The sequence below is a fragment of the Roseibium polysiphoniae genome (assembly GCF_014842925.1).
Lineage (GTDB): Bacteria > Pseudomonadota > Alphaproteobacteria > Rhizobiales > Stappiaceae > Roseibium > Roseibium polysiphoniae.
This window is the reverse complement of the sequence record NZ_JACYXJ010000002.1, coordinates 1-454,821: the sequence shown is the minus strand read 5'-3', so window position 1 is coordinate 454,821 and position 454,821 is coordinate 1. Positions and strand designations below refer to the sequence as shown.

General features: G+C 58.3%; 453 protein-coding genes, 11 tRNA genes, 5 pseudogenes and 2 riboswitches (1 of these 471 only partly in view). Of the genes and pseudogenes, 176 read left to right on the top strand and 293 right to left on the bottom strand.

What is annotated here, in order from left to right; genetic code table 11:
* Positions 1-933 (bottom strand): annotated as a pseudogene (locus IG617_RS05830) (efflux RND transporter permease subunit) (it extends 2,174 nt beyond the left edge of the window).
* Between the two features lie 3 nt (positions 934-936).
* The gene (locus tag IG617_RS05825; protein ID WP_192108184.1) at positions 937-2,121 is read right to left on the bottom strand and encodes an efflux RND transporter periplasmic adaptor subunit; all 1,185 of its coding nucleotides are present in this window, start codon (positions 2,119-2,121) and stop codon (positions 937-939) included.
* Positions 2,122-2,261: 140 nt separating this feature from the next.
* Here IG617_RS05825 and IG617_RS05820 point away from each other — a divergent pair, with 140 nt between their 5' ends.
* On the top strand, positions 2,262-2,786 hold the full coding sequence (locus tag IG617_RS05820) for a TetR/AcrR family transcriptional regulator (protein ID WP_192108182.1): 525 nt from the start codon (positions 2,262-2,264) through the stop codon (positions 2,784-2,786).
* A 309-nt stretch (positions 2,787-3,095) separates the two neighbouring features.
* Positions 3,096-3,311 (top strand): annotated as a pseudogene (locus IG617_RS05815) (transposase); the annotation flags it as partial.
* Between the two features lie 5 nt (positions 3,312-3,316).
* On the opposite strand, the pseudogene IG617_RS05810 reads toward IG617_RS05815, so the two are convergent.
* Both IG617_RS05810 and budA read right to left on the bottom strand, forming a co-directional pair.
* A pseudogene (locus tag IG617_RS05810) lies at positions 3,317-4,450 on the bottom strand (IS256 family transposase).
* A 263-nt stretch (positions 4,451-4,713) separates the two neighbouring features.
* Positions 4,714-6,585 (bottom strand): acetolactate decarboxylase, encoded by a 1,872-nt coding sequence (gene budA / locus IG617_RS05805; RefSeq protein ID WP_192108180.1) that lies wholly within the window; start codon positions 6,583-6,585, stop codon positions 4,714-4,716.
* A gap of 398 nt (positions 6,586-6,983) precedes the next feature.
* Here budA and IG617_RS05800 point away from each other — a divergent pair.
* Positions 6,984-7,869: pseudogene (locus IG617_RS05800) on the top strand (IS3 family transposase); the annotation flags it as partial.
* Between the two features lie 143 nt (positions 7,870-8,012).
* Here IG617_RS05800 and IG617_RS05795 read toward each other — a convergent pair.
* The 3 genes from IG617_RS05795 to IG617_RS05785 form a co-directional block, all read right to left on the bottom strand.
* Complete coding sequence (locus tag IG617_RS05795) at positions 8,013-8,774, bottom strand: AAA family ATPase (RefSeq protein WP_153768945.1); 762 nt, start codon at positions 8,772-8,774, stop codon at positions 8,013-8,015.
* Positions 8,771-10,117, bottom strand: a complete 1,347-nt coding sequence (locus tag IG617_RS05790; protein WP_192108178.1) for an integrase catalytic domain-containing protein — start codon at positions 10,115-10,117, stop codon at positions 8,771-8,773. The genes IG617_RS05795 and IG617_RS05790 overlap by 4 nt, the downstream gene beginning before the upstream one ends.
* A 655-nt stretch (positions 10,118-10,772) precedes the next feature.
* A complete protein-coding gene (locus IG617_RS05785) occupies positions 10,773-11,003 on the bottom strand; it encodes a helix-turn-helix domain-containing protein (protein ID WP_192108176.1) in 231 nt (76 codons plus the stop codon).
* A gap of 92 nt (positions 11,004-11,095) precedes the next feature.
* Here IG617_RS05785 and IG617_RS05780 point away from each other — a divergent pair, with 92 nt between their 5' ends.
* A complete protein-coding gene (locus tag IG617_RS05780) occupies positions 11,096-11,653 on the top strand; it encodes a helix-turn-helix domain-containing protein (RefSeq protein ID WP_192108174.1) in 558 nt (185 codons plus the stop codon).
* A 327-nt stretch (positions 11,654-11,980) separates the two neighbouring features.
* A complete protein-coding gene (gene lexA, locus IG617_RS05775) occupies positions 11,981-12,691 on the top strand; it encodes a transcriptional repressor LexA (protein ID WP_192108172.1) in 711 nt (236 codons plus the stop codon).
* 37 nt (positions 12,692-12,728) lie between these two features.
* On the opposite strand, the gene IG617_RS05770 is transcribed toward lexA, so the two are convergent.
* Positions 12,729-15,254 (bottom strand): ComEC/Rec2 family competence protein, encoded by a 2,526-nt coding sequence (locus IG617_RS05770; RefSeq protein WP_192108170.1) that lies wholly within the window; start codon positions 15,252-15,254, stop codon positions 12,729-12,731.
* A 111-nt stretch (positions 15,255-15,365) separates the two neighbouring features.
* On the opposite strand from IG617_RS05770, the gene gltX reads away from it, so the two are divergent.
* Positions 15,366-16,790: a glutamate--tRNA ligase gene (gltX, locus tag IG617_RS05765; protein ID WP_192108168.1), complete on the top strand. Its 1,425-nt coding sequence runs from the start codon at positions 15,366-15,368 to the stop codon at positions 16,788-16,790.
* A 230-nt stretch (positions 16,791-17,020) separates the two neighbouring features.
* The gene (gene gltA, locus IG617_RS05760; protein WP_153768939.1) at positions 17,021-18,310 is read left to right on the top strand and encodes a citrate synthase; all 1,290 of its coding nucleotides are present in this window, start codon (positions 17,021-17,023) and stop codon (positions 18,308-18,310) included.
* 62 nt (positions 18,311-18,372) lie between these two features.
* Here gltA and IG617_RS05755 read toward each other — a convergent pair whose 3' ends face one another.
* The 15 genes from IG617_RS05755 to rpsB all read right to left on the bottom strand — a co-directional run bounded on the left by IG617_RS05755 (position 18,373) and on the right by rpsB (position 33,607).
* The gene (locus IG617_RS05755) at positions 18,373-18,867 is read right to left on the bottom strand and encodes a GNAT family N-acetyltransferase (protein WP_192108166.1); all 495 of its coding nucleotides are present in this window, start codon (positions 18,865-18,867) and stop codon (positions 18,373-18,375) included.
* Positions 18,868-18,936: 69 nt separating this feature from the next.
* Complete coding sequence (lpxB, locus tag IG617_RS05750; protein WP_192108164.1) at positions 18,937-20,130, bottom strand: lipid-A-disaccharide synthase; 1,194 nt, start codon at positions 20,128-20,130, stop codon at positions 18,937-18,939.
* Between the two features lie 6 nt (positions 20,131-20,136).
* Complete coding sequence (locus IG617_RS05745; protein ID WP_192108162.1) at positions 20,137-21,015, bottom strand: LpxI family protein; 879 nt, start codon at positions 21,013-21,015, stop codon at positions 20,137-20,139.
* Positions 21,016-21,049: 34 nt separating this feature from the next.
* Complete coding sequence (lpxA, locus tag IG617_RS05740) at positions 21,050-21,847, bottom strand: acyl-ACP--UDP-N-acetylglucosamine O-acyltransferase (protein WP_192108160.1); 798 nt, start codon at positions 21,845-21,847, stop codon at positions 21,050-21,052.
* Between the two features lie 7 nt (positions 21,848-21,854).
* Positions 21,855-22,319: a 3-hydroxyacyl-ACP dehydratase FabZ gene (gene fabZ, locus IG617_RS05735; RefSeq protein ID WP_153768934.1), complete on the bottom strand. Its 465-nt coding sequence runs from the start codon at positions 22,317-22,319 to the stop codon at positions 21,855-21,857.
* Between the two features lie 58 nt (positions 22,320-22,377).
* Positions 22,378-23,415, bottom strand: a complete 1,038-nt coding sequence (gene lpxD, locus IG617_RS05730; RefSeq protein WP_192108158.1) for a UDP-3-O-(3-hydroxymyristoyl)glucosamine N-acyltransferase — start codon at positions 23,413-23,415, stop codon at positions 22,378-22,380.
* A gap of 68 nt (positions 23,416-23,483) precedes the next feature.
* Positions 23,484-25,859, bottom strand: coding sequence for an outer membrane protein assembly factor BamA (gene bamA, locus IG617_RS05725; RefSeq protein WP_192108156.1), 2,376 nt, complete (start codon positions 25,857-25,859; stop codon positions 23,484-23,486).
* Between the two features lie 188 nt (positions 25,860-26,047).
* The gene (gene rseP, locus IG617_RS05720; RefSeq protein WP_192108154.1) at positions 26,048-27,184 is read right to left on the bottom strand and encodes an RIP metalloprotease RseP; all 1,137 of its coding nucleotides are present in this window, start codon (positions 27,182-27,184) and stop codon (positions 26,048-26,050) included.
* 121 nt (positions 27,185-27,305) lie between these two features.
* The gene (locus tag IG617_RS05715; RefSeq protein ID WP_192108152.1) at positions 27,306-28,466 is read right to left on the bottom strand and encodes a 1-deoxy-D-xylulose-5-phosphate reductoisomerase; all 1,161 of its coding nucleotides are present in this window, start codon (positions 28,464-28,466) and stop codon (positions 27,306-27,308) included.
* A gap of 94 nt (positions 28,467-28,560) precedes the next feature.
* Positions 28,561-29,412, bottom strand: coding sequence for a phosphatidate cytidylyltransferase (locus IG617_RS05710; RefSeq protein WP_254170444.1), 852 nt, complete (start codon positions 29,410-29,412; stop codon positions 28,561-28,563).
* A complete protein-coding gene (locus tag IG617_RS05705) occupies positions 29,413-30,180 on the bottom strand; it encodes an isoprenyl transferase (RefSeq protein WP_192108150.1) in 768 nt (255 codons plus the stop codon).
* A gap of 64 nt (positions 30,181-30,244) precedes the next feature.
* Complete coding sequence (frr, locus tag IG617_RS05700) at positions 30,245-30,808, bottom strand: ribosome recycling factor (RefSeq protein ID WP_153768927.1); 564 nt, start codon at positions 30,806-30,808, stop codon at positions 30,245-30,247.
* 111 nt (positions 30,809-30,919) lie between these two features.
* Complete coding sequence (pyrH, locus tag IG617_RS05695; protein WP_153768926.1) at positions 30,920-31,639, bottom strand: UMP kinase; 720 nt, start codon at positions 31,637-31,639, stop codon at positions 30,920-30,922.
* A gap of 69 nt (positions 31,640-31,708) precedes the next feature.
* Positions 31,709-32,632 carry a translation elongation factor Ts gene (gene tsf, locus IG617_RS05690; RefSeq protein WP_192108148.1) on the bottom strand — a complete coding sequence of 308 codons (924 nt, stop codon included), beginning with the start codon at positions 32,630-32,632 and terminating at the stop codon, positions 31,709-31,711.
* A gap of 141 nt (positions 32,633-32,773) precedes the next feature.
* Entirely contained in the window at positions 32,774-33,607 is an 834-nt protein-coding gene (rpsB, locus tag IG617_RS05685; protein WP_192108146.1) for a 30S ribosomal protein S2, read from the bottom strand.
* A 332-nt stretch (positions 33,608-33,939) separates the two neighbouring features.
* Here rpsB and IG617_RS05680 point away from each other — a divergent pair, with 332 nt between their 5' ends.
* Positions 33,940-34,344: a VOC family protein gene (locus tag IG617_RS05680; protein ID WP_192108144.1), complete on the top strand. Its 405-nt coding sequence runs from the start codon at positions 33,940-33,942 to the stop codon at positions 34,342-34,344.
* A gap of 24 nt (positions 34,345-34,368) precedes the next feature.
* Here IG617_RS05680 and dnaE read toward each other — a convergent pair whose 3' ends face one another.
* The 25 genes from dnaE to IG617_RS05555 form a co-directional block, all read right to left on the bottom strand.
* Positions 34,369-37,884, bottom strand: a complete 3,516-nt coding sequence (gene dnaE, locus IG617_RS05675; protein ID WP_192108142.1) for a DNA polymerase III subunit alpha — start codon at positions 37,882-37,884, stop codon at positions 34,369-34,371.
* A 509-nt stretch (positions 37,885-38,393) separates the two neighbouring features.
* The gene (locus tag IG617_RS05670) at positions 38,394-39,131 is read right to left on the bottom strand and encodes an ABC transporter ATP-binding protein (protein WP_420826140.1); all 738 of its coding nucleotides are present in this window, start codon (positions 39,129-39,131) and stop codon (positions 38,394-38,396) included.
* A complete protein-coding gene (locus IG617_RS05665; protein ID WP_192108140.1) occupies positions 39,128-40,435 on the bottom strand; it encodes a lipoprotein-releasing ABC transporter permease subunit in 1,308 nt (435 codons plus the stop codon). Before IG617_RS05665 ends, IG617_RS05670 begins: the two co-directional genes overlap by 4 nt.
* A gap of 59 nt (positions 40,436-40,494) precedes the next feature.
* The gene (gene proS / locus IG617_RS05660; RefSeq protein WP_192108138.1) at positions 40,495-41,826 is read right to left on the bottom strand and encodes a proline--tRNA ligase; all 1,332 of its coding nucleotides are present in this window, start codon (positions 41,824-41,826) and stop codon (positions 40,495-40,497) included.
* A gap of 500 nt (positions 41,827-42,326) precedes the next feature.
* Entirely contained in the window at positions 42,327-42,599 is a 273-nt protein-coding gene (locus IG617_RS05655) for a DUF1467 family protein (RefSeq protein ID WP_192108134.1), read from the bottom strand.
* A gap of 5 nt (positions 42,600-42,604) precedes the next feature.
* Positions 42,605-43,009 carry a methylmalonyl-CoA epimerase gene (gene mce / locus IG617_RS05650; RefSeq protein ID WP_192108132.1) on the bottom strand — a complete coding sequence of 135 codons (405 nt, stop codon included), beginning with the start codon at positions 43,007-43,009 and terminating at the stop codon, positions 42,605-42,607.
* Between the two features lie 57 nt (positions 43,010-43,066).
* Positions 43,067-44,734: a ribonuclease J gene (locus tag IG617_RS05645; protein WP_192108130.1), complete on the bottom strand. Its 1,668-nt coding sequence runs from the start codon at positions 44,732-44,734 to the stop codon at positions 43,067-43,069.
* A 14-nt stretch (positions 44,735-44,748) separates the two neighbouring features.
* A complete protein-coding gene (locus tag IG617_RS05640; RefSeq protein WP_338109939.1) occupies positions 44,749-45,519 on the bottom strand; it encodes a biotin--[acetyl-CoA-carboxylase] ligase in 771 nt (256 codons plus the stop codon).
* A gap of 44 nt (positions 45,520-45,563) precedes the next feature.
* Entirely contained in the window at positions 45,564-47,006 is a 1,443-nt protein-coding gene (gene nuoN, locus IG617_RS05635; protein ID WP_192108128.1) for an NADH-quinone oxidoreductase subunit NuoN, read from the bottom strand.
* Positions 47,007-47,031: 25 nt separating this feature from the next.
* Complete coding sequence (locus tag IG617_RS05630; RefSeq protein WP_192108126.1) at positions 47,032-48,552, bottom strand: NADH-quinone oxidoreductase subunit M; 1,521 nt, start codon at positions 48,550-48,552, stop codon at positions 47,032-47,034.
* Positions 48,552-50,546 carry an NADH-quinone oxidoreductase subunit L gene (gene nuoL / locus IG617_RS05625; protein ID WP_192108124.1) on the bottom strand — a complete coding sequence of 665 codons (1,995 nt, stop codon included), beginning with the start codon at positions 50,544-50,546 and terminating at the stop codon, positions 48,552-48,554. The genes IG617_RS05630 and nuoL overlap by 1 nt, the downstream gene beginning before the upstream one ends.
* A 6-nt stretch (positions 50,547-50,552) precedes the next feature.
* Positions 50,553-50,861: an NADH-quinone oxidoreductase subunit NuoK gene (gene nuoK, locus IG617_RS05620; RefSeq protein ID WP_153768914.1), complete on the bottom strand. Its 309-nt coding sequence runs from the start codon at positions 50,859-50,861 to the stop codon at positions 50,553-50,555.
* Positions 50,862-50,953: 92 nt separating this feature from the next.
* A complete protein-coding gene (locus IG617_RS05615) occupies positions 50,954-51,568 on the bottom strand; it encodes an NADH-quinone oxidoreductase subunit J (protein WP_192108122.1) in 615 nt (204 codons plus the stop codon).
* A 90-nt stretch (positions 51,569-51,658) separates the two neighbouring features.
* The gene (gene nuoI, locus IG617_RS05610) at positions 51,659-52,147 is read right to left on the bottom strand and encodes an NADH-quinone oxidoreductase subunit NuoI (RefSeq protein ID WP_153768912.1); all 489 of its coding nucleotides are present in this window, start codon (positions 52,145-52,147) and stop codon (positions 51,659-51,661) included.
* Between the two features lie 23 nt (positions 52,148-52,170).
* Positions 52,171-52,407 carry a hypothetical protein gene (locus IG617_RS05605; RefSeq protein WP_192108120.1) on the bottom strand — a complete coding sequence of 79 codons (237 nt, stop codon included), beginning with the start codon at positions 52,405-52,407 and terminating at the stop codon, positions 52,171-52,173.
* Position 52,408: 1 nt separating this feature from the next.
* A complete protein-coding gene (nuoH, locus tag IG617_RS05600; RefSeq protein ID WP_192108117.1) occupies positions 52,409-53,458 on the bottom strand; it encodes an NADH-quinone oxidoreductase subunit NuoH in 1,050 nt (349 codons plus the stop codon).
* A 15-nt stretch (positions 53,459-53,473) separates the two neighbouring features.
* The gene (gene nuoG, locus IG617_RS05595; protein WP_192108115.1) at positions 53,474-55,570 is read right to left on the bottom strand and encodes an NADH-quinone oxidoreductase subunit NuoG; all 2,097 of its coding nucleotides are present in this window, start codon (positions 55,568-55,570) and stop codon (positions 53,474-53,476) included.
* A 28-nt stretch (positions 55,571-55,598) separates the two neighbouring features.
* The gene (nuoF, locus tag IG617_RS05590; RefSeq protein WP_192108113.1) at positions 55,599-56,897 is read right to left on the bottom strand and encodes an NADH-quinone oxidoreductase subunit NuoF; all 1,299 of its coding nucleotides are present in this window, start codon (positions 56,895-56,897) and stop codon (positions 55,599-55,601) included.
* 9 nt (positions 56,898-56,906) lie between these two features.
* Positions 56,907-58,151, bottom strand: coding sequence for an NADH-quinone oxidoreductase subunit E (locus IG617_RS05585; protein WP_192108111.1), 1,245 nt, complete (start codon positions 58,149-58,151; stop codon positions 56,907-56,909).
* A gap of 81 nt (positions 58,152-58,232) precedes the next feature.
* Positions 58,233-59,417 (bottom strand): NADH-quinone oxidoreductase subunit D, encoded by a 1,185-nt coding sequence (locus tag IG617_RS05580; protein ID WP_192108109.1) that lies wholly within the window; start codon positions 59,415-59,417, stop codon positions 58,233-58,235.
* An 11-nt stretch (positions 59,418-59,428) separates the two neighbouring features.
* On the bottom strand, positions 59,429-60,034 hold the full coding sequence (locus tag IG617_RS05575; RefSeq protein ID WP_192108106.1) for an NADH-quinone oxidoreductase subunit C: 606 nt from the start codon (positions 60,032-60,034) through the stop codon (positions 59,429-59,431).
* A gap of 67 nt (positions 60,035-60,101) precedes the next feature.
* The gene (locus IG617_RS05570) at positions 60,102-60,683 is read right to left on the bottom strand and encodes a NuoB/complex I 20 kDa subunit family protein (RefSeq protein WP_192108104.1); all 582 of its coding nucleotides are present in this window, start codon (positions 60,681-60,683) and stop codon (positions 60,102-60,104) included.
* Complete coding sequence (locus IG617_RS05565; RefSeq protein ID WP_192108102.1) at positions 60,674-61,039, bottom strand: NADH-quinone oxidoreductase subunit A; 366 nt, start codon at positions 61,037-61,039, stop codon at positions 60,674-60,676. The genes IG617_RS05570 and IG617_RS05565 overlap by 10 nt, the downstream gene beginning before the upstream one ends.
* A 591-nt stretch (positions 61,040-61,630) precedes the next feature.
* Positions 61,631-61,707, bottom strand: a tRNA-Asp gene (locus IG617_RS05560).
* Positions 61,708-61,757: 50 nt separating this feature from the next.
* Positions 61,758-61,834 (bottom strand) — tRNA-Asp (locus tag IG617_RS05555).
* 360 nt (positions 61,835-62,194) lie between these two features.
* On the opposite strand from IG617_RS05555, the gene IG617_RS05550 reads away from it, so the two are divergent.
* Complete coding sequence (locus IG617_RS05550; RefSeq protein ID WP_192108099.1) at positions 62,195-62,860, top strand: helix-turn-helix domain-containing protein; 666 nt, start codon at positions 62,195-62,197, stop codon at positions 62,858-62,860.
* 82 nt (positions 62,861-62,942) lie between these two features.
* Positions 62,943-63,260 carry a hypothetical protein gene (locus IG617_RS05545; protein WP_192108098.1) on the top strand — a complete coding sequence of 106 codons (318 nt, stop codon included), beginning with the start codon at positions 62,943-62,945 and terminating at the stop codon, positions 63,258-63,260.
* Positions 63,261-63,327: 67 nt separating this feature from the next.
* Here the strand turns inward: IG617_RS05545 and IG617_RS05540 are convergent.
* Positions 63,328-63,403, bottom strand: a tRNA-Val gene (locus IG617_RS05540).
* A 289-nt stretch (positions 63,404-63,692) separates the two neighbouring features.
* Between IG617_RS05540 and IG617_RS05535 the strand changes: the two genes are divergently transcribed.
* On the top strand, positions 63,693-63,890 hold the full coding sequence (locus IG617_RS05535) for a hypothetical protein (protein WP_192108096.1): 198 nt from the start codon (positions 63,693-63,695) through the stop codon (positions 63,888-63,890).
* Positions 63,891-63,972: 82 nt separating this feature from the next.
* Here the strand turns inward: IG617_RS05535 and IG617_RS05530 are convergent, their stop codons facing one another.
* The 5 genes from IG617_RS05530 to tig all read right to left on the bottom strand — a co-directional run bounded on the left by IG617_RS05530 (position 63,973) and on the right by tig (position 70,898).
* Positions 63,973-64,248, bottom strand: coding sequence for an HU family DNA-binding protein (locus IG617_RS05530; RefSeq protein ID WP_152501572.1), 276 nt, complete (start codon positions 64,246-64,248; stop codon positions 63,973-63,975).
* Positions 64,249-64,436: 188 nt separating this feature from the next.
* Positions 64,437-66,866 (bottom strand): endopeptidase La, encoded by a 2,430-nt coding sequence (gene lon, locus IG617_RS05525; RefSeq protein ID WP_192108094.1) that lies wholly within the window; start codon positions 66,864-66,866, stop codon positions 64,437-64,439.
* 328 nt (positions 66,867-67,194) lie between these two features.
* Positions 67,195-68,460 (bottom strand): ATP-dependent Clp protease ATP-binding subunit ClpX, encoded by a 1,266-nt coding sequence (gene clpX, locus IG617_RS05520; protein ID WP_192108092.1) that lies wholly within the window; start codon positions 68,458-68,460, stop codon positions 67,195-67,197.
* A gap of 241 nt (positions 68,461-68,701) precedes the next feature.
* Positions 68,702-69,337: an ATP-dependent Clp protease proteolytic subunit gene (locus tag IG617_RS05515; RefSeq protein ID WP_192108090.1), complete on the bottom strand. Its 636-nt coding sequence runs from the start codon at positions 69,335-69,337 to the stop codon at positions 68,702-68,704.
* A 211-nt stretch (positions 69,338-69,548) separates the two neighbouring features.
* The gene (tig, locus tag IG617_RS05510; RefSeq protein ID WP_192108506.1) at positions 69,549-70,898 is read right to left on the bottom strand and encodes a trigger factor; all 1,350 of its coding nucleotides are present in this window, start codon (positions 70,896-70,898) and stop codon (positions 69,549-69,551) included.
* Positions 70,899-71,224: 326 nt separating this feature from the next.
* Between tig and IG617_RS05505 the strand changes: the two genes are divergently transcribed.
* Positions 71,225-71,737: a hypothetical protein gene (locus IG617_RS05505; RefSeq protein ID WP_192108088.1), complete on the top strand. Its 513-nt coding sequence runs from the start codon at positions 71,225-71,227 to the stop codon at positions 71,735-71,737.
* Positions 71,738-71,751: 14 nt separating this feature from the next.
* Here the strand turns inward: IG617_RS05505 and IG617_RS05500 are convergent.
* Both IG617_RS05500 and IG617_RS05495 read right to left on the bottom strand, forming a co-directional pair.
* Positions 71,752-71,836: transfer RNA gene (locus IG617_RS05500), tRNA-Leu, on the bottom strand.
* A 93-nt stretch (positions 71,837-71,929) separates the two neighbouring features.
* Positions 71,930-73,444 (bottom strand): NAD(P)H-hydrate dehydratase, encoded by a 1,515-nt coding sequence (locus IG617_RS05495; RefSeq protein ID WP_254170443.1) that lies wholly within the window; start codon positions 73,442-73,444, stop codon positions 71,930-71,932.
* Positions 73,445-73,825: 381 nt separating this feature from the next.
* Here IG617_RS05495 and IG617_RS05490 point away from each other — a divergent pair, with 381 nt between their 5' ends.
* A complete protein-coding gene (locus IG617_RS05490) occupies positions 73,826-74,164 on the top strand; it encodes a P-II family nitrogen regulator (protein ID WP_153768889.1) in 339 nt (112 codons plus the stop codon).
* Between the two features lie 126 nt (positions 74,165-74,290).
* Complete coding sequence (gene glnA, locus IG617_RS05485) at positions 74,291-75,700, top strand: type I glutamate--ammonia ligase (protein ID WP_192108086.1); 1,410 nt, start codon at positions 74,291-74,293, stop codon at positions 75,698-75,700.
* A gap of 114 nt (positions 75,701-75,814) precedes the next feature.
* Here glnA and IG617_RS05480 read toward each other — a convergent pair whose 3' ends face one another.
* From IG617_RS05480 to phnC, 4 genes are all read right to left on the bottom strand, one after another.
* A complete protein-coding gene (locus tag IG617_RS05480; RefSeq protein WP_192108084.1) occupies positions 75,815-76,303 on the bottom strand; it encodes a P-loop nucleotide/nucleoside kinase family protein in 489 nt (162 codons plus the stop codon).
* A 73-nt stretch (positions 76,304-76,376) separates the two neighbouring features.
* Positions 76,377-77,300 (bottom strand): phosphonate ABC transporter, permease protein PhnE, encoded by a 924-nt coding sequence (phnE, locus tag IG617_RS05475; RefSeq protein WP_192108082.1) that lies wholly within the window; start codon positions 77,298-77,300, stop codon positions 76,377-76,379.
* A gap of 76 nt (positions 77,301-77,376) precedes the next feature.
* Positions 77,377-78,384: a phosphonate ABC transporter substrate-binding protein gene (phnD, locus tag IG617_RS05470; RefSeq protein WP_192108080.1), complete on the bottom strand. Its 1,008-nt coding sequence runs from the start codon at positions 78,382-78,384 to the stop codon at positions 77,377-77,379.
* A 25-nt stretch (positions 78,385-78,409) separates the two neighbouring features.
* Positions 78,410-79,234 (bottom strand): phosphonate ABC transporter ATP-binding protein, encoded by an 825-nt coding sequence (phnC, locus tag IG617_RS05465; protein WP_192108078.1) that lies wholly within the window; start codon positions 79,232-79,234, stop codon positions 78,410-78,412.
* A 250-nt stretch (positions 79,235-79,484) separates the two neighbouring features.
* Here phnC and tyrS point away from each other — a divergent pair, with 250 nt between their 5' ends.
* Positions 79,485-80,738: a tyrosine--tRNA ligase gene (tyrS, locus tag IG617_RS05460; RefSeq protein WP_192108076.1), complete on the top strand. Its 1,254-nt coding sequence runs from the start codon at positions 79,485-79,487 to the stop codon at positions 80,736-80,738.
* A 53-nt stretch (positions 80,739-80,791) separates the two neighbouring features.
* Here the strand turns inward: tyrS and IG617_RS05455 are convergent, their stop codons facing one another.
* On the bottom strand, positions 80,792-84,085 hold the full coding sequence (locus IG617_RS05455; protein ID WP_192108074.1) for an AsmA-like C-terminal domain-containing protein: 3,294 nt from the start codon (positions 84,083-84,085) through the stop codon (positions 80,792-80,794).
* Positions 84,086-84,301: 216 nt separating this feature from the next.
* Between IG617_RS05455 and IG617_RS05450 the strand changes: the two genes are divergently transcribed.
* Together IG617_RS05450 and IG617_RS05445 are read left to right on the top strand one after the other, a co-directional pair.
* Positions 84,302-84,769, top strand: coding sequence for a peroxiredoxin (locus tag IG617_RS05450; RefSeq protein ID WP_192108072.1), 468 nt, complete (start codon positions 84,302-84,304; stop codon positions 84,767-84,769).
* 440 nt (positions 84,770-85,209) lie between these two features.
* Complete coding sequence (locus tag IG617_RS05445) at positions 85,210-86,391, top strand: peptidoglycan DD-metalloendopeptidase family protein (RefSeq protein ID WP_192108070.1); 1,182 nt, start codon at positions 85,210-85,212, stop codon at positions 86,389-86,391.
* 72 nt (positions 86,392-86,463) lie between these two features.
* Here IG617_RS05445 and prfB read toward each other — a convergent pair.
* The 3 genes from prfB to IG617_RS05430 form a co-directional block, all read right to left on the bottom strand.
* Positions 86,464-87,595, bottom strand: a protein-coding gene (prfB, locus tag IG617_RS05440; protein WP_192108068.1) for a peptide chain release factor 2 whose coding sequence is annotated in 2 segments (ribosomal slippage) — positions 86,464-87,525 and positions 87,527-87,595 — 1,131 coding nt in all. Because the reading frame shifts where the segments join, the coding sequence is not laid out codon by codon here.
* 142 nt (positions 87,596-87,737) lie between these two features.
* The gene (locus IG617_RS05435) at positions 87,738-90,191 is read right to left on the bottom strand and encodes a penicillin-binding protein 1A (protein ID WP_192108066.1); all 2,454 of its coding nucleotides are present in this window, start codon (positions 90,189-90,191) and stop codon (positions 87,738-87,740) included.
* 164 nt (positions 90,192-90,355) lie between these two features.
* Positions 90,356-91,648 carry an N-acetylmuramoyl-L-alanine amidase gene (locus IG617_RS05430; protein WP_192108064.1) on the bottom strand — a complete coding sequence of 431 codons (1,293 nt, stop codon included), beginning with the start codon at positions 91,646-91,648 and terminating at the stop codon, positions 90,356-90,358.
* Positions 91,649-92,321: 673 nt separating this feature from the next.
* Between IG617_RS05430 and IG617_RS05425 the strand changes: the two genes are divergently transcribed.
* On the top strand, positions 92,322-95,012 hold the full coding sequence (locus IG617_RS05425) for an Rne/Rng family ribonuclease (RefSeq protein WP_192108062.1): 2,691 nt from the start codon (positions 92,322-92,324) through the stop codon (positions 95,010-95,012).
* A gap of 73 nt (positions 95,013-95,085) precedes the next feature.
* Here the strand turns inward: IG617_RS05425 and IG617_RS05420 are convergent, their stop codons facing one another.
* Positions 95,086-96,255, bottom strand: a complete 1,170-nt coding sequence (locus tag IG617_RS05420; protein WP_192108060.1) for a pyridoxal phosphate-dependent aminotransferase — start codon at positions 96,253-96,255, stop codon at positions 95,086-95,088.
* Between the two features lie 239 nt (positions 96,256-96,494).
* On the opposite strand from IG617_RS05420, the gene IG617_RS05415 reads away from it, so the two are divergent.
* The 5 genes from IG617_RS05415 (at position 96,495) to aat (ending at position 101,544) form a co-directional block, all read left to right on the top strand.
* Positions 96,495-97,820 (top strand): M48 family metalloprotease, encoded by a 1,326-nt coding sequence (locus IG617_RS05415; protein WP_192108058.1) that lies wholly within the window; start codon positions 96,495-96,497, stop codon positions 97,818-97,820.
* A gap of 65 nt (positions 97,821-97,885) precedes the next feature.
* On the top strand, positions 97,886-98,686 hold the full coding sequence (locus IG617_RS05410) for a DsbA family protein (RefSeq protein WP_192108056.1): 801 nt from the start codon (positions 97,886-97,888) through the stop codon (positions 98,684-98,686).
* 295 nt (positions 98,687-98,981) lie between these two features.
* Entirely contained in the window at positions 98,982-99,449 is a 468-nt protein-coding gene (gene accB / locus IG617_RS05405) for an acetyl-CoA carboxylase biotin carboxyl carrier protein (RefSeq protein WP_192108054.1), read from the top strand.
* 13 nt (positions 99,450-99,462) lie between these two features.
* On the top strand, positions 99,463-100,809 hold the full coding sequence (gene accC / locus IG617_RS05400) for an acetyl-CoA carboxylase biotin carboxylase subunit (protein WP_192108052.1): 1,347 nt from the start codon (positions 99,463-99,465) through the stop codon (positions 100,807-100,809).
* 18 nt (positions 100,810-100,827) lie between these two features.
* Positions 100,828-101,544, top strand: coding sequence for a leucyl/phenylalanyl-tRNA--protein transferase (aat, locus tag IG617_RS05395; protein WP_192108050.1), 717 nt, complete (start codon positions 100,828-100,830; stop codon positions 101,542-101,544).
* Here the strand turns inward: aat and IG617_RS05390 are convergent.
* From IG617_RS05390 to IG617_RS05380, 3 genes are all read right to left on the bottom strand, one after another.
* Entirely contained in the window at positions 101,541-102,785 is a 1,245-nt protein-coding gene (locus tag IG617_RS05390; protein ID WP_192108048.1) for a hypothetical protein, read from the bottom strand. The genes aat and IG617_RS05390 overlap by 4 nt on opposite strands.
* Before the next feature lie 128 nt (positions 102,786-102,913).
* Complete coding sequence (locus IG617_RS05385) at positions 102,914-103,441, bottom strand: DUF2155 domain-containing protein (RefSeq protein WP_420826139.1); 528 nt, start codon at positions 103,439-103,441, stop codon at positions 102,914-102,916.
* Between the two features lie 157 nt (positions 103,442-103,598).
* Positions 103,599-106,529: a valine--tRNA ligase gene (locus tag IG617_RS05380; RefSeq protein ID WP_192108044.1), complete on the bottom strand. Its 2,931-nt coding sequence runs from the start codon at positions 106,527-106,529 to the stop codon at positions 103,599-103,601.
* 169 nt (positions 106,530-106,698) lie between these two features.
* Here IG617_RS05380 and IG617_RS05375 point away from each other — a divergent pair, with 169 nt between their 5' ends.
* Positions 106,699-107,139 (top strand): DUF1284 domain-containing protein, encoded by a 441-nt coding sequence (locus IG617_RS05375; protein ID WP_192108042.1) that lies wholly within the window; start codon positions 106,699-106,701, stop codon positions 107,137-107,139.
* On the opposite strand, the gene IG617_RS05370 is transcribed toward IG617_RS05375, so the two are convergent.
* The 3 genes from IG617_RS05370 to IG617_RS05360 form a co-directional block, all read right to left on the bottom strand.
* On the bottom strand, positions 107,123-107,911 hold the full coding sequence (locus tag IG617_RS05370) for a PopZ family protein (RefSeq protein ID WP_192108040.1): 789 nt from the start codon (positions 107,909-107,911) through the stop codon (positions 107,123-107,125). The two genes, IG617_RS05375 and IG617_RS05370, sit on opposite strands and share 17 nt — an antisense overlap.
* Before the next feature lie 254 nt (positions 107,912-108,165).
* A complete protein-coding gene (locus IG617_RS05365; protein WP_192108038.1) occupies positions 108,166-109,521 on the bottom strand; it encodes a TolC family outer membrane protein in 1,356 nt (451 codons plus the stop codon).
* A 288-nt stretch (positions 109,522-109,809) separates the two neighbouring features.
* Positions 109,810-110,469 carry a protein-L-isoaspartate O-methyltransferase family protein gene (locus tag IG617_RS05360; protein WP_192108036.1) on the bottom strand — a complete coding sequence of 220 codons (660 nt, stop codon included), beginning with the start codon at positions 110,467-110,469 and terminating at the stop codon, positions 109,810-109,812.
* A 254-nt stretch (positions 110,470-110,723) separates the two neighbouring features.
* Here IG617_RS05360 and IG617_RS05355 point away from each other — a divergent pair.
* The 4 genes from IG617_RS05355 (at position 110,724) to IG617_RS05340 (ending at position 113,615) form a co-directional block, all read left to right on the top strand.
* Positions 110,724-110,797, top strand: a tRNA-Cys gene (locus tag IG617_RS05355).
* A gap of 177 nt (positions 110,798-110,974) precedes the next feature.
* The gene (gene cobD, locus IG617_RS05350) at positions 110,975-111,976 is read left to right on the top strand and encodes a threonine-phosphate decarboxylase CobD (protein WP_192108034.1); all 1,002 of its coding nucleotides are present in this window, start codon (positions 110,975-110,977) and stop codon (positions 111,974-111,976) included.
* Positions 111,977-111,985: 9 nt separating this feature from the next.
* Positions 111,986-112,957, top strand: coding sequence for an adenosylcobinamide-phosphate synthase CbiB (gene cbiB, locus IG617_RS05345; protein ID WP_192108032.1), 972 nt, complete (start codon positions 111,986-111,988; stop codon positions 112,955-112,957).
* A 40-nt stretch (positions 112,958-112,997) separates the two neighbouring features.
* The gene (locus IG617_RS05340; RefSeq protein ID WP_192108030.1) at positions 112,998-113,615 is read left to right on the top strand and encodes a DUF938 domain-containing protein; all 618 of its coding nucleotides are present in this window, start codon (positions 112,998-113,000) and stop codon (positions 113,613-113,615) included.
* Between the two features lie 3 nt (positions 113,616-113,618).
* Here the strand turns inward: IG617_RS05340 and IG617_RS05335 are convergent, their stop codons facing one another.
* The 6 genes from IG617_RS05335 to cobU form a co-directional block, all read right to left on the bottom strand.
* Positions 113,619-115,070 (bottom strand): cobyric acid synthase, encoded by a 1,452-nt coding sequence (locus IG617_RS05335; protein ID WP_192108504.1) that lies wholly within the window; start codon positions 115,068-115,070, stop codon positions 113,619-113,621.
* A gap of 35 nt (positions 115,071-115,105) precedes the next feature.
* Entirely contained in the window at positions 115,106-115,411 is a 306-nt protein-coding gene (locus IG617_RS05330) for a YrhK family protein (RefSeq protein WP_254170442.1), read from the bottom strand.
* Positions 115,412-115,454: 43 nt separating this feature from the next.
* Complete coding sequence (gene cobO, locus IG617_RS05325; RefSeq protein WP_192108028.1) at positions 115,455-116,087, bottom strand: cob(I)yrinic acid a,c-diamide adenosyltransferase; 633 nt, start codon at positions 116,085-116,087, stop codon at positions 115,455-115,457.
* Positions 116,084-119,887: a cobaltochelatase subunit CobN gene (gene cobN / locus IG617_RS05320; RefSeq protein WP_192108026.1), complete on the bottom strand. Its 3,804-nt coding sequence runs from the start codon at positions 119,885-119,887 to the stop codon at positions 116,084-116,086. The genes cobO and cobN overlap by 4 nt, the downstream gene beginning before the upstream one ends.
* A 118-nt stretch (positions 119,888-120,005) precedes the next feature.
* Complete coding sequence (gene cobW, locus IG617_RS05315; protein ID WP_192108024.1) at positions 120,006-121,067, bottom strand: cobalamin biosynthesis protein CobW; 1,062 nt, start codon at positions 121,065-121,067, stop codon at positions 120,006-120,008.
* On the bottom strand, positions 121,064-121,642 hold the full coding sequence (cobU, locus tag IG617_RS05310; RefSeq protein ID WP_192108022.1) for a bifunctional adenosylcobinamide kinase/adenosylcobinamide-phosphate guanylyltransferase: 579 nt from the start codon (positions 121,640-121,642) through the stop codon (positions 121,064-121,066). The genes cobW and cobU overlap by 4 nt, the downstream gene beginning before the upstream one ends.
* Before the next feature lie 108 nt (positions 121,643-121,750).
* Positions 121,751-121,981, bottom strand: a riboswitch (cobalamin riboswitch).
* Between the two features lie 363 nt (positions 121,982-122,344).
* Here cobU and IG617_RS05305 point away from each other — a divergent pair.
* The 6 genes from IG617_RS05305 to IG617_RS05280 all read left to right on the top strand — a co-directional run bounded on the left by IG617_RS05305 (position 122,345) and on the right by IG617_RS05280 (position 126,060).
* A tRNA-Asn gene (locus IG617_RS05305) sits at positions 122,345-122,420 on the top strand.
* 370 nt (positions 122,421-122,790) lie between these two features.
* Positions 122,791-123,270 carry a hypothetical protein gene (locus tag IG617_RS05300; protein WP_192108020.1) on the top strand — a complete coding sequence of 160 codons (480 nt, stop codon included), beginning with the start codon at positions 122,791-122,793 and terminating at the stop codon, positions 123,268-123,270.
* Between the two features lie 12 nt (positions 123,271-123,282).
* A complete protein-coding gene (locus tag IG617_RS05295) occupies positions 123,283-124,002 on the top strand; it encodes a MotA/TolQ/ExbB proton channel family protein (protein WP_192108018.1) in 720 nt (239 codons plus the stop codon).
* Positions 123,992-124,375, top strand: coding sequence for an ExbD/TolR family protein (locus IG617_RS05290; RefSeq protein ID WP_192108016.1), 384 nt, complete (start codon positions 123,992-123,994; stop codon positions 124,373-124,375). The genes IG617_RS05295 and IG617_RS05290 overlap by 11 nt, the downstream gene beginning before the upstream one ends.
* 42 nt (positions 124,376-124,417) lie before the next feature.
* A complete protein-coding gene (locus tag IG617_RS05285) occupies positions 124,418-124,840 on the top strand; it encodes an ExbD/TolR family protein (protein ID WP_192108013.1) in 423 nt (140 codons plus the stop codon).
* Entirely contained in the window at positions 124,837-126,060 is a 1,224-nt protein-coding gene (locus IG617_RS05280) for an energy transducer TonB (RefSeq protein WP_254170441.1), read from the top strand. The genes IG617_RS05285 and IG617_RS05280 overlap by 4 nt, the downstream gene beginning before the upstream one ends.
* Positions 126,061-126,090: 30 nt before the next feature.
* Here the strand turns inward: IG617_RS05280 and IG617_RS05275 are convergent, their stop codons facing one another.
* Positions 126,091-129,006, bottom strand: coding sequence for a PAS-domain containing protein (locus IG617_RS05275; protein ID WP_192108011.1), 2,916 nt, complete (start codon positions 129,004-129,006; stop codon positions 126,091-126,093).
* Between the two features lie 431 nt (positions 129,007-129,437).
* On the opposite strand from IG617_RS05275, the gene IG617_RS05270 reads away from it, so the two are divergent.
* From IG617_RS05270 to IG617_RS05255, 4 genes are all read left to right on the top strand, one after another.
* Positions 129,438-130,064, top strand: coding sequence for a hypothetical protein (locus IG617_RS05270; protein ID WP_209008281.1), 627 nt, complete (start codon positions 129,438-129,440; stop codon positions 130,062-130,064).
* Positions 130,065-130,240: 176 nt separating this feature from the next.
* The gene (locus tag IG617_RS05265) at positions 130,241-131,539 is read left to right on the top strand and encodes an NAD(P)/FAD-dependent oxidoreductase (RefSeq protein WP_192108009.1); all 1,299 of its coding nucleotides are present in this window, start codon (positions 130,241-130,243) and stop codon (positions 131,537-131,539) included.
* On the top strand, positions 131,536-132,381 hold the full coding sequence (locus IG617_RS05260; RefSeq protein ID WP_209008280.1) for a DUF1365 domain-containing protein: 846 nt from the start codon (positions 131,536-131,538) through the stop codon (positions 132,379-132,381). Before IG617_RS05265 ends, IG617_RS05260 begins: the two co-directional genes overlap by 4 nt.
* A 41-nt stretch (positions 132,382-132,422) precedes the next feature.
* Positions 132,423-133,652: an SAM-dependent methyltransferase gene (locus tag IG617_RS05255; protein ID WP_192108008.1), complete on the top strand. Its 1,230-nt coding sequence runs from the start codon at positions 132,423-132,425 to the stop codon at positions 133,650-133,652.
* 47 nt (positions 133,653-133,699) lie between these two features.
* On the opposite strand, the gene IG617_RS05250 is transcribed toward IG617_RS05255, so the two are convergent.
* Both IG617_RS05250 and IG617_RS05245 read right to left on the bottom strand, forming a co-directional pair.
* Positions 133,700-134,494: an SDR family NAD(P)-dependent oxidoreductase gene (locus IG617_RS05250; RefSeq protein WP_192108005.1), complete on the bottom strand. Its 795-nt coding sequence runs from the start codon at positions 134,492-134,494 to the stop codon at positions 133,700-133,702.
* 74 nt (positions 134,495-134,568) lie between these two features.
* On the bottom strand, positions 134,569-135,228 hold the full coding sequence (locus IG617_RS05245; protein ID WP_192108003.1) for a ChrR family anti-sigma-E factor: 660 nt from the start codon (positions 135,226-135,228) through the stop codon (positions 134,569-134,571).
* Between the two features lie 287 nt (positions 135,229-135,515).
* Here IG617_RS05245 and IG617_RS05240 point away from each other — a divergent pair, with 287 nt between their 5' ends.
* The 5 genes from IG617_RS05240 (at position 135,516) to sseA (ending at position 140,522) form a co-directional block, all read left to right on the top strand.
* Positions 135,516-136,550 (top strand): cysteine synthase A, encoded by a 1,035-nt coding sequence (locus tag IG617_RS05240; RefSeq protein ID WP_192108001.1) that lies wholly within the window; start codon positions 135,516-135,518, stop codon positions 136,548-136,550.
* Positions 136,551-136,575: 25 nt separating this feature from the next.
* Positions 136,576-138,075, top strand: coding sequence for a cardiolipin synthase (gene cls / locus IG617_RS05235; RefSeq protein WP_192107999.1), 1,500 nt, complete (start codon positions 136,576-136,578; stop codon positions 138,073-138,075).
* 88 nt (positions 138,076-138,163) lie between these two features.
* Positions 138,164-138,811 (top strand): LysE family translocator, encoded by a 648-nt coding sequence (locus IG617_RS05230; RefSeq protein WP_192107997.1) that lies wholly within the window; start codon positions 138,164-138,166, stop codon positions 138,809-138,811.
* A 112-nt stretch (positions 138,812-138,923) separates the two neighbouring features.
* Positions 138,924-139,640 carry an alanyl-tRNA editing protein gene (locus tag IG617_RS05225; RefSeq protein ID WP_192107995.1) on the top strand — a complete coding sequence of 239 codons (717 nt, stop codon included), beginning with the start codon at positions 138,924-138,926 and terminating at the stop codon, positions 139,638-139,640.
* 36 nt (positions 139,641-139,676) lie between these two features.
* On the top strand, positions 139,677-140,522 hold the full coding sequence (sseA, locus tag IG617_RS05220; protein WP_192107993.1) for a 3-mercaptopyruvate sulfurtransferase: 846 nt from the start codon (positions 139,677-139,679) through the stop codon (positions 140,520-140,522).
* Positions 140,523-140,525: 3 nt separating this feature from the next.
* On the opposite strand, the gene IG617_RS05215 is transcribed toward sseA, so the two are convergent.
* The 5 genes from IG617_RS05215 to IG617_RS05195 all read right to left on the bottom strand — a co-directional run bounded on the left by IG617_RS05215 (position 140,526) and on the right by IG617_RS05195 (position 145,570).
* Entirely contained in the window at positions 140,526-140,969 is a 444-nt protein-coding gene (locus IG617_RS05215; protein ID WP_192107991.1) for an META domain-containing protein, read from the bottom strand.
* Positions 140,970-141,087: 118 nt separating this feature from the next.
* Positions 141,088-141,891, bottom strand: a complete 804-nt coding sequence (locus tag IG617_RS05210; protein ID WP_153768840.1) for an amino acid ABC transporter ATP-binding protein — start codon at positions 141,889-141,891, stop codon at positions 141,088-141,090.
* 66 nt (positions 141,892-141,957) lie between these two features.
* Positions 141,958-143,112 carry an amino acid ABC transporter permease gene (locus tag IG617_RS05205; RefSeq protein WP_192107988.1) on the bottom strand — a complete coding sequence of 385 codons (1,155 nt, stop codon included), beginning with the start codon at positions 143,110-143,112 and terminating at the stop codon, positions 141,958-141,960.
* Between the two features lie 9 nt (positions 143,113-143,121).
* Complete coding sequence (locus tag IG617_RS05200; RefSeq protein WP_192107986.1) at positions 143,122-144,339, bottom strand: amino acid ABC transporter permease; 1,218 nt, start codon at positions 144,337-144,339, stop codon at positions 143,122-143,124.
* Positions 144,340-144,553: 214 nt separating this feature from the next.
* On the bottom strand, positions 144,554-145,570 hold the full coding sequence (locus IG617_RS05195; protein ID WP_209008279.1) for an amino acid ABC transporter substrate-binding protein: 1,017 nt from the start codon (positions 145,568-145,570) through the stop codon (positions 144,554-144,556).
* 258 nt (positions 145,571-145,828) lie between these two features.
* Between IG617_RS05195 and metC the strand changes: the two genes are divergently transcribed.
* The gene (metC, locus tag IG617_RS05190; RefSeq protein ID WP_192107985.1) at positions 145,829-147,010 is read left to right on the top strand and encodes a cystathionine beta-lyase; all 1,182 of its coding nucleotides are present in this window, start codon (positions 145,829-145,831) and stop codon (positions 147,008-147,010) included.
* Between the two features lie 66 nt (positions 147,011-147,076).
* Here metC and IG617_RS05185 read toward each other — a convergent pair whose 3' ends face one another.
* Genes IG617_RS05185 through IG617_RS05170 form a run of 4 tightly spaced genes read right to left on the bottom strand, consistent with a single transcriptional unit; the run spans position 147,077 to position 150,935 of the window.
* A complete protein-coding gene (locus tag IG617_RS05185) occupies positions 147,077-147,391 on the bottom strand; it encodes a lipid-A-disaccharide synthase N-terminal domain-containing protein (RefSeq protein ID WP_192107983.1) in 315 nt (104 codons plus the stop codon).
* A 34-nt stretch (positions 147,392-147,425) separates the two neighbouring features.
* Positions 147,426-148,190, bottom strand: a complete 765-nt coding sequence (locus tag IG617_RS05180) for a glycosyltransferase family 2 protein (RefSeq protein ID WP_192107981.1) — start codon at positions 148,188-148,190, stop codon at positions 147,426-147,428.
* The gene (locus tag IG617_RS05175) at positions 148,183-149,133 is read right to left on the bottom strand and encodes a phosphatase PAP2 family protein (RefSeq protein WP_209008278.1); all 951 of its coding nucleotides are present in this window, start codon (positions 149,131-149,133) and stop codon (positions 148,183-148,185) included. The genes IG617_RS05180 and IG617_RS05175 overlap by 8 nt, the downstream gene beginning before the upstream one ends.
* Positions 149,130-150,935, bottom strand: a complete 1,806-nt coding sequence (locus IG617_RS05170) for an ArnT family glycosyltransferase (RefSeq protein ID WP_192107979.1) — start codon at positions 150,933-150,935, stop codon at positions 149,130-149,132. Before IG617_RS05170 ends, IG617_RS05175 begins: the two co-directional genes overlap by 4 nt.
* 177 nt (positions 150,936-151,112) lie before the next feature.
* On the opposite strand from IG617_RS05170, the gene IG617_RS05165 reads away from it, so the two are divergent.
* Both IG617_RS05165 and IG617_RS05160 read left to right on the top strand, forming a co-directional pair.
* Positions 151,113-151,952, top strand: a complete 840-nt coding sequence (locus tag IG617_RS05165; RefSeq protein ID WP_192107977.1) for a phosphodiesterase — start codon at positions 151,113-151,115, stop codon at positions 151,950-151,952.
* A complete protein-coding gene (locus IG617_RS05160; protein WP_209008277.1) occupies positions 151,949-152,512 on the top strand; it encodes a CAP domain-containing protein in 564 nt (187 codons plus the stop codon). The genes IG617_RS05165 and IG617_RS05160 overlap by 4 nt, the downstream gene beginning before the upstream one ends.
* Positions 152,513-152,711: 199 nt before the next feature.
* Here IG617_RS05160 and IG617_RS05155 read toward each other — a convergent pair whose 3' ends face one another.
* Positions 152,712-154,178 (bottom strand): YcaO-like family protein, encoded by a 1,467-nt coding sequence (locus IG617_RS05155; RefSeq protein WP_192107975.1) that lies wholly within the window; start codon positions 154,176-154,178, stop codon positions 152,712-152,714.
* A gap of 227 nt (positions 154,179-154,405) precedes the next feature.
* Here IG617_RS05155 and IG617_RS05150 point away from each other — a divergent pair, with 227 nt between their 5' ends.
* Entirely contained in the window at positions 154,406-154,669 is a 264-nt protein-coding gene (locus IG617_RS05150; protein WP_192107973.1) for a hypothetical protein, read from the top strand.
* A 98-nt stretch (positions 154,670-154,767) separates the two neighbouring features.
* Positions 154,768-155,067: a hypothetical protein gene (locus IG617_RS05145; RefSeq protein WP_192107971.1), complete on the top strand. Its 300-nt coding sequence runs from the start codon at positions 154,768-154,770 to the stop codon at positions 155,065-155,067.
* 22 nt (positions 155,068-155,089) lie between these two features.
* On the opposite strand, the gene IG617_RS05140 is transcribed toward IG617_RS05145, so the two are convergent.
* Positions 155,090-157,099 (bottom strand): BTAD domain-containing putative transcriptional regulator, encoded by a 2,010-nt coding sequence (locus tag IG617_RS05140; protein WP_192107969.1) that lies wholly within the window; start codon positions 157,097-157,099, stop codon positions 155,090-155,092.
* A gap of 264 nt (positions 157,100-157,363) precedes the next feature.
* Here IG617_RS05140 and IG617_RS05135 point away from each other — a divergent pair, with 264 nt between their 5' ends.
* Positions 157,364-157,627 carry a hypothetical protein gene (locus IG617_RS05135; protein ID WP_192107967.1) on the top strand — a complete coding sequence of 88 codons (264 nt, stop codon included), beginning with the start codon at positions 157,364-157,366 and terminating at the stop codon, positions 157,625-157,627.
* 244 nt (positions 157,628-157,871) lie between these two features.
* Here the strand turns inward: IG617_RS05135 and IG617_RS05130 are convergent.
* Positions 157,872-157,948 (bottom strand) — tRNA-Arg (locus tag IG617_RS05130).
* Between the two features lie 102 nt (positions 157,949-158,050).
* Entirely contained in the window at positions 158,051-158,356 is a 306-nt protein-coding gene (locus tag IG617_RS05125) for an ETC complex I subunit (protein ID WP_153768826.1), read from the bottom strand.
* Between the two features lie 323 nt (positions 158,357-158,679).
* Between IG617_RS05125 and IG617_RS05120 the strand changes: the two genes are divergently transcribed.
* Entirely contained in the window at positions 158,680-158,913 is a 234-nt protein-coding gene (locus tag IG617_RS05120) for a hypothetical protein (protein WP_192107965.1), read from the top strand.
* 132 nt (positions 158,914-159,045) lie between these two features.
* Positions 159,046-159,441 (top strand): hypothetical protein, encoded by a 396-nt coding sequence (locus IG617_RS05115; RefSeq protein ID WP_209008276.1) that lies wholly within the window; start codon positions 159,046-159,048, stop codon positions 159,439-159,441.
* Here the strand turns inward: IG617_RS05115 and IG617_RS05110 are convergent.
* From IG617_RS05110 to IG617_RS05090, 5 genes are all read right to left on the bottom strand, one after another.
* The gene (locus IG617_RS05110; protein ID WP_192107963.1) at positions 159,416-160,117 is read right to left on the bottom strand and encodes a hypothetical protein; all 702 of its coding nucleotides are present in this window, start codon (positions 160,115-160,117) and stop codon (positions 159,416-159,418) included. The two genes, IG617_RS05115 and IG617_RS05110, sit on opposite strands and share 26 nt — an antisense overlap.
* A gap of 379 nt (positions 160,118-160,496) precedes the next feature.
* A tRNA-Pro gene (locus IG617_RS05105) sits at positions 160,497-160,573 on the bottom strand.
* Between the two features lie 129 nt (positions 160,574-160,702).
* Complete coding sequence (locus IG617_RS05100) at positions 160,703-161,206, bottom strand: DUF192 domain-containing protein (RefSeq protein ID WP_192107961.1); 504 nt, start codon at positions 161,204-161,206, stop codon at positions 160,703-160,705.
* A 129-nt stretch (positions 161,207-161,335) separates the two neighbouring features.
* On the bottom strand, positions 161,336-161,917 hold the full coding sequence (locus IG617_RS05095) for a cold-shock protein (protein WP_192107959.1): 582 nt from the start codon (positions 161,915-161,917) through the stop codon (positions 161,336-161,338).
* A 163-nt stretch (positions 161,918-162,080) separates the two neighbouring features.
* Positions 162,081-162,839: an SIR2 family NAD-dependent protein deacylase gene (locus IG617_RS05090; RefSeq protein WP_192107957.1), complete on the bottom strand. Its 759-nt coding sequence runs from the start codon at positions 162,837-162,839 to the stop codon at positions 162,081-162,083.
* 55 nt (positions 162,840-162,894) lie between these two features.
* On the opposite strand from IG617_RS05090, the gene IG617_RS05085 reads away from it, so the two are divergent.
* The 3 genes from IG617_RS05085 (at position 162,895) to IG617_RS05075 (ending at position 164,549) form a co-directional block, all read left to right on the top strand.
* Positions 162,895-163,335, top strand: coding sequence for a VOC family protein (locus tag IG617_RS05085; protein ID WP_192107955.1), 441 nt, complete (start codon positions 162,895-162,897; stop codon positions 163,333-163,335).
* Positions 163,336-163,471: 136 nt separating this feature from the next.
* A tRNA-Glu gene (locus tag IG617_RS05080) sits at positions 163,472-163,546 on the top strand.
* Positions 163,547-163,694: 148 nt separating this feature from the next.
* The gene (locus tag IG617_RS05075; RefSeq protein ID WP_209008275.1) at positions 163,695-164,549 is read left to right on the top strand and encodes a GNAT family N-acetyltransferase; all 855 of its coding nucleotides are present in this window, start codon (positions 163,695-163,697) and stop codon (positions 164,547-164,549) included.
* A 44-nt stretch (positions 164,550-164,593) separates the two neighbouring features.
* Here IG617_RS05075 and IG617_RS05070 read toward each other — a convergent pair whose 3' ends face one another.
* The 7 genes from IG617_RS05070 to IG617_RS05040 all read right to left on the bottom strand — a co-directional run bounded on the left by IG617_RS05070 (position 164,594) and on the right by IG617_RS05040 (position 172,042).
* Positions 164,594-165,697, bottom strand: coding sequence for a calcium:cation antiporter (locus tag IG617_RS05070; RefSeq protein ID WP_192107953.1), 1,104 nt, complete (start codon positions 165,695-165,697; stop codon positions 164,594-164,596).
* 34 nt (positions 165,698-165,731) lie between these two features.
* Positions 165,732-166,688 (bottom strand): bifunctional Delta(1)-pyrroline-2-carboxylate/Delta(1)-piperideine-2-carboxylate reductase, encoded by a 957-nt coding sequence (gene lhpI / locus IG617_RS05065; protein WP_192107951.1) that lies wholly within the window; start codon positions 166,686-166,688, stop codon positions 165,732-165,734.
* Positions 166,689-166,794: 106 nt separating this feature from the next.
* Positions 166,795-167,574 (bottom strand): ABC transporter ATP-binding protein, encoded by a 780-nt coding sequence (locus IG617_RS05060; protein WP_192107949.1) that lies wholly within the window; start codon positions 167,572-167,574, stop codon positions 166,795-166,797.
* A complete protein-coding gene (locus tag IG617_RS05055; protein ID WP_192107947.1) occupies positions 167,571-168,326 on the bottom strand; it encodes an ABC transporter ATP-binding protein in 756 nt (251 codons plus the stop codon). Before IG617_RS05055 ends, IG617_RS05060 begins: the two co-directional genes overlap by 4 nt.
* A gap of 11 nt (positions 168,327-168,337) precedes the next feature.
* Entirely contained in the window at positions 168,338-169,543 is a 1,206-nt protein-coding gene (locus IG617_RS05050) for a branched-chain amino acid ABC transporter permease (RefSeq protein ID WP_192107945.1), read from the bottom strand.
* Between the two features lie 3 nt (positions 169,544-169,546).
* Positions 169,547-170,578 (bottom strand): branched-chain amino acid ABC transporter permease, encoded by a 1,032-nt coding sequence (locus tag IG617_RS05045; RefSeq protein ID WP_192107943.1) that lies wholly within the window; start codon positions 170,576-170,578, stop codon positions 169,547-169,549.
* Between the two features lie 108 nt (positions 170,579-170,686).
* Entirely contained in the window at positions 170,687-172,042 is a 1,356-nt protein-coding gene (locus tag IG617_RS05040; protein ID WP_192107941.1) for a substrate-binding protein, read from the bottom strand.
* Positions 172,043-172,589: 547 nt separating this feature from the next.
* On the opposite strand from IG617_RS05040, the gene IG617_RS05035 reads away from it, so the two are divergent.
* From IG617_RS05035 to IG617_RS05005, 7 genes are all read left to right on the top strand, one after another.
* Positions 172,590-173,204, top strand: coding sequence for a pyridoxamine 5'-phosphate oxidase family protein (locus tag IG617_RS05035; RefSeq protein WP_192107939.1), 615 nt, complete (start codon positions 172,590-172,592; stop codon positions 173,202-173,204).
* 8 nt (positions 173,205-173,212) lie between these two features.
* Positions 173,213-173,611 carry a DUF2306 domain-containing protein gene (locus IG617_RS05030; RefSeq protein ID WP_192107937.1) on the top strand — a complete coding sequence of 133 codons (399 nt, stop codon included), beginning with the start codon at positions 173,213-173,215 and terminating at the stop codon, positions 173,609-173,611.
* A 3-nt stretch (positions 173,612-173,614) separates the two neighbouring features.
* Complete coding sequence (locus tag IG617_RS05025) at positions 173,615-174,160, top strand: AAA family ATPase (RefSeq protein ID WP_192107935.1); 546 nt, start codon at positions 173,615-173,617, stop codon at positions 174,158-174,160.
* A gap of 72 nt (positions 174,161-174,232) precedes the next feature.
* Positions 174,233-176,275 (top strand): M3 family metallopeptidase, encoded by a 2,043-nt coding sequence (locus IG617_RS05020; protein ID WP_192107933.1) that lies wholly within the window; start codon positions 174,233-174,235, stop codon positions 176,273-176,275.
* Positions 176,276-176,365: 90 nt separating this feature from the next.
* The gene (locus tag IG617_RS05015; protein ID WP_192107931.1) at positions 176,366-176,767 is read left to right on the top strand and encodes a DUF423 domain-containing protein; all 402 of its coding nucleotides are present in this window, start codon (positions 176,366-176,368) and stop codon (positions 176,765-176,767) included.
* Positions 176,768-176,869: 102 nt separating this feature from the next.
* Entirely contained in the window at positions 176,870-178,273 is a 1,404-nt protein-coding gene (locus tag IG617_RS05010) for a cytochrome P450 (RefSeq protein ID WP_209008274.1), read from the top strand.
* On the top strand, positions 178,270-179,364 hold the full coding sequence (locus tag IG617_RS05005) for a lysophospholipid acyltransferase family protein (protein WP_192107927.1): 1,095 nt from the start codon (positions 178,270-178,272) through the stop codon (positions 179,362-179,364). Before IG617_RS05010 ends, IG617_RS05005 begins: the two co-directional genes overlap by 4 nt.
* Before the next feature lie 53 nt (positions 179,365-179,417).
* Here IG617_RS05005 and fghA read toward each other — a convergent pair whose 3' ends face one another.
* The 3 genes from fghA to IG617_RS04990 are packed head-to-tail and all read right to left on the bottom strand — an operon-like array spanning position 179,418 to position 181,908.
* Positions 179,418-180,245, bottom strand: coding sequence for an S-formylglutathione hydrolase (gene fghA / locus IG617_RS05000; RefSeq protein ID WP_192107925.1), 828 nt, complete (start codon positions 180,243-180,245; stop codon positions 179,418-179,420).
* A gap of 35 nt (positions 180,246-180,280) precedes the next feature.
* Positions 180,281-180,793 (bottom strand): GNAT family N-acetyltransferase, encoded by a 513-nt coding sequence (locus IG617_RS04995; protein ID WP_192107923.1) that lies wholly within the window; start codon positions 180,791-180,793, stop codon positions 180,281-180,283.
* Between the two features lie 2 nt (positions 180,794-180,795).
* A complete protein-coding gene (locus IG617_RS04990) occupies positions 180,796-181,908 on the bottom strand; it encodes an S-(hydroxymethyl)glutathione dehydrogenase/class III alcohol dehydrogenase (RefSeq protein WP_192107921.1) in 1,113 nt (370 codons plus the stop codon).
* 336 nt (positions 181,909-182,244) lie between these two features.
* Here IG617_RS04990 and IG617_RS04985 point away from each other — a divergent pair, with 336 nt between their 5' ends.
* The 8 genes from IG617_RS04985 to IG617_RS04950 all read left to right on the top strand — a co-directional run bounded on the left by IG617_RS04985 (position 182,245) and on the right by IG617_RS04950 (position 190,799).
* Complete coding sequence (locus IG617_RS04985) at positions 182,245-183,498, top strand: sarcosine oxidase subunit beta family protein (protein ID WP_192107919.1); 1,254 nt, start codon at positions 182,245-182,247, stop codon at positions 183,496-183,498.
* An 11-nt stretch (positions 183,499-183,509) separates the two neighbouring features.
* Positions 183,510-183,815, top strand: coding sequence for a sarcosine oxidase subunit delta (locus IG617_RS04980; RefSeq protein WP_153768802.1), 306 nt, complete (start codon positions 183,510-183,512; stop codon positions 183,813-183,815).
* Positions 183,812-186,814 (top strand): sarcosine oxidase subunit alpha family protein, encoded by a 3,003-nt coding sequence (locus IG617_RS04975; protein ID WP_192107917.1) that lies wholly within the window; start codon positions 183,812-183,814, stop codon positions 186,812-186,814. Before IG617_RS04980 ends, IG617_RS04975 begins: the two co-directional genes overlap by 4 nt.
* The gene (locus IG617_RS04970; protein ID WP_192107915.1) at positions 186,807-187,382 is read left to right on the top strand and encodes a sarcosine oxidase subunit gamma; all 576 of its coding nucleotides are present in this window, start codon (positions 186,807-186,809) and stop codon (positions 187,380-187,382) included. Before IG617_RS04975 ends, IG617_RS04970 begins: the two co-directional genes overlap by 8 nt.
* A 118-nt stretch (positions 187,383-187,500) precedes the next feature.
* Positions 187,501-188,199, top strand: a complete 699-nt coding sequence (locus tag IG617_RS04965) for an endonuclease/exonuclease/phosphatase family protein (protein ID WP_192107913.1) — start codon at positions 187,501-187,503, stop codon at positions 188,197-188,199.
* A gap of 251 nt (positions 188,200-188,450) precedes the next feature.
* Positions 188,451-189,158, top strand: a complete 708-nt coding sequence (locus IG617_RS04960; protein WP_192107911.1) for an ABC transporter permease — start codon at positions 188,451-188,453, stop codon at positions 189,156-189,158.
* Positions 189,151-189,915 (top strand): ATP-binding cassette domain-containing protein, encoded by a 765-nt coding sequence (locus tag IG617_RS04955; RefSeq protein ID WP_192107909.1) that lies wholly within the window; start codon positions 189,151-189,153, stop codon positions 189,913-189,915. Before IG617_RS04960 ends, IG617_RS04955 begins: the two co-directional genes overlap by 8 nt.
* 41 nt (positions 189,916-189,956) lie before the next feature.
* Positions 189,957-190,799, top strand: coding sequence for an ABC transporter substrate-binding protein (locus IG617_RS04950; protein ID WP_192107907.1), 843 nt, complete (start codon positions 189,957-189,959; stop codon positions 190,797-190,799).
* A gap of 99 nt (positions 190,800-190,898) precedes the next feature.
* Here the strand turns inward: IG617_RS04950 and IG617_RS04945 are convergent, their stop codons facing one another.
* From IG617_RS04945 to IG617_RS04905, 9 genes are all read right to left on the bottom strand, one after another.
* Entirely contained in the window at positions 190,899-192,389 is a 1,491-nt protein-coding gene (locus IG617_RS04945) for an inorganic phosphate transporter (RefSeq protein WP_192107905.1), read from the bottom strand.
* A gap of 103 nt (positions 192,390-192,492) precedes the next feature.
* Positions 192,493-193,002 (bottom strand): NUDIX hydrolase, encoded by a 510-nt coding sequence (locus tag IG617_RS04940; protein WP_192107903.1) that lies wholly within the window; start codon positions 193,000-193,002, stop codon positions 192,493-192,495.
* A 113-nt stretch (positions 193,003-193,115) separates the two neighbouring features.
* A complete protein-coding gene (locus IG617_RS04935) occupies positions 193,116-194,009 on the bottom strand; it encodes a nitrilase-related carbon-nitrogen hydrolase (protein WP_192107901.1) in 894 nt (297 codons plus the stop codon).
* A 112-nt stretch (positions 194,010-194,121) separates the two neighbouring features.
* Entirely contained in the window at positions 194,122-194,328 is a 207-nt protein-coding gene (locus IG617_RS04930; RefSeq protein WP_192107899.1) for a hypothetical protein, read from the bottom strand.
* 88 nt (positions 194,329-194,416) lie between these two features.
* Positions 194,417-196,237 carry a single-stranded-DNA-specific exonuclease RecJ gene (gene recJ / locus IG617_RS04925; RefSeq protein WP_192107897.1) on the bottom strand — a complete coding sequence of 607 codons (1,821 nt, stop codon included), beginning with the start codon at positions 196,235-196,237 and terminating at the stop codon, positions 194,417-194,419.
* A gap of 52 nt (positions 196,238-196,289) precedes the next feature.
* Positions 196,290-197,285, bottom strand: coding sequence for a class II fructose-bisphosphatase (gene glpX / locus IG617_RS04920; RefSeq protein ID WP_153768792.1), 996 nt, complete (start codon positions 197,283-197,285; stop codon positions 196,290-196,292).
* 63 nt (positions 197,286-197,348) lie between these two features.
* Complete coding sequence (locus IG617_RS04915) at positions 197,349-198,674, bottom strand: homoserine dehydrogenase (protein WP_192107895.1); 1,326 nt, start codon at positions 198,672-198,674, stop codon at positions 197,349-197,351.
* Between the two features lie 26 nt (positions 198,675-198,700).
* Positions 198,701-199,918, bottom strand: coding sequence for an LL-diaminopimelate aminotransferase (locus IG617_RS04910; RefSeq protein ID WP_192107893.1), 1,218 nt, complete (start codon positions 199,916-199,918; stop codon positions 198,701-198,703).
* A gap of 127 nt (positions 199,919-200,045) precedes the next feature.
* The gene (locus tag IG617_RS04905) at positions 200,046-200,387 is read right to left on the bottom strand and encodes a hypothetical protein (RefSeq protein WP_192107891.1); all 342 of its coding nucleotides are present in this window, start codon (positions 200,385-200,387) and stop codon (positions 200,046-200,048) included.
* 426 nt (positions 200,388-200,813) lie between these two features.
* On the opposite strand from IG617_RS04905, the gene IG617_RS04900 reads away from it, so the two are divergent.
* Both IG617_RS04900 and IG617_RS04895 read left to right on the top strand, forming a co-directional pair.
* Entirely contained in the window at positions 200,814-202,619 is a 1,806-nt protein-coding gene (locus tag IG617_RS04900; RefSeq protein WP_192107889.1) for a PHA/PHB synthase family protein, read from the top strand.
* Between the two features lie 211 nt (positions 202,620-202,830).
* On the top strand, positions 202,831-203,421 hold the full coding sequence (locus IG617_RS04895; protein WP_192107887.1) for a DUF6653 family protein: 591 nt from the start codon (positions 202,831-202,833) through the stop codon (positions 203,419-203,421).
* 22 nt (positions 203,422-203,443) lie between these two features.
* On the opposite strand, the gene speB is transcribed toward IG617_RS04895, so the two are convergent.
* The 3 genes from speB to IG617_RS04880 form a co-directional block, all read right to left on the bottom strand.
* Positions 203,444-204,424, bottom strand: a complete 981-nt coding sequence (gene speB / locus IG617_RS04890; RefSeq protein ID WP_192107885.1) for an agmatinase — start codon at positions 204,422-204,424, stop codon at positions 203,444-203,446.
* Between the two features lie 2 nt (positions 204,425-204,426).
* On the bottom strand, positions 204,427-206,481 hold the full coding sequence (locus IG617_RS04885; protein ID WP_192107883.1) for an acyltransferase family protein: 2,055 nt from the start codon (positions 206,479-206,481) through the stop codon (positions 204,427-204,429).
* Positions 206,482-206,610: 129 nt separating this feature from the next.
* On the bottom strand, positions 206,611-207,840 hold the full coding sequence (locus tag IG617_RS04880) for an MFS transporter (RefSeq protein WP_209008273.1): 1,230 nt from the start codon (positions 207,838-207,840) through the stop codon (positions 206,611-206,613).
* Between the two features lie 68 nt (positions 207,841-207,908).
* Between IG617_RS04880 and IG617_RS04875 the strand changes: the two genes are divergently transcribed.
* Together IG617_RS04875 and guaD are read left to right on the top strand one after the other, a co-directional pair.
* Positions 207,909-208,355, top strand: a complete 447-nt coding sequence (locus tag IG617_RS04875; RefSeq protein ID WP_192107880.1) for a helix-turn-helix domain-containing protein — start codon at positions 207,909-207,911, stop codon at positions 208,353-208,355.
* An 87-nt stretch (positions 208,356-208,442) separates the two neighbouring features.
* Positions 208,443-209,750 carry a guanine deaminase gene (guaD, locus tag IG617_RS04870; protein ID WP_192107878.1) on the top strand — a complete coding sequence of 436 codons (1,308 nt, stop codon included), beginning with the start codon at positions 208,443-208,445 and terminating at the stop codon, positions 209,748-209,750.
* A gap of 127 nt (positions 209,751-209,877) precedes the next feature.
* Here guaD and rpsI read toward each other — a convergent pair whose 3' ends face one another.
* Both rpsI and rplM read right to left on the bottom strand, forming a co-directional pair.
* On the bottom strand, positions 209,878-210,354 hold the full coding sequence (rpsI, locus tag IG617_RS04865; RefSeq protein ID WP_192107876.1) for a 30S ribosomal protein S9: 477 nt from the start codon (positions 210,352-210,354) through the stop codon (positions 209,878-209,880).
* A 2-nt stretch (positions 210,355-210,356) separates the two neighbouring features.
* Positions 210,357-210,824 carry a 50S ribosomal protein L13 gene (gene rplM / locus IG617_RS04860; RefSeq protein WP_153768780.1) on the bottom strand — a complete coding sequence of 156 codons (468 nt, stop codon included), beginning with the start codon at positions 210,822-210,824 and terminating at the stop codon, positions 210,357-210,359.
* A gap of 293 nt (positions 210,825-211,117) precedes the next feature.
* On the opposite strand from rplM, the gene IG617_RS04855 reads away from it, so the two are divergent.
* On the top strand, positions 211,118-211,681 hold the full coding sequence (locus IG617_RS04855) for a hypothetical protein (protein ID WP_192107874.1): 564 nt from the start codon (positions 211,118-211,120) through the stop codon (positions 211,679-211,681).
* Here IG617_RS04855 and IG617_RS21930 read toward each other — a convergent pair.
* Positions 211,680-211,772: pseudogene (locus IG617_RS21930) on the bottom strand (IS1595 family transposase); the annotation flags it as partial. The gene IG617_RS04855 and the pseudogene IG617_RS21930 sit on opposite strands and share 2 nt — an antisense overlap.
* Before the next feature lie 275 nt (positions 211,773-212,047).
* On the opposite strand from IG617_RS21930, the gene IG617_RS04850 reads away from it, so the two are divergent.
* Entirely contained in the window at positions 212,048-213,394 is a 1,347-nt protein-coding gene (locus IG617_RS04850; RefSeq protein ID WP_338109945.1) for a GGDEF domain-containing protein, read from the top strand.
* Between the two features lie 20 nt (positions 213,395-213,414).
* Here IG617_RS04850 and IG617_RS04845 read toward each other — a convergent pair whose 3' ends face one another.
* Complete coding sequence (locus tag IG617_RS04845; protein WP_192107870.1) at positions 213,415-213,840, bottom strand: PaaI family thioesterase; 426 nt, start codon at positions 213,838-213,840, stop codon at positions 213,415-213,417.
* Positions 213,841-213,974: 134 nt separating this feature from the next.
* Positions 213,975-214,448, bottom strand: a complete 474-nt coding sequence (locus IG617_RS04840) for an Lrp/AsnC family transcriptional regulator (protein WP_192107868.1) — start codon at positions 214,446-214,448, stop codon at positions 213,975-213,977.
* 124 nt (positions 214,449-214,572) lie between these two features.
* Between IG617_RS04840 and phhA the strand changes: the two genes are divergently transcribed.
* From phhA to IG617_RS04815, 5 genes are all read left to right on the top strand, one after another.
* Positions 214,573-215,367 (top strand): phenylalanine 4-monooxygenase, encoded by a 795-nt coding sequence (gene phhA, locus IG617_RS04835; RefSeq protein WP_192107866.1) that lies wholly within the window; start codon positions 214,573-214,575, stop codon positions 215,365-215,367.
* A 3-nt stretch (positions 215,368-215,370) separates the two neighbouring features.
* Positions 215,371-215,727, top strand: a complete 357-nt coding sequence (locus IG617_RS04830) for a 4a-hydroxytetrahydrobiopterin dehydratase (RefSeq protein WP_192107865.1) — start codon at positions 215,371-215,373, stop codon at positions 215,725-215,727.
* 114 nt (positions 215,728-215,841) lie between these two features.
* A complete protein-coding gene (locus tag IG617_RS04825; RefSeq protein ID WP_192107862.1) occupies positions 215,842-216,678 on the top strand; it encodes an enoyl-CoA hydratase in 837 nt (278 codons plus the stop codon).
* Between the two features lie 3 nt (positions 216,679-216,681).
* The gene (locus IG617_RS04820; protein WP_192107861.1) at positions 216,682-217,200 is read left to right on the top strand and encodes a CoA-binding protein; all 519 of its coding nucleotides are present in this window, start codon (positions 216,682-216,684) and stop codon (positions 217,198-217,200) included.
* 1,492 nt (positions 217,201-218,692) lie between these two features.
* The gene (locus IG617_RS04815; protein WP_192107858.1) at positions 218,693-219,976 is read left to right on the top strand and encodes an O-acetylhomoserine aminocarboxypropyltransferase; all 1,284 of its coding nucleotides are present in this window, start codon (positions 218,693-218,695) and stop codon (positions 219,974-219,976) included.
* 82 nt (positions 219,977-220,058) lie between these two features.
* Here IG617_RS04815 and IG617_RS04810 read toward each other — a convergent pair whose 3' ends face one another.
* The 4 genes from IG617_RS04810 to IG617_RS04795 form a co-directional block, all read right to left on the bottom strand.
* A complete protein-coding gene (locus IG617_RS04810; RefSeq protein ID WP_192107856.1) occupies positions 220,059-222,593 on the bottom strand; it encodes an HWE histidine kinase domain-containing protein in 2,535 nt (844 codons plus the stop codon).
* A gap of 288 nt (positions 222,594-222,881) precedes the next feature.
* On the bottom strand, positions 222,882-223,427 hold the full coding sequence (locus tag IG617_RS04805) for a biliverdin-producing heme oxygenase (RefSeq protein WP_192107854.1): 546 nt from the start codon (positions 223,425-223,427) through the stop codon (positions 222,882-222,884).
* A 330-nt stretch (positions 223,428-223,757) separates the two neighbouring features.
* Positions 223,758-224,543 (bottom strand): class II glutamine amidotransferase, encoded by a 786-nt coding sequence (locus tag IG617_RS04800; protein WP_192107852.1) that lies wholly within the window; start codon positions 224,541-224,543, stop codon positions 223,758-223,760.
* Positions 224,543-226,009 carry an aminotransferase class V-fold PLP-dependent enzyme gene (locus tag IG617_RS04795; RefSeq protein WP_192107850.1) on the bottom strand — a complete coding sequence of 489 codons (1,467 nt, stop codon included), beginning with the start codon at positions 226,007-226,009 and terminating at the stop codon, positions 224,543-224,545. The genes IG617_RS04800 and IG617_RS04795 overlap by 1 nt, the downstream gene beginning before the upstream one ends.
* Positions 226,010-226,129: 120 nt before the next feature.
* Here IG617_RS04795 and IG617_RS04790 point away from each other — a divergent pair, with 120 nt between their 5' ends.
* Entirely contained in the window at positions 226,130-226,591 is a 462-nt protein-coding gene (locus tag IG617_RS04790) for an Lrp/AsnC family transcriptional regulator (RefSeq protein ID WP_192107848.1), read from the top strand.
* 124 nt (positions 226,592-226,715) lie between these two features.
* Complete coding sequence (locus IG617_RS04785) at positions 226,716-227,885, top strand: cyclic nucleotide-binding domain-containing protein (protein ID WP_192107846.1); 1,170 nt, start codon at positions 226,716-226,718, stop codon at positions 227,883-227,885.
* 6 nt (positions 227,886-227,891) lie between these two features.
* On the opposite strand, the gene IG617_RS04780 is transcribed toward IG617_RS04785, so the two are convergent.
* A complete protein-coding gene (locus IG617_RS04780; protein WP_192107844.1) occupies positions 227,892-228,986 on the bottom strand; it encodes a YeeE/YedE family protein in 1,095 nt (364 codons plus the stop codon).
* Between the two features lie 152 nt (positions 228,987-229,138).
* On the opposite strand from IG617_RS04780, the gene IG617_RS04775 reads away from it, so the two are divergent.
* Positions 229,139-230,086, top strand: coding sequence for an MBL fold metallo-hydrolase (locus tag IG617_RS04775; protein WP_192107842.1), 948 nt, complete (start codon positions 229,139-229,141; stop codon positions 230,084-230,086).
* Here IG617_RS04775 and IG617_RS04770 read toward each other — a convergent pair.
* The 3 genes from IG617_RS04770 to IG617_RS04760 all read right to left on the bottom strand — a co-directional run bounded on the left by IG617_RS04770 (position 230,083) and on the right by IG617_RS04760 (position 232,185).
* Positions 230,083-231,189, bottom strand: a complete 1,107-nt coding sequence (locus tag IG617_RS04770) for a YeeE/YedE family protein (protein WP_192107840.1) — start codon at positions 231,187-231,189, stop codon at positions 230,083-230,085. The genes IG617_RS04775 and IG617_RS04770 overlap by 4 nt on opposite strands.
* A 149-nt stretch (positions 231,190-231,338) precedes the next feature.
* On the bottom strand, positions 231,339-231,689 hold the full coding sequence (locus tag IG617_RS04765) for an ArsR/SmtB family transcription factor (protein WP_192107838.1): 351 nt from the start codon (positions 231,687-231,689) through the stop codon (positions 231,339-231,341).
* A gap of 91 nt (positions 231,690-231,780) precedes the next feature.
* The gene (locus tag IG617_RS04760) at positions 231,781-232,185 is read right to left on the bottom strand and encodes a transcriptional regulator (RefSeq protein WP_338109938.1); all 405 of its coding nucleotides are present in this window, start codon (positions 232,183-232,185) and stop codon (positions 231,781-231,783) included.
* 123 nt (positions 232,186-232,308) lie between these two features.
* Here IG617_RS04760 and IG617_RS04755 point away from each other — a divergent pair, with 123 nt between their 5' ends.
* The 13 genes from IG617_RS04755 to IG617_RS04695 all read left to right on the top strand — a co-directional run bounded on the left by IG617_RS04755 (position 232,309) and on the right by IG617_RS04695 (position 243,539).
* Positions 232,309-233,043: a cytochrome c biogenesis CcdA family protein gene (locus tag IG617_RS04755; protein WP_192107836.1), complete on the top strand. Its 735-nt coding sequence runs from the start codon at positions 232,309-232,311 to the stop codon at positions 233,041-233,043.
* A gap of 26 nt (positions 233,044-233,069) precedes the next feature.
* Positions 233,070-233,666 carry a thioredoxin family protein gene (locus IG617_RS04750; protein WP_192107835.1) on the top strand — a complete coding sequence of 199 codons (597 nt, stop codon included), beginning with the start codon at positions 233,070-233,072 and terminating at the stop codon, positions 233,664-233,666.
* Between the two features lie 161 nt (positions 233,667-233,827).
* Positions 233,828-234,289, top strand: coding sequence for a sulfur oxidation c-type cytochrome SoxX (gene soxX / locus IG617_RS04745; RefSeq protein ID WP_192107834.1), 462 nt, complete (start codon positions 233,828-233,830; stop codon positions 234,287-234,289).
* Between the two features lie 24 nt (positions 234,290-234,313).
* Positions 234,314-234,763, top strand: coding sequence for a thiosulfate oxidation carrier protein SoxY (soxY, locus tag IG617_RS04740; RefSeq protein ID WP_192107833.1), 450 nt, complete (start codon positions 234,314-234,316; stop codon positions 234,761-234,763).
* A gap of 21 nt (positions 234,764-234,784) precedes the next feature.
* Complete coding sequence (gene soxZ, locus IG617_RS04735) at positions 234,785-235,111, top strand: thiosulfate oxidation carrier complex protein SoxZ (protein WP_192107831.1); 327 nt, start codon at positions 234,785-234,787, stop codon at positions 235,109-235,111.
* A gap of 101 nt (positions 235,112-235,212) precedes the next feature.
* Positions 235,213-236,022, top strand: coding sequence for a sulfur oxidation c-type cytochrome SoxA (gene soxA, locus IG617_RS04730; RefSeq protein ID WP_192108491.1), 810 nt, complete (start codon positions 235,213-235,215; stop codon positions 236,020-236,022).
* 187 nt (positions 236,023-236,209) lie between these two features.
* Complete coding sequence (soxB, locus tag IG617_RS04725) at positions 236,210-237,904, top strand: thiosulfohydrolase SoxB (RefSeq protein WP_192107829.1); 1,695 nt, start codon at positions 236,210-236,212, stop codon at positions 237,902-237,904.
* Between the two features lie 65 nt (positions 237,905-237,969).
* Positions 237,970-239,274 (top strand): sulfite dehydrogenase, encoded by a 1,305-nt coding sequence (gene soxC, locus IG617_RS04720; protein WP_192107827.1) that lies wholly within the window; start codon positions 237,970-237,972, stop codon positions 239,272-239,274.
* Positions 239,258-240,376 carry a c-type cytochrome gene (locus IG617_RS04715; protein ID WP_192107825.1) on the top strand — a complete coding sequence of 373 codons (1,119 nt, stop codon included), beginning with the start codon at positions 239,258-239,260 and terminating at the stop codon, positions 240,374-240,376. The genes soxC and IG617_RS04715 overlap by 17 nt, the downstream gene beginning before the upstream one ends.
* A 44-nt stretch (positions 240,377-240,420) precedes the next feature.
* Positions 240,421-241,209: a c-type cytochrome gene (locus IG617_RS04710; protein WP_192107823.1), complete on the top strand. Its 789-nt coding sequence runs from the start codon at positions 240,421-240,423 to the stop codon at positions 241,207-241,209.
* A gap of 22 nt (positions 241,210-241,231) precedes the next feature.
* Positions 241,232-242,509: an NAD(P)/FAD-dependent oxidoreductase gene (locus IG617_RS04705; RefSeq protein ID WP_192107821.1), complete on the top strand. Its 1,278-nt coding sequence runs from the start codon at positions 241,232-241,234 to the stop codon at positions 242,507-242,509.
* Between the two features lie 160 nt (positions 242,510-242,669).
* Positions 242,670-243,038, top strand: a complete 369-nt coding sequence (locus IG617_RS04700) for a hypothetical protein (protein WP_192107819.1) — start codon at positions 242,670-242,672, stop codon at positions 243,036-243,038.
* A 9-nt stretch (positions 243,039-243,047) separates the two neighbouring features.
* Positions 243,048-243,539, top strand: a complete 492-nt coding sequence (locus IG617_RS04695) for a phage holin family protein (RefSeq protein ID WP_192107817.1) — start codon at positions 243,048-243,050, stop codon at positions 243,537-243,539.
* A 118-nt stretch (positions 243,540-243,657) separates the two neighbouring features.
* Here IG617_RS04695 and IG617_RS04690 read toward each other — a convergent pair whose 3' ends face one another.
* From IG617_RS04690 to IG617_RS04680, 3 genes are all read right to left on the bottom strand, one after another.
* Positions 243,658-244,416, bottom strand: coding sequence for an ATP-binding cassette domain-containing protein (locus IG617_RS04690; RefSeq protein WP_216859556.1), 759 nt, complete (start codon positions 244,414-244,416; stop codon positions 243,658-243,660).
* Between the two features lie 31 nt (positions 244,417-244,447).
* On the bottom strand, positions 244,448-245,572 hold the full coding sequence (locus tag IG617_RS04685) for an ABC transporter permease (protein ID WP_192107815.1): 1,125 nt from the start codon (positions 245,570-245,572) through the stop codon (positions 244,448-244,450).
* A gap of 78 nt (positions 245,573-245,650) precedes the next feature.
* A complete protein-coding gene (locus IG617_RS04680; protein ID WP_192107813.1) occupies positions 245,651-246,601 on the bottom strand; it encodes a sugar ABC transporter substrate-binding protein in 951 nt (316 codons plus the stop codon).
* A 181-nt stretch (positions 246,602-246,782) separates the two neighbouring features.
* On the opposite strand from IG617_RS04680, the gene IG617_RS04675 reads away from it, so the two are divergent.
* A complete protein-coding gene (locus IG617_RS04675) occupies positions 246,783-247,793 on the top strand; it encodes a LacI family DNA-binding transcriptional regulator (protein WP_254170440.1) in 1,011 nt (336 codons plus the stop codon).
* Positions 247,794-247,856: 63 nt separating this feature from the next.
* Here IG617_RS04675 and IG617_RS04670 read toward each other — a convergent pair whose 3' ends face one another.
* From IG617_RS04670 to IG617_RS04660, 3 genes are read right to left on the bottom strand one after another with little or no spacing between them, the layout of a single operon-like run.
* On the bottom strand, positions 247,857-248,993 hold the full coding sequence (locus IG617_RS04670) for a Gfo/Idh/MocA family protein (RefSeq protein ID WP_192107811.1): 1,137 nt from the start codon (positions 248,991-248,993) through the stop codon (positions 247,857-247,859).
* 11 nt (positions 248,994-249,004) lie between these two features.
* Positions 249,005-249,898, bottom strand: coding sequence for a sugar phosphate isomerase/epimerase family protein (locus IG617_RS04665; protein WP_192107809.1), 894 nt, complete (start codon positions 249,896-249,898; stop codon positions 249,005-249,007).
* 18 nt (positions 249,899-249,916) lie between these two features.
* The gene (locus IG617_RS04660) at positions 249,917-251,020 is read right to left on the bottom strand and encodes a Gfo/Idh/MocA family protein (protein WP_192107807.1); all 1,104 of its coding nucleotides are present in this window, start codon (positions 251,018-251,020) and stop codon (positions 249,917-249,919) included.
* Between the two features lie 125 nt (positions 251,021-251,145).
* Between IG617_RS04660 and iolD the strand changes: the two genes are divergently transcribed.
* Genes iolD through iolG form a run of 5 tightly spaced genes read left to right on the top strand, consistent with a single transcriptional unit; the run spans position 251,146 to position 256,664 of the window.
* Entirely contained in the window at positions 251,146-253,014 is a 1,869-nt protein-coding gene (gene iolD, locus IG617_RS04655; protein WP_192107805.1) for a 3D-(3,5/4)-trihydroxycyclohexane-1,2-dione acylhydrolase (decyclizing), read from the top strand.
* Positions 253,014-253,991, top strand: coding sequence for a 5-dehydro-2-deoxygluconokinase (gene iolC / locus IG617_RS04650; RefSeq protein WP_192107803.1), 978 nt, complete (start codon positions 253,014-253,016; stop codon positions 253,989-253,991). The genes iolD and iolC overlap by 1 nt, the downstream gene beginning before the upstream one ends.
* Before the next feature lie 12 nt (positions 253,992-254,003).
* Positions 254,004-254,846, top strand: coding sequence for a 5-deoxy-glucuronate isomerase (locus tag IG617_RS04645; RefSeq protein WP_192107801.1), 843 nt, complete (start codon positions 254,004-254,006; stop codon positions 254,844-254,846).
* Positions 254,843-255,676 (top strand): class II fructose-bisphosphate aldolase, encoded by an 834-nt coding sequence (locus IG617_RS04640; RefSeq protein ID WP_192107799.1) that lies wholly within the window; start codon positions 254,843-254,845, stop codon positions 255,674-255,676. The genes IG617_RS04645 and IG617_RS04640 overlap by 4 nt, the downstream gene beginning before the upstream one ends.
* Before the next feature lies 1 nt (position 255,677).
* Positions 255,678-256,664 (top strand): inositol 2-dehydrogenase, encoded by a 987-nt coding sequence (gene iolG, locus IG617_RS04635; RefSeq protein WP_192107797.1) that lies wholly within the window; start codon positions 255,678-255,680, stop codon positions 256,662-256,664.
* Positions 256,665-256,751: 87 nt separating this feature from the next.
* Here the strand turns inward: iolG and IG617_RS04630 are convergent, their stop codons facing one another.
* Together IG617_RS04630 and IG617_RS04625 are read right to left on the bottom strand one after the other, a co-directional pair.
* The gene (locus IG617_RS04630; protein ID WP_209008271.1) at positions 256,752-257,498 is read right to left on the bottom strand and encodes a class II aldolase/adducin family protein; all 747 of its coding nucleotides are present in this window, start codon (positions 257,496-257,498) and stop codon (positions 256,752-256,754) included.
* Positions 257,495-258,625 carry a TauD/TfdA family dioxygenase gene (locus IG617_RS04625; RefSeq protein ID WP_192107795.1) on the bottom strand — a complete coding sequence of 377 codons (1,131 nt, stop codon included), beginning with the start codon at positions 258,623-258,625 and terminating at the stop codon, positions 257,495-257,497. Before IG617_RS04625 ends, IG617_RS04630 begins: the two co-directional genes overlap by 4 nt.
* Before the next feature lie 106 nt (positions 258,626-258,731).
* Between IG617_RS04625 and IG617_RS04620 the strand changes: the two genes are divergently transcribed.
* Positions 258,732-259,649 (top strand): LysR family transcriptional regulator, encoded by a 918-nt coding sequence (locus IG617_RS04620; RefSeq protein ID WP_192107793.1) that lies wholly within the window; start codon positions 258,732-258,734, stop codon positions 259,647-259,649.
* 33 nt (positions 259,650-259,682) lie between these two features.
* Here IG617_RS04620 and IG617_RS04615 read toward each other — a convergent pair whose 3' ends face one another.
* From IG617_RS04615 to IG617_RS04565, 11 genes are all read right to left on the bottom strand, one after another.
* On the bottom strand, positions 259,683-261,176 hold the full coding sequence (locus IG617_RS04615; RefSeq protein ID WP_192107791.1) for an aldehyde dehydrogenase: 1,494 nt from the start codon (positions 261,174-261,176) through the stop codon (positions 259,683-259,685).
* A gap of 20 nt (positions 261,177-261,196) precedes the next feature.
* Positions 261,197-261,871: a DUF1028 domain-containing protein gene (locus IG617_RS04610; protein WP_192107789.1), complete on the bottom strand. Its 675-nt coding sequence runs from the start codon at positions 261,869-261,871 to the stop codon at positions 261,197-261,199.
* 27 nt (positions 261,872-261,898) lie between these two features.
* Complete coding sequence (locus IG617_RS04605; protein WP_192107787.1) at positions 261,899-262,318, bottom strand: RidA family protein; 420 nt, start codon at positions 262,316-262,318, stop codon at positions 261,899-261,901.
* A 32-nt stretch (positions 262,319-262,350) separates the two neighbouring features.
* A complete protein-coding gene (locus tag IG617_RS04600) occupies positions 262,351-263,598 on the bottom strand; it encodes a flavin-containing monooxygenase (RefSeq protein ID WP_192107785.1) in 1,248 nt (415 codons plus the stop codon).
* A gap of 64 nt (positions 263,599-263,662) precedes the next feature.
* Positions 263,663-264,805 carry an acetylornithine deacetylase gene (argE, locus tag IG617_RS04595; RefSeq protein WP_192107783.1) on the bottom strand — a complete coding sequence of 381 codons (1,143 nt, stop codon included), beginning with the start codon at positions 264,803-264,805 and terminating at the stop codon, positions 263,663-263,665.
* 65 nt (positions 264,806-264,870) lie between these two features.
* Positions 264,871-266,235: an aminotransferase class III-fold pyridoxal phosphate-dependent enzyme gene (locus IG617_RS04590; protein WP_192107781.1), complete on the bottom strand. Its 1,365-nt coding sequence runs from the start codon at positions 266,233-266,235 to the stop codon at positions 264,871-264,873.
* A complete protein-coding gene (locus IG617_RS04585) occupies positions 266,235-267,008 on the bottom strand; it encodes a carbon-nitrogen hydrolase family protein (protein WP_192107779.1) in 774 nt (257 codons plus the stop codon). The genes IG617_RS04590 and IG617_RS04585 overlap by 1 nt, the downstream gene beginning before the upstream one ends.
* 20 nt (positions 267,009-267,028) lie before the next feature.
* Positions 267,029-268,057: an extracellular solute-binding protein gene (locus IG617_RS04580; RefSeq protein ID WP_192107777.1), complete on the bottom strand. Its 1,029-nt coding sequence runs from the start codon at positions 268,055-268,057 to the stop codon at positions 267,029-267,031.
* A gap of 30 nt (positions 268,058-268,087) precedes the next feature.
* Complete coding sequence (locus tag IG617_RS04575) at positions 268,088-268,897, bottom strand: ABC transporter permease (protein WP_192107775.1); 810 nt, start codon at positions 268,895-268,897, stop codon at positions 268,088-268,090.
* Positions 268,897-269,802 carry an ABC transporter permease gene (locus IG617_RS04570; protein WP_209008270.1) on the bottom strand — a complete coding sequence of 302 codons (906 nt, stop codon included), beginning with the start codon at positions 269,800-269,802 and terminating at the stop codon, positions 268,897-268,899. The genes IG617_RS04575 and IG617_RS04570 overlap by 1 nt, the downstream gene beginning before the upstream one ends.
* Before the next feature lie 17 nt (positions 269,803-269,819).
* Positions 269,820-270,893, bottom strand: coding sequence for an ABC transporter ATP-binding protein (locus tag IG617_RS04565; RefSeq protein ID WP_192107771.1), 1,074 nt, complete (start codon positions 270,891-270,893; stop codon positions 269,820-269,822).
* A gap of 87 nt (positions 270,894-270,980) precedes the next feature.
* Between IG617_RS04565 and IG617_RS04560 the strand changes: the two genes are divergently transcribed.
* The 12 genes from IG617_RS04560 (at position 270,981) to IG617_RS04505 (ending at position 281,446) form a co-directional block, all read left to right on the top strand.
* Positions 270,981-271,778 (top strand): helix-turn-helix transcriptional regulator, encoded by a 798-nt coding sequence (locus IG617_RS04560; RefSeq protein WP_192107769.1) that lies wholly within the window; start codon positions 270,981-270,983, stop codon positions 271,776-271,778.
* A 223-nt stretch (positions 271,779-272,001) separates the two neighbouring features.
* A complete protein-coding gene (locus IG617_RS04555) occupies positions 272,002-272,841 on the top strand; it encodes a transporter substrate-binding domain-containing protein (protein ID WP_192107767.1) in 840 nt (279 codons plus the stop codon).
* Between the two features lie 90 nt (positions 272,842-272,931).
* On the top strand, positions 272,932-273,672 hold the full coding sequence (locus IG617_RS04550) for an amino acid ABC transporter ATP-binding protein (protein WP_289034095.1): 741 nt from the start codon (positions 272,932-272,934) through the stop codon (positions 273,670-273,672).
* Positions 273,673-273,684: 12 nt separating this feature from the next.
* The gene (locus IG617_RS04545; RefSeq protein WP_192107765.1) at positions 273,685-274,368 is read left to right on the top strand and encodes an amino acid ABC transporter permease; all 684 of its coding nucleotides are present in this window, start codon (positions 273,685-273,687) and stop codon (positions 274,366-274,368) included.
* A complete protein-coding gene (locus tag IG617_RS04540; protein ID WP_192107763.1) occupies positions 274,368-275,033 on the top strand; it encodes an amino acid ABC transporter permease in 666 nt (221 codons plus the stop codon). Before IG617_RS04545 ends, IG617_RS04540 begins: the two co-directional genes overlap by 1 nt.
* Positions 275,034-275,048: 15 nt before the next feature.
* Positions 275,049-275,978 (top strand): N-carbamoyl-D-amino-acid hydrolase, encoded by a 930-nt coding sequence (locus IG617_RS04535; RefSeq protein WP_192107761.1) that lies wholly within the window; start codon positions 275,049-275,051, stop codon positions 275,976-275,978.
* 5 nt (positions 275,979-275,983) lie between these two features.
* Positions 275,984-276,643 carry a flavin reductase family protein gene (locus IG617_RS04530; RefSeq protein ID WP_192107759.1) on the top strand — a complete coding sequence of 220 codons (660 nt, stop codon included), beginning with the start codon at positions 275,984-275,986 and terminating at the stop codon, positions 276,641-276,643.
* Entirely contained in the window at positions 276,640-277,578 is a 939-nt protein-coding gene (locus IG617_RS04525; protein WP_192107757.1) for a dihydrodipicolinate synthase family protein, read from the top strand. Before IG617_RS04530 ends, IG617_RS04525 begins: the two co-directional genes overlap by 4 nt.
* Positions 277,568-278,356 (top strand): SDR family oxidoreductase, encoded by a 789-nt coding sequence (locus IG617_RS04520; protein ID WP_192107755.1) that lies wholly within the window; start codon positions 277,568-277,570, stop codon positions 278,354-278,356. Before IG617_RS04525 ends, IG617_RS04520 begins: the two co-directional genes overlap by 11 nt.
* A gap of 23 nt (positions 278,357-278,379) precedes the next feature.
* Positions 278,380-279,843 carry a dihydropyrimidinase gene (hydA, locus tag IG617_RS04515; RefSeq protein ID WP_192107753.1) on the top strand — a complete coding sequence of 488 codons (1,464 nt, stop codon included), beginning with the start codon at positions 278,380-278,382 and terminating at the stop codon, positions 279,841-279,843.
* A 23-nt stretch (positions 279,844-279,866) separates the two neighbouring features.
* A complete protein-coding gene (locus IG617_RS04510) occupies positions 279,867-280,517 on the top strand; it encodes an aspartate/glutamate racemase family protein (RefSeq protein WP_192107751.1) in 651 nt (216 codons plus the stop codon).
* A 29-nt stretch (positions 280,518-280,546) separates the two neighbouring features.
* Positions 280,547-281,446, top strand: a complete 900-nt coding sequence (locus tag IG617_RS04505) for a LysR family transcriptional regulator (protein ID WP_192107749.1) — start codon at positions 280,547-280,549, stop codon at positions 281,444-281,446.
* A gap of 164 nt (positions 281,447-281,610) precedes the next feature.
* Here IG617_RS04505 and IG617_RS04500 read toward each other — a convergent pair.
* Positions 281,611-281,700: transfer RNA gene (locus IG617_RS04500), tRNA-Ser, on the bottom strand.
* A gap of 143 nt (positions 281,701-281,843) precedes the next feature.
* Here IG617_RS04500 and IG617_RS04495 point away from each other — a divergent pair.
* On the top strand, positions 281,844-282,062 hold the full coding sequence (locus IG617_RS04495) for a hypothetical protein (protein ID WP_192107747.1): 219 nt from the start codon (positions 281,844-281,846) through the stop codon (positions 282,060-282,062).
* A 43-nt stretch (positions 282,063-282,105) separates the two neighbouring features.
* Here IG617_RS04495 and IG617_RS04490 read toward each other — a convergent pair whose 3' ends face one another.
* A complete protein-coding gene (locus IG617_RS04490) occupies positions 282,106-282,375 on the bottom strand; it encodes a hypothetical protein (protein WP_192107745.1) in 270 nt (89 codons plus the stop codon).
* A gap of 445 nt (positions 282,376-282,820) precedes the next feature.
* Here IG617_RS04490 and IG617_RS04485 point away from each other — a divergent pair, with 445 nt between their 5' ends.
* Positions 282,821-283,243, top strand: a complete 423-nt coding sequence (locus tag IG617_RS04485; protein ID WP_192107744.1) for a DUF2147 domain-containing protein — start codon at positions 282,821-282,823, stop codon at positions 283,241-283,243.
* A gap of 78 nt (positions 283,244-283,321) precedes the next feature.
* Positions 283,322-283,804, top strand: a complete 483-nt coding sequence (locus IG617_RS04480; protein ID WP_209008269.1) for a DUF2147 domain-containing protein — start codon at positions 283,322-283,324, stop codon at positions 283,802-283,804.
* Positions 283,805-283,857: 53 nt separating this feature from the next.
* On the opposite strand, the gene IG617_RS04475 is transcribed toward IG617_RS04480, so the two are convergent.
* From IG617_RS04475 to fliK, 9 genes are all read right to left on the bottom strand, one after another.
* Positions 283,858-284,571: a glutathione S-transferase N-terminal domain-containing protein gene (locus tag IG617_RS04475; protein WP_192107742.1), complete on the bottom strand. Its 714-nt coding sequence runs from the start codon at positions 284,569-284,571 to the stop codon at positions 283,858-283,860.
* A 120-nt stretch (positions 284,572-284,691) separates the two neighbouring features.
* The gene (locus IG617_RS04470) at positions 284,692-285,153 is read right to left on the bottom strand and encodes a GNAT family N-acetyltransferase (protein ID WP_209008268.1); all 462 of its coding nucleotides are present in this window, start codon (positions 285,151-285,153) and stop codon (positions 284,692-284,694) included.
* A gap of 23 nt (positions 285,154-285,176) precedes the next feature.
* The gene (locus IG617_RS04465) at positions 285,177-286,718 is read right to left on the bottom strand and encodes an ArnT family glycosyltransferase (protein WP_192107740.1); all 1,542 of its coding nucleotides are present in this window, start codon (positions 286,716-286,718) and stop codon (positions 285,177-285,179) included.
* Between the two features lie 121 nt (positions 286,719-286,839).
* Positions 286,840-287,628, bottom strand: coding sequence for a transporter substrate-binding domain-containing protein (locus IG617_RS04460; RefSeq protein ID WP_192107738.1), 789 nt, complete (start codon positions 287,626-287,628; stop codon positions 286,840-286,842).
* A gap of 39 nt (positions 287,629-287,667) precedes the next feature.
* A complete protein-coding gene (locus IG617_RS04455) occupies positions 287,668-288,375 on the bottom strand; it encodes an amino acid ABC transporter permease (protein WP_209008267.1) in 708 nt (235 codons plus the stop codon).
* Positions 288,372-289,052 carry an amino acid ABC transporter permease gene (locus IG617_RS04450; RefSeq protein ID WP_192107735.1) on the bottom strand — a complete coding sequence of 227 codons (681 nt, stop codon included), beginning with the start codon at positions 289,050-289,052 and terminating at the stop codon, positions 288,372-288,374. The genes IG617_RS04455 and IG617_RS04450 overlap by 4 nt, the downstream gene beginning before the upstream one ends.
* Before the next feature lie 292 nt (positions 289,053-289,344).
* Positions 289,345-290,826: an Asp-tRNA(Asn)/Glu-tRNA(Gln) amidotransferase subunit GatB gene (gene gatB / locus IG617_RS04445; protein WP_192107734.1), complete on the bottom strand. Its 1,482-nt coding sequence runs from the start codon at positions 290,824-290,826 to the stop codon at positions 289,345-289,347.
* A 168-nt stretch (positions 290,827-290,994) separates the two neighbouring features.
* The gene (locus IG617_RS04440; protein ID WP_192107733.1) at positions 290,995-291,276 is read right to left on the bottom strand and encodes an EscU/YscU/HrcU family type III secretion system export apparatus switch protein; all 282 of its coding nucleotides are present in this window, start codon (positions 291,274-291,276) and stop codon (positions 290,995-290,997) included.
* On the bottom strand, positions 291,273-293,726 hold the full coding sequence (gene fliK / locus IG617_RS04435) for a flagellar hook-length control protein FliK (protein WP_192107732.1): 2,454 nt from the start codon (positions 293,724-293,726) through the stop codon (positions 291,273-291,275). The genes IG617_RS04440 and fliK overlap by 4 nt, the downstream gene beginning before the upstream one ends.
* Before the next feature lie 209 nt (positions 293,727-293,935).
* Between fliK and IG617_RS04430 the strand changes: the two genes are divergently transcribed.
* The gene (locus IG617_RS04430; RefSeq protein ID WP_192107731.1) at positions 293,936-294,187 is read left to right on the top strand and encodes a DUF6455 family protein; all 252 of its coding nucleotides are present in this window, start codon (positions 293,936-293,938) and stop codon (positions 294,185-294,187) included.
* Between the two features lie 10 nt (positions 294,188-294,197).
* On the opposite strand, the gene IG617_RS04425 is transcribed toward IG617_RS04430, so the two are convergent.
* Positions 294,198-294,497 (bottom strand): phosphatidylglycerophosphatase, encoded by a 300-nt coding sequence (locus IG617_RS04425; RefSeq protein ID WP_192107729.1) that lies wholly within the window; start codon positions 294,495-294,497, stop codon positions 294,198-294,200.
* Positions 294,498-295,263: 766 nt separating this feature from the next.
* Between IG617_RS04425 and IG617_RS04420 the strand changes: the two genes are divergently transcribed.
* On the top strand, positions 295,264-295,521 hold the full coding sequence (locus IG617_RS04420; protein ID WP_192107727.1) for a YjhX family toxin: 258 nt from the start codon (positions 295,264-295,266) through the stop codon (positions 295,519-295,521).
* A gap of 30 nt (positions 295,522-295,551) precedes the next feature.
* Here the strand turns inward: IG617_RS04420 and IG617_RS04415 are convergent, their stop codons facing one another.
* From IG617_RS04415 to gatC, 4 genes are all read right to left on the bottom strand, one after another.
* Entirely contained in the window at positions 295,552-296,652 is a 1,101-nt protein-coding gene (locus IG617_RS04415) for an NAD(P)/FAD-dependent oxidoreductase (protein WP_192107725.1), read from the bottom strand.
* Positions 296,653-296,771: 119 nt separating this feature from the next.
* The gene (gene gatA / locus IG617_RS04410) at positions 296,772-298,256 is read right to left on the bottom strand and encodes an Asp-tRNA(Asn)/Glu-tRNA(Gln) amidotransferase subunit GatA (protein WP_192107724.1); all 1,485 of its coding nucleotides are present in this window, start codon (positions 298,254-298,256) and stop codon (positions 296,772-296,774) included.
* 3 nt (positions 298,257-298,259) lie between these two features.
* Complete coding sequence (locus tag IG617_RS04405) at positions 298,260-298,733, bottom strand: GNAT family N-acetyltransferase (RefSeq protein ID WP_192107722.1); 474 nt, start codon at positions 298,731-298,733, stop codon at positions 298,260-298,262.
* A gap of 13 nt (positions 298,734-298,746) precedes the next feature.
* On the bottom strand, positions 298,747-299,034 hold the full coding sequence (gene gatC, locus IG617_RS04400) for an Asp-tRNA(Asn)/Glu-tRNA(Gln) amidotransferase subunit GatC (protein WP_153768698.1): 288 nt from the start codon (positions 299,032-299,034) through the stop codon (positions 298,747-298,749).
* A 159-nt stretch (positions 299,035-299,193) separates the two neighbouring features.
* Between gatC and IG617_RS04395 the strand changes: the two genes are divergently transcribed.
* Entirely contained in the window at positions 299,194-299,844 is a 651-nt protein-coding gene (locus IG617_RS04395) for a TetR/AcrR family transcriptional regulator (protein ID WP_192107720.1), read from the top strand.
* A 101-nt stretch (positions 299,845-299,945) separates the two neighbouring features.
* Positions 299,946-300,431, top strand: coding sequence for a YHS domain-containing (seleno)protein (locus tag IG617_RS04390; RefSeq protein WP_153768696.1), 486 nt, complete (start codon positions 299,946-299,948; stop codon positions 300,429-300,431).
* A 97-nt stretch (positions 300,432-300,528) separates the two neighbouring features.
* On the opposite strand, the gene IG617_RS04385 is transcribed toward IG617_RS04390, so the two are convergent.
* Positions 300,529-302,421 carry a PhoX family protein gene (locus IG617_RS04385; RefSeq protein WP_192107718.1) on the bottom strand — a complete coding sequence of 631 codons (1,893 nt, stop codon included), beginning with the start codon at positions 302,419-302,421 and terminating at the stop codon, positions 300,529-300,531.
* Positions 302,422-302,975: 554 nt separating this feature from the next.
* On the opposite strand from IG617_RS04385, the gene IG617_RS04380 reads away from it, so the two are divergent.
* Complete coding sequence (locus IG617_RS04380; protein ID WP_192107716.1) at positions 302,976-305,390, top strand: bifunctional diguanylate cyclase/phosphodiesterase; 2,415 nt, start codon at positions 302,976-302,978, stop codon at positions 305,388-305,390.
* 137 nt (positions 305,391-305,527) lie between these two features.
* Positions 305,528-306,238, top strand: coding sequence for a GntR family transcriptional regulator (locus IG617_RS04375; protein WP_254170439.1), 711 nt, complete (start codon positions 305,528-305,530; stop codon positions 306,236-306,238).
* 68 nt (positions 306,239-306,306) lie between these two features.
* Here the strand turns inward: IG617_RS04375 and IG617_RS04370 are convergent, their stop codons facing one another.
* From IG617_RS04370 to IG617_RS04360, 3 genes are read right to left on the bottom strand one after another with little or no spacing between them, the layout of a single operon-like run.
* Complete coding sequence (locus IG617_RS04370; RefSeq protein ID WP_192107712.1) at positions 306,307-307,632, bottom strand: TRAP transporter large permease; 1,326 nt, start codon at positions 307,630-307,632, stop codon at positions 306,307-306,309.
* Between the two features lie 31 nt (positions 307,633-307,663).
* On the bottom strand, positions 307,664-308,194 hold the full coding sequence (locus IG617_RS04365; RefSeq protein ID WP_192107710.1) for a TRAP transporter small permease subunit: 531 nt from the start codon (positions 308,192-308,194) through the stop codon (positions 307,664-307,666).
* A gap of 7 nt (positions 308,195-308,201) precedes the next feature.
* The gene (locus IG617_RS04360; protein WP_192107708.1) at positions 308,202-309,284 is read right to left on the bottom strand and encodes a TRAP transporter substrate-binding protein; all 1,083 of its coding nucleotides are present in this window, start codon (positions 309,282-309,284) and stop codon (positions 308,202-308,204) included.
* A 311-nt stretch (positions 309,285-309,595) separates the two neighbouring features.
* On the opposite strand from IG617_RS04360, the gene ruvX reads away from it, so the two are divergent.
* The 12 genes from ruvX to rpmG all read left to right on the top strand — a co-directional run bounded on the left by ruvX (position 309,596) and on the right by rpmG (position 323,024).
* Positions 309,596-310,120 (top strand): Holliday junction resolvase RuvX, encoded by a 525-nt coding sequence (gene ruvX, locus IG617_RS04355; protein WP_192107706.1) that lies wholly within the window; start codon positions 309,596-309,598, stop codon positions 310,118-310,120.
* A 91-nt stretch (positions 310,121-310,211) separates the two neighbouring features.
* A complete protein-coding gene (locus tag IG617_RS04350; RefSeq protein WP_192107704.1) occupies positions 310,212-311,141 on the top strand; it encodes an AEC family transporter in 930 nt (309 codons plus the stop codon).
* 74 nt (positions 311,142-311,215) lie between these two features.
* Positions 311,216-312,181, top strand: coding sequence for an aspartate carbamoyltransferase catalytic subunit (locus IG617_RS04345; protein WP_192107702.1), 966 nt, complete (start codon positions 311,216-311,218; stop codon positions 312,179-312,181).
* An 11-nt stretch (positions 312,182-312,192) separates the two neighbouring features.
* Positions 312,193-313,494: a dihydroorotase gene (locus tag IG617_RS04340; protein ID WP_192107700.1), complete on the top strand. Its 1,302-nt coding sequence runs from the start codon at positions 312,193-312,195 to the stop codon at positions 313,492-313,494.
* 30 nt (positions 313,495-313,524) lie between these two features.
* On the top strand, positions 313,525-314,181 hold the full coding sequence (locus IG617_RS04335) for a glycerol-3-phosphate acyltransferase (RefSeq protein WP_192107698.1): 657 nt from the start codon (positions 313,525-313,527) through the stop codon (positions 314,179-314,181).
* Positions 314,182-314,400: 219 nt separating this feature from the next.
* Positions 314,401-315,051 carry a glycerol-3-phosphate 1-O-acyltransferase PlsY gene (gene plsY / locus IG617_RS04330; RefSeq protein WP_192107696.1) on the top strand — a complete coding sequence of 217 codons (651 nt, stop codon included), beginning with the start codon at positions 314,401-314,403 and terminating at the stop codon, positions 315,049-315,051.
* A gap of 5 nt (positions 315,052-315,056) precedes the next feature.
* Positions 315,057-316,190, top strand: coding sequence for a DNA-processing protein DprA (gene dprA, locus IG617_RS04325; protein ID WP_192108485.1), 1,134 nt, complete (start codon positions 315,057-315,059; stop codon positions 316,188-316,190).
* 215 nt (positions 316,191-316,405) lie between these two features.
* Positions 316,406-319,090 (top strand): type I DNA topoisomerase, encoded by a 2,685-nt coding sequence (gene topA, locus IG617_RS04320; RefSeq protein WP_192107694.1) that lies wholly within the window; start codon positions 316,406-316,408, stop codon positions 319,088-319,090.
* Positions 319,091-319,182: 92 nt separating this feature from the next.
* On the top strand, positions 319,183-321,420 hold the full coding sequence (rnr, locus tag IG617_RS04315; protein WP_192107692.1) for a ribonuclease R: 2,238 nt from the start codon (positions 319,183-319,185) through the stop codon (positions 321,418-321,420).
* Positions 321,417-321,887: a DUF983 domain-containing protein gene (locus IG617_RS04310; RefSeq protein ID WP_192107691.1), complete on the top strand. Its 471-nt coding sequence runs from the start codon at positions 321,417-321,419 to the stop codon at positions 321,885-321,887. The genes rnr and IG617_RS04310 overlap by 4 nt, the downstream gene beginning before the upstream one ends.
* A gap of 7 nt (positions 321,888-321,894) precedes the next feature.
* On the top strand, positions 321,895-322,659 hold the full coding sequence (locus IG617_RS04305) for an NUDIX hydrolase (protein WP_254170438.1): 765 nt from the start codon (positions 321,895-321,897) through the stop codon (positions 322,657-322,659).
* Positions 322,660-322,856: 197 nt separating this feature from the next.
* A complete protein-coding gene (gene rpmG / locus IG617_RS04300; protein ID WP_153768683.1) occupies positions 322,857-323,024 on the top strand; it encodes a 50S ribosomal protein L33 in 168 nt (55 codons plus the stop codon).
* A gap of 76 nt (positions 323,025-323,100) precedes the next feature.
* Here the strand turns inward: rpmG and IG617_RS04295 are convergent, their stop codons facing one another.
* Entirely contained in the window at positions 323,101-324,816 is a 1,716-nt protein-coding gene (locus IG617_RS04295) for a methyl-accepting chemotaxis protein (RefSeq protein ID WP_192107689.1), read from the bottom strand.
* A gap of 652 nt (positions 324,817-325,468) precedes the next feature.
* Positions 325,469-325,840, bottom strand: a complete 372-nt coding sequence (locus tag IG617_RS04290) for a response regulator (RefSeq protein WP_192107687.1) — start codon at positions 325,838-325,840, stop codon at positions 325,469-325,471.
* Between the two features lie 142 nt (positions 325,841-325,982).
* Here IG617_RS04290 and IG617_RS04285 point away from each other — a divergent pair, with 142 nt between their 5' ends.
* Genes IG617_RS04285 through IG617_RS04275 form a run of 3 tightly spaced genes read left to right on the top strand, consistent with a single transcriptional unit; the run spans position 325,983 to position 328,324 of the window.
* Positions 325,983-326,282: a DUF3572 domain-containing protein gene (locus IG617_RS04285; protein ID WP_246541520.1), complete on the top strand. Its 300-nt coding sequence runs from the start codon at positions 325,983-325,985 to the stop codon at positions 326,280-326,282.
* Entirely contained in the window at positions 326,275-326,946 is a 672-nt protein-coding gene (locus IG617_RS04280; RefSeq protein WP_192107684.1) for a hypothetical protein, read from the top strand. Before IG617_RS04285 ends, IG617_RS04280 begins: the two co-directional genes overlap by 8 nt.
* 49 nt (positions 326,947-326,995) lie before the next feature.
* Positions 326,996-328,324, top strand: a complete 1,329-nt coding sequence (locus tag IG617_RS04275; RefSeq protein ID WP_192107682.1) for a DNA polymerase IV — start codon at positions 326,996-326,998, stop codon at positions 328,322-328,324.
* A gap of 36 nt (positions 328,325-328,360) precedes the next feature.
* Here IG617_RS04275 and IG617_RS04270 read toward each other — a convergent pair whose 3' ends face one another.
* Entirely contained in the window at positions 328,361-329,215 is an 855-nt protein-coding gene (locus IG617_RS04270; RefSeq protein ID WP_209008265.1) for a cell envelope integrity EipB family protein, read from the bottom strand.
* 238 nt (positions 329,216-329,453) lie between these two features.
* Between IG617_RS04270 and IG617_RS04265 the strand changes: the two genes are divergently transcribed.
* From IG617_RS04265 to IG617_RS04250, 4 genes are all read left to right on the top strand, one after another.
* Entirely contained in the window at positions 329,454-329,918 is a 465-nt protein-coding gene (locus IG617_RS04265; RefSeq protein ID WP_153768679.1) for a RidA family protein, read from the top strand.
* 83 nt (positions 329,919-330,001) lie between these two features.
* A complete protein-coding gene (locus tag IG617_RS04260; protein ID WP_192107679.1) occupies positions 330,002-330,760 on the top strand; it encodes a glycerophosphodiester phosphodiesterase family protein in 759 nt (252 codons plus the stop codon).
* A 100-nt stretch (positions 330,761-330,860) separates the two neighbouring features.
* Positions 330,861-332,150 carry a GNAT family N-acetyltransferase gene (locus tag IG617_RS04255; protein WP_192107677.1) on the top strand — a complete coding sequence of 430 codons (1,290 nt, stop codon included), beginning with the start codon at positions 330,861-330,863 and terminating at the stop codon, positions 332,148-332,150.
* A gap of 247 nt (positions 332,151-332,397) precedes the next feature.
* Positions 332,398-332,826 carry an HIT family protein gene (locus IG617_RS04250; RefSeq protein WP_192107676.1) on the top strand — a complete coding sequence of 143 codons (429 nt, stop codon included), beginning with the start codon at positions 332,398-332,400 and terminating at the stop codon, positions 332,824-332,826.
* A gap of 24 nt (positions 332,827-332,850) precedes the next feature.
* Here the strand turns inward: IG617_RS04250 and IG617_RS04245 are convergent, their stop codons facing one another.
* The 4 genes from IG617_RS04245 to IG617_RS04230 form a co-directional block, all read right to left on the bottom strand.
* Positions 332,851-333,495 (bottom strand): glutathione S-transferase family protein, encoded by a 645-nt coding sequence (locus IG617_RS04245; protein WP_192107674.1) that lies wholly within the window; start codon positions 333,493-333,495, stop codon positions 332,851-332,853.
* 33 nt (positions 333,496-333,528) lie between these two features.
* Complete coding sequence (locus IG617_RS04240) at positions 333,529-333,873, bottom strand: AzlD domain-containing protein (RefSeq protein ID WP_420826138.1); 345 nt, start codon at positions 333,871-333,873, stop codon at positions 333,529-333,531.
* The gene (locus tag IG617_RS04235) at positions 333,870-334,628 is read right to left on the bottom strand and encodes an AzlC family ABC transporter permease (RefSeq protein ID WP_192107672.1); all 759 of its coding nucleotides are present in this window, start codon (positions 334,626-334,628) and stop codon (positions 333,870-333,872) included. The genes IG617_RS04240 and IG617_RS04235 overlap by 4 nt, the downstream gene beginning before the upstream one ends.
* A gap of 126 nt (positions 334,629-334,754) precedes the next feature.
* Positions 334,755-335,459 (bottom strand): SDR family oxidoreductase, encoded by a 705-nt coding sequence (locus IG617_RS04230; RefSeq protein WP_192107670.1) that lies wholly within the window; start codon positions 335,457-335,459, stop codon positions 334,755-334,757.
* A gap of 127 nt (positions 335,460-335,586) precedes the next feature.
* Between IG617_RS04230 and IG617_RS04225 the strand changes: the two genes are divergently transcribed.
* Positions 335,587-336,477: a LysR substrate-binding domain-containing protein gene (locus IG617_RS04225; RefSeq protein ID WP_192107668.1), complete on the top strand. Its 891-nt coding sequence runs from the start codon at positions 335,587-335,589 to the stop codon at positions 336,475-336,477.
* 65 nt (positions 336,478-336,542) lie between these two features.
* On the opposite strand, the gene clpA is transcribed toward IG617_RS04225, so the two are convergent.
* From clpA to IG617_RS04210, 3 genes are all read right to left on the bottom strand, one after another.
* Entirely contained in the window at positions 336,543-338,999 is a 2,457-nt protein-coding gene (gene clpA / locus IG617_RS04220; protein ID WP_192107667.1) for an ATP-dependent Clp protease ATP-binding subunit ClpA, read from the bottom strand.
* Between the two features lie 12 nt (positions 339,000-339,011).
* Positions 339,012-339,344, bottom strand: a complete 333-nt coding sequence (gene clpS / locus IG617_RS04215; RefSeq protein ID WP_192107666.1) for an ATP-dependent Clp protease adapter ClpS — start codon at positions 339,342-339,344, stop codon at positions 339,012-339,014.
* Between the two features lie 383 nt (positions 339,345-339,727).
* Complete coding sequence (locus IG617_RS04210; protein ID WP_192107665.1) at positions 339,728-340,060, bottom strand: phasin family protein; 333 nt, start codon at positions 340,058-340,060, stop codon at positions 339,728-339,730.
* A gap of 627 nt (positions 340,061-340,687) precedes the next feature.
* Between IG617_RS04210 and IG617_RS04205 the strand changes: the two genes are divergently transcribed.
* A complete protein-coding gene (locus IG617_RS04205) occupies positions 340,688-342,115 on the top strand; it encodes a serine hydrolase (RefSeq protein WP_254170459.1) in 1,428 nt (475 codons plus the stop codon).
* Positions 342,116-342,132: 17 nt separating this feature from the next.
* On the opposite strand, the gene IG617_RS04200 is transcribed toward IG617_RS04205, so the two are convergent.
* The 3 genes from IG617_RS04200 to IG617_RS04190 all read right to left on the bottom strand — a co-directional run bounded on the left by IG617_RS04200 (position 342,133) and on the right by IG617_RS04190 (position 344,323).
* On the bottom strand, positions 342,133-342,834 hold the full coding sequence (locus IG617_RS04200; protein ID WP_192107664.1) for a DnaJ domain-containing protein: 702 nt from the start codon (positions 342,832-342,834) through the stop codon (positions 342,133-342,135).
* Positions 342,835-342,838: 4 nt separating this feature from the next.
* A complete protein-coding gene (locus IG617_RS04195) occupies positions 342,839-343,603 on the bottom strand; it encodes a vWA domain-containing protein (protein WP_192107662.1) in 765 nt (254 codons plus the stop codon).
* Positions 343,604-343,687: 84 nt separating this feature from the next.
* On the bottom strand, positions 343,688-344,323 hold the full coding sequence (locus IG617_RS04190; RefSeq protein ID WP_209008263.1) for a DUF2306 domain-containing protein: 636 nt from the start codon (positions 344,321-344,323) through the stop codon (positions 343,688-343,690).
* 79 nt (positions 344,324-344,402) lie between these two features.
* On the opposite strand from IG617_RS04190, the gene IG617_RS04185 reads away from it, so the two are divergent.
* Complete coding sequence (locus tag IG617_RS04185; RefSeq protein WP_192107660.1) at positions 344,403-345,017, top strand: TetR/AcrR family transcriptional regulator; 615 nt, start codon at positions 344,403-344,405, stop codon at positions 345,015-345,017.
* Between the two features lie 15 nt (positions 345,018-345,032).
* Here the strand turns inward: IG617_RS04185 and IG617_RS04180 are convergent, their stop codons facing one another.
* Positions 345,033-345,467, bottom strand: coding sequence for a DUF1489 family protein (locus IG617_RS04180; protein WP_192107658.1), 435 nt, complete (start codon positions 345,465-345,467; stop codon positions 345,033-345,035).
* Positions 345,468-345,589: 122 nt separating this feature from the next.
* Here IG617_RS04180 and IG617_RS04175 point away from each other — a divergent pair, with 122 nt between their 5' ends.
* Both IG617_RS04175 and IG617_RS04170 read left to right on the top strand, forming a co-directional pair.
* Positions 345,590-346,477 (top strand): NAD-dependent epimerase/dehydratase family protein, encoded by an 888-nt coding sequence (locus IG617_RS04175; RefSeq protein ID WP_192107656.1) that lies wholly within the window; start codon positions 345,590-345,592, stop codon positions 346,475-346,477.
* Between the two features lie 78 nt (positions 346,478-346,555).
* Positions 346,556-347,134 (top strand): hypothetical protein, encoded by a 579-nt coding sequence (locus tag IG617_RS04170; RefSeq protein WP_192107654.1) that lies wholly within the window; start codon positions 346,556-346,558, stop codon positions 347,132-347,134.
* Between the two features lie 74 nt (positions 347,135-347,208).
* Here IG617_RS04170 and IG617_RS21780 read toward each other — a convergent pair whose 3' ends face one another.
* Positions 347,209-347,343, bottom strand: coding sequence for a hypothetical protein (locus IG617_RS21780; protein ID WP_274611761.1), 135 nt, complete (start codon positions 347,341-347,343; stop codon positions 347,209-347,211).
* 244 nt (positions 347,344-347,587) lie between these two features.
* Between IG617_RS21780 and IG617_RS04165 the strand changes: the two genes are divergently transcribed.
* The gene (locus IG617_RS04165) at positions 347,588-348,358 is read left to right on the top strand and encodes a DUF599 domain-containing protein (protein WP_254170437.1); all 771 of its coding nucleotides are present in this window, start codon (positions 347,588-347,590) and stop codon (positions 348,356-348,358) included.
* On the opposite strand, the gene IG617_RS04160 is transcribed toward IG617_RS04165, so the two are convergent.
* Positions 348,244-349,488 (bottom strand): adenylate/guanylate cyclase domain-containing protein, encoded by a 1,245-nt coding sequence (locus IG617_RS04160; protein WP_192107652.1) that lies wholly within the window; start codon positions 349,486-349,488, stop codon positions 348,244-348,246. The genes IG617_RS04165 and IG617_RS04160 overlap by 115 nt on opposite strands.
* Positions 349,489-349,593: 105 nt before the next feature.
* Complete coding sequence (locus IG617_RS04155) at positions 349,594-350,397, bottom strand: YdcF family protein (protein WP_192107649.1); 804 nt, start codon at positions 350,395-350,397, stop codon at positions 349,594-349,596.
* Positions 350,398-350,455: 58 nt separating this feature from the next.
* Between IG617_RS04155 and IG617_RS04150 the strand changes: the two genes are divergently transcribed.
* Together IG617_RS04150 and IG617_RS04145 are read left to right on the top strand one after the other, a co-directional pair.
* Positions 350,456-351,058, top strand: a complete 603-nt coding sequence (locus tag IG617_RS04150) for a thiamine phosphate synthase (RefSeq protein WP_192107647.1) — start codon at positions 350,456-350,458, stop codon at positions 351,056-351,058.
* Positions 351,059-351,190: 132 nt separating this feature from the next.
* Positions 351,191-351,598, top strand: coding sequence for a globin family protein (locus IG617_RS04145; RefSeq protein WP_192107645.1), 408 nt, complete (start codon positions 351,191-351,193; stop codon positions 351,596-351,598).
* A 92-nt stretch (positions 351,599-351,690) separates the two neighbouring features.
* Here the strand turns inward: IG617_RS04145 and IG617_RS04140 are convergent, their stop codons facing one another.
* The 6 genes from IG617_RS04140 to IG617_RS04115 all read right to left on the bottom strand — a co-directional run bounded on the left by IG617_RS04140 (position 351,691) and on the right by IG617_RS04115 (position 355,924).
* Positions 351,691-352,305 carry an ATP-dependent Clp protease proteolytic subunit gene (locus IG617_RS04140; protein WP_192107643.1) on the bottom strand — a complete coding sequence of 205 codons (615 nt, stop codon included), beginning with the start codon at positions 352,303-352,305 and terminating at the stop codon, positions 351,691-351,693.
* A gap of 154 nt (positions 352,306-352,459) precedes the next feature.
* Positions 352,460-353,308 carry an adenylate/guanylate cyclase domain-containing protein gene (locus IG617_RS04135; protein WP_192107640.1) on the bottom strand — a complete coding sequence of 283 codons (849 nt, stop codon included), beginning with the start codon at positions 353,306-353,308 and terminating at the stop codon, positions 352,460-352,462.
* A 98-nt stretch (positions 353,309-353,406) separates the two neighbouring features.
* Positions 353,407-353,814, bottom strand: a complete 408-nt coding sequence (locus IG617_RS04130) for an ACT domain-containing protein (protein ID WP_192107638.1) — start codon at positions 353,812-353,814, stop codon at positions 353,407-353,409.
* 58 nt (positions 353,815-353,872) lie between these two features.
* A complete protein-coding gene (locus IG617_RS04125; protein WP_192107636.1) occupies positions 353,873-355,105 on the bottom strand; it encodes an RNA polymerase sigma factor in 1,233 nt (410 codons plus the stop codon).
* A 31-nt stretch (positions 355,106-355,136) separates the two neighbouring features.
* Entirely contained in the window at positions 355,137-355,496 is a 360-nt protein-coding gene (locus IG617_RS04120) for a YciI family protein (RefSeq protein WP_192107634.1), read from the bottom strand.
* A gap of 35 nt (positions 355,497-355,531) precedes the next feature.
* Positions 355,532-355,924, bottom strand: a complete 393-nt coding sequence (locus IG617_RS04115; RefSeq protein ID WP_192107632.1) for an MAPEG family protein — start codon at positions 355,922-355,924, stop codon at positions 355,532-355,534.
* A gap of 216 nt (positions 355,925-356,140) precedes the next feature.
* On the opposite strand from IG617_RS04115, the gene IG617_RS04110 reads away from it, so the two are divergent.
* Both IG617_RS04110 and IG617_RS04105 read left to right on the top strand, forming a co-directional pair.
* Positions 356,141-356,905, top strand: a complete 765-nt coding sequence (locus tag IG617_RS04110) for an SDR family NAD(P)-dependent oxidoreductase (protein WP_192107630.1) — start codon at positions 356,141-356,143, stop codon at positions 356,903-356,905.
* 85 nt (positions 356,906-356,990) lie between these two features.
* Positions 356,991-357,353, top strand: a complete 363-nt coding sequence (locus tag IG617_RS04105; RefSeq protein ID WP_192107628.1) for a MerR family transcriptional regulator — start codon at positions 356,991-356,993, stop codon at positions 357,351-357,353.
* 1,128 nt (positions 357,354-358,481) lie between these two features.
* On the opposite strand, the gene IG617_RS04100 is transcribed toward IG617_RS04105, so the two are convergent.
* The 10 genes from IG617_RS04100 to IG617_RS04055 form a co-directional block, all read right to left on the bottom strand.
* On the bottom strand, positions 358,482-359,108 hold the full coding sequence (locus tag IG617_RS04100; RefSeq protein WP_192107626.1) for a LysE family translocator: 627 nt from the start codon (positions 359,106-359,108) through the stop codon (positions 358,482-358,484).
* 141 nt (positions 359,109-359,249) lie between these two features.
* Entirely contained in the window at positions 359,250-360,422 is a 1,173-nt protein-coding gene (locus IG617_RS04095; protein WP_192107624.1) for an isovaleryl-CoA dehydrogenase, read from the bottom strand.
* Between the two features lie 43 nt (positions 360,423-360,465).
* Complete coding sequence (locus tag IG617_RS04090; protein ID WP_192107622.1) at positions 360,466-360,906, bottom strand: GNAT family N-acetyltransferase; 441 nt, start codon at positions 360,904-360,906, stop codon at positions 360,466-360,468.
* 4 nt (positions 360,907-360,910) lie between these two features.
* Complete coding sequence (locus IG617_RS04085) at positions 360,911-361,354, bottom strand: PaaI family thioesterase (protein ID WP_192107620.1); 444 nt, start codon at positions 361,352-361,354, stop codon at positions 360,911-360,913.
* A complete protein-coding gene (locus IG617_RS04080) occupies positions 361,354-361,782 on the bottom strand; it encodes a MerR family transcriptional regulator (protein ID WP_153768642.1) in 429 nt (142 codons plus the stop codon). The genes IG617_RS04085 and IG617_RS04080 overlap by 1 nt, the downstream gene beginning before the upstream one ends.
* A 90-nt stretch (positions 361,783-361,872) precedes the next feature.
* Positions 361,873-362,583: a glycoside hydrolase family 25 protein gene (locus IG617_RS04075; RefSeq protein ID WP_192107618.1), complete on the bottom strand. Its 711-nt coding sequence runs from the start codon at positions 362,581-362,583 to the stop codon at positions 361,873-361,875.
* Positions 362,584-362,693: 110 nt separating this feature from the next.
* Positions 362,694-364,322, bottom strand: coding sequence for a serine hydrolase (locus tag IG617_RS04070; RefSeq protein ID WP_192107617.1), 1,629 nt, complete (start codon positions 364,320-364,322; stop codon positions 362,694-362,696).
* A 55-nt stretch (positions 364,323-364,377) separates the two neighbouring features.
* Positions 364,378-364,800, bottom strand: a complete 423-nt coding sequence (locus IG617_RS04065) for a VOC family protein (protein ID WP_192107615.1) — start codon at positions 364,798-364,800, stop codon at positions 364,378-364,380.
* 88 nt (positions 364,801-364,888) lie between these two features.
* The gene (locus IG617_RS04060; RefSeq protein ID WP_192107613.1) at positions 364,889-365,179 is read right to left on the bottom strand and encodes a YciI family protein; all 291 of its coding nucleotides are present in this window, start codon (positions 365,177-365,179) and stop codon (positions 364,889-364,891) included.
* 75 nt (positions 365,180-365,254) lie between these two features.
* A complete protein-coding gene (locus IG617_RS04055; RefSeq protein WP_192107611.1) occupies positions 365,255-365,680 on the bottom strand; it encodes an organic hydroperoxide resistance protein in 426 nt (141 codons plus the stop codon).
* Positions 365,681-365,879: 199 nt separating this feature from the next.
* On the opposite strand from IG617_RS04055, the gene IG617_RS21595 reads away from it, so the two are divergent.
* Positions 365,880-366,542 (top strand): MarR family winged helix-turn-helix transcriptional regulator, encoded by a 663-nt coding sequence (locus IG617_RS21595; protein WP_254170436.1) that lies wholly within the window; start codon positions 365,880-365,882, stop codon positions 366,540-366,542.
* Positions 366,543-366,575: 33 nt separating this feature from the next.
* Here the strand turns inward: IG617_RS21595 and mgtE (IG617_RS04045) are convergent, their stop codons facing one another.
* The 3 genes from mgtE (IG617_RS04045) to IG617_RS04035 form a co-directional block, all read right to left on the bottom strand.
* Complete coding sequence (gene mgtE / locus IG617_RS04045; protein WP_192107609.1) at positions 366,576-367,991, bottom strand: magnesium transporter; 1,416 nt, start codon at positions 367,989-367,991, stop codon at positions 366,576-366,578.
* A 176-nt stretch (positions 367,992-368,167) separates the two neighbouring features.
* A complete protein-coding gene (locus IG617_RS04040) occupies positions 368,168-368,524 on the bottom strand; it encodes a hypothetical protein (RefSeq protein ID WP_192107607.1) in 357 nt (118 codons plus the stop codon).
* A 1,324-nt stretch (positions 368,525-369,848) separates the two neighbouring features.
* On the bottom strand, positions 369,849-370,004 hold the full coding sequence (locus IG617_RS04035) for a DUF6538 domain-containing protein (RefSeq protein WP_192107605.1): 156 nt from the start codon (positions 370,002-370,004) through the stop codon (positions 369,849-369,851).
* A gap of 323 nt (positions 370,005-370,327) precedes the next feature.
* Between IG617_RS04035 and IG617_RS04030 the strand changes: the two genes are divergently transcribed.
* Complete coding sequence (locus IG617_RS04030; RefSeq protein WP_192107603.1) at positions 370,328-370,618, top strand: hypothetical protein; 291 nt, start codon at positions 370,328-370,330, stop codon at positions 370,616-370,618.
* Between the two features lie 103 nt (positions 370,619-370,721).
* On the opposite strand, the gene IG617_RS21775 is transcribed toward IG617_RS04030, so the two are convergent.
* The 6 genes from IG617_RS21775 to IG617_RS04005 all read right to left on the bottom strand — a co-directional run bounded on the left by IG617_RS21775 (position 370,722) and on the right by IG617_RS04005 (position 374,157).
* Positions 370,722-370,856, bottom strand: coding sequence for a hypothetical protein (locus IG617_RS21775; RefSeq protein WP_276529808.1), 135 nt, complete (start codon positions 370,854-370,856; stop codon positions 370,722-370,724).
* Between the two features lie 345 nt (positions 370,857-371,201).
* Positions 371,202-371,738, bottom strand: a complete 537-nt coding sequence (locus IG617_RS04025; protein WP_192107601.1) for a hypothetical protein — start codon at positions 371,736-371,738, stop codon at positions 371,202-371,204.
* Positions 371,739-371,891: 153 nt separating this feature from the next.
* Positions 371,892-372,614, bottom strand: a complete 723-nt coding sequence (locus IG617_RS04020; protein WP_192107599.1) for a hypothetical protein — start codon at positions 372,612-372,614, stop codon at positions 371,892-371,894.
* A 113-nt stretch (positions 372,615-372,727) separates the two neighbouring features.
* Positions 372,728-372,997 carry a hypothetical protein gene (locus tag IG617_RS04015; RefSeq protein WP_192107597.1) on the bottom strand — a complete coding sequence of 90 codons (270 nt, stop codon included), beginning with the start codon at positions 372,995-372,997 and terminating at the stop codon, positions 372,728-372,730.
* Positions 372,998-373,099: 102 nt separating this feature from the next.
* Positions 373,100-373,396 (bottom strand): hypothetical protein, encoded by a 297-nt coding sequence (locus IG617_RS04010; protein WP_192107595.1) that lies wholly within the window; start codon positions 373,394-373,396, stop codon positions 373,100-373,102.
* Positions 373,393-374,157 carry an N-acetylmuramoyl-L-alanine amidase gene (locus tag IG617_RS04005; protein ID WP_192107593.1) on the bottom strand — a complete coding sequence of 255 codons (765 nt, stop codon included), beginning with the start codon at positions 374,155-374,157 and terminating at the stop codon, positions 373,393-373,395. The genes IG617_RS04010 and IG617_RS04005 overlap by 4 nt, the downstream gene beginning before the upstream one ends.
* Before the next feature lie 144 nt (positions 374,158-374,301).
* Here IG617_RS04005 and IG617_RS21430 point away from each other — a divergent pair, with 144 nt between their 5' ends.
* Complete coding sequence (locus IG617_RS21430; protein ID WP_209008262.1) at positions 374,302-374,637, top strand: hypothetical protein; 336 nt, start codon at positions 374,302-374,304, stop codon at positions 374,635-374,637.
* Positions 374,638-374,654: 17 nt separating this feature from the next.
* Here the strand turns inward: IG617_RS21430 and IG617_RS04000 are convergent, their stop codons facing one another.
* The 6 genes from IG617_RS04000 to IG617_RS03975 all read right to left on the bottom strand — a co-directional run bounded on the left by IG617_RS04000 (position 374,655) and on the right by IG617_RS03975 (position 382,567).
* The gene (locus IG617_RS04000) at positions 374,655-375,368 is read right to left on the bottom strand and encodes a DUF2793 domain-containing protein (protein WP_192107590.1); all 714 of its coding nucleotides are present in this window, start codon (positions 375,366-375,368) and stop codon (positions 374,655-374,657) included.
* Between the two features lie 3 nt (positions 375,369-375,371).
* Positions 375,372-379,307, bottom strand: a complete 3,936-nt coding sequence (locus tag IG617_RS03995) for a baseplate multidomain protein megatron (RefSeq protein WP_192107589.1) — start codon at positions 379,305-379,307, stop codon at positions 375,372-375,374.
* A 39-nt stretch (positions 379,308-379,346) separates the two neighbouring features.
* Positions 379,347-380,201 carry a hypothetical protein gene (locus IG617_RS03990; protein WP_192107587.1) on the bottom strand — a complete coding sequence of 285 codons (855 nt, stop codon included), beginning with the start codon at positions 380,199-380,201 and terminating at the stop codon, positions 379,347-379,349.
* Positions 380,202-380,391: 190 nt separating this feature from the next.
* Positions 380,392-380,781: a hypothetical protein gene (locus IG617_RS03985; RefSeq protein WP_192107585.1), complete on the bottom strand. Its 390-nt coding sequence runs from the start codon at positions 380,779-380,781 to the stop codon at positions 380,392-380,394.
* A gap of 100 nt (positions 380,782-380,881) precedes the next feature.
* Complete coding sequence (locus tag IG617_RS03980; RefSeq protein ID WP_192107584.1) at positions 380,882-382,012, bottom strand: pentapeptide repeat-containing protein; 1,131 nt, start codon at positions 382,010-382,012, stop codon at positions 380,882-380,884.
* A 108-nt stretch (positions 382,013-382,120) separates the two neighbouring features.
* The gene (locus tag IG617_RS03975) at positions 382,121-382,567 is read right to left on the bottom strand and encodes an NlpC/P60 family protein (protein ID WP_338109937.1); all 447 of its coding nucleotides are present in this window, start codon (positions 382,565-382,567) and stop codon (positions 382,121-382,123) included.
* A gap of 61 nt (positions 382,568-382,628) precedes the next feature.
* Between IG617_RS03975 and IG617_RS03970 the strand changes: the two genes are divergently transcribed.
* Positions 382,629-383,096, top strand: coding sequence for a thermonuclease family protein (locus IG617_RS03970; RefSeq protein WP_192107580.1), 468 nt, complete (start codon positions 382,629-382,631; stop codon positions 383,094-383,096).
* A 6-nt stretch (positions 383,097-383,102) separates the two neighbouring features.
* On the opposite strand, the gene IG617_RS03965 is transcribed toward IG617_RS03970, so the two are convergent.
* The 21 genes from IG617_RS03965 to IG617_RS03865 all read right to left on the bottom strand — a co-directional run bounded on the left by IG617_RS03965 (position 383,103) and on the right by IG617_RS03865 (position 400,972).
* Positions 383,103-383,993: a DUF2163 domain-containing protein gene (locus IG617_RS03965; RefSeq protein WP_192107578.1), complete on the bottom strand. Its 891-nt coding sequence runs from the start codon at positions 383,991-383,993 to the stop codon at positions 383,103-383,105.
* Positions 383,990-384,622: a DUF2460 domain-containing protein gene (locus IG617_RS03960; RefSeq protein WP_192107576.1), complete on the bottom strand. Its 633-nt coding sequence runs from the start codon at positions 384,620-384,622 to the stop codon at positions 383,990-383,992. Before IG617_RS03960 ends, IG617_RS03965 begins: the two co-directional genes overlap by 4 nt.
* Positions 384,612-384,881, bottom strand: a complete 270-nt coding sequence (locus tag IG617_RS03955) for a hypothetical protein (RefSeq protein WP_209008261.1) — start codon at positions 384,879-384,881, stop codon at positions 384,612-384,614. The genes IG617_RS03960 and IG617_RS03955 overlap by 11 nt, the downstream gene beginning before the upstream one ends.
* The gene (locus IG617_RS03950; protein WP_192107572.1) at positions 384,881-386,674 is read right to left on the bottom strand and encodes a hypothetical protein; all 1,794 of its coding nucleotides are present in this window, start codon (positions 386,672-386,674) and stop codon (positions 384,881-384,883) included. The genes IG617_RS03955 and IG617_RS03950 overlap by 1 nt, the downstream gene beginning before the upstream one ends.
* A 136-nt stretch (positions 386,675-386,810) precedes the next feature.
* Complete coding sequence (locus IG617_RS03945; protein ID WP_192107570.1) at positions 386,811-387,149, bottom strand: hypothetical protein; 339 nt, start codon at positions 387,147-387,149, stop codon at positions 386,811-386,813.
* Positions 387,150-387,233: 84 nt separating this feature from the next.
* Positions 387,234-387,626 carry a hypothetical protein gene (locus IG617_RS03940; RefSeq protein ID WP_192107568.1) on the bottom strand — a complete coding sequence of 131 codons (393 nt, stop codon included), beginning with the start codon at positions 387,624-387,626 and terminating at the stop codon, positions 387,234-387,236.
* 14 nt (positions 387,627-387,640) lie between these two features.
* Positions 387,641-388,087 (bottom strand): hypothetical protein, encoded by a 447-nt coding sequence (locus IG617_RS03935; RefSeq protein ID WP_192107566.1) that lies wholly within the window; start codon positions 388,085-388,087, stop codon positions 387,641-387,643.
* Entirely contained in the window at positions 388,084-388,404 is a 321-nt protein-coding gene (locus tag IG617_RS03930; protein WP_192107564.1) for a head-tail joining protein, read from the bottom strand. The genes IG617_RS03935 and IG617_RS03930 overlap by 4 nt, the downstream gene beginning before the upstream one ends.
* Positions 388,405-388,584: 180 nt before the next feature.
* Positions 388,585-388,815: a hypothetical protein gene (locus IG617_RS03925; RefSeq protein ID WP_192107562.1), complete on the bottom strand. Its 231-nt coding sequence runs from the start codon at positions 388,813-388,815 to the stop codon at positions 388,585-388,587.
* 100 nt (positions 388,816-388,915) lie between these two features.
* The gene (locus IG617_RS03920; protein ID WP_192107560.1) at positions 388,916-390,775 is read right to left on the bottom strand and encodes a phage major capsid protein; all 1,860 of its coding nucleotides are present in this window, start codon (positions 390,773-390,775) and stop codon (positions 388,916-388,918) included.
* Positions 390,776-390,780: 5 nt separating this feature from the next.
* Positions 390,781-392,319, bottom strand: a complete 1,539-nt coding sequence (locus tag IG617_RS03915) for a phage portal protein (protein ID WP_192107558.1) — start codon at positions 392,317-392,319, stop codon at positions 390,781-390,783.
* A complete protein-coding gene (locus tag IG617_RS03910; RefSeq protein WP_192107556.1) occupies positions 392,319-392,891 on the bottom strand; it encodes a ribonuclease H2 subunit B in 573 nt (190 codons plus the stop codon). Before IG617_RS03910 ends, IG617_RS03915 begins: the two co-directional genes overlap by 1 nt.
* Position 392,892: 1 nt before the next feature.
* Complete coding sequence (locus IG617_RS03905; protein WP_192107554.1) at positions 392,893-395,070, bottom strand: phage terminase large subunit family protein; 2,178 nt, start codon at positions 395,068-395,070, stop codon at positions 392,893-392,895.
* Positions 395,071-395,073: 3 nt separating this feature from the next.
* A complete protein-coding gene (locus IG617_RS03900; RefSeq protein ID WP_192107552.1) occupies positions 395,074-395,697 on the bottom strand; it encodes a DUF1441 family protein in 624 nt (207 codons plus the stop codon).
* Positions 395,698-395,812: 115 nt separating this feature from the next.
* Entirely contained in the window at positions 395,813-396,409 is a 597-nt protein-coding gene (locus IG617_RS03895; RefSeq protein WP_192107549.1) for a hypothetical protein, read from the bottom strand.
* A gap of 247 nt (positions 396,410-396,656) precedes the next feature.
* Positions 396,657-397,820: a hypothetical protein gene (locus IG617_RS03890; protein WP_192107547.1), complete on the bottom strand. Its 1,164-nt coding sequence runs from the start codon at positions 397,818-397,820 to the stop codon at positions 396,657-396,659.
* A 110-nt stretch (positions 397,821-397,930) separates the two neighbouring features.
* Positions 397,931-398,281, bottom strand: a complete 351-nt coding sequence (locus IG617_RS03885; RefSeq protein ID WP_192107545.1) for a hypothetical protein — start codon at positions 398,279-398,281, stop codon at positions 397,931-397,933.
* A 221-nt stretch (positions 398,282-398,502) separates the two neighbouring features.
* Positions 398,503-399,108, bottom strand: coding sequence for a hypothetical protein (locus tag IG617_RS03880; RefSeq protein WP_192107543.1), 606 nt, complete (start codon positions 399,106-399,108; stop codon positions 398,503-398,505).
* Positions 399,095-399,730, bottom strand: a complete 636-nt coding sequence (locus tag IG617_RS03875) for a hypothetical protein (RefSeq protein WP_192107541.1) — start codon at positions 399,728-399,730, stop codon at positions 399,095-399,097. Before IG617_RS03875 ends, IG617_RS03880 begins: the two co-directional genes overlap by 14 nt.
* On the bottom strand, positions 399,727-400,701 hold the full coding sequence (locus IG617_RS03870; RefSeq protein ID WP_192107539.1) for a helix-turn-helix domain-containing protein: 975 nt from the start codon (positions 400,699-400,701) through the stop codon (positions 399,727-399,729). Before IG617_RS03870 ends, IG617_RS03875 begins: the two co-directional genes overlap by 4 nt.
* Positions 400,694-400,972 (bottom strand): hypothetical protein, encoded by a 279-nt coding sequence (locus tag IG617_RS03865; RefSeq protein ID WP_192107537.1) that lies wholly within the window; start codon positions 400,970-400,972, stop codon positions 400,694-400,696. Before IG617_RS03865 ends, IG617_RS03870 begins: the two co-directional genes overlap by 8 nt.
* Positions 400,973-401,108: 136 nt before the next feature.
* Between IG617_RS03865 and IG617_RS03860 the strand changes: the two genes are divergently transcribed.
* The gene (locus tag IG617_RS03860) at positions 401,109-401,450 is read left to right on the top strand and encodes a helix-turn-helix domain-containing protein (protein ID WP_192107535.1); all 342 of its coding nucleotides are present in this window, start codon (positions 401,109-401,111) and stop codon (positions 401,448-401,450) included.
* Positions 401,451-401,734: 284 nt separating this feature from the next.
* On the opposite strand, the gene IG617_RS21590 is transcribed toward IG617_RS03860, so the two are convergent.
* On the bottom strand, positions 401,735-402,082 hold the full coding sequence (locus IG617_RS21590) for a hypothetical protein (RefSeq protein WP_254170481.1): 348 nt from the start codon (positions 402,080-402,082) through the stop codon (positions 401,735-401,737).
* On the opposite strand from IG617_RS21590, the gene IG617_RS03855 reads away from it, so the two are divergent.
* The 6 genes from IG617_RS03855 to IG617_RS03830 all read left to right on the top strand — a co-directional run bounded on the left by IG617_RS03855 (position 402,003) and on the right by IG617_RS03830 (position 404,850).
* Entirely contained in the window at positions 402,003-402,455 is a 453-nt protein-coding gene (locus IG617_RS03855; RefSeq protein ID WP_254170456.1) for a DUF2312 domain-containing protein, read from the top strand. The genes IG617_RS21590 and IG617_RS03855 overlap by 80 nt on opposite strands.
* Positions 402,456-402,519: 64 nt before the next feature.
* Positions 402,520-402,957: a hypothetical protein gene (locus tag IG617_RS03850; RefSeq protein WP_192107531.1), complete on the top strand. Its 438-nt coding sequence runs from the start codon at positions 402,520-402,522 to the stop codon at positions 402,955-402,957.
* Positions 402,958-402,974: 17 nt separating this feature from the next.
* Positions 402,975-403,172, top strand: a complete 198-nt coding sequence (locus IG617_RS03845; protein ID WP_192107530.1) for a hypothetical protein — start codon at positions 402,975-402,977, stop codon at positions 403,170-403,172.
* 299 nt (positions 403,173-403,471) lie between these two features.
* Complete coding sequence (locus tag IG617_RS03840; protein ID WP_192107528.1) at positions 403,472-403,891, top strand: TIR domain-containing protein; 420 nt, start codon at positions 403,472-403,474, stop codon at positions 403,889-403,891.
* A gap of 2 nt (positions 403,892-403,893) precedes the next feature.
* Positions 403,894-404,367, top strand: coding sequence for a RipA family octameric membrane protein (locus IG617_RS03835; RefSeq protein WP_192107526.1), 474 nt, complete (start codon positions 403,894-403,896; stop codon positions 404,365-404,367).
* A gap of 342 nt (positions 404,368-404,709) precedes the next feature.
* Positions 404,710-404,850, top strand: coding sequence for a hypothetical protein (locus IG617_RS03830; RefSeq protein WP_192107524.1), 141 nt, complete (start codon positions 404,710-404,712; stop codon positions 404,848-404,850).
* 23 nt (positions 404,851-404,873) lie between these two features.
* On the opposite strand, the gene IG617_RS03825 is transcribed toward IG617_RS03830, so the two are convergent.
* The 6 genes from IG617_RS03825 to IG617_RS03800 all read right to left on the bottom strand — a co-directional run bounded on the left by IG617_RS03825 (position 404,874) and on the right by IG617_RS03800 (position 409,232).
* Positions 404,874-406,142, bottom strand: coding sequence for a hypothetical protein (locus IG617_RS03825; protein ID WP_192107522.1), 1,269 nt, complete (start codon positions 406,140-406,142; stop codon positions 404,874-404,876).
* Positions 406,135-406,539 carry a hypothetical protein gene (locus IG617_RS03820; protein ID WP_192107520.1) on the bottom strand — a complete coding sequence of 135 codons (405 nt, stop codon included), beginning with the start codon at positions 406,537-406,539 and terminating at the stop codon, positions 406,135-406,137. Before IG617_RS03820 ends, IG617_RS03825 begins: the two co-directional genes overlap by 8 nt.
* A 390-nt stretch (positions 406,540-406,929) precedes the next feature.
* Positions 406,930-407,199 carry a hypothetical protein gene (locus tag IG617_RS03815; protein ID WP_192107517.1) on the bottom strand — a complete coding sequence of 90 codons (270 nt, stop codon included), beginning with the start codon at positions 407,197-407,199 and terminating at the stop codon, positions 406,930-406,932.
* A gap of 13 nt (positions 407,200-407,212) precedes the next feature.
* A complete protein-coding gene (locus tag IG617_RS03810; RefSeq protein WP_192107515.1) occupies positions 407,213-408,598 on the bottom strand; it encodes a DUF6538 domain-containing protein in 1,386 nt (461 codons plus the stop codon).
* A gap of 133 nt (positions 408,599-408,731) precedes the next feature.
* Positions 408,732-408,818 (bottom strand) — tRNA-Leu (locus IG617_RS03805).
* Positions 408,819-408,965: 147 nt separating this feature from the next.
* A complete protein-coding gene (locus IG617_RS03800) occupies positions 408,966-409,232 on the bottom strand; it encodes a FliM/FliN family flagellar motor switch protein (protein ID WP_192107513.1) in 267 nt (88 codons plus the stop codon).
* A 100-nt stretch (positions 409,233-409,332) separates the two neighbouring features.
* Between IG617_RS03800 and lipB the strand changes: the two genes are divergently transcribed.
* Positions 409,333-410,034: a lipoyl(octanoyl) transferase LipB gene (gene lipB / locus IG617_RS03795; RefSeq protein WP_192107512.1), complete on the top strand. Its 702-nt coding sequence runs from the start codon at positions 409,333-409,335 to the stop codon at positions 410,032-410,034.
* A gap of 32 nt (positions 410,035-410,066) precedes the next feature.
* Here the strand turns inward: lipB and IG617_RS03790 are convergent, their stop codons facing one another.
* From IG617_RS03790 to IG617_RS03770, 5 genes are all read right to left on the bottom strand, one after another.
* Positions 410,067-410,357 (bottom strand): acylphosphatase, encoded by a 291-nt coding sequence (locus IG617_RS03790; protein WP_192107510.1) that lies wholly within the window; start codon positions 410,355-410,357, stop codon positions 410,067-410,069.
* The gene (locus tag IG617_RS03785) at positions 410,354-411,268 is read right to left on the bottom strand and encodes a DMT family transporter (protein WP_192107508.1); all 915 of its coding nucleotides are present in this window, start codon (positions 411,266-411,268) and stop codon (positions 410,354-410,356) included. Before IG617_RS03785 ends, IG617_RS03790 begins: the two co-directional genes overlap by 4 nt.
* Before the next feature lie 75 nt (positions 411,269-411,343).
* Positions 411,344-411,490, bottom strand: a riboswitch (FMN riboswitch).
* Between the two features lie 169 nt (positions 411,491-411,659).
* On the bottom strand, positions 411,660-412,610 hold the full coding sequence (gene pyrF / locus IG617_RS03780) for an orotidine-5'-phosphate decarboxylase (protein WP_209008260.1): 951 nt from the start codon (positions 412,608-412,610) through the stop codon (positions 411,660-411,662).
* A gap of 129 nt (positions 412,611-412,739) precedes the next feature.
* Complete coding sequence (locus IG617_RS03775; RefSeq protein WP_192107506.1) at positions 412,740-413,399, bottom strand: HAD family hydrolase; 660 nt, start codon at positions 413,397-413,399, stop codon at positions 412,740-412,742.
* Between the two features lie 15 nt (positions 413,400-413,414).
* Entirely contained in the window at positions 413,415-415,427 is a 2,013-nt protein-coding gene (locus IG617_RS03770; protein WP_192107504.1) for an acetyl-CoA carboxylase biotin carboxylase subunit, read from the bottom strand.
* Between the two features lie 244 nt (positions 415,428-415,671).
* Here IG617_RS03770 and IG617_RS03765 point away from each other — a divergent pair, with 244 nt between their 5' ends.
* From IG617_RS03765 to IG617_RS03755, 3 genes are all read left to right on the top strand, one after another.
* On the top strand, positions 415,672-416,133 hold the full coding sequence (locus IG617_RS03765) for a hypothetical protein (RefSeq protein WP_192107502.1): 462 nt from the start codon (positions 415,672-415,674) through the stop codon (positions 416,131-416,133).
* 123 nt (positions 416,134-416,256) lie between these two features.
* Positions 416,257-416,628 carry a dihydroneopterin aldolase gene (gene folB / locus IG617_RS03760; RefSeq protein ID WP_192107500.1) on the top strand — a complete coding sequence of 124 codons (372 nt, stop codon included), beginning with the start codon at positions 416,257-416,259 and terminating at the stop codon, positions 416,626-416,628.
* 113 nt (positions 416,629-416,741) lie between these two features.
* Positions 416,742-417,071 carry a hypothetical protein gene (locus IG617_RS03755; protein WP_192107498.1) on the top strand — a complete coding sequence of 110 codons (330 nt, stop codon included), beginning with the start codon at positions 416,742-416,744 and terminating at the stop codon, positions 417,069-417,071.
* A gap of 70 nt (positions 417,072-417,141) precedes the next feature.
* On the opposite strand, the gene IG617_RS03750 is transcribed toward IG617_RS03755, so the two are convergent.
* Positions 417,142-418,674 carry an acyl-CoA carboxylase subunit beta gene (locus IG617_RS03750; protein WP_192107497.1) on the bottom strand — a complete coding sequence of 511 codons (1,533 nt, stop codon included), beginning with the start codon at positions 418,672-418,674 and terminating at the stop codon, positions 417,142-417,144.
* A gap of 232 nt (positions 418,675-418,906) precedes the next feature.
* Here IG617_RS03750 and IG617_RS03745 point away from each other — a divergent pair, with 232 nt between their 5' ends.
* The 5 genes from IG617_RS03745 (at position 418,907) to mgtE (IG617_RS03725) (ending at position 424,500) form a co-directional block, all read left to right on the top strand.
* Positions 418,907-420,331 carry a circularly permuted type 2 ATP-grasp protein gene (locus IG617_RS03745; protein ID WP_192107495.1) on the top strand — a complete coding sequence of 475 codons (1,425 nt, stop codon included), beginning with the start codon at positions 418,907-418,909 and terminating at the stop codon, positions 420,329-420,331.
* Between the two features lie 3 nt (positions 420,332-420,334).
* The gene (locus IG617_RS03740) at positions 420,335-421,285 is read left to right on the top strand and encodes an alpha-E domain-containing protein (protein WP_192107493.1); all 951 of its coding nucleotides are present in this window, start codon (positions 420,335-420,337) and stop codon (positions 421,283-421,285) included.
* A 24-nt stretch (positions 421,286-421,309) separates the two neighbouring features.
* Positions 421,310-422,125 (top strand): transglutaminase family protein, encoded by an 816-nt coding sequence (locus IG617_RS03735; protein ID WP_192107491.1) that lies wholly within the window; start codon positions 421,310-421,312, stop codon positions 422,123-422,125.
* Positions 422,126-422,245: 120 nt separating this feature from the next.
* Positions 422,246-422,977, top strand: a complete 732-nt coding sequence (locus IG617_RS03730; RefSeq protein ID WP_192107489.1) for a proteasome-type protease — start codon at positions 422,246-422,248, stop codon at positions 422,975-422,977.
* Positions 422,978-423,078: 101 nt separating this feature from the next.
* Complete coding sequence (gene mgtE / locus IG617_RS03725) at positions 423,079-424,500, top strand: magnesium transporter (protein WP_192107487.1); 1,422 nt, start codon at positions 423,079-423,081, stop codon at positions 424,498-424,500.
* Positions 424,501-424,524: 24 nt separating this feature from the next.
* On the opposite strand, the gene IG617_RS03720 is transcribed toward mgtE (IG617_RS03725), so the two are convergent.
* A complete protein-coding gene (locus IG617_RS03720; protein ID WP_192107485.1) occupies positions 424,525-425,295 on the bottom strand; it encodes an ATP12 family chaperone protein in 771 nt (256 codons plus the stop codon).
* A complete protein-coding gene (locus IG617_RS03715) occupies positions 425,295-425,975 on the bottom strand; it encodes an HAD-IA family hydrolase (protein ID WP_192107484.1) in 681 nt (226 codons plus the stop codon). The genes IG617_RS03720 and IG617_RS03715 overlap by 1 nt, the downstream gene beginning before the upstream one ends.
* A 169-nt stretch (positions 425,976-426,144) precedes the next feature.
* Between IG617_RS03715 and IG617_RS03710 the strand changes: the two genes are divergently transcribed.
* Both IG617_RS03710 and pncA read left to right on the top strand, forming a co-directional pair.
* Entirely contained in the window at positions 426,145-426,309 is a 165-nt protein-coding gene (locus tag IG617_RS03710; protein ID WP_162543457.1) for a hypothetical protein, read from the top strand.
* Between the two features lie 138 nt (positions 426,310-426,447).
* Entirely contained in the window at positions 426,448-427,170 is a 723-nt protein-coding gene (pncA, locus tag IG617_RS03705; protein WP_192107482.1) for a bifunctional nicotinamidase/pyrazinamidase, read from the top strand.
* Between the two features lie 129 nt (positions 427,171-427,299).
* On the opposite strand, the gene IG617_RS03700 is transcribed toward pncA, so the two are convergent.
* The 5 genes from IG617_RS03700 to IG617_RS03680 all read right to left on the bottom strand — a co-directional run bounded on the left by IG617_RS03700 (position 427,300) and on the right by IG617_RS03680 (position 431,367).
* Positions 427,300-428,325 (bottom strand): RluA family pseudouridine synthase, encoded by a 1,026-nt coding sequence (locus tag IG617_RS03700; RefSeq protein ID WP_192107479.1) that lies wholly within the window; start codon positions 428,323-428,325, stop codon positions 427,300-427,302.
* A 135-nt stretch (positions 428,326-428,460) separates the two neighbouring features.
* Complete coding sequence (crcB, locus tag IG617_RS03695; RefSeq protein ID WP_192107477.1) at positions 428,461-428,844, bottom strand: fluoride efflux transporter CrcB; 384 nt, start codon at positions 428,842-428,844, stop codon at positions 428,461-428,463.
* Positions 428,845-428,901: 57 nt separating this feature from the next.
* Positions 428,902-429,684, bottom strand: coding sequence for a sterol desaturase family protein (locus tag IG617_RS03690; protein ID WP_192107475.1), 783 nt, complete (start codon positions 429,682-429,684; stop codon positions 428,902-428,904).
* Positions 429,685-429,769: 85 nt separating this feature from the next.
* Positions 429,770-430,552: a sterol desaturase family protein gene (locus tag IG617_RS03685; protein WP_192107473.1), complete on the bottom strand. Its 783-nt coding sequence runs from the start codon at positions 430,550-430,552 to the stop codon at positions 429,770-429,772.
* 5 nt (positions 430,553-430,557) lie between these two features.
* Positions 430,558-431,367 (bottom strand): sterol desaturase family protein, encoded by an 810-nt coding sequence (locus tag IG617_RS03680; RefSeq protein WP_192107471.1) that lies wholly within the window; start codon positions 431,365-431,367, stop codon positions 430,558-430,560.
* 286 nt (positions 431,368-431,653) lie between these two features.
* Here IG617_RS03680 and IG617_RS03675 point away from each other — a divergent pair, with 286 nt between their 5' ends.
* Complete coding sequence (locus IG617_RS03675) at positions 431,654-432,691, top strand: adenylate/guanylate cyclase domain-containing protein (protein WP_192107469.1); 1,038 nt, start codon at positions 431,654-431,656, stop codon at positions 432,689-432,691.
* Positions 432,692-432,762: 71 nt separating this feature from the next.
* On the opposite strand, the gene IG617_RS03670 is transcribed toward IG617_RS03675, so the two are convergent.
* The 32 genes from IG617_RS03670 to IG617_RS03515 form a co-directional block, all read right to left on the bottom strand.
* Positions 432,763-435,138 carry a patatin-like protein gene (locus IG617_RS03670; RefSeq protein WP_192107468.1) on the bottom strand — a complete coding sequence of 792 codons (2,376 nt, stop codon included), beginning with the start codon at positions 435,136-435,138 and terminating at the stop codon, positions 432,763-432,765.
* A gap of 95 nt (positions 435,139-435,233) precedes the next feature.
* Positions 435,234-436,544, bottom strand: coding sequence for a replication-associated recombination protein A (locus IG617_RS03665; protein ID WP_192107466.1), 1,311 nt, complete (start codon positions 436,542-436,544; stop codon positions 435,234-435,236).
* A 17-nt stretch (positions 436,545-436,561) separates the two neighbouring features.
* On the bottom strand, positions 436,562-438,040 hold the full coding sequence (locus tag IG617_RS03660) for a DegQ family serine endoprotease (RefSeq protein ID WP_254170435.1): 1,479 nt from the start codon (positions 438,038-438,040) through the stop codon (positions 436,562-436,564).
* A gap of 161 nt (positions 438,041-438,201) precedes the next feature.
* A complete protein-coding gene (locus tag IG617_RS03655) occupies positions 438,202-440,385 on the bottom strand; it encodes a methyl-accepting chemotaxis protein (protein ID WP_209008259.1) in 2,184 nt (727 codons plus the stop codon).
* Positions 440,386-440,577: 192 nt separating this feature from the next.
* Entirely contained in the window at positions 440,578-441,003 is a 426-nt protein-coding gene (gene rplQ / locus IG617_RS03650) for a 50S ribosomal protein L17 (protein ID WP_192107463.1), read from the bottom strand.
* A gap of 77 nt (positions 441,004-441,080) precedes the next feature.
* A complete protein-coding gene (locus tag IG617_RS03645; protein WP_192108474.1) occupies positions 441,081-442,142 on the bottom strand; it encodes a DNA-directed RNA polymerase subunit alpha in 1,062 nt (353 codons plus the stop codon).
* 53 nt (positions 442,143-442,195) lie between these two features.
* Positions 442,196-442,585 carry a 30S ribosomal protein S11 gene (gene rpsK / locus IG617_RS03640; RefSeq protein WP_153768601.1) on the bottom strand — a complete coding sequence of 130 codons (390 nt, stop codon included), beginning with the start codon at positions 442,583-442,585 and terminating at the stop codon, positions 442,196-442,198.
* 65 nt (positions 442,586-442,650) lie between these two features.
* On the bottom strand, positions 442,651-443,019 hold the full coding sequence (gene rpsM, locus IG617_RS03635; protein WP_153768600.1) for a 30S ribosomal protein S13: 369 nt from the start codon (positions 443,017-443,019) through the stop codon (positions 442,651-442,653).
* A 179-nt stretch (positions 443,020-443,198) separates the two neighbouring features.
* On the bottom strand, positions 443,199-443,795 hold the full coding sequence (locus IG617_RS03630) for an adenylate kinase (RefSeq protein WP_192107461.1): 597 nt from the start codon (positions 443,793-443,795) through the stop codon (positions 443,199-443,201).
* Positions 443,792-445,123, bottom strand: a complete 1,332-nt coding sequence (gene secY, locus IG617_RS03625) for a preprotein translocase subunit SecY (RefSeq protein ID WP_192107459.1) — start codon at positions 445,121-445,123, stop codon at positions 443,792-443,794. Before secY ends, IG617_RS03630 begins: the two co-directional genes overlap by 4 nt.
* A gap of 48 nt (positions 445,124-445,171) precedes the next feature.
* Positions 445,172-445,639 (bottom strand): 50S ribosomal protein L15, encoded by a 468-nt coding sequence (gene rplO / locus IG617_RS03620; RefSeq protein ID WP_192107457.1) that lies wholly within the window; start codon positions 445,637-445,639, stop codon positions 445,172-445,174.
* A gap of 21 nt (positions 445,640-445,660) precedes the next feature.
* Positions 445,661-445,855 carry a 50S ribosomal protein L30 gene (rpmD, locus tag IG617_RS03615; protein WP_153768596.1) on the bottom strand — a complete coding sequence of 65 codons (195 nt, stop codon included), beginning with the start codon at positions 445,853-445,855 and terminating at the stop codon, positions 445,661-445,663.
* A 41-nt stretch (positions 445,856-445,896) separates the two neighbouring features.
* Positions 445,897-446,460 (bottom strand): 30S ribosomal protein S5, encoded by a 564-nt coding sequence (gene rpsE, locus IG617_RS03610; RefSeq protein ID WP_153768595.1) that lies wholly within the window; start codon positions 446,458-446,460, stop codon positions 445,897-445,899.
* 41 nt (positions 446,461-446,501) lie between these two features.
* Positions 446,502-446,864: a 50S ribosomal protein L18 gene (gene rplR / locus IG617_RS03605; RefSeq protein WP_153768594.1), complete on the bottom strand. Its 363-nt coding sequence runs from the start codon at positions 446,862-446,864 to the stop codon at positions 446,502-446,504.
* A 12-nt stretch (positions 446,865-446,876) separates the two neighbouring features.
* Positions 446,877-447,410: a 50S ribosomal protein L6 gene (gene rplF, locus IG617_RS03600; protein WP_192107455.1), complete on the bottom strand. Its 534-nt coding sequence runs from the start codon at positions 447,408-447,410 to the stop codon at positions 446,877-446,879.
* 44 nt (positions 447,411-447,454) lie between these two features.
* Entirely contained in the window at positions 447,455-447,853 is a 399-nt protein-coding gene (gene rpsH / locus IG617_RS03595; protein WP_153768592.1) for a 30S ribosomal protein S8, read from the bottom strand.
* Between the two features lie 12 nt (positions 447,854-447,865).
* Positions 447,866-448,171, bottom strand: a complete 306-nt coding sequence (rpsN, locus tag IG617_RS03590) for a 30S ribosomal protein S14 (protein ID WP_153768591.1) — start codon at positions 448,169-448,171, stop codon at positions 447,866-447,868.
* Positions 448,172-448,203: 32 nt separating this feature from the next.
* Positions 448,204-448,761 carry a 50S ribosomal protein L5 gene (gene rplE / locus IG617_RS03585; RefSeq protein ID WP_192107453.1) on the bottom strand — a complete coding sequence of 186 codons (558 nt, stop codon included), beginning with the start codon at positions 448,759-448,761 and terminating at the stop codon, positions 448,204-448,206.
* Positions 448,754-449,071, bottom strand: coding sequence for a 50S ribosomal protein L24 (rplX, locus tag IG617_RS03580; RefSeq protein ID WP_192107451.1), 318 nt, complete (start codon positions 449,069-449,071; stop codon positions 448,754-448,756). The genes rplE and rplX overlap by 8 nt, the downstream gene beginning before the upstream one ends.
* Positions 449,071-449,439 carry a 50S ribosomal protein L14 gene (gene rplN / locus IG617_RS03575; RefSeq protein WP_153768588.1) on the bottom strand — a complete coding sequence of 123 codons (369 nt, stop codon included), beginning with the start codon at positions 449,437-449,439 and terminating at the stop codon, positions 449,071-449,073. Before rplN ends, rplX begins: the two co-directional genes overlap by 1 nt.
* Positions 449,440-449,506: 67 nt before the next feature.
* Positions 449,507-449,734 (bottom strand): 30S ribosomal protein S17, encoded by a 228-nt coding sequence (gene rpsQ, locus IG617_RS03570; RefSeq protein ID WP_153768587.1) that lies wholly within the window; start codon positions 449,732-449,734, stop codon positions 449,507-449,509.
* A gap of 10 nt (positions 449,735-449,744) precedes the next feature.
* Positions 449,745-449,945, bottom strand: coding sequence for a 50S ribosomal protein L29 (gene rpmC / locus IG617_RS03565; protein WP_153768586.1), 201 nt, complete (start codon positions 449,943-449,945; stop codon positions 449,745-449,747).
* Between the two features lie 21 nt (positions 449,946-449,966).
* Positions 449,967-450,380 (bottom strand): 50S ribosomal protein L16, encoded by a 414-nt coding sequence (gene rplP, locus IG617_RS03560; RefSeq protein WP_153768585.1) that lies wholly within the window; start codon positions 450,378-450,380, stop codon positions 449,967-449,969.
* Positions 450,381-450,424: 44 nt separating this feature from the next.
* Positions 450,425-451,153 (bottom strand): 30S ribosomal protein S3, encoded by a 729-nt coding sequence (rpsC, locus tag IG617_RS03555; RefSeq protein ID WP_153768584.1) that lies wholly within the window; start codon positions 451,151-451,153, stop codon positions 450,425-450,427.
* Positions 451,153-451,533, bottom strand: a complete 381-nt coding sequence (gene rplV / locus IG617_RS03550) for a 50S ribosomal protein L22 (RefSeq protein ID WP_153768583.1) — start codon at positions 451,531-451,533, stop codon at positions 451,153-451,155. The genes rpsC and rplV overlap by 1 nt, the downstream gene beginning before the upstream one ends.
* 2 nt (positions 451,534-451,535) lie before the next feature.
* Positions 451,536-451,814 carry a 30S ribosomal protein S19 gene (rpsS, locus tag IG617_RS03545; RefSeq protein WP_153768582.1) on the bottom strand — a complete coding sequence of 93 codons (279 nt, stop codon included), beginning with the start codon at positions 451,812-451,814 and terminating at the stop codon, positions 451,536-451,538.
* 12 nt (positions 451,815-451,826) lie between these two features.
* Complete coding sequence (rplB, locus tag IG617_RS03540) at positions 451,827-452,660, bottom strand: 50S ribosomal protein L2 (protein ID WP_192107449.1); 834 nt, start codon at positions 452,658-452,660, stop codon at positions 451,827-451,829.
* Positions 452,661-452,677: 17 nt separating this feature from the next.
* On the bottom strand, positions 452,678-452,971 hold the full coding sequence (locus IG617_RS03535; RefSeq protein ID WP_153768580.1) for a 50S ribosomal protein L23: 294 nt from the start codon (positions 452,969-452,971) through the stop codon (positions 452,678-452,680).
* Entirely contained in the window at positions 452,968-453,588 is a 621-nt protein-coding gene (rplD, locus tag IG617_RS03530; RefSeq protein WP_192107446.1) for a 50S ribosomal protein L4, read from the bottom strand. The genes IG617_RS03535 and rplD overlap by 4 nt, the downstream gene beginning before the upstream one ends.
* Positions 453,588-454,298 (bottom strand): 50S ribosomal protein L3, encoded by a 711-nt coding sequence (rplC, locus tag IG617_RS03525; RefSeq protein WP_153768578.1) that lies wholly within the window; start codon positions 454,296-454,298, stop codon positions 453,588-453,590. The genes rplD and rplC overlap by 1 nt, the downstream gene beginning before the upstream one ends.
* A gap of 23 nt (positions 454,299-454,321) precedes the next feature.
* A complete protein-coding gene (gene rpsJ, locus IG617_RS03520) occupies positions 454,322-454,630 on the bottom strand; it encodes a 30S ribosomal protein S10 (RefSeq protein WP_006936455.1) in 309 nt (102 codons plus the stop codon).
* A gap of 65 nt (positions 454,631-454,695) precedes the next feature.
* On the bottom strand, positions 454,696-454,821 hold a 126-nt coding region (locus IG617_RS03515; RefSeq protein WP_476705545.1), incomplete at its 5' end, for an EF-Tu C-terminal domain-related protein.

Here is a 454,821-nt window from a genome sequence, read left to right as displayed (position 1 = left end):
GCCGTCGACCACGGCGCGGACCGCTTCGGCAGTATCCACCGCATTGGCACCGCTGGAAAGGTTTACGGAAAAACCCGCAGCGGGATGGCCGTTGAAGCGGCTGACGCTGCTGTAGTCTTCCTCGGCCAGCTCGACCGCAGCGACATCGGCAAGATAGATCGCCGATCCGTCTGGCTTGGTTTTCAAAAGGATGTTCTCAAAGTCCTCGACCGATTCAAGCTGGGATTGGGCGGACAGCGACACTGTGTACTGCTGGCCTTTGGTGACAGGTTGATCACCCAGACTGCCAACGGTGACGTTGGTGTTCTGCTCGGATACGGCCGAGGTCACATCGTTTGGGGTCAATTGGTATTGATACAAGCGCTCAGGGTCCAACCAGATTCGCATCGCGTATTCCGTACCGAATATGTTGACCGAGCCCACGCCATCCGTGCGCTGCACCGCATCTTGGATCGTGCTGCTCAGAATGTCGCCCAGTTCCAGCGAGGAATAGCTGTCATCCTCGCTAACGAGCGCACCGACGAGGAGGATCGACGTGGTCGAGCGGGTGACGGAGATGCCCAGGTTCGTCACCACATCCGGCAGTTGAGACTCCACCAATTGCAGTTTGTTTTGCACCTGCACCTGCGCCATATCTGGATCAATGCTGTCGTCAAAGGTCAGGGATATACTGGCGGTTCCTTCGCTCGAGGAGGAGGTCATGTAGGTCAGGCCATCCAACCCAGTCATGCCGTCCTCGATGACCGTCGTGACCGAATTCTCGACCGTCGCGGCAGAAGCCCCGGTGTAGGACGCCGTGATACGCACCGTCGTAGGCGCGATGTCGGGATACTGGGAAATCGGCAGGCTGGAGAGGCTGTAGGCGCCCAAAAGCATGGTCGCGATGGCAAGCACCCAGGCAAAGACGGGGCGGTGAATGAAGAATGAGGCCATGGATCAATCCTCCGCGGCAGTGGTGTCGGCATCGTGCACAATGCCGTCTTCATCTATGATCGCGGGAACCGGTGTCACCGCCTGTCCGGCCCGGATGGAGGACAGTCCATCCACGATCAGCCGGTCTCCCTCTTTCAAGCCTTCGCGGACGATCCATGCGTTCTGATAGCTTCCTTGGTCTTCCAACGTAATCTGTCGTGCCGTCCCGTCGTCGCCCACGACGTAGACGGCAAGCCTGCCCGATTTTCCGCGCGTGGCGGCACGCTGCGGCACGAGATAGGCCTGCATCGTGCCGAGGACGATCTCGCCGCGGACGAACATGCCAGGAATGATCAGGTGTTGGGGGTTGTCAAACTTGAACCGGATGGTCACGGTTCCGGTCGTTGTGGATACGGTGTTTCCGGGGGTAACCAGTTCTCCGGTACCGCGATAAACGTCGCCATTTTCCAGCAAGAGGGTCGCCTGAAGGACGTCGTTCTGCTTCAGGCTGCCTTCGATGATGCTCTTGCGGACAGATAGGATACGTGCGCTCGCTTCCGTCATGTCCACATAGATCGGGTCGGAGCGCACGATCGTCGTCAGCTCATCCGACTGGCCGACGGTCACAAGATCGCCGACAGAAACCGTCGCCACATCGGCACGCCCTTCAATCGGACTCGTCAGTGTCGTCCATGATAATTCGGCTCTTGCATATTCCAGCGTGGCTTTGGCAGCATCTAATGTTGCTTTGGCTTCCGCAAGAGCCGCGCGTGCGGCTTCGACCTCGGCCTCGGTATAGCCTCGGCCAGTTAATTGTTCCGCGCGATCATATGCGGCTTGTGCCACAGGCAAATTGGCTTCCGCTGTTGCTAAGCTTGCACGGGCAGAGGCCACGGTTGAGAGATATGAAGTATCATCGATCCGGAACAACGGGTCACCGACCGAAAGATCCTGACCTGGTGTGTAGAGTATTTCTTCGACAGCACCGCCTACGCGTGGTCGCACCTCTACGTCCTGAAATGCAACAGCACGCCCTGGCTGGGTCACGACGCGCGGCACCTCTTGCAATGTCAACTCGATGATGCCGACTTCGATCGGCGCTGATGGCGCCCCTTGTGACCCCGGTGGTCCACCTTGGGCAATCGCCATCGTGACAGACCCCGTCAGGGCGAGTGTCGCACAAATCGCTTTCCAAACGCCGACCTTCATCTGCTTCTCGATCCTTGACTAATTTGCGATTTTGTTGCCTTCTACGCACAATTTGCACACTATGCAAGGATTGGGAGATGACACTTTCGTTACGACAGAGACGGCGGCTGGAAACGGCGCGCGAGATCCAGAAAGCCACGTTGAAATTGGTGGTTCAGCGCGGCATTGAAAACGTGACCACGGAAGAAATCGCAGCTTCCGCAGGGATCAGCACGCGGACCTTTTTCAACTATTACTTAAACAAGGAAGCTGCTGCGATTGGGGAGCCGCCGGGCTACCGGGAGGAAGACATGGAAGCGCTGCAGACGGGAACGGCGTCGCTGGCGGCAGATCTCAAAACATTCTTAGACAAACACATGGAGACGCTGGCTGAAGATGAAGCTGTGCTCAGGATGGTGGGAAGCGTCCTGCGTTCGAATGAAAAGGCACGTGGCATCCTCGATGGCTTTCTCGCTTCCGAACGCGACCAGCTCACCGAATGTCTATTTGCTCGTGTGAAAGACCGTCAAATTGCGGCCGCGCTCGCAAGCAACGCCACAGATGTAACAGAGCGAGCGATAAGGCTTTGGGAGCAATCAGAAAGTCTGTCTCTTATTGCGGCCCTCGATATTATCTGGGAGGGGCTTTTGTCTGCCGCACAGCTTTTGGCGGCTTCATCCGAATAGGTTCCGCTGTCAAGGACCTGCCAAATGTGGTCTGCGGTTGCACCGCAGCTACCGGATCGTCTGAACTGTTTCTCACTTGCAACTAAAATTCCTTTGCCTTCAATCCCAGTCACGATCATGAAGCCTTAACAGCCAGTCTCATCATTGGCAGAAGCCTAATCTCGAATTATCGCTTGGAAGAAGACTACGACAGCAATGGACTTGCCCGGAGAAAGTGGAGGGACTTTCCGTTAGCGCTGGAGGCGACAGGAAGATCCGATGGTCAAACGCGAGAAACGGAAATTCACGTAAGAATTCGAGCAGTAAGAAGTGCGGCTTACAGAAACCGGCGGTCGCACGATCGCCCAGGCCAAAGACGATCTGGGTATCGGACTTTCGACGTTGACGCGTTGGAAGAGACGATACCGGGAAACCGATCTTCTGGCCGGCCCTAACGAGGATACGGCCAAGGAACTGGCACGTCTTTGCAAAGAGAATGAATTTCTTCGCCAGGAGCGTGGTAGTGTCAAAGTTCTTTCGCACTTTTGTTTTCAGGCGACGGCTCCGTGAGTTTTGTGTTGCTCCTGGTAGAGCGGTGCCATGTTCATGTATTTGCGTGCAGACCATTTTCCGGCCGCGATATGCCTGAGCCTGGCCGCGGCCAGGTTCAGGCATGATTGTCCGTCCGGGAACGCCCCGACGACCCGAGTTCGTCGCCGGATCTCCTTCATGATCCGCTCCAGCGGATTGTTGGTTCGGATCTTGCGCCAATGGCTGTCCGGAAAGCCGTAATAGGTCAGCGTCTCGCCGATGCTCTCTTCAATGAGATCGGCAGCTCGTGTCAGGCGTTGCCCTCGCAGATCCGCAATCACGGCATCGGCCTTTTCCTGTGCCGCCTTGCGCTTCTCCTGGGCATGGATGGCCTTCAACATGTGCGTGACCTCCCGCACCTTGGTGGACGGCACATGGCTGAACACATTGCGGTAGAAGTGCACCATGCAGCGCTGCCATTGCGCATAGGGCAGATAATCGGCAATGCTCTCAACAAGGCCCCGGCAGGCGTCGGAGATGATCAGCTTCACGCCGCTCAATCCCCGGTCCACCAGATGACGCAGGAAAGTTTGACCAGCCGGACCCGTCTTCCTTGGCGCCTTCACAAATGCCGAGGATCTCCCGGTAACCGTCCGAATTCACCGCACTGGCCACCAGCGGAGACACGTTCCGAACCTCTCCGGCCCAGGTTCGCTTCATCACGATCCCGTCCAGGTAGAGATAGGGATGCTCGCCTTCTATTCGACGGTTCCGCCACTCCACGATCTTGGCATAGATCTTCTTGTTCAGATTAGACACCGTACCCGGACTGACCCGCGCACCCCACAGGGCCTCGGTAATGTCCTCCACGCGACGAACCGAAACGCCGGCCAGATACATCTCTATCAGGGCTTCCTCGACACTGCTTTCCCGGCGCTGGTAACGCTCGATGATCGCCGTCTCGAACGTCTGGCGCCGAAGCTTCGGCATCTTCAGCTTCACGTCGCCCGCCTTGGTGTATAGCGAACGCTCATAGCTGCCCGCCCGTGTGTCCTGCGGCCTTCACTGCGCTCATAGCGACCGGCTCCGCAAAGCCGATCCGCCTCCGCGTCCAGCATCGCATTCAAAGCCTCTTCGACGGTGCCGCGCACCATCTCTCCCAGATGGTCCTTGATCCATGCCTCATCGATCCGGATCACGTTGCCGGTTTCTTTGCTGTCAGTATCGTCAGTTATGCCTTGCTCCCTTCCATCACAATAAAGGGAACCGTCTCAACCTGAAAATGTGCGAAAGATTTTATACGTTATCCTCGGTATCGGTCATCTGAGCTCTACTTCTTGATGAGCGCGAGGCAGCAGCATCAGGTCATGATTGGCGGAGCGTTCAAGTCGCGCGACTTGAACGCTCCTTGGGCTGTCTACTTCCTTGAGGCCCCTTCGACCGCCTCAGTCTTGGATTTTAAGTCTTCTTTAAGGTTCCATTGACTGAAGTCTGGGTCCTCTGGCATCAAGAGTTTCCAAGCTTGAAGCTTGTTGATCTTGATTTTAGCATTACCAGACACCTCTAAAATGTGGCCGCCTTTTTTGAGATCTTTTGACAGAAAGTGAACATGCCATCCAGGAAGGTTCATGCCTTCCACGTAGTTGGGTGAGAAAATACCAACGATGAAACCTTCGATATTTTCATAGTCAAATTCGCGCTGATCACTCGCAACTTTATACAAAGGTTCATAGGGTTCTTTTTGTTTGAAGTTGCTTCTGACCTTCACATCAAACACGCCATTCATCTTGATCATGAAGAAGTAGTTGTGTGAATCTAGGTAGTTATCCAATTTCGCCTTTAGGTCTTCGATTGAAGAAAACGCGATTTCGTCTTCGCTCACACTGTCGTCAAAACGTGTTGTTGCCGAGAACGCGAATGTTTCATCGGGGCCCATTTCACTGACTTCGCCATCGGCGCGGCCAACATAGGCATGGCCATTGTAGATGATGGCCTCACCATCGAGCCCGTTGTAGGTCCCAACGCCTGTGTCCGTGTCTCTCAGGATTTCTTTGACGGTTTTGCTGCCGCGATAGTCGCCTTCCATCAACGCATTCAATGTTGAAACCTGAACGAGCGCACCATCTTCGGAATGTGATCTTTTGCGGAAAATTGTGCTAAAGATCTTGTGGTTGTGGTGGTGGTTTCTGTAGTTCCCGTTTTCATCATAAACGGCCGCGAGCAATTCGGGATGTGTTTCGGAGAAAACCCGGTTTGCGTCGGCTTTGTGGTGTTGGAAATAGGCGTTCATCATCCATTTGGTAAAGAACGGCGCCAAGACGTTTGTGATCAACAAGACAAATGCCAAAATGGAAACCGCGTTTGATGTAAAGGTCGAACCGAGTTGGCCATCAAACGAGAAGTCAGACACCATCGACGGCAAGACAAGTGACACGCCCGCAATGGCGGTTGATCCCATTGCCGCATAGCCCGGACGTTTGAGAACGAAGCGATCAACGATGAACGGGATGATGATTGTCACCGCCCAATAGATGAGTGTGAGCAGGATCGCGACAAGGATGATTTCCCCTTTGAAGGCGTTGACCAAGTCGATGGACGAGCCAAACTGAAACCCCAAAAACGGCAGAAGAATTGTGTTCCCGCCTTTGAAAACCTCTTTGATTTTCGGATCAAGATTACCAAGCAGGACACCCAAGAAGAAGGGGATCAAAAGTGACAAAACCTGCATAACCTCACTGGAGAACCCTTGGTTGCCACTTCCGAAATACGACAAGAAAATAAACGGCAGAAGCGGCATAGAAAAGATCAACATGATGGGAAACGCGCCGCGATCCGGCTCATCGGCGTAGGGTTTGATGATCCCCATGTAGAGGGCCGCGTTCGCCGATGTTAAACAGCAGATCAATGTGATGGCATCAATTCCGGCAAACCCATCCGGGCCAAAATAGACATACACAAACGCACTGATTGCATACGCCGGCACAAGCCGTGCAAGGATGACCCAAATGCCTCTTTCCGCGACGTCCACGAAATCATGGGTTGTGATCATGGTCCCCGTGCAAAAAAGCATAAGCCCGATGACAAGCATTTGCCCTGACGGACCAAACAAGCTCTTCATCGGCTCGCCCAAATAATCCCACAATGACATTTCAAGACCACTGTGCACAGTGAGCGTTACAAGAATGGAACTGATCACAAGCGGCACAAACATTGTGCCGGCGGGGATCTCGTTTAGAAAACTCCATATCCTTATTTCGGAATGGCCTTTCGTTTCATCCGTTTTGACCATGACGTACTCCAATCCTGAAACGAGCCCGCGAAACGGGCGTATTTGTTGATGTGGATGCCCGCGTAGGATCGCGTTGATCGAGTTGGGCATAAGAAGGTGCAGCCACTTGTGCCGCGAGAACCGCTTTGGTGTAGTGTGCGAAATCGCTCCCAAGGGGATTGGGCGATCTATCAGGTTGGTCTAAACGGTTCCGTATCCAACCGGCGTCTCACTAATGCAGCGCCCTTTTGGGCTGTGACCTACAGCCGCCTTGACTACATTGATCCATATCAAGCACCTTCTAAATTAATGGGAACGCACGTTTTTGTGTTCGTGCCCAGCCACGTTTTGAGGTGTGATAGACCTGTACGCGCTATGCTGGACTTGATGGAGACTGACTTGCACATTTAAGCGTTACTCAGAAGCGTGAGACCCTGAAGCGTGCCGTAACTTTTTCCCCAATGAGGGAAGTCGATGAGGCGAAGAAGGAATTCCCCGCGCATCGCCTGTGCATCGTTCTTGGCGTCAGCGAGAGCGGATATTTTGCCTGGAGAAGCCGCCCTGCCAGTCGCCGGCGAAAAGAGGATCTGATCCTGCTGGCGCATATCCGGGTGCAATTCGCCACTTCCAATGGTCCTATGGCGCACCGCGCCTGCGTGCAGACCTAACCGAATAGGGGCTTGCTGTCGGGCGGCATCCGTGTCGACCAGCTGATGCGCGACAATGGCCTGAAGGCCTTGCCGAAGCGGCGTTACACGAAGACGACGGACAGTTGTCATGGCGGCCCGGCCGCCGCCAATCTCCTTGATCAGGGTTTTGGTTGTGATGGCCCCGATCAGAAGTGGTGCGCCGACATCAGCTATATCTGGACGACCGAGGGCTGGCTTTGCCTCGCCATCGTGCTTGATCTCTACTCACGACGTATCGTCGGCCGGGCAACAAGCAACCGGTTGAAGAAGGACCTGGCCGTCAATGCGCTGCGGCGCGCAATCGCCCTGCGACAACCGCTACCCGGTCTGATCCAACACACCGACCGTTGCAACCAATATTACTCGCAGGATTATTAGCGACTTTTGAAAACAGACCGCATCATCCCGTTTATGAGCGGCAAGGGTAATTGCTTCGATAACGCGATGGTTTAAGCAGTCTTCAAGACGATCAAGAACGAGCTTCCAGACCCGCGCCGCCACCAAATCGGCCCTAGGCCGATACATCGACGGCTTCTACAATCCACGTCGGCGCCATTCCGCATTGAGATACAAATCGCCGATATCATTCGAGGCCGAAACGGACATAACTGAGTAAAAGCCTCGCCATTAAATCCGGACAAGTCAAGTTCCGACTTGTCAAAAAAGTTGAACCGTCTGATTACCAACGACAGGTTATTTGACGTGAGTGATACGCTATCCGAGAGAACCGAGCCATCTAAGGCAGAAAACAAGTCAACTTTACCCCGCCAGCAACTTCAAATCCTTCTTGCTGCCGTAGATCGTGAGGAAAGCGGTTTTGAGGTGATGCAATTGGATGCTACCATGACCGCCTGTCATCTTCCCGGAAAAGTTAAGCAGCCGAACGAGATCGCGCACGGATGTCTGCCGACCGTAGCGCCTCAGGGCCTCATATGCTTCCCTGCCCTCTACATTAAAGTCAATGCCGATGCTGCAGCAGTCTTCTTCCGTTGGCGGACCAAGATCGACGCGCATTCCAAGACGGCTGACAATCTGCTGCAGGGCTGAATCATGGCTTTGCGTGCGGGCAAGCCGCTTGTCATTGCCGCTGAGCACAAGCGAACAACCACTCAGCTCCTGAAGGCGCAGCAGTTCCCGGAGCGGCGCCAACTCCAGCATCTGGACTTCGTCCATGATCAGTATGGGACGCTGAGACCATGACCAGCACCCTTTGAGCCGTTCCTCCGCTGTATCTGCCAGATCGGCACTGTACTGATTGTACGCCGAGCCGCCGGTTGCCTCGACGATCATCTTCAGCATGCCCTTCATTCCCTTGCTCGGTTGTCCCACCTCGCAATAAAAAGCTTCCATCGTCTTGGCGTAATGCCGAAGCGCCGTCGATTTTCCCATGCCAGGCTTGGAATTGATCAATACCGGATAAGCCGGAATATCGCGGGCAATCTCCATTGCCTTCAGGATCTCGCGACTTGCAGCAATATCGACAAAACCCGTCCCGGACCGCCGCACGATCTGTTCATTCATGAGCCATGTCCTCTTAACGCGCTGAAGGCAGCCTCCCGAATTGCCGCGATTTCACGCCGCTCGCGTTCATCTTCGGTCAGCGAAGGCAGTATCTCAGAAGCCGGAAGGATCGCCTGAGCATAAACCTCCTCTCCTGTGACCCGAACCGTTGCACGAGGGCTGTCTGGTAAAATTGGCGACGCAGTCCGACCCAGCTCGACCAGAGCCGCACCAACATCAACATTGGGTACAGACTTATCGAGAGTTCTCAGAGCCCTATTGCGGCGCTTGACTCGGTCCGCCGAGCGTTTGGCGCCACGCGGATCATTGAATGCAAACTCTTCCTGAGGCGTAGCGATGCCGAGGAGTTCACCGTCCGGCCCAGTCAGCCTCAGCGCGTTGTAGCCATGGAACTGCGGGATATGCACCGTCACAGTGTCATGGAAACAGGTATCGAGCTCATCGCATGTCCAGGTCCTTCCACCGACCGAAATCCCGTGCTGGCGAACTTTCCGGGTCTCCGGCCTGGTGAAGACTGTATGCAGTCGGGACGGATCCATCACTGTTGCCGACCAGCCTTGCTGGACATGGGTATCGAATGTCTGCCTTGGAGATTGGCCCTTCAACGCGCCGGATTGCGGCAACACCTCATAGGCATTGAGCAGCTGTTTAAACAGGCTTTGAAAGCCCCTGAAATCGCCTTCGAAGGGCTTGGGAGGTTTGCCGAGCGTCGACCGTTTCGGGTTCATCCGGTCATCGCCGATATAACCGGGGCACGTCCTCAGGAACTGTTGCTCGAAATGACCGAACCAGGCCTCGATCGGCTTGGCAGATGCATTATAGGGCAAGGCCCGGATAACGCGGGACTTGCCCGGCTCCCCAACGACTGGAATGTGCAGCTGCATGGCATCATCCAGAAAGTCAGCGAAGAGATATTCTTTGGCGTTGTCGCAATACAGCGACTTCGGCAGACCAAAAGCTGAATGCTGCGCCATGGCAGCAAAGGCCTCGATCACATCAACATTGCGAACCCCGCCCTTGGTCTCGATGAAGACCAATTCGCACCAGACGCGTCTTGTGGCCATGTCCATGAAGGCCAGCAGCTTTGGCGTGCCTGTCGTGCCGTTCTCGCGTGTCAGGAGAACATTGATGTGATGCACATCCATCACCACACAGTCCATTGGCAACATGCCGTCGGTCGTGCGCTTGACGCGGGGCCGGTCGTCCTCACTGGCCTTACGGTCATACTTGTGTCGGTAGACTTTGCTCAGATGTTGCTCAGACCGGATCAGGGATCTCGGCACCCGGCAGACACGCTCAAGCTCCGCCTGATCATTCAAGGCAAAACCTTTGGCAAGACTCATCTTCTTCAGATAATCGGATGCCAAAACAAGAACCACTTTGCCAACAGCCCACCCTTGACCAGCCCTCTCACCTGCTGGCGTAAAGCGTCGGAGATCTCGGCCCTGGTCTTGTCATCGAAATGACCTGACACCGCCCGGTCCCAATCTCTCGAGATAAAACAACGGGACTTGCCACGGTCAGAGCGCCCTGCACGTTTTAACCCGACTGGTCCCTCGGCTTCATACTGCTTGATCCAGGAATTAAGTGTCCGCCGTTTCAGAACGATAGGCCTACCGGCCCAGTCGATAACCGTAGTCTCCTGAAGTTGTGCAATTACCTTTCCGCGTTCAGCCGACCCTGGTTCGGTTTCAAGCAGATTTGCAAATGTCTGCAGGAACCATGCGACCTTGCGGCTGAACTCAGAAGGAACTGAACGTCTCGTGGGATTTGCAAATTTGCGCTCTGGACTGGTCGGCTCATTGCAAAAGTCTTGAAGATCACGCGGCAAGCTGCACGCTCTGACCTCATAAGACAGGCCAGACCGTCCTCCGGTCCCATCAACCAATCTCACTTCAAGTATCTGCTTCCGCCAGGGTTTTCCGGTATGAGCACGCTGGAGCGCCTGCCTCGCCTTGCGTGGTGATATTCCAGCGCGTTCCGCGAGCTCCAGAACGCTTAGCCACATCGCGAGCAATCCGACGCCTTCAGACCAGCGGCAAGCCTAATCCGCGCTGCAAGGGCAATCGCATTGTTGCTTATATTCTCGCCATTCAGCGACTGTTCAGCTGTTCGCCTTACAATTCCGTGCGCCTTGCACCACGCGTTCAGCGATGTGCCCTGTAAAACAAACCCCGCACGCACGGCACGCAATAACTGATCATCGTCTTTAATTGAAAGGTAATCCATAATATGCATCCTAACTGTCTGCATTTTGCAGCATATTAATCGTCATTTTGCAGATGTCAATCATAAGTCAGCATTATGCGGATAAGGAAACAATGGCAAAAGGAATCAAAGTAAACGCCAGCGAGGTAATTGAACGCTTAAAGGCATCAACCAGTACGACTACCGATATCGACCTGGCTAACTACTTTGAGGTCTCCAACAAAGCAATTTCATCCTGGAGAACGAGAAACTCGATCCCCCTGGAATTTTTGCTACAGGCCTGTGCCGGAACCGGAGAAAAGATAGACTACTTTCTCTTTGGCGAAGCATTCCCGCGACAGCAGACCGAATCGCTTGAGACCCGGATCGATGATTTCTGGATTACGACCATGAAGCTGACCGGCGAGCGGATCCTTATCGAGATCCTGGAAAAGCACGCACCTGAAGAACTTGCCTTCATGGATGCGGAGGAAACACTGGCCAAAGGTGAATCCATCGGCATGGCGATGTTGATATTTGCCGATTTTATCGAACGAAAGAAAAAGGAGCTTGTCGACAGCGGCCGCATGACCAACGACGAATTCAAAGAATACATTCGAAACGTCGACCGCTACGACCTCCCCTACTTTGCACGGGCAATCAAACACAGAAACAAAAATGGTCCGCAATAGGTCCGCAGTCGGCCGTTCCACATAGGCAAAAATTTAATCCGCAGTATATTTCTTCTTTTGTTTTCAATATGTTCCAAAATTAATCTGCACTGGTTGATATTGCGGACCCTACGGTCCGCAATCGAAAACCAATCAACTTTATGAAAATAAGCCACATTTGGCAGTCTGGTGCCGATTAATTCCGGCCAAAAGCCCCACTTCCGCAGCAGACTAATTCCGACAACCTCAAAAGGAGCAACAAAACCTTAAGCCTTGTAGAACACAGTGAGAACAGGTATGGTACGTTCATGATTTGTACCCAACCGGGTCACGCTGGAGAATCTAGGGATGTTGACGCGCAAGCAATATGAACTGCTCATGTTCATTCATGAAAGGTTGAAGGAAGCCGGGGTTCCGCCCTCTTTCGACGAAATGAAGGACGCGCTTGACTTGAGGTCGAAGTCCGGGATTCACCGCCTGATCACGGCGCTCGAAGAACGGGGCTTCATTCGCCGCCTTCCGAATCGGGCAAGGGCGATGGAAGTCATCCGCCTGCCCGACTCGATTGCGCCCGGGCTCAGTTCGCCTCCGCCGCGGGGCAGCTTCTCCCCCGAAGTCATCGAAGGCTCCCTCGGCAAGGAAGCGCCAAAGGTGTCCGCGCCGGAACCGGAAGTTGCCGGCACCGAGATCCCGGTCATGGGCCGGATCGCCGCAGGTGTGCCCATCGAGGCAATCCAGACCCACAGCCATTCCATCACGGTGCCGCCTGAGCTCATCGGCAAGGGCGAGCATTATGCTCTTGAAGTTCGCGGCGATTCCATGATCGAAGCCGGCATTCTCGATGGCGATACGGTTTTGATCCGAAGGACCGACACCGCCGACAGCGGCGACATCGTCGTGGCACTGGTCGACGACGAAGAAGCCACATTGAAGCGCTTGCGCAAAAAGGGCCCTTCGATTGCTCTGGAAGCTGCCAACCCGGCCTATGAAACCCGCATCTTCGGCCCTGGTCGCGTGCAGGTGCAAGGCCGTCTGGTCGCCCTGTTCAGACAATATTGAGAGCGCGGGCAAGACTAAGACACATGTACCGAAAGGCTTATGGCGTCCCCTGATGCCAGGGCCGGGCCGGTCGGGATTTCGCTGCGATCCAGCGGGTGACAACTGTCTGAGCAGGGCTGCTACTCCGCTCTTTTGATGATCTATTGTCATTGACCGTTTCTAGCCAGAGCGACAATGCCCCCGCCTCACGCCGTTCGGCACCGGCAATGACGAGCTCTGCAGCACAGTCTTCCGGGACATCCAGATCCGTGACGACAAGGTCGGCCAAGTCACAATCAATAGCAAACGCCTGCGGGGTCTTTGGCATGGCGATGCGCAGGGGCTGACCGGTCAGTGTGACAAGGCCTTGCTGCGCAGAATTTGGCCTTGTGTTTGGCCCCTCAACCGTCCGAGGCGCGCTCTCCGGCCCAGGTGGATAGGCCCGGTAGACACATCCCGAATCGTCGCAGCGGTATTGATCCGATGTCATTTTCTGTTTGTGGAAAACAGATTGGGCCTGACCTTCTGCCTGCAGCCAGATGTCCGTCTCAAACCCCGCCTGTCTCGACGCGACATATAAAAGTCCATCCGCCCCCCGAGCAGCGATACGGTCTCCCGAAGCTGAAATCTGAACATCTGGCGGCCGTTCGCCCCAGATCAGCCCGGTTGCCAGCAAAAGCGCCGGAACACCGGCAAGACGAAACCAACGCCGTGCCAGAACAACCAGAAAAAGCCCCATGATCAGGAGCACAGTCGGCAAGTCTCCCGGCGGCACCAGATGCCCGTCGCCAACGCCGAGCCCATCCGTGCCGAAGTCAATGACCCAGCCGGCAATCGCAAGCAAAAGCTCAAGGCCTGCCTCCATGACCTTGAGAGGGAGCGCCGCCAGACCAAATGGCATGAGCACAAGCGCAAGGACACCCATCGGCATGATCACGAGTGTGAACACCGGCATGCCAAGCAAGTTTCCGAGGAGCCCCATGGGTGCGATACGGCCAAAGTGATGCGCACCGATGATCCCGGTCGCGACCCCGGCCACAAGCGCCGTGACCAGAAGGCCTGCGAGCGAGCCCCCGGCGAATGACAGCAGGCGCCGCACGATCCCGCCATCTGCACGCAGTTGGAAAGCTCCGCGCTCGAGGCGGTGCGTCCGCCAGGTCCCATAGACTGCGACAAGACAGATCACAGCGGCAAAGGACATTTGAAACCCGGGGTGAAGGAGCCGCTCGGGAGCCAGCACGAGCAGGACAAGCCCAGCCAATGCAACGCTGTGCAGCGTCAAACCCTTTCGCGACATAATCAATCCGAGGAACACCAGACTGATCATCATGTAGGACCGTTGTGTAGCAACGGACGCGCCGGAAAGCGCCAGATAAAGCGTTGCGGCCAGGAGCGCCACAACGGCTGCGACCTTGTGAGACGGCAGCTTGAGTGCAGCGGTTTCGGAAGCAGCCAGCAAGAGCAAAGCGACGCCGAATGCGCCGCCAGCAAAAAGCGCCATGTGAAGCCCCGAAATTGCAAGAACATGAGCCAACCCGGAGGCCCTCAAGGCGTCCTCCGCCTGCTCCGAAAGCCCGCTCCGGTCACCAACCAGGAGTGCGACCGCGAGTTCGGCTCCGTCACCAACAGGAAGAACAGCCCGGATGCGATCTCCGATACTTGATCGGACAGTCTCAAGGCCGCGCTTGAGACGAAGCCAACCCGGCGGCGGTCCGAGATCCACTGGGTCAGGCGCGCCATAGGAAAATCCGGTTGCGCCAAGGCCATCGAAATAAGCCCAAAACGAGAAGTCATAGCCCCCTGGCCGTGCCGGACCTGATGGCGGGAACAGGCGGGCAGTCAGTTTCACCCCGTCACCGGTGCGCACCATCGCCGCCTTGGGTATGGAAATGCGAATGGTCTCTGGTAAACGCCCGCCGCCGAAGGGGTCCCCCGGCGACCGCAGTTTGCCATAGTCCTCATAGCTGTGAACCTCCAAGATGAGACGTGGACCGCGCGCACTTTCCTGTCTTTCAAGGACGCGCCCCTCAAGCGACAAGTTGCGAGGCTGGTAAAGCCGGGGTGCTTCGCAAAGCGTCACGCGAAGGCTTGCCACCAGAACACCGCTCAGCGCTGACAAGAGAAGGATCGCCGCCACCCCGGCTTGGCCGGTCACCGCCTTGCGTCCGATCCAGACCAGCGCCGCCAAAAAGACCGCGCCCAGGGCCAAGAGATTCGGTTCCTCGGGAAGGACCATGTAGGTCAGGATGCCAAGAGCGAAGGCGAAGCCAATCCAAAGCAGCCACTGTTCTTCCTGCAAGGGATTGCGGCGGAGCTTCGACCGTGGCGGCTGAGACAGCGCGCCGGTCACCTCCCGATCATGAAAGCTGCGATCAAATGCGGCAGAGCCCCGCGACATGACTTGAAAGGCTTTGAGTATTTGACGAAAGCGACGGTTTCTCCGTCCGGCCGATCGGCCCGCATCATCTTTCGCGCCCGTTTTCCTGTCCGCCCGGCGGCCCTTGATGGGCTGCGCAACTGGAGCAGCGTCAGCCCCAGGATCGACACTGCCATCTGAGCCGGGCGGTGGATCCGCACCAGCCACGGTCAAATCCTTCGCGCCCCTTTGGACTTTCACAAGCCTATGCTAAGACGCCGCCAACACGGCGGCCGTCCGCCTGCTTCAACATTCTGGCAGAGACCCATAAAAATCACCATGGCCAATCAGATCGTCACGCGTTTCGCTCCCTCCCCGACCGGTTTCCTTCATATCGGCGGTGCCCGTACAGCCCTTTTCAACTGGCTGTTTGCCAAGCACCACGGCGGCAAGATGCTTCTGCGCATCGAGGACACTGACCGCGCGCGCTCAACCCAGGACGCCGTTGATGCCATCCTCGACGGGCTGACATGGTTGGGTCTCGACTGGGAAGGCGATCCGATCTCCCAGGTCGGCCGCGTCGACAGACACCGGGAAGTGGTCGATGCGTTGGTTGCAGCCGGCAAGGCCTATCCCTGCTACGCCACGCCCGAAGAACTGACCGAGATGCGTGAAAAGGCGCGCGCAGAAGGCCGTCCGCCCCGCTATGACGGCCGCTGGCGTGAACGGGATGCCTCAGAGGCGCCTGAAGGCGTTGCACCGGCCATCAGGCTGAAAGCGCCCCAGGAAGGCGAGACCGTGGTGGACGATCTGGTCCAGGGCCGTGTCACCTTCCCCAACAAGGATCTGGACGATCTGGTCCTGATGCGCTCCGACGGCACGCCGACCTATATGCTTGCTGTCGTCGTGGATGACCACGACATGGGCATCACCCACATCATCCGCGGCGATGACCATCTGACCAACGCCGCCCGCCAGAGCCTGATTTTCCAGGCCATGGGCTGGACCGTGCCTGCCATGTCGCACATCCCGCTGATTCATGGCCCCGATGGCGCGAAACTGTCCAAGCGCCACGGAGCGACCGGTGCGGAAGCCTATCGCGCCTTAGGCTACCTTCCACAGGCCATGCGCAACTACCTTGCGCGCCTTGGATGGAGCCACGGCGATGAGGAAATCATGTCGACCGAAGACATGATCAAATGGTTCGGCATGGATGCCATCGGCAAATCGCCATCGCGTTTCGACTTCAAGAAGCTCGAAAACCTCAATGGCCATTATATGCGCAGCACGGACGATGCCGAGCTGCTCGCCCATTGGAAGACCTGCCTTGCCCACACGGACGGCGGCGATGCGGTTCTGGCCTGGATGGCAGATGGCGAGAACGAGGCGACAGCACTTGCAGCCCTGCCCGGCCTCAAGGAGCGCGCCAAGACCCTCGTGGAGCTGACCGAAAGCGCCAGCTACCTTTGGCGCCAGCGGCCGCTCGATTGCGACGAGAAAGCCAACAAGATTCTCGATGAAGGCGCGCGCGCGATTCTGGCTGACTTGAGCAATGTACTCTCCGGCGTTTCCGAGTGGGCTGCTGAACCTCTTGAGGTCGCCGTCAAGGCTTACGCTGAAGAAAAAGAACTCAAGCTGGGCAAGGTCGCACAGCCGCTGCGCGCCGCGCTTACGGGCCGGGGGACGTCTCCCGGAATTTATGACGTTCTCGTTGCACTTGGTAGGGAAGAATCCATCGCTCGCGTTAGCGATCAGGCAAGCTAATTGCCGTAATTTGTCGCAGGGCAGCATTTGGCTGCCCTAGCGATTTCTGCCGAAACGAAGGCATGTGACCAAAGCGTTAGGACCGTTGCCTTGCGGCCCTGCACCAAATGGGATACGCAGAACGCGACCATTTCTCCGGCTGCATCTGGCAGGCCTGTTTTCCCGCTTGTGGAACGCAGCAACCCGCCGCTCGGGTGCCGCAAAGAGTACTTGAAAAGGGGGTTACCTGAATGGCCGAAAACAAAGCCAAAGTGAACGTCGGTGGCGCAGACCACGAATTTAACGTTCTGGAGGGATCCGTTGGCCCGTCTGTAGTGAACATCTCCTCACTCTACAAAGACACCGGCATGTTCACATACGATCCGGGCTTCACGTCCACGGCGTCATGTGAATCCAAAATCACCTACATCGATGGCGACGAAGGCACGCTGCTTTATCGCGGCTATCCGATCGACCAGCTCGCCGATCACGGTGACTTCCTCGAATCTTGCTATCTTCTGCTGTACGGTGAACTCCCCACCAAGTCGCAGAAAGAAGATTTCGTTCAGCGTGTGACTTACCACACGATGATTCACGAGCAGATGTCTCGCTTCTTCTCCGGCTACCGTCGTGATGCTCACCCGATGGCCGTCATGTGTGGCACCGTTGGCGCCCTTGCCGCTTTCTACCATGACAGCACGGATATCTCCGACCCGCATCAACGCATGGTCGCAAGCCTGCGCATGATCGCAAAGATGCCGACCATCGCTGCCATGGCCTACAAGTACCATGTCGGGCAGCCGTTCGTTTACCCGCGCAACGACCTGGATTACTCGGCCAACTTCCTGCACATGTGCTTTGCAGTTCCTTGTGAAGAGTACAAGGTGAACCCGATTCTGGCCCGTGCCATGGACCGGATTTTCATCCTGCACGCAGATCATGAGCAGAACGCATCGACGTCGACCGTTCGTCTAGCCGGTTCCTCGGGCGCAAACCCGTTTGCCTGTATCGCAGCCGGCATTGCCTGCCTTTGGGGTCCGGCACACGGCGGCGCCAACGAAGCAGCGCTCAACATGCTGTCCGAGATCGGCTCTGTTGACCGCATTCCGGAATATGTCGCCCGCGCCAAGGACAAGAACGATCCGTTCCGTCTCATGGGCTTCGGTCACCGGGTCTACAAGAACTACGATCCGCGCGCGAAGATCATGCAGAAGACCTGTCACGAGGTCCTCGGCGAGCTCGGCATCAAGGACGATCCGCTGCTCGATATCGCGATGGAACTGGAAAAGATTGCGCTCAACGATCCGTATTTCGTTGAGAAGAAGCTTTACCCGAACATCGACTTCTACTCCGGCATCACCCTGCGTGCGCTCGGCTTCCCGACCACCATGTTCACCGTGCTCTTCGCTCTTGCGCGCACAGTGGGCTGGATCGCTCAGTGGAAGGAAATGGTGGAAGATCCGTCCCAGCGTATCGGCCGTCCGCGTCAGCTCTACACGGGCTCGCCAAAGCGCGACTACACGCCGATCGAACAGCGCTAAGGCGCTCTGCCATCAATACGAATTCAAAGGGCGCCGATTGGGCGCCCTTTCTGCTTGTCACATCATTTGTGCCGATAGACCAGGTCGATGGGGTCGGGAGCCTTCGGACGATCATCGAGCCGCGCGCCCAGGCGCTCCGCCAAAGCCCGCGATCGCAGATTGTCATCATCGATATAGCTGACCAGTGACGGCAGACTCAGCTCACCCAGCGCCCATTCCCGAAAGGCGGTTGCGCCTTCAAAGGCATAGCCCTTGCCCTCAGCATCCTCATAGACAAACCAGCCGAACTCAGGCTCGGGAAACGACGGTCCGCCATTGATACCGACCTGGCCCACACAGCGCCCGCTCTGCTTGTCGTCCATCATCAAGGCGCCGTGCCCGAAGAGTTGCCATTGGACGAGGTCATGACAGAACATGCCCCAGGCAAAGGGGTCTTCGTGCGGTCCGCCCATGCCTGAAGATCGCCCCGACCGCATCATGTCCCGGTAGGCTGGCCAGTCATCATAAGACTGGGCACGCAGGATCAGACGATCAGTTTCAAGTCTTGGAATATTCATGAGACCTCGGAAAAAGCCAAGCGTCACCTTGAACGACGCTCCTTCTTGTCCCGCAGCCAACCGGCTCAATCAAGCCTGACGTTTCAAAACCTCGAGCACGATCGACGCCGCCGCATCGCTTTGCTTTCCGCCGTCTGGCAGCTGCATCCTCGCATCCAGATCCTTCAGCGCATCAACCTGGTGGCGGCGTTCGCTGCTATCGACCAGAAGGTCTCCGATCACATCCGACAGCTTGCCAGGATTGGCCTCGTCATCCAGGAATTCAGGAACAACATTCCGGCCAAGTATGATGTTTGGCAGAACCATGGACCCGACGCTGGCGATCGGAATGATTTTATGAATTTGCCTCAGGCGACGATAGAACCAGTCAAGCTTGTAGCAGATGGCCATGGGAACGCCCGAGATGGCAAGTTCCAGGGATACGGTTCCCGACGCTGCCAGAGCCGCATGGGCCCTGCGGAAAGCCATATATTTGTCGGCTTCGCCGTCAACGATGGTCGGCTTGCATTTCCACTGAGCCACACCCTCGACAATACGATCACGCAGGTGCGGAACCGCAGGAAGCAGGACTTCGAGATTCGGAAAACGCTCCTTCAGCTTTTCGACCGTTCCGCCAAAGTCGGCCAAAAGACGACCCACCTCGCCGCCACGGCTGCCCGGGAGGACAAGTAAGACCTTGTCGGGTCCCTCGACCGGCGTCCGTTCCCCCTCAGATGGCCGAAGCTCGCTGAGCCGTTCAATCAACGGGTGGCCGACATAGTGTGTTGGCGGGCCACCAAGCTTCCTGTGGATCTCTGGTTCGAATGGCAAAATCGCCAGAAGCTCGTCCACATAGGCTTTCATCTTGCGCGCCCGACCCGGCCGCCAGGCCCAAACTGATGGCGAGACATAGCCCACGATCGGAATATGCGGCGCGCGTTTTCGCACACGCTTTGCGACGTTGTGAGTGAAGTCCGGACTGTCGATGATCACGAGCACATCGGGATCGCTCTCAACAATCGCATCGACGGTTTGATAGACGCGTTTGACAATCAGGGGCAGCCGCGCCAGAACGGCGGAAATCCCCATGACCGAAATATCCGAGATATCGAAAAGGCTCTCCATACCAAGAGCCTGCATGCGACCACCGCCCAACCCGGTAAAAGTCACCCCGTCTGGACCGAGGCGCTCCTGTAACGCGTCCATGAGCCGGCTGCCAAGAAGGTCTCCAGATTCCTCACCAACACAAATCGCGACCCTGACCGGGTTGCCAGACAGTGACATGTCACCTCAACTCCCGTCGTCAGGTGGGTCGGCCTGAAAACCAAACAGAAAGAGACCGGCGGCATCAGCTTCGGAAATCGTCTCTACCCGGTCGGAAACAAGGGCGCCGCCAGCCTCGACAGCAATCCCTGCCAGCCCGGCTTTGGACGCCAGCTCAACTGTCTTCGGACCGATGGTCGGCAGGTCGACCCGAAGATCTTGTCCAGGCTTGACCGCCTTGACCAGCACGCCGGCCTTCCCCTTGGCCCGCACTCGGCCGTTCTCCCGCAAGGTCACACAGCGCTCCAGCATGGCATCCGTGCCTTCTGCGCCTTCTACCGCGATCACGCGCCCGCCGAGCGCAACTGCAGCCTGGCCAATGTCGAGATCACCCAGACGCGTTGTCGCCAATCGCGCGAGCTCCAGGTCACGAAGGTCCTCTGCACGAGGCTTATGCACGCCCATCGCGTCGCCGGCTGCCAAAAGTTCCGGTGTGATGTCCTTGATGCCCACCACCTGATAGCCTTCCACTTCGAAGAGACTGATGACCTTCGTCAAAAGACTATCGTCTCCGCCCACAAGCGCCTTGATGATTTTCGGCAAGCGTTTCAACGTGCCGAGATCGCCGACAATGGAGGTGAAGTCGGGACGCTTTGTGACGCCCCCTATCAGTAGGACCTGCTTACAGCCGGCTTTGGCCATAGACTTGTAAAGCCGCCCGATTTCCCCCCAACCAAGTTCGATATCCGCCCTTGCCTGCAGATCGGCTTCAGCCTCTCCCTTGATTGCGACCACATAGGCAGCGCGCTCCTGAGTCTCAAGGCCGTCCAGAACTTGAAGCGGGATACGACCGTTGCCACAGATCACCGCGACAGGAGCAGTCTTATGCTGCTCCTGCAAGCTCATGGATGCGGACACCGGCGCTGGCATGACCCGCCGATCAATCGCCGCCGCGCGGCGTACAGAACCGGCGGTTTTCCTTCTCAAGGATGAAGTCGGTCACCGTCTTGACCAGCGGCTGATCAGCATTTTCGGTGGCCACCACGTCCGCGCGTTCACGCAAGGTGCCCTCATCGCTCTCAAACAGCTTCTTATAGGCGTTTCGCAGTGCATGTATCTGCTCACGAGGCAAATCCTTGCGCTTCAAGCCGATCAGATTGAGACCAGCAAGGCGCGCCCTGTCGCCGATAACCGAACCGAAGGGAATCACGTCAAACTCGACGCCAGTCATGCCGCCAACGATCGCACCCGTGCCAATTCGGCTCCACTGGCGCACCGCGCTCAAGCCACCCATGATGACGTAGTCTTCCAGCTCGACGTGACCCGCCAGGGTCGCATTGTTAGCCAGAATAACATGATCGCCCACGATACAATCGTGCCCGATGTGCGAGCCCATCATGAACAGGCTGTTGTTCCCGACCTTGGTCAGGTCACCACCACCTACCGTGCCCGGGCTCATGGTGACATGCTCGCGGATCTGATTGTTCTGACCGATTTCAAGCCGTGTCGGCTCTCCGGCGTATTTTAGATCCTGCGGCTTGTGACCGATGCTCGCAAAGGGAAAGATATGCGTGCCGCTGCCGATCGTAGTGTGACCGGCCACCGCTACATGCGCTTCGAGAATGACACCTGGCTCCAGGCGCACATTTGGGCCAACCACACAGTAGGGCCCGACCCGGCAGCCATCTCCGACAAAAGCGCCATCTTCAACAATCGCGGTGGAATGAATATCTGTCATCAAGTCCTCACGCATCCACCAGCATCGCGCTGATTTCCGCTTCTGCAACTTTCGCACCGTCGACCATCGCCACTGCGTCGAACTTCCAGATCGTGGCGCGTTGCCGGATCTTCTTGACGTGGAAATGAACCTGATCGCCAGGCACCACCGGCTTGCGGAACTTGGCCTTGTCGATGGTCATGAAATAGACGAGCTGCGGCGGGCTGTCCTTGCCCTTGGCATGGACGCACAAGGCACCGGCGGTCTGCGCCATCGCCTCGATCAGGAGCACGCCTGGCATGACAGGGCGTGTCGGAAAGTGCCCCTGGAAATGCGGCTCATTGATCGTGACGTTCTTGATGCCGATACAGCTGTCATCGCCGTCCATCTCCACGATTTTGTCGATGAGAAGGAACGGATAGCGGTGCGGAAGAACTTCCATGATCCGCATGATGTCTGCGCTGTCGAGCGTCTTTTTGTCTGTCTCTTCCATTAAAAGCCCCTTGGCGCCGGATGCGCCGTCACATAGGTGGATCCAAGTGCGGATCCGTTTATTTCTCGCTGCCGCGCTCTGCAAGTTTGCGGATCGCCGCCAGTTCCCGGAACCACTGTTTTACGGGCTTTGCCGGTGTCCCGCCATACCGGCCACCAGCCGGCACATCGTCATTGACGATGCTCACGCCGGCGATCTGGGCGCCCATGCCAATCGTGACATGACCGCGAACGCCGGTCTGGCCGCCGATGGCAACATAATCTTCAAGCGTACAGCTGCCTGAAAGCCCAACCTGGGACACGATCACGCAATGACGCCCGACAACGACGTTGTGTCCAATCTGGACCTGATTGTCGATCTTCGTCCCTTCGCCGATGACCGTATCCCGGTTAGCGCCCCGGTCAACTGTGGTGTTGGCACCGATCTCCACATTGTCCTGAATGACCACTCGTCCGATCTGCGGAACCTTCAGATGACCGCCAGGTCCCATGGCATAGCCAAAACCGTCCTGACCGATACAAACACCCGGGTGAAGATACACCTGGTTTCCAAGAAGCGCGTGCTGGACAGACGCATTCGCGCCAACAACGCAGTCACGTCCAATGCGAACGTGCTCACCAATCACGGAATTGGCCCTGACTGCTGTCCCTGCACCGATTTCGGCACCGGCACCAATCACAGCTCCGGCTTCCACGACAACACCCTCCTCGAGTACCGCAGTGGGATCGACCACAGCACGCTCAGAGACACCAATCGCGTTCTCTGCGCGCGGCACCATTGCAGTTGGAAACAGTTGTGCCAGGACCAGGGCCCAGGATCTGTAGGGCTCACGGCATAAAAGCACCGCCACGCCGTCTGGAACCTTGTCTTTATGCTTGCGGCCGACAAGACAGGCCGCAGCACGCGTCTCCGCCAGCTTGTCGAGGTAGAGCGTATTGTCAAAAAAGACCAGAGATCCCGGAACAGCGTCTTCAACCGGCGCAACGCCGGAAATCTTCAGATCCGGGTCACCCGAGAGTATCTCCGCCTCCGCCCAATCAGCGATGGCCTGGAGGCTCATGGTCTCCGGAGCGGCAAAGAAAACGGGATCAGACATGCTCTTCTTCCAATAGCAAACGGCCGCCGATGTATCGGCGGCCGTCTTATCTCACAAATTCTTGCGAATTAGAAACGGGTGCCGCCGCTCAACCGGAAGACCTGCGTCTTGTCGGCATCGTCCTTGACGATAGGCCAGGCGAAATCTGCCCGCAGAGGACCGAAAGGCGAGTTCCAACGAATACCGGCACCAATCGAGGCACGTAGTTCGAAGTCATTCGAAACAACGCCGTTTGACCCGACCGCATTGATAAGGTCGCTATCTGCGTCCCAAACCGAACCTGCGTCCGCAAAGACAGCGCCACTCAGGCCAAACTCATCAGGGATCAGAGGAACCGGAAAAGTCGATTCGACAGTCGCAGCGACATACATGGTGCCACCAATGGCATCCTCTGTGGTCGCATCGCGCGGGCCAATCCCCTGGTTTTCAAAACCGCGGATGATGTTGCCGCCCACCATGAACTGTTCGGAAACACGCAGGCGCTCATCGCCAATCGCAGTAATGTGACCACCCTTGATGCTCGCTTTACCCACCACGCCGTAGTCTGCAAGGATTTCCTTGTAGGCGCGCGCTTCGGCGGTGGTCTTGATGTAGTAGGAGTCGCCACCAACACCAGCGAACTCCTGACCGAAGGAGGCGTAAACGCCATCGGTTGGGTTCAGGTTGTTGTTCAGCGTGCTGTGAACAAGGGTGTAACCAACCAATGAGGTCAGATACGTGCCGAGAGAGTCACAGATCGCAGGAGACAGGTCAGAGTTGTTGGAACAATCAGAAAGTCCTGTCGCAAGGTTGTCCGGGTCCGAGATTTCAGACTGGAAGATCTTGTAATAGAGGCGGAGCGTCAGTTCTTCTTCGCGAAGCGGAAGCGAGAACCCGAACCCGCCACCGATCTTGTCTTCATCGTAAGACCGGTAGTCATTCGCATCAGTGACCTTTTTGTAAACATCAAGGTCAAGCGCGATGCGGCGTCCCATGAAGAAAGGTTCGACGAAGGCAAATTCGTAGGTCTGTGTGTCAGTACCGCCGCCAACAGCGACCTTTACGAACTGACCCCGCCCGAGGAAGTTTTTCTCGGTGACCGAGACATCGCCGATGACCCCATCTGTTGTCGAATAACCAACACCGAAGGAGACTTCGCCAGTCGCTTGCTCTTCTACGCGAACATTGATCACCACACGGTCAGGAGCAGACCCTTGTGCGGTCGTAACGCTCACCCGATCAAAGAAACCGAGGTTATTGAGACGACGCTCAGCTTTGTCGACAAGCGCACGATTGAACGCGTCACCTTCAGCAAGGTCGAACTCGCGACGAATGACGTATTCACGCGTGCGGTCATTGCCAATGATGTTGATACGCTCGACGTAGGCCCGCGGACCTTCTTCAATGTAGTAGGTCAGAGAGATCGTCTTGTTTTCGTAATCACGCGAACCGCGAGGACGAACCTGAGCAAAGGCGTAGCCGTTTTCAGCCACCTTGATCGTGATGTCTTCCACGCTCTGCTCGACGCGAAGCGAGTTGAAGGTCTGACCCGCACGGGTTCGGACTTGCGACCGCAGCGCCTCAGGATCGACCTCAGCAAGCGACGAAACCACCTCAACATCGCTGATGGTGTATTCTTCGCCCTCATCGACCGTAAAGGTCACGTGAAAGACGTTCTGCTCGCGGTCAAGATCAGCCGAAGCCGAGACGATGCGGAAGTCGGCATAGCCCTTCTTGAAATAATACTGACGCAGCAATTCCTGGTCAGCAGACAGACGATCAGGGTCATAGGTATCGGTGCTACGCAGCCAGCTCAGAAGACCGCTCTCACGGGTTCTGATCACATCTCGCAGGCGTCCATCACTGAATGCGGAATTCCCGATAAAGGTGATCCGCTCGACCCCAGTCTTGTCGCCCTCATTGATTTCAAAGACCAGATCGACACGATTGTTGCTGCGATCAATGATCTTGGGATCAACGGAGGCGCCATAACGGCCGGAACGACGATAAGCCTCGAGGATATTTTGAACGTCCGTCTGAACCTTGGCCCGCGTCAGCATCGACCGTTCAGTCGAGCGCACAGCGGTCTTGAGAGCGTCATCCTTGAGCTTCTTGTTCCCCTCAAAGGAAACGCGATTGATGATCGGGTTCTCGGTAATTGTCACGACGACAGTTCCGCCTTGCGGCGAAATTTTCACGTCGGCGAAAAGGCCAGTGGCGAAAAGCGCTTTCAGCGATTCATCAACGTCCGCGGCGCTGTAGGAGCGGCCAGGCTGGATCGTCATGTAGCTGAGAACGGTTTCCTCTTCGATGCGCGTATTTCCGCGAACCACAACGCTCCGGGCGACAGCGGCTTCTGCCGTCGCAGAGGAGAACGGACCAAAGGTCTCGGGAAGAATCGCGCCCGTAGAAAATACGGCGGCCGCGAGAACAACGGCGCGAGTGAGTTTCTGCAATCGCTGCATTAGTGCGCTATGCCTTTATGTTTTTAAATCCAATGCGCTAAGGCGCAGAGGTAACCCCAGATTCTCAGCAACTGAAATCGTTTTACAGCCTTTTACCGAATGTGCAACCGGGCTCATGGCCGAAAATCGATTTCAATTGAAGGCGTTGCGAGGATGCCACGCCCCAATTTCCTACGGCAATTCAGCGGCTAGAGCTTCGTCAGATGCATGACATCGTTCCAAGTCGCAAACACCATCAACAGGAGAACAATACCGATACCGATGCGAAAGCCTATATCCTGCACACCTTCACTCAAAGGCTTCCCTCGAACCGCCTCAGCGAAATAGTAGACCAGATGCCCACCGTCGAGCATGGGAATTGGCATCAGGTTCAAAAGTCCGATGGAGATCGACAGAACTGCAGCAAGGCTCAACAAGGGAATTATGCCCTGTGTGGCGACCTGCCCGGACACCTGCGCGACGCGAATCGGCCCACCAAGCTGATCGGCAGCCTCCCGGCCGGAAAGAACGCCCCACAGATAATCGAGTGTCCGCCCGGCGATATAGATCGTTTCATGCGTTCCCTCAGCGACGGCCTCGACGGGGCCGTAAGTTTGCTGAATGAGATCCTCGGGCTTGGGACTACGCGAAACGCCTAAAAGACCAAGACGCTGAACATTGCCGAAACGGTCCGTCAATTCCCGGTATTGCGGCGTCACAGTCAGTGTGACGACGCTCGTGCCGCGCTCGACCTCAAGCAAAAGCGGCACATCGGCGCTCACTGAAACAATCCGCTGCAGATCGGAGAACGTTGCAATCTCACGGCCATCAACAGACAGGATCAGGTCTTCGGGCAGCAGCCCGCCAGCCTCTGCCGCACTGCCGGGCTGAACCGTTTCAACAACGGGCGAGGTAACGATCTTTCCAAAGGCCATGAAGATTGCAGCAAAAATGACAATCGCCAGGATGAAATTTGCAATCGGACCCGCGGCAACAACAGCGGCGCGCTGCCAGACCGGCTTGGCGACGAACGCCCCTGCCCGTTCGGCATCGCTCATCGCTGCGACCCGCTCGCGATCCGGCGCACTCGCCGCATTTTCGTCGCCGGCGAATTTTACATAGCCGCCGAGCGGGATCATCGAGAGCTTCCAGCGGGTTCCCTTGCTGTCGTTCCAGCCAAAGATCTCACGCCCGAAACCGACCGAAAATGCATCGACATTGACGCCACACCAGCGTGCAACGAGGAAGTGCCCGAGCTCATGGAAGAAAACCACAATGGTCAAAACGAAGAGGAACGGCACGATATAGCCGATCAGGAGGTCGTAAGCCGACGAAATCAATTCCATTATGAGGTCCCGTTTCAGGCTCGTTTGATCCTGTATCTTTACAGGATATACGCTGGGCAATTAAGGCAGGTTAAAGGACAACACCGATTTTTGAACCGCTATCCGATTTTGATCCGGTTGGCTAGCGAGATGCAACCCATTCGCGGCAGGCATCCCGCGCTTCTTTGTCGACAGCCAGAACATCTTCAACCCCTTCGAGGGTCCTTCCCCCGTGAGAAGCATCCAGTCTTTGAAGCGACGCTTCGACTGCTGATGGAATATCCAAGAAGCTGATCCGCTGGTCCAAAAAGGCGGCAACGGCCACCTCATCCGCAGCATTCAGGATCGTCGTCGCGCCACCACCTCGCCTCATTGCCTGGAGTGCAAGCGCGAGTGACGGGAAGCGGTCGAGGTCCGGTGCCTCGAAAGACAGCTCGCCAATCCGCGCGAGATCGAGCCTCTCAACGGGAACATCCATGCGGTGTGGCCAGGCCAGGCAGTGTGCGATTGGCGTGCGCATATCTGGCGACCCCAGCTGCGCAAGCAATGAACCATCGCGGTATTGCACCAGGCCATGGACGACGGATTGCGGATGCACGAGGACTTCCAGCTGATCCTGTTCCAAGGGGAAGAGGTGAAACGCCTCGATCACCTCAAATCCCTTGTTCATCATCGTGGCACTGTCGATCGTGATACGGCTTCCCATGTCCCAATTCGGATGCTTGAGCGCCTGAGCCGGCGTGACACCTGCCATCGCAGCCTTCGACACTGTCCGAAATGGCCCGCCCGACGCGGTCAGTATCACCTTCTCGACCTGATCCGCATTCTCCTGCTCGAAAACCTGGAAAATAGCGCTGTGTTCGCTGTCGACGGGAAGAACAGTCGTTTCGCTACGCCGCGCTTCCGCCACGAAGAGGTCACCAGCTGAGACGAGGCACTCTTTGTTGGCCAGAGCAACGGCTCGGCTGGACTTCATTGCCCGCAAGGTCGGCCGAAGCCCCGCCGCACCGACGATGGCAGCTACGACCATATCCGCCGGACGGTCCACGGCCTCAAGAACGGCCTCGTCCCCTGCAGCGACCTCAATACCGGTTCCCGCCAATGCCTCCGCGAGCTCCGCCCCCTTGTCGGACCTTGCGAGAACAGCACAATCCGCTCCCACCTTGCGGGCAAGCTCCGCAAGGCCCGCAACATCAGAATTGGCCACAAGGGAAACAACATCAAAGCGATCCGGATTGCGCGCCACGATATCAAGCGTGCTGCGTCCGACGGACCCGGTCGCCCCAAGGACACTCAGCCGCATTCGTCTGCCCGAAGCCGCACCCGGCCATCTCTCAGAGTTTGCAGACATATCCACCTTGTTTGCTTTCTGGTTTAGCGACGAGATCGGAGTGGCCTTAGGTCAGAGACAGACCCGCAATCGGGTTGGCCAGGTCACCGCCGAAGGAAAGCCCAAGGGCTGCGGCCATGATCGCGGCCGCAACAAGACCATCGACGCGGTCCATGATCCCGCCATGTCCAGGGATCAGACCGCTGGAGTCTTTAACGTCAAAGCGCCTCTTGATTGCCGATTCCATGAGATCCCCTGCCTGGGAGACAATGGAAAGAACAACTGCCAGACCGCCCCACCGCAGCAGATCGGTCTGTCCAAAGACCGCAGCGAACCCGACGCCGAACAAAACGGCGAAAAACAATCCCCCAAGCGCTCCCGACCAGGTCTTGTTCGGTGAAACCCGTTTCCAAAGCTTTGGGCCACCCAGGAAACGGCCGACGAAGTAGGCGCAGATGTCCGTGGCCCACACTACGATCAGAAGGAAGAAGACGAACACCAGGCCGATATCGCCAAGACGAGAGGCCATCAGAGACAACAACGCGAGCCCGGAATAGATAATACCTTCGGCGCCCCAGCGCGCCGGCTGGCTCATTCCGCCAACCAAATAGACAGCGAGCGCTCCGCCTCCGACCAAGGCAATCGCCAGGAACGGATAGCTCCAGGCGTAGAGCACACACGCTGCCACCAGTGCGGCATACCCGAGAATCGCCGGAGCGCTTTTGTCGGACGTTCCTGTGATCGAAAACCACTCATGCTGGAACAGGACCGCGGCCACTAGCACGAGCGCGAAAAACCAAAGACCGCCAACATAGGCAATGGCCAGCACGGCCGGCCCGAGTATCGCAGCGGAGATAACCCTCAACTTCAGGTCAGACATCCGGGAACCGCCGCCAGGCTTTTGAAGGGGGTCACGCATTCAGAGCGCTTTGGCGCTGAGCCCGCCAAAACGGCGCTCACGGCTGCTGTAATCGGCGAGCGCCTTGTCAAAGGCCGCCTCATCGAACTCCGGCCAGTGACACTCACAGAAATAGAATTCCGAATAGGCTGCCTGCCACATGAGGAAGTTGGAAAGCCGCATTTCGCCGCTTGTCCGAATGATTAGGTCAGGATCTGGTATCCCGGAGGTATCAAGGCGGTCGCCAATCATCTCCTGCGTCACCGCGTCAGGCTCGATGGCACCAGTTGCCACGTCCTGCGCGATGGACCGGACGGCTCGCGTGATTTCATCGCGCGCGCCATAATTGAAGGCAACCACCAGGGTCATTCCGGAGTTTGCCCGCGTCAGCTGTTCAGCTTCCACAAGCAGTTGACGAATGCCGGGCTCCAGCCCTTCACGGTCACCAATCACCCGAATCCGGACATTGGCTTGGTGAATCTCCGAAAGGTCCCTTTGAACAAACCGGCGCAGAAGAGACATGAGAAAACTTACTTCCGTCTCGGGCCTATTCCAATTTTCCGAGGAGAAGCTGTAGATCGTCACGTATTCAAGGCCGATCCGCACCGCGTGACGGATCATGCGGCGCAAGGAATCAAGGCCATGACGGTGGCCATCTGAACGGGAGAGACCGCGAGCCTGGGCCCATCGGCCATTGCCATCCATGATCAGGCCAACGTGACGCACCGGTGCGGCCTTGCCATCTGGCAAGGGAAGCACGCTGTCGGCTGGATCCGGATTTGCAGTCATAAAGTCCCCCCGAGAGGCTTAGCCGAGAACACCTCTCCCGACCAAGCCAGATTGATTGTTCAGCTTAGACCTGGGAGATTTCCTGCTCTTTCTTTTCAAGCATAGCATCCGCTTCCGCGATCATGCTGTCGGTCAGCTTCTGAATCTCGTCGGATGCAACACGGCCATCATCCTGACTGATGTCACCATCCTTCTCGAGTTTTTTCGCCGTGTCCATTCCGTCGCGGCGGACGTGGCGGATGGAGACCTTGGCCTGCTCGGCATACTTGTGAGCAATCTTGATCAGGTCCTGGCGGCGCTCCTGGTTCAGTTCCGGGATCGGCAAGCGCAGAAGCTGGCCATCTACAACAGGATTGAGACCAAGGTTGGATTCGCGGATCGCTTTCTCAACAGCAGCAACCATGCCCTTGTCCCAGACCTGAACGGCAAGCATGCGCGGCTCTGGAACGCTGACAGTCGCAACCTGGCTGATCGGCATCGCCTGGCCATAGGCGCTCACCATGATCGGATCCATCATGCTGGATGAGGCCCGGCCGGTCCGCAGGCCGGCAAACTCTGTCTTGAGCACCGACAACGCGCCCTGCATCCGGCGCTTGAGATCGTCCTGGTCTATACCTTCTACCGGCATAACTTCCTCACTTAATTCTTGCTTTGATGGCTTACAGTGTCTCGGCCGCGGCAAAGATCGCACACTTGCATCGAAACACAAGGCCCTGTGCCGCGGATATTGGCAAAAGAATCAATCGCCAACAACAGTATACCGGCCGCTCTCCTGAAGAACGTTCACAAGCGAACCGGGACTGTGAATGGAAAAGACAATGACGGGAATTGAATTGTCACGCGCGAGCGCAATCGCAGTGGTGTCCATGACCTTCAGATTGCGCTTGATCACCTCTTCGTAACCGAGCGTCTCATAACGCTCTGCATCCGGATTGGTTTTGGGATCATCTGAATAGACACCATCCACCTGAGTGCCCTTCAAAAAGGCATCACAGCGCATCTCGGCAGCCCGGAGAGCGGCGCCAGAATCGGTGGTGAAGAAGGGATTGCCCGTTCCGCCTGCAAAAACGATGACGTCGCCGTCTTCCATGTAGCGTTCAGCCACACGCTGGCTGAATGTCTCGCAGATAGAGGGAACAGCGACTGCGGAAAGAACGCGGGCCTGGACCTTGAGCCGGCGAAGGGCATCAGCGATCGTCAGGGAGTTCATGATGGTCGCAAGCATACCCATGTGGTCGCCAGTGACCCGATTGCCGCCCTTGGCGGCCACGGCAACGCCGCGGAAGATATTCCCGCCGCCGACCACGATGCCCACCTGCGCACCAAGCGCTACCGCGTCTGCGATCTCCTTCGCAATTCTCTCGACAATCGCCGGATCGATCCCGAATGGCTGGGATCCCATCAGCGCCTCACCGGAGAGTTTCAGGAGCACTCGCTTCCAACGCAGGGGCTTGTTCATATCGTGGCCTTCTCTTTGTGGGTCCTTCTAAAAAAAAGGCGCCGGTCGTAACCGGCGCCCTTGGGAAGCTTACTGCCCGGTGGCCGCGGCCACCTCTGCAGCAAAGTCTTGCTCTTCTTTCTCGATCCCCTCGCCAAGGGCGAAGCGGACAAAGCCGGTGAGCTTGACGTCTGTGCCAAGTTCCTTGCCGAGAGCCTCGACAGCCTGTTCAACCGTCTTGTCCGGGTCGATGACGAAGGACTGTTTGACCAGGGTCACTTCTTCATAGAACTTGCGGATACGGCCTTCGACCATCTTTTCAATGATGTTGTCGGGCTTGCCGGATTCGCGAGCCTGCTCAACGAATACCGAGCGCTCACGATCAACAACAGCCGGGTCGAGATCATCGGTGCTGAGAGCGAGCGGGCTCGTCGCAGCAATATGCATCGCGATCTGACGGCCAAGACCGTTCAGCTTGTCCTTGTCTCCGGAAGATTCCAGAGCGACCAGAACGCCGATCTTTCCGAGACCCTCAGTGACTGCGCCGTGAACATAAGTCGCGACAACACCTTCAGACACGGACAGAACTGCCGTGCGGCGAAGGGTCATGTTCTCGCCGATCGTCGCGATTGCATCGGTGATGCTGTCTTTGACGTTCTTTTCAGAACCCGGGTAGCCAGCATCAGAAACGGCGTCGAGATCGCCATCGGTGCCAACGGCAACCTGTGCGACATTCTTCACCAGCTCCTGGAAGCCTTCGTTACGTGCAACAAAGTCGGTCTCTGAGTTCAGCTCGATAACTGCAGCCTTGCTGCCTTCAGCAGCAACACCGACAAGACCTTCGGCAGCAACGCGGCCGGCCTTCTTGGCGGCCTTTGCAAGGCCCTTGGTGCGCAGCCAGTCAACAGCTGCTTCCATGTCGCCGCCTGATTCTGTCAGGGCGGTCTTGCAGTCCATCATGCCAGCGCCGGATTTTTCGCGGAGCTCTTTGACCATCGCAGCGGTAATGCTCATCGATTGCCTCGTGGATGGGGGGTTGTTGATAGATACGGTTTAGCCGACTGGCACCGTACCTTTATGACGAAAGCGCAACAAAAGGCGCCAACATCTGCGAATTTAACAGGAACCTGCCGCGTTGCCGCGGCAGGTAAAAAATCAAGCTTCTGCAGCAGCTTCCGTCGCCGGAGCAGCTTCAGCTACGACTTCTTCAGCAACAACTTCTTCAGCTGCGGCTTCGGCGAGCGCTTCTTCGACCGGAGCCTCTTCACCAGCGCCAACATCCATGCCCGATGCACCCTGTGCGCGGGAGATACCGTCGATCGCGGAACGGGCAATCAGGTCGCAGTAAAGCGCAATTGCACGGCCAGCATCGTCGTTGCCCGGCACCGGATAGGTGATGCCTTCAGGGTTGGAGTTGCTGTCAAGGATAGCAGCGACCGGGATACCCAGACGGCGTGCTTCCTGAATGGCGATGGATTCACGGTTGGTATCGATCACGAAGATCAGGTCCGGGATGCCGCCCATGTCCTTGATACCGCCAAGGTTCCGCTCGAGCTTTTCGCGTTCGCGGTCCATGAACAGACGCTCTTTCTTGGTCAGAGCGTTTGCAGCATCAGAATTGAGGGTTTCTTCGAGCTTGCGAAGACGCTGGATCGACTGGGAGATGGTCTTCCAGTTGGTCAGCATGCCGCCGAGCCAGCGAGCGTTGACGAAGTACTGCGCAGAGTTGCGCGCGCTTGAAGCAACAGCTTCCTGCGCCTGACGCTTGGTGCCAACGAGCAGAACGCGGCCACCGCCTGCGACGGTGTCGCTGACAGCTTTCAGAGCCTGGTGCATAAGCGGAACGGTCTGAGCCAGATCGATGATGTGCACATCGTTGCGTACACCAAAGATGTACTGACCCATACGCGGGTTCCAACGGTGCTTCTGGTGACCAAAGTGAACGCCAGCTTCGAGCAGCTGACGCATGTTGATATCGGGCAAAGCCATGGCCCTGAACTCCTGAGTTTTCCGGTTTGACCTCCGCAAGAGGATTTGGACGGTGGACAAGTCCAGACCGTCACCGGATGGAAGGCCGATAAGCTCGGTTTCCGCCCCTTGCGTGTGGAATGCGCGCCTTATAAGCGGCAGTTTCAACAAATTCAAGACCTTTTGCCTAGAAAACATGCGTGTTTTCAAAGCGTCCCAAGATCTTCGAAAGACCACCTTCAACAAGAAGGCAACGCACGCCAGTTCGGCTTGGTCTGTTATGCCGATTGCCAGGCACCGGTTTCAATTGCATCTTTCGCTCAATGACAGCGAGCGGCAGAACAGGAACATGCATGCCCGAAACAATCGGAATCAACCACTTGGGGCTAACTGTCCTCGATCTGGACCAGACCACGACGTTCTTTACCGACTGCCTGGGCTGGACCCTGCTAAACCGCGATGAGACCTACCCGCGCACGACCGTAACTGACGGCGCCTGCCGTTTCACGCTCTGGCAAGCAGACCGGAATTCCTCGATAACGCCATTCGACCGCAAGTCCATTATCGGCTTGCATCATGTCGCCCTCGAAGTGGAGAGCCAAGCGGCTCTTATGGCCATGGCCGAAAAAGTCTCAAGCTGGCCGGGCGTCGTCATCGAGTTTCAGCCCGAACCACTGTCGGGCGGGCCACGCATGCACATGATGTTCGCCGAGCCCGGCGGCATCCGCCTCGAAATCATCTGGCCTGCGGCGTCTTAAGCGCCCGAAGCCAGACGATCTGCGTCAGGCCATCTGAACATCCGTCACACCCGGCACGGCCTTGAGCGCTCCGGCAATTTCCGGTGAAAGACGGAACCGGCCTGGCAGCTTCACCTCCACCTCGCGCGCGCCGTTTTCCAACAGAACGACCACCGTCACATCCCCCTCGCCGCGCACATTGAGATGGCGCACGAGGCTTTGGATCGGACGGTCGTCTCGCAAAAACACGCGCATGCTCTTTTGGACGCGCGCCGCCACCTTCTCGATCGGGTCGACTTGTTCGATCCGGATGGAAGGCTCGTCATCGCGCATGTCGGCGCCAACCAGAATCACCATGGAGCGTCCCGGTTCCAAGGCATCACGGAACTGCTCAAGCTTTTCCTTGAAGAGAAGCCCCTCGAATTGCCCCGTGCCATCGGAAAAGCGAACGATACCCATCTTGTTGCCGGTTTTGGTCTTGCGCTCCTGCTTGGAAATGACCGTGCCGGCGAGACGCCCTGCCGAAGCGCCCTTCTTCACCGCTTCGGCAAATTTCGCCCAAGGCTGCACCCGCATTTTCTCGAGCAGCTCGTCATATTCATCGAGCGGGTGCGCCGAGAGATAGAAGCCGATGGCCGCATGCTCACGCTGCAGACGTACATCCGGCGTCCAGCCCGCAACATCAGGAAGCTGCAAAGGCTCTTCGCTGTCGCTGCCGCCAAACAGCTCATCCTGCCCGAGAGTCTTGTTCTCTTCTGTCCGCTGAGCAAGGCCCATGATCCGGTCGAGGCCCTCCAGAACGCGCGCCCTGTTGGGCTCAAGCTCGTCAAACGCGCCAGCCGCCAAAAGATTCTCTAGCGTGCGCTTGTTCAGCTGCTTTGGCGAAATCCTGCGGGCGAAATCGCCCAGGCTCTTGAATGGCCCCTGGCTGCGCACCTCGACGATATGTTCGACAGCCTGTTCGCCGACGCCCTTGATCGCGCCCATGGCGTAGACGACCTTTCCGTCCTGCACATCGAACTCGACCATCGACCGGTTGATCGAGGGCGGAACGATCTCAATGCCCATGCGCCGGGCTTCCTGCCGGAAATCGCCCAGCTTTTCGGTGTTGCCCATGTCGAGCGTCATCGATGCGGCCATGAATTCCACCGGGTGGTTCGCCTTCAACCAGGCCGTATGATAGGAGACCAGCGCATAGGCTGCCGCATGGGACTTGTTGAAGCCGTAGTTCGCGAATTTCGCCACGAGGTCGAAGATCGATCCGGCCTGCGACTTGTTCACACCGCGCTCGACGGCACCGTCGACAAAGCGCGCGCGCTGGACTTCCATCTCCGCGGCAATTTTCTTGCCCATGGCCCGGCGCAGAAGATCCGCCTCGCCGAGGGAATAGCCCGACAGGACCTGCGCGATCTGCATCACCTGTTCCTGGTAGACGATGATGCCATTGGTCTCCATCAGGATGGGCTCGAGCAAGGGATGGAGGCAGTCCGGCTCCTGCTCGCCGTGCTTCACCGCGTTGTAGACGGGAATGTTCTCCATGGGACCGGGGCGATAGAGCGCCACCAGCGCAATGATGTCCTCGAAACGGTCCGGCTTCATGCCCGAAACCGCGCGCCGCATGCCCTGGCTTTCCAGCTGGAAGACACCGAATGTCTCGCCCCGGGTCAACATTTCATAGGTCGGCGCGTCATCGATCGGCAGCGCGGCCACATCGACCTTCACACCACGCCGCTCGATCAGCTTCACCGCCGTATCGATCACTGTCAGTGTCTTCAGACCGAGAAAGTCGAATTTCACCAGCCCGGCGTCTTCGACCATCTTCATGTTGAACTGCGCAACCGGCATGTCCGAACGCGGATCGCGGTAAAGCGGCACAAGCTTTTCAAGCGGCCGATCACCGATGACAACACCGGCAGCATGGGTCGAGGCATGGCGATAGAGCCCCTCGAGCTTCTGCGCCATGGTCAACAGTTTGTCGACGATCTCTTCTTCGCGGGCCGCCTCACGCAGTCTCGGCTCGTCTTCGATCGCCTGGGCCAAAGTCACCGGATTGGCCGGGTTGGCCGGCACAAGCTTGCAGAGCCTGTCCACCTGGCCATAGGGCATCTGCAACACGCGTCCCACGTCGCGCAGCACCGCACGCGCCTGCAGGGACCCGAATGTGATGATCTGGGCCACCTGCTGACGGCCATATTTTTCCTGAACGTAGCGGATCACCTCTTCCCGTCGGCTCTGACAGAAGTCGATGTCAAAGTCGGGCATCGAGACACGTTCCGGGTTGAGGAACCGTTCGAACAGCAGGGAGAACCGCATAGGGTCGAGATCGGTAATGGTCAATGACCAGGCGACCAGCGACCCCGCACCAGAGCCACGGCCGGGACCAACCGGAATATCCTGGGCCTTGCCCCATTTGATGAAGTCGGCAACGATCAAAAAGTAGCCGGGAAACTTCATCCCCTCGATGATGCCCAGCTCATAGTCGAGCCGCTCCCAATAGTCTTTTTCCTCCAGCCCGGGCGCAAGGCCATGGGCGTCGAGACGGGCCTGCAGGCCCTCACGCGCCTGCCGCTTGAGCTCCTCCGCTTCGACACGCACCGCTTCTTCCGGGTCAGCATCCGCACCGGCAAATCTTGGCAAAATGGGATCGCGGCGCAAGGGACGATAGTGACAGCGTTGCGCAATCTCGACCGTGGACGCCAAAGCTTCCGGCAGATCCGAGAACAGCGCCTGCATTTCCGCACGGGACTTGAAATAGTGCTCCGGTGTCAGCCGGCGGCGGTCATCCTCGATGATGACCCGCCCCTCGGAAATGCAGATCAGGGCGTCATGGGCCTCATAGTCCTCCCTTGCGGGAAAAAATGCCTCATTGGTCGCAACCAGCGGCAGACCAAGAGAATAGGCGAGCTCCAGAAAATCACTTTCAGTGCGCCGCTCCGGCTCCATGCCATGGCGCTGGATCTCCACGTAGCACCTGCCGGGAAATTGATCGGACAGCCACGTCAGCCGTGCCCGCGCATCATCTTTCCGCCCTGAAAGCAGAGCCTGTCCGACCGGGCCGTGAATGCCGCCTGTCAGCAGAATGAGCCCCCCTGACTTCTCGGCCAGGTAGTTCGCGGTCACATGGGGTTTCAACCCCGTGTCCGTATCGAGAAACGCCCGGGAGCTGAGTTCCATCAGGTTCTCATAGCCCTCTTCCGAGCAGGCCAGCACGACGATGTCGGACAGGTTGAGATCGCCTTGCCGGTCCCCGCTTCCAGATGCGGTGCCAAAAGCAACCGACAGCTGACAGCCGATGATGGGCTGGATGCCCGCCCCCCAGGCCTTGGCGGAAAATTCCTGGGCGCCGAAAAGATTGCCCGTGTCGGTGATGGCGAGCGCCGGCTGATCGTCCGACTTTGCCAGATCGAGCAGCTTCTTGATCGGCAGCGCACCCTCAAGCAGGGAAAGCGCGGAATGCACCCTGAGGTGGACGTAGCCAACGCGCTCGGCAGTGGCCTTAGCCGAGCCACCCGGTGCAGTCAGATCGCTACCTTGATCGGAAGAAGGGAATTCGCTGGACATGGCGCACCAAACACGGCGGGAAGCGCATCGCCTCCCTTATCTGCAAGAATCACCGTCAAGTGAACCGTGTTGTGCCGTCCCTGTCGACCCGCCACAGGCATCTGCAGCCAAGTCTTCACCGTTGTTCACTGCAGGCCACTTGCCATCGCAGCCGGGCCACAACGTCTAGCCCGCTGAACATCAAGTCCGGTGTCAGTTGATCGCCATGAGTACGTCACCCCAGACGACCAGCGTCGCACAGAAGGCAACCATAGAACCGAATGCAGCAAAATCGCGAGCCATGTGGAACATCTTGTCTCTCCAACACGAAGTAAGGTTTCACTCTAAAAGTGATTATGTTCACTTCATGTTCTCATTGCAAGCACTTTTTGTTCTCATCCCGCCAAACTCAGAAAAGCCACTGAAATCTCACTTGTTTTTGCTTTGTTCTACCACCGAGACACAGTCCTCAAGTCGCGTGGGCGCCCTGCTCCCATCAAGGTGCAGACATTGAACGTCCGCGCAACTACCTAAAGAGCAAGGGGGATGATATGCCCGTCCTTGAGAGTCACGCAGCGATCCATGCGCCCGGCGATCTCCATGTTGTGGGTGGCAAAGAGCGTTGCAACACCCGAAGCCCGAACCAGGGCCTGGAGAGCTTCAAAGACGTAATGTGCCGTCTCCGGATCGAGATTGCCGGTCGGCTCGTCCAGAAGCAGAACGCGCGGTGCATTGGCCACGGCTCGAGCAACCGCCACGCGCTGCTGTTCACCACCCGACAGTTCCGACGGCCTGTGGCTGCTGCGTTCACCCATGCGCATGTAGTCGAGCAGCTCCTGCGCCCGGGCCGCCGCTTCGCTCTTCGCCAGCCCGGCAATCATCTGCGGCATCATGATGTTCTCAAGAGCCGTGAATTCGGGCAGCAGATGGTGAAACTGGTAGACGAAGCCAACGTCATTGCGGCGGATCGCAGTGCGTGATTCGTCATCGAGCTCAGCGCAATTGATCCCGCCGACATAAACGTCGCCACTGTCTGGATGTTCAAGAAGCCCGGCGATATGAAGCAGCGTCGACTTGCCCGTCCCGGATGGCGCAACGAGGGCAACCATCTCACCAGGCTGGATCGCAAAATCGACACCGCGCAGGATATGCAGCTCCCGCTCGCCCTCGGAGAAACTCCGCGTGACGTCCACCAGCGCAAGCGCTGTGCTTGCGAGAGCCGTCTCGACCGCGGCCTGATCCATCGTCGCCCCCGGCTCGGTCATCATTCGTACCTCAGGGCTTCAACGGGATCGAGCCGCGCCGCCCGCCAGGCAGGATAGAGCGTTGCCAGCAGCGAGAGCACCAGCGCCATCACCAGCACCGTAATGGTTTCTCCGCTGTCGATTTCGGCCGGAAGCCGCGACAGGAAATAGAGCGTCGGATCAAACAGCTCCGTCGACGTGAGCCAGGACACACCCTGTCGTATGCTCTCGATGTTGAGACAGACGACCAGACCGAGCGCAAATCCGGCAAGTGTCCCGACAATGCCGATGCTTGCGCCGGTGATCAGGAACACGCGCATGATCGCGCCGCGCGTCGCGCCCATTGTCCGCAGGATCGCAATGTCGCGTCCCTTGTCCTTCACCAGCATGATCAGGCCCGAAATGATGTTGAGTGCCGCGACCAGGACAATCAGCGTGAGGATGATGAACATCACGTTCCGCTCGACCTCGAGCGCGGAGAAGAAGGTTACGTTCCTCTGGCGCCAATCTGTCACAAAGGTTGGGCGTTCGGCGCCCTCCTCCACCAGCGACCGCATACCGCCGACGAGGTCCGGATCGGTGACATAGACTTCGACGCCGGTTGCCTTTCCGTCCATCCGGAAGAACCCTTGCGCTTCGACAATGGGCATGAAGACAAAGGTGCCGTCGTATTCACTCATGCCGATTTCAAAGATGGCTGCGACTGGATATCCCTTCACCCGAGGTGTCACGCCCATCGGCGTGACATTGCCGCGCGGTGAGATGATCGTGACATTGTCACCAAGGCTGACCCCAAGCTCCTGCGCCATGCGCGTGCCAAGAGCGATTCCCTTGCCAGCGTCAAAGTCATCGAGGGAGCCTGCACGAATGTTTTCGGCAACAAGGGGAATTCGGCGAACGTCCGCTTCCCAAAGCCCGCGCACCAGGCCACCCAGATTGCCGGCCGGGCCCGAGATAAGCGCCTGCCCCTCAACGAAGGGGATTGCACTGACAACACCGGGGATCGTCTCCAGGCGCCCCGCAACGGCGTCGTAGTCGGTCAGGGGCATGTCGATCGGCTGGACAAGCATATGACCGTTGATGCCAAGGATCTTGCTTAGCAGCTCGGACCGAAAGCCATTCATCACCGCCATAACGATGATCAAGGTGGCCACGCCGAGCATGATGCCCGCGAAAGAAAACCCGGCAATCACCGAAATGAATGTCTCGCGCCGCCGCGACCGCAGGTAGCGCCCCGCGATCATCCACTCGAACGGCGCAAAGGGACGTGTCCCGCCTGCGCCGCTGCTGGCTTCCGTTTCAGACTCTGTGCTCGTGTGCGCCGTCATGGGCCATCCACCTGCTGTCCGCCCCCGCGAATCCTAACGGGGAGGATCGGCGAGCTGCCTCAAACCGTCAATGCCGCTTTCAGCTTGTTGAACGCGGCTTCTGGGGACAGCATCTCTTTTTCGCCGCTGCGGCGGTCTTTGACCTCAAAGAGACCGTCTTTCAGCCCACGTGGGCCGCCGACGACCTGGAACGGCAGTCCGATCAGGTCCATGCTCGCGAACTTGGCCCCCGCACGCTGGTCCGTGTCGTCATAAAGGACCTCGATGCCTGCTGCTTCCAGCTTTGCGTAGAGATCTTCGCACGCGCCATCGGTCAGATCGTCGCCTGGCTTCAGGTTGACGACGCCCACATGGAACGGGGCCACGGATGCCGGCCAGATGATGCCGTCGTCATCGTGGCTTGCCTCGATGATCGCGCCAAGAAGACGCGACACGCCGACGCCATAGGAGCCCATGTGGACCGGCACATCCTTGCCGTCCGGCCCGGTAACCTTCGCGCCCATTGGCTCGGAGTATTTCGTGCCGAAATAGAAAGTCTGGCCAACCTCGATGCCGCGGGCGGAAATCCGCTTTTCTTCAGGAACGGCGGCCTCAAACTCAGCCATGTCGACGACATCTTCGGTCGCCGCATAGTTCGAGGTCCAATCCGCAACAATCGGGCTCAGATCGCTGTCGAAATCGACGTCCTCGCCCGGAATCTCCTTGGCAAGGAAATCGGAATGGCAGAAAACCGCGCTCTCGCCCGTGTCGGCGAGAACGATGAACTCGTGGCTGAGATCTCCGCCGATGGGCCCGGTCTCGGCGCGCATTGGAATGGCTGTCAGGCCCATGCGCCGATAGGTCCGCAAATAGGCGACAAACATACGGTTGTAGGACTCGACGGCCTTTTCCTGATCCAGATCGAAGGAATAGGCATCCTTCATCAGGAACTCACGGCCGCGCATTACGCCAAACCGCGGGCGCACCTCATCGCGGAATTTCCACTGGATATGATAGAGGTTCAGCGGCAGGTCCTTGTAGGAACGAACGGACGATCGGAAGATGTCTGTGATCATCTCCTCATTTGTCGGACCGTAGAGCATGTCGCGGTCGTGCCGGTCGGTGATGCGCAGCATTTCCTTGCCATAAGCGTCATACCGCCCACTTTCGCGCCACAACTCCGCAGATTGGATCGTCGGCATCAGCAGCTGCACCGCCCCTGCCCGTGCCTGCTCTTCTTCCACGATTCGTTCGATCTTGCGCAGCACCCGAAGGCCAAGCGGCAGCCAGGAGTAGATCCCCGCAGATTGCTGGCGGATCATGCCGGCGCGCAGCATCAGCCGGTGCGATACGATTTCCGCCTCCTTGGGGGTTTCCTTCAAAATGGGCAGGAAAAAGCGGGATAGGCGCATGGATTCTCTCTTGATATGGGCGAAGGCCGTTGTGAAGCGCAGTGAAACCGCAAGGCAGCTTGAAAGACAAGTCCTGACTTTCGCAATGGCCAAGAATTATGCATTCCAACAATTTGCGAGCTGATGCCATCAGCGATTTCACTCGAAAGGTAAATGAAACCAAAGCGAAGATGATACTTTCTTACGCAAGCAAAAAATGTATGCGTATGCGCACAAATAGGTGACAACTAAATTTCTATCGTCTATTGTCTTGAAACATAAGAAAAAGGGTCGTTGTAAAAATAACTTACGACCCAACAGGCATCGCGGTCTGAGTCTTGGGAGGAAGATCCCCTCCGGCGCATCTTTATGGTTCGCAGCCGACCCGTCGACATCGTAAGATTAGACGAGGGATGAGGGGTATTAGACGCGGAACTCACAGCAAAGCAGGGCGAAAGCCCTGCTTTTTTTTCGTTCTGAGCTTCAGCTGGCCCCGCGATACAACCGGAACAGGTGGCTTCTCAACGCATGGAGGGTGGCGTCAAAAACGGAATATCCGCCAGCGTGACACCTGAGTTCCGGAGCCAGAAATAGCCGGCAAAGATGGATGTCGCGACCAGCGTCGTCAGAAGAATCACCCGCAAAAAGCGGGGCCGCTCGGGCGCACTTGGCTCAGATCCGGGCAGAACCTCTCCAGCCTCTTCCTGGCTACGGTGGATCCCGAAAGGCAGAATGGCGAAAAGAACGATCCACCAGATCATGAAATAGACGGCAACGGCGAACACAACGCTCATGAGGTCTAGGCCTCCTCCAGCTCGGTCAAGGTCCCCAGAAAGTCTTTGGGATGAAGGAACAAGACAGGTTTTCCATGCGCGCCGATTTTCGGTTCGCCATCTCCAAGCACACGGGCCCCATCGGCGACCAGCTTGTCGCGCGCTGCCAGGATGTCATCGACCTCGTAGCAGACATGATGAATGCCGCCAGACGGATTCTTTTCCAAGAACTTGTTGATCGGAGAGTTCTCTCCAAGCGGTTCCAGCAGCTCGATCTTGGTGTTCGGGAGATTGATGAAGACGGTGCTGACGCCATGGTCCGGCTGCGCAACCTTTTCAGACACACTCGCGCCGAGGGTATCGCGGTAAACCGCCGTCGCTGCCTCGATGTCCGAGACAGCGATCGCCACATGGTTCAAACGTCCAATCATCTCAACCTCCCATTGGGCTGCGCCCGAACCAGATGTCGGCCGCGCCCATTGTTGTCCTCATAGCCGGGTGACGAGCACCTGACAAAGCGTCTTTTTGCCCCAGACCTCGAGCACCGCAGCGCGCGCGGCACGTCGCGCCGCCTCGCCGATCAGGTCCTTGTCCTTGCGGCGGGCCTTGGGAATGCTGGTGACGGCCCCAACGATCGCCTTTGTGACGATGTCTTCCATCGGCTCGCCGTCGTCGTCCGTATCCGGCAATCCCATCAGCGACATTTGCGGGTCATCCAGCAGATCTCCCTGCCGGTTGACCACCAGGGAAATCACAAGGGCGCCCGCGTAGGACAGCTTGCGTCTCTCCTTGACGCCGGTCACCTCCGGATCGTCCAGAATGGACCCGTCCTTGACCATGATGCCGAAAGGCGCCTCATCAATGATGGCCGCCCTGCCCGCATTCAGCCGTATGACGTCGCCGTTCTTGCCACGAATGACCTCTGGCACCTTCATGGACCGGGCAAACTCAGCATGGGCGGCAAGATGCAACGGTTCGCCATGGACGGGAACCACGACTTTGGGCTTGAGCAATTTGTAGAGTTCTTCAAGCTCACCGCGGCGCGGATGGCCGGAAACATGCACCATGGCGTCCTTGTCGGTGATGATCTGAACATCAAGATCCGCCAGATGGTTCTGAACTTCGCCAACAGCCTTTTCATTGCCCGGGATCGTCCGTGACGAGAAGATCACGGTGTCGCCCTTGGACAGGGCAATGTTGCGATGATCGCCACTTGCGATGCGTGCCAGCGCCGCCCTCGCCTCGCCCTGGGACCCCGTGCAGAGAAGAACCGTCTTCTCGCGCGGCAGGTAGCCATAGGCATCTTCGTCATGAAAGGCCGGCAAGCCGTCCAGATAGCCCAGTTCGCCCGCAACAGCGATCACCCGGTGCATGGACCGTCCAACCACCACAACATCGCGCTCACAGGAAGCTGCAGCTTCGGCAATCGCGCGGATACGGGCCACATTGGATGCAAAGGTGGTGATCGCGATCCGGTGTTTCGCGGTCTTCATCACCTTCTTCAGCTCTTTGGCAACATCGCCCTCGCTTGGGCTTACACCATCGCGGATGGCATTGGTGCTGTCACAGACAAGCGCTGTGACACCCTCTTCACCCAGCTCACGCAGCCGCTTCATGTCGATCGGCAAGCCCACACCTGGCGTGTGGTCGATCTTCCAGTCGCCCGTATGAACGAAGAGACCCGCGTCTGTGCGGATCGCAAGCGCGCAGGGCTCGGGGATCGAATGGGTCATGGTAACGAATTCAACGTTGAAGGGTCCAATGTCGATCCGGTCCCCCTGATTGACCACCGTGACCGGAACCTTCTCGGCGCCAGGTTCGCTCTCGGTCTTGGCCTCAAGCAACGCTGCCGTGAAGGGTGTCAGATAGACCGGCACCTTGAGAAAAGGCCACAGGTGCACGATGGCGCCATAGTGATCTTCATGCGCATGGGTGATGACCATGCCGACGATGTTGTCGGCTTCTTCCTCGAGGAATTTGATATCCGGGAAGACAAGATCGATCCCGGGCAACTCCGGGCCGGCAAAGGAAACTCCGCAATCGACCATCAGCCAGGAGCGATTGTCCTCAGGGCCGATGCCGTAGAGCGCCAGGTTCATTCCAATTTCACCAACCCCGCCAAGTGGCAGAAAGACCATGTCGTTGGCAGATGCCATTTAGTTCTCCAAACTTAAAACTTCGGGATGTCGGGCGAGCCCTCAGGCTGCAAGCCCTCCAGAAAGACGTCACCTGCGAAAATGGTCTCCCGTTGACCATTCTCAAGGCCAAGAACAAGATGGCCCCGGTTGTCGAGATCAAGAAAAGTGCCGGCCATCTCGCGATCGCCGTTGCGCACCCTAATCGTTTTTCCAAGGTGAACAGCGCGGGCCAACCAGGCCTTCCGGACGTCCTTGAAGCCGTCCGCGCGCCGCCAGACTGAAAGCCAGTGATCCAGGCTCAGAGCCAGCGCATTGAACAATTGATCTGCAGAGATCCTGTGTCCGAGGGCAGCAAGATCGACTGTCGGATAAAGCCCATGTTCAGGGTGAGCTACACAGTTCACACCAAACCCGAGCACCAACGCCGTTCTGCCGCTGGCAACCGATTCTGCTTCAAGCAGAATACCCGAAAGCTTTGCACCATCGACAAGTAGATCGTTCGGCCACTTCAACCCCACCATCTGGTGCGTTCCGGCGCATTTGTCAATTGCATCAGCCAAAGCAACCGCTGCCACGAGCGGCACCTCGCCAAGCCGTTCCCTCGGTCCGGGGTCGAGCAGCAGATGACTGGTGAAGAGATTGCCGCGCGGCGAGACCCAGTCGCGCCCCCGCCGTCCACGGCCATCGGACTGTTCCTCAGCCACGATCCACAAACCGCCCGGATCGCCGGAACGCGCTCTTTCGAACGCAAGATTGTTGGTGGAGCCGACAGTGCCGTGCCGTTCAACGCGCAAACCCGGCACCTTCGGCGCCGGGTTTGAGAATTCGGTGTTTCGGTCCGATGCGGTCAGAAGAGCGCCCCTGCAGCAGAACTCGCCGCCTGAACAATCGGACCAGGCATGAGCGCAAAGAAAATCACGAACAACCCGGAAAGACCCAACACGAAACGGAGTTCCATCGGCATCGCCTCAAAAGCCTCCGCCGGCTCGTCGAAGAACATCACCTTGATGATGCGCAGGTAGTAGTAGGCACCGACAACCGACATCACGACACCGATGACTGCGAGCGGATAAAGACCTGCCTCGACAGCTGCCGAGAAGACGAACCACTTGGCAAAGAAACCAACAAAAGGCGGAATTCCTGCCAGCGACCACATCAGAACAGCCAGAAGAATGGCCATTGGCAGATTGGTCCGCGACAGCCCGGACAGCTCGCTGATCTCCTCAACCATGCCATCCTTGCGGCGCATGGAGAGAATGCAGGCGAACACGCCAAGCGTCATGGCAAGATAGGCCGCCATGTAGATGATCACACCCTCGACCCCGATCTGGGTGCCAGCGGCAAGGCCGACCAGTGCGTAGCCCATGTGGCCGATCGACGAATAGGCCATCAGGCGCTTGATATTGGTCTGCCCGATCGCGGCGAAGGCGCCAAGTGCCATGGACGCAATCGCGACAAAGACAATCACCTGCTGCCAGTCCGTGGTGACAGGCTGGAACCCGTCGATCACGATCCGGATCAGCATGCCCATGGCAGCCACCTTGGGGGCTGCCGCCAGGAAGGCCGTCACGGGCGTCGGCGCGCCTTCATAAACGTCCGGTGTCCACATGTGGAACGGCACTGCCGAAATCTTGAAGGCAATACCTGCTAGAACAAATGTCAGACCGATCACGAGACCGATGGATGCGCCCTCGTGGGCGAGAACTTCCGCGATTTCCGGAAAGCCGATCTGGCCGGAAAAGCCATAGACCAGCGACATGCCGTAGAGCAGCATGCCCGAAGAGAGCGAGCCAAGGACAAAGTACTTCAGACCGGCCTCGGTTGAGCGAACGGATTCCCGGTTGATCGCAGCGACGACATAAAGCGCAAGGCTCTGAAGTTCCAGGCCGAGATACAGGGCAATCATGTCGTTGGCCGACAGCATCAACAGCATGCCGAGCGTCGCCAGAACGATCAGCACCGGATACTCGAACTTGTCGAAAGCCTGGCTCTTGGCAAAGGCCCAGGACATGGCGATCGCAAAGAAAGACCCGATCAGGACCAGGATCTTCATGAAGTAGGCGAAGTCATCAAGAACGAAGGCCCCGCCAAAAGTCTCGCCGAAATGTGCTCCGAAAGGCAATACAAAGAGCGCCGTCGCCGCAATCAGGCCCATGGACATGCCATTGACCAGGAAGCTGATCCGCTGGCCGCCGAACACTCCGATCATCAGGAGCACCATGGCTCCGATGGCCAGGAAAATCTCCGGCAGCACCGGCATGAGATCAGGCAATTGTGTCATGTCAGACATTGGCTTTCATCTCGCCTTCGGAACGTTAGTGCGCGGCCGCTGTGGCATGCTGGATCTGTCCAGCTGCCTCGAGGGCTGCTTGATATTGCGTAATCAGGTTGTCGACGGCACCCTGTGTGACATCCAGGATCGCCATCGGGTAGAACCCGAAGAAGATCGTCAGGACAATCATCGGAACCAGGATCACCTTCTCCCTGAGATTCAGGTCGAGCATCGACTTGAGGCTTTCCTTCTCAAGCGCGCCGAACACCACCCGGCGGTAGAGATACAGCGCATATGCGGCCGATAGGATCACACCCGTGGTCGCGAACATCGCAACCCATGTGTTCACCTGATAGGCCCCCATGAGCGTCAGGATTTCACCGACAAAGCCTGAGGTACCCGGCAGCCCGACATTCGCCATCGTGAAGATCAGGAAGGCGACCGCATATTTCGGCATTCGGCTGACCAAGCCGCCGTAGGCAGCAATCTCTCGCGTATGCATCCGGTCATAGATCACGCCGACACAAAGGAACAGCGCGCCGGAAACAATACCGTGGGAGAGCATCTGGAAGATGCCACCCTGAACGCCTTGCGGCGTCATGGTGAAGATACCCATGGTCACATAGCCCATGTGGGCGACGGACGAATAGGCAATCAGCTTCTTGATGTCTTCCTGGGCGAGCGCCACGAGCGAGGTGTAAATGATAGCCACAACCGACAGGGTGAACACCATGGGGGCGAACATGTCCGAGGCAATCGGGAACATCGGCAAAGAGAAGCGCAGGAAGCCATAGCCACCGAGCTTCAGCAGGATACCGGCAAGGATCACGGAGCCGGCCGTCGGGGCCTCAACGTGGGCATCCGGCAACCAGGTGTGAACCGGCCACATCGGCATCTTCACGGCAAAACTTGCAAAGAACGCGATCCAGAGCCAGGTCTGCATCTCGGCCGGGAACGGGTGCTGCAGCAGCACCGTGATGTCCGTGGTGCCAGCCTCCCAGTACATCGCCATGATCGCGATCAGCATCAGAACCGATCCGAGCAGCGTGTAGAGGAAGAACTTGTAGGACGCATAGACGCGGCGCGCACCGCCCCAGACACCGATGATCAGGAACATCGGGATCAGGCCAGCTTCAAAGAAGACGTAGAAGACCACCAGATCGAGCGAGCAGAACACGCCGATCATCAGGGTTTCCAGAATGAGGAACGCAATCATGTATTCCTTCACCCGCTTCTGCACGCTCTCCCAGGACGCGAGGATGCAGAAAGGCATGAGGAAGGTCGACAGGATCACGAAGAGCAGCGAGATGCCGTCCACACCCATCTTGTAGTTGATTGCACCGCCGAGCCACTCGGTGGTCTCGACCATCTGGAAGCCGGGATTGCTGTAGTCGAAGAAACCCCAGACAAACAGTGACAGGCCAAAGGTGAAGATGGTCGAGAACAGCGCAACCATGCGGATGTTCCGCTTGCCGTCCTCGTCGTCACCCGGCACCAACAGGATCGCCAGCACCCCTGCCAACGGCAGGAACGTTGTCGTGGTGAGAATGGGCCAGTCGATCATCAGTGAGCTCCTCCGACGGTGCCAGCACCGGTAAACATCGACCAGGTGATGAGGGCAGCCACGCCGATCAGCATCGCAAAGGCATAGTGGTAAAGGTATCCGGTCTGCAGTTTCACGACCCAGGTCGTGACGTTCTGAACCCGGGCGGCAACGCCATTGGGCCCGTAACCGTCAATCACCTTGCCGTCTCCCTGCTTCCAAAGAACGCGGCCGATCCACATTGCGGAACGCACGAAGAGGAAGTTGTAGAGCTCATCGAAGTACCACTTGTTGAGCAGGAACTGGTAGAGCCCCGAGTGTTCCTCCGCCAGCTTCTTTGGCGTTTCCGGCGAGCGGATGTAGAACTGATAGGCCACCAGGAAGCCCAGGACCATCATCACGAAGGGTGAAACCTTCACCCAGGCAGGAACCTCGTGCATGTCATGCAGCACATGGTTCTCGGAGCCGGTGAACAGAGCACCCTTCCAGAAGGCATCGTAACCATCGCCATAGAAAGAGCCGTAGAAGACCATCCCGGCCAGAACCGCACCGATTGACAGAAGGAACAGCGGCACCGTCATCACCAGTGGCGATTCATGAATGTGCTTCATGACATCGACGGACGCCCGCGGCTTGCCATGGAAGGTCATGAAGGTCAGGCGCCAAGAGTAGAAGGACGTCAGACCGGCAGCAATGACGGTCAGCCAGAAGCCGTACTGCGCCATTGCGTTGTGACCGGCATAGGCTGCCTCAATCACCGCATCCTTGGAGATGAAGCCGGCGAAACCGATGTGCGTGAACGGGATACCGACACCGGTCAGGGCGACGGTCCCAATGAACATGGTCCAATAGGTGATCGGAATGTGCTTCCGCAGGCCACCCATCTTTCGCATGTCCTGTTCATCGGACACGGCGTGAATGACCGAACCGGCGCAAAGGAACAGAAGGGCCTTGAAGAAGGCGTGCGTGAAGAGGTGGAACACGGCGATCGAATAGGCGCCAACACCCAGAGCCACGAACATGTAGCCAAGCTGCGAACAGGTCGAATAGGCGATCACGCGCTTGATGTCGTTTTGCACCAGACCAACCGTCGCGGCGAAAAACGCCGTTGTCGCACCGAAGAAGGTAACGACCGTCAGAGCCGTATGCGAGAGCTCAAACAGAGGCGACAGGCGCGCCACCATGAAGACACCCGCGGTGACCATGGTCGCTGCGTGGATCAGAGCGGAAACAGGCGTCGGGCCTTCCATCGCGTCCGGCAGCCAGGTGTGCAGCAGGAACTGGGCCGACTTGCCCATCGCTCCCATGAACAGCAGCAGACAGATCACGGTCATCGCGCCACGGGCATCCAGATGATAGCCGAGGAAGCTCATGACTTGGCCATGACCCTCGCCTTCCATCAGCGCCGGGGCATTTGCAAACACCGTGGACAGATCGATGCTGTTGAAAACATAGAAGACGCCGAAAATGCCGAGCGCAAAGCCGAAGTCACCCACGCGGTTGACCACAAAGGCTTTCATCGCCGCTGCATTGGCCGATGGCTTGTTGTACCAGAAGCCGATCAGAAGATAGGACGCAAGACCAACGCCTTCCCAGCCGAAGAACATCTGCAACAGGTTGTCGGATGTGACCAGCGAGAGCATCGCGAAGGTGAAGAGCGACAGATAGGCGAAGAACCGTGGCCGGTGCGGATCATGGTGCATGTAGCCAATCGAATAGACATGAACCAGCGCAGAAACAGAGTTCACAACGACCAGCATGACAACGGTCAGCGTGTCGATACGCAGGGACCAGGAGACATCAAGCGCCCCGGCTGTGATCCAGCGCATGATCTCGACCTGATAAAGCGCCGTTTCGCCATAGCCGACCGTAAAGAACGCGACCCAGGACAAAAGCGCAGCGACGATCACCAACCCTGTGGTGATATATTCGCTGGCCTTGTCCCCCAGAGCCTTACCGAACAACCCGACAATCAGGAAGCCGATCAGAGGCAGGAATACGATTGCGGAGTACATTCGCCCCTAGCCTTTCATCATGTTGATGTCTTCCACGGCGATGGAGCCGCGGTTTCGGTGGAACACCACCAGAATAGCGAGGCCGATGGAAGCTTCAGCAGCAGCCACTGTCAGCACCAGCAAGGTGAAGATCTGCCCCATCAGATCGCCGAGATGCGACGAGAAGGCGACAAAGTTGAGGTTCACCGAAAGCAGAATGAGCTCGATGGACATCAGGATGACGATCACGTTCTTCCGGTTCAAAAAGATCCCGAAGATGCCAATCGTGAACAGGATGGCTGCAACCGCCAAATAATGCGACAGACCGATTTCCATGGGCGCCTCGCCGTGCTCCCCTCGTTTAAGCCCACCGGACCTGGCGCGGAGTGGTTCGCCTTGGTCCGGTCTAGATGAAGTGCGCCTCGGCGCTAGATACCCTTGCCCGTCTCGACCTTCTTGATCTCGACGGCCGTTGCCGGCGTCCGGGCAACCTGTTCGGCAATGTTCTGCCGCTTGACGTATTCCTTGTGGCGCAAGGTCAGGACAATGGCGCCGATCATGGCAACCAGAAGTACGAGCCCCGCAACCTGGAAGTAGAAGATGTATTTTGTGTAGAGCACCGCGCCGATGGCTTCGATGTTGGACATCTCGCTCAAGGCCGGCGTCGGCTCGGAAACATGCGTCAGAAGCTCCGGTGCGATCACCCATGCGCCAACGCCCATCAGGATCTCGACAAGCAGCACAAGTCCGACCAGTGCTCCGACCGGCAGATACTGCAGGAAGCCCTGTCGCAACTCGACGAAATCAACATCCAGCATCATGACGACAAAGAGGAACAGAACCGCCACCGCGCCGACATAGACGACGATAAGCAGCATCGCCAGATACTCGGCACCAAGCATGACGAACAGCCCGGCAGAGTTACAGAACGCGAGGATCAGAAACAGCACCGAGTGCACCGGATTGCGGGAGGCAATGACCATAAAGGCCGATGCCACGGTCACCCCGGCAAACAGATAGAAGAAAAGCGCGTTCAGGATCATGGATAGACCTGCCTGTCGTCTGGCCGGAACCGGCCGGGAGGAGACATTCGGCCGGATTGCCGAAACGCCTCGATGAGTTGCGTCATGCCCCTAGCGGTAAGGAGCGTCCATTTCAATGTTGCGAGCGATTTCGCGCTCCCAGCGGTCACCATTCGCGAGCAGCTTGTCCTTGGAGTAGTAGAGCTCTTCGCGGGTTTCGGTGGCGAATTCGAAGTTGGGTCCTTCGACAATCGCATCCACCGGACAGGCTTCCTGACAGAAGCCGCAGTAGATGCACTTCACCATGTCGATATCATAACGGGTCGTCCGGCGGGTTCCGTCATTGCGGCGCGGCCCCGCCTCGATGGTAATCGCCTGCGCCGGGCAGATTGCTTCACACAGTTTGCAGGCGATGCAGCGCTCTTCCCCATTGGGATAGCGGCGCAGGGCATGCTCCCCGCGAAAACGCGGGCTCTGTGGACCCTTTTCAAAGGGATAGTTGACTGTCGGCTTCGGCTTGAAGAAGTAGCGCATGGCCAAAAAGAACGCCGAAACGAACTCCTTCAAGAACAGCGATTTGGCGGCCTGATCAAGTCCCATCGCCCTGTTGCCTTCCCTCGTGCTTACCCGACAAGTTGACTGCCGGCCAGATACCCGATGATCGGAAAACCGAAGATCGGAACTGCAAAAATCAATCCTCGCAAGAGCGCGCCGTATTTTGCGACAAAGCCGCCGTCGCCACCCTCACGTCTGTTTTTTTCCTCGGCCGCCTGAAGGACCCCTTTCAGGATCTTCCAATCGAGCCAGCCGAGGTATCCCCCAAGCACTGCCCCGATCAGCCCGGCGAACGAAATACTCACCTTATGGCGCCCAGCCCATGATCATCAGCACAGCGGCCACGATCACGACCATAGCCAGCGACAGCGGCAGGAACACTTTCCAGCCCAGGCGCATCAGCTGATCATAGCGGTACCGCGGCACCATGGCCTTGACCATCGCGAACATGAAGAAGCCGAGCAGACACTTCAGGAGGAACCAGACGACGCCCGGAACCCATGTGAAGGGAACAAAGTCGAACGGCGGCAGCCACCCACCCATGAAGAAGATGGTCATCAGCGCGCACATGAGGCAGATGGCGACATATTCGCCAAGCATGAACATCATGTACGGCGTGGAGCCGTATTCCACCATGAAGCCCGCAACCAGCTCCGATTCAGCTTCTGCCAGATCGAAAGGCGGCCGGTTCGTCTCGGCCAGCGCAGAGATGAAGAAGATCACGAACATCGGGAACAGTGGCAGCCAATACCAGTTCAGGAAGGCCAGCCACGGCACGCCCAGCATGTCCGCAAGACCCGTCTGCTGCGACAATACGATTTCGGTCAGGTTCAGAGACCCTGCGCACAGCAGGACCGTCACGATGACGAAACCGATCGAAACTTCGTAGGAAACCATCTGCGCCGCGGAGCGGAGCGCTGACAGGAAGGGATACTTCGAGTTCGAAGCCCACCCGCCCATGATGATGCCGTAGATCTCGAGCGAGGAAATCGCAAAGACGTAGAGAACACCAACGTTGATGTTGGCAATCACCCAACCCTCGGAGACGGGAATAACCGCCCAGGTCGCCAGTGCCAGCATCACGGACACAAGCGGCGCAAGCAGGAAAAGCACCTTGTTGGAGCCAGACGGAATAACCGGCTCTTTCAAGACGAATTTCAAGAGATCGGCAAAGCTCTGAAACAGCCCCCAGGGGCCGACGACGTTCGGGCCGCGGCGAATCTGGACGGCTGCCCAGATCTTGCGGTCCGCGTAAAGCACATAGGCGACGATCACCAGAAGAACGACGAGCAGCAATACGCTCTGGAACACCATCCAGAGGAACGGAAAGCCGTAGGCCGTCATAAAGTCCGACATGTCTGTCCCTGCCCCTTATTCCGCTGCTTCGGCCGCGCGCGCCTTGGCCAGGGCGGAACATTCCGCCATCACGGCCGATGCACGTGCAATCGGGTTCGTCAGATAAAACTCGGTGATGGCGTTGGCAAAGCCTGCCGCTTCCATCTTGCCTGCACCCTTCGCCAGCTCCGCAACATCGGCTGATGAGCCGACCTCGATCGCATCGATGGAAAGGAAATGAGGATGGGCTTCGCACAGAAGCGCCCGCAATGCGCCCAGAGAGTCGAACGGCAAGGTCTTGCCGAGCACCGCAGACAGCGCACGCAGGATCGCCCAGTCTTCGCGCGCGTCCCCTGGAGGGAAGCCAGCGCGGTCGGCCATCTGAACACGGCCTTCCGTGTTCACATAGGTTCCAGACTTCTCTGTATAGGCTGCACCGGGCAGGATCACATCGGCGCCATGAGCGCCGCGATCGCCGTGCGTTCCGATGTAGACGACAAAGGCATTGCCAAAGGCCGACATATCCATCTCGTCAGCGCCGAGCAGGAACAGGGCTTCAAGGTCTCCCTTGGAGGCTGCATCCTGCATGGCAGCAATCGACTTGCCACCCTCAGCTGGAACGAAACCGATATCCAGTCCGCCAACGCGCGACGCCGCCGTGTGGAGCACCGAGAAACCGTTCCAGTCCTCGCTGATGGCGCCAACAGCTTTTGCAAGCTTCGCAGCATTCGCCAGTACGGAAACGCCGTCCACGCGGGCAAGTGCTCCTTGACCAACGATGATCAGTGGCTTCTTGGCGCCTTTCAGGACATCGACGAAGCTGTTCTTGCCGGCGACAAGATCTGAAAGCGTGTCAGTACCAGCCCCGAGATAGGTTGTTTCATAGGTCAGATCCGCGGCTTCGCCGATCACGCCGACCTTCAGGTCGCCATGACGCCAGCGCTTGCGGATACGTGCGTTGAGCACCGGAGCCTCAATGCGCGGGTTGGAGCCGATAATCAGCACAGCGTCTGCGTCTTCAATGCCCTCGATGGTGGCGTTGAAGAGGTAGCTGGCGCGGCCCTTGGCCGGATCCAGCGCGGCACCATCCTGGCGACAGTCGATGTTGGCAGAGCCAAGCGACGTCATCAGGCTCTTGAGCGCGAACATTTCCTCGACGCTTGCAAGATCTCCCGCGACAGCACCAATCTTGGAGCCGTCGAGCGTGCCGACCTTGTCTGCAATGATCTGGAACGCCTCACTCCAGGACACTGGCTGAAGACGGCCGTCTTTCTTGGCATAAGGCCGGTCAAGCCGCTGCGTCTTCAGACCATCCCAGATGTAACGGGTCTTATCGGAAATCCATTCCTCATTCACCGCCTCATTGAGACGCGGCATGATGCGCATGACTTCCTTGCCACGCGTATCGACCCGGATCGCAGAACCAACAGCATCCATCACATCGATGCTCTCGGTTTTGACCAGTTCCCAGGGACGTGCGTGGAAAGCATAAGGCTTGGATGTCAGCGCACCGACCGGACACAGGTCAACGACGTTGCCCTGAAGTTCGGAGGACAGCGCGGCTTCCAGATAGGTGGTGATTTCGGCGTCTTCACCGCGGCCGATCAGGCCCATGTCAGACACACCGGCGACTTCTGTGGTGAAGCGAACACAGCGCGTGCAGTGAATGCAGCGGGTCATGATCGTCTTGACCAACGGACCCAGGTGCTTGTTCTCAACCGCGCGCTTGTTCTCGCCGAAACGCGAGTTGTCGACGCCATAGGCCATGGCCTGGTCCTGGAGGTCGCACTCGCCGCCCTGGTCACAGATCGGGCAATCCAGCGGATGGTTGATCAGGAGAAACTCCATCACACCTTCGCGGGCCTTCTTGACCATCGGGCTCTTGGTTTCAACAACGGGCGGTTCGCCATTCGGGCCGGGGCGCAGATCCTTGACCGACATCGCACAGGATGCGGTTGGTTTGGGCGGTCCGCCCTTGACCTCGACAAGGCACATGCGGCAGTTGCCGGCGATCGACAGCCTGTCGTGGTAGCAAAACCGAGGAACCTCGGCGCCGGCCTCTTCACAGGCCTGAAGCAGCGTGTAGTCCGCTGGGACTTCTACTTCCTTGCCGTCGATGATCAGCTTTGTCATCGCCTGCTCTCCAAATCCCGTTTCCGCATCACTCGGCCGCAACCAATGGTGCAGGTTTAGCCTTGGCGACATAGTCGTCAATGCGCTGCTCAACCACAGGCCTGAAGTTCTTGATCAGCCCCTGGATCGGCCATGCAGCCGCGTCTCCGAGTGCACAAATTGTGTGGCCTTCGACCTGCTTCGTCACATTGAACAGCATGTCGATTTCCTCATAGGACGACTGGCCCTTGACCATCCGTTCCATGACCCGCCACATCCAGCCGGTTCCCTCACGGCAGGGTGTACACTGTCCGCAGCTTTCATGCTTGTAGAAATAGCTGAGGCGGGCGATTGCCTTGATGATGTCTGTGGACTTGTCCATGACGATCACCGCGGCAGTTCCAAGACCGGAGCCAAGGCCACGCAGCGTGTCGAAGTCCATCGGCGTGTCCTTGATCTGCTCTGCCGTCAGGCAAGGAACAGAGGAGCCACCGGGAATCACCGCAAGAAGGTTGTCCCACCCACCACGAATGCCACCGCAGTGTCTTTCGATCATCTCGGCGAAGGGCACGCCCAGTTCTTCCTCGAAGGTCGCCGGCTGATTGACGTGGCCGGAGACGCAGAAAAGCTTGGTGCCTGTGTTGTTTGGCTTGCCCAGACCGGCAAACCAGGAACCGCCACGGCGCAGGATCGTCGGTGCAACCGCAATCGATTCGACGTTGTTCACTGTCGTCGGGCAACCATAAAGACCAACATTCGCCGGGAACGGCGGCTTCAGCCGCGGCTGGCCCTTCTTGCCCTCAAGGCTTTCCAGAAGCGCAGTTTCCTCGCCGCAGATATAAGCTCCGGCGCCATGGTGGACATAAATGTCGAAATCGTAGCCGTTCTTGTTGTTCTTGCCGATCAGGCCAGCGTCATAGGCCTGGTCGATCGCCGCCTGCAGACGCTCACGTTCACGAATGAATTCACCGCGCACGTAGATATAGGCCGCAATCGCGCCCATGGCGTAGCCCGCAACAAGACAGCCTTCTACCAGCGTATGCGGGTCATGACGAAGAATCTCGCGGTCCTTACAGGTGCCCGGCTCTGACTCATCGGCGTTGACCACAAGATAGGCGGGACGTCCATCGGAGGCCTTCGGCATGAAGGACCACTTCAAGCCGGTCGGGAAACCCGCACCACCACGGCCACGAAGGCCTGAGGCCTTCATCTCGTCGATGATCCAGTCGCGGCCCTTGTCGAGCAACCCCTTGGTGTTGTCCCACTGGCCACGCTTCTTGGCGCCCTCAAGACCCCAATCATTGAGCCCGTAGATATTGGTGAAGATCCGATCCTGATCTTTCAGCATCTCTTCCCCCTACCCTTCGTTCTTGCTGGAGGGCACGGTGCCCTTGGCAACACGCTTGGAAAATTCCGTTTCCCCGCCTTCGGCAAGGATCTTGGCCTGAGCAACCCAGCCATCCCGTTCGATGCGGCCCTTGAACTTCAAGCGGCTGTCGACCCAGGCGATCTCAGCCGGTCCCCAGTTGGCGACCTGATCGAAATGGAAGAAGCCGAGCTCATGCAAGGTTGTTTCAAGCTTCGGCCCGACGCCCTTGAGCTGCTTCAGGTCGTCCGGCTTGCCGCCGCGCGCTTCCTTGAGAATCTCGGGCTCTTTCTCAGCAACATCAGTTACCGCCGCAGCTGCAGCAGGTGCCTTCTTCGCCGCAGCCGGTTCTGCCGGGGCTTCAGCGCTCTTGGGCTTGGCCTTTGAGACGGGTTTCGGCTCGGATGGCTTTTCGGCAGCCTTCTCGACCTTCTTTTCCGTCTCTGCAACGCTCTCGCCCGCCTGCTTGGCGGCAAAGGCGGCTTTCACCTTCGCGACAGCATCTTCGGCCGGCGTCGGCACGCCATCATAATCGTTGCCATCAGCATTGATCGGGCCGCCGGCGAAAGCGTGAGACGCTTTCTCGTTGCCGTCGACCAGATGTGGCACAGGCAGCACGCCCTTGGTGTCGTCGTCAATTTCGGTCAGGCTGGTTTGACCGCCTTCAGCCATTGCAAAACGGCGACCGTTCTGCGGGCCGGGTGTCACTTCCTTGCCTGCGGAAATGTCGTCAAGCAGGGCGTTGAAGCTGTCCGGTGTCAGATCTTCGTACGTGTCCTTGAAGATCTGCACCATCGGTGCATTCACGCAGGCACCCAGGCACTCCACCTCTTCCCAGGAGAACATGCCGTCCTCGGAAATCTCGTGCATGTGCTTGGCAATGCGGCTCTTGCAGATGTTGATCAGCTCTTCAGACCCACGCAGCTGACACGGTGTTGTTCCGCACACCTGAATGTGAGCCTTCTTGCCCACAGGCTGCAGCTGAAACATCGTGTAGAACGTCGCGACTTCCAGAACGCGAATGTGCGGCATGTCGAGAAGGTCCGCGATGTAGCGGATCGCAGGCTCACACACCCAGCCGTCATGCTGTTCCTGGGCACGCCACAACAGCGGAATCACGGCAGACGCCTGCCGTCCCGCTGGGTACCGGTCGATCAGCTTCTTCGCCCACGCGAGGTTCTTCTCGGTGAAGGCAAAACTGTCAGGTTGTTCCGCGGCAAGTCTGCGAACCGCCATGGTGCTATCCCCGTCCTGTTTCGATGACCGGAGCCGAAAGGGCGGCTGCCAGGGTCGAATGAGATGTGCGCGGCCCAATCATCAACGATCGACCTCGCCGAATACGATATCCATGGAGCCCAGGACGGCCGAGACATCGGCGAGCTGGTGCCCACGGCACAGAAAGTCCATCGCCTGAAGATGCGCATATCCAGGCGCCTTGATCTTGCAGCGATACGGCTTGTTCGTGCCGTCAGCGACAAGATAGACACCGAATTCGCCCTTCGGCGCCTCTACGGCGGCATAAACCTCGCCGGCAGGCACGTGGTAGCCTTCTGTGTAGAGCTTGAAGTGATGGATCAGAGCTTCCATGGAACGCTTCATTTCGCCGCGTTTGGGCGGAACGATCTTGCCGTCAGCAGACGATACCGGTCCGGTTTCCACGGTCAGCTTTTCCAGGCACTGCTTCATGATCCGCACGGACTGGCGCATCTCTTCCATGCGGATGAGATAGCGGTCGTAGCAATCGCCGTTCTTGCCGATCGGAATGTCGAAATCCAGATCCGCATAGCACTCATAAGGCTGCGACTTGCGAAGATCCCAGGCCGCACCCGATCCACGTACCATGACACCGGAAAAGCCCCAGGCCCACGCATCGTCCAGATCGACCACGCCGATGTCGACGTTGCGCTGCTTGAAGATGCGGTTGTCGGTCAGAAGGCCTTCGATGTCGTCCAGCGTCTGCAGGAACGGATCACAGAAATCCCAGATGTCATCCAGAAGTGCGCGCGGCAAATCCTGATGAACACCGCCTGGACGGACGTAGGCGGCATGCAGGCGTGCGCCGCAAGCCCGCTCATAAAAGACCATCAGCTCTTCGCGTGGCTCGAAGCCCCAGACCGGCGGCGTCAGTGCACCGACGTCCAGCGCCTGCGTGGTCACATTCAAGAGATGCGACAGCAGTCGGCCGATTTCGCAGAAGAGCACGCGAATCAACTGCCCACGCATGGGCACATTGATGTCGAGCATACGCTCGACAGCCAGGGCAAAGGCATGCTCCTGGTTCATGGGAGCCACATAGTCGAGACGGTCGAAATATGGCACCGCCTGCAAATAGGTCTTCTGCTCGATCAGCTTTTCCGTGCCGCGATGCAGAAGGCCGATATGCGGATCAACCCGGGTCACGACCTCGCCATCCAGCTCGAGCACAAGACGCAATACGCCGTGAGCCGCCGGGTGCTGCGGACCAAAGTTGATGTTGAAGTTTCGAACCTGAGCTTCAGCCATCCGGGAGAGCCTTAATTCGTGGTTGCTTTCTCATCGCCCGGCAGCACGTAGTCAGTGCCTTCCCATGGCGAGAGAAAATCGAAATTGCGGAATTCCTGGTTCAGGCGAACCGGCTCATAGACGACGCGCTTCTTCTCATCGTCATAGCGAACTTCAACAAAGCCGGTGACCGGGAAGTCCTTGCGCAGCGGATACCCGTCGAAGCCGTAATCCGTGAGGATGCGGCGCAGGTCCGGATGGCCGGAGAAGAGGATGCCGTACATGTCGTAGGCTTCACGCTCGAACCATTCTGCGCCTGGAAACAGAGGCGTCAGGGAGGCAACCGGCGTTTCTTCGTCCGTCGCGATCTTCACACGGATGCGCTGGTTCTGAACCGGAGACAGGAAGTGATAGACCAGATCAAACCGCTTCTCACGCGCCGGCCAGTCGACCCCGCAAATGTCGGTCAGATTGACGAATTTGCAGGAGCTGTTGTCGCGCAGGTACCGCACGACATCGAGAATGTCGGTCGCGGAGGCGACAAGCGTCAGCTCGCCATATTCGACGGTCCAGGACAAAAGGGAACTTCCCAGAGCAAGCTCGATATGCTCGGCCAGTTCCTTCAGTGTCTCGTCCATGATCTTAAGACCTCACTCCGTTGGAGCCCTCTGTCGGGGCAGGAACCCGCCCCTACTCAAATTTCTGTTAGCGCTCGATCGTGCCCGTGCGCCGGATTTTCTTCTGCAGCATCAAGACGCCGTAGAGCAATGCTTCTGCCGTGGGAGGACAACCAGGGACGTAGATGTCCACCGGAACAATCCGATCACAGCCGCGCACCACCGAATAGGAATAATGGTAATAGCCACCGCCGTTCGCACAAGAGCCCATCGAAATCACATAGCGCGGCTCAGGCATCTGGTCGTAGACCTTGCGAAGCGCCGGCGCCATCTTGTTGGTCAAGGTTCCCGCGACGATCATGACGTCAGACTGACGCGGAGAAGCACGAGGCGCAAAGCCGAAGCGCTCTGCATCGTAGCGCGGCATCGCCATCTGCATCATTTCAACGGCGCAGCACGCAAGACCGAAGGTCATCCACATCAAGGAGCCTGTGCGCGCCCACTGGATCAGATTGTCCGTGGAGGTGACAAGGAACCCCTTGTCCGCCAACTCATCGTTGACTTCCATGAAGAAGGGGTCGTTTGCGCCCACCGGCTTGCCGGTGTTGGGATCAATGATGCCCTTGGGGCTTTCCGCAACGAGCGGACCGGGTGTCGTGGTCAATCCCATTCCAGCGCTCCCTTCTTCCATTCATAGATGAAACCGATGGTCAGAACACCGAGGAAGACCATCATGGACCAGAAGCCGTACCAACCCAGGTCACCGAACTTGACGGCCCAGGGAAACAGGAAGGCGACTTCCAGATCGAAGATAATGAAAAGGATCGAAACCAGATAGAAGCGAACGTCGAATTTCATGCGCGCATCGTCGAAGGCGTTGAAACCGCACTCATAGGCCGACAGCTTTTCCGGATCCGGATTTTGGTAGGCAATGAGGAACGGTGAGACGAGCAGCGCGAGGCCGATCACCAGCGCTATGCCGATGAACACGACGATCGGGACATATTCCCGCAAGAGTTCTTCCATGTCTTTCGCGTCCTTGCATATGGAGGGCGGGTCGGGAGGAGACCCAGCCTTCAAGGCCTTGTTCTAGAGCAGCATGAACCACTCAGAAAGAGCAAGGCCTGTCAGCGCTTGATTGGCCAACATGCGAAGGCACGCTTATCCCACCGCTTGAATCAACGCAAGTCCCTAGCCGGTCATGAGAAAGTCACGGTTCCGCCCGATTTGACCCAAGCCCGGATAATTCGGCCTTTTCCGCCGATTGCATTGCGGTTGAAAACTCAAAAAAGATTATCCGCACCGGCCAGCCTTCGATTGTTCCATGCAACGAAAAGAATCGAAGTCAGGACACCTGCAAGCTTCAATTCGCCGCAGAAACCTGAGAGATCTGACAGTGGCAAAAGACAGGCACATTCACTGTGTCAGACAGTCTATCAGCGGCACAAATGCAAAGCATGCGCGCGCAGAACTCCGGGCTCAGCCTACTGGCGGGGCGAAAGCCTCATGCATCAGAATGAGAAAGTACGATCCACAAGGTGGGCTAACGCGAGACGGTACAAACCGAAGTCGCGGCACATTTGGAGTATTCAAGGGGGGAGAAAAAGAAACCGTAAGTGGCGCGAGTGACGGGACTCGAACCCGCGACCTCCGGCGTGACAGGCCGGCACTCTAACCAACTGAGCTACACCCGCACACTTAACGGTATTTTCTTTGCGCCGCTTCCCTCAACTTAAGAAGAAAGTGGCGCGAGTGACGGGACTCGAACCCGCGACCTCCGGCGTGACAGGCCGGCACTCTAACCAACTGAGCTACACCCGCTTCGCAGCAGCGACGTGATGTCGTTGCGAAGTGGCGCTGATGTACGGCGGCTGAAGATGGAAGTCAAGCGCCGCCACGAGCGTAATATGTCGATTTTACGAAAGGTCGCAAAACCCGGCGTAACCAGTGCAAACCGGCGCCCCTTCGCTTGTGGATAAAAAACCACACCACGCCCGATACGGCAAGGAACATAGCCTGCACCGATCGGCGCGGCAATGCGACTTAGACCAGCAGAATTCGGCCCACACCTTCCCTTACGTCACGGATTGACGCCGTTTTTGTTGAAGATAAATATGATCTCTCGCATCAAGTGGTCATACCCCTGACCGCACTCTCCAGAATTGCAGAAATGACGCGACCATGAAGTCAAAATTCGACCAGGTCGTGCGTGCGGCATTGGATGTATGGTCTTCCGGCGCACCAGACCAGAAAGTGTCTGCGACGGCAGACGTCCTGCGCTACGTCAAACTTGCAGATCTTCCGGGCCTCAATTTGCATGTCCTGGACATGCAGGAGGAATCTCCCGACCGTTTCCGGATCGAAAACCTGATCGAGCGAACAGATCAGCTGCGTGAGGGGTGCCGTTTTCTCGGCGACTATCCAGACCCAATTTTCATTCGCGACAACGTCGCCCCCGTCTATGCCACCGCGCGCGACAGTCGACATCCCATCGTAGATACTGTCGAGGCAAAGGCAAACTCACGCTATTTCATTTATGACCGTCTGATCCTGCCGGAAAAAAAGACATCCGGAAGGTCCTCCTGGGCAATAGGTTTCACCCTGCCCCGGCTGGTGTTGCCGCTCCCGGTCGAGACGCCCAAGTTGACCGCGCGTGAAACCGAGGTGCTGGACATGATCCTTCTTGGGCGCACCGCCAGGGAAATCGCCGAACGACTTGAGCTGTCTCAACGCACAGTCGAACACCGCATTCTAGATCTGAGGACCAAATACGGCGCCAAAAACGTCACACACCTCACGGCTCTGGCAGTCAGCACACGTTTACGCGGCAAAACAGAGGGCCAATAGGTAATTTTACCCCGGCAGCAACAAGGCCGGATTAATCAATTTCCAGGCAGTGTTTGTCTGAAATCCGACGGAGACAGGGTGAATGGATCTCAGGGCGATCGCGCAACTCGCAGAAGAGCATTATGACCGCTTTCTCGGCGAGAACCAGCACGTCGGCCCGGACGATCCAGATCTTCTGGCGCGCATCATGCCTCACCTCGAGAAGGAGGTCAGCGCCCGCTCCGCCGAGGCCGAGAGCCGTTCCAGCTATCGCTCCCAGCCGGCATCTCAGACCAGCAACACCGCAAATGAGCACGCCCCCTCACCCGCCCTGAAAGAAGACGACGTTCTCGCCATTCGCCTCGAAACAGCACGCCGTCTCCTGGACAATGTCATCCAGTCCCGGCGCAATTTTCGCTAGTCGCTGAACCAAATATCGGCATCAGCCGCGAGCGGCCAAAGTAACAATTTTCAATTTGGGGAGGTAATGGTGGGCGATGAGAGACTCGAACTCCCGACATCCTCGGTGTAAACGAGGCGCTCTACCAACTGAGCTAATCGCCCTCAACGCGGTGCTTGTCCGCGTTCGGTGAGAGGCTTTTATGCAGTTTCCGCTCACATTGCAAGAACAACTATTTCGGTTATCAACAAGTCGGGACAACAGCATGTGAATGCGCGCTCCGCAGATGCCATGGGCGCGCCAACACCCCACGGGTCCATCTATCGGTCAGACAGCGCTCAAAAGCCATAGGAGGCTTTTGCAGCCGTGAATTGATGTAGATCGCATCGTGCCAGCCGAAACCCGCTATGGTGGCTCAGGGACCGCACAACGCCGCCTGCTGGAGCTTTCAAGATGAAGAGACGCGACAAGATCATCACCGCAATCCTGCTGATCGCCCTAGTCAGCATCGCCATTCTCATCTTCAGCATTCCAGTTGACATGTCGACCAAGACCTATGCCAGCATTGCTTTCGGCGCGATCCTTGCCTTCGGCATTCTGGAGCTGATCCTGTCCCTGATCTCGACCTTAAAGAATCGGGACAAGCGATAAGCCGTCTCCCTCATTTGGCACAAAAAACCCCACGCACCGTCAGGCGCGCGGGGTTGATAGCGAAGTCGCCAGGAAAACCCGATTAGGAGTTTACGGCATCCTTCAGGCCTTTACCGGCCTTGAACTTAGGCGTCTTGGACGCCGGGATCTGGATCGTTTCACCGGTGCGCGGGTTGCGGCCTTCGGTAGCAGCACGTGCGGAAACGGTGAAGTTGCCAAAACCGATGATGCGAACTTCGTCACCGCTCTTCAGAGTTTCGGTGACAGCATCAAAAGTTGCGTCAACAGCTTCGCCTGCCTGCGCCTTCGTGAGGCCGGTCTTTTCTGCGACGGCTGCGATCAGATCGTTCTTGTTCATAGCAGATACCTTTCTAAGAAACGGCGGTTGGCCGACGATTCTCGTCAGCGCCGTTGCGCGAAAATCGGGCGAAAACGTTCCAAACGCAAGCCATTAATTCGCAGAAAACCGCCATTTTCAGGGCTTATTCATAAGAAAAGCCCCGGCAGAGCCGGGGCTTTTCGATTTATGCGATGCACAATGCGTTATCAGTGCGCAACAACACCGGCCGAATCACCGTCCTTGCGGGCAGCTTTCGCAGCCTCTTCGGCGCTCGCCTCGTCCCATTCGATGGGCTCCGGCACGCGCTCAAGTGCGGTCTTGAGCACCTCATCCATGCTCGTCACGGGAATGATCTCAAGCGAGTTCTTCACCGAATCGGGGATGTCGGCCAGATCCTTGGCGTTGTCCTCGGGGATCATCACTGTCTTGATCCCGCCGCGCAGAGCAGCCAGCAGCTTCTCCTTCAAGCCGCCGATCGGCAGAATGCGGCCGCGCAACGTGATCTCACCTGTCATGGCAACATCGCGGCGCACCGGAATGCCCGTCAACGTCGAGATCACGGCAGTCGCCATGCCGATACCCGCAGAAGGACCATCCTTCGGTGTTGCGCCTTCCGGCACATGCACGTGGATGTCACGCTTGTCGAACAGCGGCGGCTCGATGCCGAAATCGACAGCCCGCGAGCGAACGTAGGACGCCGCAGCGGAAATCGATTCCTTCATCACGTCGCGCAGGTTGCCCGTCACGGTCATCTTGCCTTTACCCGGCATCATGACACCTTCGATGGTCAGCAGTTCACCGCCAACCTCGGTCCAGGCAAGACCTGTGACAACACCGACCTGATCCTCGCTCTCCATCTCGCCATAGCGATAGCGCGGAACACCGAGATATTCCTCGACAACCTCCGGCGTCACCGTGATGGTTTTCTTGTCGCTCATCAGGATGTCCTTGACCGCCTTACGCGCCAGCGTCGCCATTTCACGCTCAAGGTTACGCACACCGGCTTCGCGGGTGTAGCGACGGATCACGAAGCGCAGCGCTTCATCTTCGATCGAGAACTCACCCTCGCGCAGACCGTGGTCCTTTTCCGCCTTAAAGATCAGATGGCGGCGGCAGATCTCTACCTTCTCGTCTTCCGTGTAGCCAGCAATGCGGATCACTTCCATACGGTCCATCAAGGGCGCAGGAATGTTCAGCGTATTGGCCGTCGTCACGAACATCACATCCGAAAGATCGTATTCGATCTCAAGGTAGTGATCCATGAAGGAGCTGTTCTGCTCCGGATCGAGCACTTCGAGAAGGGCCGAAGACGGATCGCCGCGGAAGTCCATGCCCATCTTGTCGATCTCGTCGAGCAAGAACAGCGGATTGGACTTCTTGGCCTTTTTCATCGACTGGATAACCTTGCCCGGCATGGAGCCGATATAGGTTCTCCGGTGACCACGGATTTCAGCCTCATCACGGACACCGCCCAGTGACATGCGGATGAACTCACGACCGGTCGCCTTGGCAATCGATTTGCCAAGCGAGGTCTTGCCGACGCCGGGAGGACCGACGAGACACAGGATCGGGCCCTTGAGCTTGTTGGCGCGCTTTTGCACCGCAAGATACTCGATGATCCGTTCCTTGACCTTCTCAAGCCCGTAGTGATCCGTGTCGAGCACCTCTTCAGCCAGAGTCAGGTCGTGCTTGACCTTACTCTTCTTGCCCCACGGAATGCCGACCAACCAATCGAGGTAGTTGCGAACAACAGTCGCCTCGGCAGACATCGGGCTCATCTGCTTGAGTTTCTTGACCTCGGCAGCCGCACGCTCGCGGCCTTCCTTGGACAGCTTGGTCTTCTTGATCTTTTCCTCAAGTTCCGCGATCTCGTCGCGGCCGTCTTCGCTGTCGCCAAGCTCCTTCTGAATGGCCTTCATCTGCTCATTCAGATAATATTCGCGCTGGGTCTTTTCCATCTGGCGCTTGACCCGCGAACGGATGCGCTTTTCGACCTGCAGGACGGAAATCTCGCTTTCCATCATGCCAAGAACGCGCTCGAGGCGTTCGGCAACGGAAACAATCGCCAGGATTTCCTGCTTTTCCGGGATCTTGATTGCAAGGTGCGACGCGATCGTATCGGCAAGCTTGGAATAGTCCTCGATCTGATTGACCGCGCCCAGAACTTCCGGTGAAACCTTCTTGTTCAGCTTCACATAGTTCTCGAACTCGGCAATCACGGACCGGGCAAGGGCCTCGACCTCGATGTTCTCGCCATCGCGCTCAGGCAGCACTTCCGCGCTGGCCTCGTAGTAGTCGCTGCGGTCTGTATAGCCGTCGATACGCGCACGCGCACCGCCCTCGACCAGGACCTTGACCGTATTGTCAGGCAGCTTGAGCAATTGAAGAACGGTCGCCAGGGTACCGACTTCATAAATCTGATCCGGATCAGGATCGTCGTCGGCAGCATTGACCTGGGTCGCAAGCAAGATGTGCTTGTCGGTGCTCATTACCTCTTCGAGGGCGCGAATGGATTTTTCGCGGCCGACGAAGAGCGGCACGATCATGTGTGGGAACACGACAATGTCGCGCAAGGGCAGCACAGGATAGACGGCTTTTCCGTCTTCTTCAAAAGAGCGGACTTCAGTATCGCTCATTTCCATTCCTTTCTCTGCGCACTCCGTCCCCCGGTTCTTGATCGGCGGTACGAAGTACTGAAAAACGGCAACAGACGGGAGGTGCCTGCCAGAGCCAGACCGACGCACCCCTGATGGGCATGCAACCGGGCTGCTTCGCCGTAGTGTTGTCCTATTAGGTGGACACCTGCCCCCTCAGTGTCAAGGCAGTGGGGGAACTTGACCACCAAAGCTTCCATGAGGCTTGCTAGACGGTGGAAAACTGCTGTTTTCCAGCACATATTCACAAAAAATGCCGCCCGGAAAGGCGGCATTTTCCAATCAGAACGACTGACTTGGACCGTCAGCGTCAGGCGCTGGTCGCCGAAGATTCTTCGCGGTCTTCGTAGATGTAAAGCGGGCGTGCCTCGCCTTTCACCACTTCCGCCGAAATCACGACTTCCTTCACGCCCTTCAGGCCAGGCAGCTCGTACATGGTGTCGAGCAAGATGACCTCAAGGATAGACCGAAGACCACGTGCGCCGGTCTTGCGCTCAATCGCCTTGCAGGCAATCGCCATCAACGCATCGTCGTGGAACGTCAGCTCGACCGTCTCCATCTCGAACAGACGCTGGTACTGTTTGACCAGCGCATTCTTCGGTTCGGTCAGGATCGTGATCAGAGCATCTTCGTCCAGATCTTCCAGAGTTGCGATGACCGGCAAACGGCCAACGAATTCCGGGATCAGACCGAACTTCAGCAGATCTTCAGGCTCAAGCACCGAGAACAGCTCGCCGATCTTGCGATCTTCTGGCGCGTGAACCTGGGCCTTGAAGCCGATTGACGACTGGGTGCCACGATCTGAGATGATCTTGTCGAGGCCGGCAAAGGCGCCACCGCAAATGAACAGGATGTTGGTCGTGTCCACCTGCAGGAACTCCTGCTGCGGATGCTTGCGGCCACCCTGGGGCGGAACCGAAGCCACAGTGCCTTCCATGATCTTCAGAAGAGCCTGCTGAACCCCCTCGCCCGACACATCGCGTGTGATCGACGGATTGTCCGACTTGCGGCTGATCTTGTCCACTTCATCGATGTAGACAATGCCGCGCTGAGCGCGCTCGACGTTATAGTCGGCGGACTGAAGCAGCTTCAAGATGATGTTTTCGACGTCTTCACCCACATAACCGGCTTCGGTCAGCGTGGTGGCATCGGCCATCGTAAACGGCACGTCGAGAATCCGCGCGAGCGTTTGTGCCAGCAATGTCTTACCGCAACCGGTCGGACCGACCAGCAGGATATTGGACTTTGCCAGTTCCACGTCATTGCTCTTGGAAGCGTGATTCAGGCGTTTGTAGTGATTGTGGACCGCAACCGACAGAACCTTCTTCGCACTTCCCTGACCAATGACATAGTCATCCAGCACGTTGCGAATTTCCTGAGGTGTTGGGATTCCATCTTGGGACTTCACCAGCGAGGACTTGTTTTCCTCACGTATGATGTCCATGCACAGCTCGACACATTCATCGCAAATGAAAACAGTCGGGCCGGCGATCAGCTTGCGCACTTCATGCTGGCTCTTACCGCAGAAGGAGCAGTAGAGCGTGTTCTTGGAGTCGCTGCCGCTGGCCTTGGTCATTTATTCAACCCCGCGTTCTCTGGGAGGAAGTCCCCCCTTATCTGTCAAGATCGAGCCAAATTAAGGCAAGTGGCTCGATTGTGCCGCCTAGGACCGACTTTACTCTCTAAAGCCTCTGATGTGACCATGCTTCACCCTTAAAAATCAACATAGGTTTAAGGCGAAGCCGGAAAACGACCATATCTAGGGGCATTAAATGCCGGTCCACCGGTCAATTCGCGACCGGTGGACGATTGTTTTGTCAGCTTGTGGTCTCACCCGACAGGCTCGCACGATCGGAAATCACATTGTCAATGATCCCGAATTCCTGAGCTCTTTCGGCGGTCATGAAGTTGTCGCGCTCGAGCGCTTCTTCGACCGCATCCAAACTCTGACCGGTGTGCTTGACGTAGATCTCGTTGAGACGACGCTTCATCTTCAGGATTTCCTGGGCATGCAGCATGATATCAGCTGCCTGTCCGCGGAAACCGCCTGACGGCTGGTGAACCATCACACGGGCGTTTGGCAGAGAAAAACGCATGTCTTTCTCGCCAGCGGCCAGAAGAAGCGAGCCCATCGACGCGGCCTGACCGATACACAGGGTCGAGACGGCCGGACGGATGAACTGCATCGTGTCATAGATCGCAAGGCCTGAGGTCACGAGACCACCAGGCGAATTGATGTAGATCGCAATTTCCTTGGACGGATTTTCCGCTTCCAGGAACAGCAACTGAGCGCTGATCAGGGTCGCCATGTGATCTTCCACCGGTCCGGTCAGGAAGATAATCCGCTCCTTGAGGAGACGCGAGAAGATATCGAAGGCCCGCTCGCCGCGGTTCGTCTGCTCGACGACCATCGGAACGAGTGTGTTCATGTAGATATCGACAGGATCCTTCATACCTCATCCATATGCTTTGAGACGGCCGTGCGCCGGAGCAACACGGTCAGACACAGGCCACGTTAACGTCGGAACGAATATGGGGCCTGACTCGAAAAAAGCGACACCCCATACATAGGGGATGTCGCCCTGTTCGCAAAGTCATCGCAGATGCGGCGTGAAGGCAAGGTTAAAGCCGGACCGCATCCGCTGATTTTCAGCGGGAAAACGCTTAGGCGTCTTCCTCATCCTCTGCCACAAGCGTCTCCAGCTCTTCCTTGGTGACGGTCTTGTCCGTCACGTTGGCGAGCTCGAGCATGTAGTCGACGACTTTTTCTTCGTAGATCGGCGCACGCAGCGAAGCGAGGGCCTGCTGGTTGTTCTTGTAGAACTCGAACACCTGCTGTTCCTGACCCGGGAACTGGCGAACGCGGTCATAAAGCGCACGCTGCATTTCCTCGTCGGAAACCTGGATCTCGTTCTTTTCGCCGATTTCCGACAGAACGAGGCCGAGGCGCACACGGCGTTCAGCGATCTTGCGATAGTCCGCCTTCGCTTCTTCTTCCGTCGTGTCTTCGTCTTCGAAAGTCTTTTCGTTGCGCTTCATGTCCTCTTCGACCTGATTCCAGACCGCATCGAACTCGGAGTTCAACAGACCTTCAGGCAGGTCAAAGGAATAGTGCTCGTCCAGAGCGTCGAGAAGCTGACGCTTCACACGCTGGCGGGTCATCTGGCCAAACTGGCCTTCGATCTGGCCGCGAACGATTTCCTTGAGCTTATCGAGAGATTCGAGGCCAAGGTTCTTGGCGAACTCATCATCGATCGTGGCTTCACCGGGAGCTGCAACTTCCTTGACGACAACGTCGAAGGTCGCCGCTTTGCCGGCCAGGTGCGCTGCCTGGTACTCTTCCGGGAAGCTTACTTCGACAACTTTCTCGTCACCAGCCTTCAGGCCGATCAGCTGATCTTCGAAGCCCGGGATAAACTGGCCCGAACCGAGTACAAGCTGACCGTTCTCGTCCGCACCGCCCTCAAAAGGCTCACCGTCGATCTTGCCGAGGTAAGACATCGTGACACGATCACCGCTTTCCGCTGCACCTTCCTTGGTGTCGAACGGCGCGTTGTTCTTGGCGATCTCGGCGATCTGCTCGTCAACTTCGCTCTCGGCGATGTCGACAACAGGGCGCTCGATTTCGATGCCCTTGAAATCAACGATCTCGAATTCAGGCAGAACGTCGTATTTCATGGCGAAAGACAGATCGGCCGTACCGGCCAGGATCGCTTCGGCTTCTTCATCAGGAAGATCGATCGCTGGTGTCAGCGCCGGGCGCTCCGAGCGTTCCTCAAGCACCGACTGGCTGCTTTCCTGGATCGTGTTGGAGAGGATTTCTGCCATGGCCTGGCGGCCGTACATCTTTTTCAGATGCGCAACCGGCACTTTGCCCGGACGAAAGCCCTTGATCTGCGCCTTGCCCTTCATGTCTTCCATATAAGCATCGAGCTTGGAAGCCAGATCACCGGCCGGAATTTCGATTTTCAGCTCTCGCTTGAGGCCCTCGGAGAGGGTTTCGGTAACCTGCATGGGTTTGTTTCGTCCTCGGTCTGGAACGATCCGTTCCGGATACTTGTTGTAAATGACGATCTGGCGATGCCCGGCGCCACCCTGAGGCGGCGACCAAACAGGCATTGCCGCACCTTCAAGACACTCGAAGGCGCACGATGGGAGCGCGATAAAGGCTCCCCTTGGAAGTGTCAAGAGGAGAGCCAGATTGTAGGCTAAATCAAACTTGCTCGCACGTGTCATTGGAAACGACACAATCAGCCCAAACGAGGTAAGGAACGACGCCAACGAGGCAAGAGATTCGACCCTATTGAAACGATAGAAAAGACAGATTTAAAGGTAGAAAAATGATTAGATCTAAAGACCGAGTATTCTTCGATAAATCAAAATCTTACATAAGGGACTACACAGCCCCAGCACTTACAGCAAACGGGGCGGCACTTTCTATCGCCATAGCCACTACAGTCGATTTATTCAGCAATACAGAGGCAGTGATACCAATTGAACCAGTAATCGCATTCACCCTCGGTTTAGCGTCTGCATTTTGCGCCCATATTATTATCTGGGCATTGAATGATAATATTCGAAATTCAGAACAACGGGATGCAATGGCTAAGTTTTACATCTCCGTGCATGACATTTCTCATACTCAAGAAAGCGAGGGCGGCCTGACATATGATGAACGTAAAATGATGGAAGGCCTACCTAACCAAATCTCAACTCTGCAAAAGCGGTCTCTTACACCTGACACTGTAAGCAGGGCGAGCAAGTCAGCCCAGATTCTCTATCTATCAGCACTTTTTCTCTTCGCGATTGGCCTAATTTGGTCAATTCGCGCAGTTTATAATTTACCAAATTGAATTGTTTTGATTATTGGTGCGGATGGAGGGACTTGAACCCCCACGCCTTGCGGCACCAGAACCTAAATCTGGCGTGTCTACCAATTTCACCACATCCGCGGGGCGCCATATGCCTGGCGCCAGAGCGGGGCCTCTATAGCACCGTGTTTCAAAACACCACAAGGAAAAATGATGCGTTGGTCGCTCCTCGCATCAGGGCTTTTCCACAAGTCTAGCGATCACCGGACGCATAGCCGGCGCAAGGTCTTCCGCAATCAGGCCGGCACCAGCCTCAACCCCTGCAGCCCCATGAAGCCAGGCCGCCATGGCCGCCGCTTCAAAGGCCGGCATCTTTTGTGCAAGCAGCCCGCAGATGATACCGGCAAGCACATCGCCGGACCCCGCCGTCGCCAACCAGGGCGGCGCATTGGAATTGATGGCCGCCCTGCCATCCGGGCTCGCAATCACCGTGTCCGCGCCTTTCAAAAGGACAATCGCCCCTGAGCGTGCCGCAGCGCCGCGGGCGCGTGCCAGTTTGTCTAGCGCAACAAGATCGGGAAACAGTCGGACAAATTCGCCATCGTGAGGCGTCAAAACGACAGGTGCTTTACGCCCCTTGATCTGCGTGAAAAGCGCCTCAGGCGCATTTTGGTGACTCGTCAGCGCATCGGCATCCAGGACAATCGCGCACTCGGAATTCAGAAGGACAGAAACAGCTTCCGATGTGTCATCGCTGACGCCATAGCCAGGACCAATCAGCAGGGAATTCAGGCGCTTGTCGGCCAGCAAATCGGAGATCCCCTCAAGCCCCTCGACCGATCTCAACATGACCGCCGTCAGATGGCTGGCGTTGACCATCATGGCCGAGGGTGGCGAGGCAAGTGTAACAAGCCCGGCTCCCGCCCTGAGACAAGCGCCCGCAGCAAGACGCGCGGCACCGGTGGAGGACATGGGCCCACTGAAGACCACGGCGTGGCCGCGATCGTATTTATGCCCCGCCCTGCCTGGAACCGTCCAGGCGTCCCGCCACAGAGTTGGTTCATTGACAAAAGTCTGCGGTCCGATTTCGTGCAGGACACTTTCCGGGATGCCGATATCGACACAGGAGACATCGCCACACAGATCCCGGCCGGGCAGCAGGTAGTGACCCGGCTTGCATCGAAAGAAAGTGACGCTTCGCACAGCTTGAACGGCAGCACCCTCCGCCTCACCTGTCGACCCGTTCACGCCGGACGCAAGATCGACTGCCAGAACCGGAACACCGCTTTTGTTGATGGTATCAGCGAATGCTGCGGCGTTGCCCTCCAAGGGTCGGTCCAGCCCTGCCCCGAAAAGCGCATCGATGATCAGATCGCAGCCTGACAGATTCTCTTTAAGTTCAGCGGGCTCAACGATCTGGCTTGGCAGACCCATCTGGCCAAAAGCGATCGCCGCGTCGCCCTTCAAGCCCGCTGGGTCCTTCAGAAGCAGGACATCAACCGCATGTCCGGCCTGATGCAGATGGCGCGCAGCAACAAATCCATCGCCGCCGTTGCTGCCCGGACCACAGACAATTGCGATACGTCCCTGAGATGAGCACATCTCTGAGGCCACCCGCGCGACATGGTCGCCGGCTCTCTCCATGAGAGTGATCCCCCGCGTGCCCGAAGCGATGGTCATGTTGTCGGCCTGCCCCATCTGCGCCGACGTCAAAAGCACGCTTGCATGCGCCATTGCGATCTCACCCATCTGTTTCATCCGCTTGCAACCTGTCTGCCACCGGAAGATAGTTCTGTCATGCAATAAAAACGGGCTTAAAGCGCGCAGGAGGAACGCAGAACCCGATCGTCAGCTTCAGGTTGAAGATCTACGGCCAAGCTGCGCAAATGCAAAAATTTGCCTATTTAGTGCACAATCTGCTTATTTTTTGATCGCAATTTGCGATCCAGTTTTGCGCTCAGCGAAATGCCAGCATTGCATATGCCCCTTTTTTCGGCGATTTTTACACCACAGTTCACTTGGCACAGCTTGTGCTAATTCGGATCCAGCAGTGTGCATTCGCAACCGGAGACCGCCCAGCGGTTTCAAGCCAGACAATTCGGCCAATAAATTCGGAGAGAGACGAAGGTGATGAAGAAGATCGAGGCGATCATTAAGCCCTTCAAGTTGGATGAAGTGAAGGAAGCTCTCCAGGAGGTTGGCCTCCAGGGCATCACTGTGACCGAAGCCAAGGGCTTTGGGCGCCAGAAAGGCCACACCGAACTCTACCGCGGCGCCGAATATGTCGTCGATTTTCTCCCGAAGGTGAAAGTCGAGATTGTGCTGACAGGCGATATGGTGGAAAAGGCTGTTGAGGCCATTCGCTCGGCCGCCCAGACCGGTCGCATCGGCGACGGCAAGATTTTTGTTTCCAACATCGAGGAAGCAGTGCGTATCCGGACCGGTGAGTCCGGCGAAGACGCGATCTGATCCTCGTTTTCCAACCGGCCGACGGCCAAGAATTTCGATCCGTGTGTGCTTCTGACAGCATAAGACTGTGGGCACTTGGGTCGGGACGAACCCCAACTGATGATAGATAATTAAGGGATGGACAGTATGACCACCGCCTCTGAGGTCCTCAAGGAAATCAAGGAAAAGGACGTAAAATTCGTCGACCTGCGCTTCACCGACCCGCGCGGCAAGATGCAGCACGTCACCTTCGACGTAGCTCTCATCGATGAAGACATGTTCGCTGAAGGCACCGCATTCGACGGCTCTTCCATCGCTGGCTGGAAGGCCATCAACGAGTCCGACATGATGATGGTTCTGGATCCGGAAACCGCTCATATCGATCCCTTCTTCGCCCAGACCACCATGGCGATCTTCTGCGACATCGTAGACCCGATCACCGGCGAAGCCTACAACCGCGATCCGCGCATGACGGCGAAAAAGGCTGAAGCCTACGTCAAGTCCGGCGGTTTCGGCGACACCGTCTACTTCGGCCCGGAAGCCGAGTTCTTCATGTTCGACGATGTCCGCTTCGCAGCTGACCCGTACAACACCGGCTTCAAGCTCGACAGCACCGAACTGCCGACCAACATGGATGCCGAATACGAAACCGGCAACCTCGGCCACCGCGTTCGCACCAAGGGAGGCTACTTCCCGGTCCCGCCGATCGACAGCGCTCAGGACATCCGCTCCGAAATGCTGTCCGTCATGGCTGAAATGGGCGTACCGACTGAAAAGCACCACCACGAAGTGGCGTCTGCACAGCACGAGCTGGGCATGAAGTTCGACACGCTGACCAAGTGTGCCGACAGCATGCAGGTCTACAAGTATGTCGTTCATCAGGTCGCACATGCCTACGGCAAGTCCGCAACCTTCATGCCGAAGCCGGTCTTCGGCGACAACGGCACCGGCATGCACTGCCACCAGTCGATCTGGAAGGACGGCGAGCCGACCTTCGCAGGCAACCAGTATGCAGACCTTTCCGAGAGCTGCCTCTACTACATCGGCGGCATTCTGAAGCACGCCAAGGCGCTGAACGCCTTCACCAACCCGTCGACCAACTCCTACAAGCGTCTGGTCCCAGGTTACGAAGCACCGGTTCTGCTGGCTTACTCCTCGCGTAACCGTTCGGCTTCCTGCCGTATCCCGTTCACGTCTTCCCCGAAGGCGAAGCGCATCGAGGTCCGTTTCCCGGATCCGACGGCGAACCCGTACCTCTGCTTCTCCGCGCTTCTGATGGCTGGCCTTGACGGTATCAAGAACAAGATCCATCCGGGCGAAGCCATGGACAAGAACCTCTACGATCTGCCGGCTGAAGAACTGGCCGAGATCCCGACGGTTTGTGGCAACCTGCGTGAAGCTCTGGAAAGCCTCGACGCTGACCGTGAGTTCCTCAAGGCCGGCGGCGTGTTCGATGACGACCAGATCGATGCCTACATCGAACTGAAGATGGAAGAAGTCGAGCGTTACGAAATGACGCCGCATCCGGTCGAATTCGACATGTACTACTCCGTCTAATCCTTCTCGGATTTCAGGCAGCGGAAAGGCCGGGCAATCGCCCGGCCTTTTTGTTTGCTTCTTCGCCGCTTCTAACCACTAACGCGCGCGCCAATGGCAGCCCTAAAGGCTTGGTCAGTCCACGGAATACGCTCGCACCTTAAATCCCTCGCCCGCGCTCGGCGGCACGAAATGGCGAGAGATCGCCTCAAACTGCTCGTCGCTGACGGTGAAGTGGTGTCCCCCAGCGGCATTGCGCTCATGCAAGCGTGCCCGGCAAACCTCATCGGGCACATCGAGATAGTGAAGCGTGTGATTGCAGCCGCTCTCGTCAATTACTCGCTTCATCCAGCGACGCGTTTCTGGCGTGTTCGCCGGAAAATCGAGCACAACGGACATTCCGGCACCAAGCAGGCCTACAAGATGCGGTTCCATGACGGTGCGAAGGCGCGCTGAGCAGCGAACATAGTCCTTGATGCTCGCCATTTCCGGACCGTAGAGGGCCGCGAGCCACTCATCCTCGCTGATCAGCACTGTCGCTTTGTCAGCTGCCAGGCGATGGGCCAGCGTTGATTTTCCTGACGCAATCTTGCCCGCCAGAATATGCAAATGCCCGCCTGTCATCTCTGCTCCCGAAAACGAATCCAGAGGCAGCATCCAACGCTGAGGTCATCTTTGCAATTCCCGCCGGCAGCGATCAGCCGCCGGCCAATACGATCTCTATGGCAATCACGAGCACGGTCAAGAGCAGGAAGAAGGCCGCGAACTGGTACTGCTTCTCGCCGTCAATCACCACCTTGCGCAAAAGCGATCCAAAGATGTCCAGAAGCGATACGGTCAACAGGATGATCAGCAGGATCGCCGCACCGGCAGAATAATCAAAGCCGCGCAATGCCTCTGACAAGGACATGCCGATACCCCCTGCCCCGACGATGCCGAGCACCGTGGCTGAGCGGACATTGGCCTCGAACCGGTAGAGCGAATAGGAGATCCAGAGCGGCAGCACCTGCGGCACCACGCCGTAGACGACTTCCTGGATCTGCGGAGCTCCGGTCGCCTTGATGCCTTCTACCGGTCGCGGGTCGATTGCCTCAACCGCTTCAGAAAAGAGTTTTGCGAGCGTGCCCGTGGTGTGAATGACCAGCGCCAGCACACCTGCCAAAGGACCAAGCCCCACCGCAGCCACGAAAATCAGGGCGAAAACCAGTTCGTTGATGGCACGAAAGGAGTCCATCAAGCGCCGGACCGGAAACACGATCCAGGACGGCGCAATGTTGTTGGACGCCAGCAGACCGAAGGGCACAGCCAGCAGCACCGAGAGCATGGAGCCCCAAACCGCCATCTGCACGGTTTCGAGCATGAGCGCAAGGTAGGTGCGCCAGTAGCGGAAGTCAGGAACCAGGAAGTCCTCCAGCAGCATGGCCATATTGCCGCCGCCCGTGAGAACATCGCCGAGCCGATCCATTTCCGCCGGCCTGAAGCTCCAGATCAACATGATGATCAGGCCGCCCCAGATGAGCAAATCGAAAAATTGCTCCTGCCGGCCACGGCCCGGAATGGGAATGTCAGACTGGGCAAGGCGCGACGCATCGGCTGCGCTGGTCATGGGGGCGCTGGTCATGGAAAATCCTGTAGGTCAGCCAGAAGGAGCATGAGGGCCCGCAGGCCCTCATGCGTTTCAACTCGATGTAGCGTGCTTACTTGCGCGGACGTGCAGCAGCGGCAGCGCGGATTTCCTCGATGCGAGTGTTGATCTCGAGGATTTTCGCAGTGCGCTCGTCATCGGAGTAGGTTGTGTCGGCTTCGATGGACATGCGCTGACGGATCTGATCCATTTCGTAGAAAGGCCAGAGCTGTGCGTTGGAAGAAGGAACGAACGGACCCATGTCGATCAGGGCAAGGGTTTCGCGGGCTTCAGCAACTTCCTCGTCTGTACCCAGACGGCCGTAGCTCATGAAGAAGGACAGGATGTCGGCCTTGAGCTTCTTATCCAGTTCCGGGCGCCAGGCCATCGGGTCGGAGGCGATCAAAGGCGAGCGCCAGATTTCTTTCAGCTCGGCGAAGAGTTCCGGCTTGGCATTCTTCAGGCGGGAATACATGCCCGTGGACGAAGCAACAGCCGCATCGACCTGCTTTGTGGCAGCCGAGATGAGGTTTGTTTCGTGGTTGGCGTTGCGAACCGTCTTGAAGCAATCCTTCGGGTTGACGCCTTCCTTGGCGAAAACGAAGGTCGACGGAACCAGGAAGCCCGATGTGGAGTTTGGATCGCCGATGCCGAAGTTGAGGGTCTTGTCGCACTTCATGACGTCTTCGTAGGTAAGACCGGAATCCTTGTGCGTGATCATCACAGACCAGTAGCCCTGGTCGCCTGTGGACTCGGTGGTCTGGGCGAAGACCTCAGCACCGGCCCGATCTACGGCAACCATGGCGGACTTGTTGCCGTACCAAACGACGTCAACCTTGTCGAAACGCATGGCTTCGATGACACCAGCATAGTCAGACGCAAAGAAAGGCTTCACCGGACGGCCAATGGACGCTTGCATGGCGGCCAGCAGAGGGCCCCATTTTTCGCGCTGTGCGGAGCTAGATTCCGTCGACAGAATGCCGAAGAACAGCTCATCTGGGTTTTCGCGTTCAGCAAGTGCCGGCGTGGCAAGGCCGATCATGACAGCTGCAGATGCAGCAAGACGTGCAAAGAGTTTCATGGAAGGCATCTCCTGTGGGGATGTATCAGGCCGTTGCCGTCATTGGCTCGGTCCCGAAGTCGTCGGCATCAGGCAAGACGAGTTCCTCGCTTGCCTCTCCGTAAATGTCTCGAAGGAACTGTGTGGTCAGCTCACGGCTTGGACCGTCAAAGACGACCTGACCGTCGCGCATGGCAATCGTGCGCTTGCAGTAGCGCCGCGCGTATTCAACCTGGTGCAGGGACACCAGAACCGTGATGCCGTCTTCCTTGTTGATTTGCGAAAGAATGCCCATCACGCGCTTTGCCGATGCCGGGTCGAGTGACGCAATCGGTTCGTCAGCCAGAATGACCCTTGCGCCCTGTACCAGCGTTCTGGCGATGGCAGCCCGTTGCTGCTGTCCGCCCGAGAGGGTTGAGGCGCGCTGCCGCGCCGTATGAGCAATTCCGACCCGGTCCAGCGCCTGCATCGCGAGCTGGCTCTCCTCCTTGCGGAAAAGACCCAGCACACCGCGCAGAACGGGCATTCTGCCCAGTAGGCCGGCGAGTACGTTGTTCAGAACACTAAGCCGCGGCACCAGGTTGAACTGCTGGAAAATCACACCGATATCGGTACGGGCAGTCGCAATATTGCGGGAAATCCGGCCGCCTTCCTGGACAATGGCGCCATCAACGACAATCTTGCAGCTGCCGGAATTCTTGTCGGCCGGCACAAGACCTGAAATATGGCGAATAAGAGTGGACTTGCCGGAGCCGGAAGCGCCGATAAGAGCCACCATCTCTCCCGCTTCAACAGTAAGGCTGACCCGATCAAGCGCACGCGTGCCGCCGCGATACGTCTTCGATAGTCCTGAAATGCCGATCGCGCTCATGTCCACCCCTTCGAAATCCGGGCGGGGACTTAGCAATTTCCGCTGACAGCTGAGTGAAGGATATATGTCCAAACGGCGAAACGGCGCCCAAAGGCAGGAAAGCTGGCCGATCTTGCGTAATTAGGGCACGAAAAGGGCATTCCGTCTTTTTTTGCCCGCCTACGTGAAATCCGGAGCAACATCCGATATAGCGGGGCCAATGTATTCAAGGCCGCAGTCGTCGGCCCGCCGTTACGGGAAAAGTTGCAAAATGAGCGAGTTCAAGTCGGAGTTCCTGAAGGTCCTTTCAGAACGCGGGTTCATTCACCAGATTTCTGACCCAACCGGGCTGGACGAGCTCTGCGCAAAAGAAACCGTCACCGCCTATATTGGCTTCGACTGCACGGCGCCCAGCCTCCATGCCGGCTCACTCGTCACCATCATGATGCTTTACTGGTTCCAGCAGAGCGGTCACCGGCCGATCGCCCTGATGGGCAGTGGCACAACACGCGTTGGCGATCCGACCGGCAAGGACGAAAGCCGCAAGGTTTTGACCGATGAAACGATCGAGGAAAACAAGGCTGGCATCCGCAAGGTTTTCGAAAAACTGCTGACCTTTGGCGACGGTCCGACCGACGCCTTGATGCTCGACAACGCGGATTGGCTGCTCAAGCTCAACTACATGGACTTCCTGCGCGACATCGGCCGCCACTTCTCCGTCAACCAGATGATCCAGCGCGATTCCGTAAAGCTGCGCCTGGAACGTGAACAGCACCTGTCCTTCCTGGAATTCAACTACATGCTGCTCCAGGGCTATGATTTTCTTGAGATCTATCAGCGAACAGGTTGCCGCCTGCAGATGGGCGGTTCTGACCAGTGGTCAAACATCCTGTCCGGTGTCGATCTCATCCGCCGGAAGGAATCGGCGGAAGCCTTCGCGCTCACTGCACCGCTTCTCACGACCTCATCAGGTGCAAAGATGGGCAAGACGGCCGCTGGCGCCGTTTGGCTCAATGAAGAACAACTATCTGCCTATGACTACTGGCAGTATTGGCGCAACACCGAAGATGCAGATGTTGAAAAGTTCCTGAAGCTCTTCACCATTCTCCCGCTGGATGAGATCGCCCGCCTGGCGAGCCTTGAAGGTGTCGAGATCAATGAGGCAAAGAAGGTTCTGGCGACCGAAGCAACGGCGATGATCCATGGTCGCGAAGCCGCAGAAGCCGCCGCAGAAACCGCCCGCAAGGCCTTTGAAGAAGGCGCCATGGCGCAGGGACTTCCGAGCATCGAGGTTCCCCAGGCAGAGCTGGAGGCGGGCATCGGTGTTCTGAGTGCCTTCGTGACTGCAGGCCTGTGTGCGTCCAACGGCGATGTCCGGCGCAACATCAAGGGCGGAGCCGTGAAGATCAATGACAAGGGCGAACAGAATGACAAGCGTCAGCTGTCCTTGGCCGACGTGACCGAAGATGGCGTGATCAAGCTGTCCCTGGGCAAGAAAAAGCACGTTCTTCTTCGTCCGGTCTAAGCCGGAAAACTACCTGAGAAGACAACAAAGGCCGGTCTGCGAACCGGCCTTTTTTATTGAAACTCGAACATCTTGCGGAAAATGCCGGGCGCGATTGCCGAGATCGGATTGACCGAAAGAACCGGATCCGAAAGCGCACCCGACAGGCGGTAGGTGACACCAATCAGCCCCTCCCCGGACGAGCCTCCAAGCGCGAACCCGAGCAGCGGAATATTGGCGAAGATGTTGTTCAGCGCATAGATCGGAACAAAGGTGCCGTTCAGGTCCATGGTCTGTGACGCAAGATCCACGGTTCCCGAAACCGTGCCACCAATCACGGCACCCTTCAGCCCGCCTTTGGAGATTGTAAGTGTCTGACCGGACCGCGTGAAGGCAATGTCAAGCGTATCGAAGGAAGCCTCACCGACACCGCCGCCGCCAGTCGCGACCACCACCGATCCCTGTTGCTTTCGCTGAAGCAGATTTCTCTGCTCCGTCAGCTTGCGAATAGCCGGGTCCTCAGTGATCGAAAGGCCGGTCGCGCTGAAAGTGCCATCCCAGGTGGTGTGATCAGCCATGGCCACATTCAAACTCCCCCGACCGCCTCGCATGCGCTGATAGACGTCGAGAAATCTCAAAAGCGCGCCCGAATCCTCGAACAGACCTTGGGCAACGCGCCCTGAACCACCGGTGGCATCGTCAATTTCAAAACTGAAGGGCGCCCGCCCATTCAGAAGCCCCGTGACATCTGCCGACGTCAGCCCCTCTGCATCGGTCTCGATCACACCGGAGAACTTCTCGATGCCAACGCCGTTGAAGCCTGTCACCCGCGCAAGATTGGCCGTAACAGCCAAACCCTTTGAAAAGTCGGAGGTTCCAGCACCGGACTTGGGTTTTCCGACCTCCCGGATCAGGCCACGCGCGTCAAACTCTTCACCGGCCATCGCGATCTTGAACCGGCCATTGCCACCACGTGTGATCGTCAGAGACGCATCATCACCGCTGCGGAGCTGGAACTTCGAGAAGGATGCACTCTGTAGATCACCATCCAACGAAAGCGCCATCGCGCCTGCGACATCCACACCGTCGGAAACCAGTTCAAAGTCCTGAACTCTGCGCTCCGTGTCTGTTTCGAGAAGCCGGAAGGTCGCCGTCGCAGGGACACCCGGCGCTTTTTCCCAACCAAGCGCGTCCAGCCGAAGGCTGGTCTTGGTAAGATCCACGTCAAAGGCCTTGACCCCGTCCACGTCCTCAACAGTCATCAACATGGAACCCTTGAGAAAGGCAGTCAGATCAATGCCGCGCTCCTTCAGCTGATCTGCCGTGACATCCAGAACGACACCCTGGCGCGCCTGGACCCCTGATCCGCCGAGCGGCAGGAGCAAGTTGATATCCGCAGGCAGTCCATCAAGGACCCCTCTCCCTACGATGGCGATCTGCGTCTGATCGGCGTCGACCTCGACATCCGCACGCTCGATCTTGTGACCCTTGATCGGCTTGCTCGAGGAGAAATTCTTCGAGGTTGCCTGGGCCCGCCAGATGATGTCCGCAACATCAATCTTTTTGCGCAAACCGAATTCCGCCTCGATCCGCATGGCGCCATCACCGGAAATACCGTCCGTTTCGACCTCGGCGCGCTGCATCACGCGAAAAGGATCACTGTCGATGATCTCTGCGATATCCTTAGCCTCACCGTCCAGTTTGATATCCAGAACACCAAGCTTGTTGTCTCTTTCGCGCAAGCGCAGGATCTTGAAGGTCCCTTCGGGCATGAGGACAGTACCGCCGCCCTCAACGTTGGACACACCGTCCTGACCATCTACCGTCAGAACCTCGTTCTCAATCGAGACCGTTCCTGAAATTCCCGATACATTCGGCACATCGCCCACAGGCTGAATCTCGGCGTCTGAAAACGACAGTTCCAGCCCCATATCATCACCGGACCAGCCTGGGTCAGGATTGGCCGGATTAAAAGCCGGCGGGCGCACCGCGCCCTGAAAGCTCACATGATCCACCTGCCCATCCAGAACACGATCAATGATCCAGCGCCGGGCCGGCGGAACCAGCGTGATCGGCCAAACCTGCTTGGTAAGCCCTATCGGCAGGTCCTGCCCTTCAAGCGCAAGCGCCAGATAGGGGCCATCCGAACGAATCTCGACAGAGCCTGAAGCAAAGAGCTGGGCCGGGCCAGCGATCATGCCGGCCTCGTCGAAAAAGAAAGTTCGGTCGTCTGGAACATAGCGCCCAGCCAGTTGGAATGTATCAATTGCAATCGGCGCAAGGGGAATATCCGACGACCCGAACTGGGCCCTTTCGGTCGCAAGCTTAAGGTCCCAATCATCGCCTGGCTTCAGCGGTGGCTGGATGTGACCATCATAGTAGATCTGCGTATTGCCATAGATGATGTGCGACGTCCCGATCCGGATGCCGGGAACCTCCGGCAGCCATTCCAGCGACAGGGCAACGTCATCAAACCGGACAGACGTGCGTCCCATCTGGAACCATCCGTCGTTGATGCGCCCAACGAGATTCGCAGACAGGAATTCACCGTTCTCATCAAACCGGCTGTCGAACCTGGCGCTCAGCGGCAGTCCCATGCCCTTGCCACTCTTCAACTCGCTTTCCGGGCTGAGGAGATCACCGAGTGTGACATCCTTGAACAGGACCGCCAGACGCTTTTGTTCCGTGTCGCGGTCGGCAGGTCGTCTCGTCAACTGAATTTCCCAAGGACCAACTCGGCCAGCCACGCGAGCTGTCGCGTCAATCCTGTGGTCATCGCGCCGGGTGATCTCTGCATCAATGCCGTTGAACGAGCGCGCGAGCGCCCCTGTGATTTCAAGGTCCCCGTTGGCGACATGGACACGCGCAAGATCGCGGCGCGCAAACTCGCTGTCGACAACATCGGCCACCCGATCAATCGCCTCCATGAGGTGCGCCATCTCCGGCAGTTCCCGCTCGCTCTCGGGCACCCCCAGAATGATCTTCGGTCGATCAAGCTGCAGTGAGACGAAATTGATCTCTCCGGTCAGAAGGGACGTGCCGTTAATGGGCGCCTCGACGCGTGGCAGGATAATCTCTACCGGCACATCGCCTTCAAGCTGTAAATGGGCATCACGCACGACCACACGAATGCCATCGTCATGTGTGAAATCGAGAGAAGCATCGACAATGGAAAGTTTTGCGGGTCCCTGGCTTGCCTGTTCCGCCATGAAGCGCGCCAGCATGGGAACGTGGACCGGGCCACTGAGAACGGCAAATGCGATCGCACCGAGGCCAAGAACGAGCAGCAAAAGAGAGGCGACAAGAATCCTGCGAGGCCAACTGCTACGGCGCCCCTGTGCCTTGTCTGCCTGGATTTGCCTGCCCATGAACGTCTTGAATACCTGTAGCCTGTCGGCCCCGCACAATATGGCCTGCCCTTTAGCCTGCAGGCTCTTTATTACTCCGGAATCGTCCACCGGGAATTGAATGAGTCGATCCGCGACCTATGATACCTCCAAGAGGCACAAAAGTAATAAGGTACTTGGAGGTCTCGCACATTCCGCCAAGGCTTTAAACCGTTGAGTGTGACAGAAGGAAGGCACATGAGCGAATTGGACACAAGAACTGCGGCACCCGACTTTGAATTGGAGGCGGATGGCGGCGAACGCATCAAACTGTCGGCGCTCTCAGGCAAACCGGTTGTCGTCTACTTCTACCCCAAGGACGACACGCCGGGCTGCACGAAAGAAGCCATCGCCTTCACCGGCCTCATGCCTGACTTCAGCGCAATTGGCGTCACGATCATCGGCATTTCGCCGGACACTGCCGCAAAGCACGACAAGTTCAAGGCCAAGCACGATCTTGAAGTCCGGCTCGCTGCAGACCCCGAGCAGAGCGCTTGCAATGCATATGGCGTGTGGGTCGAAAAATCGATGTATGGCAAGAAATACATGGGCGTCGAACGCTCAACATTCCTGATCGGCGCAGACGGAAAGATTGCGAAGATCTGGCGCAAGGTAAAGGTACCCGGGCATGCAGAAGCGGTCCTGGAAGCCGCAAAAGACCTCTGACAAGGACCTCGCGGCAGGTGACTCGAACACTGGCCTGCCGCCCCTGCCTCAAGCGCCACACCCTAGGCGCCGAGACGCTGCGAATCTCCTTTACTTCGAAAATTTCACCCCGGGACCGGCCTTTTGCCGAAAAACGCCACGCTGAGCAAAAACTGCGGTGCGCCTATATCTCTGAAAACACAAGGTAGTTCGGCAAAAACTGTTTCGGCCAGCCTTCAAAAAACAGGCTTTGTTAACCTTACCAATATCTAATCATCCTCGATTTAGACGATTGCAGTAATCGAGTGATGCCTTTGACCCCGTTCAGTCAAGATAAGCCTTATCGGCACCGTTTCGCACTACCAGGTGCAGAGCATCAGCCGCCCGCGCGTTCACCCGAGCGCCGGTGGCCGCTGGCACTCAGCCCCAGGACTGCGATCGTCCTTGCTTCAGTGATATCGGTGCTGACCATCGGCGCAGTCGGAACTGCAGGTTACTGGGTTCTGCGCGGAGACATGCTCGAGACCGCACAATCCCGACAGGCGGCCATTGAGACCGCTTACCAGGACCGGATCGAAAGGCTTCGAGCGGAAATCGACCGCCTGAACAGCCGCCAGGCGATTGATCGTGAAAGCGTCGAGCTTCAGGTCTCCGATCTTATCCGTCGTCAGCAGACGCTCAACCAGCGCCACGCAGTCGTGACATCCTTGATGAAACGCGCAGAGCGCAATGGTATCCAGCTCGCGTCGTCCAAAATTCTGCCAACGAAGAAGCCGGAGACGGAGCCTGATCCTCTTGCGATCGTGGCGGAAGACGCTGAATTGGCGATCGGTGGTGAACCGGAGCTTCTCGAAAACCCATTGAAAGCGCTCGGCCTGCGCGGGACGTCCAGCGCCATGCCGAATGAGCCAGCGAAACCGCTTGCCCCCACGCCCGGCGAGCAAGCGGCTCTGGATCAGGTGGAACAGGACATCCTGGCAATGAATCAGGAAAGCGTATCTGCTCTGGATGCGCTCGCGGTTGCGACTGAAACACAAATCGACACGATCCTGGCGGCGACGCGACCGCTCGGCGTCAACCTGACGCCAACTGGAACGGCTTCGGGTCGAAGCGGTATCGGCGGACCTTATATTCCCTACACCGGCGGCGGCTTTACCGGCCGCGTCAAACGCGCCGAGCGCGCCTTGGTGGCTCTCGACAGTTTGAAGACGGCGGCCAAACGCCTGCCGATCAGCCGTCCGATGCAGAACGTCAAGATTTCAAGCCATTTCGGCCCGCGCATAGACCCATTTCTGGGCAAGTTCGCCATGCATACGGGAATGGATTTCAAGGCATCCTACGGCGCACGCGTCTATTCGTCGGCCCCGGGAACGGTCGTTCATGCCGATCGCAAGGGCGGCTACGGCAAACTCGTGGAAATCCGCCATGCCAACGGCTTTGTCAGCCGTTATGCCCACCTGAGCCGCATGCATGTGTCCAAAGGCGACCATGTGACGACCGGCGACGTGATCGGCAATGTCGGGTCAACCGGACGCTCTACCGGTCCGCATCTGCATTATGAAATCCGCATGGGAAAAGAACCTCTCGACCCAGCCGCTTTCGTGACAGCCGGTGATCGGCTCTCGAAGCTGATCGACAGCTGATCCAAATAATCTGAAACGAAAAAAGCGCCGCTGGATAGCGGCGCTTTTTGTTTGTCGGCGTCTTTCACGAAATCAGTCGATATCTTCAACTTCAGCGGCTTCCCCACCGAAGACACGCTGGGCCAGTGAGGCCTCCATGAACTTGTCCAGATCGCCGTCAAGCACGTCCTGGGGTGAGGTGCTCTCGACACCTGTTCGAAGGTCCTTGACCAGCTGATAGGGCTGCAGGACGTAAGAACGGATCTGATGCCCCCATCCAATGTCAGTCTTCGACGCCTGCTCCTGGTTGGCCGCTTCCTCACGCTTCTTGAGTTCAGCCTCATAAAGGCGCGCCTTCAGCATCGACCAGGCCGTTGCCCTGTTCTTGTGCTGCGAACGCTCGGACTGGCACTGCACAACAATCCCGGTGGGCTGGTGGGTGATACGAACGGCGGAATCAGTCGTGTTGACGTGCTGTCCGCCGGCACCCGAGGCACGGTAGGTGTCGATCCGGCAATCGCTCTCATTGATGTCGATGTCGATCGAATCATCGATGACCGGATAGACCCAGGCGCTTGAAAAGCTCGTGTGCCGCCGTGCCTGGCTGTCGTAGGGAGAAATCCGGACGAGCCGGTGCACACCGGATTCGGTCTTCAGCCAGCCATAGGCATTCTCACCCTTGATCAGCAAGGTCGCGGACTTGATGCCGGCTTCTTCACCGTCATGGTACTCGAGCACCTCGACCTTGAAGCCGCGCTTTTCGGCCCAGCGACGATACATGCGCAAAAGCATGGAAGCCCAGTCCTGGCTCTCCGTGCCCCCTGCCCCGGAGTTGATCTCCAGATAGGTATCATTGGCATCGGCCTCACCAGACAGGAGCGAGTTCAGCTGCAGCTCGTTGACCTTATCCTTCAGGCCGCGAAGCGCCTCTTCCGCATCATCAATGACTGATTGATCATCTTCCATCTCGCCGAGTTCGATCAATTCGATATTGTCGGCAAGGTCCTGCTCGAGACCGCGGACACCATTGATGCCGTCGTCAAGCTGCTGACGCTCGCGCATCATTTTTTGCGCCTTCGTCGGATCATTCCAGAGTTCGGGATCCTCCGAGGCAGCATTGAGTTCATCTAGACGGACAAGGGCTTGATCCCAGTCAAAGATGCCTCCTCAGCAGGCTTATGGCCTGCTTGATTTCATCGACGATGGCTTCCATTTCGGCGCGCATCGGATACCTCGCTTGATTAAGTGAAAGAAGCCCGGCTCCATGCCGATCAGATCGGACGACAGAACCGGGCAACAATGTGGTGCCGGACATTAGCGATCACGGCTTCGGCTGTAAACAGCTCAGAATGCGACCATCTTGAAGGCTAGTAGAGACCGCCCGTGCCGCTCAGAACAGCCTGTCCGGCTTCCGGAGATACCGTCCGCGGAACACCCATGTCGTCTTGAAATCCGATGACCGAGTAGCTGTCGGGCGGCGCCATACCGGGCTTGAACGCCTCCAGGATTGTTCCTGGAGTGCCTGCAGCGGCACGAAGCCCGGTACGGCGGTTGATCGGAATGAGCTGCAGCCCCTTGGGAACCCGGAATTCGACGGGCGGCTTCGCATCGAGAGCCGCCTTGACGAACTCCGTGAAGATCGGAGCGGCAACCTGACCACCGGTCGCGCCACGGCCCATGGGCTTGGGCGTGTCATAGCCAACGAACACGCCAACGGCCAGATCGGGCGTGTAGCCCATGAACCATGCGTCTTTTTCATCGTTGGTCGTACCGGTCTTGCCGGCGACCGGGCGGCCGACAGCGCGGACGCTGGTTGCCGTTCCGCGCTGGACGACGCCTTCCATCATCGATGTGATCTGATAGGCAGTCATCGGATCAAGAATCTGCTCGCGATCATCGATCAGCGTCGGCTCTTCCTGGCCGGCCCAGTCATCTTGCGTACAGCCGTCACAAATCCGGCTGTCATGCTTGAAGATCGTGCGTCCATAGCGGTCCTGGATCCTGTCGATCAAGGTCGGGCGGATTTTCCGGCCACCATTGGCGATCGTGGCATAGGCGGCAGTCATGCGCATAACCGTGGTTTCCCCCGCCCCGAGAGACATCGAGAGAACCGGCAGCATATTGTCGTAGATACCGAAGCGTTTGGAATATTCGGCAACGAGCGGCATCCCCATGTCCTGGGCCAGGCGCACGGTCATGACGTTCCGCGAGAGTTCGATCCCCGTGCGCAGGGTCGACGGGCCGTAGAACTTGCCGCCGTAATTCTGCGGCCTCCACGTCCCAAGTCCCGGCCCCTGGCTGATTTCCAGCGGCGCATCCATGACCACGGACGACGGCGTATAGCCATTGTCGAGGGCTGCTGCGTAGAGGAACGGCTTGAATGACGACCCGGGTTGCCGATAGGCCTGCGTGGCGCGGTTGAACTCGCTCTGCGCAAAGCTGAAGCCACCGACCATGGCCAGCACGCGACCGGTATAGGGATCCATGGCAACCAGCGCGCCGGACACCTTGGGCACCTGCCGCAGCTCATAGCTGCCCGGCGCGACCGGGCTTTCCTGAACATAGACCACATCCCCGGGAGCCAGAACGTCTTCAACGGCGCGCGGTTCCCGGCCGGAAACACGGGCCCACTTCATGGTCTCGAGGAACAGCTTGCCGGTGACGCGCTCGTCGGACAGCTTGCCATTGACCAGCTTTGAAGGCTGCAGGCCGACATTCGCCGCCGCCCCCGCTCCGCCAAGGACAACTGCCAGACGCCATTCGGGAATATCTGCGAGCGCCTCGATCTGACCGAGTTCAACGCCCCAGTCGCCGTTGATCGCAATCTTGTCTACCGGTCCGCCCCAGCTGCCCCGTTTGCGGTCAAAGCTCATCAAGCCATCTTGAAGGGCCTTGCGGGCCAAAACCTGGAGTTTGGGATCGAGGGTCGAGCGAACGGAAAGTCCACCTTCGTAGAGCCGGTTCTCGCCGTAGATCGAAGCAACCTCCCGGCGGACTTCCTCAGTGAAATACTCGGCCGCAAAAAGCTGTGACCCGGTTTCGCGCGGCGTAACGGTCAGGGGTTTGGCCTTGGCCTCTTCGCCAACTTCAAACTCGACATAGCCATTCTCAACCATCCGGTCGATAACCCAGTTGCGGCGCGCGATCGCGCGCTCACGCTGGCGGAAAGGGTGATAGTTGTTGGGCGCTTTGGGAAGAGCTGCGAGATAAGCCATCTCCTCGAGGCTCAGCTCGTGGACGGACTTGTCAAAATACAGCAGCGAGGCAGCGGCCACACCATAAGAGCCGATCCCGAGGTAAATCTCGTTGAGATAGAGTTCGAGGATCTCGTCCTTGGTGTAGGCCTGCTCGATCCGCAGCGCGAGAATCGCTTCCTTGATCTTGCGCTCGAAAGACACTTCATTTGTCAGAAGGAAGTTCTTCGCGACCTGCTGGGTGATGGTCGACGCCCCTTCCGGACGCCGGCCAGTGCCAATGTTCTGCGCATAGCGAACCACGGCACGTGCGATACCCTCGGGGTCAACACCGATGTGTTTGTAGAAATTCTTGTCTTCCGCGGACAGATACGCCTGCTTCAACATATCCGGCATGGCCTGGATTGGCAGGAACATGCGCCTTTGGCGCGCGTACTCGGCCATAAGGCTACCGTCAGCGGCATGCACGCGGGTCATCACCGGCGGCTCGTAGTTCTTGAGCGCGGTGTAATCCGGCAGGCCCTCATTCAGCCGTTCCAGATAGATCCACACGCCAGCAGCGATCACCAGCCCGACGGCGGCTCCAATGCCGAACAGATAGCCAAAAAACTTCACAAGGAATTTCATACTGCGGGCTCGTCTTTCACCGGCCATTGTGGTTGCGCGCGTTCTATCACAACACCTTTCACGAAGGCACCGGCACAACAACGGTTTTCTTTAATATACATGCGCCTTACCTCCTGTACCAATATGGCGATGCTGAGGCAGGTTCGATCACAGGCTCACGGCAGCTATTGGCTGGCGCTGCTTTTGTCTTGAGCGAGCCTCGGCCTGAAGAAGCCATCAATGGATTCGACCATTGCAGTGGCCATGCGCTCGCGCCACTCGTCGGACACCAGCAACTTCTCGTCATGCTCGTTGGAAAGATATCCGAGCTCCACCAGTACTGAGGGCACATCATGCGCCTTCAAAACGCGAAAGCCTGCAGAACGATGCGGGTTGTTGATCAGTCTGACCGCGCTTTTCAGCTCGGACACGAGGGTCCTGGCAAAAAAAACCGAGAAATTGCGGGTTTCGCGCCTCGCCAGATCAATCAGGATGTCGGTGACTTCCGCCGGCTCATCGTGCAGCTCCACACCGGCAATGATGTCGGAGTTGTTCGCGGTCTCCGCGAGCTCTCCGGCGAGATCATCCGACGCCTTCTCCGAGAGGGTATAGACAGTTGCCCCGCGCACGACCTTACGGCCTCGGGTAACCGAATCGGCATGAATGGACAAAAACAGGTCCGCCTCAAGATCGTGTCCAAACTGAACCCTGTCCGCCAGCGGCACAAATGTGTCGCTCTCCCGCGTCAGATGCACCGAATAGCGCCCGGTCTGCTCGAGCTTGCGCTTCAAGATGCTCGAAAAGTCCATCACCACGGCTTTTTCAAGCGTTCCGCCGATGCCCTTGGCTCCGGTGTCGATGCCACCATGTCCAGGGTCCAGCACGATGACCGGCCGGTCACGTGGCGCCCCTGCCCCCGTCAAACGGTCGCCCTTGGGCGCCACCTTGCCCTTTCGCAATTTTTCCCGCGAAACCTTTGCGAACTCGAGGAAATCGTCCCGTGTCGTCTTCACCAAATCGATGACCATGCGGGCGGGCTGATCATCGACTGCAGGCAGCACAAAGGTCTTGTCGATGGTCACAGGTTCATTGACGTCCATGACAATTCGGGATTTGCCCGCAGCAAAGAGGCCGTATCGCCATGCATCAACCAGGCCCCGTGCCTCACGGCCGGCCTCGTCAGGCAACGCAAAATGAACTTCCGGCAAATCGAGAATCAATCTGTAGGGATCCGCAAGGCCGGAGATTGCAACGTCGAACTGCCGATCGAGATCAAGAACGAATCGGGTGCGAACACTGTCGCCGGCAACCCTGGCGCCAGTGATTGAAGGCAAATCATCTTTGTTTTCAGCGGCATTGCTTTGGGCATTGGCAGCGCCGATTCCGCCCGCGAAGAGGGAAATCGACACGAAAAGGGCAGCCAGCCCCAACCGGGACAGCTTCGCCAGGAAATTGAATTTCCGCCACCATGCACCCATTTTAAGCCCGTAATCCGCCATTTAACCTTGCGATGCCAGCCTTTGCATATCTTGCCCGTTCATGCCCCTACGCAACCAATATGAACCCAAAACCACTTCGAAGAATTCACATTGCTTGCAAAAGGACATCATGGATCGTAAAAGTACCTTACGGATTTCGGTCTGAAACCGATACCATCCCCGATGCTGGAAAGCTTGGTCTTTCCACATGTGATCGTATTCGAAGGCATCGACAGGGGCCAAAATGAGGCCATTCCCCTGCGACAATTGCCCGGATACAGCGGCGGATCGGCTATAGGTCAGGCCCGGCAACGTCCTGCCAACGCACTCGTCATGACATTCAGTTCGGGTGATCGTGGGGCACGGATCAACGCCAGTCCGAAACACATGGATGCGGATCAGCACGGGCTATTACCGTGATTCGCTCCCCATGCAACGTAACAACGACTCAACACACGGGCCGGCGTGCCCCCGAAGGATCGCGCGATGCAATTGGCAAACAACATACAAGCAGGCCCCGCCTTGGCGGCCGCTGGTATGCTTTGCGATACCGCGCCAAACGCCGTTTCCCGCTTCATTCACTTTGACACCCATAATACGGCAACCGTGATCGCTTCGGGCGATCCGCGCGATATAAGCGCCTTAAGAACGCGTGCCGTGGAGATACTCATCAATGGCAAACAAGATGCTGATCGATGCGGCCCACCCGGAAGAAACCCGGGTCGTCGTCGTACGCGGCAATCGAGTTGAAGAATTCGACTTCGAAGCAGCTAACAGAAAGCAATTACGCGGTAATATTTATCTCGCGAAAGTGACAAGAGTAGAACCTTCGCTGCAGGCGGCCTTCGTGGAATACGGCGGCAACCGGCACGGGTTCCTTGCGTTCAGTGAAATTCACCCGGACTATTATCAGATCCCCGTTGCCGACCGTCAGGCCCTGCTGGATGCGGAAGCGTCCGAGGCCGGGAATGGCGACGACGATACGGAAGAAAAGCCCAAGCGCCGGCCGCGCCGCCGTTCCAAGGCCGCGGCAAACGCATCCGACGAGACTGTTTCCGCACCGGTTGAAGACGGTGACGGCGATACCCAACCGTCTGCAGATGCGGCATCCGAAACGCCCGAGGACAGCAAGTCCGAGGACGGTCAGGACGCCAATCAGGGCGACGAGGCCGCCGCAGCTCAGGGCGAAGCGGATGCTTCAGAGTCCGATGGCGACGCGGATCACGATGTCAACAGCGACAATGACGCCAGCGACGACGAGAGCGACGAAGACCAGGTAGAATCCGTCGGCGCGGAAGACGCTATGGAGGAAGTCCCGGTTCGCCGCCAGTCGCGCCGTCAGTACAAGATCCAGGAAGTCATCAAGCGCCGCCAGGTGATCCTCGTCCAGGTGGTCAAGGAAGAACGCGGCAACAAGGGCGCTGCCCTGACGACCTACCTGTCGCTTGCCGGCCGCTACTCGGTTCTCATGCCGAACACGGCTCGTGGTGGCGGTATCAGCCGCAAGATCACGCAGCCGACTGACCGCAAGCGCCTCAAGAAGATCGCCTCCGAACTGGAAGTGCCTGAAGGCATGGGCGTGATCCTGCGCACCGCAGGGGCCAGCCGCACCAAGGCCGAAATCAAGCGCGATTTCGAATACCTGATGCGCCTTTGGGAAAACGTCCGCGACTTGACCTTGAGGTCGACGGCGCCAAGCCTCGTCTACGAGGAAGGCAGCTTGATCAAGCGCTCGATACGCGATCTCTACAACAAGGACATTGACGAGGTCCTTGTTGCAGGCGAAGACAGCTACCGCGAGGCGAAGGACTTCATGCGCATGCTCATGCCGAGCCATGCCAAGAATGTTCAGCCCTATCGCGACCCCTCGCCCGTGTTCATCCGCTACGGTGTCGAGCCGCAGCTGGATGCGATGTTCTCACCGCAGGTGACGTTGAAATCCGGCGGCTACATTGTCATCAACCAGACGGAAGCCCTGGTCTCGATCGACGTGAACTCGGGCAAGTCCACGCGCGAACACAACATCGAGGACACCGCGCTTCAGACCAACCTTGAGGCCGCCGAGGAAGTCACCCGGCAGCTGCGGCTGCGCGACCTTGCCGGTCTTGTTGTTATCGACTTCATCGACATGGAGGAGAACAAGAACAACCGGGCTGTCGAACGGAAACTGAAGGATTGCCTGAAGAACGACCGCGCCCGCATTCAGGTCGGACGGATTTCGCACTTCGGGCTTCTCGAAATGTCGCGGCAGCGCATTCGCACAGGCGTCTTGGAAAGCTCCACGACGCCCTGCCCGCATTGCCACGGCACGGGCATGATCCGGTCGGTGGAATCGGTTGCCCTGCATGTCCTTCGTTCGCTCGAAGACAATCTGCTCAAGGGCGCGACGCACAATCTGATCATCCGCACGACGGCGGAAGTCGCCCTTTACATCCTCAACCAAAAGCGCCGGAACCTCTCCGACCTTGAGGCACGCTTTGCCGTTGATGTAGAGGTTCAGGCGGATTCTATGGTCAATGGGCAGCTCTACGTGCTTGAGCGGGCAGATCCGGTTGACCGCGACCGCATTCCACAACCGGTCATTCCGACCGTTCAGCCCGACACCATCGACCTCGAAGACGACATCGTTGAACCGGAAGTCGAAGAAGAGGAAGAGGTCGAAGCGCGCGAACAGTCCGAGGACGGAGACCGCGATCGCAAGCGCCGCCGCCGCCGCAAACGCCGCCGGGGTGGAGCCGAAAACGGCTCGAATGACGCCTCAGAGGCGCGCGCCAATTCTGGTGATGAGACTGCATCTGAGGGTGATGCAGAAGCTGGTGATGAGGGTGATGACGCTCAACGCGCCGAAGGCAGCGATGAGCCACGCCGCAAACGTCGTCGGGGACGCCGTGGTGGACGCCGCGGACGGCGCAATGGCGACGAGAATGGCCAGCTTGACGAAAACGGCGAGCCGATCCCGACTGCAGAAGGCGAGCAGACTGAGTCGACTGGCGCAGACGCAGTCGAGGGTGAAGCCCCTGCAGCTCCGGTAGATTCGGCAGAAAGCTCGTCCGAGGATGTGGTTGCTGTCGCCAAGGAAGCTGAACCGGCCGTCGAAGCTCAGGAAGCACCTTCCGAAGAGCAAGCTGCAAGCCAGGACAAAGCCGTAGCCGAGCCTGTTGAAGCGTCTACCGCTGTGACAGAGGAAGCTGAACCAGCCGAACAGGAACCGGAAGAGACAGCTGTCGAAAAGATCGAGATCTCGACACCGACACCGTCAAACGAACCTGTCGCGCCTGTGGTGACGAGCGAACGTGCATCCGAAAGCGAAGCCGAGACCAAGCCGAAACGCGGCGGATGGTGGCAACGCCGGTCCTTCTTCTAAGAGAAGAAACCTGAACGGAAAAAGGCGGCCCGCAAGGCCGCCTTTTTTGTGTCTGTCTCACCACTTTCGGGCTTTAGCGATTTCCCAGCCAGTCGGAGAGGTTCACCAGCGCCTGTTTCATGTCGTCATGCGCACCGGCGAACGAGAGCCGCATGAAATTGCCGCCGTGCACAAGGTCAAAGTCGGCACCGGGTGTGGCTGCGACACCTGCCCCGTGGAGCATTTCACGGGTGAACTGGAGCGAGTCGGAGGAAAAATCCCGGGTATCGGCGTAGATGTAGAATGCACCGTCGACGGGCAGCAACCGGTCAAAGCCAAGCTTTGGCAGCCCCTCCAACAACAAAGCCCTGTTCCGGGCGTAACCTGCCTTCACCTCTTCAAGCTCGTCACCGCAGTCGAGAACCGCGGTCGCGGCGATCTGGGACAATTCCGGCGGTGAAATATAAAGGCTCTGGGCAATGCGGTGGATCGGCTTGAGCAGGCATTCTGGCAGGATCATCCAACCAATCCGCCAGCCCGTCATACAGAAGTATTTCGAAAAGCTGTTGATCACGATGACCTTGTCCGACGTGGCCAGGGCGGTTTCCTGACGCCCTTCGTAGATCAGGCCATGATAAATCTCGTCCGAGATGAACCAGATGTCTTCGTCGTCGCAATAGGAAACCAGCTCGGCCAGCGCTTGCGGCGTCATCATGGTTCCCGTCGGATTGGCAGGACTGGCCACCAAGACACCCTTTACCGGCCCTTCCCTTTGCGCTTCGGCAATCAGGTCCGGGGTGAGGCTCCAGCGGGTTTCGGGCCCCACCTCGATCTCGACGGGAACAAGTCCGAGCGCTTTGATGATCCCCCGATAGGCCGGATACCCCGGCGATGTCAGGACGATCCGGTCGCCCGGGTCAAACGCTGCGAGAAAGGCGAGATTGAAGGCGGCCGACGAACCAGTGGTGACGACAAACCGATCCTTGTCCACTTCCAAGCCATAGGTATCGAGGTAATAGCGCGACAGGCGTTCGCGCAGCGGAATGACGCCGGCCGTCTCGGTGTAGCCGATAAGCTTCGTATCCAGAGCATGTTTTGCAGCGTTGCGGGCGGCCTCGGGCGCTTGAACCCCTGGCTGCCCCACCTCCATGTGAATGATCTGTCTGCCTTGATCCTCCAGCCTGGCGGCCTCGATCAAAACCTCCATCGCCAGAAACGGGGCCACATCGCTGCGGCGGGAAATAGATCGTCCGTTCTCTGACATTCACATAAACTCCAAGTGGTTTCCGTGCGGCTTGCTTCTAACACCTTGGTGACCGATTTGTAACGATAGCCATGCTTGACCATGACCACCTGCCTCAAATACGGTCAGGCAACGCTTGAAGGGGTGCATTTGTGACGGAATTGAGGGATTTGCCGGCGCGAAAACAGAAGCTTGGCCAAGAAACCGGTCGACATTTGTGGCGTCGTGTCGTCGCCGGAGCCTGTGCGCTGGCTTTTGCGATGCCGGTTGTTTCCACGCCTGCGACTGCTCAACGCGGGAAGCTGTCTCTCGTTCGCGACGCCGAAACCGAAGACCTTCTCAAGAGTTATGCCGCGCCCATTTTCAAGGTCGCCGGGATCGGCAACTCGCCCGTGGAAATCATCCTCGTCAACGACAAGAGCTTCAACGCCTTCGTTCCAGACAGTCGCCGCATGTTCATCAATGTCGGCGTCGTCATGGAGGCGGAAACCCCTGGCGAGGTGACCGGTGTCATTGCCCATGAGACAGGGCATATTGCCGGCCGGCATCTGGTGCGCTTGCGCTCGGCTGCGGCCAACGCTCAAATCATGTCGGTCATCGGCATGATCTTGGGTGCTGGCGCCATGGCAGCGGGAACGGCCGCAGGATCTGCCGGCGCAGCCTCGGGCGGCGCGGCGGCGATTCTGGGGGCTGGATCCGTCGGCCAACGGTCATTTCTATCCTACCAGCGCGGCGAAGAGGCAGCTGCCGACCGGGCCGCCCTGAAGTATCTGAACGCAACAGGCCAAAGCGCCAAGGGCATGTTGAAGACATTCGAGCGCTTTGCGGAGCAGCAGATGTTCTCCGCCCGCTTCGCAGACCCCTATGCCATGAGCCATCCGATGGCGCGCGACAGATACCGCCAGCTGGCCAGTTCCGCGCAAAAGAGCAAGTATTTCAACACGCCCGCACCGCGCGCGCTTCAGCAACGCCATGACATGGTGCGCGCCAAGCTGCTGGCCTACACATCGCACCCGAATGCTGTCGCAAGGGCCTACCCCCGGTCTGACCGGAGCATGCCGGCGCGTTATGCACGCGCAATTGCCGCCACCAAGAGCCGGCGCCGCGATGCCATCAAGCAGATCGATGCCCTGATCCGGGAGCAGCCAAACAACCCGTACTTTTATGAAGTCAAAGGTCAGGCGCTGCTGGAAAGCGGAAATCCGAAAGCCGCCATCGCACCCTTCCGAAAGGCTGTTTCCCTGCGACCGAATGAAGGGCAATTTCTGATCTGGCTGGGCTACGCCTTGGTCGGTTCGAACAACCCGGCCGTCCTGCCCGAGGCCGAAAGCGTTCTGAAAAAAGGCCTGCAGCGTGACGCCAACTCAAGCGTCGGCTACAGCCAGCTTGCAATTGCCCATGCCCGCCAGGGCGAGCGTCCGGAGGCCGATCTGGCGACCGCGAAGGGTCTCATGGTCGCTGGCGATTTCGGTGCGGCAAAGCGCTACGCTGCCCGTGCTCAAAAGAATTTGAAGCGCGGGACACCCGCATGGCTTCAAGCAGATGATATTGTCTCCTACAAACCGCCTCAACTGAAACGGCGATAGGCGCTCTTTCGCCCACGCCGCGCCCGATAAACACGCCGCAACACGAAGCGGCTCAGGAGTTTTTCATGTTCGCTCTTTCTGCAGCATTGCAGCGCGCCTCCCGCGCCAGCCGACGCCTTGTTCTCGCAACGGCCGTCAGTGCCTGTGCGCTCGCAACCGTCCTTGCCCCTTCTCCGACAGTTGCCCAGGATCTTGACCGCTCAGGCGTCGAGACCATCGTGCGCGAGTATCTGATCGAGAACCCGGAAGTTATCCGGGAAGCACTTGAGGAACTCGACCGCCGTGAAAAGGCCGCAGCCGAGCAGGCCAGGCTGCAGGCTGTTTCTGATAGCGCTGACGTTCTGTTCAACTCCGCACGGCAAGTTGTTCTCGGCAATCCGGACGGTGACGTCACTCTTGTGGAGTTTTTTGACTACAATTGTGGCTACTGCAAGCGCGCCTATGGCGACATGGTCCGTTTGATGGAAGAAGACGACAACTTGAAGATCGTCCTGAAGGAGTTTCCGGTCCTTGGTCAGGGATCTGTCGAAGCGGCCCAGGTCGCCGTGGCCGTGAACAGTGTTGCTCCGGCAAAATACGCTGACTTCCATGAGGCTCTTCTGCTTCAGCGCGGCCAGGCGAATCGCGCCAGCGCACTCAAGGCAGCAACCGACATCGGTCTTTCCGAAGAAGAGCTCGGAGCTGTTCTGGTTACCGATGAAGCCGGGCAGACCATCGAGGAAGTCTATTCGCTGGCGAACCGCCTCGGCCTGACGGGCACCCCTTCCTATGTTATTGGCGAGGAAGTCGTAATGGGCGCTGTCGGCTATGATCAACTCAAGAGCAAGATCTCTTCCATGCGCAATTGTGGTGAAACCACCTGTTGATCTGTCGATTTCGATTAACGGCATGAGCAATCGGGGCTTTTCCTCGCCATAATCAATGCCTATAAGGTCTTCAAGACCGCGTTCTTGAACGTGGACAAAAGATCTTGCTGTTTGATCGCTTGTGGCCGCATGGTCCCCGGGGGTTTGGGCAGCGTCACAAAAGAAAGCTGACCGGGGATGGACAAAAGCCTGCGTGCTTGGTCCGTCCCCTCGCCTTTTCCTCGCCATGAGCGCTACCTCCCGGCACGCCTCATGCAGCTTGGTTTTGAAAGCTCGAATACGAAAGTCCTGACACATGTCGAAAGATAACAAGAAGTTTGACACGGACCTGATCCGCGACCTCGCCGTCCTTCTGGACGAGACGAACCTGAGCGAGATCGAGCTGGAACAGTCGGACTTCCGCATTCGCGTTGCTCGCCAGCTCCATTTCGACGCTCCGGTGACCGTCGCAGCTCCCGCTGCTGCACCTGCGCCAGCTCCAGCAGCACCTGCTGCTCCCGTGGCACCTGTTGCTGCCAGTGGTCCGCATCCTGGCACACTGGCCTCGCCAATGGTCGGCACCGCCTATCTCTCGCCTGAGCCGGGCGCACGTGCATATGTTCAAGTCGGCGACAAGGTTGCCGAGGGTCAGACGGTTCTGATCATCGAAGCGATGAAGACCATGAACCACATTCCGGCCACCAAGGCCGGCACGGTCAAGGAAATCCTCGTATCCGACGCCCAGCCCGTCGAGTTCGGCGAACCGCTCATCATCGTCGAATAAGGACCGCCTCGGCATGTTCTCAAAGATCCTCATTGCCAACCGCGGTGAAATCGCCTTGCGCATCCTGCGTGCCTGCAAGGAACTCGGAATCTCCACGGTTGCAGTTCATTCGACGGCTGACGCGGATGCAATGCATGTGCGCCTTGCCGACGAAAGCGTCTGCATCGGCCCTCCTGCGGCCCGCGACAGTTACCTGAATATCCCTCAGCTTCTGGCGGCCTGCGAAATCACAGGCGCAGACGCGGTCCATCCGGGCTACGGCTTCCTGTCGGAAAACGCACGCTTTGCGGAGATCCTCGAAGCGCACAACATTGTCTTCATCGGCCCGACCTCTGATCACATCAAGATCATGGGCGACAAGATCCAGGCCAAGCAGACGGCCAAGGAACTCGGCATTCCCGTGGTTCCCGGCTCAGATGGCGCGGTCACACCGCAGGACGATGCACACGCCATTGCACGCGAGATTGGCTTTCCCGTTCTGGTCAAGGCAGCATCCGGCGGCGGCGGCCGCGGGATGAAGGTTGCCAAGACGGCAGCAGATCTCGACGACGCCTTGTCCAACGCCCGCGCCGAAGCCAAGGCTGCGTTTGGCGATGATGCCCTCTACATGGAGAAGTATCTCGGCAAGCCGCGTCATATCGAGATCCAGGTTCTCGGCGATGGCAAGGGCAATGCGATCCATCTGGGCGAACGCGACTGCTCGCTTCAGCGCCGTCACCAGAAGGTGCTTGAGGAAGCCCCTTCTCCCTCTCTCAACGAGGAACAGCGTTCCGAAATCGGTGAGATTGTCGCTGCGGCCATGCGCAAGCTGAAGTACCGCGGCGTCGGCACGGTCGAGTTCCTCTATGAAAACGGCAAATTCTATTTCATCGAGATGAATACGCGCCTTCAGGTCGAGCATCCGGTCACCGAAATGATCACCGGCATCGATCTGGTCAATGAGCAGATCCGGATCGCAGCTGGCGGTTCTCTCGACATGACCCAGGACGACATCCGTTTCGAGGGTCATGCCATCGAGTGCCGCATCAACGCGGAAGACCCGCGGACCTTCATGCCGTCACCCGGCACGATCACCTATTACCACACGCCCGGCGGTCTCGGCGTGCGCGTGGATAGTGGTGTGTATCAGGGCTACAAGATCCCGCCGTACTACGACAGCCTGATCGGCAAGCTCATCGTTCATGGCCGCAACCGCGTCGAATGCATGATGCGTCTGCGCCGCTGCCTGGACGAATTTGTCGTCGACGAGATCAAGTCAACCATACCGCTGTTCCGCGATCTCGTGGACAATCAGGATATTGCTAACGGTCAGTATGATATTCATTGGCTGGAACAATACCTGGAGCAGAAGACGAGCTAACCCTCGGCAAGTGCCGCCATGGCAGAGCACAGCGACGACATCATTATGGAAATAACGCCGCAGGTTTTGCTGAAAGCCTATGCCTGTGGCCTTTTTCCGATGGCGGAATCCGCAGAAGACGCTGGCCTGTTCTGGCTCGAGCCAGAGCGCCGGGGCATGCTGCCGCTCGACAGTTTTCACATCCCCAAGCGGCTGAAGCGCACCGTGCGCTCCGATATCTTCGAGATCCGGATCAGCACGGACTTCGAAGCCGTGATCGACTGTTGTGCCGCGTCCGTTCCAGATCGCCCAAAGACCTGGATCAACAAGGAGATTCGCCGTCTCTATGGCGAACTCTTTGACATGGGCCATTGCCAGACCGTAGAGGCCTGGCAGGGCAACCGGCTTGTCGGCGGGCTATATGGCGTCAATCTGAACGGCGCTTTCTTCGGCGAGAGCATGTTCACCCGTGAGACCGATGCTTCCAAAGTGTGTCTCACGCATCTGGTTGCCCGTATGATCGCCGGCGGTTTCCATCTTCTGGACACCCAGTTCGTCACTGATCACCTGTCACGCTTCGGAACCATCGAAGTTTCACGCGACATCTACAACGTGGAACTGGCCAAGGCCCTCCAGCTGGACGGCGATTTCTTCGCCCTTGCCTCAGATGCCCGCGGAGAAGAAGTCATGGCCATTCTCCAGGCGGCATCCTCGGCACCCGACGACACGGCCAGCCAGGCCGTTGGCAAGGACTAGATTGAGTCCACAATCGCTTCGGCCAACGCATCATCATTGGCCACACTGAAGCAAGGTACGTTGGTTGGAACCGACACTTCCATCACTTCCTTGGACGCCGCGTTGAACATCTGGATTTTCGCGCTCGCCTCGAAGTCCTTTGAATGCTGGAAGTCCTCGAGGACATAGGCATCTGCCGGGATCGTCTGCGACACCTTGGAGGTTGAAGCGCTGCCGGTGTTTTCCTCGACAGTCTCCCCGTGTGATGAGCCATAGGTATACCCCGCGATCTTGCCGATCGCGACACTCGGCCCGCCTGGAACCTTTACGCTTATGTTGGGAATACCGATCGAAAAATTGTGGGTCTTCTGCGTCGCGACCACGCTTCGATAGCTTGATGAGGCACTGCTTTCCGACTCCAGCTTGATCTCATTGCCCGTGGTGTTTTTGCGGAACGGAATCTGGAACGTGACTGTCTCCACCGCCGGCGGCACCAGTTCGGCTGGATCTATCGACACGGTTGAGATCAGCGCCAGGTTGGCGATGTAATCCTTGCTGGCCCCATTGACCGCATCATAGGCAACATTGGTGATCTGGATGGGCTTGGTCGGCGCAGCCGGATCCGGATAGAAATTCAGACCGTCGGCATTTTCTTCATAGGCAATATAGTAGGCCGGATTGTTCTTGGCATACGTGTTAAGATAATCGAGGCAATTTGCTCGAATTGCATCCGGGTACTTCTGGCCAATTGAGTAAAATTCGCTGCTGGGCGAGCAGATGAGCTGCTCATGGCTGTCATTATCGACCCCAGTATAGGTGATGACAAAGGCAATGATGCGCCTCTTGTAGCGATCCTGCTTCGCCCCCTGCGCCTCCTTCGGCGAGGCGAAGAAGGTCGTGATCTTTTCAATTTTCTTGATCTCGCCGAGGTTGAGTTCTTGCTGAGAGCCCGTGTCCGCGTTCTTGGAATCCGACCCGACGTAGAACTGCTGCATCTTGGCCGTCACGCCACGAATGTAACGCAGCGGATAGAGGTTCGCCGGATCCTTGTTCTTCTTGAAGCCAAAGCTCAAAAATTTGAAATCGACCGGGTTTTCCGTGCGGCACAAAAACTCGCTGAAGTCAGCCTGCTTCAGGAGCGGGGTTTGCGTGGGACTGCACAGGTCGAGACAGCCAGCCAACCGTGCCTTCAGGCGGACTTGAATCAGGGCCATCACGGTGTCGAAGTGAGGATTCGTCTTTGCGTAGGTGACGATTTTCATGACCGGTCCTTATCTGTCGGCAAGTGGGTCTACTTGCCAGACGCGAAAGGACCGGACCTGTGATCTTTCACCTCAAGAATACCGCAGAACAGCCCGTCAAAAAGAACGGACAGTGGTATCAAGTCGGATCAGAAGGGTTTGGGCCGTGGTGGCACTGGACCGCTGTTGACGCCATCGTCAGGACCAGCGAGTGGATCATCACCGTCAGCAACACCTTGCTGGACCGGAGGGCCTGAATACCCTTCAGGTGGCGGAACATTGGAGCTGAGCTTGCAATCGGTCAGCCACACATCATAAACCGCATGTTCCACGGCATGAAGTCCCGGGCTCGCGGCATACATCCAGCCCGAAAAGATCCGTCGAACCTCATTGTTGAGCGTGATCTCGTCAACCTGAACAAAGGATGTCGTCAGCGGAGTTTCCGTCGCGGGCCTAGTATGGCAGACCCTCGGCGTCACCTGCAACGCGCCGAATTGCACCGTCTCTCCGATGTAGACATCGAAGGAGATGATCCGGCCGGTGATCTTGTCGAGACCTGAAAAGACGGCGACAGGATTTTCGATCTTTTCGCTCGTCTCGTTCTGGGCCAAAGCCGGAACGCTCATGAGCGGAAGAAGAACGGCACCTGCGGCAAGCTTCCAAAAAGACACGCCCATTTTCCCGCGTTTTCCAATCCGTATGCTCATCGGCAATTTGCCCATTTCATCCCGTCCAGCTGTCCGAACCCGTTTGAGGATCGCTGCTAGCATCGGAATAAGGCCCGGAAAAGACAAGAGCTTATCCAGGCCTTCCCCAATGAGACTTTCTATGGCTTCAGCCGATTTCCGCCAGGCGTCCGAGTGCCACCTGGATTTTTTCCAGCTTGGCCTTGGCTTCGGTCACTTTTTCCTTTTCGCCATCGACCACGTCTTGCGGCGCCTTCTCGACGAATTTCGGATTGCCGAGCTTCTTCTCGATTTTCGAGATCTCGCCTTCCAGCTTGCCAGCATCCTTGGTCAGACGGGCTTTCTCGGCACCAAGATCAATCACCCCGGCCAGCGGAATGCAGACCGTGGCTTCGCCAACAATGATCTGGGCAGAGCCTGCAGGTGCAGCATCCGCCATCTCGATGGTTTCCGCACGCGCAAGCCGCTGAACGGCAGAGGCGTGTGTGTTGATGCGGGCCGTTGTTTGGTCATTCGCACCGACGACAACAAGCTGAACCTTGGCACCGGCCGGAATGTTCATTTCCGCGCGAACCGATCTGATCTCCGAAATCAAGCCAACCAACCAGTTGATCTCGTCGGCAGCAGCCTCGTCTTCGACGTGAGGCGCAGGCCACGCTGAAAGCATCAACATGCCGTCTGCCTTGACGCCCTCGTCGCCCAAACGCTCCCAGAGCTCTTCTGTCAGGAACGGCATGAACGGATGTAACACCTTCAGGATCTCGTCGATGGCCCAGGCAGCGGTTGCCCGCGTTTCCGCCTTCGCCGCCTCATCGTCGCCGTTGAAGACCGGTTTCGCCAGTTCCAGGAACCAGTCGCAGAAGGAATTCCAGACGAAGCGATAAACAGCGCTGGAAGCGTCGTTGAAGCGGTAGTCTTCAAGCGCCTTGGTCACTTCGGTGATGCAGCGTCCGGTTTCCGTCGCAATCCAGCGGTTCAGCGTCAGCTTTGTGGTCGCCGGGTCGAAACTCTCCACGCGGGCACAGCCGTTCATCTCGGCAAAGCGTGCGGCGTTCCACAGCTTGGTTGCAAAGCGCTGACCGCCTTCAGCTGCTTGATCGGACATGCGCAGCGTGCGCCGTCCCTGCACTTCCTGGCTGGCCAAAGCGAAACGGGTCGCATCGGCGCCAAATTGCGCAATGAGGTCAAGCGGATCGAGAACGTTGCCGAGCGACTTCGACATCTTCTTCCCGTTCTTATCGACCACGATCGAGTTGATGTAGACGGTGTGGAACGGCACTTCGTCCATGAAGTGAATACCCTGCATCATCATACGGGCGACCCAGAAGAAGATGATGTCGAAACCGGTGATCAGAACGTCGGTCTTGTAGTAGCGCTCAAGCTCCGGCGTCTTGTTCGGCCAGCCAAGGGTCGAGAACGGCCAAAGCGCTGACGAGAACCACGTGTCGAGGACATCCTCATCGCGCGTCAGCGCCTTGCCACCGGCCATCTCCACGGCCTCGGCTTCGCTCTGCGCGCAATACTCATTGCCGTCTTCGTCATACCAGACCGGGATCTGGTGACCCCACCAGAGCTGGCGGGAGATACACCAAGGCTGAATGTCATTCAGCCAGTTGTAATAGGTCTTGTCCCAGTTGCCTGGAACGAACTTGGTGTCGCCGTCCTGAACCGCCTTGAGAGCAGGTGCCGCCAGGGTCTTGGCGTCGACAAACCACTGGTCCGTCAGCATCGGCTCGATGACGACCTTGGAGCGGTCACCGAAAGGCTGCATGATCTTCTTGGATTCGACCATCGGCAGGGTCTCAGGACCCTCCTCGTCTTCACCGAGCTTTTGAATGACCGCCTTGCCGTCGAGCCTCCACTCTGGAGCCTTGCCCTTCATCCAGGCGACTTCCGGATGGTCACTTGCGACCATGACCGCAAGGCCCTCTGCCGTGATCTGATCGATGACCTTCTTGCGTGCCTCGAAGCGATCAAGCCCGCGCAGATCATCAGGAACAATGTTGATCAGATCGATCTCGTTGATCGACATCTCGGCGCCATCGATGATCGCCTGGGCCTTCTTGGCCTCTTCATCATAAGGCGCACCGTCAGAACGCAGAGCACCCTTGGTGTCCATCAGACGGTACATGGGGATCTTGCCGCGAAGCGCGACCTGATAATCGTTAAAGTCATGCGCGCCGGTGATCTTCACCGCGCCGGAGCCGAAATCCGGGTCCGGATATTCGTCGGTGATGATCGGAATCAGACGGCGATGCTCTTTCGGGCCGACCGGGATTTCGCAGAGCTTGCCGACAATCGGCTTGTAGCGCTCATCATCTGGATGAACGGCAACCGCGCCATCGCCCAGCATGGTTTCCGGACGGGTCGTCGCGATGGAGATATAGTCGCGCGTCTCACGAAGGGTGACGTTACCGTCCTCATCCTTCTCGACATATTCGTAGGTTTCGCCGCCGGCCAGCGGGTATTTGAAGTGCCACATGTGGCCATCGGATTCGATGTTCTCGACTTCCAGATCGGAGATCGCCGTCTCGAACTTCGGATCCCAGTTGACCAGACGCTTGGACTTGTAGATCAGGCCCTCATTGTAGAGGTCGACAAAGACCTTCAGAACGGCGGCCGACAGGTTCTCCGACATGGTGAACTCGGTGCGGCTCCAGTCGCAAGACGCGCCAAGGCGCTTCAGCTGACCGAGGATCGTACCTTCCGACTTGCGCTTTTGTTCCCAGACCCGTTCGACAAAGGCTTCGCGGCCCATTTCGCGGCGTCCCGGCTGCTGATGTTCGGCCAGCTCGCGCTCGACAACCATCTGGGTCGCAATGCCCGCGTGGTCGGTGCCCGGCTGCCAGAGAACGTCAAAGCCCTGCATGCGCTTCCAGCGGACGAGAATGTCCTGAAGCGTGTTGTTGAGCGCGTGGCCCATATGCAGGGAGCCAGTCACATTCGGCGGCGGAATTACGATCGTGAAAGCATCCGCACCTTCCTTGGCACCGGCGCCGGCCTTGAAGGCTCCAGCATTTTCCCAGGTTTCATAAATCCGCGGTTCGACGCTTGCCGCTTCGTAATTCTTGTCAAGCATAAGGAGATCTCGGGAGTCTTTCGTGATATCCGCCGTGTAAATCGGATGCGGCAGGTCAAGTCAACTGCTTAGACCACGATTAGGTGCCGCGCCATAGCCAAGAGCGTCACCGGCCAAAGGCGGACAGGAAAGACTTGGGCAAACAGCCGATCCCTGCCATAAGACCGGAATGCCGGTTTCCTTGCGCGCCCACCATCTTCTTTGCATGCTGACTTACTTGGGCAAGGGCTACACGCCTGCCTTCGTCAGCAACTATTCAAAGATGATCCGCCGCCTGAACAACGGCGAACCGATCCTGCTGATTGAAGGCCCGGACGACATTTGCCGGCCAATGCTGGATGAAAAGACCTGTCATTGCCACAACGACAGTGTGCGGTCACGAGACCTTCTGGCACGCCGCGAGATTGGCCGTGTCCTTGGACACGACATCTTGGCTGGAGAGGAAATCCGGTGGGATAGCAGGGAACTGATGCTGTTGCGCCGCGCGTTTGCAAACGGCGCCATTCGCGGCGGATGTGAGGGATGTGAATGGCATCACCTCTGCAGTCAGATCGCTCAAGACGGCTTTAGGGATTGCCGTCTCCAGCTGCCGCCTAGCGCCGGCGGGTGACCCGCTCGATTTCCTTCTTGATCATCTGTTCGACCATGCCGGGAAGGTTCTGATCAAGCCACGCCTTCAACATCGGCCGCAACATCTCGCGGATGAGTTCTTCCACGGTCTGTGCTTGACCACCCACGAAGAGGTTCGAGAGGTTGTCGAAGGCAGCGTTGACTGCTTCACCGGTCATGTCTGACGTCAGCGGCGCATCGTCTGCCACGTCTGGAAGATCTTCATCGGGAACGGGTGCTGTCTCGATCGTCGACTTGGGCGCAGGCTTCGGCGCGGCCGCCGCCATCAACGCACTCATGCTGACGGCCGGCTCTTCGCTCTCTTCGACGAAGGCAACGTCACTGCCGTCCGCATCCAGATCTTCCGGCATCCCGCCGACAAGCTCCATCGGCTCCTCGGCAACCGACATGTCTTCTTCGGAAAGTTCCAGTTCCTCGGTCAGCTCGAGGATATCGTCTTCTTCTTCGACCTCTTCCTCGGCAGCGACCTCGGCCATGGCTGCGGCCATGTCATCATCCGCCGCCGCCTCGGATTCGGGCTCTGCAACGTCGTCGTCATCATCCATGTCAAAGAGCTTGTCCAGGTCATCCTGGTTCATCTCTGCAGAGTCACCCATATCGTCAGCCGCCTCGATTTCAACTGGGTTATCTTCAGGCGCGTCCGCGCCTGCATCGCCATCTTTGGCCTGGGTATCTTCGTCGGATATGATCCGGCGGATCGACGCGAGGATCTCCTCCATCGACGGCTCTTCAGCCTGGCTCGCCTGCGCCATATAAACCCCCAGTACTGATCGGCTACGCTATCGAATCGATCGCCGCAAAACTGAACGATTCGTTAACCGAAATTATAGTGGGGCCAAAGGGCAAGCGAAAAGCGAAGCGGCCAACTGTCTTCGCCTTATCCCCTGTAAGCTGGTTCTAGCGGAGAAGTCTAAACAAAAGCCGCCGCCGCCAGATTTACCTAGCGGCAGCGTGAATGTTTCCCTAAAGGATTGGATACATTGAAAGAAAAGATCAGATTCGAGCTTTAGCGGCCATCCGGCGTGCGCAATCCGAACCACTTGTCGCGAACAGCCGTGTAATGCTCTTTCGGCTTGTAACGGGCAATGGACAGGTTCAGCGTGTCAGCGTCCAGACGTCCGATCGATGAAACGAGCTGATATCCGCCAACGATTCGGTTGCGCTGAGCGGTCACGAGATTCACGCGCTGGTTGACCAATTCACGTTGTGCATCAAGCACATCGAGCGTCGTGCGCTGCCCGACGCGCTGCTCTTCGATAACACCTTCAAGTGCAAGCTGCTGCGCTTCGACCGCCGAACGGGCCGCGCTGATCGAAGCTTCCGCCGCCTGATAGACACCCCAGGCAGAAATCACATTGGCCCGGACCTGGTCGCGGGTCACATCGAGCTGCAAACGGGTCTGGCTGAGTTCTTCCTTGGACTGGCGAACCCGCGAGCTGACCGAACCGGCCTGATAGATCGGAATGCTGACCCGGCCATAAACCGACGCAGCATTCTGGGTCGCGACAGAGTCCGAAGGATTCCAGCTCCTGCTGACACTTCCGTCAACAGACACTGTCGGCAGCAATTCACCTTCGATCGCCTTGGTCGCGAAAATCGCGGCATCAACCAGATGCTGGGCCTGCTGGATCAACGGTTGATCGTCTTCGCTGATCCGAAGCGCTTCGTCGATGGACTTGGGAACCAGCACACTGATCCGGGTATCGGCAGAAAGGTTCTTCGCCTCCAAACCGACAATCTGACGATAGATCGCCCGGCTTGTGTTCAAGTTGGCCAGCGCGGTGTTGAGGTTCGCCTGGGCTTCAGCGCGGCGGGCATCCGCCTGCGAGACATCCGTACGGGTTCCCTCACCCACTTCGAAACGGTCGTTGGCAGCACGAACCTGCTCGCTCAAGAACTGCAAGTCGCTGCGCTGAAGGGAGACGAGCGCCGTATCCCGGATCACGTCAACATAGGCCTGCGCGGCCGCCAGAAGCACGTCTTGCTCGGTCGAACTCAGGCTCTCGCGCTGTGCCCGAACGATTGCTTCGGCCTGACGTGTCGAGTTCACGGTTCGGAAGCCGCGAAAGACCGTCTGGCTGACAGCCAGCGAGATGGAAGCGTTGTTGCGGTAATACTGTGACCCGCCATAGCTGCTGCGGATCGAACCGACGTCAGCCTCTGCCGAGACCGTGGGACGCCAACCTGCAAGTGCCTGCGGAACATTCTCATCGACACCGCGCAATTCGGCGCGCGCCGCATTCAGTGTCGGATTGTTGGCATAAGCAAGAGCCAGGGCTTCCTTGATGGTTTCAGCTTCCGAGGAAGTCACCACGCCCACTGCGAAGAGAGTGACAAGCGCAGTTTTCATCGTTTTACGCATAACCAACCGATGCTCCTTTAGGCCAAGGCCGTACTATCGTTCAGCTTGAGTAAACTGACCAGTATTTTCACGCAAGCGCGAGATCGCTGATTCATTAAAAAATAAGGACTGCTGCAGGAGAGCAACAATCAGCCAGCGAAGTGCCGAGGTGCGGTCAGTGGCTGAAACGGAAGGACGTTTTCACGAAATTGGACAAAGGCGGTCATGAAAGACCGCCTTCAGTAGGGATAAAGCCGCGGAGCTCTGTCACTCCGGAGGCTTTGACAGAACCGGCATTGCCGCGAATGATCAGAAGACGAATTCGCGCGCCTTTTCGAAGCCGGGCAAGAGTGCCGTGGAAGCGTTGAAACCGAAGCGCGATGCCGCAACGCCATCAGAATTCTGATAGATACGCGCGGCGGCTGCCCCGCCCTGTCCCTCAATCACCACGAGGCGGCCATCGCTCTTGAGTTGTTTGAGAAGGCCGGCAGGCAGTTCTTCGACCGCACCATCGACGACAATCGCATCGTATGGCCCTTCCGAAGCACAGCCTTCAACCAGTTTGCCCTCGACAACAGCTGCATTCTCAATGCCGAGATCCACCAGCATCTCTGACGCACTCGCAGACAGATCCGCATCTTCTTCCACCGCGACGACGGAAGCTGCCAGACGGGAGAGCACCGCAGCGCTGTATCCGGAGCCGGTGCCGATCACGAGAACCACGTCGTTCTCTCTGATTTCCGCAAGCTGAATCAATTTGCCGAAGATATGCGGCTTCATCAGGAAGCGGGTTCCGGCGGCGTTGACGGGAAGCTCTTCATCAATGTAGGCCACCGGCTGCTTGGAGACGGGCACGAACTTCTCGCGTGGTACCCATTCCATGGCGTCCAGGATCCGATGATCCGTCACATCATTGGTACGCAGCTGGTTGTCCACCATCTTGCGGCGGGACTGTGCAAAGTCAGTCATCTCGACCCTCTTCCTCGGTAGCGGCCTCTCATCCCTTGGTTCATTAGCGAGTGAGGCCCTCACTGACAAGCGCTTGATTGCGCCCTTCCCCGGTCATCGGCCTGTCCAGGCCCATGAGATCATCCACACCCCTGTCATTTTACTGCAAAAGAACCGTTGAGGTTTCCCAAAGCCTCTGCTAATCACCACGGCCATCGGTCGGCGCTTCACCACGCGTCGATTTTCAAAGACTTCGCCCCGCGAAGCAACAGGATGGCCTCTTGGCGGAGTGGTGACGCAGCGGATTGCAAATCCGTGTACGCCGGTTCGATTCCGGCAGAGGCCTCCATCTTCTCCAAAATCCACAAACGACAATTTGACGCCTTATGGTCCTTTCGGCGCGCGATTTGCGACGCGTTCGTGTAGCAATGCCGCTTCCTCTTGATGTCGCGCCGGAAGATGGCTGTACGCACACGTTCCAAATCGCCTAAGAGTCTTGGAAGAAACAAGAAGGAGGGCAGGAAACATGTTGCATGGCGGGGATCTCAGCTGGGCGATCGAGCGGTTCGGCGGCGCCGAGAGTGACTGGCTCGACCTGTCGACTGGCATCAATCCCCACGCTTACCCTCTCGAAACCGGCGTTTCAGGGCCCGCGTGGCGGAACCTGCCGGGTCAAGCCGGCCTCGACCATCTGATTGGCGCTGCCCGCAAAGCCTATGACTGCCCTGAAAGCCTTGCGCTTGTCGCCGGTCCAGGCACACAGATCCTGATTTCTCAGATCCCCTACCTTTTGCCAGAGGGGCCGGTCGCGCTATGTGGCCCGACCTACACAAGCCATGCATCGGCTTTCACCCGTGCAGGCAGAACGCCTGAAGAAGTCAGCACGCCCCACGCCCTGCCCGACCGTGCCAAGATCGCGGTCATCGTCAACCCGAACAATCCCGATGGACGCCTGACGGATCCGCAAAGCCTTCTTGCCATTGCACGCGAGCTGACGGAAAGAGGCGGCGCACTGGTGCTTGACGAGGCCTTTGCAGATGTGATGCCAGGCGCAAGCCTTCTTCCGCACATCACGGATGAAAATGTCGTCGTCCTGCGTTCGTTCGGAAAGTTCTTCGGCCTTGCCGGCCTGCGCCTCGGCTTTATGGCAGCACGCCCTTCCCTTGCACGTCAGATGAGTGAGCGCCTCGACAGCTGGGCGGTGAGCGGACCGGCGCAGGAGATCGGACGCGCGGCCCTGAACGACAAGGACTGGCAACAGGTCATGGTCCGTCAGCTTGCCGATGAAATGGCGGATCTGACCATTTGCCTTGGCGAAAACGGTCTCGGCGTTTTTGGCGGCACCCCACTTTACGCCCTGGCTGGCCATCGCGACGCACATAAATTGCATGACGCGCTGGCCCGTCAGCATATCTGGACGAGGGTCTTCGACTATGCGCCAACCTGGATCCGTTTCGGCCTTCCCGGTTCAGCCGAAGGTTTGAGGCGTCTGGCTCAAGCCCTTGCCGAGGCACAAAAGGCGCTCTAAAGCCTTTGGATGCTGTTTTACCCGGACGCCCTGTTCCTGTTGTTCGTTGCCATTCTGCTGGACGCTGTCTTTGGCGATCCTGACATACTCTGGCGGCGCGTGTCCCATCCGGTGGCTTACATCGGCCGTGGCATTACCGCGCTGGAAGGCCGGTTCAACAATCCCGACTTTTCCGACCGCCAAAGAAAGGTCGGGGGCATTCTGACCCTCCTCCTTCTTGTTCTGGCTAGTGTCGCGATAGGCATTGCCATCCACTGGATTGCGAGCCTTGTCCCTTTTGGCGAAATCGTGGTGATCCTCGTCGCTGCCATCCTGATCGCGCAAAAGAGCCTCTACCAGCATGTTGCCGCTGTCCGGGACGGGCTTCAGTCCGACGGCCTTGAAGGCGGGCGCCGCGCCGTGGCCATGATTGTCGGACGCGACCCACAACAGTTGGATGAAGCGGGCGTCTCACGAGCCGCAATCGAATCTTGCGCCGAGAACTTCTCTGACGGTGTGGTCGCACCGGTTTTCTGGTTCGCCTTGCTCGGATTGCCGGGGCTCATCGCCTACAAGGCCGTCAACACGGCAGACAGCATGATTGGCCACAAGACCGACACCTACTGCGACTTTGGCTGGGCCTCCGCGCGTTTCGATGACCTGATCAATCTGCCAGCCTCCCGGCTCGCCGGTCTGCTTTTCACCTTAAGCGCGCCATACGTTGGAGGGTCTCCGCGGGCCGCGTTCAAGGCAGTGCGAAGGGACGCAGGCAAACATCGCTCCCCCAACGCGGGTTGGCCGGAAGCAGCCATGGCTGGTGCTCTTGGCCTCGCGCTCGCCGGCCCCAGAGCCTATCCGGACTACACGGTCAATGACCCCTATATGAACCGCTCGGGCCGAAAGAATGCGACGGCAGACGACATCACGTCCGCTTTGAAGATCCTTGTAACCGCATGTGCGCTCCAGGCTTTAATCGTTCTGCTACTGGCGTTCTGGCGCTAAATCGTCAAGACTGCAGCCAGTTCCAGAACAGAGACGAGATATGCTTCCCTTCTCAGCGGCTGCCGAAAACAACAAACGCCCCCTCCTCGAAAAACTCAAAGACGCTTTTTCTGAATCCACCCGTGTCCTGGAGATTGCCAGCGGCACCGGCCAACATGCGGTCTTCTTTGCAGAGAACCTGCCGCATCTGGATTGGCGACCGAGCGACCTCGACGAAAATCTCCCCGCGATCGACCAAAGGATTGTGCAGGCGGACGCCGACCTTGCAAATCTGCTGGCGCCGATTGAACTCGACATGTCGGACTTGCCTTGGCCAGTGTCTGCCAGCGACTATGAAGACGCCTATGACGGCATCTACACCGCCAATTCCCTTCATATCGTTTCATGGGAGCTTGTAGAGGCCTTCTTCGAAGGTGTGGGCGAGACCCTCGCACCGGGCGGTGTGCTTTGTATCTACGGCCCCTTCAAATACGAAGGCACTTTCACAACCGCAAGCAACGAGACCTTCGACAAGAGCCTGAGGGACCGCAACCCGGAAAGCGGCATTCGCGATTTCGAGGCGGTGAATGAGTTGGCGGAAAAAATCGGCCTTAAGCTGATCGCCGATCACCCCATGCCCGCCAACAATCAGCTGTTGGTCTGGAAACGGGCTTCGTAAACGTCAGCGGGCCCGGGCGATCTCCAGCATCCTGGCGATATCCATCGACGTCTCGAGGTGAGAGGCCAGATCATCCAGAACGGCATCTATGCTCACATCATAGGCGAGATCGGACGTCGCACCGAAACCTTGCAAATACGCCTGGCGGAAGGAATCGGCCGTAAAAAGCCCGTGCAAATAGGTTCCGCAGACGCGACCATCGCCGGAAACAGCGCCATCGAGCTTTGGCGCCCCGGATGCCTCGCGAATATGCAGCATGGGGCGTCCGCAGTCCGGGCCTGACGTCCGTCCGATATGGATTTCATACCCTGAGACCTCTGCGCCTGTCAGCAGGTGCTTGCCTGCGGCTTCCACGAGGGATTTTTCCGGCGTCAGGATCGTCTCAACGTCGAGGTAGCCAAGCCCTTCAACAGTGCCTGGCGCGCCCTCAATGCCTTCCGGATCAGCGATCGTCCGGCCGAGCATCTGATAGCCACCGCAGATCCCAAGAATATGCCCGCCGCGCCTATGATGAGCTTTCAGATCAACATCCCAGCCCTGGGATCGGAAAAACGCGAGGTCGCCAACGGTCGATTTTGAGCCCGGCAGGAGAACCAGCGTCGCATCGCCAGGAAGCGGCGTTCCGGGCTGAATCAACTCCAGTGTCACGCCTTCTTCCATGCGAAGGGGATCAAGATCATCGAAATTGGCGATCCGGGAAATAACCGGCACAACGATTTTGACCGGCCCTCTGCCTGCGCCATTTTCCAGCCCGAGCGCATCTTCAGCGGGAAGTTTGCTGGCGTCAGAAAACCATGGAACGACACCAAGACTGCTCCAGCCCGTCCGCGCTTCAATTTGGCGCATGCCCTCGGTGAAGAGACCGGTATCACCCCGGAACCGATTGACGAAGAATGCCCTGATGCGCTCCCGTTCATCATTTTCCAGCACCGAATGCGTCCCGACCAGCGAGGCGATCACCCCGCCACGGTCGATATCGCCACACAGCACCACCGGAAGGTCCGCAGCCTCGGCAAAGCCCATATTGGCGATATCGCCGGCCCGCAGGTTGATTTCAGCCGGACTGCCGGCTCCCTCCACAAGCACAAGATTCGCACCTGATTCGATTTCTGAAAAACTCTCCAGAACCTTTGGAAGCAACGTCGCTTTCTGGGTTCCGTACTCCCGCGCCCTCATCGTGCCGAAACGTTTTCCCTGCACGATCACCTGAGCGCCGGTATCCGTTTCCGGTTTCAGCAGAACCGGATTCATGTGGACGCTCAAGCGCTCCCGGCAGCCCATCGCCTGCAAGGCCTGCGCCCGTCCGATCTCACCGCCATCAGCCGTGACGGCCGCGTTGTTGGACATGTTTTGCGGCTTGAAGGGACGCACTTTCAGTCCGCGATTGGCGAACAATCGGCACAGACCGGCAACGATCAGGCTCTTGCCGACATTTGAGCCGGTCCCCTGGACCATCAACGCCGGTGTTCTCTGCCGGTTTCCGCCAGGGATCACGTATCGGCCCCGTCGGACGCCCTTGTTCCATAGGGCCTGAATTCCTCTGGCACCGGCAGGCGCGCCAGGTGCAGTTCCAGCAGGAGACGAATTGTGGGCCGGACGGCAAACAGGATCGAGCCAATCAGGAACAGCCAAGTGCCAGCAAACAACAGACTGTCGTAAAAGAAGAAAATACTGCCGATGACGAAGGTGACAGCAGCCAGGAACTCCACAAGCGTGCGCGCCAGCTCATAGCGGCGCACGATCTCTGCATGGGAGCTGGAGGCAGACCTCAGGCCCTGATTGAAAGGCTTCATCATTGCTGATCCTTCATGTTGGCGCCGTGCGCAACCTCGTAAACGCCTAGAATTCAATACCTTCCTGTGGCTTTACACCGGACCGGAAGGGATGCTTGATCTGGGTCATTTCTGTCACCAGGTCGGCAATGTCGATCAGCTCGTCCTTCGCGTTGCGGCCAGTAATGACGACGTGAACGTCTTCCGGCTTTTCATCGCGCAGGAAGGCAACCACTTCATCGATCGGCAGATAGTCATATCGAAGCACGATGTTGAGCTCGTCGCAAAGGATCAAGCGATAGTCTCCGCTTGTGATCATCTCCTTGGCCGCATCCCAGGCCTGGCGCGCCGCATCGATGTCGCGCTGGCGATCCTGTGTTTCCCAGGTAAAGCCTTCCCCCATGCGCTTGATCGTGACCAGGTCTGAGAACCGCTCAAGCGCCATGCGTTCGCCCGTTTCGATCCGTCCCTTGACGAATTGGACGACACCAACCTTGTGGCCATGACCCAGGGACCGGAAAACCATCCCGAACCCGGCGGTCGACTTGCCTTTGCCCTTGCCGGTATGGACGATCAACAGCCCCTTCTCGATGGTCTTGGTCGCCATGATCTTGTCGCGGGCGGCCTTTTTCTTGCGCATCTTGTCCGCGTGCCGCGCGTTGAGTTCCTCTTCACTCAGATCTGCTATCTTGTCGCTCACGGCGCTCTCCCATCGGTATCATCTTGAAGTTTCGCCTGTAATTCGTTCAAGCGAGCATGCGTGCTGTTCTTGCGCGGCGTCCAGAGACCACGGTGCAATGCCTCTGCGAAGCGGGCAAGTATCTCACGGTAGGCTGCAGGGTTTGCGTCTTCCAGAAAATCGCGCACCTCCTCAACGTCTATATAGGCTTCGAAAAGCTGATCGAAATGATGGTCCCCGACGGCCCGTGTCGTTGCAGAAAACGCAAACAGGTAATCGAGTGTTGCGGCGATCTCGAACGCGCCCTTGTAGCCATGGCGCATGACACCGGCGATCCACTTCGGGTTCGCTGCCCGGCCCCGCACCACCCGGCCGATTTCCTCCGCGAGAGACCGCACCACCGGCCGCTCAGGCCGCGAGTGATCATTGTGATAGACCCTGGGCGCTTCGCCCTTCAAGGTTTCGATGGTGGCAGCGAGCCCTCCTTCGAACTGATAATAGTCATCGCTGTCGAGAAGATCGTGCTCGCGGTTGTCCTGATTGTGCAGGACTGCGTCGACACCGGACAGGCGCGTTTCCAACTCGCCGCGCGCGGAGGTGCCGTCTGCTCCACCACCATAGGCGTATCCGCCCCACGTCAGGAAGCTCTCGGCAAAATCGCCTCTCTCGTCCCAGATCCCTTCATCGATCAGCGCCTGCAAACCGGCTCCATAGGCGCCCGGTTTCGAACCAAAGACGCGGAAGGCGGCGCGCCGTTCCGCCTCCACTTCATCCAGTCCTTCGGCTTCGTATCTGGCCCGGTCTTCGCTGACCCTTGCAGCAATCGGATTTGATCCCTTTGGTTCCTCCAACGCCGCAACGGCTCGCACTGCGCTGTCGAAAAGGTCGATCTGGTGGGGAAAGGCATCGCGAAAGAAGCCGGACACGCGAAGCGTCACATCGATGCGCGGACGCTGCAACTCGGCCAGAGACAGGACTTCGAAGCCCGTGACACGACCCGACGCCGCTTCCCAGACTGGCCGCGCGCCAATCAGCGCCAATGCCTGGGCGATGTCATCACCACCCGTCCGCATGTTCGCCGTACCCCAGCAGGTGAGAACGAGAGAGCTTGGCCACTCGCCCTCCTCCTGAAAGTATCGCTCGGCGACGAGGGATGCTGACGTTTGCCCCAGGCGCCAGGCCGTCTCGGTTGGCACGGCCCGGACATCGACGGAATAGAAATTGCGGCCGGTTGGAAGCACATCGGGCCGCCCGCGGCTGGGCGCACCGGAGGGACCCGGGGCAACAAAACCGCCGCCCAGCGCTGTCAGGACCGCTTGCGTTTCAGCAGGGCCTGACCCTGACACCGCCGGACGAAGCTCGGTCTCGATGCTGTCCAGAACGGCGTTGGTCGCGACCCAGTCGTCAGGAGCCGTCACGGTCCCGGCGACAAGCCTTTGCGCCAGAAGCTCGATCCGCTCGACCGTATCGCCATTGGAGCGCCAGGGATCTTCCGACAACCCGGTCAGGATCTCAGGCGTCTCACCTGCCCAGCGCGCAGAGAAATCACAATCAAGTGGATCAAAGAGACATAGCCCCGAGAGGGAGTCAGCACCTGCCTCACCACTCAACCCAAGATCCCGTGCAATTGCGCGCTGAAGGCTTTCCTGCCCTGCATCCGCACCCCGCGGGACACGGGCAAGCGCGACGAGAAGGTCTGTCAGCAGTTCGTCCTCGGGACTTTGCCCGAGAACATGCAGACCATCGCGGATCTGCAACTCCTTCAGATCGCACAGATGCGCATCCAGTCGCGCCAGGCGCGTGGCTTCGTCCATTCCCTCGTCAAGACCGATATCGGCGTCCAGGCCATGCCGGGTCGCCAGATCGAGGATATCGCGCGTCAGGGCCTTCAGCCGGCGCGGATCAACACCGCTGGCAAGATAATATTCGTCCAGAAGCGTCTCGAGTTCACCGGAGGCGCCGTGGCTCTCGGCCCGGGTCAGCGGCGGTGTCAGATGATCAACGATGACCGCGGATGTCCGCCGCTTGGCCTGGGCCCCTTCTCCCGGATCATTGACGATGAAGGGATAGATATTCGGCACCGGTCCCAGAACAGCCTCGGGCATGCAGGCTTCAGAAAGTGCCAGAGCCTTGCCCGGCAGCCATTCAAGGTTTCCGTGCTTGCCCATATGCACAACCGCATGGGCCCCGAAGTGCCGTCTCAGCCAGATGTAGAAGGCAAAATAGTGGTGCGGTGGGACCAGATCAGGATCGTGGTAGGTTTCCTTGGGATCAATATTGTAGCCACGTGCCGGCTGGATCCCGACCACCTGATTGCCGAACCTGTGCAGCGCAAGCCGGAATGCTCCGTCAACCACATGAGGGTCATCGTCCGGATGTCCCCACCGCTCGCCGACCGCCTTACGCACGGCTTGAGGCAATCGCGCAAACGCGTTCTCGTAGTCTTCCAGGGACAGAGACTGAAACCCACGGCGAGCCTGTCGCCCATCGAGGGCGTTTGTGACGCCAGAGCTCAGAAGGTGCATCAGGTCCTTAGACGTCGCAGGGGCCTCTCCCACATCATAGCCTGCTGCGCCCAGCGCCTTCAGAAGCTCGACACAAGACGCGGGAGTATCAAGCCCCACCCCATTGGCAATCCGCCCGTCCTTGTTCGGATAGTTAGCCAGGATGAGCGCGGTGCATTTGTCAGCGGGCGGCACGTGGGAAAGATGCGCCCAATTCGCCGCGAGCTTCGCAACAAAGGCTATTCGGTCGGCAACAGGAACAAAGCGCACCGGCGTCGATTGCGTCGCCTCATCGAAGGTCCCCTCCTCCTTGAAGGACACCGCACGCGTCAAAAGCCGTCCATCAACTTCGGGAAGAACCACATGCATGGCAAGATCGCGGATGGCAAGGCCCTGGTCGCTTTCTTCCCAGCCCTCGAAGGATGACGACGAGAAAACGACCTGAAGAACCGGCTTGCCCGGTGCATCGAGCGGTGTTGTCTGATGAACAGTTCCCGCCTTGGAAACGGCAAAGGCGGTCGCGTTCAGGACAACATCCGGCGGCGCGGCCTCAAAAAGGCTTGCAAGAACACCAGCAGATTCAGCCTCCTTCAGCGAGGAAACAAATATCGGAAGTGCATTCACCCCTGCCTTTTCGAGAGCTTCGACAAGCGCATCGACCGGCGCGGTCTGTGCGCCCTGGACCAGCGCCCGGTAAAAGGTAATCGCAGCAACAGGCCTTGCAGGATCCCGCCAGGTGGCTTTCAGCACCTCAATATCCGGCGCGGTCTCTCCTCGAAGATAGATACCCGCCCGCGGCAGAGGCACCGGATGTGCAGGCTCCTCATCCCGGCCTGTGAGATGGGAGAGGAACAGAAGTGCGTTGGAATAGTTGCCGCTACCGCCTTCGACGCAATAGCGCCAGAACCGGCGCACGTCCTCAAGAGGAACGGTCGACCGGCTCGCCAGAGCGCCATCCCACTTGTCATCGCCCGGAACCAGGATCAGTTTCGCCCCGGAGGCACGGGCTTCCTCTTCAAGCCGCTCGACGCCGTAGCGCCAGTACTCGACACCGCCGAGCAGGCGCACCGCAACGATCTTCGATCCTCGCACGGTCTGCTCGGCATAAAGGTCCACCGAATAGGGGTGCGAGAGAGCCATGACGTTGGCAAGGCGCAGACCTGCGGCGTTCTTCCCCAAGGCGTCTTGCGCACTGGCAAAGGATCCAAGCTCCGTGTCTGCCGCAGACAGGAACAGAATATCGGCGGGAGACTGACCGAGGTCGACCGCGTCCCCGCCGTCATCTATCCGCCGCGCCTGGCTTGCAAGAATGTGCATCAGGAACAGTCTCTCCCCGAACGGGTGGTTCCTGTGACCAAACCCGCCCTAGCCTCTTCGAAAAGACCGAGCATCTGCATCGGCACGAACCTACACCCGGACCCAAACGTTACGCCTGTCATGCCGCCTCAACAGCCGGGCTGAGAAGGTGTCCGACCGCTTCAAGATCAAGGCCCTTTAGACCGATCACCACAAGCCGGCCCGCGCCTTCTGCACCTGCTGCAAACCATGTCTCAACGCGAGGCCCGACGGCCTGAACCATGGCCGGAGCCGCCTTGCCCGTGATCTCGACCGCGCCCTTGATCCGAAGCACCCCCTTCAGCGCCATGGCCTCCAGCACCTTCGCCTCTGCGTCCTTCAGACTGGCAAAGGCCGCGACAGGCACGACGTGGCTCTCGAAATCATCATGATGGTGATGGTCATGATGATGATCGTGGTGGTGGTCGTCGTGATGGTGATGCTCATGTCGGCTGGCCATATCGTCTTCGGCAGCCGACTCGCGGCCAAGCAGGACCTCGATGGGCAGCGTTCCTTTCTCGGAGGAGACGATGTGAACACTCGGGCGCACTTCGGTCTTGATCTTCGTCTGCACCCTGGAGAGCGCCTCTTCAGACACGAGATCCGCCTTGTTCAGAACCACGAGGTCTGCGCAGGCAAGCTGATCATGAAAGAGTTCCTCAACCGGGCTCTCATGATCCAGTGCCTCATCGGCCGCGCGCTGGGCTTCCAACGCAGCTTCATCAAGTGCAATCCGTCCTTCGGCAAGAGCCGCAGCGTCCAGTACCGTCACAACGCCGTCAACGGTCACCTTGGTCTTTACGCTTGGCCAGGAAAAAGCCCGGACGAGCGGCTGAGGCAGGGCAAGGCCTGATGTCTCGATGACGATATGCTCAGGCGGATTGTCCCTCGCCAGCAACATTTCCATGGTCGGCAGGAAGTCATCTGCCACCGTACAGCAGATACAACCGTTGGTCAGCTCGACGACTTCCTCAGCTGCGCAATCAGGATCGGCACAGCCATTCATCAGCGAGCCGTCAAACCCCATATCGCCGAATTCATTGACAATCAGCGCGATCCGGCGGCCATCCGCGTTCTGCAGGAGATTGCGAATGAGCGTCGTCTTGCCCGCGCCAAGAAAGCCGGTGACGATGGTCGCGGGAATCTTTTGTCCGGTGGTCATATCTTTATATCCGCGTGAGAAGAGGGTTTCAAAATGAGCGGCAGGCCAGCTGCGACGAAGATCACCTGTCGCACGACCGCTGCAATGTCCTGGTTGAGACGGCCCTGAAGGTCGCGAAACGACCGGGCCAACGGGTTGTCCGGCACGATGCCCATGCCAACCTCGTTGGACACCAGCACGCAAGGCCCCTTGAGGTGGCGCAGTGCTTCTGCCAGGCGGGCGGTTTCAGTGGCAACATCGCGCTCACGATAAATCAGATTGTTTAGCCAGAGCGTCAGACAGTCAATCAGGATGACCGTTTCGGGCCCCGCCTCACAGTCGAGCACGCCGGCGAGGTCGAGTTCCTCTTCCAGCGTGCGCCAATGCTCGCCGCGCTGGGCGCGATGCTGGGCGACCCGCTCATGCATTTCAGCGTCTATGATCGGGCTGGTTGCCACGTAAAGGCGGTTGAGACCACTCTTCACGGCCAGGTCCTCGGCGAACCGGCTCTTGCCCGATCGCGCGCCCCCGAACACCAGCGTTGCGGTCGCAGCACCGCCGGGGACAGCATTCTTCGAGCTGCTGGACGCGCTCATCGGCACCTCGCAGCGATGTATAAGGGAATTCGGCTTGGAAGGAACCTGTCACGTCGACAGGCATCAATCAGTGTCATCACGGGCTCCCTGCCGTCCACCCGACGGCGCTTGAACGTTTGGTGTCAGGCCGGTCTCCTGGCTTACGGCTCGATCAGACTTCTGCACCTTCCCGGTCCAGCCTCTCGGCTTGTCCAGTGGCACGTCGCAAAAGCCCTTGCCGTACACAGTTGCGGGGGCAGCCGCGGCTTTGGCGCTTCGCTGGTGAAGGCCGTACCGCATTCCCGTTTCATTTCCGGAAGGTTAGAGGCCTGCCGGAAAACCATGACCCAATCTGTCTACCCTCTCGCCTCCCCATAGACAAGCATCGCGCGGCCCTTTCAGGAATTGCGCCCCGCGAATGCTGATTGTTCCCCGGCAATTCTGTCGATGAGCGTGGATCCGCGCTCCTCCACTCTGCAGCACTGCGGACGTGTCCCCGAATATATAGCGGCGCTTTGAACCGGGGCTGACGGATACGCGCCTCGAAACGGCGCCCTCAAAACGGAATTAAGACAATGAAATAATTAGGTTTATCCGCGTTACCCACACTCAAAGTCGGGTGCAGATGAAAATAAGTTGGCAAGGGGCTTGGCAAACCGGCAAAGCGTTTGTTATACGCATCTCCATCGACGGAGCGGGCACGACCCGCTGCAACGTTGGTGATCCCCGATAGCTCAGTTGGTAGAGCATTCGACTGTTAATCGAATTGTCGCAGGTTCGAGCCCTGCTCGGGGAGCCACTCTTGCTCCTTTCCCAATATCTTAAATACCATAGCTGACAGACGCCGGATGCGCGTCCGATCGCTTGCTCGCGACCGCTAGAGCATTGTCTTCAATTGCTGCGGCACGACATTTTCGCCCGCGCAAGCGCGCAGCGGGCACGGCTTTTACTCGCCGGAGCGAATTTCAGACCGACCAGTTTCAGCTCCTCCAAAGCTATGCAGACCCTTGAGCGCAAGGCGCAGGATTTACTTGACTGCGTTGGTCATATTTTATAGCCATAAATATATGAACTTAAACATCATGTTTATGATGAGGACGCCGTGTTCCGGCCGAGCGCTTTGAGCGACGAACCGGCTACACCAAGGTCACAATGAGGTTTCTATCTGCATGCGTATCTTCCTGCAAAAGACGCTGGGCTGGGGTCGACAACTTGGGCAGCGCACCAATCTGGGTCTGGCCGCCGGTCTGCTCTATGCACTTGCAACACCGCATATGGTCAAGGCTGCAGAAAACACTCTGGAGCTGGAGCTCAACCGGGCAGCGCAGACCGATAGCGGCTGCATGCTGACCTTCGTCGCCGCCAACAAGACAGGCCAGGCCCTCAACGGCGTCGCCTATGAGTTCGTTCTTTTTGACGCTGACGGACTCGTAGACCTCATGACAGCATTCGACTTCGGCGCCATGCCCGAGCAAAAGACAGTTGTCCGGCAGTTCGAACTTGCCGGAGCGCAATGTCCGGCGATCAGCCAGATCCTGGTCAACGGCGCAGCTCGCTGTGATCTCGCGAACCCTGCAGAGGCCGCGGACGACACATGCGTCAGCAGCCTCGCCACGAAGAGCCGCACCGACATCGCCTTCATCAAGTAAGAGAAAAATCTCATGGACCAGACCAGTCTTCTCCAGCCCGTGATGAACCTTCTTGAGACCGGCGGGCCGGTCGTCGCCCTGATCGCGATGCTCTCGGTTGTCTCCCTCGCTCTCGTCCTGATGAAAATCGGGCAATTCTGGCGCGAAGGCGTAGGTCAGAACCGGCGCGCCCGCAATTGTGTGACCCTGTGGCGCAGCGGCCGAAAACAGGAAGCCGTGCGTTTGCTCTCATCGCCAAGGACTGCGACCGAAGAAGTGCTTGCAACCGCAATGCGCCTATCTTTGACGACCAAACTCGACAAGGCCGCCATCGAAGAAGAGGTCTCGCGCCGCGCCATTGCACGCCTGCACAATCAGCAATGGGGCTTGAAGGCCCTGGACGCGATCGGACAGGTTGCGCCGCTGCTTGGTCTCTTCGGAACGGTTCTCGGCATGATTGAGGCTTTTCAGCAGCTCCAGTCGGCCGGCAACTCGGTTGATCCTTCGATGCTTGCCGGCGGCATCTGGGTGGCGCTTCTGACCACCGCGGCAGGCCTTGCCGTCGCCATGCCGGTTTCGCTCATTCTGACCTTTTTCGAAAGCCGTATCGACAACGAACGGGTCTCAATCGAAACCTTGAGTGCCGGCATCCTGCTGTCGCACGTGCCAGATGCCGAGAACATCAAGGTCGAGGCCGCGTTCCAGTCAGCTGATCCGGTCTCCATGGCTCCACAGGCCGTACATGCGCATTGACCTTCCCGAAGCGCGATCGCGAAAGCTGTCCCTGACATCGTTGATCGATGTGATCTTTCTGCTGCTGCTCTTCTTCATGCTTACCTCAACCTTCACCAAGTTCGGCGAAGTTGAAATTTCACCGCCTGGCAGCGCTGGCAAGTCATCTGGCAAGGGCCCTGACATCGTCTTTTCGCTCACCGGGGAGGATCTGCGCATCAACGGACGCAACGCCTCCTGGGAGACAGCGCAGCAGACGCTTGAAGAGCTGACCACCAAAGGCGCGAAAGCCGTGCTGCTATTGCCCAAGGGCGACGCCAGCGCTCAGGACCTCGTCAACGCGATGGAGCTCGTCCGCCGGGTCGACGGCCTCAGCCTGACCGTCGCAAAATAAACAGACCTCCACGTGATGCCCTTCAAGGGCGGAGCCGACCTCATGAAGAAGCTTTCGATTGCGCCGATAAAGCGCAAAAGCGAAAACACGATCTCCCTGATCAACATCGTCTTCCTGATGCTGATCTTCTTTCTCATTGCGGGCCAGCTTGCGCCGCCTTTGGACAAGACCGTCGACCTGATCGACAGCAAGGATGCAGACCCGCTGCCGCCGCCCAACGCATTGGTCGCACGTGAGGATGGCTCGCTGCATTTCCGCGGCTCACCCACCACAATTGAAGCGTTTCTGCAGGAGGCGGCAAGTCTGGAGGCAGTCGAGGAAGATGTGCAATCCGAGCAAGCCGGATTTCCGGTGAGGCTGATTGCCGACCGTGATCTTGCAGCAACCGCCTTGATCGGATTGGTCGGCGAGCTCCAGGCCGCCGGCGCAGGAAAGGTGACCGTCGTCACCATGAGGACGCAATGAGCGAGGCCCATCACCCGCCCCACCGCTGGCGCTGGCTGGCGCTATTGCTCGTGGTGTCCCTTGGTCTTCATCTTGCCTTCGCCGCATGGGCGATGCTGGAGGATGATGAAATCCTCATGGCGGGAGGCGCTGAAGCCCCCGCGGCGACCGTCGGTCAAGCTTTCGCCGACATGATCGTGGCGGGCTCAGAGGTGACCGAAACCCCGCCTGAGGAAATCGACACCGAGGAGCTGCTCGAGCCAGAACAGCCCGAAGAGGTTCAGGCCGTCAAGCCACGGGAAGTCGAAACGGCGCGTGCAGAACCGGTCGAAACACTGGCGAATCCGGTCAGCGCAGCGCCTGTTGCGCCGGCTCTGACCTCGACCATTGTCAACGCGCGCTCAGAAGGCGCTTTCGTCCAGTCAGAGCAGACCCTGGACGCCCCGATCGAGGCCCAAGCCGTTAAAGAGGCTCCGCTCAAGCCGTCCGAGACACAGCCGCAAGAAGCATCGCCGCTGAAACCTCAGGAACCGCTTCGCACGGTCCAGCCAGTTGTTGCGAGCGCAGTCCCGCAGGCACAGGAAAGTTCTGAGCCAGTCGAGACAAAACCGGTCGCCGCCAAGACAGCCCAGACGCCGGTTGTTCGCCCTCAGCCGCCAGAAGCAATCCTGAAGCCGGAGGTATCCGAGGTCGAGCCGGAAAAGGTTGAGCCGCTGGAAACGGCCGAGCTGTCGGAGAACCCACCAAGCGACGCTATTCCCGTTCCTCAGCTGCGTCCAAAACCGCTGGTTCAGGACTTACCGAAGCCCACCAAGACCGCCCAAAAAACGCCAAAAAAGGCAAAGAAAGCGCCGAAGAAACAGACTTCTCAGGCAGGCTCCGGTGGCAACAGCAATCAAACGGCGCAAAAGGGCGGAGCCCAAAACCGCGGCAAGGGCTCCGCCGCCGGGAATGCCAAGGTTTCCAACTACCCTGGCAAGGTCGCCCGCAAGCTGCGTCGCTCCCTGCGCTACCCTTCCGCTGCAAAACGCAAACGGCTGAGCGGCAATGTGCATGTCAGCTTCTCGGTGGACAGTTCCGGCAGGGCAAGCGGCATCCGCGTCTCAAGAAGCTCGGGCTCGCCTATCCTGGACAAGGCCGCAATCGAGACCGTTCGCCGGGCAAGTCCTTTTCCGAAAATTCCACCAGAAGCTCAACGGAAACGCTGGGCCTTTACGGTCCCGCTCGCGTTTCGCCGCTAGGCATCTCCGCGGGACTTCGGGCGATCGGGATCAGATCAGATCGACTGCCAGGGAGACCGGGCCCTTCACGGATGCAAAGTCCACGGTCGTTTGCGCCTTTTGCAGTGCCTGCTCGGACGTCTCGACCCGATCCGTCAAACCGACAAGGCCCAGATGGACGGTCAAAAGCGTCTTTTGACCCGATACGACCACAGGTTCGCGGAGCAGGCTCATGATCCGTTCCGCCATTTTCCGGACGGCGCCGTCGTCATTGCGCAAGGTTGGAAAAAGCACAGCAAAACGACCATCATCCAGTCGAGCAACAAGGTCCATCGGCCGAACCGCTTCTCGAAGGCGCCGCGCGATGATCTGGTTGGTCTGGTCACAAGGTGCCATGTGCTCACCGAGCGCGTAATAGTGTGCAAAGCCAACCGATATGACCATCACCCCGCAAGAGCCACCATTTAGCCGCACGCTGTCGAGGGCGAGCTCCATGTCTTCAAGCAGGTAAGCTTGATTTGCGACCTTGGTCAGAGGGTCCGTCTGACGCGATCGCCGGAACGCCTTGTAGTCCTTGTCGTCTTCCGCGATTTCATCGTGGGTTCCGATCCAGCCTCCGCCGGGCATCGGCGCATGGATCGTGCCGATGAGCGTTCCCGTCTTGAGCTTGAAATAGCTGCGGACCGTTTCGCCCGCTTGCAAGCGCTGACGCAGCTGCGCGATATGTGCCTCGACATCGCCTTCAAAGTCACCGCGCAGCTTTTCCGCATCCAGCAACGTCTGGATCGCCACCCCATGGCGGACCTCGCCATCCGGCTTGCTGAAGATGTCGATATAGCGCTGATTCCAGATTTGCAGGCAGCCTTCCGCGTCGAAAACGCTGACACCCTGCTTCATGTTCGCAAAGGTAGCCTCCAGTTCCGCGCTCTTCTTTTTCGCGCGCCGCGCGTTGTCACGCAGTTGCTGCTCCAGCTGCTTGCGCAGACTGATATCGTCAAGGGTGGTCAGCAAACCGCCATCCGGCAGGGATATCGCCTTGATTTCGTGAACCGTTCCGTCCGAAAGCACGCGTTCGTAGGTGACGACCTCACTCTGCGCAAAACGATCGATCGTCTTTGCAACCGCGGCGTCAAGGGAATCGCCGGTCAGCCCCTCCCGGCTCACGTTGCGGGCAACCATCGAACGCAATGTCGGACCTGAACGCATGAAGTTGTCGTCAATGCCCAAAAGCTCTTTCATGCCGGTGTTGATCAGCGTCAGGTTTCGGCGGGCATCAAAGAGAGCTACACCGCCCGGGAAGTTCTCGAACACCGCCTCGAGCACCGCGCCCTGGGTTTTCAACTCCGTGACATCCGCAAAGAAGTCTGCGCGATACGATGACGGCGTGATCATGGAACTCGTCTGAAGCCAACGGCTGTCGTCGAGCCGGTCTATATGGCTCACCGAACCGCCAAAGAAATCGGAAGCACGGTCCTCGACCCAGGCTTCACGCACTTCCGCGTCATCTTCGACATCGGCAATACGGCCTGAAGCCAGGTTGCGCGACAGCACATCCCGGTAAGTTTCCGCTTCACCGCTGGGCAATTTGCCGTCCATGAACGCAACACGATAGGCGCCATTGGCCATCACCATGCGGTCGTCCTGATCAAACACAGCAATGCCATTTGGAATGGCTTCAAAAGCCTCATTCAAAATGTCTTCGCTGCGCTTTTTCGCGGTGATGTCCTCAACGGAGATCACCAGACCTACGAACTTCTTGTCTTCGCGGCTGATCAAAGGCTCTGAACGGCATCGCAGCCACTTGCGCGTCTGGTCCTCGCCAACCTTCGCCTGCAGCGTCAGGCTCTTGGACTGCTTGAGAATGAGAAGTCCCGACAGGAGATTGTAGTCGTCGTAGGCTCTTTCCTGATCGAAAAGCGCGTGCATGTCTGCCGGCTCGACAAGACAGGGGACGTCTTCAAGATGGGTCATTTCCGCGTAAATGGTCGGACACTCGAAAATTGTCTCGGCTGCTGCATTGTGCCAACGGACAATGCCCTCGCCGTCCACCACCAGGATCCCCTCAGACAAGGCATTCAGCGTCGATCGATAGAGCCTTTGGGATCGGTCGATTTCCGTCTCAGCGGCGCGGCGCGCGCTGACATCCATGATGGATCCCACAAGCAGCAGCTCGCCGTCATCACCAAAGACCGGCTGACAGATGGATGCGACCCAGATTCGACGGCCTGTCGCCGTCTGAATGGGAAGATCAATCTTCCATCCGGTTCCCGAGGCCACCGCTTCGCGAAATGCGGTCTGCAGGCTTTTGCGATAGGCCGGATCGCACATGTCGAACCATTCCTGCAGGCTCGGCGAATAGTCAGGAGGTCGATCATGAATACGGCAAGTTTGCTCGGTCCAGAAGATCTTCTGCGTGGCTGGCTCGATCTCCCAACCGCCAACACCGGCCAATTCTGTTACATAATCAAAGTGTTCGGTCTGCTTCTCGCTGCGCTCCAGAGTTTCGAGCGCCTTTGACGTCTTGCGTCGCGTCTGAACCAGAGATCCGGCGATAGCTCCAAAATCCAATAAAAATGATAAATCAATATTATCTGATGTTTTCTTAGTCTTAGATATAAGGACAATAACGCCCTCATTCTTGTCCTGGCCTAGATCGCTGGCCGCTGCGTTGAAGCCGGTCAGAAAAACAGTTTGCGCTTTAGCGCTCTGCATCTCATCAGGGTCGGGGAAAAACGTCGCGATTTCGGCGCTTTCGTTTACGAGGCGTGTTTCTCCAGCTTCGATGGAAATCGCAGAGAGATCGAAATCAGAAAAAAGCTGGGCTGCATTCCCCGATTGCGCAAGCTTTGCCGAGAAATATTCGCCTTCCCGCAGAAAAACAGCCCCGGCTTCGCAACCCGCCAGTCTCATGGCTGCCTTGAGGGTCCGCTCAAGCCCGATCGCGCATGGATCCGCATCAGGGCTCACGGCGACTTCCCCCGCCTGAGCGCTTGCACTGCCGTCTGAATAGGCCAGCACCACGTATCGAAACCTCGCCTCTGCACAACTACAGATAGATACTATGCAGAACTCAGCTAACGCATAGTAACCAAAACAAGGTCTATGTTGATTTTTCCAAAGGCCGACCGGGATAAATATTATCCGCAATAATTACAATGAATACATACGCAAGTACTTGAAAACACGATCAAACACGCCATCAACTCGCCACAGACGTTAAGCAAATCATAACAATAACACGCAGATTTGCGATTTAAATCACACATCAAGTACCAATTGTGGTGCAATAATGGCTTAAGCGTGACAGAAACCGAGCGGGTTGGACAAGAAAACAAGCGATCTTGAAACCTTAATCGGCTGCGCGCGTTGAAAGGATGTATCTGCCCCAGGAGGCACACATGCACCGTATTATGGAAATCACGCCCCCAAGTGCGCTCGCCACCGCCCTTTGCACGGCGCTGCTGATTCTTGGGCTGGCCGCACAGAGCCAAAAGGCATCTGCGTCGCCGCTGCCGCAGGAAACCGTGACGCTGGAAGAAGATCAGCTGGCGGTCACCGTCGCATCGGCCAGCAAGGAGCAAACCGACCCGCTCAACAGCGATCTGACCATATGGGTCGGCGAGATCGAGTTGTTCGGACGCGACACCATATGGGTCGAGCTCATCGACAGTTATGGTGAGGTCATCTACGATTCCGAAGTTCGCCCAAACGAAACCCATCTGTTGCCTGATGGCCGCGCGGTCGTGGTGCGTTCGGTCGACCCGGCAACGCGTATCGTCAAATCCGACGAGAGCCGGCTTGAAATCGAAGGGCAGATGATGGTGACGCGCCGGATCGTTGAAGATGGTCAAGAGAGCACGTCAGTGGAATTTGTCGAAGCCGCGCCCAAGAAGAAAAGCTCTCCGTTGCTCGAAATGGCTGCGGTCGGACAGACAATCTGGACGACAGTCCTGACCTTTTTCGACACGGCCGTTACGCAGGTTGAAGTTGCGTGGTCTTGGCTGGTGGACACCATCCGCGTTTGACACATGTCCCTTTACGGATCTTCGCAAATCGGCTCGACGCCGCGTCGGGTCGATTTTTTTATTGTTTTCAATAGCTAGTTCTCTTGAAAGGTGATCCGTTTAAAACCGAACCCCGTAAATCCAGCACAAGACAGATCAGGCTCCCTACCCGGGCGGTCGAAAGAAAAGGATTTGCCATGCGGATCGCCGTCATCGGCTCCGGCATTGCCGGAAACAGTGCCGCTTGGGCACTCAGCAACGACCACCACGTTGTCCTCTACGAAAAGCGAATTCGCCCTGGCGGGCATAGCGCAACGGTCGATGTGGATTATGACGGCACGAAAATCGCGGTCGACACCGGTTTCATCGTCTACAACGAACTCAATTACCCCAATTTCACCGCCTTGCTCGATCATCTTCAGGTCAAGACCGAGGCGAGCGATATGAGCTTTGCCCTCTCCTCTCGTAGCGGCCGCCAGGAATGGTCCGGCCAGACGCTGAACACGGTTTTTGCCAAGCGCAGCAACTTGCTGTCGCCTCGCTTCCTGTGGATGCTGCGCGACATCTTTCGCTTCAACAAGGCCTGCGCCGCCGACAACGCCGCTGGACGGCTCGATGGCCTGTCCCTCGGCCAATACCTAGAGCTTGGTGGCTACTCGAAAGCCTTCATAAACGACTACCTTCTGCCCATGGGCGCCGCCATCTGGTCGACCCCTCTTGAGGATGTGCAGGACTATCCGGCAGAGAGCTTCGTCAGCTTTTTCGAGAACCACCGGCTGATCAACTTTGACAGACCGACCTGGCGCACGATTTCAGGCGGAAGCCGAAACTATGTCTCAAAGCTTCTCGCCCCGCTGGCCGGTCAGATCCGCTACGGCGCCATGGTGACGGAGATACGCCGCCAGAACGGCAAGGTGCATGTCCAGGACAGCACCGGTCAGAGCGAGGTCTTCGACCAGGTCATCCTCGCCAGCCACACGGATCAGTCACTGTCCATGCTCTCGGACGCGTCAAACCGGGAGCGCGAACTGTTGAGCGCCATCCGCTACCGTCCGAACAACGTCTATCTGCACCGCGACGAAAGCCTGATGCCCGCGAGAAAGTCCGTATGGTCGTCATGGAACTATATGGCGGATGACAACCCGGACTCTTGCCGCGAGGTGACGGTCAGCTATTGGATGAACAAGCTTCAGAACATCGACCGTAGCAAGCCGCTTTTCGTAACCCTGAACCCTCCAAAACCGCCGAAAGATGATCTGACTTTCGCCCATTTTGTCTATGATCATCCGCAGTTTGATGCCGCCGCCATAAACGCCCAGAAAAATCTGGATGACATCCAGGGCGTCAACAACACCTGGTTCTGCGGTGCATGGGCCGGGCACGGGTTTCATGAGGACGGCCTTTCGGCAGGGCTGTCCGTTGCACGGCGCCTTGGCGCGACCTTGCCCTGGGAAACCGGCGCAGACCCAATGCCGGTTATGGAAGCAGCCGAATGACGCGGCAAACAGCGACAAGCATGGACGCAAACGGCGCACCGCCGGATGCAGCGGCCTGCCTTTACAGCGGCTCCGTGATGCACGCGCGCATGAAGCCCGTTGCGCACCGGTTCGACTATGACGTCTTTTCACTGCTCATCGATCTGGACAGGCTGGAGGACGCCGCACGTCTCTCGCGATTTTTTTCCATTCGCCGCTTCAATCTGGTCTCTTTCGATCCGAAAGATCACGGGCCACGAGACGGCTCGGATCTAAGACAGCATGTGGATGGGCTTCTTGAAGCCCAGGGGCTCGAGCGACCGAGCAAAGTGCTGCTGCTGGCCTATCCGCGCATCTTGGGGACGGTCTTCAATCCGCTCGCTGTCTACTATGCCTATGACGCATCTGATGCCCTTGTTGCCGTAGTTTACGAAGTGCGCAACACATTCGGCGATCTGCACCAGTATGTGGCACCCGTCCGCGAAGGTCAGTTGAGCGCCGCCGGCCTCAGGCAGGATCAGGAAAAGCTGTTCTACGTCTCGCCCTTCATCGACATGGACCAGCACTATCATTTTCGCCTGATGCCTCCGGGCAAATCGGTGAGGATCCGGATCCTGGAAACCGATGACGAAGGTCCTCTTCTGTCGGCCACTTTCAGTGGCAATCACAAGCCCCTCACCTCCTCTGTCCTCCTGAAACTCTGCATCAGGATTCCGCTTCTGACCGCCAAGGTCGTTGGCGGGATCCACTGGCAGGCCTTTAAAATTTGGCGCAAGCGTGTACGATTTTATCCAAGGCCTGCGCCGGGAGCTTCAAGGCAATCTTCTTCCGATCACCCGAGCGGCCCGCTGGCGGCTGGATAAGTTTGCGTGTTTTCAACAAGGTAGAGCCCGAGGGTTTCACCATGACTCAACTCGTTATTGTTAGCCGCGACAACGCAAAACAAGCAATGTCCGGCATTCCCCGCATGGCCCGAATGGGCTTCAAAATTCTAATGAAGCTCCAGATCGGTTCCCTTATGGTCACCGTCCCTGATGGGCGGCAGTATCTCTTCAAAGGCACGGAACCTGGACCGGCCGCCGAAGTCGTGATCCACGACTGGACATTCGTGAACATGGTGCTTCAGGGCGGTGATGTCGGTGTCGGCGAGGCCTTCATGGCCGACTATTGGTCATCGCCAGACACCACCACCTTTCTGGAGCTCTTCTGCATAAACCGTGATGCAACGCTCGAAGCGCTGAAGGGAAAGCCGTTCGCCCGGTTTATGCTGGGTGTCAGACACTGGCTCAACGCCAACACCCGAAAAGGGTCCCAGCGCAATATCTCGGCGCATTATGATCTGGGAAATGCCTTCTACAAGGAATGGCTCGATCCTTCGATGACCTATTCCTCGGCCATCTTCGATGAGCGGACCAATGACCTGGAGGCCGCTCAGCAGCTGAAATATGCCTCCCTGGTGCGCGAGACCGACATCCGACCGGGTCATGACGTGCTCGAAATCGGCTGTGGCTGGGGCGGTTTTGCCGAGTTCGTCGGCAAGGAAGTGGGTGCCAACGTCAAGGCTCTGACCATTTCGCGCGAGCAATATGACTATGCCCGCGAGCGCATCTTCAAGGCTGGCCTCAACGAAAAGGTCAACGTCGTCTTTCAGGACTATCGCGACGAGCGCAGCACCTTTGACCGCATCGCCTCCATCGAGATGTTCGAAGCCGTCGGCGAGCGCTATTGGCCGACGTATTTTCAGCAGCTGTCGGCCTGCCTGAAGCCGGGTGGCCGCGCTGGGCTTCAGATCATCACAATCCAGGACCGGATGTTCGAGGACTACCGAAGTAGCCCCGACTTCATTCAGCGCCACATTTTTCCCGGCGGCATGCTGCCGCCCCCTGGAAAACTCGCCGAGATCGGCAAGCATCTCGGGCTGAACCTCGAAGAGCAGAAGATATTTGGTCAGGACTACGCAAGGACACTCGCGGAATGGCGCATGCGGTTCCGGGAAGCCTGGCCACGGATCAGTCCTCTTGGCTTTGACGAGCGGTTCAAGCGGCTATGGGAATTCTACCTTCACTACTGCGAAGCCGGTTTCCGGTCCGGGAATATTGACGTACGCCAGATGGTCTACGTTAAGAACAGCTAAGGGCGTGCCGGCGAGAAACTCCGCCGGCCGCAGACCATAAGAGCTGTCTACGTCTTGTCCCAGCCAGTCGAGCGGGCGACCAGCTTGAAGTAGAACGAATAAGGCAGCATGCGCAGCAGCTTGAGCTGCCTGACAAAGGCTCTTGGAAAAGCAATTTCGAACCGGCTCGGATGGACAAGACCCTTTCGGATCTCACCAACGGCCTCATCGACGGTCACCAGATGCGGCATCGGAAACGGATTGTCAGCCGTCGCCGGCGTGTCGACGAAGCCGGGATTGATCACCTGCATCCGGATACCCGCCTTGTCCAGGTCGAACTTCAAGGCTTCTGCCATGTTGATCAATGCGGCTTTCGTCGCCCCATAGGCGGCAGAAGTCGGAAGACCTCGATACCCGGCAACTGAAGAGACGATCGCAATCTGGCCCTGACCAGCCGCTTTCATTTTTGCGATGACGGGCAAAACCACATTGACCGTCCCACTCAGGTTGACATCGATGGTGGTCTGCCACTCTTGCCGATCGCCGTCGAGCCCGTCCTGCGGCAGGTAAACACCCGCATTGGCCACCAGAAGCGCCAAAGGCCCGAGTGTCGCCGTAATCGCATCACAGAGCGCTGCCATATCGTCCGCTTGCGAGACATCGCCGGGAAACGCCATGATATGACCAGCAAGCCCCTTCGCAGCTTCTGCGAGATCAGCAAGCTTGTCCTCAGAGCGCGCAGTGACCGCAACTTTCCAGCCGTCGGCGGCAAGAGACAATGCAAGCGCACGACCAATCCCCGAACTTGCCCCGGTGATCCAGGCACACCCGTCTTCGGACCGCGCCACATATTCTGTCGTCATGAAAAACTCCTCAGGGTTCGCATGATCTACGCAGCGAACCCAGGGAGCGGATCGATTTTAGACCGATAAAGCTGTCAGCGCATGAACGGCGCGAAAAACCGGCCGACAGGACCCGTGAGGCGCAGACTTCCCTCGGTCACAGCAAAACAGATGCAATCCTCGCCCTCATCGGCGATAGGCTTGTGATCTACTTCCTGGTCGGCAAAGGCTATATCGCCCCGTTCGAAATGACCATCGGAATCCTTGAAGCCACCTTGAAGAACCAGCGTCAGCTCTGTGCCCTCATGGGTGTGAGAGGGCATTGCACGCCCCGCCCGCACCCAAAGCAGAGAAGCCACACAGCCGTCTATTTCGCCGAACTTGCATTCCTTCACACCCGGAAGCAGCGTTTTCCAGGCAACGCCATCCAGGGAGCTGCCGACGATACGTCTCAGGCTTTCCGGCAAACGCGGATCACGGCTTTCGTTGACATTGCCGGTTGCCGCAGAAGCCGTATCGACCGAAATTGGCTCGGAGGCAAAAATTGCGGCCAACGCATCATCCCGGTCGGACAGCGCAACTGGTTGCGCTTCCTCGATACCAAGACCTGCCAGCGCTTCGAGCGATGCAACATAGTCTCGGTTGTCGTCGGATAGCTCAAGATGCGCCCCGACAAGGGCCTGGGCCGGCTCAGCCAAGGTGCCTGCGGCGAAGCCCGCCAGCAGCTCATCCAGACCGGTGACATTTTTTTCCATGCAGTCGCTCATAGGGCTCCCGTAGGCAGGAAATAGAAATACTTTTCCCGCTTACGAAGCATCAAAAGGATCGGATCACTGGGCTCAGCACTATTTTCGATGAACAGGCAGAGCTTTACCCGCGCACATTAGAACGAAGCTTCGCCGTTTTTCAACCAATTCAAGGCTGTGCAAGGCGCTGACGCTTGATCGGCAGAGAAAGGAACACTAGCTTCGCATCAACACGAGGCCCGCGCCCTTCAGGGACGGGACACTCTATCAAAAGATTCAATTGGGACCGCCCAGAAATGACCGTGTGCAAATCCGTCGTCGACGCCATCGGCAATACGCCCCTGATCCGCCTCAACGCCCTGTCCGAAGAGACTGGTTGCGAGATTTTCGGCAAGGCTGAATTCATGAACCCGGGCCAGTCGGTCAAGGACCGCCCCGCTCGGCAAATGATTCTGGAAGCCGAAGCCCGAGGCGAGTTGAAGCCAGGCGGGCTGATCGTTGAAGGCACCGCGGGCAACACGGGCATCGGCCTGGCACTTGTCGCCAGCGCAAGAGGCTATCGCACCGTGATCGTGATCCCCGAGACGCAGACCCAGGAAAAGAAGGACATGCTGCGCATGTGCGGCGCGGAGCTGATTGAAGTGCCCGCCAAGCCCTTCAAGGATCCGAACAACTATCAGCATGTGGCGCGCCGGCTTGCCGAAGAACTTGCTGCCAGCGAGCCCAACGGCGTCCTTTTCGCCGACCAGTGGAACAACCTGGACAACCGCAAGGCGCATTACCTGACCACCGGTCCGGAAATTCTCAAACAGACCGATGGCAAGATCGACGGCTTCATTTGCGCCGTGGGATCCGGCGGAACGCTCGCCGGTGTCTCCACATATCTGCGCGAACAAAAGCCCGGTATTACCATCGGCTGCGCCGATCCGCTCGGGGCCGGCATGTATCACCTCTTCAAGGACGGCGAGGCAAAGGCCACCGATGGTGGCTCCATCGCCGAAGGCATTGGCCTTGGCCGCTCGACACCGATCATCGGCGACATCAAGGTTGAGCATCCCTATGCGATCCCCGATGAAGAAGCCCTGCCCCTGGTTTTCGATCTGGCCGAACATGAAGGCCTGTTGCTTGGTGGCTCTTCCGCGATAAATCTGGCCGGCGCGCGCCGTCTGGCCAAGGACATGGGGCCCGGCCATACCATCGTGACGATCCTGTGTGACCACGGCACCAGAAGCCAGTCCAAGCTCTACAATCCGACCTTCCTCAAGTCCAAGAACCTTCCGATTCCCGGTTGGCTGGAACGCGAAGGCAAGCTGAAAGCGCCTCTCGTCTGACGCGAGCAGGTGGCAAGGAGAGAGAATGAACCCGACGGGGGACGGGAACACCGTTGAAGCGGTTGCCGAAGATCTGGCAACCGACGCTCTGGTTCTGGACACATTGGCCAACAACCTCGGCATCGTCGCATTCATTGCGGTTTGCTTCTACATCGCGGCGGCCATCTGCGCCGTGCGGGAAATCATGAACAGCCGGACCGCCCAGGGATCGATTGCCTGGCTTCTGTCCATATTCTTTCTGCCCTTTGTCACCGTCCCGCTTTATCTGGTCTTCGGCTGGCGCTCTTTCGCCGACTACGCCAAGGTGCAAGAGCTGCTCGGGCGAACCGCGCGCAGTCAAACCGCCGAAACGCTCAAGCTGAGTGATCAGGAAGGGACGCGGCACTGGCCGGTCCTGTCCAAGGTCGCTGGCGTTCCCTTCCTTGCCGGCAACGCGGTCGACCTCCTGATCGATGGTGATGCAACCTTTTCCTCGATCCTGGAAGGCATCCGGAACGCAAAACACACAATCCTGGTCCAGTTCTTCATTATCAAGGACGACAGGATAGGCCGCGACTTCGCTGATGCGCTGATCGAGCGGGCGCTGGCGGGCGTGACGATCTTCGTTCTCTATGACGAGATTGGCAGCAACGCCCTGCCGAGAAGCTATCTCAACCGGCTGCGCAAGGCGGGGATCAAGGTCAGTGGTTTCAACGAGAGCCACAAGTACCTGCGCTTCCTGGGCCCGATGCGGCTCAACTACCGCAACCACCGCAAGGTCGTCGTCACCGACTTCGAACATGCCTGGGTTGGCGGACTGAACGTCGGCGATGAGTATCTCGGCAGGTCAAAAACGTTCGGCCACTGGCGCGATACCCATGTGAAGGTATCCGGCCCTGCAGCCGTTGCCTGCGCCCTGTCCGTGACCGAGGACTGGCAGTGGGCCAACAACACTAAGATTTCTCTCGACCGCATCACGGGCTTCGAAAAGCCCGGAGACGAATCCGTTCTCGTCATGCCCACCGGCCCAGCCGATGATCTGGAAGAATGCGCCATCGCCTTTGCCGAAGCGGCGGCCCGCGCCCGAAAGCGCCTCTGGATAACCTCTCCCTACTTCGTGCCGTCGATTGACGTGGTCACCTCACTCTATGCAGCTTCCATGCGCGGCGTTGATGTGCGGATCCTCCTGCCGGAAAAGGCTGATCACACCACGGTCTGGCTGGCCAGCCACGCCCACGCGGACGAGATGGTGGCGAGAGGCGTGAAGATCTATCGATACACCGAAGGCTTCCTGCACCAGAAGGTGAGCCTCGTCGATGATGACCTAGCCTCTGTCGGAACAGTCAATTTCGACAACCGATCCTTCCGCATCAATTTCGAAATCACGCTCTGGTTCACCCATCAAAGAATGATCGACAAGATCGCGGCGATGCTCGAGAAGGACTTCGCTGGCGCGCGCCAGACCGGTCCCGACGACCTGGACAACAGGAGCTATGCCTTTAGGGTGCTGGCACAGGGCGCAAGATTGCTCTCGCCGATCCTCTAGTGGATTTTGGGAGGCGCTTTCTGCTTGGCATAGCCTCTTGGCAGGCGTTACAAGCAAAGGTCTTTCAAGCTTTCGAATGGGCCCGACAATGTCATTCATTCCCGACCTGACTGTCCTCATCGCCTTCACTGCGGCGGCCTGTGTGCTGATCATCACGCCGGGACCGGACATGACCCTGTTCATGGGCAAGACGCTGGCACAAGGGCGAAAGGCCGGCGTTGCTGCTGTCCTGGGCGCGACAACGGGCATCATCATTCACTCCGTTCTGGCAGCTCTGGGCGTCTCCGCCCTGCTTGCCGCGTCAGAAACGGCGTTTTCCATACTCAAGGTCGTCGGTGCGGCCTACCTGATCTGGCTCGCCTATCAGGCCATCCGAAACGGATCCTCCCTGACCATCGATCAAACGGCGGTGAAGGCGCAGTCACTGGCGCGCGTCTGGCTGCAGGGGCTGGGGATCAACCTGCTGAACCCCAAGATCGCCCTCTTCTTCATTACGTTCCTGCCCCAGTTTGTCAGTCCGACGGACCCCGGCGCCACCGGCAAGCTTTTGTTTCTCGGTTTTTATTTCGTCGCCCTGGGCTTTCCAGCCTGTCTTGCGATGGTCTTTGGCGCCAGTGCCTTTTCCAGCTTCCTGAAAGCGTCTCCCAAAGCCATGCGTGCCTTCGACTGGGCCTTCGCCGGGATCATGGGCACATTTGCGCTGAAGCTTCTGGCCGCCAAGGCAGCCTCCAACTGAGGCACCAAGCAAGTTGCTTCAAATGGTCTGGAACAGGGCGATACAGCCTTGCAACGGACCGCGATCATTGGTCAACTCCCGACATCCATTCATATCGATTTGGGAGACACCAATGACCACCGCCCTGTTTCGCGACGATGCCTATCTGAAGACCTGCGAAGCAAGCGTTGTTGAGGTCAATGAACGGGGCGGCATCGTTCTGGACCAGACGGTTTTCTATGCCACCGGCGGCGGTCAGCCCGGCGACACGGGAACGCTGCGCCTTGCAGATGGAAGCGAGATCCAGATTGCGACCACGGTCTATGGCGATGACAAGACAACAATTGTCCACGTCCCCGCCGACGGTCAAAACCTTCCCGAGGCCGGGGCACTCGTCACTGTGGAACTTGATTGGGCGCGCCGCTACCGCCTGATGCGGATGCACACGGCCCTGCATCTGCTGTCGGTCGCCCTTCCCTACCCTGTGACCGGTGGTCAGATCGGCGATGGCGACGGACGGCTGGACTTCGACATGGGCGATGCGGTTCTCGACAAGGATGCGGTCGCCACCGCCATCAATGAGCTGGCATCGGGCAACCACGCCATCACATCTGAATGGATCACCGATGAGGAACTTGACGCCAACCCTGGCCTGGTCAAGACCATGAGCGTGAAGCCGCCACGTGGATCCGGGAAGGTTCGGCTCGTCCGCATTGGCGGTGATGTTGATCTCCAGCCGTGCGGCGGCACACATGTGGCCAATACATCCGAAATCGGACAGCTCGAACTCGGGAAGTCGGAAAAGAAGGGCAAGCAGAATCGCAGGGTTCGCATTCGCCTCGCAGACTGATCCCCTGTTCAACGCAAGCTTTTGAGGAAACCATAGATGTCCAGCACACCCCTCGTTTCGACCGACTGGCTCGCCGACCATCTGACGTCCCCCGACCTCGTTGTGGTTGACGGTTCCTGGTACCTGCCGCAGATGGGGCGTGATGCAGAGGAGGAGTATCAGCAGGGACACATTCCCGGCGCTGTTCGCTTCGACATCGACGCCATCAGCGATCCAACCTCCGGCCTGCCCCATACCCTGCCCCAGCCGCACGTGTTCGCCTCCAAGGTCCGCAAACTCGGCATCGGCGATGGACAGACCATCGTGGTTTATGACGGCATCGGTTTCTTTTCGGCGCCACGTGTTTGGTGGATGTTCAAAATCATGGGCGTCAAGGAGGTTTATGTTCTCGACGGCGGCATGAAGAAATGGCGTGCGGAAGACAGAGCGCTTGAAGAAGGCGACGTGCTGCGCCCCGAACGGCATTTCACCGCGCGCATGGACAACGGGCTTTTGGCCGACATCGACGACATACGCCGCTTCTCCAAGGATGGCTCCTCACAGATACTCGATGCACGCCCCGCTGAGAGATTTACTGGAGAAGCCGCCGAACCGCGCGCGGGCATGCGTTCGGGCCATATGCCAGGCGCTTACAATCGTCCCTTCATGACCCTCATGAATGAGGACGGCACCCTGAAGTCGGAAGGCGAACTGAAAGAGCTTTTCAAAGCGTCAGGCCTCGACCTGTCACGGCCTGTGACAACCACCTGCGGCTCAGGTGTCACCGCTGCGGTGCTCACGCTCGGACTGGAAATCGCCGGCGCGAGGGATCTGAAGCTCTATGACGGATCGTGGAGCGAATGGGGCGGCCGGGACGACACGACGGTCGTCACCGGCAGCTAGATCTCAGTCGGCATAAACGAAGCGCCCGACTTCCGTGCCTTGCCCATCAAGCAGGAGCAGCGCGCCTTCTGCGGGCAACTTCTTGAAGTCACGGGTTGCATTGAGCGCCTTCAGGAAGGCCTTTTCCTGGTTCAGAACGTCTGGCGGGCAAGCCTTCCGCGTGACGGAAAGCGGTCCGATCCGGATGCTCCGCCCTTCGGTGCGCAAAGGCCCGAAAATCTGATTGCAGCCGCCGTTGCCGTCAACTGTGCCCGCTTCCTCGAACTCGAGCAGGGTCACAACATCTGCAGCGACCGGAGTACCGTCAATGGTCTCTGCTTTCCAGTTGCCGAGAAGATCCAGCGGAACTTCCGCATCCTGTGCATGGGCGGAAGCGCTGGAAAAAGCACCAAGTGCAGAAACGAGACAGGCGGACATCAACCACCGCAAGCGAACATATTTCATCATGAACGGACCCTCTTTGACCGTTGCCGTTGCGGCGACAGTGCATCAAGGCAAATAACGTTAGGTAAACAAAAGGGCCGGCGTTTCCGCCGGCCCTTAAATCTTGCGAATGGATCTGCGATCAGTGATGCAGGATCTGGCTCAGGAACAGCTTCGTCCGCTCGTGCTGCGGGTTGGTGAAGAAGGCTTCCGGCTCATTCTGCTCAACGATCTGACCGGCATCCATGAAGATGACCCGGTTGGCGACCTTGCGGGCAAAGCCCATCTCGTGGGTGACGCAGACCATGGTCATGCCTTCTTCAGCAAGACCGACCATAACGTCAAGCACTTCCTTGATCATTTCAGGATCGAGCGCCGAGGTCGGCTCATCGAACAGCATAATCTTCGGGCTCATGCAGAGCGAGCGCGCGATGGCCACACGCTGTTGCTGACCACCGGAAAGCTGGCCGGGGTACTTGCCTGCCTGCTCGGGGATTTTCACCCGCTCGAGGTAGTGCATCGCAATTTCTTCGGCTTCCTTCTTCGGCATCTTGCGAACCCAGATCGGTGCAAGTGTGCAGTTTTCCAGGATCGTCAGATGCGGGAAAAGGTTGAAGTGCTGGAAGCACATTCCAACTTCACGACGGATCTCATCAATCTTTTTCAGATCGTTGGTCAGTTCGTTGCCGTCGACAATGATCTGTCCGTCCTGGTGTTCCTCGAGACGGTTGATGCAGCGGATCATCGTGGACTTGCCGGAACCGGAAGGTCCACAAACGACGATACGCTCGCCTTTCATGACCTTGAGGTTGATGTCGCGAAGAACATGGAAGTCACCATACCACTTGTTCATGCTCTTGATCTCCACGGCCACTTCCGTGTCCGAGATCTGCATGCGCGACCGGTCTGCTGCGAGTTCTTCAGCGTTTACAGCGTTTTCTGACATTTGTTGTCTCCAAATATGACGTCTGCCGGGGCGGCTGTGCGCCCGCCCCGGGGTGCCGAAGAACGGCTAGCGTTTATGACCGGTGTGCAGTTTGTTCTCCATGAAGATGGAGTACCGCGACATGCCGAAGCAGAAGATGAAGAACACGATGGCGGCAAAGAGATAGCCTGTGTGTCCTTGTGTGGGTGTCGACCAGTTCGGATCGGAGAAGGACGACTGGATCTGGCCAAGAAGGTCGAACATGCCGACGATCAGCACCAGGGTCGTGTCCTTGAACAGACCGATGAAGGTGTTGACGATGCCCGGGATCACCAGCTTGAGCGCCTGCGGCAGAATGATGAGACCCATCATCTGCCAGAAACGCAGGCCAAGAGCCATGGCGCCTTCGTATTGCCCCTTCGGAATGGCCTGAAGGCCGCCACGCACAACTTCCGCCATATAGGCAGCGGAAAACAGCGTCACGCCGATCAGAACTCGAAGCAGCTTGTCGAAGGTCACGCCCTCCGGCAGGAACAGCGGCAACATGACCGACGACATGAACAACACGGTGATCAAGGGCACGCCGCGCCAGAACTCGATGAAAATCACCGATACCATCTTGATGATGGGCATGTTTGAACGACGGCCCAAAGCCAGCGCAATGCCGAGCGGAAGCGACGCGACGATGCCGGTGACCGCAATCACAAGCGTGACCAACAGACCGCCCCAACGTGCAGTCTCCACGATCGGCAACACAACCGTGTCGCCAAACTCGAGCCCGGTGAGCAGGAAGTAGGAGATGATCGGGAAGACGACCAGGAACAACAGCGCGTTGATCCCCTTGTAAGGTGCACTCGGCATCAGCAAAGGCACGAGCAAGAGCACGAACAATGCATAGACGATGTTGACCCGGTAGATCTCCTCGGTCGGATACCGGCCGTAGATAAACTGCGGCAGGTAGTCGATCACATAGGCCCAACAGGCACCTGCATGTCCGGCCCCTTCGACGGCAAGACATGCTGTCCGGTCGTCACCGGTCCAGACCGCATCGATGATCGCGAACTGAATGAACGGCATGATCAACGAATAGGCGATCAGGATACCGATGACTGTCAAGACGGTGTTGCCGATGGAGGAGAACAGGTTCTGTCTCATCCAGCCGATAACGCCCGAGGTGGAAATTGGCGCCGCAAGCTTGGGCGCTTCTTCCGTTCTGATCTGGAAAATATCTGCGTTTGCCATGGTGCTGCCCTACCGTTCCACGAGCGCCATGCGCTGGTTGTACCAATTCATGAAGGCGGAGGTCAGCAGGCTGAGTGTCAGATAGACAAACATCCAGATGCCGATGATCTCGATCGCCTGACCGGTCTGGTTGAGCACCGTTCCGCCAACGGACACGAGATCCGGGAAGGCGATGGCAACCGCAAGAGACGAGTTTTTGGTCAGGTTGAGATACTGACTTGTCAGCGGCGGAATGATCACGCGCATCGCCTGTGGGATAATCACAAGACGAAGTGTCGGACCATTACGAAGTCCCAACGCGTGTGCCGCCTCGCTCTGACCATGACTGACGGCCTGGATGCCCGCACGCACGATCTCGGCAATGAAGGCCGCCGTGTAGATCGAGAGCGCGAGCGTCAGCGCCAGGAACTCAGGGATCAGGTTGAAGCCCGAGCCGAGCGTGAAGCCGCGGCGAAGCATTGGTCCCGTTTCGACGAACTCCGGATAGTTGAAGTGCATCGGCATGCCAGCGATGAGATAGGCGATCAACGGCAGACCGATGATCAGGCCGAGGCCGGTCAGGAAGACCGGGAACTGCTGACCCGTCGCCTCCTGGCGCTTGCGCGACCAGCGGGCCACGGCAAAGGCAAGGACGATCGCCAAAACAAGGGCCCAGCCGATAATACCAGAACCTTCTTCAAAGATCGGTTGCGGGCCACGGAGGCCGGCGATGTTCAGATGAAATGTATCGAACAGGAACGACCATTTGTCCCGTTTGCCCGGAACCGCGCGCAGAACTGCGAAATACCAGAAGAAGATCTGGAGCAGCAGCGGTACGTTGCGGATAAGCTCCACGTAGCAATATGCCAGACGTGAGATCACCCAGTTGTTCGAAAGTCGCGCGATACCGACCACAAAGCCGATGATTGTCGCGAGAAAAATACCGATGACGGCGACAAGAAGCGTGTTGAAAAAGCCGACGAGGATCGCCTGACCGTAGCTCGACGTCTCCGTGTAATCGACCAGCGCCTGAATGATCCCGAAGCCAGCCGTATTTTGGAGAAATCCAAAACCGGAAGCAATGTTCTGGCGCTCCAGGTTTTCCACCGTGTTGCTTACGATGAACCAACCGAACGCCACCAGCGCAATGATGAGGGTAGCTTGATAAAAAAGCCCCCGCGCTTTTGGATCATTCAACAGCGAAGCACGCGCCGGCGCCCCCGCCGAGTCCTGCTCCTGAATTGACATATAACCTCGCCCGAGTTTGTGCCGCAGCATCATGGAAGCTTGTTGAAGAGCACAATAGCTGCGGACAGAAGGCCACTCTCCTCTCAATTCCCCTGTCGACAGGAGCGGCCAAATCTCTGAAAGACCTTGCAGCTTTTTCGCTGCTTCTCAGTCATTTTTGGATCTGGTTCCCGGCAGCAGGCTGCCGGGAACCGAAACACTAGCTCAGGAGGTCTTAGCGGACCGGCGGAGCGTAGAGGAAGCCACCGTTGGACCACAGGGCGTTAACGCCACGTGCGATGCCGAGCGGGGTGTCTGGACCAACGTTTGCATCGAAGGATTCGCCGTAGTTACCGACGCCCTTGATCACGTTGTAAGCCCAGTCGTTGCCGAGGCCGATAGCTTCGCCGAACGCACCTTCAACGCCGAGAAGACGCTTGATAGACGGGTTGTCGGAACCCTTCATGTCGTCAACGTTTGCAGAGGTCACGCCCATTTCTTCGGCGTTGATCATTGCATTGAGGGTCCACTTAGCAATGTTGAACCACTCATCGTCGCCCTGACGGACAACCGGGCCGAGAGGCTCTTTGGAAATGATTTCCGGAAGAACCATGTGGTCGGCTGGGTTGGTCAGCTTCAAGCGCTGTGCGTACAGACCGGAAGCGTCCGTGGTGTAAACGTCGCAGCGGCCGGCGTCGTATGCAGCAACAACTTCGTCAGCCTTTTCGAAGGCGACGATTTCGTACGGCATGTTGTTCGCACGGAAGTAGTCGGCAACGTTCAGCTCGGTCGTTGTACCGGTGTTCGTGCAGACAGATGCGCCGGACATTTCCAGAGCGGACGTGACACCTAGGTCCTTGCGAACCATGAAGCCCTGACCGTCGTAGTAGTTCACGCCGGCGAAGTTCAGGCCGAGCTGTGTGTCACGGGACATGGTCCAGGTGGTGTTACGGGACAGGATGTCGATTTCACCGGACTGCAGAGCGGTAAAACGCTCTTTAGCGGACAGCGGGGTGAACTTGACAGCAGACGCATCACCGAAAACGGCAGCAGCAACGCCGCGGCAGAGGTCAACGTCGAGACCAGTCCAGTTGCCCTGGGCATCTGGGTTGGAGAAACCAGGAAGACCCTGGCTCACGCCACACTGAACGAAGCCCTTGGCTTTTACGTCTTCAAGTGTGGTTGCATTCGCAGCTGACGCAGCAACGCCCATGGCAGTGCCGAGTACAAGCGGAAGGATTTTATTAGACATGGATATGCAGCCTTTTGTTACCCATACTTTTTATACTTTCATTGGAAAAGCGCGATGCTGCCCTGAACTCGCCACTGAACCGATTGAATGTTGCAACCGTTCAAGCAACTCATCTCCTCCGGGCAAGCGCCCACCTTCCCAATACCAGTATACGATGGCATTTGACGCAGCGGGTCAAGGGGTTGCAGATAACGTTCTAAGAGATTTCGGGAGCCGATTCATGAAATTGGTTACCAGCAAAATGCACAGAAGGTGAACATGACCAAAAATTCGACGCCTGCTGCCTTTAAAGCAGACACAGTCCTGACACACACCGGCCGCAAGCCGAGAGAGTTCCACGGTTTCGTGAACCCGCCGGTGGTTCACGCGTCGACGGTCTTGTTCCCAAACACGGCGACCATGGAAACAGGCGGGCAACCCTACGTCTATGGCCGGCGAGGCACACCAACGACCGAGGCACTCGAGACTGCCCTCACCGAAATTGAGGGGGCTGCGGGCACCAAGCTTGCAACCTCGGGCCTCAACGCAATCGCCCTGGCGTGCCTGTCCTGCCTGAAGTCAGGTGATCACGTATTAATCGCCGACACCTCCTATGGCCCCACCCGGCATTTTGCCGACACCGTGCTGCCGAAATACAATATTGCCGTGGAATATTACGACCCCGCGCTGGCTGGAGACGTCAAAACGCTCTTCAAGGCCAACACGGCGGCCGTCTTTACAGAGGCACCGGGCTCCCTCACCTTCGAGATGCAGGACATACCGGCGATCGCTCAGGCAGCCAGATCGATCGGAGCGACCGTTCTGATGGACAACACCTGGGCCAGCCCGCTCTACTGCAAACCATTGGACCTCGGGGTTGACCTGTCGATCCAGGCCGGCACCAAATACATCGTCGGCCATTCCGATGTGATGCTGGGCACGATCAGTGCGAGCGAGAAGGCATGGCCGGCACTGGACGCGCTTCACGGGGCCATGGGCATCCATATCGCCCCCGACGACGTCTATCTCGCCCTGCGCGGCCTCAGGACCCTGTCCGTGCGGCTCGAGCGGCATATGAAGAACACACTGGAAGTAATCGACTGGCTGAAAACACGGGAAGAGGTCGCCGCAATCCACTACCCGGCCCTAGAGACCGATCCTGGCCACGAACTCTGGAAACGGGATTTTTCCGGCGCAAGCGGTCTTTTCGCCTTCGATTTCAAGGCTGGAACGAGCACCACCCAGTCCAACGCCTTTTTCGACAGTCTGACGCTCTTTGGCCTTGGCTATTCCTGGGGCGGTTTTGAGAGCCTTGCAATCCCGGTCAAGCTGAAAGGCAATCGGAGCGCAACGACCTATGACGTCGATCTCAAGTCCGCACGGCTCCATATCGGCCTGGAAGACCCTCAGGACCTCATCAAGGATCTTGCTCAAGCCCTCGACGCAGCGTTCTCGAGCTGACTCAAGCCTCGAAAGCCAGATTGCGATGCGAGCGATGATTTGAGGCTGGTCTCCTCGAGACTGCCCTCAGATCGTCGGATCGCGGCGCTTTTCCTTGAAGATCAGCCAGAGATTGCGGAAATAGATCACCAGACCAAGACCCTGCCCGAGGATGATAATCGGCTCTTTCTTGATGACACCATAGACAAACAGCATCACGCCGCCGGCGATCGAAAAGAACCAGAAGGCAATGGGCACGATTGAGCGCCCGACCCGCTCGGACGCCATCCACTGCACGACAAAGCGCATCATGAACATCGCCTGTGCGGCGAGGCCGAAGAGCATCCAGAAGTCAAAATTCTCGATGAAGACCGTATAGAACCAATTAAGCAGCTGATCCATCAGGTGTCAGTCCGTCTGTTACGATGTGTCGGATTTACTCGGTCAATGCGCTGACGGTCGGGATTTTCTTGCGGCGCCGGCGAAGCCACCAGACACCCACGAGATCGAGAATACCGATCAGCGCGCGGTCGAAGATCCCGTATTTCGAGGTCCCATGACGGCGCTGGCGATCGAGAACATCCACGTGCACCACACCGAAACCTTCCCGGATCACAAGCGCGGGAAGAAAACGATGCCAGCTATCGAAGTAAGGCAACTGCAGAAATACCTCACGGCGCAGGGCCTTCAATCCGCAGCCGCTGTCGCGGGTGTTGTCTTTCAAGATCGCGCCGCGCACCTTGTTGGCGAACTTCGAGGCATAGCGCTTGGCGAGACTCGCCTTGCGGCCAAGACGCTGTCCGGCTGCAAGAGCGACAGATGGCCCGCCAGCGGAAAGCGCATCCAGAAGCTGCGGAATATAGGCCGGGTTGTTTTCCCCATCACCATCAATCGTCGCCACCACGTCGCCGCGGGCGTTTTGAACACCGGTCCGCACGGCACAGCTCTGGCCGCACGCCGTCCGATGACGGAAGGGACGCAACCAGGCATTTTCGGCGGCATAAGCCTTCAGCACTTCATCTGTGCCATCTGAAGATCCGTCATCAATGACCAGAACCTCGAAGGTCCGGCCTTCCAGCGCATCGCGAATTTCGTCCAGCAGGATCGGCAGGTTTTCTGCCTCGTCCTTTGCCGGCACGACCACGCTGACCGCAAGGTGGCCGGAAGACGCGGCAAGCGCCTCGCTGTAGCTGCTACTCATCAGTGTCTCGTTTCATGTCAGATGCGGCCACGCCGTCGAATTCCGTCTCATCGCGATAGGCACGGCGGCGTCCTGTCACGGCGTACCAGACGGCACGGGCGCAAATTCGGGCAGAGTGCCGGCTGATGATCGGCTCGATCCGGCCAGTCTCGCTCAAGCAGAACCCGATTCTGCGCCGGGCCAGAGCCCGCGCTGTGAAAAAGGTGAAGGTCATGCCAAGCAACGTGCCGGCGATAACATCGGAAGGGTAATGCGCGCCGACCATGATCCGGCTGAATGCCACCCAGAAGGCGCTGACGATGATCAGCCAGCGCCACGTCGGGAAAATCAGAGCCAGAGCGGTCGCGATGGCTCCCACCGTCGTCGAATGGCCGGACGGAAAACTTGTGTAGGACCCTTGAAGGGCAAGAAAATCAAACTCAACCGGCCCGACCTGCTCATAAAGCTTGGGACGCGCGCGCCCCAGCGTCCACTTGAAGATGATGGCGAGGATGCCGGTCACCGCAACCGTGTAGAAGACAAAGCCCGCATAGGTGAAGGCAGCACCGACGGTCATGCGCAGACGGAACGTCAGTTTCGACGCATCCAACGCCAGAAGATAAAGGCAAAGAAGACCGCAAGACCACAAGATCCAGTGCGCCTTGCCCACATCGGTGAAGGCATTGAAGGTCGACCAGTATTCGCCTGGCAGGGAGCGCAGCCACGGATAGGTCGGAATATCGAGCGCGACGACCGCGACACCGACGGTCAGCAAAAGGATCGCAAGAATGTCCTGGGGTCTTTGACCAGGCCGCAACGGATCTTGAAAGCGCTGAGCCCGATCCCGGCGATCTGCGATAATGGAGCGAACAGCGCGGAAATTCCGCAGCATGCGCGATCCGGTTATCTTAAGCCTCTCGGCAAAGTTCTCTGTCGTCATCCGGCCCGTCGCCTGGCTGGTCATTCAGCCTTTTCAGCCGGCGCACCGGCTCTGTAGAGACCGATGTCCAACTGTTTGCCACCATTGATATTCAAGCCCTCTAGCCTGCTTACCAACTTTGGCACAAGTCCAATCGCCTTGGCAGCCCCAAGAAACGCGTCCTCCTGACGGCTTTCTATGACCGCAATACGGCAACCGGCGTAATTGGCGCTGCTTTCGTTCAAAAACTCTGCGGCCTGTTCAGCCGGCACGATCTTCGTGTCCGTGCCCTGCAGGAAGATGAAGCTTGGCTCGTGAAAACCGGTCGTCACGACCATCGGATCATTGCATGCCGGCACTGCATCAATCGCTTCGACCAGTCGCGGGCTCACCCAGATGGTTGTAAGCGCCGGACCGACGAAGCCCCAAAAGCCAACGGCAATGGCAAGGCTTGCCGCAACAGCGGTCGGCACGCCGTGGAGCGCAGCTCCCGCAAGAACACGTGAGGCCGAGAACAGGACAAGCACCGCACCGATTGCGCACAAGACAACGCCGGGCGGCGACGGCCAATCGCCAAGATACAGTGGTCCAGCAAATGAGGCGACCGCCAGACCAAGCGGCGGTAGGGCCACCAGGATCGCGGCAAGCCAGCGCACCGATTTCCGCGCGTTTTCTCCTGCTCCATCGACAAGTGCGGCGGCCACCGGCAAGGCCAGTGCCGGCAACAGTGGCATTGTATAATGGGGAAGCTTGGTCGCAACCAGCTCGAACACGACCCAGGACGGAAGGAACCAGGCAGCCGAAAAGACCACCAACCGGCTTGCGCGCTCGCGCCAAATGGTCGAGATCGACAGGATCACAAAGGCTGGAAGTGGCCAGAAGACGCCGAACATCGCGCCGAGGTGTGTCAGTGGCGGTGCGCCATGTCCCTCTTGCCCCTGCCCGACCTTGCCAAGCAGATCCTTACCAATTGCTTCTTGAAAGAATGTACCGTCCGTCGCGATCCAGATTGCTACAAACCACGGCACGACCAACAGCACAAACCAGAGCGCGCCAAGGAGCGGAACGGCGCCCTTGAACCAGCGAAATTTTCTGGTCAGCGCAAAAAGGGCGATGACCGTCAGCCCAACAACCATTGGAGCGACGGGCCCCTTGATCAGAACGCCTGCAGCCAGTGCCGTCCAGAAGACAAAGGCGAGACCCCACTGACGATGTTCCGTGTTTCTCATCCAGAGCCGGGCCAGCGCACCCTGAGCCAGCAAAATCGCCGCAAAAAGAACCGCGTCGGTCTTCGCGAGCCGTGCCTCAACCCCCACAATTATGGCAGCAGCCATGAAGAGTCCGACAAGAAGCGAGGCCGGTGGTCCGGTGAAGGCCCGGGCCATCCAGTAGGCCAGGAGAACGGCCAGCACGCTTCCGATGAGAGAGGGCAGTCGATAGGCCCAAAGCGGCGCGCTTGCGTCGTGGCCGGTCAACTTGACGGCAGCAGCCTGAAGCCAATAGATGCCGACCGGCTTCTTGTGCCGTGCCTCGTCCTGAAAACGAATGTCGACATAGTCGCTAGTTTCCAGCATCTGCTTCGTGGCTTGCGTGAACCGCGGTTCGTCGCGATCAAGCGGCGGAACTGTCCATTGACCCGGCGCAAACAATGCAATCGACAGAACCAGCAAAAGGAGCGGTGCGGACAGATCATGTCCGAAAAGGCGCATCCAAAAGGGCCGCGGCCGCTCTTGGGGTTCGCCGGTGGCGCCGCCAGCGCGATGATCGACGGAGCCTGTGCTCTCGCCGGAGTTCGAAGCTGGCGCTGCTTCAGGGCTGCTTTGATCGCCCTGCGTTGTTTCGGTCATTTCGCTCGACCCGTCCACTCATACATCTGGTGACAAAACTGTCATACGGGATGCGTAAAGCTCCACGCTGCTTCCTCCTACATGAGCCAGAGGAAAAGGGAAACAGGCGCTTGCCACCGCCATCGGCATCGTTATCGTCATTCCCGCCCCAAGGCTCGTCATCCACCAGGACCCGACATGACACTCATTGCCCAGATCACAGATCTCCACCTTCGCCCCAGCGGCCTGACCTGCTACCGCGTCAGCGACACAAACATGCTCGCGGAGCGCGCCATCCGGGCAATCCTGGGGCTCGAGCAGCGTCCCGACGCCGTCGTGATCACCGGCGACCTGACAGATCGCGACGATCCACGCGAATACGCCCTTGCCCGGCATATTCTCGCAAGATTGCCCATGCCGATCTACATGATCCCCGGGAATCACGACACCTCCGAGGGCATGCGCTCAGCCTTTTCCGACTATCCCGGCATTTCAGAGGCTTCGGGCGAAAAGCTTTATTACACGGCTGATATTGGCTCGCTGCGCCTGATCGCGCTCGATTCCAATGTACCTGGAAAACCTCATGGCCTTTTGGGCAAGGCGCAGCTCGACTGGCTCGCCGAAACGTTGGCAGCCAATGATCGGCCAACGATGCTGGCGATCCACCATCCGCCTGCGAGCACCGGCATCCCGCATATGGACAACATCGGTCTGATGGACTCAGAAGCACTTGCCGAAGTGATCGCGCCTCATACTCATGTCGAACGCATCATCTGCGGCCATGTGCACCGGCCGATCGTTGCCGCATTCGCCGGTAAGATCATGACCCTGGCGCCAAGCGTTGCTCACCAGCTGATGCTCGACTTCAAGGAGGATTCGCCGTCCATGTTCTCGTTCGAGCCTGCAGCCTATTTCCTGCACCAACACACGCCCAGGTCCGGAACAGTGACACACACGGCCTATGTCGAAAACTATCCCGGCCCCTTTCCATTCTGGTCCGACGAGGGCGTGACGTGGCCTGGAGACAAGCCTGAATGATGGCATTGCACAACCTCTTGGGGGCTCGTCTGCGAGCCCTCATTCTGATCCCCCTGCTCTTGCTCGCCGGATTCCAACTGTCCGGCTGCGGCGGATTGCAAAGCGGCAAGGAGCTTGAAGACGCACCGGTGATCAGCAATGTGCCGGTCGATGGCAGCGACATGCTGGCGAAGCTGAACAGTTACCGCGCGGCAAACGGGCTTTATCCGCTGACCCTCGACGAAACACTGAATGAAGTCTCCATTGCGATGGCGCGCCATATCGCCGAACGCGACAGCATGGACACCTGGGCCCACAGCGATTTTGGTCTCTCGCAGCGGCTGGAGAAAGCCGGCTATCGCAACTATGCCGGCGCGGAAAACCTTGGAGCAGGCTATGCGTCCCTGGATGCGGCGATGGATGGCTGGAAGGGCTCTGCCGGTCACAACAAGAACCTGCTCAATCCCTATGTCACCCGCATCGGGATAGGCCGCATGGTCAGATCCAATGGCAAGTGGCGAAACTTCTGGGCGATGACCCTCTCCCGTCCGGTGGCAGACGGTCGCCCGTCTCTGCGCTAAAACGGCTCCAAACGAAAAAAGGCGAGTCCGAAGACCCGCCTGAAGTCGGTTTCCAGAGACCGGCCGAAGGTCACGAAGGAGCCTCGGCGACAGCCATTGACAGCACAACTAAAAACATGAGTTTTACTATCATGTTTTTAGTTGTCGCAGCACCACCGACCTGTCAACCAGCACGATCCGCGCTCAAAAAGCTATCGGACTAAAAAGGAAACGGCCTGTTTTCAAAGACTTGCTCATCCTCGCGGGAGGTAGCCCATCCTCGGTCGACAACCCCATCGAACAGTCGCGGCTTTCCGAACCTTGGCTGCCATGAGCAAAGATCCGGAGACATGATCTTGATGCAGGGAATGGCAAGATCAGAACGCGTTGCGTCGAAGGCATAAAGCTTCAGGGACTTCTCGAGGCAGCTTTCAAACAAATCGTCAGGTCCATAGACGACGCCCAGTGATCCGACATCTGCCGGTTTCGCTGCGGCAAACCTCAGATCCTCTGCGATCCGCGTGCTGCTGGAATATCGAAGGGCAGCCGGCAGCTGAGCGCTTGGCGGGGCGTCCTTGTGCGCGCGCGCCATCAGACCAAGCGAAAGCTCGGCCTGGAGCATTTCCCCAAGAGCGGACATTGCAGCACTTTCCGACGTTGGAGCGGCAGATGCTCCCACACAGGCCCCAAGACCATCGCGTTCAAACGAAACAGCAACGATTACGTGAGCACTCAAATCAGTGTCGACACGTATAAAAGTGGTCACCCTTTCCCGCTCATCCAGATAGGTCTCGCAATTTCGGTGGATAAACTCTCGCCACATGCCCCTCTCCAGAAGGGTTATCCCCAGGCGGTTGTACCAGAATTGACCGACGGCATCTCTCTCGACCAGCTCGTGCAACGCCCTTCGGTGAGCCTCCTCTGGTTCGGACCAGACCGCTGCGCCGACCGTTGAGGTCAGGCTCAATCCGGAGAGACCAAGCCCACGCCCCTCGCCCATGAGAACGCCAAAAGCGGGAACCTGAACCTCTCGCCCCGTCGCGAGATCCCGCATACAAACGCGGCGGCCGTCAAGGGTGTTCCAGTCGATCTGATTTCCTGAAAAATAGGCGGCAGCTCCCACAAGAGAGCGTGCCAGATCCCTCTCCTGCCGCTGGCTGAAACCAAGCAGCGAGCCAAGAGCGAGTTCGTCGCCACCATCGCCGCGATCGAAAACCCGGTCATCATCCGTGCCGAGGGTGAAAAGACTGAGGCGTTCCGCCATCTCGCCGAGGCAGGAAACGAGCGCCTGTGCCCCGACATCCCCTTGGCCACCGGCCACCAATTTCAGGATTTCAGGCTCGCAATCTCCCCAGGACGGACCCATGACATCGGCAAGACCTGCCTTGAGCTGAAGCGGACAAGCAGGCAGCGGCGTATCGAAAATCCCAGGTCGGCAAAGGTCAAGCAGCGGCGCAAAGAGTGTCAACAGGTCGGGCGTGATCGGGGCCTCAAGCTGCAGGCGCGTCCCGACCACGGTCGCCGCCCCCCAGTCACACAGCAATCGCGCAGCGTCACCGGCGGGCTTTTCAAGTCCCTCGAGCGGCAGTGCGCTGCCCAGCTCCGACAACTTGTTTGCAAGATGTCTGAAGCCTTCCTTCGGACCATTGGCGCTAGGTCCCACACTGCCGAGGTCAGATGTCCACACCCTACAACCACCCTGAATTGCAAGACCAAGCGATACGGCCTGTGATTATTGCCATTGCCCGTGTCTTGCCGAAGCATCGGAGTGCGCTTTCGACTGAGCGAGCGGTGTGACCGGACATGGGCCGGTCTTCACACGCAACCAGCGTCGAGAAGAGCTTCCGACGCTCCGCCATCACGCGGTGATTTCGGGATGGAGATCCACAACCTGTATTCTTTGAAAGGCTTGTCATGACCCAGCTTAACACCCGCGAAGACATTCTGACACTCGGCGCCAAGGTCGGCGCAATGATCCAGGACGGCGAAAAGCGCAACGAACTCGCAGAAACCATTGCCGCCAAGGGCGATGTCAAAGTCTATGCCGATACGGCTGACACGGTGCACCTGGTCGTGCCTTCAAGCGTTGACGCTGCCAAGATTGGCGACGAAGCCTATCTGGAAGAGCTCGGACGCCGCGCCCTCGGTTCCTGCGTCTACCACATTCAGCCTGACTGATTTTAGTGCTCCCGCCGCCATGGTCCTTGGTGGCGGGAACATTCACAAAGTTTCCGTTCAATGGATTCGCCGCCGAGCGGCGTCAAAAGGATAAAGACATGCCCCGTTTTCCTGCCTATGAAAAAAACATCGTGGCGCTTGGAAAGCTGCTGGCAGAGGCATCCGTAAATCCGGAACTGAAGCAAAGGCTAATTGACGATCCTGCTGCAGAACTGCGTCGCATCGGTCTTCCGGAAAAGACGGCTGCATTGTTCAATTTCAAGGTCATTCAGGAAAACGATCACGAAAAACCTCCTGTGGTTCTTCCCTACCGGTTGAATGAAGAACGCCTAGCATCCGGCGAAGAGCAGTATCTGTCCCAACTGGCAGACCTGATTCCGCCCAACACCCTGAACTGAATCCTGAAGCTCTGCGTTTCGCTCAGCTCGCCAGAAGGTAGCTCCGCACCATGTCCGCTCCGCGCTTGTAATGCATGCGGGTCTGCGGGTCCTGGTAAAGGTTGATCCGGTTGAGCCAGCCGAGAACCTCCTCTGGCCGATCTCGCGTGACATCTGCGAAACGACCTGCATGGCGCCGCGACAGCAGATCCAGAGTGTCTCGCGCCTCACCATCCCGGCCCGAACACAAGAAGGCCGCGATCCGGGTTGTGATCGACAAGATGCCATCGGTCGGCGCCCGGTCGAGCAGCTCGAGCGCGGACGTATAATCGCCAGCAGAAAATTTGATGTTGGCCAGATACTCGTAGAAGAAACGCGGGATCACCGGGAACAGCGAAAATGCCCGTTCCGCATTCCGCCGCGCCTCATCCACGTCGCCAATATAGGCCATCCCCTCCGCGATCGACATGAGATTGGTCGGATCAAACGGGTTCAGACGGGCAGCCTCGGTGAATGCCCGGCGCGCTTCGTCATAATAGCCTGACTGCAGCAGCGACCAGCCGTGCATGCGCCGGTTGAACACATGCCAGGGATCAAGCAGGACGCCCTGCTCCGCCAGATCGAGCACATCCTTGGAGCCTGTCTGCGTTGCCCGAAAGTCCGGATAATGCAGCAATTGCTTCAGGCCAACCGAAGCCTTGCCGGAATAGGCGACCGAGTAGGTTGGATTGGCAGCTTGAAGTTCATCAAGGATCGCCACCGCCTTTCGATCGGCAGACGGACTGAATTCACACAGCAACGCTTCGGCCTGACACCATCTGGAAAACGGCTGTTTCCCGACCCTCGCGCGAAGCCTGCCGATCACATGGGACTGAATGCGATTGACCGTCTGCGACGTCGCCTCCCGCAGCCGATTGAAATCGGCCACCTGCTCGGTCTCGATCACCTCGTTGAAAAGCACCTGGCCCGACACACGATTCTCGAGCTGAAGGTAGATCAGCCCCATGTGTGCATCATGGCGGAAGCGCAGGAGGTAGCTGCCCAGTTCTCCCGCATCGACATAGGTGACCTTTTGCGGGACTCCCTGGGTCTCGTTGTCGTTTTCATAGATCTCAACGTTGCGATAGGCGCCGAGACAACTGCGAATGTCATCGAGGATCGTGTGAGCACGCGAATCGAGCCGGTCAGCGTCGACAAACGACGCAATCGTCAGCTGCGGCAGCTGAATGAGATCCGGCCGGTCCGAATGACAAAGGTTTGCTGTTGCCATCGCCGAAACCGGCTCCACGGCAAAGCGGGTCTTTGCGGAGGATCTTTCGACATAGGCATCGGCATGCGTGTTGAAAAGCCTCAGCGTTTCTTCATCAGGGTCCGCGTCAAGATGCGCCTTGAGTTCCGCCTCACACCGCTTCAGCTGCTCGTGCGCCTCGGCCTTTCGGCCGGACACCAGGTACAATTTGATCAAAAGCTGATGTGCATGCTCCAGCGCACTGTCGAGACCCAGCAGAAAACGGCAGCCTGCTTCGACCCGGTCGGGCTCCTCAAGAAGCGACAGCGTATCGACCACCTTGAGCGCAGACGACGTATAGTCAGACATCAGGCGCTGCCGCTCGATGGTCAACCAGTCCTGAAAAACAGGATCCAGCGTCTCGTAGCCGTTCAACAACGGGCCACGAATGCGCGCAAGGGCGGCTTCGAAGTCTGCCGCACCGCCGCTTTCCAGCAATTCCGAAACCACGCCGAAATCTGAAACCAGCACGCCGCCGGCCAGACCCACATGCCCCTTGTCCGCCTCGAGAAATCGGGTCCCGCTCGCCTCTTCGATTCGCCTCACCTGCCTCAAGGCCTGGCGCAAGGACTGAATCGCCTTGTCCCGCGGCGCCTTGCTCCAGAGAATGTCTGCCACCTGTTCACGGGGAACGAGACGGCCCGGTGTCCGGAGCAGGTAAACCAGGATCGCAAGCGCCTTGCGGGTCGGCACAGCGACCGCGGCCCCTGCGTCGTCCAGCACTTCGGGCGTCCCCAAACAATTGATGTACAATCTAACGGGCATGCCTTAATCCAGACAGCTTGAGCGTGTAGGTAACCATAAAACAGGTTCTCGTGAATCTAGACTAATCGCTGAATTCCAATTCCTGTATAGTTTTATCACGGTAATTTCACGCCTCAACCAGATCCTTGGTGACAAAGAAACAGGTTGAAGTCAGGTTGCATTGCCTGATCAAGGCCGATCGACATCGCGGGGCACGACCTTCCTGTGGCAGGCAGGGAGATACGGCTTCAGGTTCAAAGAAGTTGAATAACGATGGGTATCACTATGTCCAAAGCGCATGACGCCGTTGAGTCTCAAACTCAGGATGATCTCGATCAGGATGAATCCCTGAAGCGCATGATTTTCTTCACCAAGCGCGAAGCGGAGAAAGACGGCCGGACATTCTGCGCCTATCTGCTTGATCTGGCCCTGAATGCACTGAACGAAGACAACGCCGAAATGAACATGGCGCTCAAGGCGAAGATCACGCCCCTGACCATGGAACTCAATGCCGGCAAGTCCAAGGATCAGCCGACCGTCGGCTCCTGATCGGATCGATCAACCTATCCCACACGATAAACGCTGAAGGTCAGAGCGGCACGGCCGCATGACCAAATGTCCCGGGACGGCGTGCAGCCCTTGGCGGCAGCCAACTTGCGCGAAGCGCGCTCAGCCAGGGAGCTGGGCGCAAAAAACGTTCCGTCGCTTCAGATAATTGTTTCGGAAACCCGGTAAGGCCGATCGCTCCGCGGCAAGCGGACATCCAACAATACCAATCAGAAAAACAGAAAAGTGGTGACCCCGGCAGGATTCGAACCTGCGACCATTCGCTTAGAAGGCGAGTGCTCTATCCAGCTGAGCTACGGGGCCGTATGGCATTGTCTTTCAAGGGTTTGTTAGACCTGAGAAGAGCGAGTTTGTCCTGGTCTGACCATCCTGAGATGGGCAGATGATGGATTGAATGCAGGTCCCTCAATGGGTCCAGGGCGCAGACCGGTCGAACTTGAAATTGTCAGAGTAGGACGCGCCGCGCACGACACGCTCACGCGGTTCCTCGACCCGATGCGCAATCCCGTTGCGCCGGGCGTAGGCGACCGCATCATCCTTGCTGTCGAAATACAGCTTGATCTGCTGCTTCATGTCCGACGACGATGTGTAGCCCATCAGCGGCTCGACGGAGCGTGCAACCTCCGGCTCATAATCCAGAACCCAGCGCTGGGTCTTTGCTTTACCGGACTGCATGGCCGTTTTGGCCGGTCTGTAGATACGCGCAACCATGCTGCTCGTTCCTCGCGTCTAAAAGGCAAAGGCACCGACGCATCGGCACTGCCAAAGTCTATCACAGCTTTTTCCCGGCTTTTGAGGCGAAGTCAACAGCCGATCGCAATCAACCAGTCAAAGCCAACAACCGAAATCGTCCGTTAACCAGCCCAGCAGGTTTTCTCAAGTCGATCTATACAACCCTGAATAGTCCGTGCGATTTGTAGCTCTCGAGGCTTTCGAACGCTAGGCTGATTCATCGGACGCTCCTGAGCTTCTGCTCACCGGACGCAAAACTCGGAACGCCCAGGTACGGGCAAGACGAAGAAGACAAGAAAAACATGCAGACGCCGCCCTTCATTATCAGCGAGATCCATGTTCCGAACCAGCTGAAGCCCCGCGCCGACAACGTCGTAAAACTGAAGGCCGAGGTCGATAAACACAATCTTACCGATATGTGGGATATGATCCTCATGTTGGATTATCAGGTTGCTAACGTTCATGAGTTAAGTTCAGAGACGCGGGAAGAGTTCTGCTGTATCATTGCTCTCCTGTTGAAGGCGTTTACAAAGTGAACGGCGACCTAACGAACAGAGGTGTTTCTCGCGTTGCTGACCAAGAACAGGACAGTATTCACAGAGTTGGGCACAGAAGCGATTGAAAAAGGTCTCGCTGACCCGCAACTCTCCGCTTTCTATGAAAGTATGATGTCTTCTTCCGGGCTCGTTTCGGAGAAGCTGCGCGAACACATGCCTTATCTGAGCCTTTGCTCCGACAAGCTCGAAGGCATCGGTCCGCCGCCAATCTTCTATGTCGGACGACGTTCGAGCCAGCGCCACCTCTTCGGAGAAGACTGGGCCATGCAACAGGGCCAGGAGCTCCGGACACCGGATCCCGATCTCGAGGAAGCCTCGGCCGCCGCCTATCGCGCAGCCCTGGAAGAGCGCCCCTATTACGGCTACGCCCGTACTGCGATCCATATGGAAGACAAGGTCGTCGATATCGCCTTTGAGCGGCTGATCATTGCGCTGCGCCCCTCACCGAAGTCTGACCGACGGTTCTGCGCCTACTTCGGCGTTATCCAGGACCTTCAGCAGCTATAGTACGCGCCAGCGTGATCAGGTCATTGCGGTTGGAATAGACCAGCCAGTCATCGGCCCGGATATGCTCCGGCGGCGTGATCCAATGGGTTCCACGCGGCGCAAACCGGCGATAGCCGACCCTGAGGCCAAATCCCTTCATCGCATTGCGCGAAGCCATCAGGCCGTAGAGATAGTCCGGCGACCATTTCAACAGAGAGATCAAAAAGCCGAGCTGGGTGAGCGCTTCTGCAAGCCCCTGCCCCCTGGCGTCCTTTCGGAGCCACAGGTTGCCGTGATAGACGATCCGCCCGCGCATGAAAAACGCGTCATGGGCGTGATCTTCGCCCAGTTCCGCTTCGGGGGTCGGATCGACGAACATCCTGCGCTGCTGCTGCTGCCAGTGCTGCCCCAGGCTCCGGTCGCGCAGGTCTTCAATCTTGGCCGCCTGAACGGAAACCGGCTCACCTTGTTTGTCCCAGGCCCCGATCCAGAACGCGCTGGCACCATGCAGGTCAAAAAACTTGCTGGAAAAATCTTCCATCAGATAGCGATCATCGGTCGCCCGGATGGTGTCTTCGAACAGGGAAAAATCCGTGCTTTCCTTCAGGCGCAGCCCGGCAGACCTGATCTTGTCCTGAAGCAGCCCCACGGCCTGAGTGACTTCCAGCGTCTCATCGCCCATCTGATCAACGTACATCTGCCCCAGACTACCCCACGCAACTCATACTGCAATACAGACGGCCATGTTGCTCAACTTCGCGCCACTAGAAAAGCTGTAATTGCTAAAATGCGATATGCTTCAACGAAATAGATGAATGACGCAGGGTATTTCGCGCTTTTAAAATGAGCACAAAGCAATTTCGCATACATTGCCATATTTATTCGGGAAAAAATTCGCGCAAAACTTGTATGCAAGGGTGTGCTTCGATGGCTTTTCTTCACCGGCAGAATGGATACAGGAAACCGAGGCTCGCCACGCTGCCAAGCACAACGACAAGCAGAAACAATATGAAACATCCCGCGACGGCCCAGACAGGTGCCGCTCGTTGCGAATCTCAAAATTTTAAGGAGAGAAGTGGTCGGGGCAGCAAGATTCGAACTTGCGACCCTCTGGTCCCAAACCAGATGCGCTACCAGGCTGCGCTATGCCCCGACGGATCGATGAAACATCTGAGGCCCGGTATACTGAATTTGGTGGCGAGTTCAAGACGCCATTTCAAAGAAGCGCAACATGATCCCCCGATCCGTATCCATCCGGAAGCTTCATTTGCTCAAAAAGCGCCTATTCCTCAGGAAAAATCGCTGGCGAGATCAAACGATCACCTGTTGATATCTTTAGCTTTTCGCTCGTACCGCCGACAAGCTCGAGCACAAAACGGGCGTCACCCCGCGAGGGAATGATTTTTTCGGAAAAAGGCGTCGTCCGTTCGGCGATCCGAACAATCTTGCCGTCAGCAGCAGCAAAAATGATGTCGAGCGACAGCGGCGTGTCTTTCATCCAGAAATAGCGCTCCCCCTCGGCGTCGAAGACAAACAACATGCCATGGTCGGCATCCATTTGCTCCCTGTGCATCAGTCCTTGCGCTCTTTGGGCATCGGTGCTGGCAACCTCGACGCGGAAGGCATGGCTCTCCTCGCCGCTCATCACCATCAGGTCCTCGACCGGCAACTCGCCTGCGCTCTGCGCGTTCGATCCCGCGATCGAAAAAAATGACAAGAGCCAAACAAGAAGCCCTACACCTACCGCGCTCAGGACAAGGCCAGGGGACTTTCGAACGTTCGCCATGTGTTTTCTCCACGCATAGAGGCCCTGATGAAGCTTGGAAACCGAGTGATCAAAGAAAAAGGCCGGACCAAGCCGACCTTAAAATCTGGACGCCCGTTCGGTCCAATAACGCTTGCGTTGGAACGCGCCCTAGTGAGACGAGGGAATATGAACACCGCTCGTGCCGGACGGCCTGATCTCCGCCGCCATGCGTCCCTTGGGGCCCATGCCGAAGCGAACCAAGACTTCCTGACCCGGCCGGAGTTCCGTGATGCCAAAGCGGCGCAAGGTCTCCATGTGAATGAAGATGTCTTCGCTTTCCTCGCCCTGGGTGAGAAAGCCGAAGCCCTTGACGCGGTTGAACCACTTCACTGTTGCAGCCTCAAACCCGCCCTCAGGCACCACCTGAACATGCGTTCTGGAAGGAGGCAGCTGAGAGGGATGAAGCGCCGTTGATTCATCCATCGAGAGAATTCTGAATGCCTGCAAGCCACGCGGCCTGTCGAGAACTTCACAAACGACCCGAGCACCTTCATAGGCAGTCTGATAGCCGTCTCTTCTCAGGCAAGTGACGTGAAGGAGGATGTCTCCCTCACCGCTGTCCGGGACAATGAAGCCATATCCTTTGGCAACATCGAACCACTTTATAGAGCCCGCAACCTCGATAACGTCAACGGCAACATCCTCTGCCGTATCGATCGCGCGGGGATCCGTAAAGGTTTTGCCCCCCATAGCCTATTGCCCCGTGTCTGGTCCGCATCTTTCAACCCGCCAGCGCTCCAAAAGCGACTCAGCGAGCGGTTGATTCCTAACGAAAGGATAACACCCTGCCCCAAAGCGAGAAGAGAAATTGTCCAACTAACCACAGCCGATTTCCACAGGCTGCAGCAAAATGTCAGATAAGACCCTCGAAAGTCTGGGCAATTGGCGTTCGGATCACAACGTCGGCAAGCGCATCGAGCGGCGTTTCCTCCCTGTTCAAAATACAAAGCCTCGCACCTGCATGAGCTGCAAGGACCGGAAGCTTTGCCGCCGGGTGAACCAGAAGGGAGGAACCGACAACCAGAAAAAGGTCTGATCTGCGGGCCGCGTGAGCTGCCTCTTCCATGGCCTCTGCCGGCATTGCCTGCCCAAAACTGACCACAGCTGCCTTCAGGAGCCCGCCGCATTCCAGACAAAGAGGCGTTTCTTCGGCCGCAACAATCTTCTTTTGCGGTTCGAGGTCTGCCCGCGCTCCGCACTCAAGACAGCTTGCATATGTGCTGTTGCCATGGAGCTCGACGAGAAGCTCTTCGGGAACACCACTGCGCTGATGCAGCCCATCCACATTTTGCGTGATCAACAAGGACAGGCGGCCGGACTGCGCCAGGCTCGCCAGAGCCTTGTGAGCCGCATTGGGCGACGCCTCATCAAAGATCCGCTTCATTTCAAAACGTCGCCGCCAGTCTTCGGCGCGCTGATCGGGGTCGGAGACAAAGTCCCCGTATTGAATCGGTTCCATTCGGGACCATATGCCGCCGGGCGAGCGAAAATCGGGTATCCCGGATTCGGTCGAGATGCCGGCGCCCGTCAACACCACCAGACGACCGGTCTCTTCGCTCAGGAGATCGGCCAACGTGGACCGGGCGGTGGCAAGTTCTGTTATTTCTGTCATAGTGGCGATCCTATCCTTCAGGTTCCAACCACGCCAAATCAACTGGGAACAGTCCATGCGCTATTTGCACACCATGGTCCGCGTCACCGACGTCGACGCTTCGCTCGATTTCTACTGCAACAAGATGGGCATGATTGAAACCCGCCGCATCGAAAACGAGGGCGGCCGGTTCACTCTGATCTTCCTGGCCGGGTCCGAAGACGTCGAAAGCGGAAAGTCTGTCAGCGCACCGCTCCTGGAACTCACCTACAACTGGGATCCGGAAGAATACAGCGGTGGTCGCAACTTCGGTCACCTGGCCTATGAAGTCGACAACATCTACGAATTCTGCGCCCATCTTCAGAACAATGGCGTCACCATCAACCGCCCGCCGCGCGATGGACGGATGGCATTTGTGCGGTCACCGGACGGCATCTCCTTTGAGCTGCTGCAGAAGGGTGAATCGCTTGAAAAGGCCGAACCTTGGGCCTCCATGCCCAACACCGGCGAGTGGTAAGACGGCATAGCTCCAAGCTGTCGTGAAACCGGCACAGGCCCGGAACTCCGGGCCTGTGCATTTTGTATCAAATGCCACTTGCAGCGGCCGAAAAATCTGCCTATAAGCCTTCCCACGGCGCAACTGCGTCGACTGTGCGCCCATCGTCTAGCGGTTAGGACGTCGCCCTTTCACGGCGAAAACAGGGGTTCGATTCCCCTTGGGCGTACCACTTCCCCTCCCCTTTATAATATTCAGTGTTGCCCTCGGCCGGCTCGACGCGATCTAACGCGTTTCCTCAATTGACCTGATCGTTGCAGCGCGCCTATCAATGGACAGGCGTGGTTCACACGCGCAATTCATTTCCAGGAGCCATTTTGATGATCGATACCGCGCTCGATATCCGTGTCATGAGCGAAGCCGATCTGAAGCGCGCCCTGTCTTGGGCCGCGGAAGAAGGCTGGAATCCCGGTCTGGATGATCTCGAGCCTTTTCGAACGGCCGATCCCAGCGGGCTTTTCATGGCCTGGAACGAGGGCGAGCCGGTGGCCTGCATCTCCGGCATTCGCTACGGCGACGATTACGGCTTCATCGGCTTTTACATCTGCCGACCGGAACACCGCGGCAAGGGCTATGGCATCGCCATCTGGAAACACGCAATTGCCTATCTCGGCGCACGGACAATCGGCCTCGATGGCGTGGTCGATCAGCAGGATAACTACCGCACATCCGGCTTTGATCTGGCCCATCGCAACATCCGCCAAAGCGGCATCGCCATGACGGACACACCGATGGACCCGCGGCTCTCTCCGCTTGGCCAGGGCATCTTTCCCTCGATCCGCGACTATGACCAAGACTTTTCAGGTGGCGACCGAGCCGGTTTTCTAAAGCTCTGGTGCGCGCCCATGGTGTCGAGCCGGCGCGGCTTCGCCTTCGTCGACGACGGCGTAGTCAAGGGCTATGGTGTCATCCGCCAATGCGATGATGGCTTCAAGGTCGGCCCTCTGTTTGCCGACACTCCTGAAATCGCCGACACGCTGTTCCGGGCGCTTGCTGGACAGGCCAAGGGACAGACGGTCTATCTGGACACGCCCGAGCCCAACCAGGCAGCCCTCGAGCTGGCAGAGCGTCATGAGTTGTCCCCCGTGTTCGAAACCGCCAGAATGTACAAGGGCCAAGCACCTGACCTGCCGCTGGAGCGCACCTTCGGCATCACCACGTTCGAACTGGGCTGATATTCGGCGCGCGAAAGCAGTTTCGGATAAAGTTCAAAAAGCCTTTAGCTGGACAAGTCGAAAATCATCATGACGTAAGCTGCAAAGAGCGTCAGGTGAACTGCACCCTGCAGATAATTCGTTGAACGACTAGCGAAAGTGACAATGCTGACAACCAGGGTCAGAACCAGCAATACGATGTCGGCGATCTCCAGGCCCAGCTCAATCGGCTCATTAGTGATATAGCCGATTACCAGAACTGCAGGCACCGTCAGGCCGATCGTAGCAACCGCAGAGCCGAGACAAATATTGACCGCCCGCTGCAGCTTGTTTTCCCTGGCAGATTGAAGCGCACTCAAGCCCTCGGGCATCAGAATCAGAGCGGCGACCAAGAACCCTCCGAGAGCCAAGGGCGCCCCAATTCCCTCAATTCCGAAATCGGCGTAAAGCGCCAGTTTCTTTGACAGCAGAATAATCGGCAAAAGCGCTGCAAACAGCCCCACCACGTGAAAGGGAATGCTGCGTAGGAGCAGGTCGCCGTGTGCGTGGTCATCGTCTCTGGCGTTTGGCTGGCGAAAGATGTCGCTATGTGTCTTGGTCTGTATAGCCAGAAAAACACCATAGAGAACCAGGGACATAATGATTTCAAACCCGGCCTGCAGGTTTGACAGTTGTCCGCCTGGCGCGGAATGGGTCACTCTCGGCAACACCAGCGCAAAGATAGCCAAAGGGATCAGGACCGACAGAAATGCATTTGCACCCTGCAGATTGTAGGTCTGGTTCCGATGGCGCAGCCCTCCCACCAGAAGGCAAAGGCCGACCAGGCCGTTCAGGACGATCATCACCACCGAGAACATGGTTTCGCGCGCGAGGGTGGGCTTGGCATCTCCGGACAGCATAACTGCTGAAATCAGGGCAACCTCTATGCCTATGACAGCGAGGGTCAGGATCAAGGTGCCATAGGGTTCTCCCAACAGCGTCGCCAGACATTCCGCATGGCGCACGACCGAAAATGCACACCACATCATCCCGGCAAAGAGAACCGCGAGAACGCCAAGCGAACCGCCTAGACCGATCTGGGCCGGATCAATCGCGTCGCCAACATACAGAAATGCACCAAACAGCAAAAAGCCGGCGATCGAGGCACTTTCCATCTTGATACTGTTCATTGCATCCCATCTCAGCTTTGCAGAACGGAGATCCTCATGACGCGGCAGCCGATGCCACAGTCCTATAGGCAAGAATTGCACCGGCGAGATCTTCAAGCGCCGCCCCAACTGATTTGAAAAGGGTTATCTCTTCATCATCCACGCGGCCCTTGTGCAGCCCTTGCGCAAGGTCATGGAGGTCGGCCTTGATGTCCGACGGTCTCAGGACGCCGGATGCCAGGGGCTGGGAGATATCGCCCCCCTCCTTGGTGCAGCCCTCGCGCGTATCAACAAAGACACTGGCCCGGCGCACCGCCTCGTCGTCACTCTCCCGCATGGAAGGCTTGAAGGCGCCAACAAGGTCGACGTGTGTTCCTGGCTGCAGCCACTCCCCCAGGATCAAGGGATCTTTCGACAGGGTCGCGGCACTGACGATGTCCGCTGCGCGCACGGCTTGTTCGAGATCTGACGTGCCCTCAACCGTGATCCCGTAAAGCGCTGACGCCTCAGCAGCAAGTGCCTGCGCCTTGTCCAGACTGCGCCCCCAGAACGTCACACGCGTGATCGGCCGCACCGCCAAATGCGCACCAACCAGATTCAGGGCCACCCTTCCCGTTCCCGCCACGACAAGATGGCTCGCGTCTTTGCGGGCAAGATAGCGCGCCGCCAATGCCGATGCCGCAGCCGTGCGGCGGGCGGTCAACTCACCGCCGTTGATCATCGCCAGCATTTCACCTGTCCGCGCATCTGACAGAAGATATTCCGCAGAGATCGCCGGCAGGCCCCTGCCGGAGTTTCCAGGCATCACATTGACGATCTTCACACCAGCAAACGCCCCGGGCACCCAGGCTGGCATCAGCAGCATCGTCGCATCGGGTTCCCCCGGAACCGCCATGTCATGGTGGTGGCGGACGGGCATTTCACAGCCGCTCTTGAACATGGCATCAAGCGCATCAACCAGCGCGAGGAATGGCAGGGCCTTAAGGGTTTCTTCCTGCGAAAGCAGCAGCATGGAGCGTCCTCAAGCGGATGATCTGACGGGCGTGAAGACCGACACGAAAAAAGCCGGCGTCTGATCGACGCCGGCTCATGATTGGGAACAACAGAGTCGCAGGCGATCAGATCGCCAGATACTCGTGCCTCAGCTCCGCATTGTCGAGCACCTCCTGAGCGGCGCCGTCAAAAACCACCTCGCCCATGTCGAGAATCACGGCACGGTCCGCAAGGTGAAGCGCAGCGATGGCGTTCTGCTCGACGATAATGGTGGTGATGCCAAGCTCCTTGACCCCCTCCAGAATGCGCTCGATTTCCTGAACGATCACCGGCGCCAGCCCTTCGTAGGGCTCATCCAGCAACAACAGCTTGATATCGCGGGCAAGAACACGCGCCAGGGCGAGCATCTGCTGCTCACCGCCGGACATGGTCGTGCCTTCCTGATTGCGGCGCTCCGCAAGACGCGGGAAATGGTCATAGATCCGCTCGATGGACCAGCCCTTGGGCTCCGCAATCTGGGAGAGCTCCAGATTTTCCTGCACCGTCAGGCCGGAAATGATCCGCCGGTCTTCCGGGACGAGGCCGACACCGACCTGGGCCGCTTCAAAGCTCTTCATTTCATGAAGCGGCTTATGATCAAGCCAGATCTCGCCATGGGTCAGCTGCGGATCATCCATGCGCGCAATCGTCCGCAAGGTCGAGGTCTTGCCCGCACCGTTCCGGCCGAGAAGGGCAAGGATTTCGCCTTCACGCACATCAAAGTTGACGCCCTGAACGATGTAGCTCTCGCCATAGTAGGCGTGCATATCCCAAGCGGAAAAGAACGCAGGTGCGCCGCCCTGCGGCTTGACCGGCTTGATGCCCGGCGCAGTCTTGCCGGCAAGTTGATCGTCGATAACGCTCATAGATGCGCTCCTCCGAGATAGGCTTCCTGAACGCGCGGATCGCCCTTGATGTCTTCCGGCTTACCTTCTGCAATGATCGCGCCCTGGGCGAGCACAGTCACCTTCTGGGCAAGCGAAAACACAACGTGCATATCGTGTTCAATGACCACCTTGGTGATCCCGCGATCGCCGATCCGCTTCAGGAGATCGATTGTGTTGTTGGTGTCAGCTCGGGACATGCCCGCGGTAGGCTCATCCAGAAGAAGAAGCTTGGGGTCCTGTGACAAGCACATCGCCAGCTCGAGACGCCGCTTGTCGCCGCGCGAAAGGCTGTTGGCGACCATCTCCCGCTTTTCAACCAGGCCGACGTCCTCCAACATGTGCAGGGCCTTGTCGCGCACTTCCGTATCTTGATCAACGCGAACGAAGGCATGAAGAGCGAACTCTCCGTCGCGCTTAGCTAGCGTCGGGATCATGACGTTTTCCAGCAAGGTCAGATCGCCGAAGATTTCCGGCGTCTGAAACACGCGCGACACACCCACCTGGTTGATCTGGTGCGGCTTCATGCCGGTCAGGGAAACGTCCCCGAACATCACGGTTCCTGTATCAGGCACCAGACGGCCGATCATGCAGTTGAGAAAGGTCGACTTGCCGGCACCGTTCGGTCCAATGATCGCGTGAACCGTGCCTTCTTCCACCTTGAAGTTGACATTGTTGAGAGCACGCAGTCCGCCGAACGACTTGTTCACACCCTCGACTTTGAGGATTTCCATATCAGTTCACCTTATTCAGCTGGCGTGGTCGACGTTTTGGCACTGACGCTCTCGCCGGACGACGGCTTGCGCTTGAACAGCCGGCCAATCCTCTCGAAGCCTTCCATGATGCCGCCCGGCAGGAAGATGACGATCAGCATGAACATGATGCCAAGGGTCAAATGCCAGCCCTTGCCGATGAAGGGATGAATGACGAACACCAGGAAGTCGGCAAGGCCTTCGGGAAGGCCCGCGAACCAATCATAGAGAATGTTGTCATTGATCTTGGAGAAGATGTTCTCGCAGTACTTGATGAAGCCTGCCCCGAGCACCGGCCCGATCAAGGTCCCCGCACCGCCGAGGATCGTCATCAGAACGACCTCACCGGATGCTGTCCACTGCATGCGCTCCGCACCTGCAAGCGGGTCCATCGCCACCATGAGCCCCCCGGCCAACCCGGCATACATTCCGGATATGACAAAGGCTGCCAGCGTGTAGGGCTTGGAGTTCAATCCGGTGAAATTCATCCGCTGCTGGTTGGACTTCACGGCCCGCAGCATCATGCCAAAGGGCGAGCGGAAGATCCGGATTGCCACATAGAATGCGACCATCATCACAACCGCACACAGATAGTAGCCAGCATTGAACGTGAAGAGCCAGCCGCCCATGCTCAGTTCGAAACTGTCACGCATTGCAATGCCGAAGAAGTTTGCCGCAGGGATCGAACCGTCCACCTGGCTGACTCCAAGGACACGCGGGTCATTCAGGGCCAGTTGCAGCCCGGTTTCCCCGTTGGTGATCGGCGTCAGGACTGAATAGGCCAGCGAAAACGACATCTGCGCAAAGGCAAGGGTCAGGATCGAGAAGTAGATGCCTGAACGCCGCAGGGAAATGTACCCGACCAGCAGGGAGAACAGACCCGCAAAGACCACCGACATGAAGATCGCCGGAATGACATTCATGGTCAGCAGCTTCATCATCCAGACACCGGCGTAGGAACCCACACCCAGGAAAGCCGCATGGCCAAAGCTGAGGTAGCCGGTGAGGCCGAAGAGGATGTTGAAGCCGACAGCGAAGATCCCGAAGATCAGGAAACGCTGCATCAGATCCGGATAGCCTGCATTGAATTGCGCCAGCTCCGAGCCTTCCGGGAACGGATTCAACAGGAGCGGAGCAAACACCACGAGCGCAAGCACGAGTAAGAAGAGCGAAGTGTCTTTTTTGTTAAGTCCAAGCATGATTTAGCTTTCCATAACACCTTTGCGGCCCATCAGACCTCGCGGACGGGTCAGGAGGATCACGATCGCAACGAGATAGATGATGATCTGGTTGATGCCTGGGAACAGCGCAACGACCTGTGCCATAGAGGCGAAACTCTCCAGGATGCCCAGCAGGAACCCTGCAGCGACAGCGCCCGGCAAGGAGCCCATGCCGCCGACAACCACCACAACGAAGCTCAGAACAAGGAAGTCCATGCCCATGTGGTAGTTGGGTGAATTGATCGGGGCGTACATTACCCCTGCCAGCCCGGCCACAACGGCCGCCAAGGCGAACATGAAGGTGAACCGCCGGTCGATATCGATCCCCAAAAGGCCGACTGTCTCCCTGTCTGCCATGCCCGCACGCACGACCATGCCGAAGGTCGTGAACCGGAGGAAGGCAAACACCGCGCCGACAATGAGCGCCGCAAACATGAAGTAGACGATACGCCAGTACGGATAGATGATCACATTCGGATCCATGCCCACCAGGGCACCGAAATCAAAGCTGCCTGCAAAGGCCGCCGGCGCAGGCGTCGGGATCGGGTTCGCGCCATAGAAATACTTGATGATTTCCTGCAAGACGATGGCAAGGCCAAAGGTCACAAGGATCTGGTCGGCATGCGGACGCTTGTAGAAATGCTTGATCAGGCCGCGCTCCATGACAAGGCCAACCAGGGCCATGATCGGAATGGAGAACAGGATCGCAAGGGGAACCGACCAGTCGATAATGGCTGCGCCCACCTCGGGACCGAACCAGGATTCCACATAGGGTGTTTCGACTTTGAGCGGATTGCCGAGGAAATCCTTGCGGGTTTCGTCGATTGTCACGAAGGACACGGACAAAAGCCGGCTCAGGGTCACGGCACAGAAGGCCCCGATCATGAACAAGGCCCCATGGGCGAAGTTCACAACGCCCAAAGTACCGAATATGAGGGTCAAACCCAAGGCAATCAGCGCATAGGCTGAGCCTTTGTCCAGACCATTCAAGATTTGAAGAAGTATCGCGTCCATCGCTCTCAGCTCGGATCATCAGCGCGCGTCGCGGCAACACCCAACCGCGCGAATTACAAGGAATAAGGACAGGGCAGAAGAACCGCCCTGTCCCTCAGTTTTTGAAGATTATGCGCCCGGGTTACAGGTGCCGAGAGCACCGCCAGCGAACTGGGGGTGATCCGGTGCGTAAGTGACCTGCTCGGCAGGTGTGACCTCAACGATTTCAAGAAGATCGAACTCGGAAGTCGGGTTTTCCTTACCCTTCACAACGAGCACGTCCTTGAAGCACTGGTGGTCTTCTGCACGGTACAGCGTCTTGCCGTTGCCCAAGCCGTCGAACTCGAAGCCTTCCAGGGCTTCCACGACACCACATGGGTTGAACGTGCCTGCACGCTCACAGGCATCAGCATAAAGCAGCGCCTGAACATAGGTCGTGTGAGCCGCCTGGCTCGGCGGGAAGCCGTACTTCTGACCGAAGGAACGGACGAACGCCTGGGAGCCTTCGTCGGTCAGCGACCAGTGCCAGTTGGTGGAACCGAAGATGCCCTTAACGTTGGCGCCTGCACCCTTCGCCATCAGGCGGGAGTAAAGCGGAACGATGATCTCGAAGTTCTTGCCGTTGACGACCTTATCGCGAAGACCGAACTGAACGGCGTTGGTGAGCGAGTTCACCATGTTGCCGCCGTAGTGGTTCAGCACCAGCACGTCTGCATCGGACTGCAAGACCGGCGTGATGTAGGCGGAGAAGTCAGTCGCAGCCAGCGGGGTTTTGACTGTCTCGACAGTCTCCCAGCCCATTGCTTCTGTGGATTCCTTGACCGCCTGTTCTGTGGTGTAACCCCAGTTGTAGTCGGCTGTCAGGTGGTAAGCCTTACGGTCACTGCCGTAGGCATTCTTCAACACCGGAGCAAGTGCTGCACCGGACATGTAGGAGTTGAAGAAGTGACGGAAGCCGTTGGCCTTCCGGTCCTTACCGGTGGTGTCGTTGGAGTGGGTCAGACCGGCCATGAAGATGACGCCGGCTTCCTGGCAGAGAGCCTGCACAGCCACAGCCACACCAGAGGACGAACCGCCGGTGATCATGATGGCGCCGTCTTTTTCGATCATGGATTTGGCAGAAGCACGCGCAGCATCAGACTTGGTCTGCGTGTCACCGGTCACAAACTCGACCTTCTTGCCGAGGATACCGTTGCCTTTGAGCGCCTTCGACGAGAAGGTGGTCAGCATTCCGCCGTCGCCGCCGCCGTTGAGGTGCTCGACAGCAAGCTGATAGGCGCGCAGTTCGTCCGCACCCTCGTCCGCATAAGGACCGGTCTGAGGTACGTTGAAGCCGAGCGTCACGGTGGAACCGGTTGGTTCGTTCAGATAACCGGCCGACCATGCGTTGCTGGTGAAGATCGTCGGAGCAGCCAGACCGATGCCACCTGCGGCACCAGCACGCAAAATGGAACGACGGCTGAATGGTTTACGTATAAGGGTCATACTTTCCTCCCAGAAAGGCCCAAAAGCCTACACGAATGTCTGCAAACACTTGCAGGATGTGCCAGCGGCCCCGAGCAACACTTTCCGGTCAAAACAACGACCACTTTGCCGCAGGGACTACGAGCTGCTGCGACTGTAGAAAAGCGTAAGCCAAACAAGCAATACGACTATCGGCGTGGTCTTGTTGACCGAGCTTGGACAAAAAACTTGAAGCCCTAGAAAGAAAATACAAATTTGGAAGAAATGATGCAGCGCATCAATTCGGTATCCAGCTATTTTTATTTGATAAATGACAATCAACGCCGCAACGCAGCATGGTCAACTCGACCGCACCGGCTAATTAATCTCAAAATCGTCTTATCCGAAAGTCAAAGACGCATCTTTCCGCTGGGCCCTTCAAAATTGCATCAGTGAGCCCAGCGCACCCCCGTATTCGCCTAAACTGCCTCGTCGAATCGACTATTCGCAAGAATGACAAGTGCTTCTGAAAGACTCTGTCTGCTCCGAAGCGGGCCTGACGACAAAACGTGAAAACCAGGGATCGACCATGAACCATCTGATCACCTCCGCCGATGAACTCCACGAGCTCTACGGAACACCAGCGCTGGCCTCCACCGCAAAGGTCGGCGATCGGGTGACGCCGCAATATCGGCTCCTGATCGAAGCCTCCCCCTTCTGTGCGCTGGCGACCGCAGGTCCGGAGGGTCTCGACTGTTCGCCGCGCGGTGACGCCGGCCAATGTCTCGTCATTCAGGATGAAAAAACGCTCCTGATGCCCGATCGGCGCGGCAACAACCGGATCGATTCCCTGCACAACATTGTGCGCGACCCTCGTATCGCCCTGATGATGCTGATCCCCGGATCCGGCAATACGCTACGCATCAACGGCACGGCCGAGCTGTCCACAGATCCGGAGCTTTTGAAGAACCTTGCGATGAAGGGCAAGGAGCCACGTTGCGTGATCCGTATAACGATCTCGGAGATCTATTTCCAATGCGCCCGTGCTGTCATTCGCGCAGGTCTTTGGGACAGTGCCAATCATGTCGACACGGCAGCTCTCCCCACCCCCGGACAAATCCTGGAGCACATGTCGAGTGGCGAGGTCGGCGGCAAGGCCTATGACGATGAATGGCCGGATCGCGCCGCCAAATCAATGTGGTAAGCTGCGCTATGACAATTGCCCCACTTCTGGACGCTGGCTGGCTGGTTGCAAGTCACGCGCTCGCTGCCCTCACAGCTTTCGTGCTTGGCGCTGTTCAATTGGCAGCGCCCAAGGGCACGCTGCCTCACCGGACGCTCGGCTACGTCTGGGTCATATTGATGCTCTGGATCGCTGGATCGAGCTTTTTCATCTATGAAATTCGCCTCTGGGGGCCGTTCAGCCCGATCCATATTCTCTCTCTGCTGGCCCTCTTTGGTCTGATCAGCGGCGTCCTCGAGGCGCGCCGGAAAGACATCCGGGAACACCGCAAGACCATGATTCTGCTCTACACAGGTGCCTTGCTGATCGCCGGTTTTTTCGCACTGATGCCAGGCCGAACCATGCGTACGGTTCTGTTTGGATCCTAGCAGATGCCGAGCCCCTTCATTCTCTCCGGCTGCTCAGGCGGCGGGAAGTCTTCCGTTCTGGATGAATTGAAAGACCGTGGCTTCACGGTGGTGCCGGAAGCTGGACGGCGGGTGGTCGCAGACGCACTCCAAACCAACTCAAACGCCCTGCCCTGGATCGATCCACTGGCCTTTTGCCGTGCCTGCTGCGATCTTCACATGCAGGATCTGGCGAAGCTTCCAAATCAGGAGCGCCGCGTCTTTCTGGACCGCTCCCTGATCGATCTTTTTGCCTATCTGGAAATGAAGCGGATCTCTGTTCCGGCCGATCTCGGCGCAGCCTTGCGCGCTGTTTCCTATGCCAAAACCGTCTTCCTGACGCCTCCTTGGCAGCAGATTTTCGTCAATGACCAGGAGCGAAAAGCTTCATTTAAGGAAGCGGCCCTTGAATATGAGCACCTGCTGTCCTCCTATCGGTCTCTTGGCTATCAAGTCACACTCCTGCCCAAGACCTCGGTCGCTGACCGCACTGATATGCTCCTAAATGAACTTGATCAGATGGACGCTTGAGCTTTCCCCTTGGAACACACCCCGATCCACGCCATATCTCTCTGAAATTCAAATAAAGCCGTTGAGGACGTCATGACCGCAAATCCGCTTCTGACCGAATGGAACACCCCATTCGAGCTGCCGCCTTTCTCGGACATCGAGCCGGCCCATTTCACCGAAGCGTTCGAAAAGGCCATGGTGCAAGCACGCGCTGAAATCAACGCGATCGCCGACAACGCGGAAGCACCGACCTTTGACAACACCATTCGTGCGTTGGAAGCGTCCGGCGAATTGCTGACACGCGCCGCGCGCACCTTCTACAATCTCAGCGGCGCTCATACCAATCCGGACCTTCAGGCTATCGAACGCGAAATGGCGCCCAAGTTCGCAAAACACGGGTCGGAAACCTTTCAAAATGAAGCGCTCTTTCAGCGGATCGCATCCCTGTGGAGCCAGCGCGGCGAGCTTGGCCTTGACGAGGAACAGGCCCGTGTCCTGGAGCGGTACCACACCATGTTCCAGCGTGCGGGTGCAGGGCTTGGTGCAGCCGGCAAATCCCGCATGGCAGAGATCTCGCAAAACCTCGCCAGTATCGGCACTCAGTTTGCACAGAACGTCCTGAAAGACGAAGCCGACTACAAGCTCGTCCTCGAAAGCGAGGAAGACCTGGCAGGACTGCCCGACTTCCTCATCGCGGCCGCGGCGGAAGCTGCCGCAGAACGCGGGCTTGAAGGCAAATACGTCATCACCCTGTCGCGCTCATCCATCGAGCCCTTCCTGCAGTTCTCGACCAACCGGCCCTTGCGCGAAACCGCGTTCAAGGCCTGGTCTGGCCGTGGAGAAGGCGGTGGTGAAACTGACAACCGCGAGATTGTCTCCAAGACCGTCGCTCTGCGCGCAGAAAAAGCAAAATTGCTGGGCTTTGACAGCTTTGCCCATTTCAAGCTCGACGACACCATGGCGAAGACGCCTGACGCTGTCCGCGAGCTCCTGACCAAGGTCTGGACGCCTGCCCTCAAGCGGGCCCGCGAAGAGGAAGAAAAACTCGCAGAGATGGCACGGTCGGAAGGTGGCAACTTCAAGATCGCCCCCTGGGACTGGCGTCACTACGCCGAGAAGGTGCGCAAGGACGAATTCGATCTCGATGAAACCGAGTTGAAACCCTACCTCCAACTCGACAAGATCATCGAGGCGGCTTTCGACACGGCGACCCGCCTCTTCGGCCTGAGCTTTGAGGAAAAGCATGGCCTGCCAACCTATCATCCAGATGTGCGCGTCTTCGAGGTCAAGGATCGGGACGGCAAGCATGTCGGATTGTTCCTAGGCGATTATTTCGCGCGCGCCTCAAAACGCTCCGGAGCCTGGATGAGTGCTTTCCGCTCCCAGCATAGGCTGGATGGCGAGATCTCGCCGATCATCGTCAATGTCATGAACTTCTCCAAGGGCACGCCCGGTGAAGCAACGCTTCTGACCTTCGACGACGCCCGGACCCTGTTCCACGAGTTCGGCCATGGCCTCCACGGGCTCTTGTCGAATGTCACCTACCCGATCATTTCAGGCACAGGTGTGGCGCGCGACTTCGTGGAACTGCCCTCGCAGCTCTACGAACACTGGTTGTCTGAGCCAGAAGTCCTGTCGCGCTTCGCTGTCCACTACAAGACGGGCGAAGCCATGCCAAACGCCCTGCTGGACAAGCTGCTGGCGGCGGAGAATTTCAACCAGGGTTTCGCGACGGTCGAATACACCGCCTGCGCCCTTGTGGATCTCGAAATTCACCTCCTGACCGAGGCAAGCGATCTCGACGTGACCGACTTCGAGAAGAAGACCCTTCAGGCAATCGACATGCCGGATGCCATCACCATGCGCCACAGGGTGCCTCACTTTGCCCATGCCTTTGCAGGTGATAGCTACTCTGCCGGCTATTACAGCTACATGTGGTCGGAGGTGATGGATGCCGACGCCTTTGGCGCCTTCGAGGAAAAGGGGGACATCTTTGACCCGGAGACGGCAGAAAAACTCTACACACATATCTATTCTGCAGGAGGACGTCCCGACCCTGCGCAAACCTACAAGGCCTTCCGCGGCCGTGCCCCGGAAATCAACGCGCTTTTGACCAAGCGCGGTTTGGCCGCATAGGCTTCATGCAAGACTGATAGCAAGATCGGACGGAGAGCGGGCAATGCCTTGCTCCTCGCCCGGGACAAGACAAGCTGCAAGGACTTGATGATGAGCCACCGAACCATCAGCGCACCAGATGAGCCGACTTCGCCGATCATGCGCATCTCCCTTGTTCTTGGAGGTCTGTTCGGCGCAGCCGGTGTCATGCTGATGGCGGCCTCTGCCCATATCGACACCACGGGCCTTGTGGGCACGGCTGCCGAGATGCTGCTGTTCCATGCCCCCGCGTTCCTGGCGATCTCGGCGCTGGCTCAGGTTCGGCGCATTCCGTTTCTTGCCGTCGGCCTTGCTCTTCTGACAATCGGTCTGGCGCTCTTTTGCGGCGATCTTCTGTTTCGCGCCTTTCTCGATCAGCGCCTGTTCCCCATGTCCGCCCCAACGGGCGGAATGATGTTGATCCTGGGCTGGGTTGCTCTGGCGCTTTCTGCCCTGCGTATCCGGGCACGCTAGACAGCCACAAAGCCCCCCTGCCAACAAACAGGGGTGCCATCGGTGAAGTTTGACGATATGACTCTGCCAATTGCCGACGAAGGACTTTCAAAAGGAACTCAGTTGACTGTTTCCGTTTCGCCAAAAAGCGCAGAGAAAACAGAGGCATTTGTGCCTCCCTACCCGTTCCGCTACGAGCAGATGCCACCGATCTGGACCCTGATCGGAATGGCAAAAAAGAACTTCCTGTCGATCTGGGGCATGGATGATTTTCAAAGCCGTTTGAGAAGCACACGGGTTTTTACGCGCGAGTTGGTGATCTGCAATCGCCCCGATGTCGTGCGTGAGGCCTTCCAGTCCAACCACCGCGCCCTGCAGCGCAAAAGCCCCCAAATGCGCCACGCGCTGGAACCTCTTCTCGGCGACGGGCTTTTCGTCAGCGACACAGACACTTGGGCCAAGCGGCGCAAGGTCGTGGCACCGATCATCCACGGCTCCCGCGTTCCAGGTTTCGCGCCGATCATGGTCGATACGATCATTGAAAAGCGCGAGGAGTGGGCCGCGCGTCCCGATGGCGCGGAGATCGACGCCCTTGAGGAAATGGCTCACCTCACCGCAGAGATCATCTCCCGCACCATTTTCGGCAGAAATCTGGGCGCCAACTACGCCAGCGAGGTGGTCGAAGGATTCTCGGACTATCAGCGCCACATCGATCAGATTGATCTGATTTCCATGTTCGGCTTGCCGGAATGGTTGCCGCGGTTCCGGGGGCGCGCCATCCGGAAATCGAAAGACCGGATCCTGAAGGTTCTCGACGAGATCATCGACAGCTACAGCGCCCAAAAGGACGCCGGCGAAGCCTCGGTCATCGGCGGGCTTTTGGAAGCGCGCGATGAAAACGGCGAACCACTGAGCCGCGATGCCATCCGCAATGAAGCTGCCGTCATCTTCATGGCGGGACATGAAACCACCGCCAACACACTCGCCTGGACGTGGTATCTCCTGTCCCAGTCTCCGGAGACAGCAGCTAAACTCCATCTTGAGATCGACACCGTCCTTGGCGACAGAACGCCAACCTTCAAGGATGTGGCCGACTTGCCCTACACCAAGGCGGTGATCGAGGAAACGCTGCGGCTCTATCCGCCTGTGCCGATCCTGGCACGCGAAGCGATGGAAGACACCGAGATCGGCGGCAAGGCGATCCCCAAGGGCTCCCTGGTCATGGTGGTGCCGTGGCTCATGCATCGCAATCCGGTTCTGTGGAGCAAGCCTGACGCCTTCTGGCCAGAGCGCTTCCTGCAGAAATCCAAACGCCCGAACAAATACGGCTATGTGCCCTTCTCGATTGGTCCGCGGATCTGCGCCGGTCTGCAATTCGGCATGACCGAGGCCATACTGAGCCTGGCGATCCTCGCGCGAAAATTTGAGCCCAAGCTCAAGCCGGGAACGGACGTACAGCCAGTTGCCCGCCTGACACTTCGCCCCGGAGCGGATCTGCCCATGCTGCTGCAAAACCGGGCCGCATGACGCTTCAAAAACAGAAGAACGCTGACCAGAGCAGCGGACTGCGGCTTGAAGACATTCCCTTCCGCGAGACTAGGCCGGAAGAGCCGCCTACCCCTTCGGCGCGGGCTATCTTCGGGCCGGCGGGAGATAAGCGAACTGCAGCGCGGCGATACTGGATCACCCATCCGGTCGATGGTCTTCTCAACACCGCATTTCACGAGCTGCTTGCGCGACTTCCAGCCCGCTTCGTCTCTGCCTTCGGCCATGCGACCGCTGACCTGGCACGCCTGAGATACAAGAACCGTATTTTCGCCCAGCGGATCGAGCGGAATTTCCACGCGCTGACGTCTAGTATCGGTCGCACCGATCAGGAAAAGCAGGATGGATTGAAGCGCTGGTGGCGCAACATCGGCCGCACCATGGCCGAGTTTTCCAAGGCCAACCACCTTTGGCGCGAAGGCCACTTGAAGGTCCAGGGGCTGGAAAATCTCGAGCGGGCGCAGGAACTCGGCAAGCCGCTGATCTTCGTGTCCATGCATCTGGGAACCTGGGAAGCAGCTTTTACAGCCATTCATGAAGGGCTGGCCGCCCCGAGCATCGGGCCATTTCAGCCGGAGCCGAACCGGTTCACCAACCGCATCGTCTACAGGCTGAGAAAACGGCGAAACCAGTATCTGTTTCCACCCGGTCAGCGCAGCGCCATTCGCCTGCACAAGCTCCTGCGCAGCGGCGCAGCGTCACTGACGATCTTTATAGACGAGGTGCGCGACAACCAGGTTCATCTGCCGGCATTCGGCCGTCCCTTGCCGGACAAAGGCAACGCGGTGGTCGCGATCAAGCTGGCGAATGCGGCCGGCGGCACAATTGTGCCGTTCTACCTGAGCCGCCAAAACGGTCCGGATTTCGACCTCAACATCCTGCCGCCGCTGGAACCAAACGCCGCCGACTATACAAAACGTTACGACCTGCAGCCAACACTGCAGGCCTTCAACGATATCTTCGAGCCAATCGTTCTCGACAACATCGAGCACTGGTACATGCTGGGCGAATTGCGTTTGCCGCCAAATTTCGAAAGAAACCTTGGCAAAAACTGCTCAAAGCGCCTGTCCTGACAGGAGGAGATGGAATCAATCCAGCGCTCGCCACCTGCCGGGAACCGTCCTGATCAGGATTTCAGACGTTCTGCGTGCCAGGCAACGTGATCGCGGCCAAAGGTCGACACGGTGAAGTAGGAATGATCATAGCCTTCCCGCATCCGGAACACGGACGGCGTCCTGGTCTCGGCCAGTGCTGAGGCAAGTGATTCCGGCTTCAGCAGATCCAGAAACTGGTCACTTGCACCCTGATCAACAAGAATATCGCCCTTCCAGCCCTTGTCGCGCAGAAGAAGCGTGGCGTCATGCCCTGACCAAAGGCTCTCGTCGTCGCCAAGATAGGCACCAAGTTGCTTGCGCCCCCAGTCCGACTGGGTCGGATTGGCGATCGGGGCAAAGGCTGACAAGGAAACGAAATGATCCGGGTGGCGCATTGCCAGCGTCAAGGCACCATGTCCACCCATGGAATGGCCCGTCACGCCGTGGCTTTCGGTGACCGCAAAGTTCTCCTGCACCAGATCTCGAAGCTCTTGAACAATATAGTCTTCCATCTGGAAGTGTGGCTTCCAGGGATCCTGCGTTGCATTGACGTAAAAGCCGGCCCCCTGCCCCAGGTCATAGGCATCGTCGTTGGCAACGCCTTCTCCGCGCGGGCTTGTGTCGGGAAACACCAAGGCAACGCCGAACTCAGCCGCATGAGCCTGAAGGCCGGCCTTTGTCATGGCGTTCTCATGGGTGCAGGTCAGGCCGGAGAGATACCACAGCACCGGCACCGGTCCCTGGCTGGCTTGCGGCGGCAAATAGACCGCGAAGGTCATCTCCACGCCGCAAACCTTCGATGCGTGGCTATAGACACCCTGAACACCGCCAAAGCTGCGGTTTTCCGAAACAGTTTTCATGGGTCAGCTCTTTCTATGAGGCAAACGGAAATGGGTCACGCCTGGGTCAGATCCTTGTACATCACCAGAGCATCGACATAGCCATGTGACGGGTGGTTGAAGGCCCCCGGCAGCCGACCCGCGATGTCAAAGCCATAACTTTGCCAGATCGCGATTGCGCGCGTGTTGGTCGAGACAACGAAGTTGAACTGCATGGCCCTGAAGCCGCGCTCCGGCGCCGTTTTCAACGCATGTTCCAGCATGGTTCGGGCAACGCCCTTGCCTCTGGCTGCCGCCGCCGTGACAAAACCGCAGTTGCAGACGTGGGCGCCGCCGCCCTTATGATTCTGGCACAGGTAGTAAGTACCCAAAAGCTGCGTCCGTCCATCTTCGCTCGCCTCGACGACGAACGCCTCGTGCCCGCCGCCGGTCCAATAGGCCAGCGTTTCCGCACGAGACATGTCCGTGTCGATGGCATAGGTGTCTCCAGCCGCGAAAACCGGCTGGAGCATGTCCAGGACCTCTTCGTTGTCCGCCGAACGCATCGGACGGACCACAAGCTCCGTCATGACTAGTACAGCACCACCGAGCGAATGGATTCGCCGGCGTGCATCAGGTCAAAGCCCTTGTTGATGTCCTCAAGTGGCATCGTGTGGGTGATCATCGGATCGATTTCGATCTTGCCGTCCATGTACCAGTCAACGATCTTCGGGACATCCGTCCGGCCACGCGCGCCGCCGAAGGCCGTGCCGCGCCAGTTGCGGCCCGTCACCAGCTGGAATGGGCGGGTCGAGATCTCGGCTCCTGCGGGTGCCACGCCGATGATGATGCTCTCGCCCCATCCCTTGTGCGAGGCTTCAAGCGCTGTGCGCATGACATTGACGTTGCCAGTCGCATCGAAGGTGTAATCCGCGCCGCCCTTGGTCAGATCGACCAGATAGGCCACGAGATCGCCTTCCACTTCCGACGGGTTGACGAAATGGGTCATGCCGAAGCGTTCCGCCATTTCCTTCTTGGAATTGTTCAGATCGACACCGACGATCATGTCGGCACCTGCAAGGCGCAAACCCTGCAGCACATTGAGGCCAATACCGCCAAGACCGAAGACGATGGCCTTGGAGCCAATTTCAACCTTGGCCGTGTTGATCACCGCACCGATGCCGGTGGTCACGCCGCAGCCGATGTAGCAGACCTTGTCGAACGGCGCGTCCTCGCGGATCTTTGCCAGCGCGATTTCAGGAACCACCGTGTAGTTCGAGAAGGTCGACGTGCCCATATAGTGCAGGATCGGATCACCATCCAGCGTCGTGAAGCGCGAGGATCCGTCCGGCATCACGCCCGCGCCCTGGGTGGAGCGGATGGCCTGACACAGGTTGGTCTTCGGGTTGAGGCAGTACTCGCACTGGCGGCATTCCGGCGTGTAGAGCGGAATCACATGATCGCCCGGCTTCAACGACGTGACGCCAGGCCCCACCTCGACAACAACACCCGCACCTTCATGGCCTAGGATCGCCGGGAAAAGACCTTCCGGATCGGCACCAGACAGGGTGAACTCATCCGTATGGCAAATTCCTGTCGCCTTGATTTCCACCAGAACCTCGAACGCCTTCGGCCCTTCAAGGTTGACCTCCATGACCTCGAGTGGCTTGCCGGCACCAAGTGCCACTGCTGCGCGCGTCTTCATCATCAAACTCCTCAGGACTCAAATCGGGGCGTTTCCAGAAACTCTTTCCCCGGTGATAGCGAACATGAATCGATGTGGAAACCCATCAGTGTTTCCGTTCCGACATTTGGCGCGATTTGATCCATGGAATTGTGGCCTGTGCAAGCCACTGGTGGGACAGAATGACACTGTGTCGGATTTGAACAAGTCAGCGACTGAAACCGATGAGGAGCCGCGGCTGCATTGGCGATTATGGCGAAGTAGCCGTCCGGTCCCTTGTGCAGACGACCGGGCGGCGTTACGCCTTTGAAGGACAAAGACCGAAATCAAGGTCTGCCCCATTGCCCGGAGCCGCAAGTGAAGCGATTTTCCTTTCTGGAACTGGCGAAAAACGCCTTTAACGCGCATCAGAACTGGGGCCGCCAGTGGCGCGCGCCGGAGCCCAAGGCCGAATATGACATCGTCATCGTAGGTGCCGGTGGCCATGGTCTGGCGACCGCCTACTACCTGGCCAAAGAACACGGCATGAAGAACATCGCCGTGATCGAGAAGGGCTGGCTTGGTGGCGGCAACACGGGCCGCAACACGACCATCGTGCGCTCCAACTACCTCTGGGAAGAAAGTGCAGCGCTTTACAATCATGCGGTCAACCTGTGGCAAGGCCTGTCGACAGACCTGAACTACAACGTCATGTACTCCGCCCGCGGCGTCATGATGCTGGCCCATACGGTGCACGACATCCAGGTCTTCAAGCGGCACATTCATGCCAACCGGCTCGCCGGCGTCCAAAATGAATGGCTGTCTCCTGAAGCCGCAAAAGACTACTGCCCGCCGCTGAACATCGAAAAGAACATCCGCTATCCGGTCATGGGTGCGGCGCTACAGCGCGTCGGCGGCACGGCCCGTCATGATGCGGTTGCCTGGGGCTATGCCCGTGCGGCTGACGACATGGGCGTGGATATCATTCAGAACTGCGCTGTCACAGGTATTCGGCGCGGCATCGACGGTGCCGTCGAAGGCGTCGAGACCGCCAAGGGCTTCATCAAGGCAAAGAAGGTCGGCGTCGTCGCGGCCGGTCACACCTCTGTCCTCATGGACATGGTCGGTGTGCGCATGCCGCTGGAATCCAATCCCTTGCAGGCCCTGGTGTCCGAGCCTGTTAAGCCGGCATTTCCGTGTGTGGTCATGTCCAACACGATCCACGCTTATATCTCACAGTCAGACAAGGGTGAGCTTGTCATCGGCGCGGGAACGGACCAGTTCGTTTCCTACAGCCAGACCGGCGGAATCCACATCACCACCCACACGATTGACGCGATCTGCGAGCTCTTTCCCATGTTCCGGCGCATGCGCATGCTCAGGAACTGGGGCGGCATCGTCGACAACACGCCCGACCGCTCGCCGATCATCGGCAAGACGCCGGTTCCCGGCCTGTTCGTCAACTGCGGCTGGGGCACTGGCGGCTTCAAGGCGACACCTGGCTCCGGCCATGTTTTCGCCCATACGATCGCCAAGGACGAACCTCACCCGATCAACGCTCCGTTCACGCTTGACCGCTTCCGCACCGGTCGCCTGATCGACGAAGCTGCCGCCGCCGCCGTGGCGCACTAGAGGGTTTTGCAATGCTTTTGATCCACTGTCCCTATTGCGGCGTCGAGCGGCCCGAAACGGAATTTGCCTGCCGCGGCGAAGCCCACATCATTCGCCCTGCCGATCCGTCCACACAGACCGACGAACAATGGGCTGAATTTCTGTATCTTCGTGAGAACCCGAAGGGCCTTTATGCCGAACGCTGGCGCCACATTCACGGCTGCGGCCGGTTCTTCAATGCGGTGCGCGAGACCGTGAGCGACAAGTTCGTCAAGGTCTACAAGGCTGGTGAACCCAAGCCCGATCTCGAGGCTCTGGCCAAGGAGATGTCCGCATGAGCCAGTCCTTCAGAACCGAGGCCGGCGGCCGGATCGATCGCGACCGAAAGGTGACCTTCAGCTTCGATGGCGACCAGCTCGAGGGCTATGAGGGCGACACGCTCGCCTCCGCCCTGCTTGCCAACGGCATCCACATGGTCGGCCGTTCGTTCAAATACCACCGTCCGCGCGGCATCCTGACCTCAGGATCGGAAGAGCCCAATGCGCTCGTCGGCGTCTATCGCCAGGGTGACCAGACCCCGAACCTGCGTGCAACCCAGGTCGAGCTCTATGAGGGGCTGAAGGCGATCAGCCAAAACAGGTTCCCCTCCCTTGGTTTCGATGTCGGAGCAGTCAACGATTTCCTATCGCCTCTGTTCCCAGCCGGCTTCTACTACAAGACCTTCATGTGGCCTCGCTCCTTCTGGGACCGGGTCTACGAACCGATCATTCGCGCAGCAGCCGGTCTCGGCAAACCGCCGAAGAATGCTGACCATGACCGCTATGCCAACCTCTACGCCCATTGCGACGTGCTGGTGGTCGGCTCCGGCCCGGCCGGTCTGGCGGCCGCACTGGCAGCTGCTGAAACCGGTGCAAGGGTCATTCTGTGTGATGAGCAGGCCGAATTGGGCGGCTCGCTCCTGAGCGAAACCGCCGCGACCATCGATGGCAAGACGCCTGTGGACTGGGTCGAGGATGCGATCCGCACCCTGCAAGCCATGGACAACGTCACGCTGCTGCCGCGCACGACTGCTTTTGGCTATTTCGCGCAGAATTTCGTCGCTCTTGCGGAACGCATCACCGATCACGTCAGCGAACCGGACCCCAATCTGCCGCGCGAGCGCCTTTGGCAGCTTCGCGCCAAGGAAGTGGTCATCGCCGCCGGCAGCATCGAACGACCGATGGTGTTCCCGGAAAACGATCGGCCCGGCATCATGAACGCCGAGGCTGGCCGCACCTATCTCAACCGCTATGGCGTCAAGGTCGGTCACAAGGCGCTTGTCGCCACGGCCTGTGACACCGCCTGGCAGGCCGCCTTTGATCTGGCCGACGCCGGCGTCGAAATTGCCGCTATCGCCGACCTACGGGAGAACCCGCCGGAGGCCTTGCAATCGATCGCACAGGCCCGCGGCATCCGTGTTGAAACCGCCTGCGTCGTCACCGGAACGACCGGCCGCAAGCGCATCGACAAGGCCCTCCTCGGCCGGGTGTCTGCATCAGGTTCGGTGGCATCTGCTGGTGATCTTGCCTGTGACAGCCTGCTCATGTCTGGCGGCTGGACACCGACTGTCAGCCTTTATTCCCAGTCCCGCGGCAAAGTTATGTGGGACGAGGCAGCCGGAGCTTTTCTGCCGGGACAGCACGTTCAGAACGAGCGTTCCGCCGGTTCTTCACGCGGTCTCTATGGACTGAACGACGTCCTGGCGGATGGCTATGCCGCTGGTGAAGAGGCTGCAAAGGCCGCCACGGGCAAGAGCGCCAAGGTCACCTATGCGGTTGCCAGCGGCGCGGAGGCTGGATCGGGCGGCACGCTTGGTGCCCTGCCCGACGACCGCGATGCGTCCCGAGTCAAGGCCTTTGTCGACTATCAGAACGACGTCACCGCCAAGGACGTGAAACTTGCCGTGCGCGAAGGCATGCACTCCATCGAGCACATCAAGCGCTACACGACCACCGGCATGGCCACCGATCAGGGCCGGCTGTCGAACATGAACGCCCTGGCAATTGCGTCCAAAGCCCTCGACAAGCCGCTCACCGATGTCGGCCTGACCACGTTCCGTCAGCCCTTCACCCCGACCACCTTCGGCACATTCGCCACCTCGTCGCGCGGCGACTTCTTCGATCCGGTCCGCAAGACACCGTCCCATCAGTGGGCGACGGACAGTGATGCGGCCTTTGAAGACGTCGGTCAGTGGAAACGGGCTTGGTATTTCCCCAAGGCCGGGGAAGACATTCATGCCGCTGTCGCACGCGAGTGCGAGGTTGTTCGCAACAAACTCGGCCTCTTCGACGCCTCTACGCTCGGCAAGATCGAGGTCGTCGGACCGGATGCGGCCGAGTTCCTCGAGCGCATGTACACCAACCCCTGGAAAAAGCTCGGCGTCGGCCGTTGCCGCTATGGGCTGATGCTCAATGAGGCCGGCTTCATCATCGATGATGGCGTCGTCGGGCGCATCGCAGAGGACCGTTTCCATGTGACAACGACGACCGGCGGCGCGCCGAGTGTCTTTGCAACCATGGAAGACTATCTCCAGACCGAATGGCCGGACCTTGATGTCTGGATCACCTCGACCACAGAACAATATGCCGTTGCCGCGGTTCAGGGACCACTGGCCCGCGAAGCCATTGCCCCATTTGTTCAGGGCATTGACCTGTCACCGGACGCATTCCCGCATATGAGCGTTGCGACCGGAACCTTCTGCGGCGTTCCCTGCCGCCTGTTCCGCATCTCCTTCACCGGTGAGGTCGGCTTCGAGATCAATGTCCCGCGGCGCCATGGCGAGATGGTCTGGAAGACCCTCGAGCATGAAGTGGCGAAGCTCGGCGGCTGCACCTATGGCACCGAGACCATGCACGTGCTGCGCGCCGAAAAGGGCTACATCATCGTCGGCCAGGAGACCGACGGTACGGTAACGCCTGATGACGCCGGCATGACCTGGGCCATCGGCAAGAAGAAACACGACTTCGTCGGCAAGCGTGGCCTGCAGCGCCCCGACCTTGTCGCCGACAACCGCAAGCAGCTGGTCGGACTGTTGACCACAGACCCGAAGGTGGTTCTCGAGGAAGGCGCCCAGATCACGGAGAGCGCCAACCCGGCAGTGGGCACACCGGCCGATGGCCATGTGACGTCATCCTATCATTCCCCCGCCATGGGCCGTTCGATTGCTCTGGCTTTGGTCAAAAACGGCCGCGCACTCGAAGGCAAGACGTTGCATGTTCCCATGCCGGACGGCTCAATTCCGGTGACCGTCACCGGCCCGGTGTTTTTCGATCCGAAAGGAGACCGGCTCAATGGCTGATGATCTTGTATCGACGCTCTATGCTCCCGACGCTGGACAGGAACCGCTTCTGGCCCTGCCTGATGTCTCTATTCTCAAGACCGCGCCACTTGCGCGCCTGTCCTTCCGAGGCCGAAACGGCGTCCTTGCCGCCGCCAGCAAGGGGTTTGGCCTCGACCTGCCGGTCAAGCCTCTGAGCGCAGAGACCGGCCCGGACCGCGCGGCCTTTTGGCTTGGCCCGGATGAATGGCTGCTCCTGGCGCAGGAGGACATGCTGAGCGAAACCATGGAAGGTCTAGCGACCGCTCTCGGCGACACGCCTCATGCGTTGGTCGACGTTTCCCATCGCCAGGACGCCATGCTGGTGACCGGCGATCAGGCGGCCTGGTTGCTCAACAGCGGCATTCCGATCGATCTGCACCTTGAAGCCTTCCCGGTCGGCATGGTGACCCGCACCCTGTTCCACAAGGCACCGGTCATGCTGTGGCGGATCGGGCCGGATGCCTTCGTTGTCGAAGCCTGGGGCTCCTTCATCGACTACGTCGCAGGCCTGCTCATTGAGGCCGCGCAAGAGCTGAAGGCCGCCTGACTCCGGGGCCCTTGAGCATCAAACGCGGCGGAGCCAATCTGCCCGCCGCGTTGACAAAGGCGAAACCGCTTTCGCCTACGGTCTTGAACAAGTGACCTTGAGGCTACAAGTTCGACCCATGCTAAAAATCGGCTCCTACAATATTCAAAAGGCTATTGGCGTGGACGCGCGCCGGCGTCCCGAGCGCACGCTCAAGGTGATCCAGGAAATGGACTGCGACGTCATTGCCCTTCAGGAAGCCGACAAGCGCTTCGGCCCGCGCGAGACCACCCTCGCCCGCGACTGGATCGCCGAACACACCGACTACAAGGTCGTGCCCTTTGCCATCAGGGATGCCAGCATCGGCTGGCACGGCAACGCCATCTTGGTGCGCAACACGGTCGAAATCCTCGACCACACGCGTCTGGAGCTGCCGACCCTTGAGCCGCGTGGCGCGGTCATGGCCGACATCAGGCTGAATGGCCAGACATTTCGGGTTGCCGCCATGCACCTGAGCGTTCTGGCCACCTACCGCAAACGCCAGATTGCCTCGCTGATGTCACAGCTTCACGCCCATGCCTTTGATCTGCCGACCGTTCTCGTGGGCGACTTGAATGAATGGTGGGACACGGCACAGAGCCTGAAGCTGTTCGACCCGCATTTCGAGGTGACGACCCCGGGCCGGAGTTTCCCCTCGCCCATGCCGCTCGCGAGCCTTGACCGCATCATCACCAGCCGCGAATTCACGGTTGAGCAAGCCGGCGTGCATCAGTCGCAAACGGCGCGCATTGCATCGGACCACCTGCCGGTCTGGGCCGAACTGACCCTCTCGCACTGACACTCTTTTCCTTTGCGCACGCCGCCGCTGATTCGACGGCTATTGGCCCTGTTGCTGGCTGAGAGGCCCATCGGGAGCGGCTGCTCGCGCCCAGTTCCTCCCGGTGGTGCCCGCCCTTCCGCCAGAGAACCGCTGGCTTTTCTTCGCAGGCAAAGCTGTTTGCTGCGAAGGGAGCGTAGACGGCCTTTCGCAGCGCTCATTTATGCGATATATTTTCTATCGAGAGATTATTTGGGAGATTTTAACAATCTATGCAGGATTTTGCGCAAAGCTTCTATCTTGCAGGACAGCTTCTGATCAGCGGTGATCCGGAGTTGGGGGAAGTCGTGGCCCTGTCGCTGCGCGTGACCGCATCGGCGCTTGCCATCTCCGCGCTCATCGGTCTGCCCCTCGGAGCTCTTCTTGCCGTCGCCCGTTTCCAGGGCCGGACCGCGCTGACAGTCCTTGCCAATGCGCTGATGGGACTGCCGCCTGTGGTCGTCGGCCTGACGGTCTACATGCTGCTGTCCAACGCCGGTCCGCTCGGTGTCCTGCAGCTGCTCTATACCCCAACAGCGATGATCATCGCCCAGAGCATCCTGATCACGCCGATCATCATCGCCCTGACGCGGCAGGTGATCGCCGATCTCAACGCGGAATACTCAGAGACCTTTCGCTCCCTCGTCGTCCCGGGCCACACCGCGATCATCGCTCTTCTCTGGGATGCCCGCTTCTCCATTCTGACGGTGTTGCTGGCTGGCTTCGGCCGGGCAATCGCCGAGGTCGGCGCCGTCATGATCGTTGGTGGCAACATCAATCATGTCACCCGGGTCATGACGACAGCGATTGCGCTTGAAACCTCCCGTGGCGAGCTTGCTCTGGCCCTTGCGCTCGGCATGGTGCTCCTTCTGATCGCGCTCAGCGTCAATGGTGCGGTCTCCCTGCTAAAGGGCGTCGACCGGAGCACGGCCCATGCCTGAGATCCTCAGCTTCCCGACGCGCACAGAGCACACGCCGAGCAAGGTGCCTTCCCCCATGCCGCTTTCCGTTCGCCACCTGGCGTTCCAGGCTGGGCACACATCGATCCTCAAGGGTGTTGACCTCGATTTGGAGACGGACGCCCTCACCGTCCTGATGGGCCCCAACGGTGCCGGCAAAAGCGTGCTGCTGCGGCTCTTGCATGGGCTCCTCGCGCCTTCCTTCGGCGAAGTGCGCTGGAACGGACTTCCGCTGGACAAGTCCCTGCGCCGCCAGCAGGCGCTGGTGTTTCAAAAGCCGGTGCTCTTGCGGCGGTCCGTCAGAGCGAACCTGAGTTTCGCGCTCGGCCTGCGTCCTGTGCCCAATCGCGCTGAAAAGCTGGCGCACGCTCTTGCCACCGCCGGCCTTGAGCATCTTTCCAAGCGTCAGGCCCGTGTCCTGTCAGGCGGCGAGCAACAGCGTCTCGCCCTTGCCCGGGCCCTGATTCTGGATCCCAAGGTGCTGATGCTGGACGAGCCCACCGCCAACCTCGACCCCGCCTCAACGCTCTTCATCGAACAGGCCATCGCCAGCGCACGCCGGCGCGGTGTCAAGGTGATCCTCGTCACCCACGATCAGCACCAGGCCCGCCGCCTTGGCGAGGAAGTCGTGTTTCTTCACGACGGCAAGATCACCGAACACAGCGATGCAGAGAGCTTCTTCGACAGTCCCAAATCCGCGGCCGCCAGAGCCTATCTCTCCGGCGACATTCTCGTTTGATCACTGATTTCAAAAAAACACCTTGAAGGGAGACCCCAAGAATGACGTTCCTCAAGTCCATGATTGCAGGTGCACTGGCGTTCGGCCTGGCCGCTGGAGCCAACGTGATGGGCGCGGCGGCAGACGAGTTCATCGTGGTGCAGTCGACAACCTCGACGCAGAATTCCGGCCTTCTCGACGAGATCCTGCCGAAGTTCCAGGACAAGACCGGCATTGAAGTGCGCGTTGTCGCCGTCGGAACCGGACAGGCCCTGAAAAACGCGGCTAATGGTGACGGCGACGTGCTTCTGGTTCACGCCAAGCCGTCCGAGGAAAAATTCATCGCGGACGGCAACGGCGTCGAGCGCTTCGACGTCATGTACAATGACTTCGTGATTGTCGGCCCCAAGAACGACCCGGCCGGCATCAAGGGCATGACGGACGCGCCGGCGGCCATGGCCAAGATCGCCAGCAGCGGCGCGCTCTTTGCCTCGCGCGGCGACGACAGCGGCACCCACAAGAAGGAAAAGGCGCTCTGGAAGATGGCAAGCGTCAATCCGGACGAGGCCTCCGGCACCTGGTACCGGGAAACCGGCTCGGGCATGGGCGCAACCCTCAACGCCGCTGCCGGCATGGGCGCCTACACCATGTCGGACCGCGCCACCTGGCTGGCGTTCCAGAACAAGGCCGACCTCGCCGTCCTGACGCAGGGCGACGACCGTCTGTTCAACCAATATGGCGTTATCCTGGTGAACCCGGAGAAACATCCTTCGGTCAAGGCAGAGGCCGGGCAGACCTTCATCGATTGGCTCACCGGCCCTGAAGGTCAGAAGGGAATCGCATCCTTCCAGGTCAATGGCGAACAGTTGTTCTTCCCTAACGCAACCTCGAGCGTCTCCAATTGATCTGATCACAAATCAGTCGACCCAAAAAAGAAACGGCGCCCTCAGCAGGCGCCGTTTTTCATTTGGGAAGCCTGTTTTCCAGCCCCGAGCAGGCCCTCATCAGAGGATCGCGGCCATGAGGAAAAACAAGATGCCGGACAGCATGGCTGAAGCTGGAACCGTGACCATCCAGGCGGCGAGCGTTGTCATGAAATGGGCCCGGCGCAGGAGCTTTCTTCGCGCCTGTTCCTCCCGGTTTCGCACGGGCCGCACTCTCTTGGCCTTGCCGCCCTCTCCCTCGTTCAAAAAGTCCAGCCGGCGCTCAGACCGCTCCGTGTACCATTCGCGGAAAAAGCCGACACCGAAGACTGCGCCGACGGTGATATGCGTCGAGCTGACCGGCAGGCCGAGTCCAGAGGCAATGATCACGGTGGTCGCCGCCGACAGCGCAACACAATAGGCGCGCATCGGGTTCAACTTGGTGATCTGCCGTCCGACCATGTTGATGAGCCTCGGGCCGAACAGCAGAAGGCCGAAGGAAATCCCCAGCGCGCCGACAGCCATCACCCAAAGGGGAATGGCGACGCTCTCGGCCACATCGCCGAACTCGGCGGTATGAACGATGGCCGCCAGAGGACCGACGGCATTGGCCACGTCATTGGCGCCATGCGCGAAGGACAGCAGCGCGGCCGAACACACCAGCGGGATAGCAAAGAGCTTGCGCAGAGACTGGTTCCGGTTTTCCAGGCCCTGGGACTGACGCGCGATCAGCGGCCGGGTGACCATCCATGCAAGCACGGCAACCACACCACCTGCCACCAAGGCGGTAGAAAGCTCGATCGTGACGACATGGCTGACGCCCTTTACCGCCAGATAGGCGGCAAACGTTCCGGCCATGACGGCAATCAGGACCGGCACCCAGCGGCGGGCTGCCGCGATCTTGTCGTCCTGATAGACGATGAAAGCCTTGATGAACCAAAGGAAAAACGCTGCAACCAAGCCGCCAACGAGCGGTGAAAAGACCCAGCTCATCGCAATACCGCTCAACATGAGCCAGTTGACCGACGAGAACCCCGAAGCGGCAATGCCGGCGCCCATGACCCCGCCAACGATTGCATGGGTCGTTGATACGGGCGCACCGAACCATGTTGCCATATTGATCCAGAGCGCAGCAGACACGAGCGCTGCCATCATCGCTGCCGTGAAGATGCGTGTGTCGGCCACAGCTGCCGGATCAATGATGCCCATGGAAATGGTGTCCACGACATCTCCGCCGGCCAGAAGCGCTCCAGCGCTCTCGAAGATCGCTGCAATCACCAGGGCCGTGGTCAGGGACATCGCCTTGGCGCCAACCGCAGGCCCCACGTTGTTGGCCACATCGTTGGCACCGATGTTGAGCGCCATATAGGCACCGATCGCAGACGCGGCAACGATGACACCGCCGCTCGGCGCTCCAAGCACATAGGCACCCGCCACAATACCGCACAGGACAATGAACAGCAGGCCAGCTCCTGGCGCCATCAGGCCACGGCCGAGGCTGGTCGTAGCCTCTTCCATGTAGCTGATTTTATCCAGATCCTTGTCCAGTGTCGGCTTTTTGTACCTGCTCATGTTTGGTTTTCGTTCCAGTATATCCAGCTGGACGACGTCTCACCCGCCGAGCAGCATAAAAGCGCGCTCATGGCGATAAACGATCTTTGCAAAAGGTCAAATACTAAGCCGGCGTAAGCTTGTCTAATTCCGCAAGTTCGCTCTTGAATTGACCCAGAAGCTGGCTCAATCCCGGCTCGTCCGCCGCCTCGATGGCATCGTCGATGGAAAGCCAGCTCAATTCCCGTTGACCAAGCTCCGGAAAGCTGTCGAGTTGCCGCTCCACCCTGATGGGATAGACCGCCACATCGGTCCGGATCTTGAGGCCGCCATTGTGCCCCTTGTAGGACGGAAAGCTGCCGAAGGCCGTCTTTGCGACCTTGCCGATAATCCCAGCCTCTTCATAGGCTTCGATCTCCGCCGTCTTGTGCGCCCGGCGTTTCATGATCGGCCAGCCCTTGGGAAGGATCCATCTGCGCGACGAACGCGAGGTAACCAGAAGAACCTCGATCTTTCCCTTGCGCACGCGATAGCATAGCGCGGCGATCTGCAAGCGTGCAGGTCGCCGAAACAGGCTTTTCAGATCGCGAAGGATTGGCCTTGCAGCCACAGAGGAAAAATCGATTGAGGACATGTGTTTCGTAGTTGGAATCAGGATTGAGCGGACTTTTAGCTGATATAGGGTCACCAAGTCCAGAACAAAGCGCACAAAGTGCACTTATTTGAAAATCAGCATGAATCTCGCAACTAGGAAGTGCGTGTTACAACAATGTGATCGGCCGACCAGCCGCCAGGCCAGACCTCGCCGCCGCCTGCGCGCAAGGCCCGCACGGTGCCAACCGGCACTTTGGCGATGAGGAAGGGCTCTTCTGCCGCCATGCCATCGGTCGCAGAAATCGCACCGGCCACACCCGTGAAGCCAAGCTCTTCCTCGCAGGGAACAAAGAGCGAGGCCCCTGACACATTGGTTTCCATCTGGGTGGTGCCAGGCGTTCGGCCAACGGTGCCGCAGACGGCAACGCTCGTCATCAGCTCGACCGCCCGCGCCTTGGCGCAGTCGAACACCCGGTGATAGCCGGAAAGCATTTCGGTCATGGACGGCACCAGCAAAAGATCCAGATTCTCCTTCGCCAGGAGACAGGAGAGCGCCGGCATTTCGACATCGAGACAGATCAGGATCGCCATCTTCAGACCGTCGAGCTCGAACGTCAGTAGCTCGCGTCCGCCCTGCAGTTGCCAGGTCTCCGGATCCATTTCGCCCGGCGTAAGCGACAGCTTGTCCTGCCGGATCTCCCGGCCATCCGGGGTCAGCAGGATTGCAGTGTTGGTCAACCCTCCCTCAGCTGGAACAGGCATGGAGCCGGCCAGCAACGAGATCCCATGCGCCTGCGGCAAGGGGCGCAGCAGCTCAACCACCTGCGCGCCGACCTCGGCGAGAAACGCCATCTCCTCAGTTGGTTTCAGCCTGGCGGGCTTGAACGCAAGGCACGCCTCGATCGCATATTCCGGCAGAACCAGAAGCTTTGCACCGGCGGCCTTCGCCTCCAGGAGCCGTGCCTCGACATGATCGGCAAATGCTTGCGGATGTGCGGGCGAAAACCCGAGATTCGTCGCCCAAAGGGCAAGGCAATAGTCAGTCATTGAGGCATCAGACCCGAAAACGTGAAAAAGCAGGCTCGAATGGCCTGCTCGAAATCATGACGATTTTAACGTGAGTGGTAAAGGCAGGTAACTGCCTCAATTCAGAGCGCTTTCAGCTCAAGCCGCTGCGGATTATCCAGAACCCGACAAGCGAAATCAGTGATACCAGAAAGCCGAATTGCACGATCGACAGGATGCCGGTTGACGGCAGGCTTTCCACCTTTGCGCTGTCGCGCACCTCATAGAGGCTATCAAGCGCCCGATCGGTTGATTGGTCGATCTCGCGAAACAGTTCTTTCAGCTCATCCTGAGCAAACATGGCCAGCCCCCGGCGATTCCTTCACCTGCAGGACACTAGGGCTGTGACACTTTCCAATTGGTTAAGATCGATTAATCATAAAATCGGCTCAAACGCGGACCTTTTGCGGATCCGCGACGTCAATTATCCGAAGCTGCACCTTCGGCGAGCCTTGCCATGTGTCGATGGAAAGCGTTCCCACCACATGCAGGTTCCGACCCCGGCTGTTCAGGAGCATCTGGCCATGCGGCTTGTCTTCCGCCTTGAAGCTGATTGCCTTCAATGCAGTGCCATCCGGTGATGAGATGCTGGCCCGTACATGTCCCTTGCCGACGACGTCGGCGAAGGACACCCGGTGCGCGGGAAAGGCAAACACAGGCTCCGAATGCCCGGCGCCGTAAGGACCTGCTTTTTCAAGAAGTTCCATGAGTTCAAGCGTCGCTCCCCCGGCCGTCAGGGCCGCATCGACCTTAAGGTCACGCAGGGACGCTGCGACCTCGACATCGGCGCTCAAACGCTCCTTGAAGAAGGCATTCAGATCATCGGTCTTGTCACGCAGAACGGTAAGCCCGGCCGCCATGGCATGACCACCGCCCTTTTCCAGAAGCCCGAGGTCAACCGCCTCGCGAACGGCCTTGCCCAGATCGACACCCTGGATCGAACGTCCCGAGCCAGTGCCCTTTCCGTCCTTGTCATAGGCAATGGCAAAGGCCGGGCGCCGATGGGCATCCTTCAGGCGTGAGGCGATCAGGCCGACGATGCCGGGATGCCAGTCGTCGGATCCGGTCAAGAGCACCGCCGGGTCATGCTGTCCCATGGCGATAACAGCCTGGGCTCCGGCCTGCTCCAGCATGACCGCTTCCATGGCCTGCCGGTCAGCGTTCAGCTGATCCAGCTTTTCCGCGATGGCGCGCGCCTCGGACGGATCATCACAGGTCAGGAGCCTCGCGCCGAGCGCCGCGTCGCCGATACGTCCTCCGGCATTGATCCGCGGCCCAAGCAGAAACCCCAGATGATAGGAGGCAGGTTTGCCGGCCACGCGGGCAACATCTGCAAGAGAGGCAATCCCGGGATTGAGACGCTTGTGCATGACGCCAAGGCCACGGGTTACATAGGCCCGGTTCAGCCCCTGGAGCGGCACCACATCGCAGACCGTGCCAAGCGCCACCAGGTCCAGCAGGGCCATGAGGTCTGGCGCCTGGCCACTGTTGAAGGCACCACGGCTGCGCAATTCCCGGTTCAGACCGACGAGAAACAGAAAGGTCACGCCCACAGCCGCCAGATGCCCCTGGCCCGATAAGTCATCCTGCCGGTTCGGATTGACCAGCGCCTCGACAGCCGGCAGTGTTTCACCGACCTGGTGATGATCGATCACCACGACGTCAAGCCCGACCTTGCGGGCAACTTCAAACGCCTCGAACGACGTGCTGCCGCAATCAACGGTGATCAGAAGCTCGGCACCGCCCTGTCGAAGGGCCTCGATAGCAGGTCCATTTGGCCCGTAGCCTTCGATGATCCGATCCGGAATGTGAATGACCGGGTCAAGGCCCACCCAGCGCAGGTATTTCGCCAGAACCGCCGACGAGGTTGCGCCGTCCACGTCGTAATCGCCAAAGATCGCGATCCGGGTGCCCTTCTCGACCGCATCCGCCACGCGGATGACGGCCTCATCCATCGCCACCAGGCGCGAAGGATCGGGCATGAGCGTCTTGAGCGACGGGCTGAGAAAGTCCTCGGCCTGCTCTGGCGCAACGCCGCGGGCCGCCATGACCCGCGCCAAGACGTCGGGCAACCCGTTTCGCTGGGAAATGGTCATGGCATTGAGCGCCTCGGACGCGCTCAGCCGGTCGCGCCACGCGTTGTCATTGGCCGACCGTGCGACGCCCAGAACAAGGCGGCCCGCACCGCTGTCTTCGGTCGGGCCGCTCATTGCGTCATCCTGCCTGCCGGGTCGAGATGCCCCAACATGATCATGTCATTCCTCAGTCGAGGTGGAACTTTTCCAACTGGTGGTGCTGCGCCTTGATGTAGCGAACCGTGCCGGTGGACGAGCGCATCACAACCGTGTGCGTGCTGATGTGGTTGCGGCCGAAGCGAACACCCTGCAGCATGTTGCCATCGGTTACGCCCGTTGCGGCGAACAGAACATCCGGACCGGCCATTTCCTCAAGCGTGTACTTTTTCTTGATGTCTTCGATGCCCATGCGATGGGCACGTTCGACCTGCTCGTCGCGGGTGATCACGAGGCGGGACTGCATCTGTCCGCCGATGCAGCGCAGAGCCGCAGCTGCCAGAACACCTTCCGGCGCGCCGCCGATACCGACGTAGAGGTCGATGCCGGTTTCTTCCGTATCAGTCGTGTGAATGACCCCGGCAACGTCACCGTCGCCGATCAGGCGGATGGCTGCACCAGTTGCACGAATGTCTTCGATCAGACGGGCATGGCGCGGGCGATCGAGCACACAGGCTGTCACCTCGTTGATGCTGACGCCCTTTTCCTTGGCGACGGCGGCCAGGTTTTCAGCGATCGGCGCATCCAGATCGATCAGACCAGCCGGATAGCCCGGGCCGATGGCGATCTTGTCCATGTAGCTGTCCGGCGCGTTCAGAAGATCACCTTCCGGCGCCATGGCGATAACGGCCAGCGAGTTCGGCAGATTTTTGGCGCAGATCGTGGTGCCTTCAAGCGGGTCGAGAGCGATGTCCACTTTCGGGCCGCTCTTGGTTCCGACATTCTCGCCGATATAAAGCATCGGAGCTTCGTCGCGTTCCCCCTCGCCGATCACCACTGTGCCGTCGATCGGCAGGCGGTTGAGTTCGCGGCGCATGGCATCAACCGCCGCCTGGTCGGCGGCCATTTCGTCGCCGTGCCCGCGCAGGCGTGCAGCCGATACGGCAGCGCGCTCGGCGACGCGCGCCAGCTCCAGGGTCAGGATGCGGTCCAGACCACTTTTGGCGGAAACGTCAGACTTCGACATAAAGCTCTCCAATCTCTCCCAGCCCGTCGCCCGCGCCCCTAGCGCAAGCGGCCAGCCAATATGTCAGGATAATTTCTCGATACGGATCATTTGCGGCGCTCCGGAAACAACACCCTTGGACGCAATCGCGTCAAGGGCCTGCCGAACCGCAACTTCCGTGGTTTCATAAGTGATCAGTATGACAGGTTGAGGTTCAGCCTGCGCGCCCGTCTCCGGAACGCCGGTGCCCACTGCCTTGCGGCGCTGAACGATCGACTCCAGCGAAATGCCGCCGTCCGCCATGCATTTGGCGATCTCGGCGAAGGCGCCAGGGCGGTCGACGACGGAAAAACGAATATAATAGCCACCCTCATGCAGGCGCATGCGGGCCCGGGTGTAATCATCAAGATCCGCTGCCGGCATGCCCAGAACCGGTGTCTGGTCGCCGCGCGCGACATCGGCGATATCGGCCACGACGGAAGACGCCGTGGCATTGCCGCCTGCGCCAGGCCCGACCAGAACAACCTCACCAACAAAATCGCCATCAACCGCAACGGCATTCAAGACACCATCAATCCGCGCAATCGCCGAGGATTTCGGCACCATTGTCGGGTGGACGCGCTGCTCGATACCGGTATCCGTGCGCTGTGCAACGCCCAGAAGCTTGATCCGGTAACCGAGTTCATCGGCAGCCTGAATGTCGGCGGTCGTGATGGAGGTAATACCCTCCATATAGATATCATCGGCGGAGATCTTCGTGCCGAAGGCAAGGCTCGTCAGGATCGCAAGTTTGTGGGCGGTATCATTGCCTTCGATGTCGAAGGTCGGATCCGCTTCTGCATAACCAAGGCGCTGCGCATCAGCCAGGCAGTCCTCGAAGGAAATGCCCTCTGCTTCCATACGGGTCAGGATGTAATTGCAGGTGCCGTTCAAGATGCCATAGACCCGCGACACATCGTTTCCGGACATGCTTTCGCGCAAGGTCTTGACGATCGGGATCCCGCCCGCAACGGCCGCTTCGTAGTTTAGAGAGACCTTGCTGGCTTCGGCGATCTGGGCAAGTTCAACGCCATGTTTGGCCAAAAGCGCCTTGTTGGCAGTGACCACATGCTTGCCAGCGGCAAGCGCCGCGCGCACGCTGTTTTCGGCGGGACCGTTGTCGCCGCCGATCAACTCAACGAAGACATCGATTTCGTCGCTCTTGGCCATTTCGACGGGATCGGTAAACCAGCTGAGACCCGTCAGATCGATACCGCGATCGCGGTTCGGGTCGCGGGCGCAAACAGCGCTGATCGTGACGGCGCGACCAGCTTTGCGGGCCATCGCGTCTCCATGCTTGGCGAGGAGATTGACAACAGAAGCCCCGACGGTTCCAAGGCCGGCAATCCCAAGTCTCAAGGCATTAGCCATATGAAGTGAATTCCAGTTGTTCGTGATCAGCGAGAAGCCCCGAGCGGGACCACGTTGTGCAGTGTTTCGTCTGCGGTTTCAAGGAACCGGCGGATATTCCGGCCGGCCTGGCGCAGACGCTGTTCGTTTTCAACAAGACCAATGCGAACATAGTCGTCGCCGTATTCGCCAAAGCCCAGCCCAGGTGCAACGGCCACCTCAGCTTTCTCAAGCAACAGCTTGGAAAATTCAAGACTGCCGAGCGGCCTGAATTTCTCCGGGATCGGCGCCCAAGCGAACATGCTCGCTTCCGGCGCAGGGATCTCCCACCCTGCGCGGCCGAAGGCATCGACCACCACGTCGCGCCGCTTCTTGTAGATTTCGCGGGTCTCGACGATGCAGTCTTCAGCGCCGTTGAGCGCGGCGGTCGCTGCCACCTGGATCGGCGTGAATGCGCCGTAATCCAGATAGGACTTCACCCGCGCCAGCGCCGCAATCAGCCGTTCATTGCCAACCGCAAACCCCATACGCCAGCCGGGCATGGAGAAGGTCTTCGACAGCGATGTGAATTCAGCCGTCACCTCCATCGCGCCATTGACCTGAAGCACGGACGGCGGCGGCGTGTCGCCGAAGTAGATTTCCGAATAGGCCAGGTCCGACAGGATGAAGATGTCGTGCTTGCGCGCGAAGGCCACCACATCCTTGTAGAACTCGATATCAGCGCAATAGGCCGTCGGATTGGCCGGGTAGCAAAGGATCACGGCGAGCGGCTTGGGCACCGAATGAATGACCGCACGCTCAAGCGCATGAAAGAACTGAGGTCCAGGCTCTGCAGGGATCGAGCGGATTGCAGCACCCGCCATGAGGAACCCGAAGGTGTGGATCGGATAGGAAGGGTTCGGCGACAGCACCACATCGCCCGGCGCGGTGATCGCCTGTGCCATATTGGCAAAGCCCTCCTTCGACCCAAGCGTTGCAACAACCTGAGTGTCCGGGTTCAGCTTCACGCCAAAGCGTCGGCCGTAGTAGGCCGCCTGAGCCTTTCGCAGTCCCTGAATGCCCTTGGAGGCCGAATAGCGATGGCTGCGCGGGTCCTGCACGACCTCGGTCAGCTTGTCGACGATATGCTTCGGAGTAGGCAAATCCGGATTGCCCATACCCAGATCGATGATGTCGGCTCCCGCCGCTCGCGCCTTTGCCTTGAGACGGTTCACCTCTTCGAACACATATGGCGGAAGCCGTCGTGTCTTGTGAAATTCCTCCATGGCGCGGGTCCTTGCGATCATCCTCAGGTCAAAGCTTTTCGAGGCCGGGGCGTCAGCCCTGCCGGCCAGCAGCGACCTTTTAACAGTACCGTTTCATTTCCGCACCCGTCTTTGGGCCTATAGACAGCTAATTTTCAAGATCGCTCTCGGTCTCGATCTCCAGAAGCGCGCTTTGCCCATGGGTCTCATGCAGCTTCTGGAGCTCGGCTGCCGACATCTGGGTGGTGCTCTTTCCCGTCTGCCGGGCCGCGATCAGCGCGGACAGGTAAGCCCGCGTTTTCTCGCGCTCTGTCTCGTCAAGAAGCCCTACACCACCCGCTGCCGGCTGTTCTTCTGCCTGCGAGGCGGCCGGATCCACGGCAGCTGCATCATAGGTGGATGTCATCTGCGCGGCTGTCGCAAGATCCGCCGAACTGGCAGCGGCCACAGCGGGATCCTGAGCTGTTTCGAGAGCCTCGAAGAGGGACATATCCGGCCCCATTGCGCATCCGGCCAATGCTGGGAAGAGACAAAATGCCAGAAACAAGTGGCCAACATGAAAGCGCAAACAATTCAATCCTTTGGGAAGGAAAACTCGACGCATGGTTTCTAGCAAGACAGGACGCCAGCTGCAAAGCCTCCTTTTTGCGCAATTGCACAAAGAAGAGAAAAATCGGCCTGTTGAGCCGTTTAACAGAGGACCATTGCGAATTCCCGTTCGACGCCGCTGCGGAAGATATGTCATAAATTACTGATATTGCCGGGATACGCCGCGCAACGAGACAAAAGCGAAGATTGATCAATCGCAATGACGAAAAGCCGGAAAACCGGCCATTGCGTTTGCTGGGGGAGATCGCACGACAAATCCGGACCAGATCCGAACGTGCGATGATGAAAGCCGGAGGAAACTGTCCAAATGTCCGACGACCGCCAGCATCCCATGCTGCAGTATATCATCAACAATCCGGAAGCTTTCGCCAACAACCTCGCCAAGACACTTGAGAACGCCGGAAAGGCGCTCGCGGCCTATCTCGAACCAAGGGAAAAGGGCGAAGTAAAACAGGACGGCGCCGACGAACTGACCAATGTCATCAAGACCCTGGCGCAGGTCGGGGAATATTGGGCGTCGGACCCTCAGCGCGCGGTGGAAGCACAGTCCCGATTGATGACCGGATATATCGACCTCTGGAATTCGTCCCTGAAGCGCATGATGGGCGAAAGCTCCCTGCCCGCAGCTCAGGCAGAGCCCCGCGACAAGCGCTTCGCCGATCCGGACTGGAACGACAACCAGTTCTTCGACTTTATCAAGCAGCTTTATCTGATCACCAGCAAATGGGCAGAAGACCTGGTGCTCGATGCAAGCGGGCTCGATGAGCACACACGGCACAAGGCGGAGTTCTACGTCACCCAGATCTCCAACGCCCTGTCGCCCTCGAACTTTCTTATGACCAATCCCGAACTGCTGCGCCTGACCCTGGAAAGCAACGGCGAGAACCTGGTCAAGGGCATGCAGCATCTGGTCGAGGACATCAAGGAAGGGCACGGCGCGGTCAAGATCCGCATGACGGACACGTCCAAATTCGCCCTTGGCAAGAACCTTGGCCTGACGCCGGGCAAGGTCGTGGCGGAGAATGACGTCTGTCAGGTGCTTCAATATGAGCCGACCACGACGGAGGTGCTGAAGCGCCCGCTGCTGATCGTCCCGCCCTGGATCAACAAGTTCTACATCCTTGATCTGACGCCTGAAAAATCCTTCATCAAGTGGGCCGTCGACCAGGGCCATACTGTCTTCGTCATTTCCTGGGTCAACCCCGACGAGCGGCAGGCTCAAAAGAGCTTTGAGCACTATATGAAGGAAGGCATCCTGAATTCGCTCGATGTCATCAAGCGCGCGACCCGTCAGCAGGAGGTCAATGCGATCGGCTATTGCGTCGGCGGCACACTCCTGTCGGTGACGCTGGCCTATATGGCGGCCCGGGGCGACGAGCGGATCAAGACCGCGACCTTTTTCACCACCCAGGTGGATTTCACCTATGCAGGCGATCTCAAGGTCTTCGTTGATGAAGAACAGATCGCCATGCTGGAAAAGAAGATGGCCGAGCACGGCTATCTGGACGGGTCGAAAATGGCCTCCGCCTTCAACATGCTGCGGTCGAACGATCTCATCTGGTCCTACGTCGTCAACAATTACCTGAAGGGCAAGGATCCCTTCCCCTTCGACCTGCTGTACTGGAACTCCGATTCCACCCGCATGCCGGCGGCAAACCACTCCTTCTACCTGCGCAATTGCTACCTGGAAAACAACCTCGCAAAGGGGCGGATGGAAATGGACGGTGAGCGTCTGGATCTGTCGAAGGTCAAGGTCCCGATCTACAATCTGGCCACCCGCGAGGATCATATTGCGCCGCCCCGCTCCGTCTTTCTGGGGTCGGGCTGTTTCGGCGGCCCGGTCGACTATGTTCTCTCCGGCTCGGGACACATTGCAGGTGTGGTCAATCCGCCGAGCCGCAACAAGTACCAGTTCTGGACCGGTGGAAAACCGGAAGGCCAGCTTGAAGACTGGCTCAAAAAGGCAGAAGAACACCCCGGCTCCTGGTGGCCCCACTGGGATGCCTGGATCCGCTCACAGGATGCGACCCTTGCCAAGGCGCGCAAGCCAGGTGCCTATCGCATGAAGATCCTTGGCGATGCTCCGGGGTCCTATGTGACAATGAAAGCGTGATGGGGAAAGCGTGATGGGGAAAGCCTGTTTGCGAAGGCGTTCTCATGAGTGCCAAACCAGCAAATTCTAATTGGCACGCACCAGCTGCCGCAGGGTTTTTAAGGCATCTCCGGCTTTGCGCTTTGTTTGCAGGCAGATTTTGAGATAGCATCTCGGGATGATGATAAAGGTAGTGTTGCGTGCAGTTGCGTAGCGTCAAAGACGGGAAACCATGAGCCAAGCGCAGAAAATCCAGCGTCCGCGCCCTATGCCTTCGCCCATGCCGGCAGGTCAGCTCAAGGCCTTGGGAATGGACCCGAAGGTGTGGCAGCGCCATGCCTCGCCGTGGAGTGTCTACACCCGCATGGCGACCTTGCCGCTTCTGGTTCTCGCGATCTGGAGCCACGCCTGGTATGGCGCGAGCTTTGCGGTGACCGCGACCTTTGCCGTGATGGTCTGGCTCTGGCTCAACCCGCGGATCTTTCCCGCTCCGAAATCGACCGAGAGCTGGGCGTCGAAAGCAACTTTTGGTGAACGCATCTGGCTCAACCGGATGTCGGTGCCGATCCCAGAGAGCGAAGCGAAAACGGCCCTTGTTCTTTCTTTGGTCGCCGGCATTGGCTTCATGGCCGCGATCTATGGCGCCTATGCCAACGACCTCCTGATCGCCGTCCCCGGCGTGATTGTCACCTACGCCGGCAAACTGACCTTCCTGAACCGGATGGTTCTGCTCTATGAGCGCATGCGCAACGCCCACCCGCTCTACAGGTTCTGGTCAGTCATTCCAGAAAATGACAACACCAAACAGGCCAAATCCGCCTGAGGTTTAGCCCCCTCACGGACCATCAGTCGTTCGCGGCTTCTTCCCGCGCTTCAATCCGGCTTTCCGCGAGCAGACCGAAGTAGTGCTGCGCGACAGTCGCGCCGGCGATAGAAGTCACGTCGGCATGGTCATAGGCCGGAGCCACTTCCACCACATCGCCGCCGACAAAATCCAGATCGCCGAGACGGCGCAGGATCATGAGCGCTTCCCGGCTCGAGAGGCCGCCTGCCACAGGCGTTCCAGTTCCCGGCGCGAAAGCCGGATCCAGGCAGTCGATGTCGAAGGTCATATAGGCCTTTGCATCCCCCACCCGGTCGGTAATCAACTCGACGACTCCATTGACGCCGAGCAGCTCAACCTCCTCGCCGGAGAGAATTTCGAGCCCGCAGGTTTCCGGCGCATGGGTCCGGATGCCGATCTGGATCGACTTTTGCGGATCAATCAGGCCATCACGTACAGCCCGGCCAACAAAGGTGCCGTGGTCGATCCGGTCGCCCTGATCGTCCCATGTGTCCTGATGCGCATCGAACTGGACCAGCGCCAGGGGACCGTGTTTGGCCACATGAGCTTTCAGCAGAGGATAGGTGACGAAATGATCGCCGCCGATGGAGAAGAGATGCACATCCTGATCGAGGATCTCGCGAGCCTGCGCCTCGATACAGCCTGGAATATCCGCGTTCTTTCCGTAGTCAAAAGAACAGTCGCCATAATCGACCACCGCCAGTTCCTCGAAAGGGTCGGCGTTGAAGGGGTATTGCGGATCGCCATCAAAGATAGCCGACGCACGCCGGACCCCTTGTGGACCGAAGCGCGCGCCGGGACGGTTTGAGACCGACGCATCAAAGGGAATGCCCCAGACCGCCGCGTCCACTCCAGTCAGATCCCGCGTGTAGCGCCGCCGCATGAAGCTGAGGACCCCGCCATAGGTCGGCTCATGCGAGCCACCCTTGAGGGAAGCACCGAAAACGGCATTGTCGGTCGGGCGGGGAAGCTCTTTGGTCAATTTTAATTGCCTCTTAGCGCCGTTTCCACCGGCGTGATTCTAGATTCGAGAATATTACCCAATTTAGGCCGAAGCACATCGGAAATCGCACTGGCAACCAGCTTCGCCCCGTCTCTGGAAAGATGATCATCATCGTAGTAAAAAACTTTGCCACCTATGGCATTCAGACAACGGCCAGGGACCTCACGACAAAAGACATCACGAAGATTAACACGCAACAAGTTGGGATGATCCAAAGCATCCAACATGGCAATTGCTTCTTGATTACGCTCTAAATAGACCTCTTCGGAGACTGAGAGCATCTGCGGTCCGGAACGATAAATTCGTTGTTTCAGATATCTGTCCGGGACCGTCCAACCAGCCTCAGGTATCGGATAAACAACCGCGACAGTCTTGCCCATCGCGAGGAATTTCTCGATCCCCTTGCGGATGGTACCAAGTACTCTGCCAGACTTTGTCGCAAAAGCATCAGCCGCAACAGCTTGTTCCGTAAACAAGATCGGGTCGACATCGAAACGTTCCTGGCCACCCTCGCCGTTATTGAAAGGCTGATCATCGGCGTAGAGTCCATACCTCAGAGAAAAGACAATCACCGAGGCCCCGCTCTTTTCGACATATTCATGAATGTGTTCACTTGCCGTTTCACAATCAGCTCTTTGCCGCCGGATACCCAAGACTGATGGACAGGCTGTCGTGGTCACCTCGAATGTGTTGAGCCCAAACTCTCCCAACTGTTCCATGACGTCATACGCAATTGCATCCGCATGACTATCCCCTAAAACCAACACGTCGACCGGTTTATCAGCTTGATGGATGCATTCTCTGTTTGGCAGCTCTGGGATCCTCATGGCGCCAGCCGCATTCACAAAATACCGGCAATCACGACTTATCGGATTCCGATCTTCACGCGCCAGATCGATCTGCTCAATGTCCGGATCAAATCTGCCCGGCAACCCCTTCAAGCTGACGATCGTGCCTCCTACCAGCAGAAGCACCACCAGTGAACTCGCCGAGATGACCAGAAACCGGCCCCGCGTTTCATCGTCAAACTCCTGCCGAACTCGGAAGGGTCTTTCAACAAACCGCCAACTCAGCCACCCCATCGGAAATGCAAGAAACGCCAGGGCCAGCATCAGCCACTGTGCTGGTTCATCAATCGACCGCAAACGGGCGAAGGCCAATAAGGGTTGATGCCATAGATAGAGGCTGTAGCTGATCAGGCCGATACCAACCAAAGGCCCAGATGCGAGAAGTCGACCGGCCAGAGATCTTGATCTTGCAAACAGAACGACAAGAACTGCACCTCCAACTGGCAGGAGCGCATAGAGCGAAGGAAACGGTGTCCCAGAATCAAAAAGTATGAATGAGACAAAGATCGCACTGAGACCCAGTCCTGCAAGAAGTCCATTCTCTTTGACGCGCCCATAGGCAAGCCAGAAGCTACACAAAGATCCGGCCAAGAGTTCCCATGCGCGCGTTGGCAGCAGATAGAAATTCGCCCAAGTCCGATAGCGCCAACCATATTCTGTCAAAAGCAAACTCACGACAGCGCCGACAGCAATTATCCAGAAAACACGGCTTGCTCCCATTCTCCAGGCAAAAGCCAGCAACACCGGGAACAGGATGTAATACTGCTCCTCAACCGCAAGGCTCCAAGTATGCAGTAGCGGGTTTTGTTCCGAACTAACATCGAAGTAACCGCTTTCCCTCCAAAATAAGATATTGGAAGCAAACAGCGCAACGGACGCCGCAGCTTTCCCAAAAGACAGCAATTGCAGAGGGGACATCCAGGCCAAAGCAAAGGGAATGCAGGCACAGATCATCACGATTAGCGCAGGTAAGATCCTCCGCGCACGCCGCTCGTAGAAGCGGAGTAACGAGAACCTGCCCTGCTGCAGATCGGAAATCAGAATGGAGGTGATCAGGTATCCGGAGATGACAAAAAACACGTCAACGCCAATAAAACCACCACTAAACAGCTCAACGCCCGCATGAAAAAATACAACAGGCACCACGGCAAAAGCCCGCAGCCCATCGATTTCTGCCCGATATTTCATTTTTTAGAAATGCCCCCGAAAATATACAACCTAAACGATAGATCAACTCAGCCGGGCCATATAGCTAATCTCAAATTTACTATTAATTTTAAGGAGTTCGATCGCCGACGATCTGCCACCCACAAGCCTCTAAGTGCTCCCTTTGACAGCGAAGGCCACCCTCCCCACCAAGAGCGCCCCAAGGCCCAGGATCAGGAGAATTCCGCCGCTGGTCAGGAAAACCGTGCCATAGCCGAAGGCGGCAATCAGCGGCGTGGCGACCAGCGGTGAGACAAATTGGCCGATAAACCCGCCCGTCGTCAGCATCCCGGAGGCAGCGCCGCGGCGATCTGCCGGGACGAGCTGAAGCAAGAGCCCCGTAAAGGCCGGCGTCAAAATCGCGTATCCGACGCCGATCAGAACGGCTCCCAAAAGCAGAAACGGCAATCCGGCGTCTACGGACAGAGTGCCAAAACCGGCGCCCATCGCCAGGTATCCGAGTGCAAAAAGGCCGGCCACGCCAAGCGACCTCTTCAGGCTGGCAGTCGCCAGTGCCGCCAAAGCGCCGGCGAGCGTCAATGCGGCCATCGCGCCCCCAGTAACCGACGCACTGTCGTAGCCACGTGAGACCACGAAAAACGGCAGCTGCGTCGGCATCTGAAAAAAGACACCGACGGTCAGCATCATGAACCCGGACAAGGCCAGCGCAGGCAAAAACCAGCCCTCATTGAGAGAAGCCATCATGCCCGCCTGTGGCATCGCCGCTTCGCCTTGTTCGTCCGCCATGCGGAAGGCGATCCAAATGACCGGAGCGTATAAGAGCGCAATTGTAAAAATGGCGAAGGGAAGCTGAGGATCAAATCCGGCAAACACCCCGCCAAGGCTCACAAATATCATGCCACCAAAATTGCGCGCGGAGATCTGCCAGCCCATCATCTTCGCGCGGGCCTCGCCTTCAAAACAGTCCCCGATCAGGGCAATCTGGGATGTCATGATCATCGCCACGCCAATCCCCAGGACAAAGCGGCTCGCAAGGATGAGCGACAAACTGGGCAGATAGAGGCCTGCGGTCCCTGCGATTGCGATGAGAAGCGTACCGAGCAGAAGCATACGGGACTTGCCGGTCCGGTCGGCGAGATACCCGATCACCGGCGCCGACAGCACCACAACGAGCGACGGTGCGGGGACAAGGAGCCGTGTCATCAACGCGGCATGAGGTTCGTGGCCAAAACGCGCCTCGAGACCGGCCAGGGCCGGGCTGATTGTCGGAACGGCCATGATCACCAGCGTGCCTGCCAGAAGCAAACTGATGGTGCGCAGGTCCCTCAAAAGCGTGGCGGAAGAAGTATCCGACGGATGGGCGGATGGGGAAAACGACACAGCTCTACCTCTTGCGTTTTGAAAAGTTGAGCGTAGGGTACAAGTTCAAGTCAACTTGAGGTCAAGTGATGAAATTGCTCGATATTGCAGAAGTCTCCAGACAGACCGGCGTGGCAGCGTCGACGCTGCGCTACTACGAGGAACAGGGCCTGATTGAATCCATGGGCCGGCGCGGTCTGAAGCGCCTGTTCGAGCCGAACATCGCGCTGAAGCTGTCCTTCATTTCGCTCGGCAAGGCCGCTGGTTTCTCACTGGAAGACATCAAGGGCATGATCGGGGCGAACGGCCAACCGAAGATCTCGCGCGACAAGCTGTTCGAACGGGTGGCGGAACTTGACGATCAGATCAAGCGCCTGCAAAAGCTGCGCGAAGCCGTCAAGCACGTGGCCGAATGCCCGCACCCCTCCCACATGGACTGCGGCAAGTTTCAAAAGTTGCTCCAAATCGGTGCCCGGCGTCGCCCCGCAAGGGCCGGAAAACCGAGCGCACCCGGCCGCTCAAGTGATAAACCGTAGGACCTTGCCCTCGCCGCCAAGGTCGTTTAAACGGCGCGGGTTTGCCATGTGGCAGCCTCTTTACTCTCCCGCCAAAAGGGTCACGACGTGGACAACAAGACCGAAAAGCTGCTGCGCGGACGCCTTCTGTCCTTCAAATCCTCACCCACCGGCCCAAACGACACATCTGCCTATACTTATGAGGAAGACGGCGCGCTTCTGATTCGTGACGGCAAGATCATTGCAAACGGAATCTATGCCGAGGTCCTCACTGCCGCCTCCCCAACGGCGCAGGAGGTCGATCACCGCCCCCACCTTCTGTTGCCCGGTCTGATCGACACGCACATCCATTTTCCGCAAGCACAGGTGATTGCCTCCTGGGCGGATCAGCTGCTCGACTGGCTGAATGACTACACCTTTCCAGCTGAACAGAAGTTCGCTGACAAGGTCCATGGCGCCCGCATTGCGAAGGGCTTCTACGACGCCCTTCTGGCGAATGGAACGACGACGGCAGTCGCCTATTGCTCCAGCCACCCCAATTCGGTCGACGCCTATTTCGAAGAAGCGGAACACCGCGGCATGCTGATGGTTGGCGGCAAGACCATGATGGACCGCAATGCACCCGACGCGCTCTGCGACACGGCACAATCCTCCTATGACGAGAGCAAGGCCCTGCTGCAAAAGTGGCATGGCCGCGGGCGCACGCACTATGCCGTCACCCCGCGCTTCGCCATCACCTCCACTCCGGCCCAGCTTGAGGCTGCCGGCGCGCTGCTCAAGGAACATCCGGGCTGCCATCTGCAGACCCACATCAACGAGAACCACAACGAGATCGCGCTGACCAGGGAGCTCTATCCGGAAGCAGCCGACTATCTCGGGATTTATGAGGATTTCGGCCTTCTTGGGCCCAAGACGCTGCTCGGTCACTGCATTCACATGAATGAACGCGAGCTCGGCGTGATGAAGGACACGGGTTCCGTCGCCGTCTTCTGCCCGACGTCAAACCTGTTTCTGGGCAGTGGTCTGTTCGACAAGGCACGTCTGGAGGGGGCCGGCATCCGCACGGCAATTGCGACAGATGTCGGCGGCGGCACCAACTATTCCATGCTGCGCACGCTCGATGAAGGCTACAAGGTTCTGCAGCTGCAACGCCAGCGCCGGCATCCGCTCGAAACCTTCTACTGGGCGACAAAAGGCAACGCCGACGCACTGTCCCTGTCCGACCGCATCGGGACGCTCGAAGCCGGCACCGATGCCGATGTTATCGTCCTTGATGCAGGCGCGACACAGCCGATGGCGCTACGAATGGAAACGGTCGAGACTCTGTCAGAAGAACTCTTCCTGCTGCAGACCCTGGGCGATGATCGCAGCGTGGTCGAGACCTACGTGGCGGGAGAGCCGCGAAAAGGCGCCTAGGCCTTCAACCGCGCTAGATTTCGCTCAAAACAAGCGCCATAACCCCAAACACAAAGCCCCAAAAACAAAAACCCGCCGGATCGCTCCGGCGGGGTCTTCGAATTTTGAAACCAGTTGCTTCCAGCGATTAGCGCTTGGAGAACTGGAAGCTCTTGCGGGCTTTCGCGCGGCCGAACTTCTTACGTTCAACAACACGGCTATCGCGGGTCAGGAAGCCGCCCTTTTTCAGGGAAGCGCGCAGATCCGGCTCATAATGGGTCAGAGCCTTCGAAATGCCGTGACGAACCGCACCAGCCTGGCCAGACAGGCCACCGCCGACAACAGTTGCGATGATGTCAAACTGGCTCAGGCGATCTGTCAGCATAAGCGGCTGACGCAGAACCATCTGAAGAACCGGACGAGCGAAATACTCGGCATATTCTTTCTTGTTGACGATGATCTTGCCTGTGCCCGGCTTGATCCAGACGCGTGCGATTGCGTTCTTACGCTTGCCAGTGGCATAGGCACGGCCCTGTGCGTCCAGCTTCTGAACGTATACAGGCGCTTCGGGAGCGGCGGTTTCGACAGCGCCACCCAGTTCTTCCAGGGATTGCAGCTCAGCCATCGTTAAGCCCTCTTGCCGTCGTTCTTGTCGTTGAGGCTCTTGACGTCGACCAGGGTCGGCGCCTGTGCTTCATGCGGATGCTCGGAACCGGCGTAAACGCGCAGGTTCTTCAGCTGCTTGTTGGACAGCGGACCGCCCGGCATCATGCGCTGCACTGCCTTTTCCAGGACGCGCTCGGGGAACTTGCCCTCGATGATGGCGCGCGCTGTGCGCTCCTTGATGCCGCCCGGGTGGCCTGTGTGCCAGTAGTACTTCTTGTTGTCGTACTTACGGCCGGTCAGAACCACTTTCTCGGCGTTGATCACGACAATGTTGTCGCCGGTGTCAACGTGAGGCGTGTAGGTCGGCAGATGCTTGCCGCGCAGATGGTTGGCGATGTAGGCAGCCAGACGGCCTACGACCATGCCTTCAGCGTCGATCAAGATCCACTTTTTCTCGACCTCAGCCGGCTTGGCAGAGAAGGTCTTCATGTGTTCGATCCATGATTTGGTCTTTAAACAAAAAGCCCGCCGCACTTCCCTTTTGGGAGGCCAGACGGACTTCACATTCGTCGAGGCAGCTTATACGCCAGCGAAAAACGCCGGTCAAGCACGTTTATTCAATCTATATCAAGAATAAAGCAACAAAAACAAAGACTTAAAAAAACGGTATTATATTACCGCAAAAATCCAGGCGTTATTGTATTTGACACGCCACCCGCTAAGGATGTGTGATATTAGGCATGATAATTCCGGTACCCGCATACTGCCCTACATGTTGTGAGATGTTTCCCTCGCCAGTGGCGCTGGGGAATGGAGCTTCTGTCACTTTTTCAAATGTAGGCGTTGGCCCGTGTCATAACGGTCATATGGGATACATCCCTGATGGTACGTATAGCCTCAAAGACGGAATTCTTCTGATTGCTAGCGGTAAGTTCGGAAGAAAATCCGACATTGAGACTATTTTCTGGCTCGCATTCAACGCATCGAAAAAAGGGCAAGATGAGCAAAAAAGTGCGTTGGCGGAAATTACTCCGCTACTCCCCGATGAATCACGGGCAGCCCTGCAAAATCTCGCTTCTAGCAATCCCCTCGTGGCTATTTTGGCGATCTTGTTCCTTGTAACCACCATCGCCAGCCAAGCGGGCGACGCATACAGGGCTTTTTTCCCAACTAGTCCAACGCCTAGTACGGTCATCAATAATTACAACACCACCATCATCAACGAAGCCGTACCAGCTGATGAAAGAAAAAACGGCGAAGCAAAGACGCTCAAAAGAGAACAAAAACGGCGATTGAGGCAGATGCGGAGAAAAAAAGAGAAACTGGAGAACAAGCAAAAAATATAAAAGAAAAATCATAATCGGCCAGATACCGACACAAATGTTTTTCGGAACACTGTTGATCAACACACCTTACGCCGGACTTGAAAACTCCGAAAAGCCCTAAACGAGTTGGTGCAATAACACGGCATTAAGATGATTCTTTAAGACGGCCAACGAACGCATTTGTAAGAGTGCAGCAGCATCCAATCGATGCGCGGCGATCGCATCACCTATGCATCGAAATGACGCTAGGATATATAATCCGCACTTTTGACAATAATTCCAGAGAGATAAGTACTGTTTTTCACTGATGCCGATTTACGGCAAATAAACGTATTTCCCGGACAATACGCGCAAAACAGTGCGTTGAGGGAACAGACTTTGAGCGTCGTGATCAGGGAGAACATTCTCAGACATGGGCTTTCGGCAGCGGCAGTGGTCGGGGCAATGCTTTTTATTGCATTGCTGCTTGCAGCGGCCGTCGAAGACCTGCTGCAATCCAAGATCACCACCTCGGTGCGTGCGAATGCACAGGCGCACGCGTTCAACTGGACAGACCGCTTTCTCAGCACGACCCCATCGGCCACGAGCATGATCGCGGAGGGTGCAGCCTCGGAAGAGGACATCCGCCGGATCAGCGATCCCATTCTTCTGGGCGGGATCCTGCACCTGCAGCTGTTCAACAAGGACGGCGTTCCGACCTTCGTGACGGGCAATTCAGACTTCGATCCGAGCCGTGCCCAGACGGAAAGCGCGCTGAAGGTGCTCGAGCATAAAACGCCAATCGTCGAACTCTTTCACATGGATCATGCGGATCATGAAGAGCTCGAAGAGTTGCCGGAGATCGCCAACCTGGATGCACACGATGCCCATGATGCGCATGAGGCCCACGGTGATCATGACGGGCATGAGAGCGAGGAGATCCCGCACGCCTTTGCCCAGGCCTTTCTGCCCGCCTATTCGCCCTCTGGCGAACTCCAGGGCGTGATCCAGGTCAACGTCGACGTGAGCCATCTCATGGAATCGCTCGAGATGACCTTCCACCAAGTTGGCCAGTATCTCATTTTCGGCACATTGCTCATCGTTCTCGTACCGGTAGCGGCTTTTTCCTTCCGCGCCTGGCAGGTGATGCGCGCAAACCGGCAGCAGCTGGAGCTGAACCGCTTCGACCGCTTGACCGGCATCTTGAACCGCAACGCGATAACGGATGTGCTCGATAGCCATTTCGGGCCGGGCAAAGATCCCGCAGGTCTTGGCATCCTCTTCATCGACGTGGACAATTTCAAACAGGTCAATGACCGGTTTGGCCATCAATGCGGCGATCAGGTTCTCAAACACACCGCCGCGGCGCTGAAGGCCAACCTGCCCGGCGACGGTCATGTGGTCGGACGCTACGGCGGAGACGAGTTCCTGGTGCTTTGCCCGCAGGCGTCCATGGACGATCTGCGCGCGGTCTACTCGCAAATGCGCGCGAGCGTGCGTCAGCCCATCGATTGCCACGGTACAGCGTTCGTCACCAGCCTCAGCATTGGGGCCTATGTGGCGCAATCCGAAGACACAAAACGCTGCGCCCTTCATGCGGCGGACCTGGCGGTCTATGAAGCCAAGCGCCGCGGCCGCGACCAGGCCGTGGAATATGAGCCGGAGCTCGGTGAAAAGGCGACGCATTTTTCCTGCCCGGACGAAAGGGCCGACGGCAAGACCTCGCTAGCCCCGGCGCCCGGCGCACCAGCCTGAGCGGACAGGCTTGCCAACCCTCAGCGCGGCGGGACCGAGTAGGTTGCCGTGGCGTGGGCGACGTAGTCTTCCTCGCCCTCCCCGGCAATCGCGCAATCGACCACGGCCAGCCGCTTGCCAAGCTTCAGGATCCGGCAGGTGCACAGGAGATCGCCCGGTTCGGGCTTTCTCAGGAAATTGATGTTGAGATTGGTGGTCACCGCCAGCGCCACCGGACCGATATGCGCCAGGATCGCCACATAGGCGGCGAGATCTGCAAGCGCCATCATCGCCGGCCCCGAAACCGTCCCACCCGGCCTCAGATGCATTTCGGTCGCGCTCAGGCGCACAACAGCCTCGCCGTCCGAGATACTGTCGACGCTGTAGGCCCGCCCGCCCGCATGTATCTGCGGAAAGACCTCGTCCAGAAAGGCCGAGACCTCCTGCGAACTCATCACGGGTGTCATGTGGTTTGTCCTCCCAGACCGCTGCGCCGGCAGGGCCACTCCCCTGGCCTGCCTCATTATTTTTCTGAAGTCTTACGTAAACGTCAGCGTCGCCAAGCGCAATATGGCAGCGTCTGTTCCAAACGTTTGAGCATTCACTCCAGCGGCAGGGCCAGGCCTGACTTCGTGTTGCGCAGGATGAAATTGGTCATGGACGCGCGCACCAGGCCGGGGCCCAGCAGACGCTTCATGATGAAGGTCTCCAGCTCCTCCGGGTCCCGCGCCACCACCTTCAGCACGTAGTCGCTCTCACCCGTGATCGAACTGCACTCGATCACCTGATCATCGCTCTGCACCAGACGGTCAAAGGCCTCGATGGTGTCGCGCGTGTGATCGACCAGGGAGACATGCACATAGGCCATGGCGTTCAGCCCGAGCTGTTTGCGGTTGAGAACCGCGACGTATTTCTCGATGACGCCGACTTCTTCCAGACGCTTCACCCGGCGCCAGCAGGGCGACACCGACATGTTCGAAGCCTCTGCCAGATCCTTGGTGCTGATCCGGCCGTCCTTTTGCAGATGCTCCAAGAGCTTCCGGTCGGTTGAATCGATCGCGGCAGGGTGCGTCATTGGATGAATCTTCCCATCAAGTTCTCAAGAAGCCGATTTCTTTGCCAGATTTGCAGAAATATCGAACAAATGGAACGTTAATTCCCGGCGCACGGTCATAGTCTTTCCTCAGGAGGAGACCACCATGGCTAAAACCAGCGCCTATACGGCAAAGACACCCGGCCCCGACGGCCGCATTACCTACAGCAGCTCCGAGGACCTGGTCTGGCGCGATCTCTACGCCCAGCAGGAACCCAACATCCGCAAATGGTCCGCACCTGAATACATCGCAGGCTTCGACCGCCTCGCCCTGCCGTCGGACCACGTTCCCCAATGCACCGAGATCTCCGAGGTTCTCGGCAGCCTGACCGGCTGGCGCGTTGAACCGGTTCCGGCTCTGATCGGCTTTTCCCGCTTTTTCGCAATGCTCGCCGACAGGACCTTTCCGGCTGCGTCCTTCATCCGCAGCCGCGAGGATTTCAACTACATCAAGGAACCGGACATCTTTCACGAGATCTTCGGCCACACGCCACTTTTGACAGACGAGCGTTTTGCCAATTTCTCGAAAGCCATCGGCGAAGCCGGCGCAAAACTTGAGCCGCGCGACTTTTCCTGGCTGATCCGGCTCTACTGGTTCACCATCGAGTTCGGCCTGACGCGGAAAGGTGACACCTACAAGGCCCTCGGATCCGGCCTTGCGTCATCACCCACGGAACTTCCCTACAGCGTTGAAAGCCCGGATGCCCTGCGCCGCCCCTTCGATGTCATCGACATTCTCAGGACTCCCTATCGGATCGACATCCACCAGCCGGTCTATTTCGTCCTCGACAAGGTCGACGACCTGTTCGAGGCTGCGGAACGCGATCTGGTTGCCGACATCCGGACCGCACAGTCCAAGGGCCTCTTTGCCCCACTTTATCCAGAAAAACAGGAAGCCTGAGCCATGACGTCCCCAAGCACAGAAGATAAAACCCTGGCCGACATGACCTGTGAACCCTGTCAGGGCATTGGCGGCACCTTGAGCGCGGAAGAGGCCACAGCCCAGATGACCTCCCTGCACGAGGACTGGTCGCTGAACGACGATGCCACCGCGATCACGCGCACCCTTCGCTTCAAGGGTTTTGCCAAGGCCGTCTACACCGCCAATGCGGCCGCCTTCCTGGCCGACCAGCAGGGCCATCACCCGGATGTCAGCTTTGGCTGGGGCTATTGCACCCTTGTCTTCACCTCCCACGAACTGGGCGGCCTGACAGGCAACGACTTCATCTGCGCCGCCAAATTGGACAAATTGCTGAGTTAGGCATCGCATTTCGGCTGGAGGCGGCCGCCCGGACATTGTACTGATCGGCTGAGTGCAAAGCCCGGAGACAACCGGGCCTGAAAGCCATTTGGGTATCACATCCGGGAAAACGCCATGTCCGCCTCCGCCACGCCAGAAACCGCAACATCCGACGCCGACGGCAAGCCACTGCTTGCAACGCTCCTGCATCAGGGCGTCTACCGGATTGTCATGCAGCGCCCGGAGAAAATGAACGCGCTTTCCCGTGAGATGATGAGCGCCCTGTCTGCCGAACTGACCAAGGCGGCCGAGGATCCGGACGTGCGCGTCGTCGTTCTGGGGGCCGAAGGCAAGGTCTTTTGCGCCGGCCATGACCTCAAGGAACTGACCGCGGCCCGCGCCGAAGCCGATGGCGGCAAGGCCACCTATGAAGCCATCATGCGCCAATGCTCGGACCTGATGCAGCAGATTGTCCGCCTGCCCAAGCCGGTCATTGCCGTCGTCACGGGCGTTGCCACAGCTGCCGGCTGCCAGCTCGTCGCCTCCTGTGATCTGGCCATGGCAGTCGATACGGCAACCTTCTGCACACCAGGCGTCAACATCGGCCTCTTCTGCTCCACGCCCATGGTTGCCCTCAGCCGCAACGTCGCGCCCAAACAGGCCATGGAAATGCTTTTAACCGGCGAGAGCATCGATGCGTCCACCGCCAAGGACTTCGGTCTGATCAATCGCATCGTGCCGCGCGATTATCTCGATCAGGTGGTGCAGAAATACGCTGAGGCCATCGCCTCCAAGTCGGCGCACACGCTCAAGATCGGCAAGGAGGCCTTCTACCGTCAGCTCGAAATGCCCCTGTCGGATGCCTATGACTTTGCGGCACAGACCATGGTCGACAACATGATGGCCAACGACGCGCAAGAAGGCATCAATGCCTTCCTTCAAAAGCGCAAACCCGAATGGACGGACGACTGATCCATGAACCACGACAGCTATTCCGACGCCTACATCAAGGGCATCCTGGACGAGACCCGGACCATCGCCATGGTCGGCGCCAGCGCCAACACCGTGCGCCCGTCCTATTTCGTCCTGAAATACATGCTGTCGAAAGGCTATGACGTCTGGCCGATCAATCCAGGTCATGCCGGCAAGGAAATCCTCGGTCAGATGACCCATGCCAGCCTGGCGGACCTGCCTGAGGCTCCTGATATGATCGACATCTTCCGAAACTCCGCCGCAGCCGCTAAGATCGTGGACGATATAATCGCCTCTAAGAACCTGCCAAAGACAATCTGGATGCAATTGTCTGTCCGCAACGACGAGGCCGCCGCCCGCGCAGAAGCTGCCGGCATAAAAGTCGTCATGGACCGCTGCCCGAAGATCGAATACGGCAGGCTTTCCGGCGAAATCGGCTGGGCCGGCGTCAATTCCCGCACCCTCTCCTCCAAACGCCCGACCCTTCGCGACGGCTTCCAGCGCCGGGGCCTGAAGAGCTAGGTCCCCTCGACGGTCCATCCCCGCCTTGTGCGGGGATCCAATCCACATTGCCGCCAATCGGTCAGGTGTAAGCGGGCTGAGAAACGCAACGTGCTCACTGCTTTGCTCAATAAGCTTCAGGAGCCAATAGATCCCCGCACAAGGCGGGGATGACGGCTGTGGGTGTGGCGAACCCCAGCGCATGCCGCAGAGAACACACTCTCCGTCGTCATTGTCGGGCTTGTCCCGGCAATCCAAATAGCCTCACAGCAAATACCCGCGCTATGGATCCTCGGGACAAGCCCGAGGATGACACCCGATGGGTATGGCGGCGCCCTCCAATGACGGCAGGGGCATGGCTTCTATGGATGTCGTCTGGCCTTGCCCCTCTCCCCGCGCCTTCCCGGACGAGCGCAGCGGAGATCCGGGACCCAGTACGCCGGAACCTCACGGCTCATGCCGAAGCGCCAGAGGTTGCTGGATCCCTGCCTTCGCAGGGAAGGCAGAGGGAGGGAAAGTCGCAATGACCTCTGACCGCTTTCCGAATGACCACGGGACCAAAGGCAAAGCCTCTCCTCCACTCCGTCATGCCATGGCCTGACCATGGCATCCATGCCGTGACATCGCCCTAGAGAACCACTTCGATTTGGAGAGCCGAAACGGCATGGATTGCAGGATCAAGTCCTGCAATGACGCCAGTGGGTATGGTGGGCCTTGCTTCAAACTCCCTGCCTTCCCGGACAAGCGCAGCGGAGATCCAGGACCCAGTACGCCGGAACCTCACGGCTCATGCCGAAACGCCTGCGATTACTGGATCCCTGCCTGCGCAGGGAAAGCAGAGAGGGGATAGAGCAGACCTTATCCCTCATTCGGACGAGGATAGACCCCTCGCAAGGCATTGAAAACACACCCATTGCCTGTGAATAGCCGGAACTTATCCTCACTCGCCGGACCTGTCGTATCATTGATCCCGTTCCTGCCATCACGGGGCCGCTAATGGCCAATCCATGGAAAAGGGCCGTTCGCGGTGGCGGGGACCGGGTTTCGAGGATGGGGTCTGGTGTAACGGATCAGCCCCTATCCGGTGACTGGCAGCTTGGACCTGCAGCTGGGAGTGACGCTGCACGCCTCAGGCGCGTTTCGTATCTGGCAAACCGGAGGACGCTCTACTTCCGGCGCGCAGAAAAGAGAAAGACGCACGTTCAGTCATTTGGGACACGAAATCCGGGCAGGCGCGACGGCCTTGCACATCCCACTTTCCCAACTGCTCCCGGCAAGTCCGGAGCGCCTGCCATCCCGTTTGAACGGGAGACCACAAAAGCCAAAACGCCGGGGAGAGATCCCGCGGCGGATATGGTGCTGGCTGAACGGCAGTGGCACGCCGCAAACTCCGAATCCGGCGCACAAACATTGAAATCCCTTTTCTGAAACCGAACCACCAGCGCAAGATCTTGCCTTTACGCCCTCGCGGGCTTCCGCCAGTATGCGCAAAATTGACTTGGAGGAGGCTCAAATGAGCGACGGCATACCAGGATTTTCAACACTGGCGATTCACGCGGGCGCACAGCCGGATCCGGCCACGGGCGCGCGCGCCACGCCGATCTACCAGACGACCTCGTTCGTTTTTGATGATGTGGACCACGCAGCCTCCCTCTTCGGCCTTCAGGCCTTCGGCAACATCTACACCCGCATCACCAACCCGACGACAGCTGTGCTTGAAGAGCGGGTCGCCGCGCTTGAAGGCGGCACGGCCGCACTGGCGACAGCCTCCGGGCATTCGGCCCAGCTCCTTGCCTTCCACACCATGATGCAGCCGGGCGATAATATTGTCGCCGCCAACAAGCTCTATGGCGGGTCCATCAACCAGCTGAACCATTCGTTCAAGAGCTTCGGCTGGGCCGTCAAATGGGCCAATCCGGACGATCTGTCGACCTTCGAAGCGGCGATTGACGAGAACACCAAAGCCATTTTCATCGAGAGTCTGGCCAACCCGGGCGGCATTGTCGTCGATATTGCCGGGATTTCCGCGATCGCAAAGGCCAAGGGCATTCCGCTCGTTGTCGACAACACCATGGCAACGCCCTACCTCTGCCGCCCGATCGAGTATGGCGCAGATGTTGTTCTTCATTCCCTGACCAAGTTCATGGGCGGCCACGGCAACTCCATGGGTGGCATCATCGTCGATGCCGGCAACTTTGACTGGTCCGCAAACGGTCGCTATCCGCTGATGTCCGAGCCACGGCCCGAGTATCAGGGCGTGGTCCTGCATGAAACCTTTGGCAACTTTGCCTTCGCCATTGCCTGCCGCGTTCTTGGCCTGCGCGATCTGGGCCCGGCAATCTCGCCCTTCAACGCCTTCCAGATCCTCACTGGCATCGAGACATTGCCCCTGCGCATGCAGCGCCATTGCGACAATGCCAAGAAGGTGGCCCTGCATCTGTCGGCCCACCCGAAGGTGTCCTGGGTCTCCTATGCAGCGCTGCCTGAAGATCCGAACCATGCGCTTCAGCAGAAATACAGCCCCAAGGGCGCAGGCGCGGTCTTCACCTTCGGTCTGGACGGTGGCTATGACGCCGGTGTCGGGCTGGTGTCGAACGTCCAGCTCTTTTCCCATCTGGCCAACATCGGCGACACCCGTTCGCTGATCATCCACCCGGCGTCGACGACCCACCGCCAGCTGACAGACGAACAGAAGACTGCGGCAGGAGCAGGACCGGAAGTGGTCCGGCTGTCCATCGGCATTGAAGACGCCGAAGACATCATCGCCGATCTCGACCAGGCACTGGAACAGGTCTGAGCGGTCACGTTCTCGACAGCTCGCGAAAACGAAAAGCCCGCCAAATGGCGGGCTTTTTTTTCGGCTTGGGCAACGGCTGCCTTCAGTCTTCTTCCATCTTCAGGCTAACGAGTTCTTCAAGTTTTTCCTTGCTGAACGGCTTGATGACGACCGGCACATTCTTGAAGCTTTCATCCAGCAATGATGTGTCCTCGTAGCCGCTGGCAAAGATGAAGGGCACGCCCAAGTCCCTGAGCTTTTGCGCAATCGGAATGCTGTTTTCCCGGCCAAGGTTGATGTCCAGCAGGGCAAAATCAAGCTTGTCAGCCGCTATTACCTCCAGACCGGTTTCAACGTCTTTCGCCAACGCCACATCGACGAAACCGATCTCGCGCAACATGTCCTCATTGTCGAGCGCAATGATCATGTTGTCTTCGACGAGCAGAGCCTTGGACCGAGGCACCTGAACCGCGTTCCGAGTCACGGCACGGACAATGGTCGGCGGCTGTGGAAGCTTGTCCAGCTCGACATAATCCGCCGGGATCCGAAAGGACGCACGAACGCCCTCCGGCAGATACTCGATGGCGGCCTCACCATTCAGCTCATGGGGAATGGAGTGTTCAATGATGGTCGAGCCAAACCCGCGCCGGCTTGGCGGCACCACCGGTGGTCCACCGGCTTCGACCCAGCTGATCTCCAGATCCCCCTCCGGTGTCGGCGTCCATTCGACGGTCAAAAAGCCGCCTGACGCTGACAAAGCACCGTGTTTGGCCGAGTTGGTGACCATCTCGTGGACCACCAGCGCCATCGTCGAAAAGGCAAGCGGCGCGATCATCACATGCGGCCCAAGAAGGCGCGCGCTGTCGCCGTAGGTCGGAGAATACGCCGTGAGCTCATTGGTGAAGAGCGACGTCAGCGGCGCCGGGGACCACTGATCTTGCGTGATCTGATCGTGCGCGCGCGCCAGCGCCTTGATCCGCCCATCCAACAATTTGGTGAAATGCTCGGTGCTCTCAGCGGTTTCCATGGTGCGTGAGACGAGCCCCTGGATCAGGGTCAGGATGTTGCGAACCCGGTGGTTAAGCTCAGCAATCAGCGTGTCCTGCCGTTCATTCGCTTCCTTCTGGAGCTTCTCGTTCATATCCACCGAGCGCAGGATGACTTCCAGCAGCGTGGTGCGCAGGGACTCGCAGATTTTCAGCTCGGCAGCGGTCCACTTGGCCGACTGGCCAACAACTTCCTGTTTCCACGCCTCAAAACTCTTGCGCGGTGTCAGGCGCGGCCCGTTTGGCCCAAGCTCAACCGGTTTTTCCGGATTGCCCGCCCAAGTGACGGATTGCACCACCTCGCCTCGGAAAAACAGCAGGTAGTCGCGCGGTCGCCGGGAAACCGGAATGGCCAGCAAACCGGGAATCCGCCGGGTGAAGTCGCTCTCGCCGAGGAACTTCGAGAAGGTATGGGTCGAAAACAGCTTGCTGGCGGCCGTCCGGTTCAGGAAAGGCACGAATTCCTCCAACTCGTCCTTGCGAGCGGCAAGGCCGAGGCTGGTGTATTGGCCATCGACCAGAACCGCCACGCCATCACAGGAGACCACATCCATGAAGGGTTCCATATAGCTGGAGAGGTTCTGAAAAACACTGCCCTCGACCGAGATCGACGACATGATCCGATCATGAAGAACCCGCGCGCGCTCTTCATGATTGAGCACCTCATCCTGAAGGCGCCTGGCCAGATCCCGCGAAAACATCTGTGAGAACAGTTCAGCCGTGGTCCGACGGTCAAAACTCATCTGCTTCGGGCTGTAGTGATGGCAGGCGAAAAGGCCCCAGAGTCTTCCATCCACAATGATCGAGATTGACAGAGAGGCGCCAACGCCCATGTTGCGAAGGTATTCAAGATGGATTTCCGAAACCGAACGCAGCACGCTGAGCGACAGATCCAGAGGTTCTCCGGTGGTCGTAATCGCCGGGACGATCCGAGCCACCTTTCCGTTCACATCGCTGATGATGCGAAACTGGTTGCGGATGTAGAGCTGGCGCGCCTGGACCGGAATATCACTTGCCGGATACCGCAGACCGAGGAAGGAATCCACGCCAGGAGCGCGGCTTTCGGCAACCACTTGGCCCGACCCATCGTCCATGAAGCGATAGACCATGACCCGGTCGAAATCGGTCACCGTGCGGACCTGCCGCGCAGCGTCCGACAGAAACTCGTCAAACTCCTCGGCCGCATCGATCCGGGCCATCATGGAACGGACCGCAGAGATCGCATCGAGGCGGTTCGTCATCTCGGAGGGCTCGCACTCCAGAATGATCAAATCCCCGGAGCGATGCAGGGCAACGTCATAGCTCTTGCCGTCGCCGAAAAGGTCCAGGCCAAACAGACGCTCGGTCGAATCGCTGTATTGCAGCCATTGCAGCCGTCCACGGATCTCCTGAAAAGCGTAGGCGCCCAGAAGGTGGACCGCCTGAACGCCCGAAAGTTCCTCAGGTGTCCGGCCGGTGAAGGCAACGCAATTCTCGCTTACATGTGCCAACAACCAATCGTTGGAAAAGGCAAGGAGACAGCCGAACGCCTGAACGCCGCCCAGAAACTGGATCGGCTCCCGGTCACAATTGGTGAGGTCAACAGTTGTCATGAGTTTCCGTCACTCTAACACGCGCCTTAGCCCGGACACATCGTCCAAAAGCAGCTGATTGTTCTTCGAAGGGGGCTGCGGGCGGGAAGGTCGTGCGCCGCTTGGATGCGCCAAAAACATCCCGAACGCTCAAACTCACCGTCACTGCCGACAGGACTCCCCTAAGTGCTGTCAATTGTCGCAATTCCAAATATCTGCGATTATCTACCAAGACTCAAACCAAATTTCGCCAGCCCAGCGCACGCCAAATTCCGCCGGTTTTAGATGCGAAACCCGGTTTTCCGGGCCTCATCCAGGAAACGCAGCGAACGCCCGGCACGCGCCCTCCGCCATCCCGGCACGATCATCCAGCCGCATATCCGCCTGCTCAAGTTGCACGAGAAATTCGGGCCAATAGCGACAGCGCGCGGTTTCCTGAAAGAAGTCGGATTTGCTCATCAGTTCGCTGCGGTTGACCAGAATGCGCGCGCCCAGCCGGGAGCCCTCCAGCACGTAGAGCGCGCCCCAGACCTCTGCTTCAGAGCGAAAGTCCAACGCCTGCTGCGTCACCTCGTCTTCAGACCACGCCAGCGCTGTTTCAGCCAACTCGGCGCCAATCATCGCGGCCCGTTTACGCTCTGACCAGAGCGGGAAGATGCGCGCTGCATGGCTTTCATCCAGGCCCGCTTCAATGGCCGAGATACCACGATACATAAATCGAAGAAATTGGGTCACGCCCTCGGCAAGCGTCAGATCAAAGGCCTCTGCGCGCTTGTCGACCAACTCGTGCGATGTCCTTGTCTGCTCTGCCAAATAAAATCGAACAGGCGGGATTTTCAGAGCAGTTTCTGGCATGATTATTCGTCGCCTCGCAGCTGGGATCGGCAACGCAATAGCTGCTGCCTGCCGTCGTGTGCTTGGTCGATTTTCCTGCGCAATTTAGAAGAGATCCTCGAAGCGATATAGGCATTCACGCGTCCGTCTAAACACTCCAGACGTCCCAGCAAGGCGTAAAGTTGAAACGCGGCTTTGCTAAGTTGGTTCCCGGGCACTTTAGAATTCTTGAATTTAAAATTCACGAATTTTTTTGAGCGTGATCAATCGTCCACATCCAAGCTCGAGGCTCAAACGAAGAAAGGTCCGCATGCGCGGACCTTTGTCAAAAGCAGCTCACCTGAAACGGCGTCAGGCGGCGGACACCATCGATGCGTTGAAGCGCTGTTCCTCCAAATAGCCATCGGCAAGCAGAACGATCGTGCCGGATTTCACCTCTGTCCAGGCCTCGGGCGCTTCATCCAGGGGTTCGGACACCACCGAGGTGCCATCGACAAAGCTCCGGCAGAAAAGGCTGGGCGCGCGGTTGTCGGAGGCGTAGCGCGCGGCAAACAGATGCCGGCCATCTGACCAGACCGCTGCAAAGCGCATGTAGGGAAGTTGGCCATGCGTCCGCGCAACGTCTTCCACGTCCTGAACAGCGCGGCGCATTGCACCGACTGGATCGTGATCAAGACCGTATCCGACCGCGATCAGAAACAGGGCCTCACTGTCCGTCGCACCCGTTCGGTATTGATAGAGGTGATCAGGGATCATTGCATCGAGCCGCTTGCGGATCAGACCATAGCCGCCGATCTGGCCATTGTGCATGAAACTCCAGCGGCCATGAGTGAACGGATGGCAATTATCATGACTTGTCGCCGTACCCGTTGAGGCCCGTATATGCGCCAGAAACAAGGGCGAGCGCACATGATGGGCCAGCTGCAGCAGATTGGCATCAGCCCAGGCAGGGCGCACATCCTTGTAGACGCAAGGCTCCTTGCGGCTGTCGTACCAGGCAAGTCCAAACCCGTCCGCATTGACCTGCGTCTTGCAGGAAAAGGCATTGCGGCTTTGATGGATAAGCGAATGTTCCGGATCGCAGATCAGTTCTTCCAGAAACTTCGGCGCACCGCTCCAGGCAGCCCAACGGCACATCAGGCAGCCTCCTCGTGGGCCTTGAAGCGAGCGGTGGTCTCGTCGCAGTGATAGGCCTCGCACATGGGATAGGGATTGCGCGCCAGATCGTCGACGGCCTGCAGCACGGTCTCGACCTTTTCCGGGTTCATCAGCGCAGAGAAATTCAGCCGGGTCCAACCCGGTTTTTCCAACTCCTCGCCGGCCAGAATGCTGGCGCGCATGGCATTTGACGTAGCTTGCTCGTACCCCAGCAGCCGATGGGCATAAGGCCCGGCGCAGGCACATCCGCCGCGCGCCTGAATGCCGTAAAGGTCGGACAGCATGCGGGTCACCAGTTGCTGGTGCAAGTAGCCTCCCTTCAGCCGGTCACGGACCCTGAAAGAGAACATCGGCACCTTGTAGGTGGCCTCGGGGTTGCCCAGGATCTCGATGTTTTCATTCGCCCGCCAGCGGCTGATGGCTGCCTGGCGCAGCTCGTCATGCCGCTGATCCAGAAATGTCTGGCCCAGCGCGTCCTTGACCAGAAAGCAAAGCGCAGCGCGAATATCTCCCACAACATTTGGCGTACCTGCCTCTTCACGTGCGGCGAGGTTCTCGCTGTAGTCATGGCCCCAGGGCGAGACGAAACGCACGGTGCCGCCTCCCGGCTGAACAGGAAGATGCCGATGCACCGCCCCTTCGCGCACAATCAACACGCCGGATGCGCCCGGACCACCAATGAACTTGTGCGGCGAGACCACGATCGCGTCCTTTTGCGCGTCGGTGCCAGCTTTCATGTCGATTGGCAGATAAGGACCGCTACCCGCGCAATCCCAGACCGCCAGTGCCCCATGGCGCTTGAGGATCCGGGTGACCTGATCCGCGTCGGTGACGATGCCGGTCACATTCGACATGAGCGAGAAGGAACCAATCGTCAGACGTTCAGCCGACTGTTCACGCAGCACCGCTTCGAGTTCGTCAAGGTCAGGACCGCCCTGCGCCGCTTCGCCGATTTCGATCACCTCCGCACCGCTCTCCCGCCAGGGCAGAATGTTGGAATGATGTTCATAGGGCCCGATCAGAACCAGCGGCTTCCGGCCTCCCGCATGCTCTGCGTCTGAAACGCCCAGGAGATGAACCAAGCGGTTCAGCCCGGCGGTCGCGCCCGATCCGGCAAAGATCGTCGCAAAACCCTCTTGCGCACCGCAAAGCCGTGCAATTTCCGAACGCGCTGCCGCCCGCAAACGGGTCATCTGCGACCCGCACCAGGACGCTTCCGTATGGCTGTTGGCGTAATAGGGCAGCACCTCGGTGAGAATGAAGTCCTCGATCTGGCGCAAGGCCCGGCCTGAGGCAATATAATCCGCATAGATCAATGGCTTGGTACCGAAGGGGCCCTCGATCATTGCCCCCTCGCCGATCAGGCCTGTGCGTAACCGGCTTGCCAGATCTGGTCCCTGCAAACGGTTTGCAAAATCCTCGAAAGGTGTATGGGCTTTGGTCATCTGGGCATTCCCGATTGGATCCAGTCGTCTGGGTTCGGAAGAATGCTATGATAGACAGTGATGGGATTACCTCACCTGAATTCATCGCCAACACCACCAAAATGTGTCATATGAACGAACATGATCTATAAATTGGACAATATTGATCGAAAGATCCTGAAAGAGCTGCAGGAAGACTCGCGCCGATCGCAACGTGAAATCGCGGAAAGAGTCGGTCTGTCGCAAAATGCCTGCTGGCGTCGGCTCAAGGCCATCAGCGAAAGCGGCCTGATCAAGGGCCACACGATCCGGCTGGATCCCGCCGACATCGGGCTCGGCCTGACGGTCTTCGTCATGATCCGCACACGGCACCATTCCAGAACCTGGCTGAAACAGTTCCGCCAGGAAGTGTCGTCCATTCCGAATGTGATCGATTTCTACAGGGTCGCCGGAGACTATGATTACATGCTGAAGATCATGGCCGAGGACATGAACGCCTTCGACCGGATCTACCAGAAGCTGATCGACAAGATCGATCTGGAGACCGTGACCTCCTACATGACCATGGAGGCCATCGCCGACAGCCGCGATTTGCCGATCTAGGCACAGCCTTGCCGAATCAAGCCGGCTCCGTTCATGTTCACGTAACGCTGCCGACTGGTTCACCTATGCCAAGAATCGGCAGGCGCACATTTCAGGTCAGATTTCATTTCCCAGAGGCAACACCGTGCATCTTGATACGTCCCGCTCCGAGGCGAGCGGGTCCCCGGACATAGCCCCCAATTCCCTGTCGGCCTCAGATCTCAAGACCCTCGGCCTGTTTCATTCCTTGACCAACGAAGATCGCGAGAGCGTTCTTTCTCTTGCCGAGCCGCTGCGTCGGTCTGCCGGATCCATCCTGCTGAAGAAGGGCGAAAGCGATCGCGACCTCTACATCGTGCTTTCCGGGACGCTGGTGCCGTTTCTGACTGGCAAAAACGGTCTCGACGAGGTCGTGCTCGGCACGATCGGCCCTGGCAGCATCATCGGAGAATTTGCCTTTCTGGATGCCGCGCCACGCTCAGCCAGCGTACGCGTAACGAGCGACTGTGAAGTGCTGCGCCTGCCCTATGAAGCGCTTCGCGCCCTGCCCGATGGCGACAGGATCATCGGTGACATGAAGGGCGCCCTTGCAAGCCAAGTGGTCCAGCGCACCAGGAACACCAATGAGGCGGTTGTCGCCGGTCTTGAAAAAGAGTTGGAGCATCAGCAGCGGCAAAATGAATTTGGCCACTTTCTAATCTACACGATCTCCATATTCCTCGTGGCGATGGTGCTGTTCTATGTGGTGGCCGAAGATGTTGTTGAAGATGTCTATGAGGCCCGTTTTGCCTGGCAGGGCCTGTTGATGCTGGCGCTGCCGAGCTTGATCACGATCCGGCTTCTCAACATTCCGCTCAATCAACTCGGCATTCGCAAGAAAGGCCTGTGGAGCTCCCTGAGAGAAGCCAGCCTCATCTGTCTCGGTCTGACGCTTGTCGCAGGCCTGGTGATCTTCTTTCTGCCGGCCTCTGATCTGCAGGGCGAAGACACTGCTGCCGCTGAAGGCGCGACGGTCGATACCTGGTTCCTGTTTCACTACTTCTTTCACAGCATCTTCCAGGAACTTGGTGCCCGCGGGCTGATCCAGGGCCTTTTCCGGCGGTTCCTGGATGACCGCACCGGTCATCGCTCCGTATTCCTGACCAGCGTCGTCTTCTCGGTCCTGCACCTTGCCTTCGGGCTTGATGCGGTCCTCGTGACGTTTTTCGGCAGCCTGGCTTTCGGCTATTTCTACCTGCGCTCGGGCAATCTCGCCGGCGTCTCCCTGCTGCACTATTACCTCGGCTGTGCCGCTTCCATAATGGTGCTGCTTTAAGAGGTTTCAGGGCGCATCGAGCGCGACGCCTTCGCCAGATGGTTCCGACCTGACCTCCATGCGCGACAGAGCCTTGTCGGTCAGAGCAGCTGACAGCCAGATGCCCGTCAGCGTAATCCAGGCTGTCAGGGCGAAGATCGAGGCACCGGTGACACCGGCACCGACCGCGCAGCCTCCTGCCAGCATGCCGCCAAAACCCATCATGGCCGCACCGGTCATGTAGCGCGCCATGGATCTGCCGCCCTCGAACCCCTGAAGCGCCAGCTCGCGCGCCAGGAAGGCGGCCAGAAAGGACCCGAGAAAGACACCCGGCACCAGACCAATGTCGAAGTCGAGCTGCGAACCAGGCGGCGATAGGAACAGCATCAAAGTGTCCGCGGATGGTCCTGTAAAGGTTACACCTTCCACCTGCACCGGATCGAAAGCCTGCCGGGCCATGGAAGAGGTGAACCACCAGGCGAGTGGTATCGCCAGCCCTGCCACGGCCGCAGCCGCCATCTGCCAGATCGGCGCATGGGATCTGATTGCAAAGAAGACTGCCGCGGCCAGCCAGAGCAGTCCGAAACCGAATGTCGCAGCACTCGATGCGCCGAGCATCGCCACCAGATCATTGCCGCCGACATCCGCTGTCGTCACCCAGCCTGCAATCCACTCGCGTCCGGGCATGAGGATCCCGCGCAGGCTTGCCTGGGCGATCACCGCAAAGACAAGACCGGACAGGAGTGCGCGCAGATTGCCCGTGGCGGAAAGAACCAGCAGCCGGCTGGCGCAACCACGCGCCAGCACCATGCCCGCCCCAAACAGAAGACCGCCGATGGCCGCCCCGGAAAGGCTTTGCGGCGAGGCCAGCTGGCGCGCCTCATTGATCTGCACCTGACCAAGGCCGGCCAGAACTTGCGTCATCACCAGCGCGGCGGAAAAAGCGAACAGCCAGACAGACAGCCGAACTCCGAAAATACCATGTGCAAAGTCCAGCGCCGCCGCCCGCAGGCAAAACCGGCTTTGCTGTGCAAACGCCCCGAACATCATGCCCACCAGCAGTCCTCCGGCCGCAAGGATCAGTGGTTCGGGCACGCGCTCGAGAAGAAAGCTCAGGTCCATGGCACGTCTCCCTCTCTGCTTGGACAGCAGGAATTTTCCCGATTTCCGGGTGTTTTCGCTGGTAGACCTCGCGCGGCCTGGCGCACTCGCGCATTGACGTTGCTCAAGGAAGGGAGGATAAATTCAAAAAATTGCATATGTGGAGGAAAATCATGTCACGACCGTCCGTTCTGTTGGCCGATCCATCACGCCGCTCGATCCTGAAAGGCAGCGCCGCCTTGGCCCTGTCCCTTGGCACAGGCCTTGCCGCGAAGACTGCGCTGGCAAATCCGATGAAGCTCGGTGAAGCTGAGGTCCAGGTGTTTTCCGACGGAAATCTCAGCCTGCCGATGAACTTCGTTCTGCCGGAGCAGAGCCCGGAGGAAATCCAGGCGCTCTTGGAACCACATGGTCTGGCGAACGACACATACGCTCCCGATTGCAATGTCACCCTCTATCGCACAGGCGACCGACTGGTTCTGTTTGATGCCGGCGCAGGCGCCAACTTTCAGCCCAGCGCAGGAGATCTGCTTGGACATCTGGAAGACGCTGGCATCGATCCTGCGGAGGTGACCGACGTGATCTTCACGCACGGCCATCCGGACCATATCTGGGGCGTTCTGGATGACTTTGATGACCCGCTGTTTTCAGAAGCGCAATACTGGGTGCCCGAGGCCGAATGGGACTATTGGCGCGCCGATGACACCCTGGCCAACACGCCGGAGGAACGCAAAAGCTTCGTCGTTGGCGCAAGGAGCCGGTTTGACGCCATTGCCGATCAGGTCGAGATGATCCGGCCGGGCATGGAAGTCATCTCTGGCGTCGAGGCCATCGACACCTCCGGCCACACGCCGGGCCACATGTCCTATGTGCTCCACGGCGGCTCGGAAAGCCTGCTGGTGGGCGGCGACGCCATTGCCAATGCGGTTATCTCTTTTGAAAAGCCGGAGTGGCGCTCCGGTACCGACCAAGACCGCGAAAAGGGCGCAGCGACCCGCAAGGCGTTGCTGGACCGGATCGCCGGAGATCGCACGAAGATCATCGGCTATCACCTGCCCCATCCGGGCGTCGGCCGCGCCGAAAAGGCCGGCAACGCCTACCGGTTTGTCGCCGAAGGCTAGCCAGCCGTCCGGCCGCCAGAGCCAACATCGTTCCGGCGGAAGGCGGCAAGTGCCGATCCTTCAACCAAGATCGCCAGGCCAACACGGGCACCAAAGGCCATGGACACCATCACCAGCGGCACGGAGACGGCCAGGGTCGAAAAGCCCGTGATGCCCTGCCCTACGGTGCAGCCCATGGCAAATACACCTCCGACGCCCATGAGCGCGGCACCCAGAAGATGGCGGGAGAGTTCCCTAGCATCATCACAGGCCTCCCACCTTGTGTCCTGCCGCCACCGCGCGCCGGCGATCGCGCCCAGCAAGGTTCCAAGGATCAGGCCGACGCCATAGTCCGGCAGCGTGCCCGTATAGGTAACGAACTGCAGGATCGTGTCTCCGACCGGCACGACGAATGATCCCGCCTCGATCTGAACCGGCGCAAACGCCTCGCGGGAGACAAATGTCGTTGCCCACCAGCCAAAGGCGATGGCCGCACCGATGAGGACACCTGTCACGATCTGCAGGCCTTTGCGGCGGTAACGAGTATCCCGAAAGATCCAGAACAGCAGCGCGGCGAGGACAACCAGCACGACAGGCGTTCGCACATCCGCCCCAACCCATGCGGAGATGAGACTGCCGAGCGACTGGTCTCCGGCAAAGGACAGATCGAGCGCGAGATTATCGACGAGGAACACCCGCCCCTGCGCGATCAACCCGCGCTGCGCGGCCAAAGCCGAAAGCCCAAGAACAATCAAAACCACGAGAGCTCGAAGACTGCCACCGCCAAGCCGGACGACCGCGCCAAAGCCACAGGTGCCGACGAAAGCCATGCCGAGCCCGAAGAGCGCGCCACCGAGAATGGCGCCGGTCCAGGGCAAGGAAGCATCCAGATAAAAGGACTGGTCGATGGCGGCGAGCCCTGCGGCATTCAACGCCTGTGTCAGGGCAAGTGCAGTCGCCGCCGCAAGCACCCACGTCCGCAAGCCAGTCGCATCGCCCGCATACCAATAGCGTTCGAGCGACGACATGGTGCAAAAACGGTTCACCCTCGCCACGAATCCGAGCACTGCACCCGCAGCAAGCCCGAGAAACGGCAAGAGCACCTGGGGATCCAGGTCTCCCATCGGCTTTCTCCTCCCAAAGCCATATATGCCGGTCTTTGCCAGCTTTCTGTCAGCCTAGAGCAAAAACGGTCGCAGATGAAACCGTTCACCTTCACCAAGGCTGATAAACTGCTAGTCGAGCGCTCTGCGGGAAAAGAAACTGGCCGACGTTAGTCCTGATCCGGGCGCGCGTCCTTGCAGAACAACTCGTAAAGTGCGCCGATGATGTCGCGGACCTCGCTGTCGGTCAGGCTGTAGAAGATCATCCGCCCTTCGCGGCGCGACGCAACAAGCCCGTCCGAACGCAAACGCGCCAATTGTTGGGAAACAGCAGCCTGCGGCATGGTCAGGATGTCTTCAAGCTCCGAAACCGACTTCTCCCCCTCGGACAAGAGGCAAAGGATTAGCAAGCGCACTTCATGAGACAGCGACTTCAGCAGGTCGCTGGCCTTGCGGGCCTGTTCGACCAGAAGCTGGAATTCCTCCGGATCGGTTCCTGATGTCAGGATCGGAAGGTTCATGATCGTTTGCCATTCCCGTTTGAAAGACTGATGAGCCGCCTGCGGGTCGCAATTACACCAGATTGGCCCGTGAAGAAAGCGACGGCAGGTTTCAGTTGATCGATGTCGATGACAATTTCGAGAGCATGTCGTTGAGCACCGGCCAGAAGAAATGCGCGCCCGGATACCCGCGCAGCCGGGCCACCTCTTCGCCGTCTTCCACCAGGATGAAGGTCGGGGTCAGACGCTCACGGCGAACCTGCCCGAGATCGGCCGGCCAGCCCTCGGTGATGTCCACCCGGCGCAACGGCGCCAGCTTGCCCTCTTCCGTGTTCGGATAGGCCGTTCCGATCTCCTCGTTCCAGCGCTTGCACCAGGAACAGCCAGGCTGTTCCAGCATCACCAGCTCGGCTGCCCGCGCAGGTAATTGGGCCGCCAGAAGCATGATCGCCAACATCAGCGTCAGCAGCAGACCTGGGGCCAAGCGTGTCGTAAGGGCTGTGATTTTCGTGTGCACCCATCACCTCATCAAATTCTCTGATTGCAATATATATCAAGTTTTGAATATTTTAAATCACCAGTCGGTGAACGGATCATGGGAGGAGCCAGGGTCCGGGCATCGCTCAGAGGGAGGAGAGAAATGCTCGACGTGTCGATCGGCGCGGCCTTTTTGGCCGGCTTGCTGTCTTTTGTCTCCCCTTGCGTCCTGCCGATCGTGCCACCCTACCTGTGTTACCTGGCCGGCGTCAGCGTCGCCGAGCTGAAGGGTGAAACGGCAACGGCCGCAACAAGCCGGCGCATTGTGTTGTCGTCCGTCGCCTTCGTGTTGGGGTTCTCGGTGGTCTTTGTCGCTCTCGGCGCGACCGCCAGCGTGATCGGTCAGTCGATCGCCCGCTACTTCGACACCCTGTCGATCATTGCCGGGATCATCATCATCATCATGGGCCTGCATTTTCTCGGCCTTTTCCGGATCTCCCTGCTGTTTCGCGAAGCCCGCGTCCAGGTGGAGCGCAAACCGCCAGGCCTTTTGGGCGCCTTTGTCATGGGGCTCGCCTTTGCCTTTGGCTGGACGCCCTGCGTCGGCCCGGTTCTGGCCGCGATCCTGTTCATGGCCGGGTCCACTGGCAGCACCGGCCAGGGAGGCCTGCTGCTCGCCGCCTACGCCCTAGGCATAGGCATCCCGTTCATTCTGGCCGCCGCCTTTGCGAGCCGGTTCCTTGGATGGGCCTCGCGGTTTCGAAAGCACATGGGAACCGTCGAGAAGGTCATGGGCGGGTTTCTCGTATTGACCGGCCTTCTCTTCGTCACCGGCCAGATGTCGACAATCGCCTTCTGGCTTCTGGAAGCCTTCCCCGTCTTCAGCCAGATCGGCTAGGGCGTGGGTCACACATGGAGGACATCATGATCAAGTTGCTCAGATCCCTAGTTCTGGCTGGACTTCTTGGCGTGCTCTCAGCGCCGGCGGCACTCGCAGCCGAAATGGGCGAAGACGGGCTGCACAAGCAGGACTGGTTCACCATCACCTTCCGCGACATGGCAGAGGACATCGAGACAGCCACCGATGAGGGCAAACGCCTGGCGGTCATCTTCGAACAGCGCGGCTGCATCTACTGCCGCGCGATGCATGAGAAGATCCTCTCCGACCCGGAGGTATCCGACTACATCAAGGCCAACTTCATGGTCGTTCAATACAACATGTTCGGCGATGAGGAGGTCATCGATCTGGACGGCGACACGCTCACCGAAAAGTCGGCGGCTCGCAAATGGGGCTATGTCTTCACCCCGACAATCGTGTTCCTGCCCGAATCCGTACCGGAGGGCAAAACGGTCGCAGAAGCCGCCGTCGCCACCATGCCCGGCGCCTTCGGCAAGTGGACATTCTTGAACATGTTCCGCTGGGTCCAGGAAAAAGGCTACGCCGGAGACGAGCATTTTCAGAAATATCATGCTCGTATCATCAATGACTTACGTGAGGAAGGCCGTCTCGGAAACGACTAGAAGACGCAATTTTCAGTGGTGTTTTCAATGTCTGTCAAAAGACCTATTGGCAACACATGCAGAAAATCATATATTTTATTCGAGGAGGAGGTCGGAACGCCCAAACGTTCCGGCTTGAGGACCGGGCCCACCGGTCCCGAAAGAGGAGGAAAGCCGACGCGATGACCAAGGGCTTAAAAATCATATTTGCGGCTGCGTCTTTCGCGCTTGCCGGATCGGCATTTGCCGAGACGCTAGCGCCGGACGACGTCGAGATCGTCGACATGGAGGTCACCGCCTCCCTGACCGGCAAACCGGGCGATGCCACCATCGGCCGGGAAACATTCGCTGATCGCAAGAAAGGCAATTGCCTTGCCTGCCATGTCAACGCGGATCTCAGCGACCAGCTGTTCCACGGTGAAGTCGGCCCGCCCCTTGACGGGGTTGGTGATCGCTGGACCGCGCAGGAGCTGCGCGCGATCGTGATCGACAGCAAGGAGGTCTTCGGCGAACAGACCATCATGCCCGGCTTCTACACCATGAACGTCGGGATCAACGTTGCCGAAAAGCACAAGGGTCAGACCATCCTGTCCGCTCAGGACGTGGAAGATGTGGTTGCCTACCTGACGACGCTTTCCGAATAGCCTTTCAAGACCAAGGAGAAAGGGATGTCCCTTACCAGACGCGAAGCGCTCGGCCTGACCGCAGGTGCTGCCGCCTTCATCACCTTCGGCGGACAGCTCGCCCATGCGGCCGCAGCTGAAACCGAAGAAGCCATCAAGGCCTTTTCCGGCGGTGCCATGCCCGAAAGCGGCAAGATCAGCCTGGAGGCGCCGGAAATTGCAGAAAACGGCAATACGGTTCCCGTTTCTGTCTCAGTCGACAGTCCGATGACCGCAGACAACTATGTTGAATCGGTTCTCATTCTCGCCGAGGGCAACCCGAGCCCGGCCGTTGCCACATTCCACTTCACCGCCATGAGCGGCGAAGCGGCTGCCAAGACGCGGATCCGTCTTGCCAAGACGCAGAATGTGATCGCGGTCGCCAAGATGAGCGACGGCACGACATTCATGGACAAAAAAGAAGTCAAGGTCACCATCGGCGGCTGCGGCGGCTGATCGGGCAGAAGGATAGACACAATGGCAGCACCTAAACCGCGCGTTAAGGTCCCCAAAAAGGCTTCCAAGGGTGAAGTGGTCACGCTGAAGACGCTGATCAGCCACCCGATGGAATCCGGTCAGCGCAAGGACAAGCAGGGCAACCCGATCCCGCGCAAGATCATCAACAAGTTCACCTGCGAATACAACGGACAGGTCGTTTTTTCATGCGACATGGATCCGGCCGTCTCGGCGAACCCCTACCTGGAGTTCACCGCCAAAGTGGAAGACAGCGGCACGTTCAAGTTCACCTGGGTGGACGATGACGGCAGCGCCTACACCACCGAAAAGAAGCTTGCGGTCGAATAAGCGAGAGCCGGAGCAATCCGCAATCGCGCAAATCGGGAGGAGACGATTTGGCCAAGATATATAAGACAGGCGTACTGCTTGCCGGCCTGCTGACCGCAGGCATGAGCAGCGCCGCCCTTGCCGGCGGACCGGTGGACGAAAAGCTGGTGATTGATGACGAGCTTGAGATCATCACGCGGACGGCGGCCCCGGAGGGGCATCCGCTCGATGAAGTGATCTCCGGCTGGCATTATCGCACCGAGGAAACCCGGGCCCTGGAGGCTGACAGCTTCCAGAATCCGGGCATGCTCTATGTCGAACGCGGCGAGGAAATCTGGAACACCGTGGAAGGCGATGCCGGCAAGTCCTGCGCCTCCTGTCATGGTGACGGCGAGGAATTCCTCAAGGGGATCGGCGCGAACTATCCCAAGTGGAATGCGGACGCGAACAAGCCGTTCAACCTCGAGCTTCAGGTCGATCAGTGCCGCGAAGAGAACATGCAGGCAAAGCCCTACAAGTTCGACGCTGCAGACCAGAAGGCCCTCGTCACCTACATCAAGCATCAGTCCATCGGCATGCCGGTCGAGATCGATCTGAGTCAGGGCGAGATGCAGGAGTGGTGGAAGAAGGGCGAGGAAACCTACTACACCCGCACAGGTCAGCTGAACCTGGCCTGCGCGACCTGTCATGAGGACTACAACGGCAACTATATCCGCGCCGATCACCTCAGCCAGGGCAACGTCAACGGCTTCCCGACCTACCGGCTCAAGCAGTCGGCCATGGTGTCCCTGCACAACCGTTTCCGCGGCTGCATTCGTGACACACGCGCCGAGTTCCCGGCAGCATTTTCCGACGAGCTGATGGCTCTGGAGGTCTATGTGACGTGGCGCGGCACAGGCCTGTCGGTTGAGACACCTGCGGTCCGCCAGTAACGGCGACGCATGAGACCAGGTGCGGCGGGTGATCGCCGCACCTTTTGACCGGGGCGCAGAGAGACGTCCCACGATTTTAATATCATCGGCAAGCCAGGCTCCGGTGCACGCTTGACGTGTGCCAACGGGATAACCTTGCCCGATTGCAGCTGATGCGCAAGCACCTGCCGATGAGCTGGAGGTAGACATGTTTTCACGTCGCGAGTTCCTGATGGCCGCAACCGCCACGAGCGCCCTGCTCGGCTCCGGCATGGCCGGCGGCTGGTCAAAGCTCATGGCCCAGCAGGGCCTGAGCGAGGACACGCTTCTGTCGATGGAGCCGAAGGGCAATTTGACCCTCGTCCACATCACCGACATTCATGCCCAGCTCAAGCCGCTCTATTTCCGTGAGCCCTCGATCAATCTGGGCATCGGCGACGTCAACGGCCTTCCTCCCCACGTGACAGGCGCCGATTTCCTCAAGCTCTATGACATCGAGCCGGGCTCGCCGGATGCCTATGCTCTGACGTCGGAAGACTTTGTTTCCCTTGCCAAGACGTATGGCCGCATGGGCGGCATGGACCGGGTCGCGACGATCATCAAGCGGATCCGCTCCGAGCGCGGGGCAGACAACTGCCTGCTTTTGGACGGCGGCGACACCTGGCAGGGCAGCTACACGGCGAACAAGACCCTCGGCGAGGACATGATCACCGTCATGAACTCCCTGGAGCCGGATGCCATGACCGGCCACTGGGAATTCACCTACGGAACGGACCGGGTTCAGGAAGTCATCGACGCCCTGCCCTTCGCCTTCCTCGGGTCCAACATCTACGACAACGAATGGGACGAACCGGCTTTCGAGGCCTGGAAGATGTTCGAGCGCGGCGGATCCAAGATCGCCGTGATCGGTCAGGCCTTCCCCTATACGCCGATTGCCAATCCGCGCTGGATGATCCCGGGCTGGTCCTTCGGCATCCGCGAGGAAGACATTGCCAAGCATGTGGAGGAAGCTCGCGCCGAAGGGGCGGAAGTCGTCGTGCTTCTCTCCCACAACGGGTTCGATGTGGATCGCAAGCTCGCCTCGCGCGTCGACGGTATCGATGTGGTCCTGACGGGTCACACCCACGATGCCCTGCCCGAGCCGGTGATCGTCAATGGCACGCTGGTGATCGCCTCAGGCTCAAACGGAAAGTTCGTTTCCCGTGTCGACCTCGACGTGAAAGATGGCAAGGTGGCCGGCTATGGCTATCGCCTGATCCCGGTCTTCTCCGATGTCATTACGCCTGATGCGGACATGGCGGCGCTGATCGATGAAGTGCGTGCGCCCTTTGCGGACGAACTCTCCCGCAAGATCGGCACGACCGAGAGCCTTCTGTACCGCCGCGGCAATTTCAACGGCACCTTCGATGACCTGATCTGCCAGGCACTGCTGGAAGAGCGCGACGCCCAGATCTCCCTCTCGCCCGGCTTCAGATGGGGCACCAGCCTTCTGCCGGGTCAGGACATCACCGTCGAGGATCTCCACAACGCCTGCGCCATGACTTATCCGGCGGCCTACCGCTCGCAGATGAGCGGTCAGACCATCAAGGACATCCTGGAAGACGTTGGCGACAACCTCTTCAACAAGGATCCCTACTACCAGCAGGGCGGCGACATGGTTCGCGTCGGCGGCATGGGCTACACGATCGACCCCAACAAGGAAATCGGCGAGCGCATCTCCGGCATGACCTTGCTGGCGACGGGCGAAGCCATTGATCCGGCGAAGGATTACACGGTCGCCGGTTGGGCCTCGGTCAATGAAGACACCGAAGGTCCAGCGATCTGGGACGTCGTCGAAAACCACCTGAGCAAGCACCCGACCGTCAAGCTCCCGGACAATCAGTCCGTGAAAGTGGTCGGCTGAACCAGGGCCTATCTGAGGCCACCAAAGAACCAGCATGACATTTGCCAGTAACCCGAGGAATTGAGATGAGTGACAAAAAGGCTTCGGGACAGCCTCCCAAGGACAGCGGTCCGGACATGAACCGCAGGACGCTGCTGAAAGCAGGTCTTGCCACCGGTGGTGCCGCCGCCAGCGCGGCCGCCCTTTCCGGCGCAGCCATGGCCGACAGCGATCGCCTGATCACCGAGATCCAGGACTGGAACCGCTACCTGGGCGATGGCGTTCAGGCCAATCCCTATGGCATGCCCTCGGAATTTGAGGCCCATGTGGTTCGCCGCGATGTGGAGTGGCTGACCGCTTCGACCGAAAGCTCGATCAACTTCACACCGCTCCATGAGCTGGACGGGATCCTGACCCCGAACGGCCTTTGCTTCGAGCGCCACCACGGCGGCGTTGCCGAGATCAGCCCCGCTGACCATCGGCTGATGATCAACGGCCTGGTCGACACCCCGTTGGTCTTTACAATGGAAGACCTGAAGCGGTTCCCACGCGAAAACCGGATCTATTTCCTGGAATGCGCAGCCAACTCCGGCATGGAATGGCGCGGCGCACAGCTGAACGGCTGCCAATACACCCACGGCATGATCCACTGCGTCATGTACACCGGCGTGCCGCTGAAATACCTGCTTGAGGAAGCCGGCGTAAAAACCACCGGCAAATGGGTGATGCCCGAAGGCGCTGATTCCTCAGCAATGACCCGATCCATCCCGATGGAAAAGGCACTGGACGACTGTCTGGTCGCCTTCAAGATGAACGGCGAGGCCCTGCGCCCCGAGCAAGGCTATCCGCTCCGCCTCGTCGTTCCTGGCTGGGAAGGCAACATGTGGGTCAAGTGGCTCCGCAGGCTCGAAGTCGGCGACCAGCCCTGGCACCAGCGCGAAGAAACGTCGAAATACACGGATCTTCTGGCCAGTGGAAAAGCCCGGCGCTTCACCTGGGTGATGGATGCCAAGTCCGTTGTCACCAACCCGAGCCCGCAGGCGCCGATCACCCACGGCAAGGGTCCGCTCGTCATTTCGGGCGTCGCCTGGTCCGGCAACGGCAAGATCACCCGCGTCGATGTTTCCATTGATGGCGGCCGGAACTGGAAGACCGCACGTCTCGACGGGCCGAGCCTGCCAAAGGCGATGCATCGCTTCTATCTGGACATCGACTGGGACGGCTCCGAGCTGCTGCTCCAGTCCCGCGCCATGGATGAGGAAGGTTTCTTCCAGCCCACGAAGGACGAGCTGCGCATCGCCCGCGGCGAAAACTCCATCTACCACAACAACGGCATCCAGACCTGGCATGTCAAAGGAGACGGGACGGTTGAAAATGTCGAAGTTGCTTAAATCTCTCTCCCTGACGGCAGCCCTTCTGTCCCTGCCTGTCCTTGCCACATCGGCTCTGGCCGAAGGTGACGCGGTCGCCGGCAAGAAGGTGTTCAAGAAATGCGCGGCCTGTCACGCAGTCGGCGACGGCGCAAAAAACAAGGTCGGCCCGCAGCTCAACGACATCTTCGGCCGCACGGCCGGCGGTCTCGACGGCTACAAATATTCCAAGGCCATGATCAAGGCCGGAGAGGAAGGCCTCGTCTGGGACAATGAAACCATGGGGACCTACCTCAAAAAACCGAGGGCCATGATCAAGGGCACCAAGATGGCCTTTGCCGGACTGCGCAAGGACAAGGACCTCGACAACGTCATCGCCTATCTGGCGACATTCTCCGCCGAGGCCCCGGCCAGCACGCCCTCAGATGACAGCGCAGCAGCGCCGGCTCCGGAAAAGACCGAAACGGCCGCTGCATCGAAACCTGCGCCGGCCGCAACAGCCTCCGAAGCAGGTGCGGGCAAGGTCTTTGGCCTGGGTCGTGTGGCGACCCATGAGGAAGTCGCAGCCTGGGACATCGACATCCGCCCGGATGGCGCAGGCCTTCCTGTCGGTTCCGGCACTGTCGCGGTTGGCGAAGAGCTCTTCACCGACCAATGCGCGGTCTGTCACGGCGACTTTGGGGAAGGCGTCGGGCGCTGGCCGGTGCTGGCCGGTGGCCAGGACACGCTGACGGAAGAACGCCCGGAAAAGACCATCGGGTCCTACTGGCCCTATCTGTCGACGGTCTATGACTACGTGCGCCGCGCCATGCCTTATGGCAACGCCCGTTCCCTGTCCGACGACGACGTTTATGCCATCACCGCCTACCTGCTCTACCTCAATGATCTGGTGGACGATGAAGACTTCAAGTTATCTGACAAGAACTTCCTCGAAGTACGCCTTCCAAATGAAGAAAACTTCATTGCGGATGATCGCGAAACCGAAGCGCATTTCGCCTCCAAGGGAGAGCCTTGCATGGAAAACTGCACCGACACGCCTGTCGAGATCACCATGCATGCCCTCATCCTGGATGTGACGCCGGGAAGCGGCGATGACAATGCCGGAGCCGGTGCCGTGGACTAGGTTTCGGCGCAAAAACTTGCGGCGGACCGAAGGGAGGTCGGACGATGGCAGGGACAGGAACTCAAACGAAGAACCGGCGAACGGTGGGCCCCCACTGTCTGAACCGGCGTGTTCCCGCCTGGCATCGACCGATCTCCACTTTCGTCCTCTCGTTCCTATGCGCCTTGGCAGCGCTGACGACATCCTCCCTCGCAGAACCACCGGCCGATGCCAAGCGCGGCCAGAAACTCTACAGGGCCTGCAAGGCCTGTCATGAGATTGGTGTAGACGCCCGCAACGGCGTCGGACCGCATCTGGACGGACTGTTCGGCCGCACCGCCGGCTCCATCGAAAATTTCAAGTATTCCTCCGCCATGCGCATCCGCGGCGGCGCCGGTCTTGAATGGACCCAGGAAACCCTCGACGCCTACCTGGAAAAGCCACGGGCCTTTGTCGGAGGAACGCGCATGTCCTACCGCGGCATGAAAAAGCAGCAGGATCGCGACGACCTGATCGCTTACCTGCGCAAGGCTTCTGACCGCGACCCGGCCGCACATCCGGAAATTCCAAAGCCGGCTCACCCTGAAATCGGCGCCGAGGCGATGGCGCTCACCGGGGATCCCGACTACGGCGAATATCTCTCAAGCGAATGCGTGACCTGCCATCAGTTGTCCGGACGCGCAGACGGCATTCCCTCCATCATCGGCTGGCCCAAGGCTGCGTTCATTCGGGCCCTCTTCGACTACAAGACCAACGTCCGCAGCCATCAGGTCATGCAGAACATGACCGCGAACCTCGGCAATGAGGAAATAGCGGCCCTTGCGGCCTACTTCGGCTCCATAGATCCGCAATAATCGAAAACAGGAAGGAAACGTGATGACCCGAATTTCCCGACGTACATTTGGATTGTTCGCTGGCGCAGGAGCTGCATCTCTCGCCCTGCCCCTCTATGCACGTGCCCAGGGCAAACCCAAGGTGGTGATCATCGGCGGTGGCGCAGGTGGGGCAACCGCGGCCCGCTACATCGCCAAGGATGCAGGCGATGCCATTGACGTGACCCTGATCGAGGCCAACCCGACATACACCACCTGCTTCTTCTCCAACCTGTACCTGGGCGGCTACCGCACGTTTGAATCCATCACCCACAGCTACGACACGCTTGCCTCCAACTACGGCATCACCGTTGTGAACGGCTATGCCCAGGCCATCGACCGTGCCGCAAAATCCGTGACGATGGCCGATGGCTCCAAGGTCGATTATGACCGGCTGATCGTCGCGCCCGGCATCGATCTGATCTGGGACAGCGTCCCCGGCTATTCTGAAGAAGCCGCTGAAATCATGCCGCATTCCTGGAAGGCCGGCCCGCAGACCAAGCTGCTCAAGGCAAAGCTGGATGCGATCGAGAACGGTCAGCAGATCGTCATGGTCGCCCCGCCCAATCCCTACCGCTGTCCTCCCGGTCCCTATGAGCGCGTGTCCATGTTCGCCCATGTGCTGAAGGAAAAGGGTTTCACCGACAGCAAGATCACCATCATCGATCCCAAGCCGAAATTCTCGAAACAGGCCCTGTTTCAGGAAGGCTGGGACAAGCACTATCCGGGCATGATCGAATGGTACGGACCGGATGTTCATGGCGGCATCGCCAGCGTGGATCCGGCAAGCGGGCAAGTCGAAACGGATCTCGACACGTTCCAGGGCGACCTGGTGAATGTCATCCCGGCGCAAAAGGCCGGTATGATCGCTGCCAGCGCCGGTCTTGCCAACGAAAGCGGCTTCTGCGCCATCGACCCCTATTCAATGCGATCCAAGGTCGACGACAATGTCTTCGTCATCGGCGACGCATGCATTGCGGGCGATATGCCGAAATCCGGCTTCTCCGCCAACAGCCAGGCCAAGGTGGCGGCCATGGCCGTCCGCGGCGACCTCATCGACTCCAAAGTCTTTCCTGCCAAATATTCCAACACCTGCTGGAGTTTGATCGAAAGCAATGACGGCGTGAAGGTCGGCGCACAATATGCGGCAACGGACGAGAAGATCGCCTCGACGTCGAAGTTCATCAGCCAGACTGGCGAAGACAACGCGACCCGGCAGGAAACCTATGAAGAATCTGTTGGCTGGTACGAGGGCATCACGACCGACATCTTTGGCGCGTAAAGCGCAGGCGCACGAGGGATCGGTCTCTAGATGACCTTTCTCTCAGCCCCTTTGTCTTCACTCAACAGGCTCCGGCGCTCCTCAATTCCCCTCGCGCCGGGGCCTTTTTTGTGCGTTCATGCGCCCAAGCAATCAACATGTGCAATCAAGGAGGTTTCGAATGGCGACGTCTCGTGACCTGCAAGACGAAATCCGGGCCCTGAAGGCCGAAACGACCGCGCCGAAGCGCCGCCGAAAGCGTCAGCCTGCATCCAAGGCAGCCGCCAAGGCGACAAAGCCCGCAGGTCAAGCTGAAACAGAGGACGCGGTCCAAGCTGACCCTCAGACATCTGAGGCGCCACACATTGAAACATCTGCCGAAGCTTCAACCGAAGAGAAGTTCGCTGCTCATCTGGATCTGACGCAACTGTCGGAACAGCTCAGCACCCTGGTTGAAAGCGCGGAGCACGAAATTCAGGAACATCCCGTCCGTGTGGTTCTGGGCGCCTTTGCGCTCGGGATCATCGTTGGGGCCGCATTACGCCGATAGGAGCGCACTATGGAAAGCACCGTTCGCAACCTGCGCATCATCTGGCGCGCTGAACTTCTGATCATTGAGGCGAAACTTCAGGTCGCCGCCAAGAAGATCGGCGCCACGGCCTTTGCCGGCCTGGTCCTCATCTTTGGTCTGGCCATGCTGAATGTCGCAGGTTTCTTCGCTCTGGAAGAGATCTGGGGGCCAAGCTACGCAGCCCTTGCCGTCGCCGGAGTCGACTTTCTGGTGGCCATCATCCTTTTGCTGTGGGCCTCCGGATTGAAGACCGGCCCTGAGCTGGAGCTTGCAAAGGAAGTTCGCGACGCGGGCCTTGAAGAGCTGGAGGCAAAAGCCGAGGATCTTCAGGAGGAAATCGAGCGCACACGAGACGAATTGATCGGCCTCAAGAACAGCCTGACGTCCTTTGCCAAAAACCCGCTCGACGGTGCTCTCGCCGGACTGCTGACGCCTATCCTCACGCTGCTCATCAAGTCCATGAGCAAGAAAAAGGACTGAGCACCGTCAATACGGCGGCAAGTGTCCATCCGTCTTTCCCGAAGTGCCGCAAAAGAAAAACCGGAGCAGCCGATCAGGGCAACTCCGGTAATTGCTTTGTTTTCAGTCTTGTAGAGATCTAGACGGTTCCGCCGAGACTGCCTTCCAGGGCAACCATTTCCTGCCCCCCGGCCATCAGATCCTGCAGTTCTTCCGGCGTGATCTGGCCGCGCTGCGCGGTGCCGAGGGTCTTGCCCCGGTTCAGCACCGTGAACCTGTCCCCCACCGCCATGGCATGGCGAACGTTGTGGGTGATGAACACGACCGCGATCCCCTGCTTGCGCACCTTGTCGATGGTGGCCAGAACATTGGCTGTCTGGCGCACACCAAGTGCAGAGGTCGGCTCGTCCAGGATCAGCACCTTGGCGCCGAAATAGACTGCACGGGCAATCGCCACTGTCTGGCGTTCACCGCCGGAGAGCGTTCCGACCGCCTGATCGGGACCCCGCAGGTTGATGCCCATCTTGCGCATTTCGGCCATGGTGACTTCATTGGCATGATCATGGTCGAAGAACCTCAGCGGCCCGAACTTGCGCAAGGGCTCATTGCCCATGAAGAAATTGCGGCTGACCGACATCAGCGGGATCATCGCAAGATCCTGATAGACTGTCGCAATTCCGGCCGTCATCGCCTCGCGTGGACGGTCGAAGCTCATGGGCTTGCCTTCGAAATGGATTTCGCCATTGGTCGGCTTGTGCACACCAGACATGGTCTTGATGAAGGTCGATTTCCCCGCACCATTGTCGCCAAGCAGGCAATGACATTCACCGGGGAAGACTTCAACCGAGACACCGGCGAGCGCAATGACCGAGCCGAAATGCTTCTCGATGTTCTTCATCTGAACGATGGGCGCATGTTCCGTCGTCATCTTATCTCTCCCCGGTAATCATGCGGCGAACATAGGTGTTGAGGATTACCGCGAAGAGCAGGATCACACCCAGGAACACACGAAAGAGAGAACTCTCCACGCCTGCAAAGAACAGACCTTGCTGGACCACGCCGAAGATCAACGCCCCGAGCGCGGCACCAATCACCGAGCCGTAGCCACCCGTCAGCAGCGCTCCGCCGATGACCACCGCGATGATGGCCTCGAACTCCTTCAGCAGCCCGCGATCCGCACCCGCCGATCCGAATTCCATGACCTGGCAGGTCGCGAAAACGGTCGCACAGAAGGCGGTGAACATGAACATCAGGATCTTGACCCGGTTCACCGGAACGCCTGCATAGCGCGCCGCCTGAGCATCTCCGCCCGCTGCGAAAATCCAGTTGCCGAACCGCGTCTTGGTCAGAACCACATGGCCAAAAAACACAAGAACCAACGCCCAGACGATCAACATCGGCACGCCCTCAACCACCGGCATTCCCTGGCGGGTGCCACGTTCAAACACGGCGATGATGCCCGCCTCGCCCATCCACTGGAACAGGCCCGTCAGGATCTTGCCGCCGAACACCGGCGCCAGCCAATCCCCCTCTGCCGCATCCTTGATGCCGCCAATGATGGTTTTCCGCTCGATGGTCTGCGGAAAGAAGATGGTGAAGCCGCGCAAGATGAACAGGAACGCCAGGGTCACGATGAAGCTGGGCAGTCCCGTGCGCACCACGATGATCCCGTTCAGCGCTCCAATAGACACGGCCAGAGCAAAGGTGACGATGATGGCCAGCCAGACCGGCCAACCGAGGGTGACACTGAAAATTGCAATCATCATGCCGGAGAAGCCGATCATGGAGCCGACCGAAAGGTCGAACTCACCGGCGATCATCAGCATGCAGGCCCCGACGGCGATGATCATGAATTGAGCCGAGACCTGGCTCCAGTTCATGATGCCCTGGCTGTTGAACATGCCGCTGTCGAAAGCAAACAGCGCAAACAGGGTAAAGACGATGACGGTGCCCACGATCCCGCCCAGCTCCGGGCGGATCAGACTTTCGCGAAGGCGTGAGCGTTGGATAACCCGCTCGTCCTCGACGGTTGTGGGGGCTTGAACTTCAGACATGGTGATTGCCTTAGCTGGTCCGTTCAAAATGGAAAAAGGGCGGCAGATATGCTCTGGCCGCCCCCAATTGGCAGGTTTTTAGCGGTATTCGCCCGCGAACTTTTCAACCATCTCAAGTCCGTCCGCGGTCACGAAACCCGGGCCGGAGTTGATGTTGTTGCCCGGCAGAACGCCGTAGCGATGGTAGTTCGTCATGACGACGACCGGCAGATAGGCCTGCAGGAACGGCTGCTGGTCAATGCCCCAGTTGATGACGCCGGCCTTGATGCCCTTGACGATTTCCTCGCCCAGATCAAACGTGCCGAAGTAGATGTCGCCAGCCAGACCGGTTTCATCCAGCGCCAGAAGGGTCGGATCCGCACTGGTCGGGCCGAGCGTCAGGATGGCATCTGTGTCCGGATTGGCCGAAAGGTAAGCCTGAACCTTGTTCTTGATTTCCGAGGGATCCTGACCGGAATCGATCATCTGGTTGCCCAGCTCGACACCGAGGCCGTCGGCAAAGCCCTGACAGCGTTCCGTGGAAGACGGCGAGCTGATGTAGTGGTTCACACACAGGAAGCTTGCAACGCCGTCGCCCTTGGCGCGAAGGCCGGCGGCATGACCTGCATCATACTCAGGCTGGCCCACATACATCAGGGCACCCACCTCACGGGCCTGGTCCGGCGTACCGGAGTTCATGATGATCACATCGACACCAGCGTCCACTGCGGCCTTGATCGGACCGGACAGAACGTCATAGTCGCTGAGCGTGGTGATGATCCCGTTCGGGCCGCTTGCAGCAGCCTGTTCGATGATGCGAGCCATGTCGGCAAGGTCACCGGTTGGCGGATTGCGGTACTCGACCTCAACATCCATCTGCTCGCCGGCCAGCGCGATGCCGTTCTTGATGGTGTTCCACCAGCTGTCGCTGTCGGGTGCATGGCTGACCAGAATGTATTTCTCGCCCTCGGCTGACGCCCCTGAAACGGCCATCAGCGGCGCAGCGGCAACAGTCAGCGCCAACGCCATCTTCTTCATTAGTGATGTCATTATAATCCTCCCAGAATTCGCCAGGATGTGGCGGAAGAACGGCTCCTCTCCGTCACTTCGAGTCTGACTAAAACACACCTCGTGAAATTTTGCAACCGGTTGCAAATATTGTATTAACGTTTCATGCTGCGCGGATGCGAGAAACTGGCTAAAAGATCCGAGGGAAGGATCTGGAGATCGGATGACGATGGTAGTGACGTTGAAAGAGGTTGCAGAACGGGCAGGCGTTTCGCGCTCAGCCGTGTCCAGAGCCTTTACCGATGGCGCTTCCGTCTCCGACAAGATGCGCCGAAAGGTGGAGAAGGCAGCCCGCGAACTTGGCTACAGCCCGAACGCCCTCGCCTCGTCCCTGACCACCGGACGCACCAAGCTGATCGGTCTGGTCTCGAACAACTTTCACAACCCGATCTTTCTGGAGGTCTTTGACCTCTTCACACGCGGCCTGCAGGATCGCGGCCTGCGCCCGCTGCTGGTCAACCTGACCGACGAAACCGATCCGGAGAACTCGGTGCGGATGCTGCGCCAGTATTCCGTCGATGGTGTCGTGGTCGCGTCCTCCACGCTGCCGCCTGGCTTTGCCAAGGCCTTTCGCGACGCGCGCGTTCCGGTGGTTCATTCCTTTGGCCGGTACTCAAGCGCACCCCAGGTTCATGTGGTCGGGATCGACAACATGGAATGCGGCCGTATGGCCGTGCGTGAACTGGCCGCGCGGGGGCACAAGAAAATCGCCTTTCTGGGTGGACCGGAAACAGCGACCTCGACGCAGGATCGCCTGTCCGGCTTCATGCAGGAGGTCGCTCAGCATCCCAAGATCAAGGCGGCCTACTCATATGCAAATGCCTATTCATTTGAGGCAGGCCGTCATGAGATGCTCCGCCTTCTGGAACAACCGAACCACGCAGAAGCTTATTTCTGCGGCGATGACGTTCTGTCCATCGGCGCGCTTTCAGCAATCAGGGAGCGCGGATTGAGCGTGCCGGACGACATCGGCATTCTCGGTTTAAATGACATGGAAATGTCGGGCTGGGAAAACATCAACCTGACCACAATTCATCAGCCGATCCGCCAGATCATCACGTCTTCCATCGAGCTCATGGTCGCCATGCTCGACGAACCGGACCGCTATCCAGAGGCACGGATTTTTCCCTGCTCGGTCGTGGAACGCGGCACGCTGAAACTAATCACCAAATAAGACGCGAATGCCGGGAGAACCGGGCTCAACACCCGGTTCCTTGTTCAGTCAGTCGCAGCGCATTCAGGTACGGAACATGGGCGGCCGGGCATCAACCCAGGCCCCGTTGTCCTTCGCCGAGGCAACGGCAATGTGCACAGCAGCCATGGAACGCAAGCCATCCGCCGCATTGGGCAGCCCATCCCTCACCTCGCCGCGGATGGCATCAGCCAATTCGCAATAGATGTTTGCGACCGCCAGCGGGAAACCTTCCGGATGAGCAATTGCCACACGAGAGAGACGCTGCGCCTCTTCATGCAAACCACCCTCGCCCTTCTCGATGACTTGGGTGCGGCCACCCACGGGCGTGTAGATCAGCTGGTTCGGCTGTTCGGAGGCCCAACGCATTCCACCGGTTTCACCGAAGATCTGAATGTCGAACCCGTGCTGACGCCCGATCGCGACCGATGACGTCCAAAGGCGGCCAACGGTTCCGCCGGACAAGCGAAAGTTGACCATGGCGTCGTCTTCCAGCTCCCGGCTGGAAATGGTCGAGGCAAAGTCTGCGGACAGTTTTTCAACCTGGTCGTTGCAGATGAAGCTGGCCATATGCAGCGCATGAATGCCGCAGTCGGCGAATTGCCCGGAAACACCGGCCATTGCCGGATCATAACGCCAACGAACCCGCGGGTTGTCTGCGTCGCCTGCATCGCCGTGGTGGCCATGGCTGAAGTTGGTCACCACCAGCCGCACCTTGCCGATTTCTCCGGCGCGCACCATGGCCCGCGCCTGCCGGATCATCGGATAGGCCGAATAGCAGTAGTTCACCGCACAGATCTTGCCGGTCGCCTCAGCCACACGGACGATCTCCTCGCCCTCTTCAACGTTCATGGTCATCGGCTTTTCGCACAAGACGTTGAAGCCGGCTTCCAGGAACGCCTTGGTGATCTCGAAATGCGTCGAGTTCGGCGTCGCGACCGTGACCAGATCCACCCGGTCCGCGCGATCTTTCTCACCGGCCAGCATTTCCTGCCAATCGCCATAGGCCCGGTCCGCAGCAACGCCCAGGCGCTGCGCATATTCACGGCCAACATCAGCCCGGTGATCCAGCGCACCTGCGGTCAATTCGAACAGGCCGTCGGCCTGCGCACCCAACCTGTGGGCGGGTCCGATCTGGCTGCCTTCGCCGCCGCCGATCATGCCCCATCTCAATTTAGCCATCGCCGCAGCCCTCAGTTAAAACCAATGGATTCAAGGTATTCACGGTTCTTGCGCGCGTCACCGACCGGATCGGGATCAAGCGTCGGATCACAATCCTGCTCGACGGTGCACCAGCCTTCAAAACCTGAATCCACCAGCAACTGCCGCACCGCAGGGAAATCCACGTCGCCATCACCGAGATTGCAGAAAATCCCCTGACCACAGGCATCATAGAACCCGGTCCGCTTGGCAATCACATCCGCCTTTACATCCGGCGCGATGTCCTTGAAATGCATGTAGGAAATACGATCCATATGGCGCTTCATGAAGGCCACCGGATCAAATCCGGCATAGGAATGATGTCCTGTATCGAAACAGATCTTCAGGATCTTCTCATCGACCTCGTCCAGCAGCTGTTCGAGCTCGGGCTCGAAATCCATGAACCCGGCCGCATGCGCGTGAATGCCAACGGTCAGCCCGTAGTCCTCGGCGCCCATCTTTGCGATCGTCGCAATCCGGTCGCGATAGGCTGTCCATTCGGCAAGGTCCATTTGTTCCGCCTCACTGGCGCGTCCGGCTGTCGGCGCCCTCCGGGGAGAGATGGAGTCAATCAGAACGAGGTGTTTTGCACCGTGGGCCTTGAGCGCCTTGCAGGTCCGAACCGCGCCATCTTGTACATCTTCCCAGGCGGCGGGATCATGGAATGCACGAAAGACCACGCCGCCGATCAGCTCAAGATCGTGTTCGGCCAATGCGTCCGCCAGAATGGCTGGATCTTCCGGCATGAAACCAACCGGCCCCAGCTCGATCCCCTTGTACCCCGCATCCGCACAGTCCTTCAAAACCGACTGCCAGGAGGGATTGCGCGGATCCTGCGCGAATTCGACACCCCACGAGCAGGGCGCGTTGCCAATTCTGATTGACATGGTTTTCCTCACTAATGCTCAAAAAGCTTTGATTTCTTGCCAGGTCTTGCTGCCTGATGATGTCATGGCCGCCGCGATCACGCGGTTGACGTCGTGGCCATTACGGAAAGTCGGCCAGACCGCCTCTCCAGTTTCGATTGCGCTTAGAAAATCGCGCGCTTCTATGATGATTTGATCCTGGTAGCCCGTTCCGTGTCCCGGTCCCTGACAGAACGGCCGGTAGTCCGGATGTGCAGGGCCCGTCAGGATCTTGCGGAAGCCTCGCGTCGCCTCTGGCTCGTCCATACGGTAGAACCAGAGCGCATTCTGGTCTTCCTGATCGAACCGGATGGCGCCTTTTGTGCCCGTAATTTCATAGGCGTAGCCCATCTTTCGGCCGGTCGCGACGCGGCTGAAATACATGTGCCCCATGGCACCGTTCTCGAAACGGCACATCATCTGCGCATGATCGTCGTTGGTCACTTCACCGCCGGGACGACTGGCGTGAACCGTCTCCACCTCCGCCATCACCCGGTCGACAGGGCCAAGCAGGGCCAGCGCCGCATTGATCATATGCGGGGCGAGATCGCCCATGGTGCCATTGGCGTCACCTGTCGTACGCCAGGTCGCCGGGGCTTCAGGGTCGGCATAAAAGTCTTCGGTGTGCTCGCCTCGAAACCAGGTGACATCGCCGATTTCGCCATCGGCGATCAGCTTGCGGGCGAATTGGCTCGCCGGGGTCCGGATATAATTGAAGCCGACCATGTTCACACAGCCAGAGGCTTCGGCGGCCGCGACCATCGCCGCGCTGTCCGCAAGAGATGCCCCCAACGGCTTTTCACAAAAGACCGGCTTTCCAAGAGCGAACGCGGCTTCAGCGACCTCGCGATGGGTCTCCTGGGGAGAGGCAATGATGATCGCCCCGACCTTCGGATCATTGACCAGAACCCGCCAGTCGTCTGTCGCCCGTTCAAAGCCGTAAGCGCCGCGATAGCGCTCGGCACTCGCCTGCGAAGAGGCACAAACCATCTCCAGCCGCGGGCGCAGAGCCGTATTGAAGACAGCCCCAACTGCGGACATGGCGACAGCATGAGCCTTGCCCATATAGCCACCGCCAAGAATGCCGATTCCGATCTGAGCCATTGATACGCGGTCCCAATTTTTGAAATACGGTTTGCAACCGGTTGCAAACCTTGTATCGTGTGAATCGAAATCTCGCAAGCTGCATTCAGCAAAACAGACGAGAGTCCCACAGGGTTGGATTTGATATGACGACGACAGCTGACACCATCCGCCTCACCACGGCACAAGCCATAATCCGCTGGCTTTCCAACCAGTTCATCGTGATCGACGGTCAGGAAATGCGTGTCTGCGGCGGCGGCTTCGGCATCTTCGGCCATGGCAATGTGACCTGCCTGGGTGAGGCTCTCTACGGGGTTCAGGACGTGCTGCCGCTTTACCGCGGCCAGAACGAGCAAGGCATGGGATTTGCTGCCGCAGGCTATGCCAAGCAATGGCTCCGTCAGCGCTTCATGTTTTGTACCGCGAGCGCGGGACCCGGCACGGCCAACCTTCTGACGGCTGCCGGTCTTGCCCATGCCAACCGCCTTCCCATGTTGATGTTGTGCGGCGACGCATTCCTCACGCGCCTGCCCGACCCTGTGCTGCAGCAGATGGAAAATTTCGGCGACCCGACCTTCGGCGTCAATGATGCCTTCAAGCCCGTGTCGCGCTACTGGGACCGCATCACCCACCCGGCGCAAGTAATCCAGTCGCTGCCCGCTGCTCTCGCCACACTTCTCGATCCGGCCGATTGCGGCCCGGCCTTCATTGGCCTGCCGCAGGACGTTCAAGGTTGGACATATGAGTATCCAGCTGTCTTCTTCGAAAAGAAGGTCCACCGCATTCGCCGGATCGGCCCGGACGCTGAAGAAATCGCAGATGCAATCGCGCTGCTGCAAAGCGCGGAACGGCCGATGATCATCGCAGGTGGCGGTGTGCAGTACTCCAGAGCTGTTGCCGAGCTCACCGATTTTGCAGAAAAGCACCAAATCCCCGTCGTCGAGACCATCGCAGGCCGCGCCAACATGCTGGCGAACCATCCCCTCAACATTGGCCCCATCGGTGTGACCGGATCTGACAGCGCCAATGCCATTGCGGAAAGCGCAGATGTAATCCTGGCAGTCGGCACAAGGCTGCAGGATTTCACCACCGGCTCCTGGACCGCGTTTGCCAAGGAGGCCCGTTTCATCTCCGTCAACGCGGCCCGTCATGACGCGGGCAAGCACAGGTCGCTGCCGGTTGTCGGCGACGCCAAACTGTCGCTCCGGGCCCTTGGCGCGGCATTGGAGTATTCGGCGCCCGAAGACTGGACCGCAAGGGCGCAGGAGGAGCGCAAGAACTGGGACGCCTATGTCGCTCAGAATGTTGCCCACGGCAATCGCCCCAATTCCTATGCCCAGGCCATCGGCGTCGTGAACGACCTGTGCGACAAGCGAGACCGGGTTGTCGCCGCTGCCGGCGGTCTGCCCGCCGAGGTAACCGCCAACTGGCGCACGCTCGACATCGGCACTGTTGATGTGGAGTTCGGCTTTTCCTGCATGGGCTACGAGATTTCGGGCGCCTGGGGCGCGCGCATTGCCCAACGCGAGCGCGAGCCGGATCAGGACACCATCGTCTTCATCGGCGATGGCTCCTACATGATGATGAATTCGGATCTTTATTCGTCGGTGCTCAGCCGGAAGAAGCTGATCGTCCTGGTGCTGGACAACGGCGGCTTTGCCGTCATCAACAAGCTGCAGAACAACACCGGCAACGAGAGCTTCAACAATCTTCTGGCCGACTGCCCGACTATCCCGGCGCCGTTTTCAGTTGATTTCGAGGCCAATGCGGTCTCCCAGGGCGCGATAGCCGAGACGGTTTCGAACCCTGCAGAACTCGCAGATGCCTTCAAACGCGCCAAGGCCAGTGACAGAAGCCATGTCATCGTGATGAAGGTGGATCCCTACGAGGGCTGGACCACGGAAGGTCACACCTGGTGGGAAGTTGGAACGCCCCATGTCACCGCGAGTGACAAGGTCCGCAAGGCCCACGTCGATTGGGAAGCCAGCCGCGACAAACAGCGAAAGGGCGTGTGATGGCTCTTTCCGGCATTGCCAAGCGCAACTTCCTGATCATCGGCCGGGTCGGCATGGACCTGAGCCCCGAACCGGCCGGCACCCGTACGCGGGAGGCAACCAGCATGATGGTTGCCATGGGCGGCAGCAGCGCCAACACCGCGGCCGGCCTGGTCAAGCTCGGCTGCAAGGCCGCTCTTGTCACCGTCGTCTCTGACGATTCCATCGGCTGGTATTGCGAGGGTCAGCTCGACCACTACGGCATTGACCTCAGCCATGTGAGACGCATCAAGGGCGAAGAACGCACCTCGCTTGCCGTTTACGAGACCCGGGTCGAGGAACATCAAAGCGTCATCTACCGCAACAACGCCGCCGATTTTCAGATGTCGATCGAAGACGTCGAAGCGATCGATTACACAGCCTATGGCGCCTTGATCACCGCCGGCACCGTCTTCGCGGCTGAGCCTTCCCGAAGCGCCACCTTCAGGGCCTTCGAACTGGCCAAGGCCGCCGGCATTCCGATCATTTTTGACGTCGATTACCGGCCTTACAGCTGGCCCTCACCGGAGATTGCCGAAGAGGTTCTCTCCCGCGCCGGTGATCTGTCCGATGTCATCGTCGGCAATGACGAAGAGTTCGGCTTCATGGCGGGCGACGTTTCAAAAGGCCTCTACAAGGCCCGCGCGCTGGCGTCCTCAACCGCCGACATCGTTGTCTACAAGATGGGGCCGGAAGGCGCCGTCACGCTTCAGGCGGAAGAGGAAATCCGCACCGGGATCTATCCGGCAAAGGCGGTCAAGCCCACGGGCGCAGGTGACAGTTTCATGGCCGGTTTCCTTGCATCCCTGGCCGATGGACACGCGCTCAAGGAGGCCGTCCTGCGAGGTTCGGCCTGCGCGTCGATCGTCGTCGCGCGCCCCGGCTGTGCGCCTGCCATGCCGACCCCGCAAGAGCTCGAGACATTTCTGGCGTCGCACCCCGGCCCAACGACTTTCTGAAAGGAATATCCCATGCACATCGCTCCGTTCGACAATCAGAACAAACCCATCGTGGAACCGGACAATGCTTTGGTTCCCCTGAACTACTTCAACATCGTCAAACTGAAAAAAGGCGAAGCCTTCACCTATCAGGTGCCCGGCTACGAGACCTGCATCGTGCCCGCCACCGGCACGGTCGACGTGGATGTCGAGGGCGTCAGCTATCCGGCACTCGGCAATCGCACCATTGATGTCTGGGACGGCGAGCCGGAAGGCGTCTATGCACCCGTCGGTGCGAAAGTGACCATCGTCTGCGTCAGCGACGAAACCGAGACGTTTGTCGCCGGGGCCAAATACGACAAGGTGCTCGATCCCTTTGATGTGCGCGCTGGCAGCATCGATCTGGTGCAATACGGCTCGGACGACACCAAGACCCACCGCAAGATCAAGCATATTCTGGGTCAGAAGCAGCACGACAAGGTCGGGCGCCTTCTGGTCAGCGAGCTCTACACCGTCGGTCAGGGCGGCTGGTCCGGGTTCCCGTCCCACAAGCATGACACCGACCGTCTGCCGGACGAAACCCGCCACGACGAAACCTATAACTTCCGCTTCCGTCCCAACTACGGCTCCGGCGTCCAGATGCTTCAGCGCGAGGACAACAAGCCTGGTGACGCCTACCACATCGTCGATGGCTCAACGATCTGCCTCGACAAGGGCTATCACCCCTGCGCCGTGCTGCCCGGCTATGAAATGTATTATTTCACCATCCTCGGCGGCCTCAGCCAGCGCTCGCTCGTGCAGTATTTCCAGCCAACCCATGCGGCCCAGCTGGAAACCATCCCTGGCATCAAGGACATGATAGCGAAGTTCAAATGACCATTGCCACCCTGTCAGAGGTTCTCCAGCCTGCCCTCAAGCAAGGCTATGCGGTCGCCGGCCTGGTCACCCTGGGCTGGGAGGACATGCGCGCCTATGTGGCCGCCGCAGAAGCGGAGAATGTGCCGGTCATCCTGCAGGCCGGGCCTTCGTGCCGGGAGCACACGCCACTGCCCGTGCTTGGCGCCATGTTCCGCCATCTGGCCGAAAACGCGTCAATTCCGGTCGTCGCTCATCTTGATCATGGCTACACGCCGGAGGAATGCCGAACAGCCATCGACAGCGGCTTCACCTCTGTCATGTTCGACGGATCACGCACACCGCTGCAGCAAAACATCGATGACACAGCCGCCATCGCGGAAATGGCCCATGCGGCCGGTGTTTCCTGTGAGGGTGAGATCGGCTTTGTCGGCTATTCCGGCGGTGAAGGCTCGGCCGGAACCGATCCGGATGAGGCTGCGAAGTTCGCACGTGAGACCTCCATCGACGCCATGGCGATTTCCGTCGGCAACGTGCATCTGCAGCAGGACAAGGAAGGCGGGCTGGACGAGCCCCGCATTCGCGCCATAGAGGCCGTAACCGAGGTCCCCCTGGTAATCCACGGCGGATCCGGCGTTCCAGTCGCGCAAAGACGCGCTTTGGCGCGCGGCTCCAGCATCTGCAAGTTCAACATCGGCACGGAGCTGCGCATGGCCTTTGGCGCAGCGCTGCGCGAGGCCGTGAACAAGGATCCGTCCCGCTTCGATCGGGTGACGATCCTGAAAGACACCCATGACCCGGTGGTCGCTGCGGCGCGCAAGGTGCTGCAGGCCTTCAAGGGAGAGAACTGACGTGTTGAAAATCGGATTGCTCGGCTGCGGCCGGATCGGACAGGTCCACGCGAGATCGATCGGACAGATCGAAGGCGCCGTCGTCACCGCCGTGTCAGACGCATTTACCGCCCCCGCCGAAGCGCTGGCGGCCAGGACAAAAGCCACGGTCATGACCAGCGAAGAGCTGATTGCCAGCGCCGACGTGGATGCGGTGGTGATCGGGACGCCAACGGACACCCACTACGACCTGATTCACCTGGCGGCAGCGGCGGACAAGGCCATCTTCTGCGAAAAACCGGTCGACATGTCCGCCGACCGCATTCGAGACTGTATTGCGGTTGTCGAAAAGGCGGACGTGCCCTTCATGACCGCGTTCAACCGCCGCTTTGATCCGAACTTTGCCAATGTGCAGGCCCGTATCGAACAGGGCGAAATCGGCGAGGTGGAAATCGTCACCATCCAGTCCCGCGACCCCTCGCCGCCGCCCGTCAGCTACATCAAGAGCTCGGGAGGTCTGTTTCGCGACATGATGATCCACGATCTCGACATGGCGCGCTTCCTGCTCGGCGAAGAGCCCGTCAGCGTCTATGCGGTTGGATCTGCCCTGGTGGATCCGGCAATCGGCGAGGCTGGCGACGTGGACACGGCGGCCGTGACGCTGACGACCGCAAGCGGCAAGATCTGTCAGATTTCCAATTCACGCCGCGCCACCTATGGCTATGACCAGAGGCTGGAGGTCCACGGATCGAAGGGCATGCTTCGGGCGGAGAACATGCTCGAAAATACCGTCGAAGTGGCAACGGACAACGGCTTCAGAAAAGCTCCCGCGCAGCACTTTTTCCTGGAGCGCTACGAAGCGGCCTACCGCGCCGAAATGGCCTATTTCGTTGATCAAATCCAGGCGGGAAAGGCCCATAAGCCCAGCATCACCGACGGCCTGCGCGCCCAGCTGCTGGCTGATGCGGCAACCCGGTCCCTGGAAGCAGGCACACCAATCCGGCTCTAGCAGCAAGAGCCGGTCTCCCCGGCGTCCGGGCCTCGATTGATACGAGGCCCGGATAGCTGGTGATCAACTCAGTCCCGGTAGATCAACTTAGTCCCGGTAGTCTGGCGCTTCCTTGTCGAGCACGGATTTCAGATGCGCAAAATGTGCATCCGCCATGCCCGCATAGGCGCGCCAGCCCTCGGCTGTATTGGCGGCAACCTCGTCAGACATGACCGCCAGAGGCTTGCCGCTGGCGTAGGCCAGGAGCACGGTTTGCGCCGCCTTTTCAAAGAAATACAGCTGCTCGAACGCCTGAGCCACTGTATCGCCGGTGCAGGTCAGTCCGTGGTTGGCCATCAGCAGGGTCGAACACTGCCCGAGCGCCGCTGCAATATGTTCCCCCTCGCCCGCGTCATCGGCAATACCGCCGCAGTCCGGGTCGATGGCAAGATCGCCAAAGAAGCGCGCCGTGTTCATGTCAATCGGCGGCAGTCCCAGGTCCTTCAGCGCCGCCAGTGCCGTCGCATGAGGAGGATGGCAATGCAGCACCACGCGGACATCCGGCCGCTTGCGGTGCAGCGTGCCGTGGATGGTCCAGGCAGAGGCATCGGGCGCATCCGCAGTCTCCATGATCGAGGTGTCGTCCGCATCCAGGAACAGGAGGTCGGACGCCCGGATCGATTCGAAATGCCGCCACTTCGGGTTCATCAGGAACTGGCGTCCGTCGGCGGACACCGCAGCGCTGAAATGATTGCCGACAGATTCGTGCCAGCCGAACCGCGCGGTCAGCCGAAAGGCCGCCGCAAGGTCGATCCGCAAGGCGTCGATGTCCACCACCTGGACCGCATCCATCATTTGAAGCGTCCTTCGGAGACCAGCCCGCGGTAGGTTCCGCGCAGCTCACCACGGTCGGTGTATGTGCCGCGAAGATAGCGCTCGCCGCTGGTCGCAGAATAGGCCTCGCGGCCATGGACGATGCGATGGTTGTCGAAGGTAATGCATTCCGTTGCCTGAAGGCTGAAGCGCATGACGTATTTCTCTTCCTGCAGCATTTTGCCGAAGCGTACAAAGGCAGGATAATAGGTGTCGAACGTGCGCTGGGGCAAATCGAAGATATCGGCCATGTGCTGACTGATGGTCACGCCGGAGACCTCTCCGTGCTGGTCCAGCTCGATCACCCTCTGGTAGGAGCGCATGTCATAGCCATCGTGCTCCTTGTAGAAGGGCACCTCGGTCTCGGCCAGGAGACGGAAAGCCTCCGGATCGATCTCGCGCAGATCATTGGCAACCGCCGTACCGTCGGCAAAAAGGTTGAGCCCGCCGGCCACCGAATTGGCGCGGCAATGCAGGAACTGGATGCCTGGCGCATATTCTTCTGCCGGCACGTCCGTGTGCAGTTCCAAAGCCTTGGAGGTGAAGGCCAGGTTCGTTGGCTTGATGTGTGTGCGCACATCGAAATAGGGGCCGAAGAAGGTCGGCCGGATCTGGCCGATCTGGAGCCCGGTCTGTGTCAGGGCCTCATTCGTGTCCGGCATGTCCGTGACAATGGCGACACCTTCAACCAGAAGCGCTTCCATCCAGCGCCGACGTTCCTCGTTGCTTTCCAGCAGCAGCGGATGGGACACACGGCAGACATCTGGATAGTGGTCAGAGTACCAGGGCTTGCGCGGCAGGTCTGCCGGATCTGGCCGCCTCTCGCCATAAGCATAGGTCGCGAGCATGTCGAGCGGATAGCGCGACTGATGGGCTTCACCTTCCCAATCGACGACAAGGGACTGCTCTTCCACCTTCACCGCGCTCGGCTTTGGTGCATTCTGGGAATGAAAGATATCGAAGGTCCGCTCGCGCGTTTCCCGGTCGAAAGAACTCGGGCAATTGTCGCGCAGCCAGTAGTAGTTAAAATAGGCCGGGCTGCCGTCAGCCAACTGCAGGCTGAGCCCAGTGTCCTCGAGCATGACGCTGTCGATCTGCAAGCTATCCATCTGACTCTCCAAGGGGTCTGAAGTTTCTGGATGAGACTTTATGCTAACGACAGGCCTTCGCGGAAGAACGGTTGCACTCAACAAAATATAAGCTATTGGTTATTCTATGAAAGGCTCGCTTCCCCCTTTGCGATTGCTCTCCGCATTCGCCGCGATTGCCCGCAGCGGTTCGATCCAGGTCGCCGCGGCGGAACTGAATGTGACCCAGCCGGCGATCAGCCAGGCGGTGAAGCAGCTTGAGGAACACATCGGGGTGCGCCTTCTCGACCGCAGCAGACGTCCGGCAAGGCCGACCGCCGCCGGACAGACACTGGCAAGTGCGATTTCCGAAGGTCTCGGTCGCATCGAGGATGCCGTCGATTATGTTCGCCGCGCCGAACTCCAGGGCGCCCATGCGGTCACGGTCGCCTGTTCGGTTGGTGTCGCGACCTATTGGCTGATGTCGCGCCTTGCCGCCTTCTATCAGGCCAACCCGGATCTGACGGTCAACGTCATCACCACCCAGCAGGGCGCGCCGGAGCTCTCGGAAGGCATCGACCTGGCCGTGCGCTATGGTCATGGCCGCTGGAGCGACGGAATTGTCACCAAGCTCTTTGAGGAGGAAGTGGAACCCCAATGCGCCCCTGCCCTGCGCGCACGCTTTGACGGTCCAGTGCCGCTGGATGACGTCTCGCTCCTGCATGTCCGGACCCCCGAAGTTTCCTGGATGGGTTGGGGCGATTATCTCCGCCGGGCGGCAAGCAAGGCCGGTGGTCCACCACCACATACGGCCGCCAGCGGCCGTGGCCAGACATTCACCAACTACGTTCAGGCGACCCAGGCAGCCCTCGAAGGCCATGGCGTGATGTTGGGCTGGCATTCGATCACAGGCGCGCTGGTCAATTCAGGCCAGCTTGTCTCTGCAGGACATCCGAAGGTTCGCCCTTCGGACGCCTTTTTTCTCGTCTCCCGCGCCAAGCGCGGCGCCCGCCCCGCCGAGGTCTTTGCAGACTGGCTCATCGCATCTCACGGACAACAGGGTTGATCGAACAAGGGCTTGGCCTGACCCTATCGCCGACTAGCCTTTCAGTTTTATCCAGGTCGTTTTGAGCGCGCTGAACTTGTCAAAGGCATGGAGAGACAGGTCCCGGCCAATTCCCGATTGCTTGAAGCCACCAAATGGTGTCATGGGCGAGAGCGCATCCACCGTGTTCACCGACACCGTTCCGGCGCGCAGCTTCGACGAGACACGGTGCGCGCGGGACAGGTTTGACGTCCAGACCGACGCCGCCAGGCCGTAGATCGTGTCATTGGCGATGGTGATCGCTTCGTCTTCGCTTTCAAAGGTCGTCACCGCCAGCACAGGACCGAAGATCTCTTCGACCGCAAGCCTGTTGTCCGGGGCCACGTCGCTGAAGATCGTCGGCTCTACAAAGCAGCCCTTTCCCGATACGGTCTGACGGTTGCCGCCATGCAGAAGTGTGCAGGTGGCGCGCCCGTGGTCGATGTAGGACATGATCCTTGCCGTCTGACCCTCGTCGACAATCGCCCCCATGGCCGATGCCGGATCCAGGGGATTGCCAGGACTGAACCCCTTTGCCTTTTCGACAAGGCGCTCAAGGAATTCATCAGCGATCGACTTTTCCAAAAGCAGACGCGAATTGGCCGTGCAGACTTCCCCTTGATTGAAGAAAATTCCAAAGGCGGCCATTTCGGCAGCTTTGTCCAGATCATCGCAGTCTGCAAAAACAAGGTTCGGGCTTTTGCCTCCGCATTCAAGCCAAACCTGCTTCATGTTGGATTGGCCGGAATACTCCAGGAAGTACTTGCCGACTTCGGTCGATCCGGTGAAGGCAATGCAATCGATGTCCGGATGCAGGCCGATGGCCTTCCCCGCGGTTTCGCCATAACCAGTCACAACGTTCAAGACGCCATCGGGCAGGCCTGCCTCGCGCGCCAGTTCTGCAAGACGCAGGGCGGACAGCGGCGACTGTTCTGCCGGTTTCAAAATGACGCTGTTGCCCATGGCAAGGGCCGGCGCGCATTTCCAGGTGGCCATATCGAGAGGAAAATTCCATGGCACAACCGCGGCAACGACGCCCAGAGCCTCGCGGCGAACCATTGCCAGATCACTGGAGCCAGTAGGAGCGATCTCATCGTAGATCTTGTCGATGGCTTCGCCATACCATTGGAATATCGCTGCAGCGACCGGCACGTCAATTGTCGCCGCATCGCGAACCAGCTTGCCCATGTCCAAGCTGTCCAGGAGCGCAAGTTCTGCCTGATTTTCCAGTATCAGCGCGGAGAGACGCAGCAAGACAGACTTGCGTTCGGCGGGAGACTTGCCCGACCAGCGCCGGTCTTCGAAAGACCGGCGGGCTGCTTGCACGGCTTTGTCAACATCGGCAGCATCGCAGGCGGGCAAACGCGTCAGAACCTCACCGGTTGCAGGATTGATCGTGTCGAAGGTCTTTCCGGACACGGCATCGACGTTCTGGCCATCGATCACTGCATGTCTGGGGAATTCAATGGCCTTCGCCCGCTCGACCCATTCCTGATGCGTGAGTTCCATCTCTGTTTGCCTTTCCTGTTTTATAGGTCGCCCGGAACGCCGTAGCTTGGCGCAGCCGTCGGGTCTTTCGCTCTGGTGACGTAGTCTTCCAGCTGCGGCTTGTAGAGCGTCCAGAGTTTGTGAAGTTCCACAATTGGATCCTCCTCAGTCCAGTCGATGCGCAGATCCGCAATCGGCCAGCTCACGTCCCGGACCAGATAAAGACCTGCGGAATGCACTGGTCCGGCTTCACCTCCGCTGGCTTGTCCGGCGCGCATGGCAGCAAGCAGACGGTCGCCCAGGTCGCCGGAGGCTGCCTCAAATGCAGCGACCATCGCACCAGGAACTTTGTCGTTGGCCAGGAGGTTTCCAGCCGCAGCGCAGTCTTTCCCCTTGGAGGTCGCGTTAACACCCAGGGTCTCAGACCCGGAGAAAGTCGCGGACCCTCCGGACATGTCCAGCAGGACAAGCTGCCTCCACTCGGCCGTTGGATAGTCCTGCAGCAAGCGGCTCAAAGCGTCTTCGGCACCGAGCCCCTGCTGCAGCAGTTCAAGACCCGTGGGCCCGAGGGAAGGATCCGTGATGTTCTGGGTCGCCACCACGCCGGCACTGGAGCGGGCGAAGGCACAGCGGGCCGCGACCGCGGGCGAGGATGAGGAAATGGCAATGCCCATGGTGCCGGTAGCCGAACAGCGAGCTGAAATGGAGAAGGTCATGTCACGTTCTTTCTGCTCAAAACCAGCTTATTCATCGTCAGGAATGACGGCGATTGCATCCACTTCGACGAGCCACTCGGGACGGGCCAGCGCCGAGACCACGATCCCCGTCGAAACGGGAAAGACACCCTTGAGCCATTTGCCGACCACCCTGTAGACATCTTCGCGGTAGCGAGGGTCGACCAGGTAGATCGTGATCTTGGTAATGTGCTCCAATTTGCCGCCCGCTTCTTCGACCAGCATCTTGATGTTCGTCATTGCCTGTTCAGTCTGGCCAGCGACATCTCCGACCGCGACATTTTCCGAGGTGTCGAGATCCTGGCCGATCTGGCCGCGGACAAAAATCATTGTCCCTTTTGCCGCCACCACCTGGCACAGATCGTTATCGATGTTCTGCTCCGGGTAGGTGTCCTTGGTGTTGAACTTGCGGATACGTGTATGTGCCATTGGGTCCTCCTTTGGCGGGACTTCGGCAGGTGTCAGCGCGCGTTGGAATAGGCCAGATAATTTTTCTGTTTGGTCATGTGGTCAGCGAGATATTTGGCGTCGTACCAAACCCCCCAGATGAACGAGGATCCGCGACGGGTCTGCCAGGGCAGCCCCAGGAAATAGACGCCGGGTTCGTTTGAAATGCCGCGCTTCTGCAGCGGCGCGCCCGAAGCGTCGAAAGTATCGACCTTCAACCACCCGTAATCGCGTTTGAACCCTGTTGCCCAAATCACTGACGTGATGCCGGCGTCCTGCAGGTCCAGCTCAAGCATGGGATTTGAAATGCAATCGGTGTCCTTGCCGAGAATGCGCGCCTCGGGTTCCTCGGGCAGATCGAGCCCGTTGCGTTCGGCAAAGGCATCGGCTTCATCAAGGACGGCAAGGTAATTGGCATCGCCGGCGCAAAGGTTGCGTGTCAGGTCCGGGGCAATTTTCAACTTGCCGCCTTCATATCCTTCCGTTCGGCCCAGAAGCAGCATGCCCCGTTCGGCAAGCTTGCGGAAATCAATCGTGTGACCGCCATTGGCTCCGCTGACGGCGATCGTGACGTGGTCTGCCTCGGGCGTTGCTTCCGCGTCCCACTTGTTGAGAACCCCGAGCCACCAGACGAAGTCGCGTCCGCGATAGCTGCGCGGCGGCCGGTCATGCGGGCCGACCGACAAAAACACCTTGCGGCCAGACATCAGGAGCTCTTCCGCGATCTGCGTGCCGGAAGAACCTGCCCCAACCACAAGAGCTGCTCCCTGCGGCAACTGCTCCGGGTTCTTGTAGCTTGCGGAATGGATCTGATGGACGTCCACCGCCGCCGGGATGAGATCAGGGAAAACAGGTGTCTGGAAGGCGCCGGTCGCAGCGATCACATTGCCCGCTTCATAGGTGCCATCCGTGGTTTCGACCAGAAAGCCGGGCTTGCCCTGCAACCGGGTGGCAGATGTTACTTCAACGCCGCTCTTGACCGGGGCCTTGATCTTTTCGACATAGTCCACGAAATAATCGGCGACCTGTTCTTTCGGTACAAAGGCGCCCGGGTCGCCCTTGAAGGTCAGACCGGGGAAGCGGTCATGCCATGCGGGCCCATTCGCCACCAGGGAATCCCAACGCTCCGAGCGCCAACGCTCAGCAATCCTGCCCTTTTCCAAAACGACGTGAGACAAGCCATTCGCGCTTAGATGTTCGCTCATGGCGACCCCTGCCTGACCGGCACCAACCACTAATGCGTCCACTTTCTCGATAGTCATTTCGGTATTTCCCCATGGGCAGGCTTATGGTGTTCAGGGCTGGGCAGTTGTGCAGTCCGCCAACTCATGCCGGATGAAGCAATTGGGCGAGAACTGTGCGGCAGATTTCGATCTGGGACCTGGCCACGAACTCGTCGGGTTTGTGCCCCTGATCCATGTTCCCAGGCCCGCAAACGGCGACCGGGACACCGAACGTCTCCCGGAAAAGGCCGCCTTCCGTTCCAAAGCCCACTTTTTTGCACCCGGTTCCTGCAGCAAGCGCTTTCAACTTGCCCAGTTCCGGAGCCTCCGGAGGTGTTGCAAGTCCGGGATAGGCGTTGATGACGTCGATCTTGATTGCGGCCTGCGGAAAGTGCTGCTGAAGGTTTTTCTCTTGCTTTAGAGCGGCCCCGGTCAGGCGGCCCAGTAGCTCATCCGGGTTGTCGCCAGCGACCGTTCTGATTTCGAAATCCAGGACACAGCTATCAGGAACGATATTGAGCGCCGTACCACCCTGGATCAGCCCGGCATGAACGGTCGAATGCGGAATGTCGTATCCCTCATCGCGATGCCCGCTTTCCGCCAGCTCATGCTGCAGGTTTCGAAGTTCCAGCAGGAAGTCGGAGGCCATGTGAATGGCGTTGAGCCCCTGGGGTGCCATCGCAGAATGGGTGGCGACGCCGCTAAAGGTCGCGCGTGCAGCAGTCTTGCCCTTGTGCCCCGTCGCCACCGCCATCGACGTTGGCTCTCCGACGAGCACCCAACTCGGTTTCAAGCCAGCGTCCTTCAGTTCACACAACATCGGCCGCACGCCGACGCAGCCGATTTCCTCGTCATATGAGAGCGCGAGGTGAATGGGGTCGGTGCGGTGCGCCTTGGCATTGATGAAGGCTTCCAGGGCGCAGGCCACAAACCCTTTCATGTCGGCGGTGCCGCGCCCGAAAAGCAGTCCGTCATGCTCGCGAAGTGTGAAGGGGTCCGAACTCCAGGCCTGTCCATCAACCGGTACGACATCTGTATGGGCCGACAGAACGATCCCGCCGGGACCGTCTGCACCGATCGAGGCAAACAGACTGGCGCGGTCTCCGCTTTCATTCGGAAACAGTTTCGCGTCGATGCCATGCTCTTTCAGCAAGGCAAACACCCAGTCGATCAGCGCGCGATTGCCGTCGCGGCTGACAGACGGGAACGAAATCAATCGCTCAAGGATGTCGAAGGCATTCGCCATTCGGTTTCTTTGCTCCGAAGCTGCAAACGTCTGAAGAGAACGCGGCTATTCTAGCCCGAAGAGGGCTACAGGCTGGCTGCGACTTCCTCGATGCTTTCCTGAAGAATGTCGCCAATCTTTCCGATTTGCGCTTCGCTCATGATGAGTGTCGGCGACAGGATCAGAATATTGCCAAGTGGACGGGCAATCAGACCACGCTTTTGCGTCGCCCGCGCAAGCTTGAGACCAATGGCATCTTCAGGAGTAAATGCGAGTTTGCTGGATTTGTCCTTTACGAACTCAAGCCCCATCATGAAGTGGCTGCCGCGCACTTCACCGACGATCTCGTTGTCACCCAGTCCCTTAAGCGTCTTTTCGAAAAGCTTGCCTGTCGTGCGGACATGCTCGGGGATCTTTTCCTGTTCCAGGAGGGCGATGTTTGCAAGGCCTGCAGCCGCCGCGGCCGGGTGGCCCGAATAGGTCATGCCGTGTAGGAACATGCCGCCAGGACGCGAGATCACTTCGTGAATGTCATCGGAAACGATGGTGGCGGACAAAGGCTGGTACCCAGACGTCAGGCCCTTCGCCGTGGTGATGATATCGGGCGTGTGGCCGAACACATCCTGAGAGGCAAAGAAGTGTCCGAGTCGGCCAAAGGCCGTTACGACCTCATCGGCGATATACTTGATGTCGTAGTCGGCGCAAACCGCAGCCATCCGGGCATGATAGCCATCCGGCGCAGTCACGACGCCGCCAGCGCCCTGGATTGGTTCCGCGATGAAGGCAGCGATATTCTCGGCGCCCAAGCGCTCGACCGTCTGCTTGAGGTCGTCAATGAGCGTATCGCAGAATTCTGCTTCACTCATGCCATCGCCCTCGCGCCAATAGTGCGGGCTCTTGAGGTGATGAACCAAGCTGTCGGCGGTATCCCAGCCCTCGGAGTATCCCGGCGTTGTCATTGCCATGGCGAGGTGGGTGGAGCCGTGATACGCGCCAATCCGGCTGAGTATCTTCTTCTTTTTCGGCCGCCCCAGCCGGTTGTTGTAGTGGTGCAGGATCCGCACAGCACTGTCATTGGCCACGGATCCTGAATTGCTGAAATAGACAGAGTTGAGGTGTCCTGGAGCGAGCGCTGCTATCTTTTCTGCAAGAGCGGCGGCAGCTGGATGCGTGAAATTGTAGAACGTTGAATAAAAGTCGAGTTGCGTCAGCTGATCAGTGATCGCGTCGATGATCTCTTTGCGCCCATGACCCACGTTCACACACCACAGACCCCCGATACCATCGATAAGCTCGTTGCCTTCGCTGTCGCGGACCATGGCCCCTTCAGCGCCGACGATCACTGTGCGGGCGTCATTCTGTTTCAAAAGATCGAGGTCCGCAAACGATTGGATCAAGTGGGTATCGGCGGTGAGGACCTCATCCGTCGTGAGATTGGTTTTAATATTCATCAGGTTGTTACCTCCCGAAAATCGTTCCGTTGCGTGGACAGAATGTCCGGCGCGATTGCATCAGCCACGGCCAGATCGGCCACAAGAAGTGTCTCGCCCAGTCCGGCTGCCGCCAGCGGCTGTGCATCAGGGCCCGCAATGATCGATTTCCCCGCAAAGCTCAGGTTGTTTTCTGCGCCGCAGTAGTTCGCGTACGCGATTGTCATGCCGGTTTCAGCTGCCCGGGACGGGACAAAAATCGCCGAAACATGCTCAAAATTCGAAGGGTTGGCCGTCGGCACCAAAACCAGGGAAACACCTTGATCAGCCAAGGCCCGGCAGTGCTGCGGAAACTCAATGTCATAGCAAATCAGCAGAGCCGTTTTTCGGCCTGCAAATTGGAAGACGGTGTAGCTGTTCCCAGCCTCGAAGCTGGCGCGCTCCATCGCTCCAAAGAGCTGGATTTTGCGATAGTGCCCGAGCAACTTCCCGGCCTCATCAACCGCGGTGGCACTGTTGTAGACTTCGTCACCGTCCCGCTCGGCCCAGCCAAGGGTCAGTCCGCATCCGGTTTTCCGGGCAAGCTCGAAAAGCCGTTGCGTCCATTCCCCCTTGAATGGCTGGGCCAGGCTCTTGTGAAGATCCGGGCGGTTGTAGCCTGGAAGAAAAAGTTCCGGGAACACGGCCATTTTGGCTCCTGCCATGGCCGCCGCACAAAGCTGGGTCTCGAGACGGGCGAAACCCGCCTCGATATCCCCGCCAATCGGTGGACCTTGGTAAATCGCCAGTTTCATGACCGTGCTGCCCCTTGAACTTACTTTTTAAGGTTGGTCCAGATCGCGTCGTAGAGAACCTGAACCTCTTCCGGACAGGCCTGAACGAACTCACCCTTCTGGTCCGCCGGCGGATTGGATTCCGGCGAATTCGCAACTTCCGGCAGCAGGAATTCTCCAACACCTTTCACACCGGCGGTGTACTGGGCGTAGTTGGTCACCGCCGCCGCGTTTTCCGGCTCCAGGAGGAAGTTCATGAACTTCAATGCGTTGTCCCGGTTCGGGGCATCCTTGAGCAGAACGACGTTGTCCATCCAGACGATCATGCCTTCCTTGGGGAAGACATATTCGATGTTGGCCCCTTCACCGCGCGCCTTTGCCGAAAAGCCCGACCAGATCATGCCCGCCGCAGCATCTCCCGACACCAGGACATCCTTGGCGACGTCAGAGCCGAAGGAAGCCCAGTCCGCCTTGGCGCTTTGAACCAGGGCGTTCAGCTCTTTCAGTTGCTCGCGGTCGCTGGAGCACTGGGGAATGCCAAGATAAAGGGAGGCAAGGGTCAGGGTTTCGCCAGCTGTGTCGAGCACATTGATCTTGCCCTTGAGTTCTGCCGGCGGATCAAAGATCAGCGACAGACTGTCCAGCTCGCCGCCATAGACATCCTTGTTGACCGAGAAGGAGGTCGATCCCCACTGATAGGGAATAGAGCTCTTTCTGCCCTGGTCAAAGGAGACGTCCAGCCACTTGTCTTCAATATTGCCGAAGTTGGAGAGCTCGGAAGGCTCAAAGGTGTCGAGCATGCCTTCGCCATTCATGATCTCGACCATGTAATCGCCGGGCACGGCAACATCGTAGCTGCCGAGCTTGCCAGCCTTGAGAGAGGCAAGCAGGGCTTCGTTGCTGTCGAAGGTGTCCATGGTCACTTCGACGTCGTATTCTTCCGAAAACTTGTCGAGCAGCTCCTGTGGGATGTATTCGAACCAGTGGTAAATCGACAATTTGCCTTCGGCCTGTGCGCCGACGGTGAGGCTGATTAGAGCCAATGCAGTTGTTGCAAATAATTTCTTCATCTCATGCTCCACTCTGTTTGATGGTTTTTGTTATTTTTTGTTTTGCCCTGTCCGGCCGATCAGCCAGGACAGGGAAACGAAGACGATCGAAACCCCAAGCATGAGGGTTGAAATCGCCATGATGTTTGGTTTGATCCCCTGTTTCACCGACCCGAAAATGGCGGTCGGGAGCGTTTCCACCCCGGCGCCCTTGACGAAATTGGTGATGAGGAAGTCGTCCAGGGAAATGATGAACGCCAGCAGAAACCCGGAAAGGATGCCCGGCGTCATCAGCGGCAGAAGCACCATCGTAAAGGCCTGGCGCGGGGTGGCGTAAAGGTCCATCGCCGCCTGTTCATAGGTATCCGGGATGCTTTGCATGCGCGCCGAGATCGGCAGGTAGGCAAATGGAATGCAGAACACGATATGAGCCACCAGAATGGTCAGCAGGCCGGTGGTGAACCCAATCGCGGAGAAAAAGACCAGGCTGGCGACAGCGGTGACCACTTCGGGCACCATCAACGGCAGATTGATCAGCGCAAAGCTCAGTGTCTTGCCCTTGAAGCGGCCAGCGCGCGTCATCGCAACCGCCGCGGCAGTTGCTATGCTTGTCGCAGCCACGGCTGCGCACACCGCAATAATCAGGGAGTTGATCGCAGCCCGTTGAAATTTGGGCGCGTCCGGGCCGGTGAAGACATCAACATACCAGGTCAGCGAGAAGCCGCCCCAGTTGGTGATCGAGGTCGACGCGTTAAAGGAATAGACCGCAACGACGATCAAGGGCGCATAAAGAACCACAAGGCAGGTCAGGGTAATCGCGAGAAAGCCTGGAAAGCGGCGAAGATCGGTCACGGATGCCATTATCGGATCTCCGTCTTGTTCTGATTGCGCGCATAAACAAGCAGTATGCAGAGAACGATGGTCAGCAAGATCATCGAGGCCGCTGCGCCGAAGGGCCAGTTGCCGGCATTGCCCTTGAACTGTTCTTCAATCAAGGAACCGATCATGAAGGTCTTCGCGCCGCCCAACAGGTCGGGAGCCAGAAAGGCACCAAGGGAAGGCACGAACACAAGGATGCAGCCGGCAATAATGCCGGGCTTCACCACAGGCAGGATAATGAGGCGCAGCGTTGTCCAGGCGCCGGAATAAAGATCGGCCGCTGCTTCCGAAAGAGCAAAGTCATAGCGCTCGACCGCTGCATAGATCGGCAGGACCATGAAGGGCAGATAGGAGTAGAAGAGACCGAGTTGGACGGCAAAATTCGTATTGATCAAGCCGAGCGGTTCGCCAATCACGCCAACCTGCAGCAGGAACTCGTTGAGCGGCCCCGTGTCACGGATCAGAAACTTCATGGAGACCGTCCGGATCAGAAGATTGACCCAATAGGGAATGGTCACCAGAAACAACCAGATGGACCGCGATTGCGGGTCGCGGGTCGCAATGAACCAGGCGGTCGGAAACCCGATCAGCAGACAGACGAAGGTTGCCAGCCCGGCTTGCCAGATCGAGCGCCAGAAAATACCGATATAGGTCCATTCAATCGACGGCGGTTCGTCGCCGAACAATCCACGGTCGAAGAAGAATTGATCATAGGCCGCCAGGGAAAATTCCCAGATCACACCGCCGCGGAATTCCTTCGTCAGAAAGGAATAGACCGCCATCATGATGACCGGCGCCAGCAGGAAAAACCCGATAAAAATCCAGGACGGAGCCATCAGGCGTGGCGCATTCCCCTCATAGATGTGGGAACTCGTCCCGGCGCCCATTGGCGCGCCCGCCGCCATCAGTCGGCCAATAGGCGCGCAGCGCCTTCCTCAAGCTGAAGACCGATTGTTTGTCCCACTTCCGGCACGGACGTGGTTTCAGAATTTTGAAGCCGGACCGACATGACTTCGCCATCACTCAGGCGCACCTGAAGCTGAATGTCGGTCCCAAGGTAGGTGTGTCCGGTCACGACCGCATCAAGATGGGCGTCCCCGGGGGCCGTTATCCGAATACGCTCCGGGCGCGCAGAGAGATGACCTCTACCCGGATCCAGAACCGTGGCGGCCGGACAGGTGAAGGGAGTACCTCCCGGAAGAACCACTGAAGCAGTTCCGCCATCAATCGATGCAATCTCAACATCGAGCAAATTGGTTTCACCGACAAAGTCAGCGACAAACCGATTGACCGGAGCCTCATAAATCTCTTTTGGCGAACCGATCTGCTGAACACGTCCGTTGGACATCACCGCAATGCGATCCGACATGGTCAGCGCTTCTTCCTGGTCATGCGTCACAAAGATGAAGGCGATACCCGTTTCCCGCTGCAATGCCTTCAATTCCGAGCGCACGGACTGGCGCAGCTTCAGGTCGAGGGCCGAGAGCGGTTCGTCAAGCAAAAGAACCTCCGGACGGGGCGCAAGCGCCCGCGCCAGAGCCACACGCTGCTGCTGACCACCGGACAGCTGGGTCGGCTTTCGTTTCGCGAACTCGGCCAGCTGAACGAGGTCCAGAACATCCTGACCACGGCGCACGGCTTCAACCTTGCTCCAGCCCTTCCGCAACAGACCAAACATGACGTTTTCAAGCACCGTCATGTGCGGAAAAAGGGCATATTGCTGGAAGACCGTGTTGACTGGCCTCTGGTGAGGCGGCAAGCCGGTGAGATCCTCACCCTTCAGCAGGATATGGCCTTCGCTGACGCTTTCGAAACCTGCGATCGCGCGCAAGAGCGTGGTTTTGCCACAACCGGACGGACCAAGCAGGGTGAAGAACTCGCTCTCGCGAATGTCGAGCGATACGCCGTGCAAGGCCGTAAAGTTGCCATAGTGCTTGACCACCTGGTCGACGGAGACGGCGATATCCTGACTAGCCATACGCACCTCTTGGTGATACCCCTTAAACTTCTATTTGAATGGTAGTTTCATAGTTTGAGGGGGTATATACCCCCAAAGAGGTATGCGGTGCATCTTCCCAATTCCGCTGAAAAACTGCTCGGCGAAACGATTTCTGCGCTCGGCGGCAATCAGTTTCAAAGTTCACTTTTTCAATGGCTTAACCGCTGCTTTCAAATCGACAACACGACCATGCTCGCATACTTCCAGGATCGGCAACCGGAAGTCCTGTTTGCGCAGACCGTCGTGAAGCGGGTTCATGAGAAACTCGACACCGACTATGTATCGGGCGTCTATCTGCTTGACCCGTTCCATGCTCTGCATGTGGACCAGGCGCCACCGGGTCTCTATCGGCTCAAGGATATTGCCCCGGATCAGTTTCAGCGGAACGAGTATTTTGCGTCCTACTATCAGCGGACGACATTGATCGATGAGATCGCCTATGTCGCTTACCCGTCAGACGGCGTGTCCGTGCACATCTGTCTTGGCAGGGATTCTTCGTCCGGGCGCAAGTACTCGAGCCGCGATCTGCTTCTTGCCGGCCGACTGTCGCCGATTGTCTGCTCTCTGGTGCAACAGCAATGGTCCGAGCTGCAGAGCGGCGGCGTCTATTCTGAAGCGGATCTGACAAGCAGCTTGATCCGGTCTGGCGAAGAGGAGCTAGGCGTCAAACTCAGCCCCCGGCAGGCGGAGGTGGCCCTGCTGATCATGCGCGGGCATTCATCAGCTTCGATTGGGTTGAAACTGGGCATCAGCTTCCAGACGGTGAAAGTCATCCGCAAACAGCTCTATCGCAAGTGCAACATCTCCTCACAGGCGGAGCTGTTTTCCTGCTTCATGCCCTTGCTCGCGGGCGTAGGTTCTTAAAAATAGCGCCGCCAAAGGCAGCTGAATATAACTCTATATTATATGCATATGCTAATTTTAATAAGCTGATTTATTGATAGTGCTCGATTAATTTGCATGATGTTTTTCAGGTCAATTTCTCCCGAGCTGACCCACAGCGCCCTCCCGCGCCTTTGAGATTTTATTCTAACAAGCCTTGCCCCTTCCCAGCTACGCGGGGACGCGGTTTTGCATGGAGGTTTCGATGAAAATCAGCAGTTTTAGTACGGCACTCGCCTTGGCAGCATCGCTGTCGCTCTCCCCGGCCCTGGCAGAAGACGTCTACAACGTCGCGCTTGATGGCACCTTTGCACCCCACGCGATGCCAAAGCTCGATGGCGGCGTCGAGGGTTTCAATGTCGATCTCGCCGAGGCTCTCGGTACAGAACTCGGCGCAACGCTCAACGTCACTGCCGCACAATGGTCGGGCCTTTTGCCCGGAATGCAGGCCGGCACCTATGACTTCCTGGTCGCGCCTACAACCGTAACTGAAGAGCGCACAAAGAGCATTCTGTTCAGCGAAGGTTACCTGAACACGGACTTTCAGTTCCTCGTCAAAGCCGATGCGGAAGAAGTCGACTCGCTTGAAGGCTTCAAAGGCAAGGTAATTGCCGTCAACAAGGGCTCAGCCTACGACAAGTGGGCCCGCGAACTGACCGACACTGTTGGCTGGGAAGTCGAATCCTACGGCACCAACTCTGATGCTGTTCAGGCGGTCATGTCAGGCCGAGCCTTTGCAAATGTTGCAGGCAACACGGTCAGCGCATGGGCCGCCAAAAAGAACCCGGCCCTCAAGCTCTCCTACCTTCACTCCACTGGCAAGGTCTTCGCGCTTCCGTTCCCAAAGGACAAGCCGGAGCTGCGCGCCAAGATTGAAGGCGCCCTGGAGTGCCTGAAACAAAAGGGCACGCTTGCGGCACTGTCCGAGAAATGGTTCGGCGTCACCCCGGCGGAAGGGTCTGCTGCGGCAACCATCTATCCGGGCTACGGAATTCCGGGTCTTGAAGGGTATATCGCTGAAACCCATGAGCTTTCCTGCTCATAGATCAGCATTTCAATCACGATGGCAGGCCTTTAACGGGCCTGTCATTCTCATCGGCGGCCTCAACCGCAACGACGTGCGAAAGTGTTCCCTGTGCAGCCTCTTCCTATTCTGAACGTCGAAGACCTTCATCTCCACTATGGCGACATGAAAGCGCTCGACGGCGTCACTCTCGAAGCTAAAACCGGCGAACTCACCTTTCTGATCGGCCCATCGGGCTCCGGCAAGAGCAGCCTTCTGCGCTGCTGCAACCGCCTGGAAGACCCAAGCTCCGGTCGCATTCTGGTTGACGGCGAAGACATCACCCAGCGCAACATCAACCTGAACCGGATCCGCCGGGGCATTGGCATGGTGTTTCAATCCTTCAACCTCTACCCCCATATGACCGCCAAAGGGAACGTCACCCTGGCTTTGCGCAAGGTTCTGGGCAAAAGCCGAAAAGAAGCTGAGGAGATCGGCCTGGCACAGCTTGAACGCGTCGGCCTAGTTGACCGGGCAGATCACTATCCGAACCAGCTTTCAGGCGGACAGCAACAGCGTGTTGCCATCGCGCGCGCACTGGCGCTGGAACCAAAGATCATGCTGTTTGATGAGCCGACCAGCGCGCTTGACCCAGAGCTCGTCGGCGAGGTCCTCAAGGTCATGCGGCAGTTGAAAGAAGATGGTATGACCATGGTCGTGGTGAGCCACGAGATGCGTTTTGCCAAATCGGCCGCAGATCATGTCGTCTTCATGGCTGAGGGAAAGATCGTGGAAGCTGGTCCCCCGGCACAAATCTTCGACGCCCCCCGCGCCGAGCGCACACGCGCCTTCCTTCAAGAAGCACACCATTAGGAAGCTGCTCAGATGACGCGCTCCGAACGCTTTATCGATACGTTCTTCAAATACGATGTGATGCAGCAATACTGGCCGGACATTCTGAAAGGCCTGTTCGTCACCTGTCAGATCGCAGTGCTTGTGGTGGTCTGCGGCCTTGCCCTCGGTCTTTGCCTCGCAATCTTGCGCAGCTACCGGTTTCGGCTGGTGAATCTCTGCATCATCGTCTTCATCGATCTGTTGCGCGCCTTGCCCCCGCTGGTTCTGATCCTGATCCTGTATTTCGGCCTGCCGAACGTCGGCGTCAGCCTGTCCGGCTATGTGGTCCTCTGGCTTGTGCTCACGCTTGTGCTCGCCGCCTTCGCCGAGGAGATCTTCTGGGCAGGTATTCTGTCGGTTCCGCAGGGCCAGTGGCAGGCAGCCCGCTCGACCGGGATGAGCTATTTCAAGACGCTGATCTATGTCGTGCTGCCCCAGGCCATCCGCATGACCATTGCGCCCCTCACCAACCGGACAATCGCGATCACAAAGAACACCGCGCTCGGCATGGTCATCGGGGTGGGTGAACTTCTCAATCAGGCGACAACGGCGCAGTCGTTCGCAGGCAATGCCACGCCGCTGATGATGGCAACGATCGCCTACCTCATCCTCTTCATCCCGGTGGTCTATGCCGGCCGGCGCATTGAACAGGCATATGCCTGGAGGAAACGCTGATGGAACAGTTCCTCTTCCAGTTTTTCAATCTCGACATCATGGTCCAGGCTTGGCCGATCATGCTGCGCGGTTTCGGAATGACGCTCCTGCTCTGCGCGGTCGTGATCCCGATGGGCCTGGCAGGCGGTCTCCTGGTCGCGATTGCCAGCACGGCTCCGCAACGATGGATTCGCTGGCCGACAGCCGTGCTGGTTGACCTGTTCCGAGCAGTGCCGCCCTTGGCACTCCTGATCTTTATCTCCGCCGGACTTCCCTTTGCAGGCATACGCCTCAGCCCGTTTACAGCGGTTTGCCTGTCGTTCTTGCTGAACAACTCCGCCTACTACGGCGAGATTTACCGTGCCGGCATCGATTCCATCGGAACAGGGCAGACAGAGGCGGCACGCTCAACCGGGCTCAACAGCCTTCAGGCGATGGCCTACGTTGTCCTGCCCCAGGCGGTGCGTAATGTACTGCCAGATCTAGTCAGCAACACCATCGAGGTCGTCAAACTGACGTCTCTGGCCAGCGTCGTTGCCTTTGCCGAGCTGCTGTACTCGGCCGACATGGCCCGCTCAATCACATACAACGCCTCGCCGATCGTCATGGCGGCAGGCTTCTATCTCGTGCTCCTCTGGCCTGCAGTCCGTCTGGCAAGCCGCCTGGAACGCAAGCTCTCGACATGATCAGGAGATCACTTCATGCGTGAAATCGTAACTGCCGCTCTTCAGATGGGACCAATTCAAAAAGCTGAGAGCCGCAAGGATGTTGTCGATCGGATGATCGCCCTCCTTGATCAGGCCAAAGCGGCCGGTGCAACTCTGGCAGTTTTCCCCGAGCTGGCGTTCACCACATTCTTCCCGCGCTGGTACATGGAAGATCCGGCCGAAGTCGATACATGGTTCGAGACGGAAATCCCCTCTGCAGAAACCAAGCCCCTGTTTGACCGGGCAAGGGAGCACGGCATCGGAATGTATGTCGGCTACGCAGAAAAAACGCAGGACGGGCAGCAGTTCAACACGTCGATCCTGACCGCTCCAACCGGAGAAATCATAGGCAAGTACCGGAAGGTCCACCTGCCCGGGCACTCCGAATTCGACACGGAGCGCGACTTTCAGCATCTTGAAAAGCGCTACTTCGAACCCGGCGACCTCGGCTTTCCGGTTTGGCATAGCCAGGGCGGCGTCATGGGCATGTGCATCTGCAATGACAGACGCTGGCCGGAAACCTACCGGGTCATGGGGCTGCAGGGCGTTGAAATGGTCATGCTCGGCTACAACACCCCGGCAGTGAATTCGCAGATGTCGTCGGAAGGGCCTGAGGACCGCCTCTTTCACCACCGGCTCAGCGTGCAGTCCGGCGCCTATCAGAACGCAACCTGGGTGATCGCCGTCGCGAAGGCGGGTGACGAGGATGGTTTCCCCTTGATTGGGGGCAGCTTGATCGTCGATCCGAACGGAAAGATCATGGCGGAGAGCAAGACCCTGGGAGACGAAATCCTCGTCCATTCATGCGATCTGGATCTCTGCACCTTCGGCAAGGAAACAATCTTCGATTTCGCCCGCCACCGGCGCATTGAGCATTACGGCCTGATCACCGAGCGCACCGGCGCAGAAGTGCCGCCTGAGTAACCGATATGTTCCTGGATTTCGACGATCTGGACGGAAGGTCCCGCTACAAGCTGTTGACCGCGACCGTGGTGCCTCGCCCCATTGCGCTGGTCAGCACAATGTCAGCGGAGGGCGTCGTCAACGCGGCACCGTTCAGCTTCTTCAACATATTCTCGGAAGATCCGGCCCTTGCCATCCTGGGTCTGGAGGCACGCCGCGACGACAACGGTCAGAAGGACACCACCCGCAACATCATCGACACGGGCGAGCTTGTCATCAATCTGGTCGACCAGAAAATCGGCAATGCCATGGCGGCCTGCGCGATGGACTTGCCCAGGCACACAAGTGAACTGCCCTTCGCAGGCTTGACCGAAGCACCCTCAAGGCGCGTTGCCCCTCCGGGGGTTGCAGAGGCTCCCATTCGCCTGGAATGCCGCTTGTTTGAAATGCGAAAGATCACACCAGCACGGCATCTATGCATTGCCGAGATCCTCGCGCTTCATTCAAGGGAGGGATTGATAGATCCCGAAAACATGCACGTCGACGCGTCTGCCTATACGCCTATCGGACGGCTCCATGGCGAGCAGTATGTGACGGTGCAAGACAGCTTTAAAATTCCCATCCCTGACCTGCCGCAGAGCATTGCCGGGGCACCAAAAACAACTAAGGAGGAAACAGGCTCATGAAACTGGGCATTGACGCCAAAGGCGTCTTCATCATTTCGGCGACACCTTTCACAGACGCCGGACAGATAGACTACGCCAGCGCCGACGGCTTGGTGGAATTCTATCTCGAGCGCGGCGTTACCGGGATGACCATTCTCGGCATGATGGGGGAAGCGCCAAAACTGTCCGATGCGGAATCCCTGGCTTTCATGAGCCACATGATCGAGCGCGTTGGCGGGCGTGTGCCGGTTGTGGTTGGCGTTTCCAATCCCGGCATTACAAATCTGGCAAGCCTCTCCCATGCTGCCATGGACAAAGGCGCAGCCGGTGTCATGGTCGCCCCCATGCGCGGCCTTGCTACTGAAGAGCGTATCTACAGCTATTTCGCGCAGGTGTTTGAAGCCCTGGGCCCGGATGTTCCAGTGTGTTTCCAGGATTTCCCCTTGAGCACAGGGGTCTCCATCTCCGTGGACCTTTTCACGCGGCTGGTGCTCGATTTCGATCAACTCGTCATGCTCAAGCATGAGGACTGGCCCGGTCTCAACAAATTGTCTGCCGTGCGCGAAACCGGTCAGGAAAGAGGCACCCGCCGGGTGTCGGTTCTCTGTGGCAATGGCGGGATCTTCCTGCCGGAGGAAATGGCTCGCGGTGCCGATGGCGCGATGACAGGCTTTGCCTTTCCCGAAATGCTGGTGGACGTGGTACGCCTGTCGAATGCAGGCGACACCGCCCGAGCAAGCGACATCTTCGATGCCTATCTGCCTCTGGTGCGGCTTGAACAGCAACCCGGTGCCGGACTGGCCATCCGTAAAGAAGTCCTTCGCCGCCGGGGTGCCATATCCAATGCCACAACGCGGGCGCCTGGACCAAAACTTTCGGCAGAAGACCACAAGGACCTGGATCGTCTTCTCGCCCGTCTCGACACACGTCTGAAGGAGCTTGGGCATGGATCTTGAACTCAACGGAAAACGTGCCCTTGTCCTGGCTTCCAGCCAGGGATTGGGCCTCGGCATTGCCGCCAGCCTCGTCAAGGAAGGCGCACATGTCTGTCTCAGTGGCAGGTCGGAAGACAAATTGAAGGCGAGCGCCGAGCAGCTGACCAACGCAGGCCCCGGCAAAGCCGACTACATCGTCAGCGACCTGTCTGTCTCCACGGCAGCCGAAGACCTTTACAAAGCGGCGATTGAGAAGATGGGCGGCCTTGATATTCTCGTCAATAACACCGGCGGCCCGCCTCCCGGTGCAACCACAGCCCATGCAGCTGAGCTCTGGCGCAGCCAGTTCGACACCATGGTGGCCCGGGTGATCGAGGTCGCGAACCTCTGCTTGCCGTCGATGAAGGAAAACGGCTGGGGCCGCATTCTCACCATCACATCGTCGGGCGTCATTCAGCCGATCCCGAACCTCGCCATGTCGAATACACTGAGGTCAGCGCTTGTCGGCTGGTCCAAGTCTCTTGCAGGCGAAGTCTCGGGCTCCGGCGTGACGTCGAACATTCTGGTTCCCGGGCGCATTCATACAGCCCGCGTTGATGAGTTGGACGGAAAAGCGGCCGAGCGGCAGGGCAAGGATCTCGACGAGGTCCGCAAGGCGTCCCGAGCGACAATCCCGGCAGGACGCTATGGCGCCGTTGAAGAGTTCGCGGATGTGGCGACGTTCCTTGTCTCAGCGCGCGCCAGCTACGTAACCGGCAGCGTTGTCCGCTGTGATGGCGGTCTGATCAAATCCGCCTGAATTAAAGCCCGCAGGAGATCCTCATGGCAGAATTCGACCTTGTCATCCGTGGCGGCACAGTCGCGACAGCGACGGATACCTTCAAATCCGACATTGGCATTCGCGATGGCCGCATCGCCGCCCTGGGTCTGGGTCTGGACGGCGGAAACATGACCATTGATGCGACAGGTAAATTCGTCTTGCCCGGCGGCATCGAAACGCATTGCCACATCGCCCAGGAGTCTGCCACCGGCGCGATGACCGCTGACGACTATTACTCAGGCAGCGTTTCGGCGGCTTTCGGCGGAAATTCCACCATCGTTCCCTTTGCCGCCCAACACCGTGGCCAGACCATCAAGGATGTGATCCGGACCTATGATGACCGCGCCGCACCGAACTCGGTCCTCGACTACTCCTACCACCTGATTGTTTCAGATCCGACCGAAGAGGTTCTGCGAGAAGAACTCCCGATGGCGTTCGAGCGCGGGATCACCTCATTCAAGGTCTTCATGACCTACGACAAGATGATCGTCTCCGATGAACACATGCTGGATATTCTGGTCACCGCCAGGGGAAACGGCGCCCTCACGATGGTTCATGCGGAAAACAATGCGCTCATCAAATGGATGGTCAGCCGGTTGATCGCGCGCGGGTACGACGCGCCAAAATACCATGCGGTCAGTCATCCGGCAGCCGCCGAGGTCGAGGCGATCCAGCGTGGCATCACGCTCGCCTCATTCGTGGAAGCTCCGCTCCTGTTCGTTCATGTTTCCACGGACGCAGGTGCCCGCGCAATTGCCGAAGCACGCATGAGCGGGCAGATGATCTTTGGCGAGACATGTCCGCAGTACATGTTTCTGACGGCCGACAACCTGGATTTGCCCGGGGCTGAGGGCACCAAGTTCTGCTGTTCGCCGCCTCTGCGCGACACGGCAACACAGGACGTCCTGTGGCGGCACCTGAACGCGGGAACCTTGCAGCTTTATTCCTCTGATCATGCCCCCTACCGTTTCGACGAAACCGGAAAACTGTCCAACGGCCCAAACCCGCCATTCAACAAGGTCGCCAACGGCATGCCGGGCATTGAACTGCGCGCGCCGCTTCTGTTCTCCGAAGGCGTTGCAAAGGGCCGTATCTCCCTGAACACTTTTGTTGCGCTGACCGCGACCAATGCAGCGCGCCTGTTCGGCATGAACGAGCGCAAGGGCTCCATCGCCATCGGCATGGATGCCGACATCGCCATCTGGGACCCGGACAAGAAAACCCAGGTCACGGCATCCGGGATGCATGACAACATGGACTACACGCCCTTCGAGGGGATGGAGCTGACCGGCTGGCCCGTCACGGTCCTCAACCGCGGCAACATCATTGTTGATGGCGGTGAACTGAAGGCCGAACGCGGCGCAGGTGACTTCATCAAGCGCCAGCCGTTTGATGCAACAGGCTTCCTGCCAACCCGAGCACCTGAAATGACACCTGCAACCAACTTTTGCGCAAAACTGTTTTAATCTCGGCGACAGGGATACGGACGATGACGAAGAAAATCCTGGTGATCAACCCAAACTCGAACCCGGCGGTCACTGAAGGTTTTTCCGATGCCGTTGCGCCGTTGCGTCTGGCCGGCGGCCCCTTGATCGACTGCATCACGCTGGAAGAAGGGCCCTGGGGCATTGAGAGCCAGGAAGACGCCGACCGTGTGGTCCTGCCACTCAGGGATCTGATGATGGCGCGAACCGACGCAGATGCCTTTGTCATCGCATGCTATTCGGATCCAGGAATCGAAATCTGCCGGAGGGCTGTTCCCAAGCCCGTTTTCGGTATTCAGGAAAGCGGCGTGTTTGCCGCCCTTCAGCGCGGTCAACGCTTCGGTGTGATCGCGCTCGGACCAAAGTCCATCGAACGGCACCTGCCCTACATTCAGCGGCTTGGCATTGAAAGCAGGCTCGCCGCAGAGCGTCCCCTGAACCTCTCGGTTGAAGAGAGCGAAAGCGAGAACGCGTTCCCGCGTGTTCTGGAAGTTGCCCGGGAACTGGCCGAAAAGGACTTTGCCGACACACTGGTTCTGGGTTGCGCCGGCATGGCGCGTCATCGCCAAAAGCTTGAGAACGCGGTAGGTTTACCGGTCACCGACCCGACACAGGCGGCCGTCAGCCAGGCCCTTGGCACGGTCCTGTTAGCCTGAGAGGTTTCACACGGCCTCTGGAGAACGTCTTGAAACTCAACCGGAAGAATGATCTCAGCCTTCGCCTGCTGGAGATTTTCGAAGCCCTGATGCGCTGCCAGACGACCACGGGGGCTGCCGAAGACCTCGGCATTTCCCAGCCAGCGGTTTCGAACGGCATCATCTCGCTCGAAAAACAGCTTGGTTTCGCCTTGTTTGAACGTACCGGCCGAAAACTGCGTCCGACCGAAGACGCCCGGCTGTTTCTGGGAGAAGTCGAACCACTGTTTTCGATCCTGCGCAACATCGAGACGGAGGCCCGTGACCTGCGCGCTGCAAAGTCGGGCCGTCTGCGCCTTTCAACCACACCACCGCTCGGCCATGGCGCCTTGCCCGCGGTGCTGTCACCGTTCTTGCAGGACCGACCGAATGCGACCGTTCAATACTCGGTTCGCCGGCTCGAAACGGTGATGCAGAACGTGCAGATGGGTATTGCCGATATCGGCTTCGTTCTCGGTCTGAAGACGCATATGGAGCTGGATATCATCCCCCTGGCAGAGCGGAACATGGTCTGTGTGCTTCCGGTCGGCCATCCCCTTGCGGAGCTGGATGCCATCAGCCCGAAAGACCTGCACGGTCACACGCTCATCGGCCTGGAAAGCCAGATCGGCACGACAATCCACAACGCCTTCGAAGACTCCGGCGTGCCGTTTCATGCCAAGGTCATCGTCCGCTACTGCCACACAGCCTGCATTCTCGCCAGCTCGGGCATCGGCGCTTCGGTTGTCGATCCTTATTCGGCGCTCTTTGCCAGCAGTCTCAACATCATCACACGTCCGTTTGTCCCCGAAACCAAAATCGTCGCCAGTGCCGCCGTCCGGCGCGGCTCGTCCCTGCCACGCATCGCCGTCGACTTCATCGAACTGGTGAAACGGGAACTGAGCAAGTAATTCGCGGCAACAGCGCGGATGCGAGAGAGAGCAAACCCACCGCAGGACACAATCCGTCGCCTTTGCAACGTCTCAGACACTCATGCCGCGGCTCCGAACCGTTGGGCACAGAATTGCCGAAATGCGGCCGGCGCTTGGTTTGTAGAGACAGCGAGGTAGGAAAATGGAGGAGAGGAAGGGATTCGAACCCTCGAAACCATCGCTGGTTTACTCCCTTAGCAGGGGAGCGCCTTCGACCACTCGGCCACCTCTCCGGTTCGCCTCTGATACCTGATATGACATGGATTGCAAGAGCTTTGAGCCCACTAGCCTGTGGATCTTTGTCCCGCGTGCCTTAGCAAGGTGCAACTCACCTGGGCACAGGCACAATGCACCCTGCCCTTGCCGGACAAAGGCCATGGATCGGGGACCAGGGATTTTGGAAGAGAGCTTCGAGTGTTTCAAAAAGATGAGACTGCAGATCAAGCGCTTGCATGAGCGCCTTGTCTCGAATTTCGAGCAAAATAGAGTTGAACAAGACACTGCCCAGACAGCGCAGCTGCGGCACAAGATTCAAACGGATTATTCAAAAAATGCCGGAACGGACCACGGCGCGACTATCATGCGCCGTGGTTAGAGTGTTTCCGACGAGCGGTGGCCGGTCAGCCGGCGCGCCGCACTCAATGCATTGACAGCCATTCACGCGCAGAGCGCTGAGCTTCAGCAATTTCGGAAGATGTCATTTCGCAGGAGATTTCCTTGCGGTAGCGCGCAGCATCCGTGCTGCCCTTGAGCGCGGCAATGTTGAACCACTTGTGGGCGGTGACCAGGTCTGTGGCGCCATGACGGCCACAGGCGCTGTCCAGACCCATCTGGAACAGAATGTCGGCGCTTGCAGGCTGTTCGCCCATGATGGCCATGTCGGCCGAGTAGATTTCAAATCGAGCCATGATGCTCTCCCCGTTGTATGTTTGCCGTTTCGGCATCCCCAAATCAAAAGCGCCAAATGACGCCGCGTTTGATGGCTTCATCTTGCGAAGATCAGTTAAAGGCGTCGTTAAATTTTTAAATTAACGAAGACCGAACAAAGACTTAAGCGAATATAAAATTCACAAAGCAGTAATCATGGCAGGCCGAATAACAACGCGTTTTCAGTGACAATTGATTCAAACCGGCAAGACCGGTGAAACCTTTTGCTTACCATGACGGTGATTTGCGAATTTTATCCGCTGTTTTCTTGAAGCCCTCAAAGCTTGACGGCCGCGCCTTGCGCGAAGCTTGAAACATCAGTCCGATCAGGAAATTGCACCGGCTGACGTAACGACACGGCTTTTCAGCATCTCCCGCGATGGTTAGGTTACCTTTCCGTAAACGGAAACGTCTTGGGAGGACAGAATGACAAAGACCTGGCTGACACCGCTCATGCTCGCGGCGGCACTTGCAGTGGGCGGCGCGACATCGACGCTGGCCGCTGACGCGATCGGAGAATGGGCCCGTCCGGGCGGATCTTCGAAAATCCGGATCAGCGCCTGTGGCAGTGCCCTTTGCGGCAAGCTGATCTGGCTGAAGACCCCGCGCAACGACACGGCCAATCCGGATCCGGCCAAACGGACCCGTCCGCTGCTTGGTGTGCAGATCGTCCGGTCCATGAAGCCGACGGGCAAGACCAACCAGTGGAAGGGCAAGGTCTATAATGCCGAGGACGGCAAGACCTACACCGGCTTCATTCAAATGCCCTCGGCCAACAAGATGAAACTGGAAGGCTGCGTCATGGGGGGATTGATCTGCAAGGGCGAGACCTGGACGCGGATCAAGTAGTCAACTGCGCGCTCTGTCATCCTGTCGACGCATTTTCTGCGATGAATAAAGCAGACGCAGACTGTGGCGGGGAGACACATGGCCAGTTCTATTATCGAAATGTCAAAGGGGCGGCGCCGGCGAAGCGGTGCTGCCCTGTTGCCATCCGCCGTCATGGCGCTCTTTCTCGCTGCCTCCACAACGCCGGGCTCGGCAGCGCCCGACATCAATGGCAAGTGGCAAACGCCGGACGGTGCGACGATTGAGATCGCCCCCTGCGGCGCGGCCCCTTGCGGCAAGATCGCCGCCTTCAGCCCGCCTCCCGGATACAGTCTTCAGACAACACGAGATGCCAACAACAAGGACGCGTCCAAAAGAAGCCGCAAGATCCTTGGGCTGACCGTGCTTTGGCGCCTGAAACCGACGGGCGAGCGTTGGGTCGGGCGGATCTATGACCCGCGCCGCGGCTTCAGCGCAGAGGCCACTGTCACGAGAAAGACCAGAGACACGCTGAACCTCAAAGGCTGCGTGCGCGTCCTCTTCAAGGTCTGCGAAGAGGAAACCTGGCGCCGCACCAACTAGGCTGCGACGCCATTTGAGTTGCGAGTTAGTCCCAGACGCCTTGCCCTGAAGGCTCAGCGCGCTCGCTGGCCGAACAGAACGCCCTGGGCGTCCTTGTTCTCGGCGATGGCGAGCTTCTCGCGCTCTTCACGACCCAGGGCAAGACCCTTGGCGACGGCCTCACGTGCTTCGAGCCGGGCGATCCAGGCCTTGACGTTCTGGAATTCTTCGATGTCCATGCCCTGGCGCTCCCACAGCGTCGCCCAGCCGATGATCGACATGTCGGCGATGGTGTATTCGCCAGCTGCCACATAGTCGCGGCCCTCGAGACGTCTATCCAGCACGCCATAGAGACGATGGGCCTCGTTCAGATAGCGGTCCATGGCGTAGGGCAGCTTTTCCGGGGCGTAGATACGGAAATGGTGGTTCTGGCCGAGCATCGGGCCAAAGCCGCCCATCTGCCACATGAGCCACTCTTCTGTTTCCACACGAGCGCGTTCCGCAGAGGGATAGAACTTGCGAAACTTGCGACCGAGATATTGCAGGATCGCGCCGGATTCGAAAACGGAGATCGGCTCGCCATCCGGACCTTCGGGATCGACAATAGCCGGCATCCGGTTGTTGGGCGCAATCTTCAAAAAGTCGGGCTGAAACTGATCGCCCTTGCCGATGTTGATCATCTTCAGATCATAGGGAACGCCCAGCTCCTCCAGCATGATCGAGATCTTCCAGCCATTGGGGGTCGGCCAGTAGTAGAGTTCAATCGGCTTGGTCTGGGTCACGGCCATGGTGGGCTCCTGATTGGCTTGGCAAATAGATCGGCACAAAAGTCATCGTTGAACACCGATGGATTTAGGCGTGATTGGTCGCGCTTGCAACCGATCGCAGGGACCGGATGCCAAAAGCGCTCATAACATCTTCTTGAAACCGAGATGGCTCTGGGCATATCCCAGCCGGTCATAAAACCGATGCGCGTCGGTGCGCACCGCGTTCGAGGTCAGCTGCATCAGCCCTGCATTGGCGCTGCGGGCAAGCTCTTCCGCATGGGCCATCATCGCCGCGCCGATCCCCTGCCCGCGCATGTCGGCCCGCGTATGAACACTCTCCAACTCCACCCGCGAACGGCCGCGAAAGGCCAGCCCTTTCATGAAGTGGATCTGATAGGTGCCAAGCACCACGCCGTCCGCATCCAACGCGACGTAGACATCCATTTCGGGTGCAGCCAGCATGGCGTCAAAGGCAGCGCGGTAGGCCTCGACATCATCGGTTTCCTGCCCGACACGGGCACCGGCAGCGCCGGCAATCAAGAGGGACAGGATCTCCGGCAGATGCTCTGCGCGGGCCTTTTCAATGGAAATGTCGATCGTCATAGGCGCTTTCGTGGTTTGAGGCATCAGCGGCATAGGGGATCATCCGGCGGCAAGGGCTGGACGCCCCACCAGGTGGTTCGCCAGCCCTCTTCCTTCCACAGATGGGGCCAGTTGGCCGAAAGGTACCGGCCCGGCGCATCTGGAACGCTGGTAGATTTCCCACGAGCTGCAAAGGCCTCGCTCGCGCTCAACTCCGGTTCCTGTTCCCCTGCTTCCCAGACATAAAGGCAAAGATCGCGGCGCTCATCAGGTCCAGGCCAGGTGTCACTGAGGACACGTGCGTCCGGGAACAGAACTCGCAGATTGCCAGCGGTGTAATCATCGTCGGCGGCAAGCGTCGCGTCTGCTGCCCCCATTTGGGCAAGCTCTGAGCGGATGCCCGCATAGGGCTTCATGTGCCGGCATTTGCCTCCGCACATGACCCTGTCCGGAGCGACGAACCCAGGAACCCTCGCCAGAATGGCCACAACTGCGAAGGTCATCACGATCACCGCAAGCCAGCGCCAGCGGCGCGCAGCCTCAAAGCGGGCAAGATCGGCAAACAACCAGATCGGCAAAAGCAGCAGCAGCGGATGCATATGCCGCTCTTTGACGTAGGTTGCCCCCGTCCAGATGATAAGAAGCGCTGTCAGAGCGATCATGACCAGCACCGTCCGGCCACACAGGCGCGCGACCTCATTCACGCGGGCCTCTGCCGGGACCATCTTGCCGAACAGCCTTTGCCAGAACAAAAGCGCCAGCACCGGCACCAGCGGCACTGAAAATCCGATCAGCGCAAAGCCAAGCTTTCCAAGCCCCTCGCCAGCGCGCATCAGATGGCTCGTCTCGGAGCGCAGCCCCATGGTCACAGCCGCATCGCCAAAAAGAGCTCGTCCCTCTGTCAGGACCCATGTCAGGAAGGGGCTATAGACCAGCAGAGCAACCACGAGCGACAGCAAGAGCCCAACGGGGCGCAATCTCGGCCGCCAGGCGCGATCGCTCAGGCCGGCAAGAAAAAGAGCCAGGACAAACAAGGGATAGGAGTGTTTGGCCAGAAGCCCTGCCCCGACAGCCAGGCCAAAGATCGCGTAGCGGATGAGTGAATGGGTTTCCAGAGCCCGCAGAAACGCCCAGGCGCTCGCCGAGCAGGCCGTGACCAGAACGACCGTATGGGTCACGCCTTCATGAAGGTTCCATCCGAACTGATAGAACAGAGAATAGGAAAAGACACAAAGGGCGGCCAGCCTCGGGTCCGCGATTGCACGGCGTGCAATCAGGAACAGGAAAAGCGCCGAAATCGAGATCAGCCCGTACTTCAGGCCGAGAAAGCTCCAGATTGTCGGTCCGGCAAGCTGCTGAAGGCTCCACAAGAGCCACTCATAAAGCGGCGGCTGACGCAGCATGTAGCCGGCCGAGAGCTGCTGCACCAGAATGTTCTCGAACATGTCGTCCGTGCCAAGGACCGGGGTCAACAGTCCACGCAGCACCATGTGCGACAGGCCCCAAAGTGCCACAATCAGCCAGACACCTAGAGGCGTGGCGTAGAACGGGGCGTTGGCGCCTTGCTGGCTGTCTCGAGCTGGCATAAGGGCGAAATACAGGATTCCATTCCGCCTGTTAACCTGAAATGGCACCGGCAATGCGACCGGGCATAAAAAAGCGCGACGACCGAAGCCGCCGCGCGCTGTCCTGAAACGGACCGTTTGATCAGAGAGCCGGAAGCGGCGGCAGCGGTGTTTTCAGCCACTTCTTGGAAAGGCCGTCCAGCTTGCCGTTCAGCTTCTTGTGCAGAACAAACACATTGACCCACTGCAGCAGATCGATGTTGCCGGTCTTCACGCCGATGAACGAAGGCGAATTGGCAATGATGAACTTGTTCTCGAGGCCGAATTCCGGATTGGTGTTGCTGATGCCGAGCGCCACCATGTTGCCCGTGACAATGATATCTGCCTGACCGGAAACGTAAGCGGCGATGGTCGCTGCATTGTCACCGAAGCGAATGATCTCAGCACCCTCTGGCGCGTCTTCGGTGATCGCCAGGTCTTCCAGCGTGCCACCGGTCACCGCTATTTTCTTTCCGGCAAAGTCGTCAATGGACGAGACAGACACATCAGGCTTGCCAAACGCACCGGAGAAAAACGGCGCATAGGCATGAGAGAACCAGATCGACTTCGCGCGCTCGGGATTTGCGCCAAGCGTGGCAATCACCAGATCCACCCGGTCCGTTTCCAGGAACGGGATACGCTGCTTGGAGGTCACAGGCACCAGCTCAAGCTCAACGCCGAGGTCTTCGGCGATCATCTTGGCGACGTCAATGTCGTAGCCTTCGTATTCACCGTCCGCCCCGAGGGAGCCGAAGGGCGTGAAGTTTTCCGGCGTGGCGATCTTGATCTTGCCCGCTTCCAGGATGTCCTTGAGTTCGGCGGCAGCCGGCGACATGACAAGCATGGAAGCAGCGACAGCCGCCCCGATCAGTCCGGTAAGTCTTTTCATCATAGTTCAGATCTCCTCAGTTGATTGGGATTGGAAAGACAGTCAGGCGGCATGGGCGCCGCCCTTGGCCGATGAAGAACCAAGCCGTTTCTCGAGCCTTCTCGACCAAACTGATAGCGGGAAACACAAGGCGAAATAGATCATCGCCATCATCGGAAAAATGACGAAGGGCTGGGTGCCGGGAACCGGAGAATTCGCCCAGCGCTTGCCAATGCTCATCAGGTCATGGAAGCCGATGATGTAGGCGAGCGACGTGCCCTTGATGATCTGGACAAGGAACCCGACCGTCGGCGCAATCGCGAGACGAAAGGCCTGCGGCACGATGATCAGCAAAAAGATCTGCGGCATTGTCAGCCCCAGGGCCTTGCCGCCCTCCGCCTGCCCGTGCGGGATTGCCACCAAGGCGCCACGCCAGACTTCGGAGAGATAGGCACTGGTGTAGAGCGTCAAGGCCAGGCTTGCCGCAACCCAGGGATCGACATTGATCGCAAACAGGCGCGGCATCCCGAGCCCCAGCAGGAAAAGCAGCATCAGCAGCGGCACTGACTGGAACAGCCAGGTGTAGGCGGTTGAAATTCGCTGAAGGCTCTTGGCCGGCGCCATCCTTGCGCTTGTCACCAGGAGACCGATGATCCCGCCCCCGACAAAGGCGATCAGCGACAGGTAGATGGTGAACTGCGTCGCATCGAGCAGCTGAAACACGACAATGCCAAAGGGCTTGCCCAGAATATCTACGAACAGATCCTTCATCGCACGACCCTCCATTTGAACAGGCGGTCATGCAGAACGCTGAAGATCCCCTTGAAGCTCAGGGACATCAGCACGTAGACGGCCGTCAGCGTGATGAAGACTTCGAACGACCGGAAGCTGCGGCTGTCGATGAAGAGCCCCGCCCAGGTAAGATCGGTCACCCCGATCTCGGACACCACGCCGGTGGTGAGAAACAGGAAAATGAACTGGCTGTTGAGTGAGGGGAACATCGCCGCGACGGCTTGCGGAAGCGTCACCTTCAAAAAGCAAAGCCATTTCGGCAGGCCCAGCGCAAGGGCTGCCTCGGACTGCCCCTTGGCAACCGACGCCAGTCCGGCGCGCAGGATCTCGGCAAAATAGGCGGAGAAATTCAACGTCAGCGCAAGCAGCGCATGCGCCCAGAACGGCCACTGGTAGTTCAGCAGCATGGGCAGACCGAAGGCCACGAAGAACATCTGAACGATCAGCGGCGTGTTGCGAATGAACTCCACGTAGCCCGTGGCAAGGGGAGAAAGCACCCTGATCTGATGATGGCGCGCTGCTGCCAAGGCGCCCGCAAGCACGAATCCGGCGACCCCTCCGCCAATTGTCAGAAGCACGCTGACACCGGCCCCATTCAAAATGAGAAGGATGTAGTCGAGGTTGCGGTATATCTCGAAAAATCTGAGGTCAGCCAAGGGCCGTCTCCGGCCCAAGAATTAAAACGGACATGTCCCACCCTGCCGTGTCTCTTTACGACGGGTTCATGAGCAAGGCCCATGCCAGAAACAAAATCGCCGGGAAGTCAGAAATTCCGTAGGGAGATGGAAAGCGTATACAGTGCAGTGAGGATTTTGTATGCAATCTGAGGCCAAATTGCACTAAAACCGCGCAGCGCTCAAACATCGCTCGGCAGCCACATCCCGCCGAAACAAAAAACGCCCCGCAGTTTCCTGCAGGGCGCCATGTCGTTCGGAACCGGCTGGGAACTTACTCCACGCCGATCTTCTGTTTCAGCATGTCGCTGACCGCCTGTGGGTTGGCTTTTCCCTTGGAGGCCTTCATCACCTGACCGACGAACCAGCCGACGAGGTTCGGCTTTTCCTTGGCCTGTTCGACCTTGTCCGGGTTGGCGGCCATGATCTCGTCGACGACGGTTTCAATCGCGCCAAGGTCCGTGACCTGCTTCATGCCACGGTCTTCCACGATCTGGGCCGGGTCACCGCCCTCGGTCCAGACGATCTCGAAAAGATCCTTGGCGATCTTGCCGGAAATGGTGCCGGCCTTGATCAGATCGATAATGCCGCCGAGCTGAGCTGCAGAGACAGGGCTGGTGCCAAGCTCAAGGCCTTCCTTGTTCAAACGCCCGAAGAGCTCGTTGATCACCCAGTTGGCCGCAAGTTTCGCGTCCCGTCCGTTGGCAACCTCCTCAAAGAAGTCAGCCGAAACCTTCTCGGACACGAGAACATCTGCGTCATAGGGTGTCAGGCCCCAGTCCTGGACGAAACGGGCCTTCTTTTCATCCGGCAGTTCCGGGAGATCCTTGGCAAGATCGTCCACAAAGGCCTGCGTAAACTCGAGCGGCAGCAGATCCGGGTCCGGGAAGTAGCGGTAGTCATGCGCTTCTTCCTTGGAGCGCATGGACCGTGTCTCGCCCTTGGCTGCATCAAACAGGCGGGTTTCCTGATCGATGGTGCCGCCGTCTTCCAGAATGGCCATCTGACGACGGGCTTCATATTCGATCGCCTGACCGACGAAACGGATCGAGTTGACGTTCTTGATCTCGCAGCGCGTTCCAAAGCCCTCGCCCGGACGGCGTACGGAAACGTTCACGTCTGCCCGCATGGATCCCTGGTCCATGTTGCCGTCGCAGGTGCCCAGATAGCGCAAGATGGTCCGCAGCTTCGTGAGATAGGCTCTTGCCTCGTCAGACGAGCGAATGTCCGGCTTGGAGACGATCTCCATCAAGGCCACACCCGAGCGGTTCAGGTCGACAAAGGACATGGACGGATGCTGGTCATGCAGGGATTTGCCAGCATCCTGCTCAAGGTGCAGTCGCTCGACGCCGATCTCGACGCGCTCTTCCGGCATATCGAGATAGATGATGCCCTCACCCACGATCGGCTGCTTGAACTGGGAAATCTGGTAGCCCTGGGGCAGATCCGGATAGAAATAGTTTTTCCGGTCGAACACCGACTTCAGGTTGATCTCCGCCTTGAGACCGAGGCCGGTGCGGATCGCCTGCCGCACGCATTCCTCGTTGATCACAGGCAGCATGCCGGGCATTGCCGCATCCACAAGGCTGACGTTGTCATTCGGGTCATTGCCGAATTCGGTCGATGCTCCGGAAAACAGTTTCGACTGAGAAGTGACCTGGGCATGGACCTCCATACCGATCACGATTTCCCAGTCGCCGGTCGCTCCCTTGATGAATTTCTTCGGATCGGGGGTGCGTGCTTCGACAAGCGTCATGCCTTCTAAATCCTGTTCGCTAGTGCTTTGCCACGGGCGGGCCTTTGCTTCCGTATAAAAGCAGGGCGCGGGCAATACAATCCGTTGACCAGATGCCTAATCGGGAATTTGCCGGGCTGCAAGGGCTTACTCGCCATTGCCCGGGCGAGAACGCACGGAAATGCGCGCTCACTCGGCCGGATGCTGCGCCTCGCCCGTGCGCATGATGAAACCGATCAGGACCGCGACGGCCTGATAGAGCTCCATCGGGATCTCCTGATCGATTTCGATCTGCGAGAGGGCTTCAGCCATCATCGGATTGTTTTCGATGGGAACGCCTGCCTCGCGGGCGATATCCTCGATTCGCTCGGCCGCCGACCCTGCGCCCTTGGCGCTGACGACCGGGGCGCTGTCGCTATCATAGGAAAGGGCGACGGCAATCTTTTTGGACGGATCTTTTTCCTTGCTCATGACTGGCGGTCCACCCTTGCACCTGCGGCGCTCTTCGCCCGGATTGGCAGTCCACGGATCAGGCGCAGCTCCTGAAGGTCAAGCCCTGCGTCCGCAAAGGCAGCTTCGATGGTCTCATGCTGGGCGCCGAGGTTGCGATGCGTATCCTCGCGTTCGACCCAAAGGCTGACAAAGGTTCCGCCGCCGCGCAGGCTGACCGCAGCTTCCAACGGCCCCGTCGCGGTCAAGTCCAGGCCGAAGCGAAGCCGCCAGGCCTTGTCTTCGCCGTCCTCGCCGCTGTCGTGTTCCGGATCCCGGCCAATCTGCATCTGAAGCACAGCGGTTTCCTGGCCAACCGCCAGCGGCAGGTCCATGACCACATCCATGGGACGCGCTTGCGAGGCCTGTTGCGTTGTTGGCTCGTCACCGCCAAGCCCGCGGCTGACCATCTGAGTCAACCGGATACGCGACAGGGCACTGTCCGTTTCACGCATGAGCCGGGTCAGGAGGATCTTGGGATCCTCGCCCTCCTCCAGCGCATCAGTCGAAGCAGCTGCCGCGATCTGGGCCTGGCCTGCCGGCATGTTTCGAACGCTCGGCAAAGGCGGCTGCGTCAGCGGCTTTGCGGGCAGGCTTTTCACACCGAGGCCTTCGAGAAGGCCGCGCATCTGTCCAAGCAGAACCTTCAGGTCCCCTGCTCCGGTCTTGGCTCCACCCGCCTGACTGTTTTCGGCGAGCAGCCCTGACGTTCGCACAGCATTGGCGACATCAGTCCCGCCCGGAGCTCCGCCGTTGCCAAGCCGCATCCCGAGAATTTGTTGCATCACCCGTTGAAGCGGCTCGGGCAAGGATACCTTGCCCACGCTGCTGGCAGCTGACAGGCTCGATATCTGGCCGAAAACACCCGAAAGAGAGGCCTGCTGGCTTTCCAGAGCCGGGGTCAATTTGGCGGCAATCTCCGCAAGCGGCTGCGCGATGGGCGGTCGGCCAGTGGCAGTGGCGCCAGTCGAAACCCCACCCGAGAAGCTCTGCGGATAGGCCGTTTCGATCTTTCCGGCGATCTGCGCTGGTATCTTCATCGCCGAAGAAGTGCCGCTCGCAACCGTTCCGGTTGGGACCGCAGGCGCTCCAGAGTTGACAGAAGCGTTTCCTGGCATCGCGACCGACTGAGCCGGCGCGGAGGCCAAACCCGCCTGTGCTCTCACACCCGCAGTCGATGTGACCGGCGAAGCTCCTTGTGGAACTGAGCTTCCTGCCAGCGGAGGCGCAGTTGATCCGGCTGGAACTTGAGCGGTGGCCGGGCCCGCCTGCGCAGTGGCTGGGTTCGCCGCCGGCGCGGCACCGCCAACTTGGGGAGATTGACCCGTAGGACTGGCTGTCGTTGGTGCTTGCCCGGAGATCACACCGCCAGCAGGCGAAGCTGGGGCCGTTCCTGTCGGACTTGCCGAGACAGCTTGGGCGCCAGCGCCGGGAGTCGGTGGAGCTGCCTGTGCGCTTGATGGCAAAGCACCTGTCTGAGGAGCACCTGAAGGAGTTGAGCTGACCTGAGCCGCCCCGGATGAGACGGCTGCACCATTTGGCAGCCCCTGCTGCGCACTGCCCGCAGGTGTCGGAACCGAACTCGTCGTCGGCACAGATGGCGACGTGTGTCCACCACCCGAAGGCAATGCGCTGGCCCCATTTACGGGTGCGGTCGCAGGTGTCGAAGGCGCCCCGGTCACAGGGTTTTGAGCAGCAGTCTGATGTGTCGGGATCGGGGATGCACCAGATGGGGTCGCAGCCGCCGCGTTGGCCGACGGCTGCGGCGGCGCTCCCGTCACGGATGTTGCACCACCAGGTGCCGGAGTCTGCGCCGGTGACGGAGCCTGGCTGCCCGGAGCAGAGGACGTGGACGCAGCACCCGATGTCAAACCACCGGCAACTGGCGTTCCTGCGACCTGCCCGGGCGGACTTCCGGGACCTTTCGACACCTGATTCGAGATGGATGCGTCGTTGGCCGCACCCTGCAGATTGACGTTCAGCAACGGCACCTGGATTGGTCTTGCACCTTGTGCCGGAACACCTTGCGCGGGCACCTGCGCAGTCAATGGTGGCGGGCTTGCCTGCGGGCGAGCGGCGTCTGGCACCTGCCCTGTCGTCTTTGCCGGAGGCACGCTCGCGGGTGATGGCGCTGTCCGCGGTGCTGCGGCCGACTGTGGCGCGCCATTGCCTGAGGACTGAACTGACGGCGTGATTTGGATTTGCGGCTGCTTGGCATCGCCTGAGACCTTCACGGTCACCTCGGTGCCTTTGGGCAGCGGCGCGCTTGCCTTGACCTCGATCGTCTCCTTGCCAACCGCAAGGCGCAGGACATTGTCCGGACGGCTCTCGACCACTTTCGCCTGAACTTCGGTTCCCGGCTCAAGCTTCAGGGTCGTCCCGCCCGAACTGGCGGTCCCGGAGGTCTGCAGCGCTGCAATGTGACCGACCATGGCTCATTCTTCCGCTATCCCGGCACAACCGCCGAACAAGAGCCCTACCCTACCAGAGATTCCTAACAGCAGGAAAAGACCGGCTGTTGCTTAAAGCCCTTTGACAGGGATCAACGACCAATGGGCTCACCGATCCCATAGTCCGGCCTGTTGGGCATCTGGACGGCAGAAACACCAAGATCAAGAAGACGCAACGGGAGAGGCGCGCCATGAACTGGATGAACAAGATGAACGAACGGGCCCACCTCATGGGCCAGATGCTGGAAACGATCGGCGCAATGGATCCGGACGCCCGCGGCAAATGCCTTGAAGGTGAACTCAGAACGGCTGCAAGCCGCTGCATGTGCTGCTCACACACGCGCCAGTGCGCAAAATGGCTTCAGGAAAACGTCGCTGGTGCAGTCGCCCCATTCGACGACTGCCCCAACGCCGCCTTGTTCAAAGAATGGATGCAGAACTAGGGTTCGATCCCTAGCACTTGCGCCGACTTGCAATGAAATAGGCAATTCCTGCGACGACGGCCGCCCCGACAAACCGGAAGGGCAACATGGCGAGCGCGCCAGCGTCATGCGGGATCGGCGTCGGCAGCCCCGTGAAGTTCCAGGCCGTCTCGATGAAGAGCGACAGAATCGCCCCTGCAAAGCCCGCGATCGCAATCTTGGAAACCTGATCTGCGCGCCACCCCATGCCGGCACCAATGATGAGCGCGAGCGGGTTGAGAAAGCCAGCCAAGCCGAACAGATCCAGCCATGTGTCAGAAAGTGTCAACATGCGGTCTGTTTAGCTTGAGCGGCGACCGAATGCGAGTAGGGATTTAGCTTCTCGGATCTGAAATCATCCAGCGCGGTCGGATTTCTGGAAATCTCGTTCGCCTTGAACTGCCGACACCAAAAAAACACAAGAAATTTCGGGAAATAAACTTGCAGATAACACCATGATTCCATTACGGCGGGATCGACGGACCATGAAATCACAAGAAGAATTGATCGAAAAAACCTGAGGCGTCTATTGACGATGGGGGCTTTTGCCTTAAATGTTTTATCAAGTTTATTTAATCAATTTAGAAAATTGACAAATGCTCCAGAAGCTCGACACCAAATCGCCTGCAGATTTAACGATCTCTGACCTCGGCAAGAACGATCAACGCCTGGGCCTGAAGTGCAACTATTGCAGCCGATTTCGCTATATGGCGATGCACCGCTTTCCACCCGAAACTTGCGTGACAGAGATCGCAAAGTCTCTACATTGCGCGAAATGCGGGTCCGACGATGTCGAGACCTTTGCCGTGTCCAGAAATTCCGAAAATGGCTACTGGCCGGCGGAAAGCAGCTAAGCTGCATCACAAGAACGTTTCCGATTGCAAAAACGTCAGCTGCTCTTAAGTTAGCTCCGTAATCCTTTGGAGTTTTTATGCGCTTTCGCCGAGAGGCCCATTAAAGCCCGGTCACATGTTGATCGGGCCCTGTGAGACACCACGCTGCATGCGCCTGCTGCAGCGATCGGTTCTTTACGCGCATTTCAAAAGACTTCACATCCAATGGACATCTCCAAAGCCGAGCAACGGGCATTGCACCTGTTGGCTCAAGGCGGTCGTATCCTCGTTGAAAAGGACGATCGTGGACATATCGTCGAAACCAGCACCGTCACCCGCGACGGCTGGTTCTGGGGCGGATGCAATCTCGCCCTTTTCAGGAAGCTGAAGCGCAGGCGATATATTTCCTCCAAGGCCGGCGGTCCCTATCGGATCACCCGCCTCGGTCTGAAACGCGTCCGCGCACAGTTGAACAACTGCTGAAACCAAAGAGACAGCCGCTCAGCGGCTGTCTCACTGCATTTTTTTCACGACATCTTCGGCAATCGCGAGAGAAGCCGTCAGACCGGGAGATTCGATGCCGTAGAGTGCAACGAGGCCTTCGCGCCCATGCTCGGATCGGCCATCGATGTGGAAGTCGGCGGCAACCTCGCCCTGGGCAGAGATCTTGGGCCGAATGCCAGAGTAATCTGCCACCAGGGATCCGTCCTCAAGGCCCGGCCAATAAGACCGGATCGCGGCGTAAAATGCCTCGCCCCTTGCCGGATCGACCCTGTAGTCAAACCCCTCGACCCATTCCACATCTGGGCCAAAGCGGGCTTGATGTTGCAGATCGAGCGTCAGATGAACCCCAAGACCACCAGGCTCCGGCACCGGATAAATCAGCTGGGAAAACGGCGCCTTCCCTGTCAGCTTGAAATAGTTGCCCTTGGCCAGATAGGCCTTGGGTGGCGTCGTTCCCGGCAACATGGCAGACAGACCAGGAGCCCCGTGGCCCGCCGAAATGATCAGCTCACGACAGGTGATCGCATATCTGTCCTCCGCCTCCGAACCTACGTTGAGACAGTAACCACCATCTGACAACGCCGACACGCAGGTGACGTCAGTGTTGAGAACCACCTGACCGCCGTTGGCTTCCAGTTCGCCTTGCAACGCAAGCATAAAGCCATGGCTGTCAATGATGCCTGTAGACGGCGACAGCAAAGCCCCCTTGCAGGCAAGAGCCGGTTCCAGCCCTTGCGCCTCAACGCCAGTCAAAAATCGCAGGTCACCGACACCGTTGGCTTCGGCTTTCGCGCGAATACCCTCAAGCTCGCGGACCTGCGCCTCCGTGCTGGCGACAATCAGCTTGCCGATCCGTTCATGAGGCACACCGTTGGCGGCACAGAAGTCATAGAGCTGCGCCTTTCCCGCCACGCAAAGCCGCGCCTTCAGACTCTCCTTGGGATAATAGATCCCGGCATGAATGACTTCGGAATTGCGGGCACTCGTCTCCGACCCGATCAGATCATGACGCTCCAGCACCATGACCTCACGGCCGGACAGAGCCAGCGCACGGGCCGCCGCCAGGCCGACCACACCGGCGCCAATGACCATGGTTTCAATGTCGTGCATTCAGATGTCTCAAGAGCTCAAAACGAAACCTGACGCTCTGCCAAGGCGCCGCTGCCAGAGCAGATCAGGACAGACAGAGAAAGGCCGCGACATGCATCGCGGCCCTGGTCGTGGCAAAATCAGCCCCACCATTTTCCAGGCTCGAAGGAACCCGCGGCGTCTTCAATGACAGAGCCGAGCTGGAACAGCGTGCTCTCGTCAAAGGGCTTGCCGATCAGCTGCAGACCCAGCGGCAGTCCTTCATTGCTGAGGCCCGCCGGAACGGAAATGCCCGGAAGCCCGGCCATGTTGACCGTTACCGTGAACACGTCCTGCATGTACATCTTCACCGGATCGGAATGCATGTCTTGGTCGGCAACACCGAAGGCGGCAGACGGCGTCGCCGGTGTCAGGATCGCATCGACGCCATTGGCCCAGGCAAGGTCGAAGTCACGCTTGATCAGGCTTCGGACTTTCTGCGCCTTGAGGTAATAGGCATCGTAGTAGCCGGCCGAAAGCACATAGGTGCCGATCAGGATCCGGCGCTTGACCTCGTCGCCGAAACCGGCGGCACGGGTGTTTTCATACATGTCCGCAATGTCGGTGCCTGGAACCCGCAGGCCGTAGCGAACACCGTCGTAACGGGCGAGGTTGGAAGAGGCCTCCGCAGGCGCAACGATGTAATAAGCTGGCAGCGCGTATTTTGTATGCGGCAGGGAAATGTCGACGATCTCCGCGCCCGCAGCCTTCAGCCACTCGATGCCCTTCTGCCAAAGCTCCTCGATCTCGCCCGGCATTCCGTCCATGCGGTATTCTGCAGGAATGCCGATCTTCAGGCCCTTGACCGATTTGCCGATAGCCGCCTCATAGTCCGGCACTTCGATGTCGACAGAGGTTGTGTCCTTTTCGTCCACCGAGGCCATGGATTTCAGAAGGATCGCGCTGTCGCGAACCGTATGCGCGATCGGTCCGGCCTGATCCAGCGAGGAGGCGAAGGCAACAACACCCCAGCGCGAGCAGCGGCCATAGGTCGGCTTGATGCCGACGGTGCCGGTGAAGGCGGCCGGCTGGCGGATCGATCCACCCGTATCCGTTGCCGTCGCGCCCATGCACATGCGCGCTGCGACGGATGCCGCAGATCCACCGGAAGAGCCGCCGGGAACCAGGTCCTGGTTGGAGCCGTTCTTGCGGTAGGGATTGATCACATTGCCGTAGTAGGAAGTCTCGTTGGACGACCCCATGGCAAACTCATCCATGTTGAGCTTGCCCAGCATCACCGCGCCGTCAGCCCACAGGTTGGAGGTGACAGTGGATTCGTAGACCGGCTTGAAGCCGTCAAGAATATGCGAGCACGCCTGGGTATGAACGCCCTTGGTCGCAAACAGGTCCTTGATGCCGAGGGGAATGCCCTCCAGCGCTCCGCCCTCGCCCTTGGCCAGCTTTTCGTCGGAGGCCTTGGCCATCTCGCGCGCCTTGTCGCCAGTCACCGTGACATAGGCATTGATCGCACCATTGCCGGCCTCGATGTTGGCCAGAAAGGCCTCAGTCAGTTCCAGCGCGGTAAAGTCCTTGTTGGCGAGCTTTTCGCGCGCTTCGGCAATGGTCAATTTGGTCAGGTCGGTCATGATCTAGATCTCGGTTTCGGCCGAAAGCGGCCGGGAATAGAAAATGGACTCGGCGTGTGCCGGATAGTCGAGAATGGCGCCGCAGCGCGCAAAGCCGTTGCGCTCGTACAGATGCTTGGCAGCCTCGTAGTTCCAGCCGGTTTCCAGCACCAGCTCGCGAAAGCCTTCTTCCCGGGCCAGATCGATGATCTGTCCGAGGATCCTTGCGCCCAGCCCCTGCCCCTGAAACCCGGGCCGCGTGTACATGCGCTTGACTTCCGCTATGCCGTCGCCGTGCCGGTGAAGCGCCCCGCAAGCCGCAGCCTCTCCATCCACACGCGCCACGAACACCGTGGTTTGTTCGCACGCCATCTGCTCTGCAGTGAGATGATGACAGGCGTCGGCCGGCGTCAGGCTGAGCAAAAGATCGCTCAACTCGCCGACAAGCGCGCGGATATCGTCCTGCAGGGGCGTCTCGATGGAAATGGCAACGGTCACGGCTGGCTCCGGTTTACTCGACGACTTTCGGCACCATGAAGAAGTTGTCTTCCGTCATGGGCGCATTGGCGACGACGTCAGCTGCATAGCCTCCGTCTGTGACACCATCGACGCGCTTCTTCATGGTCTGCTCGACGACAGAGGTCATCGGCTCGACGCCATCGATGTTGACTTCATCCAGTTGCTCGACGAAGCCGAGAATGGCGTTGAGCTCACCGGTCATGCGCTCGGCGGCATCGTCAGTGACCTTGATGCGCGCCAGATGGGCAACGCGTTTGACCGTGTCTGTATCGACGGACATGGGGTTTTCTCCGTTTGAACTGCAATCAGGCTGGTTCAGGCCTCTTGTCTGAGACCTGTTTTTCGCAAAACGTTCCGGGAAACAAGCTCCGCCCTTGCCGGAAAAGCGAAAATCCGTCAATTACGGTACCGATCATAACCGAATTTGGATTGCGCACCCATGACCGGATCATCGCCCTCCTACCCATCAGGCGCCAGCGGACGGCCACAAGCTGAACGCGTGACGGCAGCATTGCTCGATGCAGCGCTCCTCACCCTTGCTGAAGAAGGTTTTGAAGCGACGACCGTTGCACGGCTGGCGGCGCAGGCGCGCACCAGCAAGCAGGCGGTCTACCGGCGATGGCCGGACAAGGCTTCCCTCATCGCCGCTAGCCTGCGCTCCGCCCTGAACAAGGTCAGCCCGCCGGCGCCCCGGCGCGGCAACGTCGCCCAGGACCTGCGCCTCTATCTGACGGACCTTGTCCAGGCGCTTCAGGCCACGCCTTTGGGACGTGCAGTCAGGTCGGTCAGCGCTTTGAAAAACCAGCCACAGCTTGCTGCAGTGCTGCAGGAGGCGGAAGATGCGAGGCGGCTTGCTTTGCGGCAGATATTCATTGCCACCCCCTTTGAAGCCGATATGGAAACGCGGATCGATCTGCTGCTGGGACTTGTCTATTTCAAGCTTCATGTCCGCGATCAACCCGTCAGCCCGGCCGACATTGAAGCGGCCATCCACCTGATTCTCGGCCTCACCGCCCCCAAGTCTCCTGCCGTCAATCTACGTCCAGAAACTGAAAACGCCCCAGATCGCGCTCCTGTGCCGTTTCCGTGATGAGGAGTGATTGGCAAAGCGAAACAGACAGACGCATTTCTTGGAGGCAAGCCGGCAGCCCGCACTGCCGTTCGGATATGACCCTTGGGAGACGTAATCAGATGACCTTCATCAAATCAGCCCTCACCGGCCTTGTTCTGACTTCGACCTTTTTCGCAGGCCCTGTCCTTGCTGACGAAATCACGACATTCGTGACCGACGATGCAGCCATCGGCGGCACTGACCCTGTTGCCTATTTCACCGAAGGCAAGCCAGTTGCCGGATCTGACGAGTTCACGGCCGTTTATGACGATGTGACCTGGAAATTCTCTTCCGCCGAGAACCGAGACAAGTTCGAGGCTGATCCCGCCAAATACGCACCGCAATATGGCGGCTATTGTGCATTCGGTGCAGCCATGGGCTTCAAAGTCCCGGTTGTTCCGGAAGCCTGGAAAATCGTCGACGGCAAGCTCTACCTGAACAACAGCCTCGGCGTCCAAAAGCGTTTCGAGGGTGACATCGAAGGTCACATCACCAACGCGACCCTGAACTGGGAAATCATCAAGGACAAGAAGCCGGAAGATCTGAAGGAACCGATCGTTCGGTAATTTTCAGAACGACCTTTCTTGAAATGACAAAACGCGCCGGGCTTGCCCGGCGCGTTTTGCATTCAACCAATGATCTGGCAATTGATGATCTGGCCGATCAGCCGATCATGGCGTTGTCAGAACGCTTGACCGCAACCACGCAGGAGCGTGCCAGCTTGCCTTCGCCGTCCGGGAACGGTGCTGCTGGGTGCTGAATGCCGACGAACAGGGTGCGCTTGTCTGCGGACCAGGTGATGCCGGTCACTTCGGCACCGTAAGGCACAGTCATGAAACGCTCGATCTGGCCGGTTGCCGGATCACCAACCAGCATCTGGTTGTTGCCCATGCCGGCAAAATCGCCCTCGTTCTTGTAGTCGCCGTCCGTCTGGATCCAGAGCAGACCGGATGTGTCGAACATCATGCCGTCCGGCGAGTTGAACATGTTGCCGGAGTTGATGTTGGACGAACCGGCATACGGGCTGTCGCCATGGACGTCCGGGTTGCCGGCCATAACAAACAGGTCCCACTTGAAGCTGCTGGAGACGTGATCGTCATTTTCCGGATACCAGCGAACGATCTGGCCGTAGTTGTTCTTCTCACGCGGGTTAGGACCGCCGACCGGCGTTTCATCACCGCCCGCATTGGTCTTGACGCCGCGGTTCTTGTTGTTGGTCAGAGCGCAGTAAGCCTCGACAGCAACCGGGTTCACGGCCACCCACTCCGGGCGGTCCATGGTGGTTGCACCAACCTTGGAAGCAGCCAGACGGCTGTAGATGCAGATCTCGGCTTGGCTCATACCGGTGGTCTCTTCGGTCAGCGCAAGCCATTCGCCGTTGCCGTCGTCAGAGAACTTGGCGACGTAAAGCGTGCCTTCGTCCAAAAGCCCGTCCGTGGAAGCGCCAGGAACATAAACGCCATTGGAGACGAATTTGTAGAGGAACTCACCGCGTTCATCATCGCCCATGTAAACGATGACCCGTCCGTCACGCGCGACGGTGCAGGCTGCGTTTTCATGCTTGAAACGACCAAGTGCAGTGCGCTTGACAGGCGTTGCATCCGGGTTGGCCGGATCGATCTCAACGATGTAACCAGCACGGCGCGGTTCGTTGATGTTCTTGGAGATATCGAAACGCGCATCGAACTTTTCGTAGTCGTAGCGGCTCTCGACGCCGATACCGTAACGCTTGAAGTCGGCCGGCAGCTCCAGGTCGGCGTCCGTGGAGCCGAAATAGCCGTTGAAGTTTTCCTCGCAGGTCAGATACGTGCCCCAGGGCGTCTTGCCGGCGCCGCAGTTGTTGTATGTGCCGAGCGACTCGGTGCCCGAAGGATCTGCGTCAGTCTTCAACAGGTCATGACCAGCAGCCGGGCCCGAGATCTTCATCGGCGTGTTGTGGGTGATGCGACGGTTGAACGGGCTGTCGACAACAACGTGCCAGTCGCCGCCCTCTTCCGCCACTTCCATGACCGTCACACCCTGCAGGTTCTGCAGCTTCAGAACATCATCGGCGGAGGTCGGCTTGCCGTCTTGATTTTGCGGCAGGTTCAGCTTCGGGTTCACGTATTCGCTGTTCACTGCGATGATCTGCTTGTCGCCGATCGCGAAGAGCTCCATGCCGTCGGTGTTTTCGCCGAAGACGCGGTCCGAAGTCGCAAGGTCGCCGCCCGTCACGTGGTCAAAATCGGCAGCATCGGAGAAGAGCTTGTCGCCCCACTTGACCAGAATGTCCCAGGTGTAGCCTTCAGGAACATGAACCGTTGCATCGGTTGCAACGCCAACTGGCGTAAAGCCGAAACGGCCGGCTGCCTGAACCGCCGTTGAATTCAGCAGGCTTGCGCCAGTGCCAAGGCCCATGACGGCCGCGCCGGAGCCAAAGGCCACCAGGCCGCTCAGAAAACCACGGCGAGACAGACCGGAAGCAACCACACGGTCAAATTCGGTTTCTTCTTCGGTCGGACGAACCAGTTCGTCCCATTCATCCCAGGACAGATCATAAGTGTCATTGTCGGTCATAGCTTGCTCTCCCTCGTGGCTGGCTATCGCAAAAAGACCAGCTTCGAATACGAGCGTTGAGTGACACTTCGGCGACAAATCAGATGGTTCCATCAGGTCAAAGTAAGAAAAGTGAAACCGTCAATTCACACACGCCAAAGGCGAGACTTCTCAGATCAAAATACGGCAGAACCCAGTACTTCAAACGCCAACGTCGAGCGCAGCTCCTTCCTGTTTCACCCCTGTTCTGCAGGGTATCAGGATCTGCGGCCGGCCTGGCAGAGCGAATATTCCGCCAATACTTTCACAAAACATAAAATAGCAGAATTACCAGGCACCTTAGACAGCGCGGGAGACAACAGGGCCTAACCAACTGAAAAATATAACAAATTAAACTAGCTGCATATATCATCGCTATTTTTAGGTAATTTTTACATGTAACTCTCAGTATTCAATCAACAAAAATACACTTTGACGAAAACGAAATCGAAGAAACGCGGCATTCGCTAATATTATCAATACTCACAATCGGCAAAATTGCATTGGTTTTATCGACACCATAGGGAAAACCCCGAATGAAAATCCGGAGTTTTTTAATCGTACTTTTTACTATTGCGACCCTGATCCCGACGCTCATTTTCAGCGCCTGGTCATATCATATTGGCGTCAAAAGAGAATTCACCGAAGTCGAAGATCGCCACCTGCTGATCGCCCAAAACCTGAGCTTCGCGCTGGAGCGATACCAGCAGGACGTCGTTGCCGCTTTTGAATCCGTCAGCGCGACCTTGACGCAAGGAGCCTCCACGGACGCCATGAAGCGTCTGCTCCGGCAGCTGAACATGCTGTGCATTCTCAACGTCGACAAGAAGACCGGTGAAGTGCGGCAGCAGATGGCAACCTTCGGGCACGCGCCGGTCGAGGTGATCGACCCCGCACTTATGTCCGCTGTTTCCAATTTCGCCACGCCGTCGCGAACGGTGTTTTCCAATGTCATGGAGAACAAGACCGGCGAGAATGTCCTCTATTTGATACGCGATTTTGGAACCCATTACGCAATTGGTGAAATCAGCACACGGTATTTTGTAAGGCTCGGCAAGAGCATCAGCTTCGGCATCCGGGGCCACGCTGCCATCGTGGATCAGTTCGGCAATGTTCTGGCCCACCCACGAGAGGACTGGATCGCAAGCCGAAAGAACATCTCACAGGTGTCATCCGTGGCGCGCATGATGAACGGCGAGACCGGGATCGAGGAATTCTATTCGCCAGCGCTGAAGGGCAACATGATTGCCGGCCTGACCTCCGTGCCCGGACCCGGCTGGGGTGTCATGGTTCCCCAGCCGATCTCGGAGATCTACGACAAGGTCTATGCCAACCGGTCCTCGGTATTCCTCATCCTTGCCATCGCCTTGACAGGCACCCTGGGCATCGGTTTGCTGTTTGCTCGGTCCTTGTCGGCGCCGCTGGAACGACTTGCCACGGTCATGAAGACCAATGCCCGCGAGCGGCAACTCCATGCGGTCGAAAGCAAGAGTGACCTGTTTCCTTTCGAGGAAATCAAGGATTTCCGCGACAGCTACAACACCATGGTCCACCGTGTCACGGAATCCGGGCGAAAGATCGAGGCCCTGGCCTTCAGCGACACGATCACCGGGTTGCCGAACCGGGCCCACCTCCAGTCGGTCGCCGCCCCGATCCTTGCCGGAAACAAGCATGGAACGCCCGGTGGCATCATGGTTCTGATCGATCTGGATAACTTCAAGGAGGTCAACGACCTCCACGGTCATGATGCCGGTGACCAATTGCTCAGGGTATGCGCCACTCAGATCCTCAAGGTCACCGGCGGCCTTCAGGCCTGCGAGAGCCAAACCGGCTCTGAACCGCTCGCAAGCCCGGTCGTCTCCCGCATTGGCGGCGACGAATTCATCATCATGGTCCAGGGCCTGGTCGATGAGGATGGAATCCAGGCGTTCCTGGATGTTCTGCGCGCTGAATTGGCCAGCCCAGTTCACGAATTGCCCTTCACACTGAACAAGAGCGCCAGCATCGGCTGCTCGCGTTTCCCTCAAGATGCACAAGACGTCGAGGAGCTGATCAAGCGCGCTGACATCGCCATGTATCACGCCAAGAACAGCGGCAAGAACCGGTCAGAGCTCTATTCGCCTGAAATCGGCGCCCGGTCGACGGCGGAGATACGCCGCGACGTTCTCGACGCGATCGATACGGACGGCTTCTTTCTCGAGTACCAGCCGAAAATCTGTGCCCACCGCCAGAAAGTTTGTGGCGTCGAGGCATTGGTGCGCTGGAACCATCCCGAATATGGCCGATTCATGCCGGACTACTGGCTGCCTGCAATCGCCAATTCTCCCGCGATCTCCGCCCTTGGAGAATGGGTCGTCAAACGCGCCATGAAAGATCAGATGGCCCTGGCCAAGGCCGGCCAAGACATCTTCATGTCCGTCAACATCGGTCCTGGACACTTCGTGACACCGGGCTTCGTTGAAAGCGTTGACGCCATTCGCGACGAACTCGGCTTCGATGCGCAGCGACTTGAGATTGAAGTCACCGAAGACGCCCTGTTTGTCTCTGAGGACCAGGCGGTGGATGCTTTCAAACGATTGCACAAGAGCGGCTACAGGGTCTCAATCGACGATTTCGGCAAGGGCTATTCCAACATCGCGCGGCTGGCCAGACTTCCCGTCGACTTCCTCAAGATCGACCGCTCGATCATTGTCGGCGCGTTTGAAGATGACCGCATAAGGGCCATTCTCGAATCGACCTTCGACATGGCGCGCAAGCTGGACTGCAAGACCGTGGCCGAGGGTGTGGAGACACTGCAGCACGCCGAATTTGCGACCCGCCTCGGCGCCAATTGCCTCCAGGGCTATTATTTCGCTAAGAGCATGCCGCTCGATGAGCTGAACGACTGGCTGAGCAATCAATCCCGAAATTCGGTGCACGCCTATCACGAAAGGCTAAAGCAGGCTGTGTGAATTAAGCCCGACGATGTTTCGGTCACCAAGCCCGTCCGAGCGCTGCCATTCTTGTAGGAAACAGCCTTTGCCCCTTGCCCGATCCGTCGGAAATTGCTTCGATGATTTCGTAACTTAAGCGGACCTATTCAGCCAAAATGACATCGCAAGACGCCCCTTCCCACGACAACCCTGATCACATGACTTCTCTTGAGGGCGAAACCGGAGACGCGCCCAAGCGGCTCCACAGTGCGATCATCGCAGATCAACTCGAGGCGGAGATCATTGCAGGGACGCTGGCAGGCGGCAGCAAGCTGGACGAGTTGGCGCTCACCGAACGCTTCGGCGTGTCCCGCACGCCCGTGCGCGAAGCGCTCCACGTCCTGGCCTCGAGATCGCTTGCCGAGCGGGTGCCCTATCGCGGTGTCATCGTCGCCAACATCACCCGCGAACGGATCGACAACCTGTTCGAGACCATGAGCGAGATCGAAGCCACCTGTGGCCGCCTCGCCGCCCAGCGCATGACCATGAGCGAGCGCGCAGCTCTTGAGGAGCTTCATCTTTCCATGGCGGAGATGGCAGAGAATGGTCGCTATGACGAGTACGAGCGGGCCAATACGGATTTTCACACCGCCATCTTTGCTGGCACGCACAATGAAGAACTGATCGAGGTGGCCAATGGACTTCGGCTGAAACTCGCCCCTTTCCGCAAGTCACAGCTTCGCATTGCCGCCCGGATGAAGAAATCCAACGAAGAGCACACGGCGATTGTCACCGCGATCCTCGACAGCAATGCCCGGGAAGCAGAAAAATCCCTACGCCGGCACCTCCTGAGCGCCGCCAAGGCCGCCCTCTCCCGCATGGGCTAGGCGACAACGCAGACGGCGGCCGATCTCCCGGCCGCCGTCAAGCGATGCTGCGTGCAATCAGCCGGACCTTACCAGCCGATCGCGTCCGGCAGCCAGGTGGCGAGCGCTGGAAAGAAGAACACCAGCGCAAGGCCAATCAGCTGCAGACCAATGAAGGGGATCACCCCCTTGTAGATATCGCCGGTCTTCAGCTCTGGCGGAGCCACACCCTTCAGAAAGAACAAGGCCCAACCGAACGGCGGCGTCAAGAAGGACGTCTGAAGATTGACCGCAACGAGAATGGCAATCCAGGCCATGTCCACGCCTGCCTGCATGAAAATCGGCAGAAACAGTGGCAGGGCGATATAGGAAATTTCGATCCACTCCAGGAAAAAGCCCAGCACAAAGAGGATCAGCATCAGGAACAGGATCTGACCGTCCAGCCCGCCCGGCACCAGCGCAAAGGCGTCCTGGACCAGATGTTCACCGCCAAGCCCCCGGAAGGCCAGACCGAACGGCTGGGCCATGACGAGAATGAAGAACACCATGGCACTGGTGACAAAGGCCGACTGCACCGTCTCCTTCATGACGGAAAAGCTCATCCGGCCATAAAGGATCGCCAGGACGATCGAGCCGAAGGCTCCCATGGAGGCTGCCTCGGTCGGTGCGGCAACCCCGCCAATGATCGATCCGAGCACCAGGAAAATCAGCGCCAGCGGCGGCACGACGACCTTCAACAGCTTCAGCGCGATGTCGGTGGATGAATATTGCGCTCTCTCATCGGGCGGAAAGGCCGGAACCATGTGAGGCTTGAAGACCCCAAGAAGAAGAATGAACGCAACAAAGAGACCGGAAAGCACAAGTCCGGGGATCAGCGCTGCGGCAAAAAGGGTTCCAACGCTCTCGCCCATGATGTCCGCAAGCAGAATGAGCACGAGGCTGGGCGGGATGATCTGTCCAAGCGTTCCAGAGGCACATATGACGCCGGCCGAAACAGCGCGATTGTAGCCCCGGTTCAACAGCGGCCCGAGCGCAATCAGCCCCATCGTGACCACCGTCGCCCCGACAACGCCCGAAGCGGCCCCCATCAGGACACCGACGAGGACGATGGCCAGAGCCATGCCGCCGCGCAGGCCCCCCATGGCCAGCCCGATCACATCGAGCAGCTCCTCGGCGATCTTCGACTTTTCGAGCATGATGCCCATGAAGATGAAAAGCGGCAGGGCCAGCAGCGTGTAATTCGTCACGACGCCGAAGATACGCGCCGGAATCAGATTGAACAGGACCGGCCCGAAGCCGATGTAGCCGAAAACAAAACCGGTCACGGCCAGACAGATGGCAACCGGAATACCGCCAAGAAGCAGCACGAAGAACGCACCGACCATCAACAACGGCAGCATGTCAGTAAGGGGCATGACGAGTGTCTTTGTGTTGTGAGCAGGCGTCTTATGCGCTGCCTGAGTGTCTGGAACCGGTGTCAGTGAGCTCGCCAATTGCTCTCAGCGTCATGGCGAAGGCCTGAAGGGCGAGAAGCACGAAAGCCGCCGGAATGGCCGCCTTCAGCAGGAAGCGCATCGGCAACCCGCCCGGATCGGGCGACCCTTCCATGATGGCGTAGCTGCTGGTGACATAGTTGATCGAAAGACTGACCACATAGACCGCGACGATGCACAACGCGGCATTGCCGATCACATCAATGATGGCCTTCGCGCGAGGGGAATAGCGGGCATAAAAGATGTCCACGCGCACCTCGCCCCCCTGATTAAGCCCATAGGACATGCCGAACAAGGCCGCCACCGCCATCAGGTGCCACTCGGCCTCCTGCAATCCCACCGTCGAGTAGGAAAACAGGTATCGCGCCAGAACGTTAAACGCGACGAGCAGCACAAGCGCCAGTCCGCTCCACGCCGCGACGGAACCAATGAAACGGACGGCGCAAGACGCGCCGTCCGAAACAAGATCAAGGATCTTCAGCATGGAGCCGTTAGCCTGCCATCATGTGGTAGGGCTTCTCGGAGATCTGGGACCACATGTCGTGTTCCTTCTTGAAGGCCATGAAGGCATCGTGAACCTTCTTGGTCGCCGGATCTGCCTCAGCACCGGCAGCAAGCGTCTCCAGAGTGACTTCCTTCAGCTTGGTCACCACGTCAGCCGGCAGAACGTCGGCGGTCACGCCGTAGTTCTCGACCAGATCAACCAGGGCCGCCGCATTGTTGGCCTCACACCATGTGTGGCTTTCCAGATTGCAGGCCATGGCAGCGCTCTGGACGATCGCCTGAAGATCGGCCGGGAGGCTTTCCCAGGCCGCCTTGTTGACCAGCAGTTCCGTGGCGTTGGACGGCTCATGCCAACCGGTCGTGTAGTAGTATTTGGCGGCGTTCTGCAGACCGAGACGACGGTCCTGATACGGGCCGACGAATTCGGCAGCATCGATCACACCGCGCTCCAGCGCCGGGAAGATCTCACCGCCCGGAAGCAGCTTCACGTCCACGCCCAGCTGCGCGTAGACCTTGCCCGCAAGACCGGGGATCCGCATCTTGAGATCCTGGAAGTCTTCGATCTTCGTGATTGGCTCGCGGAACCAGCCGGTCATCTGCACGCCGGTGTTGCCCATCGGCATGGCCTTGAGGCCGAGCGGTTCATAAAGCTCGTCCCAGAGCTGCTGGCCGCCACCGTGGTAAAGCCAGGCGTTCATGCCCTGGAAGTTGAGTCCGAAAGGAACCGTGGTGAAATACTGGGCAGCAGGCATCTTGCCCGCCCAGAAGTAGGCGTTCGCCGCATTCATCTCGACGGTGCCGCTGCGCACGGCGTCAAAGCCCTCCAGCGCCGGAATCAGCTCACCAGCCGCAAAGTGCTGGATCTTCAGACGGCCACCGGACATGGCCTCCACCTTCTTGCAGAAGTCTGTGGGGCTGCCAGGGCCTTCGACGTAGAAGGGCGAGCCCGGGCCATAGGCGTTGGTCATTTTCCAGGAGAAACTCTCCTGGGCGCGCGCGATCGAAGGGGCCGCGAGCGGCGCGGCCGCGGCGGCCATCAGACCACCTTTCAGAAATTTCCTGCGTTGCATGTCAAATCGTCCTTGTGCAATCGGGAGGGATTGGAGCGCTGCGAAGCGTCGAAAACTCCAATACAAGAACAATGCCAGTTTTATAAAATTCATATTTTTCAATATGATACAAAAAACAGATGCAAAACTTTGTATACAAAATCTCGAAATTGATATCGATTGCATACCAAAGACGCATAGAATTCAGGCAGTGTGCCCAACCATCAGCCTCTTTCCGGTCAAGCTCCCGCCTGGAGCTGCAAAGAGGGCTTCAATAGCCAGCACGCCGCCTTTCTCTGGCCTTCAGACCGCACGCCTGATAAAGCCCGGCTATGGCAAATGACCCCTCCCTTTCGCTTGAAGACTTTGTTCAGGCCACGCCCACGACCAAACGGTTGATCGGCCTTGATCTCGGCACCAAGACCATCGGCCTTGCCCTGTCCGATGTCGGCCGCGGCATCGCCTCGCCGATGGAAACCATCAGGCGCAAGAAATTCACCCTCGACGCCGAGCACCTTCTCAAGATCTGTGCGCAGCAGGATGTCGGCGGCATCGTTCTTGGCCTACCGCTCAACATGGACGGCACCGAGGGCCCAAGGGTTCAGGCCACCCGCGCATTTGCCCGCAATCTCGCGCCCAAGACGGAGCTGCCCATCACCTATTGGGATGAGCGCCTGTCGACCGCCGCCGTGACCCGCACGCTGCTGGAGGCCGATTCAAGCCGCGCCCGGCGCGCCGAAGTCGTCGACAAGATGGCAGCTGCCTACATCCTGCAAGGCTTTCTCGACCGGCTTGGTCATATGCAGAGCGCGGCAACATTCGGCGATGGCTCGGCAGATGACGGCTTGGACGATTGAGCCAACTCGGCTAGACTGCAGCTCTTTCCCGAAGCGCCCCGCGCCTTTTCCGATCTTTCACGTCCTACCAAAATCTTGCTGAGCCAAACTCATGCTGATGACCCTTGCCGCCCTGTTGCCGATCATTCTGATCACCGCTCTCGGTTATGCCCTTGAACGAACCAACATCATCAGCCGGGATCAATGGTCCGGCATCGAACGGCTCGCCTATTTTCTGCTGTTCCCGGCAATTCTGTTTCAATCCATCGCCCTTGCGGACTTCGGACGGCTGCCGACCCTGTCCATGGGTCTGTCGCTCCTGTGCGCCATCTCCGTGATGATGCTGCTGGTGCTGGCTCTGCGGCCTTTCCTGCAGGCCCGCTTTGCGATCAATGGCCCCCGGTTCACCTCGATCTTTCAAGGCTCGGTGCGCTGGAACGGCTTTCTGGCACTGGCCATGGCCGACAGCCTGATCGGCGCCGAAGGCGTGGCGCTGCTCGCCATTGCCATGGTGGTCATGATCCCCGTGCTGAACATTGCCAGCATTCTGGTTCTGTCGCGCTACGGCGACAGCGGCGAAGCGCCTACGGTCGCGAAAGTCGCGCGCGATCTTTACACCAACCCCTTCAACATCGCGATCGCCGCAGGCATCTTCTTCAATGTTCTGGCCATTCCGATCCCGTCGATCGCCCAGACAACACTGACCATGCTCGGCGCAGCTGCCCTGCCCGTCGGCATCATCTGCGTCGGCGCAAGCCTTGATCTGAACTCCCTGCGCCGCCCGGGCCCTGCGCTCTCCAGCGGAACCTTTATCCGCCTCCTGATCAGCCCGCTCGTCGGCGCCGGTTTCGCCGCCCTGTTCGGTGTGACAGGCAGCGCGCATATCGCCATTCTCATTGCCTGTTCGGTGCCGTCGGCCAGCAATTCCTTCCTTCTGGCCCGGTTGATGGGCGGCGACGCGAAACTGATGGCGGAAATCCTGACACTTCAAACGCTTGCCGCCATGGTCACCATTCCGGTCGCGCTCGCTTTGCTTGGCTGACGCGAAATAACAGGTGGATCAATCGCGCCGGCAGCCTTTAAAGCTTGTGGAATCGATCATTCGCGCCTATAGCCATGATCTCGATGAGCGCACCTGATCCCCATCGATTGAGTTCTTTCCCCCATCGCCATTTGCTGGGCATTGAAGGACTTCAACCCCACGAAATTCTCGGTCTCCTCGACCGTGCGGATGAAGCCGTTGAGGTCAGCCGCCAGGTCGAAAAGATCAAGCCCGTCCTTCGCGGCCGAACGCAGATCAACCTGTTTTTCGAGGCCTCCACCAGAACCCAATCATCCTTCGAGCTGGCCGGAAAACGGCTCGGCGCCGATGTGATGAACATGGCTGTGTCCCAGTCGTCGGTGAAAAAGGGCGAAACCCTGATCGACACCGCCGCGACACTGAACGCCATGCATCCCGACCTTCTGGTGGTCCGCCACCACGCCGCCGGTGCGGTGCATCTGCTGGCCCGCAAGATCGGCTGCTCCGTGGTCAACGCCGGCGATGGTCCGCACGAGCACCCGACCCAGGCTCTGCTCGACGCGCTGACGATCCGCCGGCACAAGGGCAAGATCGCGCGGCTGACCGTTGCCATCTGCGGCGACATCACCCATTCCCGCGTGGCCCGCTCCAACATCATCCTGCTCAATGCGCTGGGCGCACGCGTCCGGGTGATCGCGCCCTCCACTCTGCTGCCCAGCGGCATCGAGAAGATGGGCGTGGAAGTCTTCCGCGACATGCGCGAAGGCCTCAAAGGCGCGGACATCGTCATGATGCTGCGCCTGCAGCGCGAACGCATGAGCGGTGCCTTCATTCCCTCCGTGCGCGAATACTACCGCTACTACGGACTGGACCGGGACAAGCTGAGCTATGCCCGCGAGGACGCCCTGGTCATGCACCCCGGCCCCATGAACCGTGGTGTGGAAATCGATCCGGAAGTGGCCGACGGGCCGCAGAGCCTCATTCGCGAACAGGTTGAAATGGGCGTTGCCGTGCGGATGGCAGTGCTCGAGGCGCTCGCCGCCCATCTGCCGAACAGCTAAGGACAAATCCAGTGGCCATAGACACGCCCAAACCCCTGGTTCTTTCCAACGCAAGGGTGATCGATCCTGCGCGCGGCCTCGATGCCCCCGGATCCGTGATCATCGCCGACGGCACCATTCTCGCAGCCGGTCCGGAAGCGGCCAACCAGGGCGCGCCCTATGGCGCCGAGATCATCGATTGTGCCGGCGCGGTCGCCGGGCCTGGCCTGATCGACATGTGCGTCAGCGTTGGCGAACCAGGCGCGGAACACCGGGAGACCTTTGCCTCTGCCTCCAAGGCGGCTGCGAGCGGCGGCATCACGACGATCGTCACCATGCCCGAGACCGATCCGATCATCGACGATCCGGCGCTTGTGGACTTCATCTTGCGCCGCGCACGCGATACGGCCATCGTCAACGTCAAGCCCATGGCCGCCCTGACCAAGGGCCTTGAGGGCCGCGACATGACCGAGATCGGCCTGCTGCAGGAAGCAGGCGCGGTCGCTTTCATCAACGGCCACAAATCTGTCCGCAACGCGCAGATCATGCGCCGGATCATGACTTACGCCCGCGACTTCAATGCCCTGGTGGTCCACCACACAGAAGATCCGGATCTGGCGGGCGGCACCATGAACGCAGGATTGAACGCCAGCTGGAAGGGCCTGTCTGGCGTCCCCCGCGAGGCTGAAATCATCATGCTGGAACGGGATCTGCGGCTCGTCGGCATGGCCAAGAGCCGCTACCACGCCAATTTGATCTCCACATCGGACAGCGCCGATGTCATCCGCGCAGGCAAGAAGCGCGGGCTCGACATCACGGCTGGTGTGTCGATCAACCACCTGACCCAGAACGAAAACGACATCGGCCCCTACCGGACCTTCTTCAAGATGTCCCCGCCCCTGCGCGACGAGGACGATCGGCAGGCAATGATCGCGGCCGTGGCGGATGGCACCATCGACATCATCGTCTCCAACCATGATCCGCAGGACGTGGAAACCAAGCGCCATCCCTGGGCCGAAGCCGAGGACGGCGCACTTGGCCTCGAGACCCTTCTGGCCGCAGCACTCCGGCTCTATCACGCGGAGCAGATGGACCTGATGCCCCTACTCGCGACCATGACCTGCAACCCGGCCGACCGGCTTGGCCTCGACGCAGGTCGCCTGTCTGCCGGAGCGCCGGCCGACGTGGTCGTGTTCGACCCGGACCGGCCATGGGTATTGGAAAAAAGCGCGATCAAGTCCCGCTCCAAGAACTCGCCCTTCGAGGATGCGCGCTTCTCCGGCCGGACCCTGCGCACGGTCGTTGCAGGCCGGACCGTCTACACTTACGATTGAGGTTCACGACAAGGCGCTGGGGCGTATTGAATGGGTGATTATGGGGTTGGCGTAGTCATATTGATGATGATGGTCTCAGTCGTAATTGTGGCCGGCTATCTCATCGGGTCGATCCCCTTCGGATATATTTTCGCAAGACTTGCCGGTCATGGCGACATCAGACAACTCGGCTCAGGGCACACTGGAACAACAAACGTTCTTCTTGTCACCGGTAGCAAACCGCTCGCGGCCCTTACCTTTCTGTTCGATGCCGCAAAGGGCGCTTTTGCAGTCTATATTTCCCTTGGTGAACAACCTAGCGATTTGCCAGTCGTTTTCTTTGGCCTCAGCGCATTCCTTGGACATCTCTTTCCCATTTGGCTGTCGTTCAAAGGCGGCCAGGGAGCCGCTGTTCTTTTTGGCATGGCGATGTGTCTTGCATGGCCCATCGGGTTGATATCTGCCGCCATCTGGCTCGCCGTAACCGCACTCCTTCAAAGCGCGGTCCTGGCCACCTTCACCGCCAGCCTTGTCTCCGCAATCCTCTTTGGCTTCACTGCGCACCCGCAGTTCGCCCTGATCTTCGCAATCGCCGCTGCAGTACTTGGACTGAGGCACAGAACAGAGCTCTGCACCCTGCTCAAAGCGAAAATTCTCAAGTCCGATCCATCTGCAAAACCAGGACAGGCAGAAGGAAAAGGCGATTGAAGGACGCTAGATCGCTCTTTTGAATCAAGCGTCCGGGGTGTTTTCAAATCCGCCGGCAATCGCCGGACTTGATCCCACAATCCATCCGGTTACATTGCCTCAAACTTCAATTGCGATTGTTTCAGGCAAGCGTCATCGTTGACCTGAGCACGTTGAGAACAACGCTCGAAACAGCGCTTTCAAAAGAGCTGCGCCTGACTTTGAAGAGAAACGCCCAAAATGCCTGATCCAACCAGCTGGAACCTTGCCTGGCCTCTTGTCCTCGCCGTTCTGGCGTTCGGCTACCTGCTGGGCTCAATCCCTTTCGGCCTGATCATTACCCGCCTTGGCGGCATGGGCGATGTGCGCGAGATCGGTTCGGGCAACATCGGCGCGACCAATGTTCTGCGCACCGGCAACAAGAAGCTTGCCGCCGCGACCCTTGTCTGTGACGCCTTGAAGGGCACGATTGCCGTCCTCGTCGTCAAACATTTCTTCGGTGCCGAATTGGCGCTGATCGCGGGCTTCGCCGCGTTTCTTGGCCACCTTTTCCCGGTCTGGCTGAAGTTCAAGGGCGGCAAGGGCGTTGCGACCTATATCGGCGTCCTGCTCGGCCTCAACTGGCCCTTTGCGCTGCTGTTTTGCGCAGTCTGGCTCACCTGTGCATTTCTCTTCCGCTATTCCTCACTCTCCGCCTTTGTCGCCAGCATCTTGACGCCCCTTGTGCTTTTTGCGGCCGGTTACGTGCAAATGGCCGCAATGTTCGTCATACTAACGCTCATTCTGTTCTTGAAGCACCATGAGAACATCAAGCGTTTGCTGAACGGCGAGGAAACCAAGATCGGCAACAAGTCCAAACCCGTCGAAGCTCCTCCGGGCAGCCCGACCTGATGAATATGAGGGCGGCAAGAAAAAACGCCCTGATATTAAACGCGGCCCAGCGCCTCGCGTGGCTCCGGTTGATCCGATCGGAAAATGTCGGACCGGCGACCTTCCGGGATCTGATCAATCATTTCGGCTCCGCCGAGGCCGCCCTGGATGCCCTTCCCGGCCTGTCGAAACGCGGCGGCAAATCTGCCATCCGCATCAGCCCCTTGCACGAGGCCGAAGCCGAACTGGATGCCCACGACCGGATTGGCGCCCGCCTGATTGCCCTGGGCGAAGCTGATTATCCGCCGCATCTGCGCCATATCGACGGCCCGCCGCCGCTTCTGTCCGTCCGGGGTGGTTCAGCGCTGTCAGAACCCAAGACGGTGGCAATTGTCGGCGCCCGCAATGCGTCACTCTCGGGCCGTAAGCTGGCGGCTCAATTCTCCCGCGACCTTGGACAAGACGGTCATCTCATCACGTCAGGACTTGCGCGGGGAATTGATGCAGCGGCGCATGAGGCGGCCCTGGGTTCCGGCACAGCCGCCGTTTTTGCCGGCGGTATCGACATTCTCTATCCACCGGAACACGACCGCCTGCTGGCGGCCATCATCGACAGCGGCGGCAATGCCATCTCCGAAATGCCCCTCGGCTGGAAACCGCGCGGACGCGACTTCCCTCGCCGCAACCGTCTCATCTCGGGCATGGCGCTTGGCGTGATTGTCATCGAAGCTGCCAAGGGCTCCGGCTCCCTGCACACCGCCCGGTTTGCGCTCGAACAAAACCGCGACATCTTCGCTGTCCCCGGTTCGCCGCTCGACCCGCGCTCGGAAGGCGCAAATGGCTTGATTCGACAGGGCGCTACGCTTGTCACCTCGGCAAGGGATGTCATGGACGCCCTCGCCGGCCGTCTGGAACCGGACCTGCCGTTTACACAGGAGATCGACGAGCCCACCGACGATCAATCACCCTATGGTGGTGATCCGGGCCAGCGCGCACGTGACAAGCTTGTTTCCGCGCTCGGGCCGACACCGGTCGAGATCGACGAACTCATTCGATTTACCGGAGAAACGGCCAGAACCATTCATGTCCTGTTGCTCGAACTAGAGCTGGCCGGACGTCTGGAACGGCACAGAGGGCAACGTGTCTCCCTGCTCTTGTAGGCCCGCCTGGAAAACAGACCGGCCCCTGTCTGTAATCTGACCGTCATTGACCGTGGATAACCCGCCTGAACGAGCCTCGACTTGACCGCAGGGCTTGAAAGGTCCATTTGACAGTCGGCCTTCGATCCATGATCGTCGCCAGTTCAAGACTTCCATTTCCGCCACAGGAGCGCGCCCGACAGGCAGCGATCCCGGCAAGCAGCGTTTGGGTACTGATGAAACTCGTCATTGTGGAATCGCCGGCCAAGGCCAAGACGATCAACAAATATCTCGGCTCGGATTACAACGTGCTCGCTTCCTATGGCCACGTGCGCGATCTGCCTCCGAAGGACGGTTCGGTCAAACCCGACGAAGATTTTGCCATGAGCTGGCAGGTCGACAGCAAATCCCAAAAACGTCTGACAGAGATCGCCAACGCGATGAAGGAGGCCGACAGCCTCATTCTCGCAACTGACCCCGATAGAGAGGGGGAAGCGATTTCATGGCACGTTCTGGAAGTTCTGCAGAAGAAAAAAGTGCTCAAGGACAAGCCGGTGGAGCGCGTGGTGTTCAACGCGATCACCAAGAAGTCCATTCTCGAGGCGATGGAGAACCCGCGCCAGCTGGACACGCCGCTGGTTGACGCCTATCTGGCCCGCCGTGCGCTGGACTATCTTGTCGGCTTTACCTTGTCGCCGGTTCTCTGGCGCAAACTGCCGGGAGCCCGGTCCGCCGGCCGCGTGCAATCGGTTGCCCTGCGCCTTCTGTGCGACCGGGAGATGGAGATCGAGGTCTTCAAGCCACAGGAATACTGGTCGATCCTGGCGCATCTGAAGACACCTGGCGGGGAAGCCCTGCCCGCGTCCCTTGTTGGCTATGACGGCAAGAAGATCGGCCGTCTGGACATCACCAGCGAAGGTGAAGCCACTGCCATCAAGACGATGCTGCGGTCTGCAAGCTTCTCCGTCGCCAGCGTCAGCTCAAAGCCGACCAAGCGCAATCCGCAGCCGCCCTTCACCACCTCGACGCTGCAACAGGAAGCCTCCCGCAAGCTCGGCTTCTCCGCATCCCGCGCCATGCAGGTAGCCCAGAAGCTCTACGAGGGCATCTCCATCGGCGGCGAGACCACCGGTCTCATCACCTATATGCGTACTGACGGCGTTCAGATCGCCCAGGAAGCCATCTCCTCCGCCAGATCGGTGATCGGTCAGGACTTCGGCGACAAATACGTGCCTGAAAAACAGCGTTTCTACGCCACCAAGGCAAAGAATGCACAAGAGGCCCACGAAGCGGTTCGTCCGACCGACCTGACCCGGCGTCCGAAAGACGTTGCCCGTTTCCTTGATCCGGACCAGGCTCGGCTTTACGACCTGATCTGGAAGCGCACCATGGCCAGCCAGATGGAATCGGCCGTCCTCGAACGCACCACGATTGAAATCGACGCCAGCGGCTCCGGCAAGAAGGCCGCCCTGCGCGTGACCGGTTCTGTCGTCCGGTTCGATGGTTTCTTCGCGCTCTACCAGGAAAGCCGTGACGACGAGGAAGACGAAGCCTCCCGCCGTCTGCCGGCCGTCGACCAGGGCGCAAGCGTTGCTCTGGGCGCAGCTGAAGCCAAGGCCGATCCGGTCGAGGCGTCGCAGCACTTCACGACCCCGCCACCGCGTTACACGGAAGCCAGCCTGGTCAAGAAGATGGAAGAGCTGAGCATCGGCCGGCCGTCGACCTATGCCTCGACGATCCAGACGCTTCAGGATCGCGACTACGTGGAGATGGAGAAGAAGCAGCTTGTCCCGCAGGACAAGGGCCGCATCGTCATCGCCTTCCTGGAAAGCTTCTTCAACCGCTATGTGGAGTTCGACTTCACAGCCAGCCTTGAAGAACAGCTCGACAAGATCTCGGCGGGCGAATTGTCCTGGCAGGATGTTCTGAAGGCCTTCTGGAAAGATTTTTCCGGTGCAGTCGACGAAATCAAGGATCTTCGTGTCTCCGAAGTTCTCGACGCACTGAACGATCTGCTCGCACCGCATATTTTCCCCGAAAAGGAAGACGGAACAGCGCCCCGCGCCTGCCCGTCCTGTTCCGACGGTCAGCTGTCCTTGAAGGTCAGCCGCTTCGGCGCCTTCATCGGTTGCTCCAACTACCCCGAGTGCAACTACACCCGCCAGCTTGCGAAAAGCGATGGCGATGGTGAGGCGTCAGAAGGCCCGAAGGTTCTCGGTCAAGACCCGGAAACCGGCCTCGACGTGTCTCTGCGCACCGGCCGCTTCGGCCCCTATGTCCAGCTCGGCGAAGAAGCCAAGCCGAAACGCTCCTCCCTGCCCAAGGGTTGGTCGGCGGCGGATCTCGACCTGGAGAAAGCCCTCGAACTGCTGTCGCTTCCGCGCGAAGTCGGGGCACATCCCGAAGACGGCAAGATGATCACCGCAGGCATCGGCCGCTATGGACCTTTCGTGCTGCATGAAGGCACGTATGCTAACCTGTCAGCGCCTGAAGAAGTCTTCACCGTCGGCATCAACCGCGCCGTCGACGTCCTTGCGGAAAAGCGCGCCAAGGGTGGACGGGGCCGCGCGGCTGCAACACCGCTGAAGGAGCTCGGCGAGCATCCTGAAGAAGGTGGCCCGATCAATGTCTATGACGGCCGCTACGGACCTTATGTCAAACACGGCAAGATCAATGCGACCCTGCCCAAGGACACAGATCCGCAGACCGTGACCATGGAACAGGCCGTGCAGCTGATCGCCGACAAGGCAGCCAAGGGCGGCACAAAGAAAAAAGCGGCTGCGAAGAAGCCGGCAGCCAAGAAAACCGCTGCAAAGAAGCCAGCGGCCAAAAAGGCAGCTGCCAAGAAACCTCCCGCGAAGAAAACCACCGCCAAGGCAAAAGCTCCCGCTGAAGACGCTGCCGTGGAAGACGGCTCTTGAGCGCCAGGCGGATAGGACCGAAAAAGCCGGCCGGCGGGAAAGCCGGTGGCCGCGCAAAAACCCCCGGTCAGTTTCCTTCCCGCGAAGACATCATGACCTTCATTGCCGAGAACCCCGGCAAGGCGGGCAAGCGCGAGATCGCCAAGCACTTTGGCATCATTGGCGCAGCGCGGATCCAGCTGAAGAAAATCCTCAAGGACCTTGCCGAAGACGGTGTGGTCGAGCGCCGCCAGAAACGCCTGATCCGTCCCGGTGACCTGCCGCCCGTCTTTGTCGTCAGCCTGATCGCGCGCGACGGCGATGGCGAACTTCTGGGCGAGCCTGTCGACTGGGACGATGAGGCAGGTCCTGCGCCCAAGGTTCTCGTGCTCACCGGCAAGGGCAAGACGGCCCAGCCCGGCATTGGCGACCGCGCGCTCGTTCGTCTGGCAGACATCGACAGTGGCGCGGAGGCCAAATTCGCCGGCCGCGTCATCAAGGTCCTGGAAAAGCAACAGGGAGCGGTGCTGGGCATCTTGCGCAACCGCGAAGGCAACCGGCCGCCGTTTCTGGAGCCGATCGACCGCAAACAGCGTGAGCTGGACGTCGACCCGACGGATCTGAAGGACGCGCAAGACGGTGATCTGGTCAGCGTGCAGGTTGTGCGCACGGGCCGCTATGGCGCCCCGCGTGCTGCGATCGTCGAACGCTTCGGGTCGATGAAGTCTGAAAAGGCCGTTTCCGAAATCGCGCTCCAGGCTCATGCGATCCCGCATGTCTTTCCCAACGCCGTCGAGGTCGAGGCGGAAAAAGCCGAGCCTGTAAAAGTTGGCAAGCGCGAGGATTGGCGCAAGATCCCGCTCGTCACCATCGATCCGCCCGACGCCAAGGATCACGACGACGCCGTCTTTGCAGAGCCCGACGAGGATCCGGACAACGAAGGCGGTCACATCGCCTATGTCGCCATCGCCGATGTCGCCCACTATGTCCGGCCAGGCACGGCCCTCGACCGCGAAGCGCATTTGCGCGGCAATTCGGTCTATTTCCCCGACCGGGTCATTCCGATGCTGCCGGAGCGGATCTCCAACGATCTGTGCTCCCTGCGCGAGAAGGAAGACAGGCCGGCCATGGCCGTGCGCATGGTCTTCGACAAGACCGGCCGAAAGATCAGCCATACGTTCCACCGGGTGTTGATGCGCTCGGCCGCGAAACTGTCCTACATTCAGGCCCAGAAGGCCGTGGACGGCGTCACGGACGAGAAGACGGAAACCCTGCTCGAGGGTGTCCTGAAGCCACTCTGGGGCGCCTATGAGGTCCTGAAGGCAGGCCGCGACGCTCGTGAGCCCCTGGAACTGGATCTGCCCGAGCGCAAGATCAAGCTCAAGCCCGATGGGACCGTGGACTATGTCTTCATTCCCGAGCGGCTCGATGCGCACAAGCTGATCGAAGAGTTCATGATCCAGGCCAATGTGGCCGCGGCGGAAACGCTGGAGAAGAAGAAGTCTCCCCTGCTCTACCGCATTCATGATGCCTCCACCCCGGAAAAGCTCGAGAGCCTCAAGGAGTTCCTCTCGACCTTGAACATGAAGCTGCCCTCGAGCGGCGGCCTGCGTCCCTCCGTGTTCAACGGGCTGCTGGCGAAGGTCAAGGACACGCCCCAGGCCCATCTGGTCAATGAGGTCGTGCTCAGGAGCCAGGCCCAGGCGGAATATGCGCCGCAGAACATCGGCCACTTCGGACTGAACCTGCGCCGTTACGCCCATTTCACCTCACCGATCCGCCGATATGCCGACCTGATTGTCCACCGCGGCCTGATCAAGGCGCTTGGCCTCGGCGATGACGGCCTTCCAGATGGCATCGAGGCAAAGCTCGAGGCCGTCGGCGGTGAAATCTCCGCGGCCGAACGTCGCGCGATGCTGGCCGAGCGCGACACCATCGACCGGCTGATTGCGCTGTGGATGTCGGACCGGATCGGTGCGACATTTCAAGGCCGTATCGCCGGTGTGGTCAAATCCGGAATGTTCATTCGGCTCGATGAAAGCGGAGCGGACGGCTTCATCCCCGCCTCGACCATCGGCCTGGACTACTACCGGTATGACGAAGGGTCGCATTCGCTCATTGGTGACAAGTCGGGCGAAACCTACCAGCTTGGGGACAGAGTTGAAGTCAAACTGGTCGAGGCTGCGCCCTTTGCAGGCGCCCTGAGGTTCGAAATGCTGAGCCCGGGACGTATTGCCGGCAAGCGCATTCGAGGGTCCGGGTCGAAAAAACCCGCCACCGCAAGCAAGCGGAAGCCCACACGCCGGTCCAGGACTTCGGCAAAGTCGAAACCCGGGACCAAGAAACGATGAACGTATCCTACCGATCCGCGCAGGGCGAAGAACAGGCCACCGATGAAAAACCGGCCCGCCGCATTCTTCCCGCGATGATGCGCGGCCTGATGTGCCGCTGCCCGTCCTGCGGCAAGGGAAAGCTGTTCAAGGGCTATCTGAAGACGGTTCACGCCTGTGAAGCCTGCGGCGAAGAGATCCATCACCATCGCGCCGATGACGCTCCGCCCTATTTCACCATCACCATCGTCGGCCATATCATCATCCCGGCATTACTGATCGTCGAGGTCATGTACCGCCCGGAACTGTGGGTCCATATGGCGCTCTGGTTGCCGCTGACGATCATCCTGTCCCTGGGCATGCTGCAGCCGATCAAGGGCGCCCTCGTTGGCCTCCAGTGGGCGCTCTACATGCACGGCTTCGATCCGGACGCATCCGAGGACCTGCCGGAACCGGATCCGGCGGAAACCGCGCATTATCACTCGTGAGATTTCGATGAGCTCTGGACGGATGACGACGGGCATGGCGGCCCAGCTGGCCAAGGACGAACAGGGTGGAAAACACCCCTACATCCGGCCCAAGGACGCTGCCACCCTGCTCATCCTGGATGGCAAGGGCAAGGACACCCGCGTCCTGATGGGGCGCCGTCACGTGCGCCACACCTTCATGCCGGGCAAGTTCGTGTTTCCCGGCGGCCGCGTCGATCCGGCAGATTCCCGCATTCCGGTCGCGCTCGGCTATCATCCGGTCGTCGAGGCAAAACTGTCCGAGCAGCTGAAACGGCCAAGAACGCAGTCGCGCGTACGCGCATTCGCACTGGCTGCGATCCGCGAAACCTTCGAGGAAGCGGGCCTCTTCATCGGCCGCCGCGCCGAAGCGATCGAGAATCTGCGCCTCGGCAAGGGCTTCGAGGACTTTGCCGAGCGGGGCATCGAACCCGATCTCGAACCCTTGAGGATGATCGCGAGAGCCATCACACCGCCAAACCGCTCCAGGCGCTTCGACACGCGCTTTCTCGCGGTTTCTGCAGATGCCATCGCAGACCGCCTCGAAAGCGGCACAGGCCCCTCCGGAGAGCTTGAGGACATCGTCTGGCTCACCCTGGACGAGGCAGGCGCCATGGATGAACTGCCGATGATCACCAAGCGGGTTCTGTCGGATCTGGGAGAGCGGCTTCAGTCCGACCCCGACCTTGCGCCGGAATCACCTGTGCCCTTCTACTTCTTCCAAAGGGGTGACTTTCAGAGAACCCTTCTCTGACAAGACTGCAAGATGGCGCTCAGGCACTCAAAACTGCGCTAATCGGCAGTTTTCACCGCCACACCACGGCAAAGCTTGACTTTGCCCCATTGATGAGTACTTTGCGCGCTGATTTCGGAAATCTGGGGCAGAATGATCGCCAGCGACCCTGGCCATAAGAACCGTTTGCCCAATCATACAAAACAGGATCTAAGGCCATGGCCAAGGCGACAACAATCAAGATCAAGCTTCTCTCCACGGCCGACACCGGCTTTTTCTACGTGACCAAGAAAAACTCCCGCACGATGACCGAAAAAATGGTCGTCCGGAAGTACGATCCGGTTGCCAAGAAGCACGTGGAATTCAAGGAAGCCAAGATCAAGTAATTCTTGATCTAGCTCTGAATACAAAAAAGCCCGCCGAATTTCGGCGGGCTTTTTCGTGACTGGAGGTCCGTCTGGATCAGGCGGCAGCAACCTCGTTGAGGAACTGCTCGACTTCGCCCTTGAGGGATTCTGTCTTGGAGCCCAGCTCGCCGGACGCGGCCAGAACCATCTCTGCAGAGGTCGAGGTCTGTGTGACCGCTTCTGACAGCTTGGACATGCTGGAGGAGACCGAGGTGGTTCCCATGGCCGCCCGCTGGACGTTCTGGGAGATCTCGGTGGTGGCGCTGCCCTGCTCTTCCACAGCCGAGGAGATGGTCGTGGTGTAGTTGTTCACCTCTTCCATGATCTCGGTGATCTCGGCAATCGCCTGGACCGACTCTTTCGTGGCGTTCTGGATCGCGGCGATCTGTGCGCCGATTTCCTCGGTTGCCTTGGAGGTCTGGGTCGCCAGTTCCTTCACTTCCGATGCAACAACCGCAAAGCCCTTACCGGCTTCACCGGCACGAGCGGCCTCGATCGTGGCGTTCAGAGCCAGAAGGTTGGTCTGCTCGGCAATGGCCTGGATGAGGGTCACGACTTCGCCGATCTTGGTCGCGGAAGCTGCAAGCCCTTCGACCTTCTCGTTGGTGACGCGTGTGCCTTCCGTGGCGCGGCCGACAACTTCCGTCGTCTGGGCAACCTGGCGGGAGATTTCGCCGATGGAGGCAGCCAGCTCCTCAGCTGCGCTGGCAACCGTCTGAACGTTCTGGGTTGCTTCTGCAGAAGAGCCCTGGGTTTCATCCGCATAGCCGGAGCTTTCCCGTGCGATCTCTGTCAGGGACTGCGCAGTGCTGTCTAGGCCAACGGCGGTCTCGCCAACAGATGCCAGAAGCGTTTCGACCGTGGAGCGGAAGCTGCCGATCAGCTGCTCGATGCGGCTCTGACGCTCTGCCGAAGCTGCGTCGTTGGCAACCTGCTGGTTGGCATATTCCACACGCTCGAGCGACTTGGCCTTCAAAGTCTCGATCGCCTGTGCCATCTGGCCGATCTGATCGGTCCGTTCGGCATGGGGCACATCGATATCGAGTTCATCATCTGCGATGCGGCTGGTGATCTCGGCCAGCCGCGTAATCGGACGAAGCAGGATCTTGACCATGAAGACGGTCAACGCCACAGCGACGAGCACGACCGGCAGGACGAACATCGTGAACTTGGTCATGAGTTCGGAAATGTTGGCGACGATCGCGGCCTTCTCGACACCAGCATACAAGATGCCGATGATCTCATTCGAGGGCGTGAAGATCGGCTGATAGATCGTGTAGTAGTCCTTGCCGAGGATCGTGGCCTGACCGTGGAACGTCTGCCCCTTGGTCACCACCGGATAGACGGCGCCGTTTTTGCCAAGCGGGGTACCGACTGCGCGCTTGCCGTCCGGCTTGATGATGTTTGTCGTCTTGCGCCAGAAGTCGCTTGTCTCGGGATCCCACGCAAAAACCGTCGCGGTTTCGCCGGTCATACGTCCGATTGCATCGATCAATTCGTGAGAGGTGAACTCCGGAAGAGCTGCAATCTCGATCCGGCTGACATCGCCAGAGCCGGTCCAATTGACTTCGACGCCCTCGATCTCCTCGGTAAGCATTGTCGCAGCAACGCGAAGGTTTACGTCCTGTTTCGCCATGGCGCCGTTAACGGCCTGATTGTCGGCGACTGAGTAAACAATGAAGCCGACAACAATCATTGCAAGGGCGAGAAATCCACCACTGGCCACAGCCATTGCGGTCGACATTTTCATAGAAGACAAAAGCCGGGTCATTTGGGCTCCAACCGTAGAGTTATCACTACGTTAGACATCGCCCGGGACCATTAATACCAAGTAAATCTACTATATATGAGCGTTATATTCATATTTTACCTACAGTTTCACGCAAGGTTGAAAAATGTCAAAAACTCGACTTCTACGCAGGCTAAGCATTAGGGAGGAAAATAAAGCAGGAAAAAGGCACGAAACGACACACTTTCACCCCTCGTAAAAAATTCGAGGTGCAAGCGGTTATTTCAACGACCCAGAGACGCGGAGAGGCAGTTGCCCAGAAGGTGGCCGGTGGGAAACAAGCAACGAGGAGGCCACTCTTCGACTCGTTCCGCACCGGCCTGCCCCACGGACCCAGGAGATGCGGCGGACCTGAGCGCCCCGTAGGGAAACTGATCGCTAGAAGCGATTTGGCATCAGATGGATGCGATTGATCCATACCAACGCGAGGTCAACCTACAAGAGTGGTGCGGGAAATCAACTACGGCAGGCGATTTTGCACAAGCAGGGTCATAACTTAGTAAATTCGTAACCTTAATGTGAATCAAGAATGCGTTCGTGTGTGCTGCACGAGTTGCATCTCAAGGCCGCGAGCCCTGGAAATCACGAAAATCTTGCTTGCCCGAAACGACTCCTGAGGAAGCCAAGATGTCCCTCAGGCGTCACCTAGGTAAGAGCGAACAGTCTCCAGGAAACGTGCAACAGAGATCGGCTTGGAGATATAGGCCTCGCAGCCGCCCTGGCGGATCCGCTCCTCGTCCCCCTTCATCGCGAAGGCGGTGACGGCAATCACCGGAATCGTGCGAAGATCGTCGTCTTCCTTGATCCACTTAGTGACCTCAAGCCCGGAAACCTCCGGCAGCTGGATATCCATCAGGATCAGGTCCGGACGGTGGGCGCGAGCAAGCTCAAGCGCCTCTATCCCCGTTCTGGTTTGCAGCGTATCATAGCCGTGCGCTTCGAGCAGGTCATGAAAAAGCTTCATGTTCAGCTCGTTGTCTTCCACGATCAGCACGGTTTTCGCCATTGCTCGGCCCTTCAGATCCGGCATCGCGCCGGTAATTTGTCACTTGAATGCACACCGCTGCCATTCGGCAGTGGAACACGCCCCCACACCACAGTAGCTTCCCTTTTAGCGTGGAATCGTTTCGGAAAGGCAAAAATTCGCAATGAATGGACGTTCACCATCCTCGATGACCTTTGACAAGGCTCAGGAAATCGCGACGGAAGCGCTTTTGCACCTGACCCGCGAGCCCGAGCAGGTCGGACGCTTTCTGGCCGTCTCCGGAATCGGACCGGAATTGATTCGTGAAGCGGCGGAAGAGCCCGGCTTTCTCGCCGGTGTCCTGGAGTTCTACATGATGGATGAAGCCCTGCTTCTCAGCTACTGCGAGAATTCCGGCGTCCGGCCGACCATGATCGCCGCCGCCCGCTTCGCCCTGGCCGGAGACCCTGCCGACTATGCCTGAACCACAGACCGCCTCCCGTCATGTCCTCGACCAGATTGCCGCCCTGCCCGCTTCGGACCGGCCCCTGGTGATCTGCGACGTCGATGAGGTCATCCTCCACTTGATCAGCCATCTCGAACGCTACCTGACGGCAAACGACCTGATCTTTCTGCGTCACAGCTACAAGTTCCATGGCAACATCGCGCGAAGGGGTGACGAGACACCACTTTCCAATGACGATGTGCGCCGACACCTGGTCCGCTTCTTCGATGAGGAAAGCCACCGCCAGGAGATGGTCGAGGGTGCGGACACCGGTCTTGCCCGGATCTCGGAAAATCACGAGGTCTTGCTACTGACGAACCTTCCTGGAGCCCACAACAAGCCGATCCGGGAAACACTGCTCGCCGGTTTCGGCATCACCTATCCGGTGCTGACAAACTCGGGGCCCAAGGGCGGCGCGGTCGCAGCTCTTTCGGCAGGCCGGCCAGCGCCGGTGGTCTTTATTGACGACAGTCCGACCAATCACACCTCCGTCCATGCCAGCCTGCCATCGGCGACGCTCATCCAGTTCATCGCAGATGACCGCTTTCGAGCCAATGTCACGCCGGAACCGCACATCGACTTGCTGACCGGGGACTGGGACGAGACAGCAAGCTTCATTGCCACTACGCTGCAGGAGGCCTGAACGCGGAGCTTCACCGCATCAGCCTCCCGCTTCTTGGACCGACAGCACGATGACCCAGGACGCTCAAACGCCCGATGCCCCGCACGCCATGAAAAAAGCCCTGTGCCGGGACTGTGGCGCGCGTCCGGCCATCACGCGCGCCCGCTGTTCGTCCTGCGGCAGCCCAAGGCTCTTGAAGCATTCCGAGCTGGACCAACTCACCATCGCCCACATTGACTGCGATGCCTTCTATGCATCGGTCGAAAAGCGCGACAATCCGGAATTGCGGGACCTGCCGGTGATCGTCGGCGGCGGCCAGCGCGGCGTTGTCTCGACCTGTTGCTACATCGCCAGGATCTATGGCGTTCGCTCCGCCATGCCGATGTTCAAGGCCATGGAGGCCTGCCCGGATGCGGTCGTCGTCAAGCCGAATATGGACAAATACGCCAAGGTCGGCCGCGAGATCCGCGAGCGCATGCGCGCTCTGACGCCGCTCGTCGAACCGATTTCCATCGATGAAGCCTTTCTGGATCTGACCGGCACGGAGCGACTGCATCACGCGACAGCGGCCGAAACTCTTGCCGCTTTCATTCGGCATTTGGAACAGGACATCGGCATCAGCGCATCTGTCGGCCTGGCTCCCAACAAGTTTCTGGCAAAGCTGGCATCGGATCTGGAAAAACCACGCGGCTTTTCGGTGATCGGCCAGGCCGAGGCGAAGACATTTCTCGCAGACAAGCCCGTGGGAATGATCTGGGGTGTCGGCAAGGTGTTTCAAAAGACACTGGCAGCGGACGGCATCGAAACCATCGGCCAACTTCAGACCATGGACGGCACCGATCTCGCTCGGCGCTATGGCGCCATGGGTCTGCGCATGGCCAAGCTCTGCCAGGGCGAAGACGACCGTACCGTCACGCCGTCGCGAGGCGCAAAGAGCGTCAGCAGCGAAACGACCTTCAACACCGACATCTCCAGTTTCGACAAGCTGCGGCCGATCCTACTGGACTTGTCGGAAAAAGTCTCACGCCGCCTGAAGAAAGAAGAGATTTCCGGGCGCACCGTGACCTTGAAACTCAAGACCAATGAGTTCAAGAGCATCACCCGCGCCCGGCAGCTGCCGGATCCGACCCAGCTTGCCGATCGCATTTTCCGTGCCGGGGTTGATTTGCTCGAAAAGGAAACCGATGGCCGGCGTTTCCGCCTGATCGGCATCGGCGTCAGTGACCTGGGCAAATCGGAGCAGGCCGATCCTCAGGACCTTTTGGATGAAGGCGCCGGCCGGCGAAAACAGGCAGAACTGGCGATGGACACGCTGCGCGACAAGTTCGGAAAGGACGCGGTCGAACGCGGTCTGCTGCACGAAGCCCGGCGCAACAAGCCGTCCAAACCGGGTTCCTAGGACTAGGCTGAGAGCTCAGCCACCAGCAGACCCGCATCAGTTGGAGCAGGACACCTCTTCATAAAGCTCCAGGTCCCGCAAAGATCCCTTGATGACGAAATCGCCATAGTCGAGCGACATGCGGCGGCTGATGCCGTTTTCATAGAGCAGGAAGGAGAGCTGATAGACAGGAAGCTGCTCACCGCCATCGCTCACCGTGGAATCGAAATAGGCGATGGTCACCGGCCAATGGGTCACTTGCGGCACATTGACGACGGACGCGTCTGCAGATCCCTTCACCGGGATCCGCTCCAGCCGAGGCTCGCCGATCACCGTCGTGGTCTGGTAAATCTTGTCGCCGGTTTCAGAGCCGTCATAGACCTCGGACACGAGAAAGCTCTCACCGCCTTTCGCCGCCTCGATGATTTTTCTCAAATGCACTGTCGGAAACAGTGTCGACTTGTCGATCTCGAACGCCCGTTCTTCCGGCTCTTTCAAGTCGACACTCTTGGCGCCCTCAAGATCTTTTGCCGTGCCGCGGGTCGCCTCCACCAGCTTCTGGTCCACATAGGTCTTGGACAAAAACTGGTAGCTGTATCCATCGCCGCTTTCGTGGGACGAGGTGCGCAGATCCGTCACCTGGGAACCACCCTCCACGCTCTGAAAGCGGGTAACGAAACGAAAACTGATGCTGTAGCCTTCGCATGCGCTGCCGGAAAAGTCGTAGACCATCAGTCCGGACAGAGAGGCGATACCAGAGTGTTCCTCCGCCTCTCCCAACTCCATGTCATAGATGGCGCGATGCGGCGCAAGTCCGAGGCCCGGCGCGGCGGCTGCAGCAAAACTTCCCGTCAAAACAAGGGCAGCCTGCAGAGAGGCAGCGTAAATCATGTTTCCGGCCCTGAGCTGCATCAACGTCTCCCATCCACGCGTAATCCGAGCCTGCCGGTGCAGGCACATAAGGTGATCACGACTTTAGGCACTTCCCCCGCGCACCGCCAGACCTGCGGCGCAACAATCCGCTGATCTGGATAAAATAGCGCACATCATGCAGCACGAGACCGCCTCTCAGTGGCGGTTTTGCCCTTGCAGCGGCCCCTCATTTACGCCAAGAACTCGTCAGATTTGATCTTTCCGGAGCCTTCACGCCATGAGCCAGACCATCGAAAGCCGCCTTGCAGACCTGGGTGTCACCCTGCCCTCGCCATCTGCACCGGCTGCCAACTACGTGCCCTACGTCCTGACCGGCAATCAGCTGTTCATTTCCGGCCAGCTGCCGATGGGTCCAGAGGGCCTTGAATATGTCGGCAAGGTCGGCGGCGATCTTTCGGTCAAGGACGGCAAGTCCGCTGCGCGCCTGTGCGCCATCAATCTTCTGGCCCAGGCCAAGGCAGCCACCGGCGACCTGGAAAAGATCGCCCGGCTTGTGAAGATCGTCGGCTTCGTCAACTCAGACGGCGACTTTGCGCAGCAGCCTCAGGTGATCAACGGTGCGTCCGACTTTCTGGTCGAGGCCATGGGCGACAAGGGCCGTCACGCCCGCTCAGCCGTCAGTGCAGCCTCCCTGCCCTTTGGCGCAGGCGTGGAAATCGAAGCGATCTTCGAAATCGCCTGAATCTCGGCATCTTCTGCAACACGACCGACATGACGGACGGCTAGACAGGCCGTCCGTACTCTTCTTCCCGAGGCCCTAAATCCATGACCAAGGTTTCCGAGCTGCTGGCGCGGCCAATCGCCCATCGCGGACTTCATGATGCCGACAACGGCTGCATCGAAAACACGCCTTCCGCGATCCGTGCTGCCGTCGAGCGCAATTTCGCCATCGAGGTCGATGTTCAGGAAACCGCCGACGGCGAAGCGCTGGTCTATCACGATTACACCCTGGACCGGCTCGTTCAGTCCAAAGGCCCCGTGATCGAAAAGACCTCGGCCGAACTGGTCAAGCTGCCGATGCAGACGGGCACCGACAATCTCTGGCTGTTGCAGGATCTGTTTGATCTGGTCGCCGGCAAGGTCCCGCTCGTCATCGAGATCAAATCGCGGCTGGTTCCCGGCGCCCAGGCGGACTTCGTCAGGCGCGTTGTCGAGCAGGTCGAAGCCTATGATGGCCCTGCCTGCATCAAGACCTTCGACCCCGACATGCTGCCGATTGCAAGGGCACACCGGCCCGAGGTTCTGCGCGGCATTGTTGCCGACGCGACCCTGCCCGAAGGCGAGCTCCTCCGCTTTTCCCGGATGGACCGCTTCATCTTGCGCCACATGCTTCATATTCCGCGCACGCGTCCGCACTTCATTTCCTACGGTATCCGCGATCTGCCGAGCCTGGCACCTGGCTTTTGGCGCAGGTTCTTCGGCCTTCCGATCATGACCTGGACAGTCCGGACCGAAAATCAGCGGCTGCGCGCAGCCAAATATGCCGATCAGATCGTCTTTGAGGGCTTCGATCCCGACGCCTGAACCGGATTTCCGGCAGCGGCAATCGCGCCGCCGCCCTTGCAGCGCAGCATCGACGCACTACAGTAAGGGACATGACGTTCGTTACCCGAAGGCACGCCTGATGTCCGCACCCCAGACCCCGGACGACCAAGCCGCCACGCTTCGCATTCTATCATCCCTTGCCGATGTTCCGGCGGCCATCTGGGACAGCGTCGCCAACCCAGGCTGGACGACGGGCCCGGATGGATGCGTCCGGCGTGACGAAGCCTATGAGACACAGCGGCAATTGCTGGAAACCGTGTCCGAAGGCACCGAGAGCCTGCCCGAACCGCCGTCCTACAATCCGTTCCTCTCTCATGCCTTCCTGCAAGCGCTGGAAGAATCGGGCTGCGCGACGGCGCGGACCGGCTGGATGCCGCGTCATCTGCTTTTGGAGGGCGGCGATGGTGAAGTCTGGGGCGCTGTGCCGGCCTATCTCAAAAGCCACAGCCAGGGCGAATATGTCTTCGATCACGGCTGGGCCGATGCCTTCCTGCGTGCCGGTGGCGACTACTATCCAAAGCTGCAGATTTCGGTGCCCTTCACCCCAGCCACCGGGCGGCGCTTTCTCCTGTCTCCGACCATCCATCGCGAAAGCGGCATGAGCGCCTTGGCAACCGGCCTGGTCGAAGTCTGCAAACGCAGTGGTGCCTCATCGACCCACGCCACTTTCGTGACGAAATCGGAATGGGATGCGCTTGGCGAGATCGGTTACCTGCAGCGCACCGATCAGCAGTTTCATTTCGAAAACCCCGGCTACGCAAGCTTCGATGACTTTCTCGGTGCCCTCGCCTCGCGCAAGCGCAAGGCCATCAAGAAAGAGCGCCGCGATGCCCTCAGCTCCGGGCTCGAAATCGAACAGGTCACAGGCAAGGATCTGACCGAAGCCCACTGGGACGCCTTTTACACCTTCTATATGGACACAGGCAGCCGCAAGTGGGGACGCCCCTATCTCAATCGGCAGTTCTTTTCGCTGATCGGCGAGCGCATGGCGGACCAGATTCTTCTGGTCATGGCCAAGCGGGAGGGACGCTACATCGCCGGTGCGCTCAACTTCATCGGCTCGGACACGCTCTTCGGGCGCAACTGGGGCTGCACCGAGCACCATCCCTTCCTGCACTTCGAGCTCTGCTATTATCAGGCCATCGATTTTGCCATCGAACGCAAGCTCGCCCGCGTCGAGGCTGGCGCCCAGGGCGCGCACAAACTGGCCCGTGGCTATCTTCCGACGACGACCTACTCGGCGCACTGGATTGCCCATGAAGGTCTCAGTGAGGCTGTCGCCGACTACCTTGAACGCGAGCGCCGTGCGATCAGCATGGAAAATGAAGAGCTGGCGGAGCACGCCCCTTTCAGGAAGTCCGAAAGCTAGAATCACTTCCTCAAGCAATAGCGATAAACTATTGCACCATCTAACTTTAATGCATGCGTTGAATCATTTTCTTAAGTATGCAAACGTCGGGTATTTTGATGACCTCACGCCCGGCGCAGACCCCGCGGCGCGCGGACGCAAACCATCTGGAAGCGTCAAAACCTGCTTGCGCCGCAGCCGCGCGACTGGATAATCTCGCCGCAAATTCGGCGAGCATAGGTTCGCCGCCCCACATGAGGAAAAGCCGATGTCCGCGCCCGCCTATGACGACCAGAATGTTTTCGCCAAGATCATGCGCGGCGAGATTCCCAGCCACAAGATCTACGAGGACGACAAGACACTGGTGATCATGGACATCATGCCCCGCGGCGACGGGCATGTCCTGGTGATCCCGAAGGCCCCGTCCCGCAACATCCTGGACATTGCTACCGAGGATCTCAATGCGGTGATGGCAACCGCGCAGAAGATGGCCCGTGCCGTGATCAAGGCCTTTGATGCGGATGGAACCACCGTCCAGCAGTTCTCAGAGCCAGCTGGCGGCCAGGTTGTCTTCCACACCCATGTCCACGTGATCCCGCGCTTTGAAGGCGTTGCGCTTCGCCCCCACACAGGCGAAATGGCCGACGATGACGTCCTGGCGGCCAACGCGGAAAAGATCCGCTCGGCACTGGGTTAAGACCCACAAGGCCTGCCCTTCAGGTCAGGAGGCCGTGTCGGCCTCCGCCTTTTGTTTGGCCTGAAGTTCGCCATCCAGCTCCATCACCTTCGTGAAGGTCGGCCGCGAACTCATCCTGGCCGAATAGTCTGCAAACTCGGAAAGCGCTGGCACCAATTCGAACTGAAGAGCCCAGCCGACTGCCTTGCCCCAAAGCACATCGGCGACAGTCATACGCTCACCCCGAATATAGGGGCCCTTGGCGAGCTGCCCGCGAAGGGTTTCGACCATGTCGTCATGCAGACCATAGGGCGACATCGACCTCGGCGCGGGCTCACGTTTCATTGCCTTGTCGACCAGAGCTGGTTCGAAGCTCGACCCGGCAAAGGCGAGCCATCGCAGGTAGGGTCCGCGAAGCGGATCTTCGAGCCCCGGTGTCAGACCGGCTTGCGGAAAAAGGTCGCCAAGATAGATGCAAAGCGCTACCTGTTCGGTGATCAGCTGGCCCCGGTGGACAATCGCGGGCACCTTGCCAAGCGGATTGATGTCCAGATAGGCCGCGCTCTGGGTCTCCCCGCCATCATGGTCGATCGCGTGAAGTTCATAGGGCGCATCGAGTTCTTCAAGCAGCGTCCGGATCACGGTCGAGCGGGTGAAAGGCGCATGGAAGAATGTGAGCGTGTCTGACAAGGGCGATCTCCTGGTTGCCGCGACAGTGCTCTGTCAGACAGCTTCCAGCAAGAGCCAACCGGTGATCAGAATGACCTCTCCTGACACCACACCGACGACAACTTTTTGCCGGCTGGCGAAAAACACTGCAAAGCCGCCAAGCGCCGCCACGACCCGCAACCAGACAGGCGTCACCTCCAGTGCCCCCGTGGGAAACAGGATCAGTTTTGCGATCACGCCGGCGACCAGCGCAGTTGCGACGGCGCGCACCCAGATCAGCAGCTCGCTGTCTTCGCGCAGCTTGCCGCCCGCGAAAACACCAATCCAACGCCAGATGTCCGTTGCGATCCAGCCCGCAACGATGATCATCACATAGGTCCACCACCAGGGATCGCTCACAGCAGCCCCCTGCGCATGTAGCGCGTGATGAGATAGGCGATGGTGCCCCCGACAAGCCCGGTCCACAAAAGGTCAAGGCCGGGCGCATAGAGGTAAAAGAACGGCCCCAGGATCAGGCCGATGATCATCGCCGCCTTGTCGGCGGAGAGTTTCGACGCGCTCCAGAGCGAACAGACGAAATAGATCGGCGTCAGAAGAAACAGCGCACCGGACAGCACCGGCGGCATGCGCTCCACCATCAGGTAGGCAACACCGGTCATGCAGAAAACAAAACTGGTGAGCGCAGTGCCGAAACCGGCAAAAAACGGCAAACGCCCTTCCCTGGGCAGATCCGGCAGATTGCGCATGCCATAGACCCAGGCGGTCACGGCCACGAAATGCGAGATGTAAAGCAGCTGCCAGCGTTTGGTTTTTCCCTCGACCTTGACCATGGGGATCAGGGCCATGGTCATGGGCATCAAACGCACCGAGGCCAGCGCGACAGCAATCGCCGCAGGCACCAGACCAACGCCCGATGAAATCGCCCCGGTCAGGACCACGATGGATGGCAAGGCCCAGACCAGACCGGTCATCATCAGGGTTTCAGGCAGGGACAGACCGCTTCCACGCGCCAATCCGGCATAGCCGACAAAGGCTGCCGTCAGAATCAAAGCGGGAATCGAGATCGCAGCCCGAGCGCCCCGCGCCATCCAGATCCGGCCGGACACAGGTGCATCGTGATCCTCTGGCGGGCTGATTTCTTGATGGTCTGGCATGTCTGGCGGACTCGGGGGTCGGCAATTAGGAAGGAACCCTTACTAATCCCGGAACCCCCAGCCTGTCAAATGGCCTGCCTCCCCGAGGCAAGCTTCGCCAGCCTCGGATTTGGGACCACCGGGCACCTAGACCGAATGGGTCAGACCACCGTCGACACGGATATTCTGGCCGGTGATATAGCCAGCCCCTTCGCTCGCCAGATAGGCAATCAACGACGACACTTCCTGCGCCTTGCCATAGCGCCCCATGGGGATCCGCGCCTTGCGGTCTTCCGTTTCGGGCAGACTGTCGATGAAACCGGGAAGAATGTTGTTCATCCGGACGTTCTCGGCCGCATGCTTGTCGGCAAAGAGCTTGGTGAAACTGGCAAGCCCTGCACGAAAGACACCCGAGGTCGGAAACAGGGGATCCGGCTCGAAGGCAGCGAAGGTGGAAATATTGAGGATCGTCCCTCCCCCCTGCTTTGCCATGATCGGCGCCACAAGCCGCGACGGACGAATGACATTCATCAGATAGACCTCGAGCCCCATGTGCCAGTCCTCGTCGGAGATCTCCATCACCGGCCCCTTTGGTCCGTGGCCGGCAGAATTCACCAGAACGTCGATCCGGCCCCAGCGCTCCATGGCACCATCGACCAGCTTCTGCAGCGCGTCCGGGTCAAGATTGGAGCCCGTAACCCCGAAGCCACCAAACTCTTTGCCAAGCGCCTCGCCCTTGCCCGAGGAGGACAGGATGCCGACCGCAAACCCCTCCTCCGCAAGCTGCCGCGCAGCGTCCGCCCCCATGCCACTGCCGCCAGCAGTGATCAGTGCAACCTTTGCAATGCTCATGACGTCTCTCCTGTTGAACCTGACCTCAACCTAGAACTGCCGGAAAGCGTTGACCAATCATCCCTCATGCAGCAAGACTATAGAAAAACTACTGGGTAGACGTTTTCACACGGATGAAAAACCAACCATGAGCAAGCCAAGTCTCAACAAGTTGCGGGCCTTTGACGCCGCCGGAGAGCACCTGAACTTTCGTCTCGCGGCCGAGGCACTCAACCTGACCCAGGGCGCTGTCGCCCAGCAAGTTCGCGCCCTTGAAGAAGAACTTGATCTGCCGCTGTTTTACAGACTGCCGCGCGGACTTCGCTTGACGGATGCCGGCGCGCACTATCATGCAGCTGTCGCGCAAGCACTTGAGATCATTGATAGGGCCACAGAAAACCTGAAACCGGGCGTCCCACGGATCACCATCAGCCTGCCGCCGTCTCTCGCGTCGAAATGGCTAGTTCCGCGTCTGCCGCGATTTCAGGATCTTCATCCGGACATCGAAATAGCCACGGTGGCAACCGAACGGCTGGCGAATTTCAAGACTGACGACATCGACCTGGCCATTCGCATCGGCTCTCCCCCATTCAAGGCCCTGCAGCACCGGCAGTTGAGCGCCATGCGCCTGTGCGCCGTCTGCTCTCCCGCTTATGGCGAAACAATAGACCCGATAGAAAACCTATCGGATTTGAAAGACACCCGGCTTCTGCAGGATGGCCATGACACATGGGAAGCGGCACTTGGCGAAAACCGGATTGCAAACGGCATCAGGATCTTGAAATTCAACCACTCCGGGCTCGCGATCGACGCGGCCCTGGATGGCCAGGGCATTGCTCTGGTGCCCGAGGTTCTCGTGACCGAAGAAATCCGTAGAAAGCGGCTCGTGGTCGTGCCGATGACACAAGCACTGCCCGCCAGCGACAAGAGCTACCATCTGGTCTTCCCTCAGGCGGCCCAGCGTCATGCACCGGCCCGCCAGGCCGTAATTGACTGGATCGTCACCCAGTTTCAGGACAGCGTTCCCGACGCCCAATAGAAGGATCGCATAGAAAAAGGGGCGCCAATTGGCGCCCCTTTCGCATCTCATATGTCTTTTGGCACTTAGTCGGCCAGCGGCACTTTCGGCACCAGGCTCTTCTTTGGCCCGGACTTGCCACCAGACGATTTCGGTCCGGACTTGGTCTCGGCCTTCGCCTTGGACGCGACCGGCTTGCGGCGGCGCTTTGGCTTGGCCGCAGGCTTGGCTTTCGCTTTTGGCGGCACCGGAGCCCGCTCCTCGATGGATTCAAGCAGAAGGCCGGCCTTGTCCTCCGAGACGGAGACCTTGACCATGCCGCCCTTCTTGAGCTTGCCGAACAGCACCTCGTCGGCCAACGGCCGTTTGATGTGCTCCTGGATCACCCGGCCAAGCGGCCTTGCACCCATCGCATCGTCGTAGCCCTTTTCTGCCAGCCATTCGGTCGCGCCTTCGGTCAGTTCGAAGGTCACACCGCGGTCGGCCAGCTGGACTTCCAGCTGCATGACGAATTTTTCCACGACCTTGTAGACGACTTCCTTCGGCAGATTTCCGAAAGGAATGACCGCGTCCAGACGGTTGCGGAACTCCGGCGTGAACAGCTTGTTGATCGCCTCTGCGTCGTCACCTTCGCGCTTCAGGCGGTTGAAGCCGACCGGCGACTTGGCCATATCCGCCGCGCCCGCATTGGTGGTCATGATCAGGATCACATTGCGGAAATCGACCTGCTTGCCGTTGTGATCGGTCAGCTTGCCGTGGTCCATCACCTGCAGGAGGATGTTGAACAGATCCGGATGCGCCTTCTCGATCTCATCCAGAAGCAGCACACAATGAGGGTGCTGGTCGACACCATCGGTCAGTAGACCACCCTGGTCGAAACCGACATAGCCTGGAGGCGCGCCGATCAGACGCGACACGGTGTGCCGCTCCATGTACTCGGACATGTCGAAACGAATGAGCTCCACGCCGAGCGACGACGCCAACTGGCGCGCAACCTCGGTCTTGCCCACACCGGTCGGACCGGAGAACAGATAGCTGCCGATCGGCTTGTCCGGCTCGCGCAGACCCGCACGGGCCAGCTTGATCGCCGATGCCAGCGTCTCGATGGCACTATCCTGGCCGTAGACAACCCGTTTCAGATCGGTGCCAAGGCCGGAGAGCACTTCGGCATCGTCCTTAGATACGGTCTTCGGCGGAATCCGGGCCATCGTCGCGATGGTGTTCTCGATTTCCTTGACGCCGATGGTCTTGCGGCGGCGTGTCTCCGGCAACAGCATCTGCGAGGCGCCCGTCTCATCGAGCACATCGATCGCCTTGTCCGGCAGCTTCCGGTCAGCGATGTATTTCGCCGACAGTTCCACCGCGGTCCGGATCGCGTCGTGGGTGAAGCGCACCTTGTGGAAGTCTTCGAAATACGGCTTCAGGCCCTTGAGGATATCGATTGCATCCGGGATCGACGGCTCGTTCACATCGATCTTCTGAAAGCGACGGACGAGCGCGCGGTCCTTCTCGAAGAACTGCCGGTATTCCTTGTAGGTCGTCGAGCCGATGCAGCGGATCGCTCCGGACGCCAAGGCAGGCTTCAGGAGGTTCGATGCATCCATCGCACCACCGGAGGTCGCACCGGCACCGATGATGGTGTGGATCTCGTCGATGAACATCACCGCACCGGGAAATTCCTCGATTTCCTTCATCACCTGCTTGAGGCGCTCTTCAAAATCGCCGCGGTAGCGAGTTCCAGCGAGAAGCGCCCCCATGTCGAGAGAGAAGATGGTCGCTTCTTTCAGAACCTCGGGAACGTCGCCATTGACGATCCGATAGGCCAGGCCCTCGGCGATGGCGGTCTTGCCAACGCCCGGGTCGCCGACGAACAGCGGATTGTTCTTCGAGCGGCGGCACAGGATCTGGATCGTGCGCGAAATCTCGCTGTCACGACCGATCAACGGGTCAATCTTGCCCTTCTCCGCCTTCTCATTCAGGTTGATGCAATAGGCTTCCAGCGCGTCCGACTTGGCCTTGGACTTACCTTCGGAGCCTTCTCCGCCCTGGATGGTTTCTTCCTCCTCTTCGGAGGCGTCCATCGGCCGGGTTTCGGACAGGCCCGGGCGCTTTGCAATCCCGTGGGAAATGTAATTGACCGCGTCGTAGCGGGTCATGTCCTGATCCTGCAGGAAGTAGGCCGCGTGGCTTTCCCGCTCCGCAAAGATCGCGACGAGCACATTGGCGCCGGTCACTTCTTCGCGACCGGAGGACTGCACGTGAATGACGGCGCGTTGAATCACCCTCTGGAACCCGGCGGTCGGCTTCGAATCCTCGTCGCTTTCGGTCACCAGGTTGTCGAGCTCGGTTTCCAGATACTCGACCAGGCTGCGCCGGATCGTGTCCATGTCCACGTTGCACGCTCGCATCACCGCCGCCGCATCCTGATCATCCAGAAGGGCCAACAGCAAATGTTCGAGGGTCGCATACTCCTGCTGGCGCTCATTGGCAAAAGCCAGCGCCTGGTGGAGTGCTTTTTCGAGACTACGAGAAAATGACGGCACGTGTGATATCCTTCACTTCTTCTCCATAACGCACTGCAGCGGATGCTGGTGCTTACGGGCGAAATCCATGACTTGCGTCACTTTTGTCTCAGCGACCTCGTAGGAATAAATCCCGCATTCCCCAACGCCGTGATGGTGAACATGGAGCATGATCCGGGTCGCCTCTTCCCTATTCTTCTGGAAGAAACTTTCCACGACATGAATCACGAACTCCATGGGCGTATAGTCGTCATTGAGGATCAGCACCCGATACAGACTCGGGCGCTTGGTAACCGTCTTGGTCCTGGTGACAACGACCGTTCCCGTGTCGCCATCGCCATCGTCAAAGTCAGCCCCGCCAGCCATTTTCAAGCTCATCGTCCTCAAATCAGTCAGTCAACTCCAGCTTACCAATCGCAGCCGCTGAGTAAAAGCCTCAACCAACGGCAGATCTGATTTTTGACTCAAAGCCAAATCGGACCTTAACGGCAGTTGCGAAAGTAAGCCGGAAACATACATTTGCGACCTTGCGCGAACCAAGACACAAACAGACACAAAAGTGAGCGCAGCCTTGGTGGCCCGCCTTCGTTTAAGGATGTAGGTCTCAAAAATTGAATTTAAAGAGCGCCAGTCCTGCTTCGGCGGCGCACGGCAAAAACCTGAAAACAAAAAAGAAAACCCGGCTCTTTCAAGCCGGGTTTCTTAAAAGTCATTGTCGCCAGGGTTACCTGGCAAACAGGTAAGGTCGCTTACTTGGACATTTTGCCCATGACGCCTTCGAAAGGCTTGTAAACGTCCTTGGACATGTCGGTGTACATTTCACCGAGCTTTGTCATTTCGCCGACGAAGCCTTCATAAGCGGTCTTGAAGTACTCGGACTGGGCCTCGAACGCCTTGTCCAGGGACTTGGAAGCTGCAACTTTTTCCACAGCTGCAGAGCCTTCTTCGAAAGACTTCTTCTGATAATCGGCAACTTCAGCGGCAATCGCCTGCATGCTCTTGGAAACAGAGCCGAGGCTTTCCATGGCGATATCCATGTTTTCTTTGCCGAGCTTCTGCATATCTTCGAAATTGTTCATCATTTTCCTGCCCTCATTCTGTCGACCTTGCAGTGCCCACATATATGCGCCGCATCAGGCCACCGCGGTCGATCGCATCAAGAGTTGACCTAACGGGAGGAATATCTCGCACCGCACAATGGATGTCAATATTTTTTTGCAATGCAATATATTTTTCAATATCACGCATAGGATGCAGACACTTAGGGCACACCACCTATAGCAAAAGAAAGAAAAGACAGAAATATGACAATTTTCGTTGGAACCGTCTACTCGCGACGGCGCTCATTTAACAAACAAGTAATCAAATAAATCAATGAATACGAAAAACTAGACATGGAATGTATTTAATGAGTGCACAAAAATGCACTTTCGATATCGTTTACTGTTCATTAATACTAATTTTAAGCTAATCTTTTTTGGGCTTTGGAGCAGTTTCATTTACTCATTCGTAACCGCGTTTCCATCAGATTGATCATCAAATCATCGGCAATCGAACGGGTTTCGCTCTGACAGTCAGGCTAACCTCTGGATCGGTTGCCGCAAATAGCGTGACCCAAAATGGGATTAGTAACTGTGTTTGGTATGCGTCTCCTCCGCGCCGTACGAAATCGAGCTCCCTGGTTCAGGGCTGTGGCAACCGCCGGGCTGATGGCCGCGATGGCCGTGCCAGCCGCGGCGAACTCGAAATACGCCGGCATCGTCGTCGACGCGAAAACCGGCAAGACGCTCTATTCGTCTTCTGCCGATGCCTACCGCTATCCAGCGTCCCTCACCAAGATCATGACGCTCTATGTTCTCTTTGAAGAGATGGAAGCAGGACGCTACTCGCTGAACTCGAAGCTCAAGGTTTCGAAATACGCAGCAGGTCGCCCGCCAACGAAACTGGGCCTGAAAGCCGGTTCCACGATCAAGGTTAAGGACGCCATTCTCGGGCTGGTGACAAAATCGGCAAATGACGCGTCGACGGTCATTGCCGAGAACATCAGCGGCTCCGAGCGCAACTTCGCGGAGCGCATGACCCGGACGGCACGCCAGCTCGGCATGTCCAAGACCACGTTCCGCAACCCTCACGGCCTTCCAAATTCCAAGCAGCGCACCACCGCACGTGACATGGCGACGCTGGGACGGGCCATCGAGGAACGCTTTCCCAAGTACTACAGCTACTTTGAGACACGGTCTTTCACCTACAAGGGCCGCCGCTACGGCAATCACAACAAGCTGCTCGGCCGCATCAAGGGCGTTGACGGCATCAAGACCGGCTACACCCGCGCATCCGGCTTCAATCTGACCGCGTCAGTGAAACGTGACGGCCGTCATATCGTCGCCGTCGTCATGGGTGGCAAGACTGGCCGCTCCCGCGACGCGCAGATGGTCAAGCTGATCAACCGCTACCTCAAGAAGGCCAGCCGTGGTCCGAAGACGGCCCCTGCCCTGGTGTCCCGCGGCATCGTGCCAGCCTTCCGCGCCGCTGATCTCAAGGCCGCACCGCTTCCAGCCTTGAAGCCTGGCAGCCAGGCTCCTGCAGCGACCGGTGCGCCCGTGGTTCTGGCACTCGCCAAGCCGGACGAGCCCAAGAATGATCCGACACACCTGGTGACCGGCACCATTCCTGTCCCGCCGAAAATGGTGAAGAGCCGTATGGCCAGCACTTTTGCGGTTGCTGGTCTCGCTCCGGTTCCCCAGCAAGCTCCTGCGAGCGATCTGGTCCGCGCGCCTGCCACAGCCCAACCGGTTGTGACCATGGTGAACGTGGCCCCAGTTCCTCAGCAAATGCCGGAAAAGGTCGCAGACACGGTGACGGTCGCGACCAGCGACACACCTGACCGCGCGCCCGGCTGGCAGGTGCAGATCGCAGCCGCGGAAAGTGAAACCGGCGCGATCGAGATGCTCAACAAGGCAAAGTCCCGCACCGGAAAGGCCCTGCGCAAGCGCGTGCCTTACACGGAACCGGTCGAGGCAAATGGCCAAACCCTTTACCGCGCAAGGTTCGTCGGTTTCGAAACCAAGACCGCCGCCTTAAGCGCCTGCAAGACCCTGAAGAAGGCGAAGTTCGCCTGCTATGCCATCTACCAGTAAAAGCGTAACGGATATCCTCAATGTCTTCTGAGAAGCCTGTCCTTAGCCTCGTTGAGTTTAGCAGCCAGGAAAGCGGTGCCCCCATGATCGGGGTGCAAGCGCTTCATGAGCCTGCGGTGCGCGGCTCTAATTTCCGCGTCCCCGGCATCGGGCGAAAGCCCCAGGACCTCGTAGGCCTCCTGATCTGTCATGGCGCCCGAGCTCGTCGCGCGTCCCTGCCGCTCTGTTCCATCCGCCTGGAAGTCTTCTCGCCAGCTGGAAAGCCTGCGGTCGAGGTAAGCTTCGACTAGGGAGCGGCTCTGGCCATCGGCCGCCGTTTCCTCCCAGAAGGTCTTGAGATCTTCGTCGCTAAGATCATCAAGACTGTGCCCGTCGAATTGACCGGCAAGAATGATCCCGCGCATGGCGCCGCTGTCATGGTCAAGTTCCATCTCGACCATGGCGGCCCTCACCTTGGAGATCTGGCCGCCGCTTGGCCGGCCGCCGCCTCGTCCTCCCGGTGAATTTCGCATTCCCAGCAACGTGAGACCGAATCCGGCAGCGCCAATGGCAAAGCCGAAACGGCCCGTCACCGCCAACAGAGCGGCCAGAAGAAGAAGGCCAATTCCGCCAGCCGTCTTCAGCTGGCGTGCAAGATCGGCGGGATTGGCCCGTACGAACCCGTTGCCGGCCAGAAGAAAAAACGCGAGCACGGCCAGGCCCAAAATCAGATAAATCATCCACCTACTTCATTTGTTCGATCAGCAACCGCGCACCTGCGTCGCCGCGTTTTTCCAGCGCCACCAGCGCGTCTCGACCACCCGATGCATAGACCGCAACAGCCTTCAGGAGCTCTGCAAGCTGCCTAGCCGCCCCGGCGTCGAACGACCCATAGGCACCGTTGGTCAGCCTCGCGATCTCGCGAAAGGCCTGTTCGGCCACCGGGTCGCGTCCCTCCTGAAACAGGAACATCGGTACGCCGAGAAGCCCGAGTTCACCAGCCCTTGCACAGAGCTGGTCCACATCCTCTTCCATGCAGTCGCCGACGTAGACAATCGCCGAGACCTTCTCCGCACGGGCCTCCTTGAGGCCAGACGCCAGCACCTTTCGGATCTGTGTCCGCCCACCCTGGCAGACGATCCGCGACATGGCCTTCGCCATTTCGTCGCCATGGCTGAACCATCTCGAGGATTTGCATTCGCCAAAACCGCGAAAATAGACAAGCTTGATTTCCAGCCCGGCGATCTTGTCAGCCTCGCGGAACATCTCCGCCTGGATGTGACAGGCCTGATCCCAGGTCGGTTGACGGCTCATCGTCGCATCAAGCGCAAAGATCAGCCGGCCGCTGGTTTGAGTGCGTTTCGCGGCAGATTCCAGGGATTTTGCCTGTTCCAGAAAGGCGGCAACCTCGGAAGCGCCCGAAACCGGCGTCACCGCTGCATCCGTTCGGGGAGTCTCAAGGTGAGATCCCTGTTTCCTGCGGTCTGTCGTGGGCGTTCGCCCTGCCATCTAGCTCTCCTGCCGAAGCATCCTGTCGTCCCTCAAACTTGGGTCGAAAGGTGCTGCTTGGCAAGCCGCATTCCGGTCCAGGCGTCAGGCGACCGGCGTAACGCGCTGGTTCATCCTGCTGCCACCGCGCAGATAGATCTCCGCTGCGATCAGATTGGGAACCCAGCATAGCCAGGCAATCGCTGTGTAAGCCGGATCGAACGGAAGACCAAAGACCATGGACAACGGCAGATAGACCCGCAAGGTCACGGCAGCGAAGGTCAGCGCAGCAGAGCGGATCATCCAACGCCGGTGCTGGACGAAATCACGTTTCCAGCCGGTCAAGAACCCAAGCCCGGTGACGATCAGCCAGATGACACCCAGAAGCGCGAATCCCGCAGCCGCGACTGGCCCCGCTTGCGTTGTGGCCGCCAATTGCAGGGCCGCAACGCCAGAGAGCGTAATCAGAAGGACATAGAAGCGCCCCGCCCATCGGTGCAGCTTTGGATAGCGCTTTCGCAACCGGCCATTCAGCTGAACCGGCAAGAGCGCGAGCGCCAGCGGCGCCACGGCGATATGGGCGTAGAGAAACCAGCGATTGTCAGGCAAGTGATGGGCCAGAAAATCCATCGAGGCCTGCACACCAAGCGGCACAAACCGGTAGGAGGCCAAGGCCACAAGAACGCAGAGAACTGCCGCAATCCAGGCAAGAACCATGAATGATCGAGAACCTATGGACATGCGCCTACTCCCCTTAACTTGACAGTGTCAAGATAAGGGGATGTTTGACACTGTCAAGTTGGATTGTAGACTCTTCGTCATGACCGATTCCAAGACATCCTCCGGCGCGACATCTCCCAGGCGCCGGGACGGCTCGCTGCGCAAAGACCTCGTTGAAGCCGGTATTTCCATTCTGCGAGACAAGGGTATCGAGGGGCTGAGCCTGCGCGAATGTGCGGCAAGGGCCGGCGTTTCACATGCCGCTCCCGCCTATCATTTCAAGAACTTGACCGGCCTTTACACGGCCATCTCGGCGCGCGGCTTCGAGCTTTTCTCAGAGTCCATGGACGCGAAACGTCAGGAAGCGGGACAAGGCCCACGAGACCAGTTGCTGGCGATCTGCGAAGGCTACCTGGACTTTGCCGTCGGACATCGCGAGCTGTTCCTGTTCATGTTTTCCGGTCAAGACATGGACCCGCAGAACCAGGATTTCGACACCGTTTCCTCAAGGGCCTATCAGATCCTGAGCGAGACCTGCGCCCCGTTCGTGGAGGCTGGCACCGATCCCGAAGAGATCGAACTCCTCGTCTGGTCTCTGGTGCACGGCTACACCCATCTGGCGATGGTCAACAAGAAGCGTCCCAAACACATCGGCACGGCCCTGCCCCTTTTGCCGGATCTCCTCAGACATCTGGATTTCCGCAACCGGACCTGACCGCCTCAAGCGCGCCTAGATCAGGCAGAGCTCGGAAAGTTCCTGGCGCATGCCATCGGGCATCTCGGCAGACGCGGCGACACCGCGAATGTCGGCAGGCGCATCCTCCGCCTTCAGATAGCGCCAGCCCTGAAACGGCCGCTTTGGCTGATACTGGGTCAGGATCAAACGCGGTTCCAGAACAAGGTCGCAGCGTTTGATCCCCGCCTCGTCCTTGAACGGACGGATGTCGATCAGGTGCTGGCGCACCTGGATGCGTCCCTTGATCACCCAGTAGAGCGACCCGCCATCCAGAAGCTCGTCCCTCCGGGTCGGCACCATTCGTGTGGTGTGCAGCTGCTCCAGCGGCTCGCCGGCCATCCGTTTTTGATCCAGGCGGAAATCCACCCAGGCCTGAAGACTTTCGACGCTGTCAGCGCCCACACACAGCTTCAACAGATGCAAGGTCATCCTTCTGACGTAGCAAGCTGCGGGGCAAGGTCAACGGTACGGCCCCGTTATTCACAGTTTGAAGTAAGACAGACTTGAAAGAAGAGGGCGAAGCGCGTTCTCATTTGGCCATGGATGTGTTCGTGACAGGCGGTACGGGAACAATAGGCAGCGCGGTGGTTCGGGAGCTCCGGGACCGCGGACACCACATTGTGGCCCTCGCACGATCCGAAGAAGCCAGCGCCCGGATCCGGGACGCCGGCGCGAGCCCCTTTCCCGGCGACCTCAGAGACCCGGCCGGCTGGACCGACCGGGCCATGTCCTGTGACGCCTTCATTCATGCAGGCGCCTCCTTTTCGGACAAGATGGCTGAGATTGACCGCAAGGCCATGCAGGCGGTCTTGCGCGCAGCCACCTTCCGCAAAAAACAGCTGCGGTTGATCTACACCGGCAACATCTGGCTCTACCCCGCCTCGCCCGAGGTCCCGCTCAGCGAAACGACTTCCTTCGATCCATTGCCCGCCCTGAGCTGGATGACCGGCCAGATCCGCTCCCTGCAGACCGCGCTCAATCTGAGCGTTTCGATCATCCACCCTTCTTTTGTCTGTTCGGCCAGGTCCGGGCCAATCGCCTACATGGCGCAGGCACTGCGTTCCGGAAAACCCTTCAAAACACGAGCCAGGCCGGACACGGTCTGGTCGCTCATTTCCGACGAGGACCTCGCCCGGCTGTATGCCGACGTGCTGGAGGGACGGAACTTCCGTTTGAGCCTGCTGGCAACGGCCCTGCCGGCCATAACGGTTCAGGAGATTGCCTCCTGGGTCGAGGCACGGCTTGGCGGCACGCTCAAGCTGAAAACAATAGCCGCTTCGGAGGATGTCGACCCGCGCCATGATCTGGACGCGGGACTTGCCCGCTCCCAGGCTGTCAGTGCGAACAAGGCCACCCGGCTACTGAAGTGGTCGCCGCAACTAGATACGATCGAAACCTTGGTCGACCATCTGCTGGCTGAAACAGAACCGGCAATTTAGATCCATTGCGATAACTATTCATCAGGACAGCCGTGGTACTAACTGGTTCATCTGTTTGATAGATCGAGATAGTTGTCCATGTTCCGGCCCCTCCTGGCACTCCTTGCCGCTGTTCTTCTTGCGCTCACCACAGGCCACTCACCTGCGTGGAGTGAAGCTCGCAAAAAAGATGTCGCAGTGGGGGATTTCAAGATCGTCAACACCGGCGGCTTTGTTGAGGAAGACGGCCTCCGGCGGTCTCTGGCGACCGACACCTCCATGGGAACGGTGAAGCTGTCACGTGTGCCGGGAACCAACGACATCCGGCTTGAGATCGGCGGCTCAAGCATTGAGCTGTTTTCCATGAAAAAGGGGCTGGCCACCTTCTTCTGGAACCCGGAGGACACGAACCTCCTTCATGGCAACGACATTCTCAATCTTGCGGCCAAGAACTCGCTTGAAGATGTCAGTGCCTGGGCGGCGCGGATCGATTGGCCGGATCTCGGCAAGGTCACCCTGGTGCTTTTCAACTACGACCCGGGCTCCTATGGCGGATTTCTGATCAGCAACCCGCCGGAGAAAACCGTTGTCAGGCAGATGGAGTTTCACCAGCTCCATGGCCCGCGGCATCGCGCCGACAATCTCTTCAACTACAACCGGCCCGAACACCGCCGGTAACGCAGCGCTCATGCGCGCAAACAAAAAGGGACGCGGTTTACCCGCGCCCCTCATTCAAAACCTGTCTGCCGGGTTCAGTTTGCAGTAGCGACCGCTTGTTGGGCGCTTTCCACGTCGTTGAACAACACCAGCATCGCAAGTGCGCCTCCAAGAGCAAGCACCGTCCAAACGGTTACGCCCCAGCAGGACTTCTGTACGTTTTCGTCCATGAAAACCCTTTGACTGAACATAGGTCATTCTCGGGAGGGAGAATGTGACCTCATTGAGGCAAGCAGTTAATGGATCCCTAATCAAACCACAAGGGTAAAAAATCGTCAGCAGGCCTGCATTTTTCGCAATGCACAAAAGACGCTATATTTTGCAATGAATTAGGCACCGCTGGCATGATCCAGACAGCTGCGCTAAACAGGGTAAAACCTCCGCAGACATGTCATCTGCCTGTCACGAACGACCATGAACAGGACGCCAATGCACATCCTTTCGCTCCAAGATCTTCTGGCAGCCGGCTGGTTTCTCTTCGCTTGGTTTGGTTTCAATCTCCTGATCGACCTGAGCCCCTTGCGCAAGCACACCCTGTCGGCCGCTATGGAAAGCTACCGCCGCGCCTGGATGGAAACCATGACCACCCGCCAGGTGAGGATCATGGACACGGCAATCATGACAGGCCTGCAGCAAGGAACCGCATTCTTCGCCTCCACCGCCCTACTGGCGATCGGCGGTTGTTTCACGCTTCTGGACGCAACGGACACGATCCTGAAAGTCGCCGGCGACCTCTCCATACCCATCGATCAAAGCCGCGCGCTCTGGGAGATCAAGGTGCTCGGCCTGATGCTGATCCTGGCCTATGCGTTCTTCAAGTTTGGCTGGGCCTATCGCCTGTTCAACTATTCCTCGATCATCATGGGGAGCGTGCCCGAAGCCAGCCACGCCGGCTCCGAGGACATTCTCCGCATCGCCAGACAGGCCGCCGAGCTGAACGTTCTGGCCGGCGGGCATTTCAACCGCGGACAGCGTGCCTTCTTCTTCGCAATTGCCTTCCTTGGATGGTTTGCAGGACCGATCTTCTTCGGCGTGACAACCCTCGCCGTCCTGATCGTGCTGCTGCGCCGTCAGTTCGCTTCCAGGTCGCGCAGCACGGTGCTGTCGGGGCACCACTTGTCGGAGCCCGTGACGGACAAGGACGGTGAATACACCGAGACCGGATCGTCGAACCCCTTCACCTGATACTGGCCATAAAGGCCTGAGCGGCAGCCCATGATCTCGGCGATTGCATCTGACACCAGCACCTCGACATTGAGGTCCTTGGCCAGTTCTGCAATCCGGGAGGCCAGGTTGACCACCGGACCAATGACCGTGAAATCGAGGCGATTCTCGCCGCCGACATTGCCAAAGAAGACGTCTCCTGCGTGAAGGGCGATGCCCACACTCATCTGGGGCGTCTCACCACAGGTCTTTAGCTCGTTGATCTCATTGATCTTTTCTGTGGTTTCACGCGCAGCCATGAGGGCCCGTCGCGCAGCATCCGCAGCTTCCGCAGGCGTCTCATAGGGAAAGATCGCCATCACTTCATCGCCAATGAACTTGAGCACCTCGCCGCCATGGGCTTCCACGGCGGAGGTCATGGCACCGAAGTACTTGTTCAGGAAGACGATCAGCTTGTCTGCCGGCAACGTGTTGGAGATCCGCGAAAACCCGCGCAGATCGGCAAAGCTGACCACGGCTGAGATCCACTCCCCGTCGCCGCGCGCGACGGTGCCGTTGAGGACGCGCCCGCCAGCCCGTGGACCCACATAGGTGTCCAGCAGCGTTTCCGCTGTCCGACGCAGGGTGCTCAACTCACAGACAATCGCAAGCGGGCGAATGATGGAATCGAAAACGCCCACATGCGCCGCCGTGAAACCGCCCTCCGCCTTGGTGGCGAAGCTCAAGGCCTTCACCGACCCGTCTGAAAACGGCATCGGCAGGGCGATATAGTCCGTATAGCCTTCCTCACGCAGGTCCGGAACGATCCCGAACTCGCCCGCCTGAGGCTCGGGTGTGATCGGCACGTGGACGGATCTTTTCTCCTCATAGACGACCTTCAGCGGGCTGTTCTCATAGCGCTCGTCAAGCTCGTCGCTCGCAAGATAGCGCCGGAGCTCGCGTGTGCCGTCAGCGTCCCAGACAGCCGCTTCTGCCCGCACATTGGGATGAAGCAGCATGATGCCTGTCGTGATCCGGTCCACGGGAATGCCACCGGCGCGCAAACGCTGCGCCAGCTCTTCAACCAACTCAAGACTGTCTTCTCGTCCAACGGCATCGCTGTAGAGCCATTGAACGATATCCGCCGCAACGAGCGGTGCTTCGAGTACCATGGACCCGCTTCCTCATTTTCTCACATATCACCAATATGGGGACTGCAGGCGTTTAAGAAAAGAGGTTGCTTTTGCCAGTCTCGCACCAAAAACGGATCCCTGTGCTCAAACGGGCTCCGGCGCTGGAAAGAGCGCAGACGTTCGGCCGCTCACCCAATAGACGGCAAGGCCGATCCATTCCCGCGCGGCGATATCGAACCGCTTGAGGCCGTTGGACACCCCGGAAAAGCCAAGTTTTGTGTCTTCCCAACCCCTTGTGCGCCAGTCGACAGGATAGGCGACAAGCCCCGTCCAACCGACCTTGCGAAAGACGCCGATCGACCTTGGCATGTGATAGGCCGAAGTCACCAGCAGCCATTTCTGACCTGGTTCCGGGTTGATCAACCTTTTGGTGAACAGTGCGTTTTGGTAGGTATTGCGCGACTTGTCCTCAAGGATCACCCTGTCTGACGGCAGGCCGAAATCCTCGAAAAGCGCTGACGCGCCATCGGCTTCGCTCGCCTTGGCTGGTGTCAAAAGGCCATGCCCGCCCGTGTGGATGATCGGGACATCGGGAAACTGCCGTGCCAGCCGCGGCACGATGGTCAGCCGTTCCGCCGCCGACGTCAGCGCCGGTGCCTTTCTCTCCCCCATCACAATCGTGTCGAGCGACCCGCCCAGCACGATGATTCCATCGATATCAAGCTGCCCTTCGGGACGGGGGAACCGCTCTTCCAGCGGCAAGATCAACACGTTGGCCGCGGGCGACAGGCCGCAGACCGCCAACCCGAGCAGCGACAGGCCGCACAGCCACCGCCCGAAACGCGACCATCGGCTCCACAGAAGAACCGCCCCGAGACCCCCGAAAAAGACCAGCGCATTCGAGGGCTGAATGAAAAAGAAACCGATTTTCGAAAGAACAAAAAACATGCCGCTTGCCATTTGGGACTGAAGAAGAGAGACAGAAACCTCTTTAAGGGAGAATGCCGTGCTGGGCCGCTTTTATCTCATTGTCGACAGCCATCATTGGCTCGAGCGCCTCTGCCCGCAAGGTTTGCGGCTGGCGCAACTTCGGATCAAGGACAAAACGCCTTCAGAGCTGACGGACGAGATTTCTCGCTCCCTTGCCGTCGCGCGGGCACAAGGCTGTACGCTGGTGGTCAACGATCATTGGCAGGCCGCAATAGATACAGGCGCGGAGTGGCTGCACCTTGGCCAGGAGGATCTGGACATGGTGGACATCAAGGCCGTTCGCAAGGCCGGGCTCAAACTCGGACTGTCCACGCATACGGAAGAGGAATTGGACCGCGCCCTGACATACGACCCGGACTATGTCGCGCTTGGACCCATTTTTCCCGCCCGTGGCAAACAGGTCGACTATGCCCCGCAGGGCATTGCGCGTCTTGGCAGCTGGAAAGCCCGCCTCTCCTGCCCGCTCATCGCGATTGGCGGTATTCGGCTTGAACATGCCGACGAGATCTATGCAGCCGGTGCCGACAGCATCTGCGTCATCACGGATGTTCTTGCGGACGCTGACCCGGAGGACCGCTGCCGCAAATGGGTCGAAGCGGCAGGATCTGCTCGATCCTGAGCGTCTCGCAGGAAGGCAGCGACTGAAACCTTATTGTCGCTAAAGCCTTGAACCGTGACCAGTATCACAATTCACAATTCGGCTTTGCCCCATGCTGAGCTTGTTCGTTCAACATGAATTCGGGGCAATGAAATGACTTTATACATGAGGCTCGGGGGACGTCCGGCCATCGTTGATGCGGTAGAACGCCTCTCCAGCCGACTGAGCCATGACACCAGCTTCTGCGACGCGGCGAAGGAGCTTCCCGAAATCTGGCGGGAGGATTTCTCGGAGTTTCTGATTTTCCTGTCCGGGGGCGCGCCCTTTTACGACAGCAGCCCCATCAGCACATTGCTTTCGCCGCTGTGCCCGACCGATGAAGCCTTCGATGTTCTTGTGGACCATCTGGCAGCTGTTCTCATCGGCAGAACCCGGTCTGTCAGGCTGGAAGCGGAAATGCGGCTGATGATGGAGCACGTACGGCCCTATATCGTATCGGACGGCGCCGCCGGAAATGCCTCTGGTGCAACACTTTCCCAGGCATCCAACGCCGTCGCCTGATCAGCGATCTCTTGAGTGTCCGCACAACGAAAAACGCCGGTGCTTGAAGCACCGGCGTTTTGCAATTTCCAGGTCTGTCGTAACCCTCAGTATCAGCCGAGTTCGCTGACGTTGGTCACAACCTTGCCAACCAGACCGTACTCGATGCCCTCTTGCGGGCTCATCCAGTAGTCACGATCGGTGTCTTTTTCGATCCGCTCGATCGGCTGACCGGTTGCATCGGCAAACATCTGGTTGAGGCGATCACGCATCTTGATGATCTCCTTGGCCTGAATTTCGATGTCGGTCGCCATGCCGCCGGCTCCACCGGACGGTTGATGCAGCAGGAAGCGGGTGTTCGGTGTGCAGAAACGCATTTCCTTGGGCACCGAAATATAAATCAGAGCACCGGCACTCGCGACCCAGCCCATGCCAAGCATGCGGACATCCGGCGAGATGAACTTGATCGTGTCGTGGATCATGTCACCTGATTCCACGTGGCCGCCCGGAGACGACACGATCACGGTGATCGGATCATTGGACACCTGGGCCAGGGCCAGAAGACGCGCGCACACATCTTTGGCCATTTCCTGGGTCACGCCACCGGTGATCAGGACGGTGCGGGCATCGAAGAGGTGCTTGTCGACCTGAATCGACTGCTGGCTCTTTGCTTTGTCCTCTTCCTCGTCATCGAGGCGGGCTGGCACCGTTGTTGAATAGTTTTTCATGCGCAGGATAGGCTCCGTTGACTGTTTGCCGGCGTTGCCACCAGCAGGTTCTTACCCTTGTTTATGCGAAGCAGACGCTTGTCGCAAATCCCATGGCTCTTCATACGCGAAAAAGAGTTATCAGATCCGCAACAGGAGATTGCGATCTTTCAGTTCAGTCTCCCGGCCCCGATCGGCCGGACATCAACTTGCGCTCCTTTCCGACAAACACATGCCAGATCAGCGCCAGCGCGAATGGCAGGGATGGCCACACGAACCAGAGCGTCGACAGGCCGCTGGTCAGAAGATTGAGCACGAAAAAGAAACCGATCATGAAGACACAGCTCCGGATCCGTTTCGGTTGGCGCCGCAGCCAGTTGCGCGCCTGTTCAAAGCCATTTGCAAACGCCTGGGTGTCCGCCCCAAGCTGAGGATCGGCCTGTTGCCGGGCCGTCTCTTCCCCGTCTTGCGAGGGCGTCTCATGAGGCGCGGGCTCATTGCGTCCGCCCAAACGGACGGAAAATGCCTCGACCGGCTCACTGACGTTCTTGATTGTCTGCGGTCCGACACTTTCAAACCCGAGCGCCAGCTTGCTGCGGACCTGGTCATGGACCGACTGGCTCAGCATGACGCCGCCGGTCGGTGCAAGCTCCTGCAGCCTTGCGGCCACATTCACGCCATCGCCGTAGATGTCATCGCCCTCGACCATGATGTCGCCGAGATTGATCCCGATGCGAAAATCCATGCGGGCCGCTTGCGGCAGATCAGCGTTGCGAAGGGAGAGTTCGTTCTGAATGTCGACCGCGCATTGCACGGCTTCGACGACACTGGAAAACTCGATGATGACCGCATCGCCCCAGGTGTTGACGATCCGGCCGTGATGGCGTTCGGTCAGCCCGCTCATGATGCTGCGGTAGGATTTCAGCCGGTCCAGGGTCCCGTCTTCATCCCGTTCCATCAGCCGCGAATAATGCGCCACATCGGCACACATTACGGCAGCCAGACGCCGCCTTGCCCGTTCCATGCCGAGTTCCCGTTGTTCCACCCCCTTAAGGAATGGGATCGCCGCGCCAAAATTGCAACAGCAGACGTGTCTGAAACGTCCAAAAGTGTCCCGCCGCGCTATCGTGCCTCTTCAGACAGCCGGCGCAAAACCAACATGGCTTCAACGGCTTGGGCTTCGGGCACGAAGATATGGTCGTGAAAATAGCCCGCCACCACATTCGCCGAGATGCCGTGCCGGGTCAAAGCCGCAGCGAAGGCCGCCGTCAGACCGACCGCCTCGAGGCTCGAATGGATGGTCAGCGTGATCCTCTGAAACCTGGGCGGCGCGTCTTGGCCAAGCGCCGTCGCTGATGCGAGCGGCAAAATGGCTGTCACCCCTTCCGCCTCCGCGATGAGAGCGACCGGATCATGGCTCGCAAGTTGTGCGAAGGACATGTCGGAAAAGCAGCAGAACACGTAAGGCTCAGGATCCAGCTCCGGCCGCATGGTCGAAAGCAGTCGTTGCAGATCCAGTTCGCCGTTCATCCCGCTCTCCATTGCAAAACAGCCCGCGTCATCGCGACAGAGCGCAGCCGTCCCTTGGTTAATTCCCCGCGACCCTTGCAAGTCTGCGCTTCAAGAACAGCTTATCGGCCTCATTCGCCACCAGGGCAATCGCCTTCTCGTAGGCCATGCAGGCCTGCTGCCACCTGCCTGCCCGCACAAAAAGCTCCGCCCGGGCTGCATGGAACGGCTGGTAATCTGAAAGGCCCGCCTCAAGACCGTCCACGATGCCGATCGCAGCCTCGAGACCTCCTGCCTCTGCCAGGGCCACAGCGCGGTTGAGCCGAACGACGTCGGTCGGCTCAAAAGCCAGCAACTCGTCATAGAGCAACAGGATCTGCGACCAGTCAGGCGTGTCGCCTTCGCAGTGACAGGCGGCAATCGCTGCCTTGATCTGATAGGGCCCCAGCCGCCCGCGGCTCAAGGCAACCTCAACGAGGGCAAGCCCCTCCTTGAGTTCTGATGCCTCCCAGAGCGCACGATCCTGATCGAGGAGCGCTATTCGCACGCCCGCATCATCAAGCCTGGCCGCCCGGCGCGCATGATTGATGGTCAAAAGCGCAAGGCAGCCCTCGATTTCAGGATCATCCGGCCGAAGGTTGTTCAGCAGACGGCAGAGAAAAAGTGCTTCCTGCGCCAGATCCCGGCCATCGTCAGCCGTTCCCGCATGGCCCGTGGTGAAGATCAGATAGACAACCCCCAACACCGCATCCAGCCGCGCCGGCCATTGCTCGGGGCCTGGCACTTCATAGGGAATGCCTGCTGCCGCCACCTTGGTCTTGGCCCGCGACAGGCGCTGGCCCATGGTTGTTTCCCGGTCCAGAAAGACCCGCGCGATCTCCTCCGTCGTCAGACCGCCCAGCGTCCGAAGCGTCAGCGCGACCTGCGACTTGCGCTCCAGCGCCGGATGGCAGCAGGTGAAGACCAGTCGCAGCCGCTCGTCAGGAATGTCCGGATTGTCGTCCTGACCCGAGGCCTCTTCCATCAACAGGGCGAGATCAGCCCCGGCCAGCTCTGCCGTTTTTGTGCGCCGGATCCGGTCAATCGCCTTGCGGTGCGCCACCTGAAGCAGCCACGCCTGAGGTGACGCGGGAAGGCCATTGCGCCCCCAATGGGAGACAGCGGACACCATGGCATCCTGCAGAACATCTTCGGCGAGCTGAAAGTCGCGCAGCTTACCGATGAGGATCGACAGCAACCGCCCCTGCTCTTCGCGCGCCAGCTTGCCGAGGATCTTCGTAACAGCAATGGCGTTGGAGGCAGGGGCGGTCATGTTTCTGTCCGGTTGAGTGCCAGATCCTGTGCTAGCCGGCGTCAGGATAGTCCATCACCGGACGCACTTCGACAGTGCCGTATTCAGCGCTTGGGATCAGCGCGGCGTACTCCAGCGCCGCATCCAGATCGGGAACATCGATGAGATAAAAACCGCCGAGATGTTCCTTGGTCTCCGCGAAGGGGCCGTCCATGGTCTCGACCTTTTCACCGCGCACGCGCAAGGTTGTGCTTGTCTCGGCCTCCTTCAGCCCCTCGCCTGCGAGCATCACACCATCGGCTGCCATCTTCTCGCTCAAGGACAGGTAACCAGCCATCATCTTTTCAAATTCAGGCGTGCCATAGACCGGCTCGTTCGCGGGGTCGGCATAGATCAACATCATGTACTTCATCACGTAATCCTCATTTCAAAGTCGGTTCAAGACCATCAAAAACCAAAGTGAAGCCGCGCCAGTGTTCCAAACAGAAGAACAGCGGCGAGAAAATTTGTTCCATTGCCAACATACCGCAACGGGTGATGGACTTCAGTTTCCTTGAGCCCAAAGGGATGCGCAAGCCGGCCAAGAACCAGCAGACCACCCGCTGCAAGAAGCCAGAAGCTGCCGGCTCCCTGGGCCTCGGCAAGCAACATCAGGATGAGCGTAAAAGGCACCCATTCGATGAAATTGCCATGACGGCGGACCTTGAGCAAAAGCGCTGAATGACCGCCGTCGCCGATGGAGGTTTCAAATCTCGGCCGCGCGGATGTAACGCCCATCCAGAGCACGAGCCAGATGGGCGTCAGCGCAAGCGCGACCAGGGTGGTGACATAAAAACTCATTCTCAAAGCACCTCACTTGGGTTTAGACACCCCCATGACGTTCGGCCCTTAGCGATTTCGACATGACATCAAAAAAAGAATGAAAAATTCTGCGGCGATGCGCCAACACCCGCAAACCAGCTCCTGAAATTCGGGCTTGACCCTGACACTAACGTCAATCCGTTAGCACCGGCTCATCGCGCATATGCGCAGGTCAAATCAGGGAAACAGACCGAGATGAGTGAACAGACGAACTGGCAGGGCAAGGTTGCCATCGTGACCGGCGGAAGCTCGGGCATCGGGCAGGCGACGGCGCTCGCCTTGACTGAAATGGGCGCCAATGTGGTCATCACAGGCCGTGACGGCGCAAGGCTCGCCGACGTCGCGGACAAAAACCCGGCAATCGAAGCGGTTCAGGCCGACAGCGCCGATCCGGCCGCCGGTAAGCGCATTGTCGAGGCGGCAACGCACCGGTGGGGCCGACTGGACCTCCTCGTCAACAATGCGGGCGCGGGCAAACCGCTTCCGATCGAAGCCTATGACGGGGAGGTCTTGTCCAACATTTGCGCGGTGAACATCGTTGGCCCGTCTCTTCTGTTGAAGGAGGCCCAGGCCGCCCTCACCGCCACCAAGGGCGCCGTCGTCAACATCGGAACCGCCCTGTCTCAAAATGCCGCGCCGGGCCTTGCTCACTATGCGGCCACCAAGGCCGCGCTTGAGCATCTGACCCGGTCCTGGGCACTCGAACTGGCCGCGCACGGCATAAGGGTCAACGCGGTCTCCCCCGGCCCGGTCAAAAGCGGCGCGCTAACCGGCATGATGGGACTGCCGGCAGACATTGCACGCTCGGTCGAGGAGACAGAGGCGGCCCAAATTCCCCTCGGCCGGCGGGGCGAAGCGTCCGATCTGGTGCCATGGATCTTGCGCCTGGGCAGCGCCGAAAACGAATGGCTCACCGGCCAGGTGCTCACGGTTGACGGCGGCTGGTCGCAGCGGAGCTAGGGTGCTTTGCGCTTGCTTTCTTGAAAGGGAGGCTTGACCTTGACACTAGTGTTAAGGTGCTAGACGCCTCCCGAAAGGAGCCCAAATGCAAATCAAGGAAGCAGCCGATCGGCTTGGCATCACGGAACGCATGCTACGCCACTACGAACAATCCGGACTTATGGAGACGGGCCGCGCGGACAATGGCTATCGCAGCTATGACGCCGCAGACTTGCGCCGCGCGACCCGCATCCGCGACCTTATTGCCACCGGGTTTTCGACCCGCGAAATCCGAGCTATGGCGGCCTGCCTGTCCGACGAGGGTGACGGCCCCTGTGAGGGTGGCGTCGCGCAGCTGCTCGGGAAACTTGAGCAGATCGAACGGCTTCGGGCCGACCTTGACGCCAAACGCGACGCCGTTCACGCCCGCCTGGCCACCCTCCGCGCGGCCCTCTCCGAAGACGCCTAACACGTGGATCCTCGGGACAGGCCCGAGGATGACGCCGGTGGGTGTGGTGGACGGCAATGACCATCTAACCCCCTACATTCCCCGAACCACCCGCGGTCATCCCCGCCTTGTGCGGGGATCCAATCCACGTAGCTGCCAACCGGGCGGTTGTCTGCGAGCTGGAAACTGCCGTGCATTCTCTGCTTTGCTCGATACGCTTCGGGAACCAATAGATCCCCGCACAGGGCGGGGATGACGCCTGAGTTGGAGGCAAGGCCTTGCCCATGCCGCTGAAAACAGCCCCCTCCGTCGTCATTGTCGGGCTTGTCCCGGCAATCCAAAGAGCCTCACCGCGAAGGCCTGGAGAGTGGATCCTCGGGACACGCCCGAGGATGACGCCGGTGAGTTTGGCGGCGCCCTCCAATGACGGCAGGGGCATGGCTTCTATTGATGTGGTCTGACCTTGCCCCTCTCCCCTCGCCCTCCCGGACGAGCGCAGCGAAGATCCGGGACCCAGTACATCAGGAGCTCACGGCCCCTGCCGAGATGCCTGCGGCTACTGGATCCCTGCCTGCGCAGGGAAGGCAAAGAGAGGATGCAACAGACCTTATCCCTCAATCAGACAGGGATAGCCCCCTCGCAAGGCATTGAAAACACACCCACTGCCTATGAATAGCCGGAACTTATCCTCCCCTGCCGGACCTGTCGTATCATCACTCCCGTTCCTGCCATCACGGGGCCGCTGATGGACCGTCCGTTCGCGGTGGTGGGGACCGGGTTTCGAGGATGAGGTCTGGTGTAACGGACCAGAGCCTTATCCGGTGACTGGCAGCTTGAACCTGCAGCGGGGAGTGACGCTGCAGATCTCAGGCGTGTCTCGTATCTGGCAAACCGGAGGACACTCTACCTTCGGCGCGCAGAAAAGAGAAAGGCGCACGTTCAGTCATTTGGGACACGGAACCTGGGCAGGCGCAACGGCCTTGCACATCCCAACTTACCAACCAACGCCCGGCAAGTCCGGAGCGCCTGCCATCCCGTTTGAGCGGGAAACCGAGAACCAGCCAAAACGCCGGGGAGAGATCCTGCGGCGGATCTGGTGCTGGTCTCACCGTCCGTGGTGTTGCCGACCAAGACGCCCAACGGCGCCCCCTAGACCGCCCGCAGGTCCCGGTAGCCTTTGAAAATCAGAAATGCACCAATCCCGAACAGGCCCGCGCCGCTCAATTTGTCCACATTGATGCGGCTGCCAAGTGGCGATCTGAGCGCTGCGAGCGCCAGCATCGCATAGCCCATGATCGAAGCGCCATCCAGGACGACGAAGATCAATCCATAGATGAAGGACTGCGACAGGACATCGTGCTCAGGCGATATGAAACTCGGAAACAGTGCCGCGAAAAAGACAATGGCCTTCGGGTTGCTCACGCAGGAGAAGAAGCCGCTGATAAAGGCCGAGCGATATCCCCGGTGAACGGCGTTTTCCTCAGGCGCACGGGGTTTTGCCGTGAAGGCCGAATAGGCGAGATACAGAATATACAGCCCGCCGATGATTTGCAGCGCCGGCAGGATCTGGCTGGCGACACTCAAGAGCGCCGACAGACTGAGAACGGCAACGACGATATGCACAACCGAGCCAAGCGCATCGCCGGCAACGCTGGCCATTGCGGCCCTGGGCCCATGCCGCACGGCAAGGCTGGACGCCAGAGCCACCGCCGGCCCCGGCGTCGCAATGATCACCAGTGTTGCCGCGAGAAAAGCGAGAAAAAGCGTCAGGTCCATCGGGTTTCCAATTGATCGTTGCGCGTGGCCGCAGCCCTTGATCAGAGCGTGCCCAAGTTACTGGGTCAAGCACGCCTTAGCATTTTTGACAGGACTGCGCAGGTCATTTTCACGATCAGCCGGGCCGGAAAGGTCCAGGGCCTATTTGGACTTGTTGAACAGCTCCCGGCCAATCAGCATGCGGCGGATTTCCGAGGTGCCGGCGCCGATTTCATACAGCTTGGCATCGCGCAGAAGCCGGCCGGTCGGATAGTCATTGATGTAGCCGTTGCCGCCCAGAAGCTGGATCGCGTCGAGCGCGAGTTTGGTGGCGTTCTCCGCAGCAAAAAGGATCGCCCCGGCCGCATCTTCGCGGGTCGTCTCTCCCCGGTCACAGGCCTGGGCCACCGCATAGACATAGGACTTGGTGGCATTCATGGCGACATACATGTCCGCGACCTTGCCCTGCACCAGCTGGAAGGTGCCGATGGGCTGTCCGAACTGCTCGCGCTCGTGAATGTAGGGGATCACCACATCCATGGCCGCCTGCATGATGCCGACCGCGCCCGCCGACAGGACGGCGCGCTCATAGTCGAGACCCGACATCAGCACATTGACGCCCTTGCCGACTTCGGCAAGCACGTTTTCTTCCGGAACCTCGCAGTCCTGAAACACCAGTTCGCCGGTTTCAGACCCACGCATGCCGAGTTTGTCGAGCTTCTGAGCGACAGAAAAGCCCGGAAAATCCTTCTCGACCAGGAACGCGGTCATGCCCTTGGGCCCTGCGTCCGGATCAGTCTTGGCATAGATGATCAGCGTGTCGGCGCAAGGACCATTGGTGATCCACATCTTGGTGCCGTTGAGAATGTACTTGTCGCCCTTCTTTTCGGCGCGGAGCTTCATGGAAACGACGTCAGACCCGGCGCCCGGTTCCGACATGGCCAGAGCGCCCACATGTTCGCCGGAAATCAGCTTGGACAGATAGCGCGTCTTCTGTTCGTCGGTGCCCCAGCGGCGCAGCTGATTGACGCAAAGGTTGGAATGCGCGCCATAGCTCAGGCCGATGGAAGCCGACGCCCGGCTGACCTCCTCCATGGCGATGCAATGCTCGAGATAGCCGAGACCAGAACCGCCCCAGTCCTCTTCCACGGTGATGCCGTGCAGACCCATCTCGCCCATTTCAGGCCAGAGTTCGCGCGGGAACCAGTCCTCCCGGTCGATCCGCTCTGCCAGCGGCGCAATCCGGTCCTGCGAAAACGCACGCACGCTGTCGCGCAGCATGTCGGCCGTTTCGCCCAGGTTGAAATTGAAAGACGGAAAGTCGTTGCGGATCATGGTGCATCTCCTCCCAGAGACAGTCTGTTTGCTGTTGACCGGCCTAGGGGCGGTCGTATTTGACGAAATCGCTCAAGGTCCCGATCCGGTCGTAAAGCTGGCGCGCCCGGGCGTTTCCTTCTTCCGTGTGCCAATAGATCTTGTAGCAACCGAGCCGGTCCGCCTCTGCGGAGACAGCCTCGATCAACTTGCGACCGACACCACCACCGCGCAGGCTCTCGTCGACGTAGAGGTCTTCGAGATAGCAAGTAGGCTCGAGCGACCAAGTGCTTGCGTGCGGCAGGGAGTGCACAAGGCCCACAAGCCTGCCGTCAAGCTCGGCGACAAGACCGAAATGCCCGCCCTCATCCAGCAGCCTCTCGAACAGGCCGTCGGTCACTTCGGGAGCCAGGTCCTGCTTGTAGAAGGTCAGGTAGTCTTGCCAAAGACGGCCCCATTCGGCCCTGTCGGATGCTGACAAAGGCCGGATCGTTGCGTCGCTCATCGTGTCAGTCCTCCATGCCTTCAAGGCACATCAGGGTGAAAAGTCCGGTGGAGATATGAGACTGATCATCATCGTCCAGACCAAAGACATCGGCACGGCAAACGGTCAACGTCCGGCCGGGCTTGATGACCCGTCCGCGAGCCACGATCCGCGATGCCTTCGCCGGATTGAGAAGATTGACCTTGAACTCGGTCGTCAGGATTCCGGTTCCTGCCGGGAACAGCGTCAGCGCTGCATAGCCGGCGGCAGAATCTGCAACAGAAGACGTGGCACCGGCATGAAAAAAGCCATGTTGCTGGGTGAGTTCAGGCCTGAGCTGAAGTTCAATGTCGATAGCGCCGGGCGCAAGATGGGCCAGACTTGCCCCAAGGTGCATCATGAAGGGTTGCCTGGCGAAACTTTGCCGCACGCGCCTTTCCCAGTTCGGATCCCGAGGCTCCAGAAGCATCAGACCGTTTCCTCCAGAGCGTCCCGTGCAGCCGCAAAGTCCTCGAACTCAAGTCCGAGTTCCTTCATGCGCACGCGGCACCCGGCTTCGACCTCATCAAGATCGTTGAGCGCATGTTCGAGGTCCCGCCGCTTTTCCAGAAGCTCGGCCCGGCGATCGGAGATTTTCTGCATCAGCAAACGCAGCTGGCCGGGCTCGCCAGGCGCCTTGCCATACATCTCGATGATCTCGCTGATTTCGGCCAGGGAAAAGCCAAGCCGCTTGCCGCGTAGGATCAGCTTGAGCCGTGTGCGGTCGGCAGGCGTATAAAGCCGCTGACGGCCACGGCGCTGGGGAGACAAGAGCCCTTGCGCTTCGTAAAAGCGAAGCGTCCGCGTGGTGATCGCGAATTCCTGGGTCAATTGCGTGATGGTGTAGAGCCGCTGCATGGATCCTCCGTGGAGAACCGACCTTTTCGCTTTTTGACCTTAAAGTCAACAGAGGCTTATTTTCATATAAAACGCAGATATTTGAAAAAATCAGCGCACCAGTGAATCCAGCGTCAGCCCGCTTGCGAGAACGTTCAGATCCACCTCTCCTTCGATGCCGGCAATATCGCCGCGCTGATGATACTGCCACATCGCCCATTCATTGGCATAGCCTGGAGAGCGCCAGATAGACCTCGCCCACAGCGGGCGGCTAAGGCCCTGCCCGGTCAGATAGGCAAAATACACATCTTCAGGCGCATAGAGCATGACCTCCCGGCCACTTGCCTGCTCCACCTGCGCCACAAAATCGGAGACCTCACGCAGCAGCTCGTCCCGAGGCGGACGCCGCGCACAATTGCCTTCGAACTCAATGTCCAGCACCGGCGGCAACATGGCCTCCTGAACCGGCAGTTGCTGCAGGAAGTTGGCGGCCTGCTCTGCCCCCGGCTTGCACAGGGAGAAGAAATGATAGACGCCGCGGACAAGACCGGCCTCGCCCGCGCTCTTCCAGTTGGCGGCAAAGGCATTGTCCTTGAAGTCGCCGCCTTCGCTTGCCTTCATGTAGACGAAAGCAACATCATCTGATGCGACCTGATGCCAGTCGATCGCGCCCTGATGGTGGGAAACATCAATGCCCCTCACCGGGTAGAGCTCCCTGTCCGGTTCCCATGTCATGAAGAAGACAGCCGCCCCCACAATCGACAACACCGCGCCTATGGCCACATAGAAAAGGACCTTCAGCAATCCCTGCAAAAAACGCATTCGACCCCAGCCTCTTGCGACCACTCAAACCGGCGCAAAAATCGCGCCTGCAAACGGCATACACTTTTTGCCACCGGCACCGCTAGGTGCCTTCAGCCTGGAACCCGCTTCTAGGGCCGCTCAAAGGTTCCAAATCCGTGCTCGTCGAAATATTCGATCCAGACCGACTTGGCATCTTCCGCGTTTTGACGCTCGAACCGGACCAGCGAACGGCTGCCCGCTGGCGCATTCTCAAGGCGCGGCTCGAAGACGAAGGTATCGCCGTCCCAATGCGTCAAATCGAATGTCTGACCTTTGGGGCCGATTTCCAGAACCAGCCCGTCGTTGCCGGACACGATTTTTGCGGGGCCGAAATAGGCATTTTCATAGGACCCGGCATAGTCCGCCAGAGCCCCGGCCGCCTTTGGATCCACCGGCGCAGGCTTGCCGGCCATGGTGCCGACAGGTTTCATCAAGGGTGCCAGCAGCTGCTCATAGCCAGCCAGCCAATCCCGCGTCAGCGCGCCGTATTCAACCACGTCCATAAAGGATCTCGCGAGGCCCTCGGGAACACCGAAGGGCTCGGCATTGGTCAAGACGACAATGCCAAGATCGAGAGACGGCACCATCAGAAAACCCGTTGCCGCTCCCAGCGCAAAGGCACCCGAGTGGCTGAGGGTCACACGACCCGTGGGCTCCACGCCGACATTGAAACCGAAGCCATAAAACCCGGGCCGGGCATCCAGCGCATGTTGCGGCGAAGAGATCATCTGGGCCGTTGTTGCCTGCAAGAGGGCGTCTTTACCGATCAGCTGCTTTCCATCAAATGCGCCTTCTCCCAGAACAAGCGCCATCCACTTCGCCATGTCATTGACGCTTGAGCTCACCCCGCCCGCCGGCGACTGCGCATCCGGCTGCCGTTGATAGAGGCTCTCGAATGTTCCGCTCTCGCGCACATGTGGCAAGGCACGATTGTCCCGGTCCATGTAATCCGAAAACCGGGAGCTGGTGCTGCTCATCCCGAGAGGTTGGTAAAGCACATCATCTGAAAGCGACGCCCAGTCGGACCTGGACGCCCTGGCAACCGCCTCACCTGCGGCCGTCAGGCCGAAATTCGTGTAGGCGTAGCTGTCGCGGAAGGATCCGAGCGGCAGCAAGCGCAGGCGCTCCAGGACCTGTGCGCGGTCAAAGCCAATATCCTCCAGATCGTCTCCGGCATGATCAGGAAGACCGGAGCGATGTGCAAAGAGGTCTCCAAGGGTGAGCATTTCGGAGACGGCTTCGTTTTGAAGCCGGAACCCAGGCAGATGGTCGACCACCGGATCGTCCCAGCGGATAATACCCTCACCGACCTTGCCGGCCACGACAGTTGCGGCCAGCGATTTTGAAAGGGACGCGATCTGGAACACGGTTTCCGCATCGACCGACGCTGGGTCCCCCACAGCGAGCACACCATAGCCCTGGGCAAAGACGGTCTTGCCCTTCCAGACAACCGCCACCGCAAGACCGGGCACCCCGGACCGCTCAAGAACGTCTTGTGTCAGCGCATCCAGCTTCCCCAGCGCGGCCTCGATCTGTGCGTCATCAACCGGAACGGAGACCGTTTGCGCTGGTGAGAGCGCCGGCTCTTCAGCCCGCGCAGTCACAGCGGGGCCGGCCAGAACCAGGGCACAAGCCAGTCCAATCCCCTTTGACAAACGGCGTGAAAGGTCATGGCAATCGGCAAAACGGCGGCGGGACCGCGTAAAACTGGCAAACATCAAAAACAACCTCCAGAAGCAATAACGCCCGAGGTCTACCGAAAAGCTATTGCTGTTAGGTGAAGTTCGGCCAGAGCGGTGCCGAGGCGAGTTCCAAGACATTGCCGTCCGGATCATTGAAATAGAGGCTTGTGCCACCCGCGGGCCAGATGACCTCGCTGACAATCTCGACATCACAACGTGCGAAATGATCCCGCCACGCCTGAAGTTTGCCTGCGTCGACCCGAAAGGCGAAGTGGGAATGACCGACGCTGTCGTGACCGGGAACAATACCACCGGGCGTGGCCACATCCTCGCCGGTATGCCCGCGATAAAAAACAAGCAACGTCTGCGCCGGACCAACGTCATAGGCAAAAAGCCGGTCGCCCGCGACCATGCGCGTCAAGCCGAGAACGCCTTCATAAAAGCCATGTGCCGCATCCATGTCGTCGACATAGACCGCTGTTTCCAAAATGCCGTCAAGCGAGGGAGCTGTCATTGCAAACCACTGATCCGAAAAGTACCGGCACAAAATTTAGCTGGCAGGCAGGACCAAGGCAAACCCGCAAGGCTTTCCGGCACCCCTTCTAGCCAAGCTCCAGATCAGGCGCCGTCATCCGTGGCTCGAACTCTGTAATGCGATAGATCGCAAGTCCGTTCTTGTGAAACGGGTCATCCCTGACAATCGCCTCTATCTGATCCCAGCTGGACGCCGCGGCGAGAATGACACCGCCAGTTCGCGGAACCTTGGGCCCGGAGGCAAGGAACACGCCGCGCTCATAGTTCTGTTCCAAAAACACACGATGTGCCGCCAGCTGGGCATCGACCGCATCAAGCTCGACTGCATATTCAAGATCGAGGACAAAAACGCTTTTCATGGATGTCACCACCGCTTTGTTCAGCCGAGATATCCCACGGCGGATAAGGCCGCCGCGGGCGCTGCAAAACCCTGATCAGGCGATCGAGAGCTTCACGTCGATGTTGTTGCGTGTGGCGTTGGAATAGGGACAGACCTCGTGGGCCTTGGCAACAAGAGCCTCAGCTTCGTGTGCCTCCAGTCCCGGGATCGACACTTCGAGCGCAACCTCCAGGCCAAACCCGCCTTCGGAACGCGGACCTATGCCGACTTCCGACGTGATGCTCGTCTCGGCCGGAATGGTCTTCTTGTCCTGGGCGGCGACAAATTTCAATGCACCGATGAAACAGGCGGCATAGCCCGCAGCAAACAGCTGCTCCGGATTGTTGCCCTCACCGCCCGCGCCGCCGAGCTCCTTCGGCGTGGCAAGCTTCAGCTTCAGAGATCCGTCGAGGGTTTCCGCGACACCGTCACGGCCACCGGTTGCCTTGGCTTTTGTTGTGTAAGCGACTTGAACACCCATCTTCGTTTTCCTTCGTCTGGCCTGCTGGAGGGAGACTGATCCATCCGCGGCCCCAATGAATTGATCACATTAAATCGCGCACGATCTAATATTTGGAAATATATATCGTGCGCGATTTAATTTCAACATCTTGCGATAAGATCGCGCACGAATTATCTTCGCTCGCTTGTAGAGTTGCGTAAGTGAAAGCAAGACTGCCATGACACAAACGATGTTCCCGTTTGACCTGGATCCGGTGCCCGAGCCCAAGAAAACCCAGAAAGCCAAGAAAAAGGCCAAGGCCAAACCGGTGGAAACCAACGCACCGGAGGGCACAACCGTTCCAGAAGACCAATCGGCGGACACAAGCGTCGCAACAGAAAAAGCCGTAGAGGTAGAGGCGCGGGCAGACGTCAGTGAGACAGTAACGGTCCCGGAACCGGGCGACCTGCTCCTCGAGCAATTTCTGTGCTTTTCGCTTTATTCCGCCAATCACGCCATGACGCGGGTCTACAAGCCCCACCTTCAGGAGCTTGGCCTCACTTACCCGCAGTATCTCGCCATGGTCGTGCTCTGGCAGAAAGACAAGATCCTTGTCGGGGAGCTGGGCGACCGGCTGCAGCTGGAATCCAACACGATGACGCCGCTGCTGAAACGCCTGGAGGCGATGGAGCTGCTGACCCGCACGCGTGACAAAAAAGACGAGCGCCAGGTGCGCATCGCTCTGACCCGCAAGGGCCGGGCCCTGAAAAAGAAGACGGGCAGCCTTTCAGCCTGTATTCTCGCCGCCACCGGCATGTCCGTCGAGGACGTCATCGACCTGCAGGGCAAGATCATGCTCCTGCGCGACAACCTGCTGAAAGCGGCCGAAACGGATCAATGAGACGCGCCGAATTGGCCGGCCTTCGAAAGCTGCCTAAAACGGCAGGCCGAACCAGAGGGCGGCAATCCCCAGGAAGGCGAAGAAGCCGACAACATCGGTGACAGTGGTCACAAAGACGCTTGAGGCGATCGCCGGATCAACATTGACCTTGTCGAGGGCAATCGGAATCAGCAGGCCCGACAGGCCGGCAAACAGCATGTTGATGATGATCGAACCGGCGATCACGATGCCAAGACCCGGACTTTGAAACCACGCCCAGGCGGTCAGGCCGATCAGGACCGCCAGCGCCAGACCATTGAGGAAGCCCACGAGAACCTCGCGGCGCAGAACCCGCAACATGTTGCGCGCACCCAGCTCCTGGGTCGCGATACCGCGCACGGCGACAGTCATGGTCTGCGTGCCGGCGTTTCCGCCCATGGACGCCACGATCGGCATCAGTACAGCCAGTGCCACCATCGCCTCGATGGTGTCTTCGAACAGCGCGATGATGATGGACGCCAGAACCGCGGTGCCGAGATTGACAACCAGCCAAGTCAGCCGCGAGCGCGCAATGGTCAGCACGCTGTCGGAAATCTCTTCATCGCCCACCCCGGCCAGGGCACGCAGATCTTCTTCCGCCTCTTCCTGGATCACGTCGACGATGTCATCGACGGTCAGGATCCCGACCAGCCGCTCGTTTTCATCGACGACCGCCGAGGAAACGAGGTTGTAGCGCTCAAACCGGCGGGCGACTTCCTCCTGATCCTCGGTCGCCAGCACCGCATGACGGGTCTCCGTCATGATCGAGGTCACCTTCTCGTCCCGGGTGGTGCGCAGGACCTTGTCCAGTGCGACCGCCCCCAGAAGCCGGAACGTCGGATCGACGACGTAGATCTCGTAGAAACTGTCCGGCAGATCGCGCGCTTCGCGCATGTAGTCGATCGTTTGCCCGACGGTCCAGAACGGCGCGACAGCGATGAATTCCGTCTGCATGCGCCGGCCGGCACTGGATTCGGGATAATCCAGAGCCCTTTGAAGCTGCGCGCGGTCCGCATAGGGCAGTTCGCCAAGGATCTCCGCCTGATCCTCTGCATCCATGTCCTCGAGGATGTAGACGGCATCATCGGAATCGAGGTCGCCAAGACCTTCGGCAATGTCCTCGTTCGGCAGCGTTTCAAGCAGCTTGAGACGGACCGCCTCGTCGGTTTCGGTCAGGGCGGTGTAGTCGAAGTCATCGCCGAGCAGGCGCACGAACCGGGCCCGATCAGCCTCCCCGAGGCTCTCGATCAGATCACCTGTATCGGCCTCATGGAGCTTGCCCGCGAGCTTCAAGAGCCCGATCGCATCCTCAGCATCGATAGTCGCCTCAACCGCCTGGATAAAGGCGTGATTGAGGTGGCCTTCCTCGTCGCGCACGGAAAGGACGGGGGCATCTGCGGTCAGATCGTCCTGCAGGTCGATGTTCGCCATGAAGCCCCTCTTTCTCCGCGATTTCGCGGATGAAACTCACACAAAGAGGGCGCGGTTGCCCTGCCCTCACAAGTAACGCTGCGCGAAATCATTTGCCACAAGGATCTGATGTGCCGTCCACAATCTTGAGGGCACCGCACGCAGAAAGATTGTACCGACGTCAAAGCCTGCCGGCGTCAATCAACAGGGCAGGATTTCACCCGCTGCGCACGGCGGATCCCGGTGAGATAGTCCCTGACCCGTTCCGGCAGGATACGCTCCTCATCGGAGATACAGGGCAACGCCTTGCCAAAGGCCCGGCGGGCCCGGTCCGTGCTCAGACAGACCCGCCCGGCCGCCAGAACCTTGTGCTCGAGATACCAGAGCCGGCGGCAAGAAAGGCTGGCCAGGTTCTGCGGCGGGACCTTCATCGCCTCCACCAGCGCAGGCGTCAGTCCCCTGGTCTCAGCCTCAGCAGCCGGCACCGCCCCCATCAGGCAAAACCCGAGACCAAGCGCGAGAGACAGCACTGAGGCTCTCAGATGGCTGGACATGACGAGGTTTGCTCCTGAAGCAAGTCGGAAAGAGCAATTTGCCGCTTTCTGCCGTGTTAGCGCAGCATTTAACTAAGCTACGGGCGAGAGAAGATGAATCTTAGTGATCAAGAAATATAACCAGTCCACGGACACATTTCTGAACCTCATAAGAATACCACTGACCCAACTTGAGCTTGGCGAAGCCGTATTTGGACCGCTCTCCGGGGCCCGTCTTATGCGACTGGTGAACGAAACCATTTTCAAAGATGGACAGGTTTGGCCGAATAACCCCCAAGGCACCTCGCATGGCCACCTCTTTTCTTGCCGCAAACATAAAATACTCACTTGCTGCGGGCTCGTAATTTTAGTTCAAACAAACGAGATACATTTTCAGTAAGGTTAAAGTGCTTTGAGGACGCGGGAATGATTTCACAAAAATTTAGCGACAGTGACGCCGCTATTGAAGCGAAGGAAGCTGCCACGCATTACAGACACTTAGAAACAATTCGGCTCACGTACATAAATTTCCTAATTACAATTAATCTAGCGTCGATCGGTTTCTTAGCAACGACACTCAACAATATAGACAATAATAAATCAATCGCAATTATATTTATATTTTACTTCATAATACTTCATTTAATAAATTCGCACCTAACAACAGCTATAAGAAGTCAAAGCTATGTTATACTTGCGTATGAAACTTCTATATTCAAATTGATTGATCTTGCATATGCACAGAATGAAATTAGGCAGTTGATAGAGATAAGAAACAACCTCCCTCTTTCATTCCGAACAAGTACAAAACCAACACGCAATTCTTTGCAAAAAACCCTCTATATATTTAACTTTATTCCAATAGCTGGAAACATATTTATTTTATATCATTCAATAAGTATGGATTTTAGCATATATTTTTCATTGAATTCAGCAGCAATTATAACCCTCATGCTGATAAAGTACTTTATTGACATCAGACATCAGAGAAGAACACGAAAAGAAGTTGAAGAGAAAGACCTCTGATTTATGAATATCTTATGAGTAGCGCGCGACCAGCCGTCGATCTCTCAGGTTTTCGCTCGCGAATGTAATTATCCAGAAAAAACGACATACTAAATCATTTCCCATCACGGAAAGTACTCCGCCGCCTCAAAAGCAGTCATTCATCTCCTTAATCACAGACAACGCACGGACATAAAGGGCTTACGGCCCAATAATTTCGCCATTTGTCGATCCTGTTTCTATTCCTAGATAGTCACCGAAGTTTTCAGCTCTCCGGCAATTACAAGTCGGCAACTGCTCATCTTACTGCCCCAAAAGACGACCAATGAAACTTGTCCGCCTATTCCATGGCATCCTGGCGGATCCGGGCCATCTCGAGAGACTTCGTTTTCAGAGAGATTTCAATGGATGACCGTGTGTCCAAAGATGGAACCCGTCGCCGGTAATACCAGGTGCCGGAAATATGGCACTTCAGGAACCGATCACGATCACGCATACCCCTCCCTCACACGTATGTGGGGTAAGAATTGGGGTAAAAAACGCGATTTAGTAAATAAAAAAACCGGCACTAGGCCGGTTCTCTTTAGAATTCAACCACTTGCCAAGTCAGCAAATGGTGCGGTCGAGACGCGCCGCATCCGATAATTAACATAATAATTTCAGCTACTTAATTTTCCGTTGCCCGAAAATGTAGGGCGATTTGTAGGGCGTTATGTAGGGCGCTCTTCAAAGTTGCATATCAATATATTTTCTCCTTAAACTATAATCACCCTCCTCATTGGGAACCGTATGGGACGGATTGTTGAGAGGAACCTTGTAATGAGCAAACTCTTGATCGCGGCGGCGCTTAGTCTCGTCCTGTTTCCGTTCGCCGCCAAGGCGCAGCCCGTCGAGGTTCTGTTTCAAGGTGTGATCAACGCCAAAGGCAAAGACTGCCCCAGGGTGACGAACATCAACCCCATAGGTCAGCGGTCGTCAGGCTCTGCTGTTGTTGCAGCGGCCTGCTCGAATGGCGGTCGGCACGTCATTGAAATCAAGCCGGACTATTCCCTCAAATACATATCGACCTGCCGAACCTATGAAGGGTTAGGCGGCAAGTCCTGCTTTTGAAGGCCGATTGAACAATTCGGTACTACAAGAGATTTGATGGTGCGGCCCTGGCATCAGCGCTTGAAATGAAATTCGCGCTGCCGATCTAATGCCCCATGGAATTTTAACACACAAAGAACGGTCCGCGCCGGTCACTGTCGGGAACTTGCGCAAGGCCGGACACAAGATCGAGGTGCATTGCATTCAACCCTATTGCAGTGCTCAAGAGATAATCGACCCGGCCCGTTTCAAGGATCATGAAGCGATTCCGGATCTCGGAAAGCTGTATCGGTTAACGTGTGAACGATGCGGACACGTCGGTTTTGAAGCCCGACCCGTATACCCGAAGGCAAATGGAACGATTTGAAAATCCCCGTCAGGAACCGCCATCAATAGAAACAGATTTCTATACCGGTCCTTTCTGAACCTAGCTGAAGAACTGAAAAACAACGGCCAAATTCCACGCTAACAACTGCCCCGTAGACCGCATAAATCCCCTTTACGAAATTACGCTGAAAATTTGCAAATACTTTTGTTGCGACGTTGATAGTTGAGTAGTCTAAAACTACCAACCAAATGCCTTTCTCACAGCTTTCCAATCGGTCTAATTGTCATTGTTATCTGACGGTAAACCCGAAATGAATTCGCCAAACGCTTGCATTTCTTTGTTCTCAATGAGAAGAAATTCCATTCGCTCCAAACAATAGCCTTGAAACAAGTCACTATAGCCACGACCTAATGCATATTTGGTGATTTTTAAATCTTGCTTCAGTAAATTTAAAGTAGCATCGGACTCCACATTTAATTCATCTCGGCTAATTATGCCAGAATTAAACGACGAATACATAATATATACTTTATTTAGATATATGAAAACCAAGTATAGCGCCCTATGTATCCCCTCTACGTCATTTTTATCTAATTGACCAGAAATAAGGCGTTCAGCAGTCATTGCTAATTCTGGATATTCAATGCACGCCTGATTAATCGCAAGCTGCTCATTCCAAGACCTGCTTACAATCGACTCCTTGTCTTTATACCGGTTGTACCGATAAACCGTCGCCGCCACCATCACCGCCGCAGCACTGGTCACCACAGGAGCAATTTGAACCAATAAATCAAATATCAGAACTAATTCCATTATTTAAAATTTCTGCGTTAATGACTCTGCGCCCTTGTTTAACCGAAACTATACGCCGCCTTTACAGATTCTACAGGCTCACATGCGAGCGCTGCGGCAATGTCGGCTTTGAAGCCCGGCCCGTTTATCCCAAGGCGAGCGGGACTATTTGACTTACCTTTTACTAGCGATTTTCTCGATAGGATCTCTCTGACCACGCTTTAACAATTGCAATCGAACTGCAGATACAATTGCATATGCATACAAATAGTCTAAAGGCGCGGATACCCCAATATCGTCTTTCAAATAATAGAATTTTTCTGCAAAATAGACATAGAAAAACAATTCGTTGTTTTTAATTCCGTAAAAAAAATCTTGTTCCGCAAGCTCAACTAAGGACGGCAAGCCGCTATAGTATGTTCCTAAACTGCTATGCTGAATTAGTGCGCTATTACGTAACCCCACAATACTTAGAGACTCCAAATCATCCAAATATAAGGCATTAGAAATAACGTTTGGAAAATTATATCGAAGCCCTAAACAAAATTTGTAGTATAAAACAAATTCTCTTGACCAACGCTCACGCTCAAAATGGCTTAAGGTATTTTTGTCAGGCTCTATTTTGCTAATTTCACTTGCCGCCCATCCTGCGGCCGCGCCTGCTATTATCTTTCCGGTTTCAGAAAGTATCCTCTTCGCCTGCTCAGTATTCCCCGGAACCTTCTCAGGGAATTTCTTTCTGACATCTTGCAATCGAATGAAATACTGAAATCCGGTCTCAGTTTCCTTTTTAAAGTAGGCTATTTCTTTTTGTTCGATCAGACGGATCAATTCACTTGCATCTACATGATATTTTGTTACTGCATCCGTCAATTGAATGTACATCTCGTCTGACATGGACCGGTTTCGCTTTTCGGATAACGTTCAATGTTTCATTCAACCAAAAACAATATTTGATCCTGACACAAGACACAAAAAAAGCGCGCCCAGGTTTCCCAAGGCGCGCGTTTTCAATTGTGATCAGTGTGGATCGCCGCAACGATCTTTTCAGTCAGATTTTCAAACTTATCCGATAGCTTGTTGATTGCCAGCACCAGCCGGGTTTCAACTTCCTTCAGGTGTTCGCGGCTTGCGTAGTCTTCTGCCACTTTCAGCCGGAAGTCATTCAAGTCAGCGCGCACCGACAAGATGGCAGCGAAGAGAAACCACCAAGCCCCGCACAACACCACTGCAATCGCCAGAAGCGTCATGACCTGTGCCCACGTAATGGCCCCATCCATCACCAGCACCCCCGGCGTTCGCCGTTCCGATCGTTCCCCGCAACCCGCTCCGCGCCGCCCCGATCGACAGCCACAAGCGCCAGGAATCCGGCCGGACTTATGTTATTCGGCGTGAACCCGGCGCAAGGCTTCGCACTCTTCGCGCTCTGACAGGCTCCGAGCGCTGAAATACTCAAGACACAAGCGATAATCCGAAAGGCGTTGCAGAGCCGCATCGTCGCTTTTCCTTTCCTGTTCTGCTTCCAGGCTGGCTTCAAGGTCTTTCGCCCGGTCCTTGATCAGCGCATGGCCTTGCCCAAGCGCGTAAACGGATGCAATCACAGCGACAGCCAACAAAAAGGCCGCTAAAAAGCGGCCTGTTTTGCTTTGGATGAAGAACGAAATAACAACCCCGATCATTGCAGTTCCGCCTTGAGCGACTTTACCGCCAAGATCAGACGGCCATGGAAGACAAGCCCAAGCAGCGCCAAGCCGATCACAACGCCTCCCGAGATTGCGACCACGCGCCAGTCAGAAAACAGGCTTGCCCCAATCATGCCACCGCCACCGAAAAACACTGTTCCGATGCGCTCCCAAAAGCCGACCGTCTTGATTGCCGGGCGATCAATCGCACCGGGAACCACGGCCACACCGTCACAAATCTTTTCGCTCTGAAATGCCGGTTCAATCTTGGTGTCCGGCTCTTCGTGCACTGCCACCGGAAGCACTACACGGGCAACCGGAACGGGATCACCCATCAGAAGGTGATCATATTCGGGAACAGCATCGAAACAGGGACACGCCTTGCGAACACCCGGAAAATCCCGGTGTCCGCAGATGGTGGTGATGGCCGGGAAGTCTACCAGAAGCCCGCGAATGAGGGCATCGAGCGCCGCCTTCTGTTGTGGCGTCCGGGTGTCCTTTGGCGAGAGCTTGCCGTCATTGGTCACGCCGCCAACATAGCAAATGCCGATGGTGTGCGAATTGTGCCCGCGCACATGCGCGCCCTTGGCCTCGACCGGGCGTCCAGGCCAAATTTCACCCTGCAGACCGACGACGAAATGATAGCCGATATCATTCCACCCCCTGTCCATATGCCATTTGCGAATGGTCGCCACGGACACCGGCCGACCGTCCGGTGTCGCCGAACAGTGAATGACAATTGTATCTATCTTCCGCATAGTTACGGTTCCTTTCAGGCACAAAAAAAGCCGCTCGAGCGGCCTCGTAATCTTGAGTTATGGGGAAAAGTTCGTTGGCACTGGATAAAATCAAACAGATGCGGTTAAGAACAATCCAATGCTTGAACTTGAGAGGCGAAAAACATGGAAGTAATTTTTGGGAGTGTTACGATACCAATTTGCACCGGACTTGCTTGGCTCGCATACCAACACCATGAGGATTTTGGGCGCATAGCAAAGGTACTAATGGCACTGTCTACTATGGTAGTATTTGTGGCCGGAATATTCAGTTATGCCGCAAACTACGGCGCACGATTGGCCCTTACTCACAGCCAAGAACAAAGCACTTTAGACCTTCAAGAAATTAATTCCCTGATGCCATTTAGCTTTAATCACGTTGCATTTATTTCGATAATGTTCGCGGTTTACGTAGCGATTTTATGGACTATGCCTTACTTCATCAATTTAGATGATAAGTAAACAGTATAGACGGCAGACTAATTTTCCGGCGCAATCGGCAACAAGTAGTGCAGCGCTACCCGCACCTTGCCGCCCGTAAAAGCGCCGGTGTCACCATTGGCCGTGAGAACAACAGGCGTATCCGCATAGAAGGCTTGCGGCCCGATCACCCCGGCGTTGGTCGACCCGGCCGCTATGCCAAGAAAGCCCCCGAATTTTTCGGCTTCCCCGGCGATCCCGCAATGATAATTCCAAACTCCCGTGACCTCTTCCGTGGTCCGCGTGGACACGCAAAAGACAATCGCCCGGTCGGGAATAACCACGGAACTTGCGACACTCGCGCCGCTCAAGATCAGTTCCTCTTCAACGGTCACGATGCGGCTTTCTGCGCCGTTCAGCGTGGATGCCAGGGTGACAACACCCGGCCCGGTCCAGGAAGTGCCATTGAACACCGCACACCCGCCCTCGTCTGCCACATAGGCCCGCCAACCGGCTTGCGGCGCGAAGAAGGACCAGGTGCCCTCCCTGTGGCTGGCAATGGCCCCGTCCTGCCCCGCAAAGTCGCCAGTCGCCTCGGTCGGCACAATGTAGCGGTCACCATCGGCCGGGCTTCCCGGCGCGCTTGGCTGGCTCTGGCTTAGCACTGACAGTTGGACAAGGGCGTCCAGCACCCCAAGCGCCTCATTGTGGGTGACGTGTTTCTGACTTTGGCTTGCCGCGATTTCCGGCAAGCCCAAAAGTGGCGTTGTCATGGATTAGTTTCCTTCAATCAAAGCCGACGCACCAACGCCCCGGCCATAGGTTGCAGACATCTGAAAGACAAAGAAGGTGAAGCCTTCCCCCACGCTGCCAAGGTCAACCAACTGATCGGCGGCCGTGTAGGTGACGCTTTGGCTCGATGCGTCCAGCGTCCGTTTCAGATCGCCGCCCTGCCAGATTTCAACGGCGTATAATTCGGCGTCTTCCCCAAGGGGCACGTCCGGCGCTTCCCATGTGTCGCCGCCGATCCGCGTGCGCCGGACCCACGACAGCACAACATCGCCGCCAACGGTGGCAGTTGATTTCAGATGAACCGGCGACAACGGGCGTTCGCCCCGGCCGGTCATGGTGACGCTGTAGGCGGCGAAGTCTTCCCCGCCAACAACACCGTCCGCAGGCCCGACTTGCCAATTGAGCGGCAAGCCGATCTGCCCGCGTTCCAGGCCGCTTTGCACCATGCCGCCCGTCGGCACCACCACACGGCTACCCGCCGCCGCACCCATGGCGCTTTCGCTGCCCCGCTGCCCTCGCAGCAGCCGGGACAGGCGATAGGTCCGCGTGCCGATCAATTCCGCATTGGCGAACTGCAACAGCTCCCAATCCCCGGACGCCGACTGCACGAGCAAGGCGTTTCCACCTGCCAAAACCAGGTCATCGGAAAGGCTTTGAAGGCTTCCGCTGTAAAGCTCCACCTCAACGGAATTGGCATTGTCCCAACGATAAAGCGGCCCCGGCGCAAGGTCGGTCTTCACCTCCCCGATGGTTCCGGCGACACCAAGGCTTGCCCGTGTGACAAAACCGCTGTCCGAAGGACTGGACAGGAACACCAAGCCCGGATTGAAGGGCAGCTTGTAGCCTGTCAAATACCCCTGCCAGGCTGAATCACCATCCCGCAACAACGGACCGTCGACAAAGACGCCAAGGGCGCTTGCCGACTGTTTCTGCGTCCCGAAGCTTCGCGCCCGGCCAAGGCCTCTTGAGGGCTCATAGACCGGTCCGTCATAGCTCTTGGCGCTTACGCTTCGCCCGGAACCGGAAGAGCCGCCATCGGTCACCTTCGACGAGCGGGCAAGATAGGACCGCCCGCCGAACTGCAGCCGCACCACGTCGCCCGGTTCAAGGGCAAGCGCCTCCTCCGCAACACCGAAGGTGAAGCCTTCCCGGCCCGCCCAAGCCTCTTGCAAGAGACTTTCGGCAATGCCCTGCACGCGGGAGAAGTCCAGGACAACGGGACTGTCCGTCACCACCACGCGGTCACTTGTCACCGCTTCCAGGAGCCCTTCCCCGGTGACGGTCTCAAAGTCCCGTGCAACGTCATAGGCTGTCAGGCGCACCACACGCGGCAATTCGGTCTGTTGCGCCCGCTTGATGGTGACAGGCTCTGCGTCCTTGCCGCGATCCAGCAATGCCCCGGCGTCCAGATCCAGAACCGGGAAACGAGATCGGCGCGACCGCGCGACGATCTTGCCGCCCGATTCCAGCGCATCGAAGAAGAACACCGCCCCCAGCATCTCAAGAACGCCGCGCGCGCTGGCCACATTGTCGACGATGTAGCCATCGGCCACACCGTCAAAACCGCCCGTGTCGAAGTCGGCACCCTCGACAAGGCCACTTCGCGTCAACATGAGCCGCGCAAGACCGTCAGCCGGCACACCGCCCAAACGGCCAGAAAGCCAATGCCCGGTCGTGAAATTTGCGTGATCGGCCCAGGTGTCACCGTCCACCGGAAAGCTTGGAAACGGTCGCACGTCCCATGCCCAGGCGAACATGCGGGACGTATCGACCATGGCCCCACCGTAGGCGCCCGAAACCGGATTGTTGCCGCCTGTCTCTGCCCAATAGTCCATCACAGCGCGCAGATACCGACGCTGAATCAGATCGTCCCGCGCCGTTGATGAATAGTGCGGAACAAAGCTTTCAGACGACTTCGGATCATAAAAGACATTCGGCTGATTGGTGCCCTTGTCGATGGCCGGACAGCCGAACTCTGTAAACCAGATCGGTTTGCTTTCAGCCGTCCACGCCGTCGCGCTCGCATTGCGCACACCGCCCGGCCGGTTCCGGTGGGTGTTCTGCCACCAGCTGCGAATGTCCTTTTGCCGGAACACCCAATCTTCACCGTGGGCACCGTCATGGATTGCCGTTCTGGTTTGGCTGTCACGGTCGGCTTCGCTGGCATAGTACCAGTTGAAATATTCCCCGCCCTCGATGTTGGATTTGAGATAATCCAGATCATAGATCGACTGGTATTCGGCGGAATGGTCGGCATGGCCGGTTCCATCCCGCCAATCGGACAACGGCAAATAGTTGTCGATGCCGATGAAATCCAACTCAGCATGCGACCAAAGCGGATCAAGATTAAACCAGACGTCCCCGGTGCCATCGGCAGGCCGGTAGGAATGATATTCTGACCAATCGGCCGCATATCCGAGCTTTGTGACACTACCGACAACGGCACGCACCTCCCCCAACAAGTCAATCAGGCCGTCCACGAACGGAAAGGAATGTCCGGTTCCGCGAACGCTGGTCAGTCCCGGCATTTCGGTTCCAATGGCAAAGGCATCAACACCGCCCGCAAGATCCGCCAGCTTGGCCAAATGCAGGATGAAACGGCGGTAAGACCATTCGGGCGGCCCCGAATAGATGACCGCGCCGCCGGACACGCCGAAGTCAGCCGCATTGGCTGTTCCCAAGAAAACGGCGGCTTGCGTTTCCGCAGCCGCCGTTTGATCGACCGTGCCGGGCTGTCCCGGCGCGGGATGGCATGTAATCCGCCCGCGCCAGGGGAAAACCGCTTGTTCCGTGCCCCCGTATGGATCGGGCAAGCCGTTCCCGGCCGGAACATCCATCATGATGAAGGGATACAAAAACACCTTGAGCCCGCGCGCCTTCAAGTCGGCAATGGCCGCAATGACGCTGGCGTCATTGGGCGATCCGCCAAAGGCTGGCTTGCCGTCAACTTGGCTGACAACCGTCGCCACTCCGCGCGACAGGCCTGCAACTTGCCAACTGATCGGCGTGGTTTGCTTGGTGCCCTCTTCAACGCGCGGCGCGATCTGGCATGATCCGCACCGCAGATCATCGCCGAACCACGCGACCACCAGGGCGACCGCCTCCACACTCGGCAAGACCGCTTCCACAAGGTCAAGCGAGTGGTTCCAGTCCGTGTCATGGGTCTTGGTGTGGCGGTTGTTGTCGGTCGTATTCGTGCCGCTCACCACATCCTTGACCAAGGCAGGTGAATAGCCAAATTCGGTTGAACCGGGCAAAAGACAAACGCCGGTCAAACGCTCTTCCTCATAGCCAACAGCCCGAATGACTTCGAACGTCAGTTGCGGAATCCGGTTGCCATAGGCGGCAAGCGGCAAATCCTCGAAAACGACATAGGCCGTGCCGCGATAGGCAGGCGCATTGCCGGTGCCTTGCTTGGCTTCAATCAGGGCGTCCGGCTCTTGGGCTTCCGTGCCCTTGTAGATGCGCGCATGGACAGTGGTCAGGTCCAATTCATCCCCATCCGCCCAGACCCGCAAAACTTGGGAAATCGGCCCCTCGCAAAGACCGACCGCGAAACTGGCAAAATAGCTGTAGTCTGTTGTGGTCGTGGACGCACCGCCCCCGCCTTTGCCGCCCTGTTGCTGCGTTGTGGTTGTGACCACTTCATCCAGCTTGGTTGCCCAAATGACTTGACCCGATACGCGGGCATGACCGGCGATGATCGGAATGGCCGCGCCTTCCGTCGATGACAGCACTTGCAGACTGTCAAGCCGCTGCCCCTCGACGGACTGCGAAGACCCGCCACCGCCAAACAGGAAGCTGTCAAGCAGGGAACCGCCAATGGTGGCGGCACTTGTGATCGCGGACGCAACAAGTCCGCTCGCGCCACTCGCGCCGACAAGTGCCGACGCGGCCGCGCCCAAAAGAAGCGTAGCCATGATGGGGAGCCTTTAATTTTCGGCGTGAACAAACACAGTTCAAAAAGGAATTATTTCATCAGTAACGCGGTCTATATAACTGTCGACATAGGAACAGTAACTCCTCACGTCACCCCAAACATCTTTAATATATGCGTCAGAAACTGTTACTTTATTTCCTAATCTATCGTACCCACCACGGTGGACACAATCATGCCTGACACTGACAGCCTTTGATAAACGCTCTTTTATACGAGCCGGAGGGTTGAAGTCCTCATGACTAAGAGATTTAAGAACATTCTCAACAACTGGAATATTATGAAATATTATTCCATTTAAATATTTCATAATTTGATTATCAATAAAATCCTTCGAACTCAAATATCTAAGTGGAAATTTTTCAGAATTCAATTTATCATTTCTAGAAATAATATTAAACCTAACAATATAACTACTATTTACTGAAATCTTTATTTTGTCCTGCAGATAAACTTCCATCGCCGATATAATCTGAGCGAAAATCATTCTTTTTATCGTTGCTTCGCCAAACTGAGAAATCGGATGTCGAAGAAGGCCTATTGCCTCTCCCCCCTCTTGGAGTAGTATTTTCATCGGATCTTGTGGGGGGGAAATGTCGAGAAATTCATCATCACTTTCAGGATAAACATCAGACGACACTATGATATTATTTGTAAAATCTTGAAATTCGACCTGACAGCTCGCCCCATTCAAAAAAACATTAAGTTCAAAAGATTCATTGCAGTGCTCACATGCAACGTCGTCCGAAAGAGTAAGATCCAAACCATCCAAACCTGCACCATCACCTGTATAGGGGTCAGGAACATTCAAGGCTGCTTGAGATTTTTTGCGGCATGATGGACAGATAAAGTCAATCCCAACAAAATATTTCAGCATTGCACCCCCACTAGCCGCAGCAACTAAACCTTGCTTATCGTTACCATCTACACCTCAATTTCCAAGCTGCAACCAGCCGTCTCCGCCAAAAAATCGTTATTCTCACCTTGCAAACACCGGCTCCTTCCAGCGCGTGGATTTAGCCGCCATCATCCTTACTGAAAAGCGCAAACAGCCCATTGAAGCCAGCCTATCGAAGCCGCTCTTCTTTCCACAGCAGCACCTTTTTGATGCCCGCTGGACGGCGCAGAATGATCTTGCCAAAATCCCGGCTATCGGGGATGCGTACGCTAATCAGCAAATAGTCGCTCTTCCGGCATTTTTCACACCTGAACGGCAGTGAAAAAACGCGCCTTTGAGGCCCCAAAAGTTCGGCCAGATCCGCCGCCAGGTAATGCACCTGACGATGGCATAGATTGCACTTCACGATCACCATGTGACCAATCAACGAGGATTGATTGAGTGTCAGCTCGTTCGTTCGTCCCATTGTTCCCCTCGCACTCTCTCGCGACAACATAGCGACGGAACAAAAAGAGAACAAGAATTTCCAGAATGGATTGAGTTCGTATTCAAAGGCCATCCGGAAACCTTGAGCGAGCCCCCGTGTCACGAATTGCGAGATCATGGTTCACAAACAGACTAGTCGCACGAGGCCGCCTGCCTCACACCTCCACTCAAGGCTATTCAACGCAAACAGTCGGGGCGGCAAGAGCTAGATACTCGTCGGAATTAAACTCTGGCGCCAAGCCGCAATGCTGCGGAACAAGCTCCCAATTGATTGGTCGGAAAGTACCAAAACTCAACAGATATGTTTCTCGATCATCATGCACATCCTCTTTCGACGGCTCGCACAACCTGACTCCCATTTTTTGGGCAACGCCCGCAGGCTTGGGAGGGTTATCGGACCACGCCCACATCGGTCCAAAGAGGTTCTCTCTGGGAGCCACATTTCCCGCAAAATGCGCCCCTGAGACATTCGCAAAACTAAGGTCGTTGTCGAGTGCGATATCATTGCTAATCTTTGAATTTTCAAGCCGAGCCATAAACAAGCTCGAGCCTTCAAAATCTTCGACTGATTGAAGATCCACAGCCTCCAAATTTGCTCCCGCGAAATCCGCACAGACAGCCGTCGCCCCTTCGAACTTGGAATGACTGAGCCCGGCTCTTGAAAAATCAGCACCCGACAATTCTGCAAAGGAAAAATCGGAATGGTCTAGATTTGAGTATTCAGCGCTCAAGTCCAAAGCAATAGCGTTATTGAGATCAAGACCAACGATGTTGGTATAGCTAAAATTCCCTCCGCCAATACTCGCACCCGACAAATCTAAGTCTTCTCCCGAAATTCCTTCTAGATTGATATTTTCCGCGATAAGGGGCTGCTGGCCGCTCCAAAGGTTTCTCCAGCTGGGTGCTATCTCTCCGAGTTCTAAATTGTTTAGACGAGGTGAGCCGACACAAGGACTGCGAACAAATTCAGATTGATCATCTGTGATTGCGATATGGGAAACCGTGTACCCCTTGTCTTGGAGCGTCCCTCCAAGGAACCCACATGAAAGATCGACATCCGAAAGATTGATCTCATAACCATGTAATATTCTCAGCGCATCCGACTTTCCTGAGTTGCCCGGTATCTGTATTGAAAGCAGATCCCAGGCGCGGGCAATGCGTTCTTCTTTGCGGCTCTCCAGATCTTGAAAAAATGCATATCCGGCGATCCCCAAACCAATCAGACCGACCGCAACACCAATAGGCTCCAGTGCGGCCAGAACCTTCACAAATTTGTTGTTTCGAATTTTCTCGGAAATTGACATTGACCAAATCCTTGAAACTAAAATCCTGCACCTGTCCTCCGCAAAAATGCAAAGCACCTAGCCACCTAGAAAAACAGAGGCCTAGAATTCAGACAACAGCTTTTGCAATCAAAAATTGCGCCGGAATAAAAAGCCTGCCACAGTGAGCCGCTTCCAACTGTCAGATAACTTGATTTCACACACCCCGACACGCTCTTGAGCGTGGATCAGTCGGTCGTTTTGCGAGATGATTCCGCAGTGCTTGGCAATCGCCTTGGGCTTCATTCGAAACAAGAGCACATCGCCCGGTTCAACATTGTCCAGGGGCACCGGCTTGAAGTGCCGGGCGGCAGCTTCCAACAGTGTTTCTGTGCGCCCCACCTGCCCCCAATCGGGCGAATAGGGCGGCGGGCTTTCCGGCTCTTCGCCATAAAGCTCACGCCAGACACCACGCACGAGCCCGAGACAATCACACCCCACACCCTTGACCGACGCTTGGTGGTGATACGGCGTGCCGATCCAGCTCTTGGCAATTTCAACCACTTCTGATCGCGGCAGAGATTGCGCTTTTTTCACGATTATCGCCATAATATTCACCCGGAGATTGCAACTCATCAGCTAGGCAGGACCGCCGCCCTTGCAAAACCCCAAAACCCAGAAGGTTATTGTAATCGCAGCCCTACTGGCGTTGACGGTCGGATATGGCCTCTGGCCTGAACTCAGGCTTCTGGTCGCGCCCATCCACCACAACGGCCCGGTCAACCATGTGCGCGACGGCGACACCATCGAAGTAGACGGACTGCCAATCCGCCTGTCCGGCGTGACCTGCGATGAGCGCGGCACGCCCCTCGGCACCCAGGCGACCAATGCCGTCCGCAATCTGGTGCGAGGTGAAACCCTCGCCTGCCACCTCAATGGCGAAAAAACCTATGACCGAAGCGTTGGCCGCTGCGCGCTTGAAAACGGCAGGGATCTTGGACAGGTACTCATCGACCGGGGGTTATGCGGTCGCTGCGCCCGCTATGATATTCTCATGACCTACACTGAAAATCCTGACGCGCCTTTCAAAGGCACATACCCCAGCTATTGCAACTGGATCTGGTAGGACAGATCAGCCTACCGCCGCGCTGCCATCATTTTCTTGCTCGTCTTGCTTGGCGTAGGACAGGACAAAGTCATTGCCCGGCATATGCGGAAAGCCCCGGAAGTTGTCGGCATTTGCGAACTTCGCCTTGCAGGCCTCGAACGTATGCGGGCACCCGGCGCGCACGGTGAATGTATCGCCCGGCTGGATCGGCTCGACAGGTGCCCGCCACAAGGTCAATTCAACCAAACTGTCACTTGCCCTGTGCGTCTTGACCTTGATTGTCTGACCAGCGTTCGCCCCGGTTTCCCAAGTCAGCAAACCGCGCGAAAAATGGTCATGCGCGAAGCCGTCCAACCCGCTTGCCTGAAACACCCGTTCAGTAACGGCCAGAACCGCACCCGCGCCCTTGTTCGCCGCCGTATCCAGATCGACACCGCAACGGGCATCTCCCAAGACAGCATCACACCCGAATTGAAACGTCCGGCCAATCGTCTGATTGAGCCGGTGCGCAAGTCCCCGGAACTCGGCCTGAAATGTCACTTCGCCGCGTGTCACTTCGCCGATGTTGCCCCGCGAAATGATTTCGCGGCTGGCAACATCCTGCCAGTTCACACGGAAAAGGATGATTTCGGCATCATCATAAAGCCCGGCCGCAATGTCGGCTTCCGCGATGGCGTCTGACGACAATGCCCCTTCAACATCCATATTGTCGACGGCAAGGCCCAAGCTGCTTTCTATCTCGGTTCCCGAAAATCCGGTTGCCGCTTCGAAGGCAACGCCCCCAAAGAACAAAGGCCGGTCATGGTCGGTGAAACCCATTTGAACGCCATCTTGGCGCGTGACCTTCCAGCACCAACAAAGCGTCGTCGCGCCCTGCGCAAGATGGTCTGAAAAGCCGCTTTGAAACTGTCTCATGACAACACCTCAAGAACCGGGATTGCTGGCACCGTTCCAAGCCGGTGATTGTCCAGCTCGATATCAAGGCGGTCCGTGTCAAACCGCGCCGGAACGTCAAATTCAAACCCGGCCGATATCGTGACGCCGAACCCCGGCGCAGCCGCAAAGGACACAATCCCGGTTGACGCATCCAGGCCAAAACCGCCTCCTTGCACCACGCCGTCAAGCGCGATCAGGACGGATCCGGCAACGGGCTTGGTGATGGCACGCGGATAAGGGTTGAACGCACCGCCATAGGTCTTGATCAACTGAAAGTCGGTTTGCGCGCCATCGCCCGCTCCCAAAGTCTGGTCAACCGCCGTGGGTGTTTCCAGTGGCGCGCACGATTTGAAGTCGCTCCAGTCCTTCCAGCGAAACCCGATCAGGCGCCCGCGCCGCTCTTCGAAAAAGTCCAGGACTTCATGCAGATCATCGACCGTGCGGACGCCATACCCGGCATCATAGCGCCGCCGCGAATCCGCCCATTGGCTGTTGCGCTGTTCCTTGCCACTGGCAAGGGAGACAACCACGGTTTTGCGCTCAGGCCCGCCCCGGCATTTCAGGGAAATGCGAGGCGGAAACCGCACGTCATGGAAGTCACCCGGCATTTGCGTCACGATCCGGGACAGGGGCTTTGTTCCAGGCAAGGAACAGGTCAACCAAATGGCCGTTGACGATCAGCACCAGTTCACCGAATTCCTGGGTTGAGAAGGCAGAAACGGCCCGACATTCAACCTTCATCCTGAGTTCGGTCAGCCCTTCAAGGTCGCCTTCCTGTTCGTCCAACACGGCTTCGGCAAGCTCAAAAAAGCTGTCCATCAACTGTGCCTGTTCAATCCGTAGGTCAATTTCCGTTCGCTCTTGCATCATCTTCCCCTTTCGCCACGTTTCACTGCGTCCAAAATCCGTCCGGCAATCTGCGTTTCAGATCGCCGGAAACTCTCAACGTCCTGTGCCTGAATGGTGACCCGCACGTTGTTGACCGTGCCGCCGCCGCCGAAGGCATCCTTGTTGGAAATAATCCTTGCAGGACCAACCACCGGTTCGGGCAACCCGCCTTCCCCGGCAATGCCCCATTGCCCCGCCCCAAGCGTTCCGCCGCCCGCGTACATGCCAGCAAAGGCCCCGGCGATGGATGAACCGCCGCCAAAACCGCCCCCAAAACCCGAAGAAGCCCCGCCGATGATGGTTTGCAGAAAGCCGCCGCCGCTTGTCCCCAAGGCACCGGCAAGCGGCCCCTGCCCCAACAAAACCGCCTTCAACGCGGCTTCGGACAATGTCGCGACAAGCCGACCGGCTGCAGTGTCGGCAAGACCCAACATGTCCAACAGACGGCCAATCTCGGAATCGGCGATACCGCCAAGCATGGACGTCACTTCATTGAGTTGCCGTTGGGCTTGGCTTTCCCGGTCCATTTGATCGACCAGGGCAGCGATTGCCTGCCCCTGCTCACTGGCCGCATCGACGCCCGCGCGGCGCAATAAGGTCAGTTTGCGTTGCTCAAGAGCGTTCAAGCCGATCAGCTCGCTTTCACGGCGAAGCTGGTCAAGCACCTGCTCAAAATCGCTCGCACGCTGGCTTGAAGAGATCCCGCCGCCATTTCCGGTTGTCACCGGTGGAATGACGGTTGCTGGTTCCGTGACCTTCGATCCGCGCGGACCACCGCGCCCGCTTGGCCCGTAGGTCAGACCGGACGCTTTCAGCTTGCGTTCTTGCTGAACAGCGACAATGCGCGCGTCCAGGGCGTTCAGCTGGCTTTTCAGTTCAGCCGCCCGGCCGGTTTCGTTCAAGGTCTCCGAGAACCCGATTTCGCGAACCAGTGTTTTCCGCCGTGCCACCAGATCCCCTTGCACGTCCTTCAGCGACAAGACTTGATCGCTGTCAGCCATGAGGGCGTCGAACCCGGCTGCGACTGACAGAATTGCCGATTTGCCGCGAAGCTCGAAATTGCGCCAGAAAATCGCCCACTCGTCGTCGATCTCTTCGGCCCGGCGCAGCAGCTCTTCATCGAGAACACCGCCCGCCTCGCGAACCGTGCCCATAAGCTTTTGAACGCCCCTTTCGCCGTCGCGCAGCGCAAGCACCATTGCTGTGCCGGAACGCCCAAAGGCTTCATTGGCAAGAGACATTTTTTCCTGTTCGCTCGCCGCGCGCTGGATCAATCCGGCGTAGTCTCGCAAAAGCGCCATGACCGAGCGCATGCGGCCCTGATTGTCACGAAGCGCAACGCCGTTAGCCGCAAGAATATCTGCCAGCATGCCGCCCTTGCTTTCAGCTTCGGACAGCCGCTTGCCGAATTGCTTCAATGACTCTTCGGTCTTGGAGGCTTCAACACCGGCCAACTCGAACCCGAATTGCATTTGCTGCAATTCCGATGTTGTGACCCCAATCAAATCAGCAGTCTTTGCCAGGGTGGACGCCTCACTGACAACGCCCCTGACAATGCTGGGAAGCTGGATCAATTCAGCCGACAGGACACCGACGCCAAGCCCCGCGCCGAACGCCTTGAAAGATCCGAAGGCACGGCCCGCGCTCTTCAATTCTGTGTTCAGTTGCTTGGCCGCTTGGCCGGTTTGCGCCATCTCGCGCCGCTGTTTCTTGAACACATGCGGGCTTTCATCCTTCGCCCGCACGGCCCAGACAAGAGCTGGAACCGTCATTTGCCTTGCTCCGAAACGATTTGAAGGTAGCAGTGCCATTCATGAACTTCGGATTCCGGCCAGTCCTCCACTTCCGAAATCCGCTTGTTGAGCCGATCCGCAAGCTGAAAGAGGAATTGCCGCCCCGGATCGGATCTCAGTTTTTTGCCAAGGTCCGCCGATCGGTCGGCATGGCGATGGTCAGGGCAATGCGCCCGATGATTGCGCCATCCGCCTCGGTCAACAGCCGGTGCCGGTCCTCGGCCGTGAACAGCGGTTCGCCGCTTTCGTCCAGGGCTTTCATGATCAGCGTATCAACATGAGCTTCCGCGTTGAAAAACCCGTCATTTTCGGCGTTGATCCGCTTGCGTTCCTTCGGCGTCATCGGATCGAAATAGACTTTGAAGGGCTCTTTTGTTTCGCTCCATTCCGGCACATCAACCACGCTTCCCCGGTTTCGCTTGTAGTGGCCAACCACAACATCAATCGCTTTCATGCCCCGTTCCTTTTGGCTCTTGAGAAACGCAAAAGGGCAGCGAATTGCTGCCCTTTTTGCAAAGTCGTTTTTAGGTGGTCTGGCTTAGGCCACGGTCGGCTGCGTCAGTTCACCCTTGCCGGTGAAGTCAAAACTCACATCCACCGTGTCCGAACGGTTTTGCGACCGGCCAACGCTGGTGACCGTGGCAATGCCGGAATAGTATTTTTCGCCCGACACATCGCCTTCGCCGTAGAGATGCAAGGTCACCTGCGCTCCGGCAACAAGCGCGTTTTGGCCGTCATCATCCTTGACCCGCTTGGCGTTGATTGAACCAGTCCAACGCTTGGCCGCGCCAAGCTCGTGGTCTTCCCACTGATCGCCCATGCCCGTTGCGTCCGACACCGGCGCTTCAATGGTCAAAGTGAAGTCTTGCACCTTGGCGACCGTATCCGCGCCGATAGCAACGGCCCCTTCATTCCCGTGAACCACAGGCATTTTCTGTTCCTTTCCTAACTGACCACTTCCGGGTTTCCTTCCGGCCCATCGACCGAAACTTGATAAGTGAGGATCAAGACCCCTGAACGCCGGTCGTCTCGATCTGTCGCCAACTCCAGCCGCGTTTCAACCAAGGTGGTGTCGATCGCCAGCCCGCCAAGTTTGCGATTTGCAAACATGACCGTTTCGACTTCGGCGGCGATTTGGTCCAGCGTGTCATCAAAGCCAGCCCCCCGCGCCTGTGCCTCAATGGTGACGGCAATCTGGCGTTCAAGATCACGCCCCGGCCCACCAATGCCGAATGTTTCGGACCGCTCTTGAAGAATGTAGACAAGCAACGCCGGGTCGGCCTTTTCACCGCGCGGATAGGTCCGCATTGAATGGCAATTGCCGCCCGTGGTCGGCAGGTCCGCAAGACTGGAAATCACGGCGTCCCGCACTTGTTGGCGAACGTGTGTCACGGCAAGACCCCTTCCAGGGTGATGACGGAAACACCGGTTCCATCTGCTTCCGGTTCATGGGTGACCCGATAGGCAACGCCCTCAATTGTCAGCGTGTCGTCTTCAGCAAGACCGGCCGGAATTGTCGATGTTTGCACGGTGAACGTCGGCGCCGACGCGACAAATCCGGCCTCTCCCAATTCCGTAATAGAATCCGGCCTGTCGAAAATGCCGACAAGGGTTCCCGCCCCGCCCCCTTCCAGGGCATAGGCGGCAACCATCGCAAAGTCGTCCGTGCTGAAAAACGCCGCCAAATCGGCTTCCAAATCCAAGGCCATTTCAGCCCCCTTCCCGCGTGACGATCTGCCCCGCACCTTTCGGAAGGCCGATCACGCGCGTTTGTTTCCTTGAATCACCGCCCCGCGTTGCGGGCGGCTTCGGCACTGGCTTGTTCATTTACCCCCCCCAAAAAAAGGCAGGACCGCCCCACGATCCCGCCTTCCAGTTTCCCGAAATGGTTACTTGCCGACGCCTTTTGTCCCGGCCTCGCCGCCCTTTTCGTCGTCGTCGCCCGGCTTCCCGCCCGTGCCGGTTTGTTCAGCGTCTTTGGCTTTCACCTCTTCGGCCTTCTTCAAATTGATCAACAGCCGGGCATCGGCCTTTCCGGCCGTTACGATGTCGCCCGCCTTGACCGGTTTCGCACCACAAACGGTGTCTTTCAGGATCTTGATTTGTTTGGTGTCAGACATTTTCGAAGTCTCCAATCAGGCAGGCCGGTTGCCCGGCCTGCACTCAGGCATAAAAAAAGCCGCTAACGCGGCCGGTTCATCGTCTGTGGTGTTCTCAGGGTTACGCGGTGTAGTAGGAGTGGCAGAAAGACCCCGGATGACGGCCTGCAATGTCCACGTCCTGCAAGGCAATGACACGGACGTTCCCCGACTGCGCATTGGTGTAAGGATCAACCGTCAGATCAACACCTGACCAAGCACCAATCAGAAGATCTTCCCAATTGCCGAAGAAGGCGTTATCGGTCAGAATCTGCGTCGTGACCCCGGTATGATAACCGTTGACGGTGCCGCCATCCTCCCAGATGAAACGCGCCGTTCCCACTGCCTTTTCCGTGGTCTTGAAACCGCCGCGCATGGCCGGATTGATGATGTAGCCAAGTGCGCCAATGTCCGCTTCATCCGTAGCAACCGCGGTTTCCATGGCAACCACTTCGCCCCAGGTCGGCAACGCCGCTGCAAAGGTTGTGGAATTGACGCCGGTCAGACTGGAAATCCCCTGTGGCTGGTTCCCCGCCCCGGAGCCGTGAAGCGCCGCCCGGCTGATTTCCAGGCCAAGTACCTTGGCCAGGTCATCCCGCACCATGGCTTCAACGTCCAGGGACGATTGCAGCAGCAGCTTGCGGCTGTACTTGGTGTGACCACCCAGAGTGTGAGGCGTCATGGTCACCTGATCGACGGCCTGCTGACTTTCGGGAACGTCGCCGTCTTCTCCAACCCAATAGGCCGTCGCCCCGCCCGTGAGGCGCGGGATTGCGATATTGCCTTGCAGATCGTTCAGCATGCGGGCACCCATTTTCAGGACAACCGCCCGAGCCCGCAAAAGGTCGATGAAAGACCCGGCCAGAAGATCGGTGCCGACAAGCGCGCCGCCTTCCGCCGCAACGCCAGTGTTGAGCGAACGCGTCTGACCGCCCATCCCTGTGCGCATGACATCTGCAGGAACCAGAATGCCACCCTGTTCCTTGCCGCGTTTTTTCGCCGCCACCGCACTGCATTCCCGTTCAAAGGCGGCGGCTTCCTGCGCACCCTGATCGTTTGGATTGGCAAGAGCGTGGAGCGCGCGGACAAAGGAAAACGCCTTGCGTTCCTTGGGCGAAAGCCCAATGTCAGCGGCGGCAGAAATCCGCTCTTGCCCCTGTTCACCAAGGGACATGAGAACCGCGCCCCGGAATTGATCGGCGCTTTCGCCGTTCTTGATCGCAGCTTGTGCCTTGTCCCGGCAATTGAAGCGCGCACCAACCGCCTCAATTTCGCGAATGCGCGTTTGCTCTTCCGCGCGCACCTGATCAACGGTCCGCTGTGTATCCTCATGGGTGTTCGGATCCTCCGAACGGGTTTCTGTTTCGGCAGCCATGGGCCGTTCCTTTCTGCTGAGTTGCAAGGTGATTTCGCCGCCCTCTTCCGGCCGCGCACGACCAAGACCAACCGAAGGATCGGCGGGCACGGACACAAGCGAGATTTCAAAAGGCGTCCAATCCGTTACGCGGTAGGTCGGCAAATCGTCCTTGCCGTCCTTTGCCAGCTCGATGGCGTTGACGCGGTAGCCAACCGACACGTTGACGATTTCCCCGTCTGCCACCCGTTTTGCGATTTCCTGCGCTTTCCCGCTTTTGCCAAAACGGGCTTCCGCGCGGCCCTTGCCGCCCGAAAAGGAAACGCTTTCAACAATGCCGATCTGGTGTTCAACCGACGCCCTGTGATCGACTAACAGGGGGGCACGCCCGCTTTCCATAAAGCTTGCGTCCACTTCGCCGGAATTGTGGCCCAGAACCTCAAAGCCAAAATACCGCTCCACCGGTTCTTCGCTGGAAAACGACAGAGCAACCGATTGCGGCACCTCTTCACTGTCGCCCGTTTGAGCGCGCACAATGATGCCTTGCCGGAACATGCGCCCCGGCAACCGAATTTCATTCTTGGCCATGTTGGTTAGTCCTCTTTGCTGTCCGGCGTTTTCGCCGCCGCTTTCATGACCTCGGCCCCGCCTTGAAGCGCCGCCCAAAAGTCAATCCCGCGTCCCTGTGCAAGTTCGGCCGCTTCCGCGAAATCATCGAAGACTTCTTCCAGCGACCGCCCCCGTTCGGCGCAAATCTCTTGCGGCGATTTCAGAAGGTTTTGCATGTCCAATGAATTGGCGGTTGCGTCGTCTTTCGGGTTGACGCTTCGCCATCCGCGCGCCGTCCAGGCGATGGCCGAAAACTTGTCTCTCTTGGCAAAGGGCAGATCAAGCGAACCGGTAAGCAAAGCCATATCAAGCCACCGCCCCGCAACCGGCGCGCAAAAATGTTCGGCGAACCAGTCCTGCAAGATCGTCCATTCGTCCCGCTCTTCGCCAAGCCCCGCGCGCAATCCGGAATAGCTGTAGCCCTCGAGATCATTGGCAAGGGACGTATAGGCCACACCAAGACCGGCCGCGCCGCCGCGCAACATGGTCTTGATGAAAGGTGCCATTTCTCCGGTCGGATAGGCCGGATCAAACGCCTTGAAGTCCCAACCTTCCGGCAATGTTTCCAGAAGGCCCGCTTCAATCTCGTCAATCTCAGGCTCCGGCGCCTCGGCATCGTCTTCCGCCGCTTGACCGCTTGCCACCGGCCCTTCGTCGTCAAGGTCGGTCTTCTTCGTAAAAAAGCCCATCTTGGACGCGCCCCAACGGGCATTCGCTGCAGCGGCCTCTTCAAACTCTCCGATCAGGCCAAGGCGGCGCAAAGCCGTATGGGTCCACGGCACACCGACAACGGATGTTGAAAGATCGTAAGGATTGTAGAGGTGGACAATTTCATGGGCAGGGATGCGGACCCGTTCGCCGCGAAAACCCGCCCGGCCGGGATGGCTCTTGAACAGGTGATAGGCAATCGGCCGATCCAGGGCGTTGAACTCAATCCCGCAAAAGACGTACCGCCCGCCGCCAAGGTCCATGATCAAATCGATATCCAGCGACAGGAAATCGAGAATTTGGACTTGAAAACCGTATTTGCCGAAGTCAGGTCCCTGATAAAGCCGCAAGAGAAAATTGCCATCGCGCGGGCATGAACTGATTGCGATCCGCTGCACGTCCTTCCAGGTGAACTTGCCGCAAACCGTACAGTTTCCGCGCTTGCCCCAGTCTTCCCACGCGGCCTTGATCAACGTGTTTGCGCCCGTATCCAGATCACCGGAATTGAACCGGGATTGCGGCTTGATCTGCACGCCCTTGCGACCGATCACGTTTCGGCGCACATGCCCGTAAAAGGCTTTCAGGTAGTCGTTGTTTTGGCTGACATGGCGGCTGTGAGACACCAGCCCGCGCAAGGCATGGCGCACATCCTCCTGAATCCCGTGTCCGTTCAGGGAGCTTGGAAAGCTGGAGATGCGATCCGGCCGCCCGGCCTTGAACCGGCGCACGGCCAAGCGGTTCACTTTGCGCGCAGCCGAAGCGCGTGCCGGTTCCGAAGTTCCCCCCTTGGAGAACCAGCGCGAAAGAATGCCCATTATAGGAACCTCACCTTGTGAACCTTGCGGCCGCTGTTTCCCGCGCGTTGCTCGCGCTCTTTACGAACAAGGCGACGATATTTTGCGGCCCAATCCATCAACTGTTCCGGGGAAAGCTTCGCAATTTTCCGGCCTGCGATTTCATAGGAATCCACGTCCGACTTCGCGCGCCCTTCCAGCAAGGCTTCAAGCTGCGCAAGCATGCGTTCGTGGTGGCTTCTCTGATCGCCGGTCGCTGTCGCCAGATCGGCAAGAACTTCAAAGCGACCTTGATTGACGGTCCGCTTGGCTCCGTCCGAAATCCGCGTCATCACCGCAACCCAATGATAGACGCCCGTCTCATAGGAAGCGGTCGCGGCCGAAGCCGCCGAAACATCAAACACCCCGTCCAGATCGGTGGCGTTCAAAGTGAACCTTATGGATGCATTCGCTTCCATAACGGATTGATATTCCAGGGCGTAAACGCTTGGCGGATAATCAGCTGCAAGATCCGGCTTGCGCCATTGCACAAAGTCACCCGCCCGGATGATGAGAGGTTCAACATCCGGGATTTCATCGAACAGATTTCCCATGTCAGTAGTCCCCGAATCCGCGACGGCGACGCGACCGCGGCCGTTTCTTGCGACTTGGTTTTGACGTTTGCTGCGCCGGTTCCAGGCTGGGTTCCGGCTGCTCTTCTTCGCGCGCCACGTCTTGCGCGTCCGGCTCTTTGCTATCGCTCGTGAACGCAAGAGACCGGGCACGGGCAAAGGCATTGCGGTCAAGCTCCGCCGCCCACGTGGGCGGGCGATCCCAATTGATCCGCTCGCCTTTCAGGACAATCACCAGGGCAAGCGCATAGACGCCAAGGTCAAAAGCTTCATTGCGCTTTTTGCCCTTCTTCAACTCCCAGCCCTTCGAGGTTTTTTCTTCGGCGCAAAGCTCTTCGAAAACGTCCGTGGGCAAGTTTTTGGACAGGTGGCAGGCACCCGGCCCCGGATCGGTACGCGACAGCGCCGCCACCAATTCATTCTTCATTTTCCAGGTGCCGATCTGCAGGATTTTCAAATCACTGGCTTTCTTGAGCCGCTTGCCCTCCTGCTTTTCCGGCGTCCGCAACACGGCCCGGTCGCGGTCATAACCACGCATGCCCTTTGATATGAACACCCGCCCCCGGTACCCCTTCGCCTTTGCCCGGCGATAAAACGCATAGGCATGTTTCGTCACGCCTTCTTCGCCGAAGCCATCAACGACCAGGGCAACCGGCACCAGTGAAAACGGCGCTCCAAGAACAGGAAATTCCCGCTCCAGCAGATCAAACAACGCGTCCCAATCTTCCGAATATCGCGCCGGATCAATCGCCCGCTCTTGCGCCCGTGGCGCGCTTGACGGTGGCGTGTGCATGTCAAACCGGGCGATCACCCAATGTTCCAGCTCGACGCCAAAGGCGAAGACCTCGACCACAAACCGTCCCTTCTGCACGTCCACCGCAATGAGCAGAAAACGACTTTCGGCAGGCGCGATGTTGAGCGCATAGGGTTCGGCCCTGTCCTTCAGTTCCTTGACCGACAATTCATCTTCATCGGCAATCAGCCGTTCGGAAAACGGCTTGCCCTGATCAACCGTGATCGTTGTTTTCAGCGCCTTGCTGTCCCGTGTCCGGTCGAATTCTTCCAGCGCCCCTTCGTAACGCGTAACCAGTTCCGCCCAACTCTGGAAAGCCGCAACAGTGCCGTTGAGCCACCAGCTCGCAATGTCGGTTTCGCGCAAGCTGTCATCATGGATCGGCACCAACTCGCCGATCCTGCTTTCGTGAAGCCACTGCGCAAATTGGTTCCGTTCCCGCTTGTGCCGGTGCTCAAGAACGCACCCGCAATGCGGACAAGCCAGAAAGGCCCCCGCCCCCTTTTCCGCTGGTGTCCCTTTTTCGGGATATTGCAGCAGCTTGAAATCCGGCTCGAACAGCGAGGAACAATCAGGACACGGCCAATAGAACCGGCCCCGCGTTCCGCGATTGTAAAGCGACAGGATGCCGGTACACGGCGGCGCCAGATGCCGTTCAGTTTCCGGCGCGTCAAAGTCATCATCGAGAACCGGGCGGCCAGGAGAACTTTCAACGACGGTCATGCCCCGCGAGCCGAAGGTTTGCGTGCGCTTGAAACTCAGGTCAAAGGCAGTTCCTTCGCCGCCGATATCTTCCGGCATGCGGTCGTAATCTGTCAGCAACATGAGCGGGATATCGGACGCGCTCATTTTCGCCACCACCGGCCAAGCCACGTCAACGGACATGTTGCCTTCGAAATTCTTGATCAAGGTGTTGTCATCGTAGCGCTCTTTCCCCAAACGCTCCGAAACGTCCGGCGTGTAGCGGATAAGCTGACCAAGTTTCTTGCGCGAAAATTCCCGCGCCGCATCTTGGCTCATGTGGACAATGCGCAGGTCTTGCGGATCGCAACAGATGGTGTGCGCAGTCTTGTTCAAAATCAGTGCATCGGTCTTGCCGGTTCGCGCCGGACCAACGAACACCGCAGCCCGGAACCGTCGCGAAGTTGTCGTGTCCATCGGCTCGACCATGTAGGGCGTGACGCTGTTGCGCCACGGCACTACAGATCCGTTGTCGAGCAGAAACCGGGACTGTTCCGACCACGCCGAGACAGCTTGACGGCGGATCGGCGCAATGGTCGGCAAGGCGGCGCGAAGGCATCCGACCGCGCGCGCGTATTGCGGCGGCCGCCATCCATGCGGCCGCTCAGGCATCCGAAATGCGTTCATTGATTATTCCGCCGCTTCTAGGATTTCCGCGTCGTGTTCAGCCCCGGTGTCCGCAACGTCGGCAAAGTCGGTCAAGGTCCGGTGCAAGTCGCTCAAAATGTCGTCGGCAATAGCAACTGCTTGTTCCGCCTGTCGCCCGCTCAACCCCGCATCCCGCGACAGCCGGTCGGGCATCCCGTTGACCGACTTGCGCACCAGATCAAAGACCTTGTTCAACAGGTCTTCCACTTCCGCCCGCGACACCATTTCGCCGCGCAAGGAAGCCAGTTTGTTGTAAGCGTGTTCAGCCTCGTAAAGCTCTTTGCGCTGTTTCGGGCTTAGAAGCTGTTCGGCGCTGTCGTTGTGATCACCGCCCAATAATTCAAGGCGCATTTGCCGGACGGAATCGGCAACCTGTTTTTCTTCCGCATGCCGGTCCGCTTCGCGCGCCATCTTCCAGGCATAGCAATCCGACAACTGAAACTGATAGGAACGCCCGTTGGACCCTTCTTCCTTGACCGGCATGCCGTCCTTGCGCATCCGGTCAATGGTCGGTTCCGTCGTGTTGAAGGCGTCTGCCAGTTGCGCCCGGTTGACGACCGCATCCCTGATATGACCCGGCAACGGGTATTTTTCACGGTCGGGCATGGGCGCAACATAAACATAAAGATCATCATAACGCTTTGAATTTCAACGCGTGTTTCAATGTCCAACGGTCGCGAATAGCCCCGTGAGACAGGACAGGCCGGAAAGGACCCCCGCCCTATCTTCTGGCTGTCTTCAAGGCTTGCGACATTGAACGGCGGAAGTGCACGCCAATGCGGGCTTGTGTTGTCTTGAGCGCACCGGCTCGATAGCCCAAGCGCGGCTGATAGGTCGCTTTCGGCTGATAGGCCACAAGAAGCTTCAACGTCTTGCGCCGCCCCTTCGGACGTTGCCATATACCGGCAACCCCATTGATCTTTCGCGAAAACACGTCTTTGCGGGCAAGCAATCGCTTGATCGCCCCTTTTGGCATATTACCGTATTTGTTGACCCGCTGCCCGACCGGCACGGGAATAGCCCTGCCCTTGGGTCGTCGTATGCCGCCCGTTTCCTGTTTTTCCAGGTAACCGGCCTGCGCATCCTTGAAGAACACGGACGCCCGCAACTTCCGCTTGTTCGCCTTCCACTTGGCAAGGCCGCGCATGGTGAAAGGTGTCGGCCGATCCAACCGCCGCGTCATGCTCTTTTGCGTGTTGCGCTCTACATCATCAATCGTGGCGTTCAAGGCCAAAGATACCGCATAGGGAACTTGTCGTTGCTCTAAAGCCTTGATGTCCGCCAAAAATCGAGAGAAGTTAACAGAAACGCTGAACATGGTTTGCTCCCTCCATAAAGGGGCGGACATCCAAAGCTCTCGTAATCGGGAGTTAACAGCTTTTTCCCGAAATTCACCACAGCAGTGGCGGCCATACCGCAAATCGATCGATTAAAAAAAGCCGCGACGGCCCTCAGAATACTCGACGCACAGTTAGATAATTGCGTCTCAAGAGCCCTAAGCGCATGTGATCATTCCTCGCGCAGCGAAGATCTACCGGACAACTCACTCATGTTCAAGTAACAGATCAAGAAGAAAAATATCTATCTACCTGATCCCTAAGGCTGCCAACTCTCAAAATAACGCTAAGCAACTGCTCCTTCGGCATAGATAGTAAGCGAAAAATAATAAGAAGAGCAAAGCAAAAAACAAGAACCCACCAAACATCTCGATCAAAATAACCATGAATAAGACCGCACGTATACAATAACGTAACTAACTTGAAGAAATTTATAATCCGGTACGGGCGAGAGTACTTTGCTGCTTCGGTCGCATTAGAGACCAAGCCCGTTTGCGAAGCGTCAATCTCAGTATCAAACCAACCAAACGCGGAAGAAGTCTTTTTATGCTTTTCTATCATTTTTAGCAGACGGAGTCGCCGCCTTACGTTTTCACCTTCGCTTAACGACGGATCCTGAGGAATATTATATTTGATAACTGCGCTATATAGCTTCTGAATATCAGCTGAGGTCATGTTTTGAAGTGCAAAGCTATCAGCTCTACTTTCATCATCTACCTTTCCCTGATTGAGCCAAAATACAAATGAAAAATATGCCAAAAATATCGGACACAAATAGATATAATCCTCAACTGGAACCACCGCCATCAATAAAATTGTAGTTAATATTAAGAACTGCAAATGAACGTAGAAAAAGCCATACATATATTGGCCTTTCATAGTTCCATGCCCAAGTTCATGCAAAATTTCAAACCGTTGAAACCAAGTCAAATTGTCAATTTTATCTCGAAAAAGTACTATTGTTGGCCGCAAAAAACCGTAATAGGCCATGCTTGAATTCATTGGCTTTTCGGACTGGAAAAATCGAACCCGTGGAAACGGGTGCCCGGGAAACCCAACAAAAAACGTATTTCGATCGGCAACTGCCATCATCGCTGTTTTCTGATCTTGGAGAGCAGCAAAACCTTTCTCCATCCCTGCTCGAAAGCCAGAATCAATAATGTCGTGATATGGAACGTCCAGCTTTTTTAAGACGCTCCGAACATCGAGTTCTTTGAAGTTTCCCCAATCCAAATTGCGTGGAAGCCCGGAAAATAGTTTGTTGAACTTCCGCGTCTCAAGAATCTCGAATTTTAAAAAGGTCGTCACCCAGTAAATAGCCAATGCGAATATGACCGGTTCAATGGCGGTCAGAAAATCTCTCTGACGCCACAGGATCGCAAAAAATGCCACCAAAGCGACGATCCACAATGATCTCGAGGATATCATATTAGATATGGCTGCGATATGTTGAATAGGCGTAAGTATAGGGTGCCCCACCTGGGATTTCCCGTGCTCAGGAATCATGAAAACTTACCTTTTGAAACTTCGTCACAAATATCATTTAATATATTTTCTTCAATATCTTTGTATTTATCATCTTTGATGATGATGGTTACTTCTTTCGATTTTTTATCGAATAGTTCTTTTTGTAATTTGAAAACACCGTATACGGCCAGGGTAAATTCCGCTGCCAACTTGACTGCCTCCACAACGGAAACAATATCCATTGCATGCCCAAATCTTGGCGCTACATCGTATCTCTCACCCAGAACCGCGCCTTCTACGACCTTGGAAAACAAATTCTCGCCCAAAATTTCTTTTTCAACTATGAAATTACTCGAAATTATTTTTTCTACATCTTTATAATCCATTTACTTTAAAATCCTTCTAAATACTGAAATAAACACAACAGTAAACGACACTGTACGCGAGACGACTATAACTAATTATAGGAAAAAAGGATATCGATGGAACTTACAATTTTAGCTTGATAAACTCTCAGAACTCGCCCCCAATGAAAAATGCGCCGCCCGGATTCCCGGTGGCGCATTTGTGGAGAATGACCAAACGCTAGCGATTAGCGCTGCACTGGTCAATCAACAGCACCCCCATTGATTGTGGATATGTCTTTAACATACCAGAAGTATGAACGTTTTCCGATCTGCGTTTCGGCGGCGCGCGTGGCATATCCGAAGAAAAACGCCGCATGATGAAGGCCGTCCTTGATGAGCCGCCCGCAATAGTCCTTGGATATCCTGTCCACCGTCTCCGACTTGCCCACCTTGTCCGGCTCGACGAAATAGGCGGCGACCTCCTGAATGGGAAGGCCAAGCCCGATCCCGTGAAAAAGCACAAAGGCCTGATCCGGCCCCAGCGCCGCCGCAAGGTCTTTCAGGCTCCGGTCCGCGTCCAGGGTGGCAACCCGCAAAAAATCGCGCTCCGGATTGCCGCCATCCACCCGGTCATTGCTCAGGTCCATGCTCTTCGCCCGCCCTTCCCGTTCGGCAAAAAGCGCCCGCACCCGGCATCCGGCCAGATATTGCGCCTTCTTGATCTTGCGGTTGTTGTAGAGCCACTCGAGATAGGCCCCGCGCTGATATCCGGCCCGCCGTGCCGCTTCCTTGGTCCGCGCCTGTTTGGCAGATGTCAGTCGCAGCGGATCTGTGTTGTCAAGTTTGGCAGGTTTAAGCTTCGCCATGGGCCGCGCCCCTTTTCTGCTCGCGTTCGGCAAAGGCGCTTTCGATCATCCGGGCAACCGCCCGCCGCCGGTTCAACAGCCCTTGCAGATAGAAATTCTCGATCGGTCCGGGATGGGCGGCCGCCTGTGCCTGCGCCTTGACAAGCCTGTCCCGCGAGGCGTTCAACAGCCGCTCGCAGGTGTCATCATCCGGCAAGCCCCGATGTTGGCGCACATGGTCCAGCAAGAGCGTGTGATAGTCGCCCTCAACCGCATAGCGAACCAGATCCGGATCTTTGGCAATCATGATGTCGACGGCGACCGTTTCGGGCAGCGGCAGTTGCCCCGCCGCCCCTTCCTGCCGATCGGCCATTGTTGCGGCCTGCTCTGCCTTTCGCCGCAGTTCATCGCGCACGGTGGCGCAGGTCTGGTAAAGCTCCCCGGCATTGGGCCAGGTCATGCCCTTGGCGGTGCGCAAGATCCGGTGCGCGGCCTCGCTCAAGACCGGATCGTCAAACTCCTGCAGAGACCGGCAGACCGCCCGGATGAACGCCCGGCGATTGCCCCCCGGAACCCGCTTGAACAGGGGCGCAATCGGCGTGCAGAATAGGCGCATGACCGCCTCATGAGAGTTCTCGCTCATGACAAGGCCCCGCTGCTGATTTCAGCCGCAACCGCCTCGAAATCGGCAAAATAGGCCCTGCGTTCTGCCCGGTCCTTGTCCGCACGGGAGTTGCGGAACAGCGGATCATCCGGCGACAGGTTTTCGATCGCTACACGCGCGTTTTTTGCCCGGAACACGGCCTTGGTGAAATAGGACAGGCTGGACGGCCGCCCGCCGCCGTTCAAAAGCACGTTGAGGATCGGCGGCATCACGTCCCGATCGATGTCGCAGCCGCCCGCAAACCACGCCCGGATCGGCGCGTCCCCTTGGCGGAACCATCCCGGCGTCACCACCCAGCCCAGGCTGGAGAGCCGCCGCTTGACCTCCCGCACATATGCCGCCTCCTGACGTTGCCGCTTTGGCAGGCGCACCTCGCCAGGCTCATTTCCAGATTTCGTTTTTATTGGGTCGTTCTTATGGGGGCTTCCCGTCCGCAGCCGCCCCGGCTGCGCAATCGCATCCTCTTCAGGCGGCGCATCCTGCTCCAAAATCCCTGCAACAGCGTCAGTGTCAGCGTCGGTACCACCGTTGGTTTCAGCGTCGCTGTCTGGATCGGTCGCACTGTCCACGTCCGGCTCAGCTGGCGCGTAATGTGGCCGTTGCGGCGGTTGCCCGTCATCCTCGGTGCGAAAGGTGCCATTCCGGTCCCGCTTGCGCTGTCGCAGCAGCACCCGGAAAGTGGATGAACAATCGCCGCCGTCCTTGCGGTGATTGCGAAACCGGATCAACCACCCGGCCTCGATCAGGCTGGCAACAGCACGCTGAACGGTGCAGCGCGCCAACGCCAGTTCATCGGCCAATTTGCGCAAGGACCGAAAGCAGAAGCCCGCCCGGTCCGTGTGCCGCCCAAGCGCGGCCAGCACCTTCAGCGCCACCGGCGACACATTCGGATCATTGACGGCTTCGGCGGGAATGATCGACATGCGCGGCCGCCGTTTCAAGTCAGACATCGCACCGCCCCCCATCCTGCCTTGCCACTGGGTGAAAACCCGGCAGAGCGACATCGGCAACCGCCGCAAGGCGCACCGCTTCGCGCACGAGCCCGCTCGCAGTTGCCAGCCGCAGGTCGTTTTGTTCGCCGCTCAGAAACTTGGAAACCAGATTGGGAGACACCTGTGCCTGCACCGACCAGCGGTAGGCGTTGATCTCCAGAACCTGCATTGTAAGGCGGATCCACTGGCGAAATTCGCCAGGATCGGGAACATCCAATTTAGGGACCACAATCACCTCCAAAGATGATAATCACCTTTAAAGGTTATTTTTAAATCTTAGTTCTTAGGAAATGTTTTTTGAGATATTCACAACTTCACCTAAAAAGGTGAAAATCAGCGTAAATTAGTAACGGGAGGATCTGAACATGAGTGACGAGGACAATGCAGACCTTTGGAACCGTCGCCGAAAGAACTTGCGCGCCCTGATCGCTTACAAGGGCACAAATTCAAGTCAGGTCTGCAAGGCGGCCAATCTCAGCGTCAACACGCTCAGCAAATTCATGCGCGGCGAAACCCACACCCTGCGCTGGGAAACGCTGGAACGGATCTGCAAGATTCTGGAAATTCCAAACGCGGCCATTCTCGACAGTGACAATCCCTTTTCCGAAAGCAAGACCCGGCTTTACGAGCTGATCGAGAAAATGACCGACGAACAGGCCGAAGCAGAGCTGGAGCGCTTCAAGGCCTCTGGCCTTTTGAAGCGATAGGCGCGGCCGGACGGTCCGGTCTGGTCACCATTTTAATGTCCATGCCCTCGAGAAGCCGTTTCGCCTGCTCTTCGTCCATCCGGCTGATCAGCAAGATCAGCCTGTCCTTGGCCGTGTTTCGGCTCCCGCCCATTCCGATCCCCCCAGATCTTTAAAGACACATTGTCAATTTCAACAATCATGAATTGCATAAAAGCATCAAATTCCAAAGATTGAAACTTTAAGGCGAAATTCTCAGCCACCGGCATTTGCCACTGGACAATCCCGGTAAATCATATTTATGGTCACAAATCACCTTTAAAGGTGATAATCATACCAATTAATGATTTATCCACAGCAGGGCCAGCCCTGCCAGCCAGGGGAAGCCACATGCGCAATGAGAACCAAACCCCAGATACCGAAAGCCAAACAACAAAAGCCGAAAGCAGCAAAACGCCTGCGAAAAGCCCGGCAAAGACCAAAGCACCCGCAAAGACATCAGCAAAAACAGCCACCAAGGCAACACCAGCTACCAAATCCACCAAAGCAGCTCCCGCCTCCAACTCCGCAACTCTGGCCTCGGAAACCCTGAAAGGCTTTTTTTCCGAGATCGAACGGCTGGAAGAAGAAAAGGCACAGGTGTCTGCCGACATCACGGAAATCTTCAAGGCGGCAAAAGGCTGGGGCTTTGATGTCGACGCCATGCGCGATGTGCTGAAGCGCAAGAAAATGTCCAAGGAAGACTTAGACGCCAAGGAAGCGCAAATCGACCTCTATGAAGGCGTTTTGGGCTTGCACGGCGACAAGACCGAAGCCGAAGACATGGGCATTCAGGCGGCAAGCGAAGGCCAGCCGCTGACGGGCAATCCCTACACCAAGAAAGACCCGCGCCACACGAAATGGGCGAACGCCTGGAACATGCAGACCGCCCTCATGGCCGCCACCGGCGACAAAGCCAGTGGCAAGGCAGACGCCGAAGCAGATCCGGACACCAAGAGCGGTCTCAAAAGCGAGCAAGCCGCCTGATCCTCCCACCAACTGGCGGCCGGTGCGCTGGTCGCCGCTTTTTCTCATTCAAGGGAGAAGTGACATGCAAGGCCTGTCAGCCCCCACATTGGACCGCGCCACCTGCAGCCCCTATCGGGCCGAAGGCACTGTGGTGTTCAAGATGGCGTCCAAGGTCGCCTGCCGAACCGGCTCGATCCGGTTTCTGAGCCATCGCATATGCACGGTCAATGAAGACGTGGAAGACCCGGTGGCGGCGGCGAAAATGCTTGCCGAAGCCCTCAACGCCCACGCTTTGCTCACCGCAACGCGTCCGCCAAATGGCAAGACCGCCGTCACCTACTGGTTACACGCCTATATGTCCGCGCTGACCATTCCCCACCCCGACCCGAACGACTGGCTGGCCGCGCACAGGGACGCCCAGGAACGCGCAGCGCAACTTGTCGCCCGCCACGGCCTGATCGCCCTCATTCTGGAAGCCTCAAAGCACCTCGCCAACTCTTGGCCCGATCCAAAGCGCTAGCGCTTAAAACCGAGACAATGGGCAAACCCGACCGCCATCCGTTTCAAACCGAAAGACAGGCCCGCTTGGAAGCGGGCTTGGATGTCGCGGCTGACTTGGTTCTGAGGTTTGGCGAAGAGTACTTGGCTTTTTTCATCAAGCTGGAGCGGGAATTGCTGGCGCTGAATGGGGAGCAGGATGCACTTGGAAGGGTGATGCGGAGAAGAAGGATATAAGGCTCCGGAAAAAGCGCGCTTTCGCGCCCATTGCTGCCCTTGGTTCATTCCGCAATACATGGCTGCCCTGAGCCTATACCTTGTGTCAAATTGTAGTGACGGAGGATCACTACTTGTACGATTGCTCGTGCAGCTCTAACATCAGGAGGTTTTCTTGATCAAGGAGTTGATGATTCTCGTGGGCTATTCCTCGATCCAGATGATCATAGTGCTCTATGGTCACCTGTTCCCATCGCCTGCTCGCCATGGCCAATGTCAGGGTGAAGCTGCTAAAACTATCCTAGACAGGTGAAACGGGCATGCACGTATTTGTCAGTCATTCTTGGTCATATTCCGACCATTACGAGCGGCTCGCTGAGTGGATCTTTGAAGAGGCTTGGTATATCGACAATCAGCGCATACATTTCTTCAACACTTCAGTGCCGCGGGACGATCCAATCCACTTCGCCCCGAACGACGCCATTCTCCAACAGGCAATCTACCAAAGGATCGCAAATAGCCATGTTCTTGTGATCCCCACCGGCATGTATGTAAACCACAGCAAATGGATTCAAAAGGAGATCGACGGGGCGCAACTATATGGTAGGCCGATCGTTGCTGTGGATCCGTGGGCGCAGCAACGCACGTCCTCGGTGGTCGCAGATGCGGCTGATGAATCCACAGGGTGGAACAAGCTGTCAATCATCAACGCCGTCTGGCGGCTCGGCAACAGGAGATAGTCGTGTCGCCAGGCGAACCGGAGCAATCCTCTCAAGACCAGGGCGTCCTCGAGATCTATAAAATGCTCGTGGAGATGGCGGACCGGGTTAGCCAACGGCGTCAATCTGCCAATTCTTTCTATCTTACCGTCAATACGGCGATTGTTGGGGGGGCTGCTTACCTGTCGAAGTCTGGGTATTGGGGTACCTTTGCCGTTTCGGCCGCAGGGATCGCCATTTGCTTTCTATGGGTGCGCGCGGTGGTGAGCTATAAGTCACTCAATGCTGCGAAGTTCCGAGTTATCACCGCGCTCGAAGAGCGCTTGCCCGTAAGCCCATACAAGGATGAATGGGCTATTCTTGACGTTGATGGAGATGGGAAGAAACACACACCATTTCACAAGACGGAGGTGCTCGTTCCGATAGTTTTTGGGCTTCTACACGTTGCACAGGTTCTTATCCAAATCCCTTTGCAGTGTATTGGTTCCCTGATTTAGTTTTTTGGCGTAGAACGGTTCGCCAACCACCGCGTGGGCTTGCGGAAGTCTCATTGACATCTGACGGGAACTTTCTCCGCACTACATCCGTTCTGCTATGCCGCAGAAAAATTCCGCTTTCCGCCCGTTCCAGACTATCGACAAATCTTCGCGCACCGGCACTTCCGGCCCGAAGCAACCGTTCATCGGCCAAGATGTACGCTGCGTTGCGGTTTGTCATATCGGCCATTGGCCGCGCCTGCGTTGTCTCAGTCACCGCCAAGGTCCACTGGGTGGAAAACGCGGTCCTTCGCGTAGCGCCGAAAGTTCGTAAACTGCGTAAATAAACGAGGGGATTAGTGGATGAAGGATGAACAGGCAGTCAACCTGATCGATATCCGAGACGCAGGTCTTAGAGTGGATCTTTTGTTCAATGAAGTGCGGTTGCTGCTGGCGTCACATTCTCATGACGGGGCCGAAGGTTACCTCAACGATTTATTTTGATTGGTAGATTCAGTTTCCGGAATTTATCCGGCAAGTTCTGGTTCTGAAGGGAATAACGCATCACTAGAGCTTTTGAGAAACCTTCCGGTGGACGGTAGTAGCGACAGAGCAATTCGCACGCTTGGTTTTAGCTCTAAAGCCATCCCGCGGTGAAGTAATCGCTCAGAAATCATCGCAGGTGTTGGAGGTATCATGTCGTTGATCAGCGAATGAATGATGTCGTCTAGAACTTCATAAGTGATTGCATCAGGTAGTATAGACCTTGAAATAGTCTCCAATAATATATCGTTGTAACGACCATTGAGCGCCTCACGGCCTAGATTCGAAATTTCAACCCTTGCAGAGTTTTCTACAGCAAGACCACTTTCAATCAAGAAGTCTTTGTACTGTCTGGCGCGATCTGAACTTATATATCGCCCATCTATTTCATCCCCTTCCAGCAAAAACTCCCTTCTGCGGTGAAGAGTTTGAGCAAAAACCGCAGATAGACACGGCTCCTCCGACAAAAGTTCTAAGCAGACATATACGCGACCATAGACCGTTCTTCGAGGTACCAAAGCGTTGTATTCAGAAGGTATTTTTACAGGTGCGTTTGCTAGCAGTTCATGTTCTAGACCACCAGGGAAGCTTTGCGGAATTTGCCGCGCTTCCGTAGAGGTAATAAACGGCGATCGGGCAACCTCAAACAACCGCTCGTATGTAAATCCCCTACGTATTCGATCTATACGTTGATCTCGCTTCGAGGGAGATCGTTCGAGAGTGCTAATAATAGAGTCGGAGAAATCGCAATTATACGCATAACCTTTTCCTGTTCCCAGCATGGCAAAGGAATTTTGTGGAAATTCCTTAAATAATTTTAATGTTCTTCCGGCGTGGCAGCAGTCAAGGAGAAGTATAAGCTTTTGATATCGATTGTCTCTTACTTGGCTGAGGAGCGTGCTTAAGTAAAGATACTGAGGAGAACCTTCGCTGGTGCGGTATCTTAATCTTATACGCAGATCATCCTCTCTGTCACCTACTGCATGTCCGACGTAATAAAGAAACAAAAGAGTATTGTCGGTAACCCCGTCTGCTTCGTCAGCGAGTTTTTGACTTATGTCTCCTGCTCCAGGATTCAATAACACGTCCGGACCGGTTGGTTCTCCTGCCATAGACTGAAATGAATAATTTCCATTCGGGCCAAATACTCTTTCGAGCCGACTAACAATGCCGCGAACGCGAGAGTTATTCGGTGTGGTTCCTTCAGGCCCCCAATGGCCAACTACCAGCATTCGGCGATCAAGGTTAACCATCTTTGGTGAGTTCCTCGATAAACTGCTTAATGACAGCTACGGATGCAGGAAGCGCAATCTCTTTTTGTAGGACTTTTACCCGAACCGACTTTTCTGCCTCCGGAACGTCTTGAGAAGACTTGCTTCTCGCGCTTGCTATTTCATTCACGCCATAAATCAGTGCATTGAGAGCGGCCTTAATGGCCATTGGTTCTTTGGCGAGTTCAATCAAGAATTGGATGAGCTCAAACTCACTTTGAGCTCCTTCCGGGGCGAGCGTCTTTCGAATTACTGGTTCGTCTGTCTGTATGTGTTTAGTAAAATCCAGTGTCTCAGCCCTGAGATCCGCTTCCAGTTCCGCTATATCTACACCTTGCTGCGCTGAAATTTCACCTGAGATTTCTATTTTGATTTCCATCTGGCAATCTCTTTCTAGTAAATGGGTGTAATTACAAAAAAGGCATGCTTGCGTATGTGGAACTGACAAGACCCAAGATTGTAGTTACCTAGTCCCTTGAACATGATCACATTTCTAATACAAACGATAATTGTGCATCAGTTTTGTTACAACTAAAACGAAGGCTTCGCCAAAGCATTTCCGTCAAAGACGCATAAGGGCCCTATCCACCACCGGGGCGTAATGAGGCCCCAGGGGGCGCGGTGAACCGCCCCGGGTTTACCGGAGGGATTTTGTTTCAGAGTTTAGTCCCTTTTATGCATGGCGCGTCGAATTCCGCTTCCCGCCCTTCATAGCCATACAACCGCAACGGCAAATGTGAATAAGTTCCAGCGAAAGCAACCAGACCAATCACCGATGCAACCGCATCCCCGGAATGCTGAAGCCCGACAGATCCTGTACCTCCTGAATGTCCGATACCTGAAGAAAAGCCATCGCATTGACAACCGCACCGGTCGTATTCAACTCTTCCAGCTCCCCTGCCCGTGACCGGTCCAGCCAATGACGCTTGCGCGTTTTCACGAACTCGCGGGCAGCGGTCATCGCCTCTTCGTAAAGCTCTGGATCACGCTTGAACACTTCCGCCGCGAAGGCTTGAAAGCCGACATTCTCTTTCTGCATATTCCCCTCCCTATCAAACCTTCTTTCGCCTCACCTCCGGCCGCCTCAACCGGTCGAAAACCTCGAGCGAAAACGGCAACTCGATTTTTGCAAGCTCCCGCTGTCGGTACTTGAGCGATCCACCGTCGCCATAGTCAGGTCGCGTAATCGCATGCCCCATCAGCAGGCAGCGTAGCTCATAGTCCAGATGCGCTTCCTTCATCCGGCTCTCGAACGAATGTCGGAGCGAATACACCCTGTGGTTATCTGACGGCAAAAGACCCGTCCTGCGCAAGTGCTTCATGGCCGCAGCAGAGAAATTTGTTTCCTTGTCCCGGTAGCGCGGAAACCCGTCCGGCGCGCGTTTCATCGCTTCCAGGGAAACCCCAATCAAGGGGATCTGCCGGACGCTCGATTCCGTCTTGATCGCCCTGTCTTCCCGAAACCGGATCTCGAGAAACGGCACCTCTGCCTCCAGATGGATCTGGTCGCCTGTAATGTTGCAGAGTTCAGACGGACGACAGCCCGTCTCGATCAAAGCCAAAAGCAACAGCGCCGCTTCGCGGTTCAGCCCGTCAAACGCCCCCGGCGACAGGAACCGGTCTTTCAGCCAAGTCACCGGGAACGGCGGCACATCCTGTTTCAAGGCCTTGGGATCGCGGAAGGACAGGTTCCGGAACGGATTGTCCCGCGCCTCTTCCCCAAGGCGGCGAAAATACTCTGTATAGAGCCGCCGCATGTTGCCGACGTCCCGGTTGGCCGAATTGCCGGAGAGCCGCTTCAGGCCCTTCTCGCCGGTCACCCGCTTTTGCCACCAGTCATAAAAGGCGAGCGCATCCTGCCGGGTGATCTCACCAAGATCCTTGTCCCCGACCACCTGAATGAAATTCGTCACCGCCCGGCGCTTGACCTTCTCATATGAAGCCCGTTGAGCCTTGCTCTTGCCGGTCAGTTCATCCGGCGCGATTTCGGTCAGGAAGATTTCAAGCGCCTTGGACACGGTTACGGACGGCTTGGGCACCGTTCCAAGCAACGCTTCCGCATCTGCCTTCAGACCGGCCTCCGGACGGCTTTTGAGCGCCTCCAGCCGCTCCAGCAGCTCATCCACCGGCGCATGATCCAAAAGGTCGCTTGCGGACTTCCAGACAAACCCCAGCGCCAGCGCCCGCTGTTGCGCCGCTTTGTAACGTGCGGTGGCCGGATCGACGGCACTTTCCCCGCCACCCAGAAGCGACGCCCAATACAGCGTGTCCGCTTCTTCCATGGCATCCCGGCGCAAGCGCGCCACGTCCAGAGAATTTGTTGTCAGGGAGATTTCTATTTTGCCCCGGCCATCCAGATGACCCACGCGTTTAGGCACGCGCCTAATATAGTGCCAGCGCCCTTGGCGCTGTTTTAGATAGCGGTTTTCATCCGTCACCCGCAAACCCAACAAGTTTAAAGTAGGGCAGATTGTAGGGCAAAATGTAGGGCAATATCGGGAATTTGGTCAATAAAAAAACCGGCCATAGGCCGGTTCTCTTTAGATATCAATCACTTGGTAGTGTGATCGATGGTGCGGTCGAGAAGACTCGAACTTCCACCCGTGTTACCGGACAGCGACCTCAACGCTGCGCGTCTACCAATTCCGCCACGACCGCATTTTCTGGTAGCACCCGCCACCTCTCGGCGACGAGGAGCCCCATGTAGCAAAAGGGATTCTGCTGTGCAAGGGCGCTTTTCAGTTTATTTCACAAGCTCGTGGAAAAAGATCCCGGCGCGATTTTTCCGCGCCGGCAAAGAATGTCCTAAAGCGGTCCGTCCAGGCGCGGCGCGCGGAATTCCGGACCTCTAAGGAGCACTTCCGTGACCGAGATCCCGATCCTTTCGCCCAAGAGAACCACCTGTCCGCGCGCGACCAAAGTGCTGTTGGCGTAGATCTCCACATCGTCGTCTTCGTTGACGTCCAGGTCGATCACCGCGCCACGGCCCATGCGCAAAAGCTGGTGAACCGGCATCTCGGATGCGCCCAAGACAACGGAAATATCGACATTGATTTCATCGAAGGTGGCCATCGGAAGGTTCCGCCTATATGTGTGAAGTGCTCATGGCACCGCATGCGTTCATGCTTAACACGCCTTCCCGTTTGAAAAAATCAGCAAAAGCCTCAAGCCAATGCCTGCTCCACAAAGAGACACCCTCAGCGCCGATTTTCGCCCCCTTTTGGACGCCCCGCCGGTGGAATGGGTCGTCTCTGACGCCCTTGTGGACTATGAGACGGCGATGGCGGAGATGGAGGCCCATGTGGCGCGAATCGCCTCCGGCGAGGCCAATGAGCGCGTCTGGCTGCTGGAGCACCCTCCCCTTTATACCGCTGGCACCAGCGCCAATGACGCCGACCTGATCGCGCCGAACCGCTTTCCAGTCTACCAGACCGGGCGCGGCGGACAGCACACCTATCACGGCCCCGGCCAGCGGGTCGCCTATGTCATGCTGGATCTCAAGCGCCGGCGCCAGGATGTGCGGGCCTTTGTGGCGGCGCTCGAAGCCTGGGTCATCAGCGCCTTGTGGCACTATCACATCCGCGGCGAACGCCGGGAGGACCGGGTTGGCGTCTGGGTTCGCCGTCCCGAGCGCGACGCGACCGTTGAAGACAAGATCGCCGCCATCGGCATTCGCCTGCGCAAATGGGTGACCTTCCACGGCATCAGCTTCAATGTCGAACCGGATCTGGAGCATTTCTCCGGCATCGTGCCCTGCGGCGTGCAGGAACACGGCGTCACCAGCCTGGTCGATCTGGGCATTCCGGTCAGCATGCCGGAGAATGACATCGTCCTGCGCACCGAGTTCGAAAAGATCTTCGGCCCGACAGTTTGAGTGTTACCCGGGTACCAACTAGTAGGCGGCGCTCAGTAAGTCGGCCGGCGCACGAAGCCGGCCACATCGGGCGGGTCACAAGGGTGCGCCAGGATCCTGTCGATCCGGGCCAGCTCCGGCCCCTCTTCAGACAGGGCAACCATCTCTTTCACCCGGTCGGCGCGGCCATGATAGACCGCCTCGACGAAGCCATCGCGCCGGTTGCGGATCCAGCCGCTCAAGCCCCGGCTTTCAGCCTCCGCCGCGCACCAGGCGCGGTAGCCCACCCCCTGCACCCGGCCTTTCACGGTCACATAGTAGGAAACGAAGTCGGACTCGCTCACGCGCGCGCCTCCTCAGTGTCGGTTTGCCGCTGCGGGGCCCGGCTTTTTTCATCGTGCATGACATAGAGCGATGCACCAACGATCGTCAGGGCTCCGAGCCAGAAGGGTCCGCTGGGCGCATATTGAAAGGCCAACCAGCCGAAGAACACGTTGAGCGGCAGTTTCAGATGATCAAATGGCTGAATGAAGGCAGCATCCGAACGTGAATAGGCCAGCGTAAGACAGTAGTTCGCCACCACCGTCAGGACGCCAGCGGCCGCGATCGCGGCGATGCCGATCCCCTGCGGCATGACAAATCCTTCAGCCAGGGCGAGGCCGAAATTGACCGGCGTCAGCAGCAAGAGCAGATAGATGGTCACCGTGTCCGCAGGCTCAAAGGCGGTCAGCTTCTTGGTCAGAAGAGATGCCCCTGCCCAGAAAGCAGCAGCTCCCAGAGGCAGAAGCGCGGCCAGCTGAAACCGGTCTGACCAGGGCTCGAGGATGATCATCGCACCTGCGAAGCCGAGCAAAGTTGCCGCCCAGCGCGCAAAACCGATCCGCTCGCCCAACAACAGCCAGGCGCCAATGATGACGAAAAAGGGCGATGTCATCACCAGCGCAATGGCCTGCCAGATTGGAACGGACGCAAGGCCTGCGCCCCACAGCTGAACCCCGGCAACCGCAAGAGCCACCCGCAGCAGGTGCAGCCCCGGCTGCTTGGTCGCAAGGCCTGACAGCCCGCGCCTGACAAGCCAGGGCAGCGCACAGGCGAGAGCTGCGGCGTACTGCCAGAACACCACGGAAGAGGACGGCATGCCCAGTTTCATCGTCGCTGTCTGGATCGCCACATTGACCGCTGCAAAGGACGCCCCCGCCGCCACCATCAAACCGGCAGCCATCAAGGGCATTCTCAGTCCGTTCAGTCCTGTCATCTCGTCAACCTCGGCTCGCAAATGGCACAGGGCAGACGAACGGAGGCCGCCCGTGTTCGAAACGGGCTTCCTGCCGTGCGTTCTCTTTCATCCGGACTATGACCGTCGGCTTCGGCTTCTCACCGAATCTGCTGACCCTTGAACAATTTTCCAAGGCGCTCGCGGGCTCCAGGTTTCCCTGATACCGCCGGTGGGGAGTCGCACCCCGCCCCGAGAACATTTCACTCTCACTGAAAGCAGATTTAGCGACTGATGTGCGAAGGTGCAAGCTGAAGAAATAGGCTCAAGCATGAGGAAGGCCCGGCGTCGGATGCAGCATTCTTACTCCGCAACGTGTATCAAAGGACGGGTGACTACAGCACACGAAGGCCGTCGCCCTGCCAACACGTCGCTATGTGTAGGAGACAAATACCTGCTTGTTCTTCTGCCGTGCCATTTCGTTTATGTCATCACGAAGTGCCTTGGCAGCGCTCCTTGCACGATGCGCGAAATCCTCTCCCGAGCCGGCGTAATTGATCGCTCTGGCAGAGTTGATCAAAATACCGCCCCCGGCAGCGGCGGCAATGATCTGTTCCAGTGAGCCACCTTGCGCGCCGACGCCCGGGATGAGAAGCGGCATTTGGCCAACGATCTCTCGCACTGCCAACGCCTCTTCGGGCATTGTTGCGCCAACAACCAGCCCGACATTGCCAGCGCCGTTCCACTCCGTGGCCGCCAATTCCGCGACATGTTCATAGAGCCTGCGCCCATTCTGCAATACGCAATCCTGCAACTGCGGCGCAGAGGCGTTTGAGGTTTTGCAAAGAACAAAGACGCCTTTGTTTTCATACTGGGTAAAGGGTGCAATGCCATCGATCCCAAGGTAGGGATTGGCGGTGACAGCATCCGCCTTGTAAACCTCGAAGGCCTCTGCGGCGTAGCGCTCGGTGGTTGAGTCGATATCACCGCGCTTGGCGTCCAGAACAACAGGTATCTCCGTTGTTTCGTGAATATAGCCGATCAGTGATTTCAGCACGTCGCACGCATCCTCAGCCGCGAAATAGGCGATTTGAGGTTTATAGCAGCTGGCCAAATCCTTGGTCGCATCCACGATCGCAGTGCAAAAGTCGAAAAGCGCGTTATGGTTGTTTTGAATGTGTTGCGGGACTTGCGACAGTTTTGGGTCGAGCCCGATACACAAATGCGAATTGTTCCGTTCTTCCGCGCTGGCAACCATTTGAAAAAAGGTCATCGCATAAATCCTTGGAACGGTACTATAAGGTTTGAAACCGCATTCTGCTGAGAAGTGAGTTAATCGCATTCCAAAGATTGCTTTGTAAAGGCAGGACAGCCCGGAGCGCAAAGCATGCGGTCGGAACAGGCCCTCCCGATGACCAATTCTTCCACGTGGCCTACCGAAGCCCTGGATCAATCAGCAGCAGAGGGATTGTCGACAGCAGTCTCTGCTATCGATCGCCCGTAAGCAGAAGCCCTAGGCCGAACGAAGGCCCAGCGCTGCACCAAGCGCAGTGGGTGTCTCGACTACCGCCACGGGCTGTTCGCCTTCCAGCTCATCTCGGCTGCCATAGCCCCACATGACACCGAAACCGTCGACCTTGTTGGCATTGGCGCCAATCAGATCGTGTTTGCGGTCGCCGATCATGGCGCAATCAGACGCCGACAGGCCTTCTTCGCTGAGGATATGCTCGATCAACTCGGCCTTGGCGGACCGCGTGCCGTCCAGCTCTGAACCATAGACCTTGCCGAAATACGGCATGAGGCCGAAATGCTCTACGATTTTGCCGGCATAGGCGTGCGGCTTGGAGGTGGCGACAAAGAGCCTGCGACCGTCCGCAACCAGATCGGACACCAGCCCGTCGATCCCCTCGATCAAGGTGTTCTCGTAGAGCCCGGTCACGGTGAAGCGTTCGCGGTAAAAAGCGACTGCCTCGTCCTGGATGGCACGATCCTGAGTGTCGAGAAGAGCCGAAAAACTGTCCCACAGCGGCGGCCCGATGCACCAGCGAAGGTCTTCCTCCGCCGGAACCTCGGCTCCCATGCGCTCGAGCGCATATTGGATCGAACGCGTGATGCCCTCGAACGGGTCCGTCAGGGTCCCGTCGAGGTCAAAGAGAACGGTTTTGTAGGTCATGCGAGCCTTTCGGCGTCAGGAGAATTCCATGATCACCGCGTCAACGGCCAGGCTGTCGCCAGCTGCAGCCTTGATCGCGGTCACCGTGCAGTCACGCTCGGCCCGCAGAACATTCTCCATTTTCATCGCTTCGACAACCGCCAATTGTTCGCCGGCCTTGATCTCCTGGCCTTCTTCAACTGCGATCGAAACCACCAGCCCCGGCATCGGGCAAAGAAGCATCTTCGAGGTGTCGGGCGGCAGCTTTTCCGGCATCAGGCCATCAAGCTCGGCAATTCTGGGCGTCATGACCTTGGCAACGACCGAATAGCCCTGCCAGTCGAGGCGATAGCCGCCGAGTACGGAACGGACCTGAACAGTCACCTTGCGTCCGCCAACGGACCCTTCCCACAGATTGTCGCCAGGTGCCCAGTCAGACAGCACCGTGACGACAGCCCCCCCCCCAACGGCCACATCAATCTCGACCGGGCTTCCCGGATAGCCTGCAGCCAGACGAACCGGCATGTAGGTCTTGTCGAGCTTGACCACCCAGTCTTCCCGGATCTCGCCCGAGTGCGGCCGCAGGCGATCCGGCAGATGATCGAGCCGCTCCCGGCCGAGCGCGCCCATGGACAGGGCAACAGCGCTCAACAGCTCAAGCGCCGCCGCATCCGGTTGCGCTGGCTCGAAGCCCTCGGGATATTCGTCGGCAATGAAGCTGGTGGAAAGATCGCCCGAACGCCAGCGCGGATGGTTCATAAGCGCCGTCAGGAACGGCACATTGTGCTGGATGCCATCGACATAGAACGCATCAAGCGCATCGCTCATGGCCTCGATCGCTTCGGCGCGCGTCGGGGCATGGGTGATCAGCTTGGCGATCATCGGATCGTAGAACATTGAGATCTCCGATCCTTCGACAACACCCGTGTCATTGCGGACCGTCACACCATCCTCGATACCCTCTTCCGGCGGCGTGTAGCGCACGAGGCGGCCAATCGACGGCAGGAAATTGCGGTAAGGGTCTTCGGCGTAGATGCGGCTTTCGACCGACCAGCCGTTCAGCTTGACGTCGTCCTGGCTGAGCGCCAGCTTCTCGCCGGCGGCAACGCGGATCATCTGCTCGACAAGGTCGACGCCCGTGATCAGTTCGGTGACCGGATGTTCCACCTGCAGGCGGGTGTTCATTTCCAGGAAGAAGAAGCTCTTGTCCTGACCGGCGACAAACTCGACCGTACCGGCACTGTCATAGTCCACAGCCTTGGCAAGAGCGACGGCCTGCTCGCCCATTTTCCGGCGGGTCTCTTCATCCAGAAGCGGCGACGGCGCTTCCTCGATGACCTTTTGGTTCCGGCGCTGGATCGAACACTCACGCTCGCCCAGATAGATGGCGTTGCCATGCTTGTCGCCCAGAACCTGAATTTCGATGTGCCGTGGGTTTTCGATGAACTTCTCGATGAAGACGCGATCATCGCCGAAGGACGAGGCCGCTTCCGACTTGGAGCGAACGTAGCCGTCATTGACCTCATCGGCACTCCAGGCGATGCGCATGCCCTTGCCGCCACCACCGGCGGACGCCTTGATCATCACCGGGAAACCGATGTCTTTGGCAATCTCGACAGCCTGCTCGGCGGAATGGATTTCGCCCAGATATCCGGGAACGGTGCTCACATTGGCATCATTGGCGAATTTCTTGGATTCGATCTTGTCGCCCATCGCCTCGATGGCGCGCTTGTTCGGGCCGATGAAGACAATGCCTTCCTTCGCAAGCATTTCGGGAAAGCTCGCCCGTTCGGACAGAAATCCGTAGCCCGGGTGAACCGCCTCGGCGCCGGTCTCCTTGCAGGCCGCAATGATCTTTTCCGGAATCAGGTAGGATTCGGCCGCAGCAGCCGGGCCGATATGAACCGCTTCATCCGCCATCTCGACATGAACGGCATCCCGATCCGCATCCGAGTAGACTGCAACGGTCTTAATGCCCATGCGCCTTGCGGTCTTGATGACACGGCAAGCAATCTCGCCCCGGTTGGCAATCAGTATCTTCGAGAACATGCGCGCTCCGCCCAGATTATTTTTTCGTGCAAATGTTTTAGGCGCACCGATAGCGCGGCGCAATATGTCCAAAGGATGACTGGCCGAAAGTGCAACCTGCGCGCCGCGCCCCAGTGCAAAAATGTTGCGGCCTCGGAAATTGCTAAAAACAATTCGCGAGGCAGCTTTGGCAACATCAATAAAAGTATAGTCATTTTTAACAGTTTTATGTCCTTTTGCTACGTGGGAATTGGGGGATATTCCAATGTTTAAAAAGACACTAATTTTACTACTACCATTGGCCTTTTATGCGGGGCCCACTTTTGCAGCGCAAACCGGAAACTGGAAGACTGACAAGGTCCAGGGATTTGAGAAATACTGGACGGAAACTGCCGACGGTTCGCGCTTTACGATCTGGTGCAACCGGTCGCGCAGCGTTTCCGGCACCGTGGTCGACATCGACATAGACGGCAGAAATGCCCCGGCACGGAAGAAGATTCGCGTCGTGATCGACCGGAGCATGCTCAAGATGGACGCCGACGCGAAGGGATATGTGCAGACAAACTGTGCAGCCTGCGCCGACGGCTACACCGTGCTTTGGAACAAGCTGCGAACCGGTGTCTCTCTGGCCGTCAAATTCGATGACGAGCGCTACGCCTCCTTCTCTCTCAAGGGTGCGCGCGAAACTCTGTCCGACAGCGTTTGCCCGGCCGACTTCTACAAATAGGTGCATTCACCGCGGGCATCTCTAAGCTCGCGGAAACTGCCTCTGGATTTTGGCATCGCGAGCCACTAAACCGGCTGTCGATCCAGCACCGAACGTCAAGTGCTCCAGAAGGACGCAGATTTCATGGATGCCATACACCTCGAAGACCTCTCGTTCTTCGCCTATCATGGCGTTTATGACGAAGAGGCGCAGCTCGGCCAGCGTTTCCACGTCGACCTCACCTGCTGGCTTGACCTGAGCAAGGCCTGCGAGAGTGACGACTATGAGCAGACCGTTTGCTACGGCTCCCTGACCAAGGCGGTCGAAAAAGCCGTGACGCAAACCCGCTTCAAGCTGATCGAAAGACTGGCTGCAGCTGTGTCCGAGGCGCTCTTCGAGGCCGACCCCCGGATTGAAAAGACCCGTGTCCGCATTCACAAGCCCAGCGCACCGCTCCCTATTGCCACCGGCAAGGTCAGCGTTGAAATCACCCGCGACCGAGCCGCTCTGAGCTGACTCTCGGCGGTGTCCCCACGCCACGCTGCGCGGCAGATCTCTCGGGTCTCGCCAAGATACTGCCGCATTGGCCCCGTTAACTCGTGGAGAGGCTAGCTGAGGGGGACATCGAAATGCTCAAGCGCAAGAAACCTGTGCAACGTGCCGGCGTCGCCGCTCTGTCGATGGCGGCGCTGTTGGTCGTCGGGACTGCCGCGGAGGCTCGCCCGGATCTGCGCAAGATGACCTGCGGCCAGGCGCAAGCCATGGTGAAGCGCAATGGCGGTGTGGTGTTCACCACCGGAACGCACACCTATTCCCTCTTTGTTTCGAACTACAGCTACTGCGATCCCGGCGAACAGCTCTTCACCCAATTCGGCCCAACACGGGACAATCCGAAATGCCCGGTGGCCTATGAATGCCGCGAGCCTTTGTTCGAGCGCGGCGGCTTCAGACGCTGGTAGCGCAAAAAAGCTGGACGTAAAAACGGCCCCAAAACGGGGCCGTTCCTGATTCCACGAACTGATGCTCGCGTTACAGCGGAATGTTGTCGTGCTTCTTCCACGGCAACTGCTGAGCCTTGGACCTCAGAAGCGCAAGCGCACGTGACACCCGGCGTCGGGTCGAATGCGGCATGATCACCTCATCGATATAGCCACGCTCCGCAGCCACGAAGGGGTTGGCAAACCGGTCTTCGTAATCCTTGGTTCGCTGCGCGATCTTGTCCTTGTCGCCAAGTTCTGAGCGATAAAGGATCTCGACAGCGCCCTTGGCGCCCATCACCGCGATTTCAGCGGTCGGCCAGGCATAGTTGATGTCGCCGCGAATGTGCTTTGAGCTCATCACGTCATAAGCGCCACCATAGGCCTTGCGCGTGATCACCGTGATCTTCGGCACCGTTGCCTCCGCATAGGCGAACAGAAGCTTCGCACCATGCTTGATCAACCCGCCATACTCCTGCGCCGTGCCGGGCAGGAAGCCCGGAACATCGACAAAGGTCACGACCGGAATGTTGAAGCAGTCGCAGAAGCGCACGAACCGGGCCGCTTTCCGGCTGGCGTCGCTGTCCAGAACCCCGGCGAGAACCATCGGCTGGTTTGCAACGATACCGACGGTCCGACCCTCCATCCGGCCAAGGCCGGTGATGATATTGCCCGCGAAAGAACCCTGGATCTCGAAGAAATCGCCCTCGTCGACGGTTTTGAGGATCAGCTCCTTCATGTCGTAGGGCTTGTTCGGATTGTCCGGGATCAACGTATCCAGGCTCTCGTCAATCCGGTTCGGATCATCATGAGAGCCGATTTCCGGAAGTTCAGCCGTATTGTTGGCTGGCAGGTAGTCGATCAGCCGGCGCATTTCCTGAAGCGCCTCGACGTCGTTGTCGAACGCGCCATCGGCAATCGAGGATTTGGTTGTATGCACAGAAGCCCCACCAAGCTCTTCGGCCGTAACCGTCTCGTTGGTGACAGTCTTCACCACATCCGGGCCGGTGACGAACATGTAGGACGTATCGCGCACCATGAAGATGAAGTCGGTCATGGCAGGGGAATAAACGTCGCCGCCCGCACAAGGCCCCATGATCAGGGAAATCTGCGGAATAACGCCGGATGCCAGCACGTTGCGCTGGAAAACTTCCCCATAGCCGCCCAGCGCCGCAACGCCTTCCTGGATCCGCGCGCCACCGGCATCGAAAAGGCCGATGATCGGAGCCCGGTTCTGCAAGGCCATGTCCTGGACCTTGATGATTTTCTGGGCATGGGTCTCCGACAGGGAGCCACCGAAGACCGTGAAATCCTTGGAGAAGACATAGACCGTCCGGCCGTTGACCGTGCCCCAGCCGGTCACCACGCCGTCGCCTGGAATATGCTGTTCCTCCATGCCGAAATCAGTGCAGCGATGCTGCTTGAACATGTCGAACTCTTCGAATGACCCTTCGTCCAGCAGCAGTTCAATGCGCTCGCGGGCGGTCAGCTTGCCCTTCTTGTGCTGGGCCTCGATCCGCCGTTCGCCACCGCCCATACGGGCCGTTTCACGGCGGCTTTCCAGTTCGGCAAGGATTTCCTTCATGGCTTTCTCCGAAACGCATTAAGTCGAAGGCTTGGTAGCATGCAGGATCGGGCAGGCAAAGTCAGCACAAGGGCGAAGACGCCCAAAACCTTGGCGGATTTGCGGAGAGTCAGGAAAACCTTGCGGCAGATTGCATAAAGACTGGGCAATCGCGCCTTCATATTACGCTTGGAGCCGTTGTCGAAATTTGCAAAGCTTGCACAACAAGTCAGCAACGATGAATGGGGAGGCAATGACAGAAGAGCGGTCTTTTTTCAATGAAATGCTGGATGACGCCGGGAACCCTCGCTCCTCCTACGCAAAGCTCGCTCAGTGGCTCGAAGACAAGCCACCCAACTTCCTGAAGCGCAAAAGCCGAGAGGCGGAGACCATTTTCCGGCGGCTTGGAATCACCTTTGCCGTCTATGGTGCGGAGGAAGCAACAGAGCGCCTGATTCCCTTCGATCCGATCCCCCGGGTCATCTCCCCGGGCGAATGGCGGCGCCTGTCCGCTGGCATCGATCAGCGTGTACGCGCCCTCAACGCCTTCCTCCACGACATCTACCACCGCCAGGAAATCATCCGCGCCGGCCGCATTCCTGCTGACCTGATCCTGCAGAACGAAGCCTTCCTGCCCGAGATGGTCGGTCACGACCCTGCCCGCAAGGTCTACGCCCACATCATCGGAACGGACCTTGTCCGCGTTTCTGAGAACGAATTCTACGTTCTGGAAGACAACACACGCACGCCGTCAGGTGTCTCCTACATGATGGAGAACCGGGAGACGATGATGCGTCTGTTCCCGGAACTGTTTCAGACCCATCGCGTCGCCCCTGTGGATCGCTATCCCGAATTGTTGCGCCAGACCCTTGAAAGCGTGAGCCCGAACCAGGCCAAGTCCGACCAGACCGTGGTTCTTCTGACGCCCGGGATCTACAATTCCGCTTATTTCGAACACGCCTTTCTGGCCGATTCCATGGGCATCGAGCTGGTCGAAGGCCGCGACCTCTTCGTCGACAATGGCAAGGTCTTCATGCGCACGACCCGTGATCCCAAGCAGGTCGACGTGATTTACCGCAGGATCGATGACGCCTTCCTCGATCCGCTGACGTTCAACGCCGGGTCGATGCTGGGCGTGCCAGGTCTTTTCGATGCCTATCGCGCCGGAAATGTCACCATCTGCAACGCACCGGGAACCGGAATTGCCGACGACAAGGCGATCTATGCCTATGTGCCTGACATCATCGAATTCTACACCGGGCAAAAGCCGATCCTGAACAACGTCCCGACATGGAACTGCTCCAATGAGGACGACCTGGCCTATGTGCTCGACAATCTCGAGGACATCGTCGTCAAGGAGGTTCACGGCTCTGGCGGCTACGGCATGTTGATCGGCCCGACGGCGTCCAAACGCCAGATCGCCGACTTCCGAAAGGTCCTTATGGCAAACCCGACGAACTACATTGCCCAGCCAACGCTTGCGCTGTCCGCCTGCCCCACACATGTCGCCTCCGGCGTCGCTCCGCGGCACGTTGATTTGCGCCCCTTCGTGCTGATTGGCGACCAGGTTCGCATCACGCCCGGAGGCTTGACCCGTGTGGCTCTGAAGAGGGGATCGCTCGTGGTCAACTCAAGCCAGGGCGGCGGCACCAAAGACACCTGGGTACTGGAGGACTGAGCCATGCTTGGAAGAACCGCCTCCTCCCTGTTCTGGATGTCCCGCTATCAGGAACGCGCCCAGAACACCGCCAGGCTTCTGGAAGTCGCCTACCGCTCGGCCATGGTGCCAAACTCGGGCCAGAGCGAGCGCGATGAATGGCGCTTCGCGCTGGCGACAGCCGGCGTCGACTATGCCTACACCGAAAAAGTGGGCGATATCACTGCGCGCGGCGTGATCAATTACATGATCTTCGACAAGGACAATCCCTCCAGCGTTCGCGTCTGCCTCGAGACAGCCCGCAACAATGCCCGTGCCGTCCGCACCGGCATCACCAGCGAACTTTGGGAAGCCCTAAACACCACTTGGATCGAGTTTGCGGACGTCAACCCGCAGTCGATCACCCAAGAGCGATTGCCTGATTTCCTGGCCTGGGTCAGCCAGCGGTCTCATCTCTTCCGGGGCGCCCTGCTGAACACGATGCTGCGCGATGACGGCTACTACTTCAGCCAGCTTGGCAATTTCGTCGAACGAGCCGACAACACGGCCCGGGTCCTGAACGCCCAGTATTGGGTGCTTCTGCCGGACAATGACGTCATTGGAGACGGTTCAATGGAACGCAGCCAGTGGACCGGAATCTTGCGCACGCTCTCCGGGCTGCGCAGCTATCGGTTTGCCTATCCGGACGCCAAGTTGAAGGCCTTCAACATCGCGGAGTTCCTCATTCTGAGAAAGGAAATGCCGCGCTCTCTGGCCCATTGCTACGACTGGATCGATGACACTGCAGAAGACCTCCAGCAGTTCTACAATGAGCGGAAGCCAAGCATCGATTTGGCGGCAGCCCTGTCAAAAGAGCTTCATGAGGCAGAGATGCGCGACATCTATCAAAGCGGGCTTCATGACTTCCTGCTGGACTTCATCCGCAAGAACAACGCTTTCGCCCATCAACTCTCGCTGGACTATAATTTCGCCTGATCCTCAGACATGCCCGGTGCACCAATGCGACTGACCGTTCGACACAAGACCAGCTACCGATATGACACGCCCGTGGCCAATGCCATGCAGCAATTGCGGCTGACACCGCCGAATTGCAGCGGCCAGCATGTGATCGACTGGAAGATCGACGCCCCGGGCATGTCCCGCGCCACCAGCTACACCGATGCCTTCGGCAACGTCGTGCATATGATCTCCTCCCAGGAGGTCACCGAAAGCGTGACAATCACGGCGACCGGCACCGTCGAGACAGAGGACAAGTCCGGTGTCGTCGGCGAGGAACGCGACGACGCCCCAAGCAGGATCTACACGCGTTTCACCCCGGTCACCCAGGCCAATCAGGCCATTCGGCGTCTGGGTGCCATCGCCGACAAGGACGACAAGATCACGGGTTTTCATGATCTGATGCATGCGGTGCGCGACAAGGTTGCCTATCAGGTCGGTGTGACCGAGACCCATGCAACCGCGGTCTCGGCTCTGGCGTCCGGCGAAGGTGTCTGTCAGGACCATGCCCATATCTTCATATCTGCCGCCCGCTCCATCAGCGTGCCGGCACGCTATGTGTCCGGTTACTTGCTCCTTGATGACGAAATAGAATCCGAGGCCCACCATGCCTGGGCCGAGGTTTGTATCGACGGTCTGGGGTGGCTGGCTTTCGACATATCCAACGGTATCTGCCCCACGGATCACTATATACGCTTGACCACGGGACTGGACTCACGCTCCGCTGCCCCCATAAGAGGCATCCGTTTCGGCGGCAACGATGAAAACATGGATGTTGAAGTCGAGGTCGCACAGGCGGCGGTTCAGCAGCAGCAATAGGATCTTGCAATTCACACGCACGATCCCATTTCTTGCGCCTGATACCGATAACAAGTCTGATATAGGTGTCTGACATTGGCCCCGCCGAACGAATGCGCCTGACCCGGGACACGGAACGAAATGACTTATTGCGTTGCATTGAAGCTTGACCGCGGACTGGTCTTTGCGGCTGACACCAGGACCAATGCAGGCTTGGACAACATCTCCACCTACAAGAAGCTCCACATCTGGGAGAAAGAGGGAGATCGTGTCTTCACGCTGTTGTCCGCCGGCAATCTGGCCGTGACCCAGGCCGTCATTTCCCTCTTGAGCGAACACATCCATTCCGCCGGCGAAGGCCGTCCGACCCTGATGACCGTCGAGACCATGTTCCAGGCAGCGCGCCTGCTCGGCAGCGCCATCCGCGAAGTGCGTGCGATCGACGGCGAATCCCTTGGCTCCAACGCGGACAGCTTTCAGGTCACGTTCATTCTCGGTGGACAGATCAAGGGCGAAGAGCCACGGCTGTTTCAGATCTACTCGGCTGGCAACTTCATCGAGGTCTGCGAGGACACGCCTTTCCTGCAGATCGGCGAGCACAAATACGGCAAGCCCATTCTCGACCGCGTCACCCGCTCCGACATGCGCCTGGGCGAAGCGGCGAAGATGGTTCTCCTGTCCTTCGACAGCACCTTGCGGTCAAATCTCTCCGTCGGCATGCCGATCGACCTGCTGCTCTACAACAAGGACAGTTTCTCAGCAGATCGTCAGCTCCGGATCGAGAAGAACAATCCGTATTTCCAGAAGCTGTCCCTGGGCTGGTCCGACGCACTGCGCGACGCCTTTGCCGATATGGACGAGCTGGACGTCTGAGGCCCTCTGCCCGTTTTCGGTGTATTTCGGCCCCTCCCGGCTGTTAGCTGTTCGTCATCCCTTTGCCGTAAAAGCGTTTGGGGATTTAGGAGTTGCAGTGAATGAGTGCGAACAGCATCGACGAGGCAGAGCGCCTGACCTGGCACCGCGAGCCAGCCAGCGAACCTCTTGACGACAACGACGAGGCCCTACGGCTTGTACGTCAGATGATCCGTTCGGGCGAACGGGGACCGCTCGTCGATCTGTTGAAGCGCTGGGATCCGGTCGACGTCATGCAGATGCTGGTGCGTCTGCGGCTCAAGCAGGCCCGAAAGCTCTTCCAGTGGTTGCCCGCGAACCCCTCCATCAAGGTTATCGCCGAACTCCGGCCCGAGTTTCGTGCCGTCCTGATGGAAGAATCCACCCTTGAGCAGTTTCGTGACATCCTCGCCGGCCTTGATCCGGAAGATGCCACGGAGATGCTCAACGACTTTCCCGACGATATGGCAGAGGCTCTTGCCCAAAGGTTGCCGGACGTCGAGGACATCGCCTCGCGCCAGTCCTATGCTGACGACAGCGCCGGGCGCATCATGGCGCGCAAGTTCGTCGCCCTGCCCGCGGCCCTGACCATCGATGAGGCGGTCAGCCAGATCCGAGCCGATGCGGATCGAATCCGCAAGGTTTTCACCGTCTATGTTCTGGATGATAGCGGTCGGCTTGTCGGCACGGTGGAACTGGGCAAGCTGTTGCTGGCGCGCGAAGGCGCGACGCTCGGCGATATCATGAACCGGGATTTCATCGCCGTCTCCGCTGATACTGATCAGGAAGAGGTTCTGCGGCTCGCGCGCAAAAGGGACATGCGCACCGTTCCCGTGATCGACGGCGACGGCCACTTGATCGGCCGCGTCACACCCAAACAGCTCACGCGTATTGCCTCTGAAGAGGCCACCGAAGACATGCTGCTGATGAGCGGTGTTTCCTCAGAAGCCAAGGCCGACGACACCGTGTTGCGGATCGTTCGCGGCCGCCTGCCCTGGTTGCTTGCCGGTCTGATTGGAGCGAGTATCGCAGCCTCGGTCGTCGGGTCTTTTGAGGATCAACTTGCCAAGGCCGCGATCCTGGCCGCCTTTATCCCGGTCACAATGTCCATGGCCGGAAACGCAGGGCTTCAAGCGTCCGCTGTGGCCGTTCAGGGCCTTGCGACGGGCACCCTCTGGTCCGGTGAAATCGGCTACCGGCTGTTCAAGGAATTTCTCGCAGCCCTCTTCAATGGCGCGGTGGCCGGCTGCATCCTCGCCGGTCTGACGATGCTGGCGTCTCTGATCATTCCGATTGCCGATCCGGTTCACCTCGCATTGGCAACGTCCTTGTCGCTCCTGTGCGTCACGACGATCGCCGCCATGGTCGGCGCGACGATACCGATCGTGCTCGACAAGCTCGGCATCGATCCGGCAATGGCGACCGGTGTCTTCATCACATCGTCAAACGATGTCCTTGGCGTTCTTGTCTTCTTCCTGATGGCAACGGCGTTCTATCTGGGCTGATGGCAGCCGGACCGCCTTGCAAGCTCAGTTCGCCAAGATCAGCGCCGCGGCATCAAACTCGGTCCGCTTGTAGGCGCGGATCTGGGCGGCCTGGGCATCTTCGCCCCAGCGTTCAATGTTGAAGTCCTCTTCGACATGGGCCGCGGTCCAGGCATCGTCAACAGACAGATGCCCCTCGGCCAGCGCCAGCGCGAGAACAGCAGACCCGGAGAGTGACGTCGCCGTGTGGAGCGCAGCCAGACGCAGAGGCGTCCAGTCTTCAAGCCTGGCCCGGTAAGCTGCCAGCAGAGCCTCCGGCTGCTCCTGATGGATCAGCCCGGCCACCAGCACGAAGCGTCCACCAAGCAGGCTTTCAGCCCAGCCCAGAACCGGATCCCAGAGCCCGGTCTGCCGGTCGCCCAGAATTTCCGGATCATTGACCCGGTAACACAGGGCATCGGTGCCGCAGAAACGGGTGATCTCATCGGCCACTTCCGCAAAGCGCACGGACACGGCGTCCTGCGCAGAGTTGGCAATCCGTGTCAGCGGCATGGCGCCTGGGTTGATGACCTTTTCTTGCGCGTCCCATTCAGCCGCAACGGCCTTGGCGAGTGTTTCTCCCGGCAGAGTCAGCGTCGCCTTTCCAGGTGTCTTGACCGGCCGACCGTCGAGATGGATCGCAAATCCGCCTTCCACAGGAGCGTGGGTGGCTTCCTTGTAGAAGCGTTTGGGCAATTCGCGCTTGGAGAGTTCGCGCGCGCGTTGCTCGGGATCCTTGGCAGCATCTTCTTCCAGCGTTTCAAGATAATCACGCATCATGCAGGTTCCCCGTCAAAAGCGAGACGCGCATCAAGCGCGTCATAAAGTTCATCGAAATGGTCGATGACCACATGGGCGCCGCCTGCCCTCAGCCTGTCCCGGTCGTGATAGCCCCAGGTCACGCCAACTGCATGGGCACCTGCTGCCCGCGCCATTTCCATGTCGAAACTGGTGTCGCCGATCATCGCCGTGCGCAGCGGTTCAGCGCCGGTCTCTGACATCGCCCGCAGCACCATATCCGGATGCGGCTTGGACGGTGATGTGTCAGCGGTCTGAACCGTCACGAAGCGCCCACCGAGATCATGCACTTCAACCATATGATCGACACCGCGCCGCGCCTTACCGGTCGCAACCCCAAGAAGGACGTCATCGCGCGCTCCCAACCGATCGAGCACGTCGCGCGTTCCCGGGTAAAGCGGATCGAGATCGAGCCCCAACTTGCGACGGGAGATTTTCGATGTGCGATAGGCGTTCGCCATCTCTGGCACAAGGTGGGCATTTTCGGCGCCGACGAGCTGCAAGAAAGCAGTCTCCAGCGACAAGCCGACGATAGAAAGCGCCGTTCGCCGATCCGGCATCGGCAGTCCGACCGCCTCATAGCCAACGGAAAGCCCGTGAAGAATTGTGTCCTGACTGTCTATCAGCGTGCCGTCGCAGTCGAAAATGACCAGATACATGCGCGAACCAAGTCCCTGTTTCTTGAGACCCGCATGTGGCGGGTTTTTGTCAGCCGGTCAAGAGCCGGCGCCCCCGACACATCATGTGCGCGCGCTACCCGCTCGACTTCCCGGCCACGCCGTTCTATGCAGGATGCCGTTGTCCCGAACCAATGTCCTTGGAGCTCTTGTGACCAAAATCCTCATGGTCTTTCTTACCGTCCTCGCGGTGATCCAGGTGATCAAGCCACTGGGATGGCCAGGTCTCAAGAAACGGTCCGATGCCTGGAAGCTTGCAGCCGGGGGGCTGATTTTCCTCGCTGCAGCGATCGGTCTGATCGCGCTTTTCGAATGACAGGGTGCAACTCCGGGGTCGTTCAACCCTTGCATAGGGATTGGCCACAAATCGCCCAATAAAAGCGCTTGCCCGCTTTGTGATCAGCTTCTAGGTTTTTCGTTAGCATACAAACGGAAAGCCAGTGAGGAGCTACCATTGACCCTATCCCGCCGATCCCTTCTCAAGACATTGGGCAGCGCCGCTGCCGTTGCATCCGTGACACCTCTGTCGAGCGCATTGGCCGCTGGCGCGATCAAGCCAGGCAAGCAATCCGTTCTGCTCGTCATCGACGTTCAAAACTGCTTCCTGCCGACGGGAACTCTGCCGGTCAAGGATGGTGACCAGGTGGTCCCGGTGATCAATGAGCTCAGCAAGAAGTTCCAGAATGTCGTGATGACGCAGGACTGGCATCCGGCAGGTCATTCATCTTTTGCGTCAAGCCATGACGGAAAGGCCCCATTCGAAACGGTTGAGATGGACTACGGAACACAGGTTCTGTGGCCAGATCATTGCATTCAGGGCACGAAAGACGCCGAACTTGCGCCGGGGCTGGACATACCCCACGCACAGCTGATCATCCGCAAGGGATGGAACAGCGCCGTCGACAGCTATTCCGCCTTCCGCGAAGCCGACAAGAAAACCATGACGGGCCTCACAGGCTATCTCAAGGAGCGCGGTATTTCCGACGTCTACGTCTGCGGCCTGGCAACGGACTTCTGTGTTGCCTGGTCAGCGATCGACGGGACGATTTCCGAATTCAATGTCTCGGTCATCGAAGATGCAAGTCGCGGCATCGACCTGAACGGCTCAGTCGCAACCGCATGGGCCGATATGAAAAAAGCCGGCATTGCCCGCATTCAGTCTGGCGATTTCGCCTGACAGTGACTGGCGCACCTTCAAAACAAAAAGAGCAGGCATTTGCCTGCTCTTTTTACGTCTGCCACGCCTCAAAAGCGCATGACTCAAACTCTCAAGAAATCACGTCAAGCCCTTAATAAAACTCTCACTTCAGCGCTTCTTGTTTAGCTCTTCCTCATTTGGATCATCCACGTCTGGATCATATTCGGTTGCATCGAAGCCGAGGAGGTTCCACGTCTGCTGCATGTGTGGTGGCAGCGGAGCAGACACATCGATAACACCGTGGCCGGACGGATGCGGGATCCGGATCCGGCGTGCCAGAAGATGTAGCCGGTTCTGGATGCCTCCCGGCAATTCCCAGTTCTCGATATTGAAATACTTGTCGTCACCGATAATCGGATTGCCGATGTGGGCCGCATGGGCGCGCAGCTGGTGCGTCCGGCCCGTGATCGGCTTCATGGTCACCCAGGACAGTTTCTGCGCGGACTGCTCGAAGACCGAGTAGAGCGAAACCGCATGCTGGGCATCGTCCTTCCCCTGACGGACGACCTGCATCCGTTCTTCTTCCTCATCACGCGCGAGGAACGTCGAGATGCGCCCCTGCTTGGGCTTGGGGACGCCAGCCAGCATCGCCCAATAGACCTTCTGCGTGTTGCGATGGCGAAAGGCCTTGGTCAGCTCCTGAGCGGCCTTGCGGGTTTTGGCGACCAGAATGATACCTGAGGTTTCGCGGTCCAGCCGGTGCACAAGCCGCGGCTTGTCGCCCTTCTTGTCAGCGAATGCCTCCAGCATCCCGTCCAGATGGCGCTTGAGGCCGGAACCGCCCTGCACTGCCAGCCCTGCGGGCTTGTTCAGAACCATCACGTGGCTGTCCTCGAACAGCATCATGTCCTCGATGGCCTTGCGGTCATCTTCGATCAGCTTGGTCGATTTTGGACGGGCGTTCTTCTTGTCATCGGCCGGAAGCTCGACCCCCAGCGGCGGGATGCGAACGGTCTGTCCCTTGGCGATGCGGGTGGAGCTCTCCGCACGCTTGCCGTCGAGGCGCACCTGGCCCGTGCGCAGAAGCTTCTGCAGCCGGCCAAAGCCCAGTCCCGGGTAGTGAACCTTGAACCAACGGTCAAGGCGCATGCCCGCCTCATCAGCGGTCACTTGTTTCTGTTCGATAGCGGACATTCGGATCTCTTTGCGCGTGCTTGCCGCCCGCGTCTTTCTCAAGGCCGGCCCAACGCCGACAATCACTTGCCCCGCGTATAGGCGCAAATGCGGGATTTTGAAACCCCCTGTCCCTTTCAGGACCTTGCCCCGGGCTCAGGAGCCCAGTTGACGCATCAGATAAAAGCCCGCGAAAACCGCAGCGAGCGAGACAACCACCGAAAGAGCGACGTAAACCAGCGCAGAAGTGGTGTCTCCGCGCTCCCACATGACAGCAACGTCCAGAGAAAACGCCGAAAACGTCGTAAAGCCGCCCAGAAGACCTGTCGCGACGAAGTAGCGGACACTTTGCAGACCGGCCGCCTCATGACGCACCAGCCAGCCAATGAAGAGCCCCATGATCAGTGAGCCGACCACATTGACCGTCAACGTCCCGTAGGGAAACCCGCTGCCAAAGGCCCGCAACGTCCACAGTCCTACAAGGTGACGCAGCCCTGCCCCAAGACCACCGCCGATAGCGACCAGAATGAAATGGGTCATGCTATCGCTCCAGGCTCCGGTCGTTGCACGTGGTTTTCGGCTCTAGCAAACGTCAGCCTATTCGGCAGCCGCCGGCTTCTCGCCTTCCTGGCCCATGTCCTCGAACACTTTGACCTGCTTATCGTATTTCGGATCGATGGTGCCGCAGACCCGGTCCCAGAACGAAAAGAAATTGGCATAGTTATAGCGGAAGCGGGAATGGTGCTGGTCATGAAAGGTCACGCAAACCATCGGCGACGGCATCCGGGACAAGGGAGAGGCATAGAACTCAAACCCCGAATGGCCAATGGTGCCGTTGAAATGATCCCACAGGCGATGAGCAATCAGCACCAACACCGGGATCGGCAGGATGACCATGGCGAACAGGTAGTAGCTCTGCATCACAAACGCATCGATGAGATCGTCGGAGTATGTGCTCCAGACCGTCGGCGCGACCGAGCGGTGATGCTCTGCGTGAAACCGGTAGAGCCACTTCGTGTGCATGAGACGGTGCGCCCAGTAGAACCAAGCATCATAGGCAACGACTGAGACCACGAACATCAGGATCGCCGACCACCAGGTCAGCGGCAGCGGCGAGACGAGCGTCCAGCCCTTCAGCGACAGGAAGATACCGCCGGCAAGACAGCCCGCGGTCACCGTCAGCGAATAGACGCTCTGACGGATTTCTTTCCACATGCGCTTTTCGCCGCGCCGGTTCTGCTGAATGCGGCGCTCCGGATGCCGGTTCTGGATCTGAACCAGCACCCAGCCCGTGGCGAAATAGAGAAACACGTTGATGCCATAGACCGCCGCATAGATCGGCAGGAATTCAAGAAGGACATCAATCAGCTGCTGCAACATGTCTTAACCTGTGTTCGGACCCAGTCTCGGGTCCAGCTTGTTTTGGCCTGTTTCACAAATCGCCGCGTCCGCGGCCAAGCGCCAATCAAGCCGCGCTGTTTTCCACCCGCGCGGCCTTTGTGTCGGGCACGGCGCCTGTCACTTCCATTTCCTGAACCAGAGCATCGTACTTTGGATGAACTGTTCCCATTGCGCGATCCCAAAACGAAAAGAAGTTCCCGTAGTTGTAGTGGAACTGCGAGTGGTGCAGATCGTGGAAGGTCGTGCAGATCAGGGGAGAGGGAAAACGCGACGAGCGCGACGCGAAATACTCAAACCCGGAATGCCCGACCATGCCCGAAATCTGGTCGAACAGCCGCAGGGCGAAAACCGACAGCGCCGGCACCGGCAGGACGAACCAGACGACCAGGTAGAAACCATGCTCGATCAGCGTGTCGATCGTGGTCGAGCTGTCATTGCTCCAGACCGTCGGGGCAACCGACTTGTGATGCGGCACATGCCATTTGTAGAAGGCAGGGAGATGCAGGATCCGGTGCCCCCAGTAGAACCATCCATCAAACAGGACGAAGCAGACCGCGAACATCAGTGGGAACGACCACCAGGAAAGCGCCAGTGGGGAAAACAGGACCCAGCCCTGAGTTTGCGCAAAGTAGCCGGCCGACAGCAACACCGAAGACGTCGCCAGGGCGTGCATGGACGCGCGGATTTCAAGCCACATGCGCTTGGACCCATCGCGATGCTTCTGGATCCTGCGGTCAGGATGCCTGTTGTTGATCCAGGTGACCGTCAGCCCGGTGGCAAAATAGACGACAATCATGGCCGCATAGATCACGGCGAAAATGAACAGGTAATCGAGAAGCAGCTGCATCTGGTTCAGTCCTTGTCCGATGCCGCAGCCACTGCCTCGCCGCCATTGCGTTGGGACGCGTAGACCTCTTCGAACCCGTGGACCTTGTCGTCATAAGTCGGGTGAATGGTTCCACACAGCCGGTCCCAGAACGAGAAGTAATTCGCATAATTATAGACGAAATACTGGTGATGCTGATCGTGGTAGAGCGTGCAAAGCATCGGCCAGGGCTTCCGCGCGGTCGGGCTGGCGAAATGCTCGAAGCCGCAGTGTCCTATTGCCGCCGACACCTGATCAAAGATCCGGTGTCCCAGAAAAACCAGAGGCGGGATCGGCACGATGAACAGGACAAGAGCGTAATAGGTATGGGCGAACAGCGTGTCGACGCTGGAGCCCGCATCATTGGACCAGACTGTGGGCGTAACCGTCATGTGATGCGGCTTGTGGAACCGGTAGAACATCTTCGTGTGCAGGATGCGGTGGCCCCAGTAGAACCAGGTGTCATGAAGCATCAGCGAAATCACGAAAAAGAGCGGCACCGACCACCAGGAAAGCGCGACCGGCGCAAACAGCGTCCAGCCCTTCATCTGGGCAAAGAGACCAATGCTGAGACAGACGCTGGTGATGGACAGCTGTTTCAGGGACGATCTGATATCCCGAAGCGCCTCATGCGTCGGCTGGCGTTTCTGGATTCTGCGTTCCGGATGCCGTTTGTTGAGCTCTGTCATGACAAGACCGGTCGAAAACAGAAGCACGAGGCTCATGAGATAGAGACATATAAAAAGGGCAACGAACCCCGCAAGGCCCGTTCCGAAATAGCTGGCAAACAAGTTCATGGATCTACAGTCCGTTCCCGCCGATCTTGGAGCTCTTGCACGATATACCTGAAAACAAGGGTCAGAAAATCATATTCTCTATTTTATGGAAAGCCTTTGCACTTGCATGCGGGTTTCTCCCAGGCAGGTCAAAAGGCCGCATGCCGACCCTCGCCCGGTTACAGATCATGTTCCAATGACCAAAGCAAAGCTTCTGGCAAAAGTTCTCTCCGGCGCGTAACATCGTCCTTCATCTGAAGACCTGTTGCAAAAGACAAAGCTTGAAGTAAGCATCCTCGAATAGAAAATGACTGATTCCTTGAGCGATAGAGACGCACCCAAATTGCCGGAACCAAAGCAAAAAAAACGCGGCAACACAGGGCAATCTGAAGCCTTGATCAGTGAGATTTCCGCAAAAAATCAGCTACTTATCGAGGAACTCGAGGACCTGAAACTCCTCTACGAGGCGACGATTGAGCATGGAGAGGCGGTCGAAGACCAGCTCGCCGAACAGTCGCAGCGTCTGGAGGCACTGTCCAATCAGTTGGCAAAGTATCTTTCCCCGCAGATCTACAAGTCGATCTTTGAGGGCCGGCAAGAAGTCAGAATCGAATCGACAAGAAAAAAACTGACGGTTTTCTTCTCGGACATCGAGGGCTTTACAGAAACGGCGGACCGGCTTGAGTCGGAAGACCTGACCGCTCTGCTCAATCACTACCTCACCGAAATGTCCAAGATTGCGCTGAAATATGGCGCAACCATCGACAAATTCATCGGCGATGCGATCCTCATCTTCTTTGGCGACCCTGAAACCAAAGGGGTCCAGGAAGATGCTTTGGCCTGCGTCAACATGGCCATCGAAATGCAGGCGCGCATGACCGAACTTGAGGCGGACTGGCAGGCCGCTGGTATTTCCAAACCGCTACGATGCCGGATCGGCATTCATACGGATTACTGCACCGTCGGAAACTTCGGCAGCGAAGATCGGCTCGACTACACCATCATCGGTCGCGGTGTGAACACAGCCTCCCGATTGGAAAACGTTAGCGAGGCTGGCAGTATTCTCATTTCTTATGAGACCTACTCCCAGATCAAGCACCGTATCCAATGCAAGGAAATGGGCGAGATTGTCGTAAAGGGCATGGCCTATCCGATCAGCACCTACAATGTGATTGCACACAGAGATCAGCCGCAAGAGGCGGAAATTGATGTCTCCAGTGTCAGCAAGCAATTGTCTGAACTGGCCGGCAACGAGCCGGCGTCCTTCTCCGAAGAGGAGCGCGCGAAGCTGATTTCGTCTCTAAAGACGGCTCTCGACCATCTCGATTCCTCCGAGCAAGAATAGCCAAAAAGTGCTCCAGTCGCAGCGAGATTAAACGCAGTACTGGAAGCGATAGAGCCAGCGTTGATCCCGCGTCATGTCAACTCGCGAATTTTAGCCTTCAAGGCGCCGATAAGGGCTGGGTCGGCCTTCAACTCCAGCTCTTCCTCATCCAAGATCGCGAGGAACAAATCGCGGTGTATCTGCGCAAGTTCCGTGTCCGAAAGCAGCTCACCATCAGACGCTGACAGGACGATACCCACCAGCCGCTCTGCCGCATTGAGCCGCCCCCAAAGGTAGTCATGCTCTCGCCAGCTGCGGTTGAAAAACGCGCCGAAGGTATTCAGCGCCGCACCTTTGAGCTGAAAACTGTCGTCATTGAGCCGGCCCGTGTCCTTCGGGCTGATCCGGGCGACAAGCGTCTCGCTGATCTCAGAAAAGTCGTTGCTTTGCAGCACCGGGAAGGTCACGAGATCATAGAACGCAAAGCCCACATAGGCGCCCAACAGCTCGCGGTGAATGTCAACTGGCAGAAGCGCTCCCGCCGTAGCCGAAAACAGTTCGTCCTGCAGCCTGTCCAGATCCTGAAGACCCATCAATTTGCTGACCTGATCGAGAGCTTCCGACAGAACCTCGTCATGCTCGCCGCCATTCCCGCCCGGCATTCGCTGGATCAGTTTCCCGGCCAGGACTTCTGCGGTCTTTTGGCTCTGAAGCCCAAAGAAATCGACTTCCCAGCGCCGGCCCAGATGATCAATCTGCTCATAGAGCAGGCTCTTGATCCGATCCAGGTGGTCAGGATTGATGGCTTTCTTGCCCTCACCGGCGCGGTGATAAAGGCTGTTCAGCTTTCGGATCGCAAAGCGAAGCCGCCTGATGCGGTAATCCACGTCCAGACCGCGCAGGAATTGAACGACACCGTCCTGAGGCTTGGGCGGTCCATTGCTGAAGTCCTTGGCAAGCTGCCCCAGGTGATCTGTAATCCAGCCAAGCAGCAACTCGGGACGCGCCTCGCGCCCGCGCGTTTTGGCGAGCTCCGATATCAATTGGGCAATCTTTTCGCCGACCGCATGAAGCTTGAGAGACTCGTAGTTCAAGAAGGCATAGCCGGCCTGACCATGCGCCGCCTCATTGGCCGCTGCACGATACCGTGTCAGGGCTTCCGTCTTCAGCGTTCCCCGTCGCGGCAGGATCTTGCGCACGGCGGCTTCGACCACCGGATCCGCTGCGGCAATTGTTTGCGATAGCCATTGTCCGCGCCGGTTACGTGCCTCGATGTCTCTCAGATCATCGCCGATCGGTTCATTGCGTGGAATATGAGCAAGCGACGCCAGGATCACCTTCAAGAAACCAGGCAACGGCTGCCGGTTGGCGTCGTCAGCATCTCGCATCTTCGGGACCGGATCCACATAGACGAGGCGCCGTGCCACTTCCCGCGCGGCCGGACGCTGGCGAATGACATCAATTACCGGTGAGAAAGGTTTGTTCATGACCACGCTGCCATCAACGAAACAGCGGCGCCCTGCTCCTTCTCCGTGAAGCTCCAGCGACCTGCTCAGGAACCGGTCGCGATTGGGCCACGGCTCACCGCGCTGTTTCAGAACCCGGTCCATCTCGGCAATGGTGGCAGGCGGAAACGCTCCCGGGAAGGAAGAGGTCGCCCTCGCCGCGAAAACCAGTTCCGCAACACTGTCGGGTCCGAACTGGCTTTGCAGATGGCTCGGCACCCGGTGCTTGGCGTGGAAGTTGAGGACACGTCGGTGGTCCAGCTCTTCGACAAAGGCCGGATCATCAATATGAATTCGGCGAACCTGTCCCTCGTAGTCCGTCAGCGTGACGAAGAGATCGAGTGTTTGCCCTCTTGGAATGAGCGTCGCACCTTCCCGGTAATCTGCGTCCATCTGATTGCAGGCATCGAGCATCCAGCCGCTGTAGTTTTCGCCTGAAAAAGGCGGCGAAAACCACCGGGACTGCATCAGGGTGCGCAGCTTGTCGCGGGTTTCCGGATCCTTGATGTCGTGCTTCAGGCGTTTCGAGATCATCCGGTCCAGCACCGGGCTGATGCCGGATTTCAGATAACGGCGAATGCCGCCCTGGGGCCGCGCGAGCCGTGTGACATCGGCGTTTTCAAGCCAAAGAGCCCTGTGGCTGTCGAGCGGCAGGTCGTGCGCAATCGCGCGCGCCAGCATGATGCCATTCACCCCACCGGCGGAGGCACCTGCAACAGCATCCACGACGACGCGGATATCGACCGAGTGCCCGAGACGATCGAGCAAGGCTTCATAGGCTCTTTCCCCGGGAGAGGAGGCCCGGTCCTTGGAAGGATTGACCCCATTCCGGCCGACACGCTCGGCTCGGCACGCGGAGGCACGCACGAGGTTCAAGACTTCGCGGCTGACCCCATGCATGTAGATGGCGAGGGAAACCCCGCCATAAAACACCAATGCCAGCCGAAGCTCGATTTCCTTCATGGTGCAGCACCCTCCCCGTGCATCATGAGCAAACACCTATCCTAGGCGCCAATGCCTTAACGGTTCGATGCGTTCAGGCACGCTCAAGCGTAGGGCTACTTGCCTTCCCGTTCCTTGCGCAGCCGTGACCAATATTCGATCCGCTTGCGCAGCTCGCGCTCAAAGCCACGTTCTGGCGGGTCATAGTAGGTCTGGCGGCCCATATCCTCGGGGAAGTAGTCCTGCCCGGAAAAGCCGTCGGGCGCGTCATGGTCATATTGGTAGCCATCCCCATAGCCTTCCGCCTTCATCAGCTTGGTCGGCGCATTGAGGATATGTTTGGGCGGCAACAGGGACCCGTTCGACTTGGCGCTGCGCACAGCGGCCTTATAGGCCGTGTAAACCCCATTCGATTTGGGCGCCGTCGCCAAATAGACAACCGTCTGTGCCAGCGCCAGCTCGCCCTCCGGTGATCCCAGCATCTGATAGGCATCCCGGGCGGCATTGGCCTGAACCAATGCATTGGGATCGGCGAGCCCGATGTCCTCCACCGCCATGCGGATCAGCCGCCGCGCCAGATAGAGAGGATCCTCCCCGCCATCCAGCATGCGGCAGAACCAGTAGAGCGCGGCATCGGGATCCGATCCACGAACGGACTTGTGCAAGGCGGAAATCAGATTGTAGTGCCCGTCCTGACCCTTGTCATAGATCGGCGCACGGCGCTGCACGATTTCCTGAAGGCGCTCAGCGTCAAAGACCTCACCCTCTCCGGCCGCACGCCAGACATCTTCGGCAAGCGTCAGAGCTGAGCGTCCGTCACCATCAGCCATCCGCAGCAACACACCGCGCGCTTCTTCGTCCAGCGGCAACGGCTTGTCCTCGACCTCCTCCGCCCGCACCAGCAATTGACTGAGCGCTGCAAGATGGAGCGAATGGAACGTCATCACGTGAGAGCGCGACAGCAAGGCCGCGTTGAGTTCAAAGGACGGGTTTTCGGTCGTTGCCCCGACAAGGGTGATAGTGCCGTCCTCCATGACCGGAAGAAAGCTGTCCTGCTGGGCACGGTTGAAGCGATGGATCTCGTCGACGAACAACAGCGTCGCCTTGCCGGAGATCCGCCGCCCGCGCGCCGCTTCGAAAACCTTCTTCAGATCGGCAACACCCGAGAAGATCGCCGAGATCTGCTCGAAGGCCAGATCTGTTTCATTGGCAAGAAGCCGAGCAATTGTCGTCTTGCCTGTGCCAGGAGGTCCCCAGAAGATCAAAGACCCGAGCGTGCGCGTCTTGAGCATGCGCGCAAGGGTTCCCTCCGGACCAAGCAAGTGCTCCTGGCCGACAACATCTTCAAGTCTTTCCGGACGCAACCGGTCCGCAAGCGGGCGCGGCCCCGAAGCAGTCAGCCCGGAGGCTTCGAACAAATCACTCATTGCAACTTTATAGGCGCTTAGCCCCTCAACACGATACGGGAAACCTTACCGTCCCGTTCGATATCCAGCCGCCAGACCCGCGGCGGCACCTTCGTGACCCCTTCGAGCATCCGCGTGGAGACGATTTCATCATCATTGATGGCGCGAACGATATCGCCAACCTTCATGCCGACACGCGCCGCCGGGCTGTTGGGGACAATCTCGGTGATCACGACACCTTCCAGCAGACCTTCAACGCCGATTTCCTCCGCCACCGCAGGTGACAGGTTCATCACGGTGGCACCTTCAAATGGCGAGTACTCGGTCAGAACCCGGGTGTCGCGTGGCGTGGTCTCGGGCGCAGGCGCAAGGTTGATGTCGATCAGCTTCTGATCACCACCGCGCAAGATCGTAAAGCGCGCTTGCTCACCCAGCCGCTTGGTCGCGAACCGATAGCCGAAGCTGTCCGGGTCGAGGACCTCCTTGCCGTCGATCGCGATCACCAGGTCGCTCACACGCAGTCCAGCGTCTTCCGCAGGGGAACTCGGATAGATGTTGGTGACGATGACGCCGCGCGGACGATCGAGCGACAGAGCCTCTGCGATCTCTGCATTGACAAGCTGCACGGTCGCGCCGAGCCATGGGCGCTGGACCTTGCCGCCCTCGCCCGCAGCCGTCGCGACGAACTGCACCATGTGCGCCGGAATGGCAAAACCGATGCCGTTGGACCCGCCAGAGCGGGAGAAGATCGCCGTGTTGACCCCGACGAGCTGACCGTTCATGTCGACCAGCGCGCCGCCCGAGTTCCCGGGGTTGATCGCCGCATCGGTCTGAATGAAGAACTGGTAGTCCGTGACGCCGACCTGCGTGCGTGCAAGTGCGGAGACAATCCCCTGCGTGACCGTCTGGCCGACACCGAAGGGATTGCCGATCGCGAGAACAATGTCGCCGACTTCAAGGCTGTCGGACCCGGCAAAGGGCACGAAATCAAACGGTCCCTCTCCCTTGATCTTGAGAACGGCAAGATCGGTGCGCTCATCCAGAAGCACGATCTCCGCATCGAACTCACGCCGGTCGTTCAAGGCGACACGCACCTCGTCAGCGTCCTTGATGACGTGGTGGTTGGTGATCACGGTGCCATCGGCCGAAATGACCACCCCCGACCCAAGCGAGGATTGGACCCGCTCCTGCGGCCGCGTCAGGCCCTGGTCCGGATTGCCGAAGAAACGACGAAAGAAAGGATCATTGAAGAAAGGCGAAACCCGGCGCTGCTGCACGACCTTGCGGCTGGCGTAGACATTGACCACCGCTGGCGCGACATCCTTCACGATCGGAGCAAAAGAGAGCTTCATCTCCTGCGCAGAGCCGGGAACAAGACGCAGACCCGCACCGGCGCTGTCCTGTGCGCTCGCGGAGGAACTCCCATTTACAATGGCAAGAAAACCCAGCAAGAGCCCCGATACGATCCGCAATTCCCGCCTGAGCCTCATGAGCACCATGTTCTGTGTCCCTTCCATGACCGATTCCGGCCGACTGACCACTGAGATACATGCCAGATAGGGACAGACTGAGGCAATGCCAAGCTGAACTGCGCGCTGTGAACTCCCCGTGAACGTCATAACAAAAGAAAATGGCCGCCAGTTTCCTGGCGGCCATCTTCAAATGCAATTTTGGACGGTTAGGCCGAGCGAACCTGCTTGAGGAAGCTCTGAACTTCCTGGTCGAGGCTATTCGCCTGCTCCGACATTTCCTGAACCGAGATCGCAAAGGCATTTGCCGCATCGCTGGTCTTCTCGGAGATCTCGCTGACGTTGGAGATATCCTCGGAGACCTTTGAGGTTCCCACAGCCGCACGCTGCGTGTTCTCGGCAATGCCGCGGGTCGCGAAGCTCTGTTCGGTCACGGCGGCAGAGACATCGGTCACCGACTGGGTGATGTCGCTGATCGTATCCTGAATGTCGCCGATGGCCGAGACAGCTTCTTCCGTCGCCTGGCGGATGGCATCCACCTGCTGCTGGATCTCACCGGTCGCCTTGCCAGTCTGGGAGGCCAGTTCCTTGACCTCGGAGGCAACCACGGCAAAGCCCTTGCCAGCCTCACCGGCACGCGCCGCCTCAATGGTGGCATTGAGCGCCAGAAGGTTGGTCTGATCGGCGATATCGCTGATCAAGGTGATGACCTCACCAATCCGGTTCGCAGCTTCTGCCAGCGAGCGGACCGTTCCATTGGTAGATTCAGCACGCACTGTCGCCGTCTGGGCAACAGAAGACGAACGTTCGATCAATGACGAGATTTCCTGGATCGAGCTGGAAAGCTGATCAGATGCCGTCGCAATGGATTGAACTTCGTTCATTGCCTCGGTGGAGACCTGCGCGGCACGCTGAGACGTTTCACCCGAGCTTTCGGTCATCTGCCGCATCTCGTTGGCAGAATCGCGCAGTGTTGCAGCCGAGTGAGCCACATGGTCGACGACCTTGCCGACGGACGCTTCGAATTCAGCAGCCAGATCACCGAGCATCTTCTGACGCTGTTCGGCTTGAGACTGAGCCGTGCGAGCGTCTTCTTCCGCCCGCCGTTCCTGCTCTTCGACCGAGTTCTGGCGGATCCGCAAGACGGCCCTGCCGATATCACCGATTTCATCGCCGCGGTTGGCAGCATCGATATCGGCCGATACATCGCCATCGGCGATGGATTCAAGCGTTCCAGCCAGAGAACCGAGCGGGCGTGTGATCGAGCGCGAGAAGAGCAAGGCAATGATCGCTGCGATGCCCACCGTGATGAGTGTCGACAAGATCATCGAGTTTCGCATTTCGGTAACGCTTGCCATTGCCTCGGTGACCGCACGTTCGGCGACAATCGCCCACGTGTCGTTGCCAAAGGTCATCGGCGCGGCGACGGTGATACGGTCGATACCGTCTGCCCCAGTGATGATGCCAGAGGCGTTCTGGCCTGACGCAGCTGTCGAGATCACATCCGAGGTCACGGACTTGACCGTTGCCGTCGGCTCGCTTGCCAGTGGTTGGTTGGTCAGCAGCGTACCGGAGCGGTCGACGATATAGACCTGCCCGGTCTCGCCGAGGCCCTCACGGTTGTTCACAACACCTTCCAGATAGCTGGAACCGATGCGAACCATGATCACGCCGCCAATCTCTTCGCCTGCGAAGTTCTTGATGTAGGCAGGCTCGGCAATGAACATGGACGGTTCACCGGCAGCTGGCGCATAGGCTTCAAAGCTGGAATGGAACTGCTGCCCCTTCTCGGCTGTCAGGGCTTTCGCAAAGACCTCGCCCAGACCAGTTTCCGCAAGCGGCCCCTCAACAGCAGAGCCAAGGAAATCGCCGGACTTCGTCACGCTATAGATCACAAGGCCGTCCTTGTTGATCGCATAGATGTCGGAGTAGCCGTTGTTTTTCCAGGATGAGTAGAAGCTGCCGTGGACGTCCGTGTGGCGCCAGGCATACATGGTCTTGCTGTCTTTGCCGGTCAGCTCAGCCCGCGCGTTCGCGCCAGCATCTTCCGGCTGAAAATAGGCTTCAAGCTCGGGCCGATCATTCTCGACATTGGTAAGCGCCGAGTTCATGTCGGTAAAGGCCAGCGTTGTCGCTGCGCCCGACGCAGTGGTTCCCAAATCACCCGACAGGCTCTTGAGCCGCATATCGAGGAGCGCCTGGCGCGCCTTGGCGACCATCGCAAGTTCGCCGTTGGCGGCCTCTTCAAGGCCAGACCTTGCGTTGAGATACCCCCCAATTCCAACGGCAACGCACGAAGCAAATGTGACGCCGACCATCAGGACGGGCACGACGACCGACAACTTCAAAAAACGACTTTTTCTCTTCGAGACAATATCGGTGGCCCGATCCATCACGCTCTCTCCCTGAGACACTGCGTAAAAATGACAGTGAGACTATCGTCGTAGGCCGTTAATTTTCGGATAATTGCAGAGGAGCCAGACTCTAATTCAGGATTGCAGCCAATAGGTTATGAGCCAATAACCGGGCGAAATACAAAAAAGGCGAGCCGAGGCCCGCCTTTTAAGCTCTAGAACCAGCGTTTATTACGCTGCGTTCTCTGCAACTTGCTCTGCATCGTTGCGTGCGCGATCTTCTGCACCACGTGCAGCAGGGTCGCGGTCAACCAGCTCGATCACTGCGAGCGGAGCATTGTCGCCATAACGGAAGCCCGCCTTCAGGACACGGCTGTAGCCGCCCTGACGGTCCTTGTAGCGCTCACCGAGCACATCAAAGAGCTTGCGAACCATCGCCACGTCGCGGATCTGCGAAATGGCCTGACGGCGTGCATGCAGGTCGCCGCGTTTGCCAAGCGTGATCAGCTTGTCAATAATCGGCTTCATTTCCTTGGCCTTCGGCAGGGTCGTCACGATCTGCTCGTGATTGATCAGCGAAGCTGCCATGTTTGCGAACATAGCCTTGCGGTGGCTAGAGGTCCGGTTGAGCTTGCGGCCGGAATTACCGTGGCGCATGGCCCTCTCCTTTTAAAGACAGACAAATGGGACTGAAACCCAAGGTCCGGTTGAGTGTGAAGGGACGCGGACGTCCCTTAATACTGATGGTCTTCGTAGCGCTTCGCGAGATCTTCGATGTTCTCAGGCGGCCAGTTGGCGACCTCCATACCGAGGTGCAGACCCATCTGGGCGAGAACTTCCTTGATTTCGTTCAGCGACTTGCGGCCGAAGTTCGGCGTGCGCAGCATTTCCGCTTCGGTCTTCTGAATGAGATCGCCAATATACACGATATTGTCGTTCTTCAGGCAGTTGGCGGAGCGGACGGACAGTTCCAGCTCGTCGACCTTCTTGAGAAGCGCCGGGTTGAACGCGAGTTCCGGGACGGTGTCCTCGGCGACTTCACGCTGCGGCTCTTCGAAGTTGACGAAGATGGAAAGCTGGTCCTGAAGGATGCGCGCAGCGAATGCGACTGCGTCATCCGGCTTAACCGAACCGTCGGTCTCAACGGTCAGGGTAAGTTTGTCATAGTCAAGAACCTGACCTTCACGGGTGTTTTCCACCTTGTAGGACACTTTCTTGACCGGAGAGTAGAGGCTGTCGACCGGGATCAGGCCGATCGGCGCATCTTCCGGACGGTTACGGTCGGACGACACGTAGCCCTTTCCGGTGTTGACGGTGAATTCCATGCGGATTTCAGCGCCTTCATCCAGCGTACACAGCACAAGATCCGGGTTCAGAACTTCGACGTCGCCAACGGTCTGAATGTCGCCCGCAGTCACCGAACCGGGGCCCTGCTTGCGCACAACCATGCGCTTGGGTCCCTCGCCATCCATGCGGATCGCGATTTCCTTGATGTTCAGAACGATGTCGGTGACATCTTCGCGGACACCAGGAATGGACGAGAACTCGTGCAGCACGCCGTCGATCTGAACGGCAGTCACTGCAGAACCCTGCAGAGACGACAGGAGAATACGACGCAGCGCATTTCCGAGCGTCAGACCATAACCACGCTCAAGCGGCTCCGCGACAACGGTCGCAAAGAAGCGCGGGTCTTCACCCTGCTTGACTTCGAGCTTGGTCGGCTTGATCAGTTCTTGCCAGTTTTTTTGAATGGTCACGTTTTTGCCCCTTCGGCTATCCCGCCTGGGCCCTCGCAGGGCCGCAAGCTATTCTTTGCCATTGGAGAAACAGATACCTAAGGCGGAAAGCCTTAGACGCGGCGACGCTTGCGCGGACGGCAGCCGTTGTGCGGAATCGGCGTCACGTCACGGATCGACGTGATGAGGAAACCGGCAGCCTGAAGCGCACGAAGAGCGGACTCACGTCCAGAACCTGGACCACGCACCTCAACTTCGAGGGTACGCATGCCGTGCTCGGATGCCTTCTTGGCGGCATCTTCAGCTGCAACCTGGGCAGCATACGGCGTAGACTTACGCGATCCCTTGAAGCCGAGAGCACCAGCGGACGACCATGAAATGGTGTTGCCCTGTGCATCGGTAATGGTGATCATCGTGTTGTTGAACGTGGAGTTCACATGCGCGACGCCAGAAGAAATATTCTTGCGCTCGCGGCGACGCACGCGCGTCGTTTCCTTAGCCATTCTTTTTCCTTACTTTGATCTCAACACTGCCGTAAGACCGGCAGCTCCACCGCCAATCGACTGGGTTACTTCTTCTTACCAGCGATGGCTTTCGCAGGACCCTTACGGGTACGTGCGTTGGTATGTGTGCGCTGACCGCGAACCGGCAGGCCACGACGGTGACGCAGGCCACGGTAGCAACCAAGGTCCATCAGACGCTTGATGTTCATTGCAGTGTCGCGGCGCAGGTCGCCCTCAACGAGGTAATCGGCGTCGATTGTCTCGCGGATGGCAAGGACTTCTGCATCGGAAAGTTCATTGACGCGGCGTTCCGGCGCAATGTTGACCTTCTCGACGATTTCCTGCGCGAATTTCGCGCCGATGCCGTGAATATACTGAAGCGCGATAACGACGCGCTTGTTCGTTGGGATATTAACGCCAGCAATACGTGCCACGTTGTTCTCCATGTCATGCGGCCGTTTCGGCCGCGTTGCTCATTATTCCTCGCGTCCGGTGGAGCCCGGCCCTTGCAAGGCACTAAATGCACTTGGTTCAGCAAGCACAGAACGTGCCGGCCCCGTGAATCACGGGATCGACACGAAACTTGTCAGCTAGAGCGCGTCCTTTAACGACTCTAAACCTTTTCGTCAAGCTTGGAGAGCACGCTCTCGATGTCGCGTGACACATCATCGATGGACTGCATGCCATCGACCACGGTCAGCAGACCCGCTTTTTCGTAATAAGGGATCACAACAGCGGTATCGCGGTTGTAAGCCTCGAGGCGATCCTTGAAGACCTCCGGATCGTCATCCTTGCGGACCGGCTCGCCTTTTTCCTTGGCTTCCGCCGCCCGGTTGATGATCCGGTCAACGAGCTTGGACTGGTCGACACGCAGTTCAATCACTGCGTCCAGGCCAAGGTCGTTCTCCGACAGCATCTGCGCCAAAGCATCAGCCTGGGCGATCGTGCGCGGAAATCCATCGAGGATGAAGCCGTTTTTGGCATCAGGCTCGGCAATCCGGTCGCGGATGATGCCAACGACAATATCGTCGGACACGAGACCACCGGCATCCATGACGGCTTTCGCCTGCAATCCGACTGGGCTTTGCGCCGCAACAGCGGCACGAAGCATATCACCGGTCGACAGCTGCGGGATGTTGTAATCGGCAACGAGCCGTCCCGCTTGTGTCCCCTTCCCCGCCCCCGGCGGTCCGACCAAAATCAGTCTCATCTACGTTTCCCCCTGAGCTTTGCTTTTTTCACCAGACCCTCATACTGGTGAGCGAGCAGATGGCCCTGGATTTGGGAAACCGTATCCATGGTCACGCTGACAACGATCAACAGCGAAGTCCCACCGAAATAGAACGGAACGCCTGTGGCCGAAATAAGAAATTCGGGTAATAGACAGACAAGGGTGATGTAGATCGCGCCAACAACCGTGATGCGAGTCAGGACGTAGTCGATGTACTGGGCGGTGCGCTCACCCGGACGAATTCCCGGAATGAAGCCGCCATGCTTCTTCAGATTGTCGGCAGTGTCGGTCGGATTGAAGACAATCGCCGTGTAGAAAAAACAGAAGAAGATGATCATCGTGGCGTAGAACAGCATGTAAAGCGGCTGTCCATGGCCAAGCAGTGCGGTGATCGTGGTGACCCACTCGCTTGTGTTGCCCGAGGAGAATCCAGCGATCGTGGCCGGCACCAGAAGAAGCGACGACGCGAAGATCGGCGGAATCACACCTGCAGTGTTCAGCTTAAGCGGCAGGAACGAGGTATTGCCCTCGAACATGCGATTTCCCATCTGACGCTTCGGATACTGGATCAGCAAGCGGCGCTGAGCACGCTCCATGAAGACGATCACGCCAATCACGACAACGGCGAGGATGATCACCATGAGGATGATCCAGGTCGCCAGGGCGCCCTGACGGCCAAGCTCGAGCGTCGAGACCACCGCAGTCGGAAGGCCTGCAACAATACCTGCAAAGATGATCAGCGAGATACCGTTACCGATTCCGCGAGACGTGATCTGTTCACCAAGCCACATCAGGAACATCGTGCCGCCGACCAGCGTCAAAACGGTGGACGCACGGAAGAACCAGCCCGGATCCGTGACAACGTTGGTCGCACCCTCAAGACCGACAGCAATACCGTAGGCCTGGAATGCCGCCAGAACCACCGTGCCATAGCGCGTGTACTGGTTGATGACCTTACGGCCCTGCTCGCCTTCCTTCTTCATCTGCTCAAGCGTCGGAACGACCGTCGTCATGAGCTGCATGATAATGGAGGCAGAGATGTAGGGCATGATGCCAAGGGCAAAAATGGCCATACGCTCGACAGCACCACCGGCAAACATGTTGAACATGCCAATGATGCCGGACTGCGCCTGGTTGAAAGCCTGCGCAAACGCGTCCGGGTTGATACCGGGCAGCGGAATATAAGTGCCCAGCCGATAAACCAAAAGCGCTCCCAGCGTGAACCAGATGCGCTTTTTGAGCTCGTCAGCCTTTGCGAAAGCCGAGAAATTTAGATTTGACGCAAGTTGTTCGGCGGCCGATGCCATGCCCTACTCCGGTCAGTTATTACCGACAAATGGGAAAAGCCCAGGCTGTTAAGCCTGAGCTCCCAGAACGACGACCTTGCCGCCAGCTTTGGAAACCGCTTCAACGGCCGCCTTGGAGGCGCCTGCGATTTCGAAAGTGACTGCAGTCTTCAATTCACCGTCGCTGAGCAAGCGAACGCCATCCTTGACGCGCTTGACGATACCAGCTGCCTTCAGCGCCTCGACCGTAATGGCCGCTTTCGCATCGAGCTTGCCTGCATCCAGAGCTTCCTGAACACGGCCGAGGGAGACAACATTGAACTCCTTGGCGAAAATGTTCGTGAAACCACGCTTCGGCAGACGGCGGTGAAGCGGCATCTGACCGCCTTCAAAGCCCTTGATCGCGACGCCTGAACGGGACTTCTGCCCCTTGACACCGCGGCCACCGGTCTTGCCCTTGCCAGAACCGATACCACGTCCGACGCGGTGACGGCTCTGAACGGAACCGGGATTGTCCCTGAGTTCGTTGAGCTTCATGTCTTTATCTCCTGATCCCGATTAAGCGTCTTCGACAACGCGTACGAGATGCTGGACCTTGTTGATCATGCCGCGCACTTCAGGAGTGTCCTTCAGTGTGGAACGGCGGTGCATCTTGTTCAGACCCAGACCGACGAGCGTTGCGCGCTGATCCTGAGGACGGCGCAGCGGGCTGCCAATCTGTTCGACCGTAACGGTCTTATCGGTGTTCGCCATGGAACTAACCCTTATTCAACTGGGAGCCGGAGCCGCCGAGATCAAGCCTCAGCGGCAGCCGGAGCCGCATCTTCGTTATCACGACGGCGCGACTGCAGCACCGAGACCTTGAGGCCACGGCGTGCCGCGACCGAACGCGGGCTGTCTTCCTTGGTCAGTGCGTTAAAGGTCGCACGAACCATGTTGTAAGGGTTCGAAGAGCCAAGTGACTTGGCAACAACGTCCTGAACACCAAGGGTTTCGAACACTGCACGCATCGGACCACCAGCAATGATACCGGTACCAGCCGGAGCTGCACGCAGGATCACCTTACCGGCACCGTGACGGCCTTCCACATCGTGGTGGAGCGTTCGGCCTTCACGCAGAGGCACACGAATCATCGTGCGCTTTGCAGCCTCGGTTGCCTTACGGATGGCCTCTGGCACTTCACGTGCCTTACCGTGGCCAAAGCCGACGCGGCCCTTTTGATCACCAACCACGACAAGCGCGGCGAAGCCGAAACGACGGCCACCCTTGACCACCTTTGCGACGCGGTTGATGTGTACGAGCTTGTCGACGAATTCGCTGTCTCGCTCGTCGCGATCGCGATTATCCTGTCTCGCCATTTTATACGTCTTCCGTTCTTAAGAGCGCCAACGGGCGCTGGTCAGAATTCAAGTCCACCTTCACGGGCAGCATCCGCAAGCGCTTTAACGCGCCCATGGTACTGATACCCGCCTCGGTCGAACACGACCTGCTTGACGCCAGCGGCAATCGCGCGCTCTGCGACAAGCTTGCCGACGGCAGCAGCTGCTGCGGTGTCGGCGCCCGTCTTGAGGGAGCCCTTCAGATCGGTTTCGATCGTCGAGGCGGAAACAATGGTATTCCCCTTCCCGTCGTCGATGATCTGGGCGTAGATCTGCTTCGACGAGCGGAAGATAGAAAGGCGCGGACGTCCGTTCGCCACCTTCTTGAGTGAACGGCGCACGCGATCGCGGCGGCGTTCGAAAGCAATTTTGCTATTCGCCATGATCCAGGTCCGTTACTTCTTCTTGCCTTCTTTGCGGACGATAAACTCGTCTGCATAACGAACACCCTTGCCCTTGTAAGGCTCAGGTGGGCGGAATTCGCGGATTTCAGCCGCTACCTGACCGACAGTTTGCTTGTCGATACCGGAGATGAGAATCTCCGTCGGTTTTGGGCACTTGATCTCGATTCCTTCCGGAACCGAATAGATAACGTCGTGCGAGAAACCCAGCGCCAGCTGAAGATTCTTGCCCTGAACCTGGGCACGATAACCAACACCGGTGATGTCGAGCTTCTTTTCGAAGCCGTTGCTAACACCAGTAATGATATTCTGCACCATCGTCCGGCTCATGCCCCACATGGAGCGAGCCGTCTTGGAGGTGCCGCGCGGATCAACTTTGATACCGCCGTCCGTCATCTCGGCCAGAACGTAGTCATTGAGCACGAAGGAGAGTTCACCCTTCGGGCCCTTGACCGCAACCGTCTGACCGTTGATCGTTGCCGTTACCCCGCTTGGCACGGGGACTGGCTTTTTGCCAATACGAGACATCTGACCAACCTTGTCGTTGTTTTAAAGATGAGACTGAAACCGCGTCAGAAGACGCGGCACAGGACCTCACCGCCTACGTTTTCATCACGCGCCTGATGATCGCTCATGACGCCGCGCGGGGTCGAAATAATCGACACGCCCAGGCCATTGGACACATGCGGGATGTTTTTTACCGACGAGTAAACCCGACGGCCCGGTTTTGACACCCGTTCGATGGTCCGGATAACCGGTTCGCCATCAAAGTACTTCAGTTCAATCTCGAGTTCCGAACGACCGGTCTCGAAATCAACCGTGGTGTAGCCACGGATGTACCCTTCCTTGGCGAGCACATCAAGTACATGTGCGCGCAATTTGGAATTTGGTGAACTGACCTTGCTCTTGCGACGCATCTGCGCATTGCGGATACGTGTGAGCAAATCCCCCAACGGATCAGAAATTGCCATGGGAGTTTCTCCTTACCAGCTCGACTTGACCAGGCCTGGGATCTTACCCAGCGAGCCCAGTTCACGAAGCGCAATACGGGACATCTTGAGCTTGCGGTAGTATGCACGCGGACGGCCGGTCACTTCGCAACGGTTGCGAACGCGGTTCGGCGCGGAGTTCCGCGGCAATTTTGCAAGCTTCAAGCGTGCGTTGAACTGCTCTTCCGGAGACAGGCTACTATCCTTAGCCATCGCCTTGAGGGCAGCGCGCTTCTCAGCGTACTTTTCGACAAGCTTCTCGCGACGCTTGTTCTTCTCGACTGCGCTTTTCTTCGCCATCGTCGTTCCTCGTTCCTTTCCCGTATCTCAGCTTATTTGCTGAACGGGAAGTTGAACGCGCGCAGCAGTTCACGCGCTTCGTCATCGTTCTGAGCAGTGGTGCAGACGATCACGTCCATACCCCAGATCTGGTCGACCTTGTCGTATTCGATTTCCGGAAACACGATGTGTTCCTTGATGCCCATGGCGTAGTTGCCACGACCGTCAAAGGACTTCGGGTTCAGACCACGGAAGTCACGAACGCGCGGCAGCGCGATGGTGATCAGGCGATCCAGGAATTCGAACATCTGCTGGCGACGAAGTGTAACCTTGGTCCCCAACGGCATCTCTTCGCGAACCTTGAAGGTCGCGATGGACTTCTTGGCCTTGGTGATGACCGGCTTCTGGCCGGCGATCAGTGCAAGGTCTTCAGCGGCGATGCGCGCCTTCTTGGAGTCGGCAACCGCTTCGCCGACGCCGATGTTCAGGACAACTTTGTCGAGACCAGGAACCTGCATAGGGTTCTTGTACTCGAACTTTTCCTGAAGCTGCTTGCGTACAACATCTTCGTAATGCGTCTTAAGACGCGGGATGTAATTGGTCTCAGCCATCGATCAGGTCTCCAGAACGCTTGGCCACACGGACCTTGGTACCGTCTTCCTGCACCTTGAAACCCACGCGCGTCGCCTTGCCGTCCTTAGGATCGGCAACAGCGATGTTAGAAAGGTGGATCGGAGCTTCCTTAGCAACGATACCAGCTTCCTGGGTCTGGGTTTGCTTCTGGTGGCGGCGAACGACGTTCACACCACGGACAAGCGCCTTGTTATCAGACGGCAGGACCTGCAGAACTTCACCGGACTTGCCCTTGTCACGACCGGTGAGAACGACAACGGTGTCGCCTTTTTTAATTTTCGCAGCCATCAGAGCACCTCCGGCGCGAGCGAGATAATTTTCATGTGGTTCTTTGCACGGAGTTCGCGCGGTACCGGACCAAAGATACGGGTACCGACAGGCTCCTTGTTGTTGTTGATCAGAACCGCCGCATTGCGGTCGAACCGGATCACGCTGCCGTCGGCACGTCGAATATCCTTCGCCGTACGCACAACGACCGCCTTCATCACGTCGCCCTTTTTGACGCGACCCCGCGGAATAGCTTCCTTCACGGATACGACAATGATGTCGCCCACAGAAGCGTATTTGCGCTTGGAGCCGCCGAGCACTTTGATGCACATGACACGACGAGCGCCGGAATTATCCGCCACGTCGAGGTTTGTTTGCATCTGAATCATGACTGGCTGCCTTATTCTCTGTCTGGCGCACCTGCCAAGGGCGCCTGATGCTCAACATGGAGCGTGGTCAGACGACCACGGTCCAGCGTTTGTTCTTCGAAACCGGCGAGCACTCTTCGATCTGAACAGAATCGCCGACTTGATATTTGTTTGCTTCATCATGCGCACGGTATTTTTTGGACCGGCGCACGGTCTTCTTCAGCAGCGGGTGAGTGAAGCGACGCTCCACCTTAACCGTCACCGTCTTGTCATTTGCGTTGCTGACAACGGTGCCCTGCAAAATGCGCTTCGGCATAGGTGTCTCCTTAAGCGCTTGCCGACACGCGCTTTTCGCGCATGATCGTCTGAATGCGAGCAACGTCGCGGCGAATTTGCCGTACGCGCCCAGTGTTTTCTAGCTGACCGGTCGCCTTCTGAAAGCGCAGGTTGAACTGCTCTTTCTTGAGGGCCTCGAGCTCCGTGCGGAGCTCGTCGAGGGTCTTTGCTCTTACGTCAGTCGCCTTCATGGCTTCTTACTCCTCGACTACCTATTCGCCAATTCGCTGAATGAAGCGGCATTTGATAGGCAGTTTGGCGGCCGCCAGACGCATTGCTTCACGCGCAACGTCTTCAGGAACACCATCGATTTCGAACATGATCCGGCCAGGCTTGACGCGGCAAGCCCAGTAATCCGGAGAACCCTTACCCTTACCCATGCGGACTTCAGCCGGCTTGGAAGAGACCGGGAGGTCCGGGAAGATGCGGATCCATACACGACCAGCACGCTTCATGTGGCGGGTCATGGCACGACGGGCAGCTTCGATCTGACGAGCGGTGACCCGCTCAGGCTCAACAGCCTTCAGACCGTAGGCGCCGAAGTTGAGGTCAGTACCTCCCTTCGACAGACCGTGAATGCGGCCCTTGTGCTGCTTGCGGAACTTCGTTCGCTTCGGTTGCAGCATCGTTTTCTCTCGTCCTTCGTGTTACGCGAGCAGCAGGCAGCCAATTAGGCTGCGCGCTCACGGCCCCGACCCCGGCGTTCGCCGCGATCACCCTGGTTGCTGTCAGAGCCGGACGTCGCACGGCGCTCAGACGCCATGGGGTCATGCTCGAGGATTTCACCCTTGAAGATCCAGACCTTCACGCCGCAGACACCGTAAGCGGTGTGCGCGGATGCAACACCGTAATCGATGTCGGCACGCAGGGTGTGCAGCGGCACGCGACCTTCGCGGTACCACTCGATACGTGCGATTTCAGCACCACCGAGACGGCCACCACAGTTGATCCGGATGCCCTGTGCACCAAGACGCATCGCCGACTGAACGGCACGCTTCATGGCACGACGGAAAGCAACACGACGTTCCAGCTGCTGAGCGATCGAAGCGGCAACAAGCGTCGCATCGAGTTCAGGCTTGCGCACTTCAACGATGTTGATGTGAACTTCCGAGTTCGTGATCTCGTTGATCTTCTTGCGAAGACGCTCGATGTCCGCACCCTTCTTGCCGATAACCACACCCGGACGACCCGAGTGGATGGTGACACGGCACTTCTTGTGCGGGCGTTCAATAACGACCTTGGAAACAGCAGCCTGCTTCAGTTCCTTGAGCAGGAATTCGCGGATGCGGAAATCTTCATGAAGAAGATCGCCGTATTCACCCTTGTTGGCGAACCAACGCGAATCCCAGGTGCGGTTGATCCCGAGGCGCATGCCGATCGGGTTTACTTTATGACCCATCAGGCAGTCTCCTCTTTTTCACGCACAACGATGGTCAGGTTCGAGAACGGCTTCTCGATCCGGCCAACGCGACCACGTGCACGAGCCTGGAAACGCTTGATGACAAAAGCCTTGCCAACATGTGCCTCGGCAACCACCAGGTTGTCGATATCCAGATCGTGGTTGTTTTCCGCGTTTGCGATCGCGGACATCAAGGTTTTCTTGACGTCCTGAGCGATACGCTTGCGGGAGAATGTCAGGTCTGCAATTGCAGAACCGACCTTCTTGCCGCGGATAGCAGCCGCAACGAGATTCAGCTTGCGCGGAGAAACGCGCAGCATGCGGGTCATTGCCCGGGCCTCGTTGTCAGCGAGCGTCCGCTCACGCTTCGGCTTGCCCATCGTTACTTCCTCTTCGCCTTCTTGTCGGCGCCATGTCCGTAGTAGGTCCGGCTCGGCGAAAACTCGCCGAACTTGTGACCAATCATCTCTTCAGACACCGACACCGGGACATGCTTCTGCCCGTTGTAGACGCCGAAGGTAAGACCAACGAACTGCGGCAGGATCGTCGAGCGGCGGCTCCAGGTCTTGATGACCTCGTTGCGGCCAGATTCACGAACCTTGTCAGCCTTCTTCAGCAGATACCCGTCGACAAACGGACCTTTCCAGATCGAACGTGCCACGATCCTTGTCCTTTACTTCTTGCGCGCGTGGCGGCTGCGGACGATATACTTATCGGTCTGCTTGTTGCTCCGCGTGCGCTTGCCTTTGGTCGGCTTGCCCCAAGGGGTAACCGGATGACGACCACCGGACGTCCGGCCTTCACCACCGCCGTGCGGGTGGTCAACCGGGTTCATCGCGACGCCGCGTGTGTGCGGGGTACGGCCGAGCCAGCGAGAGCGGCCTGCCTTGCCCAGATTAATGTTGCCGTGATCCGGATTGGATACGGCACCAATGGACGCCATGCAGGTGCCCAGAACGCGGCGCTGTTCACCGGACATCAAACGCAGGGTCGTGTAACCCTGGTCGCGACCGACAACCTGAACGAAGGCACCAGCGGAACGTGCGACCTGCGCACCCTTGCCCGGCTTCAGTTCAATGTTGTGAACAATCGTGCCGACCGGAATGGACGACAGCGGCATTGCGTTGCCCGGCTTCACATCGACAGACTGACCGGCGATGACCGTGTCACCAACTGCCAGACGCTGTGGCGCCAGAATGTAGCTCAGCTCACCATCTTCGTAACGGATAAGCGCGATGAATGCGGTCCGGTTCGGATCGTATTCGAGACGCTCTACCGTCGCCGGGATGTCGAACTTGCGACGCTTGAAGTCAACAAGACGGTAGGACCGCTTGTGACCGCCACCGCGGTTCGGAGCCGTAAGGCGACCGGTGTTGTTACGACCGCCGCTCTTGGAGAGGCCTTCCGTCAGGGTCTTGACCGGCTTGCCCTTGTGCAGATCGGAACGATCTACCTGGACCAACTGGCGCCGACCGGGCGACGTCGGGTTGAATGTCTTAAGTGCCATTTACCTGTCCCCGCCCCTTAGAGCCCGGTGGTCACGTCAATCGCGTGACCTTCCTCGAGCGTGATGACGGCCTTCTTGAAGTCGGACTGGCGACCGATGCGACCCTTGAACCGTTTAACCTTGCCCTTGCGGACCAGGGTGTTCACGGCAGTGACCTTGACGCCGAAGAGCGCTTCGATCGCAGCCTTGATTTCCGGCTTGGTTGCGTCATTGGCGACCTTGAAAACAACCTTGTTTTCTTCGGAAGCCATGGTCGCCTTCTCGGTGATTACCGGGCCGACGATCTTGTCGTAGTGAGGAAGATTGCTCATTTGAAGCGCTCCTCAAGTGCAGACACCGCAGACTTCGTCAACACAAGCGTGTTGGCGCGCATGATGTCGTAGACATTGATACCCTGGACCGGCAGCACATCCACATGAGGGATGTTGCGGGCAGCCAGAGAGAAGTTCATGTCCAGCTCGGCACCGTCAATCACCAGGGCGTTCTTGAGACCCAGCTTTTCGAACTGTGCCTTGAGTGCCTTGGTCTTGGCTTCGGCAGCCTTCGCATCTTCAACGATGACGATGCTGTCGGTCTTGGCCTTGGCGGAAAGAACATGCTTGAGACCGAGGACACGGACCTTTTTCGGCAGCTCGTGAGCATGGTCGCGAACGACCGGCCCAAAAGCCTTACCACCACCGCGGAACTGCGGAGCCTTGCGGTTGCCGTGACGTGCGCCGCCAGAACCCTTCTGGCGGACGAACTTCTTCGTCGTACCGGAAACTTCCGAACGCTGCAGCGTCTTGTGCGTGCCGGCCTGGCGCTTGGCAAGCTGCCAACGCACCACGCGGTGGATCAGATCGGTGCGGGGCTCGAGACCGAAGATCTCGTCACTCACCGTGATCGAACCGGCCGCCCCACCTTCGAGGGTCTTGACCTGAAGTTCCATCACTCGCTCTCCTTCCCGGCGGCAGCGGCTGCTTCAGGAGCACGGAATGCACCTGGAACCGGAACACCTTCCGGCAGCGCCTTCTTGATCGAGTCGCGGACCTGGATCCAACCGCCCTTGGCGCCTGGTACAGAACCCTCGACCATGATCAGGCCGCGTTCAACATCGGTACGCACAACCTTGAGGTTCTGCGTGGTCACGCGGACATCGCCCATGTGACCGGCCATCTTCTTGCCTTTGAACACCCGGCCCGGATCCTGACACTGACCCGTGGAACCATGTGACCGATGCGAGATCGAGTTACCGTGCGAAGCGCGGCCACCACCGAAGTTGTGACGCTTCATTGCACCGGCAAAACCCTTACCGATCGAGTTGCCGGTAACGTCGACAAACTGGCCTTCAACGTAGTGGTCAGCGGTGATTTCCGCGCCAACGTCGATCAGGTTGTCAGACGAAACCCGGAACTCGGCCAGGGTACGCTTCGGCTCCACCTTGGCAACCGCGAAATGTCCGCGAAGTGCCTTAACGGTGTTCTTGACTTTTGCCAGACCTGCGCCGACCTGCAGCGCGGTATAGCCATTCTTTTCTTCAGTACGGTGGGCAACCACCTGGCAATTTTCCAGCCGCAAAACAGTGACCGGAACATGCTCGCCCGCATCGTTATAGATACGAGTCATGCCCACTTTCTGAGCGATCACACCAGAACGCATAGACGTGTCCCCTTCGATCCGCCTCAGAGCTTGATCTCGACGTCGACACCAGCGGCAAGGTCGAGCTTCATAAGAGCGTCAACCGTCTGGGGCGTCGGATCAACGATGTCGAGCAAACGCTTGTGCGTGCGCATCTCGAACTGATCGCGGCTTTTCTTATCGATGTGCGGGCCGCGAAGTACCGTGTACTTCTCGATCCGCGTCGGCAGCGGTACGGGTCCCCGTACCTGTGCACCGGTCCGCTTGGCCGTGTTCACGATTTCCTTTGTGGAAGCATCGAGAATACGGTGGTCAAATGCCTTAAGGCGGATCCGGATATTCTGACCGTTCATTTCAGAGTTCCCGTTAAGACAGGCGGGCCTGCCAGTTTTTGTTAAACAGCAGGCCCTGCCGTCAATTACTCGACGATTGAGGCGACGACGCCGGCGCCGACGGTACGGCCGCCTTCGCGGATAGCGAAGCGCAGGCCTTCTTCCATGGCGATCGGCACGATCAGCTCAACAACAACAGACACGTTGTCGCC

Bases quoted from the DNA above. Each gene is read 5' to 3' on its own strand.
- IG617_RS04825 (WP_192107862.1), top strand. From the start codon at position 215,842: ATGTCCGCCTCCGCCACGCCAGAAACCGCAACATCCGACGCCGACGGC.
- aat (WP_192108050.1), top strand. From the start codon at position 100,828: ATGGCAGAGCACAGCGACGACATCATTATGGAAATAACGCCGCAGGTT.
- IG617_RS04235 (WP_192107672.1), bottom strand. From the start codon at position 334,628: ATGCCAGACCATCAAGAAATCAGCCCGCCAGAGGATCACGATGCACCT.
- IG617_RS04820 (WP_192107861.1), top strand. From the start codon at position 216,682: ATGAACCACGACAGCTATTCCGACGCCTACATCAAGGGCATCCTGGAC.
- IG617_RS04440 (WP_192107733.1), bottom strand. From the start codon at position 291,276: ATGAGCAAGGAAAAAGATCCGTCCAAAAAGATTGCCGTCGCCCTTTCC.
- IG617_RS04605 (WP_192107787.1), bottom strand. From the start codon at position 262,318: ATGGCACATACACGTATCCGCAAGTTCAACACCAAGGACACCTACCCG.
- soxC (WP_192107827.1), top strand. From the start codon at position 237,970: ATGAGTGACAAAAAGGCTTCGGGACAGCCTCCCAAGGACAGCGGTCCG.
- IG617_RS03910 (WP_192107556.1), bottom strand. From the start codon at position 392,891: ATGGGAAATCTGTTCGATGAAATCCCGGATGTTGAACCTCTCATCATC.
- IG617_RS04935 (WP_192107901.1), bottom strand. From the start codon at position 194,009: ATGACTGACTATTGCCTTGCCCTTTGGGCGACGAATCTCGGGTTTTCG.
- IG617_RS03845 (WP_192107530.1), top strand. From the start codon at position 402,975: ATGGGCAAACCCGACCGCCATCCGTTTCAAACCGAAAGACAGGCCCGC.
- rpsB (WP_192108146.1), bottom strand. From the start codon at position 33,607: ATGGCTTTGCCCGATATCAACATGCGTCAGCTGCTCGAAGCTGGCGTT.
- IG617_RS04365 (WP_192107710.1), bottom strand. From the start codon at position 308,194: ATGCTGAAGATCCTTGATCTTGTTTCGGACGGCGCGTCTTGCGCCGTC.
- IG617_RS04380 (WP_192107716.1), top strand. From the start codon at position 302,976: ATGAAAATCCGGAGTTTTTTAATCGTACTTTTTACTATTGCGACCCTG.
- IG617_RS04005 (WP_192107593.1), bottom strand. From the start codon at position 374,157: ATGCGGAAGATAGATACAATTGTCATTCACTGTTCGGCGACACCGGAC.
- IG617_RS05250 (WP_192108005.1), bottom strand. From the start codon at position 134,494: ATGACGACAGAATATGTGGCGCGGTCCGAAGACGGGTGTGCCTGGATC.
- IG617_RS04190 (WP_209008263.1), bottom strand. From the start codon at position 344,323: ATGTCCATAGGTTCTCGATCATTCATGGTTCTTGCCTGGATTGCGGCA.
- lpxB (WP_192108164.1), bottom strand. From the start codon at position 20,130: ATGTCACTGTCTGGCAACCCGGTCAGGGTCGCGATTTGTGTTGGTGAG.
- IG617_RS05060 (WP_192107949.1), bottom strand. From the start codon at position 167,574: ATGAGCGTTATCGACGATCAACTTGCCGGCAAGACTGCGCCGGGCATC.
- IG617_RS05790 (WP_192108178.1), bottom strand. From the start codon at position 10,117: ATGAGTCTTGCCAAAGGTTTTGCCTTGAATGATCAGGCGGAGCTTGAG.
- hydA (WP_192107753.1), top strand. From the start codon at position 278,380: ATGGCAGAATTCGACCTTGTCATCCGTGGCGGCACAGTCGCGACAGCG.
- IG617_RS04360 (WP_192107708.1), bottom strand. From the start codon at position 309,284: ATGCAACGCAGGAAATTTCTGAAAGGTGGTCTGATGGCCGCCGCGGCC.
- lpxA (WP_192108160.1), bottom strand. From the start codon at position 21,847: ATGACAGATATTCATTCCACCGCGATTGTTGAAGATGGCGCTTTTGTC.
- IG617_RS03750 (WP_192107497.1), bottom strand. From the start codon at position 418,674: ATGAAGGAAATCCTTGCCGAACTGGAAAGCCGCCGTGAAACGGCCCGT.
- accC (WP_192108052.1), top strand. From the start codon at position 99,463: ATGTTCTCAAAGATCCTCATTGCCAACCGCGGTGAAATCGCCTTGCGC.
- IG617_RS05135 (WP_192107967.1), top strand. From the start codon at position 157,364: ATGTCCAAAGCGCATGACGCCGTTGAGTCTCAAACTCAGGATGATCTC.
- rplO (WP_192107457.1), bottom strand. From the start codon at position 445,639: ATGAAGCTCAACGAACTCAGGGACAATCCCGGTTCCGTTCAGAGCCGT.
- proS (WP_192108138.1), bottom strand. From the start codon at position 41,826: ATGCGCCTATCCCGCTTTTTCCTGCCCATTTTGAAGGAAACCCCCAAG.
- IG617_RS03660 (WP_254170435.1), bottom strand. From the start codon at position 438,040: ATGGAAGGGACACAGAACATGGTGCTCATGAGGCTCAGGCGGGAATTG.
- IG617_RS04530 (WP_192107759.1), top strand. From the start codon at position 275,984: ATGTTCCTGGATTTCGACGATCTGGACGGAAGGTCCCGCTACAAGCTG.
- IG617_RS04525 (WP_192107757.1), top strand. From the start codon at position 276,640: ATGAAACTGGGCATTGACGCCAAAGGCGTCTTCATCATTTCGGCGACA.
- IG617_RS05360 (WP_192108036.1), bottom strand. From the start codon at position 110,469: ATGACTGACTTTGCACAGTCCCGCCGCAAGATGGTGGACAACCAGCTG.
- IG617_RS03875 (WP_192107541.1), bottom strand. From the start codon at position 399,730: ATGAGCGAGAACTCTCATGAGGCGGTCATGCGCCTATTCTGCACGCCG.
- IG617_RS03825 (WP_192107522.1), bottom strand. From the start codon at position 406,142: ATGGTTAACCTTGATCGCCGAATGCTGGTAGTTGGCCATTGGGGGCCT.
- IG617_RS04285 (WP_246541520.1), top strand. From the start codon at position 325,983: ATGAATGGACGTTCACCATCCTCGATGACCTTTGACAAGGCTCAGGAA.
- mgtE (WP_192107609.1), bottom strand. From the start codon at position 367,991: ATGGCGAACATCGACCTGCAGGACGATCTGACCGCAGATGCCCCCGTC.
- IG617_RS03745 (WP_192107495.1), top strand. From the start codon at position 418,907: ATGACAGAAGAGCGGTCTTTTTTCAATGAAATGCTGGATGACGCCGGG.
- rplX (WP_192107451.1), bottom strand. From the start codon at position 449,071: ATGGCTGCGAAAATTAAAAAAGGCGACACCGTTGTCGTTCTCACCGGT.
- IG617_RS04060 (WP_192107613.1), bottom strand. From the start codon at position 365,179: ATGAAAAGCGTTTTTGTCCTCGATCTTGAATATGCAGTCGAGCTTGAT.
- IG617_RS03690 (WP_192107475.1), bottom strand. From the start codon at position 429,684: ATGTTGCAGCAGCTGATTGATGTCCTTCTTGAATTCCTGCCGATCTAT.
- IG617_RS04280 (WP_192107684.1), top strand. From the start codon at position 326,275: ATGCCTGAACCACAGACCGCCTCCCGTCATGTCCTCGACCAGATTGCC.
- rplQ (WP_192107463.1), bottom strand. From the start codon at position 441,003: ATGCGCCACGGTAATTCCGGCCGCAAGCTCAACCGGACCTCTAGCCAC.
- rplP (WP_153768585.1), bottom strand. From the start codon at position 450,380: ATGCTGCAACCGAAGCGAACGAAGTTCCGCAAGCAGCACAAGGGCCGC.
- IG617_RS03885 (WP_192107545.1), bottom strand. From the start codon at position 398,281: ATGGATTATAAAGATGTAGAAAAAATAATTTCGAGTAATTTCATAGTT.
- IG617_RS04350 (WP_192107704.1), top strand. From the start codon at position 310,212: ATGCTGATGACCCTTGCCGCCCTGTTGCCGATCATTCTGATCACCGCT.
- IG617_RS04975 (WP_192107917.1), top strand. From the start codon at position 183,812: ATGAGCCAGTCCTTCAGAACCGAGGCCGGCGGCCGGATCGATCGCGAC.
- rpsN (WP_153768591.1), bottom strand. From the start codon at position 448,171: ATGGCGAAGAAAAGCGCAGTCGAGAAGAACAAGCGTCGCGAGAAGCTT.
- IG617_RS05265 (WP_192108009.1), top strand. From the start codon at position 130,241: ATGCGGATCGCCGTCATCGGCTCCGGCATTGCCGGAAACAGTGCCGCT.
- IG617_RS04640 (WP_192107799.1), top strand. From the start codon at position 254,843: ATGACCATTGCCACCCTGTCAGAGGTTCTCCAGCCTGCCCTCAAGCAA.
- cobN (WP_192108026.1), bottom strand. From the start codon at position 119,887: ATGCACATTCTTGCAAGCCAGGCGCGGCGGATAGATGACGGCGGGGAC.
- IG617_RS04795 (WP_192107850.1), bottom strand. From the start codon at position 226,009: ATGACCAAAGCCCATACACCTTTCGAGGATTTTGCAAACCGTTTGCAG.
- IG617_RS04465 (WP_192107740.1), bottom strand. From the start codon at position 286,718: ATGCCAGCTCGAGACAGCCAGCAAGGCGCCAACGCCCCGTTCTACGCC.
- IG617_RS03880 (WP_192107543.1), bottom strand. From the start codon at position 399,108: ATGGCGAAGCTTAAACCTGCCAAACTTGACAACACAGATCCGCTGCGA.
- IG617_RS04830 (WP_192107865.1), top strand. From the start codon at position 215,371: ATGACGTCCCCAAGCACAGAAGATAAAACCCTGGCCGACATGACCTGT.
- IG617_RS04395 (WP_192107720.1), top strand. From the start codon at position 299,194: ATGACCGGATCATCGCCCTCCTACCCATCAGGCGCCAGCGGACGGCCA.
- IG617_RS04895 (WP_192107887.1), top strand. From the start codon at position 202,831: ATGAGCCAAGCGCAGAAAATCCAGCGTCCGCGCCCTATGCCTTCGCCC.
- IG617_RS05200 (WP_192107986.1), bottom strand. From the start codon at position 144,339: ATGTCAATTCAGGAGCAGGACTCGGCGGGGGCGCCGGCGCGTGCTTCG.
- IG617_RS04695 (WP_192107817.1), top strand. From the start codon at position 243,048: ATGGAAAGCACCGTTCGCAACCTGCGCATCATCTGGCGCGCTGAACTT.
- IG617_RS03895 (WP_192107549.1), bottom strand. From the start codon at position 396,409: ATGTTCAGCGTTTCTGTTAACTTCTCTCGATTTTTGGCGGACATCAAG.
- metC (WP_192107985.1), top strand. From the start codon at position 145,829: ATGACCAAAAATTCGACGCCTGCTGCCTTTAAAGCAGACACAGTCCTG.
- IG617_RS05365 (WP_192108038.1), bottom strand. From the start codon at position 109,521: ATGCGTAAAACGATGAAAACTGCGCTTGTCACTCTCTTCGCAGTGGGC.
- IG617_RS03655 (WP_209008259.1), bottom strand. From the start codon at position 440,385: ATGGATCGGGCCACCGATATTGTCTCGAAGAGAAAAAGTCGTTTTTTG.
- IG617_RS04415 (WP_192107725.1), bottom strand. From the start codon at position 296,652: ATGCACGACATTGAAACCATGGTCATTGGCGCCGGTGTGGTCGGCCTG.
- IG617_RS04385 (WP_192107718.1), bottom strand. From the start codon at position 302,421: ATGACCGACAATGACACTTATGATCTGTCCTGGGATGAATGGGACGAA.
- IG617_RS04100 (WP_192107626.1), bottom strand. From the start codon at position 359,108: ATGGACCTGACGCTTTTTCTCGCTTTTCTCGCGGCAACACTGGTGATC.
- IG617_RS05715 (WP_192108152.1), bottom strand. From the start codon at position 28,466: ATGCGGCTGAGTGTCCTTGGGGCGACCGGGTCCGTCGGACGCAGCACG.
- rplF (WP_192107455.1), bottom strand. From the start codon at position 447,410: ATGTCTCGTATTGGCAAAAAGCCAGTCCCCGTGCCAAGCGGGGTAACG.
- glpX (WP_153768792.1), bottom strand. From the start codon at position 197,285: ATGTCGAAGTCTGACGTTTCCGCCAAAAGTGGTCTGGACCGCATCCTG.
- IG617_RS03535 (WP_153768580.1), bottom strand. From the start codon at position 452,971: ATGAGCAATCTTCCTCACTACGACAAGATCGTCGGCCCGGTAATCACC.
- rpsI (WP_192107876.1), bottom strand. From the start codon at position 210,354: ATGGCTGAGCTGCAATCCCTGGAAGAACTGGGTGGCGCTGTCGAAACC.
- cbiB (WP_192108032.1), top strand. From the start codon at position 111,986: ATGCTGTTTTACCCGGACGCCCTGTTCCTGTTGTTCGTTGCCATTCTG.
- IG617_RS03685 (WP_192107473.1), bottom strand. From the start codon at position 430,552: ATGCAGCTGCTTCTCGATTACCTGTTCATTTTCGCCGTGATCTATGCG.
- phnC (WP_192108078.1), bottom strand. From the start codon at position 79,234: ATGAGCGCGATCGGCATTTCAGGACTATCGAAGACGTATCGCGGCGGC.
- IG617_RS03775 (WP_192107506.1), bottom strand. From the start codon at position 413,399: ATGACCTACAAAACCGTTCTCTTTGACCTCGACGGGACCCTGACGGAC.
- IG617_RS04010 (WP_192107595.1), bottom strand. From the start codon at position 373,396: ATGATCGGGGTTGTTATTTCGTTCTTCATCCAAAGCAAAACAGGCCGC.
- IG617_RS04970 (WP_192107915.1), top strand. From the start codon at position 186,807: ATGGCTGATGATCTTGTATCGACGCTCTATGCTCCCGACGCTGGACAG.
- nuoK (WP_153768914.1), bottom strand. From the start codon at position 50,861: ATGGAAATCGGTCTGTCGCATTATTTGGCGGTTGCAGCCATCCTGTTC.
- soxZ (WP_192107831.1), top strand. From the start codon at position 234,785: ATGGCAGCACCTAAACCGCGCGTTAAGGTCCCCAAAAAGGCTTCCAAG.
- rpsH (WP_153768592.1), bottom strand. From the start codon at position 447,853: ATGGCAATTTCTGATCCGTTGGGGGATTTGCTCACACGTATCCGCAAT.
- IG617_RS05415 (WP_192108058.1), top strand. From the start codon at position 96,495: ATGCCGGTTGTTTCCACGCCTGCGACTGCTCAACGCGGGAAGCTGTCT.
- nuoL (WP_192108124.1), bottom strand. From the start codon at position 50,546: ATGTACTCCGCAATCGTATTCCTGCCTCTGATCGGCTTCCTGATTGTC.
- IG617_RS04335 (WP_192107698.1), top strand. From the start codon at position 313,525: ATGGGTGATTATGGGGTTGGCGTAGTCATATTGATGATGATGGTCTCA.
- IG617_RS05055 (WP_192107947.1), bottom strand. From the start codon at position 168,326: ATGGAAATCCTCAAAGTCGAGGGTGTGAACAAGTCGTTCGGCGGACTG.
- pyrH (WP_153768926.1), bottom strand. From the start codon at position 31,639: ATGAACAAGCCCCTGCGTTGGAAGCGAGTGCTCCTGAAACTCTCCGGT.
- IG617_RS04660 (WP_192107807.1), bottom strand. From the start codon at position 251,020: ATGGCTCAGATCGGAATCGGCATTCTTGGCGGTGGCTATATGGGCAAG.
- IG617_RS05575 (WP_192108106.1), bottom strand. From the start codon at position 60,034: ATGGACGAGACACTGAAGGAACTGGCCGAGCATATCGAGCTTGCTCTG.
- rplE (WP_192107453.1), bottom strand. From the start codon at position 448,761: ATGGCTGAGACCAATTACATCCCGCGTCTTAAGACGCATTACGAAGAT.
- lhpI (WP_192107951.1), bottom strand. From the start codon at position 166,688: ATGCTGCTGCTTTCGCAGGAAGAAACCCTTAAGGCCCTGCCATTCCTC.
- IG617_RS04900 (WP_192107889.1), top strand. From the start codon at position 200,814: ATGTCCGACGACCGCCAGCATCCCATGCTGCAGTATATCATCAACAAT.
- IG617_RS05580 (WP_192108109.1), bottom strand. From the start codon at position 59,417: ATGGCTGAAGCTCAGGTTCGAAACTTCAACATCAACTTTGGTCCGCAG.
- IG617_RS04815 (WP_192107858.1), top strand. From the start codon at position 218,693: ATGAGCGACGGCATACCAGGATTTTCAACACTGGCGATTCACGCGGGC.
- IG617_RS05225 (WP_192107995.1), top strand. From the start codon at position 138,924: ATGACCACCGCCCTGTTTCGCGACGATGCCTATCTGAAGACCTGCGAA.
- IG617_RS21775 (WP_276529808.1), bottom strand. From the start codon at position 370,856: ATGATCCTTGAAACGGGCCGGGTCGATTATCTCTTGAGCACTGCAATA.
- IG617_RS05160 (WP_209008277.1), top strand. From the start codon at position 151,949: ATGATGGCATTGCACAACCTCTTGGGGGCTCGTCTGCGAGCCCTCATT.
- IG617_RS04615 (WP_192107791.1), bottom strand. From the start codon at position 261,176: ATGGAACTCACGCATCAGGAATGGGTCGAGCGGGCGAAGGCCATTGAA.
- bamA (WP_192108156.1), bottom strand. From the start codon at position 25,859: ATGCAGCGATTGCAGAAACTCACTCGCGCCGTTGTTCTCGCGGCCGCC.
- IG617_RS04130 (WP_192107638.1), bottom strand. From the start codon at position 353,814: ATGAACGGCGAACTGGATCTGCAACGACTGCTTTCGACCATGCGGCCG.
- IG617_RS04470 (WP_209008268.1), bottom strand. From the start codon at position 285,153: ATGACGATCGACATTTCCATTGAAAAGGCCCGCGCAGAGCATCTGCCG.
- IG617_RS04475 (WP_192107742.1), bottom strand. From the start codon at position 284,571: ATGGCCGTGACCCAGACCAAGCCGATTGAACTCTACTACTGGCCGACC.
- phhA (WP_192107866.1), top strand. From the start codon at position 214,573: ATGGCTAAAACCAGCGCCTATACGGCAAAGACACCCGGCCCCGACGGC.
- plsY (WP_192107696.1), top strand. From the start codon at position 314,401: ATGCCTGATCCAACCAGCTGGAACCTTGCCTGGCCTCTTGTCCTCGCC.
- IG617_RS05085 (WP_192107955.1), top strand. From the start codon at position 162,895: ATGCGCTATTTGCACACCATGGTCCGCGTCACCGACGTCGACGCTTCG.
- IG617_RS04345 (WP_192107702.1), top strand. From the start codon at position 311,216: ATGATCTCGATGAGCGCACCTGATCCCCATCGATTGAGTTCTTTCCCC.
- IG617_RS04165 (WP_254170437.1), top strand. From the start codon at position 347,588: ATGAACAGGACGCCAATGCACATCCTTTCGCTCCAAGATCTTCTGGCA.
- IG617_RS04675 (WP_254170440.1), top strand. From the start codon at position 246,783: ATGACGATGGTAGTGACGTTGAAAGAGGTTGCAGAACGGGCAGGCGTT.
- gltA (WP_153768939.1), top strand. From the start codon at position 17,021: ATGGCCGAAAACAAAGCCAAAGTGAACGTCGGTGGCGCAGACCACGAA.
- IG617_RS03870 (WP_192107539.1), bottom strand. From the start codon at position 400,701: ATGTCTGACTTGAAACGGCGGCCGCGCATGTCGATCATTCCCGCCGAA.
- gatA (WP_192107724.1), bottom strand. From the start codon at position 298,256: ATGACCGACCTGACCAAATTGACCATTGCCGAAGCGCGCGAAAAGCTC.
- topA (WP_192107694.1), top strand. From the start codon at position 316,406: ATGAAACTCGTCATTGTGGAATCGCCGGCCAAGGCCAAGACGATCAAC.
- rpsK (WP_153768601.1), bottom strand. From the start codon at position 442,585: ATGGCTAAGGAAACGACGCGCGTGCGTCGCCGCGAGCGCAAGAATATT.
- IG617_RS03900 (WP_192107552.1), bottom strand. From the start codon at position 395,697: ATGCCCGACCGTGAAAAATACCCGTTGCCGGGTCATATCAGGGATGCG.
- IG617_RS05290 (WP_192108016.1), top strand. From the start codon at position 123,992: ATGCGCATTGACCTTCCCGAAGCGCGATCGCGAAAGCTGTCCCTGACA.
- nuoN (WP_192108128.1), bottom strand. From the start codon at position 47,006: ATGTCTGACATGACACAATTGCCTGATCTCATGCCGGTGCTGCCGGAG.
- IG617_RS04295 (WP_192107689.1), bottom strand. From the start codon at position 324,816: ATGACCCGGCTTTTGTCTTCTATGAAAATGTCGACCGCAATGGCTGTG.
- IG617_RS05100 (WP_192107961.1), bottom strand. From the start codon at position 161,206: ATGGCGAACGTTCGAAAGTCCCCTGGCCTTGTCCTGAGCGCGGTAGGT.
- phnD (WP_192108080.1), bottom strand. From the start codon at position 78,384: ATGAAACTCTTTGCACGTCTTGCTGCATCTGCAGCTGTCATGATCGGC.
- IG617_RS04020 (WP_192107599.1), bottom strand. From the start codon at position 372,614: ATGTCAGACGAGATGTACATTCAATTGACGGATGCAGTAACAAAATAT.
- IG617_RS04855 (WP_192107874.1), top strand. From the start codon at position 211,118: ATGTTTCCCTCGCCAGTGGCGCTGGGGAATGGAGCTTCTGTCACTTTT.
- IG617_RS03735 (WP_192107491.1), top strand. From the start codon at position 421,310: ATGCGACTGACCGTTCGACACAAGACCAGCTACCGATATGACACGCCC.
- IG617_RS04535 (WP_192107761.1), top strand. From the start codon at position 275,049: ATGCGTGAAATCGTAACTGCCGCTCTTCAGATGGGACCAATTCAAAAA.
- IG617_RS05195 (WP_209008279.1), bottom strand. From the start codon at position 145,570: ATGTCTAATAAAATCCTTCCGCTTGTACTCGGCACTGCCATGGGCGTT.
- IG617_RS04430 (WP_192107731.1), top strand. From the start codon at position 293,936: ATGAACTGGATGAACAAGATGAACGAACGGGCCCACCTCATGGGCCAG.
- IG617_RS05170 (WP_192107979.1), bottom strand. From the start codon at position 150,935: ATGACCGAAACAACGCAGGGCGATCAAAGCAGCCCTGAAGCAGCGCCA.
- dprA (WP_192108485.1), top strand. From the start codon at position 315,057: ATGAGGGCGGCAAGAAAAAACGCCCTGATATTAAACGCGGCCCAGCGC.
- IG617_RS04600 (WP_192107785.1), bottom strand. From the start codon at position 263,598: ATGACTATCGAGAAAGTGGACGCATTAGTGGTTGGTGCCGGTCAGGCA.
- IG617_RS04680 (WP_192107813.1), bottom strand. From the start codon at position 246,601: ATGACATCACTAATGAAGAAGATGGCGTTGGCGCTGACTGTTGCCGCT.
- IG617_RS04700 (WP_192107819.1), top strand. From the start codon at position 242,670: ATGGCGACGTCTCGTGACCTGCAAGACGAAATCCGGGCCCTGAAGGCC.
- IG617_RS05530 (WP_152501572.1), bottom strand. From the start codon at position 64,248: ATGAACAAGAACGATCTGATCGCAGCCGTCGCAGAAAAGACCGGCCTC.
- IG617_RS05205 (WP_192107988.1), bottom strand. From the start codon at position 143,112: ATGGCAAACGCAGATATTTTCCAGATCAGAACGGAAGAAGCGCCCAAG.
- IG617_RS04995 (WP_192107923.1), bottom strand. From the start codon at position 180,793: ATGACGGAGCTTGTGGTCCGTCCGATGCGTTCGGCGGACAACGAAGAG.
- cobW (WP_192108024.1), bottom strand. From the start codon at position 121,067: ATGACCACCGGACAAAAGATTCCCGCGACCATCGTCACCGGCTTTCTT.
- nuoH (WP_192108117.1), bottom strand. From the start codon at position 53,458: ATGTCGGACTTTATGACGGCCTACGGCTTTCCGTTCCTCTGGATGGTG.
- rplV (WP_153768583.1), bottom strand. From the start codon at position 451,533: ATGGGCAAGCCGAAGCGTGAGCGGACGCTCGCTGACAACGAGGCCCGG.
- IG617_RS05295 (WP_192108018.1), top strand. From the start codon at position 123,283: ATGGACCAGACCAGTCTTCTCCAGCCCGTGATGAACCTTCTTGAGACC.
- IG617_RS05680 (WP_192108144.1), top strand. From the start codon at position 33,940: ATGCCCGAAACAATCGGAATCAACCACTTGGGGCTAACTGTCCTCGAT.
- IG617_RS05785 (WP_192108176.1), bottom strand. From the start codon at position 11,003: ATGGATTACCTTTCAATTAAAGACGATGATCAGTTATTGCGTGCCGTG.
- IG617_RS04610 (WP_192107789.1), bottom strand. From the start codon at position 261,871: ATGACCTTCTCCATTTCAGCTCGCTGTTCGGCTACCGGCACCATGGGC.
- argE (WP_192107783.1), bottom strand. From the start codon at position 264,805: ATGGCGAATGCCTTCGACATCCTTGAGCGATTGATTTCGTTCCCGTCT.
- IG617_RS03850 (WP_192107531.1), top strand. From the start codon at position 402,520: ATGCAAGGCCTGTCAGCCCCCACATTGGACCGCGCCACCTGCAGCCCC.
- IG617_RS05645 (WP_192108130.1), bottom strand. From the start codon at position 44,734: ATGGCATCTGCCAACGACATGGTCTTTCTGCCACTTGGCGGGGTTGGT.
- IG617_RS03930 (WP_192107564.1), bottom strand. From the start codon at position 388,404: ATGGCCTTGGATTTGGAAGCCGATTTGGCGGCGTTTTTCAGCACGGAC.
- IG617_RS05070 (WP_192107953.1), bottom strand. From the start codon at position 165,697: ATGAACAGTATCAAGATGGAAAGTGCCTCGATCGCCGGCTTTTTGCTG.
- IG617_RS04125 (WP_192107636.1), bottom strand. From the start codon at position 355,105: ATGACCGCCCCTGCCTCCAACGCCATTGCTGTTACGAAGATCCTCGGC.
- IG617_RS03995 (WP_192107589.1), bottom strand. From the start codon at position 379,307: ATGGCTACGCTTCTTTTGGGCGCGGCCGCGTCGGCACTTGTCGGCGCG.
- soxB (WP_192107829.1), top strand. From the start codon at position 236,210: ATGTTTTCACGTCGCGAGTTCCTGATGGCCGCAACCGCCACGAGCGCC.
- IG617_RS03715 (WP_192107484.1), bottom strand. From the start codon at position 425,975: ATGTATCTGGTCATTTTCGACTGCGACGGCACGCTGATAGACAGTCAG.
- secY (WP_192107459.1), bottom strand. From the start codon at position 445,123: ATGGCATCGGCCGCCGAACAACTTGCGTCAAATCTAAATTTCTCGGCT.
- IG617_RS05165 (WP_192107977.1), top strand. From the start codon at position 151,113: ATGACACTCATTGCCCAGATCACAGATCTCCACCTTCGCCCCAGCGGC.
- folB (WP_192107500.1), top strand. From the start codon at position 416,257: ATGGATGCCATACACCTCGAAGACCTCTCGTTCTTCGCCTATCATGGC.
- IG617_RS05585 (WP_192108111.1), bottom strand. From the start codon at position 58,151: ATGGCGGTTCGCAGACTTGCCGCGGAACAACCTGACAGTTTTGCCTTC.
- recJ (WP_192107897.1), bottom strand. From the start codon at position 196,237: ATGAGCGGCCCGACCGAAGACAGCGGTGCGGGCCGCCTTGTTCTGGGC.
- gltX (WP_192108168.1), top strand. From the start codon at position 15,366: ATGGCCAATCAGATCGTCACGCGTTTCGCTCCCTCCCCGACCGGTTTC.
- IG617_RS04105 (WP_192107628.1), top strand. From the start codon at position 356,991: ATGCAAATCAAGGAAGCAGCCGATCGGCTTGGCATCACGGAACGCATG.
- IG617_RS03665 (WP_192107466.1), bottom strand. From the start codon at position 436,544: ATGAGTGATTTGTTCGAAGCCTCCGGGCTGACTGCTTCGGGGCCGCGC.
- soxA (WP_192108491.1), top strand. From the start codon at position 235,213: ATGAGCAGCGCCGCCCTTGCCGGCGGACCGGTGGACGAAAAGCTGGTG.
- IG617_RS04885 (WP_192107883.1), bottom strand. From the start codon at position 206,481: ATGAAATATCGGGCAGAAATCGATGGGCTGCGGGCTTTTGCCGTGGTG.
- gatC (WP_153768698.1), bottom strand. From the start codon at position 299,034: ATGTCCGTCGATACAGACACGGTCAAACGCGTTGCCCATCTGGCGCGC.
- IG617_RS05210 (WP_153768840.1), bottom strand. From the start codon at position 141,891: ATGTCAGAAAACGCTGTAAACGCTGAAGAACTCGCAGCAGACCGGTCG.
- IG617_RS04845 (WP_192107870.1), bottom strand. From the start codon at position 213,840: ATGACACCCGTGATGAGTTCGCAGGAGGTCTCGGCCTTTCTGGACGAG.
- IG617_RS05745 (WP_192108162.1), bottom strand. From the start codon at position 21,015: ATGAGCTTGCAGGAGCAGCATAAGACTGCTCCTGTCGCGGTGATCTGT.
- IG617_RS04310 (WP_192107691.1), top strand. From the start codon at position 321,417: ATGAACGTATCCTACCGATCCGCGCAGGGCGAAGAACAGGCCACCGAT.
- IG617_RS05435 (WP_192108066.1), bottom strand. From the start codon at position 90,191: ATGAAATTCCTTGTGAAGTTTTTTGGCTATCTGTTCGGCATTGGAGCC.
- nuoI (WP_153768912.1), bottom strand. From the start codon at position 52,147: ATGGGACTTGATCAGGCCGCCAAATCGCTGTTCTTGAAGGAGTTCGTT.
- tsf (WP_192108148.1), bottom strand. From the start codon at position 32,632: ATGAGCATTACCGCTGCGATGGTCAAAGAGCTCCGCGAAAAATCCGGC.
- IG617_RS05535 (WP_192108096.1), top strand. From the start codon at position 63,693: ATGAAGAGACGCGACAAGATCATCACCGCAATCCTGCTGATCGCCCTA.
- IG617_RS04025 (WP_192107601.1), bottom strand. From the start codon at position 371,738: ATGGAATTAGTTCTGATATTTGATTTATTGGTTCAAATTGCTCCTGTG.
- IG617_RS04765 (WP_192107838.1), bottom strand. From the start codon at position 231,689: ATGAACCTTCCGATCCTGACATCAGGAACCGATCCGGAGGAATTCCAG.
- IG617_RS04375 (WP_254170439.1), top strand. From the start codon at position 305,528: ATGACATCGCAAGACGCCCCTTCCCACGACAACCCTGATCACATGACT.
- IG617_RS05565 (WP_192108102.1), bottom strand. From the start codon at position 61,039: ATGGAAGAACTCTTGCGGGAATATGTCCCGATCGTCGTGTTCATCGGC.
- IG617_RS03945 (WP_192107570.1), bottom strand. From the start codon at position 387,149: ATGAAAGCGATTGATGTTGTGGTTGGCCACTACAAGCGAAACCGGGGA.
- IG617_RS03840 (WP_192107528.1), top strand. From the start codon at position 403,472: ATGCACGTATTTGTCAGTCATTCTTGGTCATATTCCGACCATTACGAG.
- IG617_RS04225 (WP_192107668.1), top strand. From the start codon at position 335,587: ATGAGCAAGCCAAGTCTCAACAAGTTGCGGGCCTTTGACGCCGCCGGA.
- IG617_RS04305 (WP_254170438.1), top strand. From the start codon at position 321,895: ATGAGCTCTGGACGGATGACGACGGGCATGGCGGCCCAGCTGGCCAAG.
- IG617_RS04255 (WP_192107677.1), top strand. From the start codon at position 330,861: ATGTCCGCACCCCAGACCCCGGACGACCAAGCCGCCACGCTTCGCATT.
- IG617_RS04160 (WP_192107652.1), bottom strand. From the start codon at position 349,488: ATGGTACTCGAAGCACCGCTCGTTGCGGCGGATATCGTTCAATGGCTC.
- lipB (WP_192107512.1), top strand. From the start codon at position 409,333: ATGCCTGCTCCACAAAGAGACACCCTCAGCGCCGATTTTCGCCCCCTT.
- IG617_RS03915 (WP_192107558.1), bottom strand. From the start codon at position 392,319: ATGGGCATTCTTTCGCGCTGGTTCTCCAAGGGGGGAACTTCGGAACCG.
- IG617_RS03755 (WP_192107498.1), top strand. From the start codon at position 416,742: ATGCTCAAGCGCAAGAAACCTGTGCAACGTGCCGGCGTCGCCGCTCTG.
- IG617_RS05040 (WP_192107941.1), bottom strand. From the start codon at position 172,042: ATGACCCTTATACGTAAACCATTCAGCCGTCGTTCCATTTTGCGTGCT.
- IG617_RS04120 (WP_192107634.1), bottom strand. From the start codon at position 355,496: ATGAAGTACATGATGTTGATCTATGCCGACCCCGCGAACGAGCCGGTC.
- IG617_RS04055 (WP_192107611.1), bottom strand. From the start codon at position 365,680: ATGGGTGTTCAAGTCGCTTACACAACAAAAGCCAAGGCAACCGGTGGC.
- lexA (WP_192108172.1), top strand. From the start codon at position 11,981: ATGTTGACGCGCAAGCAATATGAACTGCTCATGTTCATTCATGAAAGG.
- IG617_RS05045 (WP_192107943.1), bottom strand. From the start codon at position 170,578: ATGGACGCGATACTTCTTCAAATCTTGAATGGTCTGGACAAAGGCTCA.
- IG617_RS04575 (WP_192107775.1), bottom strand. From the start codon at position 268,897: ATGGCATCCGTGACCGATCTTCGCCGCTTTCCAGGCTTTCTCGCGATT.
- IG617_RS05140 (WP_192107969.1), bottom strand. From the start codon at position 157,099: ATGCCCGTTAGATTGTACATCAATTGTTTGGGGACGCCCGAAGTGCTG.
- IG617_RS05005 (WP_192107927.1), top strand. From the start codon at position 178,270: ATGACGCTTCAAAAACAGAAGAACGCTGACCAGAGCAGCGGACTGCGG.
- phnE (WP_192108082.1), bottom strand. From the start codon at position 77,300: ATGACCAGCGCCCCCATGACCAGCGCAGCCGATGCGTCGCGCCTTGCC.
- rpmG (WP_153768683.1), top strand. From the start codon at position 322,857: ATGGCCAAGGCGACAACAATCAAGATCAAGCTTCTCTCCACGGCCGAC.
- sseA (WP_192107993.1), top strand. From the start codon at position 139,677: ATGTCCAGCACACCCCTCGTTTCGACCGACTGGCTCGCCGACCATCTG.
- IG617_RS05390 (WP_192108048.1), bottom strand. From the start codon at position 102,785: ATGAAAATCGTCACCTACGCAAAGACGAATCCTCACTTCGACACCGTG.
- rplB (WP_192107449.1), bottom strand. From the start codon at position 452,660: ATGGCACTTAAGACATTCAACCCGACGTCGCCCGGTCGGCGCCAGTTG.
- IG617_RS05075 (WP_209008275.1), top strand. From the start codon at position 163,695: ATGATCGATACCGCGCTCGATATCCGTGTCATGAGCGAAGCCGATCTG.
- IG617_RS04260 (WP_192107679.1), top strand. From the start codon at position 330,002: ATGACCAAGGTTTCCGAGCTGCTGGCGCGGCCAATCGCCCATCGCGGA.
- IG617_RS03960 (WP_192107576.1), bottom strand. From the start codon at position 384,622: ATGCCGGGTGACTTCCATGACGTGCGGTTTCCGCCTCGCATTTCCCTG.
- IG617_RS21590 (WP_254170481.1), bottom strand. From the start codon at position 402,082: ATGTCGGCAGACACCTGTGCCTTTTCTTCTTCCAGCCGTTCGATCTCG.
- IG617_RS05090 (WP_192107957.1), bottom strand. From the start codon at position 162,839: ATGACAGAAATAACAGAACTTGCCACCGCCCGGTCCACGTTGGCCGAT.
- IG617_RS03800 (WP_192107513.1), bottom strand. From the start codon at position 409,232: ATGGCCACCTTCGATGAAATCAATGTCGATATTTCCGTTGTCTTGGGC.
- IG617_RS04480 (WP_209008269.1), top strand. From the start codon at position 283,322: ATGGCCAGTTCTATTATCGAAATGTCAAAGGGGCGGCGCCGGCGAAGC.
- glnA (WP_192108086.1), top strand. From the start codon at position 74,291: ATGACCACCGCCTCTGAGGTCCTCAAGGAAATCAAGGAAAAGGACGTA.
- IG617_RS03815 (WP_192107517.1), bottom strand. From the start codon at position 407,199: ATGCAGAAAGAGAATGTCGGCTTTCAAGCCTTCGCGGCGGAAGTGTTC.
- IG617_RS03720 (WP_192107485.1), bottom strand. From the start codon at position 425,295: ATGCGTGATTATCTTGAAACGCTGGAAGAAGATGCTGCCAAGGATCCC.
- iolD (WP_192107805.1), top strand. From the start codon at position 251,146: ATGACGACGACAGCTGACACCATCCGCCTCACCACGGCACAAGCCATA.
- IG617_RS04205 (WP_254170459.1), top strand. From the start codon at position 340,688: ATGGCCGCGATGGCCGTGCCAGCCGCGGCGAACTCGAAATACGCCGGC.
- IG617_RS04540 (WP_192107763.1), top strand. From the start codon at position 274,368: ATGGAACAGTTCCTCTTCCAGTTTTTCAATCTCGACATCATGGTCCAG.
- IG617_RS05430 (WP_192108064.1), bottom strand. From the start codon at position 91,648: ATGGGTGCATGGTGGCGGAAATTCAATTTCCTGGCGAAGCTGTCCCGG.
- IG617_RS04620 (WP_192107793.1), top strand. From the start codon at position 258,732: ATGAAAGGCTCGCTTCCCCCTTTGCGATTGCTCTCCGCATTCGCCGCG.
- IG617_RS05230 (WP_192107997.1), top strand. From the start codon at position 138,164: ATGTCATTCATTCCCGACCTGACTGTCCTCATCGCCTTCACTGCGGCG.
- IG617_RS04555 (WP_192107767.1), top strand. From the start codon at position 272,002: ATGAAAATCAGCAGTTTTAGTACGGCACTCGCCTTGGCAGCATCGCTG.
- IG617_RS05410 (WP_192108056.1), top strand. From the start codon at position 97,886: ATGTTCGCTCTTTCTGCAGCATTGCAGCGCGCCTCCCGCGCCAGCCGA.
- IG617_RS04990 (WP_192107921.1), bottom strand. From the start codon at position 181,908: ATGAAGACGCGCGCAGCAGTGGCACTTGGTGCCGGCAAGCCACTCGAG.
- IG617_RS04805 (WP_192107854.1), bottom strand. From the start codon at position 223,427: ATGCCAGAAACTGCTCTGAAAATCCCGCCTGTTCGATTTTATTTGGCA.
- IG617_RS05825 (WP_192108184.1), bottom strand. From the start codon at position 2,121: ATGAAGGTCGGCGTTTGGAAAGCGATTTGTGCGACACTCGCCCTGACG.
- IG617_RS05710 (WP_254170444.1), bottom strand. From the start codon at position 29,412: ATGCGTGACCCCCTTCAAAAGCCTGGCGGCGGTTCCCGGATGTCTGAC.
- IG617_RS05495 (WP_254170443.1), bottom strand. From the start codon at position 73,444: ATGGGTGAGATCGCAATGGCGCATGCAAGCGTGCTTTTGACGTCGGCG.
- IG617_RS04520 (WP_192107755.1), top strand. From the start codon at position 277,568: ATGGATCTTGAACTCAACGGAAAACGTGCCCTTGTCCTGGCTTCCAGC.
- IG617_RS05705 (WP_192108150.1), bottom strand. From the start codon at position 30,180: ATGACTGCAAATCCGGATCCAGCCGACAGCGTGCTTCCCTTGCCAGAT.
- budA (WP_192108180.1), bottom strand. From the start codon at position 6,585: ATGGTCAAAACGGATGAAACGAAAGGCCATTCCGAAATAAGGATATGG.
- IG617_RS05570 (WP_192108104.1), bottom strand. From the start codon at position 60,683: ATGGGATTGACCACGACACCCGGTCCGCTCGTTGCGGAAAGCCCCAAG.
- IG617_RS04495 (WP_192107747.1), top strand. From the start codon at position 281,844: ATGGATCGGGGACCAGGGATTTTGGAAGAGAGCTTCGAGTGTTTCAAA.
- IG617_RS05670 (WP_420826140.1), bottom strand. From the start codon at position 39,131: ATGATGACCGAGCCGGGGGCGACGATGGATCAGGCCGCGGTCGAGACG.
- IG617_RS05450 (WP_192108072.1), top strand. From the start codon at position 84,302: ATGAGCGAATTGGACACAAGAACTGCGGCACCCGACTTTGAATTGGAG.
- IG617_RS04115 (WP_192107632.1), bottom strand. From the start codon at position 355,924: ATGAGTTTTTATGTCACCACCCTGGTCGCGCTTGCGCTGACGCCCATC.
- IG617_RS03925 (WP_192107562.1), bottom strand. From the start codon at position 388,815: ATGTCTGACACCAAACAAATCAAGATCCTGAAAGACACCGTTTGTGGT.
- IG617_RS04940 (WP_192107903.1), bottom strand. From the start codon at position 193,002: ATGTCCTCAATCGATTTTTCCTCTGTGGCTGCAAGGCCAATCCTTCGC.
- dnaE (WP_192108142.1), bottom strand. From the start codon at position 37,884: ATGTCCAGCGAATTCCCTTCTTCCGATCAAGGTAGCGATCTGACTGCA.
- IG617_RS05375 (WP_192108042.1), top strand. From the start codon at position 106,699: ATGCCGGTTTCCTTGCGCGCCCACCATCTTCTTTGCATGCTGACTTAC.
- IG617_RS05370 (WP_192108040.1), bottom strand. From the start codon at position 107,911: ATGGCGCAGGCGAGCCAGGCTGAAGAGCCGTCGATGGAGGAGATCCTC.
- IG617_RS04800 (WP_192107852.1), bottom strand. From the start codon at position 224,543: ATGTGCCGTTGGGCTGCCTGGAGCGGTGCGCCGAAGTTTCTGGAAGAA.
- IG617_RS04750 (WP_192107835.1), top strand. From the start codon at position 233,070: ATGATCAAGTTGCTCAGATCCCTAGTTCTGGCTGGACTTCTTGGCGTG.
- IG617_RS05125 (WP_153768826.1), bottom strand. From the start codon at position 158,356: ATGGTTGCGCGTATCTACAGACCGGCCAAAACGGCCATGCAGTCCGGT.
- IG617_RS04085 (WP_192107620.1), bottom strand. From the start codon at position 361,354: ATGCTTCTGGAGCCTCGGGATCCGAACTGGGAAAGGCGCGTGCGGCAA.
- mce (WP_192108132.1), bottom strand. From the start codon at position 43,009: ATGATTGGACGTTTGAACCATGTGGCGATCGCTGTCTCGGACATCGAG.
- clpS (WP_192107666.1), bottom strand. From the start codon at position 339,344: ATGGCTGGCGGGGCTGACTTTGACGATGGCGATGGCGACACGGGAACG.
- IG617_RS05280 (WP_254170441.1), top strand. From the start codon at position 124,837: ATGAGCGAGGCCCATCACCCGCCCCACCGCTGGCGCTGGCTGGCGCTA.
- IG617_RS04705 (WP_192107821.1), top strand. From the start codon at position 241,232: ATGACCCGAATTTCCCGACGTACATTTGGATTGTTCGCTGGCGCAGGA.
- IG617_RS05780 (WP_192108174.1), top strand. From the start codon at position 11,096: ATGGCAAAAGGAATCAAAGTAAACGCCAGCGAGGTAATTGAACGCTTA.
- IG617_RS04950 (WP_192107907.1), top strand. From the start codon at position 189,957: ATGACGTTCCTCAAGTCCATGATTGCAGGTGCACTGGCGTTCGGCCTG.
- IG617_RS05615 (WP_192108122.1), bottom strand. From the start codon at position 51,568: ATGATCCTGAACGCGCTTTTCTTCTATCTGTTTGCCGGGGTGACCGTG.
- IG617_RS03985 (WP_192107585.1), bottom strand. From the start codon at position 380,781: ATGGCCTTTGAATACGAACTCAATCCATTCTGGAAATTCTTGTTCTCT.
- rpmC (WP_153768586.1), bottom strand. From the start codon at position 449,945: ATGAAGGCGACTGACGTAAGAGCAAAGACCCTCGACGAGCTCCGCACG.
- IG617_RS05240 (WP_192108001.1), top strand. From the start codon at position 135,516: ATGACCGTGTGCAAATCCGTCGTCGACGCCATCGGCAATACGCCCCTG.
- IG617_RS04140 (WP_192107643.1), bottom strand. From the start codon at position 352,305: ATGAAAAACTATTCAACAACGGTGCCAGCCCGCCTCGATGACGAGGAA.
- rnr (WP_192107692.1), top strand. From the start codon at position 319,183: ATGACCTTCATTGCCGAGAACCCCGGCAAGGCGGGCAAGCGCGAGATC.
- IG617_RS05030 (WP_192107937.1), top strand. From the start codon at position 173,213: ATGACAATTGCCCCACTTCTGGACGCTGGCTGGCTGGTTGCAAGTCAC.
- IG617_RS05455 (WP_192108074.1), bottom strand. From the start codon at position 84,085: ATGGGCAGGCAAATCCAGGCAGACAAGGCACAGGGGCGCCGTAGCAGT.
- fabZ (WP_153768934.1), bottom strand. From the start codon at position 22,319: ATGGAAGAGACAGACAAAAAGACGCTCGACAGCGCAGACATCATGCGG.
- IG617_RS04580 (WP_192107777.1), bottom strand. From the start codon at position 268,057: ATGAAGAAATTATTTGCAACAACTGCATTGGCTCTAATCAGCCTCACC.
- IG617_RS04390 (WP_153768696.1), top strand. From the start codon at position 299,946: ATGACCTTCATCAAATCAGCCCTCACCGGCCTTGTTCTGACTTCGACC.
- IG617_RS03670 (WP_192107468.1), bottom strand. From the start codon at position 435,138: ATGAAGGAAATCGAGCTTCGGCTGGCATTGGTGTTTTATGGCGGGGTT.
- IG617_RS03770 (WP_192107504.1), bottom strand. From the start codon at position 415,427: ATGTTCTCGAAGATACTGATTGCCAACCGGGGCGAGATTGCTTGCCGT.
- IG617_RS04275 (WP_192107682.1), top strand. From the start codon at position 326,996: ATGACCCAGGACGCTCAAACGCCCGATGCCCCGCACGCCATGAAAAAA.
- IG617_RS04875 (WP_192107880.1), top strand. From the start codon at position 207,909: ATGAAATTGCTCGATATTGCAGAAGTCTCCAGACAGACCGGCGTGGCA.
- IG617_RS03965 (WP_192107578.1), bottom strand. From the start codon at position 383,993: ATGAGACAGTTTCAAAGCGGCTTTTCAGACCATCTTGCGCAGGGCGCG.
- IG617_RS03980 (WP_192107584.1), bottom strand. From the start codon at position 382,012: ATGTCAATTTCCGAGAAAATTCGAAACAACAAATTTGTGAAGGTTCTG.
- IG617_RS04065 (WP_192107615.1), bottom strand. From the start codon at position 364,800: ATGACAGCTCCCTCGCTTGACGGCATTTTGGAAACAGCGGTCTATGTC.
- rpmD (WP_153768596.1), bottom strand. From the start codon at position 445,855: ATGGCGAACACCGATAAGACCGTTACGGTCGAACAGATTGGCAGCCCG.
- IG617_RS05545 (WP_192108098.1), top strand. From the start codon at position 62,943: ATGGATCTCAGGGCGATCGCGCAACTCGCAGAAGAGCATTATGACCGC.
- rplN (WP_153768588.1), bottom strand. From the start codon at position 449,439: ATGATTCAGATGCAAACAAACCTCGACGTGGCGGATAATTCCGGCGCT.
- IG617_RS04905 (WP_192107891.1), bottom strand. From the start codon at position 200,387: ATGTCCCTCTTCGAGGCTCTCGAAACAGCTCAGGATCCCGCTGTGGCC.
- IG617_RS05120 (WP_192107965.1), top strand. From the start codon at position 158,680: ATGCAGACGCCGCCCTTCATTATCAGCGAGATCCATGTTCCGAACCAG.
- IG617_RS05180 (WP_192107981.1), bottom strand. From the start codon at position 148,190: ATGAGTAGCAGCTACAGCGAGGCGCTTGCCGCGTCTTCCGGCCACCTT.
- IG617_RS03675 (WP_192107469.1), top strand. From the start codon at position 431,654: ATGACTGATTCCTTGAGCGATAGAGACGCACCCAAATTGCCGGAACCA.
- rpsC (WP_153768584.1), bottom strand. From the start codon at position 451,153: ATGGGTCATAAAGTAAACCCGATCGGCATGCGCCTCGGGATCAACCGC.
- IG617_RS04945 (WP_192107905.1), bottom strand. From the start codon at position 192,389: ATGAGCAGGTACAAAAAGCCGACACTGGACAAGGATCTGGATAAAATC.
- IG617_RS05260 (WP_209008280.1), top strand. From the start codon at position 131,536: ATGACGCGGCAAACAGCGACAAGCATGGACGCAAACGGCGCACCGCCG.
- IG617_RS04840 (WP_192107868.1), bottom strand. From the start codon at position 214,448: ATGACGCACCCTGCCGCGATCGATTCAACCGACCGGAAGCTCTTGGAG.
- IG617_RS04780 (WP_192107844.1), bottom strand. From the start codon at position 228,986: ATGGACCTGAGCTTTCTTCTCGAGCGCGTGCCCGAACCACTGATCCTT.
- cobU (WP_192108022.1), bottom strand. From the start codon at position 121,642: ATGAGCGCGTCCAGCAGCTCGAAGAATGCTGTCCCCGGCGGTGCTGCG.
- tig (WP_192108506.1), bottom strand. From the start codon at position 70,898: ATGCAGGTTACCGAAACCCTCTCCGAGGGCCTCAAGCGAGAGCTGAAA.
- IG617_RS04030 (WP_192107603.1), top strand. From the start codon at position 370,328: ATGAGCAAACTCTTGATCGCGGCGGCGCTTAGTCTCGTCCTGTTTCCG.
- IG617_RS05340 (WP_192108030.1), top strand. From the start codon at position 112,998: ATGCTTCCCTTCTCAGCGGCTGCCGAAAACAACAAACGCCCCCTCCTC.
- fghA (WP_192107925.1), bottom strand. From the start codon at position 180,245: ATGAAAACTGTTTCGGAAAACCGCAGCTTTGGCGGTGTTCAGGGTGTC.
- IG617_RS04035 (WP_192107605.1), bottom strand. From the start codon at position 370,004: ATGCGTGATCGTGATCGGTTCCTGAAGTGCCATATTTCCGGCACCTGG.
- IG617_RS04715 (WP_192107825.1), top strand. From the start codon at position 239,258: ATGTCGAAGTTGCTTAAATCTCTCTCCCTGACGGCAGCCCTTCTGTCC.
- IG617_RS21780 (WP_274611761.1), bottom strand. From the start codon at position 347,343: ATGGACGAAAACGTACAGAAGTCCTGCTGGGGCGTAACCGTTTGGACG.
- IG617_RS04420 (WP_192107727.1), top strand. From the start codon at position 295,264: ATGGACATCTCCAAAGCCGAGCAACGGGCATTGCACCTGTTGGCTCAA.
- IG617_RS21430 (WP_209008262.1), top strand. From the start codon at position 374,302: ATGGAAGTAATTTTTGGGAGTGTTACGATACCAATTTGCACCGGACTT.
- IG617_RS04200 (WP_192107664.1), bottom strand. From the start codon at position 342,834: ATGATTTATCTGATTTTGGGCCTGGCCGTGCTCGCGTTTTTTCTTCTG.
- IG617_RS03765 (WP_192107502.1), top strand. From the start codon at position 415,672: ATGTTTAAAAAGACACTAATTTTACTACTACCATTGGCCTTTTATGCG.
- IG617_RS05330 (WP_254170442.1), bottom strand. From the start codon at position 115,411: ATGATGAAGCCTTTCAATCAGGGCCTGAGGTCTGCCTCCAGCTCCCAT.
- rplC (WP_153768578.1), bottom strand. From the start codon at position 454,298: ATGCGTTCTGGTGTGATCGCTCAGAAAGTGGGCATGACTCGTATCTAT.
- IG617_RS05020 (WP_192107933.1), top strand. From the start codon at position 174,233: ATGACCGCAAATCCGCTTCTGACCGAATGGAACACCCCATTCGAGCTG.
- IG617_RS05255 (WP_192108008.1), top strand. From the start codon at position 132,423: ATGACTCAACTCGTTATTGTTAGCCGCGACAACGCAAAACAAGCAATG.
- IG617_RS05630 (WP_192108126.1), bottom strand. From the start codon at position 48,552: ATGATCGACTGGCCCATTCTCACCACGACAACGTTCCTGCCGTTGGCA.
- IG617_RS03740 (WP_192107493.1), top strand. From the start codon at position 420,335: ATGCTTGGAAGAACCGCCTCCTCCCTGTTCTGGATGTCCCGCTATCAG.
- IG617_RS04685 (WP_192107815.1), bottom strand. From the start codon at position 245,572: ATGTCTGAAGTTCAAGCCCCCACAACCGTCGAGGACGAGCGGGTTATC.
- cobD (WP_192108034.1), top strand. From the start codon at position 110,975: ATGTTGCATGGCGGGGATCTCAGCTGGGCGATCGAGCGGTTCGGCGGC.
- IG617_RS04170 (WP_192107654.1), top strand. From the start codon at position 346,556: ATGTTCCGGCCCCTCCTGGCACTCCTTGCCGCTGTTCTTCTTGCGCTC.
- IG617_RS05480 (WP_192108084.1), bottom strand. From the start codon at position 76,303: ATGACAGGCGGGCATTTGCATATTCTGGCGGGCAAGATTGCGTCAGGA.
- IG617_RS04630 (WP_209008271.1), bottom strand. From the start codon at position 257,498: ATGATGGATGCGGTCCAGGTGGTGGACATCGACGCCTTGCGGATCGAC.
- IG617_RS03940 (WP_192107568.1), bottom strand. From the start codon at position 387,626: ATGCCTGTGGTTCACGGGAATGAAGGGGCCGTTGCTATCGGCGCGGAT.
- IG617_RS04080 (WP_153768642.1), bottom strand. From the start codon at position 361,782: ATGCAGCGGCTCTACACCATCACGCAATTGACCCAGGAATTCGCGATC.
- rpsJ (WP_006936455.1), bottom strand. From the start codon at position 454,630: ATGAACGGTCAGAATATCCGGATCCGCCTTAAGGCATTTGACCACCGT.
- rpsQ (WP_153768587.1), bottom strand. From the start codon at position 449,734: ATGCCGAAGCGCATTTTGCAGGGCACCGTTGTCAGCAACGCAAATGAC.
- IG617_RS04000 (WP_192107590.1), bottom strand. From the start codon at position 375,368: ATGACAACGCCACTTTTGGGCTTGCCGGAAATCGCGGCAAGCCAAAGT.
- cls (WP_192107999.1), top strand. From the start codon at position 136,576: ATGAACCCGACGGGGGACGGGAACACCGTTGAAGCGGTTGCCGAAGAT.
- IG617_RS05110 (WP_192107963.1), bottom strand. From the start codon at position 160,117: ATGTACGTTGATCAGATGGGCGATGAGACGCTGGAAGTCACTCAGGCC.
- IG617_RS04490 (WP_192107745.1), bottom strand. From the start codon at position 282,375: ATGGCTCGATTTGAAATCTACTCGGCCGACATGGCCATCATGGGCGAA.
- IG617_RS04145 (WP_192107645.1), top strand. From the start codon at position 351,191: ATGACTTTATACATGAGGCTCGGGGGACGTCCGGCCATCGTTGATGCG.
- fliK (WP_192107732.1), bottom strand. From the start codon at position 293,726: ATGGTCGGTCACATTGCAGCGCTGCAGACCTCCGGGACCGCCAGTTCG.
- IG617_RS04625 (WP_192107795.1), bottom strand. From the start codon at position 258,625: ATGGATAGCTTGCAGATCGACAGCGTCATGCTCGAGGACACTGGGCTC.
- IG617_RS05550 (WP_192108099.1), top strand. From the start codon at position 62,195: ATGAAGTCAAAATTCGACCAGGTCGTGCGTGCGGCATTGGATGTATGG.
- IG617_RS04095 (WP_192107624.1), bottom strand. From the start codon at position 360,422: ATGATCCGCAACGACTTTCCGTCTTTCAATTTCAACCTGGGCGAAACG.
- IG617_RS05385 (WP_420826139.1), bottom strand. From the start codon at position 103,441: ATGGGCGTGTCTTTTTGGAAGCTTGCCGCAGGTGCCGTTCTTCTTCCG.
- IG617_RS03630 (WP_192107461.1), bottom strand. From the start codon at position 443,795: ATGAGACTGATTTTGGTCGGACCGCCGGGGGCGGGGAAGGGGACACAA.
- IG617_RS21595 (WP_254170436.1), top strand. From the start codon at position 365,880: ATGACACAAACGATGTTCCCGTTTGACCTGGATCCGGTGCCCGAGCCC.
- IG617_RS05425 (WP_192108062.1), top strand. From the start codon at position 92,322: ATGGCAAACAAGATGCTGATCGATGCGGCCCACCCGGAAGAAACCCGG.
- IG617_RS05755 (WP_192108166.1), bottom strand. From the start codon at position 18,867: ATGAATATTCCAAGACTTGAAACTGATCGTCTGATCCTGCGTGCCCAG.
- nuoG (WP_192108115.1), bottom strand. From the start codon at position 55,570: ATGACAAAGCTGATCATCGACGGCAAGGAAGTAGAAGTCCCAGCGGAC.
- IG617_RS04665 (WP_192107809.1), bottom strand. From the start codon at position 249,898: ATGTCAATCAGAATTGGCAACGCGCCCTGCTCGTGGGGTGTCGAATTC.
- IG617_RS03950 (WP_192107572.1), bottom strand. From the start codon at position 386,674: ATGACGGTTCCAGCTCTTGTCTGGGCCGTGCGGGCGAAGGATGAAAGC.
- IG617_RS05380 (WP_192108044.1), bottom strand. From the start codon at position 106,529: ATGCTTGACAAGAATTACGAAGCGGCAAGCGTCGAACCGCGGATTTAT.
- IG617_RS03920 (WP_192107560.1), bottom strand. From the start codon at position 390,775: ATGGCCAAGAATGAAATTCGGTTGCCGGGGCGCATGTTCCGGCAAGGC.
- IG617_RS05145 (WP_192107971.1), top strand. From the start codon at position 154,768: ATGCCCCGTTTTCCTGCCTATGAAAAAAACATCGTGGCGCTTGGAAAG.
- IG617_RS04955 (WP_192107909.1), top strand. From the start codon at position 189,151: ATGCCTGAGATCCTCAGCTTCCCGACGCGCACAGAGCACACGCCGAGC.
- IG617_RS04265 (WP_153768679.1), top strand. From the start codon at position 329,454: ATGAGCCAGACCATCGAAAGCCGCCTTGCAGACCTGGGTGTCACCCTG.
- tyrS (WP_192108076.1), top strand. From the start codon at position 79,485: ATGAGCGAGTTCAAGTCGGAGTTCCTGAAGGTCCTTTCAGAACGCGGG.
- IG617_RS05115 (WP_209008276.1), top strand. From the start codon at position 159,046: ATGTCTTCTTCCGGGCTCGTTTCGGAGAAGCTGCGCGAACACATGCCT.
- IG617_RS05335 (WP_192108504.1), bottom strand. From the start codon at position 115,070: ATGGTCCAGGGGACCGGCTCAAATGTCGGCAAGAGCCTGATCGTTGCC.
- IG617_RS04230 (WP_192107670.1), bottom strand. From the start codon at position 335,459: ATGAGCATTGCAAAGGTTGCACTGATCACTGCTGGCGGCAGTGGCATG.
- IG617_RS05490 (WP_153768889.1), top strand. From the start codon at position 73,826: ATGAAGAAGATCGAGGCGATCATTAAGCCCTTCAAGTTGGATGAAGTG.
- IG617_RS05420 (WP_192108060.1), bottom strand. From the start codon at position 96,255: ATGTCAGAGAACGGACGATCTATTTCCCGCCGCAGCGATGTGGCCCCG.
- nuoF (WP_192108113.1), bottom strand. From the start codon at position 56,897: ATGCTGAAAGATCAGGATCGGATCTTCACCAATATCTACGGGCTCAAT.
- IG617_RS04180 (WP_192107658.1), bottom strand. From the start codon at position 345,467: ATGACCTTGCATCTGTTGAAGCTGTGTGTGGGCGCTGACAGCGTCGAA.
- IG617_RS03955 (WP_209008261.1), bottom strand. From the start codon at position 384,881: ATGCAAGAGCGAACGGAAATTGACCTACGGATTGAACAGGCACAGTTG.
- IG617_RS04425 (WP_192107729.1), bottom strand. From the start codon at position 294,497: ATGTTGACACTTTCTGACACATGGCTGGATCTGTTCGGCTTGGCTGGC.
- IG617_RS05015 (WP_192107931.1), top strand. From the start codon at position 176,366: ATGAGCCACCGAACCATCAGCGCACCAGATGAGCCGACTTCGCCGATC.
- soxY (WP_192107833.1), top strand. From the start codon at position 234,314: ATGTCCCTTACCAGACGCGAAGCGCTCGGCCTGACCGCAGGTGCTGCC.
- gatB (WP_192107734.1), bottom strand. From the start codon at position 290,826: ATGACGCTTGTCGAAGCACGCACCCCCGATCCGAAGAAATTCATCAAG.
- IG617_RS04565 (WP_192107771.1), bottom strand. From the start codon at position 270,893: ATGGCTAGTCAGGATATCGCCGTCTCCGTCGACCAGGTGGTCAAGCAC.
- IG617_RS03860 (WP_192107535.1), top strand. From the start codon at position 401,109: ATGAGTGACGAGGACAATGCAGACCTTTGGAACCGTCGCCGAAAGAAC.
- IG617_RS05655 (WP_192108134.1), bottom strand. From the start codon at position 42,599: ATGAGCGTTGTGTTCGCCGTTGCCGTCTATTTCATGATCTGGTGGATC.
- IG617_RS03785 (WP_192107508.1), bottom strand. From the start codon at position 411,268: ATGACAGGACTGAACGGACTGAGAATGCCCTTGATGGCTGCCGGTTTG.
- IG617_RS05050 (WP_192107945.1), bottom strand. From the start codon at position 169,543: ATGCTTGGACTTAACAAAAAAGACACTTCGCTCTTCTTACTCGTGCTT.
- IG617_RS04075 (WP_192107618.1), bottom strand. From the start codon at position 362,583: ATGCGTTTTTTGCAGGGATTGCTGAAGGTCCTTTTCTATGTGGCCATA.
- IG617_RS04690 (WP_216859556.1), bottom strand. From the start codon at position 244,416: ATGAAGAACATCGAGAAGCATTTCGGCTCGGTCATTGCGCTCGCCGGT.
- rplD (WP_192107446.1), bottom strand. From the start codon at position 453,588: ATGGAACTTCAGGTCAAGACCCTCGAAGGTGGGGCGGCCGGTTCGATC.
- frr (WP_153768927.1), bottom strand. From the start codon at position 30,808: ATGCCGGTAGAAGGTATAGACCAGGACGATCTCAAGCGCCGGATGCAG.
- IG617_RS04755 (WP_192107836.1), top strand. From the start codon at position 232,309: ATGCTCGACGTGTCGATCGGCGCGGCCTTTTTGGCCGGCTTGCTGTCT.
- IG617_RS04110 (WP_192107630.1), top strand. From the start codon at position 356,141: ATGAGTGAACAGACGAACTGGCAGGGCAAGGTTGCCATCGTGACCGGC.
- IG617_RS04570 (WP_209008270.1), bottom strand. From the start codon at position 269,802: ATGGGCGCCGGGACGAGTTCCCACATCTATGAGGGGAATGCGCCACGC.
- IG617_RS04195 (WP_192107662.1), bottom strand. From the start codon at position 343,603: ATGGCAGGGCGAACGCCCACGACAGACCGCAGGAAACAGGGATCTCAC.
- clpX (WP_192108092.1), bottom strand. From the start codon at position 68,460: ATGACCAAGGCCAGCGGCAGCGACTCCAAGAACACGCTCTACTGCTCC.
- IG617_RS05025 (WP_192107935.1), top strand. From the start codon at position 173,615: ATGCCGAGCCCCTTCATTCTCTCCGGCTGCTCAGGCGGCGGGAAGTCT.
- IG617_RS04015 (WP_192107597.1), bottom strand. From the start codon at position 372,997: ATGGATGGGGCCATTACGTGGGCACAGGTCATGACGCTTCTGGCGATT.
- ruvX (WP_192107706.1), top strand. From the start codon at position 309,596: ATGGCAAATGACCCCTCCCTTTCGCTTGAAGACTTTGTTCAGGCCACG.
- rseP (WP_192108154.1), bottom strand. From the start codon at position 27,184: ATGGAATTGATTTCGTCGGCTTACGACCTCCTGATCGGCTATATCGTG.
- IG617_RS03700 (WP_192107479.1), bottom strand. From the start codon at position 428,325: ATGTCCGCTATCGAACAGAAACAAGTGACCGCTGATGAGGCGGGCATG.
- IG617_RS04930 (WP_192107899.1), bottom strand. From the start codon at position 194,328: ATGTTTGCTCAGGATGAGCTGAAAGAACTGTTTCGCGAGATCGACCAA.
- IG617_RS04185 (WP_192107660.1), top strand. From the start codon at position 344,403: ATGACCGATTCCAAGACATCCTCCGGCGCGACATCTCCCAGGCGCCGG.
- IG617_RS04155 (WP_192107649.1), bottom strand. From the start codon at position 350,397: ATGTTTTTTGTTCTTTCGAAAATCGGTTTCTTTTTCATTCAGCCCTCG.
- IG617_RS05215 (WP_192107991.1), bottom strand. From the start codon at position 140,969: ATGATGAAATATGTTCGCTTGCGGTGGTTGATGTCCGCCTGTCTCGTT.
- IG617_RS05285 (WP_192108013.1), top strand. From the start codon at position 124,418: ATGAAGAAGCTTTCGATTGCGCCGATAAAGCGCAAAAGCGAAAACACG.
- IG617_RS04070 (WP_192107617.1), bottom strand. From the start codon at position 364,322: ATGTTTGCCAGTTTTACGCGGTCCCGCCGCCGTTTTGCCGATTGCCAT.
- IG617_RS04790 (WP_192107848.1), top strand. From the start codon at position 226,130: ATGATCTATAAATTGGACAATATTGATCGAAAGATCCTGAAAGAGCTG.
- IG617_RS05795 (WP_153768945.1), bottom strand. From the start codon at position 8,774: ATGAATGAACAGATCGTGCGGCGGTCCGGGACGGGTTTTGTCGATATT.
- lon (WP_192108094.1), bottom strand. From the start codon at position 66,866: ATGAGCGATACTGAAGTCCGCTCTTTTGAAGAAGACGGAAAAGCCGTC.
- IG617_RS04290 (WP_192107687.1), bottom strand. From the start codon at position 325,840: ATGGCGAAAACCGTGCTGATCGTGGAAGACAACGAGCTGAACATGAAG.
- IG617_RS04460 (WP_192107738.1), bottom strand. From the start codon at position 287,628: ATGATGAAAAGACTTACCGGACTGATCGGGGCGGCTGTCGCTGCTTCC.
- IG617_RS03680 (WP_192107471.1), bottom strand. From the start codon at position 431,367: ATGAACTTGTTTGCCAGCTATTTCGGAACGGGCCTTGCGGGGTTCGTT.
- IG617_RS04485 (WP_192107744.1), top strand. From the start codon at position 282,821: ATGACAAAGACCTGGCTGACACCGCTCATGCTCGCGGCGGCACTTGCA.
- IG617_RS05245 (WP_192108003.1), bottom strand. From the start codon at position 135,228: ATGGAAAAAAATGTCACCGGTCTGGATGAGCTGCTGGCGGGCTTCGCC.
- rplM (WP_153768780.1), bottom strand. From the start codon at position 210,824: ATGAAGACCTTCTCTGCCAAGCCGGCTGAGGTCGAGAAAAAGTGGATC.
- crcB (WP_192107477.1), bottom strand. From the start codon at position 428,844: ATGACCCATTTCATTCTGGTCGCTATCGGCGGTGGTCTTGGGGCAGGG.
- IG617_RS03990 (WP_192107587.1), bottom strand. From the start codon at position 380,201: ATGCTGAAATATTTTGTTGGGATTGACTTTATCTGTCCATCATGCCGC.
- IG617_RS04960 (WP_192107911.1), top strand. From the start codon at position 188,451: ATGCAGGATTTTGCGCAAAGCTTCTATCTTGCAGGACAGCTTCTGATC.
- IG617_RS04455 (WP_209008267.1), bottom strand. From the start codon at position 288,375: ATGAAGGATCTGTTCGTAGATATTCTGGGCAAGCCCTTTGGCATTGTC.
- accB (WP_192108054.1), top strand. From the start codon at position 98,982: ATGTCGAAAGATAACAAGAAGTTTGACACGGACCTGATCCGCGACCTC.
- IG617_RS04645 (WP_192107801.1), top strand. From the start codon at position 254,004: ATGCACATCGCTCCGTTCGACAATCAGAACAAACCCATCGTGGAACCG.
- rplR (WP_153768594.1), bottom strand. From the start codon at position 446,864: ATGGCGAATAGCAAAATTGCTTTCGAACGCCGCCGCGATCGCGTGCGC.
- IG617_RS04585 (WP_192107779.1), bottom strand. From the start codon at position 267,008: ATGAAACTGGCGATTTACCAAGGTCCACCGATTGGCGGGGATATCGAG.
- IG617_RS05185 (WP_192107983.1), bottom strand. From the start codon at position 147,391: ATGGATCAGCTGCTTAATTGGTTCTATACGGTCTTCATCGAGAATTTT.
- IG617_RS03830 (WP_192107524.1), top strand. From the start codon at position 404,710: ATGAAGGATGAACAGGCAGTCAACCTGATCGATATCCGAGACGCAGGT.
- IG617_RS04510 (WP_192107751.1), top strand. From the start codon at position 279,867: ATGACGAAGAAAATCCTGGTGATCAACCCAAACTCGAACCCGGCGGTC.
- IG617_RS03905 (WP_192107554.1), bottom strand. From the start codon at position 395,070: ATGAACGCATTTCGGATGCCTGAGCGGCCGCATGGATGGCGGCCGCCG.
- mgtE (WP_192107487.1), top strand. From the start codon at position 423,079: ATGAGTGCGAACAGCATCGACGAGGCAGAGCGCCTGACCTGGCACCGC.
- IG617_RS04810 (WP_192107856.1), bottom strand. From the start codon at position 222,593: ATGACAACTGTTGACCTCACCAATTGTGACCGGGAGCCGATCCAGTTT.
- IG617_RS05095 (WP_192107959.1), bottom strand. From the start codon at position 161,917: ATGGGGGGCAAAACCTTTACGGATCCCCGCGCGATCGATACGGCAGAG.
- IG617_RS04135 (WP_192107640.1), bottom strand. From the start codon at position 353,308: ATGGAACGGGCAAGGCGGCGTCTGGCTGCCGTAATGTGTGCCGATGTG.
- IG617_RS04775 (WP_192107842.1), top strand. From the start codon at position 229,139: ATGTCACGACCGTCCGTTCTGTTGGCCGATCCATCACGCCGCTCGATC.
- IG617_RS04910 (WP_192107893.1), bottom strand. From the start codon at position 199,918: ATGGAGGAATTTCACAAGACACGACGGCTTCCGCCATATGTGTTCGAA.
- rpsE (WP_153768595.1), bottom strand. From the start codon at position 446,460: ATGGCGAGACAGGATAATCGCGATCGCGACGAGCGAGACAGCGAATTC.
- IG617_RS05035 (WP_192107939.1), top strand. From the start codon at position 172,590: ATGAACCATCTGATCACCTCCGCCGATGAACTCCACGAGCTCTACGGA.
- IG617_RS04590 (WP_192107781.1), bottom strand. From the start codon at position 266,235: ATGAATATTAAAACCAATCTCACGACGGATGAGGTCCTCACCGCCGAT.
- IG617_RS04040 (WP_192107607.1), bottom strand. From the start codon at position 368,524: ATGTCCAGCCATCTGAGAGCCTCAGTGCTGTCTCTCGCGCTTGGTCTC.
- IG617_RS04980 (WP_153768802.1), top strand. From the start codon at position 183,510: ATGCTTTTGATCCACTGTCCCTATTGCGGCGTCGAGCGGCCCGAAACG.
- IG617_RS05270 (WP_209008281.1), top strand. From the start codon at position 129,438: ATGCACCGTATTATGGAAATCACGCCCCCAAGTGCGCTCGCCACCGCC.
- lpxD (WP_192108158.1), bottom strand. From the start codon at position 23,415: ATGTCTGATCCCGTTTTCTTTGCCGCTCCGGAGACCATGAGCCTCCAG.
- IG617_RS03820 (WP_192107520.1), bottom strand. From the start codon at position 406,539: ATGGAAATCAAAATAGAAATCTCAGGTGAAATTTCAGCGCAGCAAGGT.
- IG617_RS04670 (WP_192107811.1), bottom strand. From the start codon at position 248,993: ATGGCTAAATTGAGATGGGGCATGATCGGCGGCGGCGAAGGCAGCCAG.
- IG617_RS04710 (WP_192107823.1), top strand. From the start codon at position 240,421: ATGGCAGGGACAGGAACTCAAACGAAGAACCGGCGAACGGTGGGCCCC.
- IG617_RS05505 (WP_192108088.1), top strand. From the start codon at position 71,225: ATGATTAGATCTAAAGACCGAGTATTCTTCGATAAATCAAAATCTTAC.
- IG617_RS05150 (WP_192107973.1), top strand. From the start codon at position 154,406: ATGACCCAGCTTAACACCCGCGAAGACATTCTGACACTCGGCGCCAAG.
- IG617_RS05665 (WP_192108140.1), bottom strand. From the start codon at position 40,435: ATGACGGCGCACACGAGCACAGAGTCTGAAACGGAAGCCAGCAGCGGC.
- IG617_RS04250 (WP_192107676.1), top strand. From the start codon at position 332,398: ATGTCCGCGCCCGCCTATGACGACCAGAATGTTTTCGCCAAGATCATG.
- IG617_RS04545 (WP_192107765.1), top strand. From the start codon at position 273,685: ATGACGCGCTCCGAACGCTTTATCGATACGTTCTTCAAATACGATGTG.
- IG617_RS04770 (WP_192107840.1), bottom strand. From the start codon at position 231,189: ATGGGAGACCTGGATCCCCAGGTGCTCTTGCCGTTTCTCGGGCTTGCT.
- IG617_RS03730 (WP_192107489.1), top strand. From the start codon at position 422,246: ATGACTTATTGCGTTGCATTGAAGCTTGACCGCGGACTGGTCTTTGCG.
- IG617_RS05175 (WP_209008278.1), bottom strand. From the start codon at position 149,133: ATGACCAGCCAGGCGACGGGCCGGATGACGACAGAGAACTTTGCCGAG.
- IG617_RS05300 (WP_192108020.1), top strand. From the start codon at position 122,791: ATGCGTATCTTCCTGCAAAAGACGCTGGGCTGGGGTCGACAACTTGGG.
- iolC (WP_192107803.1), top strand. From the start codon at position 253,014: ATGGCTCTTTCCGGCATTGCCAAGCGCAACTTCCTGATCATCGGCCGG.
- IG617_RS04915 (WP_192107895.1), bottom strand. From the start codon at position 198,674: ATGGCTAATGCCTTGAGACTTGGGATTGCCGGCCTTGGAACCGTCGGG.
- IG617_RS04965 (WP_192107913.1), top strand. From the start codon at position 187,501: ATGCTAAAAATCGGCTCCTACAATATTCAAAAGGCTATTGGCGTGGAC.
- soxX (WP_192107834.1), top strand. From the start codon at position 233,828: ATGACCAAGGGCTTAAAAATCATATTTGCGGCTGCGTCTTTCGCGCTT.
- IG617_RS04370 (WP_192107712.1), bottom strand. From the start codon at position 307,632: ATGCCCCTTACTGACATGCTGCCGTTGTTGATGGTCGGTGCGTTCTTC.
- IG617_RS04270 (WP_209008265.1), bottom strand. From the start codon at position 329,215: ATGCAGCTCAGGGCCGGAAACATGATTTACGCTGCCTCTCTGCAGGCT.
- IG617_RS04090 (WP_192107622.1), bottom strand. From the start codon at position 360,906: ATGAGCGACGCAACGATCCGGCCTTTGTCAGCATCCGACAGGGCCGAA.
- IG617_RS04210 (WP_192107665.1), bottom strand. From the start codon at position 340,060: ATGATGAACAATTTCGAAGATATGCAGAAGCTCGGCAAAGAAAACATG.
- IG617_RS05515 (WP_192108090.1), bottom strand. From the start codon at position 69,337: ATGAAGGATCCTGTCGATATCTACATGAACACACTCGTTCCGATGGTC.